We start from the raw sequence: 390,686 nt of genomic DNA, 5'->3' as shown, positions 1-390,686 counted from the left end.
AAGAGACAGCAACTACATCCTGATGATCATCGACAACGGGTCGTATGGCTCGACCGGGGATCAGCCGACCTATGCGGGCAAGAAGACGGCGCTTGAGAAAGTGGCCGCGGCCTGCGGATGCGAGAACGTTGTCACCTGTCAGGACGTGGACACGGGCGTGACCTTGCAAGCGGCGATCGACAGCAAGCAGATGACGATCATCGTGGTGAAATGCGACAGCGGCAACATCAAGCTGCCGGTGATCACAATGGACCCCGTCGTCATCAAAGACCGCTTTATGAAGGCTGTGGCAAGCTGATGAGCCGCGCCGCGCGTATTCATTCCAGCGAGGATGCGCGGCGCTTGGCCAAATCCCGTCTGCCGTGGATGGTGTTTGACTATATCGACGGGGCGGCGGGCCGCGAGATGGGGGCCGCACGCAATCGCGCGGCCCTTGACGATTTATGCCTTGAGCCGCGTATCCTGCGCGATGTCAGCAACCGCACCCTAGACGTACCTCTGTTCGGCAAAACGGCCAAGCGACCCTTTGGGATCGCGCCGATGGGCATGTGCAACCTGTCCGGACCGGGCGCCGATCTCATGCTGGCGCGACTGGCGGCGCGCGATTCAGTGCCGGTGGGCGTGTCGACGGTGGCCTCGACCCCACTGGAAAAGATGATCGAGGTGGCAGAGGGAAACGCATGGTTCCAACTCTATTTCAGTGGCGACGGTGCTGGATCTTTCAAACTGGCCAAACGCGCGCAAGATGCAGGGTATACAACCCTTGTCGTGACCGTCGATGTGCCTGAAGTCGGCCGAAGGCCGCGGGAATTGCGCCACGACTTTACAATGCCGTTCCGCATCGGACCGCGCCAATTTCTGGATTTCGCACTACATCCGCGCTGGTCCCTGACCTCGCTGGCCGCAGGGCGCCCGCAGATGGCCAATTTTGAGATGGACGGTTTCGACTTTGATCGGACCGAAAGCCGTGCCAAGGCGGATTGGGAGACCCTCAAGGGCCTACGCAATCTGTGGAAGGGGCAATTGGTTGTCAAAGGCGTGACCAACGCGGAAGACGCTCAGCAACTCAAGTCAGAGGGCGTCGATGCCATTCAGGTCTCCAATCACGGCGCACGGCAGTTGGAAAGCGCGCCCGCGCCGATCCACGCGCTCGCGCGGATACGTGCAGCGGTCGGGCCAGAATATCCGCTGTTTTACGACAGCGGGTTGCGCAACGGCGAAGATGTCTTGAAAGCCTTTGATCAGGGGGCAAACTTTGCCTTCTTCGGCCGCATTCTGCAGTTCGCCATCGCGGCAGCCGGCGAGGAGGGGTTGCACAGGTTGTGGGATATTCTCAGTGCTGAGTTATCGAGTGCGATGGCGCAAACAGGTCGAACTGAGTTGGGTTGACCGCTTTGGAAAAGTGCGCGGTGACTGAACTCTCTCAAACCCAATTTAAGCAATCTGGCCTTTCTGCCCGGTTGGCAGACGATTTCAATCAAACCAGATCAGATGTGAACATTTGATGGTCGCCATGCTTTCTAACCCGGTCTGACGCTTTCTTCTCTCCCAATGGTTATCGACTAGGCGATGAGATCGCATTAGAACTACGCAACGTCGAACTCTTGCTTCGACCGTTTGGGTTTCGTGACCTCCAAACGGAGGCGACAGGCAGTAGGCTTATAGATTACCTGCGCACGTTCCGGCACCGTTCGGTCTACCTCATTGAAGACGACGACTACGCCGACTTTTGCAGTGTCGTAAACGAAAATTCGCGCGAGCTTCAAAAAGACGTTCGCCATAGTTACCCCGAGGGTTGGGAGCGCGAAGTCCTAAACCATACAGAAGATTTATTGGCGGGATTAAGGGACAGAAAGACCACGGTGCAGAAAGCGCGAGCGGGACAGGCACAGTTCCGAGAAGCACTGATGGCTCGATATAAAGGACACTGCACTGTTTCCAGGTGTGCCATTCCTGAAGCAATCGAAGCAGCACATGTGATGCCACATACAGGCGATCCTAAATGGGATCATCCAGACAACGGGATGCTGCTACGACGTGACCTCCATTCGTTATTTGACGCAATGCTTTGGAGCATCGATCCAAAGTCGAACCGGTTGCGGGTTGCTGAACAGTTGAAGACGACTTCATACGGAAAACTCGACGGACGCGAGATTGATCACAGCGTCGCACCGGCGTTGCTCGAAGTGCACTTTAGACAGTTCAAAAAAAGAGGGACAAACGACTGACATCCAATGCGTCTTGTATTTGAAAAAGAAGGCCAAGTCTCTAAAGCCAATGGCGTAAATTCCAAAGCCACTGAAGAGCATCGTAACCATATCAATTGCGTAGGCGGAATAAAAAAGGAAACAACGCATGACTAATCCGCAGCAGATGCCCCTTACTTCTGAGAAACTTGTCGAACGAACACAAGAGGGCCGCCGGGTTTTCTATACGTATATTTGGGGTTCCGCTGCGGGTTCCTCTAAGGGCTATCCTATGACCTTCACAGGAAAGGGTCCGCGGACAATGGCCATTCACCGCAGCCAACCTGGGGACTTAGTCTTTGGGATCGTTTCCAACGCCCCAACTTCGGGCGCACCAATTGATCCGAAGCTTGCTGGCCGGGTAGCCTGTGTTTGGCAGATCACACACGCGACAGCCGACACAACTGACTTTGGGATTACATCCCAAAGTGAGTGGGATGTTGATGAAGACGGAAACTATCGTTGGCCATACGCCTTAAGGGCTATGCGAATATGGGGAATTGAAACCCTTCCCTTATTCCGCGAATTGACAGGATACACCAACAAAACACACCACATGGATGCCGTCACATCCATCCGTGAAGTAAGCGACCCAAAATTGATTGCCTCTTTAATGGAGCTTCAAACCATTGAAGTTGAGCCTATGCAGCCTCAATTCAGCTCGATGGAAGGGCAAGTAATCAAGTTGCTCAACAAGCATAGAAATCCATATTCCGTGGAGCCAAAAAATCATGACTTTTGGTATGTATATGTTTTGACTTTGGGTGATGCTGTAAAAATTGGGTACAGCCACAATCCTCAGAGCCGTCGCGACGCCTACAATCTCGGTAGGTTACCTGATCGCGGGGAAAAACTATGGGAACTGAAAGCAACGCAACCGTACCCCTCGGAACAAGCCGCGCAAGCTGTTGAAGCAGAACTTCACAGAGCTTTTTCTGCGTGCGTCACACAACACAATCAGGAAGTCTTCGTTGGTGTTGACGCCATGGACGTAATGGCGCGGATAGCAACCTTCAAATACACGCAGCCCCACTAGCGGAAAATCATTGTTTCGAGGTGGAACCTGCCTCGACAAGCTGTCCTCGCAAACCTACGGTTGAGGAAAAGAAAATTTACAGAGGCAAGGACATTTAATGAGCGCAGATACCCGGCAATCCGACCTTGATTTTGCTTCCGAACTTTTCAAAGCCGCTGACAAGATGCGCGGTTCATTGGAACCGTCCGAGTACAAACACGTAGCCCTTGGACTGATCTTCCTAAAATACATCTCAGAAGCCTTTCAAGCGACCCATGAACGCTTCTCTGATGACGAATATGCGGACGAAGAGGACCCCGAGGAATATCTCGCTGAGAACGTCTTCTGGGTGCCGCCCACGGCCCGCTGGTCGCACATTCAGCACAACGCCCGCTCGGAAAATATCGGCAAAATCATCGATGACGCGATGGAAGCTATTGAAGCGGTGCCAACCAACGAAAGCCTCAAGGGTGTGCTTCCCAAAACCTACGCTCGCCCGACGCTCGACAAAACAATGCTGGGCGAACTGGTCGATCTCTTTTCCAACATCAAGCTGCATGATAGCGCCGACCGGGCGCGTGACCTGTTAGGGCGCGTCTACGAATACTTCATCTCGGGTTTTGCCAGCGCCGAAGGCAAACGTGGCGGCGAATTCTTTACCCCTCGCTCTGTTGTTCGCACCCTCGTTGAAATGCTGGAGCCTTACGAAGGCCGCGTCTATGACCCGTGCTGTGGTTCCGGCGGTATGTTCATTCAGTCCGAGAAGTTCATCGAGGAGCATGGAGGCAATCCACTAAACCTTGCCGTCTATGGCCAAGAGATCAACCACACCACGTGGCGTCTCGCTAAAATGAACCTTGCCGTTCACGGTATTGATGCGGATATCGGCTGGGATAGCGCTGGTAGCTTCCACAAAGACAGCCATCCGAACCTCAAGGCCGATTACATCCTTGCCAACCCGCCGTTCAACATCTCGGACTGGGGCGGGGATCGTCTGGCCGAGGATCTGCGCTGGCAATACGGGGTCCCGCCCAAGGGCAACGCCAACTTCGCGTGGCTACAGCACATCATCCACCACCTCGCCCCGCGCGGACATGCGGGCGTTGTGCTCGCCAATGGCTCCATGTCCAGCCAGACCAGTGGCGAAGGCGAGATTAGAAAACGCCTGATCGAGGAAGACTGCGTCGATTGCATGGTCGCCCTGCCGGGGCAGCTTTTCTATTCGACGCAAATTCCCGTCTGCCTGTGGATACTGTCGCGGGACAAATCTGTGAACGGGTTGAGGGACCGGCGCGGAGAGGTGCTATTCATCGACGCCCGCAACATGGGCCATATGGTAGACCGGGTGCGGCGCGAGTTCTCGGACGAAGACATCGAGCAGATCGCAGGCACCTACCGCCGCTGGCGCGCCAAGCCTGAGACGCTTGAGGAGAAAGGCTGGGAGGGCTACGCCGACACGCCTGGGTTCTGTAAGTCAGAAGGACTGGATACCATCCGCAAGTTCGATCACGTTCTGACACCGGGGCGGTATGTTGGGACCGCTGAGGATGAAGATGATGGGGTGTCCTTTGAGGAGAAGTTTTTGAATTTAAAGGAACTTCTCCGCTCCCAACTCGACGCTTCAGATCAGAAATCTGAGCATATCAGATCAGTTATGAATATGGTGTCGCGCAATGCCTGATTGGGAGGAAACCAGTCTAGGCGACCTTGTCGAAATAAAGCACGGGTTTGCCTTCAAAGGGCAGTATTTCAGCGACACGCCGCCGGGAGACGTCCTTCTTACACCGGGTAACTTTGCCATCGGTGGTGGGTTCCAATTCAACAAACTGAAGTACTACGACGGGCCGAATGAGCCTGACTATACCCTGCAGGGCGGCGAGCTGTTGGTGACGATGACCGACCTCAGCAAAGCTGGAGATACACTTGGCTACCCCGCAATTGTTCCTGTCGAAGCAAGAACATTTCTACACAATCAACGACTTGGTAAAGTTGTGATGAAGTCCGACGCCGTTGGTCAGGATTTCATTTATTGGCTGATGCGCACACCTGCTTATCGGAGCGAGGTGCTCAGCAGCTACACCGGCTCAACGGTCAAACACACTTCGCCAACACGAATTCAGGCATTTCGCTTCATTATGCCACCGCGAGACGAGCGGGAGGCAATCGTGGCCTCTTTGTCCTCACTCGACGACAAAATCGAGCTGAACCGGCGGATGAATGAGACGTTGGAAGAGATGGCGCGGGCGCTGTTTCGGGATTGGTTCGTTGATTTCGGCCCCACCCGCCGCCAGATGAAGGGTGCCACCGAACCCACTGCTATAGTGGGTCACGCCTTCCCGCCCGAAAAAGCCGCCACCCTCGCCCCGCTCTTTCCAGCGGTGTTGGGTGATGATTGCTTGCCGGAAGGGTGGCGATACCGGCCGCTGAACTCGGTTGTTGAACAGCAAAAGCAGTCGGTCAAACCAGATCAGCACCTTGACGAGGAATTCGAGCATTTCAGCCTGCCTTCCTTCGATAAAGCAAGTTGGCCAACGCGCGAACTAGGCTCAGAGATCAAAAGCAACAAGACGGGAGTTCCCGCAAACTCACTTCTAGTTTCCAAGCTCAACCCACGCATTGAGCGTGTGTGGGTTCCCCAGAACGCGGGCGAGCATCGCCAGATTTGCTCAACAGAATTTCTATGCTTAAAGCCCGCACCGGGCCTAGGGGTGGCAACAATTGAGGCCTTATTTCGTTCAGATGAGATGCGTGAGAAAATGGCCGCGATGGTCACTGGCACATCAAACAGCCATCAGCGTGTGCCACCAAAAGTATTGATGCAGGCCGAGGTTTTGCTACCTGGAAACTGCGCGGAAGCCTTTGAAGGTATTGGTTTGCCACTCTTGCACAAACGCCAAGCGAACGAACGAGAAAACCAAACTCTCGCCGAGATGCGCGACCTCCTCCTACCCAAACTCATCTCCGGCGAAATTCGCCTGAAGGATACAGAGGGGAAATTATGAAAGTTGTGCCCAACTACTGTCGCTCATTCCGAAAAGAAGCACATAAGGTTTGGTTCGATATGTCGGAGGCCGAGCGCTTCGGACTGCCTCGGAATGAAGAGACAACGACAGAGGAATTGCTTCTTAACCTTGCACGAAAGCATAAGGGGCGTGGCCTTGACGTCGAAGCCTACACTAAAGCCGAAGAGAGTGCGAACGGAGCCGATTGGGCGTTTTGGTTTTCGAGTGGACCAAGTCAGGGATTTGGGCTGCGCATCCAAGCTAAGCGAATTTACCAAAAAAGCGGAAATTACGATAAGCTGTTCCACCAAAGCGATAGTCAAAAGGAAGCCAGCAAGGCGACGGGAAGGTTGAACCCGAACCAATGCGAAACTCTCTTAAACTACCGTGACGGTCTTATTCCTATTTACACCTTTTACAATTCCGACAAGCTGGACTTAAGGCAAGCTATGGGGTGGCCTCATGTAGGTCGGTGGTTCAAAACTTGCTTCCCACACCATTCTGGTGATTGGGGGATTTCAGCAGCCAGTGCGATAGCTGTCAAAAATGCCACGTGGGGGAAAAACAACAAGCCAGGCGATTTCCCCATGGTGCCTTGGAACTGTCTCGTTTGCTCCTGCTGTTGGGATAGTCGCTCTGTCGATAACTCCTTACCCAATTTAGTGGCGCATGGTGCAAAACAGCTTTTTGCACTTAGCCAAGAAGATGAAGGTGATGTCGAAGCAGATCGACCAGAAATGAACTTTGAACCCCAACAAAGTTCACCGTCTTGGGTGCAGCATCTAAGGGAAGGCGAAGATAGCCGCGATTTGTTGGAGAACTCTATGGAAGAAATGAACCTACGAGGTATTGTCGAAATTAGTGAAGTTGCACTTTATGACTAAGCTGGGCCGCCTAGAACGCGTAGATCTCCGTGTTGAATGGTCTAAAGAAGATCGTGATTTCACCCCTTGGCTTGCGCAAGAAGAGAATATCAACCTGCTGGGCGAAACGCTCAACATGTCGTTGGAGGTCGAGCAAGAGGAACGCCGGGTTGGACGGTTCAGCGCCGACATCCTTTGCAAGGACACCGGGGCAACAGATGCAGGCTGGGTTGTTATCGAAAACCAGTTGGAGACCACCGACCACTCCCACCTTGGGCAAATCTTAACCTACTCCGCAGGCCTAGAGGCCAAGACTTGCGTTTGGGTCGCGGCCAAATTCCATGAAGAACATCGCGCCGCCATCGACTGGCTCAACGAGATTTCAGGCGAAGACCACCAGTTCTTTGGCCTGGAGATCGAACTTTGGCGTATTGGCGACAGCGTGGCCGCCCCCAAGTTCAACATTGTGGCCAAACCAAACGACTGGAAGCGCGAAGTGGGACGCTCCGCTCGCTCTATGGAGCCTGCAGCACTCACGGAGACGAAGCGTCTTCAGCTTGAATTTTGGGAAGTTATGAAGGAGCGTTTAGCCGGTCATAAGACGCTAAGGTCTCAGAAGCCTCAGCCACAGCACTGGACGACCTTTTCAATCGGTCGCTCGGGGATGCACCTAGGTGCCATCATAAACACGCGGGAAGACCGCATCGGTGTTGAACTTTATCTGGGCGACGACAACGCCAATGCCTACTTCGAGCAGCTTGAAGAAGAACGCGAGGCGATTGAGGCCGAGATCGGTTTTGAACTCGTGTGGATGCCTCTCCCAGAAAGACGCGCTTGTCGCATCATAGGCTTTCACCCAATGAAAGACCTTTCAGACAAAAGTAGCTGGAACGAATTGCTAACATGGATCGTCCCAGCGCTTGAACAAATGCACAATGCATTTGCTCGTCGGGTAAAGGATCTAACCAGCGAGGCTACGCTGTGAGTTTTACCGAAGATCTTGTTGAGCAAGCGGCTCTGGCGCTCTTTCAGGAGTTAGGCTGGACGTTTGCCGATCCCATGCTGATTGGCCCAGATGGGTCGGAAAAAGCCCGTGGATCTTATGGTGAAGTGGTGCTGAGCGATGTTCTGCAAGACGCGGCAATGCGGTTGAACCCTGATATTCCGCAAGAGGCACTGGATGCAGCGATCAAGCAGGTTCAAGTATCCGAGACCCCATCTTTAATCGAAGAAAATCGGCGCATTCACCGCTTGCTTGTTGACGGCGTTGATGTGGAATATCGCCGCGCGGACGGATCAATCAAAGGCGACAAAGTTCGGCTGATCGACTTCGCCAACCCGAGTAACAACGACTGGACGGTTACCAATCAATTCACTGTCGTCGAGGGCGGGCATAATCGCCGCCCCGATATTGTAGCCTTTATCAACGGCCTTCCAGTTGCCGTTGTCGAGCTAAAGAACGCAGCGAGTGAGAACGCCACAATTTCCGATGCGTTCAACCAACTGCAAACCTATAAGCAGCAGATACCCAAACTGTTCCTGACAAATGCTGTTCTGATTACCTCAGACGGGCTACAGGCGCGCATTGGGTCGCTTAGCGCTGGTGAGGACCGCTTTATGCCGTGGCGCACTGTGACGGGCGCTCAGGACGATTTCACGCCCGAAGGCCCCAAGGAAATGGAAACGTTGATACGAGGGGTATTTCAACCGGAATATCTTTTGCAACTCATCCGTGACTTTACGGTGTTTGGCGACAAAGGTGATGGTCCATTCAAAATCGTTGGCGGCTATCATCAGTTCCATGGAGCACGCAAAGCACTGAACAGCGCGATTGACGCCACCAGCGCAGATGGTGACCGCAAGGTTGGGGTAATTTGGCATACACAAGGGTCTGGTAAGAGCTTTCTGATGGCGTTCTTCGCTGGTCTTTTGGTCCGATCCGAAGCCTTGGGCAATCCAACGGTGGTGGTCCTGACTGATAGAAACGATCTCGACGATCAGTTGTTCGCCACATTTGCTATGTGCAAGGACCTGATCCGACAAACGCCTGAGCAGATCGAGGATCGTGGCGACCTTCGCTTAAAGCTTGATCGGCAGTCTGGCGGCGTAGTGTTTTCCACTCTGCAAAAATTTTCTCCCGAAGCAGGGGAGGAAGACTTTCCGATGCTTTCGGACCGTCGCAATATCGTTGTGCTGGCCGACGAAGCCCACCGCAGTCAGTATGGCTTTGATGCGAAGCTGAACCGGGATACCGGAGGACGCCGTTACGGCTACGCCCACTATGTCCGTCAAGCGCTTCCAAATGCCTCCTTTGCAGGCTTTACCGGAACACCAATCGAAGCCGCTGACGTAAATACTCCCGCTGTTTTTGGCGAGTACGTTGATATCTACGACATCAGCCGCGCTGTCGAAGATAAGGCGACAGTTCCGATTTATTATGAAAGCCGTTTGGCGCGTGTTGAACTAGAGCAAGAAAAGTTGCCCCAGATCGACGACGCTATCGATGCTCTGTTTGACGACGAAACCCTTTCGGAACAGGAACGCGCCAAGGCAAGCTGGAGTAGTGTAGAAAGGCTAGTCGGAGCACCTGTTCGTCTTGAAAAAGTTGCTGCAGACATAGTGAGCCACTTTGAAGCCCGGGTTGAGGCTATGGACGGCAAGGGTATGGTCGTTTGCATGAGCCGCAAAATATGCGTCGACCTTTATAACCAAATAATCGACTTGAGACCTGATTGGCATTCCGACGATGATGCAGAAGGTGCGATAAAGATTGTAATGACCGGCTCGGCTTCTGATCCTTTGGATTGGCAGCAACATATCGGTAGTAAAACACGCCGTGACCTGCTCGCCAAACGAGCACGCGATGCCCAAGACCCACTTAAGCTCGTACTGGTTCGAGATATGTGGCTGACCGGGTTTGACGCGCCATCTATGCACACAATGTATGTCGACAAACCGATGCGAGGCCACGGGCTAATGCAAGCCATTGCACGAGTGAACCGCGTCTTTAAAGATAAACCCGGTGGGTTGGTCGTTGATTACATTGGCATCGGCCAAAACCTCAAAAAGGCTTTGCAGAACTACACTGCAACTGACCGGGACCAAACCGGTATAAGCGAAGAAGAAGCCGTTGCTGCTTTGCAGGAATATGTTGAGCAATGCCGAGATTTTTTTGCCGGACACAACTATGGCAACGGCATTACGGGTAACCCGCAACAACGCCTAAGCGCGCTGGCTGACGCCATGGAATGGGCTTTGGGAAAGCAAAAGGATAGTGCGGACAGAGCCGGAAATGCGAAGGAAAAACGCAAAGAGTTGAACCGCTTCCAAGATCTCGTTTCGCAAGTTTCAAAAGCCTTCGCTCTTGCATCAGCCAGTGACTATGCAAAGCAAGTGAAGGAAGAAGTCGGGTTTTTCCAAGCGGTGAAGGCAGGTCTCACTAAAACTGCGCCCAAAAAGGGCATGAGTACACGGGAAAAAGAATTTGCCGTCGCACAATTGATGTCCGAAGCCATCGCTGATGCCAACATCATCGACGTTCTCGCAGCAGCAGGTATGAAAAGTCCTGAAATTTCAGTTTTGTCAGATGAATTTCTGTCTGAAATTCAAGAAATGAAACAAAAAAATCTTGCGTTGGAAGCTCTACGCAAATTGCTGGCCGGTGAAATAAACTCGCGTCAAAAACAAAATGTCGTGGAAGCCAAAGCTTTCTCAGAGCGCCTCGAAGCAGCGGTTGCCCGTTATCATGCAAATGCCATCACTAGTCTGGAAATGATCCAAGAATTAATCGACATGGCCAAGGAGCTTAACGCGTCGGTTCAGCGGGGCGAAGAACTTGGTATGAGCAATGAAGAGTTGGCTTTCTATGACGCCTTGTCTCAAAACGACAGCGCTGTTGAGGCCATGGGCAACGACGAATTGCGGGTCATCGCGCATGAGTTGGTCGAACAACTCCAAAAAAACGTGACTGTCGACTGGCATCTCAAAGAAAGTGCACGCGCAAAGTTAAGGGTACTTGTGCGACGTATCCTCAAAAAGTTCGGATACCCGCCAGACCTTGCGCCTTCGGCAATCAATACAGTGCTGAGCCAAGCAGAAACTCTTCTTCGTTGGAGTTAAGGCTGCAAGGTCGATAGCCAAATTCCCTCACAACTCTCTTTTTAGGAAGCAAGAAATGTTCGAGATGTTTTGCCCTGGTTTCATCAACACACCTCAAAATAGCCTGGGACTTTTCGCTGGCTGTGTTTACAGCTACCAGACTTTGATTGCAGGCGTTCTGGCCATCTTGGCGGCGTATTTCGCTGCTCGGCCCGTCTGGAAGCAAGTTAAGGACACAAGTCTCCAAACCATGATTAACCAACGGGAGACCATCTCGGAGAGGGTGAATGAAGCCATAGATCGGTTTCAACGGGTCAAAAATGAGATGGATGAGACGCTTCAAGCACTCATGCATGCGACTTGGGACCCCGCCGGTGAGCCAATTGCAATAGACGATAACACAGCCTACGGACTTCATATGTCTGTCGCGGGTAAACTGAATTGGTATCTAGAAACTTTGCGTGATACCGAAGCACATGAAATTGAGGTCGCGAAGGCTAGGCTGCGTGAAGCGCGCGAGGAACTGGGGAATACTTTAGATACAGCTTATTGGCCTGCGTCTCATAGCCAAAGTGATGAAGATTATTCTTTCACAGACCAAGAATGGGAAGACGTTCAGGAGAAAGCACGACATGCAAAAAGCGAAGCGGCTGATAAAGCTTCCACTTTTGCATCATCTTGGCGCGCACTTGTAGAAGTTCAAAGCGACTGGGTGAAAAAATCGAGGCAAAAAATTAGCGCCTTGGACGACGTAATTACTGCTTCATAAGATGCAGCTTTGAACATCATCTCAGGTGTCAGTGTAACTTTCTATCCAGTGTCATAATAGTTTCAAGTGGCGGGCTGTTCAAAAACCTGGTCCAGCGCTTTCTTTGAGGTTCGAAATCCCAGAGGCAAGCAGCCGTCTCGCTTCATAAAGGTCCCGCTGTGCGGACATCAATTTGGGAGGCAGCGCGCCAATCTTCTCAGAATGCCGGATTGAGACTGTTAATCTGGCTTCAGCCTCATGTGCGGCTTTGAGCGTGGCCGTGACTGCTGACCAATCTGACATTGAATTTCCCATCGCTAGTCAGTCCCGCCCAACCGGCCCCATTTGGGCAATAGAGACTTGTCGACTGTGGCAGCGTTCTTGGAAGTCTGTCGCATCCCCTCCACCTCCTCTCGAAGCTCTGTTTCGTGGTGCGCATTGAGGGCCATCCATTGGAGCCTGACGTTCTCGGTGTTTTCTCCGGCGAGAAAGACCACAGCACCGCTTTCGATTTCGTTATCGACGTCCCCGAAGCATCCGCTGTGTTCCATATCGTGGGCCATTCGGAGGGCGACGGTTGTCTTGCCGTGTCCGGTAAATCCGGTGAGGGCGTAGACGTATCCTCTCTGCATGATGCCATCGATCAGGTAGTCGGCTGGCGTGTATCCATCGACGAACTCGTCCGAGGGCATCAGTCCCTTGTATGGCGTCAGTTCTATTTCGCCCTTGGGTTTGCCGGATACGTCTACGGTTTCTGTCCATTCGCCCTTGGTGAAGACCCAGTGCCCGTTTTCTCTGACAGCTTCGATTTCGAAGTCTTCGGCCTCCTGCTTCACGCGGTCAGGGATTTCGCCGAAGGCGGAAACGATCTTGTTTGCCTGCCTGCGGAACACGGCTTCGGGTGATCCCGCATCTTCGTTCCTATTCACCACGCCCATTGGTGACCTCCTCCATATCAGAGGCGGCGATCTTGTCGGCGCGCGCTATTTCGTATTGCAGCATTTTCATCGGCTCGATCTTGGTGAAGTGAGCCATGGCGGTGATCATCACGAAGGCCACGTCCTCAGAATTGTGGGAGGTCAGCATGAACCGCGCGATGCGCTGGAGGGCCTCCTCGTCACCGTCGAATGCCTTGTCGATCCACTTATGCATTGTTGTTCGCATTGGCGGCGGGTTGCGGCGGGCTGAGGGCGTCCAGCCCAGCTCACGGGCCTTGTAGTAGAAAGAGCCGGGGCCGATCTCCCTGACGCCTTTGATGCTGTTCCAGAGGCGTGTTGGGTCGTCGTTGATTTCGCCGTTTAGTTTCGCCGACCAATCATAGAAGGCCTGCTCGATTTCGAAGGCGGTCTTTGGGTCCGCGTCTTGCGCTGCTGCCCAGACGGCGTGCGCCATGCGGACCCACTCATCGTAATCCTGATTTGGGTTTTCCAGGGTGCGGAGGATGTCTGGGATCAGGGATGCGTCGTGCTGGTCTTCTGGTAGCGCTGCTCCGAGCTTGGCGGTTGCGTTGACGATGCGGGCTGCTTTGCCTGTGCGCTGCTCTATCACTTGGCGCGCGCGGAGCGCGCCTTTGATAAGCGTCGGCGTTCCTTCGAGGTGATTAAACGTCAGGACAATGAACCGCGCGTTGCTGGCGTAGAGGCCAGCGCCGTTGCGCTCTCTCGTGCCGTGGTCATCGGAGTGCCGTGCGGTCAGGATGTGCAGTCCGGTGCCGGAGACGCTGATCTCGGTATAGGTTTCGGGGTCATCGATCAACGGCTGGAGCCAGTCGGCGATGATTTCCCCTGTGTCTGGATCGCGGACCTTATCGAAGTCGCCGACGACGAGGGAGCTGCCGTCACGGGGCAGGTATGCCACCTCGAAAGTCATGTGCTGGTTGAACTGCTTTTCCGGGGAGCGGCTGGCATTGATCTGATCGATGTGCGCGTTGATCTCGCCGACCCGTTTCTTGAGGGCGTTGGCGGCTTTCGCTGCGGCCTCGAAGGTCATGAAGGATGCGGCTTCGCGGTCCATTGGGATGCCTGCCCGCGCGTTGACCGGCACCTTGGTTTCGCCGATGCCTGCGACGGACCAGTTCTTTTCGGCCCTAGCGCGTTCCCAGACGGGACCTTCGGGGAGCACGCGCTTCATGCCAGCGTTTTCCTTTCGCAGCCCATCAAGCCCACGCCTCGCACGCTTCGATGAACTCCCTAATGTGTTTGCCCCGATAGCGTACACCGCTGTTGTCCAGCAACTTGGTAACCTTCGGCCCTTTACCCCGCGATCTCCATCCTTCCAGCGTTCGGTGCGAGATACTCAGGCGTGCGGCTGTCTGCTTGGTCGAATAGAGAGCATCATCATCGATACGCATCGGTATCGCGGACAGGTCACGCTCCATCTGCACTAAGGCATCAGCAAAGCGATGCTCGGGGCTAAGCCTCCGGTCGAGTTGGCGGAACACATCCTCAAGGTTTGTGTTCATATTGGCTGCTGCTGTCATGCTTGTCTCCTTCACTCGCGTTGAAAGAAACCTAAGGACTGCACATCGTTCCCTGTATGGGGGCGAAAGGAACGATCTTTGCTGCAGTGTGGAAATGCGAAGACCTGGCGATGAGAACGCGTTACTTCAAAGAACGGTGTGTGAAGGGTGTGTGACGACCGTCACGTTCGCAACCACGTATTGGCGGTAACTTATTGAAACTAATGGTGAGCCGTGCAGGGTTCGAACCTGCGACCCGCTGATTAAAAGTCAGCTGCTCTACCAACTGAGCTAACGGCCCCACTAGGCGGCCTATCTAGAAAGGGTGGGCAGTCGGGTCAAGCCGATTCTGCGCTCATTTTCTGCGACATACTGGATTCCCCAAATGCGTGGCGTTATATGCGCGCAATGCATGATCCACTCTCCTCTCAATGGCCTTTCATGAAGATGCATGGGTTGGGCAACGATTTTGTCGTTGTAGACGCGCGTGCGCAGCCTGTGTCGCTGGACGCGCCACTGGTTCGTGCGCTGGCTGACAGGCATCGTGGTGTGGGGTTTGATCAGCTTGCGCTGATCACCGAGGGCGACGATCTGACGATCACCTTTTACAACGCGGACGGGTCGCACTCTGCGGCGTGTGGCAATGCGACTCGTTGCATCGCAGCTCGCGAAATGGCGCAAAGCGGCGCTGATCGCCTCAACATCACCATCACCGGGCGTGGGTCCCTGCAAGCGGTACGCGACGCGGATAAGGTGACAGCCGTCAATATGGGTGCACCGATTCTGAACTGGCAGGACATCCCGCTGGCTTCTGATGTGGACACGCTTGCCTTGCCGATCGACGGCGCCCCGGTGGCCACAGGCATGGGCAATCCGCATTGCACCTTCTTTGTCGAGGATGTCAGCGCAATTGATCTGGCAACGCGCGGGCCTCAGATCGAACATCACCCGCTGTTTCCCGAACGCACCAACGTACAATTCGCCCAGATTATTGGACCAGATCATATCCGCATGCGGGTGTGGGAACGCGGCACAGGGATCACTCTGGCCTCTGGCTCCTCGTCCTGTGCTGTGGCTGTGGCTGCCGCGCGCAAGGGGCTGACAGGGCGCACAGTGCGCATTGATCTGGATGGTGGTACGCTCAACATCGATTGGCGCGCCGATGGCGTGTGGATGTCGGGACCAACTGCACACGTCTTCGACGGCGTGTTGACCCAAAGCTTTCTGGACGGGCTATGAAGGCGCCTGTCTTTTCCAACCACGGCTGTCGTCTCAATGCCTACGAAACCAAGGCGATGGAGGAACTGGCCGAGCAAGCTGGCCTGCGCGATGCAGTCGTGATCAACACATGCGCTGTGACGGCAGAGGCGGTGCGCAAGGCGCGTCAGGACATCCGCAAGTTGCGCCGCGCCCATCCGGACGCCAAGCTGATCGTCACGGGCTGTGCGGCACAGACAGAGCCTGACACGTTCGCCGCAATGGACGAAGTCGATGCCGTCATCGGTAACACTGAAAAAATGCAAGCCAGTACGTGGGCGTCGCTGTCCGGAGACTTCGGGACCGAGCCGGTTCAGGTCGATGACATCATGTCTGTGACTGAAACCGCTGGACACCTGATCGACGGCTTTGGCACCCGCAGCCGCGCCTATGTACAGGTCCAGAATGGCTGTGATCACCGCTGCACCTTTTGCATCATCCCGTTCGGGCGGGGTAATTCGCGGTCCGTCCCTGCCGGTGTCGTCGTGGACCAGATCAAACGGCTCTTGGATCGCGGGTTCAACGAGGTGGTGCTGACAGGTGTTGATCTGACGTCCTGGGGGGCTGATCTGCCATCAACGCCCCGATTGGGCGACCTTGTGCTGCGCATCCTGAAACTGGTGCCGGACCTGCCGCGCCTCCGGATCAGCTCTATCGACTCGATCGAGGTGGATGAGGCTCTGATGCAGGCTATCGCGACCGAGGATCGGCTGATGCCGCACCTGCACCTCAGTCTGCAACACGGGGATGATCTGATCCTCAAACGGATGAAACGGCGGCACCTGCGCGACGATGCCATCCAGTTCGCGCAAGAGGCCCGCAAACTGCGCCCAGATATGACCTTTGGGGCGGACATCATCGCAGGGTTCCCGACCGAGACCGAGGCGCATTTTGAAAATGCGCTGGCCCTTGTGTCGGAATGCGACCTGACATGGCTGCACGTCTTCCCCTATTCACCTCGCCCCGGCACTCCGGCAGCGCGTATGCCGCAAGTGAATGGCACTTTGATCAAGGAACGCGCCGCGCGTCTGCGTGCGGCCGGGCAGGCGCAAGTCACCGAGCACCTGTCCAAACAGGTTGGCAAAACCCACCGCGTGTTGATGGAGAGCCCGACCATGGGCCGGACCGAGCAGTTCTGCGAGGTCGTATTCGAAACGGTTCAGGACGAAGGCGCGATTGTCGGCGCGACGATTACGGCGCACACAGACACACAACTCGTCGCCTGACCCGGGCGTACGACACGTGCGTCTTACAGGTCCCTTCTCTGATTTGAAAATCCCGGGGACGCGCGTCAGCGCGGGGGCAGAGCCCCTCTGAAGGTGGCCCCAAGGCGACGCCCCGTAAGGCTTAGGTGCCCTGCGCCACCCCACAAAAGAAAAAGCCCCGCCGACTGGCAGGGCTCTCTCAAATTTCAAAGGGCGTTGGCGTTACTTTTTGTAGCGCGACTTCACAGGCGCCCAGATGCGTTTGTTTGTGAGGTACAGCAGCACTGACAGAACTGTCAGGAACAACACGCCAACAAATCCAGCTTGCTTGCGCGCCACCAGTTTCGGCTCAGCTGTCCACATCAGGAATGCAGAGACATCCTCGGACAAGTGATGCAGGTCTGTGGCGTGACCGTCTGCAAATTCGAGGTCATCTCCATAAAGAGGAGGTGCCATGGCAATCCAGCCACCGGGGAAGATGGTGTTTTCGTACAGAACCGAACCCGCCTCTTCCTTCTCTTCACCGGTATAGCCGGTCAAAAGGGCGGTGATGTACTCAGGGCCACCAATACCGTTCATCAACTGGTTGATGCCCAGACCGTAGGGGCCGTGGAACCCAGCGCGCGCCTTTGCCATCAGGCTCAGGTCAGGCGCATTTTCCAGAGCGGACGCCGGAAAGTGGTCACTTGGCGTGGCCGTCCGAAAGTCGTCCAACTCGGCGTCAAACACCTCGTAGAACTCCGCATAGGCACGGACCTGATCCTCGGGCAGGGCAGGGCCGCCCTCATCGCCCAGCGTGCGCAGAGGCACGAATTTCAGACCATGACAGGCGGCGCAAATCTCGGTGTAGATCTGCAATCCGCGCTGTAACTGGTTCTGATCATAGGACCCGAACGGACCGTCAAAGGAGAAATCAACATTCTCTACGTGACCTGTCGCCTCGCCAGCGGCGAATGCGCTGGTGGACAGCATGACCGCTGCCACCACACTTGCTGCAAGTTTCTTAAACATCTGCAGTCTCTCCTTATTCCGCTGGCTGCGTCGATGGGGCGGCGCCCGCATCGTCGCCACCATAATGTGCGGCAAAGTCTTCTTCGATGGTCGCAGGTTGTGCTTCCGGTTTCTCGATCACGCCAAGCAATGGCAGGATGACGAGGAAGTAGGCAAACCAGTACGCCGATGCGATCAGGGAAATCGTGTTGAATGGCTCCTCAGCAGGCATCGCGCCCACCCACATCAGGACAAAGAAGTCCACGACCAGCAACCAGAACCACCACTTCAGCATCGGACGATAGCGCGCCGAACGAACCGACGACGTGTCGAGCCATGGCGACAGGGCCAGAACCACGATCGCACCGAACATCGCCATCACACCAAAGAACTTGGCGTCTACGATGCCACCGGTCAGGAACCCGGCCAGTTGCACGACCCAGACTTCGTCAGTGAAGGCACGTAGGATCGCGTAGAAGGGCAGGAAGTACCATTCCGGAACGATGTGTGCAGGTGTCGCAAGCGCGTTGGCTTCGATGTAGTTGTCCGGGTGACCAAGGAAGTTGGGCATAAAGCCAACAACTGCAAAGAACACCACAAGGATCACGGCCAGAGCGAACAGGTCTTTGATCACGAAATAGGGCCAGAAAGGCAGTGTGTCTTTCTCTGCTTCTTCCTTGCTGCCACGACGCACCTCAACACCGGTCGGGTTGTTGTTGCCCGTGGTGTGGAAGGCCCAGATGTGCACGATCACCAGACCGGCAATCACGAAGGGCAACAGATAGTGCAGGCTGAAGAACCGGTTCAGCGTGGCATTGTCGACAGCAGGCCCGCCAAGCAGCCAGGCTTGCAGTGATTCACCGATGAACGGGATCGCGCCAAACAGGCCGGTGATCACAGTCGCACCCCAGAAAGACATCTGCCCCCAAGGCAGAACGTAACCCATAAAGGCCGTGCCCATCATCAACAGGTAGATCAGCATGCCGATCACCCACGTGATTTCGCGGGGCGCCTTGTAAGAGCCGTAGTAGAGACCGCGGAAGATGTGCGCATACACAGCAACAAAAAACAGCGACGCGCCGTTCATGTGAATATAGCGCAGCATCGCGCCACCATTCACGTTGCGCATGATGTGCTCAACAGACGAGAACGCGTAGTCCACATGCGGCGTGTAATGCATGACCAGCACGATGCCGGTGATGATTTGCAGCGCCAGACAGAACGTCAGAACAATGCCCCAGATCCACATCCAGTTCAGGTTCTTGGGCGTGGGGATCATCAATGTGTCGTACAAAAGGCCTACGATAGGAAGACGCTTTGCCAGCCCCTTTTCCCATGCTGCCTTTGGTTCGTAATGGTCGTGAGGAATTCCACCCATGGTACAGCTCTCCCTTAACCCAATTTGATCGTGGTTTCGTCCACGAATTCTGCGACAGGCACCGGCAGGTTGCGCGGTGCGGGCCCGCGGCGGATGCGGCCCGATGTGTCATAGTGTGATCCGTGGCAGGGGCAGAACCAGCCGCCAAAGTCGCCCGCATCACCCAGAGGCACACAGCCAAGGTGCGTACAAACGCCGATCATCACCAGCCATTCACCGGATTCGTCGAGCGACCGGTTTTCGTCAGAGGCATCCGCACCCAATGGGGCGTTCGCGTTCTCTGAACCCTGATCTGGCAGGTCGGACATCTCAACGTCGCGGGCGGCTGCAATTTCTTCTTCCGTACGGCGACGGATAAAGACGGGTTTGCCCAGCCATTTGACGGTCAACTGTGTACCCGGTTCCACTGTGCTGACGTCAACCCGGATAGATGACAGGGCCAAAACGTCAGCCGAGGGGTTCATCTGATTGACCAGGGGCCAGATTGCGGCACCGGCAACGACTGCGCCTGCGCCACCTGTGGCGTAGTACAGAAAATCGCGGCGTTCGCCGTCGTGTTCTTCTTCTGCGTGGGACACGGGGGTTTTCTCCAGTTTCCAAGCGACCCCGAAGGGCCAATGACATATCCGGCCACGCGCAAAGCGTCACCAATGTTGTCGAGCTATCTAGCGTCGTCGGCGAGCCACGTCCAGCGTGCAATCTGCCGCACGTGGTCGCAGGGTGAAGGGTTTAACCCTTTGTTTAGACTCAAGGACCGGCCGCACCGTCAATCCCGGGGCGAGTGTACGGTTGGCGCACAGGGTGTGTAGGGCCGGTGCGCGACCAGTGCTTATCCGATTCCCCTGTTTTTATGCCTTGAACCCACGATTCGGCTGCGTTGTGGGTTTTGGGGCTGGGAAAGTTATGCAGATCGCGCCGTTCAGGGGGCCGTGGCGGCCATCGAGGGTCGCGCCGAAAATCCCTCATACCAGGCTGCAAGCATCGCGCGCCCTTGCCGCCAATCCCGGGCCTCATGGCGAAAATCGAGGTATCCAAGCGCGCAAGCAACCGAGATATGCCCGGCACCAACTGGCCCGGACAAATGACTCATCCAGCGGGTGTTGAGCGCATCGAGACCGCGCTCCACCTTGCCCCACTGCGCCTCGATCCAAGGTTCGGACACTTGCTCGGGATCCCGCAGCCGGATTTCATAAACCATGGACACGGCACTATCCATGATCCCGTCACCAGTGGCCTCCAGCGTCAGCGTTTCCCAACGGCGACCGCCTTCGGGGTACATCCCACCCTGATAGAGGTCGTCAAGAAAGGCTGTGATCACTCGGCTGTCATATAAGGTCACGCCCTCGGGTCGCTCCAGTGCGGGCAGGCGCGCCAGTGGATTCGCAGCCATCAGGTTTGCGTCCGACGCGAGCGCCGTAGTGGTGACCGTGGCCAGTTCAACGTCATCGGCCTTGCCCAATTCATGAAGCAAAACGACGACTTTGCGCACAAATGGTGAAGCGGGGGAGTGATACAGCTTCATTACGGATCCTTTCGGTTTTGCCGGACCCTAGCAGAGCCGCTGCCGCTGTCCACTGTCGGCTACTTGGCCCCACGCATAAGGGCGGCAAGCGCCCGCGCCTCACTGCCCATCCCATAGGCATCCATATAGTCAGCCGCGCGCAGCCGAACGTCATCGGGTTTGTTCTGGTTCAGTTTCCATGTGCCATCGACACCCTCGATCTTCATCCGGCAGGGCACAATCTGGCGCATCATCTTGTCCAGTACCTCAGGCGTCATCTTGTTGGTCATCCAAGGGGCTTTGGGCGCCAACTGATCTTCAAAGTGTTTTGACTGACGATCCAACAGGGCCCGCATCTCTTCGTGCTGGCGCAGTTCCAGAGTGCCGGTCAGATGCACGGCGACATAGTTCCACGTGGGCACCTGATCCGTGACTTCGTACCAGTCGGGAGAGACATATCCATCCGGCCCGCTCACGGCGATCCGTGCCGGCAGTGGCGATTTCAAGGCGCGGGCAATCGGGTTGGAGCGGACAAGGTGCAGATGCAAATGGCCCGCATCCTCATCAATCAGGAACGGCACATGCGCCATCACAGGGCCAGCATCATGATTGATGGCGAGAATGCCAAAGGCACGCTCGCGCGCAAAGGCAATGTTGTCCTGCGCTGTCTGGTCATGAAACACGGGGTTTGGGTGCATGGTTTTGGTCCGTTCTACGTCGTGTCCCTCTTGCCTTGGGACGTGCAACTTGGCAACCTTGTGCTGTTCTCAGGGCGGGGCGAAATTCCCCACCGGCGGTATGCAGGCCCACATCAATTGGTGATCTGCCAGCCCGCGAGCGCCTCGTCTTTGACGAGGGTCCAGCAGATCAGGTGAGAAGCCTGAGCCGACGGTCATAGTCCGGATGAAAGAGAACGTGCAGTTGCCGCACCCACAATGGTGCGCGTCTCTGTGCGCAATCGCCTTGGGTGACGTGTCTGAACCTAAAGGAGAAAACCGATGACACACACCCGCTTCGCATTCGTCAAAGCCCGCTGGCACGCCGACATAGTCGACTGTGCCTATCAGGGCTTTACCGAATTGATCCTGCCGTCTCAGGTTGATGCTTATGACGTTCCCGGCGCTTTCGAGATGCCGCTGATGGCCCAGACCCTGGCCGAATCCGGGCGCTATGACGCTATCATATGTGCCGCGCTAGTTGTGGATGGCGGTATCTACCGACATGACTTTGTCGCCTCCGCTGTGGTGGATGGTCTTATGCAGGTCGGTTTGAAAACCGGAGTGCCGGTTCTGTCCGTGTCTTTGACGCCGCACCAGTTTCAGGAAACGGAGCATCACAAGACGATCTATGCAGACCACTTTGTGACCAAGGGACGCGAGGCCGCGCAAGCCGCACTTGGCATCCTCGACACACGGAAGGCTTTGCGCTCAGCGGCCTAGATAGGCGCGCAAAGCAGGGGGCGGGTTTGACATGATCTCGGACACGGGCTGGGGCGGTTCAACCCGCCCCTCGTCCACAAAGATCACATGATCTGCCGCCCGTTCCGCGTCTTCGGGCGCGTGGGTGATCATCAAAACGGTCGCGCCTGTATCCCGTGCAACCGTACTTGTCAGATCCAGCATTTCCCCTCGCAAGGCCGGGCCAAGGGCAGCAAAGGGTTCATCAAGCAGCAAAAGCGGCTTGCCTTGTACCAGCACGCGGGCAAGGGCCGCTCGGCTTTGCTGCCCACCAGAGACGTCGCCCGGTTTGCGGGCCTCAAACGCAGCCAATCCAACCTGATCAAGGGCCTCGGAAACGCGTGCCCGTTCGCCATCGGTCAACCGCAGGGACGGGCGCAAGCCCAGCCCGACATTCTGTGCCAGCGTCAGGTGCGGAAACAGGTTCCCGTCCTGAAACAGCATCGCGATGCCGCGCTGGTCCGGGGCGGCGTTGCTTACATCTTTCCCGCCCACGTCGATGCGGCCCTCAGACGGGATATACCCTCCAATCGCCCCAAGTAGGGTCGATTTTCCCGCGCCCGACGGCCCAATCACAGCGACTCGCTGACCTGCATCCACCTCGAAACTGGCCTGCAATGCAAAGCCGCCTAAACTGATCTTTAATCCTTCAACCTTCAGCATGTCGTCGCCCCCACGCATCGCACGCCCAGAACATCCCCAGTGCCAGTGTCAGCAGCAACAAGGCTGCCCCCGCGGCCGCATCCGTCCGGTAGCTGCCCATCAACCGGTACATCTGCAATGGCAGCGTTGCGCGATCCCCGTCCGCAAACAAGGCCACAACGCCCAGATCCCCGACCGACAGGGCGGCTGCCAAGCCAGCGGCAAAACCCAGCGGCGCGCGAACACGCGGCAGCACGACAATGCGCCACAAAGCCAAACCAGAGAGACCCAAGCTCGCGCTCAGGCGTCCGTATTCCGCGATCACCTGTCTCATCGCAGGCATCAGGATACGCACTGCAAAGGGCAGGGACATCATCGCATTGACCAGTGCCGTTACGATCAGCGCAAACTGCGTTGGCGCGGCAAATGGATTGATCAGGATGAACCACCCCGTCCCAATCATCAGCGGAGAGGCGGCAAGGCCGACAAGCGTCAACGCCTCCGCCCCGCCCCAGCGCGTTTGTGCCAGCCACATCGAGATGGGCAAGGCCAACGCAACAAGCACCACGGTGCTGAGTGCCGCGACCCACGCGGACGTCCAGGCCGCAGACCAGACCTGCGACGGCATCTGGCCCAATCCGGCCAGCCCGGAGGCCGCGATCGCGCCCAACGGCACCAGTAAAAACGTCGCCGCCAGACCGATCCACATCGTGTCCAAAGCGCGCAGCCCCGCTCCGCGCGCATCCCAACGTTGCACCGGGCGGTCGCGGCCCATTTGCGCCGCGATAGGTGGCAGCATCCACAACGCCGCCACCGCCGCTGACCCGGCCACAACCAGTTGCAAAAGGCTCAGCATCGCGGCGCGGCCCAGATCGAACTCAAAGCGGAAGGCCTGATAGATGGCCAACTCAATCGTCGTCGCACGTGGCCCACCCCCAAGGGTGAGCGCCACGGCAAAGCTGGTCAGGCAAATGACAAAGATCAGGGCAAATGCCCCCGGTACAACCTGCCGCAAAACGGGCCATTCCAACGTGCGAAAAACGACCACAGGGGGCAAACCCAACTGCCCGGCAAGGCGAAACTGCTCTGCCGGGATCGCCTGCCAACCTTGCAGGATCAGGCGCGTGGCCAAGGGAAGATTGAAAAACACATGGGCCAGTACGACGCCGTTCAGCCCATAGATGGACAGTGGCGGCAATCCGAACAGCCCCAGCCCCTGGCTGACCCATCCGGACCTGCCAAACACAACGAGCAGGCCCATCACGGCCACAATCACCGGCAAGATAAACGGTGCACCCAGCAAGGTGACCAGCAGCCCCCGCCCGACAAAACGACGGCGTGCCAAGGCCCGCGCCACAGGAATCGCAAACACGACGCTGACCAAGGCCGACAGAAACGACTGCCATACGGTAAAGCGCAAGGCGGCCCAATCCGCGACACCGAATGTCACGGGCCATTGGGCCTTTGACGCCACGGCGGCCAGCGCCGCTAGGATCAGAAAGAATACCGATCCCGCCGCGATTGGCCCCGTGAGCGTCGAAGTTTTTATTGGCTGAGTGTGGCGCGCCATGTCTCGATGGCCTGTGCCTGCACCTCTGCCGCCTCAGTTTCCGAATAGAACAGCACCTTTTCCGGCAGGGGCAATTGCGCCCAACCTTCGGGCCACTGATCCTCTGGCAGCGCAGACGGCAGCGACCAGTTTGCCGTTGGGATCAACGTCTGGAAATCCGTGCTCATCACGTATGCCATAAAAGCATCCGCCAGTTCCGGCTGATCCGTGGCGGCAACTTTGCCCACGGTCTCTGCCATGAAATAGTGACCCTCAGGGAAGATCGCAGCCTTCTTGGTGAAATCCTCTTCAGCGAACATGTGATAGGCGGGTGAAGTGGTGTAGCTCAGAACCATATCCGCCTCACCATCGGTGAACAAACCGTAGCTGGCCGACCAGTCCTTGGTTACGGTCAGGATCTTGGGCGACAACTGCGCCCAAGCGTCCGCTGCCTTGTCTCCGTAGACCGCTTGCACCCACAACACGAGCGCAAGGCCCGAGATCGACGTGCGCGGGTCCTGAATGACGATCTTGATATCGTCGTCCATCGCCAGCAAGTCCGCAAAACTGGCCGGGGGTGTCTCTATGCGGGTTTCGTCATAAATGAACGCTGTGTGGCCGTAGTTGAAGGGCAGGAAAATCTCATCGTCCCACACAATCGGCAGGGTCAGCGCGCTGTTGTCCTGCCCGTGCGGGGCAAACAGTTCAGTGGCGCGGGCCTTGGCGGTGACGTCGGTGGTCAGGCCAATGACCACATCAGCCTTGGTCCGCGCGCCCTCAAGCAAAAGGCGCGGCATCAAATCGCCCGTGGAAAACTCCAGATCGCACTCGCAGATTTCTTCGAAACCCGCTTCGATCTTGGGGCCGGGACCCCATTCGGAGGTAAAGTAATCCCCCGCATATACAGTCAGAACGGGCGTCTCAGCCCAAGCCACGCTGGCAGCCAGCACAGCAGCAGTTGTCATCAGATACTTCATCGCATCCTCCAATAAAGAAAGACGGCGGGAAATAGGTGTTGGGTGATCCAAACCTTCCCTCCGCCGGTGTTAACCGGTTCAGGTTCAACGGGTTCGCATCATTGCATCTCAGCTGTTGCCAGCACCCCGAGGTAAAAAGAGGTATAGGAGGGTGTCCACTAAACGGCAAGCGCCCGAGGAGCGACACTCAGCCACGGTCTCTTATAGTAGTGCTGGCGGCACGAGCGTCATAGCGCTTGACCCGTTTGTTGGACCCGTAAGGGTAGGGATCAGCACCCAAGCAACAAATCCCCAACGGACTTGGCAACGGACAGCCCGCAGCGTATGTCCCGCGTGGTCGGTTTTCGGAGTACACTTCATGTCGTTCAACACATTTGGCCATCTTTTTCGCGTGACCACATGGGGCGAAAGCCATGGGCCTGCGCTGGGCGCGACCGTGGATGGGTGCCCTCCCGGCGTGACGATTGACGAGGACATGATCCAAACATGGCTCGACAAACGCAAACCCGGCCAAAACAAATACACCACACAGCGGCGCGAACCCGATGCGGTCAAAATCCTGTCCGGGGTGTTTGAGGGCAAGACAACTGGCACACCAATCCAGTTGATGATCGAGAACACCGACCAACGTTCCAAGGACTATGGCGATATCGTCGAAAAGTTCCGGCCCGGTCATGCCGATATCTCCTATTGGCAGAAATACGGCATTCGCGACTATCGCGGTGGCGGGCGGTCTTCGGCGCGTGAAACCGCATCGCGCGTGGCGGCCAGCGGCGTGGCCCGCGCAGCCCTTTCCCATCTCGCACCCAAGGTCGAAATCAAGGGTTACATGACCCGCATGGGCACGCACGAGATTGATCGTGCGAACTTTGATTGGGGCCAGATCGATCAGAACCCGTTCTGGGTGCCGGATGCAACAGCGGCCGAGACGTGGGCCGAGTATCTGGATGGTTTGCGCAAATCGGGATCGTCCGTAGGGGCGGTGATCGAAGTTGTCGCCCGAAACGTGCCCGCCGGGTTGGGCGCACCGATCTATGGCAAACTCGACACTGATCTGGCCGCCGCCATGATGTCCATCAACGCCGTCAAAGGTGTCGAGATTGGTGAAGGCATGTCTGCCGCGATGCTGACGGGTGAATTGAACGCTGACGAGATCACGATGGGGTCTGATGGGCCAGAGTATTCTTCGAACCACGCTGGCGGCATTCTTGGCGGTATCTCAACCGGACAGGACATCGTGGTGCGCTTTGCAGTCAAACCGACCTCGTCCATTCTGCAAACCCGCCAGACCATCACCAAAGCGGGCGAACCTGCCGAGATCATCACAAAAGGCCGCCATGACCCTTGCGTGGGCATCCGCGCCGTACCCGTGGGCGAGGCGATGATGGCTTGCGTGGTCCTTGATCACCTGCTGCTGGATCGTGGTCAGACGGGTGGTGTGCGCGGGCCGATCGGCTAAGACAACAAAACGCGGACAGATCGGACCACGTTTCCAAGCGTCGCCTCATCAATGCGCGCACGCGCCATGGTGCGCAGCCCCACATACTGAGAGATCAGCATATCGGCGAGCGCGCCGCGCGCGTCGTCTGACATGTCCTTGTGTTTGGGTGAGGCCTTGAGTGCCTCGTCAATTCCATCGCGCATCGCTCCAAGCCCTGCGGACACGGCTTGGGCAATCTCGTCGTCATACATGCTGGGGCCGGCGGCGGCGGTGCACAGCAAACAGCCACGCCGGTCTCCCTGAGTCACGGCGCGGTAAGAATTGGTGAACATCGTCAGAATACGTTCTGCCCCGTTGGGAATCGCAGGATCCGTCAGCAGGGTGACACCGGCCTTCACGGCTTGCCCCTCGTAGTGGTCCAACACTTTTAGAAACAGCGTCTTCTTGTCGGTAAAGGCTTTGTAAAGACTCCCGCGGGTCAGGCCCATGCCGTCGAGCAAATCAGGTAGGGACGCGCCCTCGTACCCATGGGTCCAAAAGACCTGCATGGCTTTGTCGATGGCTTGATCGGTGTCAAAGGAACGGGGGCGTGCCATAATGCTGTCTCCAAAACGGGCTTTCCCCTCTCATATAACATTCGGAACTGTTTAGTCTATAACTCACATTTACGTGTTTTGAACTGATCGGTTCCAAATGTTAGGTGTGGATCACAACCAAACGAACCCCGCAAAGGATCAACGACATGTTCAAAGTTTTCTCAACCGTCTTCGCCATCGCTTTGGCGGGCTTCATCGCATTCTCAAACGCCGCAGATGCGGGTGCCGTCGCATCCGGGACGTTCACAGGCGCATCCGATCACATCACCACAGGTGGCGTTGAGGTCATCAAGAACGACGATGGCAGCCACACAGTTGTCCTTGGCGCCGACTTCAGCCTTGATGGCGCACCTGACCCGCGCGTTGGGTTCGGCAAAGATGGCAAGTATGACAAGGCCACAGGCATGGGCCTGCTGAAATCCCTGAACGGTAAGCAGTCCTTTACCGTGCCTGCAGGTGTGAACCCCGCCGATTTCAACCAAGTCTACATCTGGTGCTTGAAGTTCAACGTGCCTTTGGGTGTCGCCGCGATCAACTGACACCTTGCCACCTGACACGGAACCCTTCATGAGTTCCGTAACATGAAAGCACCCACGACCCAGAACAAACCCGGCACCGCCATCGGCCTCAAGCTGACGGCGGTGTTTTTGTTCATGGTCATGGCCGCGATGATCAAAGAGGCGACGCAGTCTGTGCCTGCCGGGCAGGCGGTGTTCTTTCGTTCTCTCTTTGCCATGCCCATCATCATGATTTGGATCTGGCATCGGGGTGATTTGCGTCAGGCGCTGGTGCCGGTGAACCTGATGGGTCACATCTGGCGCGGACTGTTTGGCACCACTGCGATGGCGCTGACCTTTGCGGGTCTGGGTTTGCTGCCCCTGCCCGAAGTGACAGCGATCGGGTATGCCACGCCGATGTTCACCGTCATTTTGGCGGCAGTTATGCTTGGTGAAACGGTGCGCCTGTTTCGGATCAGCGCGGTCGCCCTTGGCCTTGTCGGCGTAATGATCGTGATCTGGCCTCGGTTGAGCGTGGACGCCGATACGCTGGGCACGGCAGGCACGATTGGCGCGCTGATGGTTCTCGGGGCCTCGATCCTGCGCGCGCTGGTGCAAATACATATCCGCACGCTGGTCAAGACAGAGCACACCGCTGCAATCGTCTTTTACTTTTCACTCACGGCGACCATTCTCAGCCTGTTCAGCCTGCCATTTGGCTGGGTGATCCCATCGGCATTTGATGCAACTCTGCTGATCGGGGCCGGTCTTGTCGGGGGCGTGGCTCAAATCCTTGTCACCTCCAGCTACCGGTTCGGGGGGGCGTCGATGCTTGCGCCGTTCGACTATGCATCGCTGATCTTTGCGGCAATCATCGGGTACTTCGTCTTTGCCGAAGTGCCGACGCTGAACATGGTGGCCGGTGCAGCGCTGGTCGTTCTGGGCGGCGTGCTGATCATCTGGCGCGAACGGCAGTTGGGGATGGACCGACGCAAGGCGCGTCAGGTGACCGACCCCAAAGGTTAGGGGCGATGACAGGCCGACGCCTCCACCACCAGTCCATCCGGACCAAAGCGCAGTGTTTCAGCCGCCAGCACATCGCGGTGATTGCGGTACGTAATCACCAGCATGCCATGCCCGTGCAGAACATCGACAACCACAAAGGACAGGTCGGGTTGTGCGGCCAATGCTTTGGCCCAATAGGCGCGTAATGCGTCCTTTCCGTGCAACTCGCCACTTCCGTTTAGTCGCACTGCCTTGTGCGAGCGAAAGATAACGTCACTCGAATAGTGGGCCAGAATGCGATCCAGGTCGTGGGAGTTCCAAGCGGCCTCCCACGCCTCGGCAAATGCATCGAAATCCATGCAGTTAGCTGCGCACCAGTGTCTCGTACCCTTCCGCGATATCGCGCGCGATGGCACCAACTTCAAAGTTGTAGTCCGCAATCTGACCAACAGGCGTCACTTCAGCCGCCGTACCAGTCAGCCAGCACTGTTCGAACCCTTCAAGTTCGTCAGGCATGATGACGCGCTCGTGCACCTTGATTTGGCGATCTTCCAGCATGCCAATAACAGTCTGGCGGGTCAGGCCATTCAGGAACACATCCGCCTTGGGGGTGTGCACCTCTCCGTCTTTGACGAAGAAGATGTTGGCCCCGGTGCATTCGGCGACATAGCCGCGATAATCCATGAACAGGGCATCAGAACAACCCTTGGCTTCTGCCGCGTGTTTGGAGGTGGTGCAGATCATGTAAAGGCCGGCGGCCTTGGCATGTACCGGCGCTGTCTCGGGCGATGGGCGTTTCCACTTGGCGATGTCGATCTTGGCGCCTTTGAACTTTGCGTCCCCATAATAGCTGCCCCATTCCCACGCCGCGATGGCCAGATGAACAGGGTTGCGGGCAGACGCGACACCCATGTCTTCACCAGCACCACGCCACGCCACTGCGCGCACATAGGCATCCGTCAGGCCGTTGGCGGTCAGCACTTGCTGCTTGGCGGCTTCGATCTCGTCCACCGTGTAGGGAATCTGGAAGTCCAGCTCATTGGCCGAAAAGTGCAGACGTTCCGAGTGTTTACGGCTGAGAAAAATCTTGCCGTTATACGCACGCTCACCTTCAAAGACCGAGCTGGCATAGTGCATGGCATGGGTCAGGACATGGACATTGGCTGTGCGCCAGTCGACCATTTGGCCGTCCATCCAGATTTTTCCATCACGATCATCATAGCCAGCCATGTCAGTCTCCGTAGTTTGCGAAAATTGCGCGATTAGGTCCGCTGTGGACATAAAGTTGCGCAAAACTTGCGATTCGATATCGCTTCGCTCTTGGAATGTCAACAAGGCTGACTTAAACTGCCTGCAAAACGACCAAGAGTGAAACGGGGGGAAGCATGGCCGACGGACGCCCAAGTGCCGCGATCAGTGGGGAAAACCTGCTGTTCCTGACAGATGAACAATTGCGGCAGGGGATCGAGGCGATGTTCTTTGCCTATCGCGGGTTCACCGCCGATCCAGACCGTATTCTGACAGACATGGCCTATGGACGCGCCCATCACCGGGCGATCCATTTCATCAATCGCGCGCCGGGTACGACCGTGAACAACCTGCTCAACATTCTTGGTGTGACCAAGCAATCGCTGAACCGGGTGCTGCGCACTCTGATCGCTGACGGGCTGGTGGAAAGCCGCGTGGGCCGTATCGATAAACGCGAACGCCACCTTTACCTCACCGACGAGGGCCGGCTGCTTGAGGGGCGTTTGTCAGATGCTCAACGCGCCCGGATGCGTGCCGCGTTTCGTGATGCTGGACCCGAAGCGGTGGCAGGATTTCGGCAGGTGCTAGAGGCGATGATGGACAGCGAAATGCAACGCGCTTACACACGCCTCAAGGAGAGCGGCACATGAGTACATTCGATGCCCATCTGCTGATCGTGGATGATGACGAGCGGATCAGATCGCTGTTGCAGAAGTTTCTGATGCGCAATGGGTTTTTGGTGACAGCGGCGCGTGACGCCGAACATGCGCGCCGCATTCTGACCGGTCTTGATTTTGATATGATCGTGCTGGACGTGATGATGCCGGGCGAGGATGGGCTGAGCCTGTGCCGTGCCCTGCGCGAAACCCACGCCACCCCGATCCTGTTGCTGACAGCCAAGGGTGACACCGAAAACCGGATTGAGGGGCTAGAGGCTGGGGCGGACGATTATCTGCCCAAACCTTTTGAACCCAAAGAGCTGCTGCTGCGCATCAACGCCATTCTGCGCCGTGTGCCCGACGTGGACGAGGCCGAGGCGACGCCAAAGATCCTGACGCTTGGCCCAATCCGCTACGACATGGAACGGGGTGAGATGTGGCAAGGCTCGGAACTTGTGCGCCTGACGGCTACAGAGATGCAGTTGATGAAACTGTTTTCGGCTCAGCCTGGCGAAGCCATCAGCCGCGCCCAACTTGTCGAGGATCTGGGCCGTGACCGAGGGCAGGCGCAAGAACGGGCCGTCGATGTGCAGATCACCCGCCTGCGCCGCAAAATCGAAACCGACCCCAAGCAACCACGCTATCTCCAAACTGTGCGCGGGGCGGGGTACATGCTGGCCCCGGATTAAGCCATGACCACAGCTCTTCTGACACATGCCGACGGTTTGTTGCATGTCACCCCGACCGGGATGCCCGAACAGGTGGCACGGCTCGCCTACATACAGCGTGCGCTCGAGGATCTCGATGTTTTGCGTGTTGATCCGCCTTTGGCCAACGACGCCTCCATCGCGCTATGCCACCCGCAAAGCTATATCGATTTTGTCCGATCCAAGATGCCGACAGACGGCTTTGCTGGGCTGGACCGCGAAACGGACGCCGAAACCTTTTTGTCGCCCACCTCCGAGAGCGCCATCTGGCGCGCAGCGGGCGGCGCGGTAAAGGCTGTGGATATGGTGCTGGACGATGAGGTGACCAATGCCTTTGTCGCCATGCGTCCACCCGGACACCATGCAGAACAGAAACTGCCCATGGGCTTCTGCATCTTTGGCAACGTCGCAATCGCTGCCAAACATGCGCTTGAGGTGCATGGGCTCAGCCGGGTCGCGGTTGTCGACTTTGACGTACATCACGGTAACGGGACTCAGGCTCTGTTGCAGGACGACCCGCGTGCGCTTGTGGTGACTTCCCAGCAAATGCCGCTTTGGCCTGGCACGGGCGAAGCCTCTGATCGCGGCCCGCACGGGACGGTTCTCAACATCCCACTTGCCCCCGGAACCGATGGGGCACACGCCATTGCAGAATACGAAAGGTTGGTCTTGCCTGCACTGATCAAGCATCAGCCCGAATTGATCTTGATCTCCGCCGGATTCGACGCCCATCAGGATGACCCGCTGGCGCAACTCAACTGGACCGTCGATACCTATTCCACTCTCACCGATATGCTCACAAAAACTGCACAAACCCTGTGCGAACGCCGGGTGGTATCGGTGCTGGAAGGCGGCTATGATCTCGACGCGCTGGCGCTGTGTGCCCGCGCCCATGTCCAATCGCTGATGAAGGCCGCCCAATGACAGACCGCCCCGTAGACGAGATGAGCTTTGAAGAGGCGATGGCCGAATTGGAACAGGTTCTGGGCCAGCTGGAACGCGGTGACGTTGCGCTGGATGCTTCCATCACGCTCTATGAACGCGGTGCAGCACTCAAGGCCCGCTGCGAGACCAAGCTGAAAGAGGCCGAGGAGAAGGTTGCCGCCATCACACTCGACGGCGACGGAAATCCCACAGGTCTGAAACCGGTCAGCGACCTCTAAGTCGTGTTCCAAGAGCACCTAACCGAAGCGAGCCGTGCCATTCAGGCGCAGTTTGACGCTGTCCTTGCAGGACTGGGCGATCTGCCGGTAATCCACGCCATGGCGCATGCGACGCTTGGTGGCAAACGTCTGCGCGGCTTCATGGTGCTGGAAAGCGCGCGCTTGCATGGGATTGACCCGAGCACGGCCATCTGGCCCGCAACCGGGATCGAGGCCTTGCACGCCTATTCGCTTGTGCATGATGATCTGCCCTGCATGGACGATGACGACCTGCGGCGCGGTGCGCCCACAGTCCACGTCAAATGGGACGAGGCAACGGCGGTTCTGGCCGGGGACGCGCTGCAAACGCTGGCCTTTGAACTGGTGAGCAACCCCGCCGTTGGGAATGGAGACGTCCGCGCAGATCTGGCTTTGTCGCTTGCGCAGGCTTCGGGCGCAAAAGGCATGGTTCTGGGCCAAGCCCTCGACATCGCCGCCGAAACCGCCGCCAGCCCCCTGACCCTCGACGAAATCACCGCCCTGCAGCGGGGCAAGACCGGGGCACTGATCGAATGGTCCGCGACCGCTGGCGCTCGGATGGCGCAAGCCGACCTCGCGCCGCTCCAATCCTACGCTCGCGCCCTTGGCCTTGCCTTCCAGATCGCGGATGATGTGCTCGATGTGACGAGCGATGCAGCCACCATGGGCAAGGCAACAGGAAAGGATGCTGACGCGGGCAAGGCCACATTTGTTTCCTTTCTTGGCCTCTCCGAGGCGAAACGCCGCGCAGATGATCTGGTGACTGAGGCCTGTGATGCCTTAAGTGTTTATCAGGCCAAGGCAGACATATTGCGGGACGCCGCCCGCTTTGTCGTGACTCGCAACACGTGAAAGACGAACATGACTGACGCCCCCAAAACCCCGCTTCTGGATACGGTCCAGCGCCCCGCCGATCTGAAACAGTTCTCAGACGCGCAGCTGCGCCAGATCGCCGACGAAGTGCGCGCCGAAACGGTGTCTGCCGTGTCCGTGACGGGTGGGCACCTCGGCGCAGGCCTCGGCGTCGTCGAATTGACCGTCGCGTTGCATGCCGTCTTTGACACCCCACGGGACAAGCTGATCTGGGATGTGGGCCACCAGTGCTACCCCCACAAAATCCTGACCGAACGGCGCGACCGCATCCGCACCCTGCGGATGAAGGATGGCCTGAGCGGGTTCACCAAGCGCAGCGAGTCGCCCTACGACCCATTCGGTGCCGCGCATTCTTCGACCTCGATCAGCGCAGCACTCGGCTTTGCCGTGGCGCGTGATCTGGGCGGCACCCCGCCCGAGGGGGCTGGGGATGCGATTGCGGTTATTGGTGATGGGTCGATGAGCGCAGGCATGGCCTATGAGGCGATGAACAACGCAGGCCATTTGGGCAAACGCCTGGTCGTGATCCTGAACGACAACGAGATGTCGATTGCACCGCCCGTCGGCGCGATGTCGTCCTACCTGTCCCGCCTCTATGCTCAGAACCCATTCCATGAACTAAAAGCGGCGGCCAAAGGAGCGGTCAGCATGCTGCCCGAACCCTTCCGCGAAGGGGCGAAGCGGGCCAAGGAAATGCTCAAGGGCATGGCCGTTGGTGGCACGCTGTTCGAAGAGTTGGGGTTCAGTTACCTTGGCCCCATCGACGGGCACGACATGGACCAACTTTTGCCTGTTCTGCGCACAGTCAAAGAACGCGCAACGGGCCCCATCCTGATCCATGTGCTGACAAAAAAGGGCAAGGGATATGCCCCGGCCGAAACGGCGCGGGACAAGGGCCACGCCACGGCCAAGTTCGACGTGCTCACCGGGGCGCAGAAAAAGACGCCTTCGAACGCGCCGAGCTATACCAAAGTGTTTGCCGAACACCTGATCAAAGAGGCGCAGGCCGATGACAAAATCTGCGCGGTGACGGCGGCCATGCCGGATGGCACTGGCCTGAACCTGTTTGCGGAACGCTATCCGAGCCGTTGTTTTGACGTTGGGATCGCTGAGCAGCATGGCGTGACATTCTCCGCAGCGCTTGCAGCAGGCGGGATGAAACCGTTTTGCGCTATGTATTCGACGTTTCTGCAGCGCGGTTACGATCAGGTGGTGCACGATGTGGCGATCCAACGTCTGCCTGTGCGTTTTGCCATCGACCGCGCTGGGCTTGTGGGGGCGGATGGGGCGACCCATGCCGGGGCGTTCGACGTTGCGTATCTCTCCAACCTGCCGGGTTTTGTCGTGATGGCAGCAGCGGATGAGGCAGAGCTTGCCCATATGGTTGCAACGGCCGCAGCGCATGACGATGGGCCAATCGCCTTCCGCTTTCCCCGTGGCGAAGGGATGGGCGTCGAGATGCCGGAACGCGGAACTCCGATCGAGATTGGCAAAGGTCGCATGATCCGCAAAGGAAAAGGCGTGGCCATCCTCAGCTTTGGCACGCGCCTGTCCGAGGTGGAAAAAGCGGCAGAGAACCTGAGTGCCAAGGGGATAACTCCGACCGTAGCCGATGCGCGATTTGCAAAACCGCTGGACCGCGACCTGATCCTTGAACTGGCCAGCACCCATGATGCGCTAATTACCATCGAAGAGGGTGCAGTAGGCGGATTTGGAAGTCACGTCGCACAGCTATTGGCGGACGAGGGAGTGTTTGACCGAGGGCTCAAGTTCCGGTCGATGGTACTGCCAGACACGTTCATCGATCAATCCAGCCCGGCGGATATGTACGCCATTGCGGGCATGAACGCCGAGCAGATTGAGGCCAAGGTGCTGAGTGTGCTTGGCGTTGCGTCACTCGGAGAAGCACGCGCCTGACTCTTGCGTGCGCGCCGAAGTTGGGCCACGCTGAGACGATGGATATCCAAAGTCGCCCTGTCCTTTACTACCGCTGGGTCGTTTTTGTCTTGGCCGCAGGATACTGCCTGTACCAGATGCTGTTCGGCCAGTGGACCGGGCCGGGCGGTCCATTTCGTTACCTAACGATATGGGCGCTGTTTTTGTCCTTCTTCTCGGCCAGCAGAATGCTTGCGCGCACCGAAGGGCGGATCACCCGGTCCCACGAGGTGACGGCGATGTGCGCGGCTGTGCTAAACGTCATGGTCGTTTTCCTTTATTGGAGACTTTACCTGACGGACCCGGCACTGGTGAACAATGGCGACCCGATTGTGTGGTGGTTGGAATATTACCTGCATGGGCTCGGGCCTGTGTTGCAGATCATCGACGCGCTGTTCATTGCGGCCGTGTTTCGCCGTGTGTGGCGGGCGGTATTGCCCCTGATGGCGATCATCGCGGCTTATATTGCGTGGGCCGAATTCTTTGTGCAGCGGTTCAACGAACGACCCATGGGCAGTGTCACTAGCGGCCTGCCTTATCCCTTCCTCAACAACTTGGAATTGCCAGAACGGGCGATGTTTTATGCCGTGAACGCAGGAACGGCGCTGGGTCTGCTGGTTGTCTTTGGCTTGCTTGGCGCTGCCATCTACCGGGTTAAGGGCGCGCGCATGGCGGCCTAATCCGCTTCCTGTGCCAGCAAGGCGGCCAACCCTTCGCGATAAGTTGGATAAAGGAGCTTTACCCCCAGCTCGTCCTTGATCCGATCATTTCTGACCCGCTTGCTCTCGGCATAAAAACTGCGCGCCATGGGGGTCATCTCTGCGGTTTCGAAATCCAGCGCTGGGGGCATCGGTACGCCCAGAAGTTTGGCGGCGTGCCCGATCACGTCCTGTGGCGGGGCGGGGTCATTGTCGCACACATTGTATATGGCCCCCGGATTGGGTTGGGCGATGGATGCGGCGATCACTTGGGCGATGTCGTCCACATGGATCCGTGAAAACACCTGCCCATCCTTTATGATCCGACGTGCAGTGCCGCTGCGCACCTTGGCAAAGGGACCACGGCCAGGTCCGTAAATGCCAGCCAGTCGAAAGATATGCAGGGGCAGGCCCGGGATGGCCGCCCATTCCGCTTCGGCGTCGACCCGCCAAAGCCCGCGTTTGGTTGCCGGGGTCAGCGCGGCGTTTTCGTCGACCCAACCGCCTTGGTGGTCGCCATAAACGCCTGTGGTAGACAGGTACCCTGCCCACTCAAACGAGGTTGCGCGCGCCACGATCTGCGCCCCGACGTCGCGCAACACCGGGTCTCCTTCGGCATCGGGTCCAGCGGAAATCAACAGGTGCGTGGCCTCGGCGATGGCCTCACCGACATCAGAGCCGGGAAAAATCGCGGGTTCTATACCTGAAGCTGCCAGAGCCTCGGCCTTTTCCGCACTGCGCGTGGTCCCAATGATCCGCCACCCTTGTGGCAAAAGCAGCTTGGTCAACGCACGCGCCGAAAACCCGTGGCCAAAGGAAAGAAGTGTCTTGGTCATGGCACCATAGGTGCCAACTGTCGCAGCATTGGACAAGCCCCTTGCCAACGGCCTCCTGCCTTTGCCTTACTGGCGGTATGAGTGACACGCCCAACGCCGACATCGCCTACACCCTGAAGACGCCAGAAGACTCGGTGCGCCTGTATCGACAATGGGCCGAGACTTATGACGAGACCTTTGCCGAGGCGACGGATTACGTTCTGCACCTAGAGGTGGCGCGCCATTTTGTGCTGATTGGCGGGTTCGGGCCTGTGCTTGATGTTGGTGCGGGAACGGGATTGTGCGGTGCGGCATTGCGTGCACGCGGTATTGGTCCTGTGGATGGCACGGACATATCGCCAGACATGCTGAAGGTCGCGGGCGATAAAGACATCTATCGGCATGTGTTTGAGGGTGATCTACTTGTGGGGCTGACCCTGCCAGATGGCCTGTATCAGGGCGCGGTGAGCTCGGGCACATTTACCCACGGGCATGTCGGGCCACAGGGGATCGATACGGTACTGGACTCCGTGCGCCCCGGTGGCTGGATTGTGTTGGCCGTCAACGCGCAGCACTACGCCGCCGCTGGGTTCGCCGCCAAAATGGATGAAATAGAAACGCGCATCACAGATTTCAGCGAAACCGAAGTCCCGATCTACGGGCCTGCATCTGCAGGCGCGCGCGCTAGAGACACCTCTTTGTTGCTGAGCTTCCGCAAGGCCTAAGCACGCGGGTGCACCAAGGCGATGGCTTACGTGTACATCTGCTTTTTACGCGCCCTTGCTTCGTCTGTCGCGCGGCCCGTACCGTCATGATAGCTGCCAAACCAGCGGTCCCATGGCATCTCAACGGTACCATAGTTGCACTCAAAGTAGCGGTGATGCAGCTGGTGAAAGAAGACCCCCATGCTCAGCTGCTTGTTGTCTTTGACCACCAGTTCTTCAAAGCCCGAATGGGAAAAGACAGGGTGCGTTGATTGGACATAGCCGTGAAACATCACGTGTAACGGGTGCGACGGCACAACAAGATGAATAGCAAAGTTGGTGTAAAATAGCAGGTGCTCGACCGGGTGCATCGCGATGCCGGACCAGGGGCCAACGTTTACATTGCGATGGTGTAAGGCGTGCGCCAGCTTGTAAAGCGGCGGCCAATGCAGCGCGCGGTGTACCCAGTAAAAGTGAAAGCTGGACCAGATCGGAATCAGAACAAAGGCCGCGATGAACCAGACCGGATTATCCGGGAACAGCATGGACGGCGCATAGCCGTTCGCCATCATCCAGAACACACCGATCTGCGCCGCGCTCCATAGTGTGATGCCGCTGGCGATGTGCCAGAACATGTTATCCAGCACCTGATTGTTAAAGGTGAAGGACCCATTGTTGCGGTTCTGGTCGCGCGGGTCGAACTTGGTTTTGTCACTTTGGCCTTTGGACGTGATCAACCAATAGTGCAGCCCCCCTGCGATCAGGCATTGCGGCACAAGGTTAGCCAACCAAACGCGCACCATCCATCCGGGTTGAAACGTCTGCATCGCTTCAAGCGGCGGCAGGATCAGGAAATACGCACCCAACGCCAACACAAGGCAAAGAGTTGTGGTCGAAATTTCGAACCAGAAGGCCGCATACCATTTGAAAATCGCAGCAGGCCTAGGCGGCCACTGGAACAGCGGGTTCTGCGCGATGGGTGTCGGCGGGCGGTGGTTCCAGCGCCCGGCTTCTTTGACCTCAGCCGGATCAGTATCGGTCCCCCGATCTGCTTCGGCCATATCGAGGTCAGCTGGCATAGTTTGACCCTTCTTCGTCGAGGATCGCCTTGAGTTCGTTGAGGTGACGTTCGTCCTGTTCGGGATAGTCCTCAATTTCTTGGGCGGTTTTTTCGGCGATGTCGCTGGGGATCACGCGCAAGGGTTTGCCGGTTTGCAGCGCCAGAAGATAGGTCTGGCAGGCCCGCTCGAAATAGAACATCCGGTTGAAGGTGTCGGCGACAGTATCACCCAGAACCATGATGCCGTGATTGCCCATCACCATGACCTTCTTTTTGGGGTCATCCATCAGCGTGGCACAGCGCTCGCCCTCTTCCTCGAATGCCAGCCCGCCATAGTTTTCGTCCACCACAACGCGGTCAAAGAACATGCACCCGTTCTGATCAACGGGGGGCAATGTGCTGTCGGCCAGCGCAGCAAGGGCCGTGGCATACGGTGAATGCACATGCATCGCGCAACGTGCATGTGCACAGTATTTATGCATGCCCCCATGCAGCCCCCAAGCGGTTGGATCCGGGGCATCGGGCCCTTCCATCGATGCCGGGTCATTGGCATCCACGATGATCAGGTCCGACGCCTTGATGCGGGAAAAGTGCATCTGGTTCGGGTTCATCAGGAACTTGGTGCCATCGTCGTTGATGGACAGGGAAAAGTGGTTGGCCACCGCCTCGTGCATGTTCAGACGTACGGTCCAGCGGAAGGCGGCGGCAAGGTCAACGCGCTCCTGCCAGTGGTCCATATTTGGGCGGATGTTGGTGACGGTCATGGCGTTTGGCTCCCTACAGCTTTGCTTGTAGGTTGCATGAAGTGCGGGTCGCACTTCAACTCCAAAGGCTGTTCCAGATACGACATTTCATTTGGCTTCAGCCCGCAGTCGAGTTCCGGCCAAGCGAGGCTATGGGACTTAAGCCGACGAATTGAAATAACTGATTAGTGCATACCTACGACAGGTGTTGAATTGCTCAAAACGGGTCGGCGCAGTCTAAGTGTCCGTTGCGCTTCGTCTTTGAGCCCGAGTTTCATCAACACGTTTACATAGGCCAGCTCAATCAAGTCGCGTTGCGCGCGACTTCCGCCAAGGCGTTCTGTTGTCGCCATCACCTCTGCCAAGCTCTGCAAGGCACCGCTCCAGTTCTCACGAGCGATCTGGCCCCATCCTTTTGCGACAGGACGGACAAGATCGCCTGCAAAACCGGTTGCCGTCTCAGCGATATGCGCCAGCCGCTCTCCGTCTCCGGCCATCGCATGACAAAGTGCGGCGTGAATATCAGCAAAGCTCTGGCCTGTAGCGGGAAAGTACTTTGACGCGAATTCGCTCAACTCCTTCCACCGCTCCGGCGCGACTTTGATGCCGGCCATTTCTGCGCGATAGAGAATTGCAGCTGTATCAGTGAGGACATTGATGGGCAGGCTTTCTGTGTTTCCCGGCCGTACACCAGAGTTTACGGCCGTCCACATCGCCTCTTCATCCCCATCATGCAACGCCCAAAGTGCGACGTGCCAACTGAGGTGGCCGTGCAAGACGGCTCTTTTGTCATACTCCGCAATCCAGCCGTTCAGATAGCTACGCCCAGCGGTGATCTCTCCGGCCTCGTACTGAGCATGAGCCCGAAAGTGAGCGCCGTTCGCATTTCTGGGGTTCATCGCCAGAGACTTTTCCATGAGAGCCTGCGACGCAGCGATCTGTCCTGTCTCACAAAGCGACAGCGCGTGCATCGACATCATCCACCAGTCGTCCTTGTAATGGGGAAGAAGTGCTTCGGTGTAAGCAAGAAGTTCTGCCTCGCGTCCAACCTCTCCAGAAAAGCCTATCAACCCAAAAACGTTCGTACACAGTTGTGCAGCCATCGCATCGCGGGGGTAATCAATGACATGGTTTTTGATTGTTTTGCGCGCCTGCTGAGGTTGGCCACTTAGCAAGAACGCAAAGGCAGCTACATGGCTGTTCTCTCTGTCGTCCGCTGGGTTGGCCAGCGCTTGGGCACCGTGGATTGCCTCCTTGGCCTCGGGCATTCGCCCCTCCATCATGAGGGCGCGTGCCAATCCCGCGTACCCCAAAGCAAACTCTGGATCAGCGGCGACCGAGTCTGCAAAGGCCTGTGTTGCTCCGTAATCAGCGCCAAGAAACACCTGAACACCACGGTCGTAGTGGTCTCGGGCATCATGGCTGGCCGTAGCAATCGAGTTTCCGTATCCGTCTGCAAGTACCATGGCCAAGATGTCCCTCCGTTTTCAGACAAACCTATAGGCAAAGCACAGTTGTACCTATTGATATCTGAGGATCATGATTGACCGCTTGGTCTTTACGAGTAGCACTCATTGTGTTGCCTGAGACCTTTGGCGGGCAACGATCCTTTGCGAGGCTCTCACATTGGGAACGTCAAACGTCCTTCCCGCGCGACGGCACCCAAGCATACCCATTCTCACACAGGATATATGCCTCGCGTAGCCCATGGGGCTTGTCCGTCGGTTCCTGTAGGATCGTTCCGCCCGCCGCCTCGGCCCGCGCGCAGGCCTCTTCCGGATCCGTGTCATACAGCCGGATTTCGATCCCACCGCCGCGCGGAGGGTTTTCCGGAAGAAGCCCAAGCAGCGGGTTGGAATGATAAGTTCCATCGCTGTGCAACTGAAACAACTGATCCCCATAGGTCATGATGGCGAAGTCTGCGGTTGGCTGGTGCGCGCGCATCCCGAACACCGTCTCCAAAAATGCGACCTCGACAGCCACATCCCGCACCAAAAGGTTCAGGCCGATTCCCCGCAGTCCACGTCCGAAGGCATCTGCATCTATGCTGTCGTAATCCATGATTGCACCTTTGCCTTGCCTGTCCGGCCGTTCAACCAAAAACGGCAAAGAAATGAAGCTTTGACGACATCGCCACCACCCCCCTTGCGTCTGGTCAAAAATCTTGATCCAACGGGACATGGAACACACGCCCTTCCCTTCGTGGCCCGACACCGCCCCCGATCTTGTTGATGTTGCCGCTGGCCGCAGCCCCGCTGACACCGTTATTCGGGGCGGCATATGGGTGAACGTGCACACCCGAGAGGCTTTGCCGGACCATGACATTGCCATCAAACACGGGCGCATCGCCTGTATTGTGCCAGATGCCAGCTATTGCACCGGCCCCGATACAGAAGTGATCGAAGCAAACGGGCGCTACATGATCCCCGGCCTGTGTGACGGGCACATGCATATCGAAAGCGGTATGTTAACCCCTGCAGAATTCGCAGCCGCCGTGATCCCACATGGCACCACCACGATGTTCACTGATCCGCATGAGATTGCCAACGTACTTGGCCTCAAGGGTGTACGGTTGATGCATGACGAGGCTCTGATGCAGCCGGTCAATATCTGGACACAGATGCCTTCATGTGCGCCCTCCGCGCCGGGCATGGAGACGACAGGGTATGAAATCAGCGCTGACGATGTGGCCAAGGCCATGGCATGGCCGGGCATCATTGGTCTGGGCGAGATGATGAATTTTCCCGGCATGGCGGCGGGTGATCCGCAAATGTTGGCCGAAGTCGCAGCGACACAACGCGCGGGCAAGACTGTGGGGGGGCACTATGCCTCACCTGATCTGGGTCCTGATTTTGCGGCTTATGTCGCTGGTGGCCCGGCAGATGATCACGAAGGCACCGTCGAGGCCGACGCAATTGCGCGGATGCGGCAGGGGATGCGGTCTATGATCCGTTTGGGGAGTGCGTGGTATGATGTCGAAACGCAGATCACCGCGATCACGGAAAAAGGTCTCGATCCGCGCAACATGATCCTGTGCACGGATGACTGCCATTCTGGCACACTGGTGAACGAAGGCCACATGAACCGCGTCGTGCGCCACGCCATTGCTTGTGGGTGCGATCCATTGGTCGCCTTGCAGATGGCGACGATCAACACGGCAACACATTTTGGTTTGGAACGAGAGATTGGATCGCTAACCCCGGGACGAAGGGCGGATGTGATCCTGACATCAGATTTGAAGACTCTCCCAATTGAACACGTCATCGCACGCGGCAAAACAGTGGCCATGGACGGTGCGCTGACAGTGAGTTGTCCACACTTGGACTGGCCCGAAAGTGCACGCCAAACTGTGCATATGGGGTCACCCAAGACCGCCGCTGACTTTGAGATAAAGGCACCCGAAGGGCGCAATTCGGTGACTGCCAACGTCATCGGTGTGGTCGAAAACCAAGCCCCGACCAAGGCTCTGAAACGGGACATGCCCGTCAGCGATGGCAAGGTCGAAAGCCATGGCGACACCTGTCAGATTGCGCTGGTCGAACGACATCAAGCAACCGGTGGTGTCACGAACGCGCTGGTCGCTGATTTCAATTACGAAGGGCGCATGGCGATGGCGTCGACCGTCGCCCATGACAGCCACCATATGATTGTCGTCGGCACCGACCGCGAGCAGATGGCGCTGGCTGCGAACCGGCTGGCAGAAGTCGGCGGCGGAATTACCATCTGGCGCGATGGCGCAGAAATGGCCCTGGTCGAACTGCCCATTGCGGGCCTGATGTCCAACAGTCCTGCGCGCGACGTGGCGGCCAAAGCCGACAAGATGGTGCAGGCCATGGTGGACTGCGGCTGTACTCTCAACAACGCCTACATGCAGCACTCCTTGCTTGCACTTGTCGTTATCCCCGAATTGCGCATCTCAGACCTGGGGTTGGTCGATGTGCGCACCTTTGAATTCATACCTATACTCGAGCCAACAACATGAAAACTTTAGAACAGGCCGAACACGGCCACACCGAATTCCACGATGCGGCGGCGGCTGTCTCCCATTTGTGCGACCTTTACGAAGACGCGATCCAGTTTCTCAGCGGACAGTTCCAGCGTGCCATGGAACACGGCGCGCCAGAGGGCCGGATCAGGGCGTACTATCCCGAAATCCGGTTCACCACATCGTCCTATGCCCGCGTGGATACGCGGCTGAGTTTTGGGCATGTCGCTGATCCTGGCGTCTACTCAACAACCGTCACCCGCCCGGATTTGTTCAACAACTATCTCGAACAGCAGATTGGCCTTTTGATTGCCAACCATGACCAGCCCGTCGAAATCGGATACTCAAACACGCCGATGCCCGTGCACTTTGCGGTCGCCAACGATCCAAACATCACTGTCCCACAGCAGGGGGCTGCCGCCTTTCCATTGCGTGATGTGTTTGATGTGCCTGACCTCAGCAACACCAATGATGACATCGTCAATGGCACGCACGAACCTATCGGCGGGATTCACCCGCTTGCGCCCTTTACGGCGCAGCGCATTGATTATTCGCTGGCGCGCCTTGCCCACTATACGGCAACGGATGCCGATCATTTTCAGAATCACGTGCTGTTCACGAACTACCAGTTCTATGTTTCCGAATTCGAAGCCTATGCACGCGCGCAGTTGGATGACCCGGCCAGCGGCTACACATCCTTTGTATCAACCGGCAATGCCGAGATCACTGCAGGCGACCAACCCCTGGCCGCAAGTCCGAAGATGCCGCAAATGCCGACATACCACCTGAAGCGTGAGGATGGATCGGGTATCACTCTGGTCAATATCGGCGTCGGTCCATCAAATGCCAAGACTGCGACAGATCACATAGCTGTCCTGCGTCCACACGCATGGATCATGGTCGGGCATTGTGCCGGGCTGCGCAATAGCCAAGCCTTGGGAGACTTTGTTCTGGCGCATGCCTACCTGCGTGAAGACAACGTGCTGGACACGGACCTACCCCCGTGGGTGCCGATCCCGGCACTGGCGGAAATCCAGATCGCGCTGGAACAGGCCGTCGCGCAAACAACCCAACTGGAAGGGTACGAGTTGAAGCGGATCATGCGCACCGGGACAGTGGCCAGCTATGACGATCGCAACTGGGAGCTGCGTGACCAGCATGGCCCTGTGCAGCGCCTCAGCCAATCTCGTGCCATTGCGCTCGACATGGAAAGCGCGACGATTGCCGCCAATGGCTATCGGTTCCGGGTGCCCTATGGCACGCTCCTGTGTGTTTCGGACAAGCCGTTGCATGGTGAATTGAAGCTGCCGGGGATGGCCTCGAACTTCTACAAAGAGCAGGTTGCACGCCACTTGATGATCGGAATCCGGGCCATGGAACAGCTGCGCGAAATGCCGCTGGAACGCATCCACAGTCGAAAATTACGTGCGTTTGACGAGACAGCCTTCCTTTAATGGGCTGAAAACTGCTAAAAATGGCTGTTTTCCCCTTGCAAGAGGCCACTATTCGTTGTGTTTTCCTACAACATACCGTTACAAAACGGGTAGGAGGCCCTAATTGTCGGGCAGACGAAGGAGACCAGAAAATGGCAAAACCAATGACAAAAACCCAACTCGTCGCCGCACTGGCCGAGGATATGGGCACTGATAAGAAATCTGCAGGCGCTGCACTCGACGCAATGTGCGGCCTGATCACCAAGGAAGTATCCGGCGGTGGTGCCGTTACTCTTCCCGGTGTTGGCAAAATCTACTGCCGCGAACGCCCAGAGCGTATGGTGCGCAACCCAGCCACCGGCGAGCAGTTCAAGAAAGACGCGGACAAGGTTGTCAAAATGACAATCGCCAAAGCGCTGAAAGACAGCGTGAACGGCTAAGTCAGCTTACAGACTGATGAAAGGGTCGCCCAAGGGCGGCCCTTTTTTGTTGTCCGATCAACCCTCGTACACTGTAGCGGCGTCGCCCATATAGTTGTCCCACGCAAACCAGTAAGAGATATGTCCGGCAACGCGTGGCAAACGCGTGCCATCCGGTCCAATTACGGCGCTTTCAGTGACGCTCCATTCGGCACCGTCCTGATCCTTAATCCGACCAGCGGCTGTTGTGAATGTCCGCGAACCTCGCTCATAGGCCCGCACACTGCGTGCCTCTGCGTCACCCACCAGCAGCAGGGGCGTGTCGCTGATACCGTCATTTATCACGGGCATGCCCACAAAGGCGTCCAGTGGCCAGGCCCGTGCGGCACCGAATTGCCGGATTGCAAAGACATAGTCTTTTTGTGCGTGCGATTTCTGATCGACTTGCGCCGGGAACATCAGATCGGGCGAGGCGAAATATTCGTTATAGACCACGCCTGATCCATAGTTGCGCCGATGCCCGGTGTTGACAGAAAGAACTTTGGTGCTCGGGTTCGATGCCTTCCACTTGTCCCATGAGGTGATCACAACCGGGCGCTGTTTCAGGGCGATCCCGCTGTCTGCAAGCGGCCCGATGACCGGTTCACCGGTGTACTGGTTCCAAAGGCTGTTTGTGCCCCGATCAAACATCAGCTTGTTCGAGCGGTAAAGGAACCCGGAAGACCCAAAAACGAAAGGGTCAGTCCGCCCGGCCACATCCGTTTCAAACAAGATGCCCGATCCGCACAACGTGCAATAGGCCAGCGCCACAGGCACGCCCCCGATCACTTCATTGAACATCTCGTGCCACCCCATGATCCGAAGGGGGTAGGCTCGTGCGTCCCCGTTGATCGACACACCAAACACCAGATCGTCGCCACGCAGATACTCCGCATCCGCGGCCGGGATCAGGTCCGGGTTGTCGAGCGACGGGATGCCGTCCTTGAGGACCCCACCCCAAGTAACCTCTTCCAGCCGGATACGCGCGCGGTCCCGCGTGATGTGTTCAGGGCGTAGGAACTGGTCAAAGTTGGAATCTACGCTCAGATATATTTCCCGCGCTAAAGCGGGGTAACTGGCATTGGGAACAATTTGTGGGTTTGCTTCTTGCCAAAGCATCCAATCAAACCAGTCGGTGCCGTAATCCTCGCCAGTAAGCGCCTCAAGCGTCTGCCCTATGACCGACCCGCGCGCACGAGAAAACCGTAAGGACAAAAGCAGGCCGGCGACCAGGTCCAAATCGCCGCGCTCCTTAATATAGGACATCGCGTCCTTAAACTCGGATGACGTCCCAAACAACGCAGCGCGCTGTGCCGCCTCTGGGGTCAAATCCTGGGCAAGGGCTGCCTGCGGCAGCGCGGCCCCGGACATTACCAAACCTGTAAACTGACGACGATTGAACTGCATTGATGTCCCTCCCGGCTCCACAGTTCATATGTGCACGGCTTGATGATCACATTCATCACAAAGGCGCGTGATGACGTGCCTTGCATCCCCGCCCCATTTCCCCGAACGTCCGCGCAAGAAGGGGCAGGCTCATGGACATTCGCGCGTTACTGATGGGGCTGACCTTTGCCCTAATCTGGTCTTCGGCCTTTACGTCGGCGCGGATCATTGTGGCCGATGCCTCGCCATTGGCGTCTCTGGCACTGCGGTTCTTCGTTTCCGGGCTGATTGGCGTGGCCATTGCGCGACTGCTTGGCCAGTCGTGGCGGCTGACGCGGGATCAATGGCGGGCGACAATTATCTTTGGCGTCTGCCAGAACGCGATTTACCTTGGCCTCAACTTCTATGCGATGCAGACGGTCGAGGCGTCGCTGGCTTCGATCATCGCCTCGCTTATGCCACTGCTGGTGGCCTTTGCTGGATGGATCGTATTCCGTGATCGTCTGCCTGCGCTGGGAATCATCGGGCTGATCCTTGGCATCGCGGGCGTTGCCCTGATCATGTCGGCACGGATGGAGGCAGGAGTGGACATGTACGGCGTCGCTCTGTGCCTGATCGCAACCATTGCGCTGACCGTCGCAACCCTTTCCATGCGCACAATGTCGGCGGGCGGCAACCTGATGATGGTGGTCGGCTTGCAGATGTTTGTCGGTGCGATTGTGCTGGCCGTGGCCTCGGCACTGACCGAAACGATCCGGGTCGATATGACGCCTGAACTGATCGCAGCATTTGCCTACACGACCTTGGCGCCGGGATTGCTGGCCACATGGATATGGTTTGCGCTGGTCGCACGGATCGGGCCAACCAAGGCGGCGACGTTCCACTTTCTCAATCCGTTCTTTGGAGTTGCGGTCGCGGCGGCTCTTTTGGGCGAAAGTCTGGGACTGCGGGATGTGATCGGTGTGGGCGTGATCGCAGCGGGAATTCTTGCGGTGCAATTGTCACGCGCCCAGAAAACATGATGCGCGCCCTCTTGCGCGCCGAGGCATGCGCAATATCCTTTGGGCCAGTTCATTGATTTGAGAAAGCGTCGCCCGTGCACCGTCGTACATTTTTATTGTCTTCAGTTGCCGCACTGATTGCCCGGCCTGTTTTCGCGTACCCTGCGGAAACGTTTTCGCCTGCCATCTGGAACGTGCTGCGCGAGACGGACCAAGTGGTGATCCTGAATTACCGGGCCAGTTGGTCGCTGACCTGTCAGATCAAGGCGGATCTGATCGCCGAAGCGATTGCCGAGAACCCGGCCTATGGGCAGCTGACCTTCGTGGATGTGGATTGGGACACCTTTGGTCAGTCCCAGATGACAGAACGGCTCAACGTCGAACGCCGTTCGACCCTCCTTGTGATGAAGAATGGCGAGGAACAGGCCCGACTGGTGAACGAACCCTACGCCCGACAGGTACGTGCCCTTTTGGACGCCGCCCTTGCTGCCTGAAGGGTCACCGCCCAAGGCCTATGTTTTTCTGCTCATCCCGGGCTATTCGCTACTGGGTTTTTCCTGTGCACTTGAGGCGCTGAGCCTCGCTAACCTGCACCCGTCCGGGCACACTTTCTACAGTTGGCGGATTGTCGGTGAAACGGGCGCGCCAGTTCCGGCCTACAATGGAGTCACATGTGCTGTTGATGGCGCGCTGCCGCCGCTTGATCGTCACGAAACGCTGGTCGTGTGTGCGGGCGATGATGCCGCAAGCGGCAGTACGCGCACCGTGCTGAACTGGCTGCGGCGGGAAACCCGCAAAGGCATGGATTTTGGGGCACTGTCTTCGGGGACTTACACCCTGGCTTTGGCTGGATTGCTGGGCGGCAAGCGGGTGACAACCCACTGGCAGTACTACGATGCATTGGTCGAATTGCTGCCCGACGTGATCATCGAGAACAGTCTCTATTCGATTGATGGCCGGGTGTTCACGACCGCCGGAGGGGCGGCATCCATGGATATGATTCTGGCCCGGATCAAAGGGGATTACGGAGTCGATCTCGCCACATGGGTTGCCGACCAGATGGTCTATACTGATCCACGCGGAGCGACCCATGGCCAGAGATTGTCCCACCGTGCCCGCCCGGATTTGGCTCACGGCAAGCTGGGAATGGCTCTGCAGATCATGGAAAATAACCTCGAAGACCCGCTGCGCCCTGAGGAAATCGCTGCCCTCGTGTCGATCAGCACGCGCCAGCTTGAGCGACTGTTTGCCAAGCACCTGAAAATGCCGCCCAAACGGTACTATCTCAAACTTCGTCTCGAAAAAGCGCGTGGATTGCTGCGCCAAACCTCATTGAGTGTGACGGATATTTGTGTTGCTTGCGGGTTTCGCTCCCTCTCCCATTTCTCAAAAAGTTATCGGGCGACGTTCGGGTTAAGCCCAGGGCAAGAAAAACGCGGTACTGCTGCCATATGGTCTGCGTCGCCTTGATTGCGCGGGCTGTTATCGAACTGTATTCACGGACAAGACTGTGAGGCTCTGATGAAACTGCTTTTTGTGCACCAGAACATGCCAGGCCAGTACCGTGAACTGGTGCAATGGCTGGCCGCACAAGGTGATCACGAAATTGTCTTTTTGACCCAGCGGGAAAAGGCTCCAGACTTCGCGGGTGTGCGCACGGTTCGCTACAAAACCCATCACAAGGCGGCGAACGACGCCTATGGCCTATCCAAAAACTGGGAAACGGCTGCGGGCAATGGGTTTGGTGCGGTTACGGCCCTGCGCGAGATCGTGTCGGGCGGCTTTATTCCAGATATCGTGATTGGTCATGTCGGTTGGGGCGAGATGAGTTTTTTCCGGGAGGTCCTGCCCAAGACGCCAATGATCGGCTTTTTTGAATACTTCTACTCAGTGCGCGGTGGTACTGTCGGGTTTGATCCAAACGATGTGGTCTCTGATCACGCGCCCTACATCATGCATGGCAACAATGTGGTGCCTCTGGTGAATATCGAGGTCGTCGATGTTGCCCACAGTCCCACGTGGTGGCAACGAAACCGCTTTCCACCCAGTTTCCATGACAAAATTTATGTCTGTCATGACGGTATCCGCACGGACAAGCTGCTGCCTGATCCAAAGGTGAGTGTGTCACTGGGGCGGATCGGTCGTCCGTTGACCGCATCTGATGAGGTGGTCACGTTTATGGCGCGCAACCTTGAAACCACGCGCGGTTTTCATCAGTTCATGCGCGCCTTGCCCTTAATCCAAAAGGCACGCCCAAACGCTAGGGTTCTGGTCATTGGCGGGAACGAGGCCTCGTATGGTGGTAAATCCAAACACCCCGGCGGCCTGCGGGGCCAGATGGAGGCCGAGGTCGGGCATATGTTGGATTGGGATCGTCTGCATTTTCTGGGGCAGGTGCCTTATGCAAATTACCAGCAGATCATTCAGATCAGCACATGCCACATTTACTTGACGATGCCCTTTGTTGTGTCGTGGTCGTTGCTTGAATCCATGTCGATGAAGGCAACGATTGTTGCCAGCGATGTCGCCCCGGTGCGTGAGGTGATGGAGCACGGGAAAACCGGCCTTCTGGTCGATTTTTTCGATCACGAAGCGCTGGCTGCGCAAGTGGCCGAGGTGTTGGAATGTCCGGGCGATTTTTCGCATATTGGCGCGGCAGCCCGTCAGCATGTGGTCGAGAACTATGATTTTCTGTCCGTTTGCCTGCCCGAACATATCCGACAGATCAACGCACTTGTACCCAAAGACATCCGCATGACGGTCCCTTAGGTCGTGGAACTGGTCATTCTTGGGGCGGGCGGCAAGCTTGCTCGTTTGCTGCGCCCAGTGTTTCCGCAGAAGGCCCGGTGGCTCACCCGCGCTGACGTAGACATTCTTGACACAGCTGCCTTGCGCGTGGCCCTTCGCGGTGCGGATGCAGTTATCTGTATGGCTGGGGTTACGAATGCCAGTGCTCAGCCTCTGCACATGAACACAGACATTGCGGTGCGAACGCTCGACGCAGCACAAGATGTTTCTGCTGGGCGCGTCATTTTGCTATCCAGTGCAGCAGTTTACGGCGGTACGGCGGGTGTATGTGCTGAGGATGGTCCGACGGCGCCCTACTCCGAATATGGCAAAGCCAAACTTGCAATGGAAAGTGCAGCGGCCCAACACCCGCATCCCAACACAGTCTTGCGCCTTGGTAACGTGGCGGGCGCGGATGCCATTCTGGCAGGCTGGGTTCCCGGTTTCCGGCTTGATCAACTACCAGATGGAAGTACGCCTTGTCGCAGTTACATTGGCCCCAATGCACTGGCTCGCACGCTCTCGGCGTTGTCTGAGGCGCCGGCATTGCCGCCTCTTTTGAATGTGGCTGCGCCCGGTTGCATTCAAATGGGCGCCTTGCTTGATGCGGCGTGTTTGGAGTGGCGGCCCAAGCCGGCAACCGCCGCGACGATACCAACTGTTAACCTTGATACGACTCGATTGCGTACGTTCACAGAATTTAAGGCCGCGGACAGTACTCCGATTGGCATCGTTGAGGATTGGCAAAACAGGTAGAGTCGAATGACACTGGGCAAGCGGACGTTGGATGTGATTTTTGCGGCGTTCTTGAGTGTCCTTCTGGCACCGCTAATGGCGTGGGTCGCGTGGCGCATCTGGCGGGCGCAGGACGGTCCGGTGTTCTACGTGGCAAAGCGCATGAAAACACCACATCAAAGCTTTGGGTTGTGGAAGTTTCGGACAATGACCGTGGTTGCATCCGATGCGGGGGTGTCCGGCGGGCACAAGTCCGGGCGCATCACTCCGCTAGGGTCAAAACTGCGCGCCAGTCGGCTGGATGAATTGCCGCAACTCTGGAACATTCTCAAGGGTGACATCAGCTTTGTCGGCCCGCGCCCGCCTTTGCCTGAATATGTAGACCAGTTTCCAGATCTCTATGCCCGTGTTCTAAAGATGCGCCCGGGTGTCACCGGTCTTGCGACATTGCGCTTTCACAAGCACGAGGCTCTACTGCTGTCTCGGTGCCGCACATCCAAGCAAACCGACGCGGTCTATGCCCGTATTTGTGTGCCCCGCAAGGCTCGCATCGACCTTATATATCAACGTCATCAGACCATTGCCTTTGACTTTCGGCTGGGATTGGAAACGGCGGCCAACCTGTTCCGTGCGGTGCGCCCACCTTCTGTTCACCGCTTGCCTGCAAACCGGCAAAGATCAAAAGCGACGGGCGTCTTAACTCGGATTTAAGCAACAGTACGCAATGATCGGAAGGTGATTGGGCACTCCAGATCGCCCACAGAATTCGAACATTTGGCGCGGCACTTTACGACGGAATTGTCGGGGTGCGGGGCGCAGAGGGCGCGATGATCAGACGAACCAAACCCCTGATACTCGCCCTGTTTCGGTTCGTTTTTACGATGGCACGTATCGTCCAATGCACCGTTTTTAAGGCAGTTCCCTTTGCGTTCAGGCACAACGAGGGCCCTGCCGACGCGGGTTTTCTTCATCGCTCCGCGAAGGCAGACAAATGTCATCTTGACGACGCAACTCAATTGCTGGGTCGAAGCGGGCTTACACCCCACTTGGACGGGGCGGGGTCGTATGCGGACCGCGTTGTGCTCATCTCCGGGGCAGGGGGATCCATCGGGTCTGAACTCAGTCGCCAGGTACTTGCTTGCGGTCCGCGAAAGATCATTCTTTTCGAGCTGAGCGAAGCTGCGCTTTATCAGGTGCATCAGACCATTGGTCGTGCCGCAGCAGGGACCAACATCGAAGTTATTCCGGTTCTTGGATCGGTCACAGATGAACGCTAAATCCGAAAGACACTTAGCGTTCACGCGGTCCAAGTTGTCTTGCATGCGGCGGCCTACAAACACGTTCCTCTGGTTGAACTGAACCCGCTTGCCGGATTGCAAAACAATGTTGTCGGCACAAAAATACTCGTAAACCAATCCGTCGCCTCTGGCGTCGAACAGTTCGTCCTCATTTCGTCCGACAAGGCGGTGCGCCCAATCAACGTCATGGGGGCCTCCAAGCGTTTTTGTGAGCTGGTCGTACAGGATGCTTCACGGCGTTTGGCTGGGCGAAATGGGCCTGTCTTTTCAATCGTGCGGTTTGGCAATGTCTTTGGCTCTTCTGGGTCAGTATTGCCGTTGTTTCACGATCAAGTGAGCCGCGGTGGGCCCGTGACCGTGACGCACCCGGACGTGTCGCGGTTTTTCATGACCGTGCAAGAGGCTGTTCAACTCGTGCTGCATGCTGGCTCCATGGCGCTGGGCGGCGAGGTATTTGTTCTGGATATGGGCGAACCGGTGAAGATTGAAACGCTGGCCCGCCGGGTGATTCACAATGCGGGCCTGAGTGTGCGCGATGAGGACAACCCGACCGGCGACATTCAACTGAAATTCATTGGATTGCGACGTGGCGAGAAACTGCAAGAAGAACTCACTGTGAACGGCAGGCGCGCGGCCACGTCTCATCCAAGGATATTCACCGCGATTGAGGCCAGCTTGAGTGAATGTGAAATCGCGGCAGCCTTGCGCGCTTTTGAGCAGGCCCTTGCAAACGAAGATGAAGAGAACGCGCGCGCCAATGCATGCAATTGGGTCGCAGGGAACGCAGAGGTGGCAGAGAACGCGATGCGCGCGCCCGAAGGCATGTATGGACCGCACTGTGCCGCTTCCTTGCCCGCGAAAATACGGCGTTCACAACGGATGAGGTCTGAATGCTCTTGATGCGCAATGGTGCATCGCAAGTCAGAGGTCTCAAAGTGTGCAGCGTTTTGACAGCGCACCTGAATACAGCGCTTTTGTGTCTCATGGTTTGCGGTTTTTCGCCTTCCGTGTTGGCACAAGAACGGACACCGCCCGCAAGCTCGCCTTTAACGCCAACTCTCAACTTCTATGGTGTCCCAGGATTGATCGACATGCCGGGTGCAGGCGCACTGCCCAACGGACAAATTGCCATCGGCGTTTCCAGTTTTGGCGGCCAGACCCGGACCAACTTCACCTTCCAATTTTCACCCCGTATTGCCGTGACGTTTCGATATTCCGGCATTCAGGACTGGAATTCGGATGGGTTCGACACCTACCGGGATAGAAGCTTTGATTTCCGCTATTTGCTGGTCAAAGCGGGACGGAAAGCCCCGGCAATCTCGATCGGATTGCAGGACATCGCAGGCACGGGGATTTACGCCGGAGAATACGTGGTCGCCACCAAAGGGTTTGCACAGCCGTTTCGCTTTGGAGGGGCGGTGAAGGTGACCGCGGGATTGGGCTGGGGGCGTTTGGGCAGCACGGGGTCCATCGGCTCCCCGTTCGGTGCGGATCGTCCACAGTTTGTGCCCGGCGATCCGGGTGGCGAACTCCGTGTGAACCAGTGGTTTCGCGGGCCAGTCTCACCCTTTGGCGGTGTGGTGTGGCAGGTGAGTGATGGGCTGAGTCTCAAGGCCGAATACGCGACTGATGCATATACTGCTGAAACATCACGCGAAGTTTTTTCCAATCGATCCCATTTCAATTTCGGTATGGAATATCAGGTCAGTCCAGCGCTCCGGGTCGGTGGTTATTGGCTTTATGGCTCGGAAATTGGAATAAACCTGCAACTGCAAGTTAACCCTAAAAACCCACCTGTCCCTTACAGGCTTTCTGGTCCACGTCCCATCATCGAACGCCCAAAGCGCCTGTCCAACCCGGCGGCCTATGACCAAGGATGGATCGCGGCACAAAATGCGCCGGTGGTGATCCGCGAAGCTTTGGATACAGAACTGACCCAAGACGGCATCCGTTTGCACAGTGTATCTGTTGGTGCAATCCGTGCCGAAACACGGGTGTCCAGCGACAGGTTTGACAATTTTGCGATTCTGACCGGGCGCACGGCGCGGGCAATGGCCCGGATCCTGCCGCCTTCGGTTGAAACCTTTGACATCGTGCTGGTCACAAACGACTTCCCGATATCCAAGGTCACACTGTCACGGCGCGATCTTGAGACGCTTGAATTTCAGCCTGATGCCAGCGCGTTGTTGCTGTCTCGCACCTTTATCTCGGACGCTGATCCGGCACCTCAAGGGCGGACGGCACAGGTCGACGGCTATTATCCGAACTTCAGGTGGGCGGTTGGCCCTTACATCCGGCCCAGCTTTTTCGATCCTGATCGGCCCGTACGGGCGGACCTCGGGATATCAGCGGTGGCGCAATATCGATTGGCCCCGGGATGGCAAGTGTTTGGTGAAATACGCCGCCGTCTTGTTGGCAACATTGCAGATGCATCGCGGCCATCCGACTCCGTCTTGCCACATGTGCGCACTGATGCGTTGCTGTACGCGCAGGCCACCGACACCTCGTTGGAACAGTTTGTTTTGTCCAAGCAATGGAAACCGGGGCCAACCACATATGCCCGTGTCAGTATCGGGTATCTTGAGCAGATGTTCGGCGGTCTTTCAGGTGAACTGTTGTGGAAGCCCGCCGACAGCCAACTCGCGGTCGGAATAGAACTTAACTACGCCAAGCAGCGAGATTTTGATCAGGGGTTCGGATTTCAGGATTACGACGTCGCGACGGGCCATCTGTCGGCCTATTACGACTTTGGGAATGGATATCACGCGCAGATCGATACGGGGCAATATTTGGCCGGTGATGTCGGCGCAACAGTGACGGTCGAACGACAATTTGCCAACGGGTGGCGCGTGGGTGGCTTTTTCACACTCACGGATGTGTCGGCCGAAGACTTCGGCGAAGGCTCTTTTGACAAGGGAATAACGTTCACCGTGCCGGTCAGTTGGTTCACCGGTGGTCCGACGCGTCGGGCGGTAAGCACCACGGTCAGGCCAGTCCAGCGGGATGGCGGCGCCCGGCTGAACGTGTCCGGCCGCCTGTACGATCAGATCCGGTCCGGTCATTTGGTGGACGTGGCGAATGATTGGGGGCGAGTGTGGCAATGACCTCTGTCTATCAAGCGTGCTTGTTGGTTTTGGCGTCCATTCTGCTGGGGTGTTCAGGCGGAAGCGATGTGCCATATGCCCAAATGTTCGGTAATCCGTTGCGCAAACCGTCCCCAGCGCCAGAAGATGTATCCAAGCTCACACCTCAATGGATTGCCGCTTTGACGACGCCAGCATTGGAAGTGACGCTTGAGCGATCTGGACGAGTCGCAGTTTTGTCCCCGTTTTCAGATCGCAGGGATTCTGCGGGCGGTGCCGTAAGGATATGGCGATCTGCTGACGGGGCGCAGATCGTGTTGCGCGGCGGTGTGCTGATTGCGACCCGCGGGGTGGGGAACGATGTCGACTCGAGCTTGGCGCAAACAATGATTGCGGCGTTGTCTGCCCGCGCGCCAGTTTCTGGGCATCATGTGTTGTACACGGTCACCTCTGAAAACAGAACCAAGGCCGTTGATCTGTCGTGCCAATCTAAATTGATCGAAGGCGATGTCATCGACATAGCCGGCAGGCAGATTGAAACCCGTCAGGTGCGGGTGACGTGCCGATGGGGGGCTGAGACCAAAGTGTATGATTTCTGGGTTGATGCGGGTGGATCGACGGTATGGCAATCGCGGCAATGGGCCGGACCAGATCTTGGGTACATAAGAACACGGCTTTTGAACGAATAACTGCGTTCAGACATGCCGTCGCGCGTTAACCAGTTGTTCAGACTTTTGGGGCTTCAGATTGAGTTCTTGTCAAATGTGACATAACTTTTCCTCTGTAATTTAGAGGAGCCACAGGCATGAAAAAGACCCTGAACACTGCATTAATCGCCGCCGTAACGACACTGGTATCGACCGCCGGGTTCGCGCAAAACATCCCGCTAAATATTCTGATTTCCGGCAGCACCGGCGCTGAAACTGTTCAGGGGCAAACCGCTGGCGCACTGACCACCACGTCTACGGTCGCCACATCTGCGGCCAGTGCTGCGGCTTCCATGATTGTTACTGGCGCGACCACCACCACAACGAACTGATCGGCGGCGTCACCCAGGCACGTCCCAATGAAAAGGGTAAAGCCCCGGGTTCCTACTGCTGTCCTATCGCTTGTGTGACTGCGCGCCTCACTGATGCTGACATGGGTGAGGCGCGGGCACCCCATGTCGCAACGACATCGCCGTCTGCGCCAAACAGTACCTTGTTGAAATTCCAGCGCGGGACAAAACCCGTCTCTGATTTGACCGCAAGGTACAGCGGGTGGGCTTGCGCACCCTTTACACTTGTGATGTCAGTCATCGGCAGGTCCAGGCCAAAGGCCATCTCACAAAACTCTTTTACTTCTGCGGCGGAGTCCAACTCCTGTTGAAAGTCGTCCGAAGGGACGGCCAACACAACGAGCCCCTCATCGCGATATGTGTCGTAGAGTGCTTGCAATTCCTCGTACTGACCGGTGAAGGCGCATTGCGACGCGGTGTTAACGACCATGACCGGACGCCCATCCCAATCGGACATATGCAGTTGCCCCCCGTCAATTGATGCAAACGAGACATCGGGCAGGTCGGCGGACGCAAAACCGCTCAAAAACATGGCAAGCAGGACGACAATTGTACGTTGCATCTTGGTCTCTCATTCTCGGGTACACTGGACTTAGGGCAAAATCGGTTGGCGTCACCCTCTTTCAATCGTGGCGAATTGCTCCAAATATGAACCAAGCCTCGTCAAACCTACGGGAAAGGACATCATGTCTGAATACACCAAGAACCCCGACGTCATCGCGACCCTGTCGCCTGAAGAATTCTATGTCACGCAAGAAAGCGGGACAGAACGCGCCGGCACCGGCAAACTGCTCAACAACAAAGAGCCGGGCATCTATGTCGACATCGTCTCGGGCGAGCCGTTGTTTGCGTCTTCGGACAAGTTTGAATCCGGCTGTGGCTGGCCCTCTTTCACTAAACCGATCGAGGACGTTTACGTTGACGAATTCCGCGATGTTTCGCACGGCATGATCCGCACCGAGGTCCGCTCCAAACACGGCGACAGCCATTTGGGCCACGTGTTCCCGGATGGACCAAAGGATCGCGGCGGCCTGCGGTATTGCATCAACTCGGCCTCGCTTCGTTTTGTCCACCGCGACGATATGGAAAGTGAAGGCTATGGCAAATATCTGGATCAAGTGGAGGATGTAGCATGACCGATCAACGCGCAGTTCTGGCAGGCGGATGTTTCTGGGGAATGCAGGACCTGATCCGCAAGAAACCGGGGATCAAGGCGACGCGGGTAGGATACACCGGCGGCGACGTCCCGAACGCGACCTATCGCAACCACGGCACCCATGCCGAAGGGATCGAGATTATCTTTGATCCGTCTGTGACGTCCTACCGCGAGCTTCTGGAATTCTTTTTCCAGATCCACGACCCGACCACGATCAACCAACAGGGCAATGACCGCGGCCTCAGCTATCGCTCTGCCATCTACTACGTGGATGAGGGCCAGAAACAGATTGCCGAAGATACCATTGCCGATGTGAACGCATCTGGTTTGTGGCCGGGAAAGGCGGTGACCGAGGTCGAGCCCGTGGGCGATTTCTGGGAGGCCGAGCCTGAGCATCAGGACTACCTCGAGCGTATTCCGAACGGGTATACCTGTCACTTTGTGCGGCCTGGTTGGGTATTGCCGCGGCGCGCGGCTGAATAGATCAGTCTTGACGTGACTTCAGCGCGGCAGGTCCCCGACCTGCCGCGTTTTCTTTTGCCAACTTCCCAAAAAATCGGTAAAACTGGAAAAATCATAAAATATCGATGAAATTGGGAGGATTCGTTATGTTCAACCGCTTAGCTGCGGTGGCCTTTTGGGCTGTCGCCGCCTCGGGCACAGGAGCAATCGCAGCTCCGTGTATTGAGGTTACTTTGACGGGCACCCAAGGTGGTCCACCAGTCTTTCAGGGACAGGCCGGATCCGGAACTTTGGTCACTTATGGCGACGAAGAAACCGGGTGCAGAGACGTTCTTTTGCAGTTCGATACGGGGCGCGGAACCACGCAACAGCTGTCGAAAATCGGTGTGCCTGTCGGCCGTCTCACAGCCGTTTTCCTGACCCATGTGCACTCTGACCATTCCGAAGGGCTGCCGGACATGATGCAGTTGCGATGGCATTTCAATTCTGGGGGCCCCAAGGTCGACATGGTCTGCCATGCCGACGCCGAGGCGGCGGGCAATCGGATCATGAGTTGCGAGAATTTTGCCAAGGCTCTTGGTGCCCCGCTGATCCAGTCGGGAGAGATGGCGCAGCGGTTGGCCGAGAATCCAAAACGATTGCCCGGTGGGCCGTCTGATCTGTTGAATGTCATGACGTTCCCGGCCTCTCAAACACCCCAAAAAGTATGGGAACGCGGTGAAGTGAGCGTATCCGCCATTTCAAGCCGTCACGTGGCGGGCCACGCGTCTTACCGGGTGGACACGCCGGCCGGCAGCGTCGTGATCGGCGGTGATGCTGGCAATGACAGCCCGGCACCACCACGCGATACGTCCACGTCTGCTCAGGTCGAATTGCTGGCCAAAGGGGCTGACATTGTGGTGCATTCGGTCATTCACCCCGTCATGGGGCCAGATGGGACAACCGGTTTTCCCCCACCGATCTATTTCCGTTAGTCCACTGCAACGGATTTGGGCAGTCTGTCGAAACGGGCCGGGGTGCCGAACCTGATGTTGACCCACCTGATCCCACCGATGGGCGCGCCGCGTCAGGGACCATACCCACTGCCCGAGGGCGGTTTGACCCAAGCGGACTATGAAAGCGCCGTGCGCGACGGTGGTTTTGAGGGCAATATTGTTGTCGGGACCGACTTGGCCAAACTGCGGCTTGTAAAAGAGTAGGGCGATGGCCCCGCCTGCACCTTTGTCAGGTGGGGCCAAGCATTAGACGCTCATGCAGATGTATTTCATTTCGAGGTAATCCTCGATCCCGTGATGGGATCCTTCGCGGCCCAGACCGGATTGCTTTACACCGCCGAACGGCGCGACCTCGGTCGAGATGATGCCTGTGTTCACCCCTACGATCCCGTATTCCAGCGCTTCGGCGACCTTGTAAACGCGCGACAGATCCTTGGCATAGAAATATGACGCCAAGCCAAAGATCGTATCATTCGCCATGGCGATCACCTCGTCTTCGTCCTCGAACTTGAAGAGAGGGGCAAGCGGCCCAAAGGTTTCTTCGGTTGCGACGGCCATATCCTGCGTGACACCAGTGATGATGGTGGGCGTAAAGAAGTTGCCGTCCAGATCGCCCGATGCGTCGCCCAAAATGATCTGTCCACCCTTTTCCGTGGCATCCTTGATGTGGCTTGCGACTTTCGCAGACGCTGCCGTATTGATCAGCGGCCCAAGGTCCACACCTGCTTCCAGACCGTCACCAACCTTCATCTGGCTGACCCGGCTTTTCAGCTTTTCGGCAAAGGCGTCATAGACGCCCGCCTGCACGTAAATTCGGTTCGCGCAGACGCAGGTTTGGCCATTATTGCGGAACTTGCACATGATGGCGCCTTCGACGGCTGCATCCAGATCAGCGTCGTCAAACACGATGAAGGGGGCGTTCCCACCCAGCTCCATGCTGCATTTCATCACCTGATCGGCGGCTTGGCCCAGCAAAATACGCCCCACCGCAGTTGATCCGGTAAAGGTCAGTTTCCGCACAATCGGGTTTTCGCAGAATTCTTTGCCCGTGCTCGAGGCGTCTGACGTGGTGACAACCTGAAACACGCCCGCGGGGATGCCTGCCCGTTCGGCCAGCACGCCCATCGCGATGGCAGACAGAGGCGTCAGTTCGGCGGGCCGCGCAATAAAGGCACAGCCAGCAGCCAGCGCTGGTGCAGCCTTGCGCGTGATCATCGCGTTCGGGAAATTCCAGGGCGTGATCGACGCGGCAACGCCGATGGGTTGCTTCAAAACGGTAATCCGCTTGTCACGCTGATGACCGGGTATCGTTTCGCCGTAGATCCGCTTGGCCTCTTCGCCAAAGAACTCGACAAAGGACGCACCGTAGGCGATTTCGCCTTTGGCCTCGGCCAGTGGCTTGCCCTGTTCAACGGTCAGGATGATGCCCAGATCATCCTGATTGGCCATCATCAGGTCGAACCACTTGCGCATCACGGCTGTGCGCTCTTTGCCGGTCCACTTGGCCCATTCCTTTTGGGCGACTTCAGCGGCACCGATGGCATCGGCGACCTGTTCGCGGCTCAGGTCAGCAACCTGCGCCACCACGTCGCCGCGCGCCGGGTTGGTGACGTCGAACGTGCCCTTGTCACCGTCCACCCATGCACCATTCACATAGGCGCGGGCTTCCAGCAATGTCGGGTCCTTGAGCATCGATTTCAGGTCTGTGTTCTGATCCAGCATGGGTATCTCCTTTCGGGTCTGGCGCTTGTCTTTCAAGCCAGCCTAAGATTGTAAAGTTCCAATGGCAGGAGGGCACATGGCCGAACTCGACGACGCATACGCAATCGGGGCCTATGTTCCGGGGTCTGAACACTTTGCCCCGCAATGGGTCGAACAGGCGGCGGCTTTTCGCGCCTCCCTTGGGGCGCGCGCGCGATTGGGGGTGTCTTATGGCCCGTCCGAGCGCATGGTGTTTGACCATTTTTCGCCCGAGGGCGAGGCAAAAGGCACGTTCATCTTTGTGCATGGCGGATACTGGCTCAAATATGATCCCTCGTATTGGTCTCATCTGGCTTCGGGCGCACTTGCGCGGGGGTGGGCAGTTGCCATGCCATCTTACGATTTGTGCCCGGCAGTTCGGATCGCTGGAATAACACAACAGGTTGCACAGGCGGTGACGGCGATTGCGGATGCTGCAACGGGTCCTCTCAGCCTTGCGGGTCACTCGGCCGGAGGGCACCTTGCGGCACGTATGCTGGCGCCGGGGATGCTGCCCGCAAATGTGCGGGGTCGGTTGATCCATGCGGTGCCCATATCCCCGGTCGCCGATCTGGAACCTTTGTTGCGCACCAGCATGAATGATGATTTCGGGATGGATACCGATATGGCCCGTGCCGAAAGCCCGGTGCGCCAACCCGCGCCAGACGTGCCTGTGACGGTCTGGGTTGGCGGCGACGAACGTCCCTCATTCCTCGAACAGGCGCGTGGGCTGGCGCAGGCGTGGGGCTGCGCACATGCTGTCATTGCGGGCGAACACCACTTCAATGTGATCGAGCCGCTCTCTGATCCCGCCTCTGACCTGATCTCGCGCTTGACGACGGCGCCCTGATCCGCGACAGAAAACATGGCCGCAAGCGATGGCGTCGCTTGCACCATCATGCCGTTTCGTCCTGAACGCCGGGACCTTCTGATAAAAAGGAGGGTCAGGGATGACCACTCGTCCAAATTTCTACCGACTGCACAACGGGGAACAGGCTCCTCTGCCGTTTGAGGGGGCAGAATATGATGCCCGCATCGCCGAATTGCGCGACCGGATGGAGGCGCAAGGCGCGACCGCAGCCGTCTTCACCTCGATGCACAACATCGCCTATTATTCGGGGTTTCTTTACTGCGCATTTGGCCGCCCTTATGCGTGTGTCGTCACTGAAGACGCTTGTGTGACCATCAGTGCTGGGATCGATGCAGGCCAGCCATGGCGGCGCTGTCATGGAGACAACATCACCTACACCGACTGGCAACGCGACAATTTCTGGCGCGCGGTGCGCGAAGTGACAGGCGAAGGCGGCGTGATCGGAGTTGAGTCCGATCACCTGACCCTGCTGCAACAGGGCAAGATGGAGGATTTCCTCAAACCCGTCGCCACCGTGGATCTATCTGACACCACAATGCGCCAGCGTATGCATAAATCCGAGGCCGAGATCGCGCTGATCCGCCATGGGGCCCAAGTGGCGGATGTGGGCGGTTACGCCATTCGGGACGCGATCAAAGCAGGGGTGCGCGAGATCGACGTGGCGATGGCTGGACGGGACGCGATGGAGTTGGAGATTGCCAAGCGCTTTCCCGATGCGGAATACCGTGACACGTGGGTTTGGTTCCAGTCGGGCCTGAACACTGACGGCGCCCACAATCCAGTCACCGCGCGGGCATTGCAGCGGGGCGATATTCTGTCACTGAACACCTTTCCCATGATCTCGGGCTATTACACGGCCCTTGAACGCACGCTGTTCGTCGAAACAGTGGACGACGCGAGCCTAAAGTTGTGGGAGGCCAATGTGGGCGCACACGAACTGGGGATGTCGCTGCTAAAGCCGGGTGCCAGCTGTGCCGAGGTGACACATGCCGTCAACGCGTTCTTTGCTGAGCACGATCTGCTGCAATACCGCAGTTTTGGTTATGGGCATTCCTTTGGCGTGTTGTCCCACTACTATGGGCGCGAGGCGGGGCTGGAACTGCGCGAGGACATCGACACGGTGCTTGAACCCGGCATGGTCATCTCGATGGAACCGATGCTGACCATTCCAGAAGGTCAACCGGGTGCAGGCGGATACCGTGAACACGACATTCTGGTGATCACCGAAGACGGTGCCGAGAACATCACCGGCTTTCCTTACGGACCCGAACACAACGTGGTTGGCTAACGAAAAAACGGGCCGCTCTGGAAACAAAGCGGCCCGTTAATGTGGGGAGTAGATTGATCAGGCGGCGTCTTTGGTGTCGCTCACATAATCCTCCAGCAACTTTTCATTACGGGCTTCTTCAATCCGGTTGATCCGGTCAACGCGCTGCTGGTTGTCAAAACGATACTTAACGAAATTCACGAGGCTGAGGGTCAGCAACAAGATACCAATGCCCCAAAAGCCTTTGGTGGACAGGGGCACGTCTGTGCTGAGGTACAGCGACAGGCCAAGAAGTGCATAGGCGGCAGCCACACCAGCGGCATTGAACATCATGATGACGGTATTGTCGGGTTTCTCATTCAACATGGGTCTTTTCCTTCTTCAAATAATTCTCGTGGAGTGTTTAGTCTTTCAGTCGGTCCAGCACGTCGCGCGCTGTAACCTTGGTGGACTCCCCGAAACCTGCGTCGGCCATCCGGTCTTCGAGGTTGGAGTGATCAAGCCCTGCATTGATATCGGCCAGTATCTCGGCCTGCTCCAACGGGTCATCTTTGCCGACGACTTTGTTGATCAAATCCTGCGCCTCGTCGGCTGAAGATACGCCTTTCAACGTGGTGTTCAGCCCCGCCTGCATTGTCTGCTCGCGGCGGATCGCCTTGGCCTGCAACGCGCCCTGTTTCAGATCAATCACCCGGCGGTGGCCTTTCTCTACGGATGCGCGCAGTCGGGTGGCCTGAGTATCAAGGCGGTCGAGGGTGCTTTGACGAACGACGGTTTCGTTCTCCATTTCCGCGATGGCGGCCGCAGCTTCGGTCGCCATTTCGTCGCGACCCGCGGCGATTGCGGCGCGGGCACGCTCTGTCAACGACTCGATCCGAGTGTGCAGCATATCCAACAGTTTTTGCTCTGACCGGCGACGCTGGATCAGGCTGGCAAGGGTTCCTTTGGCGGCCTGTACCTGCGCTTCCGTTTCGCGAATTTTCTGATCAATTAACTCGATGGCATAAACATCGCGTAGCCGGTCTTCAGCGCGAGCGTTGGCCCCGACAAAGAGTGTTCGAAATGTAGATAACATAATTTTTCTCCTGCTGTGAACATCGTTCAAGGAAAGAGATAAGAGCGCCATGAACGATGTTCAAGGAAAAATGTGAACGCCGTTCAAAAAAGTTCTTTTCCAGTAACGGAACGCAGGATCATTCCGATCATCCGATGAATCTGATCTTGGGGCACGCCACTGATCCTGTTTTCAAGGCCAAGCATGACAATCCCGTGGATCGATGAAAACAGCGCCCGGGTCATCAAACTGACGTCCTGCGGTTCCATATCCGGAAAACATTCCTGAACTGGCCCATCAATATAGCTGAACAGTTGCCCCAACTCGTTCAGGTACCAGTCCGGCACCTCCATATCCGTCGACATGCGCAATTCAAACAGGGCGCGCCACAGGTTGGGGTGGGCTGCGGCATAATCAAGATAGGCATATGACATCGCCACCAACCGCTCTGTCGCGGAATGATCGGTCTTGTCTTTCAAAGCGGCCGCAACATGACGACCAAGCTTGCCAAAGGTGCCGCCGTTCACCGCGATTATGATGTCCTCAAGATCTCCGAAGGCGTTGTAAATTGCACCGACCGAACATCCAGCAGCCTGCGCCAATGGGCGGGCCTTGATAGCGGCCAGGCCGAACTCTTCAATCTGACGTTCCGCAATATCAATCAACGTATCGCGCAGAGCGGTGCGCCGTTCCTCGGCTTTGCTCGCCATATCATGCCCTCGTATGAACCGCGTTCAAGCAGTACAGGTGCAATGCGGGCACGAAAACCCCGTCTTGCCGCTTTCTTTCCCGAGACGGTTTTGCAACAATTTGGGAAATCTAAGGGATTTAACCGATGTAAATCGGAGTAACATTGCCTATATGGGTTCCAACACATTGATAGAACGGAGAATTAAATGGCGGATTTCGCAAGTCAGGTGAAAGAATCTCAAGACCAGGTGGCCGAGGCACAAACCAAGATCGCCGAATTGACCAGCCGGATTGAGGTTGCGCGCGCCAAGATGAAGTCGGGTGACGACATCGCCATCGACATCGAAAACGCCACACTTGAGGATGTGCACGCTCATACGGACGTCATGAACGCCAACATTGCCGAGCTGATCATGGGGCTCGACGACGTCACGGCTGCATTCTCCAAAGACTTTGACGAGATGCGCAACAAGACCGGCTGGGAAAGCGTTGTCGGCATCTTTGCCAAGGCAAAATCTGAATCCATGCGTCAGGAACGGGTGCGCAGCGCCTCTATTGACGACAAGTTGCAGGACCTGATCTCGAAATCCGACGTGATTGTGCAACTGCTGACCGGGCAACTGACAATGCTCGAAGAGCAAAAGGTCAAGGTCGAGGGCAACCTGACCGAAACGCTGGATGAACGCGAGATGACCGTTCAGGAACTGGCCACACTGCAGGCCGACATTCAGGCGATGGACCCGCAGATCATCACGCTGGAAAACAAGATCGCGTCCGAAACCGATGCGGCCAAACGCACAGCGCTTGAGACCGAACTGGCGGATGTGAACAGCAAGTACAATCAGATGGTGCAGGACGAACAGGTCAAACTGGCCAAGTCCCAGACGCTGGAACGCTATATCGAAAAGGGCAAAACCTGGATCGACAGTCTTCAGAACCAGGCGGCAACGCAGATGGTGCTGATCAACAAACTGCAAACCGACACCAAGCAGCGCGTGGTGCTTTATGATGCGCTGACCAAGTCATTGAAAACGGCGCAGCAACAAGACGTGGCCCACCGGATCAACGAAATCGGGGTCAAAACCGACCAAGAGGCACAGACCGCCATGGCCGGGATTGGGGCCGCGACAAACAAGAAGATGGCTGACATGCTGGAGGCGCACGAGGATCACATGGTCTTTGCCCGCGACGTACTGGAGCAGAAGGCCAAGGCGGACGAACGCTTTGCCCGCCGGTTTGCGCAGATCGTGGAGAAACACGACAGCAATGCGTACGGGGGCTAAATGTTGAAGCTCGGCATCGCGGCTATCGCGCTTTCCATCCTCAGTCTCATCGCCACATTCGCGTTTGGGGCGCCACCTTGGGTCAACATTGCTGGCTTACTATGTGGCCTGTTTGGAATGTTCGTTCTGATGCGGGAGCGCAAGGGCGGGTGAGAATGCGCCCAATCGCCAACCTGAACCCAACGGGAAAGAATGACGTGAAAAAGAAACTCGCTCTCATCGTATTGGGGCTCTCTTTGACAAGCGCTGCGTATTTGCTCGGAATGCCTTGGTGGTCGTATGGTTTTGGTCTCCTACCCACGCTGATCGGGCTTGCATGGCTTGGGGCATATGACTCAGGTGCGGATCGGTCAGGTGGCCGTGGCGAAATGGGGCAAGGTAGTTGACCTCCCAACCCGAAACCATTGGTCTCACGGACCTTTTCGCCTCGCGTCGCTATTTCAAAAAGTTCGAGACGATCACCTCGCATCTGGGTCGCGTCGCGGGCGTGATGGAGGCCGAAGGCAATCTGAACCGGGATGAGGTCAAGATCCTCACCCGCTACATCACCGAACTTACCTTCACCTTCCGCGCGCTGTCCCAGAAATACCTCCTGGTCGGGCGCGACACAGGCCGCTTCTTTGGCTCCCTTGCCATCGACGCAATCGAATCTGGCTTCCCGGCCGCCGAAGAGATCATCACCATGGCCTCTGACGCGCAACAGGCTGAACGCCACCTTGCGGGGATGCCTTCGGCGGATGAGCTGAAAAAGCAGATGGTCGAAGTGATCATCGGCGAACGCAAACCACCGACCAAGCTGCAATTTGCGCTCTCACAGCGGCTCTATTACGAGGAATTGCTGCGCGGACAACTCTTTTGGCCCCGCAATGACCCGCAGATCGAGTGGACCGGCAACCTGAGCGATGAGCGCCGTACATTCCGCATCCACTGGGCGGTCTATGACAGTCAGGTCAACTTGCCCATCATCTACATGATGGAGGTCGAGGACTCAGGGCGCACGGCCTTGCCCAAAGACCAACGGCGCTGGCCCGAAGCACAGGCGCATTTGATGGCGCAGGCGCTGGGCGGGCTGAAACTGGTCACGATTGCATCAGGCTTTGACGAAGATTTCGACGATCTGCACCCCAAACGCCTGCGCCGCTTCCATTTGGGGCCAATGTATTCCTCAGCATTCACCCAGCAATCGGGTCCGATCAATCAAGTGCTCGAGGCCGCGCGCGCACCCGAAGGACAAGACTGGGCAATGGTCTGGACCGAAGAAGACCTCCAATCCGAACGCGTAATCGAAGAACGCGCAGGCTGGTTTTCAAGTGTCGAACGCGAGGTGTTCGCGCTCGATCCCTTTGCCGGACGGGGCGCAGAAACGGGCACCACCCGGATGGAACGCAACATCGTGTTGCCGCAGCGCCCATTTCAGGCGCTCGAAGAGTTGAATCCGCCGGGCTTTGGCGCGGTGCGCAAATTCGTGGTCAGCCCGGCAGGGCGGGTGTTGAGGTATTGATGGGTCGTTTGAGTGGCACATCGGGCCTCAAGGGAAGAGTGTATTGATCAAGATGAAGAAAGCAGGTCAGTGAGATGAGCCAGACTTCGGATCAAATGGAACTGCGCGAGGCAGAGATCGTCGCCCACTACCCAATGGCGCTGGCCATGTTGCAGGGCTTTGATCATGCGCCCCGTATCGGCAAAGGCAAGGACGCAGCAACACAGGAACGCTCCTCTGGCATAGGCACGCGGCGTCGGTTTCGCACCACCACACCGGGGCTTGTGACACGGCGCACAACGCCCACCGGGGCCGTGCAGTTGATGGCGACGATTGAGGCCGCGGACGACGACGATGCGCTGATGTCGCCGGTGCAGGCAACGGTGCTTAACGCTTTGCGCCGTGCCATTTCCATCGCTTTGGCGGTGGCTGAAAACTATGCCGCCGTCTCTGGTCTTGGCGATCTGAAACGCGCCAATCTCGAAGGCGCCTTGCCGCCGGCTCGCAAAACCGAGTTCGCAGAACTGCTCGCCGCCGAAGCGTTGATCACCCTTTACGTCTTTGGCAACGCCACCGCCTACTTACTGTCTGCCCACCAGACCGAAGTGACTGTCGAAGTCGGTGAGGTCGAAGAAGTGTTGACCGACAACGGCCAAACCGCGCTGCACGGCGCGCTGTGGGAACTGGATCAGGACATCGCAGCACACGCACCAGACGACACACATCTGGTCGCTGCCGTCACGGCCTTCGCCGAGGCGCTGATGGAAAAGGTCGCGTTGCGCGCCTCTAACGCTCCACGGCTTGCGCCGTTCACCCAAGGAAGCTGGCGGGTCGAGGCAGATGATTTCACGGTGCAGGGGTTCAGCCCCGCGCACGCAGCGAAATCCACTACCCTCACCATGACCTTCAAAAAACCGCATGAGGTCGTGGGCAACCACATCGCGAAATATCAGGCGATGAAGCTGTCGAAGATGCTGATGGCATATGACTTTGACCGCCGGTTGAACCCTTTTGCCGAATTGGGCGGGTTCATCTTTACCTTTATGGGCGATGGCAAACCGGGCACGGGCAAAACAACGCTGATCCAGATGATGGCCGGGCTGCTCAATGATTACTGTCAGGTCGCAGGTTACCCGTTCCGCTATCAGAACCTCAGCACTGACAACATCGACAGCTATCAGGGCAAGTCAGGCCAGAATGCCAAGGCGTTCATCAACAACGTGCTGGACCCGGCGGCCATCGGTTTTGGGACAATCGACGACATCGACCAGCTTGCAGGCAAGCGGGGGGATCGGCAGTCTTCTGCTGGGCAGTTGGAAATCACGGCTGTGCTGATGGAAAGCTTTGCCGGGGCCAATACGGTTGTGCGCGGCAATTGCACCTTTGGCATGTTCTCGAACTATCCCGAAAACGTGGATGACGCCCTGCGTCAGCGCGCCGGGGCCCGTTTCCTCGTGGATGGTCCGCAAACCCGCGAAGATTACATCGACATCCTTTATCTGCTCATGGGCAAGAACCACGACATCCCGACGGGCAACCACGAGGTCTTTTCGGCGCAAGAGATCAAGAAGGCTGTTGCCGCCAGTTTCGACTCCCATTCGCGTCCGCACGAGGCCGGTTTGATGGAGGTGTTCGACCGCGTGCATTCAAACATCGGCACGCTCGACACCATCGCCAAGCTCGGCACGTACCTAAAGGCGATCCAAGAGGCGGACGACCGATTTACCGGCCGCGCGATCAAGAACATCACCGACGCAGTCAAAGTCCGCGCGATGGATTTCGAGCTGCCTGATGAATGGATGGAGAACCCGGAACTGTTCCTGTTCAAAGACTACGACACCAAGAAAGCGATGATTTCCGAACTGCGCGTGCCGATCACGGTGGACATGGTGGTGCAAGAGATCAACCGCTACGCTGACAGCGAATTCCGATATGCGGACAAGTCGGACGAGGTGGCCGTAGAGGCGATGGTGCGCGACTTTGGGCGACAGGAAGAGGCGAAGAAGCGGTGGTTGGAGGGGAAGGGGTGAGTGAGAACGCAACACTTTGGAAAAGCGGTCTGCCCCTCGCGATCAAAGAAACTTCGGGTTGGGTTTGGCTCAAAACGCTTTTGTTGTCTTGTTTCAGAATCGCGGAAAGGGCGAAGTCGTCGTGGGTTCTTGGGGTTTGAAGAAGTGAACAACAGTATGAGTCCGAATGAGTTGGTCGAACTATTTCGCAACCTCTCCCTAGCAATTGCTGGGCCAGTCGGTGTGTGGGTTGCATGGAAAGGAGTGAAGGCATGGAAGGATGAGCAACATTGGAAGGTTGACTATGATCTTGCACTGCAAATCTATAAAAAATTTCGTTTAAGAAGAGATATTTACCATTTCATTAGGTCGCCACTCGCTGATCCTCCGGTTCTCGAAGATCAAGATGCTGAGACTGAAATTCGGAAAGAACGCCTCAACGGCGACCAGGCCAACGTGCTTAACCACTATTGGGACGCGCTAAAAAATGTCGAGGTGAATCAATCGGCGTTGTTTGATGAGGCTCGTCTACGGTGGGATGAAGACTTGAGGGAGATGAGTGATGACATGCGCGATTTGGAGAATGAACTAGCCTATTCTTTAAGCGACTTTCAGGCGGCGCAAAATGGCGAATTTGTGCCTGACGCCCATGCTGCGAAAGCAGTCGACGAAGTGTTAAGAAGCCAGCAGGATACTGAGCAAAGAAAAGACAAGTACAACGACTGTTTCAACAAAATTGAAGCGAAACTGAAGCCCAGAATTGTAGGCTCGCGAGGGTGGAGGAAAACCAAATGATCCGCCTCATCCAACGCGGCCTCATGTATGGCAACCTGTTCCACGTCGCCTCGCCCGCATTGGTCGAGCGCTACAACCGTGCCCTCGAACACCTTACAGGGCTGCGCACCTCCCTCACCGATTTCTACATCGACATCTCCGGCTTTTCCCCCGAAGTGGGCGATGATCTCAACGATCCGCTCTACCTCAACCACAACGGGGTCAACCGGCAGTTCATTCTGCTCAGCTCCGAACAGCGCCACTGCCCGCTGCTGGATGCAAAATTCTCGACCTCCCGTCCGATCTTGCAACAGTTCTTTGCGGAGAACGAAGCCGCCCTCTTTGCCCTCACCGCGCGGGATGCCGTGGCGGGGGAATTGATCAACTCTGTCTATGATGTTTCCACACCGCGCAGCCTGTTCGACATACGTGCGATCACAGTCGAGGCGGACACGACCAGCGGCACGGTGCGCAATGCAGGTGCTCTGGCGGACAAGGTCGATACGTTCCTCAGCTCAGAAGATGGTTGGTTTGACGATGTGCTGATCGCCGAGATGATCACACTGGCCGGAGAGACGGGTGATGTGACACGCAACCCGGTCAGCCTGAAACCGCTCAAGGTCGAGCAGGGCAATTTCTGGACGGCGCATTTCGGCGGCCTCTATATTTTTCAGACGCTCGATCACCCGGCGACCATCGCAGCCCGGGACAAACCCGACGATGTGGCGACCAAATACTGTTTTGATTTGTCCGACCGGAACCAGATCGCCAAGTTCCTCGAATACAACGATCTGGTCGAACCCATCGTTAGGGCACGCGGCATCGATGGGGCGGCGATCCTGCGCCAAAAAATGGACTTTATCCTTGTCTCTGCCGTGACCGAAGCTGGCGTAGACCTTGAGGGCACGACGCGGCGGGACATGCGGATGCTGGCACGCAGACACTCTGCCTTGCTGCCCGACGAATTCCACGGTCTGGCCGATCTGGTGAACTGGGCCGAAAACGGGGGCAAGTGGCCGCGTATCTCGTCAGATCATCCTGCCTATTTCTACACGCTGCGGGCCGCAGCCACGTCAGATATGGATCTGGTCAATATGCTGCTCTCTGAACTCTCGCCGCGCGATGTGCGACAGCTGTTTATCTGTCATAAACCGGCGTTCTACGCGGCCTATGCTCGCTGGCCGGAGGCAAAAAAGGAATATGTCGCACGCTACCTCGAAGCCGAGTACAAGGCCGACAAGGCGGGTGCACGTGCGGCTCTGTTTGGTCACGACGCGCCGATGGAAACCCCAACGCCAGAACCGCTCGACCTGATCGCGCGGGTGGGGCCATGGGGCGCAGTAAGGAGGTAAGTGATGGCTCTCGTTCGACTTCTGTTTATCGCCTTTGTGGTGCTCAGCGTGATTTATCTGTCGCTGTCGCTTTACTCCCGCGCCCGGGCGCGCGACCGGCTTGAGGCCGAATATGACGCGGGCGACTTTGACATTCCGCGCGATGCCTATGTCCGCGCGGGCCTTGTGGAATATGACAGCTCGCTGCGCCGCAAGCTGATACTGGGCGTGTATATTGTGCCCATGTCGCTTGTTTGCCTTATAATTTACCTCGTGAACTTCGCCTGAAGGGGACCCCCATGCGCTATATCGGCTGGACCATTCTGATCACCTTCTGGGTCTGCCTCGCGGCCTTCCTGCACTACACGTTGCCACACCGCGACATCGTGCGGATCGTGAGCACCTATGAGGAACGTCAGCAGCTCAACGACTGGACACGTATCTTCTGGTCGCGACCAGACGAACAATCGGATGCAATGATCACCCGCGATGTACAGTTCATTCAGGGGGTGCGCGCCAACGGCAAACCGATCGTCTACCGCAACGAAGACACCGGCTGGAGTTGGCCGCCCTATTTCAAGTTCGACACAGCGAATCTTTATACTGAAGCGGCAGACGCTGTCTCTACCCGGGCGGCACCCGAGTGGTATGTGGTCACGCATTATGGCTGGCGCAACGAGTTCTTCTCGGCCTTTCCAAACGCCATTTCGATCAGGCAAGTCGACGGACCGGATGCGTCAAAAGGGATTTATTGGGTCAACATCATCATTCTGACCCTACTTTTTGCGTTCTTTTACGCGATCTGGGTACGCTGGCGGCGGTTCCGCCAGGCGCGGATCGATCCAAAGCTGGAAGAGCTTCAGGACAGCTGGGAAGCGGCTGGCGATGCGGTGGATGAAAAGCGTGGGCGTTTCCGCCGCTGGCTGGACACGTGGAAATCCAAATAAATCAGGGCAGAGGGTCTGTGCGGTAAAGACGCACGCGCAGACCGCCGTGTGCAATGCTCGGGCCGTCCGGCAAGAAGGGCAAAGCCATGGTCTTGGCAAGGCTGGGTTCTGATGTGACAACCCCAACCCGCCAACCGAAAAACCGCTCGGACAGCACTTGGCCCAAGCGTCCATAGACAGGGTAAAGCGCCTTTTTGTCCCCAATCCGCGCTCCGTAAGGCGGATTGACGATGACCAGGCCAGGCGGACCTTCGGGCGGCGTCGCCTCGCCCGCATTGGTGCAGGTAAACGTCACCAGATCATCGACACCTGCCTTTGCCGCATTGGCTTGCGCCATGTCGATAACACCGGCATCACGGTCCGCGCCGTAAAACCGCGTTTCAGGCGTACGCAACCGACTGGTCCGGCGCAGCGCTTCGGCATTGGCGTCATAGGTGGCCAAGTTCTCAAACCCAAAGGCACGAGACCGACCGGGTTGAAGCCCTGCGGCCATCTCTGCCGCCTCAATAACGAATGTGCCCGAACCGCACATTGGGTCAAACACAGGCGCAGTCCCATCAAATCCGCATTGCCGCAGAAACATCGCTGCAATGGTTTCGCGCATTGGGGCCTTGCCCACGGCGGGCTTGTGCCCGCGTTTGTGCAGCAGTTCGCCCGACGTATCGACGCTGATCGTGACGCGATTGTCGTCGATCCGCGCCTTGAGAGTGACGGGTGCATCAGGTGCGATGCTCATGCCAGCCTCTTCGCGCAATGCGGCCTCGATCCGCTCGGTGGCTGCGCCTGCGTGATAGATTTTGGATTTGCGCGAGGTCGCAACATCCACGCGCACAGGCACATCAGTGCGCAACACTTCGGTCCACGGAAACTTGCGCGCGCGCTTGTCCAGTTGGGCCAGATGAAAGGCCATGAACGAACCGATCCGCACCAGCACCCGCGTGGCACCGCGCAGTTCCAGATTGGCGCGCCACACCTCAGACCAATCGCCCTCGATGCTGACGCCGCCCGGTTCAACATGCGTCACCCGAAATCCAAGCTCGCGTGCCTCATCGGCAAGCGTGGCCTCAAGACCGGGCAAGGTGATGGCGAACAGGGTGAGGGGGGCATCAGTCATGCCCGCCTGCATACGTTGTTGATGTGTGGTGTTCGAGAGGTTTTTGTGGGCGGGGCGCCTCAGCCCGGCTTGGCGCGCGCCCCGCTAGTCCGCGAACAGGTAATCCACTTCGGCAATCTCGCGGGCCTTGTCTTCTGGCACACTCAGAAAACGGGCAAGGGCACGGGTGTTCTGCTCCAGGTCAGCAGATTCCTCGAGCCGGTCCAGATGCTCGAAATCTGCATCACGAATGCGGTCGGACTCAAACACAATGTCATTGCGAATGGTGGGCAACAGGCGTTCGAGGGTCTCAGCACCAGTTTGTTCGCCCGCCAGACCCACACGCATCGCATGCCCGATCAGATAGTCTTTGGTAAAGTTGCAGTTGATTTCCAGCATGCGGGTTATCGATCGGTCCTCAGCAAAGTCCTGCAGCAGGTCGATGTTGCCAGGGTCCATGCACACAATCAGGCGGTCGGTTCCATAATAGTCAAACAGCATCCGCATCAGCGCCCGGCGGTGACGCGTGCGCTTTTCCAACGTGGTCTGGATGCCGCCCAGATCAGGCAGAGGGGAGTGTTCTTCGTTGAACAGGAATTCGATGGCAGGCACGTTCGTCATCTGACGGATCCGTTCAAGCATCCGTTTGGCCACATGCCATTTCTTGCAAATGATGATCAGCAGTTCGCGATTGCGTCCCAGCGTGCTTTCGGTTTCCCAGAACCGTGTGGCAAAGCGACGGCCAATCCGTCCACGACCCGTCAGGAACTTGAACAGGCTCGACCCTTCGTTCGAAATCTGGAAATGCACGTTTTGGGCGGCATAGAGCAGACCAAGACGACGCTTGAGGTCAATGGCCGCGGGGCTGATCTTGCGGGCAAACAAGAAATCCTGGCTGAGCAGCAGGTCATAGTGGTCGTCATAAAACGTCACAGGCATCCCATAGTCGCTGAACAGCAGGAAGGTCAGCGTGCGCGATCGGATTTCGTCTTCTGGGACCACATGGCGGACCACGGTCTGAAAAAACGTTTCATCCGGGATCCATGTCCCGCGGAAAAACCGCATGACATCCCGGCGTTCGCGGGTGAAATTAAGAACCCATTCGATCGTGCGACGCCGCAGACACCACCACTGGCTGCCAATCATCACATCGATGTCAGCCGGAATCTTGCGGGTAAGCCCGAGGCGCCGTTGCAGCTGGAAGCTGGCATAAAACCGCTTTTTCTGCGTGCGTTCGTTAAAGAAGTGGCGGTAGACCAGCCTCTCTTCCTTGAATCCGGTCTTGATCCAGTCGCTTTCAAAATAATCAAAGCTTTCGATGAAATCAGCATCGTTGTCATCAAGAAAGCTGTGGACATACTCTGCCGTTTTGATCGCCATGCAATCGCCCGACAGCATGTAGAAATGGGTCGCGCGCGGAAATGCATCAACGGCGGCCTCAACCGCATAAAGGGTCGCCTGCACAAGGCTCCACTCGCCCCAACCACAACGGATGCGGCGATGTGCGAACGTCACACTCGGGTTGTCGTTCAGCGCAGTCTTGATCTGCTGGAAGTGCGCCGTATCGGCATTGGCATCAAAGTGGATCGCCATGTAATCGCCAGCCGCCGTCAGCCGTTCCGCCTGCTTGATCACAGCGTCCGGGTCTTTGTGACACAGGAGGATGTAGGCGATTTTGGCCATTCTGGAAACTTTACTACCTCTTTACCCGCTATTGTTTACGTGAATAGAGGTAAGGAGTGATTGAATAAACAGAATTTCTTTGGTTTTTTAGCGACAATTCAAGCCGCCCGGATAGGCGGTGTGCACAAAGGACGGGCGGTATGGGGTTTCCAGGTACCTGGATGACAGAGAGTGAAAGCGTTGTGTACCGCGTGGTGCCCAAATGCGCGTGTTCGACCATCGGTCAGATCATGTACTATTCTGATCACGGCGCGTTCTTTGACGGTGACATTCATGACGCCAAAGCTGGGATGCACAAATGGGCGCTCGACGCCAGTCAACCGACCATCACCAGCAACGTAAAGGCCCATAATTCCTACGCTTTTACCTGCGTGCGCAATCCCTACACCCGTATCCTCAGCTCATTTTTTGACAAGATCTGCGGCATCCAGCGCAACGGCAAACGCTATCGCGGCAACCTTGTCCCGCTCCTGATCCAGAAATACGGGATCGACGTGGGCGGACCAGACGGCAAGGCCGAGTTTGACCAGATCAAATCCTTCCGCCGCTTTCTTCTCTTTGCCCGCGACACCATCCGCTGGAAACGCCCCATGGATCCAGACATCCACTGGTCTGCCATGTCGGGCCACGTGTCGACGTTCATCGTGAACGGCGGAGCATACGACAAGATCATTTGGACGGAAAAGTTCAATGAAGGGATGGAGGACGTGATGAAGGCGATCAAAACGCCCCACGCCGTCAACATCACCGAAATCCCCCGCTTTAACGAAAGCGAAGGGCACGGCCCCAAACGCGCCCACCCGGTCGAAGACTACTTTGACGACCTGTCCATGCATCTGGTCCGCGAAATCTACAAACGGGACTTTGACCTGTTCAAATACGACTTTGACAACCCGGGCAACAAGATGCCCGTGGCCGAGATCGATCTGGACGAGGTCCACAAAAAGCTGGGGGATTGAGGGTCAGGACCCTTAAATTCGCACCAACTTAGGCAGCGCGACGCCGCCACGCCAAACCAAATGCTTGCCGTGGTTGCTGACACGAACAGCACGGGTTGGCGTAGATTCAAAATTTGGCAGAAAACCCAAAGCGTCTTCGGATCACCACATCAATGCTGTGAGCAAATGCTGCGTTGACGCGACGCCCCAAAGAGACAGCAAGTTTTTCCGGGTGGGGGCAATTAAAGTGACGAGTATCGGGGTCAGGCAGTCGTCTGGCCCCGTTTTCACATGCACCGTCGCGCACCCCCAAACGCAAACGCCCCGCAGGTGCAGGGCGCTTCGTCAACTGTCCGGGCGTATCAGCTACGGCGGCGTCGGCTCAATAAGCCCAAGCTTCCAAGACCAGCCAGAAGAAGCAGTATGCCAGCGGGGAGTGGGACAGGAGCTACTTCGATGTTCAGAGCCCAGCCTCCTGAGATGGAGCCTGTGTCAAAAATGTGATCGTCCAGCACGAAGAGGCTCCAGGTTCCATTTGCTTCAAGGCCGACGAAATCAGACAAATCGCCGCCAGCGGTGAACGTCGGGATGTCCGCCGGCAAGTTGCCGGGTAGGGGGCCGTAGCTGCCCGTTGAGTACGTGCCAGACACAATCGTACCAGTGTTCGGAATTGCCGAACTCGCAGCATCGTCAAAAGTCAAATCGACGTTGACGATACCATTTTCTCCCAAGGCATCGTTCATCAAAATAACAGTGGTGCCGTCCGGACTTGCCAGACCAAGAAAAACGTCATCAGGGTATGTGTGCGAAAGGCCAAAGATATCCACCGTCAGCCCGATTATCAGGCCTGACTCGGTTACATCGATTGTTGACGGGAATGGATCGGCTGGACCATCAGTATCACTACCAGGAACGGTAATGTTAAGACTATTGGTGTAAGTTGCTGCCTCAGCATCAGATGCGAGTGCAATGGTTCCGGCAAGTGCGGCGACTGACATTAACATTTTCATGATTTACTCTCCAAAAACAGATCATTAGGGGCACCCCAATTTGATTCTCCAGTTGAAGTCAAAGCCAAGTGCAGGCTAACGAATGCGGCCCGACTTAGTGGCGCGAATTTAGGCTAAAACCAATACGTCTAGCCTTCCAATCCGGCGGACAACAAACCCGACGCAATTTTTTGCCAATCATGTTCGTCGCGCCACATGTTCGCAAACCCCGCGGTGAGTGTGCGGAAATTCTCATGGTCTACAGGCTTACCGCGGCTGATCAGCTCTTTTTTTCTGTGGATGATAAAAGATTGCAGTGCGCCCTTTGCTTCGTGGTCCCGCCCGGCCCGCGCATAAGCAGCCGTCAGAAAAGCGTCTGCGAGCGAGTTAAGACGCGCTTCGCCAAGCAGTTTTCCAACGGCTTCGTCATAGCGCCCCATGAAAAAGTAGATTTGCCCCATGATCCAGTCCAAGGCCGGTGGATGCAGGGGATCAAGCCGCATAGCCTCTGACACGATGTCCTGTGCTTTTTCGTGCTGACCCAACAGCAAAAAGCCATACCCACACCACGCCATTGATTCTGCTTCGTTTACGATCAGTGACAGCGTTTTTTCAAACTGTGTATCCGCCTGATCCCATAGACCCGCACACAAATACGCAAAGCCAAGTTGATCCTGAATATACACGTCCTTGTTGTCGAGCGCAGCGCCCTGACGCGCTATGTCGAGGGCGTGCATGGGGGCATCAGTTTCAGCCAGCCCAAGCCAAAGATCGATCACGTAGGTATCGGCAAGATACATGTAAACCCGGGCATAGCTGGGGTCCAACTCCAGCGCTTTTTCAAAACAGGATTTTGCTTGTGCGTTGTCTTTCGCATTCAGCCCATCTCGAAGCGCCTTGCCTTTGAGCAAAAGTTCATAGGCTTTCATGTTTTCCGTTGGTTTGTGCCCAATACGGTCAGCCACATCGTGTTGAACGCGACCGGGCAAAACGGCGACGATACTTTGCGTGACCTCGTCCTGAACGGCGAACAGGTCTTCAAGCTCGCGGTCAAAGCGTTCAGCCCAGATATGCTTGCCGCTCTCCGCCGCTATCAACTGAACCGAAATTCTAACTCTGTTGCCAGCCCGCCTGACACTGCCCTCTACCAAGTACTGAACGCCCAACTTGGCTGCGATTTCACCTTCGGTCAGGTCCGAGTCTCTGAAGTGAAATGAAGAGTTCCGCGCAACGACGAACAGTGTCCGAAAGCGTGCGAGGCCCGTAATGATGTCTTCAGAGATACCATCGCTAAAGAACTGTTGGTCTTCGTCGCCGCTCATGTTGGCGAATGGCAATACTGCGACGGATGGTTTCTCTCGCCCTGACTGTATTGGCGGCGACGCAGCCGCTGTTTCAGATGGCCAGTGATAAACATGCACGGATGGGGAAATGTTTTTGACGTTTTGTTCGCCACCATCCACGAAACTGCTTTTTAACTTGTTTCCAAGGCTTTCAAACACAATTGACGAGATGCAAACACCACCAACTTTTGCGCAGCCCTCCAGTCGCACGGCAAGGTTGACGCCATTCCCATAGACGTCATCGCCATCTACGATCACATCACCAAGATGGATACCTATGCGAAGCTTCAGCGTTGATTTCTCGGCTTTGATTTGCGTTTGAATGTCAACGGCGCACTGCACCGCATCCATAACCGAAGTGAATTCCACCAATGCGCCGTCACCCATCAGTTTCACAAGGCGACCCTTGTACTGCTCCACTTTGGGAAAAAAGAGGTTTTTTCGGTGGACTTGGAGGTCGTGCAGCGTGCCGCTTTCATCTTCGGTCATCAATGAAGAAAATGACACAACATCAGCGGCGAGTATGGCAGCCAGTCTCCGTTCCAATGAGCACCTCCGATTGCTGAACACTATTCAGCAACAGCGGCGCATCCTCAAAGCATTTCTGCGACAGGCGCCTGAATAGCTGTGAACAAAGTCGCCCCCCGCTGTCTTGGGGCTTGTTAGCGGACTGTTGGACACACAGGCTCTATGTGGGCCCCAAGGTCAAGGATCACGTGTAATGCGCGGGTTCTAAGGGGCTTGGATTGACGAGACATCGATGCAGGGCGCCCCTGCCCATTCTAAACATATGGTTAATCCGCCTCTGTAACCCATTGAATTACTTGCACCCGAAACCTGTCCCAGCGTGGGACACCGCCGGGGCCCTCTTGCACCGCCCCCCCTCACCGCCTACATCCCCAGCCCATGGCACAAGGTAAATCAGACCCAAACTACCAGATCGCGGCCGAAAACAAGCGGGCGCGCTATGACTATGCCATCGATGATGACATCGAGTGCGGCATCATCCTCGAAGGGTCCGAGGTCAAATCACTGCGCGTCGGTGGGGCCAACATTGCCGAAAGCTATGCCGCCGTCGAAGATGGCGAACTCTGGCTGGTCAACTCTTACATCGCGCCCTACCTGCAGGCGAAATCCTTCAAGCACGAGGAACGTCGGCGGCGCAAACTGCTGGTCAGCCGCAAGGAGTTGAGCAACCTCTGGAACCAGACCCAGCGCAAAGGCATGACGCTGGTGCCGCTCGTCCTTTATTTCAATCACAAAGGCATGGCCAAGATCAAAATCGGCATCGCCAAGGGCAAAAAGCTGCATGATAAGCGGGACACGTCCGCCAAGCGCGACTGGGGCCGCCAGAAACAGCGCTTGTTGAAACAGGGCTGACTTAGCCTCTGAGTCGTGGGTTTCGTCGCCGACGCCCCCTTGTCACAAACGGCGCAGAGCGGTACCCAAGGGCGTTTTTGATAGCGCCGCGGAGCACGCATATGTCCGATGATCCCAGAACACTTGTGTCGACCGATTGGCTGGCCGCCCACCTTAAGGACCCTGACCTGCGCATTCTGGATGCGTCCTGGTACCTGCCGGGTGTAGAACGTGATCCCCGTGCGGAGTATGACGCGGCACACATCCCCGGCGCGCGCTTCTTTGACATAGATGAAATCAGCGACGCCCGCTCTGACTTGCCACATATGGCGCCGCCTGCAGAAAAGTTTATGAGCCGCATGCGCGCCATGGGCGTGGGCGATGGACACCAGATCGTTGTCTATGATGGCGCAGGCATACAGAGCGCCCCGCGCGTGTGGTGGCTGTTCCGTCTGATGGGGCACCGTGATGTCGCGGTTCTGGATGGCGGTTTGCCCAAGTGGCAAGCCGAAGGTCGCGCGGTCGAGGACATGCCCCCCGTCGTCAAGGACCGCCACTTGACCGTGCGCTTTCAGAACTACCTGGTCCGCGATGTGACGCAGGTGTCGCAGGCTGCCAAGCTTGGGTCTACCCAGATCGTAGATGCCCGCGCTGCCGGCCGGTTTCGCGGCGATGCGCCTGAACCGCGTGAAGGCCTGCGTGCTGGCCACGTGCCAGGGTCGCGCAATGTGCCCTTCACCGGGCTTTTGAACAGCGACAAGACCATGAAAACGCCTGACGAAACCCGCGCGGTTTTTGAGGCTGCGGGCGTGGATGTGACCAAACCGGTGATTACCACATGCGGGTCAGGAATCACGGCGGCCATCTTGTCACTTGCGCTTGAGCGGCTCGGCAATAACAGCTGGTCGCTTTATGACGGATCATGGGCCGAATGGGGGATGTTCCCCACCGTGCCCGTCGCCACAGGAGACGCCTGATGTTTGAACACCTAACTGCCCAGAAACCCGATGGCATCCTGATGCTGATGCAGATGTACCGCGAAGACCCGCGCAGCGACAAAGTCGACCTTGGCGTGGGTGTCTACAAAGACGCCAGCGGCAACACACCGATCATGCGCGCGATTAAAGCGGCCGAGCAGCAATTGTGGGAGGCCGAAACGTCGAAGTCCTATGTTGGGCTGGTTGGTGACCCTGCCTTTTCGGATGCGATGATCAAACTGGTTCTGGGCGATGCGGTCGCGCGTGAGGATGTCGCCGCGGCGGCCACTCCCGGTGGCACCGGGGCCGTGCGTCAGGCGTTCGAGTTGGTCCAAATGGCGCGACCCGATGCAAAGATTTTTGTGTCGAACCCGACATGGCCAAACCACCTGTCGATCCTTGACCACCTTGGGATCGAAACAGCGTTGTATCGCTATTTTGATGACGCCACGCGCGGTGTCGATTTTGACGGAATGATCACTGATCTCAAAACGGCACGCGCCGGAGATGTCGTGCTGCTGCATGGCTGTTGTCACAACCCGACAGGTGCGAACCTGACCATGGCACAGTGGCAGGACGTTATTGCTGTTCTGCTGGAAACGGGCGCTGTGCCGATGATCGACATCGCCTATCAAGGGTTTGGCGATGGTCTGGATGCAGATGCGGCGGCCACGCGGGCCGTTGCAGCGGCTGTGCCCGAATGCCTGATCGCGGCGAGTTGTTCTAAGAACTTTGGCATCTACCGCGAGCGTACTGGCATCCTGATGATGGTTGCCAGCGGCACGGATAGGGCAATCTCCCAAGGCACGCTTGCTTACCTCAACCGCCAGAACTTTTCTTTTCCCCCAGATCACGGCGCGCGCTTGGTCACGATGATCCTGAACGACGATGATCTGCGCGCCGAATGGATGACCGAGTTAGAAGAAGTACGCCTGTCGATGCTGGGCCTGCGTGAACAGTTGGCACATGCTTTGCAGCAACGGGCCGGGTCCGACCGCTTTGGATTTCTCGCCGAACACCGGGGCATGTTTTCCGGCATTGGGGCGACACCTGAACAGGTGGTGAAGATGCGGGAAGATCATGGGATCTATATGGTTGGCGACAGTCGCATGAACATTGCGGGCCTGAACGAGCAATCGATACCAATTCTTGCGGATGCGATTATCGCCGCTGGCGTCTGACGCGTCGCCCTTGCGAACTGGACATGAAAAAGGCCGGGCAGCGATGCCCGGCCTTTCCAATTTTTTGGTCTTTCGTTTGGGCGTTAACCCTTCGAGAACTCAGGATAGGCTTCCATACCCAGTTCGGCCATGTCGAGACCGTTGATCTCGTCCTCCTCGCTGACACGGATACCCATGGCTGCCTTGAGGATGAACCACACAATCAACGAGGCGACGAAGGTGAACACACCGTAGGCCAAGATGCCTTTGATCTGTGTAAACAACGACGCGTCGGAGTTGTAGAAGACCACCGCGATTGTACCCCAGATACCTGCGAACAGGTGGACCGGGATTGCGCCGACGACGTCGTCCAACTTGAACTTGTCGAGCATCGGAATGGACAGGACCACGATGATACCACCCACAGCACCGATCCACAGCGAGCCAAACAGTGTGGGCGCGAGGGGTTCAGCCGTGATCGACACCAGCCCCGCAAGCGCACCGTTCAGCACCATGGTCAGGTCAGGTTTTTTGTAAAGAACCTGAGTCAGGATCAGCGCTGTGACAGCACCGGCCGCGGCGGCCATGTTGGTGTTGGCAAAGATGCGCGACACGTCGGACACGTCGCCCACTGTGCCCATTGCGAGCTGCGAGCCACCGTTAAAGCCAAACCAACCCAGCCACAGGATAAACGTACCCAGTGTGGCAAGTGCCAGGTTCGAACCGGGCATTGGGTTAACCTTGCCGTCCTTGTATTTGCCAAGGCGCGGGCCAAGCACAATCACACCAGCCAGAGCAGCCCAGCCACCCACAGAGTGCACGACTGTCGAACCAGCAAAGTCGGAGAAGCCTGCTTCGGACAACCAGCCGCCGCCCCACTGCCATGACCCGGAGATGGGGTACATGAAACCGGTCAGAACGATGACGAATATCAGGAAGGGCCACAGCTTGATGCGTTCAGCCACGGCACCCGACACGATGGAGGCTGTCGCTGCGACAAACACCAGCTGGAAGAAGAAGTCAGAACCAACTGACGCATAGTCGAGTGCTGCGTCAGCCGCCGATACACCCACTGCATCAAGGACTGTCTGACCACCGATCGCGAAGTAACCGTTGAAGTCGCCGGGATACATTGTGTTGAAACCGACCAACCAGTACATAATCGCAGCAATAGAGAACAAAGCGATGTTCTTGGTCATCTGCATTGTGACGTTCTTGGAGCGGACCAGACCGCCTTCGAGCATCGCAAAGCCTGCGGCCATGAAGAAAACAAGAAAGCCTGCCATACAAAACAGCAGAGTTGTCATGATATACGGGCCGATCTCGTCAAAGCCCGGAGCGGCATCCTGTGCCAGCGCCAGCGTCGGCAGTGCGTTCAAACCTGCGCCAACGAGGAGAGATTTCGTGAGTTTCATATTCCGTTTTTCCCTTTGTTGGAGCGCTTAGATGGCGTCTTCGTTGGTTTCGCCGGTGCGCACACGCACGGCTTGTTCAACGTCGAGGACAAAAATCTTGCCGTCGCCGATTTTGCCCGTCTGGGCCGTTTTTGTGATGGTCTGGACGATCTGATCAGCCATGGGTTCCGCCACGACGATCTCGATCTTGACCTTGGGTACAAAATTCACAGCGTATTCTGCGCCGCGATAGATTTCTGTATGCCCCGATTGCGAGCCGAAGCCTTTGATTTCTGTGACCATCATACCGCGCACGCCGGCTTCGGTCAGCGCTTCGCGGACCTCTTCCAGTTTGAACGGCTTGATCGTTGCAATGATGAGTTTCACCACGTGTCCCCTTAGATTGGCAGGTCGCCCTGCGGTACAAATTGCAAAAGAGAGTATTCCCCTTGCGTGGCAAAGATTTCGCGGCCTATTTCGGCGCATACTTTTTCCGCATGTGCATAAAAATTGCGCAAAATTGGGGTTCTGCCTAAATTTTTAGCAAATAAGAATCGCACGCCGCATTTGTCGAGGCGTGGCAATGCAGTTCAAAGTCGATATGGTAGCGCCAAAGAACAGGCCGGGCAGGGGTCGTCAGATGCGTGATTCAAAAAAGGGCAAGCGGCCTTTGGTGGCTGAACGCCGCTATGGTTCCAAGGCCCAAAAGCCGAGTCCGAAAAAGGCTGCTCCGGCCAAGCGCAAACGGGCTCTGCGCAAAAAGCCCAAAGGCAACATTTTCACCCGCGTGATCCGCTGGTTCCTTCGCCTCATTTGGAAAATCACTTGGCGGGTCACTGCCGCTGCTTGTGCCGTTCTGGCGCTCTTTGTCGGCTTTTACTGGACGACTTTGCCAGATGCATCAGCACTGGTGGACGGCCGGGCACGTGGGTCCGTCACCCTGCTGGATCGTGATGAACAGATATTTGCCCGTCGTGGCGATCAGTTCGGCGGGCCAGTGACTGCGCAAACAGTCTCTCCCGCGCTTAAAAACGCGGTGGTTGCGACCGAGGACAAGCGGTTTTACCGCCATTTCGGCATCAGCCCACGCGGTGTAGCCAGTGCGGTGCGCATCAATCTTAGCGAAGGGCGCGGCCCGCTGTCAGGTCACGGCGGTTCAACGATCACCCAGCAAACTGCAAAACTGCTGTGTCTGGGCGAGGAATACGTCGCCTCTGAATGGGAAAACGAGGCAGCCTACGTCGCTGATTGCCGCCGTGGGTCTATCCAACGCAAGGCCAAAGAGGCGGTCTATGCGCTGGCGATGGAAGTGAAGTATTCCAAGGATGAGATTCTGTCGATCTATCTCAACCGGGCTTATATGGGTGGTGGCGCCTATGGGGCAGAGGCGGCCGCTCAGCGGTATTTTGGGGTTCCTGCATCCGATCTGAACCCATCTCAGGCTGCGATGATTGCCGGGCTTTTGACGGCGCCATCGCGTGATGCGCCAACCACAAATTTGCAACGCTCACATGACCGCGCAGCAACTATTCTGCGCCTAATGGGTGAACAAGGGTATTTGTCGGAGGCAGAGGTTACCAAGTGGCAACAGAACCCCGCTGGCCTTGCCCCTGCGGCCAGACGCAATGCTGGCGGATATTTTGCCGACTGGGTGATGTCGACGGGACCCGAGTTCTTCACACGAAACACGCAAGAAGATGTGATCATCCGCACCACGTTGGATCAGCGCCTGCAACGCGCAGCAGAAGAGGCGTTGATTTACGTTTTTGAGAACAAGGTACGCGAAGGGTCTAAGGCGCAGGCCGCCGTTGTGGTGATGAGTGCGGACGGCGCGGTGCGCGCCATGGTGGGCGGGCGCGAAACCCGCGCGTCTGGCGTGTTCAACCGTGCCATTCAGGCCGAACGCCAAACCGGGTCTGCCTTCAAACCCTTTGTCTACGCCGCAGCGCTCGAACTGGGGTATTCACCGCTTGCCACGGTTGTGGATGAACCGCTCACCATTGATATCCCCGGCTCAGGTCCCTGGTCCCCGCGCAACTACACCAACGACTACCGCGGCAGAGTCACCCTGACCGAGGCGCTACAGGACTCGTTGAATATCCCAGCCGTTAAAGTGTCGGAAAGTGTGGGACGAGATCTGGTGCGCCGTGTGGCCAGCGACTTTGGGATCGTGAGCGATCTGGCCGATGGGCCTGCACTGGCGCTTGGTGCATCCGAAAGCACGCTTTTGGATATGACCGGCGCCTATGCAGGTATTCTAAATGGCGGATCATCCGTGACGCCCTATGGTCTGGTGGATTTGCGCCTGCAGGGGGATGACGCCCCTCTGATGGGCACCGGCGGTGGTATCCGCGAGCGCGTCATTCAGGATCAGGCGGCGGCAGAGTTAATCTGGATGATGGAAAAAGTGGTCAGCCAGGGCACTGGTAAGCGGGCTCAGTTCGGAGATCGCGAAATTGCGGGTAAGACCGGGACAACGCAGGCCGCGCGTGACGCGTGGTTCGTCGGGTTCACAGCCGATTACGTGGCCGGAGTCTGGATGGGGTATGATGACAACACCCCGCTAACTGGTGTGACGGGCGGTGGTCTTCCGGCTGAAATCTGGCGCGAAACGATGGTGCGTGTCCACGAAGGGGTGCCTGCACGCCCCTTGCCAATGCGTGAACCTGACGGCGTGCAGACCAAGGGACCGGAGCAACAAAACACTCCTTCGTCCCAACCAAGAGGTAGGGACATCCCTCGCACCACTGAGGGCCTGGTCGAAAAACTGTTGCGCGATATACTGGGCGTGCGTGATCGCTGAGCGCGCCGGCTTAGCCCGCCGATTTAAGGTCGCGGATCATGCCATCGATATTTCCGCCATTGCGGTCGATCAACGCGCCGACTTCGGCCCGTTCGGTCAACAGCAGATTGATGCCCTCGATGAACATGTTGAAGAACAGATCACGCCCGGTCCGGTTCGACACGTGGAAGGTCACCGTGAAAGGCGCCTCTCCTTGCAGGAACGCGGTGGTGTCGACTTCGTACCAGTTTTTGACCCGACGCACGGATTTCACCTCAAGCCGCCCGCCGATGAATTCGCGGAAACGGCGCCCGTACTTGCGCGCGATATAACTCTGAAACGCGTCGGAAAAGGCTCGTTTTTGGGACTTCGAGGCTGTACGCCCGTCAGCCCCCATCGCGTAAGCAGAGATGTAAGATGTGTCACTGTAACGCGCAAAAATGCGGGCAAATTCGGAATACATTGCCTGTTCGCTCTTGCCCGAGGTGATGACTTTGTTCACGTCGTTCACCAATGCATCCACCAACTTCTTTGCGCTGGCATCGGTCAACGCCCACGCTGGCAAGGCAGGCAAAAGGGCGGATGCGCCAGTTATCGCCAAAAAGTTTCGTCTCTGCATATCAGAACCCCTCGGTGTCCAATTCAAACGGGTCAATTTCGGTGCTCGACTCTGCGTCGCCAAGCTTGAACCTGCGGTTTTGCAAATAGATCAGCCGCGCTTGAGCATAGCTGTCCGCACTTTCATACAGCACCGAGTCGATTGTGTCTGTAAAGCGACCCCGTGCCGACAGACCTGATGCGAAGCCGGCCGGGGTCAGATAGAAAAATCTGCTACGGCCGTCAAAAACGGCGCTGAGCGGGTTCGTAAACAGGTCCACAACCAAGCCTGCCGTTCTGCGATGGGTGGATGGTCCCACAAACGGTAATTCGATATAGTTGCCTTCACCGACGCCCCAGACATACAACGTTTCACCGAAATCGGTGTCATTTTCAGGAATGCCGAGTTCTCGAGTAGCGTCGATTATCCCGCCAAACCCCAGCGTTGTGTTGGTTACAAAGCTGAAAAGAGACAGGCCCGCGCCGCGCAGATTGCCCTGCAACAAGCTATTCACCACATTTTTGGGCTCTTCCAGATTAAGCGCAAAATTGGTGATGCCGTCTTCTAGCCCGTCGGGCACAAAGTTGGTATATCCAACGCCTGCTGGCCGGATAAAGGCCCGGTCGAGGCTGCGATTGAATTCATGTACGCCGCGGTTCGCTTTCTCGTTGGGGTCATTGATCCCTTCGGGCGTGATCGCTGTGCCATTGGACCCCGCGCACGCGCCCAAAAGGGACACAACAAGCACGAGCACAGTGGCACGGTGCAGGCGGGAAAATAGGGTCACTCAAAATCTCCGGCAATTTCGTAACAACTACCTAGTGTTTGTCTGCAAAATGCACAGTGCGTGCAACGCCGATTTATGGGGATGTGTCTGTTGCGTTACACAAAACCGGGTTGGAAGCAGGCGTTTTTGGCAAGAATGATCCTCATGAAAGCGAAAAGATGCTGACGCAACGCCAGGTGGCCGCATCGGATGGCTGTTTAGGCGAACTTGCCCGTCACGCGAGGGTCCAAGCAGCGCATCAATGTAATCTAGTCCGACGTGCTGCGGTCACAGTTGATCAGATGCTCGACACCGAAGTCGCGGGCTGCGTTTGTCCTTTGAGCGCGCGCCTTTGATCTACTTGATCAAACTGATGGGGGCTATTTCTACAAGGCATTTCGCGAATCCTGATCTTTCGCCCTTTTCGCGGTGATGGCTTGAGTCTAGCGTCTGCGCCAAACCCAGATCGCCAGAAAGGATCAACCCATGTCTATTGCCGCTCGCCTTGCCGACCTTGGCGTCACTTTGCCTGACGCGCCAGCGCCCGCCGCCAACTATGTGCCCTTCGTGCAGATCGGCGACATTGTCTATGTTTCGGGTCAGATCTCGAACGGAGCGGATGGGCTGATCACGGGGAAATTGGGCGCGGATATGGAAGTCGAGGCCGGGGCGGCCGCGGCCAAAACCTGTGCCATCAGCCTTTTGGCGCAAGTCAAAGCGGCATGCGGTGGCGACATTGACCGCCTTGTGCGGGTTGTGAAACTGACCGGTTTTGTGAATTCCACGGCAGATTTCACACAACAACCACAAGTGATCAACGGCGCCTCTGACTTTCTGGTCGAAGCACTGGGCGATGCGGGCCGTCACAGCCGCTCGGCGGTGTCTGCGGCGTCTTTGCCCCTTGGCGTCGCGGTCGAGATCGAAGGCATCTTTCAGATCAAATGAGGCCCCGACTCGATCCCGTTTTTCTGACCACACCGTTGGCGCATCGTGCCTTGCATGATGTGACCGACGGGCGACCCGAAAACAGCCGCGCGGCGATTTCGGCGGCCATTGCCCATGGTTATGGCATTGAGATCGACGTGCAACTGTCAGCGGACAGCGCCGCCATGGTCTTTCACGACTATGCCCTTGACCGGTTGGCTGAAGCCAGTGGTTCAGTGCGCGCACGGACGGCATCTGTCCTTGCGCAAACGACTTTGCGCGGCGGATCAGAAGGGATACCGTCCTTGCCGGAAATTCTTGCTTTGGTCGCAGGACAGGTTCCGGTGCTGATTGAGATCAAGGATCAGGACGGCGCAATGGGAGAGCAGATCGGTCCGCTTGAGGAAGCGGTGGCGAAGGCATTGCAGGCCTACGCGGGCCCTGTGGCTGTGATGTCTTTCAATCCGCACTCTGTCGCCCGCATGGCTGAACTTTGCCCCGATGTCCCGCGGGGTCTGGTAACCAGTGGCTATAATCCCAAAGACTGGCCCTTGTCTCGGGCGACGTGCGAGGCTTTGCGTGCTATCCCGGACTACGACCGTGTCAAAGCCAGCTTTGTCAGCCACGACGCTGCGGACTTGTCCCGCCCGCGCGTGGCGGAATTGAAGGCAGCAGGGGCGGATATTCTGTGCTGGACCATCAAATCGCCGAAAGCAGAGGCAGAGGCGCGCAAGATCGCCCAAAATGTGACGTTCGAAGGGTACTTGGCGGCCCATCCTGGCTGATCTGCGCACCCGCGTCCCACATTGAAGCGCGACAGCTAAATGCCGCGCGGCTACTTTCGGATGTCTCGCTCGTTTTGCTCTTGCCACCATTTGCCCCGACCTTTGTCCGGGTATTGCAAAGTGGGGTTATTGAACTGTCCCTGATGACTGACGCATCGGTACGAGCATGAGTTGTAGGAACAGTCTTCAAGGACTTGCCACACGGCGCCCGGACCGGTCATGTGAAAGACATCAGATTGCTTAGGGTCAGCGATATTCTGGCGTATTTGGTCCGCAATGCGGTGAAAGATCGGATTTTCTGGCACCGTAGCTAGGAAGCTGTTCGTTACCAGGCCTTTGCGGTCAATGATAAACAGCTCACTCGAGTTGTCTCGAAGCGTCCATTCCAGGGGCGAAGCTAGGTTCGCGTCGATGTCCAAGTATACGCCACCCTTTTTGATCAACGTCAGAACGCGCCAATAATCCGCCTTTGCGGCTCCGATTTGAAGCCGTGTGAATGCGGCGTTCACCTCTTCGGGGTAGTTTTCAGCAATAAATGCGATCTGCTCATCATCGTTAATGAAACAGAACTCAAAAGTCGGTGCCAGAAGTCGGTTGAAACGGTTGGCGAAGTAAACCGCCAAGGTCACCTTGTCAGAGTAGTTTGTCTGCCAGACCGTCCTCGGAATTCCGACAGCCTTTTTCGATCGCCAAATCGGGGGGCTGTAAGACGGGATTTCAAACCGCTTGTCAGGAAACATCCAGAAATGAAGGCGAAAAAATTGCTTCATCACATTGGCAAATATTTTCACCATTCGGCTGAAGACATACGCAAAAGGTCGACTTTTGAATGCGGTTTTGGCTGATATGCGATGCATTGTCATGATAAATGCGCCTCAATATTCTTGGCTAATTAACGTAGATAATTGGTCCAAGCAACGCAACGTGTGGAGGCCATCTTCCCCGAAAAACTACTTGCCCCGTATCGAACAAAAGATAAAGCTTGAAGGGTACTTGGCGGCCCATCCCGGTTGATCCTTCGCACCCGTGACACATTTTGAATAGCGAAAGCCCATAAGGAACCTCCGTGTCCGAGCAAGAGATCGAAATTCGGGTCCTGCCCAGCCTTGACGCCATCGACGCGGAGACGTGGGATGCGTGCGCTTGTCCGGAGGCGGTTGAGGGTGGCCGCCCCAATGATCCTTTTACAACTCACCGTTTTCTCAAAGCGTTGGAGGACAGCAATTCGGTCGGTCCCGGTACTGGATGGCAGCCACAGTACCTACAGGCGATCATGCAGGGCCAGACCATTGGCGTGGCCCCAATGTACGCCAAGGGGCACTCTCAGGGCGAATACATCTTTGATCACAACTGGGCCCATGCCTACGAACGGTCAGGTGGTCGGTATTACCCGAAGCTACAGATCGCAGTGCCTCATACCCCTGCTACGGGGCGGCGGTTTTTGACCCATCCAGACTTTGCCGAGACCGGGTTGTCGGCCCTTGTGCAGGGGGCGGTGCAGCTGGCGGACAACAACGGCCTTAGTTCACTGCACGTGACCTTTTGCACCGAAGCCGAGCGTGACGCGGGCGCAGATTTGGGACTGATGGCGCGCACCACACAGCAGTTTCATTGGCTAAACGATGGGTATGCGGATTTCGATGCTTTCATGGCGACCCTGAGCAGTCGCAAGCGTAAGAACATGCGGAAAGAACGCGCGCAGGCGCAGGCCTTTGGCGGTTCCATCCAGACGTTTTCCGGGGACGATTTGCGACCTGAACACTGGGATGCGTTCTGGGAGTTTTATCAGGACACGGGCGCACGAAAATGGGGAACGCCGTACCTCACAAGGAGATTTTTTCGCATCGCTCAGGAAACACTGCGCGATGATATGGCGCTGGTTCTGGCCGAACGCGATGGGCGATATGTGGCTGGGGCGTTGAACTTTATAGGCGCGCAGACTCTTTACGGCCGATATTGGGGCTGCACCGAGCATCACCCGTGCCTGCATTTCGAATTGTGTTACTATCAAGCCATCGACATCGCCATTAACCAAGGATTGGCGCGGGTCGAGGCCGGAGCGCAGGGTGAACACAAACTGGCGCGCGGCTATTTGCCAACGCAGACGTACAGCTTGCATTGGGTCAATGACGCCGGTTTTGCTGACGCCATCGCCAACTACCTGCAAGCCGAGCGGGAGGCGGTCGAGGAAGAGATCGAAATTCTGACAGAGTACGGCCCCTTCAAGCGGGTCGAGATAGAGGAACAGCAATGACAGAACGTTTAAGCGAAGAAACCCGGGACACGTTGCTTGCGCCATTGATCGAGACAGGCTGGACTACAGTTGACGGCCGGGATGCGATCCACAAGACCTTTCAATTTGGCAATTTCGTGGATGCTTTTGGCTGGATGACCCGTGTCGCGCTGTGGGCGGAAAAGTGGGACCATCACCCCGAATGGTCGAACGTCTACAAGACCGTTGAGGTGACTTTGACCACCCATGATGTCGATGGACTCAGCCCGCTGGACGTCAAGCTGGCACGCAAGATGGACGGGCTGGTCTGATCCAAAGGAAAAAGGCCCCGATCCGGGGCCTTTTGCTATATGTTTGAATTGGCTCTGCCTCACATGGCGTCAAGCATGCCTTCCCCGGCAGAAACATTGCAGACGCCAGGGTTTTCTTCTTCCTGCAATAGCGTGATGATGCCGTCCTCGACTAACATCGCATAGCGTTTCGAACGGTTGATCATGCCTGCGGGCGGCGCAGTAAAATCTCGCCCCATCGCCTTGGTAAAGACCGCTTCGGCATCCCCAAGCATCGTGATCCCGGCTTCACCTGCGCCGGTAGACTCGCTCCACGCCTTCAGCACGAAAGGGTCATTGACAGAGATACAGATGATTTCATCGACGCCTTTGGCTGCAAACGCGTCCTTGGTGCGGATAAAACTGGGGACGTGGGCGGTACTGCACGTCCCGGTAAAGGCGCCGGGCAGGGCGAAAATTACAACTTTGCGCCCTTTTGTCTTGTCGCTTAGCGCGACTGTCGCCGGACCTTCGTCGCCCATATAGACCAGAGTTGCCTCGGGAAGTGTGTCGCCTTGGGAGATTGCCATGTAATCAGGCCTTTCTTGGAATTGCTTCGCTACTGATCTGCGATATAGTTGAGCGTCGGCAAAGGGCGAGAACAAAGGTAAAATAGATGGATCATGTGGTTGTGATCGGGGCCGGGCAGGCAGGAGCATCCTGTGTCGCCAAGCTGCGCAATGGTGGGTTTGAGGGGCAAGTGACTCTTGTCGGGGCCGAGCCTGTGCCCCCCTATCAGCGCCCACCTTTGTCCAAGGCCTATCTTATGGGCGACATGCCGTTGGAGCGTCTGTTCTTGCGCCCCGAAGCGTTCTATGCGGATCAGTCCATTGACCTGCGTTTGGGCACTGAAGTGACGGGCATTGATACCGACGCTCAATCCGTCACCGTTGATGGCGATGTGCTGACCTATTCAGATCTTGTGCTGGCCACAGGGTCCGTCCCGCGCCATTTGCCAGCCGCCATTGGCGGCGATCTGGAAGGTGTTTTTGTGGTGCGCGATTTGTCGGACGTTGATGCGATGGCCCCTCGCTTTACCTCTGGCGCACGGGTGTTGATTGTGGGCGGCGGGTATATCGGGCTTGAGGCCGCTTCGGTCGCGTCCAAGCTGGGGTTGCAGGTCGTGCTGGTCGAGATGGCGGACCGTATCCTGCAGCGGGTCGCCGCGCCTGAGACAAGTGATTTTTTCCGAACGCTTCACAGTGAGCATGGTGTCGATATCCGTGAAGGGGTCGGCCTTGACCATCTGACGGGCGACGGCGCGGTGTCTGGCGCTGTTTTGTCAGACGGCACTTCCTTGGATTTGGATTTCGTCATTGTCGGTGTCGGTATTGCTCCCGGCACAGCGCTGGCTGAGGCTGCTGGTATCGAAATCGACAACGGCATTGCGACCGACACTCACGGGCGCACATCTGCCCCCCATGTATGGGCCGCAGGCGATTGCGCCTCGTTCCCGTACCGCGGTGGGCGTATCCGGCTAGAAAGCGTGCCCAACGCCATTGATCAGGCGGAATGTGTCGCTGAAAACATCCTTGGGGCGGGCAAAGACTATGCCGCCCGTCCATGGTTCTGGTCGGATCAGTATGACGTAAAACTGCAGATCGCAGGCCTGAACACCGGCTATGACCGCGTGGTGACCCGTGATGGCGGCAGCGCCAAGTCGTTCTGGTATTATCAAGGCGAAACGCTGTTGGCGGTGGATGCGGCCAACGACCCGCGCGGGTATATGATTGGCAAACGTTTGATTGAGGCTGGCAAAAGCCCTGACGCGGATGTCATCGCCGATCCCTCCAGTGACCTGAAGGCACTGCTCAAGTGAGGATCATCGCCGGGCGTTGGCGTGGGGTGCCTTTGACTGGCGTTGGCAAAGGCGATCCGGGCGCGCACCTGCGCCCCACTCCCGACCGCGTGCGTGAGGCGCTGTTTTCGATGCTGGCGAGCCGCGGCGTGATTGATGGTGCACATGTGCTTGATCTGTTTGCGGGTACCGGCGCGCTGGGCTTAGAGGCATTGTCGCGGGGGGCAGCGGCTGCAGTCTTTGTTGAAAACGGTCGTGTGGGGCAGCGGTTGATCACAGACAATATCGCCAAGTTGAAAGCGCAGGATGAGACACAGGTGATGCGCGGCGACGCCACTCGTCTTGCCGCATGGAACGGGGCACCGTTTGATCTTGTCTTTCTTGATCCACCCTATGGCAAGGGCTTGGGGGAACGTGCGCTCATTGCTGTGCGCGACTGGCTCAATCCCGGGGCACTGGTGGTTTGGGAAGAAAGCGCGGCAATGGTCCCTCCAGAGGGGTTCGGGCCGGTTGATCAGCGCAGTTTTGGAACATCTCAGATCACGCTGATTGAACGCGTTTAACTGCCGCGGTAGGTCGAATAGCCATAGGGCGATAACAGCAATGGCACGTGGTAATGGGCGTCCTCATCCGTGATCCCAAAGCGGATCGGAATCTGGTCGAGGAACTTGACCGGGTCACTATTCAGTTCGTGGGCATCCAGATAATCACCACAGAAAAAGATCAGTTCGTACTGGCCCGCCGTCATCTTGCCCTCGGGCAGGATGGGTGTGTCTGTGCGCCCGTCCACATTTGTGACGGCTTCGGCAATTTTGCGGTGTGAATTGCCCGATACCCGGTAAAGCGCGATTGTGATCCCGTTTGCAGGCACACCGCGCGCCGTATCAAGTACATGCGTCGTCAGATATCCTGTAGCCATTGCATCCCGCCTCATCATCGCCCAGATTGTGCGCATCTCACTCTGATTTCAAAGGGAAGTCCATGGCTGAAAAGAGCCCCCGTTACCCGCGCGATTTTCATGGGCACGGGGCCGATCGACCCGATGCGGCGTGGCCCGGTGGGGCGCGGATCGCTGTGTCTTTTGTGCTGAACTATGAAGAAGGCGGCGAAAACTGCCTGTTGCACGGCGATGCGGCGTCCGAAGCGTTCCTTTCAGAGATTGTAGGCGCCGCCCCGTGGCCCGGACAACGCCATTGGAATATGGAAAGCATCTATGACTACGGCGCGCGCGCGGGGTTCTGGCGGCTTCACAGGCTGTTCACCGAAACCCGCGTGCCGGTCACGGTCTACGGCGTCGCAACAGCCCTGGCGCGCAATCCGGCGCAGGTCGAGGCGATGCAGCAGGCCGACTGGGAAATCGCCAGCCACGGATTGAAATGGATCGACTACAAGGATCACACACCTGAAGACGAAGCCGCCGATATGGATGCGGCCATCAAACTGCACACCGAAGTCACCGGCGCGCGTCCGATGGGATGGTACACCGGGCGTTGTTCGGTGAACACGGTGGCCTTGGCTGCGCAGCGGGGCTTTGACTGGATCAGCGACACCTATGACGATGATCTGCCCTATTGGATCGACGCCGATGGGCGCGATCAGCTGATCATCCCCTACACGCTTGATTGTAACGACATGCGCTTTGCCACACCGCAGGGGTTTAATGCAGGGGATCAGTTTTTTGCCTACCTGCGGGACAGTTTTGATGCGCTGTATGCCGAAGGCACGTCAGGACGCCCAGCAATGCTGAGCATCGGTCTGCACTGTCGCCTTATAGGGCGTCCGGGTCGGGTGCAGGCGCTACGCAAATTCATTGAGTACATAAATGGGTTTGAAGGGGTCTGGTGCGCCCGTCGCACAGATATTGCGGCGCATTGGGCGGCCACGCATCCCCCTCAACGCCGTCACAACTGGCACCTGTTGGGGCAAGAGGCCTTCGTGTCGACCTTTGGCGGGATATTTGAACACTCGCCTTGGATTGCCGAAGGCGCATGGGCGCTGGAACTTGGGCCAGCGCACGATTCTGCTCAGGGCCTGCATAACGCCCTGTGTCGCGTGTTTCGTGCCGCGAGCGACGATCAGCGGTTGGAAGTTCTGCGGGCCCACCCCGACCTCGCGGGCAAGTTGGCAGCGGCCAAGCGGCTGACGGATGAGAGTACGGCCGAGCAAGCGAGCGCGGGCCTTGATGCACTGACGGATGACGAACGCCACCAGTTCGACACCCAAAACAGCGCCTATGTGGCCAAACACGGCTTTCCCTTCATCATCGCGGTAAAGGATCATGACAAGGCGGGCATTCTGCGCGCTTTTGAGCGCCGGATCGGCAATGATTCCGCGACCGAATTCACAGAGGCCTGCAAGCAGGTCGAACGCATCGCGCGATTGCGATTGGAGGACATGGAATGAGCACTTATGCTTTTCCGCCCGGAGGCCATCCGGCTCAAGATAAATCACCTGTGGGCACTGCAGTTTTCACCCAAGCCTATGCTGTGATCCCTGCCGAGACCCAGCGGGATATCGTGACGTCCTTCTTGCCTGGTTGGGCTGGCACGCGTGCATGGATACTAGCGCGGCCCCTCTCGGGCTTTGCTGAAACCTTTGCCCAATATGCCATCGAGCTTGCGCCCGAGGGAGGCAGCAATGATCCCGAACCTGACAAGGATGCACAGGCGATCCTGTTCGTCGCCAAGGGGACAGCGCATTTGACCATTGGGGCGACCGTGCACGTTATGACGCCGGGCAGTTACGCCTATATCCCTTCGGGGGCCCAATGGACTCTTTTCAACCGGGGCGACGTGCCCTGCGGCGTCCATTGGGTTCGCAAACGCTATGTGCAGGGGGACGGGCTGACGCTGCCTGAACCTATTGTGACGCACGAGACGGACGTCAAGGCAGTGCCCATGCCCGGCACCAATGGCGCGTGGGCCACGCAGCGTTTTGTCGATCCTCTGGATTTGCGCCACGATTGCCACGTCAATCTGGTGAACTTTCTGCCAGGCGCTCGCATTCCGTTTGCCGAAACGCACGTGATGGAACACGGGCTATATGTGTTGCAAGGCACTGCCGAATACCTGCTGAACACGGATTGGGTCAGTGTGGGCCCCGGTGACTTCATGTGGTTGCGTGCGTTTTGCCCACAGGCCTGTATCGCAACAGGAACGGAGCCTTTTCGCTACATGCTCTACAAAGATGTGAACCGGCATGTTCCGCTCTGATATTCAATGCCAACCTTTGACCGCAGAGGCATTTGCGCCCTTTGGTGACGTGCTTGAGTGTGTCGGAGACCCGGACAAGTTGATCAATGCGGGCATGTGCGGCCGCTTTCATGACCGTGCGCGCATGGATTTTGGGGACGGGCAGGCAGGCGTGAGCCTGTTCAAGGCCACGCCACGTGCACTGCCCTATACACTTGATCTGCTGGAACGGCACCCAGAGGGCAGTCAGGCGTTCATTCCAATGTCCGAGCACTCATTTCTGGTCACGGTCGCTTTGGACGACCACGGCGTGCCTGGCCAGCCTGTGGCGTTCCTGACGGCCCCCGGTCAGGGCATCAATCTGCATCGTGGGACGTGGCATGGCGTGCTCACTCCGCTGCATGCGCCCGGATTGTTTGCAGTAGTGGACAGGATTGGCCCCGGCGCGAACCTGCAAGAGTTTTCACTTGATCCGCCCTATCGCGTCGTCTCATAACTTTTCTCAGCCGCATATAAGACGGCGAGAAACAGGGACAATGAACAATGACTAACATGACTGATGGGTATTACTCAGACCCAAATGATACGCCGCCTCTGGCCGAGGCGGTGCCGCTGGGCCTGCAACACGTGCTGGCCATGTTCGCATCGAATGTGACGCCCTCGATCATCGTGGCGGGGGCTGCGGGCCTTGCGTTTGGTGGGCCAGAGCAGGTCTATCTGATCCAGATGGCGATGCTGTTTGCAGGCATTGCGACGCTGTTCCAGACCGTCGGTTTTGGCCCTGTGGGCGCGCGGTTGCCGATTATGCAGGGCACCAGCTTTGCCTTTGTAGGTGTGCTCGCAGGGATCGCCGCCACCCAAGGTCTGGGCGTCGCGCTTACTGCGTGCCTGATCGGCGGAGTGGTCCACTTCTTTCTTGGCTCCGTCATTCAGCACCTGCGTTTCCTCTTTCCACCGTTGGTGACCGGCCTCGTGATCTTGGCCATTGGCCTTTATCTTATTCCGGTTGCGATCAAATACGCGGCTGGTGGGGCGGCACCCTTCCAAATGGAGGCCGAGAGCTTTGGCTCGCTTATGCATTGGAGCGTTGCCCTCACAGTCGTTGTTGTCGCTTTGCTGTTTAAATTCTTCACCAAGGGTATCCTTTCAAATGCGGGTATTCTGATTGGTCTGGTCGTCGGCTATTTGCTCGCCATTGCCTTGGGCATGGTGAACTTTGGTGCGGTCGCGAATGCTGCGCTATTTGTCACGCCACAGCCGTTGCCCTATGGCTTTGAGTTCAACCTTGGCGCGGTGATCGCTGTGGTCCTTGTTAGCGTTGTGTCCGCCATTGAAACGGTGGGTGATGCGTCGGCGACGACCAAGGCCGGTGCCGGGCGTGATGCGACGGACAAGGAAATCGCCGGTGCGACATATGCGGACGGTTTAGGCACCGCTGTTGCTGCGGTCTTTGGTGGCCTGCCAAACACATCCTTCAGCCAGAATGTCGGCATCATTGGCATGACTGGTATCATGTCACGCCATGTCGTCACCATCGGCGCGCTGTTCCTGATCCTGTGTGGTCTGATCCCCAAGATTGGTGCCGTGATTGCTTCCATGCCGTTGCCCGTGCTGGGGGGTGGTGTGATCGTGATGTTCGGCATGGTGGCGGCCGCTGGCCTTAACGTGTTGACCGAGGTCAAGATGAACCGCCGCAACATGGTGATCATCGCCGTGTCACTTGCAGCCGGTCTAGGCCTGAACCTTGTCCCATCGGCAGTCCAGTACCTGCCCGGTGTGGTCAAAACTCTGATGACATCTGCTGTGGCTCCAACGGCTGCGGTGGCCATCATCCTCAATCTGGTCCTGCCAGAAGAGATCTAAGACAGCATTCATGCTGTGTCTAAAGAGCGGGGGCAACGCCTCCGCTCTTTGCATTTGGACCACTGGCCGCTTTTAAAACGCCGCGACGAAACGCGCACCGGTGTGGCATCGGCATGCTGTCGCAGCTGCGCTGATATCGACGATCCATTTGTTATTTGTAGTGCATCGAATAAAGCTTTTTCCGCTTTGAACTGGGTGTGGAGATTTTATTCCCTTTCGCCTCGAATGAAGAAAAGGACATGATGGTTGCGACCATTGGCTCATTCTGGAACGCGAATGAAACATGGCTGGTACTCGCCATTGGTCTGCTGCTGGTGGCCTATTCCATTATCGGCGCATGCTGGCTGATCCTGAAAACCGAATACACCCTTCAAGCCAAGGCGGTCGACTGGGCACAAGGCAGGATCTGGGGTCTGGCCCTTGTTCTTGGGGCGGTATCGCTCGCGAAACCTTTGGTCAGCCCCGGGGTTTTCGACAAATGGTTCACCTACCCGGAAATCGTTCTGCAGACGCCAATGCCGCTCTTGTCGGCTGTGCTGGTCTGGATGCCGTGGCGATCCCTGCAACGCCTGCCCAACACGACGGGCAAAGGTGCGCGGGCACCGTTCTGCTATGCCATCAGCCTGTTTATTCTGGCGTTTGGCGGGCTCGCATACTCGTTTTATCTTTACGTGGTCCCGGAAAACTGACGATCTATGAGGCAGCGAGCGCACCGGAAAGCCTGTTCATAATCCTTGTCGGCACAGTGTTCGTACTGCCGATGATCGGCGGATACACAGCGCTGGGTGTTCAGGGGAAAAGCGGTCGGGCAGCGCTACGATTGAGCATCTCTTGACCAAAAATACCACGGGGGAGGCCGAAGGCCGGGGGCAGAGCCCCTTCAGCCCTTTCGTCTCCGCGTACCCCTGCTATTCTGCTATGCAAGAGCAAAGGGGTAACACAACATGTACGATCTGGCCGCACTGGGCGCTTGGGCCGAATTCGCTGTCCGTTGGTTGCACGTCATTACGGCCATCGCTTGGATCGGGTCTTCATTTTATTTCATCGCGCTTGATCTTGGGCTGCACCGGGATCGCAACCTGTCCAGCGGCGCAGATGGCGAAGAATGGCAGGTCCACGGGGGCGGGTTCTACCACATTCAAAAGTACCTCGTGGCGCCGGCAGGCATGCCCGACGGGCTGATCTGGCATAAATGGCAAAGCTACTGGACGTGGATGAGCGGCTTTGTCCTGCTTGTGTTAGTCTACTACCTCGGTGCTGAATTCTATCTGGTTGACCCCAACGTTATGGACCTCGCGCCTTGGCAGGCGGTTGGCATTTCGCTCGCCTCGCTCGCTTTTGGCTGGCTGGCCTATACGCAGCTGTGCAACTTGTTCGTAAACGCCAATCAGACCACCCTTATGGTGGCCCTGTTTGCTGTTCTGGTGGCCATGGCGTGGTTTTACACGCAGGTGTTTACAGGGCGCGCGGCCTTGCTCCATCTGGGTGCATTCACGGCCACGATCATGTCGGGCAACGTCTTTTTCATCATCATCCCCAACCAAAAAATCGTTGTGTCGGATCTGATGGAGGGACGCACCCCAGACGCAAAGTACGGCAAAATTGCCAAGCAACGCTCGACCCACAACAATTATCTCACCCTGCCGGTGATCTTCCTGATGCTGTCCAACCACTACCCGCTGTCCTTTGCGAGTGAGTACAATTGGATCATCGCGAGCCTTGTTTTCCTCATGGGGGTCACGATCCGGCACTGGTTCAACACGCACCATTCCCGTCAGGGCAATCCGCACTGGACGTGGGCAGTGACCGCATTGATCTTTATCGCGATTGTCTGGCTGAGTGTCGCCCCCAGCCCAAACCAAGAGGCGCAGCGGGTTGCACGGTTTGCGCAAGCCGAAGGGTTCGAAGAGGTGCACGAAATCGTGCTGGGGCGTTGCAGCATGTGCCATGCCGCCGAACCGGTCTGGTCGGGACTGCTATGGGCACCAAAAGGCGTGGCGCTGGAAACAGAAGCGGATCTGACCCGCAACGCCCGCGCCGTTTACCTGCAATCTGGGATCAGCCATGCCATGCCGCCCGCCAATCTGAGCTACATGGAAGACGCGGAGCGCGCCGCAATTGTCGCGTGGTACAAGGCCGCCATCGACGGGTGAACCGCAAGGCCGATGTGTCGTCTGTCCTGCTGCTAGGTGTGGTCGAATCGCGCCCACTCATGCTAAGTCTTGTGGGATGAACGACCAGACCCCCAACATACGTCCTGTGATCCGGCAACTCGATACCGCAGCCGTCAACCGCATCGCCGCAGGTGAAGTGGTCGAGCGACCTGCATCCGCCGTCAAGGAACTGGTTGAAAACGCAATAGATGCGGGCGCGCGCCGGATCGCTATTGATGTCTCGGGTGGCGGAAAAACCCTGATCCGTGTCACCGACGATGGGTGTGGGATTGCCGCCAGCGACCTGCCGCTTGCCCTGAGCCGCCACGCGACGTCAAAGATCGATGGGTCTGATCTGCTCAACATCCACACTTTCGGATTTCGTGGTGAGGCACTGCCAAGCCTTGGCGCGGTGGGCCGTTTGACGATCACCAGCCGGGTGCCCGGCGAGCCCGGCGCAGAGATAACGGTGGCAGGAGGCGTCACATCTACGGTCAAACCGGCGGCCCTGAACTCCGGCACCGTGATCACTCTGCGTGATCTGTTTTACGCCACGCCTGCACGCCTGAAGTTCCTGCGCACTGACCGCGCTGAAGCACAGGCGATCACGGATGCGATCAAGCGCTTGGCCATGGCTGAACCATTTATCCGGTTCGAATTGCGTGACGTGAGCGGCGATCCGCGCACCGTTTTCAAGACAGAGGCGCAGACAGGCAATCCAATGGCCGCCTTGCGTGCGCGACTGGCTGACGTACTGGGGGGCGAGTTTGCTGAAAACTCTATTCCCATCGATACACAGCGCGAGGGGCTGCACCTGACAGGATACGCCGCCCTTCCTACCTATTCGCGCGGCGCAGCGGTGGCGCAGTTTCTGTTCGTGAACGGGCGCCCCGTCAAAGACAAGCTGCTGACGGGTGCCTTGCGCGCCGCTTATTTCGATTTCCTCAGCCGCGATCGCCACCCGGCGGCAGCGCTGTTCGTTGACTGCGATCCGCAACTCGTCGACGTCAATGTCCACCCCGCCAAATCAGAGGTGCGGTTCCTCGATCCGGGTCTGGCACGTGGGCTTATCGTGTCTGGTTTGCGCCATGCTCTGGCAGAAGCTGGACACCGAGCCTCCTCGACGGTGGCCAGCGCCACCCTTGGCGCAATGCAGCCCGAACCGATGGCCCCACGCGTCTACCAGATGGACCGGCCCAGCCTTGGTCCGCGCGGATCAACAGGCTTTGCCGAGATGGCACAGGATTTCAGTGCTCAGGTCGTCGAAACGCCGATTGAGGTGGACCCGACCGATCTGCCCCTTGGCGTGGCGCGCGGGCAGGTGCACGAGAATTACATCGTGGCGCAGACAGCGACGGGTATGGTTATCGTGGATCAACACGCCGCGCACGAACGCTTGGTCTATGAAAAACTCAAACGCCAGATGGCCGAAAACGGTGTCGCGGCGCAGGCCTTGCTGATCCCGGAAATCGTCACGCTGTCACCGGGGGGCAGAGAGGCATTGCTAGAAATAGCGGACGGGCTGGCGCAAGCAGGCCTTGGCATCGAACCATTCGGCGGGGACGCGATTGCCGTGCGCGAAACACCGGCCATCTTGGGCGAGGTCGATGCGTCTGCCATGATCCACGACATTCTGGACGAGCTGTCTGACCTTGGGTCCAGCCAGTCTGTTCAGGCGCGGATTGAAGCAATCCTATCCCGCGTTGCTTGTCACGGCTCTGTCCGTTCAGGCCGCCGGATGCGGGGTGAAGAGATGAACGCGCTGTTGCGCGAGATGGAGGCAACACCCCATTCTGGCCAGTGCAACCATGGGCGGCCCACCTATGTCGAACTCAAATTGGCCGACATCGAACGGTTGTTTGGGCGTACATGATCCAGATTGGCAACATAACGCTGGGCATGAGTGATCCGCTTGTCTTGGCAGCTCTAATCGGTGCCGCCGTGCTATTGCTCATCGTTGTTCTGCTGATTGCGGCATTGCGTGCGGCTGGACGCTCGGCGCGCGCCTCTGAACCATTGGCCCAGCAGTTGGGCTATCTTGGCCAGCATGTGCAGGGTCTGGCACAGGGCCAGGAAGGGCTGCGCGCCTCGATCCAGACTGTGTCAGACACTGCCACCATTGGGCAGGCGCAGCTTGCACAAACGGTTGAGGCCCGGCTGGCGGTCGTCCAGCAACAGATGCAGGACAGGCTGGCCGACAATGCGCTGCGCAGTCAGCGCAGCATGACCGACATGCAAGAGCGTATGAAAGAGACGCTGCACGGATCGTCCAAACAGACCACGACCAGTCTGACCCAGCTGCAGGAACGATTGGCCGCCATCGACAAGGCGCAGGACAATATCACCAAGCTGAGCGGCGATGTGCTGAGCCTGCAGGACATCTTGTCCAACAAACAAACACGGGGCGCCTTTGGCGAAATCCAACTGCGCGACATCGTGTCCAAGGCGCTGCCGAGCGACAGCTATTCGCTGCAACACACCCTGTCGAACGGGAAACGTGCGGACTGCTTGATTGACCTGCCAAACCCGCCCGGACCCATTGTGATCGACAGCAAATTCCCGCTGGAGGCCTACGAGGCCTTGCGCGCGGCAGACTCTGATCATGCGCTTAAGGCTGCTGTCGCTCAGATGAAGGTGGCGGTGAAAAAGCATATCTCTGACATCTCGGAAAAATACATCATCGAGGGCGAAACCGCAGATGGCGCGCTGATGTTCCTGCCGTCTGAGGCGGTCTATGCCGAGTTGCACGCGAATTTCCCGGACCTTGTGCGCGCCGGGTTCGACGCGCGTGTCTGGATCGTGTCGCCGACCACTTGCATGGCCACGCTGAACACGATGCGCGCCATTCTCAAGGATGCGCGGATGCGTGAACAGGCTGGGGCAATCCGAAAAGAACTGTCGATGTTGGTGCAAGACGTTGATCGTCTTGGTACACGGGTTGGAAATCTGGATCGCCACTTTTCGCAGGCGTCCAAGGACATCGAAGACATAAAGATCAGTGCCGATAAGGCGGGCAAACGGGCCAATCGACTCGACAACTTTGACTTTGAGGAATTGGAAGAACAACCTGTGTTGCCGCTCAAGGATACTGCTGCGGAGTAAAGGCGGTTTGGCCGTTTTGACGACTAGCGGGATCTAAGTTCGACCCGATGGCCTGTCGCTTCCGGAACTGAGAATGGCAGCAAGACTTGCGATAGCTCCGCGCACGCCCCAATATGCTGTCAGAATTATTCAGGGAGGCGTTCGCAATGCGAGTAGGTTTTGGCGCATTTTTTGCAGTCATTTTGAGCACGCTTTCAGCGTTTGCAGTCTCGCCTGAGGCTCAAGGTTTGATCGACCGCGCAGCGGCTGACTGCAGTTCATTCGAAAATGGTGAATTCAATGTGGGTGAAGCCGTGAGCGAGATCGAACTTGGCTCACAATTTGGCAAGGTGTCGGCGGAGCTCGTTGATGAAAGCAAATACGCCTGTTCTTCGGCTGCTTCGCTCTACTGCGGTTCGGGTGGCTGTATGTTGAACCTGATCGTTGATGGGACGGTAACGGCATGGCAGGCAACCGGCTGGAGACTTGTCGACTGGGGCCCGGATCGGATCCTCTTGATTGGCCGGGATGGAGGCTGGTGCGGCGGTGCTGGTGCTGAGGTCTGTTACGAAGCGCTTGTTTGGAGCAACGACAGATTACTGACCGTAGGACCTGCTCCGGAAAGCCAATAAGCACAGTTTTGCTTTAAGAACGCCAAATGCCAAAATGGGCGCGAACTTGGCGTTTATCGCCTTGAGCAAGCGGGACGCTTTGCCTGAAACACTAACTGCACGTGGTGCCTTCGCCTAAAGTTATCGCTCGCTGGCAACCTCGGCATCCACCAATGGCACCCGAACGCCGGGCTGCATCACGGCCGGATCATATGCCTTGCGCGCAAACACCTCGCGTACCATTGGGCGGAAGTGATCCAGTGGCAGCATGTCGTAGTCCGGATCGAAACTGGACTGGTCCCAGCGTTCGCAAAACGTCGCACAGTCGTCGAAATAGGCGTGTCCCGCATAAGCGTCACGCTTGTGCTGATTGCCGCCCACATGGTGTCCGTAATAGACCATCTGGAAATCGCCGTGTTTTTCTACGACCCATGTGCATTGTTCACGCACAAAGGGTTTAATGATGCTCGCGGCGTATTCGTCGTGATTATAGGGGGCAAAGATATCGCCGATGTCGTGCAGCAACGTGGCCACCACCCAGTCCGTGTCCGCCCCATCACGCCATGCGCGCGTGGCAGATTGCAGCGAGTGACCCAGCCGCGTGATCTGATAGCCTGACAACCCTTCGTCCAGCGTTTCAAGCGCTGTCAGCAGACGATCCGCCGTGCCTTTTGTGAACGCCACTTCGTGTTCTGTCAGAAAGGTATAATCCTCGCGATCGCCATCCTTCATCGCGGTGAATTTTACGTGGTCCATCATGCGTAAATCTCCGTTGAGCCCTTGGCGTCTTTCATCATGATCTGCGCCTGAACATTGCGTATCCGGTCATAGAGCGCCAGTGCCTCGGGTGCAAAGGCATGTGCCGGCGCTGGTACATGAGTGAAATTGCCGAATTTGTCATCACCACGTGCATGCATGGCAAAGTCCTGACCGCCGACTTGTTGGGCCATGTCCGGGCGGATGTAACGCACAACGCAGGCGATGCGTCGGTCATCTGTTGTGTTTGGACCAGAGCCATGAATGGTCAGCCCGTGATGCAGGCTCATCTGGCCGGGGTGAATCTCGATCGAGGTCTTGTCGGATTCCGCAACATCCACTTTGACCTCCTGCCCCCGGCTAAGCAGGTTATCGGGGTCAAAGCTGTCTTCGTGTTCAAGAATGGCGTTCTTGTGGCTTGCGGCTACGAAGTCCATGCAGCCCGAAGCGGGCGTTGCGGGTGATAGCGCGATCCATGCGGTCACAAGTCCATCTATGGCTCCCAGCCCCCAATAGGTGAGATCCTGATGCATAGAGACGATCTGGCGTGTGTTGGGCTCTTTGATGAAAAACTCTGTGGAGTAGATCAGAATGTCAGTACCAAGGATGCCCTCGATGACGTCCAGCACGGCGGGGTCGCGTGCGAGGCGAGCGGCCATTGGCATGACGACATGCGCGTTGACGCGTTTGTAGGTGTTTAAGGGATGGGGCAGGTCGGCGGTACGCCAGGTGTTCTCAATCTCTTCCAACTCGGCGCGCGCCGCGCTGGCGGCCTTTGGGTTGATCGCTGGCAGGGGGAAGAGAAATCCATCGCGCCAGTAGTTTTCAGTTTGGGGCTGTGTCAGACGCCCGTTCTTCAGTGTCATAGTATCAAGCATGACGGATCCCTTAACGTCCGGTCGGGTCGTCAGGGTCCCTTGATCAAGGCGCAAATTCTGTTCTGTGCACGACGTCAGGGCGTCGGTTCTGATCAGGAAAACAGTCGGTAGTAGGCCCAATCCGGCAAGAATTGCGATCCTCGGAACAGCAGCGAAAACAGCGTTGGAAAGCTCTTCTTGAACCGATCCGTCAGCATCAATTCGAACATTTCACGCGCTGCATCTTCGGGTTCCATGATGAAGGGCATGTTGAAATCGTTTTTCTCGGTCAGCTGTGTCTTGATAAAGCCGGGGTTGGCCACCTGCACCCGCACACCAGTTTTGCGAAGATCGGCGTGCATGCATTCGGCCAAAGACATCGTGGCGGCCTTGGACGCGGTGTAGCCGATGGATCCGGGCAGGCCGCGAAACCCGGTCAGGGACGAGGTAATCACGATATGGCCCGCGTCTTTTTCCACAAACTTCGGCACGATCTGACCCAACACGCGCATGAAACCTGTGAAATTGATGTCGGCCATGGCGACAGCCTGTTCCGCATTCCATTTGCGCGCAGAGAATGGCCAGTACACGCCCGCCAACAATACCACACCATCGATATCACCAACCGCTTTGGCGGCGGCTTTGACGCTTGCATCGTCGGCAATGTCGACGACTTGGTATGATGCCTTGCCCGGCAATTCATCAACCAGCGCGGTCAGTTTGTCTTCTCCGCGTGATGAAACAACGACTTCGATACCTGCACGGCTCATATGATGGGCCAGCGCCTTGCCCAGCCCGTCGCCACCCCCGACGATCCAGTAGCGTTTGCCGTGCAAATCAGTGTTGCTCATGCCGCTTCTTTCATTTCTGCTGCCGGGGCTGGGCGCATGGTTGCGACCAACTCTGCCACTTTAATCCCGTATTTGCGGAACTGTGAGCGATTAACGATGGTCCCGTTGGGCGCCAGATACATCCAATCGACAGTGTCCAGCACGTGTCCACCGGATTTTTCGGGCAGGATAAAGCGGTATTTCAGCTGTACGGCATTGCCCTTTTGCTGACCGCTTCCTTCGCCCTGAATGTCTTCAGCCAGCGCGCGGATGCGCCCGTCATTGCCAAGCGTCAGGTCCCATGCGCGGGATTGTTCGGACCCATCGTCATAGCGGAAGTGTTCTTTCATGACCCCACGATTGCCGTCCCAGTTGCAGTCAAACTCGCCCACAAAACGCGATGATACCCGGCCAGTTGGACCGTAAATGACACCTTCGCAGATGATCGGGCCGTTCAGGTGGGTACGAATGTCGAACACCGTGCCGTCTGCAGCGTAGTCTTCGGGCGCTTGCGCAAGAAAACCGGCATAGCGCGTCCACGCCCAGTTGAGCGCGAGGATCACGCCAGCACCGATCAGTGCATAGGTCAGTCCGTCCATGTCACGTCTCCTTTAAATCTGTGGTCGCCAACAGCAGGATGGCGACAAGTTTGAGGCCACAAGGCACGGCTGCATAAAGCAGCGTGAGAAGCGCAAGCGCCTCGGGCGTGTTGCTGGCCGCCGCGCTGTCAAAGCCTGCGTTTTCCAAAAGCGGAAGCAGGGTGACAGCGGCAAAGGCCAGCGTGAATTTCGAAACAAAGGACCACAGGCCAAAACCTTCTGCGGCCGATGGGCTGATGCGCGCCATACGCGACGCAAACACGGCCGGAAGAAGCGTGAGGTCTGCCCCCAGTGTCGCCCCAGACAGCACGCATATGACTGCAAAGGCTGCCCAGTCGCCCGGCCCAAGGGTCATCGCCCCTCCAAAGGCCGCGATGGCCAGAACCATGGCGAAAAGCAACACAGGCTTGGTGCCGTAGCGCTCTGCCAGCTTGCCCCAGACGGGTGCAGCAGCAGCAGCGCTGAGGAAGAAGAGGAGCAAGAGCGGTCCTTCGAACCCCGGTGCCAAAAGGCGACTTTCGACGAAAAACAGGAATAGCGTCGAACTCACTGCAACCGGTGCTGCATTGACCAGTGCGATCAGGAGCAGGCGACGGGCCAGTGTGTCGTTCAACACGGCACGAAAACCTACAGACGGTGGCAGGCCGTCGTTCACCCATTCGCCCCGCATCATAACGACAGCGGCGAGGGCAAGAACGCAAAACCCGACCGCAAACCCAGCAAAGGGTGCACCCATGATCCCGCCCAGCATGACCGGTGCGATGGCTGCGACACACACGCCCAAAAGCGCCCCAGTTTCCCGCCAGCGCGCGAGCGACAAATGGCCGTTGCCGGGCAGGTGATCAGCCTTGACCACCCCTTGGGCATAAAAGTTGATGGTGAGGAAGCTGAAGGCAGAGAAGACCCCCGTCAGCATAAGTGCGAACCAGATCAGTGGCGGCAGCAGAGGTTGCACCGCGAACAGGCCCAGCATCGACAGCGCCATGACAGTACACCCAATCAGCACGCCCAGACCCCGACGGCTGCGCAGAGCCTCACTAAGACGTCCGAATAGCGGGTCCTGCACCACGTCAAGCAGGCGCAGGCCAAACAACACGGCCCCCAACGCGGCCAGCGACACGCCGTATTCATCCACGTAGTACTTTGGCGCGTGGATATAGATCGGCAGACCCGCCGAAGCGAGCAATGCGGCAAACACCGCATAGGCCGATAGGCCATGGTGTCGCGTGTTGCTCACCGCGACACCTCATCCGATGGCGGCAACGGGCGCGCACGATAGACTGCACGCTTGATCCACAATTTCAGGGCTTGCCAGTGGATCAGCGCCAGGACCCGGCGCGCGCCGAGCGGGCGGCGCACAGCGGCGCGCAGGATCGAGCCGTTTGTGAGTGCAGTGCGATTGCCTGTCAAAGTGGCGATCAGACCACCTTGGCCGCGGGAATAGTCGATCCAAACGCCGATACGGTCGTCCCGGATGTCAAAACGAAATTCGTACCCGCCCTCGACAGGCTGAAACGGAGACACATGCAGGATCTTGGTCGCCTGCAACCGATCTTCCGGCGCAATGGGGCGCAGGTCGAAATGATGCACAAGATAGCTGTGACGGTCCCCAAACGTGTTGGTCACCTCTGCAATCACCGCGATCAACGCCTCGTCATCCCGCCGACACAACCAAAAGCTTACCGGGTTAAAAACGTGGCCCAGCACTTTGGGCTGGGCGAGCAGTTCAATTCGGGCGACGCCGGTCACTTGATGGGATTGCAAAACATCGCGCACCCAAGCGGCCCCACGCCCATCCTTGGGCGGTCCGCCATGGTCGATGTCATCCAGCGCCATCAAATTGCGCCCATTGCGGGCAAACAAGGATGGGGTCGTGACAGAGGCCTCGGCATCCAACAGCATGTAGTCCACGGAATAGCGAAAGGCGTTTGTGATTGCCCCTTTGCGCCCGTGATAGGTAACGCCAGAAATATGATCGACCGTCGCGGCCATTTATGCAGCCACCAGCAGGCTGGGGGTCCGGTTGATCGCACGCACCGCGTCCACAGCACTGGACAGCCCGTCTTCGTGGAACCCGTGACGCATCCATGCGCCGCAGAACCACGTGTTTTTTGAACCATTCATGGCACGCAGGGTGTCTTGAGCGGCAAGTGCGGCCAGATCGTAGACAGGGTGACGTAAGACTGTTTGATCATAGATCAGCTCGTCCTTGATCTCGCGGTTGGAATTCAACGTCACGAAATGGGGGTCATCCATTGGCACAGGCTGTAGCGAATTGATCCAGTAGGTGAGGTCAATTCGATCGCTTTGAGTGTGGGCGTCTTCGGTGTAGACCCAGCTGGACCAGGTCTGGCGCCGTTTGGGCATGATGCTTTCGTCGCGATGCAGGACAATATCGTTGGGCTGGTACTTTACAGCACCCAGCGCGGCGCTTTCGGCGTCCGATGGGTCTTCCAGCAGCGACAGGCTGTCATCAGAATGGGTCGCAAAGACGACCTCGTCAAAGTCTTCCCACTCTCCGCCCCAAGCTTTGACATGAGCACCCGCCCCAGTGCGGCGCACCGACTGAATGGGGGCCCCCAAACGGATGTCGACACCATTTGCCCGCATCGCGGCCTCAAGCCGGCGGACATATTCGATAGACCCCCCGTTGACTGTGTACCACTGGTGTTGGCCAGTCGTGTTAAGCAGCGCATGGTTCTCAAAGAACTGGATCATCGCATGGGCCGGGAAATCCATGATTTTTTCGGTTGGTGTTGACCAGATCGCGCCGCTGAGAGGCAGCAAGTAGTAGTCCCGGAACCAATGGCCTGTGCCCAAAACATCCAAGAACTGCGCAACCGTGCGCGTCCGATCTTCGTTCGCGACGCGCAAAGCGTTGCGGTTAAAGCGCACGATATCCCGCACCATGCCGAGAAAACGAGGATTGAAGGCGTTCGTGCGTTGCGCAAACAGCGCGTCAAGGCTGGCCAACCCATACTCAAGGCGACCTCCATCTATAGAGGCTCCAAAGCTCATGTTTGATTTCACGACCGGCACACTCAGTTCATCAAACAGTGCGGCCATGTGCGGATAGTTGGCGTAGTTGAACACGAGAAAGCCTGTATCTACAGGCTGATCGCCGTTCTTGCCCGCCATGATCGTGCGCGCGTGACCGCCAAGACGGCGTTCAGATTCAAACAGGGTAACAGTGTGGTCGGCGGCGAGCATATGGGCGGCGCCCATCCCCGAAATGCCCCCTCCGATCACTGCGATACGTTTGCGGATGGCGGCAGAATGTTCAAAAGGCATAAGCGGCGGGAGTCCCTGTGTGTCTTGGCTGTTCTACAGTGTACGGTTCAGTGCCCGAAACGGATGTACAAATGCCAGAGATTTATTTTTTGATCCAAATGCGACGAGGGGCCGTAGATCATTCATGTACGCAGGTCTAGAAACAATGCATCAAGATGCACAGCCGCCCATGGGAATGGTCTCAGAGGCGGTGACAGGACCTGCAAAGATGAATGACAGTGACGGCAAGCGGATGTTGTGGGTAAGCCACATGGTTCGCATCCGAGACAATCAGGATCAGGCGGCCTTTGCCGAACTGTTCGAACACTTTGCCCCGCGGGTCAAAGGGTTCCTGATAAAATCGGGGTCCGACGCATCACTGGCCGAAGAATGCGCGCAGGAAGTCTTGGCGACCTGTTGGCACAAAGCGCACATGTTTGACCCCGCGCGGGCTTCGGTGGCGACCTGGATCTTCACCATCGCGCGGAACCGAAAGATTGACGTGCTGCGCAAGCAGCGCCGCCCCGAGCCCGAAGAACTGACTTGGGGCCCAGAAGAAGAACCTGATCAGGCCGATGTGATGGCCTTGCAGCAAGAAAGCGAACTGTTGGGTCAGGCAATTGCAGAATTGCCCGCCGCCCAGCGGGAATTGATAGAACAGGCGTATTTCGGGGACATGTCCCACAGTGAAATCGCTCAGAAAACCGGTCTGCCACTTGGCACGATCAAAAGTCGGATACGATTGGCGCTGGAACGGTTGCGCCACGCAATGAAGTGATTGAAGTGATGGAATACGACATAAAACACCACCTGACCGACGATATCCTGATGGCCTATGCGGCGGGCACTCTTCCCGAGGCATTCAACCTGATGGTTGCCACGCATGTGTCACTTTGTGACGCATGCCGGGCAGAGGTTGAAAGCTATGACGCTGTGGGCGGCGAAGTGCTTGCGCTTGACGTGCCAGATGACGTGGCTCTGGCGCCGGGCAGCTTTGCGGCAACGATGGCGCTTATTGCGGGCGGTCCCGTCCAAGAAACGCCCGTCGTGCGAGCGCCTGGCTCTATTCTGCCCGGTCCTTTGCAGGACTACGTGGGCGGCGATTTGGACAGCATCAAATGGCGCGCTATTGGCCTTGGGGTAAAACAGGCGATCTTGCCTACATCGCGCGAGGCGTCTGCGCGCCTGCTTTTCATCCCGGCGGGCGCTGCAATGCCTGATCACGGGCATAACGGTATCGAGATGACGATGGTGTTGCAGGGTGCCTTCCAGGATGAAGGCGACTATTTCGCGCGCGGCGATGTTGAAATGGCGGACAGTGACACGCACCACACGCCCGTCGCCGACATACACGAGGATTGTATTTGTCTGGCCGTCACCGACGCGCCGTTGCAGTTCCAGGGTCTGATCCCGAAAATCGCGCAGCGGTTCGCGCGGATCTGATCAGATCAAATTGTTCCTAATTGAACGCAAGGCGGGGTTTTCCACGCCTTTTTCACGTATTGGCCATTGCCTGTTCAAAGGTAGCCTTTGCGCGCGCCCAAACCCCTGCGTCCAGATCCTCCAACGTAAGCAGACTGGGCAGCAACTGATCCGCGTAATCCTCTGAGGATTCGACGGGCAGCATCGATGGCAGATTATCGATGGCCGTGACGTCCAGCACTGGCGCGTCATGCACCCGAAGCGCGGGCGCATCCCATGTTGTGGTTCGGTCATAGACCTTGATTGGGGAGAAATCGCTGTCTGGATCGCAGGCAATGTCGCCAATGACGCTGAGCCGACGGGGCTTGTGCAACGCATCTGACGGGACGAACACCGGCGTGCCGGGACGCGCGAGGATGCAATTGAAAAAGATGTCGTGCGCCAGAATTTCGGGGAATGGGCCGCCGTGGGCGGTTTCTTCCATGTCCCAACGGGTGGTGGGCACACCCATTGCGGTGCACAAATCTGCGGCCCCTGTTCCGACCCGGCCTAACGCGCCGATGATCAGTGCCGTTGGCCTGTGCGGCCCGGTCGCGACCAGATCGGATTGCAGGTCGGCAAGCAGATGGTTTGAACTGGAATAGGGCGCAACGGGGCCAGCGATCTGCCCGTTTTGCTGGGCAACCCAGCATTTCAGGGCCACCGCCGCTCCGGCGTAGCCCGCCCAATAGCCAAAGGCGGCCACGCGGCGATTGTTGGCGTCTACCAGATACTCAAGGTCAAACAGCGTGCCACCGCCAGCGCCAAACCGACGGAGCAGGCGTTGCCCAGCGGGCTGGCCCTTGAACGCATGGCCGAACATGATGTGCTGGTGCGGCAGGGGTGTGTCGTCTTCGGGCAGTTCCTTCAGCCCAAAGATGATGGCATCCTTTGGTGCCGCGGGCCAACTATGTGCTGGTGCGATTTCGGCACCTGCAGCTGCGTATCTGTCAGTGGAAATGCAGCGGGTCGGGCTATCCTCGACCGTCACTGTGATCCCTGAAGCGATCAACTTGGCTATACCGTCAGGGGTCACCCCGACGCGCGTTTCATTGTCCCGCTGCTCGGCGCGCACCCATAGATGGGTCATGGCAACATCCCGTTTGCGCGCACGGCTTGAACGCTGGGTCGTTCCTCCATGGCGGCCAGAAAAGCGCGTACTTTCGGGAAGGGGGCAAGATCAACACCGTCGCCTGTCAGCCAGCTGCACACAACGAATAGGTAGGCATCTGCAACACAAAGCGTATCGCCGAATATGAACGGTCCGGTCAGGCACTTTGCCTCAACAAACGCCGTACATTCGGTCATGGTCTGGGGCACTTTGGCGATCATGTCGGCCCAACTGGCCTCTTCATCCGCCCAACGATTTGCGCGCCTTCCGTGGGCATGAGCCACATGCATGGTCGAAGCCAAATAGTACATGATGCCGCGCGCCTGCGCCGCTGCCACTGGGTCAGTAGGCATCAGGCCGGGGGCAAGTGTGGCCACATAGTCAAGGATTGCACCCGTCTCCGTCAGGATGGTGTCGCCCACTTCTAACGCAGGCACGCGGCCTTTGGGGTTGATGGCGGCGTAGCCGTCACCGCGCTGCTCGCCAGCTGCGAAGTTAAGTTGGTGGGTGTCGTAGGACACTCCCGCTTCGTTCAGAGCAACGGCAACGGCGATGGAAATGGTGCCAGTGGCGAAATAGAGCTTCATGGACTGCCTTTCAAACGTGGGTTTGGGCGTGGTGGCGATCTGGCGTTTCCAGATGCGGGATGGCGTTGAACATAACCGGTGCCCAGGTGCCGCCGATTGGGTGCAGGCGGTGGATCGAGGTGTTCATAATGGCGAGCGCGATATTGGCCATGCCCTCGATGCTGAGGCCCAGATGCTGACGCATCGCCATCGAAATCAATCCGCCGGACGTGACCACCAATGCGGGGCCATCCCCAGAAGAAATCTCGCGCAACGCGCCCTGAACGCGGTCCTCAAAGCTTGCGAATGTTTCCGGCGCACCTTTCAGGCGATCATCCTGCCACGCGGCAAAGACTTGCGGCAAATGGGCTGTGAAGTCACCGGGCCCATCCGGCAAGGGAACACCATGTTCGTCGCGAAGCGCTGTGGCGAGGGTGAAATATTCCAGTTCGTTCAAACGCGCATCCTCAACAGGTTCAAGCCCTGTCGCCATCCCGGCCGCAGTTTCGCGGTGTCGGCGCAGAGTGCCGGTGTAGAGCCGCAAGTGATGCTGATGCGTGGCGCGCATGTGCTCGCCCAGCCAAGCCGACTGTTGATGGCCAAGGGGGCTGAGCTGGTCATAGCTGGCTTCGTCCTTGGCCTGAGAGTTGGCCTGACCGTGCCGGATAAGGGTGATGTGGGACATGTGTGCCTTTGGCTGGTGTTTGGTTTGTTCTAGGGCAGCGTTGGCGCGGTGGAAAGTGCTGGCCCCTAAGGGGCGCAATTTTTGAAACAGACATGAGGCGCGGTGGCGTGGATCGGAAACACCCGAGACGCGAAAGCGGGTTTTGGTGTCGGGAATGGGAGTCCTCTTGATGTTCGGGCTGGTTTAGGGTGCTGCGAGAGCGAGGGAGTTGCGCGCGATGACGGACAAGGTGACATTTACGCTGGACGGGGCCGAGGTTGAGGCCGAAGCGGGCATGACCATCTGGGAGGTTGCCAACGGGCGCGGCCTTGTGATCCCGCACCTGTGCCACAAACCGAGCCCCGGATACCGCCCGGACGGCAACTGCCGCGCCTGTATGGTCGAGATTGAAGGCGAGCGTGTGCTGGCCGCATCCTGCATCCGCGAACCCAGCGAAGGCATGGTTGTCACCACCAATTCAACCCGCGCCGAAACGGCGCGCAAGATGGTGGTCGAAATGCTGGTCGCCGATCAACCCGAGCGTGATGTATCGCACGACAAATCCGCCCATCTGTGGGACATGGCCGAGGCCAATGGCGTTTCGGAAAGCCGTTTTCCCAAGTTGGAAGAGGGGCGCATTCCTCTGCTTGATGACAGCCATGTGGCGATGTCGGTCAATTTGGATGCCTGCATTTCATGTGGTCTGTGCGTACGCGCCTGCCGCGAGGTACAGGTCAACGATGTCATTGGGATGTCAGGGCGTGGGCATGACAGCTATCCAACATTCGATCTGGCCGATCCGATGGGCGACAGCACCTGTGTGGCCTGCGGCGAATGTGTGCAGGCCTGTCCGACTGGGGCGTTGATGCCGTCATCGGTGGTTGATGACGCCCAAATTGGGGACAGTGCAGATTTTGATAGCGAAGTTGAGAGCATCTGCCCATTCTGCGGCGTCGGCTGTCAGATCTCTCTGAAAGTGAAGGACAACAAGGTCAAATATGTCGAGGGCATCAATGGCCCCGCGAACGAAGGGCGGCTCTGCGTCAAGGGGCGCTTTGGCTTTGACTACATCCACCACGATCACCGCCTGACCAAACCGTTGATCCGTCGCGACGATGCACCAGCCAAAGGGCTGAACGTGGACCCTGGCAATTGGCAGGAAGTGTTCCGTGAGGCCACATGGGACGAGGCGCTGGATTTCGCCGCCAATGGTCTTAAGGGGCGCGGGCGTGAAGTGGCGGGCTTTGGGTCGGCCAAGTGCACGAACGAGGAAGCCTATCTGTTTCAAAAGATGATCCGACAAGGCTTTGGCCACAACAACGTCGATCACTGTACCCGGTTGTGTCATGCCAGTTCTGTTGCGGCTTTGATGGAGAACGTGGGCTCCGGCGCAGTCACCGCCACGTTCAACGAAATCGAAAACGCGGATGTGGCCATTGCCATTGGCTGTAACCCCATCGAAAACCACCCCGTCGCGGCCACCTATTTCAAGCAATTCACCAAGCGCGGTGGCAAGCTGATCGTGATGGATCCGCGCGGGCAGGCGCTCAAACGTTTTTCCAGCCATATGCTGCAATTCCGCCCGGGTGCGGATGTATCCATGCTGAACGCAATGATGCACACAATTGTAGAAGAGGGCCTGTACGACCAGCAATATATCGACGCCTATACCGAGAATTGGGAAGCTGAAAAGGCGCATCTGGCGGACTTTGCGCCTGAAAAGATGGCTGAGATTTGCGGGATCGAGGCCGAAGTGCTGCGCGACGTGGCACGGACCTTTGCCGGCGCCAAATCGGCGATGATCTTCTGGGGGATGGGCGTGTCTCAGCACATCCACGGAACGGACAACTCGCGTTGCCTGATTTCGCTGGCGCTGATGTGTGGGCAGGTTGGGCGGCCCGGTGCGGGCCTTCACCCGCTGCGCGGGCAGAACAACGTGCAGGGGGCATCGGACGCCGGTCTAATCCCGATGTTCCTGCCGGATTATCAACCCGTAACGGACGATGGCGTGCGCTCGGCCTTTACCGATGTCTGGAACTCGGGCGACTTCTCCAATGAGAAAGGTCTGACGGTGACCGAAATCATGGATGACGTGCATGCTGGCAACATCAAGGCGATGTACGTGCTGGGTGAAAACCCGGCCATGTCGGACCCAGACGTCGAACACGCACGCGACGCTTTGGCAAAGCTGGATCACCTGGTGGTGCAGGATATCTTTATCACCGAGACGGCGAACTATGCGGATGTGATACTGCCTGCGTCCGCCTTTGCAGAAAAGTCTGGCACGGTCACAAATACCAACCGTCAGGTGCAAATGGGTCGCCCTGCGTTGCCGCCCCCCGGCGATGCGCGCGAAGACTGGTGGATCGAGGTGGAACTGGCCAAGCGGCTTGGCCTCAATTGGACTTATGACAGCCCGGCGGATGTGTTTGCCGAAATGAAGCTAAACATGAAGTCGCTGGCCAATATCACATGGGACCGGCTTGAGGCGCAGAACGCGGTCACCTATCCGTCGTTGTCCCCCGAAGATCCGGGGCAGGCGATTGTGTTTGGCGATGGGTTCCCTCGCCCTGAGGGGCGCGCGCGTTTCACGCCTGCGGCTGTGATTGCGCCCGATGATGTGCCGGACGCAGATTATCCGATGATCCTGACAACTGGACGGCAGCTGGAGCATTGGCATACCGGTTCGATGACACGCCGCGCCACTGTGCTGGATGCCGTAGAGCCGGAAGCAAACTGTTCGTTGCACCCATCCACCTTGCGCAAGCTGGGTGTGGTCCCGGGTGGCGTGGTGCGCTTGTCAACGAAACGTGGCTCGATCGAGATCATGGCACGTGAGGATCGTGCGGTATCGCCAGACATGGTGTTCCTGCCCTTTGCATTTGTTGAGGCAGCGGCCAACATCCTGACCAACCCGGCTGTGGACCCCTATGGCAAGATCCCGGAATTCAAGTTTTCAGCTGTAAAAGTTGAGGCGGTTCAGGCGATGGTCGCCGAATAGGCATCAGGCCAACCAGGTGACATCACCGACAAAGATGTAGCCCGCGCCATAGATGGTACGAATGTGCTTTGGCGCCTTTGGGTCATCGCCCAACTTGCTGCGCAGGCGCGATATGCGCACATCGAGTGCGCGCGCAGATGTCGGGTGCAGACCGGGGGCGGCAAATATTTCGTCCCGAGATATGAGCCTGTTCGCGGCAGACAGAAAAACACGCAGCAACGCTGCCTCGGAAACAGATAGTGGGATCGCGGCGTCAGCCCCTTTTGCCATGAGGTCCAGCCGGTCAAATTGTACAGTCCAGACGCCGAACTGCGCTGCACGGCGGGGCGACGGATCGCTGCCTTGTGACAGGGTGGTGTCTACTGACAGGACATAAGCACCCGTCACTGCCCCCGCAGAATTGGTATCCGGCGTGAAAGCAGCCCGGATGTGGCGGCCATCCTGAGGCACTGTGAACTCCACTACTTTTGCACTGCCATCAAAGGCCGAGTGGAGGGCGGGCAAAATCTCGGCGTAAATGTCTTGTCCAAGTACAGACTGGGCTGTGTGGCCTACGATGTTATCCGCACCGTTGAAGGGCACCAGTGGCAACCGCCGGTTCGTGTAGGTGTAGCGTTCCTGCAGATCTAACCGGGCGATGTGGGCCGGTGTTGTTTCGGCTGCAAGGCGGACGCGTGCCTCTGCCGCTTCGAGGTGTTGTTGGGTTTCATGCAGGCGGCTGATCGTGGCCTCCAATGCGCGGTTGGCTCTGGCAAGTTCTTCGGAGCGGTCAAGCAACCGACCCGAGAGTTCATCGGTGCGTGCGCGCAACATGTCCTCGTGCTGTTTGATTTCGGTGATGTCGGTATAAACGGCGATCCAGCCGCCCTGCCTTAAAGGGCCGCCTTCAACTGACAACCACCGCCCGTTGGCCCGCTTGCGTTCGACGTAATGCTGCTCGAAGGTCAGGGCCTGATTCACGCGGGCCGTGATGAACGCTTCCTTGTCGCCGACCTGTCCGTACTCACCTGAATCGACGAGATAGCGAATGGTCTCGGAAAATGCGGCACCGGGCTCGCACAGGTGCGCGGGCAGTCCGAACATTGCGCGGAAGCGCTGGTTAGCCACGATGAGGCGCAGATCTTCGCTGTAGATCGACAGCGCCTGCTGGATCATGTTGAGCCCGGAGCGCAACAGGACCGAGGTATCGCGCGACCGGTGCAGGATTTCTGGCGACTGCATTTGACCGTCTTTCAAAGATGTAACATTTTGCTACATTTCAGAATGTATTAAGAAAGATTTGACACGTCCAGACGTTCCCGCGACGATTTAAATGCGGGATTCGCGTCGCCCGCCAAAATAAGCCGGACACCGGCATTCAGGGAGGAAAGCACGTGACTGCCGAAATGGCCAATCCGACGGGAATGGACTCCATCCCCGCATTGCTTCACCGCAACGCAACGCAGTTTGCGAATGCGCCTGCGTACCGAGAGAAAGAATTCGGCATCTGGCAAAGCTGGACCTGGGCCGAAACCCATGAAGAGATCGAAGCGCTGGCATTGGGTCTGATCGACCTTGGCGTCGCCGAGGGTGACTTTATTGCTGTGATCGGGCGCAATCGGCCCACGCTTTATTGGTCGATGATGGCGGCGCAGATGTGTGGTGCGATTCCTGTGCCGCTGTATCAGGACGCGGCCGCCGAAGAGATGGCCTATACACTCTCGCATTGCGGCGCGCGCTTTGTGATCGTTGGCGATCAGGAGCAGGTGGACAAGGTGATCGAAGTGCAGGCCGAGCTGCCGAACTTTGAGCAGATGATTTACCTCGATCCCCGCGGTTTGCGGAAATACGACCATTCCAAGCTGCACCAATATTCTCATGTTCAGGATGCCGGCCGGGCCAAGCGGGATGAACTGGCGCCCGAGATGGCGCGGCGCATTGCCAAGCTGGACTATGACAGCACCTGCGTGATGCTCTACACCTCTGGAACCACTGGCAAACCCAAGGGCGTAGTGCTGAGCAACCGGAACGTGATCGAGACTTCGAAGTCGTCGTCCGACTTTGATGGGCTGCGCCAGAGTGATGACATTCTCGCCTATCTGCCGATGGCCTGGGTTGGGGATTTCATCTTTTCCGTTGGTCAGGCGCTTTGGACCGGGTTTTGTACCAACTGCCCCGAAAGTGCGGAGACCATGCATGTGGACCTGCGCGAGATTGGGCCGACCTACTACTTTGCGCCACCTCGGGTTTTTGAGAACCAGCTGACCGGGGTGATGATCCGGATGGAGGATGCAAGCGCGCTCAAGCAGCGCATGTTCCATTATTTCATGGCGCACGCGCGCGAGGTGGGTCCTGCGATTTTGGACGGCAAGGATGTGAGCTTTGGGGATCGGCTGAAATACCGCCTAGGCGAGTTGCTGGTTTTTGGCCCATTGAAGAATACGCTGGGATTTAGCCGGGTGCGAGTGGGGTATACGGCCGGTGAAGCGATCGGCCCGGAAATCTTTGATTTCTATCGGTCTTTGGGCATCAACCTCAAACAGCTTTACGGTCAGACAGAGGCCACGGTTTTCATCACCGCGCAACCAGATGGTGAGGTGCGCAGCGACACAGTGGGTGTGAAATGCCCCGGAGTGGAGTTGAAGATTGCCGAGAATGGAGAGGTGTTTTACCGCTCACCCGGCGTGTTTGTGGAGTATTACAAGAACCCCGAAAGCACGGCTGACACCAAGGACCCAGAGGGTTGGGTTGCAACGGGTGATGCGGGGTTCATCGAGGAAGACACCGGGCACTTGCGCATCATCGACCGGGCCAAGGACGTGGGACAGATGGCGTCGGGCGCGTTGTTTGCGCCAAAATACGTTGAAAACAAGCTAAAGTTCTTCCCTAATATCCTTGAGGCGGTTGTCTTTGGCAATGGCAGGGATGAGTGCACGGCATTCATCAATATTGATCTGACAGCTGTTGGGAACTGGGCCGAGCGCAACAACATTGGCTACGCGTCCTATCAGGAATTGGCACAGCATCCGCAGGTGTTGGCGACGATCAAAGGACATGTGGAAGACGTGAACGCATCCGTCGCGCAGGACGAGATGTTGTCGAGCTGTCAGGTGCATCGCTTTGTCGTGCTGCACAAACAGTTGGATGCCGATGATGGGGAATTGACCCGCACATTGAAAGTGCGCCGCCGGATCATCGAAGAGAAGTACGGCGATATCATTGCCGCGCTGTACGATGGGTCCGAGCAAATCTCGACCACCACAGAAGTTACTTATGAGGACGGGCGCAAAGGCTCGATTTCGGCGACGTTGCTGATCCAGTCTGCGCAAACCGCGGCCGCGCCGCAAAAGATGGCGGCAGAGTGATTTCAGTGACCTTCAAACACATGCCTTTCAGCGCAGCGCAGACGGTTGTCGTTGATGAACGCACCGATAAAGCTGCGCATGATTTTGCGGGTAGCGCGCGCGCTCAGTCCTTCTTGGTGACGGTTATAGGCGAGCTTCAGCAGATGACGACGTTCCATTTTTTCAAGCATCTTTGGCCCTCCGAACCGGCGTGGGAAACGCGTGCGCAGAAAATGGTTAATATCTGGCCGAAAGGTCGGACGATGGAGACGGTTTATGCTTGATCAGACCGAAGGCTACACCACCGCAGATGGTCGCAAAATTGGCGGCGTCGTGATGGAGATGAAGAATATTACCCTGAGATTTGGTGGGGTTGAGGCGATCAAGGATATCTCCTTTGACATTCGTGAAGGCGAAGTTCGCGCCATCATCGGCCCCAATGGGGCGGGAAAGTCGTCCATGTTGAACGTCATCTCGGGCTTCTACATCCCCCAGGAAGGCCAAGTGTTCTACAAAGGCGCGCCGCGCCCGGCGATGAAGCCGTTTGAGGTGGCACGACAAGGGATTGCACGCACGTTTCAGAACATTGCCCTGTTTGAGGGGATGAGCGTTCTGGACAATGTGATGACCGGGCGGCTGACACACATGAAAACGGGGCTGTTCGCCCAATCCCTGTGGAAGGGCAAGGCCGAAGCCGAAGAGACTGCCAACCGGGAAGTCGCTGAAAAGATTATTGATTTCCTTGAAATTCAGGCCATCCGCAAGACACCTGTTGCCCGTCTGCCGTACGGTTTGAAAAAGCGGGTAGAATTGGCTCGGGCACTGGCCGCTGAGCCATCGCTGTTGTTGCTGGACGAGCCGATGGCAGGCATGAACGTAGAGGAAAAAGAGGACATGAGCCGCTTTATCCTTGATGTGAACGACGAATTTGGCACCACGATTGCCCTGATCGAACACGATATGGGCGTGGTTATGGACCTATCCGATCGAGTTGTTGTGATGGATTACGGCAAGAAGATTGGCGACGGTACACCGGATGAAGTGCGCAACAATCAGGCGGTTATTGATGCCTATCTGGGCGTTGCGCATGACTAAGGCGCTGGCCGGAATACGTCATGCACTGCGTATGCGCAGGCTGAGCACTATGTGTGCACCAATGGTGTGCCTTGGGTTGGCGTTTGGGGCAAATGCGGCTCAGGCGGGCACGGCGTGGGAATTGTTTGTTGCGCGTTGCCTGGACCCATTTGAGCACTTGAGCCTTCCGGTGGTGGACGGCCTGAAGGCCCAGCCGATCGATCAAATGCACGAAGCGCGCCGGGTTTATGGGCCGACAGCTGAAGGGTACCTTTTGGTGCTGGATGTCGCCCCGCGAGAGGGTGAGCGGGCCTGTCTGGTCGAAGTGGCTGGCAAGGAAGTGTCGCAGGCCGAAACTGAATGGCGCGCGGTGCAAACGAGCCAAGGGCGTTATGTCCCTAATGGGGGCTGGTTGATCAGCAACGAGTGGATCGAACCGCGGGTCAAGATGCGCAGCAAGGCAACGGCCGCGCGTACGGTCTATGAGATGGTGGAAACTGACCTTGAGAGTTAAGGCGCTTGCCATATGTGCCGCCCTCTGGGCGAGCCCGGCCTTGGCCGATGAGCCGGCGATTTGTGACGCGGCTCAACCTGGCATGGCAGACCTTTGCAATGTCATTGAAACCCGGTGCCTGCCCTATCTTGAGGACCCAGCCAGCCTGTCGCCCCGTGACATCATGCCGATCCCGCGCACGTTCCGGCGCTATTTCGAAAGCACGCTGAACACCTATGCGCTGGGCTATCAGGAAACCGATCTGGACCGCACATTGGTTGTGTTCATGTATGATGAACCGGCCTGCGAAATCATTTCCAGCGGCCTCAGCTATTCTGAATTGCTTGTGGCCTTTATGGAGTGGCGACAGGGAGCGGGAGCGCGGTTTGTTTCGACCACTGGGTTTGAGCCGGTGAGCCGGATGACAATGCCGCGCGCTTATGCGGCGGCCTTTTTGGCGGCACCGCGTCGAGATGGACGTGTGACCGAGATCACGCTGAACTGGAACCTGACCTTTGAGGGGCTGACGCGTCTGCGCGTGAGCTATCAGCCGTTGCGCGATCATACGGCTGATCTGATGGGGGTGGCGTTGAAATGATGCACGCTCCCGCTGCCGCCTTTTCGTTGGACGATACCAACATCGCCGTTCTAACCGCGATCAAACTGCCGCAGCCCGCTGCGTCATGTGAACAGTGGCCCGAGGAGTGCCGTTAATGCCTGACCAACTGATCTACGCCATGGAAGTCTTCCTCAACGGCCTGATGGCCGGGGTGATGTATGCCCTTGTCGCTCTTGGGTTCGTACTGATCTTCAAGGCGAGCGGCATCTTCAATTTTGCCCAAGGGGTTATGGCCCTGTTTGCGGCGATGACTTTGGTCGGCATTCAGACGGGGCAGGTACCGTTTTACCATCTGATCAACGCGGTCTTTGGAACCAACATCCACTATTTTGGGTGGGAGATTCATTCGATCATCGCGATCATCTTTACAGTGGTGGTGATGATTGGCCTTGCTTGGGCGGTGCAGCGGTTCATCTTCAAACATCTGGTCGGGCAGGAGCCCATCATTCTGTTCATGGCCACCATTGGCCTTGCCTACCTTCTGGAAGGGGTCGCGGACCTTATGTGGGGGTCCGAGATCAAAAAGCTGGATGTGTGTCTGACCGATACCACCTGTCTGCCCCAAGGCATCAACCTTGCTATTGATGAGGCGACGTTCAACATTTTTGGCTACGGGTTCTTCATTGATAATCTGGATATTACCGCAACGATCATCGCGATTTTGTTGGTCGCCGTGCTGGTGGCGTTCAGCCAGTACACCAAACAGGGCCGGGCCATGCGCGCCGTGGCCGACGACCACCAGGCCGCTTTGTCGGTGGGTGTGTCCCTCAACTACATCTGGATTTTGGTGTGGTCGGTGGCGGGCTTTGTTGCCCTCGTGGCTGGCATCATGTGGGGCGCGAAATCGGGCGTGCAGTTTTCGCTGTCTCTGATCGCGCTCAAGGCATTGCCGGTGTTGATGCTGGGTGGGTTTACCTCGATCCCCGGCGCCATTGTGGGCGGGTTGATCATTGGCGTGGGCGAAAAGCTGTTTGAGTTCTTCATGTCCTCGAGCGATCTCGCCGGGGCCTTGTTTGGCTTTACCATGAACGCGACCGAGAACTGGTTTGCCTATGTGCTCGCGCTGATCTTCCTTGTGTTCCGCCCGCAGGGCCTGTTCGGGGAGAAGATCATTGAACGGGTATAATCAACTGTCGAGTTGCCGGAACAGCATGACCGTGATCGCGGCAAGCACCGTGATGGCAAGCGTCGCTGACAGCATGAGATCACCTGTCAGCATCAGGGCTACCCCAGCGCAGACGGTCACCACCAGAACGCAAAGCAAAAGCATCGGCCAGATCGTGACCCGGGTAATGCGCGAGGGTGCATGCTCGACCGCGTGTACCGGTTCGTCAGCGTCAGGTACGGATTCGAGCAACTCCGCTTTGGCGGCGGCAAGATCAATTGCGCTCAGGTCGCCGCGCGCATACGCGGCCTCCAGACGACGCATGTCGTCAAGTATGGCAGTCATAGTTCCCACTCCATTTTCCCGCGCCCAAGCTGGCATGGGGATTGGGGCCAAATGTGGCGAAACCGCAGAACCTGAAGTGTTGGTTAAGACCGGAGGAGAGGGGCCAGCCCCTATTGCGCCAACGGCGCAATTCACCCCGTGGTATTTTCGGTCAGAAGAAACGCGCGACCGCGCAAGTAGAGGAAAACACTGATGCTTTATCGTGAGGCTGGCGATTTTTCGACGACTTATCCGCAGGACAGCCAGACATTTCCGATCCGGTTTGACCGTTATCGCTATTACTTTGTTCTGGTTGTGGCCGTGTTTGTGATGCCGTTTGTGATGAACGATTATCTGGTCAATTCGATCTTTCTGCCGTTTTTGATTTATGCAATCGCCGCCATAGGTTTGAACATCCTGACGGGGTATTGCGGGCAAGTGAGCCTTGGGACCGGTGGGTTCATGGCTGTGGGTGCCTATGCTTGTTACAAGCTGATGACTGCATTTCCGGATGTGAACATCTTTTTCCACGTGATCATTGCAGGGGGGATCACAGCGCTGGTCGGCACGGCCTTTGGTCTGCCGTCTTTGCGGATCAAGGGGTTCTATCTGGCCGTTGCCACTCTGGCGGCGCAGTTCTTCCTTGTCTGGCTCTTCAACAAGGTGGCGTGGTTTTACAACTATTCCGCATCTGGTCAGATCAACGCGCCTGAGCGCACTGTGTTTGGAATTGAGGTAACGGGCCCCAATACCGAAGCGTGGGCGACGTATCTTTTCTGCCTTGTCTTTACCATTGGCGCGGCGATTGTCGCGCGCAACCTGACGCGGGGGTCGGTTGGCCGCCAGTGGATGGCGATCCGCGATATGGACATCGCCGCCGAGATCATCGGGGTGAACCCGCTGAAGGCCAAGTTGACGGCTTTTGCTGTCAGTTCGTTCTTTGTTGGCATTTCAGGTGCACTATTCTTTGCCGTTTACCTTGGCGCTGTCGAAGTGGGCGAGGTGTTTGGCATTCAGAAGTCGTTCCTGGTGCTGTTCATGATCATCATCGGGGGCCTTGGAAGCATCTTTGGCGCCTTTGCAGGGGCTGCCTTTTTGGTGGTCTTGCCTGTGTTGTTGAAGCTTGTCGGAGTGGACTTGATGGGATGGCCGACGGACATCGTGGCGCATTTCCAGCTTGTGATTGTGGGTGGGTTGATCATCATGTTTTTGATCCTTGAACCTCACGGGATCGCGCAGCTGTGGCGCGTGGCCAAGGAGAAATTGAGATTGTGGCCGTTCCCGCACTAAGCGGGGCGATCACCAACAATGGCGGGGTGAACCCCGCCCTACGGAATGGTCCGTGAGGGGCCGCATATCGGATAAAACCAACGGGAGGAAAAACCGATGAAGATGAAGATCGCAACCTGGGCAACAGCCGCCATGATGGCCGCAAGCCCTGTGATGGCGGACCTTGTGTTCCCATCCCTTAGCTATCGCACAGGCCCTTACGCGGCGGGTGGTATTCCGTTTGCGGATGGGTATGCCGATTATTTCACAATGCTCAACGAGCGTGATGGCGGCATCGGCGGCGTAATGGCGAACGTGCTGGAATGCGAAACGGGCTATAACACCGAAAAGGGTGTGGAATGCTATGAGTCCACCAAAGGTGCGGGCGCGCTGGTCTATCAGCCTCTGTCCACAGGTATCACCTATCAGCTGATCCCCAAAGCGACGGCTGACGACATTCCGATCCACTCGATGGGTTATGGCCGGACGTCTGCCGCCAATGGCGCAGTGTTCAGCCACGTGTTCAACTACCCTGCCAACTACTGGAACGGGGCCTCTGGTGCCATCAACTACCTGATGAGCCAAGGCGACATCGCGGGTAAGAAAATCGCGTTGGTCTATCACAACTCTGCCTATGGCAAGGAACCAATCCGCACGCTGGAAGAACTGTCCAAGAAGCACGGTTTTGAACTGATGCTGGTTGCCGTGGATCACCCCGGTCAGGAACAAAAATCGCAGTGGCTGCAAATCCGCCGCGAGCGTCCTGACAATGTCATCATGTATGGCTGGGGCGTCATGAACCAGGTCGCCGTTCAAGAAGCTGCCAACATCCGCTTCCCGATGGAGAATTTCATCGGCATCTGGTGGTCCGGTTCGGAAAACGACGTGCTGCCTGCGGGCGATGCGGCCAACGGCTACAAAGCGTTGACGTTCCACGGTGTGGGCAGCGATTTCCCAGTGTTTGACGACATCAAGACCCACGTTGTTGACAAGGGACTGGCCGCCGGGTCTGGCGATCAGATCGGTACGGTTCTTTATAACCGTGGTCTCTATGCTGCGATGCTGGCTGCCGAAGCGGCCAAAACCGCCCAAGGCATCCACGGCACTGCCGACATCACCCCTGCGATGATGCGCGACGGGATGGAGGCGTTGGAGATCACCGAAGCCAAGATGACCGAACTGGGTCTGCCCGGCTTTGGTCCGTCCTTCAATGTGTCCTGTGAAAACCATGGCGGCAACGGCCTTGTTGGCGTGACCCAGTGGGATGCGTCGGCCAAGACTTGGTCGCTGATTTCCGAATTCTCGGAATCGGACATGGACGTCATCCAGCCGCTGATCGACGAAGACAGCGCGGCCTATGCGGCCGAATCTGGCATCGAAGCGGGCTGCTAAGCCTATCACTGTCCCCGGCGGCTGATCTGGCCGCCGGGGAATTGCATTTTCAAGACACAAGGGTGCGCCATGCTGGACGCCGAGGCCAAGACAGAGACTGTTCTAGAGGTCAGCAATATCGAGGTGATCTACAATCACGTGATCCTCGTGCTGAAAGGCGTCAGCCTGAAGGTGCCCAAGGGCGGCATCACCGCTTTGCTGGGTGGCAATGGCGCGGGCAAGACCACGACGCTCAAGGCCATCTCTGGCCTGCTCGCAAGCGAGCGGGGCGAAGTCACCAAGGGCACAATCCATTATCACGGTGAAAATACCGCTCATGCCGACCCTGCCGATCTGGTTAAACGCGGCGTCGTGCAAGTGATGGAGGGGCGCCACTGTTTCGAGCACCTCACCGTCGAGGAAAACCTGATGACAGGCGCCTATACCCGCACCGACGGCAAGGGTGCGATTTCGGCCGACCTTGAGATGGTGTACAACTACTTCCCGCGTCTGCGTGAACGGCGCAAATCGCAGGCTGGCTATACCTCGGGTGGAGAGCAACAGATGACGGCCATTGGCCGCGCGCTGATGTCCCGCCCTGAAACGATCCTGCTGGATGAACCTTCGATGGGGTTGGCCCCGCAGTTGGTTGAACAGATTTTCACGATTGTGAAGTCGATCAACGAGAGTGAGGGCGTGACCTTCCTCCTTGCTGAACAGAACACCAACGTCGCCCTGCGCTTTGCCCATTACGGATACATTCTGGAATCGGGCCGCGTTGTGATGGACGGCCCCGCAGCCGAGTTGCGTGAGAACCCGGATGTGAAGGAATTCTATCTGGGCATGTCCGATGAGGGGCGCAAATCCTTCCGCGATGTGCGCAGTTATCGGCGCCGCAAACGCTGGCTCAGTTGATCGGCGGCGGATGCCACGTTTGACTTACTGTATTTAAAGAGGAGCGGGTCTTGCGATGCCTGACACGACTTACTTTGACGATTTAGAAACCCGCTCTGCCGATGCCCGAGCTGTGCAACAGTTGGCAGCTGTCAACGAACAGATTGCGCGCGTCGCAGCAGCTGCGGACAGTTGCCTTCCTGACGTGGGCAATCTCAAGACGCTGGATGATCTTCGCACTCTACCCATTCTGCGCAAATCTGAACTCGCCAAATGGCAGGCCGAGAGGCCTCCGTTCGGCGGCATACCCGTGTCTAACCTCGCGCATGTGTTCCAATCCCCCGGCCCGATTTACGAACCCGGTGGGATCAGCCATGACTGGTGGCGCATGGGCCGCTTTTTGCATGCGGTTGGATTTGGCGCGGATGATATCGTTCAGAACTGTTTCGGGTATCATCTGACGCCTGCGGGTATGATTTTTGAATCTGGCGCTCGGGCTGTCGGTGCTGCCGTTCTTCCGGCAGGCACTGGTCAGACTGAATTGCAGGTGACTGCCGCCCGAGACATTGGCACGACGGCCTATGCGGGGACGCCGGACTATCTGAAAGTGATCCTCGACAAGGCAGACGAGATGGGCGTGGCCCTCAAATTCTCCAAGGCCGCTGTGGGTGGCGGGGCCCTGTTCCCCAGTTTGCGTCAGGAATACGCAGATCGCGGAATCATTTGCATGCAGTCCTATGCGACGGCCGACCTTGGTAACATCGCCTACGAAACGCCAGCCTTGGAAGGCATGGTTGTGGACGAAGGTGTGATCGTCGAAATCGTCACCCCGGGCACCGGCGATCCGGTGCCGGAAGGAGAAGTGGGTGAGGTGATCGTCACATCGCTCAATCCCGACTATCCTCTGATCCGCTTTGCGACAGGGGACATGAGCGCGGTTCTATCAGGCCAAAGCCCCTGTGGACGTACCAATGTGCGCATCAAGGGGTGGATGGGGCGCGCCGATCAGACGACTAAGATCAAAGGCATGTTTGTGCGTCCCGAACAGGTCGCAGCCCTTGTGGCCAAGCACCCTGAAGTGACCCGCGCCCGTGTGATCGCAGGTCGGGACGGGCAACAAGACACGATGCTGGTTCAGCTGGAAACCACCTCTGACAGCGCCGAGGCCTATGCCGGCAGCATCACGGATACGCTGAAACTCAAAGGTACAGTGGAGCTCCACGCGCCAGACAGCCTGCCCAAAGACGGATTGGTGATCGAGGATCAGCGCACATACGACTGACCCGAGGAAACAGCGGCTGTTTGAGTATGACGGTTGAACGGATCACCGAGGTCGCGTTGCAGAGGGCTGGAAACCCGAGCGAAAACGTAAGATAAGCAGTGGGTACGACCCAAGGGCGCCCTATACGTGTCAGTCACCTCCACAATTCCACGATTGCGAACCACACCGCGCCTACTGTCTTGGACGGCACTCGGGATTGCCGTGATCTGCCTGTTGCCGATGCTTGCTGTGGCCATCGCGGCGCTGACCGGGGGCACCGACACGGTTGTGCACCTCGCGAGCAGCGTGCTGGGCCGTTATGTCGCCAACACTGGTTTGTTGGTAGTGTTGGTCTCGCTGGGCACCTTCGCCATCGGTGTAGGTGCGGCGTGGCTGGTCACCATGACCCGTTTTCCCGGCGTGCGCGTGTTCGAGATTGCACTGGTCATCCCGCTCGCCTTTCCGGCTTACGTGCTGGCCTACGGTTATACCCATGTTCTTGATCATCCCGGCATCGTGCAAACCACATTGCGCAGCATGATGGGATGGGGGCCGCGCGATTACTGGTTTCCCGAGATCCGCAGTCTGGGCGGGGCGGCAGTCATGCTTGTCCTTGTACTTTATCCGTATGTTTACCTGCTGGCGCGGGCCTCTTTCCTACAGCAAAGCGGATCGACTTTTATGGCAGCCCGGGCGCTTGGTTCGCGCCCATGGGTGGCGTTCTGGCGTGTGAGCTTGCCGCTAGCCCGCCCCGCGATTGCTGCCGGTGCGCTGCTGGCAGTGATGGAGACGATCGCGGATTTCGGCACGGTCGCCTATTTCGGGGTGCAGACCTTTGCTACTGGCATTTACACCAGCTGGTTTTCGTTCGCGGACCGGGCGGGCGCGGCGCAGCTTGCATTGTGCCTTTTGTCCTTTGCCCTGCTCTTGGCGATGCTTGAGCGCAAACAGCGCGGACAGGCCAAATACCATGATCCGAGCCGTGGTCAGAAAGAGCATCCACCGATTGATCTGACAGGCTGGCAGGTGAGTGCCGCGATGATCCTGTGCGGGCTGCCTGTTTTGTTTGGCGCAATCATTCCTGTGATTGCGCTGATCTCGCTTGGCGTTGGCTCAGGGCAGGATTTGCTCAGCCCACGCTATCTGGCCTTCATTGGCAATTCTCTTACGCTTGCTGCTCTCGCTGCGGCTCTGACGTTGGCGGCCGCGGTCATCCTTGGCTTTTTCCAGCGGACCCAGCCCGGGCGTATGTCCGGAGCGGCAAGCTATATCGCGCGGCTTGGCTATGCCGTGCCGGGGGGGGTTATTGCGGTTGGACTGTTGGTGCCTTTTGCCGCCTTTGACAACGCGCTGGACGCATGGATGCGCGCCACATTTGATATCTCGACCGGGCTTTTGATCACGGGGTCCATCTGGCTTTTGGTCTTTGCTTACATGGTCCGGTTTCTTGCCGCTGCCCTTGGTGCCTATGAGGGCGGGCAAGCGCGCGTCCATGCCAATATGGATGCAGCCAGCAGATCGCTGGGCAAGGGGCCCTTTGCCACCTTGCGCCGCATCCATTTGCCCATCCTCACACCCAGCTTGCTGACCGCATTGCTGATCGTCTTTGTGGACGTGATGAAAGAGCTGCCGGCGACGCTAATCATGCGCCCCTTCAACTACGACACATTGGCGGTGCAAGCCTATCGACTTGCCTCGGACGAACGGTTGGACGGCGCAGCAGTTCCCAGCCTTGTGATCGTGGCAGTGGGCCTACTGCCCGTTATTCTGATCTGCCGTCAGGTCGGTCGCCGCTGACGCGCATTGGAATGCGTCTTAGGACTGGCATTTGGCCAGTGCGACCCGTGCGGTGCCAGTGGCGTCAAACAGAACTTCCTGTCCATCTGCACGCAATGTGGCACCAACCATTTCAGACCCGTTCACTGTGATCTGGCGCGAACTTGTCGTGTCGTCGATGTCGACGGTAAAGGCCAGCGTTTCACCGGGTGCGAGCGGTTCGAGCTCGAGGCTCACGACCGTGTCGCCGTCTGTCACGGCAGTGGTGCGTGCAGACCCGACAACCCATTCCAGCGGCTGAAACACTTCGACCCCGGCGCCCGCGCCGGTGATGTCAAAGATGAGCCCGGCTGGTGCTGTGCCAAGGTCGATGTCGACCTGTGTGGCTTGCGATGCGCAGGATCCCTCATAGGTCAGCGTAAACCTGTCTTTGGGCGCACCGTCGCGAAAACTGACGATGAGGTCTGCAGACAGGGCGGGTGACGCAACACATAAGGCAACGATGAAAAGGGGCAGGCGCATGATGATCTCCGTTTCAGGTTCGCTCTGCACTTAGCGCGGAATCTGAAAAGGGGAAGGCGGAGGGTATCTCCGCCTTCTGTCAGCCGTACCTGTGGCGCGCCTAGTCGGTTTCTGCCGTGCCGATCTTGTCCTGCGTTTGCGTGTCAAAATCCGATGCATCATGGCGTTCGTGCAGTTGCAATTCAGGCTCTCCAAACACGCGGTTCACCATGCGCCCACGCAAGGTTGCCGGGCGCGCGTCGATCTTTTTCGCCCATGCCATCACGTTGGTATAGCTCTCTACGTCGAGGAACTCCGCTGCTGAATAGAGACGTCCCAAGCACAACTGTCCGTACCATGGCCAGATCGCCATATCCGCGATGGTATACTCGTCGCCTGCGATATAGGGCCGGGTCGCCAGTTCGCGGTCCAAGACGTCCAGTTGCCGTTTGGTTTCCATAGCGTAGCGGTTGATGGGATATTCATACTTCTCTGGCGCGTAAGCGTAGAAGTGCCCGAACCCACCGCCAAGAAACGGGGCAGAGCCCATTTGCCACATCAGCCAGTTCATGACTTCGGTGCGTGCGGGGCCGGAGGCAGGCAGGAACATTCCAAACTTTTCGGCCAGATGGATCAGGATCGATCCGGATTCAAACACCCGTAGCGGCGTGTCGCCGGTGTGATCCACAAGGGCCGGGATTTTTGAGTTTGGGTTTGCCTCAACAAAGCCGGAGTCAAACTGATCCGCATCTCCGATCTTGATCAGCCACGCATCGTATTCTGCGCCACTCACACCGGCGGCCAGCAATTCTTCGAACAACAGAGTAACTTTGACCCCATTGGGCGTAGCAAGCGAATAAAGCTGGAACGGATGTTTGCCGACGGGCAGTTCCTTGTCCTTCATCGCACCTGCGATGGGACGGTTGGTCGAGGCGAATGTGCCGCCTGATGCTTTGTCCCATGTCCATTTTGCGGGGGGCGTGTAGGTTGGATCGCTCATCGGTTCTGCCTTTTGAATTTTGCGGTTGTTGTGAAACCTATGCCAATCGGGCGGACGTGCAAGGGATGGGCCTGTGCATCCGGGCAGATACCTCTGTGCTGCCCGTTACGGCAGCAGGCCCGTGAAACTGGGCAGGGGTCATTTGGCGCTGCTGGATTGCAAGACCAATTCCTGACTAGGATCGTTCAAGAATGGTTCTCGGAACTGCATCTGATAGTTGCGCGACAGGATCGAAGCGAAACTTTGGTTTGGTGACAGCGCTGCCTGTGTCAGAAGCTGCCCGATTTTGACAATTGGTTTGAGAACCGGGGTAATATCCGTGTGTGGCGCTTCGGTGTCGAGAAACTCTCTGAAGACGTGGCCTATTCTGCGGGTTGTGGTTGAACCTCGTGTCCTTGGATCGGTTGACTGTCTACACTCCCGACGCCGTGGCGAAGAATGGTAAAAACGAAGACAGCCATGGATACTACAGCCAGAACAGAGCCAACCTGGGCCAACGTTTCACCCTGACTTGTGATTGCCATTGCGATGCCAGGTGTGAGAACGACGACAGTTGCGACTGTAAGCACGAAATGGACAGCGGCCAGCGGACTTTCAGCGGCTTTCGGCGTCAAGGCATAGTAAGACCCGAACACCGACATTGAGACAAACCCGATCAGGTTCAAGTGCCCATGCGCTGGCGACAACGTATGATCGTGGGTTGCAGACATCTGGATGCCCCATACCATACCACACAGTGCAAAAATTGCGGCTGTTGCGAAGAACCATGTCGGTAGTTTTGTCATTTCTCGTTCCTTTTCGCTTGGGGCTGGTGTGCCTAGATCAGGTTGTTTTGCACTTACTGTGGGGCGACGATTGTCATTCCGACTTCGCCGGCGACCTTTAGTACGGCACTGATATCCGGCGCTGCAGGGTCTGGCAGTTCGCGCTGGCCCTCAGGAAGAACGGCGCCAAGTCCTGTGAAAAACGCTTCGTGCATATGCCCGGGTGCGTTTAAAACGAGGAGCCGCGCAGGGCGGTCTCCAATTGCTTGAAATGCGTGTACTGCGCCGTCCGGGATTGCCACGAAATCGCCTGGCCCAGCAGAACTTTCTTTACCGTCGATTGTGAACTTAATCTCGCCGTCCAGAACAAAGAAGCCTTCGGTTTCGCCTGCATGGTGGTTCGGCGGTGCTCCGGCGCCGACCGGTACGGTGCACTCGACAAGACAGAATTTTCCGTCGACCTCCGATGGAAAGGCGTGAAACTTCGTCAAAATATTCAGAACGTTGTAGGTGCGCGGGCGACTCGCCATGTCAATCCTCACTTGCTTGACTGATTCTGACATCACTGATACGTCGAGTCTCATTGTAAGACAAGTGTCTCATAAAGAGACTGTAGCCTCGAAAAGATGAACATGACAAAATCTTACGACCGAACCGCACAGCGAGAACGAACACGGCAAGCGATCCTTGAGGGTGCCAGACAGTTGTTGTCCGAAGGGAAAACCGTAACGGTCACTGCGGCCGCTGCGGTAAATGGCGTGTCCAAGGCAACGAGCTATCGGTACTTTTCCGACGCAAGCGTTCTTGTCGCCGAGGCCGTTCTCGATGTTTCGGTAAAGCCTTATGATGCAGTGGTTGCCGGAGCGCAGGATTTGCGCGGAAAGCTAAAGGCAATTTGCCTGTATTTTCTGGATCTTTCCTTGGAAAACGAAGCCGGTTTTCGGCAGTTTCTGGCAGCAGCGATGACCGAATGGCGGGCCGGAAGCACGACAACTGCCCGTGGTGGTCGCCGCGTAAAAATGTTTCGGCAGGCATTGTCAGAACACGATACCGGTTTGTCTCGCCAACAAAGAGACACCCTTGTGCGCGCCTTGTCTGCTTCAACGGGTTTGGAAGCTATGATCGCCCTGACCGATGTCGCAGGCGCGACGCAGAAGCAAGCGCGCGAAACAACGGCTTTTATGGTCGATGCCATCGTCGACCGAACCTTCGCAAAAGCAAACTAAGGCAGGTCTCTTTCACAGCCAAACCCAGCGCCAGATCCCCTCTGTAAAACACCAGTGCACGTATTGGTCACGCGCATATCTAAGGCAAAAACGACCGTTCCAACCCGATTTTCCAACTCTAAAACAGTCATCGGTGCAGCCGTATCGAAAGCAAAACAAGTACGCACAGCGGGCGTTTATCCCCACCTCTTCCTACCCAAAACAAAAAAGCCACCCCGGATCGGAGCGGCTTTTTCAAATCTTGTTGTTAGGGCCTTAACCCTCATGAGCTTTGAACCGGCGCCGCGTTTTGTTGATGATGTATGCGCGGCAATTGCGGCGCCGGTTTTGGGCGAACGGGGCAATTTTCGAACCTTCTCAGCGCTCTTTTAACCGCCCCAGTCCGGGAGCGATCAAGCCCAGGGACGATCCTTGCCGTTCAACTAAAGGGCTGTGGTGGGCCGAACTGGTTGGTCTCTTCTTCGCTTGGTTGGACGTAGAAGTATATAAGGATAAGCGCTCCGATGACCGGTATGAGCCCGATCAGTAGCCACCATCCAACGCGACCAGTGTCGTGCAGGCGCCGTACTGCGACGGCGATGTTTGGAAGAATCACAAGTAGCGAGACAATAAATGACAGCGGAGTGCCGCCTTCGGCTTGGAACGCTTCAAATCCGAGCAGCGGCAAGATGAGGACGCCGTCAATTATCTGACAGATGAAAAGGACGATGAACACGGCAAGGATCCACCACCAGAATTCTGATCGGGATGCTCGACCGCTGAACGTGGCGTATTTTGATAGAACTGTTCGGGCCGCTGTTTTCATGGAGTTCATGGCTATTCCTGCTTGTAATCAAATCCGAATTTGCGCGCGCCGCGCTCGCAAAACATTTCAAAGAATACTCGTTCAGGCGCCCCTTACTGTCGTAAATTAACAATCACGCGTCAATTCTCTCTGTTTGGTGCACCTCAATCAGGCATTTTTACGAGTGATGCAGGGGCACCCAACGGAGGATTTTCCCGTACAGGGGTCGTTTGCGGCCTATGTAGGGATTGCAAATCTGCCAACAAAAAAGCCGCCCCGAGTGAGGGCGGCTTTTTCAAAAGTCTGTCGCTTGGGTCTTAACCCTGGCGTGCTTTGAACCGGCGTTGCGTCTTGTTGATGACGTATACGCGGCCTTTGCGACGCACAACGCGGCAATCACGGTGCCGGTTTTTGAGCGAACGGAGCGAGTTGCGAACCTTCATGGCGCTTCTTCCTCATGTTTCATGGCGCGAAGCAGCGCCGGGTTTCGTTTTGGCACCTGAGATGCCGGTGTAATATGCGTCAGGGCGATTGCCCTTCAGCGGAATGCGGTGGTGCGAGATACAAGGATCGAACTTGTGACCCCTTCGATGTCAACGAAGTGCTCTACCGCTGAGCTAATCCCGCACGTTACCCTGCACATTTTAGCGGCCCACAATAAAAGTGGGCGCGGAAATCCGCGCCGGGTAGGGGGGCTATAAAAGGAGTCGATGGCAGGATCAAGGGCTTTTGGCTTTCCCGGTTCATGGGTTATGTTACCAGCCAACAGGAGGATCCATGCCAAAAGTCGCCTATGACGTTGAACACCCCGAAAGACGTACGAGTTGCGTGGTGTTTGCATCGCCCCATTCCGGGCGCGACTATCCGTGGACCTTTTTGAGCAAGACGGTTTTGGATGAAAGGACGGTGCGGTCCTCTGAGGATGCGTTCGTGGATCAATTGTTTGCCTCGGCCCCCGGTGCAGGTGCGCCGTTGCTCAAGGCGGGTGCGCCGCGCGCTTACATCGACCTCAACCGCAGTTCTGACGAATTGGACCCGGCCCTGATCGAAGGCGTGCGCCGGCAGGGTCACAATCCGCGTATTGCCAGCGGCCTTGGTGTGATTCCCCGTGTGGTGGCGAATGGGCGTGCGATATATCGCGGCAAGCTGGACCGCGCCGAAGCCGAGCGGCGCATTGATTTGTATTGGCGCCCCTATCATCGCATGTTGCAGACGCTGCTGGACGGTGCGCATCAGTATCACGGGCAGGCGATCCTGATTGACTGCCATTCGATGCCGCATGAGGCGATGGACGGTATCGCACGTGGCGGAATAGCGCGCCCGAACGTTGTTCTGGGGGATCGTTTCGGGGCCGCAGCGGGCAGCGACGTGATGGAACGGGTCGAAGCGGCCTTTGCGGCAGCTGGCTTTGCCGTTGTGCGCAATGCACCGTTTGCGGGTGCCTACATTACACAGGCTTATGGCCGTCCGTCTCGCAATCAGCACGCTATTCAGGTCGAGATTGATCGTTCCCTTTATATGGACGAGCGGCAGATTACGCCCAATGCCGGGTTCGCGCAGGTTCAGGCGCGTTTGCAGTCGGTGATTGCAGAGATCGCCGCGATTGGGCAGACGCGGGTGCCTCTGGCCGCCGAATAGAGCCTAGCGCAGCGCTCGCCCTTTCATGATCGCGTCATGCCCAAAGCGATCTCGGATCGCATCTGCGGCCCGTTCTGCCTGACCTCGCTTGTGGGCGTCCGGGTCCAGCAAATCGCCTGAGGCATCGGCCTGATCGGCACTGCACAGATCACTGAGCCCGCAGCCCAATAGCCGATATGGGCCCTCGTCCCCAACCTGATCGAACAGCCCCCGTGCAACCCGGTAGACGGTGTCGGCCAGTTGCGCAGGATCCCGCAGCGACAGCCGTCGTGTGAGCGATGAATGATCGCGTCGCTTGAGTTTGAGCGTGACGACACGCCCCGCCAGCCCCTTGGCCTTGGCCCGGTCCGAGACCTTTTCGGCCATGCGCCACAGGTGCCCGTCAAGGATGTCTGGATCGTTCGTATCTTCGCCAAAGGTGGTTTCGTTGCTGATCGACTTCATGGGTGCATTCCGCGATACGCGCCGCTTGTCCTGCCCGCGTGCCAGATGCCACAACCGGTCTCCCATCGATCCAAATCGCGCGACCAGATCGGTTTGCTCCCACCGCAGGAGATCCGAAAAGGTGCGTATCCCCGCTTTTTCCAGAGAGGCTTGGGCCGCGGGGCCAATTCCCCAGATCAACCGCACCGGTTTGTCCCGCAGGAAGGCGTCGGTGTCGCCCTTGCCGATCACCGAGAACCCGTGGGGCTTTTCCAGATCAGAGGCGACCTTGGCGAGGAACTTGTTGTGGCTGAGGCCAATGGAGCCCGTCAGCCCCAATTCGGTGCGCATCCGCTTGATCAGCCGGGCCAGCATCACAGCAGGCGGGGCGCCGTGCAGCCGCGTCGTGCCGGACAGGTCCATGAAGGCCTCATCCAGGGACAGCGGCTCGATCGCAGGCGTCAGTTCCTCCATCAATGCGCGGATTGCGCGGGAGGCGTCAACATAGGCGTCCATCCGGGGTTTGATGATCACCGCATCAGGGCACAGTTTGAGCGCCTGAAACATTGGCATGGCCGAGCGCACGCCCCTTATGCGCGCCACATAGCAGGCAGTCGACACCACGCCGCGCCGCCCGCCGCCGATGATGACCGGCTTGCCTTCGAGGCTGGGGTTATCATGCTTTTCCACCGAAGCGTAAAAGGCGTCGCAATCCATATGAGCGATTGTCAGATCGAAGAGTTCGGGATGCGCGACGACGCGCGGGCTGCCGCAGGACGGGCAGCGCGGTGCTGTGTCAAATTCAGTCAGGCATTCGCGGCAGAGGCTGGGCATGGGCAGGCTTTGTTGCTCGTGTTAGGCACTCTAGCGGGTGGCAAAGGATTTGAACATGGCGGGACGGGTGATTGGGGCCAAGCTTGCGCTGTTTGTCGGGGATCAACTGGCGACTTTGCAGCGCGACGACACGCCGGGATTGTTGTGGGCGGGGTACTGGGACCTGCCCGGCGGTGGGATTGAAGCGGGCGAAACCCCCCTGCAATGTGTTCTGCGTGAAACCCACGAAGAACTGAGCCTTGTCATTGATCCCGGTCTCGTAAGTTGGGGACGCGACTACGGCACGTCCAGCGGAGATATTTCGTGGTTTTTTGCAGCCCAGGTTTCCAGCGAAATCGAGGACGAAATCGTGCTGGGTGACGAGGGGCAAGGGTGGGCCTTGATGTCTGTAGAAAGCTTCTTGCAAAACGACATGGTGGTCCCGCAATTCAAGCCCCGTTTGGGTGACTATCTGGCCGGAGTCGCGTCCGTCAATTTTGAGTGAATCGGATGGGCCTACCCCTCAAAAGAACCCCCCGCACTCGAGCGGGGGGAGGTGACGAACCTCAGGAAGAAATGGTTCGTCGGGGAGTATCACCTAAGGTCAACTTACCACTAGGGCGGGTTTTGGCACAGTCAGGAAATCCATACCTTGCAATATAGAGTGTCCTGTTGCGCCTAAGGCACAATCAGTTGATGAAACATTCGGCGCAATACAACCTATGGATAAGTCGTGGATAACTGCAAAAATGCGTTGTTTGTCAGCGATTTGGGTTGTGCGCTTGCGGGCTGACAATCTCGTCCAGAATGCTCTGAGCGGCCTTTTTCGGATCTGGTGCGCGCCAGATCGGACGGCCCACTACGATGTGGTCAACCCCGTTTGCGATGGCATTTGCGGGGGTCGCGATGCGTTTCTGATCCCCAGTATCGGCTCCTGCAGGGCGCACTCCTGGGGTCACAATCAGTCGATTTTCCGACTCAGGCAGGGCCCGGATCGCAACCGCTTCGTGTGGTGAGGCGATGACGCCGTCGGCACCCGCTTCGAACGCGCGTGCGGCCCGTTCGGGCACCAGATCGCTGATTTCACCCGGCTGGATCAGGCAGCTGTCCAAATCGTCGCGATCCAGCGATGTCAGAATGGTGACGGCCAGGATTTTGAGAGAGGAACCTGCCGCACCTTCTTTGGCGGCGCGTACCACATGCGGATCACCATGAACGGTGAGAAAGTCGAGATCGAATTGAGCGAGACCTCGCACCGCCGCCTCAACCGTGGCACCGATGTCGAACAGTTTCATATCCAGAAAGATACGCTTGCCGTGTTCCTGTTTCAGTTCGTTGGCCAGCGCGAGGCCGCCGCCCGTAAGCATTCCGAGGCCGATTTTGTAGAAACTGACGCTGTCCCCTAGGGTGGTCGCCAATTCGAGCCCCGCCACGGCGTTTGGCACGTCCATCGCCACGATTAGTCTGTCATCTGCCATGTCTATGCCCCTCAATGTGCTGCCACGGGGTCATACGGCAGGACATGGGCAAAATCCATCAACGAAAACGCCCAAATGCATAAGGACGCATTCGGGCGTTCTGAAGCTGCTTCCTTAAGTGCAACCGAGGTAAGGCGGAGTGCTTAGGCTGCTTGCTGGTGGTCTTGCGGAATGGCATCTGCCTGCGGCCCTTGGCCATTTGCATACGTCCGCGAGAATTTGAGGATTGATCCTAAGTCGCCGCGACCGTGTCGGCGCATCGCTTGCGTGGACAACCCTTTGGCGGCTTCCTCGAATTCCATTTCGATCGGTGCTGAGATTGCGCAGGCATAGCGGCGCGCTCCGGACCGGTCATGCACGGTTACCAATGCTTCAAACGTCTGGTTCGCAGCGTTGTAGATCACGTCGCTGAATTGCAGTGGGATGGTATACATTTTGACACCTTTTTATGTCTCTGCTCTTGTGGATAAGTATGTGGACGCTGCCGTTTGGAAAAAAAGGGGGAGATAGGCGGACGTGGCGTCACAACCCTGTGCAGTGCGCGTGAAGGTGGAGCTTGATCTTTATTAACTGGTTGGTATTAAACAAATATATCTAATTTTGCATTTGCATCCAATGCGATTGAACACCGGAGATCTTCGGCGGAAAACCGCCATGACATTTTGATACGGTGTAAAAAATGGCTGTGGGTTAGTTGACCGAGGTTGTTTCCTGATTTTCCGGGTATCGTGACGACTGCTACACGTTTTTTGGTCGGATTGAGGTGCAGAGGGTCTTGCGAACGGGCACCTGCACACCCATCTTTTACGCGTAAGGCCTACACCTTCGCGTGCCTATCTGAGGGCGCGAAAAAGTGGGCGCTGTAAAAGGAGAATGACCATGGACTTGAGCAAGTTCACGGAGCGGTCGCGCGGGTTCGTGCAGGCTGCGCAGACAATTGCGACACGAGACAGCCACCAAAGGCTGACCCCCGAACATCTACTCAAAGCACTGATGGACGACGATCAGGGCCTCGCGGCCAACCTGATCACGCGCGCCGGTGGTGATCCTGCCCGCGTACTGACCCACGTTGATCAACTTTTGGCAAAACTGCCCAAAGTTAGTGGGGATGCGGCGCAGGTCTATCTTGATCAGGCTACGGGCAAAGTGCTGGCCGAGGCCGAAGGGCTTGCCAAAAAGGCAGGCGATAGTTTTGTACCTGTCGAACGGGTGCTGATGGCGCTTGGCATGGTGAAATCCGGTGCCAAGGACGCTTTGGAGGCGGGCAAGGTAAACCCGCAGTCCCTGAACTCTGCCATCAACGACATCCGCAAGGGGCGCACGGCCGATACGGCAAGCGCCGAGGATGGCTATGACGCCCTTAAAAAGTACGCGATGGACCTGACAGAGCGGGCCGAGGCGGGCAAGATTGACCCGATTATCGGTCGTGACGAAGAAATTCGCCGTGCCATGCAGGTGTTGTCTCGCAGGACCAAGAACAACCCGGTGCTGATCGGTGAACCAGGCGTCGGTAAAACCGCGATTGCCGAAGGCCTCGCGCTGCGTATCGTTAATGGTGACGTGCCTGAATCCTTGCGCAACAAACGCTTGCTTGCGCTCGACATGGGTGCACTGATCGCGGGCGCAAAGTATCGCGGCGAGTTCGAAGAGCGGCTCAAGGCTGTTCTGACAGAAGTCACCGAAGCTGCTGGTGAAGTGATCCTGTTCATTGACGAGATGCACACTCTGGTTGGGGCAGGTGCCTCTGAGGGCGCGATGGACGCGGCCAACCTGATCAAACCTGCGCTGGCGCGGGGTGAATTGCACTGTGTCGGTGCGACCACCTTGAACGAGTACCGCAAATACGTCGAAAAAGACGCGGCCCTTGCCCGTCGGTTCCAGCCCGTGCTGGTCGAAGAACCGACGGTCGAGGACACGGTAAGCATCCTGCGCGGCATCAAGGAAAAGTACGAACTGCACCACGGTGTGCGGATTTCGGACAGCGCATTGGTGACTGCGGCCACGCTCAGCCACCGCTATATCACCGACCGTTTCTTGCCCGACAAGGCCATCGATCTGATGGACGAGGCGGCAAGCCGTTTGCGGATGGAAGTGGACAGCAAACCCGAAGAGCTGGACGCGCTCGATCGTCAGATCCTGCAAATGCAGATCGAAGTCGAGGCGCTGCGCCTTGAGGATGATACCGCGTCCAAGGATCGGCTCGAGACACTCGAAAAAGATCTGGCTGACCTGTCCCAGCGCAGTTCCGAAATGACCGCGCAGTGGCAGGGTGAGCGGGACAAGCTGGCCGGTGCTCGTGATCTGAAAGAGCAATTGGATCAGGCGCGTGCAGCGCTCGACATCGCCAAACGCGAGGGCAACCTCGGCAAGGCGGGTGAGCTGTCCTACGGTGTGATCCCTGAGCTTGAGCGCAAGCTGGGCGAGGCCGAAGGTGCCGAAAGTGACGCGATGGTGGCTGAGGCTGTACGGCCTGAGCAAATCGCCTCTGTTGTCGAGCGTTGGACCGGCATCCCGGTTGCCAAGATGCTGGAAGGTGAGCGCGAAAAGCTCCTGCGGATGGAAGACCAGCTGCACGCCCGCGTCATCGGGCAAGACAGTGCCGTGCGGGCCGTGGCCAACGCGGTACGTCGGGCGCGTGCCGGGCTGAACGACGAGAACCGTCCTTTGGGATCGTTCCTGTTCCTTGGCCCCACCGGCGTGGGTAAAACCGAGTTGACCAAAGCGGTGGCTGAGTTCCTGTTCGACGATGACAACGCGATGGTGCGCATCGACATGTCGGAGTTCATGGAGAAGCACGCGGTTGCGCGGCTGATCGGTGCGCCTCCGGGCTATGTCGGCTATGATGAGGGCGGCGTGTTGACCGAGGCGGTGCGGCGGCGGCCTTATCAGGTGGTGCTGTTTGATGAGGTCGAGAAGGCGCATCCAGACGTGTTCAACGTGCTCTTGCAGGTGCTTGACGATGGGGTGCTGACGGACGGGCAGGGGCGGACTGTGGATTTCAAGCAGACGCTGATCATCCTGACGTCCAACCTTGGGGCGCAGAGCCTCAGCCAGTTGCCGGACGGGGCGGATGCTTCGGACGCGCGGCGGGACGTGATGGATGCGGTGCGTGCACACTTCCGGCCTGAGTTCCTGAACCGTCTGGATGAGACGATCATCTTTGATCGGCTGGCGCGCGCGGACATGTCGGGGATCGTGACGATCCAGATGGCGCGGCTTTTGAAACGGCTGGCGGCGCGGAAGATCTCGCTGGAGTTGGATGAGGGCGCTTTGAAGTGGCTGGCGGATGAGGGCTATGATCCGGTGTTCGGGGCGCGGCCTTTGAAACGGGTCATTCAGTCTGCCCTTCAGAACCCGCTGGCAGAGATGCTGCTGGCTGGGGACATCAAGGATGGGGAGGTGGTCGAGGTGTCGGCGGGCTCTCAGGGTCTGATCATTGGGGACCGGGTTTCTGGCACCAATCGGCCCCGGCCGGATGATGCGGTCGTCCACTGATTTAAGGGCCCCGGATGGGGGCGGAAAAAGGGTGTCCCACGCTGGGACATCCCCCGCCCCTATAGACTTCAATGGGTTACAGAGGTGAATTTAGGATTTGTTAAGGTTTGGGGTGATTTTTGGGAGGGTTATTTTGGCTGCTCTCAGCCCGAAGCGGACGTTGGCAGTGTAACACCTCGCGCGGAATGCGGGCATTCGCTGCGGGCACAAACTTGAAAGTTAGCATCGGGGCGAAGCGGACTTTCATCCGGCGCGGTAACCCAACTGAATTGATCTTGCAATTAGAACGGGAAAGTTTCAACCTAAGGAAGATTCGTTACCTTCATTTTGGCGACGAAATTAAATTTGATTTTGATTGGTTTAGTCAGCGCTGGCTGCCGGTAAGAGGAAAAAGCAATTCATGCCACGAACGGCTGACTACACAATCCAAGGTTTTTTGTACCAGTTCAATAAGACGATCAAAGAAATCCTAACTGCGGAAAACGATCAAACGATTACGGTCGAAGGAATTGTTGAGGATATCGAAGTAATGTCGCCTGAGGCGACGACTGCAATCCAATGTAAGTATCACGAGACGAATACATCGTTTACGGCGAGTGCAGTTTATAAGCCTCTGCTCCAAATGCTCAAACATTTTGCAGACCATCCAACAGAGAGCATTCGCTATATACTCTTTGCCCACTTTGCCGGCGTCGAAACACCGAACCCCACCGTTGGAAAAGACACCTTTAAGGCTGCCATAGCATCCAAGGACCAAAATCTTCAGAGGTACATTCCGTCGATACCTTCGTCAGTTGACCTTGACGAGTTTGAAACAAAATTCACGATGGAATTTGGGCCAAGCTATGATGAGCTGGTTGCAGAAGTCAGTGTGGAGTTGGGCTACAACGGGTTCGCCGTAATGGACATCGAAACCCTCGCCTACCCAAACGCAGTGCAGCTACGCTCAGTGTGAAGCACGACCAAGCCGAGCGGAAGATAACCAAAAATGAATTTCTTTCGAAACTCAAGACCATCCGAACAACGGCCATCTCCCATTGGACTCTCGCCCTAAAGACGCGAGAAAAGCTCCTAGCGGCCAGACGCAAACAGCTTAAAGTTCAACTCGATAAGAACGCGCGTCTTCGTTATTTTGTGATCGAGCCTTCAAGTATAGAAGACTATGAGGCTGAAGTCGTTCTTTTCATAAGCGACTACATTGGCAAGTATCATTTCAAGGCCGCTCATATCCGCACACCCATACTGTGCCTCCGCGCAACGAGAGATGAAGTCCAGGGCATTGAGGCACGCTTGTACGCGAAAGGTATTGTCTCAACAGACGGTTATGTCGGGCCACAATTCGAAGAAGCCTACTTCTTTCGCGAACCGTTGGTCTCAAAAACTGCTGGAGGAGAAATCCGTCGAGAGTTCAGTATCCGTATTTTGAGCTACGATGACCACGGTGAAATCCTGAACGACAGAAAATGCGATGATCTTTTCATGATTGGCGAACCGGATTGCGAAGGCCTCGGAACGGAGGACATAAACGTCGAACGGTTATCTGGCACCACGATGAAGGAAGTGAAGTATGTCATGGGAGTAAGTAATGCCTACGAATAGCATAGGTAAGGTCCTATCGTGCTCCCCTGAAGCGATCATTGTCCTTGTTGACGGCTTACAGGTTTTCGAGGAACACAAAGTGGATCTTCAAGTCGGGCGTTACTTGCGTATCGCGCAAGGAAACAGTGACTATACAGTCGCGACGATAACCAATGTTCGGGGAGTCCTGGGACAAGATGTCGAGGAGAAAACGAAATGGCAGTTCCATATTCAATGCCAGGCCGTCGGAACCCTAATTGACGGCAAGACCTTTGAGCGGTCTAGCGTCCTTCTACCGGTTCCAACTGAACCGGCCTACCCAGCTGAAAAAGACATGCTAGACAAATTATTCGCTGAGGATGGCAACTACCAATTCCCTCTGGGAATGCTCTCGCTCAACAAAACAACACCCCTGAAAGTCCATGGAGACCGCTTCTTTAGCAAACACATAGCAATCGTGGGGTCTACTGGATCTGGAAAATCATGCGCCGTCGCTCGAATTCTCCATGAAGTGGTGGGCATTTCCGACGGGGCAAACGCAAATTTCGAAAAACAGAACAACTCTCACATTGTCATGTTCGATATCCACGACGAGTACACAGATGCATTCACGCTTTCTGAAGGGCAGACATTTACTCTCAATCGATTAGACATCGACTCTTTGTCTCTGCCGTATTGGCTTATGAATTCGGAAGAGCTTGAAAGTATGTTCATAGAGAGCAACGAACAGAATTCACATAATCAAGTCAGCCAGTTCAAGCAGGCCGTTATCCTGAACAAGGAAAAACACAATTCGGCAATCAAGGAAATGACTTACGACACACCGGTCTATTTTTCGATCAAGGAGGTAAAATGTTACATCGACAACATGAACCGTGAAGTTATCGGTCGACTGGAAGGCGAGAACAAACCCAAGCTTTCTGATGGAACACTGATCGAAGATCGAAAATCTCATTACTTCGGAGGTTCATGTACTTTTGTCCCGACATCCACGGCCAAAGCGGAAAAAGCGACCAGCGGTCCGTTTAATGGAGAATTCAATCGCTTCCTCTCGCGTCTTGAAACCAAGCTCTCCGACAAGCGCCTACGATTTCTGCTGCCAGCCGAGAAAGATGACGGAGAAGAATTAAAAACCGAAGACTTTGAGCAAATCATGAAGCAATTCATTGGCTATCTCAATCGATCCAATGTCACCATTGTCGACCTAGGTGGCATACCATTTGAAGTGTTGAGTATTACGGTGAGCCTAGTTTCTCGACTGATCTTTGATTTCTGTTTCCACTACTCCAAGCTGCGACAAGGACAGGAAGTACTGAATGATGTACCAGTCATGCTTGTCTGCGAGGAAGCTCATAACTACATCCCTCAAAGGGACGAGGCTGCATATCGTTCCTCTAGAAAATCGCTGGAGCGCATTGCAAAGGAAGGAAGAAAATACGGTCTCAGCTTGATGGTTGTGAGCCAGCGACCGTCGGAGGTCTCGGAGACTATCTTCGCGCAATGCAACAATTTTTTGGCGCTTCGGTTGACCAACAATACCGACCAGAACTATGTGAAGCGGCTATTCCCAGACAACTCAAGCGGCATTACAGACATTTTGCCTAATCTTGCTCCTGGTGAATGCGTCGTTGTTGGAGATGCTGTATTATTGCCGGCAGTTGTCCAAATGCCGATGCCGAATCCCGAACCACATTCCCAAAGCGTTCGCTTTCACAAAGAATGGCAAGAACCGTGGCGCGAATTCACTTTTGGGGATGTCATAAGTCGTTGGCGGAAAGAATGATGCGCCTAATGGTGAGTTTTGTGAGCGTCTGAACTTGGTGAACAATCCACTTTTTAGCCCGATGGATGTCTGCTTTTGGGAATGCCGCGACGCGGAGACTGGCGTTGCGCGGCTTTGGGCTGGCGGGGTGCGCCCAGCCCTATGGTTCTGGGCCGAAGATCCGTTCGATTTCGTGCATGACGTCATCCATGAGGCCGGGGATTTTGGCCTCGGACCCCGAAAACCGCAGGATCCAGCCGGATTTTGTCAGTTCCCGTCTGATGTGCAGTCTGTTGTTGAACTTGATGGATCGGCGTGGTGCCCCCGGTTTGTCGGGGCCGGATTCGTCGTATTGGGGGTTGAGCGCTTCGTATATGACCGGTTCCAGTGCGCTCCATTGTCCGGCCAGCGTATCGCTGCGTGATCTGTGCAGGGCGTCTGTCAGCAGCACCTCCCACCTTGCCCGCACCGCTGCGGCCAGCCGTTCGATCCGCGCCACTGACAGGTGTTCGGGGGTTGCGATTGCGCCATCAAAGACCTGCACCACGAGCGTGTAGCTGCGCAGGCGCGCCTTTTTCTGCCGTGTGGAGGTGGCGGGGAAGAGGCTGTCGATGGCGTGGTCTTCGTTGTTGAACAGTTCTTCTTGCAGGCAGTTGAGGATCAGTCGCCCCTTTTCCCAGGGGCTGATTTGGCTGCGGATTTCGTTTTCGCTGACCATGGCCGCGATCGCGTCGGGGATGTCGCGTGGTGCCCGGATAAACGCGGGGATCGTGTCGTGTTTCAGTGCGCGGCAGGCGGCGAGCCGCCGGAACCCGGAGATCAGCCCGTAGTGGAACCCGTCATGGGGTTCGCTGAATTTCCAGACTTCGATGGGTTGGCGCAGTTGCGTGGTAAAGATGGAGTGTTCGAGTTCTTTTTGTGCCTCGTCGTCGTGGATGTCGCGGTCGCGCGGGAGTGCGTCGGCGTCGATGGCGGTGATCGGTAGTGTTTGGAGAGGGTCGGGCATGTGTCTGGCCTTTGGCGTTGCTGCGTTTGGTGCAGTATGCCCGAGGTTCGGCCGGTGTTGCGTGATGTGCGTGAGCGCCGTGCGGTCGTTGTCAGAGCCGTTTGGGCCTCACGCCTTGCGGTTGTGGCCCTGTGACGCTGCCCCCCACCCCATGGACCTCACTGGGGTCAGGTCCGCGGTTTGGCCGTTTTTTGAGGGTGTTCAATCCCTTGCCTCGGCACCACACCGGCCATTGTGCCCATCGCGGTGCGCTCCCATCCAGTCCGACGTTTGCGCGCCTGTGTCAGGATCGCTTGCCCGTGCCGTGCATGATTGCATCTTGCCCCTTTTCAGGCGGCTTGTGCTTTGGCCTGTCCAAATGAAACCAGCTTCTTGTGGTTTTCGTCCCACAGGTGCAATCGCGCGCTTTGCAGGCTTTGCCTGATCGTCATGCGGTTGCTTGATGCAAGAATATCGTGGTCTCGAAGCACTTCGGGCAAGCGGTAGAACGGAATTCGGCTGTACAGGTGGTGTACGTGGTGAATTCCTATGTTCCCGCTCAACCATTGCAGCACGGATGGCAAGACATAGTGAGAGCTGCCGTGCAGCGCGGCATCATGCAAATCCCAGTCTTGCTCGGCTTCCCAATGGGTGTCTTCAAACTGATGCTGAACGTAAAACAGCCATACCCCGGCGCTTGCCGCGAGCAGGGTCGAGGGCAGGAAGATCAGAAGGATCGGCATGACCCCACCGAAGTAGAACATAACCGCCAGCGCAATGAAGATCACCGCGTTGGTGCCCATTGAGCTTACCCAGTATTTGGCATGGCCGGTAAATCCCAGAGGCAGTCTGTTTTGCAAAATGAACAGGTAGCCGGGGCCGAGGCCAAACAGGACCAGCGGGTGCCGGTAAAGTCGGTACAACAGGCGCTGTACTGGCGTTTTTGCCTGATACTCCTCAACCGTCAGCGTATGGACGTCGCCCATGCCGCGGCGCCCAAGGTTTCCGGACGAGCTGTGGTGCAGGGCGTGCGAAGACCGCCATACGTCGTAAGGCGTCAGAGTGACGATGCCGAGTGCACGGCCGAGCCAATCGCTCAACACGCGGTTCTTGAGGAAAGCGCTGTGGCCGCAATCGTGCTGAATAATGAACAGCCGCAACAAGAAGGCGGCATTGCACAATGATATGACAAACGTCAGCAGTGGGCTGGTCGCCATGAAGAACCACGCCAAGGCCCACAAAAGAACGAACCCGCCGACCGTTACGGCCAGTTCAAAGCTGCTGCGGGCAGTGTCGGGTTCACGGTATTCGGACAGAATTTTGACCCAGTCACGAGCGTTTTTCGTGTGAGCGGTAGAAGCATCGTTTTCGTGGGTCATTGTTTCTCTTCGGTTAGCCTTTTGCGCAGTGCTAAACGAAGTTGCCAAATATACAACCAACGAAGCACGTGTTCTGCTCAGGAACTCTTGGCGAAATTGATACTGTGTTGCGAAGAACCTGGCGAATTGGCGGGCGGGGACTTGGAAATCGGGGCGTTTGTGTGGGCGAATGTGATGGTGGAGACGTCCATGCCGCTTTTGACCCAAGATTTTTACCAAATGGCAGCACCAACAAGAAAAAGGCCCGCCATTTCATGACGAGCCTTTCAATTCTGTCTCAAAGCGAACCCCTAAAAGGGGCCCTGCGCTTACGCCAGTGCGATGTTCGCGGCGGACTCGCGGCCGTCACGGCCTGCTTCGATGTCGAAAGTAACTTTCTGGTTGTCGGCCAGACCTGTGAGGCCTGCGCGCTCAACGGCAGAGATGTGCACGAACACGTCTTTGCTGCCACCGTCGGGTGCGATAAAGCCGAAGCCTTTAGTTGTGTTGAACCATTTGACTGTGCCTGTGGCCATTGTCAGTACTCCTAATTAATCTGCCCACGGGATGCGGCAGGTCGGCTAAGTCAGTGCAAGATCGAGAGTGACTGTGCCGTAAGGAGCAGTAAGGCCGATAGAGGTAACGTCGCACGCGTCCCTTACGCTCCCGCCAGTATAAAAGCAAGCGTTTAGACACAGGGTGCGTTCTGCCGGCGATTGTTAGCCGACGCGTGAACAACTCTTTTCCCGCTGGCCCTGACTTCCGCCCCCAGCTAGGTTCGGCGCGCCAGTCTATGCCCGGAGCCTGCCCATGCCCTTTACCCTTGCCACCTGGAACATCAACTCTGTCCGCCTGCGCGAACCTATCGTGCAAAAGCTGCTGAAAGAGCAGGGGCCGGATGTGTTGTGCTTGCAGGAATGCAAAAGCCCGGTGGACAAGATCCCGCGCGAAGGGTTTGCCGCCTTGGGATACGAACACATGGTTGCGCGCGGCGACAAGGGCTACAACGGTGTCGCGATTCTGTCCAAATCGCCCATCGAAGAGGCTGGTGCCTTTGACTTTGCGAATCTGGGCCACGCCCGCCACATCGCCGGGCGGCTCGAAAACGGCGTCACAATTCACAATTTCTATGTCCCAGCAGGCGGCAACATTCCTGACCGCGAAAAGAACGAAAAGTTCGGGCAGAAGCTTGATTATCTGACGGACATGCGGGCCCACTTTGCGGCAAACGCGCCATCCAAGGCGATTCTTGTTGGTGATCTCAACATCGCCCCGCGTGAGGACGACGTTTGGAGCCACAAGAAACTTCTCAAAATCGTCAGCCACACACCCATTGAGGTCGACCACCTTGCTCAGGTGCAGGATGCGGGCAGTTGGGTCGACATCACCCGTCAGGATATTCCTGACGGGCTGCTTTACTCCTGGTGGTCCTACCGCGCCAAAGACTGGAGCGCGGCGGACAAGGGGCGTCGCCTTGATCATATCTGGGCCACCTCGGACATCGCCCATGCAGGTCATAGCAGCCGCATCCTGCGTGACGTACGCGGTTGGGAAAAACCCAGTGATCATGCGCCGGTGTTTGCAACGTTTGACGTCTGACCTGCGAGGCGCGTCTTTGAATGCCCCAAGGTTGGGGAACGGGCGATCTGTCCAGCGTGATGCCACAAATAGATGACAGGATTTGCCACGAAGCCTGCTGTGCCATTAAGTATTGTAGCCGGTGTGGTCCAGTGCTGGACGGCTGTTAGAACGACCACTGTTTACGACCAAGCCACACTTAGCAACATGAGTTCATTTGCCTTTTTGGTTGATTTCCAACCCTGCCGATTGAACACTCGGGGAAATCTATTTGAATGGAAGAGATTCATGAGTTCACTCAGCCGTCGAAACCTGCTGCGCGCCGGTGCATCTGTTATTGCAATTTTATCGCCGTTCAGTGCCGCAGTTGGGCAAACCAATTCGCTTTCTGACATCGGCACAAAAGTTGTCCCGCTTCCCACTGTCACCGTCTACACGGCGCGCGAGATACTCACGCTTGATCCTGAGAAACCTGTTGTAAATGCCGTGGCAGTGGTGGATGGGCGCATTCTATTGACTGGCAGTCTTGAAGATGTGCTGGCCTCTCTTGGCGGGCAACGCCACCAGATTGACGATAGGTTTTCTGACAAAGTGATTGTGCCGGGTTTTATTGCCCAGCATGACCATCCGCTTTTGGCCGCGCTTACCATGTCTTCGGAGATCCTTTCGATTGAGGACTGGGCGCTGCCATTTGGAACCGTCCCGGCCGTTCAGGACAAACAGGATTTCACAGACCGTCTGACACAGGCGGTCGCAGCAAGAACAGATCCCACGGAACCCGTTGTGACCTGGGGGTATCATCCAGCGTTTTATGGCGCGCTTACCCGCGATGACCTTGATGCCATCAGTGCGACACAGCCCATACTGGTGTGGGCGCGGTCCTGCCATGAGATGATCCTGAACAGTGCTGCGCTTGAAATCGGTGGGGTCACCCAAGAATTGGTCGACGGGTTTTCCCAGACCGAGAAGATGCAATCGAGCTTTGCCGAGGGTCGTTTTTGGGAGCAGGGATTGTTTGCTGTACTGCCCAATATTGCGCCTCTGGCGGCCTCGCCCGAGCGGTTGCAAGCCGGGCTTGAGCTCACCCGGGACTACATGCATGCCAAGGGCGTTACCTTTGGAAACGAACCCGGCGGCATTCTGTCAAAGCCTGTGCAGGATGGCATAAATGCAGTCTTTTCCAGCCCGGATATGCCGTTCCGTTGGTCCTTTATGCCGGATGCAAAAACACTGGTGCAAACATACCCAGACGATGTTCAGGTGATCGCTGAAACAGAAAACCTGAGCAGCTGGTATGGCGGTATGACGAGCCTCGCGCCCAAGCAGGCAAAGCTGTTTGCCGATGGCGCAATCTATTCGCTGTTGATGCAAGTTAGAGATCCGTTTTTGGACGGGCATGACGGCGAGTGGATGATGGACAAGAGCGACTTCGACCGGGCGTTCCGGATTTATTGGGATGCCGGATATCAAATCCATGTGCATGTGAACGGTGATGCCGGTCTGGATCGTGTTCTTGATGTGCTTGAGACGAACCTGCGCCGCAATCCCCGGTATGATCACCGGACGGTTCTTGTCCACTTTGCGGTGAGTGCAGAAGATCAGGTGAAACGGATTGTAGATCTTGGCGCGATTGTCAGTGCCAACCCGTACTATGTGACTGCTCTTGCTGATCAATATTCGGAGGTTGGGTTGGGTCCTGATCGCGCTGATTCAATGGTTAGGATTGGTGATGTCTCACGGGCAGGCATTTCATGGTCATTGCATTCCGACATGCCAATGGCCCCCGGTGATCCGCTGTTTTTGATGTGGAGCGCTGTGAACCGGGTGACTGCGTCTGGTCGGGTGGCCGGTCCCGAGCAACGTGTGAGCGCTGAAGACGCCCTGCGTGGGGTCACGATTGAGGCCGCGTACTCGCTTAAACTTGAGGATGAAATTGGCAGTATTGAAACGGGAAAACGCGCCAATTTCACCATTCTTGATAGCAACCCCCTGAACGTGGATCCGATGACCATTAAGGACGTCAAGGTTTGGGGCACTGTCATGGAAGGCCGGGTGCAACCTGTCGACGTTTCCGAAAAGAAGGCGTCACTGATGCCGCCAACGTCAACTGAGGCAAGCCGCACGTTTGCCGAAGCTTCGTTTGGGCATGCGCTCAAGGTTGTGCATTCTCACTTGTAGCCTCAAACGTGTTTGGGGGGCTTGGCTGAGGTGGTCGCTTTCTATTGGCTCAGCCTTTGGATGGCTCTGGCACATTGGTCTGGCGACAGTCAGGTGAGTATGCGTCTGCGTTGCATTTCCATCCACTTCTCCGCACGCCGCCCCCACGCGCCGTTAACTATCCATTGATACTTCCCCATGCCGAACAGGCCGGAGCCCCGGCCCCTGCAAAAAGGGATAAATGGATGAACAAGGCGATCACTGATGGCGTGCTGCTGATGCCGCCGGCCTTTGCGGATGGATTGGATGTTTGGTCAAGCGGGGATGGGACTTCGGGATCGGACACCTACCTGAATGCGGCCAACGCAGCCCTTGTTGTGGCAGATCAGGACTTTGGCAGCTGTCTCGAGTTGCAGAAGATCGAGAGCACCACGTTTGTCCGCTACATGGGACAAACGCCGTTATTGCCCGGTTGCTATTTGCGCGTCACCGCCCGCATCAAGGCGATCAGCGGGAACTTTCCGGAGGTGCGTATCGCAGGGTATGCCGCGCGCGGAGATGGGTCCGAGGTGACGGGTCTCACCACAAGCGGGAGCAGTACAACGCTCACTGCTTATGGTGATGTCGTTGAGGTATCTGCCATCATCGGTGCGGGCAATCGCGGTGGCGTCGATCTGGTTTGGGGGCGGGAGCCGGTCTATGGCCATTTGGGGCTGGACCTGACGGGCGCCAACGGCGGCATCGTGCGCATCGACGACATCGAAGTCGAAGACATCACCTCGGTCTTTCTGCGCGACATCGTATCCACTGTGGACGTGCGCGATTTTGGTGCTGTGGGCGACGGGGTCACGGATGACAGCGACGCCTTTGACGCGGCCAATGCGGTTGCGGACGGGCGCACCATTTTGGTGCCTGCCGGGACGTTCCGGTTGGAAACGGATATCGCCTTTGATCACTTGGCGAAGTTTGAGGGCACGCTGAGTATGCCCGTCGAAAAGATGCTGCTGTTGCGCAAGAACTATGATCTGCCCACTTACATCGAGGCATTCGGGGATGAAGGGCTGGCCTTTCGCAAGGCCTTTCAGGCGCTGCTGAACAGTTCGGATCACGACAGTCTGGATATGTGTGGCCGTCGTGTTCAGGTCGACGGCCCCATTGATATGCAGGCGGCTGTGCCGAACCGGGACGAGTTCAACACCCGGCGCGTGATCCGCAATGGTCAGATCGAGGCCACCGGCGATGTAAACTGGGACACTGTGGTCACAACCAGTCAGGCAACCTATTCCACATCCGACGCCCGCACGCTGACCAATGTGACAAACGCCGCCAATATCGAAGTCGGGTCCTATGTCGAGGGCGTGGGCGTCGGCCGCGAAATCTATGTGCTTGAGGTGAATGCCGCCGCAGAGAAAATCACGCTGAACGCCCCGCTTTTTGACGCGGTTGGAACGCAGACCTACACGTTCAGCCGTTTCAAGTACCTGATTGATCTGAGCGGGTTTTCCAAGCTGTCCAAGTTCAACATGTCCAATATCGAGTTCCAGTGTAACGACAAGACCAGTGGCATCATGTTGGCCCCTGCGGGTCCGACATTCGAATTGCAGGAATGCTTTATCAGTCGCCCGAAGGATCGTGGCCTCACTTCGATTGGTGGCGGATGTCAGGGCATTCTGATTGATCGGTGCCAGTTCCTGTCTTCAGAGGAAAGCGAAACCGTCGAAAACCGCACCACCATCGCGCTGAACGTAAATTCCAACGACGCCAAGGTGCGCGACTGCCGCGCCACCCAATTCCGCCATTTCATGTGCATGGCGGGCCAGAACCATCTGATCATGGGCAACCATTTCTTTCAGGGAGATGGGATATCTGGCGGCGTACGCACAGCGGGCATCGTGCTACAGGACAACTTTACCGCCAGCGTGATCAGTGGCAATTACATCGACAACTGTTTTGTCGAGTGGACGAACGAGCGTGACGCCACGCCAGAATTCTCAACTGGCTTTTCGTTCAGTTCGTTCAGCCTGACGGACAATGTCTTTCTTGCCAGTGATGTCGCGGATTGGTTCAGTTATTTGGTGGTTAAGCCACATGGCAGTGGCCACTTCCTGAATGGTGTGTCTGTGAGCGGCAACCGGTTCCGGTCCATCAACGGAACCATTACGCGGGCTGAACGAGTGGATACAAGTTTTGCCGACCTTTCGCATGAGCAGAACCGGGCTGTGTATTTTGAGGGTAATTCGTATCACAATATCGACGAACAAGCCTCCAATCCGCTGGTCGTGGCACACGAACAGAACACCAATTCCACGATCTGGACGATTGGCACGAACAAAAAGTTACCGTTCGAAAGTTACTGCCAGTTCGTGGACAGCGTCGCGCTGGTTGGGGACATCCGCAATACTGCCAATGCCCGCGTGTTTGAAAACCCGGTTGGCAGGGGGCGGATTGGGGCAAACGAGGATGAATTCACCTTGGAATTTGCCTCTGAAGTCCGTGGTCTGATCCGTGCAACTGTTCGAATGGACAAAGAGTAACCTTAAGCGCTGGGCAGGTCAGTTGGCCTGCCCGGCCTTTTAAAACGTGCGCCACAGGCCAAGCTTGAAGGCGAAGGTGCCGTCTTCTTTTTCCATGCCGATGTGAAACCGGGTTGGCCCGTCTTTTTTAGGCCGCCAGATTACCGAAGGGGCGATGGTGGTTGAGAGGTCGCTTTCTATTTCGGTCAGGAAAACCTGCATCATCACCTGGAACCGTGCTGAAAGGCTTAGTCCGATGGTGCTGTCCAGTTTGTAGGTGGTCACACTGTTTTCCACTTCCCATTCTGCGGCACTGTCCAGAGCCACCCAGCCCGACTTGCCCCAAAGCGTAAAGCCACGCCCATAGCTGAGCCCTGCACGCAATAACGCTAAGGGATCCGGGCCTAACGTGCTGCCGATACCGATTTCGTAGGCCAGTTTGAAAGAACGATCATCCGTCGGAAGCGGTTTGCGCGCGAACACAAAACCAGTGCCATTTACCAGCTGCCCGACCAGCATATCCGTGTCGATCTTTGCCCCAATGGTCAATTTGGGTCGCAGCCCATGGGTGAGATAAAGTGAGTTGCCGGCTTGCCCGACTTCATCAATCGTTGAGCTAAAGGACAGAAATGTTTCGCCCACATCGCGCATCCATGCTCCGCCACTGGCGGGCAGCGGAACGCACAAGATGGCAAGCAGCAGGGTCAGGCGCATTGGTGTGCGCTCCAAATGGTTAATCAAACCTGACTTGGCCGCATCTTGGTTAATATTCGGTTATGATCTCCTCGCCCCGCGCTTTAGACGGTTTGACGGTGGTGCATGGAATTGATCGTCTAAAATGTGCAGTCTTATCCCCGTCCTTTTGCGTTGGAGCCGGTGGCACAGCGTGTGCGTGTCATGTTGGGCGAAAAGGTTCTTGCCGATACGACAGCCGCTGTGCGCACCCTCGAAACGCATCATGCGCCCAGTTATTATTTGACGCGCTTGGAGGCCGCCGCCGGGAGCTATCCGAACCCATCCGCCCGCTTTGCCGCCCTCAAGGATCATCTGGCGACTTATGCGGGTCAGATCGACGCCTGTTTCGTCGGCGCGGTTCAGGTTATGCCGCAGCCGGGGGGCATGGGGGCGGGCTGCCTAGGCGTTTTGCCTTTAGGTTAGGCGATAGGCGCTTGTGCGCAGGCGCGGAACTGCTGCACGGGGCCTGCTGCGCCGTCCAACGATACCGTCACGGCAGAGGTCTGGGTGAAGGCGGTGGCGGTGGTGTTGAACTCGAGCCCGTCGAGCACATTGCCAAACCCCGTATCGCTCACCGTGAGGGTCGCACCATCCGTCTGGTGGCGCTGGGTCGAGATGATGTTGCTGCGCGGTCCGTCAAAGCGGATGGAGAAGGCAGGCGCTATGGGCCATTTATTCGGGCTGGTGACGGCAATGGCGTAGACGCCCGTTGCGTGATCATAGGTGACGGTCATATCTGCGCGCGCCTCGGTGTGGGTGAGGGTGCAGATGGGGGTTGGGGTGAACTCCCACGCATATGCCGGAGACGTGAGAAGCAGAAGGGGGATCAGGTATCGCATGGCGTCAAACATAGTCCGTTTGATGCATCGGACCATCCCCGACCCGTCCAAACAAAAAGCAGCGCCCGATGGAAGGGGCGCTGCGGCTGTTGGTCTTGGGGATGCAGTGACAGGCGCCGTGGGGTGAGCCGAACGCTCACCCTGTGGCGACTGGTTTACCCGCCGATTTGTTTCTGATTGCACTCACGCGCCATTTCGATGGCTTTCTTGGTGCCCGACAGATCTACGATGAAGGAGTACTCTTTTTCCGGAAAGATGAGCATCTCGTATTGCTGTGCGATGTCTTCGACGAATTGGGGGCTGTCGCTGAGCACGTAGCCGCCCGAGTACCCTTTGGTGATGTTGCCGCGCATGCCTTTGGACTCGCCAGCATAGACATTGTCGCCGATCAGGATGGCAATTTCGCTTGTCTCACCGGCTTTGATGTCAGTTTCGGCCTTTGTGAAGATGCCGACGTAGCCGACGCTGCGGTCTTGGGTCAGCCCCATCTGGACAACGTTTTCGGCGCTATCTACGGATTCGATCAGGCAGGATTTCTTTTCCACGTCCACAAAAACTTTCCAGCCTTCGATTTCTCCGTATTTCTCGAAGGTGTCAGCAGAGGCGGCTGTGGCAGCTACGCAGGTGGCAGCGATAGCGAGGGCGAAACGTTTCATGAGGTGGCTCCATTTGCTGAATTAGGGGGGCATTCTCGCTCAGGTCGTTAGGGAAGACAAGGTTGGATGGGAGGAGCCCCGGCGGGCGTGGGTGCTGAGGGCAGCGGCCGACCTGGGTGGGCGCTTTGGTGCGGTTGGTTTGCTTGGGTGCTTTGAAGCGTGGATGTGGAGAGTGTTGCTGGAGGTATCGCCAATAGCGCCCTCCCGGGGGGAGGGTGAGGGCCGTCTTGGAAAGCGTCCAGTGGACGGTTTCAGGCCTGAACGGGCGGAGCCCCGGCGGGCGCTGCCCGGCTGCGCCGCCGGGCAGGAGACGTTTTCTTAAGCCGCGATCCGCACTAGCATTGTGGTCGTTCGACCGAACTGAGCCATTCAAAGATGTCTTTGCCTTCGCGAAGTTCCAAACGAAATGGCATGTAGCTTTCCCATTCTGTCCAAACGCCCGGTGCGAAGACTGATGTTGTTGAAATTACTGCCTTGGACGCGTTTGTGTTCAACATCAATGTGCCAGCCATCGCTCGTACGTCATTTGCCGAGACTTTGTGGCCCTGCGAAAAAGCTTTACATTGGTCCAGAATTCGAATTGCTCCAAACCCAGACTTTTCCGCGATAACGTCCTTCCCGCCATCGTTGCTCCGTGGAGTAAGCGTCACTTTGAAACCTGCTTTGTCGTATGTTGCAGCAATGAACTCTTCAAATGCGCGGGGTTTTTTGAGAATTCATATAGCAATGCAGGGTTGGACTGTAGTTGTTCGAATATGGCGATCCACGGATACGAAATTGCGGTTACTACCGCTCCATCGGTCACTTCATAACCTACTTCCAACAGTTCCATGGGGAGTAACAGTTCGTGTGACCGTTCTTCAACGGGTGGAGCGGCCGTAGCCGCATTTGTCTTTTTGCTTATTCCGATCCCAATCCCAATTCCAAATGCTATATCTCAGAGCGCCTCTTGCTAAAATACGATAGTGCGAATCGCCAATTCACTATCTTCAATCAGTACCATATGTGGTGAGAACATTAAAGGAACACCGCTATAAATCGCGTTTTCTGAGCTGGCGTCACCGCCCCCGCCGCTTCACATTTCCCCCACGCTGCCCAGCACGCCCCGCCGTACTCCGACCGCTCGCCTTCTGCGCATCCCCAACGGCCTTCTCCACCGCATATTGCCGCGCCATCGGGTCGTCGGCCACAACCAGATCGACCGCTTCCAGCCGTTTGACCTCATCCCGCAAACGCGCCGCCTCTTCGAATTCCAAATTCTCTGCCGCTTTGCGCATGTCCGTGCGCAACCCGTCCAGCACGGTTTGCAGGTTGCCGCCCGCAAGCGGGTTGTCGATTTTGGCTGTGACGCGGGATTGGTCTGTGTCCCCTTTGTAGAGACCCTTGAGCACATCCTCGACGTTCTTTTTCACCGTGGTCGGCGTGATCCCGTGTTCTTCGTTATAGGCCATCTGCTTGGCGCGGCGGCGGTCAGTTTCGGCGAGGGCACGCTCCATACTGCCGGTCACTTTGTCGGCGTACATGATCACGCGCCCGTCCGCATTCCGTGCGGCGCGCCCGATGGTTTGCACCAGTGAGGTTTCGGAGCGCAGGAACCCTTCCTTGTCCGCGTCGAGGATCGCGACCAGCCCGCATTCTGGGATATCCAGCCCCTCGCGCAGCAGGTTGATCCCGATCAGCACGTCGAAGGCCCCAAGCCGCAGATCGCGTAGGATTTCGATCCGTTCCAGCGTGTCGATGTCAGAGTGCATGTAGCGGACCTTGATCCCCTGTTCGTGCATGTATTCCGTCAGGTCCTCGGCCATGCGTTTGGTCAGCGTGGTGCACAGCGTGCGCATTCCGTTGGCGGTGACTTTCCGCACTTCGTCCAGCAGATCGTCGACCTGCGTGGTGACGGGGCGAATTTCGACCATCGGGTCGAGCAGACCTGTGGGGCGGATCACCTGTTCGGTGAAAATGCCGCCTGCTTGTTCCAGTTCCCATGACGATGGCGTGGCCGAGACAAAGACGGATTGGGGCCGCATCGCATCCCATTCCTCGAACTTGAGCGGGCGGTTGTCCATGCAGGAAGGCAGGCGAAACCCGTGTTCGGCCAGCGTGAATTTACGCCGGTAGTCGCCTTTGTACATGCCCCCGATTTGCGGGACAGACACGTGGGATTCGTCGGCAAAGACGATGGCGTTGTCGGGGATGAATTCGAACAGGGTGGGCGGCGGTTCGCCCGGTGCGCGGCCCGTGAGGTAGCGCGAGTAGTTTTCGATACCGTTGCACACGCCCGTCGCCTCGAGCATTTCCAGATCGAAATTGGTGCGCTGTTCAAGCCGTTGTGCTTCGAGCAGTTTTCCGTCGTTCACCAGCTGGTCGAGGCGGATTTTGAGCTCTTCTTTGATCTTGATGATCGCTTGGGACATCGTCGGTTTGGGTGTCACGTAGTGCGAGTTGGCGTAGACGCGGATGTGTTCCATCACGGCCGTTTTTTCGCCCGTGAGCGGGTCGAATTCTGTGATGCTTTCGAGTTCTTCGCCAAAGAAAGACAGCCGCCATGCGCGGTCATCCAAGTGTGCGGGGAAGATTTCGAGCGCGTCGCCCCGCACCCGGAACGTACCGCGAAAAAACGCCTGATCGTTGCGTTTGTATTGCTGGGCGACAAGGTCGGCGATGACCTGGCGCTGGTCATAGGATTTGCCGACTTTCAAATCCTGCGTCATCGCGCCGTAGGTTTCGACGCTCCCGATGCCGTAGATGCATGATACAGAGGCGACGATGATCACGTCGTCGCGTTCCAGCAGCGCGCGCGTGGCCGAGTGGCGCATGCGGTCGATCTGTTCGTTGATCTGGCTTTCTTTTTCTATGTAGGTGTCTGACCGCGCCACGTAGGCTTCAGGCTGGTAGTAGTCATAGAAACTGACAAAGTATTCGACGGCGTTGTCGGGAAAGAACCCTTTGAATTCGCCATAAAGCTGCGCGGCCAGCGTTTTGTTGGGCGCAAGGATGATGGCCGGGCGCTGGGTTTGTTCGATCACCTTGGCCATGGTGTAGGTCTTGCCTGTGCCCGTGGCCCCAAGCAGGACCTGATCCCGGTCGCCCGCGAGCACCCCGGCGCTCAGTTCTTCTATCGCAGTGGGCTGGTCCCCGGCGGGCTTAAATTCGGTGTTCATACGCAGGGGCACACCGCCTTCAAGCTTGAGGCGGGTGCGCACATCCTCGGCCGGATTGGAAAGGAATGTGTCGGGGGAATCGGTGTGTACTTGGGCCATGCGCCTAACTTGGCGCTTGGGCGGGCCGGTGCAAGGGGGGCGCGGTGTGGATGCTGCCAGAAACTGACAGGGTGCCGCGCGTGCTTTTCTTTGTGGCAGGTCGCCGCTAGCCTGAGTTGAGAAAGCGGAGGGCACAGTATGATCGAGGAACCCAAGACATTGACCATCAGGGCGCCGCAGCGGCGACCCTCTGCGGCACAGATTGCCGCCTTTCAGAACGTGCCGACCGGGTTCGTTGTGGATGCCATGTTTGGGGCTGGATCGCTGGCCACGCAGATCGTGCCCATTCCGGGACAGGATGTGCAGGTGGCTGGACCCGCGCTGACGGTCGACAACCGGCCCAGCGATATTCTGGCGCTGTTGTGTGCCCTTAAGTACATTCAGGAAGGCGATATAGTTGTGAACGGTTTTGCAGGGTTTCAAGGCTGTGCGGCGGCGGGGGATCGTGTGTCTGGCATGATGAAGAACTGCGGTGCTGTGGGTTTTGTCACGGATGGGCCGATGCGCGATCTCGATGGCATTCGCGCCGTTGGCTTGCCAAGTTGGTGCACCGGGTTGAATCCCGGGTCGCCCTATTCAACAGGGCCGGGTCGGGTTGGGCTGCCTGTGCCGATTGGCGGCCAGAGTGTCGAAACTGGGGACATGATCGTGGCAGACAAAGACGGGGTCGTCGTGGTGCCTTTTGACATGCTGGATCACATCATTGGCCGGTTGGATGCGGTGGCCGCACTTGAACATGATATGGATGCCCAAGTGGCCGAGGGCCTTTGCGTTCCCGATGCGATAGAAGAGATGTTGCAGGATGCCGACAAGGTCGCACATGTGACCTGATTGGGTGCGGCGCGGTCCGTTTTGTGCGGGTCGTGAGACATGCATGGGCAAAATGCGTAAATCCCGGCGGTGCAGGCGGGGTTGAGACATCACGCCCGCTTGGCAAATCCGCAGCAGCTTGCCATAAGGGCGTGACACTATTCTTGGAGCGTTACCACATGCGCGCACGCATTTTTCAACCCGCCAAAACGGCCATGTCCTCGGGCACGGCCAAGACCAAGCACTGGGTATTGGAGTTCGCGCCAGCCTCGGCCCGGTCAGTTGACCCCTTGATGGGGTGGACATCGTCAGATGACACGCAGGCACAGGTGCGCATGAATTTTGACACCAAAGAGGCCGCTCTTGATTATGCGTCCCATCACGGGATTGATGCAGCGGTGCAGGAACCCAACAAACGGCGGGCCAACATCAGGCCCGGCGGATATGGCGAGAATTTCGCGACCAGTCGCCGCGGTGCTTGGACGCACTGATGGGTGGCGCCGTCCACGCACCGTCCGGTTCCGGAGAAACCAACACTGCGTTTGGTCTGCCGCGCCGGTTCCACGTTTCCGGCAACGACACCTCTCCGTCCGTGTGGGAAGAAGACATACCGGACGGCGCTGGGCCGCCGCGCCACATTCACCACGCAGCCACAGAAATATTTGTAGTACGTTCGGGCCGGTTGCTGTTTGAGGCCGATGGCGTTCAATTCGAAGCGGGTCCGGGCGATACCGTGACGATTCCGCCCGGCACTGTGCATGCATTCAAGGGCCTTGCCCCGGAAGGGTCGGTCGCGGTGATCGTTCTGACACCCGGCGCGGGGGATGCGTTTTTCCGTCAAGTTGAAAGCGAAGGGCTATCGCCTGAAACGGATATGCCTCGGATCGTGCAGATCGCTTCGGAAACCGACCTTGAGTTTGCAGGCCCGCCCTTGTGATGTTGGCGATGCAGGTGTCGCGCGCGTCTGTTGAGGACGCGGACGTTCAAGCGCTGCTGCTCCGCCATTTCGATCTCATGCGGGCAAGTTCCCCTGAAGAAAGCTGTCATGTGATGGAACCGGGTGCCTTGCTGGAGCGCGGTGTGACACTGTTTGCCGCGCGCGACAGCGGTGCGGTTCTGGGCGTTGGGGCGTTGGCACAGATCGACACGGGGCATGGGGAGTTGAAATCCATGCACACCGCTGCCGAGGCCCGGGGACGTGGCGTGGCCCGCGCTATCCTTGCATCGCTTTTGGATGAGGCCCGCGCGCAGGGCCTGACCCGCGTCAGCCTTGAAACCGGGAGTGCCGAGATGTTTGCCCCGGCCCGCGCGCTTTATGCCGCGCATGGGTTTGAGGACTGCCCGCCTTTTGGCAGCTATGTCGAGGACCCATTGAGCGTTTTCATGACCCGCACGCTTTGAAGCCCTTGCCCCATCGCGATTGCTGCGGCATGAGTGGACCAGCGCGGTCCCGTAGCTCAACTGGATAGAGCACCTGACTTCTAATCAGGATGTTGAGGGTTCGAGTCCTTCCGGGATCGCCAGTGTCTGAACTATGTCTCACCGGACACAGGTTATACCTGTGCTTGCAGATCAGGCTCGTATCCTCAAGAAAAGCGTTGTCAGCTCGTGCGGGCCTGTCCTAACGATTGATTAAGGGCCGCCAAAAGGTCCTCTTTTGAGGAATGACAGATGAACCAGACTACCAACTTGGATCACGCGGTGGTGCCGGAAAATTACTATGACCGGTACTATGCCCGCCCTCTGCCGGACACGCCCAAGGGTTACCCCAATGGTTGGATGTCCCCTAACGATCTGACACTGCTCTACAATGCCGCCTATCTCAGCACGGGCCATGTGCTGGAAGTCGGCCCGTGGCTTGGCCGCTCGACCACGGCGCTGGCCATGGGGTTGCGCGACCGACAGTTCAACGGGGCCAAGCCGGTCAGTTTTGACACCATTGATTTTGGCATCACCAGTGCCGGCGAGTGGCGGGAGAAGTTCGGCGAAGAGCTGGATCTGGGCAAACAGAATGGCCGTGTGGCGGATGCGGTTTATCACCCCGGAGGCACGGTTGCCGTGCTGATCCAGAACATGAAGGACAATCGTCTGTTGCCTTACGTGTCCAACTTCATTCGCGGAGATTTCATCGACTGTCCGATTGCCCGCAAGTACAGCCTTATCTTTTGCGACACGACCCACGACGATGCTGAGATCGAGCGTACCTTGCCCAAGCTGGCCAAGATGGCTGGAACAGGATGCACGTTTGTCTTTGACGATGTGATTACGGAACAGCGGGCCGAGTTGATCTGCAGCTATCTCAAGACCAAACGCTATATGATGAGCATCCGGATTTTTCCGCAGCGCAAGAAGTTTTGCAAGGTGATGGTCGTCGAGACCTGAGCGCCAGCTCGCCTTATCCGAATTGGGGTGCGCCGTTGCCTGTCTGGCAGCGGCGCATCTGGTTTCAGAAGGCTTGGGCAAAAGTTTTCAAAACGCACTTTGCCCGACGGAAAATACGCTGCAATGCATGAAGACATGAGCAGTCGGACAGCACCGATAGCAAGCGCACTGATCATGACAGGCCTGAGTGGAGCCGCCCGCGCATGTGACGACCTTGTGCTGGTGTTTACCGGATGCACTGGCCGCATCTCATGCAATCATGTTGAGCGCGCCTTTTGGGCAAACATGCCTGATCCTGCTTTGACGTATTTGAACCCAATCGCGAGCGGAACCACACATGCAAAGAGGATCATGGCCAGCCAGATGGGGCCTTGAGCTTGTCCCGTTGCATCCAGAATCGCTCCGGCTGCGGGAGGCGTGGCAAGCATGATGGCGTAGTAGATCGTAAAGAAGACCCCCATACCAAAGGCGCGAACCTCTGGCCGCAGGGCAAGACCGGCAAGTGCCATGATGACACCCGCAGGCGCCATTCCCACCAGCCCAAAGAGCAGGCTGGCCGCAAGTCCGGCGCCCGGCTGGCTCAGCAACCAAAGGGCAATCACAGCAGCGCTCATACAAACTGTCAGGACAAGGTTGCGGCGGCCAAACCGATCGACGATCTGACCACAAAGCGCACCAGAGCCGATCATAAGCCAACTTCCGACACTTATGACGCCCGCAGCCGCAATCGCCGTCTGTCCAAGGTCCTGCAAAACTTTTGGGCCGAAGGACAAGTACGTCACATAGGCCGCATTAAAGACGCCCCACGCCCCACTCGCACAGAGCACCAAAAGCCACTCTTGCCGAGTCAGGCGGCCCGCGCCGCCGGATTTTACTGCCGGCAGGTCGCTGCGCGCACGATAGAAGAAAAACACGGCTGACGCTGCGAGCAGACAATAAACCGATGCGATTTGAAACGGCACCCGCCAGCCATAAAGGTCTGCAACCCAAGCATGCCCCACTTGCCCCATCGCGATGCCAAAGGGCCATGACATAACAAGGATGCTCATCGCGGTTGCGATCTCGCGGCCTTCGAACCAGTCGGCGACCATCTTGGTGAAGTAGAGGTTGATCACGAGAAACCCGATACCAGCGATCACGCGCCCGGCCCCGATGCCAGCGCTGCCGCCCGCAAGCGCAGAGACGAGCCCGCCCACGGCCAGCGCCATAAGCCCCAGAACTGCCATATCGCGATCGGAAATCAGCCGCCCAAGATATCCCGCAGGAAGGGCAAGGATCAGCCCCGGTGCCATGAAAAGTCCAATCAGCAGGCCGACGCTTGCGTAATCCAGTCCGAAGGCGACGATCAGACCGTCGCCAACAGAGGCCAGAGTTTGGAACTGAAACCCCATCCCGATCCGGGCAAAAAACAGCAAGGCCAGGATGCGCCAGCGCATTACGCCCAACCGAGCCCGCGCAGCGCCTGCACGTCGTTCCAGATCTTGGTCATATGGACGATCTTGTCACCCTCAAATCGGATGACATAGGCGTAGTCGGACACCACGGCCTTGCCCGTCGGTTCCACTGGCCCGCCGGGTCCCGTCTGTGTGCCGTGGAACTCGGCGGTCGCCACGGCGGTGTTGCGCGCCTCATCCATCGCGAAGGACGTCAGCACGTAGCGCCCGTCCGGCACCGGGGTCAGCAAGCCCTTCATCCATTCGCAATACTCCGCGAGCGTCTTGGTCTCGGCGAGCGCGTCCGCTTGGCAGGCGAAGGTCGCGTCTGTCGCGCACCAGCCTTGGCAGACCTCCCATCCTTTTCCGGTTTCGCAGGCGTCAAAGAAAGCGTTGGCGGTTTCAAATTGTGTCATGGGAACATCCTTTGTGCGTTTTCTATCCTGTCGGCGTACAAGATGGGCTTTGCGCTGCGTATCGGGCAGATGCAGTAATTTCAGAGACAATTTTGAATGTTTGGCCTACAACATTTGCAGGATGGTCGGGTGTTGGCTTTTGATAGCATCAAAAGTGCACGATCAATGGACCCCGGTAGATGCCCGACGAAAACGACCTCAGCCCCAGAGAACAACAGATTGCTGAACGCTATGCCGCTGGATGCCGTTATCAAGAGATCGCAGCGGATTTGCACATCGCACCATCCACAGTGCGAACCCATCTGGCCACGATCTACCGCAAACTTGAGGTGTCGTCCAAGATTGAGCTGGCCAATCGCCTTAGTGGGGTCGCCGCCGCTCCGCGCAGCCATGTGGACCACGCAGCCATTATCTCAGATCTCGCTCTGAGCCTTGAAGAGGCGTTGAGCCGCGAAAAGGCATTGAGCGAGGTTTTGCGGATCATTGGCGCGTCCCAAGGCGATCTGAACTTGGTCATGCCCGCGATCCTGCGCCATGCCTTGGACCTTTGCGATGCCGAGTTTGGCATTCTGTTTGAATACAGGGACACCAAGAAGTTCAAAGCAAGCTTTACGCTTGGTATCCCGACGGCCTTTCAGGGCTGGCTGGATGATAGTGGCACGTTCAGTGTGAATGATGAGACCGGGCTGGGGAGAATGGAAACGCAACGCGCCGTGATAAACATAATGGATGTGAAATCCGAAGCGCTCTACCGCACGGACGACCCGTTGCGCTTTGCCACTGCCGATTTAGGTGGGGCCCGATCCTTTGTCGCGATTCCGATGCTTGCCGCCGACCGACTGGTTGGCGCATTCACGATCTATCGACAGTCCGTTCGCCCATTCTCTGAAGATGCGCTGCGGTTGGCGCAGATGTTCGCCGCGCAAAGCGTGATCGCCTTGGAAAACGCGCGTCTTATCGGCAACAGCGGACATCCAGTGTGACCTTTGAAACCGATACTTAGTCCGCGCTTTCGCCGGTGGCGCAGTGCGTGCCACGCACCCGGTTTGGGTCAGATACCCTTGGCCTTTGTGACAGTGCAATGGGATGCCGTTCCGCAATGCGGTGTGGAACAGCGGCCTGATCAGGCCAAACATCTGAGACGGCCCACCCTAAAGTGATGAGGACCTGTTTTCAGGGGCTTAGGCGCAGCTTGTCTGAGAAAGTTTTCAAAACGCACACTTGCGCGGCGTATTTTAAGATGCAAAGCTGCTTTTATGGGCAGTTTAAGAACGCTGATTGCAAGCGCACTGATCATGACAGGCCTGAGCGGTGCGGCGCGCGCAAATGACGACCTTGTGCTGGTATTTGCCGGATGCACGGGCCGTATGTCTGCTGAAATGGAGTTTGCGTGGTTGATGAGCGATGCGCGCTCGGATGCGTTGCAGGATCAACGGCAGCGCTTTGTCACTCTTTTGGATGCCGTCATGCCGGATGAGCGGGCCCGCGAAACACTTGGCCATCGGATCGAGGCGAAGCTGGCGCATTATTCCATGTTGAGCACGGCTCATTTTGGCAGCGATAAGCGACTGGCAAAACTGGCCAAACAGCGCGCGGAAGCGAACGTGCAGACGTGCCGGACGCTCTTGCTTGACGGGTGACCATTCGCTTGCGCGCAGAAAATGCGCTTAAAAACGCGGCACATTTAACCACAATAGCCCATTAATTAATCTAAAACGCTGATCTGCTCAGAAAGTGCGCAAGTTTGACTCGGCTCTAACGCCGTCGCGTATCTAACTGGGTGTCGGTCCGATCGTGGGCCGATAAATTGTGCGGCGGCGTCAGATTTCGAAGCCTGGACACCACCGCACGCGCCTAAACTTAAAGCGCAAGGGTGATATGTGGTCGTTTGGTCCATTTCGCAATGCCCTCGCGCACCGCGCAAGAGGAAACGCAATGTCAAAAACCCTTTTTGGAACCACCGCTGCCGTACTGCTGGCCAGCGTGCTCCCCGCCGTCGCTCAGGACTGCCCGATCAAAGTGGGTGTTCTGCACTCGCTGTCCGGCACGATGGCGATTTCGGAAACAACTCTTAAAGACACGATGGAAATGCTGGTCGAACAGCAAAACGAAGCCGGTGGTTTGCTGGGCTGTGATTTGGAAGCGGTTGTGGTCGACCCTGCCTCCGACTGGCCCCTGTTCGCTGAAAAAGCGCGTGAATTGCTGACTGTTCAGGAAGTAGACGTGATCTTTGGGTCGTGGACGTCCGTGTCGCGCAAATCCGCGCTGCCCGTTCTTGAAGAACTGAACGGCCTGATGTTCTACCCTGTGCAGTACGAAGGTGAAGAATCTTCCAAAAACGTGTTCTACACGGGCGCTGCGCCCAACCAACAGGCGATCCCTGCGACCGACTACTTCCTCGAAGAGCTGGAAGTCGAAAAGTTCGCGCTGCTGGGCACCGACTATGTCTATCCCCGCACAACGAACAACATTCTTGAAGCTTACCTTCAGGAAAAAGGCATCGCTGCCGAAGACATCTTTGTGAACTACACGCCTTTCGGTCACTCTGACTGGTCCAAGATCGTTGCAGACGTTGTGGCGCTGGGCGCTGACGGCAAAAAGGTGGGCGTGATTTCGACCATCAACGGCGACGCCAACATTGGCTTTTACAAAGAACTGGCAGCCGCTGGTATCTCTGCGGATGACATCCCAGTCGTGGCCTTCTCGGTTGGTGAAGAAGAACTGTCCGGCCTCGACACATCCGATCTGGTCGGTCACCTCGCTGCGTGGAACTACTTCCAGTCTGCGGAATCTGATGCCAACGAGGCATGGGTCGAAGCATGGAAAGCCCGTATGGGTGAAGAGCGTGTGACCAACGACCCAATGGAGGCCCACTTTATCGGCTTTAACATGTGGGTGAACGCGGCCACAGCGGCTGGCACCACAGACGTCGATGCCGTGCGCACCGCGATGTACGGTCAAGAGTTCCCGAACCTCACAGGCGGCACCGCTGTAATGTTGCCCAACCACCACTTGGCCAAGCCGGTTCTGATCGGTGAAATCCAGGCGGACGGTCAGTTCGACATCATCTCGGCGACCGAGCCGGTTCCGGGCGATGCATGGACAGACTTCCTGCCCGAGTCGGCTGTTCTCAAGTCGGATTGGAAAGAGCTGGGTTGCGGTATGTACAACACCGAAACCAGCACCTGCGTGCAGATCGAATCCAACTACTAATCTGAATTAAAGACTTTTCGGGGGGCGGAATATCCGCCCTCTGATCACCTTGGGGCAGGTATACATGCAACGATTTCTGGCCTTCTTGATTTGCCTTGGCCTCGCATTTCCAGCCTCTGCCCAAAACGCAGATGCCCCCATTCAGCAAGTGATGCAGACCCATGCAGACCTGCTGGCCAAAGCGTCCCGCAAAACCATTCAGGTTGCCATCGATGCGCTGATCGACAGCGGTTTGCCTGCCGCTCAAGCGGTGTTGGAACGTTGGCAAAACAAAGAGATGTGGTTGGACGAAGAAACTGGCCTGTTCGTCTTTGCCGAAGAGATCGACCGCGACACGATCCGCATTTTCGATGTTGGCGATGGCACTGATCTGGGAGAAGTCCCGGACGATCGTTTCAAACAGCTCAAACCAAACAGCGGTGTGCGTGGATTGATTGCCGCCGGTCTGGTGAAGTTCCAGCTGATTGATCCGGATGCAACTGTCCGTTTTACCGCGCTGGAGGCGATTTCACGCGATCCGGACGAGACCCACCTACCTGCCTTGCGCGACGTGATGGAAGGCGAAACCGACCCGGCCCTTTCTGACCAGATGACACGGCTAGAACGCTTGCTGACAATCGAGTTCGGTGCAGATGACAATGAAAAGATTGACGCGATTTCCTACTTCGCGGGCGATCTGGGTGTGGATGCCCGCGCTGCTTTGAACCCACTTGTTGCCACCCGGATTGAGGTCGGCGAGGCCGTGCCAGTGGGCCCCGAAGTTATCCGCGTCGTCACACCAGGGGATGAAGCCCTGCCTAAGACCGAAGCATACGATCTGCTTGTACGGGCTGATCTTGCCCCACCATTGATCCCCGCGAACGAAGTACGCGAAGCACTGATCCGCAATATTGATGGCGACACTGTCGCCGGTGTGCAGGTCGCAAGCCTTGATACAGACAGTGCGCGCAACGCGGCCTTTGCAACGCTGGTAGAACAGGGCCTCGCAGAACCGGCGGCAACCACGGAAGAGATCGACACGGCCCTTGGTGCGTATCAGTTCTACGAGGTTTTCATCGGTGCCCCACCCGGTGTTGCAATCGCGGCACAAGCGGTGCTGAGCGATATTGAGACGTCCGTCGCATTGAATCAGACGGCAGACCTCGCGCTTGATGCGATCTCGCTTGCCTCGATCTATTTCCTCGCCGCGATCGGCCTCGCCATCACCTTTGGCGTGATGGGGGTGATCAACATGGCCCATGGCGAATTCATCATGATGGGCGCTTATACGGGCTATGTGGTGCAGCTGTTCGTGCCCGATCACACATTGTCGATCCTGCTGGCCATTCCGCTGGCCTTTATGGTGACTTTTGCGGCTGGGGTCGCGATGGAGCGCTTGGTGATCCGCTGGCTTTATCATCGACCTTTGGAGACACTGCTGGCCACCTTCGGTGTGTCCATCGCGCTGCAACAGCTGGCCAAGAACATCTTTGGGACCCAAGCCCGGCCGCTTACAGCTCCCGGCTGGCTCGATGGGTCCATGGTGATCAACGACATCGTGTCGATCAGCTATATCAGGATCGCGATTTTCATCCTTGCCCTGATCTTCCTCGCCATCTTCCTGATCGTGATGAACCGCACGCGCCTTGGGCTTGAGGTCCGGGCTGTCACGCAAAACCCGCGCATGGCGGCGTCGATGGGGATCAACCCGGATCGGATCAACATGCTGACCTTTGGGTTCGGGTCGGGCATCGCGGGCATCGCCGGGGTCGCCATCGGGCTATATGCCAAGGTCACGTCCGAGATGGGGTCCGACTATATCGTCCAATCCTTTATGACAGTGGTTGTTGGTGGCGTCGGCAACATCTGGGGCACCCTGTTGGGGGCCGCCATGGTCGGCACGATGCAAAAAGGGATCGAATGGCTGAACCCGTCCAACACGCTGGCGGCCCAAACCTACATGATCCTCTTTATCATCCTGTTCATCCAGTTCCGTCCCCGCGGCATCATCGCCCTCAAGGGCCGCGCAGCGGAGGCTTGATATGACCGATACAGTTTCTTCTGACCCAAAATACCACGGAGGTCTGGAGGCGGGCCTCCAGTCCCGCAGCTTCATCGCGCGCCACCCGTCGGTTCTGATCTTTATGGCGTGCCTCGCGCTTTTCACCATCAGCGTCACGATCCTTGCCGAAGGGTTCGGGATTGGCGTCATCTCGACTAGCTTTGTCAAAACTCTGGGCAAGACCCTGTGCCTGTGCATGGTCGCGCTCGCGATGGATCTGGTCTGGGGCTACTGCGGAATCCTCAGCCTTGGCCACATGGCGTTCTTCGGCATTGGCGGCTACGCCATCGGCATGTGGCTGATGTATGCCCGCACCGAGATCATTGTGGTGCAAAGCCTTGCGGCAGCCCCCTTGCCGCCCACAGCCGGGGAGATTTCCCAAGGGATTGCGACGCAGATATTCGGCGTGGTCGGGGCCTCGGAATTCCCGCCAATCTGGGCCTTTGCACATTCCTTGCCGCTGCAACTGGCGGCCATCGTGATTGTGCCGGGGCTGCTCGCTCTGGTATTTGGCTGGCTTGCCTTCCGCAGCCGTGTGACGGGCGTGTACTTGTCGATCCTGACCCAGGCGATGACGCTGGCCCTCGCGCTTTATCTGTTTCAGAACGACAGTGGACTGCGTGGCAATAACGGTTTGTCCGGTCTGCAAAACCTGCCCGGATTGGGCGACGTGCCACAATCCACGGTGTCGATCTGGTTCCTGTGGGCTTCGGCTTTGGGCCTTGGCCTTGCCTATCTGCTGTGTGCTTGGATCGTGTCGGGCAAGTTCGGGTCAGTCATTCGCGCGATCCGTGATGACGAGGCGCGGGTGCGTTTTCTGGGCTATTCTGTCGAGGCATATAAGCTGACCATCTTTACCCTGACGGCGGTGATCGCCGCCGTCGCGGGGGCGCTCTATTACCCACAAGCCGGTATCATCAACCCGGCAGAGATTGCGCCCATCGCCTCGATCTACCTTGCGGTCTGGGTCGCCATCGGCGGGCGCGGACGCCTTTATGGCGCGGTGATCGGGGCGGCTTTTGTCTCGCTTGTTTCCACTTGGTTCACAGGCGGGCAGGCGCCGGATATCAACCTTGGCTTTTACACGATCTCATGGGTGGACTGGTGGACCGTGCTGCTTGGGTTCTCTTTTGTGGCGGTCACGCTGTTCGCGCCCAAGGGTATCGGGGGGCTGCTCGACATGATCCCAAGCCCCAACCGCCACGGTGCAGACCTTGGGCCTGATGCCGGTTCTTTGCGCGAAAGTGAGGCGAACAAATGAGCACACTTCTCGAAGTCTCGGGTGTCTCCAAAACCTTTGACGGGTTCAAGGCAATCAACAACCTGTCCTTTCAGATCGGTGAGCCAGAAATGCGTGCCGTGATTGGGCCTAATGGGGCGGGTAAAACCACCTTCATGGACATCGTGACGGGCAAGACGAAACCGGATGAGGGCACTGTGCTGTTCGGTGAAAAATCCCGCTCGCTGCTGAAGCTAAGCGAGAGCCAGATCGCCCAAGCAGGCATTGGCCGCAAATTCCAGCGCCCGACGGTGTTCGAGGATCAGAGCGTCGCCGACAATCTGATGATGGCGCTGAAAAAGGACCGCAGCCCGTGGGCTGTCTTACGTTTTCGCCCCGCGCGCGAAGATCACGAGGCGGTGGCAAAGCTTGCCGAAGAAATTGGTCTGACGGACCAACTGCCGCGCAAATCGGGTGAGTTGAGCCATGGGCAAAAGCAGTGGCTTGAGATCGGAATGCTGCTGGCGCAGGACCCGCGCCTGTTGCTGGTTGATGAACCTGCGGCGGGCATGACCCCGGCAGAGCGGGAGCATACGACAGATATTCTGGTGGAGGCGGCCAAGACCCGGGCCGTGGTCGTGGTCGAGCATGATATGGAGTTTGTGCGTCGTCTGAACTGCAAGGTAACGGTGCTGCACGAAGGATCGGTGCTGGCCGAGGGCAGCTTGGATCACGTCACCGCAAATGAGAAAGTGATCGAGGTGTATCTTGGCAGATAACGTCCTCAGCATTTCGGACCTCACGCTGCATTATGGCGGCAGTCAGATCCTGAACCGGGTCAGCGTCACGGCCAAGCGCGGTGAGGTCACTTGCGTGATGGGCACCAATGGCGTGGGCAAAACGAGCCTGCTCAAGGCCATCTCAGGCACACACCCCCGTTTGGGCGGGACCTACATGTTGGACGGGGTCGAGATTGGCCGCGCCTCGGCACATACGCTTGCGCAAGCCGGGGTGGCCTATGTCCCACAAGGGCGCGAGATTTTTCCGTTTCTGACAGTGAAAGAGAACCTCGAAACTGGCTTTGCCTGCCTGCCAAGGTCTGAACGGTCCGTGCCAGAAGAGATTTTCGACCTGTTCCCGATCCTCAAGGAGTTCCTTGGCCGGCGCGGGGGCGATTTGTCTGGCGGTCAGCAACAACAGTTGGCCATCGCGCGCGCCCTTGTGACCCGACCCAAACTGTTGCTGCTGGACGAGCCAACCGAGGGCATCCAGCCCAATATTATCCAGCAGATTGGCCGCGTGATTGCGCAGCTTCGAGATCGGGGTGACATGGGCATCGTGCTGGTCGAACAGTATTTCGACTTTGCCCGAGAGTTAGGCGATCAGTTTCTGGTTCTGGAACGTGGCGCGGAAAAGTTGAGCGGACGTAGCGACGAGATCGAGCGGGACACGCTGTTGGCGGCTGTGTCCGTCTAATCCGGCCTTATTGTGTGTCGATGGGTTTGGCGGCTGTGCCTGTCAGTCCTTGGGCAAAATTTTCACCCTCGGCAGGGCGCAGCAGGGCCTGACGTGTTCCTTGATTTTCGGGCAGTACGACCGCGCGACGCGCCCGGAACCGTCCGTCATAGGGGCCAAAATAGAGCGCGCGCGCTTGCGCAAACGGGTTGAGCGCAAGGCGGCGATCAAAGCTGTGACCGAGGCCAGAAATGCGGAAGCCGGGGGCGGCTGCGATGGGTTCAAGGTATCCTTCGATGGACAATTGGCGCAGGGCTTGCCCACCCCGGAATCGCCCCAGTTCCAACGATGTGGCGGTGAGGGTGCCGTCAGCGAATTTGCCCGCAGCGATGGCGAACTGGCCCGCAATCAAAATTCCGCCCTCTGGCAAGGCGACGGGGGTTTGTCCGATCTTCCAACCTGTGCCTGGGCTGCCAACGGCCACACCTGCGACGCTGTCTGTGTCGCTTGGGATGGCCTGAACAAGGCTGCCGCGCAGGGACCCATCGGGTTGCCACAGCCCGTGCGCTGCCACGCGCTGACCGGCAAAGGCGGCCGCACGGGCGATCTGCACGGACGTTCCGTTGATCGCAAAACCGCGCGATGTGCGCGTGAGCGTGCCGATCAGCGGCGCGTCGATGTCGATCTGTTGCGCTTCGAACCGGCCACGGCGGGCGTAGGCCACCATGCTAAGGGCTGTGCCCGGCACCAGCATGCTGTCACTTGCCGCACTCCCATTGGCAAAGATGCGGGTGGTGCCGGGTATTTCGACTCGCAAGCCGTTGAGTAGCACGCTGCCGGTGCCTGTCATCAGTCCCACGATCCCGGTGCCGCCGATGCCGCCTTCAAACGGGTCATCGCCCAGTTGTGACGTAGATATGGCCGGGGCACACCCTGTCAGCGCTGTTGCCCCCATCAGGCTCAATATGTGGCGTCGATTGAGGCGTGTCACGTCTTGTCCGGCCCTTGTGTGTCTGTGTCTGTATCCGCGTCTTCGCGGTAAAAATAAACCCCCAGACGGTAGCGTTGGCGCGGCCCGCTTTTGCCTTTGTCACGCCGATGGGCGGCGCTGCTTTGGCGGTTGAGCTCTTCGAGCATGGCTTGCGCCTGTGCGCGGGCAGAGTCCTCGATGTCGTCCACGGCTTTGGGCGTCATCTGATTGTAGAAAACCGAGCGTTCAAAGAAGGGTGGTGTGTCCGCGAGCAGGTTTTCTGTGGCGGCGGCCAAATGATCACCGACGTTGGCGCCAAAGAACGCCTCTTTGTCGGATGCGGTGGCGGTGCCCACGATTGCCTCGGCGTTCAGGTGCAAAAGGTCGTCTTTTGCCGTGACAAGACCGCCGCGTTCCAATTCGTCCAGCACAGTGCGCGGGCGCACATCCTTGCTGATCGATCGGACAAGAGTTTCGAAACTCTCGCCGTCGTCGGACGCGCGGGGCAGGGGCAGTGACGCGCCAGATGCATCGGTAAAGTCAGGATGCGACATCCATTGCCCGATGATCGTGGCCAGCAGTGCACTTTTGCGCCGTGCCTCAGACGTGCCGTCATCGGTTTCGGCGCGGATCGTGCGGATGTCTTTGCGGTGTACGCCGGTCAACATTGCGATGCGGCTGTCGGTTGGCGGGGTGCCGTCCAGGCCAAAACTTTCTTGAGCGACCTCGACATAGACCCGTTTGAGCAGTGCATAGATTACTGGCGCCGTCAGCCCACGTGCAATCATTGTGCGCACCAGAGGGCGAAGTAACCCTCTGAGAACACGAACAAATGCGTCGGATGCGTTGGATGGGTCGATGCTTGCCATGACATTAAATTAAGCGCGCGTGGAATTTTTTTCCACGAGATTCCTTGATTTTCTTCAATCGTGCGTCACTTCGCCTCGTGTGGGAAAAATTCCCACCCACAAATGCAACACGACAAGAGTGATGGCCGCCCGCGCCCCACCTGACCAAGGAGACTAAGATATGAAACGCCGTAGCTTTATGAAAATGACCGTTGCCGGTGCCACCCTCGCAGCTCTCGGTGCTTGTGCCGAATTCAGCTCAGAACCTGATATCGTCGATACAGCTGTCGCCGCCGGTTCTTTCACCACTCTGGTGGCTGCTGTGCAGGCCGCTGGTCTCGTTGATACGCTGAAAAGCCCGGGCCCCTTCACTGTCTTTGCCCCAACAGACGCAGCCTTTGCCAAGCTGCCAGCCGGCACTGTCGACAGCCTGCTGTTGCCTGAAAACAAAGACAAACTGGTTGCGATCCTGACGTATCACGTTGTGCCCGGTCAAACGCTGTCCACTGATCTTGCCGGTCAACGTCTGGGCGTCACCACAGTGAACGGCGCGGACCTGCACATTGATGGCCGCAATGGCGTCAAAGTCGAAAAAGCGAACGTTGTCCAAGCCGACATTCTGGCATCGAACGGCGTGATCCACGTCATCGACAGCGTCCTGCTGCCATAATCCACTCGGGACTGACCCTCGCGCAGTGTGTCTGTGCGGGGGTCCTTTCTGCCTTTAGGCGACTTGTGCGCCAAGGCTCCAGACCTGACGCGCCACGGGCGTATGATCATCCAGCGCAAAGCGGACCACATCCGCCCGCTTGCCGATCTCCAACACACCACGATCCTTTAGACCCACAGATCGGGCGGGATTGGCCGTGGCGGTAGCGAGCCCGCGCGCCATATCCCCCCAGATTTCACCCAGCTGCACCGCTGACATCAGCAGAGCGGCGGGCACATAGTCAGACGAAACAATGTCGAGCAGATCCCGCTCGGCCAAGTCCTTGGCGGCCACATTGCCAGAATGTGAACCACCCCGCACAAGGTTTGGCGCGCCCATGATGATCGCAATGTCGTGGTCGCGACACGCCTGCGCTGCTTCAACAGTCGTGGGAAATTCAGCCATCGTCACGCCGTGCACAGCAGAGGTTGCGACCTGTTCGACTGTGGTGTCATCGTGGCTGGCCAGAACGGCCCCCAGTCGCAGGCCTTCTTGCACTGCCGCTGCCTCGTGTGCGGCCCCAAGCCGTTTCTGCAATCCTTGCAGTTTGGCGAGATGCTCGGCGAATTCATCTGCGCTGAGGTTATTTTTGCCCATCACATAGGCTTTCATCTTGGCGATGTCGCGGAACTGACGCTGCCCTGGGGTGTGGTCCATCAGGCTAACGATGCCGACGCGGTCGTCAGGTGTGAACTCAGCCAACTCCTCGGTCAGGGTCTCAGAACAAATCTCGGCCCGCAGGTGGAGGAAGTGGCTGACCTTGAGCGCCCCGCGGGCGCGCAATGCGAGCATTTCAGAAGATAACTCGCGGGCGTATTTCTTGTACCGCGCCTTGGCCGAAGGGATAGACCCCACGCGCATTGCATCAAAAACGGTGGTGATCCCGCAGCCCGCCATTTCGCGGTCATGGGCAAGGATTGCGGCGCTGTGCGGCCAAGCAACTCCGGGGCGGGGCGAGATATGGCGTTCAAGATTGTCGGTGTGCAGTTCAATCAGCCCGGGGGCCAGATAGTCGCCGCCGCAATCGAGCGCACCTGAGGGTACCGACGCTCCTGTATCAATCGCGCTGATTGCCCCATCGTTTAATTTCAGGCAGCCGGTGACGACCTCATCCCTAAGGATCAGCTTGGCGTTGGCGAGGATCGTTTCTTGTGTCATGTGGATGTCATCTCAAACTGGAATGGGATCGAATATGTTTACGCGCTACGCCATCTACTACACGCCCGCACCCGGTACGCCGTTGGCCGAATTCGGGGCAAAATGGCTGGGATGGGACAGCGCGGCCGGGGCTGCGCAGGCGCACCCCAGCATGGACGGACTGGACGTCGCACAGATCACAGCCACGCCGCGCAAATATGGGTTCCACGGCACAATCAAACCGCCCTTCCGGCTGGCAGAGGGGATGACAGCCCAAGGTCTGGCTGATGCGGTGGCCACATTGTGCGCCGATGCAGCCCTGGTCACGCTGGAAGGGTTGGAACTGGCCCGTCTGGGCCGCTTTGTGGCTTTGGTGCCTTCGGGCGATGCCTCGGCCCTTGGCGCTCTGGCGGGGCGTGCCGTCCAAGAATTGGATGCTTTCCGCACGCCCCCGAACGAAGCCGAATTGGCCAAGCGCCGTGCCTCTCGACTGAGTGCCGCCCAGGAGGCACATCTGATGCGTTGGGGTTACCCTTACGTGCTCGATCAGTTCCGCTTTCACCTGACGCTGAGCGGAAAGTTGGAGGCCGACGTTTGTGAACGCGTTCAACGCGCGCTCGCGGCTCCGGTGTCCGCCCTTGATCTCGCGCCCTACAGGATCAACGGTCTGACCCTTCTGGGCGAAGACGACGCTGGAAAGTTCCATCAAATCCACCGCTACGCCCTGACCGGATAAAGTGCTGCGAGGGCAGTCTGCACAGTTGTTTCTAACGACTCGGAGTTGTCGATTGTGATCGCGGGAACGCCATCGGGCAACCCGGACCCTGCACGCGCCAGCCGTCGTTTGATCTCATCCGCGTCCTCGCGCCCACGTGCGGCAAGACGGGCGGCCAGAACCTCTGGGGTTGCCGTGAGGGCGATGGTGACGAGACCGGGAAAACGCAAGGATGCCTCAACCAGCACCCCGCGCGACAGGTTCACCAGCATGTCGCGCCCGGCCCCAAGGTCGGCGTCGACATCCGCAGGTACACCGTAAAACAGCCCATGCGCGCCCCAGTGCAATGCAAACTCGCCCTCGGCAAGCCGCGCTTTGAACTCGGCCACATTGACGCCCTCAAACACCTCTCCGCCCGCTGCGCTGGGCCGGGTGATCACACGGCGCACAAGGCCAAGGCGGGGATCAGCCTGCGCCATGGCCTCCATCACCGTGTCCTTGCCAACGCCGGAGGGGCCAACAACCGCAATCAGCCGACCGCTCATGCCGCGACCCCGGGGGTAAAGACACTGACATCTACCTCGCGGTCACACACTTCGGTCCGCGCAGCTTCATCATGGAAAATGCCAACAATGGCTGCCCCACGCGCCTTGGCGGCAAGGATCAGGTCCAGCACCACGGCCCGATTGGTCGCATCAAGGCTGGCAGTGGGTTCATCCAGCAGCATCGCCGGGTATTCAAAGGCAAAACCCCGCGCGATGTTCACACGTTGTTGTTCGCCCCCCGAAAAGGTGGTCGGGCTAAGCGTCCAGAGCCGTTCGGGAATGTTCAGCCGGGACAGCAGATCGCGCGCACGCATTTCGGCTGCAGCGCTGTCCACGCCAACCGCACGCAGGGGTTCTGCGACCACCTCAAGTGTGGGGACACGGGGGACCACACGCAGAAACTGGCTCACATAGCCAAGTGTCGTGCGGCGCAATTCCAGTATCTCGCGCGGTGCGGCACTGGCCACATCAACATCCCCGACCATGATGCGCCCGGCCTGCGCTGTGTAGTTGCCATAGATCATGCGCATCAGTGTGGATTTGCCCGCCCCCGAGGCCCCAACCAGCGCCACGCACTCACCAGCGGCGACTGACAGCGCGGCCCCGTCCATCACCGGGATGATCGCACTGCCCTGATTGTGCAGAACAAAGCTTTTGGCGACATTTTCTATTTTGATCATTGTCATGTTTCTTTTGACCTAAAATACCACGGGGGGTTTGGGGGGCTGGCCCCCCAATGGGCGCTCACACCTGCAACACACTCGACACCAACAGCTGGGTGTACCCATGCTGCGGATCGTCCAGCACCTGATCGGTAAGGCCTGTTTCAACGACATATCCGTCCTTCATCACCATCAGCCGGTGCGCCAGCAAACGCACAACAGCGAGGTCATGGGTGACGATGATCGCGCTCAGACCCATCTCGCGTACCAAACCGCGCAACAGATCAAGCAGCCGGGCCTGAACCGAAACATCCAGACCACCGGTCGGCTCGTCCATGAACACCAGACGTGGCCCCGTCACCAGATTGCGCGCGATCTGAAGGCGTTGCTGCATGCCACCAGAAAACTGGCGGGGGCGGTCATCGATGCGGTCCTCGGCAATCTCCACCCGGTCCAGCCAGTCGATGGCGGTCCCGCGAATGTCACCATAGTGACGCGCGCCCACAGCCATCAGCCGTTCGCCCACATTGCCGCCTGCACTCACATTCATGCGCAATCCATCGCGCGCATGCTGGTGCACAAAGGCCCAGTCGGTGCGCCCCAGCATACGGCGTTCGGGTTCTGACATGGTGACGGTGTCGCGCATGCCATCCGCACGGGTGTCAAACATCACGCGTCCCTGATCCGGGGGCAGATGGCCGGCCAGACAGTTGAGCAACGTCGATTTGCCTGACCCGGATTCGCCTACGATACCCATGACTTCGCCGGGGTAAAGATCAAAGCCAACATCTGCACAGCCAATCCGGTGGCCATAGAATTTGGACAGTCCTTCGACCTGCAACAGCGGGTTATCTTGGGTCATAAGACAGCTCCAATCGGGTTCCGCCCGGTTCGCGTAACATGCAATGGACTTTTGGACCCTTGCCCGAAAATTCAGGCCCAAATTCGACCACGACGCCGGGCCAGTCCCGCACCTTTTCAAAGAGCGCATCCAGCGTGGCGCGATCGGCGACCTTCAGTGCTGTGTGGTGCAGGCCAACCGTTTCATGACGGTCAAAACCGGTATCACCACGTTGCTGCCAGAGGGTCAGTTTGGCCACCCCATCGGTCACATAGGCCGACGGATAGGCGTCATTGCCGCCAAACTGCGTCCAGCCAAGGCAGTCTACAAAGAAATTCCGTGAGGCGGTCAGGTCCGCGACGGTTAATCCGATATGATCTATTCCAAACGTGCTCATGCCGCTCCCTCTTGTTCAAGGGGCACGCCTTGTGCGCCCACATGGCCGGCGCGGCGGCGGCCCTCGCAGTAATCTGTGTCTGAACACATGAACATCCGATTGCCCGCGTCATCCACGATCAATTCGTCCAGATAGCTTTCTGTTGCTCCACAAAGCCCGCAGGCATGATCGGCCTTGCTGGCCTCAAACGGATAGTCGTCGAAATCGAGGCTGACGACTTGGGTATAGGGCGGCAGGGCATAAATCCGTTGCTCGCGTCCCGCACCAAACAGCTGGATGGCTGACATTTCCATCTTGGGATTGTCGAACTTTGGGATCGGCGACGGGTCCATCACGTATCGCCCTTCAACCTTTACCGGATAGGCATAAGCGGTCGCGATGGCACCATGTGCGCTGATGTCCTCATAGAGCTTCACATGCATCAGCCCGTAGTCTTCGAGGCTGTGCATCTTACGCGTCTCCACCTCGGAAGGTTCAAGAAAGCGCAAGGGTTCCGGGATCGGCACCTGATAGACTAGGATCTGGTCTTCGCTCAGCGGCTCTTCGGGAATGCGGTGGCGGGTCTGGATCACGCTCGCCGCGCTGGTCGCCTCGGTCGTGGCGACACCTGCGGTGCGTTCAAAAAAACGGCGGATGGACACTGCGTTGGTGGTATCGTCTGCTCCCTGATCGATGACCTTGAACACATCCCGTGCGGTCATCACTGCGGCAGATACCTGCACCCCGCCGGTGCCCCAACCATAGGGCATTGGCATCTCACGGCTGGCAAAGGGCACCTGATATCCTGGTACGGCGAGCCCCTTGAGGATCGCGCGACGGATCATCCGCTTGGTCTGCTCGTCCAGATAGGCAAAGTTGTAATCCGTCATTCTATTGCCTCAATTTGCTCGTATTCCGTGTGCGGGGCGCCTGAGAGGGATGAGAGATGCAAATCATCGTGATGATCGTGCTGAGCGTTGCCATTGGCGGCATCATTTTGGGAACGACCGTTGATCAGTTGATCGGTTCGAGTGATCGGCGCGACCACACCTGAGACGAACACTTCGACGCCTGCCTTTGATTGTTCACAGAGGTTCGTCATTCCGCCGCCTCCTGATTGGGCACGCGGTCCATCGCTTCGCGGCGCAGCTTGCGGATTAGTTCCAATTCAGACTGGAAATCAACGTAGTGGGGCAGTTTGATATGCTCCAGAAATCCCGTCGCCTGAACGTTATCTGCATGATAAAGAACAAATTCTTCGTCCTGCGCAGGCGCGCCGACATTGTCTTCACCCAGCTCTTTCCAGCGCAGCGCGCGGTCCACCAAAGCCATCGAAATCGCCTTGCGTTCTGACATCCCGAACACCAGCCCGTAGCCGCGCGTGAACTGGGGTGGCTGGGTTTTGGAGCCCTGAAACTGGTTCACCGTTTCGCATTCGGTCAACTCGACTTCGCCGATCTCAATCGCAAAACCCAGTTCTGGGATGTCCATTTCAACCGCGCATGTGCCAATCCGCAGCTCGGCCACAAAGGCGTGGTTGCGCGCGTAGCCGCGTTGGGTCGAGTAGGCCATGCCCAATACGAACCCCTCATCCCCGCGCGTCAGCGACTGAAGGCGCAGAGCGCGCGCGGCAGGCAGTTCCAGCGGTTCGCGGGTGAGATCGGGCGGGGTGTCCGCCCCTTCTGGTTCGGGTTGAATCAAGTCTTCGCGGTCGAGAAAGGACATGATGTGCGGTTTGGGCGCCGGTTCTTCTGCCCGCTCCGCCGCCTTGGGCGTCTCGCCGTCTGCTGCCAGTTTGAAATCCAGCAAACGGTGCGTGTAGTCAAATGTTGGCCCCAGCACCTGCCCACCGGGCGCGTCCTTGAACGTGGCCGACACCCGCCGGTCGCAGGCCATAGCGTCCGTGTCTACCGGTTCAGAGCCGCCAAAGCGGGGCAGGGTGGTGCGATAGGCGCGGATCAGAAAGATCGCTTCGATCATGTCCCCGCGCGCCTGTTTGATGGCGAGTGCTGCGAGGTCAGGGTCATAAAGTGAGCCTTCGGCCATCACCCGGTTTACGGCCAGTTTCAACTGTTCCTTGATCTGATCGACGCTTAGCTCAGCGACATCCTCAGGCCCGCGCCGTTCTTCGGCAAGCCACGCGTGGGCGGCATCAATGGCTTTTTCGCCCCCTTTGACGGCTACATACATGGTCAGGACACCTTTGTGCTGCGAGGCAGGGCGGCGATCTGCGCCCCGCTGGTGAACATGAAATCAAGGCCCAGCGGGAACAGGAGCGCGTTACGTTGGAACGCCTTTATCTCTGGCAGGTTCAGCGCTGCGGTGCCCTTGATCCCCGGCCCGCGCAGGGTGGCCCCGGACGTCATGATTTCGGGCGTTTCCACAATTACTGTGGCGGACCGGTCCGGGTATTCCGGCGTACCAAGGGCGAGGATATCTATGGGGATCGCATCCCACGTGCCCACCACAAAACTGGCTGCGTTCGCGTTGACCAGCGGGGCGCCGGTGTGAAAGGTGATCCAGTCGCGGACTTCGGGCACGTCATACTGCCCGGCCAGATGTACGCCTGTTTCCGGATCACACAGTGTCATGATGACGGTGCCCGCTGCCACTGACAAAGGCGCGGGCGGGACCGCGCCGTCCAAGTCGTGAATCGTACCGGGGCGCGCCATGGCCTGCATCACAGCGCGAAAAGCGTTTGCAGATTGATGCGGCGGGTTGGTGAACCCTCCGGCAAGGCTGGCGTGATCCATCAGTCTTCTCCGCGTGCGATGGTGAAAAAGTCGACCTTGGTGGCGGCGGCTTTGGCCGCACGGGTTGCCCTGCGGGTGCTGGCCGCATCGCGCAGCGGGGTCAGCACACCGGCCTCGACAACACCCGCCTGATCAGTTTGCATCAGAGCATCGACCAACGCAGCCGTGCGCGCGTGATCCTTGCCGCGCCCCTGCACATAGCCATGGCCGACCTCGCCCGTGGCCAGTCGGACAGACGCCCGGGTCACCGTCATTTCACCCATGTTGAACGGAGCGCCCACCGCCCCTGCACGCCCGCGCACCATCACCGCGCCAATTTCTGGCGCGCGCAACACGCTGTGTTCGGGGGCAAGGCCCGTTTCAGCCCATAGGGCGCCGACCGCATCCGCATCGGCCTTGGCCAGAACTGACAGCCACGCCTTGCGGGCAGCATTGGGATCCAGAGTTCCGTCCATCTATACACCTTGCGAAGTTGTCGAGATCACTATACAACTAGACAAATCATAGACCCGCGCGCCGCGCCCGTCCACCCAATTCATGTGAAAGTTTTGCGACCCATGGCACGCACGCCGATCTGGAAATCCATCGCAGCAACGCTTTCGGGCGAAATCAGCGGTGGGCTTTATATGCCCGGTGACAAACTCCCGACCGAGGCACAGCTTGCCACCCGGTTTGGCGTGAACCGTCACACAGTGCGCCACGCGTTGAGCCATCTTGTCGATCAAGGCATCGTGCATACGCGACGCGGGGCGGGGGCGTTTGTGGCACAGACACCCACGGATTATCCCATCGGCAAACGTGTGCGCTTTCACCAGAATGTCGCCGCCGCCGGGCGTATCCCAGCCAAAGAGGTGCTGTCGGTCGAGACCCGCCTGCCCAGCAGCGCCGAACGCGAAGCGCTGGATATTGAGGCGGGCGCATTGGTGCATGTTTACGAGGGGCTCAGCCTTGCTGACGGACAACCGATCGCGCTGTTTCGATCCGTTTTTCCCGCGGCGCGGTTTCCGGAACTGCCCCGCGCTCTGCAGTCGTCGGCATCGGTGACGGACGCGCTACGAACCGGCGGCGTCGTAGACTATACCCGTACGTCAACGCGGCTGACGGCCAAGGCGGCGACGGCAACACAGGCCCTGCACCTGCGCATCGCCGAAGGCGCTCCGATCCTGCGCAGTGTGGGCGTCAATGTGGATGGAGAAGGCCGCCCGGTGGAATACGGACGCAGTTGGTTTGCCGGAGACCGGGTGACGTTGACGCTGGATCAGGGCTAAGCAAAACTAGGGCTGACCGGTTCAGCGACGCAAGCGGCGTCAACAGATGGGCAAGTCAGGAAACAGCCCAGTGTTCGTGCCGAGTAGATGCCGCATTTTTCGGTCACTTTATCGCGCATGACCGGTGCGTTGGCGAAAGCCAGCACATGGCACTACGATGGCCTGTGCGGTTTTCAAACCCGGTTATTCAGAGGGATCGGGACCTTAGCTGGTCACCCTGTGACTCGACACTTGTGAAACGTGCGCCGCGTCCTTGGTAAACATATCCGCTATCCAGACGGCCAGAAGCAGACTGACTGCGCCGACGCTGGAATAGGCCAGAACCGCGATCACGACCGAAAAACCAAGGAAAAGCGTCACCCCCGCTGCCGCGCAGGCAAACACAAATGCCATCAATGAAGCGCCCAAAGCCATGATCATCTCTCCGTTAGGTTTGGTGATGACCAAAGAGATACACATGGTTCTTAAGTAAGACGTAAACTGGGCAAAGTTGGGATGTGTTAGCTTACCGCGAGGTGGCCCGTATCGTTCGTGGGGATGTGCGTAAGTCGAGACCCCACCGCAAGACTGCGAGCGCCGTGTCATTGGGGTGAGAAAGATGGTGCTGTGAGAGAGGATTGAACTCTCGCACTTAGCGTAGCCCGCTGGGATGCGCGTAAGTCGAGACCAGACATATGACTGGGAACGCCGTGTCATTCGGGAATTGGAAGGTCTGGTGCTGTGAGAGAGGATTGAACTCTCGACCTCACCCTTACCAAGGGTGTGCTCTACCACTGAGCTACCACAGCGCCGTGGGCGGGTGACTAGCCTCAAACGACCCCCCGCGCAACCCCATTCTGGACGGCCCCGCACCCCTGCGCTAGAGAGGCTCTATGGCAGATAAAACCGCACCCAATTCCAAGGCCAAGGATGATCGCGAGGCCCGCCTCAAGGCAGCCCTCAAAGCGAATCTGGGCCGGCGCAAGGCACAAGCCAAGGCGCGAACGGATACGGACAAAGCGGATCAGGCAGGCAAGGAGCAGGACGATGGATAGTATTGTGGTGCGCGGCAATGGGCCGCTCAATGGGCAGATTCCAATTGCGGGGGCCAAGAACGCCTGTCTGGCTTTGATGCCAGCGACGCTTCTGAGTGATGAGCCTTTGACGCTCACCAATGCGCCGCGCCTGAGCGATATTGCCACCATGACCCAACTGCTTCAGTCGCTGGGAGCCGAGGTCACGTCGATGCAGGATGGCCAGGTGCAGGCGATGTCCTGTCATGGGGCGATCAATACGCGGGCTGAATATGACATCGTGCGCAAGATGCGGGCCTCGAACCTTGTGCTGGGACCGCTTTTGGCCCGTGAAGGGCGTGCCGAGGTTTCGCTGCCCGGGGGCTGTGCCATTGGTGCGCGGCCTATGGACATTCACACGGACGGGTTGGCCAAGATGGGGGCAGAAATCGACCTGCGCGATGGCTACCTGCATGCCAAGGCCGATGGCGGCAAGCTGAAGGGCGCGGTGATCGACTTTCCTTTCGCCTCTGTCGGGGCGACCGAAAACATCCTGATGGCAGCCACTCTGGCCAAAGGCACGACCGTGATCAACAACGCGGCACGTGAACCCGAGATCGTGGACCTTGCCACTTGCCTGCGGGCCATGGGCGCGCAGATTGACGGCGACGGGACATCGACCATCACCATTCAAGGGGTGGATCGTCTGCACGGGGCCACGCACCGGGTCGTGACAGACCGGATTGAATTGGGCACATACATGCTCGCCCCCGCCATTTGCGGCGGAGAGGTTGAACTGCTGGGCGGACGTATCGATCTGGTTGGCGCATTCTGTGAAAAGCTGGACGCCGCCGGGATCAGCGTCGAAGAGACCGAAAAAGGCCTCAAAGTGCACCGCAAAAACGGGCGCATCCGGGCTGTGGATGTGGTGACCGAACCTTTCCCGGGCTTCCCCACAGACTTGCAGGCGCAGATGATGGCACTGCTGTGCACGGCCGAAGGGACGTCCGTTCTGGAAGAGAAAATCTTTGAAAACCGGTTCATGCATGCGCCTGAACTGACCCGCATGGGCGCCAACATCGAAGTGCACGGCGGGACCGCCACAGTCACCGGTGTGGACAAGCTGAAAGGTGCACCCGTGATGGCCACGGACCTGCGTGCCTCTGTCAGCCTGATCCTTGCGGGCCTTGCTGCCGAAGGGGAAACGCGGGTGGGGCGGGTTTATCACCTTGATCGTGGTTACGAGCAGGTGGTGCGTAAGCTGTCCGGTGTGGGCGCACAGATCGAAAGGGTGCACGGCGAATGACGGATGCACGGTTTGAAGATGGGCGCGAAGCCCCGCTGAACCTCGGCGCGCTGGACGGCGACGATTTGCAAGTGGTCTCGTCCCTTGCCCAAGACGCCGTATTCCCAATCACCGAGATGACCTATGCGCGCAGCCAAGGGCGTTTTGCCCTGCTGATCAACCGGTTCCGCTGGGAAGACCAAGGGGCCGGTCGGCACGCACCCGAACGGGTGCAATCGGTGCTGGCCTTTGACACGGTGCTGTCGGTGTCGAGCCAAGGCATCGACCGCAGCGACAAGGACCTGATCCTGTCCCTGCTTTCGATCAGCTTTGAGGAAGAGACCGACGGCGCGGGACATATCCTGCTGACCCTTGCCGGGGATGGCGCGATCAGGCTGCAGGTCGAGGCGATTGAGGCGACGCTGAAGGATGTGACCCGACCCTATGCAGCGCCATCGAAATCTGTGCCCGAACACGATGACTGACCTCGTGATCCGCGCGGCAACGCCGGATGACGTGGATGTGTGGCGGGCATTGCGAATGGATGGAATCGAGCGCCACCCGCAGGCCTTTATTGTCACAGCAGAAGAGGCAGCGGCCGTTCCGGTTGACGAGGATAAGGCGCGGCTTTCGCAGGGCGATCGGTTTCTGGCCTATTTGGACACGGTTCCGGTTGGCCTGATCGGCCTCAACCGTCATGGAATGCCCCGCGCGGCGCATCGCGGCGAAATCGGCCCGCTCTACGTGGTGCCGGACGCCCGTGGGCAAGGCGTTGCTGATGGGTTGTTGATGGCCACGATTGACGCCGCACTGAGTATGGGCGTGTGGCAGCTTGAGCTGTCAGTCTATGTAGAAAATGCAGCCGCAATCGCGCTTTATGAGCGTCACGGATTTGAGCTGGCGGGCAAGATCCCCAACGCGATTGCGGGTGCGGACGGGTTCGAGGATGACCTGATCATGATCCGCATCCTTGCAAGACCCTGACCCGGGGTGGCGCACGAACGCTGCGCCTTTCATATCACCATCTTGAGACCACCCCGTCGGCCCGCTATGTCCCCCAAGAGACGGAGAAATGCCAATGCCCCAGTTTCTTGACTATCGTGATGCCGATTTCGAGGCCCGCTTTACCGCGCTGCTGAACGCCAAGCGCGAGGACAGCCCGGATGTGGATGCCGTGGTGGCAGACATCATTGCGGATGTGCGCGCGCGCGGGGATGCGGCGGTGATTGCGCTGACCGAACGGTTTGATCGGATTGCGCTGACCCCTGACACCCTCCGGATCACGCCTCAAGAGGTTGCGGTGGCAACGGCGCAGGTGGATGACGCGGATCGCGCAGCCCTTGAACTGGCTGCGACACGCATCCGTGCCTACCACGCGCGCCAGATGCCGGAAGATGCCCAGTGGACAGATGAGGCGGGGGCCACATTGGGTTGGCGCTGGACGCCTGTATCGGCGGCTGGGCTTTATGTTCCGGGCGGTTTGGCGAGCTATCCGTCCTCGGTTTTGATGAATGCGATCCCTGCCAAAGTCGCAGGTGTTGGGCGCCTTGCCATCACAGTGCCGACACCAGACGGGGTGCTGAACCCACTTGTTCTGCTTGCCGCACAGATTGCAGGCGTGGACGAGATTTACCGCATTGGCGGGGCACAGGCGATTGCAGCGCTGGCCTATGGAACGGACACCATTGCGCCCGTGGACAAGATCACCGGGCCGGGCAATGCCTTTGTCGCGGCCGCCAAGCGGCGGGTCTTTGGCAAGGTGGGCATCGACATGATTGCCGGCCCCTCCGAAATTCTGGTGATTGCGGATGCAGACAACGACCCGGACTGGATCGCCCTCGATCTGCTCAGTCAGGCCGAACATGACGAAAGCGCTCAATCGCTTCTGATCACAACGGATGCCGGATTTGGCCGTGCGGTAGCAGATGCGGTGAACAAACGTCTCGAAACACTGGAACGGCGCGCGATTGCCGGGGCCAGCTGGCGGGATTTCGGGGCCATCGTAACGGTGCCATCATTGGATGTGGCCGCTGACTTGTCTGACCGGATTGCGCCCGAGCATCTGGAACTGTGTGTGGCTGACCCCGAGGCTCTCTCGGCACAGATCACCCATGCCGGCGCTATATTCCTTGGCCAGTGGACGCCTGAAGCCATCGGCGACTACATCGGCGGACCCAATCACGTTTTGCCCACCGCGCGCTCGGCGCGCTTTTCTTCCGGTCTGTCGGTGATGGACTTTGTCAAACGCACCACGCTTGCTCAGATGAGCCCCGAGGCCCTGCGCGCCATTGGGCCGGGGGCCGAGCGGCTTGCGGCCTCTGAAAGCCTTGAGGCGCATGGGTTGTCGGTCACGGCGCGGTTGCGCAAGCTGAACGAATAGAGGGGGCCAGCCCCCCTCGCCTTACGGCGCGTCCCCCGGGATTTTTTCAAATCAGAGAAGAGGGACGCGGTGAGGCAGGCAATCGTGCACTCCGCCATTGTGTTGCGGCGAGTGCTTGCGTAAGCCTTTGCTTCTGACCCTTTGTAACCTGACCGCTGTTTTTTCATGACTCGTATCGCCCAGATAACCCTTGATGACGCCAACCTGCCGCCGCCGACGCCCGAGATCGAGCAGGAGCGGAAAGTGGCCATCTTCGACTTGCTGGAAGACAACACTTTTGTTCTACCCGCTCGCGACGGACGTGCCGTTCCCGAAGGCCCGTACGTGGTGGGTTTGTCGATCCGCGATAAGCGCCTTGTCTTTGATGTGGAGACGCAAAGCGCAGAAAAGGCGGCGGAGTTTCACCTGTCCCTCGGGCCGTTCCGGCAAGTGGTCAAAGACTACTTTCAGATCTGCGAAAGCTACTTTGAGGCGGTGAAAAAACTGCCTCCTTCGCAGATCGAAACCATCGACATGGCCCGGCGCGGGATTCACAACGAAGGCAGTCGCGTTCTTCAAGAGCGTCTGGAAGGCAAAGCCGAGGTCGACACAGACACGGCCCGCCGCCTGTTCACCCTGATTTGTGTCCTGCACTTTGGTGGATAAATGACTGAAACCCTACCGCAATCCGTGCTCTTTTGCTGTGATCACAATGCGGTCCGGTCCCCCATGGCCGAGGGGATCATGAAGAAATACTACGGGCAAGGCACTTATGTGCAGTCCGTGGGGGTCAAGAATGACATGGAGATCGACGGGTTTTCCATTGCCGTCTGTCAGGAGCTGGGTGTGGAACTCAGCCGCCATCGCTCTCGCAGTTTCGACGAAATGGAAGAGTGGGGGGATGACCTGTCTTCCTTTGATCTTGTGGTGGCGCTGTCCCCGGCCAGCCAACGCCGCGCACTGGAGTTGACGCGGTATTACCACCTCGAAGTCGAATACTGGCCGATCCTTGACCCCACTGGCCTTGGTGAGACGCGCGAAGCCAAGCTTGAGAGTTATCGTTCTGCCCGCGATCAGATCATCACGCGTTTGACGGACCGCTGGGGCCCGGCACAGGCGGGGGCGTGATGGAGGTCGTCGCGCGCTATTTCGAGGCCTTTAACGCGGGTGACACCGACGCGATGCTGGCCTGCCTGACCGAGGATTTGGCCCATCACGTCAATGAGGGGCAGGTGCGGACGGGCAAGGCCGCTTTTGCCGCGTTTTGTGAGCATATGTCGCGATGCTATGATGAGCACCTGAGTGACATGGTGATCCTGACAGATCCGTCCGGCAGTCGCGCAGCTGCGGAATACGTCGTGAATGGCACCTATCTCGCGAGCGACACAGGCCTGCCAGAGGCGCACGGCCAAACCTATACCTTGCCTGCAGGGTCGTTTTTTGACCTGGCTGGCGGGCGCATTTCTCGGGTGACCACTTATTACAACCTCGCAGATTGGATGCGGCAGGTCAGCACATGAAGGTCGAGATGCTGACCGGATCAGCACTGTCAGATGCCCTTGATGACATTGCCTGCCTGCGCATCGCAGTCTTCCGCGACTGGCCCTACCTTTACCAAGGCACGATGGAGTACGAGCGGACCTACCTGCAAGCCTATGAGATATCCGAGAAAGCAATTGCGCTGGCTGTCTATGACGGTGACTGGTTGATCGGAGCGTCGACAGGGGCGCCGTTGTCGGAACATGCCGAAGACTTTGCCGAAGCATTTGATGGCACACCATTTGACATCGACACTATATTTTATTGTGGGGAAAGTGTCCTATTACCGCGCTATCGGGGACGTGGTATCGGGCACCAATTCTTTGATGCGCGCGAGGATTATGCGCGGGGCATGGGGTTTGAGAAAATCTGCTTTGCCGGCGTTGTGCGTCCGCCGGATCATCCTCTGAAACCGCCCGCTTACCGTGCGCTTGAACCGTTTTGGAAAAAACGCGGTTATGCGCGCCTGCCCGGGGTGGTCGCACATTTTAAATGGCAAGATGTGGATCAGACGGCCGAGACGGCCAAGCCGCTGCAAATGTGGATGCGCGATCTGTAAGTCGGGGTTACGCGCAAATCTGCGCGGCCTTGTCCCCATAAGCCTTCCAACGCAGCCAGAACCGTTCGTCTATAGAGCGCTCAGAAGTGCGCACATCCTGCGCCTTTTGCGGATCAGTGAAAAAGCCAGCCCCCCGGCGCTGATCGGATGGATCAAGCGACTGGTTGGCCACCGCCTGCACACATCCGCACTGAGAACGACTGGCCTGCTTCCGGTCTGCCTTGCGGCATGCGCTGTAGATGGGGCCAGTGGAAAACATCACCGCAGGGGCGATCGTTGGATTGACGGCAGACGAGCGTGAACCGCTGCTCGAACAGCCCACAAGCGCGATAGCGCAAATCGCAGCGATCAGACACGTGTTCTGGTTCATAAATGTCACCTCTGCTCTGGCGGGTTCTGCCGCTCTGAATGGAACAGAGTATGTCGAATTTCGGAGGCGGGGGCAATTCACGTTCCCATTTTGCGCCAAATCAGGGCAAAAAGGAACGAACTTCATGGGATTTAAGCACGGGCAGAATGCTTTGAGCGCAATTCTTCTGATCAACCCGCTGAAATTTCTCGGCCAGTTCAGGAAAGAGGCTCAGCACCTCTTTGCGGGCCTTAGGTGTCATGCTGTGCAACGCTTCGGGTCCGGGCAGCAAGGTTTCCGTCCATGCACCACCGGCACAAACCAACTGATGGCTATCAAGGAGTAGGTGATGATAGCTTACACAGCCGCCATGACGCAGGCGCACGCTGTGATCGTTGACCAGATGGACCGCGGCAACCAAAACCTCAGGCACACCAAACAACAATTCAGCCTTCCAGCCGGTGACCAACACCCGATGCTGTTGAGAGGTTTCAAGGGGATCCGTATTGCCGATGGCGTCGGGTGCAAAAACAACCGAGGCAAAAGGGCCTTTGCGTGCGACCCGGCGCGCCCCGCGCCAGCGCACCGGCATTGCGACACCGGATGCGGTGGTCACCAGATCGCCTGCAGCAATCGTCTCAATGGGGCATGGGCCATCCGGCGTGTCGATCAGCGTACCCTCTGCAAAACAGATAGGGGTGGTGTAGTCACCGGAGTCAAAACTGGGCCCTTCCAGTGTGCTGGTGACAGTCAGGGTCACACCGACGGGTGGAAAGTTCCCCGGGTCACCGACAAAGGCGAGCCCCTCGACCGTCCCATAGGCAGGGTTGGAATTGTTGACGTTGAACGCCACCAGCGTCCAAGAGTTGGTGCCGTCTGTCACAACAAAGGAAAATTCGGCTTCTACAGTTGTGCCCGAGTCATATGTGACCCCGTCCACCGTCTGTGCTCCGTCCAGCCGCTGCGAACTGTCACTGTCCTGAAAATTGTCGTCATCATCCGTGATCGAAATCGGGCGCCACGCGTTGTCGTTGAGCGTGATCTCAATCCCTAGCAGATGGCTACCATCGCCCTGATTGACACCATCCAGAATGGCGCCATCACTGAGCGTGATGTCGCTTTCATCAAGAACATAGATGTCATAATCGGCCATGCCTTGCGCTCAATACGTCTTTTTCAACGACCTATGCCGGTTTGTCGTGTCGAGACTTGGGCAGAAAGGTGATTTTTCTGAACGCGGGGTGATTTTTTAACAGCAGCTTGATCGCGTGTACGGGCTGAAATTGAGCACAGCCAATGCCCAGGCGGAGTGAGTGCGAAAAAGACCGTACGATGTGCGCCCCCACAACAAAACTGCTTAACGATCTCAGAAGTGTCCGAGGTTAAGGTGTTGGCTGCCGCCGTGCGGCAAACCGCTTAACCCCTCCTTAACAAACCCCACCGCACTCCCTGTTAACCCACCAAACCGTGCACAGCCGGTGCACACCTTGTGCACGCCCTGTGCATGTCCGATTCTCCATAAAATATGGGCGTTAACCCTCGATTTGCGCTGTCCGTCGAAAGCACCCCACGGTCCGTTGCGTGCCGCGACCCTCCGGGCCATTGACCAACCCGGCGTTCCGCGACATATCCCATCCCATGATACCGCTTTCACATATCCGCAATTTCTCCATCGTCGCCCATATCGACCACGGGAAATCCACGCTCGCTGACCGCTTGATCCAGTCGACCAACACGGTCTCGGAACGGGATATGAAGGCGCAACTGCTCGACAGTATGGACATCGAGCGGGAGCGCGGGATCACGATCAAGGCCAACACGGTGCGCATCGACTACACCGCCGCAAACGGCGAGGCCTATGTGCTGAACCTGATCGACACGCCCGGCCACGTGGACTTTGCCTATGAGGTCAGCCGTTCGATGCGCGCGGTCGAGGGGTCTTTGCTGGTTGTTGATGCGTCTCAGGGGGTTGAGGCGCAGACGCTGGCCAATGTCTATCACGCCATCGATGCGGATCACGAAATTGTCCCTATTCTCAACAAGATCGACCTGCCTGCCGCTGATTGTGATCGCGTGGCCGAACAGATCGAAGACGTGATCGGGATCGATGCCTCTGGCGCCATTCAGGTGTCGGCCAAGACCGGGCAGGGGATCACCGAAACCCTTGAGGCCATCGTCGAACACTTGCCCGCGCCCAAGGGCGACCCCGATGCGCCGCTCAAGGCGATGCTGGTGGATTCATGGTATGACAGCTATCTGGGCGTCATCGTTCTGGTGCGCATCATCGATGGGCGGCTGAAAAAGGGCGAGAAGGTCAAGTTCCTTTCCAACAACACCGTGCACCACGTGGACCGCATCGGCGTGTTCCGCCCCGAAATGCAGGTGGTGGACAGCCTTGGGCCCGGTGAAATCGGATTCCTGACGGCGTCGATCAAACAGGTGCGCGACACACGCGTGGGCGATACGATCACGCACGAACGTCAAAACGTGGAACCGCTGCCCGGCTTTAAGCCTGCGCAACCTGTGGTTTTCTGTGGGCTGTTCCCCGTGGACAGCAACGAATTCGAAGACTTGCGCGACGCTATCGACAAACTGGCGCTGAATGACGCCTCCTTCAGCTTTGAAATGGAAACCTCCGCCGCCTTGGGCTTTGGCTTCCGCTGCGGGTTCCTTGGGCTCTTGCACCTCGAAGTGATCCGCGACCGGATTGAGCGGGAATATGACATCGAACTGATCACGACTGCACCGTCGGTGATCTATCATGTCTACGAGCGTGACGGGTCGATGACCGAACTGCACAACCCCGCCGACATGCCTGACCCGAGCACGATCGACCACGTGGAAGAACCCCGGATCAAGGCGACGATCCTTGTGCCCGACGAATACCTCGGTGACGTGCTCAAGCTGTGTCAGGAACGGCGCGGCATCCAGATGGACCTGACCTATGCGGGGTCCCGGGCGATGACGGTCTATGACCTGCCGCTGAACGAGGTGGTGTTTGATTTCTATGACCGACTGAAATCGGTGACCAAGGGCTATGCGTCCTTTGACTACCAACTGACGGGTTACCGCGAAGACAATCTGGTCAAGATGTCGATCCTCGTGAACGATGAACCCGTGGACGCGCTGTCGATGATGGTGCACCGCGACCGGGCAGAGATGCGGGGGCGGGCGATGGTGGAAAAGCTCAAGGACTTGATCCCGCGCCACATGTTCAAGATTCCGATTCAGGCGGCGATTGGGGGCAAGGTGATCGCTCGCGAGACCCTGTCAGCGATGCGGAAAGATGTGACCGCCAAGTGTTACGGGGGGGACGCCACCCGGAAACGGAAATTGCTGGACAAACAGAAGGCCGGCAAGAAGAAGATGCGCCAGTTCGGGAAAGTGGATATCCCGCAGGAGGCATTCATAAGCGCACTCAAAATGGACAGCTAATCCGTCCATTTTGGGCGCTTAGGAATGCCAGTGCGCGAAAGTCGTATCGCGCAGCGGCACTCGGTTCATGTGGAGGCGATCCAGCTTTCGCCATATGCATATTATGTCATAATCAATAGTTTGCAGGGGTGTCTCAAACATTTTGGGTTAGCCGACCATGCTATCAAGGGTGGGCTGGGTCCGAAGCCCGACCCATGAGTTCACTCCTGCAATTTCTGGCCTTCTTCCAAAACCTCCACCCTATCCCTCACCTTCTCCGCCCGCGCCTTCACCGCGTCCAACGCGCGCCCCTTCGCCTCTTTCACCCCAACCGCAATCTCGCGCAGGTCGTCGATCTCTTTCCCTTCGACCCCCATCTTGTCCGCCACCAGCAGCAACGCCTCGGTCAGTTTGCCCAACTGCTTGCCATAGCTGGCCACGGACGTGATCACCTCGTGCTCGACCTCCGGCACCCCTTCGATCTCGCCAAAGTTGGGGGTGATGGCTTGGGTGATGTTGCCGGACAGCGGGTATTCGAAATGCGGGGCGAAGGTGAATGGGAACATGGGCGAATCTCCTGTTGTGCTGAAATCGATGCCACCAGCGTCGCCGCAATGCAGCAATCGATCAAGTCAGGGAAACCCGTATACGACACCGTTTCTGACCCATGCCAAACAGGCCAATCGACACGATAATTCTGACTTACCCCCAGCTTATCCACAAGAAATACACATGTGAAATCAACAACTTATCCCCAAGAAATTTCGCAAAACCGCCAAATTTCTGTTGCGCGACTCGCTCTGAAACCGCAGTCTGAATTCACCGGCGCAGAGTTCTTCGAACAACGCGGTGGACGCAAAGGCCCCTCAGGGTGGTAAGCAAAACGCAATAGGTCTCCAGGATCAGGTGCGTCGAGTGGAAGCCAAGAGGACATGAGCCAGATCGTGGATCGGAAACGGTACGTGAAAGGGTGAAGTTGCAGGGTTGGAGCGGGGGAGTGCAGGTCGCAAGGCAAGCAGTCTCGGTGACGGGTGGTAACACCCCGAGCAAGCTGGGCCCAAATCGCCCTCTGGGGGGATGATAGGTTCAAGAAGGCGTCAGGTTGGTGAGGACCTCGGTCCACTCCCCTGGCGCCTTTCGCTTTTTCAGGGACCGTTTCCGGGTGAGGCCCTTGTTGATGTGGGTCAAGGCGGCCTCATGTCCTTTGTTTCATGCTGGCCTCCATCACAACAGGAGGTGCCCATGGACATCGCAACCCAGAAACAGACCCTATTGAACCGTCGCGCCAAGCTGGTCGGTGATATGACCGAGATCGAACACCAGTTGGACGCCCCCGCGACCAAGGATGTCGAGGATCGATCATCAGAGCGGCAGGGTGATGAGGTGTTGGAGGCGCTGGGCCGGGTCGATCTGGACGAGGTAAAGCGTATCGACGCAGCATTGCAGCGGGTCGATGCAGGTACCTATGGCCTTTGCGTCAAATGCGGTGAACCCATCTCAGAAGCCCGTCTTGAGTTGTTGCCGGCCACGCCGTTCTGCAAGCGATGTGCTGTTTAAGACCGAATTGCTGTGAGGCTTTGGCCTTGTGCTAAATAGACAACGGCCCCGCATCTGGTGATCGGGGCCGCTTGCTGTGTTCTTTGGATGGGTATTCGCTGCCAGGTCAGAGCCCGCATGCGATCCCTTACTTATACCCGAAGGCAGAATCGGGCATCCAGTCTGGCGCGCCTTTGCCCGCCCGCATCAGCAGGCAGGATGTGCCCACGCGCTGGAAGTAAAGGATGTCGACCGGGTACCAGCCTGCCTGAGGCACTTCGACCTGGACCGCGCGTGTTTCCTGACAGGTTTGCCGTCCATCGAAATAGCCAACCTCTTGCCCGCCGATCCGTGCGTCCAACCCGTCATTCGTCAGAAAGTCGATCGTATAGGTTCCGGGGCTGTCGAATTTTACGTAACCGGTGATTCCGGCAACCACGTGTTCGACCTGTTTGGAAGTCAGCGCTTTTTCACCGGGTGCCGTGTCGCGGTAGTCGAGCCCTTTGAGCGCTGGGCCTGCTTTGGCCTCTTTGAGATAGCGTTTGGCTTGAGAGAGGTTTTTGACGTCCAGCGGGTAGGTGTATTTCACCGAAAGCCCCGATTTGAGCCCACTGGGCTGTGGGTTGGCGGGTTTGAGCTTGACCGGTGCGGCGAAGGCGGCCCCCGCCACCAGAATTGCCGCTGCTGCCAGCGCGGCTGTCTTCAACATCTTCATTCCGTTTACTCCCGTTGGTCGCCCGCTTTGGTGGGGCTTTGAATGGCCAGTAGTCTAGAGCGTAGCCTGCCAGAATGACAAGTTGTCCAGCATTATTGTGAACGCTACGCCGCCGGTGCGCGGTAAAAGAGGTAGCGTTCCGGATCAATCGTGTCCGGCCCCGCGATTTGTTCGAACCCGATCAGCGGCTGTTGTGACAGCACCAGACCGCGCGGTGCCATCACGGCGGCGATCAGCGGGCTGAGTGCGCCGCCTTCTGCTACGTCGAGGTCTTTGACCCCGTGGCCGAAGTCGTAATGCGCGAGTGCCATCTTATGTCCCTGTTCGGCCAGCTGCCGCAGCATGTCGTCCGCTTCGCCGCGTAGGAAGTCTTCCGCAGGTGGCACGCAACTGGGGTGGGGTTCCAGTACGCGGTCGATCACCCAGATCCGCCGGTTTGGAATCTCTTGCCGCAAGTGGTCGTAGGTCCGTCCATTCCCAAGCCCCATTTCCAGCACGTCGCCCGGTGTGTCGCTGATCAGCGCTGCGGCCCAGTTGATTCCGTCGATCTGTGCGCTCAGGCGGCGGCGCATGGATTCCAGTCTGCTCATGTCGTGCTCTCCATCGTCCATGGTGTTGCACCGCCGTCCAGCAGTTCGCGCAGGAAGGCGGCGGTAAAGGTCCAGATGGCCTCTGTGTGGACCAGGTGGTGGGTCAAAAGGCCAAAGGGTTCGCGTCTATCATCGTTCCCCAAACGCCGTGCCTCCAGATGCTGGCAGGCTTGCGCGATCAGTTGGGCAGGGTCTACCAGATCCCGCGTCCCTTTCCACCAGATCGGGTCGACATGCGTATTGATCTGGACAAGGCCGGGGGCGGCCTCGGGTGACGTGCGTGGGCCAAAGGTGGACAGCGCAGTGTAGCCTTGCGAGGGCAACGCCTGCACCACTTGTGGACTGATCCTGTTCCAAGGGGGAACAAACATGGGCACGAGTGCTGCGCCAAAACGGGCGCGCATCCGTTTCATCGCCTCGGCCGTCTCATCGCTCGCGTCGGTGCGCGGTGTCAGGAATTCGTTTTTCTTGCCGACCCCGGCGCTGTGGTCCGTGTGCGCCCAGCCGTGAACGACGGGGATAAGCGGCGCGTTTACGATGAAATTGACCAGTGTTTCGTCAAGGTGCGCCGGGATGACGGCCAGATGAACCGGCAGTTTAAGGTCGGTGCTGAGGTCCGATAACCGATCAAGCGCAGGCGTTGCCGACACGGCATCATCGTCGCGCCACCAGATCGGCAGGGCGATCCCGTCGCGTCGAAACGCGCGCAAGGCATCACGCAATGGAGTCCAGTCAGCGTTCATTGCGACACCTGCCTGCCCCGCAAATCGTGGGCAATCTCGACGCTGCGCGCGGCACCGTTCATGTTCGTCTGGCGCGGTGGTCGGACCGGCGCGTTGCGCACGTCTTCTAAGGCCGTGGCAAGGGCCGGGCCATTCAACCCCGCTTGCAGCAGTACCGTGATCCCGTCGAGGTGGCTCAATGCTTCGGAGCGCAATCCCTGTTCCACCTCACCCCCGTCATCAAAGGGGACCAGCACGGCAGGCACTCCTGTTTGCAGGACATCCATTGCCGTGTTGTAGCCGCACATGGACACAGACGCGGCTGCCCCCGCCAGCAGTGTCCGGAAATCCGGGCGCGGTGCTTGGATATCGACGTGAGGTGGGGCAGTGCAGATGAACCGTTCGCGCCGCGCGTCTGTCCCCCCAATAAGGAACAACCAGTGCACCTGAGGCATCAGAGAGGCGGCATCAAGTGCGGCCTCGAAAATACGTTCGCCCACGTCGCCTCCGCCCGCGCTGACGAGGATGCTGCCGTGATCATTCGTGTTGGCATTCGGTGGTGCAGGGGCAACAAAGCCGGTGTAGTGCAACGAGGGTGCCAGAGTGTCGGACACGGGCCAGCTGTGCCCAAGCGTCACAAGATCGGGATCAGAGTGCACCAGCACGCCGTCATAGAAGGCGGTCACCTGTTCGTCTGCAAATACCGCTTTGGCTGGCTTGCTGGGCGGCGCAAGGATGTCGCGGATCGATGACAGGACCAGAGGCGGTGCTTCCATGTCCCTGGCTGCCTCAAGTAACACTCCGAACTCATCGCGCAGGATGCGGCGGCCAAATGGGAACAACTCGGTGATCAGAATGTCAGGAGCACCCTCTGCCAGTGCGTTCAGCAGCATATCACGCCGTGCATCCATATAGGCAGGATCGACGGGTGCACCGTCTTTGCCCAGTAACGTGGTAAAATCGGTCCCGTTGGAATGTACCGGTGGTAGTTGGATCAGGCGCATACCTTGCGCGTTGAAATGCGGTACAGGCCGCCCTCCGCTGAGTACGGTGACATGATCCCCTTTGGACTGAAAGGCCCGCCCAAGGGTCAGGGCGCGCGCCAGATGCCCGGTGCCTAGCAAGTGGGTAACGACGATCATGACCTTCATGAGGTGGCCTTGATCAGCCGTTCGGGGGTGGGCGCAGCGGTCCAGTTGGTGCCGTCGATGGTGATTACAAACAGCCGGTCCCGTTTGATCGCAAAAGGCGCGGGTCCGTCAAAGTTCCAGCCTGTGGCCATCGCCATCAGCACCCGCATCACCCCGATATGGCAGATGGCGACGGTATCGCGAGTGAGGCTCATCGCCCATGGTTCAAGCCGCGCGCGCAGATCGCCGGGCGCTTCACCACCCGGCGGGCAGTAGTCCCAGCCCCAGTCTTTGATATCGCGAAACCCGGATGTCGGGTCGGCTTTGAGCAGGGCCCCTTGGCCCCCTTCCCAGTCGCCCCAGTTCATCTCCATCAAGGCCGGTTCGGCGTGGGGAGTGTGCCCGGTGACCAGTTCGCCTGTGTCCATGGCGCGGGACAGGGGGCTGGCAACAATGTCTGCGTCTGCCCATCCCTGCGGCAAGCTAAACGCACGCAGGTGGTCGCGCGCTTCGTCGTCCAGTGGGATGTCGGTGCGCCCCTGAATGCGTCCGGCGCGGTTCCACGCTGTGTGTCCGTGGCGCAAAAGGGCAAGTCGGATCATGTTAGTCCCTCAATCGTATCCAGCAGGGTTTCTGTGGCGGCTCCCAGCAGATGATGCGTGCCGATGCGTATGCGTCCGCGGGTGCCGATGCTGCGGCGTGCATCAGGATCAGTGATGAAATTCTGCATTGCGTCGGCCAATGCGGCGGGTCCCGCGTCGACCCGGCACATCGGCGCAAATACGACGTCGCGCACGCCCGGGCGGTCCTGTGCAACGACAGGTATGCCCGCCGCCTGCGCCTCTAGATAGTTGATGCCGAACGCTTCGTTCACGCCGGGCCACACGAGCAGGCTGGCTTGCGTGTAAAGATCTGAGAGGGCGTCGGTATCCAGTAGCCCGTGCAGGCGCACGCGGTCCCCGAACGGGGCCATCATCTCTGCAACTTCGGCCCGTTCTGGTCCATCGCCTGCGATGTCCATGCGCCAATCCGTCGTTGTGGGTAGGTCGGCAAGGGCTTGCGCGATCAACGTGTAGGAGGCGAGTTTGTCGCCCGGTCGCATCATGCCGACGCTGAGCATGGGGCCGGTCAGGCTGCTGGCGGGCGGCAGATCCGGGCGGGCCAGAAATGGGGGCAGGTGGCGCAGGGCCTGCGCCTTTGGCGCGTCCCGGATCAGAGCTTCGGAATCGCGCATGGTCATATAGAAAATGGTGTGCGCTGCGTCGCTGGCCGCTTCGGCTTGCTCTGCAAAGCGCGCCCAAGGCCCAATGAGGCGTTTGCGCGCCCGACTGCTTTCGATGAGGATGTAGGGAATGTCCAAGGCGCGCGCAACGACGGGGCCGATCAGGTCGGGGGCCTTGTAGTAGTTGTGATAGGTCAGCCAGACGCGCCAATCCTTTGCAGTAGGGCTGGCCAATATCCGTGCGGTTTCCTGGCGGGCTAATTCGAAAAACCTGTCTTGTTGAGCGGTGTCGCCGCGCCCGTCAAACAGTCTCAGTTCAGAGGTCAGCGTCACGGTCTGCCCGCCCGCCTCAAGAGCGGCCATCAACGCCCGCGCCATCGCCCGATCACCTGAGGGGACTGGGTGGGTTGGCGGTTTGAGGGGGGCGAAGAAGGCGATATTCATGGGTGCATCAGCGTTCGCAACCGCTTGGCAAGGTGGTCGATGCCCGGTTGCATAGTGAACTCGGCATGCAGCCGTGCGTGGGCGGCCTCGGCCAGTTTGGGGCCGAGGTTGGGGGTTTCGGCCAGCCGTGTCATTTCGTTGGCGAGGGTTGCGGGATCGTCCGCGCAGAGGATCCCGTGTACGCCCGTGTCGATGAATTCAGGGATGGCAGAGACAGGGGTCGACAGAATGGGTAGCTTTTGGCTGGCCGCCTCCATCAGCACGTTGGGCAGGCCGTCGCGGTCCCCGTCCTTGGCGATACGGCTGGGCAGGACAAAGAGGTCGGCGGCGCGCATCGCGGCGATGACCTCGGGCTGGTCGCAAGCGCCGCACCATGTGATCCGGGCGCTGATCCCGTGGGCGTCAGCGCGCGCGCGCATATCTGCATCCAGCGTGCCGCCGCCGATATGGGTCCAGTGCCAGCTGATGTTTTCAGGCAGCAGGGCAAGGGCGTCTATCAGGCGGTCAAACCCCTTTTTCTCGACCAACCGTCCAACGGACAGCATGCCAAAGGGCGCGTCCGGTGTCCGCTGTGTCCGCGTCGGCGCGTCTGGAAAACGCACCAGATCGAGGCCGTGATACACCAGATCGACCGGGGTTGTGGCCGCCAACGCATTCAGGTGATCGGCGCCAAACGCTGTGCAGGTCGCCCCAAAGCCAGCGCCGTTTGTGTCCTTGGCCAGCTTTTCCCGCAACTCCCATTCGGGGGAGGTCCAGATATCCTTGGCATGCGCTGAGAACGCCCATGGCAGTCCGCGCAAACCGGCTGTGTAGCGGGCCACTGACGAGGGAGTGTGCAAAAAGTGGGCGTAAATCGCTTGCGTGTCGCGCGGCAATTCGCGCGCCATCACGCAGGCCTGTCCGAACCGGCGCACGCGGTTACGGGTGACGTCCCGCCGAAAATCGCGCAGGAACTGCGCACTGGTGCGCCAAAAGCCCGGGCGTAGCAGGGCCGCAAACAGGCCGCGCAGCACTCGCAAAGGTTCATCATGCAGGTATTCGGGCAAGTAGTGGACGGAAGCGCGCAACTGGTCATGCAAGGGATGCGTTTTGGTGTCTGTCGGGTGGCGCAGCGACCAGATTTCGAAATCAATCCCGGCGCGCTCCAGCGCCAACAGCTCTTGCGCGATGAACGTTTCTGAGAGGCGCGGCCAGCCCTTGACGGCGACGGCAAGACGCGGCTTGGCATCGCTCATTCGGCTGCGTCGACCATTGTCGAGCGCATCAATGCACTGGCGCGTTCGATCACCCTATCCAGACCATCCAGCAAACCGTCGGCCCCGGCCTTGGACGGGCGTTGTTGGTGGGGCAATCCGCGGATGGCCGAGATCATGGAGGCGGTGGTGAGGCCATCGCGGAATTCATCCAGGTTGCGGACAAGCCCAAGCTCCTCGGCCCGGTTGGCCCGGATCCACTGTTCAAGCCGGGGTTTGGTGCGCGGTACGATGACCGCGCGTTGGTCAAATGACAGAACCTCGCAGAAGGTATTGTACCCGCCCATGCAGATCACGCCTTCAGCATTGGCAAAGAGGGATTCAATGCGGCTGTCGAACCCGGTCGTTGTCACCCGCCCATCAAGGGCTGCGACGCGGGATTCGAATGCCTCGCGTCGATCACCGGACAGGAACGGCCCATAGACCAGCACCGCATGAGGGGCCAGATCGGGGTCCTGCTCGTAGGCTTGCAGAACCAGATCGACCATTGCCTCACCATCGCCGCCACCCCCGGGCGTGACGAGGATGTAGGGTGTTTCCGGCACTTCGGCGGGATCAATCACGGACCGGCGCAAATAGCCTGTCCAATGGGTCCGCGCACGCACTGAGTCTGACAGGGGCAGGCCCTTGGTCGGGTCATAGACGGACTTGGGTCCATAGACCCAGAATTCGTCGTAATACGCTTCGGCGGCATCCAACGCGCCCTTGCGCTCCCATTCAGAGGCGAGGACTTCGGGTTCGTCCAGAACGTCGCGCAGCCCCAGCACGATGCGGGTGCGCCCAGAGTTGGTCAGTGTTTCGAGCGTGGGCAACAACTCACCGCGAAAGCCGGTCGGCTCCTTATCCACGATCAGCAGGTCCGGGTCGTACTGTGCGATGGTGGAATTGATCAGCCCTTCGCGCAGTGAAGTTGTGGCTTCAAGGTCCATGCCCGAGTTCTGGCTGACATAGCTGCCATCGGCCAGCTTCTTGACCCCCGGCAGGCGCACGTGATCCACGGCGCGCGGAAAGGTAAATCGCCCTGCCACCGGGCTACCGGTGAGGATGATTGCGGAACCGGCAGTGCCGGACTGGGTCAGCGCCGAGGCCAGCGCCCGGCTGCGTCGCAGATGCCCAAGGCCAAAAGTGTCATGACTATAAAAAATCACACGTCGGGGGCGTGAACCGGGCTGGGTCAGCGTTTCAGGTTTCGAAGTGACCATCGTGCTCTTCTTTTTGCCGTACTGTTCTGCCAGCACGTACGCGCTGATCAGACCCCTTGTTCCCTCTGGTAGGCAAGCAGCCCAGCCGTTTCAAGCTGTTGCGTATTCTCACCCAACGCGCGAGCCACAATCCTGCCACCCGACAGAGATGTCCCGATGTAGTGCTATGGCATGGAAATATCCCTATTGCAAAACAAGCGGCGTCACAAAACGCCGATGGGGAATTGTTTTTGCCGGTGTGCAACACTAGCGTGCTGTCTGCTGTGGATAGGATAGGCTTGCGATGAAAACCAATGTGATCTCGATGGTGGTGGCGCTTGCCTTTGTTTGGGTTGCCAGCCTGTTTCCAATGCCCGCGGCCGCCCAAGGGCTGAGCAGTTTGCTGTCGGCGACCGAGACCGAAACTCCGTCTGATATTGACGCGGTGATGGCCGCAGCGGCTGAAAATGGCGTCAGCGTCATTGTGATCGACACCAACGGACGCATTCTGACGGATATAGAAGGCCCGGCTCAAACCGACGAAGGTCAGGACATGGGCGGCACGCTGATGTCGATGCAGGACAACGCGGCGGCTTTTCGCACAGCGCTGTCCGAAGGGTTGCTGAACCTGCCTGCCTCGTTCAACGAAGTGCTGTATATTCTTAGGGCAACAAGCCCCAATGGCACCATATTCGCTTATGTCGAAGTGCTGTTTTGGAGCCTTGTGTTTCTGGGCTTTGGTATCCTGTTCCAGAACGAGATCTACGGCAAACGGATCGTAAAGAACTTTGTCGTCGGGCGGATTCTGGAAAATCCGGTGGGCTACGGGCAAAAGATGCCGTTCCTTATGTTCCGCTTCTTTATGGGCCTGATCGGTATCGTGATTTCGATGCTTGTGGCGTGGATTCTGGGAGCGATAATTTTTGGCCAACTGGAAAACTCGGCCCTGCAGTTCACCGCAACCCTGATCAACGTTGGCTATTTTGTGATCCGCGTCGTGACCAGCATCTGGCGGATGATCCTGTCCCCGTTTCTGTCCCAATACCGTATCCCACTCTTGTCTGACCGGGACGCAAAGAAGCTTTACTACTGGCTGTGCGTGGGCACGATCATGGGCATTTCCACCATTCTGTTCGGCGTATGGATTCGCGAGTTAGGCCTGAACATGGATGTGTTCGTGTTCCTCTATTCGCTCCTGTCGCTGCTGGTGATGGTGCTGAGCATAATGGCTGTTGTGTTTAACTGGCGCGCGGTGACCAATGCCATTCTGAACGGAACGCCCCCCATCGCTGCGAGCTGGATCCTGCGCATGCTGTCGCGCGCGTGGGCCCCGATCAGCATCTTGTTCTTTATGTTCGCATGGGGCGAGCAGACCTTCCGCCTTGTTCTGGGCGATCCCAACAGTTTCCCGCTTCTGGTCGGAGGCTGGTTTATCCTGACCACCATCATCGTCGTCTATGGTGTGCTGAATTTCTATATTGAGCGTGGTTTTGCGCGCCGCCGCTATCTGCGCGAGCATGCTCAGGATGATCGCGATGATAACTCGGAGGACAAGGTCCTCTCCGGTCCGCCCCGCGGCGCGGCCCTGACATCTTTTGAAGGTCTTGCCCGCCGGATCGCCGGTATAATCGCCTTTGTCGCGGGCAGCTATGCATTTCTGGGCATGTGGAGCCCGGGCGCTGGGTTCGTCGGGGGCAGTGTCTCCGCCCGTCTGCTGGACGTCATCGTCATCATTTTTCTGGGCTATATTGGCTATTATGCCTTTCGCATCTGGATCGACCGCAAGATCGCGGACGAACAGGGCGACATGGGCGAGGGCGAGTTGGGCGATGAAGGCGGTGGCACCAGCGCGTCACGACTTGCGACCCTTTTGCCGTTGTTCCGCAATTTCATACTGATCCTGATTGTCCTGACCATCGGTCTGATCATTCTGATGGAGGTTGGGGTGAACGTTGGCCCGCTGTTTGCCGGTGCTGGTATTCTTGGCGTCGCTATCGGTTTTGGCAGCCAAAGCCTCGTGCGTGACATCTTTTCCGGGGCGTTCTTTCTGTTCGACGATGCGTTCCGGCGCGGTGAATATATCGATGTGGGAGGCGTCAAAGGAACGGTTGAGAAAATCTCAGTTCGTTCGTTCCAGTTGCGTCACCACCTGGGCGCGCTGCACACCATGCCCTTTGGCGAAATTCAGGTGCTGACCAACTATTCGCGTGACTGGGTGATCATGAAGCTGCCCTTGCGCGTGACCTACGACACGGATGTCGAAAAGGTCAGAAAACTGATCAAGAAGCTGGGTGTGGAATTGCTGGATGATCCTGTCATCGGCGACAACTTTATCCAGCCGCTGAAATCACAAGGTGTGATCGAAATGCAGGATTCAGCGATGATCATCCGGGTCAAATTCATGACAAAACCCGGCGATCAGTGGCTGGTGCGCAAGAAGGTCTACGAAGAAATCCGCGAGTTGTTCGCACGGGAGGGTATTCGGTTTGCCCATCGCGAGGTCACTGTTCGGCTCGCCGATGGCGAAAAGAAAGTCGAAGAATTGTCAGACGAGGATCGCAAGGCGATCACCGCTGCGGCGCAGGCTTCCATTGAAGAAGACATGCTTGAGGGTGGTGTCACGGATGGGGACGACCGATAATCCCTCTCGACATGGGGCCTGAAAGGGCATAGGCGCTCAACGCTTGGTGGCCGGGATCGCCCGGCCCCTTTGCTTTGATAGGACCGAACCCCGTGATTACGCCCCTCCAGACCGCATTAACCGCCCGTGGATATACAGACCTGACACCTGTGCAAGAGGCAGTCACTGACCCGGAACTGGTCGGTGCTGACCTGCTGGTTTCCGCACAGACCGGATCGGGTAAGACAGTCGGCTTTGGTCTGGCGCTGGGTCCGACACTGTTGGGCGATGAACCGCTGTTTCAGATCGCGGATGCGCCATTGGCGTTGGTGATCGCGCCGACCCGCGAACTGGCGATGCAGGTCAAGCGCGAGTTGGGCTGGCTTTATGGCGAGACCGGCGTTGTTATGGCCTCTTGCGTCGGCGGCATGGACATGCGCGACGAACGGCGTGCTTTGAGCCGGGGTGCGCATATCGTTGTCGCCACGCCGGGCCGGTTGCGCGACCACATCATGCGCGGATCGATTGATCTGACGGCGATCCGCGGCGTTGTGCTGGATGAAGCGGACGAGATGCTGGACCTCGGGTTTCGAGAGGATCTCGAATTCATCCTCGGCAACTGTCCCGAGTCGCGCCGCACGCTCATGTTTTCGGCCACGGTTCCTGCGCAAATCGCGAAACTGGCCAAGACCTATCAAAAGGATGCGATCCGCATCGCGACAACCAGCGGTGAAAAACAGCACGCCGACATAACCTATCAGGCCATGACCGTGGCCAATCATGACGCCGAAAACGCGATCATCAATATCCTGCGGTTTCACGAGGCCCCCAATGCCATCGTGTTCTGTAACACACGTGCGATGGTGAACCGGGTCACCACGCGACTGTCCAACCGGGGCTTTCCCGTCGTGGCACTGTCGGGAGAATTGACCCAATCCGAACGTACCAATGCGTTGCAAGCGATGCGCGATGGGCGCGCGCGCGTCTGTGTGGCGACGGACGTGGCCGCACGCGGGATCGACTTGCCCAACCTTGATCTGGTGGTGCACGCCGAATTGCCGTCCAACCATGAAACGCTGCTGCACCGTTCGGGCCGGACGGGCCGCGCGGGTCGCAAAGGCACATCCGCGCTGATCGTCACAGCCAAAGTGCGCGGCAAGGCCAACCGCATACTGAAGGGCGCGCAGGTCGATGCCGAATGGATCGATGCGCCGTCCGCGGACGATGTCCGTATGCAGGACGAGGCCCGCCTGATGGATGACCCGATGTGGACCGATCCAATCACCGAAGGCGAAGGTGACATGGTCGCCAAGCTGGCCAAAGAGTTCAGCGCAGACCAACTTGCCGCCGCATTGCTGCGCATTCACGGGCTGCGCCACACCTCGCCCGAGCATCTGTCTGACGTGAAGAGCAGCGAAAAGGCTCCAAAGACCTTTGTACCCTTTGGGCCGAGCACATGGTTTTCCGTCACCGGAGGGCGCGATCAGGGCGTCGAAGTGCGCCGTCTGCTGCCCATTGTGTGCAACGCTGGCGACATCACCAAGGACGACATTGGTGCAATCCGTATTGTTGGCGACATGTCCTACGTGGAACTGAAAACCGAAGCGGTTGCAGGCTTTTTGCAGAACATCGGTGATGCGATGCAGATCGAGGGTGGTGCCAAGATGACGCAACTCGACGGTGTGCCGGATGCCGCCAACCAGCCCAAGCCTCGCTTTGAAGGTAAACCGGGCGGCAAGCCCAAACGCGACTATGGCGATAAGCCCAAGCGCGATTATGGTGACAAGCCCAAACGAGACTATGGTGACAAACCCAAGCGGGACTTTGGCGACAAACCCAAACGCGGGTTTGCCGATGCGCCGAAACCGGCGGGCAAACCTTCGGCCAAAAAAGTTTGGGACCCTGACACCGCGCCAGCACCCAAACCGCGTAACGATGCGGCCCCCATCGACTGGAACGACACATCGACCCCCAAACCGCGCAAGCCCAAACCGGGCGCCAAGCCCAAGGGCAAACCGGGCGGGAAAAAGCCGTTCGCAAAAGCCCCCAGCACGCTTGAAAAAGCCATGCAGGACGGCAGCGTCAGCGCGCCGAAAAAGCCGCGCCACAAACTAGATAGTGCGCCGGGCGCGCCAAAAAAGGCGAAATGGAACAGCAAGAAAAACCAGGCCCGCCGCGCGGCTGCCGGCCAAGGTGGTGCGCAGCCCCCCAAACGCAAAGGGTAGGGCGGGGTTTTCTAAGCTCTGCGCTTTAGCTGGTGTAAGGGTCCAGACTGTCGCGCAGACCGTCACCAAGGAAGTTGAATGCCAGCACCACGATGATGATGGGCAGCATCGGGATCGCCGTCCATGGATAGATTTCGATGCTTGCAAGGTTTTGCGCGTCGTTCAGCATCACACCCCATGATACGGCGGGTGCGCGCAGTCCAAGGCCCAAGAAGCTCAGTGCCGTCTCACCAAGGATCATAGCTGGGATCGATAGCGTGGCGGATGCGATCAGGTGTGACATGAAGTTCGGCAACAGGTGTCGCCGGATGACCCGCCCCGGCTTGGCTCCCATCATCTCTGCGGCACGCACATATTCCTCCTCTCTCAACGAGAGGAACTTACTTCGGACCGCCCGGGCAAGGCCGGGCCAGTCTAAGAGTCCAAGGATGATACTGATGATGAAGAAGACCGACACCGGCCCCCAATTCGACGGTACCGCCGCTGACAGGGCCAGCCAGAGCGGCAGTTCTGGCAGACTTCGCAGGATCTCGATGGCACGGTTCACCACCCAGTCGACCCAGCCGCCGAAATAGCCCGCAATTGCGCCAAACCCGATGCCGAGGATGAACGATACTGTAATCCCGATCAGACCCACGGTCAGCGACAGTTGCGCTCCGTAAGAGATGCGTGAGAACACGTCCCGGCCCAGCCGGTCCGAGCCAAAGATGAACACAGTCGCCCCTTCGGGCGCACAGAACAAGTGTGTTGTGCTGGGGATGAACCCAAACAGATTGTATTCCGACTTTTCACAGAAGAACTTGAGCGGCATGGGCCGTGTTTTGTCGGTGATGTAGGTCCAGCGGTAGTTTTCTAGGTCTGCCACCGCCTGTGTTGGATAGACAAAGGGGCCTACAAACTCGTCCTCATGCCAGAACCGGATCGCCTGCGGCGGGTGGTAAAGGTACTCGGCACTGCGTTCGTTCGGGGTGTAGGGCGAAAAGAAGCCCGCGAAAGGGATCGCCATATAGGCCAGAAACAGGAAGATGCCGGACAGCAGCCCCAGCCGGTGTTTTTTGAACTTGCGCCAGACCAGTACCCAGTTGGGGGCGTCCATGTCCGTCCGATCAAGGGCAGACAGATCCACATTGGGATCATATGGGGCGTCGTCGATAAAGCGGCCGTCGGGAAGGGTGCTCATTGTCTGTTATCCTTCTCGGGCGCCGTAGCGGATGCGTGGATCAAGCAGCACCAGCAAGAGGTCGGAAATCATGGTGCCGATCAGGGTCAGCAGGGCGACAAACATCAAAACGAACGCGGCAAGGAACTGATCCTGCGATTTGAGCGCGGTCAGCAGCGCAGGCCCGATGGTTTGCAGGCCCAACACCACCGACACCAGAACCGAACCAGACACCATGGCGGGCAGCAGGTTACCGATATCGGCCACGAAGGGGTTGAAGGCCATGCGCAGCGGGTACTTCGTCAACAACTTGGTGGGGCCAAGCCCCTTGGCTTGCGCGGTTTCAACGTAAGGTTTGCTCAGCTCGTCCAGCATATTTGCGCGCAGGCGTTGCATCATCCCAGCCGCGCCAGAGGTGCCGATCACAAAGGTCGGAACGATCAGGTGTACAAGGATGGACTGTACCTTGGCCAGCGACATCGGTTCGCCTTCGAACTCCGGGCTCATCAACCCGCCAATGGGCAGTCCAAGGTATTTGTGTCCGTAATAGAACAGCATCAGCGCCAGTAGAAAGTTCGGTGTCGCAAGGCCCAGATAACCGACAAAGGCAGTGGTGTAATCGACCCAAGTGGCCGAACGGGCCGCCGCCAGAACACCAAGGGGCAGGGCGACGAGGTAGACAAACAGAACCGCCGCAAGGTTCACCAAAACCGTCAGCCAAAGCGCGTCACCCACGATGTCCGCAACCGGCGCGTCAAATTCAAAGGACCAGCCGAAATCACCCTGCAACAGGCCAGAAAACCCATTGGGGCCGTCCCAGACGCCAACCCAGATCAGATATTGTTCCCACAATGGTCGGTCGAGCGCGTATTCGGTGCGCAGAAACTCGGCTTTTGCCACCCCTTCGGCCTGCCCCGTGGCGCGCAGTTCGGCGATCTGGTTGGACAGGTAGTCACCGGGGGGCAGGTTGATGATGATGAACACCAGCACCGACACAACGGCCAGCGTCAGCAACATCGTGACCAGTCGCCACGCCGCGTAGCGTACAAACATCATTTGCTGACCTGCGCGATTTGTTCATCATCCGAAAAGTAGAATTCGTCGACCCGGTGCACACCGAAATGGGCGCCGGGGTCCCATGCCCATTTGCCCTTCTCGGGCACATTGCGCAGCCGGTCAGATACGACGACCGGTTGCGGGGCCTCGGACAGGATGCCGATGCCAAACTGCTGGTCGGCGTGAATATCCAACATTTCGCGCCAGATTTTGGTGCGTTCCTCTTCGATGCTCGTGCCCTGCCATGCCTTGCTGAGATCCATCAGGCGTTGGGCCGCTGGCAAGTCGATTGGTTCGCCTGCCGCGCCGTGCGTTTGGTAATGCTGCCCCCATTTGGGCCATGCAAAGAACACCTGATCGGTGGGCGCCAAGTAGCTTGGTGGCGTGAAGGGTTGGGGGATACCATTGTCCCATCCGAACCAAACCGCGGCCATGGTCACCCCGGAAAAGACCCGGTTGCGCAGGATGTCACGATCCAGCGGGCGCATGATCAGCTTGATACCCAGATCGCGCCATGTGTCGGTGATGATGGCCAGCGCATTTTCGACTTCTTGGCGCTCGCCCGCAGTCTCGATCACGAACTCCATCGGCCGCCCATCTGGCAGCAGGCGGATACCGGACGCCGTGCGTTCGGTCAGCCCCATTTCATCGAGCATGTTGTTGGCAAGTTCGGGGTTATAGATGGCCCATTTGGTGAGGTTGTCAGGCTCAAAGAACGGGCTGGCGGCCAGTGCGGTCATGCCGCCCTCTTTCCCTAGCCCAAAGTAAAGCGCGCGGTTGATCATGCGTCGATCAATGCCCAAGGACAGGGCGCGACGGAAGCGTGCATCGCGGATCACCTCGCTCCAAACCGGATCGGTAAAGTTGAGATTGGGATAGATCGCGATCTGGCTGGCTGCACCGTTGGACCACAGGAACGTGCGGTAGGGCGCGCCATCCTGTTCGCCTTTTTTGAGGATCGATACGTCGCGGAAATCAAGGCCGCGTGCTTGCAGATCGGATTCGCCGGCGTTGGATTTTGCGGCCACGAGGCCTGAGCCGACGATGCCCATTTCTACCACGTCAATGTAGGGCAGTTGCGTGCCGCGCGCGTCTACGCGGTGAAAGTATGGATTGCGGATGAACAATTGGCGCGACGAAGTTCCGCTTGCTACCACCCACGGCTGCAACGTGGGCAGGGCGGCGTTGTCAAACTGGTACATGTTGTCCATTTTATTGTGCAGCGGCGCCCAGCTGCGCACGCGCTTGGCGTCGATCATCGCCTCCATCTCTTCGACGGTGTTGAAGTTCACATGGAACTGTTTGAGGTAATGGGACGGGCGAAAGATGAAAGGCGGTGCGGCCTGCGCCAGCATTTGCAGGAAGTTTGGATTGGGGCGCGGGAAACTGACGACAACCGTGTAAGGGTCGGGAAAGGACATGGTCCCAAATTCTTCGCCCACACGCATGACCTCGGGCGGGCCATTGGGGCTGAGTTCGGGGTTTTGGGCGACGTGTTCCCACCAGTATTCAAAGTCGGCAGAGGTGAAGAGCGCCCCATCTGACCAGCGGTGGCCGGGGCGCAGGTGAAGGGTAAAGATGCGCCGGTCTTCGACCTCGTAGTCGCGCAGAATATCAGGTTTGAGGCGGTACTTTTCGTCGTAGCCGACAAGACGAGCGTACCCGTAGACAACCATCTGGCGGACGTCCTTGGACCGCGTGACCATGGTGCGCAATGTGCCGCCCTGAGTCCCAAAAGTACGCCCCTTGGCCTCGAGATCGACGATCAGCGGGGTTTCAGGAATGCGCTGTGCAGCGGGGTCCATCTGGCCTTTGGCGACTTCGCTTTCCCAGAATGCGCTTTCCTTGATGAGGGTTTGCGCCGTGGCGGGCAGGGCGACGCAAGCGGCAAGGATGAGGGCGGCAAAACGGTTAAACATGGCAACGTACCTTGTGTCCGGGTTGGACTTGAATGAGGTCAGGGGCATCGATCCCCTCAAAACGAAATTCTTCAGACCACCCGTCAGGTGACCCCGCCCCACGCGCCACTTCTTCAAGGTCGATGGGACGGTTCAGGTCTGGTTCGGGCTGCGCCGCGATCAGTGCCTTGGTGTAGGGGTGGCGTGGGTTGTAAAACAGCGTGTCCGGCGGGGCCTGTTCGACCACAACGCCCTGACGCATCACTGCGACTTCGTCCGCGATGCGCGCGACAACGGCCAGATCGTGACTGATGAACAGATAACTCAGGCCCATACCATCCTGTATGCGTTCTAGCAGCGTAAGTATCTGTTCCTGAACGGACACATCGAGCGCCGAGGTCGGTTCGTCACAGACCAGCAGAACCGGATCAAGCGTGAGCGCGCGTGCAATGGACAGTCGCTGGCGTTGTCCGCCTGAAAAAGCATGCGGATAGCGTTTGAGCATATCGGGATTGAGACCCACCCAGCGCAGCATTTCGGCGGCCTTGTCACGCCGCTCCTGCTTGGACCCGATCTTGTGGATTTCCATCGGCTCGGTCAGCGCCTCTTGCACCCGCATACGGGGGGACAGAGACGAGTAGGGGTCCTGAAACACCATTTGCGCCTGGCGCTGGAAGGCGACCTTTTGTGCGCGGGTCAGTGCGCCGATGTTAATTGGCTCGGCACCTGCTTCGGGGCGAAACAGAACCTGCGACCCTTCATCCGGCACTTCGGCCCCGAGTGCGATCCGGGCGCAGGTGGTCTTGCCCGACCCGCTTTCGCCCACCACAGCCAGTGTTTTGCCGCGCGGCAGTTTGAGAGAGACGTCGCTGCACGCATGCACCAGCTTGCGTTCGCGCCATCCGCCTGCGCGGACGGAGTAGGTTTTGGAGACGGATTTAAGTTCGAGGATCAGATCATCCTCGACCACCGGCGGCGAAGGCTCGGCAACCTCCGGGATCATCGGCGCGGCGGCGAACAGTTTCTTGGTATAACCGTGACCCGGTGCGCCAAGGACAGCCGCAGCCGGGCCGCTTTCCATTATGTGGCCTTTGTTCATCACCACGACGCTGTCGGCCATATTGGCGACGACTCCCAGATCGTGGGTGACAAGGATCATTGCCATGCCAGTGTCGCGTTGCAGGTTTTTCATCAGGCCAAGAACCTGCGCCTGCGTGGTCACATCCAACGCAGTGGTCGGTTCGTCGGCGATCAGTAATTCCGGTTTGGCCACCATCGCCATAGCGATCATCGCGCGTTGGCGCATGCCACCGGACATCTCGAACGGATAGGCGCGGTAGGCGCGTTCGGCATCGGCAAACCCGACCCTCTCAAAGGTGGCCAGCACATCGCGCTTGGCCTCTGAAAGGCTCATGTCACGGTGCAGTGTCAGCACCTCGCTTACCTGATTGCCGATGCGGTGGAGCGGGGAAAGAGAGCGCATGGGCTCTTGAAAAATCATCGAAATGGCATCGCCACGAACGGCTCTGATCTCTGAATTGCTGAGGCCGAGCAGGTCAGCGCGCGACGCGCCGGTCCCAAATTCAATAGACCCGCTGCGCAGTTGCGCAGCGCCCGGCAGGATGCGCAGGACTGAACGGCAAGTGAGCGTTTTGCCTGAACCACTTTCCCCGACAAGGGCCAGCGTTTCACCCGCATGAACGGAAAAATTTACACCTGCCACGACAGGCGGTGCTTCGCCAAAGCCGATAGAGAGGTTTTTTACGTCCAGCAGGGGGGCCATAGGGCGTCCTTTGTTGCGCGTGCGTGCCAGAAGTCAGTCAACCCGATTCCGACACTCAGGTCCATACACTGGTTATGCCGGAATTGTTGCTACACATTTTTGTCGTTCTGGCGCATCTAGAGGAAAAGCCAAAGGAATGCGCGCATGAGCCAAAGCCGTCTTGATCTGTTTGTCGACCGTATGGTTTCCCAACGTGCCTGTCTGGATTATGCCGCCGCCGCAATTGCGGATGTGCCGGGCCCTGTGTTTGAGTTGGGCTTGGGCAATGGGCGCACCTATCACCACATGTGCCATATCATACCGACCCGCGATATTTTCGTCTTCGAACGCGCAATTGCGTCCCACCCTGACAGCACACCGCCCGAGGGTCAGGTCCTGCTTGGCGATGTATATGACACTTTGCCTCAGGCATTGGAGCGCTTTGGGCCGTCGGCTGCGCTGATCCACGCGGATCTTGGTGGCCATGATCGGGTCAAGAACGATATCTTTGCGCGCAACGTGTCGCCTTTGGTTGAACCGCTCTTGGCGGTCGGCGGGCTGATGGTGGCGTCGGATCTGATGTATTTTGAAGGGCTGGTGGAACAGCCATTGCCTGAAGGCGCTGTTTTGGGGCGGTGTTTTATCTACAAGCGCGTGGCGTGATCCGGTGGACGCGCTGATGCGCGACGACATGTTTTAGGGGCTCTGCCCCGTCGCTGGCGCGACTCCCCGGGATTTTTTGAAATCAGAGAAGGGCTGGACTTGCGCGCTGTATGATGACGCGGCGGCCTTTTGAGAAACGCTTGCCCTTTTGCGTGACGCGCCTAGGCTATGGGCCAAGGGAGAAATTCATGAGCGACAAGATTGCCTATGCACGGCACGGCGATATCGCTGTGCTTACCGTAAAGAACCCACCCGTAAATGCGCTGAGCCAGGCCGTACGTCAGGGTCTGTGGGATGGCATCAACAAGGCCGAAGCCGACACCGGCGTGCGCGCAGTCCTGATCGTGGGCGAGGGGCGCGCGTTTTTCGCAGGTGCCGACATTAAGGAGTTTGGCAAGCCTCCGCTGGACCCGCACCTGCCCGACCTGATCCGCCGGATAGAGGCATCGCCCCTGATTGTTGTGGCGTCTATGCATGGTGTGTCCCTTGGTGGCGGGCTTGAGGTCGCTTTGGGCTGTCACTACCGCATTGCGGTGCCGTCGGCCCGGGTGGGTCTGCCCGAAGTGCATTTGGGTTTGATTCCGGGTGCTGGAGGCACGCAACGTCTGCCCCGTCTTGCCGGGGTGGATGCGGCGCTGGATGTGATGACGACCGGCCGCCAGATCGGGGCAGCGCAGGCCCATGATCTGGGCATCATCGATGTCATCAAGGATGGCGATCCGGCGGAAAACGGGTTGGCCTACGCACGGGAATTGTTGGACGCCGGGGCAACGCGGCGCGCGGTGAGCGAACTGCCTTTGCCCGCGCCCATCGACTGGGATGCAACGTTTGGTGCCACACTTGCCCGCTCCAAGGGCCAGATTTCGCCCGCGTGGTGTGTCAGAGCGATTGAGGCCGCCTATGCCGGCGATTTCGATGCCGGGATGAAAGCCGAGCGCAAAATTTTCTTTGACCTCATGCAGACCGATCAGCGCAAAGGCATGATTCACGCTTTTTTCTCGGAACGTGCGGTGGGCAATTTGCCAGAACTGAAGGGGGTTGCGCCCCGTGAGGTGAGCCGGATCGGTGTGATCGGAGGCGGCACAATGGGGGCGGGCATTGCCACGGCTGCCCTTCTATCCGGGCTGAATGTGCATCTGCTCGAGATGTCGCCTGAGGCTGGAGAAGCTGCGCGTGGTCGTATTGAAAGCAACCTGTCGGGGGCGTTGAGGCGCGGCAAGATCAGCCCCGACCAGCATAGCAAGATCCTTGGCGACGCCTTGCAGGTGGTAACGGATTACGACGCTCTGGCCGAGGCTGATCTGGTGATCGAAGCTGTGTTCGAAGACATGGCCGTGAAAAAGGTGGTTTTTGCCGAACTGGACCGGGTCTGCAAACCGGGCGCGGTGCTGGCCTCCAACACCTCATACCTTGATATCAACGAGATTGCGGCGACGACGTCGCGGCCCGGCGATGTGCTGGGACTGCACTTCTTTTCTCCGGCGCATGTCATGAAGCTGCTCGAAGTGGTGGTGGCCGATGCGACGGCGCCAGACGTTGCGGCAACAGGCTTTGCCTTGGGCAAGGCGCTGGGCAAGACATCGGTGCGTGCGGGTGTGTGTGACGGGTTCATCGGGAACCGCATCCTGTCGACCTATCGCACCTGCGCCGACCACATGATTTTGGACGGCGCCTCACCCTATCAGATTGACGCAGCTCTTGAGGCGTTTGGATTTGCCATGGGGCCGTTTGCCGTGGCCGACCTTGCCGGGCTTGATATCGGCTGGGCTGTGCGCAAGCGCAAACGGGCCGAGGGGATCGATCCACGTGCACGCGACGCCGCTTATGCGGACAAGTTGTGTGAAGACGGGCATTTCGGACAAAAGACCGGCAAAGGCTATTACGACTATGCCGCCGGTCCCAAAGCCCGCGTGCCGAACCCGGATGTGATGCCTTTGATTGAGGCGGAGAGGGCCGCGCAAGGGATCACACCGCGCGACTTTGATGACGAAGAGATCGTGCGCCGTTACATGGCCTCGATGGTCAATGAGGCGGCCAAGGTTGTGGGCGAGGGGATCGCGCGGCGCCCGCTGGACGTGGATATGACACTGCTGTTTGGCTATGGTTTTCCGCGCTATCGCGGCGGGCCGTTGAAATGGGCAGACATCGTCGGGCTTGACGGTTTGCTGAGCGATATCAAAGGCTACGCAGAGGCTGATCCGTATTTTTGGGCGCCCGCGCCACTTTTAGAGAAGCTGGTGGCCGAGGGCCGGACATTTGACGACCTGAACAAGGAGGAGGGTTAAGAGATGGACCTGAGTTATTCCCCCGAAGAATTGGCTTTTCAGGATGAGTTGCGTCGCTTTTTGCGCGACGAACTGCCGGCGGAAATCGCAGAGAAAGTGCGTCAGGGGCGCGAGTTGGAAAAGGCGGACATGGAGCGCTGGCATGCGATTCTGAACGCCCGCGGGTGGCTGGCCCAGAATTGGCCACGCGCCTTTGGCGGCGCTGAATGGAGTGCTGTGCAGCGCCACATCTACGACGTGGAGGCTGCCGCGGCCGGGGCGCCACGCATTGTGCCCTTTGGTCTGTCGATGCTGGGACCTGTATTGCAAAAATTCGGCTCCAAGGCGCAGCAGGACCATTGGCTGCCGCGCATTCTGGATGGGTCGGACTGGTGGTGTCAGGGCTATTCCGAACCGGGTGCCGGGTCTGATTTGGCCTCTCTGAAAACCCGCGCTGTGCGGGACGGGGACCACTATATTGTCAACGGGCAAAAGACGTGGACGACGCTTGGCCAACACGCCAACATGATCTTCTGCCTCGTGCGGACGGACCCGGAGGTAAAGCAACAGGAAGGGATATCTTTTCTGTTGATCGACATGAACACGCCCGGCGTTGAAGTGCGCCCGATCATCCTGCTGGATGGTAGCCCCGAGGTGAACGAGGTCTGGTTCACGGATGTGCGCGTGCCGGCAGAAAACCTCGTCGGCGAAGAGAACAAGGGCTGGACCTACGCGAAGTATCTGCTGACCCACGAACGCACCGGCCTTGGCGGGATCGGTGCCAGTCAGGCCGCGCTTGCGGCAGTCAAACGGGTTGCACGGGCAGAAACTCACAACGGCAAGCCACTGATGCAGAACCCGCATTTTGCCGCGCGTGTCGCACAGGTGGAAATCGATATGCGGGCTATGGCAACATCGAACCTACGCATCGTATCGCAGGCCGCAGCCGGAGGCGCACCGGGGCTGGAAGCATCCATGCTAAAAGTCAAAGGATCGGTGATCCGTCAGGAAATCAATGACTTGGCGCGCCGCGCAGTGGGCCCATACGCCATGCCATTCGCCTCAGAAGCGGTGGAAGGTGCCAATGATCTGATCCCCGACCCATTGGGCGCTGGCCCGGTGGCGGCGCAGTATTTCAACAATCGCAAACTTTCGATCTTTGGCGGGTCCAACGAAATTCAGCGTGGTATTATCGCTAAGGTTACACTGGGAGGTGGCGCATGAATTTTGTCCTCACCGAAGAACGGAAAATGCTGCAGGATACTCTGCGCCGGTATCTCCGGGACAAATACACCACGTCAGTGCGCAACGACATTTTGAATTCCGAAATGGGTATGTCGGCTGACATCTGGGCGGAACTGGCCGAGCTTGGCGTGCTAGGCGCACTCTTTACCGAAGATCAGGGCGGATATGGCGGCGATGGTTTCGATATCGCGGTGGTGTTTAAGGAACTGGGGCGCGCGGGCGTAGTGGAACCTGTGCTCGACAGCGCATTGATGGGTGGGCGCCTGCTGGCCGCGGCTGGCAAGGCAGACATGGTCGAAGACGTTATTGCGGGCACCCTGCAACTGGCCGTGGCGCATGGCGAACCCGGCGGGCGCTATGATCTGGACTATGTGCTGACGCAGGCGGATGGCGATGCGCTTACAGGGCGCAAGGCCGTTGTGATGAACGCGGAAAGCGCGAACCACCTCATTGTCTCAGCGCGCAATGGGGATGGTATCGCGTTCTACCTCGTGGCCCGCGATGCGCCCGGTGTTGATATTCAGGGCTATCCCTTGTTGGCGGGCGGACGCGCGGCGGAGGTGACCCTGGACAAGGCGCCTGGAATTCCACTTGGCCTGGGTCTGGCAGAATACGAGCGGATCAATGCGCTTGCCCTTGTGGCCATCAGTGCAGAGGCGCTGGGGGCGATGGAAAGTGCCACGGCGCTGACCAAGGATTACCTGATGACACGCAAGCAGTTCGGGCGGCCCATTGGGACGTTCCAAGCGCTTGCGCATCGCATGTCCGATGTGCTGATCGAACTGGAACAGGTACGCAGTGCGGTGATCAATGCTGCCGGGAACCTCGACGCATCTGATCGAGACTTGCACCTGTCAGCGACAAAAAACCTGATTGGCCGTGCAGGTCGGCTCGTCGCCGAAGAAGCGATCCAAATGCATGGCGGTATCGCGATGACGCAAGAATATGAACTCGCGCATATCGCCAAGCGGATCATCATGGCTGACCACCGGTTTGGCGACACGGACTATCATCTGGAGCGGTTTATCGCCCTCTCTGCGGCCTGATCTCAGGCCCAGACGCCTTCGGCTGCGGCACGAATGGCGCGGATGTTGTCTCCGTAAGGTGCAGGGTCGCTGACAGACCCGCCGCGGAACACGGCCGAGCCTGCAACCAGAACATCTGCGCCCGCTTTTGCGACAATCGGGGCCGTGTTCGGATCAACGCCGCCATCAATTTCGATATGGACAGGCCGGTCGCCGATCATACGCCGCAAAGCGGTGATCTTGGTGCTCATGTCGATGAATTTCTGCCCGCCAAAACCGGGGTTGACCGTCATCACGCAGATCAGATCAACCATGTCCATCAGTTCCGAGACAGCCTCTGCCGGTGTGCCAGGGTTGAGCGCGACACCCGCCTTCATGCCTGCGGCTCGGATCGCCTGAAGCGTGCGATGGATGTGCGGACCAGCCTCGACGTGTGCCGTCAGAACGTCGGCTCCCGCCTGTGCAAAGGCGTCGATGTAGGGATCAACTGGTGCGATCATCAGATGCACGTCCATCACACCCTTGATGTGGGGGCGGATGGCGGCGCAGGTCGCGGGCCCAAAGGTAATGTTGGGCACGAAATGCCCGTCCATCACATCAACATGGATCCAGTCAGCGCCCTGTGCTTCAACGGCGGCGCATTCGGCCCCGAAGTTGGCGAAATCGGCGGCGAGGATTGAGGGGGCGATCTTGATGGTGCGATCAAAGGTCATGGGGCAGGCTCCGTGATAACTTGGGCGCGCTATATCTGCCCGATGCTTGTGTGGAAAGGGGCCCTTCGGGGAGGATTTTTTCAAATCAGAGAATTCGGACAGGTGCCATGGGCATCAAAGATGGGCGCTTTCCTGAGTTGCACATTTAATTTGACATTTGAATTAATGAGAACGACTGTGTGTGCTCAGGGAGGAATTTCATGTTTCTGGGGCTTGATCTGGGCACCTCGGGTGTCAAGGCGTTGCTGGTGGATGGCGAGGGCCGTGCGATTGGCAGTGCTGATGCGTCTTATGACGTCTCCAACCCCGCTCAAGGCTGGAGCGAGCAGGACCCCGCAGATTGGACGGCTGGCGTCAGCGCGGCGCTTTCAGAACTGAAATCCGCACATCCTGATGCCTTTGGCGCAGTGCAGGGTCTGGCCTTGTCCGGGCACATGCATGGTGCGGTTCTGGTGGATACTGCGGGCGATGTGTTGCGCCCCTGTATCCTGTGGAACGACACCCGCAGTTTTGAGCAGGCCGCAGATATCGATTCCAATCCGCAGGCGCGGACCATCAGTGGCAACATTGTCTTTCCCGGTTTTACTGCGCCCAAATTGGCGTGGGTTGCGGCGCACGAACCAGATGTTTTTGCCAAAGTCGCCCGCGTCATGCTGCCCAAGGATTACGTGGTGTGGTGGTTGACCGGGCGCTATGTCACCGAGATGTCTGACGCGGCAGGCACAGCATGGCTGGATGTTGGGGCGCGCGGTTGGTCGGAGGACATGATTGCCCTAGGCGGGATGCGCCGCGATCAGATGCCGGATCTGTTAGAAGGCAGCGACGTGGTCGGAGAGGTGCAATCTGCACGCGCGGACCTTGGCCTGCCCAAGACTTGTAAAGTGATCGCAGGCGGGGCCGACAATGCAGTTGCGGCCTGTGGCGTTGGCGCGTTGGGCGAAGGGCAGGGCTTTGTCTCTCTTGGAACATCGGGTGTCGTTCTGGCCGGGCGCGATACTTATGCCCCTTTGCCTGCCAGCGCCGTACACACGTTTTGCCATGCCGTTCCTGCGCGCTGGTACCAGATCGGCGTTGTGCTGGCAGCCACGGACAGCCTCAACTGGCTGTCTCGCGTCACAGGACAATCGGCGCAGGCCCTGTCAGAGGGTGCGGGCGACGTTCTGCTCGCCCCAGGCGCGGTCAAATTCTATCCCTACCTGTCCGGCGAACGCACGCCGCACAATGACGCCCATGTGCGTGGCGGGCTGACTGGACTGGACGTGGCCACTGGCCCTGCCGACCTTACCCAAGCGGTTATGGCAGGTGTGACCTTTGCCTTGCGCGACAGTTTTGAAGCGCTCAAAGCCACCGGGGCCAATCTTCCGTCTGCGCTCGCCATCGGGGGCGGCAGCCGGTCAGACTTGTGGTGCAGCATGCTGGCCACAACCCTGAACATCCCGCTTGAGCGGCCCCAAGAGGGCGCATTTGGCGCCGCCTTGGGCGCGGCGCGCCTCGCCATGTGCGGGATCACCGGCGCCGACCCGGACCAGATCATGACAAAACCGCCCATCGCGGATGTTGTTTCCCCAAACCTTGACCTCATTGCGGCCTATGATGACGCATACCGCGCCTTCGCTGCTGCCTATCCAACTTTGAAAGCCATGCCATGACCTCAGGATTTTTTGACGCCGTTGCCCCCGCCACATTTGAAGGGCCAGACAGCACCAACCCAATGGCGTTTCGCCACTACAACCCTGATGAGATGGTGATGGGCAAACGGATGGAAGATCATCTGCGTTTTGCCGTTGCCTATTGGCATTCCTTCGCGTGGGAAGGGGGCGACCCGTTTGGCGACCAGACGTTCATTCGCCCCTGGCACCCCCAAGACGACATGGGCCGCGCAAAGATGAAGGCGGACGTGGCCTTTGAGATGTTCGAACGCCTCGGGGCCCCTTATTTCTGCTGGCACGACGCGGATGTGCGTCCCGAAGGCGCGAACCTGTCAGAGTCCATCGATCGGTTGAACGAAATCACCGACTACTTTGCGGAAAAGATGGAAGGGGCCAAAGTGGGCTGCCTCTGGGGCACCGCCAACATGTTCAGCCACCGACGCTGGATGTCCGGCGCCTCGACCAACCCGGACCCGGATGTGTTTGCCTATGCCGCCGCGACGGTCAAATCCTGCATGGACGCCACGCAAAAGTTAGGCGGCGAAAACTACGTCCTCTGGGGTGGGCGCGAAGGGTACGAAACCCTGCTGAACACCGACATGGGCCGCGAGCTGGACCATATGGGCGCGTTCCTGAACATGGTGGTCGAGTACAAGCACAAGATTGGGTTCAAGGGACAGATCCTGGTCGAGCCCAAGCCGCAGGAACCGTCCAAGCACCAGTATGACTACGATGCGGCCACTTGCATCGGTTTCCTGCGCAAGTACGGGTTGGAAAACGAGGTGAAGCTGAACCTCGAACAGGGCCACGCGATCCTTGCTGGTCACAGCTTTGAACATGAAATCGCTGTCGCCACGTCCGAAGGTATGCTCGGCTCTATCGATATGAACCGCAACGACTACCAGTCTGGTTGGGATACAGATCAGTTCCCCAACAATGTGCCGGAGGTGGCCTTGTGCTACTACCATATCCTGAAAGCAGGCGGTCTGGGCCTTGGGGGCACAAACTTTGACGCCAAACTGCGCCGCCAGTCTTTGGATGCCGAGGATTTGATAGCAGCCCACGTGGGCGGCATGGACATCTGCGCGCGCGGCCTCAAAGCTGCGGCTGCAATGATCGAAGATGGTGGGCTAGAGGATGCACTTTCTGAACGTTACGCAGGCTGGGACGGAGCCGAGGCGCAAGCGATGCTGAAAAGCGATCTTGCCTCGATCTCCGAACGGGTGCTGGGCGGCGGGATTGAGCCGCAGCCACGCTCTGGACGGCAGGAGATATTGGAGAACTATGTCTCGCGTTTCGTTTAAGGCAGTCGCGTTCGGCCTGATCACCGGCCCGCTTTGGGCGGCTGATTTGCCTTATGAAGAGCCTGTCTTTCCTGACCATCCCAGTGCGCAGATCGAGTTGGGACAACTGCTGTTTTACGATCCCATTCTGTCGGGATCAAAAACGGTCAGCTGCGCCACCTGCCACCACCCCAAGCACGCCACAGGCGATGGGGTGTCCTTGGGCTTGGGCGATGGCGGCAGCGGGCTTGGCCCAGACCGCACTGTGGATGCGGACAACCTGCCCGAACAACGCATTCCACGGAACGCACCACCCTTGTTCAACCTTGGCGCTGCGGAATTCACCGTCTTTTTCCACGACGGACGGTTGGAAGAAGACGCCAACCGCCCTTCCGGCATCCGCACACCGCTTGGCTCAGAAATGGAGGCAGGCTTTGCCTCTGCTTTGTCTGCGCAATCCATGTTTCCGGTCCTGTCTCCGGACGAAATGGCCGGGCATTACGCGGAAAACGATGTCGCTCAGGCCGTGCGGCAGGGGTTGCTCACGGGTGAAGGCGGCGCATGGGATATCCTGTCCAAACGGGTCGAGGTGATCCCGGAGTACCGCACGCGCTTTGACGCGGTGATCGGGACAGAGGCAATTGCCTTCACCGACATCTCCGATGCGCTTGCGGCATTCCTCGATTTCGAATGGCGCGGCGTGGCCAGCCCTTTTGACCTCTACCTGCGCAATGGCACTGAAATGGAGCCCGCCGCGATGCGCGGGATGGACCTGTTTTATGGCAAGGCCGACTGCGCGGCCTGCCATTCCGGCAGGTTCCAGACGGATCACGATTTTCACGCTATCGCGATGCCGCAGATCGGGCCGGGCAAGGCCGCACGGTTTGAAAGCCATGCGCGGGACACCGGCCGGATGCGGGTGACAGGTGATCCGGCGGATGCCTATGCATTTCGCACGCCGCCATTGCGCAACGTGGAGCAAACGGCACCGTACGGACACACGGGGGCCTATGCCACGCTTGAAGGGGTGGTGCGCCATCATCTTGATCCGGTGGCGAGCCTCAGATCCTACGATATCAACGAGGCGATCCTGCCGGGATTAAAAGCCGATGATCTGCGTGTTTTGACCGATCCCGCAGAACTGGCCGCAATCGCCTCTGCCAATGTGCTGGCGCCTCAGTCGCTCAGCGACGGCGAAGTGATGGACATCATCGCTTTCCTCAATGCGCTTACCGATCCGCAAAGCGTGCGTGGTGCACTCGGCGTTCCAGACACGGTGCCTAGCGGGCTACCGATAGATCGTTAGACAATCGCGGCTTTCTTCTCTGATTGAAAAAAACCCTGGGGAGTCCGAAGGACGGGGCAAAGCCCCCAAAAGATGATATCGCCTCAAGGCGTCCGCAGGATCATGCAAAGGCGCCGTACGCCGCGTTCATATTTAGCAATCGGTGTATGAACGGTGCACAGGTTGTGCACAGTCTGTGTAGGCCCCGTGCATCCCCGTTTCACGCCGTTAACCTCTATAAAATAGGGGTTAACGCGGCGCCGGGATCCAGATCATCTATTCATTAACAACCACCACCTGATCGACGCCCACGTCGCGCCAGTCCGACCAGTCTGCGTGGGGCCAGCGCACGCGCAGGCGCACCGTCTCAACATCGCCCAGCCCAAAGTGCTGCGGCCCTGCCACGCCACCGGCATGCCCGCCACCAACCGTGATCTCCCGGGCCTGCACGGACGTGCCGTCATCGACCTCAACCCATGCACCGACGCCGTGCGTATTCGCCCCTGCGCGGCGCAAATCAACGCTCAACCAATGGCCCGTGCCAGTGCTCGCGTTCTGCCAAACCTCGAGCGGGGCGCGGCGATTGACCACCACAAGGTCCAGCAATCCATCCGCATTCAGATCCACCAGCGCTGCCCCGCGCCCGCGATGCACCGAGGCGATACCGGCCACATCACCCGCTTCGACAAAGCGTCCGTCGTCTTGCGACATCAACAGATTATTGGGGTCCTCCATCGCATTACCGGGCATCTGCTGCACATTGCCCTTGGCGATGAACACATCATCGCGCCTGTCATTGTTCACGTCGCCAAAGGCGATATGCCACCCGGTCGATGGGCGGCCATCATCGCCTATATACGGGCGTTGGGCAGCGGTTCCGGTTGCGAAAGGTACGTCAGAAAAGGCGGGCCCGTCCCCGGTTCTGCGCATCAGGCGTTGATCGCCCATTGAACTCAGAAACACCTCGTCCCGTCCATCCCGATCCAGATCGCGCGTGGCGATACCCATGCCCCAAAGCATGTGGCGCGCCCAACCTTCATCTTCGGTGTACAACCTAGGTATTGGTTCCATTGCCCAAAGCTGTTCCTCGCCGTCGCGCACATAGTAGTGGCGGTCGTTGGACACCCGAAGGTCGGCGCGTCCCGTGCGATCCCAATCTGTAAAAAGGATTGATAGCGCACAATGACCAGGGGCAAGGTCTTGGCGGACATAGTCGGAGGCTGTGGGCCGCCAGAGGTGGTTCACATCGCAAGCCTCAAACGGTCCATCCGGGTCCGAACGGTCTACGTAGTGACCAAAGGCAAGAGTGGGCAGAGATTGCCCCTCTTCCCAAGTGGCCGAAAAGGCGGTGGACCAATGATCGCCTGTCTCAAACGCCATGGGTTCAAAATCGCAATTCCCCAAACCCTTCAGAACGGCGTCAGGACCTACGCGCAAAACAACCAGATCAAGCAGGCCGTCATTGTCCATATCGATAGGATAAACCCCAACCGATCCAGTCAGATCGAAAGCTTGCGGCGTGGCCTCTTCAAACTGCACGGCACCTGAGGGCGTCGACGTATTGCGCAGCAAGATCGGTCGGTTGCTGCCCCCTGCCGCCACCAGTTCCGGGCGCGTATCGTCGTCACAGTCGAACACGGCAAGACCACCGCCGACAAAATGTTCCCATCCGCCATCATAAACGTGATGGGGGACTTTGACGGGTTGAAAAAGTGGAGTATCCGCCAAGGCAGATTGGCCCATCAGCACGATGGCACACAAAAGCGGCTTATGCATCCTGCAACGCCTCAACGGCCGTATCCTGCACAAATTCAAGGGCATATGCCGCACCACCCCGCGCCCACATGAAGGCATCCCATTGGTGCACCACAACCTCTGGCGGGAGTTTGTCCACATCGACGATACTCTTGCGCATTTCTTCAATGACGCTGTCGGCATAGAGATGGTCAAACTGCAATTGCTCACCTGCAAGGATCACAAGCTCTGGATCAAAGATATTGACGAGGTTTGCGAGCCCAAGGGCAAACATCTTGCGTGCGCGTTCCAGCACCGTGCGTGCCATCGGATCACCTTCTTTGGCAGCAGTAAGCACGGCGGTCACAGCCTTGGAGGTTTGTGCCATCTGCGCGACATTGCCGACACTATTGGCCTCGCGCACCAGCGCGTAATCCGCCACGTAGGCTTCAAGGCACCCACGTTGGCCACAGCGACACAGGGCGCCGTCCAGATGTACTTTGGTATGGCCAAATTCGGCCCCGCATCCGCGTGTCCCCCGGTAAAGCTGGCCGCCCAGAACCATGCCCATGCCAACACCGCTTTCAATGGTGATGACGATGAAATCCGAATGGTTTTTGCCGATGCCAAATGTCATCTCGGCCATGGCGACCAGGTTTGCATCGTTGTCCACATATGCTGCGATGCCCAGACGCTCACTCAGGACCGTTGCAAAGGGAACGTTGCGCCGATCCAGCGAGGGGGACCAATAGACCAACCCGTTGCCAGCATCGACGATACCGGCCAGACCAACGCCCACACCCGAGATGTCGCACAGGGTACGACCTGCCTTTTCGGCCAGTCGGGTCAGCCCGTCAAAGACCTCTAGTGCTAGCGCTTCGGGCGTATAGTGGCGCGGTGCAATTTCGTGCTCATGCAAAGCCACGTCTGCCCCTTCAAAGTCCATCAGCACCATCGAGATCGAGGTGTCCGATACCTTCAACCCTGCGATCAGATGGGCCTGTCCAGAGATTTTCAAATCAATCCGTGGCCGTCCGCGCGTGGCCTCATCCCCGCTCGAATCACGCGGGACTTCTTCGATCAATCCACCGCGCAAAAGTTCGGCCGTTATGGAGGTTACAGTGGCCCGACTGATTCCCGTTCGGTGTGCCAGATCGATGCGTGGCAGTGGGCCGCGCTGGGAAATCTCGCGCAGAAGCAGCCGCCTGCTCTCCACTTTTTGGTACCGGAAGACCATGAAAACACGCCCTTTTTTCCTCCCGCCCATGGAAAAACCACAGGCCCCTCGGATGGGATGATGGCCGGTTTTTACGAGACTGTCCAATTTAATTTGCTTTTCGAATTTAAACCGCTAACAATGCACCACCGGCCACGCAAACGCATGATGGGCGGTTAATGTCTTTGGGAGGACACTTAATGAAACGACGTAATCTACTTGGCGCCCTCGCGGCTGCCACGATGCTCACCACGCCTGCATTCGCCGACGGACACTCCGTAACGGTTGGTGTCAGCTGGTCCGACTTTCAGGAAGAGCGCTGGAAAACAGACGAAGCTGCAATGCTTGCCGCACTTGAAGCGGAAGGCGCGAAATATCTGTCTGCGGATGCACAGTCTTCGGCGACAAAGCAGCTTGCTGATGTTGAAAGCCTGATCACACAAGGCGTCGACGCCCTGATCATTCTCGCCCAAGACGGCAGCGCCATTGGCCCAGCCCTTGATGCAGCCGAAGCGGCGGGTATTCCGGTCATCGGTTATGACCGCCTCATCGCAGACCCTCGTGCTTTTTACCTCACATTCGACAACGTCGAAGTGGGTCGCATGCAGGCGCGCGAAGTGTTCAAAGCGAAGCCATCAGGCAACTATGTTATGATCAAGGGTTCGCCCACGGATCCTAACTCTGACTTCCTGCGTGGCGGCCAGCAAGAAATTATCGCGGGCGCGATCAAAGCCGGTGATATCACCATCGTGGGTGAAACATACACCGATGGTTGGCAGCCTGCGAACGCGCAGCGCAACATGGAACAGATCCTGACACAGACCAACAACGAAGTTGATGCTGTGATCGTGTCCAACGACGGCATGGCGGGCGGCGTTGTCGCAGCACTTGCCGCTCAAGGTATGGACGGTATTCCGGTGTCCGGCCAGGACGGTGACCATGCCGCTCTGAACCGCGTGGCACTTGGCACCCAAACTGTGTCTGTCTGGAAAGACAGCCGTGACCTGGGTATCAACGCCGGCCGGATTGCCGTCGCTCTGGCGAATGGAACTTCGATGGATGAAATCGAAGGCCAGCGTCCGTTCAAATCCGGTGACGTCACAGTCAACTCGTTGCTGCTGGCACCTCAGCCGATCACTCAGGAGAACCTGAATATCGTGGTTGATGCCAAGTGGATCCCCAAAGACGTTCTGTGCCAAGGCGTCTCGGGCCTTGCAGTCTGCGAATAAGCTGACCTGAACGACCAATAGTCCCATCCGCCATGCGCGGGTGGGGCTTTTTTCATCACCGCACCTGATGTCAGGTGTGACGGGGAGGGGGCACTCATGTCTGGCGGACTTGGGAATCTAATCAAAACACTACAGATCGATACGCGGCTTTTGGGCATGGTTGGTGCCTTTGTGCTGATCGCGTTGGTCTTTCACATTGCGACGGGTGGGACGTTCCTGACACCTCGCAACCTATTTACACTGACGTTGCAGACCGCATCGGTTGCCGTGATGGCGACGGGCATGGTGTTTGTCATCGTCACCCGCAACATCGATCTGTCGATCGGCTCGTTGCTGGGCATCATTGGTATGGTGATGGGCGTCATTCAGGTGCAAATCCTGCCTGACATCGTAGGCTTTGGTAGCCCTGCGATCTGGATAATTACCGTAACCATCGGTATTCTGATGGGGGCCGCGATTGGTGGCTTTCAAGGCTGGTTGATCGGCTATCTTGCGATCCCGTCCTTTATCGTCACATTGGGCGGTCTGCTGATCTGGCGCGGTGGCGCTTGGTGGGTGTCGCGCGGTACGACAATTTCTCCGCTTGATCCGAACTTTGTAATGCTCGGAGGCGCAACCGGTACTATTGGGGTCACAGCGAGTTGGATACTGGCGCTGGTCGGTTCCGCCCTCACTGTCTGGTTCCTGATCAACACGCGGCGCAAGCACATTGGCCATGGTTTTGCGGTTAAACCCGTCTGGGCGGAATATGCATTGGGCGCGATCCTTGTCGGTGCGATCTGCGGGATCACCGCAATCATGAACGCCTATCTGGTGCCTACGCGCATTCTGCAACGCCGCTTCGAGCGCGAAGGGCTGGAAATGCCCGAGGGTTACACAGAAGCCTACGGTTTCCCGATTTCGGTTCTGATCGTGCTGTTCGTTGCCATAACGATGACCATCGTAGCTAAGAAGACCCGCTTTGGTCGCTACATCTTTGCAATGGGTGGCAACCCGGATGCGGCAGAATTGTCTGGCATCAACACGCGCTTGCTGACCGTCAAAGTGTTTGCCCTGATGGGTGCGCTGACGGCTATTGCCGGTGTGATTGCCTCGGCCCGTTTGGGTTCGGCCGGCAGTTCGCTGGGTGAGTTGGACGAATTGCGGGTGATCGCGGCCGCTGTGATCGGTGGCACGGCCCTTGCGGGGGGTGTCGGTACGATTTACGGCGCAATCCTTGGCGCCTTTATCATGCAGGCCCTTGTCTCTGGCATGGGTATGGTGGGCGTGGACTCGCCGTTGCAGAACATGATCGTGGGGGGCGTTCTCATTCTCGCCGTCTGGATCGACATTCTTTATCGTCGCAGAACGGGAGACAGCTAATGAGCACCCCACTTCTTGAAATGCGCAATATCTCCATCCACTTTGGTGGGATCAAGGCCGTGGACGACGTGTCCATCGACGTGATGCCGGGCGAAGTTGTGGGCCTTCTGGGTCACAACGGTGCGGGAAAATCCACACTGATCAAAATTCTTGCCGGCGCCTACGCCAAAGACAGCGGCGAAATTTATGTGGATGGCAAAAAGGTTGAAATCAACAACCCCCGTGATGCACGCGATCTGAACATCGAGACGATCTATCAGACGCTCGCGTTGTCCGACAATCTGGATGCAGCTTCCAACCTGTTTTTGGGGCGCGAAATCACGACTGCGTTCGGGTTGGTGGATGACACCAAGATGGAGGCCGAAAGCCGCAAGATCATGGCGCGGCTCAACCCCAACTTTCAACGGTTCTCAGAACCGGTGCGGTCGCTGTCGGGTGGCCAACGCCAGTCGGTCGCCATCGCGCGGGCGGTCTATTTCAACGCCCGCATCCTGATCATGGACGAACCCACGGCGGCGCTCGGGGTGCATGAGACGGCCATGGTTGCGGACCTGATCAAAGAGCTGAAAGCCCAGGGCCTCGGCATCTTCCTGATCAGCCACGACACCCGTGAAATGATGGAGTTGTGCGACCGTGTGTCTGTGATGAAAAACGGACAACTCATTGGCACTGAACGGGTCGAAGATGTGACCGAAGACGATGTGCTGTCGATGATCATCATGGGCAAGAAACCCGGAGAGACCGTCGATGCGTGAAGACGCAAGCGCTCCAAGCCTCGTTGCTGACGTCGGGGGCACAAATTGCCGCTTGGCGTTGGCGGACGAAAGCGGAGTGCGCGCAGATACCGTCCGACGGTTTCGAAACGACAACTTTGCCAGCTTTGCGGACCTCGCACGTGGCTACATCGCGGACCAGCCGCCGCTGGCTTCGGCGGCGATTGCCATCGCTGGACCCGTGGGCAAGGGCGAAGGACGGCTGACGAACCGGGATTGGCACTTTGATGCGGTTGGCCTTGAGACAGAGTTGTCTCTGCCTCGTGTGCATCTGCTAAATGACCTCGAAGCCTTGGGACACGCGATCTGTGTTTTACCTGACGCATCGTTGACGCATTTAGGTGGCACGCCAACGCCGGACGAACCGCAAGCGCTCGTCGTGGGGCTTGGCACGGGCTTTAACGTTGCATTGACGCATCGCCCGTCTGGCATCGTCTTTTCGGCCGAGATGGGGCATGCGCGTCTGCCCCATTCGGTCGAAGCGATTGTCGCGGAGGCCGTTGGCGATGCTGACGTTTTCGACACGGTTGAGCATTTGCTGGCAGGCCGAGGCCTTGCCAAATTGCACATGGCGCGCACGGGGCACAGTTGTGACCCCGAACATGTGGAAGCGTCCGAAGGCGGGTGTGAAACGCTGGCGGTTGCGGCACGTGCTCTTGGCGCTTTGGTGCGTGAGATTGCCTATATCTACCTGCCAGAGGGCGGCATTTACTTCAACGGCAGTCTGGCGCGCACATTGCTTGGCAGTGAAACGCGGGCCTTGGCGTTAGAGCCTTTGCAGGGCGAAGACGCGTTTGACGGGCGGATGGCGCGCATTCCGACCTATTTGCTCAATGACGATGCGTCGGCCTTGCATGGGTGCGCACGGTTTTTGGCGGTGGGCACGACCTAGAACCGAAGGCCCCTCACATGGCGCGGGCAAGTTCTGTGATCGTGTCAAAGGCCGTGTTGAAATCCCGTTCCTCGCAATCAAACTGACCAGCGGTGAACCGGATCACCTTTTGCCCGTCCACAAGCGTTTGAGTGAGGTAGATGCGCCCATCATCGTTGATCGCGTCGACAAGCGCCTGCGTTTGATCATCTGAAGCGCCTGCTGCCTTGAATGTCCAAAGTGACAGGATCGGTTCGGTCACAATTACAAAGTCCGCCTCTGCTCTGAGCCGCTCGCATAGGGCTTGCGACCACTTTACATGATTTCGGATGCGGGTGCGCAGACCTTCCATGCCGTAGTGCCGCATCAGGAACCAGAGTTTCAGCGCACGAAAGCGGCGGCCCAAAGGGATCGACCATTCCGAATAGTCAGTGACGTCCTCTGTCCCATGGGTTTTCAGGTATTCGGGACGAATGGCAAGTGTTTGGCGCAGCACGTCCGGATCACGCAGGAAATGGGCAGCACAGTCAAACTGTGCACCCAACCACTTGTGCGGGTTAAAGACGATACTGTCGAACTGGTCCGCACCTGTCCACAGGGCCCGGAATTCAGGGCAGATCATGGCCGAACCCGCCCAAGCGGCATCCAGATGGGTATAGAGGTCATGCTCTTTGGCGATTGCGGCGACGGCCTCCAGATCATCGCAGGCGCCCATGCCGGTGGCCCCGGTCGCCGCGATGATACCTGCGGGAATCCGACCCGCCGCCTTGTCCTCGGCTATGGCTGTCTCAAGGTCCAGCGGATCCATGCTGCGCAAATCGCCCGTGGTGCGGATTTTGACCAGATTGTCCGAGCCGATGCCCGCGACCCAGATGGCGCGGTCGATTGAGGAATGTACCTGATCCGAACAATAGATGCGCAGCTGGGGGGCGCCGTGCAGCCCTTCGATGTTGCCACGGAAATTCAACGCCCGCTCGCGCATGGTCAGCACAGCGGCAAGTGTGGCCGAAGACGCGCTGTCCTGAATAACGCCCTGATAGATGTCCGGCAGGCCAAGTCCATGGCACAGCCACTCCATCATGCGCGTTTCCATCTCTGTCGCTGCCGGAGACGTCTGCCACAGCATGCATTGTGGCGCGATGATCGATGCGAGGAATTCGGCAAGCACCGAGGCGGGTGCTGCATTGGAGCTGAAATAGGCAAAGAAACGGGGGTGCTGCCAATGGGTGATGCCGGGCATCACGACCTTCTCAAAATCCGCCATGATCGCGCCAAGATCGCATCCGTCTTCTGGCGGGGTGTCGTCCAGTTGGCGCGCAGTGTCTCCCGGAGCAGTCTGGGCGCGCACGGGCCGGTCGCGCAAGGTTGTATGATAGGCGGCGCCCCAGTCTGCGGCGTCTTTGGCGTGTTTGGCGAAATCATTCCAGCTCATGGGCGTCCTTTCTGGCGGGCGGCGCACCACAGTGCGCCTTACGCAGATATTTGTCAGGCAGAGGTGTCCTCTGCCGCTGATAGAGTGCCACAGTTTCTGTGGCATTGGGAAATGGTCTGCAGATGATCGGGGAAGGCGTTTGGCCGAACTGGCATTGTCACACCCCCAGTCGTGGGATTTTTGGGTCCCCGGTTGCGATGCCTATATGTTTTTGTTCCATGTAGAACTCGAACGACCAATCCCCGCCATCTCGTCCAATCCCGCTGGCTTTCATGCCGCCAAAGGGGGTGGGTAAGTGCCGAACATTGGCCGAATTCACCCAGATCATCCCGGCCTCAAGCTCTTCGGTAAAACGCATGGCGCGCGCAATATCCGAAGTCCAGACATAGCCTGTCAGCCCGTAGGGCGTATCATTCGCGATTTTCAGCGCGTCGTCTTCGGTTGCAAAACGGATGGATGTCAGGACAGGGCCAAAAATCTCATCCTGGGCGATTGTCATCTCATTTGTGGCACCCGTGAATAGGGTAGGGGCCACAAACTGGCCGGTGTCGCCGATGCGCACACCACCCGCGGCAATCTTGGCCCCTTCGGCGCGTGCGGCATCAAAACTGGCCATAACCTTGGCGCGGTGCACCTCGTGGATCAGCGGGCCGACTTCAGTCGCCGGGTCCAGCGGGTGCCCGACCTTTATGGCATTGGCGCGGGTCGCCAATTTGCGTTCGAATTCATCCGCGATGGTGTTTTGAACCAATAGGCGTGAGGACGATGTGCATCGCTCACCATTGAGCGAGTAGATCATGAAAATCACGGCATCGAGCGCGGCTTCCAGGTCGGCGTCGTCAAACACGATGATGGGGTTCTTGCCGCCCAGTTCAAAATGCACCCGCTTCAGTGTTGGCGCACCCTGCGCCATGATGGCTGACCCCGTGGCGGACTCGCCGACAAAGGCGATTGCCCGGATCGCGGGATGTTGGGTAAGGGCCTTTCCCGCCTCTTCACCCAGCCCGTTTATCAGGTTCCAGACACCGGGGGGCAGTCCGGCCTCTTCGGCGATGTCCATCAGGATGCGGGCGGTCCACGGGCTGAACTCGGCTGGTTTGTGTACCACGGTGCAGCCCGCCGCCAGCGCTGGCGCGATTTTCCACGTAGACAACATAAAGGGCGTGTTCCACGGCGTAATGACGCCGACAGGTCCCAGCGGTACTCGGGTTGTGATGTTCATCAATGTGGGTGAGGGCAGCGATTGGCCGTCGCGTGCGCCGGGTGCCCTATCAGCGAAAAAGCGGAAGTTGTCGGCACCGCGCAAGGCGGCCTTGGACATGAACCGCAACGCTTGGCCCGTGTCCCAACATTCACAGAGTGCAATTTCCTCGGCTCTCGCCTCAATCCCATCCGCGATGGCGTGTAGGATCGCCTTGCGGTCAGTTGCGGCCATATCGCGCCACGCCGGAAAGGCTGCTTTGGCCGCTTGGGCTGCGGCATCCACATCCGCGGCGTTACTGCGGGCGACCTGTGCAATAACGCTGTCATCAACGGGCGACGTTGTATCGAACCACGCACCACTTGCTGCCGGCACGGCTTGGCCGCCAATGTGGTTAAGGATGCCATAGCGTCCAACGTCCGCCAGATACGGAGCAAGTGCAGCAAGGTTGTGGTCTAGTTCAGACATGTGCTTAAAACTCAAACAGAGTTCAAATAATGAACCGATGGACGCAAAAATATATTGCAAGCCGAAGCGAGGTGCGTCAAGCTTTGCAAATGTCGACGATTGCAAAAGCGCTTCAACTCTTGGACCTGTTCTCGGATTCGCAACCGCAAATGGGTCTGTCAGATGCGCAACGTCTGACGGGCCGAGACAAGGCCACCGTTCATCGTCACCTCAGCGCACTGGAAGAGGCCGGGTTCCTAGAACAGGACGCCTCGACACGCGCCTACCGTCTTGGACCTGCTTTGACGCGGCTGGCTGGGATGCGCGCGCGCACAGTGCCCGAGGTCGAAATGGTGCGTACGGTCGTGGATACGCTCAGCCGCACGGCGGGTGAGTTGGTACATGTCAGCCGCTTGCAAGGCTTTGATCTGGTTGATGTCTATCACGCCGAACAGCACGATCATCCGGTGCGCGTCAGCTTTGATGCCTATGGCCTGCCCCCTCTGTTTGCGACGTCATCGGGCAAAGCCTACCTCGCCTATTCCCCCGGTGGTGTGCTGGACCTTGCGCTGGCTGATCCGCGCACATGGCTGCCGGGCGCAGAGGCGCCAGACAAGGGTGCGTTGCTCACAGAACTCAAATCTATTGCGCGGCGGGGGTATGCCCGCAACCGCGATGCATTGCGTCTTGGCGTGTCGTCGGTTGCCATCCCGGTGTTTGATGCGGCGGCGCGGGCAACAGCCACCTGTTCCATCGCCTATCCCACAAGCCGGGGTGGCAATGCGGCGGAAACGCGCCTTGCCCGCCTGCTCATGTCCCATGGGTGCGACATTACCGAAGCGATGGGCGGTGCCGTGCCGCCCGATGTTCAATCCATCTGGACTCCGAGCCGTGAAAGGGCCGCGTCATGAAAGACAGCAATTTCCTGAAGGAAAACAATGCCCGCCAAGTCTGGCAACCTATGGCCCACCCCGCAGACAGCGCCGCCAATCCACCAACAATCCTCACGGAAGGTGAGGGCGTGTATATCACCGATGTGGACGGCCACCGTACCATCGACGCTGTCGGTGGGCTGTGGAACGTCAACCTTGGCTACTCCTGCGACCCGATCAAGGCCGCCATCTCAGAACAGCTTGAGGCGCTGCCTTACTATTCGCTCTTCCGGGGCACCACGAACGATAAGGCGATCGAGCTGGGATATCTGCTCGCCGACCTTTTCGCGCAAGACGGAATGACGCGGAGCTTTTTCACATCTGGTGGGTCTGACAGCATCGAAGTGGCGCTGAAATTCGCGCGCCAATATCACCGCATCCGGGGCGAGGGCACGCGGACCAAGTACATCAGCCTCGAAAAAGGGTATCATGGTACGCACTTTGGCGGCGCTTCGATCAACGGGAATTCCAAGTTCCGAAACAGTTATGAACCGCTTTTGCCGGGCTGCTACCACATTCCGGGCCCCTACCTTTATCGCAACCCGTTTGGGGCCGAGACCGACGAAGAACTGGCCAAGCTGTCTGCTGCGATGCTGGAGCGCGAGATTGCGTTTCAGGGGGCCAACACCGTGGCGGCTTTCATCATGGAGCCTGTTTTGGGCGCAGGTGGCGTGCTGCCGCCGCATCCGTCGTTCATGCCGATGGTGCGCGACATTTGCGACAAACACGGCGTCCTGCTGATCGCGGATGAGGTGATCACTGGGTTTGGGCGCGCCGGATCGGCCACGGGTTCACGTCATTGGGGGGTGCAGCCCGATCTGATGTGCACCGCCAAGGCCATCACCAATGGCTATTTCCCGTTTGGAGCCGTGATGATTTCTGAGCGGGTGGTCTCCGTATTTGAGGACGACGAGACCGGGATGGCGTCAGTCGATATGGGCTATACTTATTCCGGGCATCCCGTTGGTGCGGCTGCTGCTGTTGCGTGCATGACCGAGACGATGCGCATCCGACCTTGGGAAAACGCGGCGCTCTTGGGTCCAAAACTCAAGGCGGGATTAGAAGAGCTTGCCACCCGATATGACGTGATTGGCGATGTGCGCGGTGAGGGGCTGATGTGCGCCATCGAGCTTGTCAGTGACCGGGCCACCAAAGCGCCGGTGGGCAAATCGGTGCCCCTCGACTTTCAGAAAGCGGCCTATGAGGACGGCGTGATGATAAGGGTTTCGGCCAACAACGCGATCATGTCGCCGCCCTTGATACTGGAGGCAGATCACGTGGACAAAATCCTGTCCGCCGTTGAGACAGGCCTGAAAGCGGTCAGCGCCTGATGAAAAGCAGGGCGTCCGCCAAAGCACTTAAGAGTGCGGTGCGGGACGCCCCGATGCGGACAGGAGTCGCCACGCCTCCCTTTGTCAGCGCCTGCCCACCGGCGCGGCGGATCAATGTCGAGGATGTGAACGATTTTCGCCGCACGCGCGGAGACTTGGTGTTTTCGATCTTCATGGTCTGTGTCGTGCTGTTTTTCTTCGCTTTTTTCTTCACCCAGACAGGCTGGGAGGATCGCAAGCTGCCCGCCAATATGGCCCGCTACTGGATGGATCAGTTCGGGGTGACGGCCCCTGAAGGGCGGTTGTCGCGTCTGGGCCGTATCATCAAACAGGGGTGGTTTGCGCCACTGGTGTGTGTGTGCATCCTTGTGCCCGCCGCCCTTTGGAACCTGCAAGGGGCGTGGCGTGCCCACGCGTGGCGTGCGCGATTCAAACAACCCACTGCCGTTGGGCATGAATTGCTGCAATGGCTGCGCGCGTTGGAATTTGTCGCCTGGTTCGTGGCCTACACACTGCTGGTGCCGGTGCTGGGCTACTTGGTGGCCACACTGATCTTGGGGACGGCCCTGCCATGGCGGCTGGGGTATCGCGGTCTGCGATGGTTCGGCATTTGCTTTGCGGCCAGCTTTGCCATCGTGCTCGTGTTCCGCTCGGGCCTGCAAATCCGCACGCCGGTGAACATCTGGCTTTATGACCAACTGCCTCAAGGGTTGGAAACCTTTATGCAGGTCTGGTTCTGAGATGGAGGCACTTTGGGCAGGTATCGACAATCTTGCCAGCTGGCCCGTTTTGGCCGCGATCCTGATCGGGTCGGTGGGAGGGCTGGCCATCGGTGCCGTGCCCGGGATTGGCCCCGCCATCGCCATTGCGATCCTGCTGCCTGCGACCGTGTTCCTCGACGATCTGGTCAGTCTTGTGCTGTTGCTCGGCGTTTACGGCTCATCCATGTATGGCGGTGCAATCCCCGCGATCCTGATCAACACGCCCGGCACGCCGGTCAATGCGCTGACCACCTATGACGGATACGCCATGACCCGACGAGGAGAGGCCGCGCGCGCCTTGTCGCTCGCCTATGCGGCCTCGTTTTTTGGGGGCTGTTTTTCGATCATTCTGGGCCTGTCCGCGCTGATGCTGTTTGGCCCTTATCTGCGTGATCTTGGGGCGCTGTTTGGGCAACGCGATATCTTTATGGCCGCAGCCCTTGGCGCTGTTCTGTTGGTGGCTGCGCACCGCAAGACCATGGGCATCGCGGCGCTGCTCTTTGGCCTTGGCTTTCTCATTGCGATCATCGGGCGGCAGACCACGCGCCAGATCGACCGCTATACCTTTGACATCGAATACCTCTATCCGGGTTTCAACTTGATCGTCGTCATTGTGGGCATCTTTGCGATTTCCCAAGCGCTGTTCCTGCTAACGGGCAAGGACACAGACCCGCCCCACGCGCGCCTGAAGGGTGGGTTGCTGCGCGGGTTTGGTGAGTTGAACCGGTTCAAACCGGTGGCCCTGATCAGCGCCGGCTATGGCACCATAATGGGGATCATTCCCGGCGTGGGCGAGTTTGTCGCGCAGTTCTTCAGCTACTCAACCGCGCGGGCCATGTCGCGCGATCCGGGCAAGTTCGGGCGTGGTGCGCCGGATGGTCTGATCGCCTCGGAGGCCTCTAACAACGCTGTGCCTGCGGCGGCTATGGTGCCATTGCTCGCGCTTGGTGTTCCGGGCGAGGCGCTCACAGCCATGATGATGGTCGTCTTCTTTGATGCGGGTATCAAACCGGGTCCGGACATCTTTGACAACAATCCCGACTTCTTGTTCTCGCTGTTCTTTGCGCTGCTGATCATCAACGTGCTTGTCGTCATCACGCTGTTGATCTCGACCCGCCATATCGCGCGGATCATCTATATTCCCAACCGCCTGCTGGGTGCATTTATCCTGATCCTCGCCTTTGTCGGAGTCTTTTCGATCCGCAACTCGTTTACCGATTGCATGTTTGCCGCCGGGTTCGGTTTCCTTGGCTTCATTCTGCGCCGTCTGGACTGGCCGCTGGTGCCTATCGTTCTTGGGCTCGTTTTGGGATCAATCATGATCGAAAAACTGACAGCCGGGTCGGGGCAGATCAAAACCGTGGTCGATCTGGTCAACCGGCCTGTGTCGGGCACTCTTTTTGTCGTCATCCTGATCGTGATCGGTGTCACGATCTTCACCAGCCTTCGCACCCGAAGGTTCGAACATTAACCAAAAGCAAAACAAACTCAGGGAGAGTAAAAATGAAAAAGCTTTTGACTACGGCGGCCTTTGCGGTCGCAACCTTGGCCAGCCCCGCGCTGGCAGAGTACCCAACCGGCCCCGTGCAGTTCATCGTGCCGTGGCCTCCCGGTGATTTTGAGGACATCCTGACACGCATGATCGCCGCCGATATGGCCGAAGCGACAGGGCAACCTGCATCGGTTGTGAACCGCCCCGGTGGCGGCGATGGCCCGTTCCCCGGCGCGCTTGAAGTGCTTGAGGCGCCCAATGATGGATCGGTCATCGGGTCCTTTGTGATCGGTGTTCCGATTGTCGGCCCCAAGATCGACATCGGCATTGAAGAAGACAGCTTTGTCCCCGTCGGCATCTTTCTGACCTACCCGTTTGTGTTGGCCGCATCCGGCGATGCGCCCTATTCCAACATGGCGGAATTGGCGGAATACGCGAAAGGTAATGACGTCGTGCTGGGCCACTTTGGCGCTGGTCTGACGCCGACAGCGGTCTCCATGGCAGCGGCCATAAAGATGGACTTTGAGTTCGCCGACGACAGTGCCTTTGATCTCTTGGATTGCAACACGCTGTCTTCGGGCGATGCGGATGTGATCAACACCACGCTTGCGCTGATCGAACCCTGTCTGGGTGAAATCAACGTGCTGGCGAACATTGGCGAAAACCCAATCGCCAAACTGGACGGGGTCGAAACGATCGCTGCGCAATCCGGCGTCAATGACGTCGAGTTGTGGAACGGGTTGTTCGTCACCAAGGGCACGCCCCAAGAGGTGATCGACACCATCGCCGCAGTCGCCGCCAAGACGATGGCGTCCGAGGCCGCGCAGACGCTGATGGCTGAAACCGGGGCCGCCGTTTACTGGCAGGGTCAGGCCGAAGCCGAGGCGCGGATCACCGCAGACCGCGCCAAATCGGCAGAGATCAACGAGATCTTGGGCCGTTAAAACAAGGGGGCGGCGCGTAGCGTCGCCCCTTTTGACAAAAGGAATGACATGACCCGTCTGAAACTCGGCATCTTGCAGGTGAACCACGACCGCTCTGTCGAGGTCGGCGATGCGTTCCCGGATGATGCACATCGCTTTCGCGATCTGTTTGATGCGCAAGATCAAAGATTTAACTACCGCGTCTACATGACCATTGGCGGCGAAGTGCCCGCGAGTGTGGATGAACAGGATGCGTTTCTGATCACCGGTTCGCCGCTAAGCGTGCTGGACGATCTGGCGTTTTTGCCTGCCCTTTATGACTTTATCCGCGCCTGTGATACGGCGCAAAAGCCACTTCTGGGGGCCTGTTTTGGCCATCAGGCCATCGCTGTTGCCCTTGGCGGTCAAGTGACGCGTCAGGACTGGAACATCGGGATCGATCAGGTCGATATCACGCAATCGCTGCCATGGATGACCCCGGACGCGTCCATACTGAACCTCTATCAGTTTCATCATGATGCGGTGACCCAACTGCCTGACGGCACCGTTCCTTATGCGCATTCAGCCAAATGCGCGGTCGCTGGATTCACCAAGGGCAGTCACATCTTCACCACCCAAACGCACCCGGAATTCACTGACCCGTTCATGCGCTGTGTGCTGGACTACACCCGCCCGATCTTGTCACCGACCCAGATCGCCGAAACAGAGGCCACGCTGGACAAGCGCAACGATGGCCCGGTCTTTGGACAATGGGCCACCCGCTTTTTCGGAGGTACCCCATGAAAAATCTGGCCGATCACGACAGCTTTGTCGACGGGGTGCCCCATGAAACCTTTGCGCAGATGCGCAGTGAGGCCCCGGTGCATTGGACGCCGGAATTTGGGGCCGACAAGGGCTTTTGGTCGCTGACCCGTTACGCCGATATTATGGCCGCGCAAAAAGAACCAACCACCTTTTCCAGCGCCCAAGGCATCCGGATCGAAGATCAGAGCCACGCCGAATACATGGCCCGCCGTACGTTTCAGGAAACCGATCCGCCTGAGCATTCGACCACCAGACGCGTGGTCAATCCGGCATTTGCAAAGCCAGTGATGGCGGGGTTTGAACCTGTAATCCGAGAGCTTGCCCGCGACATTGTGGATCAGGCGCTGCAACACGACGAATTTGACGGGATCGACCTGATCGCCAAGCGCCTGCCGATGCTGATGCTGGGCCGCATCCTTGGGGTGCCGGACGCTGACCTTGATTGGCTGGTGGAACGGGGCGACGCGCTGATCGGCAATACGGATCCGGATTTCACCGAAACCGTGATCGACAAGGTGAACACGGATGCCTACGCCATGATGCCTTTCCGCTCTCCGGCGGGCGTAGAGCTATATGATTATGCTGAAGAGATCCTAAAAGGCGCACGCAGTGTTGACGATGAGGGTATTCTGGCCCGCGTTCTGCGTGCCGAAGGCGGAGCGGTTCAGGGGCAGGATTTCAAGAATTTCTTTTGTCTGCTTGTGGCGGCAGGCAATGACACGACACGCTATTCCATTGCGATGGCGCTGTGGCTGCTGACACAGCAAAAGGATCTTCTGGGTCAGCTTCAATCGGGCGCCGTATGGGACACTTGTGCGGATGAATTCATTCGCCTTGCCTCGCCCACCTTGCATTTTCGCCGCACCGCCACGCGCGACATCGAGATGCACGGAGAGACCATCAAGGAAGGTGACAAGGTGCTAATGTGGTTTGTGTCCGGCAATCGGGACGCGGCCATGTTCAAAGATCCTCACACGGCCCATCTGGACCGCAGCCCAAACCGCCATATGGCCTTTGGTCAGGGCGGTCCGCATGTCTGTCTGGGCATGTGGCTGGCCAAGCTGGAACTGAAAGTTGTCCTGCAAGAGTTGGCAGGCCGCATCACCGGGCTGGAGGCCACTGCCGCCCCCACTTGGACCCGTTCGAATTTCATCTGCGGGGTCAAATCGCTGACCTTGCGCCCAACATTAAAGTGACGCCCATGACCCATCGCACCCGTGTTCTGTTTTGTGATCTTTTGAACCTGCCGCGTGGCAAATACATCCCCACGGACATTGCGGCCGGAGGCAAGGTTGGCTTTGCCCGGGGCGTGTTTGGCACCACATTTGACCGCGATCTTATCCCAGTGCCGGGGGCAGGGGTTTTTGACGGCCTCCCAGATATGGAATTGGCGCTGGACGGCGCACGTCATTCGGGTTGGCAAGCCGATACCGAGATCGCGCTGGGCACGCTGCAAACCCATGACGCCCCCTTTGGCCTGTGTGGGCGGGGGCGCTTGCAGGCGGCTGTGGCGGCGTGGCAAGCGCGGGGGCTCTCTCCAAAAGTCGGTTTGGAGTTAGAGGCTTACGTCTTTCAGCAGGATGCTGACGGGGTTTGGGGGCCCTATGACACGCCGGGTGCATTTGTCTACGGTACGGGCCCACAGAACGATCCGGCGGGATTGATGGATGCGCTATGGAGCACTGCGGCCGCGGCGGGTCTGCGCATCGATTCATTGAACGGAGAATATGACAACGGGCAGTTCGAATTGACGTTGCAGTTCGATGATGCGGTGGCCGCCTGTGACGCGGCATTTCTGTTCAAGACCATGGCGCGCGAGGTGGCCGCTGGCTTGGGTCTATTGCTGACCTTCCTGCCCAAGCCGATCCCGGATCGGGGTGGGTCGGGGATGCACATCAACTTCAGCTTCTCGGACGAAAGTGGTGCCAATGTGATCGCCCCCGATGGAGAGCTGTCGGACGTGGCCAAGGGCTGCATCGCAGGCATGATCCACCACCACGAGGGGCTTGCCGGACTGCTTGCAACCACTGTGAACAGCTATGATCGGCTGGGGCCTGCATCTATGGCGGGGTATTGGGCGAACTGGGCGGATGACCACCGCCTTGTCACGGTACGATCCTGCGTGACGTCGCCCAAATCGGCCCGGTTGGAACATCGGATGGCCGACTGTGCGACCAATCCATATCTGGCTGTAGCTGCCGTTTTGCAGGCCTCACTGCTGGGGGTTGAGAACGGGTATGCCATCCCGGACGCCGAAGATCTGGATGGGTTGGAAAACGTCCGGGCGACGCGGCATGTGCCCTCGGCGCTGGATCGCGCGCTGGACGCGCTTGATGCAGACAAGCCTTTGCGGATGGCCGTGGGTGAGGAGATTTGTGATGCCCTCATCTTCCTGAAACAGGACGAATGGAAGCGGTTGCAGGACAAATCCGTGGACGAGGTGCGTGACTACTATTTGCCTTTTGTCTGAAACGTCAGGTTCGGCGAGATTTAGCCTGTATTCATAAAAGCTTACGATCTCATCGGGGTATCACATTGCGTGCACAGACTACGCACAATCTGTGCACCGGACGTGTACCAAAGGGGTTTGTTAGCGCATCGTTCGCCGGGCGGGTGCCTCTGGCAACGGGTACGCCTTAGTCGTCGCTCAGTTCCATCGTCCACGGTGGATTTGCGCCCGCACGTGACACGGTGATCGCAGCGGCGCGCGCGGCGACTGTCAGCATATGGTGCAAAGTGGATTCCGACAGATCGGGGATGGCGCTGGGGTGCAATGCACCTTCGCTGCGCAGGGCGGCGAGGCATCCGGCATTGAACGTGTCGCCTGCGCCGACTGTGTCCACGACAGTCGCCTTTTGCGCAGGCACATGCAAATGCCGACCACTTTGCAGATAGGCGGTGGCTCCGTCGCCCCCTTCGGTCAGCAGGAACATCTTGGGACCGCGGGTCAAAATCTCTTTGGCTTTGTCTTCTAGCGACGCCTCGCCCGGGATCACCCAGTTCAGATCGTCATCGGACAATTTGATGATGTCTGCCCTCGCGATCAGAGCGTTCAGACGCGTGCGGTACCCTTCATGATCCGAGACAAAGCTGGGGCGAATATTCGGGTCTGCCATCACCAGCCGCCGCTCGGGCTGGGCAAGCGCGAGGGTCAGCAGGCTGTCGGCCACAGGCGGGTTGCACAAGCTGATGCCGCCAAAGAACATTGCCTCGATGTCAGAAGGCACCGGGTCGATATCGTCAGGCTGAATCTCGCGGGTCGCGGTGTCTTCGTCATAGAATGTGTAAGTGGCCTGCCCCTCGTCCAGATGCACAAAGGCCAGCGTCGTGTTGCGCGCACTGCGCACTGCGTAGGCGGTCGAGACGTGGCTGGCCGACATATGTTCGGCGATCATTGCGCCGAACGGGTCCGACGACAGGCCAGTGATCAGCCCCGTTGTGACGCCCAAACGCCCCAGCGCCACGGCCGTGTTCAGAACGGCGCCACCCACGTGAGGCACATAGGCCCCGGCCTCGTTCGGGATCATGTCGATTAAGGCTTCGCCGCAGCAGAGGATCATGTGGATGTCTCCGTCCAGATAATGTCAGCCGGGGCCGACTTGGTCCTTACCGTCGTGATATTCGGTACGTCGTTGGTGTCAATCCATGCTTGCGCATCTGGTTTGCTATGTTCGACCCAGCGGGCTTTTAGCCGTTCGATCAACAGATCCATCGGAGGGTTCAACGCGATGGACAGGGTCCAAAGGTCGTGCAGTTGGGTCCATGGGTGCTGCTGCAACAGAAGGTAGTTGCCTTCCACGACAACGGTTCTGCACGTGGCCGGAACCCGACCCGCACCAGCGATCGCAATTTCGCGGCTGCGGTCAAAAATCGGGTAGATAACCGGGTCAGGGGATTGCAGCGCCTTGATCATCCGCACGAATCCGTCTGCGTCGAAAGTGTTGGGTGCCCCTTTGCGGTTTTGCGTTCCGTCCGCGTGCAACAGCCGGTCGTCGAGGTGAAAGCCGTCCATAGGCACGACCGCACTCTCTTCACCTTGTGCTGTCAGGCGCGCGGACAGTGCTTGGGCCACAGTGCTTTTGCCACTTGCAGGCGGACCGGCAACGGCAACGAGGCGCCGATATGGGGAGGGCGCGCGCGCAAGAACCTGTGCGCAAACCTCGTCGAGTGTCATCTTAGGCTGCAATCTCGGGTTCGGCGGCACCTGTCATGTAGGCCACAGCGTCTGACATCGAATGATCCTTGGGGTCGATGACACAAAGCCTGCGCCCCAGCCGGTGCACGTGAATGCGATCCGCGATCTCAAAGACGTGGGGCATGTTGTGGCTGATCAAAATGATTGGGATGCCGCGCGCGCGCACGTCCTGAATCAGTTCCAGCACCTTGCGGCTTTCCTTGACCCCCAGCGCAGCGGTGGGTTCATCGAGGATGACAACTTTGGACCCAAAGGCGGCCGCACGGGCCACGGCCACGCCTTGACGTTGCCCACCCGACAGAGATTCCACAGCCTGATTGATGTTCTGAATTGTGGCCAGCCCCAGTTCAGACAGCTTTTCACGGGCGAACTTTTCCATCGCTGGTTTGTCCAGTTGGCGAAAGAGTGACCCCATGATCCCCGGTTTGCGCAATTCGCGTCCCATGAACATGTTGTCGGCGATAGAAAGGGCCGGAGACATGGCCAGTTGCTGATAGACGGTCTCGATGCCCTCTTCGCGTGCCTCGATGGGCGTGCGGAAGTTGATCTCGCGCCCCTCCAGCCAGACCTGACCTTCGTCCGGAATGGTCGCCCCCGACACGGCCTTGATCATCGAAGATTTGCCAGCACCGTTGTCGCCGATGACTGCAAGGATTTCGCCGGGCATCAGGTCAAAGTCGGCGTGATCCAGTGCGGTGACTTTGCCATATCGTTTGACCAGCCCGCGTGCTTTGAGAATGGGTTCCATTATGCTGCGACCTCCCGGATCCATTGGTCAACTGCAACGGCTGCGATGATCAGCAATCCGATGAGCATGAACGTCCACTGCGGGTCAGCGCCTGCCATGCGCAGGCCCAGTTCGAATACACCCACGATGAGCGCTCCGAACAGTGCCCCGGCAATCGAGCCACGCCCGCCAAAGAGCGATATGCCCCCGATCACCACGGCGGTGATGGCCTGAATGTTCCCGATCACGCCGGTTGTCGCGGATGGGGAGATTGAGCCGAACCGCCCGATCATCACCCAGCCTGCCAGACCGCAAATGCATCCGGCTGCCATGTAGACGGACATGTAGGTCTTGTGCACATCGACACCTGACAGCTGCGCGGCTTCCGGGTCGTCCCCGACAGCATAGACGTGCCGCCCCCAGGCGGTGGAGCGCAACGCATAAGCCAGTCCGATAAACAGGACGATCATCAGCACAACGCCGAGCGTAAAGGTCGCCCCGCCGAGCTGCAGCTTGGTTCCAAGGAATTGCAGAAATGCGGCCTCGGCCTCGATGTCCTGAGACCGGATCGTTTCATTGGACGAGTAGAGGTAATTGGCCGCCAGCACGATCTGCCACATACCAAGAGTGACGATGAAGGGCGGCAGTTTCATGCGGCTGACCAACCAACCGCTGATGGCCCCGAGGGCCGTGCCCACGGTGATGCCGATGGCCACCGAGATGGCTGGCGGTATCCCATAGCTGAACGTGGCCTTGCCCATGACGACGGTGCACAGGACTGCGATGGCCCCGACGCTGAGGTCGATGCCTGCGGTCAGGATAATCAGAGTTTGCGCGGCGGCCAGAACGCCGACGATCTGCACCTGTTGCAGGATGAGCGTCAGGGCGAATGGCGAGAAAAAGCGTGATCCCAGCAGGATCCCGAACAGGATCACTGAAAAGAGAAGGACAATGAGCGGTACGAGCGATGGCGTCTGGTGCAGCCTGTTTTGCACACGACCGACAAAGCCGGTGCGGGTGTCTTCGAACTGGGCGATGGTGTCGTCGGCGCCGCTGATGGCGGACTCGTGATTGTCAGAAGGTGACATCGCTTTCCCTTTGCTCTGGGTGGTGCAGGAATGGGGGCAGGCGTGGGGCCTGCCCCGATCACGGTGTTTGGGGTATGTTTTGCGCCTCAGAGTATGACCTCAGCGGCTTTGTCCGTAAAACCCTCAAACGCTCCTGTGGAGCGTTTGCCCGGGGCCGTTAGCCCCGGGTGCAGGATTCTATCCCCAGCAGCGGTCGGTGCCTTCGGCAACCGAGATGCTGTCTACGCCATCAGCAGGTTTGTCAGTGACCAGTGAAACACCTGTGTCAAAGAACGCTTTACCTTCTGTCGCTGCAGGCTTGGTGCCGTCCTTAGCCCATTGAGCAATCGCCTCGATCCCGAGCGATGCCATCAGCAGTGGGTATTGCTGTGATGTCGCTCCGATCACGCCATCGGCCACGTTTTGCACGCCGGGGCAGCCGCCATCGACGGACACGATCAGCACGTCGTTTTCACGACCAATGGCCTTGAGTGCCTCATAGGCCCCCGCCGCGGCAGGTTCGTTGATGGTATAGACCACGTTGATGGACGGATCTTTGGCCAGCAGGTTCTCCATCGCGCGACGGCCACCTTCTTCGTTGCCCGAAGTCACGTCGTTGCCGACGATGCGCGCATCATCCTCATCACCCCATTTGTTGGGGTCTTTGACGTCGATACCAAAGCCGGTAAGGAAGCCCTGATCGCGCAGAACGCCCACAGTTGGCTGGCTGATGGCCAGGTCGAGCATGCCGATCTTGGCATCTGCAGCTGCATCGCCCAGTGTGGCCGCAGCCCATGCACCGATCAGCTCACCCGCAAGGAAGTTGTCCGTCGCGAAGGTCATGTCGGCTGCATCAATCGGCTCGAGCGGGGTGTCGAGTGCGATGACCAGAAGGCCCGCGTCGCGTGCTTGCTGTACAACCGGCGTGATCGAGGACGTGTCGGACGCGGTCAGCAGGATGCCCTTTGCGCCGTTCGCGATGCAGGTTTCAATCGCCTGCACTTGGGTCTCGTGGTCGCCGTCCACTTTACCGGCATAGGAATTCAGCGTGATGCCCAGCTCTTCGGCTTTGGCAGTCGCACCTTCGCGCATTTTGACAAAGAACGGGTTCGTGTCCGTTTTGGTGATGAGGCAAGCAGAGATGCCGTGGCCGTCAGCAAAGGCGGCACCCGCCATAGCGGTCATGGCACAGACTGTGCCCAGTAAAAGTTTCTTCATGATATCCTCCCAGATGATATGTCACGCCGGACTTCCGCCCAACATTGACTGACCTAAGGGAAACGCGATTCTCGCTGCGTGTCAATTAATAAATAAACTTGATTTAATAACTCGCATGAGTCTGAATATTGTGCAGGGAGAAGATGTGTCATGACTTTGGATCACGTGCGCAGTCTGTCTGGCGGGATCAACCAGACCGGCGTGCGCGCCTACAACGAGCGACTGTTGCTGTCGATTTTGCAGCGCAACGGGGCGTTGCCTGGCAGCGAGTTGGCGCGCCGTACCGGCCTGTCGCCGCAAACCGCGTCGGTGATCCTGCGCAAGCTGGAACAAGACGGTTTGTTGCGCAAAGGGACCTCGGTCAAAGGCAAGGTCGGCAAGCCCTCCGTCCCGTTTACGCTGAACCCGGATGGTGTGTTTTCCCTTGGGCTCAAGGTGGGGCGGCGCAGTGCCGATCTGTTGGTTCTGGATCTGGAAGGTGTCGTACGCCACCAGTTGCGCGAAACCTATGACTACCCGTTGCCGGATACTGTATTCGGGTTCCTGCGCGACGGATATTCCAGCCTTATCAAGGAGATGCCCGAAGAGATGAGCAACCGGCTATGCGGCATTGGTGTCGCGGCTCCGTTCGAGATGTGGAACTGGAACGAATTGGTCGGCGCACCAGAAGCCGACTTTGCCGCATGGCATGACGCAGATTTTACCGCCGAAGCAGCGCAGATCACCGGGCTGCCGGTCTACATGGTCAACGACGCAACCGCGGCCTGCCGGGCCGAACATGTTTTGGGAATCGGCCGCGAGTTTCGCGACTATGTCTATTTCTTTGTCGGTGCATTCATCGGTGGCGGTATCGTGCTGGATCATGCGGTGTTCGAGGGCAATCAGCGCAATGCAGGGGCCTTTGGCCCGTTGCCTGTTGCCGACATAAATGGGGTTGAGCGGCAGTTGATCGAACTTGCTTCGATCAGCACCCTCGAATCGCGCCTTGTCGACGCGGGTGAGGACCCCCGCCAGCTTTGGCAGCAACCGCACGATTGGACGCATCTGGATCATTACGTTGAACCATGGCTGGATCAGGCAGCGCTTGCACTGGCTACGGCCATGACGGCGGCCTGTGCGATCATCGACTTTGAGGCAATGGTCATTGATGGCGCGATGCCGGCCGCTGTGCGCAAACGGCTGACCTACCTCACGCGCATGCACCTTGCGACCAAGGACATGCGTGGGTTGATCGCACCCGTCACGGTCGAAGGACAAATCGGCGCAAACGCGCGTGGCATTGGTGCAGCGGCAGGGCCAATCATCAGTCAGTTGATGCTCGACCGGTCAGCGGCGATGCTTGGTCACGGATAGCAAAGCCGGGCGGGTCGCCCGCCCGGTTCTTAGCGGTAGTGCAGGGACTGGCCATTGGCGAACAATTGCACCTTGGATGGAACCGCCGACACTTTGACAGTTGTGCCGCGCAGGCCCTGATGGATGCCGGGCATCTTGGCCAAAACAGGATCAGCGCCGCCTTCGCTGTGGAAGTAGAGGATTGTGACCTCTCCCAATGCCTCGGTGAAATCCACGACACCTTCGTAAACTGCATCGTCGCCCGTGGTCACTGTCATGTCCTCTGGCCGTACGCCGATATTGACCTTGAGACCCTTGTCCGCGTCCGTGGTGGGCACGTCAGAAGTTACGACGTAGCCAGTCGCCATCTTGATCTTGGTTTGAACACCGGTCTCGATCACCTCGCCGGGCAGCAGGTTCATCGCAGGAGAGCCGATAAACTGGGCCACAAACTCGTTCTCGGGACGCTCATAGAGTTCCAGCGGCGTGCCAACTTGCGCGATACCTTTGTTGGCCAGCACCACGATGCGGGTGGCCAGTGTCATCGCTTCGACCTGATCGTGGGTGACGTAGATCATGGTGCTGTCGGGCATGGATTCTTTGAGCTGCGCAATCTCGATCCGTGTGGCGACACGCAGTGCGGCGTCCAGATTCGAAAGTGGCTCGTCAAACAGATACACCTTGGGGTCGCGCACGATGGACCGACCAATGGCGACCCGCTGGCGTTGCCCTCCGGACAGCGCCTTGGGCAGGCGATCGAGGTATTCGTCCAGTTGCAGAATGCGCGCGGCCTTTTCGACGGCGGCGTTGATCTCTTCGTTGCTCTTCTTGGCCAGTTTCAGGGCGAACGTCATGTTGTCGCGCACGGTCATGTGTGGATACAGCGCGTAGGACTGGAAAACCATCGCGATGCCGCGCTGGGCCGGGGGGACGTCGTTGACCACGGTACCGTCGATCTCAAGCGTGCCGCCTGAAATCTTCTCAAGTCCTGCAATCATCCGCAAAAGCGTGGACTTGCCACAGCCTGACGGGCCGACAAAAACGATCAGCTCGCCCTTTTCGATGTCGAGGTTGATGTCTTTGAGCACGTCGACCGTGCCGCCATATGTCTTGGCAATATCCGTGAGTTTCAAATCAGCCATGGTCGTCCCCTCCCTTGGATGCGCCCGCTGGGTCGGGCGCTTGTTGGTATACGTCTAGGTTTTGCAGGCCAAGGCCACTTGCCAGGGCCCAAGGTGCAGTTGATTGTCCGCGCCCGGGCCGATGCTGCCCAGCTCCGCGCCAATGGTGGCCCAGTTGCCGGGTGGCAGGTCATGAGCCGCGGTTGTGTCGCTCAGGTTGATCGCGCAAAAGATGGTTTCGCCGTCGAGGTGGCGCGTGAAATAGACCACGTCGCCTGCCGCCTTCACGCCGTCATGGTCGCCCTTTTGCAGCGCGTGGTGTGATTTGCGAAAGCCGATGGCCTTGCGATAATGATGCAGCAGCGATCCCGGATCAGCCTCTTGGGCCGCGACCGAATTGTGCGCGTGTTCGGGGCTGACGGGCAGCCATGGATCGCCTGTTGTGAACCCTGCGTTCCGGTTGCTTGCTTCCCACGCCATTGGCGTTCGGCAGCCGTCTCGGCCCTTGAACTCGGGCCAGAATTCGATGCCGTATGGGTCCTGCAAGTCTTCAAAGGCCACGTCGGCCTCGTGCAGCCCCAGCTCTTCGCCCTGATAAATGCAGGTCGATCCGCGCAGGCACATCATCATAGTGGTAAAGGCCCGTGCCGCTGCCGGTGACAGGTTCCAGCGCGTCATGTGTCGGATCACGTCGTGGTTGGAAAACGCCCAGCAGGCCCAGCCGTCGCTGGCCACCCGGTCCACATCGCCCATCACTTTTTCCACCCGTTCCGCTGTAGGCACGGTGGGGGACAACAATTCGAAGCTGTAGCACATGTGCACCCGGTCATCGCCCGTCGTGTATTCGCCCATGATCTCAAGCCCCATCTGGGCATCGCCAACTTCGCCCACGGCGGCTGCGGCGTCGTATTCTTCCAGAACCGCGCGGAACCGTTCAAGAAAGGCGAGGTTTTCGGGCTGGTTTTTGGAATAAAGGTGAAGCTGGTGGTTATAGGGGTTCACCGACGGCGCGATGGAAGCATCGCGTTGGTCCTTAGGCAGGGCCGGATTGCTGCGCAATTCCTTGTCGTGGAAGTAGAAGTTGATGGTGTCGAGCCGGAACCCGTCCACGCCGCGATCCAGCCAGAACCGCACCACGTCCAGAAGGGCATCTTGCACCTCTGGCTCGTGGAAGTTCAGATCAGGCTGCGAGGTCAGGAAGTTGTGCAGGTAGTATTGCTCGCGTCGTCCGTCCCATTGCCAGGCGGACCCGCCAAAGATCGACAGCCAGTTGTTGGGCGGCGTGCCGTCCTCTTTGGGTTCGGACCAGACGAACCAGTTGGCCTTGGGGTTGGTCCGGTCCGCGCGGCTTTCGATGAACCACGGGTGTTCGTCCGACGTGTGCGACAGCACGAGGTCGATCATCACGCGCAGGCCCAAGGCGTGCGCGGTCTCGGTCAGGACGTCAAAGTCGGACATGGTGCCAAACATCGGGTCGACCCCGCGATAGTCCGACACGTCATAGCCAAAGTCCTTCATCGGCGACGTAAAGAACGGCGAAATCCAGATCGCATCCACGCCCAGCGACGCAATGTAAGGCAGACGCTGGGTGATCCCGTTGAGGTCACCGATCCCATCGCCATTGCTGTCTTGAAAGCTGCGCGGATAGATCTGATAGATCACCGCCCCACGCCACCAGTCTTTGTCCACCACCAGTGCGCTGCTCATATCGATGTTAGCCCTGTCGTTCATATCACTCTCTTATTTCACCGACCCGGCCAGCAGGCCGCGGACGAGGTATTTTTGCATGGCAAAGAAGACGGCCAGTGGGACCGCAATCGACACAAAGGCCGCGGTCGCGAGGATTTCCCAATTGCCTCCGCGCGTGCCCAGCAGGTTCACGATCTGATCGGTCATCACCGTGGTTTGTCCGGTTGCGTCGATCAGGAACACTTTGGCCACAAGCAGGTCATTCCACGTCCACAGGAACTGGAAGATCGCAAAGGACGCCAAGGCTGGGAACGAAAGTGGGAGGATAATCTTGGTAAAGATCTGAAAATCCGTCGCCCCGTCCACCTTGGCGTTTTCGATGATGTCGCGCGGCAATCCGACCATGTAGTTGCGCAACAGATATATCGCGAGCGGTAACCCGAACCCGGTATGGGCAAGCCAGACCCCCAGATATCCCTTGCCGATGCCAATCCCCACATGGAGTTTCAGCAGCGGGATCAGCGCCAGTTGCAGCGGCACCACCAAAAGGCCAACGACACAGGCAATCAGGATCGCGCGCCCCGGAAAGTCCATCCAAGCCAGCGCATACGCCGCAAAGGCCGCCACCACGATGGGAATGATCGTCGCCGGGATCGTGACCGTCAGCGTGTTAAGGAACGCCTTGGCCATATTGTCGTTGGAATCCCCACTGGTCATGATGTTCACGTAATTGTCCGTGGTGAATTCGGGCGGCGATACGGCGGTGACAAAGGCCCGTTGCCCACGCCCCGAAATCTGTTCGTCATTGCCCGACCAGACGTAGTTGCCCGCGGCATCCAATGTGAACGTCTCGCCATCGCCCAGATCGGCAACATCGCCAGACTGATAGGCGTCAACGGCGCGCGACGAGGTGCCCCAGCTTTGGATTTCGCCAATTGCGCTGCCTTCTTCGAACAGGTTGCCCTCGACCACAAACAGATCACCCCGTTCGATCCGGTTTTCGTCTGGATCAGCGACACGGTAGCGTTCGGTCTGTTCCGAAGGGAACAGCGCCGCCCACCAGCCGGAACCGGAAATCTGGTCAGCGGTGCGGAAGGACGACACCAGCAGCCCGAAGGTCGGGAACACCCACAGCGCCACAAGCAAAACAACTGAAATATTGACGAGCCATCCAAGGGACGATTTGGAACCTGCGATATTGTCCATTACTTCATCTCCTTACGGGCGTTGTAGACGTTCCAGACGAGGATCGGTGACACCATGATCATGATCACGATGGCCGCAGCCGACCCCACGCCCCAGTCATTGGCGCGGAACAGCTTGTCGAACATGTAGTTGGCCAGAACCTGCGTTTCCCACTGCCCGTTGGTCATCGCAAACACGATGTCAAAGACCTTGAGAACGGTAATTGTGATCGTCGTCCAAACCACCACGATGGTGCCCATGATCTGCGGCACCTTGATCTTGAAGAAGACTTGAAACGGGTTGGCCCCATCTACGATAGCGGCCTCGATCGTTTCTTCGGGGATGCCACGCAGGGCAGCGGACAGGATCACCATGGCAAAGCCGGTCTGGATCCAGATCAACACCACCATCAGCAGGAAGCTGTTCCAGAAGGGGATCGTCAGCCATGTCTGCGGCTCACCATATGGATAATCGAATGTGAACACGCCGATCAGCGAGGAAATCGACAGATACACAAGGTACAGCGCAGCAGCCCCAACAAAAAGGCGCAGCGGCACAAAGCCTGCACCGCCGCCGTTCTGTCGGCTTTCGGCGATAGGACGCACAAATATCCAACCGACATAGGCGACAATGGCCCCAAAGGACAAAAGGATAAGGGTCGGCAGCGCCTGCAACATAAGGAATGACCCAAAGCCGCCGTCAAACTGCAGCCATACCGCGTTCAGGATGCCGATCTGGTTCTGATCTGCGGGGCGGGTTTCGTAAACCAGCTTAAAGATAACGCCAGCACCAACGAAGGAGATCGCCATCGGCATAAAGATCAGGGATTTCGCAATCGATCCCCACTTGATCCGGTCAGTAAGTTGCGCGGCCAAAAGGCCAAAGGCGGTGGAGGCGGCAGGTACGACGATCAACCACAGAAGGTTGTTGCGCAGCGCCTCCCAGAATTTTGGTTCGCCAAACATCTGGTTGTAATTGGCAAGGCCGACAAATGCGCCGCCCTGATCGTGGTCAGTCAGCGACAGCCGCAGTGTCTCGAACACCGGATAGGCGAGGTACAGGCCAAGCGCGAACATCGCTGGAAACAGGAACAACCATGGACGGACCATATTGGCCTTGTTGATGTTGTCGCCCGCTTTTGGCCCTTTGGCCGGAAAGACAACCTTATCGAGGAACTGGTTCGATCCCCAAAAGTACAACAAGCACCCGCCGACGCCGGCAACGATTGTAAAAAGTCCCAAAATTGCGGGGTTCATCTGGCATCCTCCCTATGGCGAGGCCCCGTTTTCGCGTGGGGTCTCTCGCAACCAGCACGTGTCCGGTTGTGTGATCAGCCCGCTTGCGCGGACTGATCGATCTCGTGAGTGGTCAAAGCGCTTACTTCAGCGCGTCCCAGCTGTCCTGAATGTCGGAGGCAACCGCGGCGGCGTCTTTGCCACCCGTGTAGTCAACCATGCCGGTCCAGAACGAGCCTGCACCAACGCCACCGGGCATCAGGTCAGAGCCGTCAAAGCGGAACGTGGTCGCGCCCAACAGAACGTCACCCAGCGCGCGCAGCGTGTCGTCCTTGTAGGCTTCGGTGTTCACGCCCTTGTGGGGTGTGAGGAAGCCGGTTTGCGCCATCATGATCTCGTGGCTGAGGGGCAGTTTGAAGTACTCCATCAACGCTGACGCGCCATCGGACGGATCGGTGATCGCCATCAGCGTACCGCCACCCAAAACCGGGTTGCCCAGATCCTTGTCCGCATAGGACGGGAAGTAGAAGAAGTTGGTGTCGACACCAAACTCTACATCTTCAGGGAAGAAGGCCGGAACAAACGACGCCTGACGGTGCATGTAGCACTGTGGAGGTGAGGTGAAGAGGCCTTTGGGGCTGTCGCGGAAGTCAGTGGAAGCCACCGCACCGGCACCGCCGGACACTTTGGCATCGTCACGTGCGAAATAGCCGAACTCTTCGATCGCAGCGATCACGCGTGGATCGTCAAACGGGATCTCGTTTGTGGTCCACTGGTCATAGACCGAAGGGTCAACTGTGCGCAGCATCATGTCTTCGACCCAGTCGGTCGCTGGCCAACCCGTGGCGGCACCACTTCCCAGACCAATACACCATGGCACTTCGCCATCGGCCACGATCTGTTCGGTCAAAGCCTTGAGGTCTTCCATGGTCGTGGGCACTTCGTAATCGGCGTCTTCGAAGTTTTCTGGGTTGTACCAGACCAGTGATTTGACGTTCACGTTGTAGAAAAAGCCATACATCTGATCGTTGCCATCGGCATCCGCGTATGTACCGAGATCAACCCAGGACGAGCCCGCTGCGTAGTTGTCGGCAACCCAGGATGCCATGTCGTCACCCAGTGGTGTCAACTGACCCTTGCCCGCCATCACGGCCGCCAGACCGGGTTGGGGGAAGACGGAAATGTTGGGAGCAGACCCCGCTTCGGCGTCAATTACGATCTGCTGTTCGAAGGAATCCGAACCCGTGTAGATCACGTCCGCACCTGTCGCCTCTTCGAAATAGGCCAGCGCGTTGTCCAGAAACCCGTCTTCGGGTGTCAACCAGGGGCCAAACACTGTGACGGTCTGTCCGCTCAGGTCGGGCGCGTTTTCGGCCCATGCATTGTAGCTGTCCCAGCTAAAGGGGCCTTCGCCAATCGGGAAAGCAATGTGGCCGTCCGCATGTACGCTCGCCGCCGTAATTGCCAATGCCGCAGCACTGGCCAGTAGAGTTCTGGTCATCGTGGTTATCCTCCCATTTCATACCCAAGCCGCACCGTCTGTTGAACGGCCCGTCCGCGCAATGACAGCTTGCCAAAGCGCTTTGGAATGGGCAGACCGTTGCTGAAAAATGCGTGGCTGTCAAACGTTCTGCGTCATGGGACTGAAGACATCGTAGCACGTGAAGGTGGAAACATGAGAGGTTTTGACGAAGGTGCTGTCATTCTATAGCGTCGCCTGAGTTTAAAGCGCTTTGGATCGGAAAACCGTGAATCTTAAGGAACTCTCGAAACATTTGGGGATCAGCCAGACGACAGTCAGTCGCGCGCTGAACGGATATCCCGAGGTTTCTGAGGCAACTCGCGCCCGAGTGATCGCTGCGGCCAATGAACACGGCTACAGTCCAAATACCCGCGCCCAAGGTCTCGCGACAGGTCACAGTCGCTGTATTGGGCACGTTATTTCCGAGGGTGATTCGGGCGAGATGGTGAACCCGATTTTTGGGGATTTCATGGCTGGTGCGGGCGAAACCTATGCAGCGCACGGTTATGACATGATGGTCACCCGCGTTGGCCAAGGCGACGAAGCAGACATCTATCGCCGTCTCAAGGCACGCGGTGCGGTGGATGGGCTGGTGATGCACGCGCCGCGCTTTGACGATTCGCGCCTGCCCGTGCTGACGGAACTGGGCCTGCCATTCGTGGTCCACGGACGCTCGAGCGGTGCAAGCACGCCCTATTCATATCTGGACGTGAACAATCGCAGCGCCTTTCACGAAGCCACGCAACATCTGACGTCCCTCGGCCACCGGCGGATTGCCCTGCTCAACGGGCAGGAGCAGCTGGATTTCGCCATACGCCGCCGACAGGGCTACGAACAGGCAATGGAAGAAGCCGGCCTGCCGGTGGACCCGACAGTGATGACCCAAGGCGAGATGACCGAGGACTATGGCTACCAGAATGCCATGACAATGCTGGACATGCCCGAACCGCCCACAGCGTTTCTGGTATCTTCAATCATCTGTGCCGCAGGCGTGCGCCGTGCGCTTGATGATCGAAACCTGCGGCCCGGCGAAGATGTGTCGATTGCCACTTTTGACGACTGCCTCAGCTACTTCCGCAACAGTGCCGCGCAACCTGTCTTTACGGCGATGCAATCGTCGGTGCGTGCGGCCGGTGCAACCCTTGCACGGATGTTGGTCGACCGGATCAACGACCCCACAGCGCCCCACACCCATACCCTTTGGGAAGCCGAATTTGTCGCCGGTGCCTCCACCGGACCGATCAAGGACTAAACCATGATGATACATAAACGCTCTGATTTTCCCGACGGGTTCCTGTTCGGGGCTGCCACCTCTGCCTACCAGATCGAAGGGCACAAATTCGGCGGCGCCGGGCGCGCCATGTGGGACGATTTCGCCGCCACGCCGGGCAACGTGGTGAGAGCCGAAGACGGTGCCTTGGCCTGCGATCACTATCACCGTTACGGCGCTGACCTTGATCTGCTCAAGGACGCAGGGTTTGACGCCTATCGGTTTTCGACCAGTTGGGCGCGGGTGATGCCGGATGGCCGAAACGTGAACCCCGAAGGCCTCGACTTCTATGACCGGCTCACAGACGGAATGTTGGAACGGGGGCTAAAACCTTGCGCCACGCTTTATCATTGGGAACTGCCCTCGGCTCTTGCTGACCAAGGCGGGTGGCGCAACCGCGACATCGCAGGCTGGTTCGGGGATTTCACCGGGGCAGTGATGGAGCGCCTCGGGGATCGGATGTATTCTGTCGCCACAATCAACGAATTCTGGTGCGTGTCTTGGCTGTCCCACTTTCTGGGCCATCACGCGCCGGGCCTGCGCGACATCCGGGCCACGGCGCGTGCGATGCACCATGTGCTGCTGGCCCATGGCACGTCCATCGAACGGATGCGCGGCCTTGGGGTGCAAAACCTCGGGGCTGTGTTCAACATGGAATGGGCCGCACCTGCGGACGACAGCCCGGAGGCGGCTGAGGCGGCGGCGCTCTATGACGATATCTACAACCATTTCTTTGTGTCTGGCGCATTCAAGGGCACGTATCCCGACCGGCTAGTGACTGCGCTGGGCGATCACTTTCCCGAAGGGTGGCAGGACGACATGGCGACGATTTCTGCGCCTTTGGACTGGGCTGGGATCAACTATTACACGCGATCCCTGCTGGCCGCCGATGACGGCCCGTGGCCGCACCTTCGCGCGGTCGAAGGACCACTGGAAAAGACCCAGATGGGGTGGGAAATCTATCCCAAGGGGCTGCACGATTTCCTTGTGCGCACAGCGCGCGAGTACACGGGCGATCTGCCGATCTATGTGACTGAAAATGGCATGTCCAATGCGGATACGGTGGTGAATGGCGCGGTCGATGATGCCGCCCGCATCGCCTATTTCAACAGCCACTTGTCAGCCGTGCGCAATGCCATCGGCAAAGGGGTTCCTGTCAAAGGCTATATGGCGTGGTCGCTGCTCGACAATTACGAATGGGCGCTGGGCTATGAAAAACGGTTCGGTATGGTGCACGTGGATTTCGAAACGCTGGAACGGATCCCAAAGGCAAGCTGGCATGCGTTCAAACAGATGTTGGCGGGGTAGGGCGCTCACGGCAAGCCCTGCGGTCGAACGCTCCGAACTTGTATCGGGCTACCCTAGGTCCAAACGTGTTTGTGTGCCAATGTGCAAAACGCGTTTGCAGGACAAAGAGAAAACAAATGATCTACCATGCACAGTGTTCGTGCGGAGCGGTAAAGCTAGAGGCAGAGGGCGAGCCTCTGGTTCAGTGTTATTGTCATTGTAACTCGTGCCGGAGCCGCACCGGCAGCCCGGTAAGTGCGCCGGTTCTTTGGCCCAGAACCCAAGTTCGCTTTACGTCCGGCAAGGACAAACTCAGGCGCTACTCAAAGAACAATCTGCCCGAAGGGGGCGTCTATTCATGCGAGGTGTGCAACGGCCTGGTTGGGGTGGATTTGGCTGGCGCCGGGTTGTTCGACATATTCGCGGGTCTCTTGTCTGATCTCGATTTCAAACCATCCGTGCATCTCAACTATGAAAATGCGGTGCTCCCCATTCGAGACGGCTTGCCCAAACTGAAAGACATGCCCGAAGACTGGGGCGGCAGCGGCGAATTCCTCGCCGAGTGATAGCCTGAACCGGGACAGGTTGGTTGCCCAAATCAACCCATTCGCTAGGGTTGTCGCACAACCCGACCTAACGTTTGCCAAAGGATAAGCCGATGCTTCGATCTCTCACTCTAAGCGTGATTATATTGGCCAGCCCTGCCATGAGCGAAAATGCTCCCTCGTTTGATTGCGCCAAAGCCGAAAGTTCGGCAGAGACGCTGATTTGCGAAAATACGGAACTGGCACAATTGGATCGCCGTATCGCCGCGCGCTATGCAGCGGCCGTCAAAGCGATCAGGGAACTCGATACGGGCAGCAGTCAGGCAGAAAAGGATTTGCGCGCCACACAACGGGGCTGGATCAAGGGCAGAGACGAATGTTGGAAATCCGACGACCCAACCGACTGCATCCGCGCGTCCTATCTGCGCCGCGAGGGGGAATTGGTGGGCCAGTGGTTGCTTGAAGAACCGTCAGCCATCGTTATTTGGACCTGTGACGGAAATCCAGCCAACGAGGTCGTGACATACTTTTTCGATACCGAAGCCCCCAGTGTCCGCTTTGAACGAGGGGACACCATCGATACGGGCCAGTTGGTCCCAACAGCTTCGGGTTCTGCGTACGAAGGCAGCTTTGGCCGGTCTATTTGGACCAAAGGGGACGAGGCCACATACAAAGACCCCGATCCAAACGGTCAAAGCTACAGCTGCGTGCGCGCGACACAGTAACAGTTTCCGCGCTCAACAAACGGGTTTCAGCGGCATCAATATGGAACTGGGCCGCTTGAAAACCCCTCGGATAAAACAAAACAGGCCGCCTCTTTTACAAAGCGACCGCCTGTTAAAAATCAGTTTAGTTGACCGTCACCATCCTTGTCGGCGGTAGAGAAGTCTTCTTGCATCTGTTTAGAAAATTCCGCCTCCGACACAGAACCGTCTCCGTCGTCGTCCAGAATTTTAAATGCATCGCCGACCACATGGTCGTCGACTTCATCCGGCGACAACGCGCCATCGCCATCGGTATCCATCTTTTTGAAAGCGAATACGGTAAAATCTGAAAACTCACTTTGAGAGATCGCGCCGTCGCCATCTTTGTCCAGAGCATTCAGATGGCTTTCATTCAGGCCAGACTGTTGCGCGAATGAAGCCGTGGCAAACGATGCAACCAGACACGCCGCTATTGTTCTAGAAATCATGATCATCCCCTTCTTAGCAGGCATATGCTTGACCAGCGAGAGCACCTGCACCTGCACCACTTGCTGTAAAGATGTCTCGCCCGGTGCCGCCACCGAACTGGTTGCCAATTGCCCCACCAATCAAGGCACCACCAATCGTTCCCGTGGCGCACGCAATATTGTGCTGGCGTTGCGCTTGTTGTTGTGGTGTCGCCGCTGGCGCGCAGGCTTGCAGAACAACTGCGCAGCACAGCGCACTTGCTGTGTATATCTTCTTCATGCTCTTTCCTTTCTGCATTGGTTCGATCTTGCCCTGATCAAACACTGTCCTAGCCATGCTGCATAGAGCGAATGGATTGATCAAGCTAAGATATCGCGCCCCTTAGCTTGCGAGGAGCGACGCGGGACATCGCCCAAGCGCGTTTTGGGTCGCATCCGTTCCCTACATCCAACGCCTTGGGTCCACCGCTGCACCCGTTCGCGCGCTTTCCTGAGCGGCAAGCCCAAGAGCGACCGCGGCCCAACCATCACTGAGCGACACCTCGGGTTTGTCCGCCTCGCCTCTCACCAACGCCACAAACCGCTGATGCTGATAAAACGTCGATCCATTGTGATCCCCCGCATCCAGAAGTGCGGGATCAACAGGAATGTCATGCGTAACCGGCCCCTGCGGTGACCGAGGAGATGTCACCAGTTTGGCCACCGGAGCCGGACCCAGATGGGCAGGCCAGAACCGACCTGGACCGGGCACAAAGGCTTCGATCTTGCCCGCTGGGCCGACGGCAGACAGTTCCTCCTGATAGGCGGCGCCTTCGGCGAACATGCACAACTCCAACATCGCGCGCGTGCCGCCCTCGAAATCCACGATGACATAGCCACTGTCGATGATGTCGGGCGTCTCGCCGTCATAAGTCTCGTCCAGATGGTTCACCGCTTGGGCGGCTGAGGCCATGACGCGTACCGGATCTGCCCCCAGCGTGTGGCGCATCAGATCAAAGAAATGGCAGCATTTTTCGACAAACGTGCCGCCCGTGTAGCGGTTGAACCGGTTCCAGTCGCCGACCTTTTCAAGAAAGGGAAAGCGGTGCTCGCGGATCGACAGTTGCTTAATCCCGCCCGTGGCCTCGGCTGCGTGGGACAGAAAGCTGCTGATCACAGGCATGTAACGGTATTCCATCGCGACCCAGACAGGGGCAGGGTAGGCGTCGCGGAATGCAGCCAGCTTGGCCACGTCGTTTGGATCTGTGAACAGCGGTTTCTCGACCAGCAAGGGCAAGGGGCGCGTCGCCGCAATCTCTTCCAGTTGTTCCACATGGCGAAAGTTCGGGCTGACGATGAGAACGCAATCCAACGCCTCAACGGCCAGCAACGCGGCGACGCTGTCGACCAGTATGGCATCCGGCGCAATCGCGTGGGCCTTGGCGGCCATGTCGGCATCAGGCTCAAAGATCGCGGCCACAGCCGTGTCGGGCAGCAGCGCGATATTGCGCAGGTGTTCCTGACCCATCATGCCGCATCCAATGATGCCGTAATTCACAAGTTGTGCCATAGGGCCGTTCCTTACTTCAGTCGTTGCACATAGACCGCCCGCGCGGGGTCAAACCATGTGCGTGAAAATTCGATGGCATCGGGGCGGTCCGACCAGCTAAGCCGTTCGATATACCCAACCGTATCGCCCGGGCGTGGGGCGTAGGTGTCCGGAGCCCAGTCAGGAACGGCACTCAGGCTCACCCGGTCCTCGGCCCGCAAAATCCACAGACCCAGCGCCTTGCGATAAGTGGCATAGAGCGATTCGGAAATCATTGTTTCTTCGATCACACCAGCATCCGCATCCAGCCAAATCTCTTCCACGGCGATGATTGTGTCATTCAACGTGCGCAAACGGCGGATGCGCGTGCCGCGTTGCGAAGTGCCAAAACCGGGCAAATCGCGAGGCTTCTCCATATGATCCAGCGACAGAACCTCGGCGCGGGGCAACCCGCCACCTTCCAGCAACTCAAGGCGAAACATCGCATAGACGGTGCCCGTATCCCCACTGCTGCGCACATAGTTGCCAGACCCCTGAACCGCCTCGATCAACCCCTTTTCGCCCATGTCCCGCAGGGCCTTGCGCAACGTACCGACGCTGACACCCAACTCGGCCGCCATTTCGCGCTCGGGTTTCAGACGCTCGCCGTCAATCAGCCGCCCGGCGACGATATCGCGCGTCAACAGCTCGGCGATCTGCACATAGATCGGCAGCGCATGAGGGGAGGTTTTGGTCTGGGCCACAGGGACCTTTCTCATTGCAGACGTGAAAATTGATACACCATTGATCTACATCAATGACACGTGTTAGCAAGAGGGAAGTCAGACCACAAGCAAGGCCACGCGAGATATGACCATCGTCCCCATCACATCCCCCGATCTCGACGCGGCAGAAGTGTCATGGTTCTCAGCCCTCTGCTCGGACGATTACCAGTTTCTTGGGGTGCCGGATGGCGATCTTCGGTCCAGCTGGGCGCATTGCTCCGACATCGTGAAAGAGGCCGAGGCGCAAGGGTTTCGCAACATCCTGTGCCCCTCGTCCTATCAGGTCGGGCAGGACACGCTGTCCTTCGTGGCCGGATGCGCGCCGATCACATCCAAGATCAACCTGCTTGCGGCGGTGCGCTGCGGCGAGGTGCAACCCATCATGCTGGCGCGCACCATTGCGACGCTCGATCATATGCTCGAAGGGCGGCTGACGGTGAACATCATCTCGTCCGACTTCCCCGGCGAAAAGGAAGAAAGCGACTACCGCTACCAGCGCTCGCGAGAAGTCGTTGAGATCCTCAAGCAAGCGTGGACGCGGGACGAGATCAATTACGAAGGCGAAGTCTATAACTTCAAAGGGCTCACCACCGATCCGGTGCGCCCCTACCAAACGGGTGGGCCGCTGTTGTACTTTGGGGGGTATTCGCCCTCCGCTCTCGAACTGTGCGGCCAACATTGCGACGTCTACCTGATGTGGCCCGAACCCAAGGAAAACCTTGCCGGGCGGATGCGCGACGTGAACGCGGTGGCCGCAAGATACAACCGGACGCTGGATTACGGCCTGCGCGTGCACATGATCGTGCGCGACACCGAAGCCGAAGCGCGCGAATACGCAGATTACATCGTGTCCAAACTCGATGATGAATACGGGCAACTGATCCGTGAACGCGGGCTCGACTCTGGCTCTCTCGGCGTGGCGCATCAGGCCAAGGCGCGGGAGTTGGCGGACAAATTTGGCTATGTCGAACCGGGGCTTTGGACCGGAGTAGGACGGGCACGCTCGGGCTGCGGTGCGGCCCTTGTCGGATCCACCGATCAGGTCATGTCCAAGATCGAAGACTACCAGAAAATGGGCATCCGGGCTTTCATCTTCTCGGGCTACCCACACCTCGAAGAAGCAAAACATTTCGGCGCACGCGTCATGCCGCACTTGAAAACCTGCTCGCTGCCCCATGCTTATGGCAGGGTGCCCGCAAGTGCACCCAAAACACCCCTCGCCGCAGGAGAGCGCCGCTAATGGACCGCGTCCAACTGACCAACAACCTGACCCTATCGCGCATCGTCTACGGCATGTGGCGTTTGGGCGATGACACTGACACCTCGACGGCCCACGTGCAGGCCAAAATCCACGCCTGCCTTGATCAAGGGATCACGACCTTTGATCAGGCCGACATCTATGGCGGCTATATCGCCGAGGCCATTCTGGGCCAAGCGCTCAAGGCCGACAGCGGTCTGCGGGCGAAGATGGAGATCGTGACGAAGTGCGATATCGTGGCCCCCGTTGGTCGCTATGCGGACGCACCAGTCAAATACTACGACACCAGCCGGGCGCATATCATGTCCAGCATCGATCACTCGCTGCGGGACATGAGCATAGACCATATCGACGTGCTGCTGATCCACCGACCAGACCCGTTCATGGACCACCATGAAACCGGCGCAGCACTGGATGAGGCGGTGAAATCGGGCAAGGTCGGCGCAGTCGGCGTGTCGAACTTCCGCCCCTATGATTGGAAATTGCTGCAATCGGCGATGAAAACGCCGCTGGTCACAAACCAGATCGAAATGAGCCTGGGAGAAATCAACCCGTTCACCAACGGCGACCTCGCCTTTCACCAGCGCCACGGGCATCACCTGATGGCATGGTCGCCCTTGGGCGGCGGTGGTCTGATGTCGGGCACTGACAAACTGCACAGCGTCATGGATGAACTGGCCGCAGCGCACGGTGTTGATCGGGCCGCAATCGCAGTTGCATTCCTGCTGGCGCACCCTGCCAAAATCCTGCCCGTTATGGGCACCAACAATCTGGACCGGATCAAGCGGATCAGTGACGCGACCAAAGTCACGCTAGATCGGCCCACATGGTTCCGCCTTTATGAGGCAGCTCTTGGACACGAGGTGGCATGATGACGATGCAAGACCCCAACCAACCCACGAATTTCACGCCCGACGAAAGCTCCGGGCGTCAGCTGCGCGACGCTTTCGGTAAATTCGCAACCGGGATCACTGTGATCACTGCGGCCAGCACAGACGGGCCTGTGGCAATCGTCGCCAACAGCTTTTCCTCAGTCTCGCTCGACCCGGCCCTTGTGCTTTGGTCCGTGGACCGCGCCGCACGCCGTTTTCCATATTTTGACGCCGCTGATCACTACGCCATCCACGTGCTGGCGGCAGAACAGCAGGATCTGTGCACACAAGTCGCGCGCAACGCACACGCTTTGCAGGACATCGCACATGCCGTGAACGCAGACGGCGTTCCGCTGATGGACCATTGCCTTGCGCGCTTTGAATGCCGCAGGGTGGCGGCACATGATGCGGGTGATCACGTGATTGTCGTGGGGCAAGTTCAGCGGACACAGATGCGCGACGGCGCACCGCTCACCTTCTTTGGTGGAGGCTTTGGAACACTGGCAGACTAACGCCAGAACTAAAAAACGCACCGCCAAAAAACGCGGGCACATGAAAGAATTGCGCGGGAAAACCGCGCACACTCGGCACTGACGGATCAAAACCGGCGGGCCACGACAAAAGGGAGGGCCCTCATGGGCTTACTGCTGGCGGTGCTTGCACCGATGGGGGCTGTGATTGGCTTCGTGCTCAAGATTGGGCGCGCAATCGGTATTGTCGCGATTGCGGTGATGGTGGTGGCCATCCTCATTCAAGTCGTCGCGCGTTACGTTTTCAACAACGCGCTCCCTTGGCCTGACGAGGCTGCGCGCTTTTGCATGCTTTGGATGACCGGCCTGATGGCCCCGACAGCGTTCCGTCGCGGTGGGTTCGTTGCCCTCGACATGATCTCAGGATTCATGTCGGACCGGGTTGCTGCCGTTTTGTCCCTGATCCTGCTCCTGGTTTCGGTTCTGATCCTCTTTGTCGCTGTGCAAATCGGATGGAGCGAAGTCACAGGCTTTGGCGGGCGTTTCGCCACCGCCTCACTTTACCTTCCCACCTTTGATGGCTGGTTCCGCGTGCCGCGCAGCTGGATGATGCTGTCGCTGCTGGTCGGGGTGGTTCTTCTGTTCGTCGTGAACATCGAACTGATCCTGCGCAGCCTTGTGGCGATGATGGGGGGCGGGGATCGCCTGCCGCAACTTGATATGGGCGACATGGCCGCGGGGAGCGAATGACATGCTGATTTGGTTCTTGCCGCTTTTCCTTCTGTTCCTTCTGATCGGCTTGCCGGTGTTCTTTGGCCTTTTGGCGGCACCCGGTTTGCTGCTTTGGCTTAATGGGCAGGAAAAGGACATCACCCTCCTTTACCGCAATGTTTACAACGGCATGGACAGCTTTCCGCTGATGGCCATTCCGTTCTTCATGCTTGCGGGCGAGATGATGAACAAGGGCGGTATTACGATCCGGCTCGTCCAGTTTTCACAGGCGCTCATGGGGCATCTGCGTGGCGGTCTGGCGCAAGTGAACGTGCTCAGTTCTATCCTCTTTGCGGGTCTTTCCGGTTCGGCTGTGGCCGACACATCTGCTTTGGGTTCCATGCTGGTTCCCGCGATGGAGAAAGAGGGCTACACCCGTCGCTACGCCGCTGCGATCACCGCAGCCAGTTCCGTCATTGGGCCGATCATTCCGCCCTCAGGCATCATGATCATCTACGCCTATGTGATGGGCGAAAGCGTCGCTGCGTTGTTCCTCGCGGGCATTGTGCCTGGCATCCTCGTCGGTGTTGGCCTGATGGTGATGATCCGCATGACAGCCGATCGCTACGACCTGCCCGCCGCCAAGCGGGTGGAGTTCGACGGGGTGGAACTCAAACCACTGGAAAAGTGGACCTCCTTCGTGCTCGTTCGCCTGAACATCGGCCTCTTGATCTGGGCCGTGGCACCTTTGCCCGCTGGTTCGGCGGCGATGCAATGGGCCACGCTCGCCGGGTCCATCGCGGTTGCGCACGCGCTGATGCTGGCCCTGCGCACGATGGTCAGTTCCGAATTCCGCACGATCTGCAAACGGGCCATCGTGCCACTCCAAACGCCGGTGCTGATCCTCGGCGGCATCCTCGGGGGTGTGTTCACACCAACAGAGGCGGCAGCCGTGGCCGTCGCCTACGCCGTGTTCGTCGCCTTCTTCGTGCTGCGGACCATGCGGCTCAGCGACCTGCCCGACATCCTCAGCCGCGCGGGGCTGACATCGGCCATCGTCCTGCTGCTGGTGGGCGCGGCCATGGCGTTCAAAACGGTGGTGTCGCTGTCCTACGCGCCGCAAATCCTCGCGGACTACATCCTCACCCTTTCGGAAAACCCGCTGATCCTGCTGTTCCTGATCAACCTGCTGCTGTTTATCGTCGGCATGTTCCTCGACGCAGGGCCCGCGATCATCATCCTGGGGCCCATCCTCGCACCCATCTTCACCGATCTGGGCGTCGATCCAATCCACTTCGCGATTATCATGAGCGTCAACCTCACCGTTGGCCTCGCCACACCGCCCATGGGGCTGGTGCTCTTCGTGGCCGCTGCTGTCAGTCAGGAAAAAGTTGAAACGATCGCAAAGGCCATTCTGCCTTTCCTTGCGGTCGAAATTGCTGTCATCTTCCTGATTACATACGTGCCGGCCATTTCCATGACCATTCCCCGCCTGACGGGGTTCGTAAACTAAATGATTGAGACATAACGGGAGGAACCAAACACATGCTCAACACAACCCTCAAAACCCTCACGGCGGCCGCACTTGTTGCGGGCTCTGCCATGATGGCGACAGCGCAGGAATACACGATCCGCGCCACCGCCAACTCGAACGAAAATGACGAAGACTATGACGGGCTCGTCGTCTTCAAAAACTACGTCGAAGCGGCCTCCAACGGCGCCATCGCCGTGGAACTGTTCATCGGGACACAGCTGTGCAGCAACGGTGCGGAATGCCTGCAAGGCGTGGCAGACGGGTCGATTGACGTCTACATCTCCACCTCGGGCGGTGCGTCGGGCATCTTCCCATATGTGCAGGTCCTCGATCTGCCCTACCTGATGGCGGATGACAGGATCGCCGAACACGTGCTGCAAGGTGACTTTGTGCGCACCATGCGCAACATGGCGCTCGAAGATTCCGGCGACGCGATCCGCCTGATGACCATCGGCAACACCGGCGGCTGGCGTAACTTTGCCAACACGCAACGCCGTGTGGCTGAACCTGCGGACATGGACGGGCTGAAAATCCGCACCGTGGTCGCCGACCTGCCACAGGAACTGGTCAAGGCACTGGGCGCGTCCCCAACGCCGATCCCATGGCCTGAGCTGTTCACATCGTTCCAGACGGGCGTTGTGGAAGGGTCCAAGAACGGGATCACCGACATCATGGGCATGAAGTTCCCAGATGCGGGCCTGCAATACGTGACACTGGACGGGCACGCCTACATGGGTGCGCTGTGGTGGATGAGCAACCAGAACTTCATGGCGATGCCCGAAGACATGCGCCGCGTCGTGGTTGATGGCTTCTACGCTCTGCAACAGGCCACTTTCGCCTCGCCCAAGCGCAAGTCGATCGCAGCCTACGAAGAGTTCGTAGCCGGTGGCGGTGACCTTTATGTGCCGACACCAGAGCAAAAAGCGGCCTTCGCGGCAGCAGCGGCACCGGTCAATGACTGGTTCAAAGGCAACGTGGCCCGCGGTGAAGAAATCCTCAGCGCGCTACAAACAGCCGTGGCCGAGGCCGAAGCGGACGTGAACGCAGCCCGCGACGCTGACCTGAACTAAGGCAGGGCGGGCACCACGCCCGCTTTTCCACAAGACAACAAAGGCCGCTCCATCTGGGGCGGCCTTTTTTGTGGGGCAAGATCGTTTGCACACAAAGGAGCCATCGTCAGAACGGGGCGCCTCTCTAACCGTCCCGGTGGGCTGCCAATGGCCCGTCTACCGGGTGGATGGGATCAATCACCGCGCGCCGCATCAAAGTTGAGACCCAATGGGAAGTATTCCAAGGAAACCAGCCCAGATATGCTGCAACAGCGTGCCACTAGGTTCCCGCCGGTAAAGAGACGTCTTTTTGTCATCTCTCTCTGTCAGCCAGATCATCTGCTGATCCTCTGTCAATTCCACTTTAAATGTATTTCTTGGCAAAGCCGCTTCTAACTGACCAACCGTCCGTTGGGCCAAGCTGGGGGAGTCGATCATTATTCCCATCTCGGTGTTGATCCTCACCGACCGTGGATCCAGATTGAACGATCCGATAAACAGATATCGGTCGTCGACAGTGAATGCTTTGGTGTGCAGGCCCGAGCGGCTGGTATCCCAATTGACCCCCAGTTTATCGCGCTCCAGTGAGTCTGGTCGAAGTTCGTAGAGTTCGACACCCGCCCGCAGCAACGCTCTGCGCTTTTTGGCATAGTGCGCATACACCGGCGCGACATCGTTGGATGCAATAGAGTTGGTGACGACCTCGACATCGACGCCACGTTCTTCCAGTCCAGCAAGCCAGGTCACACCACTGTTAAGCGGGACGAAATAGGCAGAGATGATGTGCACTTCGTCCCCGGCATTCTCAAAATATGGCAGAAGTTGCCGCGCAAGAATCTCGTCCTCATCATGCTCGCGTGCAGCTTTTGAAACCGGATCGGCATAAGCCTTTGCAGACACCCACTCCAACTTGAAATTTTCCCGCGCGAAATCAGTGCTGGCGGATCGGATGAGGGCTTCTACAAATTCAGTCTGACGGGCGTCATTTTCCAGTTTCAGAAGGCGTGCTTTCGCCTCTTTCAATGTCAGGTCTTCCGGCTCGCCGACAACGACACGGGCTGGCACTGCAAAACGACTGTTCCAGTATTCATCGAAGCTATCAGAAACTTCGCGGACAACTGGACCTGTCGCAAGAACGTCCAGATCTCTGTAGTTTGTCGTCTGTTTGGCCAGAAAATACTCTGCACCGATGTTTCGACCTCCAACAATGGTAAAGGTATTGTCAAAGGTCATCGACTTGTTGTGCATCCGTCGATTGATCCGCCCAAAGTCGGTCAAGGCGTTCAGGGCTTTCCCTTTTTCCCGCCAGAACGGATTAAAAAGCCTGATTTCTATGTTTGGATGAAGATCAAGCGCGGCGGTCATTGCGTCATAACCGGCCGTGTCCATGTCATCTAAAAGAAGCCGAACACGTACGCCACGATCTGCGGCCCGAACCAGGCTGGATGCAAACATGTGTCCCGTGGGATCATCGTGCAGAAGGTAATACTGCGCATCTATTGTGCGCTCGGCTCGTGCAGCCAAAAGAAGCCGTGCGGCAAGAGCCTCCTCGCCGTCGGACAACATGCGAACGCCAGATCGACCGTCTTCTGGGTTCCCAAGTGATTGTGAGCGACGAGAAAGATAGCTTTGCGGCGGTTCCGGAAGAGTGCGGGTCACAGTCTTTTCATACTGCCGCACCGAAGGTCCGCATGCCGATAACACGACGCCGATCAGGCCGAACAGCAATGCCAATAAAAGATGTTTGAAGTGTCGCGTCGCGAGGCAAGAAGGTGGCTGTCTACGCATCTTTACTGCGGGTCCTTCAGTGTAAGTTCCGCGAGCATCGCATTTACGGCGGCACTTATAAAGGCACTGCTTTTCCGCATGTGATCGAACTGCCTGGGTCAGACTGGCATCCGCGAATAAAAAGCCCAAGTTCAAGCTTTGAACCAGGGTACCATTCGAATTCAAACACTGGCTGAAACCAAGGGCGCGACTGGGGTGGTGCCACGGTAGCTGCCTCATCATGATGGCTGCTGTTCTTTCAACGGCCTAACTGAGGCTCTGGTCAATGGCATCGCTTTATCAGCACGCACCTGGGTCAGAGCCTATCTGTTTTGGATTTAAAGCCTACCCTCGCAGCGCCCCTTCCATGCCCCTCAGTTTCCTGATCGTTCAAACGCCCAGCAACGGACCCATGTGCCGTGTAGTGCCGTTTATCTGCAAAGATGTTTGTCGAGCATATGGCGGAACGGCTCTCTTGAATTTCACGCGGGCTCCAAGTCTCAAATGTTAAGCAATGGTAAATACGCCTCTGTAACCCATTGAAATATATAGGACGGAGCCCTGTCCCAGCGTGGGACACACCTGCGGCACGGGTGGTCTTTTCAATTTCCCGAACCCCTGCCAAACTCTACCGGAACGGATACATCCAGACCTTATAATCAGCGACCAGAATATGCGCGCGATCAATCTCATCCTTGGTCATTTTCTTGACCACCTCTTCAAGGCTGATCGCCGCGTCCGGGTCGCCGCCGATGGCCGACAGGGTGTACCACATGTAAGCCCGCACAAGGTCCGGGGCGGGCATGCCGCGCCCCACTTCATAATACCACCCCACGCCAGATTGCGCGCCGGGGTGCCCCTTCATCGAGGCGCGCAAGTACCATTCAAACGCCCGCTCATCGTCCCGCTCGACCCCCAGCCCGAGAGCGTAAAGGACGCCGATCAATTCCTCAGCCTCCGCATTGCCCGACCGCGCCGCAGGCCACAGCGCGTCATAGGCCGCCTCGTAGGCGCCAGCCTCCATCAGATCGCGCGCCTCTTCCAATTCCGCCCATGCCGGGGCGGTCAAAAACGCAAGGGCTATGGCAAGTTTGCGCATGTCGTCCTCCTCAGCGCGACACCTGTCTGGGCGATGGAGTTGCCGCGCCCTCTGACGCAGGATGATTTCATCCCCGTAGAGGCAGCACAAGCCAAACTGGGCCAGCTGCTGTTTTATGATCGCATCCTGTCAGGCAACCAGAACATCGCCTGTTCGACCTGCCATCACCCGGATTTGGGCACCGGTGATGGTCTCAGCCTCGGCATCGGCGAGGGTGGAGTAGGCCTTGGCCCGCAACGCAAGCCCGGCACCGGAGAGGATCGCATCCGCAAGCGCATCCCACGCAACGCGCCGGGGCTGTGGAACCTCGGGGCGCGGGACCTGAGCGTGATGTTCCATGACGGACGCCTGAGCGTCGCGGATACCTACGAGAACGGGTTCAATTCTCCGGCCGAGGAACGGTTGCCTGACGGCCTTGATAACCTGTTGGCGGCGCAGGCGGTCTTTCCCCTCGTTGCGCAGTTCGAGATGGCAGGGAACCCGAAGGAAAATGAAGTCGCCGGGGCGGTACATGATCGTATCGATTACGCGTGGCCGATCCTGACTGACCGGGTGCGTCACAATGCGGATTACGCCGCGATGTTTACAAACGCCTACCCGCATATCGAAGCGTCCGCTGACATCACCATCGCGGACATTGCTAATGCGCTGAGTGCTTTCATGATCGCTGAATGGACCAGTTTTGACAGCCCGTTTGATGCTTACCTTGCCGGCGATGCCTCCGCGATGACCCCGGATCAGGTTGATGGGATGGACCTGTTTTATGGAGTTGCCGGGTGCAGTGACTGCCACAGCGGATCGCTGATGACGGATCAGGCATTTCATGCCCTTGGGCTGCCCCCCTTTGGTCCGGGACGCACCCGCCAATGGGATCCGATGGTGCGCGACGTGGGGCACATGGGAGAAAGCAACCGGCTTGAGGATGCCTATGCCTTCCGCACGCCCATGCTGCGCAACGTGGCATTGACGGCACCCTATGGGCACAACGGGGCCTATCCGACCCTTGAAGGGATCGTGCGCCATCACATGAATCCTGCTGAGGCCCTTGAGGCATGGACACCCAAGCAGGCAGCCTTACCCGAAGTCCCGTGGCTTGCGGTTATTGATTTTGCCGTTTGGCAGGACAGCCGTGAGATGGCGCGTCAACGCGCAGCGGCGATCCAAGTGACGCCGATTTTGCAAGACACGGAAGTGGCTGCGATTGTGGCGTTCCTCGAAGCGTTGACAGGTGAGACGGCAAAGACCGGCCATTTGGGTATCCCGTCAGGCGTGCCCAGCGGTCTACCAGTGGATGGCCGGATCAGCGACTAAGCAGAGTGCTACCGCCCCTTCCAGACCGGATCGCGCTTTTCGGCAAAGGCCTTGGCCCCTTCAAGCTGATCCTCTGAGCGGTAGAGCTTCTCAACTGACGCAAGCTGGCTTTTGGTGATCCGGTTCATCGCGTCCTGAAATTTGGCGTCCTCGGCATCGCGCACGATTTCCTTGATTGCGGCGTAGACCAGAGGCGGACCAGAGGCGAGCAGGCGCGCAAGATCCCATGCGCGCTCCATCAGTGCATCACCGGGAACAATTTCGTTCACGAGGCCCCAGCGGTGTGCCTCCTCGACGTCAAACCAGCGCCCAGTTAGCAGCAACTCCATGGCGATATGGTAAGGAATGCGCTTGGGCAACTTGACCGAGGCTGCGTCCGCCACCGTACCAGACCGGATTTCAGGGAGCGCAAAACTGGCATGATCAGCGGCAAGGATGATGTCTGCACTCAGCGCCAGTTCCAGACCGCCACCGCAGGCAATCCCGTTCACAGCTGCGATCACGGGTTTGTTCATCTCTCGCATTTCCTGGAGGCCACCAAAACCGCCGACGCCGTAATCTCCGTCCACGGCGTCTCCGTCAGCTGCCGCCTTGAGGTCCCAACCGGGGCAGAAGAACTTCGCACCCGCACCCGTAATGATCGCGACCCGTAATTCCGGGTCATCGCGAAAGGCCAGAAAGGTGTCGCCCATTACGACGCTTGTGGCCAGATCGATGGCGTTTGCTTTGGGCCGGTCAAGGGTCACTTCGAGGATGGCGCCGTCGCGCCGTGTTTTCACCGGGCTGTCAGTCATGTCTTGTCTCCGGGGGCTGCAAAGGGATCGTTATCGGGATCGGCGTTGCGGATGTATTCAGCTTTGCGTGCGGCATCCGCAGCAGCTTTGGGGCCAAGGCAGTCTTCGATAACGGCAAGCGCCATATCCAAGCCTGCCGAGACGCCTGAGGACGTAAATATGGAACCGTCCTGAACCCAGCGGGCGCGGCGTTGCCAGTCCACTCTGCCGGTTTGATCTGCCACCCAATCATAGGCCATCTTGTTGGTGGTGGCCCGTCGACCATCAAGGATCCCGGCCTTGGCCAGCAGCAACGAACCGGTGCATACAGATGTGGTGTACTCGGCCGCTTCCGACTGGGATTTCAGCCAGTTCTGGTAAGTTGTATTGTTGCAGACAGTTCGTGTTCCATGCCCACCCGGAACCAGCAGAATGTCGTATTGCCGCCCCTCACCCATCGCATCGTCGGCCACGGTGCATGGTCCGCCAGAGGACTTTACCGGCCCTGTTTCCAGGGCAACCGTACGGATCTCGAAGTCGTCCCGGAAAATGGAGAACATCTCAAGCGGCCCGTAAAGGTCCAGCATCTCAAAGTCGGGGAATAGGACGGCTGCGAGCGTGCGCATCATGTCACCTCTTCGGCAAGTTGAATCAGAGCGTCCACAGCCACCGCGCGGTCCGGCGTGCAGATTAGCGGGTTGATCTCAACTTCGCTGAGCGTGGTTGGATGCGCAAGGACATAGGCCTGTATGGCCAGCACGGCGGAGACAATTGCATCAATGTTTGCAGCAGGTTTGCCGCGGTATCCATGCAAGACGCGCCCGATGGCGAGTGTATCAAGGGCTGCGTGGATGTCATTGTCATTCACTGGCAGCAGCAAATGCGCGGTGTCGCGCAGCAGTTCGGTCAATACTCCGCCGGCGCCGAGTGTCAGGACAAACCCATGTGCTGGGTCGCGTGTGACGCCGATCAGCAGTTCGGCAACGCCATCGGCAACCATTTCTTCCACAAGGATCTCGGAGGTGCCGATCAGGGCGGCGGCGGCGGCAACGCCCTCATGATCGAGACCAAGCAGCACTCCGCCCGTGTCGCTCTTGTGAGCCAGTCCCACGCCCTTGACGGCGAAGGGTGTCCGCAATGACTGCGCCAGACTAGCAATCTCACCTCTTGGGCCGCTCACACCTTTGGGGCAATCCAGACCGTAAGAAGATAGCGCGGCCTTGGCCTGATCTTCTGCCAGAGTTTGCGCTGGCGAGCCGGTGCCGGGCCTGCACAAAGGCAAGCTGTGTGGTGCTGTACGGGAGCCTGCGGCGGCGATGGCAGATAAGGCTTCGGCCATGCCATGAAACGGGATCACGCCACCTTCCATCAGTTGATCCGCAACATCAGGCGGCATCAGTTCGGGCAGGCTTGCCACGACCCCAAAGGGTCTGCCTGTTTCGGCGCGTACTTTGAGGGCTGCTTCGGTTGCGCATATCCAGTCCGACGCGTCCGTTACGGGGTAGTCGACCACGGACACGGTCATATCGAACGTGTCCCCCGTCATTCCCGCCCATGCCTGCGCCATCGCGTCTGCGTCGCGCCAGATGTAGGTGTTGTAATCCAGTGGGTTGCTGAGCGCGACCATTGGGCCAAGGGCTTCGCGCAGTTTGGTGCGGGCCTGATCGTCAAGCGCGGGAAAGGTCAGCCCGGTGTCCAAGGCCATGTCGGCAATCAGGCTCGCTTCCCCCCCCGAGCAACTGATGGAGGCGAGGCGCGTCCCGTCCAGCCGCCCGTAGACATGCAACAGCTTTAGCGTTTCCAGAAACGCGGGCAAATCATGCAGGCGGGCAATGCCTAGGCGATCCAGAACCGCCTGCGCCCCGGTATCGCTGCCTGCAAGGGATGCGGTGTGGGACACGGTGGCATGTTTTGCCTGATCGGATGCGCCAACTTTCAGGGCGATCAAGGGAATGTCTTTCTCGTGCGCCTTTGCCGCCAACGCCTCCCAATGGCGCAGATCTCCAAACCCTTCGATATGCAGTCCGATGGCAGTGACGCGGGCGTCATCCAACAACGCCATCGCGATCTGCGCTTGCGAGGTCTGTGCCATGTTCCCACAGGTGAACATGTAGGCAATCGGCAGCCCGCGCTGTTGCATGGTCAGGTTGATGGCGATGTTAGAGCTTTGGGTCAGGATCGCGACGCCGCCCGAAACGGGGGTGCACCCGTGTTGATCTGGCCACAACAACGCACCATCCAGCGCGTTGATAAACCCATAGCAGTTCGGCCCCAGGATCGGCATGTCACCAGCCGCTGCAACCAACTGTGCCTGCAAATCGGCAGCCGTTTCATCCTCGGCCAAAGCCTCGGCAAAGCCGGAGGCAAAGCACACGGCGCCCCCAGCGCCCATTTCGGACAACTCTTCGACAATACCCACAGTGGTCTTGCGGTTCACGCCGACAAAGACGGCGTCCGGCACTTCTGGCAGATCTGCAAGCGACGGAAAGGCACCGTGACCCGCGACCGTGGCCGCGCGCGGATGTACGGGCCAGATTGCACCGTCAAACCCCATCTTTTCAGACTGTTCGACAACCTGCGCGCACCACGCGCCACCGCCAACCACGGCAATAGACTTTGGGCGTAACAAGCGGGTCAGATCACGCACGCCACGCCCTCATGTTGGTCCGGCTTCATCTCGCTGGGCGGGTCCAGCCCAGACGGAATTCATCTCAGGCCCCGAGGGGGCGCAACAGATCGCGCGCGATAATGTGACGCTGGATCTCGCTTGTGCCGTCCCAGATCCGTTCGACGCGCGCATCGCGCCAGAACCTCTCGATCGGGAAGTCATCCATCAAGCCCATCCCGCCATAAATCTGCAATGTCGCATCCGTGACCCTCGCGAGTGTTTCGGAGGCGTAGACTTTCGCGCTCGCGATCTCACGGTTGGCAGGCAAGCCCTGATCCAACCGCCATGCGGCTGCCAGCGTCAGCCAGTCGGCCGCGTCGATTTCGGTGATCATGTCGGCAATCTGAAATCCGACACCCTGAAACTTGCCGATTTGCTGGCCAAACTGTTTGCGCTCGGCGGCGTAGTTCAGGGCATAGTCAAAACATCGACGCGCACGGCCCACAGAAAAGGCGGCGACCGTGATCCGCGTGGCGTAAAGCCATTCGTTCATCACTGCGAAACCGCCGTCTACCTCGCCCAACACTTGGGCATCGGGCAGGCGGCAATCGTCGAAATCGAGAATGCAGTTTTTGTATCCCCGATGGCTGACAGAATTGTAGCCGTCGCGCACCTCAAACCCCGGTGTGCCGCGATCCACCAGAAACGTCGTAATCCGTTTCTTGGGGCCTTTGGGGGTGTCATTCTCGCCTGTGGCGATGAATACGATGAAGAAATCCGCGTGATCTGCGCCAGAGATGAAGTGCTTGGACCCGTTGATGACCCAATCGCCACCATCCCGTACCGCGCTGCATTTCATGCTGCGCACATCCGAGCCTGCGCCGGGTTCGGTCATGGCCAGCGCGTCCATCCGTTCGCCGCGCACTGCTGGCAGCAAATAGCGCTCGCGTTGTTCGCCCTCGCAGGCCATCAGGATATTTTGCGGGCGGCCAAAGAAGTGGGTAAGCGCCATAGAGCCACGGCCCAACTCGCGTTCAACCAATGTGAAATCCACGTGACTGAGGCCCGCGCCGCCAACGGATTCAGGAAAGTTGCAGGCATAAAAGCCGAGATCAATGACCTTTTGTTTGATCGCCTCGCCCAGCCCGTTCGGCACTTCGCCTGTCCGCTCGACTTCTGCCTCATGCGGGTAGATTTCGTTCTCGACAAAACTGCGCACGGTCGAGACGATCATCTCTTGTTCGTCACTGAGGCCAAAGTGCATCTCGCGGGCTCCTGTTCGCGTATGTTCAATCTGCACCTAAGCCCAGCTTTGATGCGCGCGCCATGGCAAATCCGACACCGCGCAATCCAGTTGCGAATGTTTTTTTCAGCCAAGCCGGACGTCATAGGGTTGGCAGGCCAATGCTACTCTATGTCGATGGGTTCAAAACTGTCGGCCCGCGCCCGGTTCCACCGCATCAAATAGCCGTACTCGTCTTCTTCATCCCGTAGCAAAAACCCTTCGGCGAGATAAGGATAGACTTCTTGTCCGGTGACCATGTTGCGATCCCCTTCGCGCATGAGCAGGTGGTGCGGGCGAAAATCATTGGGATGGGACAGACCGGCGGCACCTGTCATTTCTGCAAGAGCCTTGAGGGTGTTTGTGTGGAACCTGTAGACCCGCTCGGCCTTGTCGGGCACGACCAGTGCGCGTTGGCGCATTGGGTCCTGTGTTGCGACCCCGACGGGGCAGTGATTGGTGTGGCACGCCTGTGCCTGAATGCAGCCGATCGCAAACATGTAGCCGCGCGCCGAATTCGCCCAATCCGCCCCAAGGGCGAGCATTTTCGAGATATCGAACGAAGACACGATCTTGCCCGATGCCCCGATTTTGATCTGATCGCGCAGACCTGCACCGCGCAATGTGTTGTGGGCAAAGGTCAGCCCCTCGACCAATGGCATTCCGACGTGGTTGGCAAATTCCAACGGTGCCGCGCCTGTGCCACCTTCCTTGCCGTCAATCACGATGAAGTCAGGGACGATCTTGGTCTCTAGCATCGCCTTTACCATGCACATGAATTCGCGGCGGTGCCCGATGCACAGTTTGAACCCAACAGGCTTGCCGTGGGAATTTTCTCGTAACTTTCCGATGAACTGCATCATCTCGATAGGGGTTGAAAACTCCGGATGTGCAGCGGGCGATACGCAATCCTGACCCATGGGAATATCGCGGGCCTCGGCAATCTCGGGCGTGATCTTTGAGGCAGGCAGCACGCCACCATGGCCAGGTTTGGCACCTTGGCTCAGTTTGACCTCGATCATTTTGACCTGCGGGTTGCTTGCTTGTTGGGTGAACTTATCAACGTCAAACGCGCCCTCATGGGTGCGACAACCGAAATACCCTGATCCCAATTGCCAGATCAGATCGCCTCCGCCTTCGCGATGATAGCGGCTTATGCCTCCTTCACCCGTATCATGGGCGAACCCGCCTTTTTGTGCCCCGGTGTTGAGCGCAAGGATTGCGTTGGCCGACATGGAGCCAAAACTCATGGCTGAGATGTTGTAGATCGACGCCTCATAGGGCGCTTTGCAGTCCGGGCCACCAACACGCACCCTGAAATCATGATCTGTCAGGTGCTTGGGGACAATAGAGTGGGTGATCCATTCGTAGCCGGAATCGTACACACGCTGCTGGGTGCCGAAGGGACGTTTGTCTTCGACCCCTTTGGCGCGCTGATAGATTAGAGAACGTTGGTCGCGCGAAAACGGCTCTTCGTCCTGATCGCTTTCCATTAGGTATTGGCGGATTTCGGGGCGGATGCCTTCGAAGAGGAAGCGCAGATGACCCATGATTGGATAGTTGCGCAGGATCGAATGGCTGGGTTGCGTCAAATCGTAAATACCAAGGGCTGTGAGCGCCGCAAACAGTGCCACGAACAGGATCATCCATCCGGACCAGAACAGGGCAATCAGACTGAGCAGCGTCAGAGCGACGGATGCATAGAGAAGGCTATAGCGGCTCATGGCGGCGTCCTTTGGGTGGCTGCGATGTACTTGGCACAAGGTGTCAGCGTTGCTGGCCTTTTCGTCAAGCGGGATCAGTGCGCCAATTGGAGCCGCATACGAGCTCTGCACTCTTTTACCTTAGGCCGTGGCGAGACCTGCAGGCAGTCCGCTCCTGCCTTCTGTCTTGGAATTTGGGCTAGAGCCCGATGGAATTATTGGCTGCGGCGCCCGAGGCTACCGCTAGCCAGAAGAACGCGTTGGAAAGAGTCAGCTGATTGTCGGTCATCACCGACGGGTGCATCGCGCCTGCAGGAGAAAGGACTTTTGCGTCCCGTCCGACACAGTGATGATCGTCCCCAGCCTAAACCGGGTTCCATCAGCCTGAGCGATCCAAAATGAGCGCCATGAGTCAGTCCTTGCGCGAAAGGATCACGTCAAATTCGACGTACAGGAACGGTTCATTTACCTTGTCTGAGATCACCATACCGTCGGGAAACTCTTCGGCGGGGCGTTCCTTGTAAGTCATCACCAGATCTGATCGCACGCCAAAGACAGTGTCTTCGTCAAGGTAGGGGTCATCGTCTGGGAAAATCTCGGTGACGAGTGGACTGAAGCCTTCGGCCTCAACGATGTAGTGCAGGTGCGAGGGGCGCCAAGGATGGCGACCGCAGGCATTCAGGATGTCTCCGACGGGCCCGTCTGTAGGCACGGTGTATTCCACTGGTTTGACGGTTGTGAACGCGTAACGCCCGTCCGCGCCGACTGTTTGCAGACCGTGGAAGGAATAGGTGTCCTGTGCGTCATCCTGGCTGGCGTAGAGGCCATTGGGGGCTGTTTGCCAGATGTCGATGGTCGCGCCGGGGATCGGGTTGCCATCGATGTCTTTGACCACCCCTTCGGCCAGCAGAATCGGGCCACCGAAGTCGCGCTTCATATCGCCGCCAACGGGCAGAGGTGGAGCGCCTGACACGTGAAAAGGCCCTAGCACCGAAGATGAGGTCGCGGCTGGGTTGGAATGCAGCATGTCCACCAGAGAAGACAGGCCCAGTACATCCGAGGTCAGAATGAATTCGTGGCGGTCCTCGGTTTCAATCGCGGCGCAGCCTTCCAGAAACGCGATGCCTGCGCGCCATTCGTCGTGGGTCAGGTTGGTTTCCCGGGCAAAGTCATGCAGGTGCGTGACGAGTGAGCCCATGACTTCCCGCATGCGCGGATCCATTTTGTCAGACATGTAGCCTTTGAAGACGTCGGTGATGTTGTCCTTGGTGACGGTGCGCATGTCAGAACTCCTTAGATGAGGGCGAGGCTGAGGATCGGAAACTCGATCAGGATAAACAACACGATCAGCATCACGAAAGCAAAAGGCAGGGCGCCCATGAATACGTCTTTGAGGCTGATACGGTCATCATTGAGCGTCGATTTGATCACGAAACACGAGATGCCCAGAGGCGGCGTGAGCAGGCCAATTTCGGCGCCAACAACGGTGATGATCCCAAACCAGATCAGGGACATATCCAGCGCCTCGGCCAGCGGCAGAAACAGCGGCACAACGATCAGAATGATCGAGGCGGTGTCGAGCAGCGTGCCAAGGAACAGCATCAACAAGACGTAGAGCAACATGATCGCCCAGAACGACGCCTCGCTGCCTGCAAGCAGGTCCTGGAGTTGATTGGGCAACCCGGCCAGCCCCAACATCCGGCTGTAGATTGAGGCGGCAGTGATCAGGAACAGAATGGCGGCAGTGATGTGGCCAGTTTCAAGCAGCGCATCCCAGAACGTGCGTGCGTCCATGGACCGGCGTACCAGCGCGATAATCAAGGCGACCATGGCGCCGGCGGCCCCGGCCTCAACCGCAGTGAGCCAGCCTGTGTAGATGCCGCCCAATACGATGATGATCAGGCCAACTGTCGGCAATGTCTTTGAAGCGATCTCGCCCGGGCTCATCCACTCGGTGTCTTCCACGACGCGGCCGCCGACAAAATTGGGGGTGTAGCGCCCCATGGCCCAGATCGCGCCGACATAGGCGACGGCCAGCATGATGCCGGGGATGACACCTGCAAGGAACATGTCGCCCACAGATTGTTCGGCCACAAAGGAATAAATGATCAGCATGGCTGAGGGCGGAATGATCATCCCCAGAACCGACGACCCGGCAACCACGCCAACAGCAAAGCGCGGGTTGTAATCCTGCGCGATCATCTGCGGCACGGATACCTTGGTGAACACCGAAGCCGACGCGATGGAGGACCCGGTTACAGCAGCAAAGACTGCGTTTGCGCCCACTGTCGCCATCCCGATCCCACCTTTTACTTTGCGGAACCGCATCGTCATGACTTCGTAAATGTCACGCCCCAGCCCCGCCTTGGAGACTATGAGTCCCATAAAGGTAAACAGTGGAATGGTGGCGAAACTGTACTCCATCGCTGAATCGCCGACCGCGATTTTCAGCAGGTTTAGGGCCAGCGTGAAATTGTCCCGCATCAGCCAGATGGATACAAAGGACACCACGCCCAAGGCGATGGGAATGTAGACGCCCGCATAAATCAAGAAAACGATGGCGATGACCGAGATCAGGCCAATCTCAATGGGGGTCATGAGCGGGCCTCTTCAAGGTCGGGGCGGTCCTGGGCTGAGACCACTTTGATCAGAAAGATCAGGCACGACAGGGCGGTGCCGACGGTGATGACCAGCTTGACCGGCCACCAGGGCAAGGTGAACAGGCCGGGCACGCCAAAATAGTCGTTGGTTTCCCACATGTGCAGGAATTCGGGGAATGTGATGTAGGCGATCAGGCCCATCAAAATGGCTGATACCGCGTTGATGATCCGACGCATGTTTGCTGCAACACCCGGTCGCTTTGATCCAATCAGGCTCAGAAACCCGTCCGAGCGGGTCAGCCGATCTACTCGGACCACATCAGGCAGTTGAAGGAACACGATCAGGACCACCGAAAATTGCACCATTTCGTAGGTGCCTTTGAGCGGTGCATCAAACAGCCCGCGCGCAATGACGTCGACGTTGAGGACCACCACCAGGGCCAGCACGACAAGCGTGCCAAGCGTGTTGGTGGTGATCGCAAGGGCGTTGGCGACCCGTGAGAGGCCCGCAAAAGCAGACTTGAGCATAAGTAGGCCCCTTTTCAGGTCGCAGTTGGCTTAATTCGCCGTCCAGTCGCGCACGGGAGTAAAGCCCGCGTCAGCCAGCTTGCCCATATAGGCGGCCAGCATCTCTGTGCCTGCTTCACCCCGTTCGTTGAGGTTGGTAGCCCATTCTTGAGCGACGTTGGGCATGGCGTTGGCCCATGCAGCACGGTCCTCGGCGGACACTTCAACGATCGTGCCACCTTGTTCCTCATAGGCTGCACGGGACGCTTCTGCGCGATCCATTGCGATGCCTGCAACGTGGTCGCGGTAATCGATAGCGACCGCTTGCAGCGCTTCTTTGACCGCGTCAGGCAACTTGGCCCAATAGTCAGCATTCACTGTGATCGTTTTGGAGTTCACAGCGCCCAGATCGACGCGCAGCATATAGGGGGCCACTTCGGCGATTTTGAAAGTCTTGGCAGCTTCGGGCCACAGCATCGCGCAGTCCACAAGACCGGTTTGCACCATGTTGTAGAAGTCGGTCAAACCGCCGCGGACACCGGCGGCGTCCTTGATCCCTTCAAGGTAACGTAGGTTCAGACCGGCGCCTGCAATCTTTTTACCTTCGAGATCAGAGACCGAAGATACCTCGGAAGAGCAGAACACCTGATAGGTATCCAGAACCACGCCTGTCGCGAGATAGACTTGGTTTTGCGCTGCGAATTCGTTGTTCATCGCGGGGAATTCGCGGGCAATTTCGTCAACCGCTTTGGCAACCGCGCGGGCGTCTGTGGCTACAAACGGGGTCGACCCGGAGATACCTTGGCTAGGCAGCTTGGAAGAGTGGAAAATCGTGGTCACGATGCCAATATCGCCCAGACCCAGTTGCACACCTTCCAGCACGCCCTTGGGTTTAACGATGGAACCGCCGTAGTTTTCCTGCCAGTTCATCTTGTAAGCGCCGGTCTCTGCCAGCCGCTTGTCTACTTCAGGGATAAAGAAGTTGGTGAACTCTTTGACCCAAAGCGCGCGATCCGGATAACCGTCGATCACTACCGCCGAAACGGTTTCTTGCGCAGCGACGGGCAGTGCCGTCATCGCCGCGAGTGTGGCCCCCATCAGGGTGTTTTTTGTCCAGTTGATCATGTTTTCTCCTCCCAAAGAATGAGGCGGGTGCCTCGCTGATTTTTTAGGGTGTTTTCACCCAGTTTACGGTCAGATCTGTACCGGCCGCCTCGAACAGTTTCGAGATGGCGCAATACTTGGCTGTTTCCTGGCCTACGCTGTCCAGATTGGATTGACTTGCTGTCGTCGTGCAATTGACGGTCAGGGTGATGGCCGGGAACGGTACGTCGATCTCTTCTTCCATCAGCACACCGCGACGGTCGAATTTCGCGTCTGCATCGATTGTGACCTTGCCCAGATCCACACCAAGACGTTTGGCGTTCTTGTGGCCGATCACGTTTGTGCAAGCGATCAGCGCCGTCATGGCTGTCTCGGTCGGAGAAGGGCCCAAATTGGTGCCGCCCCGCTCAACCGGTTCGTCAATCACGACGTTCAGGTCGCGTACCGGGATCTCAGTCCGCGCGTGGGTTGGACAGGCGGCGGTCGCACGATAGGTGACGACAGTTTTCATTTTTACAGCCATGGTTATCCCCCCTCAGGCGTATGAGCAGACTTGGTCAAATTCAAAACGCGGCAACTTTTGGAACAGCGCTGTTTCATCGGCATACCCAATGTTGCACAAAAAATTCGATTTGAGGGTAGTGCCCGAGAAAAACTCTTCGTCCACGATAGCGTTGGAAAAACCGGACATGGCCCCAACGTCCAGCCCGACGGCGCGCGCGGCGATCATGAAGTAGGCGCCTTGCAAGGTTCCGTTTCTGTAGGCCGTATCGGCCACATAGTCGTCCTTACCATCAAACAAGTGGCGGCGATCTTCGTGCGGAAACAGGTCGGGCAGATGGTGCCAAAAGTCCATATCGTAGGCGATGATGGCCGTGACCGGCGCGCCCGCCATCTTGGCGACATTCGCCGGTTTCAACGATTTGGCCAACCGTTCTTTACCCTCGGGCGATTTCACAAACACGAACCGCGCAGGCAGCGTGTTCATCGATGTCGCGCCGTTGATCGTGATCTCAAAGATCTCTTCAAGCAACCCGTCAGGGATCGGTTTATCGGTCCACTTATAGTGAGAACGGGCGTCGCGAAGGATTAGATCAATTGAATCGTCAGAGAGGCGACCAATCCGGGCCCGAAGGTCGCGATGGTTTTCCTGAGCCTTGGCGCGCAATGCGGCCAATTCGGTGCCTGTAGGCGCGTTCATTCTGCCGCTACCCCGCGGGCAAAGTCAGCCTCGTCCATGATAGGGTTCGAACAGATTCCGATCCCTTCGATTTCGATGTCGACGACTTCTCCCGGAACCAGCCAGCGCGGGTTTGGTTTTTTGGCGTGACCCACACCGGGAGGAGTGCCAAGGGCGATGTGATCGCCGGGTTCGAGGGTGGTGTATTCAGAAATCGTGGCAATGGTCTTGGCCGCGGACCAGATCATGTTGCCTGTATTGGAGGATTGCAAAATCTCAGTCCCCACGCGGCTTTCGATTTTAAGGCCGCTTGCACCGGCAGGCAGGTCATCCGGAGTGACAACAAACGGGCCGATTGCGCCCGTCTGGTCAAAGTTCTTGCCCGGGGTCCATTGATGCGTTTTGCGTTGATAGTCGCGCACCGACCCATCGTTGAAAACGGTGTAGCCAAAGACGTGATCAAGCGCGTCTTCTTCCGCGATATGGCGTCCGCCTTTGCCGATGATCAGCATCAACTCAGCCTCATAGTCCAGCTGTATTGAGCAGGCGGGGCGCACCAAAGGACTGCCTGCGGCCATGATCGAGTTCTTTCCACGCATGAACAGAGCAGGGTAGTCTGGAATTTCGTACCCGCCTTCTTTGATGTGGTCGGTATAGTTGAGGCCAAGGCAAATGATCGTACCGGGCGGTGCGACGGGCAGGGCAGGGGTGATCGACGACACCGGCACCGATGGGGCGTCAGCCATTTTGGCGGCCACGGATTCCGCTAACGCCGGATCGTTGATGAGGCCAATCAAATCGGTGCCGACAGATGCGTCCAACGCCGTTAAATTAATGGCTTTTTCGCCCTCAACACCGTAGACAGCTGGCCCGTGTGCCGTTGTCCCAACCATATATTTCATTGCAGCACATCCTTGTCAGTTTGGATTTTTTTGCCTACAATCACATCAATTGTCAATGAATATCGATATTTTTGACGCAGCGGAGAATCAGCGATGAAATGGTCCGACTATAAACAACAGGCCAAAGCGCGCGGTGCGCTGGCGCTGGAGCTCTATGTGGCGCAAAGCGTTCCAGCCAAAGGCCCGGAGGACGTGAAGGCCGCATTGCCTGCGCATCTGGAGTATCAAGCCGGGCTTGAGGCCAAGGGCGCGCTGGCATTTGCCGGACCCATGTCAGACGAGACGGGCGAAGAGATGCAAGGCATGGGCCTGATCATTTATAGGGCCGACAGCCTTGAGGCCGCCCGCGCGCTGGCTGCGGCAGACCCCATGCATCAAAGTGGCGCACGCACGTTCACACTGCGTCGCTGGATGATTAATGAAGGGTCGGTTTCGCTGAACGTGGGGCTTTCGACCAAAAGCGTCGTCTTGTCGTAGACAACAAAGGGAGCCGGCCACATGAACGTGATGCAAAACGCTGAAGGCAAAGAAAGCTCGGCCACACGATCAGCCTACGTCTCTTTGCGCGAGATGATCCTTACGGGCAAATTGGCGGCGGGCGAAAAGCTCAAGATTGAACAACTGCGCACGATGCTGGACACTGGTGCGTCGCCAGTGCGCGAGGCACTTAGCTTGCTGACGTCGGACATGTTGGTTGAACGTCTGGATCAGCGCGGGTTTCGCGCGGCACCTGCCAACCTCGCCAACTTTCAGGAAATCCTCGGTCTGCGCTGCGCGCTTGAGGATATGGCGTTGCGCAAGTCCATCGCACGGGCAGATTCCGAATGGGAAGAGCAGCTTGTTCTGGTGCATCACCGGATGAAACGGGCGAGTGACCAGAACGATATCCCGACCTTCGAGGCGGCGCACAAGGCTTTTCATATGGCGTTGCTGAGCAATGCAGATTCGCCGATCCTCATCCGCTATTGTGGGCAGCTTTACGATCTCAACATCCGGTACCGTTATCTTGCCGCGGCTGGTACGGATTACCGCAAGAGAGACGTGGGCGCCGAGCATGATGAGATCCTGGATGCTGCGGTGCGCGGGGACGCGGACAAGGCGTCAGGTGCATTAATCAACCATTATCGGCTGACCGGCGAGTACCTGACGGTGCCGCTGAGTGAGCTATGATTTCCGTGAGATAGGCGAATGCGCCGACACTTGAAGATTTTGGGACAAAGGCGGGAGACAGCCTGTGCAGCGTAATAGGTTCTTGGGCGATATTCTGTCGACATTGTTTGAGCGACGTGCCGCGTCTCTCAAGGCGGATGACACGCGCGACATCTATGCGCTGTGTCGCGCTTTGCTTTCTGAGGAAGGCGAAGTGTCGGGGCAAAAACTGGCTGGTGGTATTCTGGATCGCTACCGTGCGCTGACGGACGAGGGTAAGGCCGCCTTTTTCCATATGCTGAATGATGCGCTGGACATTGACGCACAGGCCTTGGCGAACCTTGCTCTTCACTACGCCGACGCGCCCACCACCGAAGTTTTCAAACACCTGTCACGCGCGGCTGAACCCAAACGGCAAGAGTTGCTGCGCCGTCTAAACCAAACACCGGGAGCGACGGCCGACCTTGTGGGGATGCGGGCCGATCTGCTGCGGGTGATCAAGAACGCACCCGATCTGGAGCGAACGAACCTGGACTTTGTTCATCTGCTGCGCAGTTGGTTCAATCGAGGGTTTTTGGTTCTTAAGCAAATCAACTGGGACACCCCGGCCCGCATTCTCGACAAAATCGTCGCCTACGAAGCCGTGCATCAAATCAGCGACTTGGACGACTTGCGCCGTAGGTTGTACCCGCCTGATCGCCGTTGCTTTGCCTTCTTTCACCCGGCCATGCCGGATGAGCCGCTCATCTTTGTCGAAGTTGCGCTGAGCGCGGACATTCCCACTTCAATCGATGCTGTTCTGTCTGAAACCCGCGAACCACTAGAGGCGCACGAGGCCAAAGTCGCGGTGTTTTACTCCATTTCAAACTGCCAGAAAGGGTTGGCTGGCATCAGTTTCGGCAACCTGCTGATCAAACAGGTCGTCGCCGAACTGGCGCTCGAGTTTCCTCAACTCACCCATTTTGTGACTTTGTCGCCCATTCCGGGTCTGACCCGCTGGCTGAAAAACCAATTGGATGACCCGGATTGCGCCGATGTGGCCAAGGCTATGCTGGAAGGCGACACGCCGCCTGAAGACGTACGGATTCTTGCCGCCCGCTATCTTACCCATGCCAAGCGAGAAGACGGCCTGCCCGTCGACCCTGTCGCTCGGTTTCATTTGGGCAACGGGGCCGAAATCCACGATATACATGCTGGCGCAGACAGTTCAGACGCGGGCTTGGCACAGTCGGGAGGGGCAATGGTGAACTATCTTTATGACCTCTCTCAAACCGAGCGTAATCACGAGAACTTTGCCCTCAATGCCGGGGTTGCAGCGTCCAAGACCGTGACCACAATGGCTGCCGCACCGTTTACAACAAGACCCAAGGAACTTTCGTCGTGACCAACACCCTTTACGATGCATTGATTGCACCACATTCCAACAACCCGGCCCCATTCCTTGATCTTGATGACGGGTCGCGCTGGTCTTACGCCGACTTTGTTGGACGGGTTGCACAATTGGCCCACGTGCTGAGCGGCGCTGGGGTCGCAGCAGGTGACCGAGTGGTGGTGCAGGCCCCAAAATGCGCAGACGCGATTGCGCTCTATGGCGCTGCCGTACAGGTGGGCGCGATCTATTTGCCGCTCAATACGGCCTACACTCAAAGCGAAGTACGCTATTTTGTTGATGATGCCGCACCGTCTTTGGTGGTGTGTGATCCATCCAGCCTGACCGAAATGACCGATGTTTGCGCAAGTTCGGACATCCGAGTCATGACGTTGGCGGCAGATGGAACAGGCACACTGAGCCGTGCTGCGGATGATCATCCAAAGGCATTTGAGACGGCGGCGCGCGGTCCTGATGATCTGGCCGCGCTGCTTTATACGTCGGGCACTACGGGGCGTTCGAAAGGCGCGATGCTCAGCCACAAGAACCTGCTGTCCAACGCGGTGTCTCTGACCGATCTGTGGCAGATCACTGATCAAGACCGTTTGATCCATGCACTGCCCATCTTTCACACCCATGGCTTGTTTGTCGCCATGAACACCGCCCTATTGGCTGGCGCTCAGGTGCGGTTCATGCAGGCGTTCAACGTGGATGCAGTGATTGAAGAACTGCCCAAGTCAACGCTGCTCATGGGGGTGCCGACGTTCTACACCCGCTTGTTGGATGATGACCGCCTCACCCGCGATCAGGTGGCAAACATGCGACTGTTCATTTCCGGCTCTGCTCCATTGCTTGCAGAAACGCACACGGCCTTTGAGCAGCGTACAGGCCATCGTATCCTTGAGCGTTATGGGATGACCGAAACGAACATGATCACTTCGAACCCTTATGAGGGTGAACGTGTGGCAGGCACGGTAGGCTACCCATTACCGGGTACCGAAGTGGTGCTGACCAATGATGGCGCGCCTGTTCAGGCTGGCGACGTCGGGATGATCGAAGTGCGCGGTGACAACGTTTTTCAAGGCTATTGGAACATGCCTGAAAAGACGGCCGAAGAGTTACGTGACAACAGTTTCTTTATCACCGGCGACCTGGGTGTCGCTTCTGAAGATGGGCGGATCAGCATTGTCGGTCGCCAAAAGGATCTTATCATCTCAGGTGGTTACAACATCTACCCCAAAGAGATTGAGGACGTGATCAACGATGTCGATGGCGTGGTCGAAAGCGCCGTCTTTGGCATCGCTCACCCGGACTTTGGTGAAAGCGTTCTTGCGGCTGTGGTGCTGGAAGACGCAAGTTCTGACGATTTGGATGTCGCAACCCAGGTTGAGCCTCACTTGGCCCGGTTCAAACATCCAAGACGTTACATTGTGATGGATGCCTTGCCGCGCAATACAATGGGCAAAGTGCAAAAGAACGTGCTGCGGGAAACCTACAGCTAATTGGAAAAAAGGGGCGCTGGACTGATTGACCGCGCCCCTTTTGCATTTACCCGATGATGGCGTTCAGCGTTGGTGACGGACGCATGATCGTTGCCGTCTTTGCCGGATCGGTGCGGTAGTATCCGCCCAAATCTGCCGCCGGGCCCTGGGCCGCGGCCAATTCGGACAAGATCGCCTCTTCACCTGATTGCAGGGCTTCGGCGATAGGCGCGAAATGTGCGGCCAGTTCAGCGTCGTCACCTTGAGCAGCCAAGGCTTCTGCCCAGTAGCGCGCGAACCAATAGTGGCTGTCGCGATTGTCCGGCTCACCCACTTTGCGCGAGGGTGAACGGCCGTGATCGAGAATGCCTTGAGTGGCCGCATCGACCGCAGCACCCAATACGCGCGCTTTTTCATTGCCCTTGGTGTCTGCCAAGAAGGTGAGGCTTTCACCCAGCGCGCAGAATTCGCCCAGACTGTCCCAGCGCAGGTGGTTTTGTTCGACCAACTGTTGAACGTGCTTTGGAGCCGACCCGCCTGCACCAGTTTCAAACAGGCCGCCGCCATTCATCAACTTGACGATAGACAGCATCTTGGCCGACGTCGCGAGTTCCAGAATGGGGAACAGATCAGTCAGGTAGTCGCGCAGCACGTTGCCAGTGATCGCGATGGCATTTTCACCCTTTGTGATTGTCTCGAACGATGCGCGTGTCGCTTCGCGTGGCGCCATGATTTCAAACTTGTCCGCGACGCCCTTGGCCTCAAGGATGGGTTTCACATAGGCGATCAGTTGCGAGTCGTGTGCACGGTTCGCATCAAGCCAGAAGATCGCGCGGCACCCTTCGGCGCGCTGGCGGTCGATGGCGAGGTTCACCCAATCCTCAATCGGCGCCTTGCGGGTTGAGGCCGAGCGCCAGATGTCACCTGCTTCGACGTCGTGCTGATGCAAGACAGTGCCGTCGGCGAGGATCATCTTGACCGTGCCTGCTTCTGGCATCTCGAAAGTGGTCGGATGCGAGCCGTACTCTTCGGCTTTTTGTGCCATCAGACCGATGTTCTGTACGGTTCCAGCCGTGGCCGGGTTCATCTTGCCGTTCTCTTTGAAGAACTTGATCGTTTCGTCATAAACGGATGCATAGGAGTTGTCGGGGATGACGCAGTTGGCATCCGCCTCTTTCCCGTCCGGGCCCCAGCCCTTGCCGCCTGCGCGTATCAACGCAGGCATCGACGCGTCGATGATAACGTCAGACGAGACATGCAGGTTGGTGAGCCCTTTGTCGGAATCCACCATGTACATCGGCGGGCGGGCGGCCATGCAGGCATCGATATCCGCCATGATGTCGGCATTGCCTTCAACACGCGCCAGCAGATCGCCAAGACCGGAGTTCGGGTTCACGCCAAGGTCGTCCATTGCGGCCCCGTGCTGTTCGAACACCGGAGCAAGGAAGGCTTTGACAGCGTGCCCAAACAGGATCGGGTCGGACACTTTCATCATTGTCGCCTTGAGGTGCAGGGAGAACAGGGTTCCGTCTGCCTTAGTCTCTTCGATTTGCTCAGCGAGGAAGGTCTTGAGCGCGGCAGCGCTCATGAATGTCGCGTCAACGACGGTGCCTGCTGGATAGTCGATGCCGTCCTTTAACACCGTCTCGCCGGACGCTGTTTGCAGCACGATCTTGGCTGTCGTCGCCGCAGGCAGCGTTGCGGAAACTTCGTTGGAGAAGAAATCGCCGCCGTCCATTGAGGACACTTTGGTTTTGCTGTCCGCCGACCAGTCGCCCATGCGGTGTGGGTTTTTCTGGGCAAAGCTTTTCACGGCCTTGGCCGCGCGGCGGTCGGAGTTGCCTTCGCGCAGGACAGGGTTCACAGCCGACCCTTTGATGGAGTCGTACTTGGCCCGAATGGCCTTTTCTTCGGCCGTTTCCGGGGCATCAGGGTAGTCGGGCAGGGCGAAGCCTTGCGACTGCAATTCGGTGATTGCGCCAACCAGTTGCGGGACAGAGGCCGAGATGTTCGGTAGTTTGATGACGTTTGCCTCAGGCGTCTTCACCAGTTGCCCCAATTCGGCAAGGTCGTCGGACTGACGCTGTGCCTCTGTCAGGCTTTCCGGGAACGTGGCGAGGATGCGGCCTGCAAGGCTGATGTCCTTGGTACCGACGGACACGCCCGCCGCGGCTGCAAATTTTTGGATGATGGGAAGAAAGGATCCAGATGCGAGTTCCGGTGCTTCGTCCACTTTGGTGTAAATGATATCGGACATGGCAGCCTCCTGAGGGTCTAAGCTGCGGCCTCGTTACCCGATGCGAACATGTTCGTCTACAGTATACCGCTGCATACCGAGGTGCGCCAATGTCGCACCTCACCTGCCGATGATGACCGCCTCCTTAATCCAGATGGTACCGTCAGAAGAAACCAGCTTGAGCAGCAGGGCGGTTTCGTAGCCTCACCGGATGTAGGCGGCGCCCGCCTCAGGACGATCCCCGGCGTCGGACCGATCACCGTCGCCTCGATCGGAGACGGGCATCAGTTCTCCAACGGGCGCAGCTTCGCGGCCCCGCTTGGCCTCACGCCGCTCAATCAATCGAGCGGGAGCAGGGAACGGCTTGGGCGCACTTGAAGATGAGAGACCGCTACATCGGCCGATTGATGGTGCTCGGCGCGACGTCCCGGATCAAGCAGTTCCAACAACGACCCAATCAATTCGTTCCCTGGTTCTCCGACATTCTTGAGCGAAAGTTTCCAAAGCTCGCGACCGTCGCCATGGCTAACAAGATCGCCTGCATCATTTGGGCAGTGCTCACGCGAGCATCGGAATACAGGATCAGAGCAACCTAACGACAGGAGGAAATAAACCAAAAAGCAAGACGCAGGAAGTGATGGCAAAGGTCAGCCCAACAATCCAGACACCCTGTGCTTTGTCCCGGACCTCCCGCGTCCGCTCTGCAGATTGGGACTCGATCCGCGGAACGCATCAGGGCCAGCGGTCAGATGCACCACGCAAACAGAACGGACACAAGACCGATTCTGACCAAACTCCCACAACAAAAAACGTCTTGCTTTGCAGGAGCCATCCACACAGAACAAAGATGCCAATTCCATGTCTTGGATCGGTCGGGAGCCGGAGAAGTTTGTCGTCTATCTTTTGAACGCCTTTGGAACAACTCTCAGCTTTGTCATCCGGTCGTAAAGAGTATTTCGCGGTATACCTAGCTGTTCCGCAGCTTTGGCGACCTTGCCATTTGTCGAAACCAGCGCCTGTTCGATGATTTTTTTCTCATGTGCTTCCAGGCGCTCGGTCAGCGAGCCACCTTCTGCAACAAAATGATCTTCATCAAACTCTTCAAGCATCGCGCGGTTCTCCAACACCAGCGTACGATGCTCTAGTGCCCGTCGCATCACGTCCGCCAAACGCTGAGGATCGCACGGTTTCTCGAGGTATTCATAAGCGCCGAAACGCACGGCTCGCATGGCAGTGGAGACGTCGGAATGGCCAGTCAACAGTACAACAGGCAGATTGGGATCACGAGCTTGCGTAAAATTCAGCACATCGAAGCCGTTGTGGTCGGGCATTTTAATGTCTGACAGGATCACCCCGCGGAAGTTTGACCGGATCGAGCGCCGCGCTTGTGTGAAGCCGTTGGTTGGAATGGGTTCGAGGTCTGCTAGCTCCAACGCCTGCTCAATGGAAGCTCGCAACACAGGGTCATCCTCGATAATCAGCACCTTCTTAAGCATTGTCTTCCTTCAGGATCGGCAAGGCGAGTTCAAACTCTGCACCGTCGTCCAGATTGTAACAGTTAAGGGTACCTCCGAACCGCATGACGATCCCGTGTGACAAGGCCAGCCCCATGCCAAGGCCTTTGGATGCGCCTAGGTCTTTTGTTGTATAAAACGGTTCGAACACCGATGACGGGTCGTCGATGCCATGGCCAGTGTCAGTCACTGTCAGAACGCTGTTTTTCTCGTTGGTGTAGAGTATCAACGACAATACCTTCCGCTCAGATGATGCCATCGCGTCGAGCGCGTTTGTCAGGAGGTTCAACACGACTTGCTGCAAACGGATATTTCCGGCCAGAACAGGCGTGGGAGCATCCGGCAGGTCGTTGCGTAATGTCACTCCGGCTGCTTTGATATCTTCGCACATCAGATCAAGGGCCGAAGCAACAACTTCTCCAAAATCGACGCGTTCTGTTGGTGCGATTTCCTGACGCGCAAACGTGCGCAGATTGCTGATGATCCGGATCATGCGTCGAACCTGATCCGAGATGAGCGTAAAATTCTGAGCCGCCGGGTCCGGTTTGCTCCGCGCGAGAAACTTTTGCCCGTTTTCAGCAAAGTTCAGGATCGCCGCGAGCGGCTGATTCAATTCGTGACTGACGCCCGCCGATAATCGACCCAAAGCCGCCAGCTTGGATGCTTCAACCAACGCGTCCTGCGCGCCGCGTAGTTCAAGACTGCGGTCCTCAACGCGGTCCTCAAGTTGAGAGGAATACGTCTCTTCCAGCATACGACGTCGGCGCTGCTGCAACGCTACCGTACCGATCAAACCCAACACGACCGCACCGGCAAGCACGAGGATTGCGGCCAAGCTTGCTGTGGCACGTGCACCGCGGGTTTCGAGAAAGATAACCCCAGTCAGTTCAAGGTGGGGTATGAACTTTTCCGTCTTAATGACCTCCAACGGACTGCCGTCAGGAGGTCGAAACCGCCAGAGCTGCAGCGCCCGACTGCGTGACATTGCAACAAGGTCGAAGGCGGCCAGCTCGGGATCTTCGCTGCGCGACAAGTACAGCAGGTCAGGGCGGTTGGACGAGAATACAATCTCTGCAACGTCAAAAAAAACGATTGCTTCGGGCGACACAGGCCATTCGAACTCCAGTGCCGCAAGCGAGACATTGACAACGATCATTCCCTTCGGCCGCTGACCCTTCACTAAGACGCCCCGGCTGAGCCTTATGATCCGCTCTCCATCCTCGAGCGCCTGGCCAAAACCCAAGCGGTTGTTTTCTGCTGCCCGCAGCAAAGCACGCGGGTACTTCGGGTCAGAGTTATATCCTGCCGAGTTGATCAAAAACTGCCCGTCAGTATCCGTTAAGTCGATCCGCCACGCACCATATGTGGCCTCAAAGGTCTCTAGGACCCTTTTTGCTTCGGTGAATTGTCGGTTTTCAAGCGCCTCAACCACCTGCACATCTTTTGCGATGACGTTAGCAAGAGCACGATAGCCGTCTACTTGCAGCCGTAATCGGCTGGACGCTTCACTCAGACGAACAGAACCTTCTTCACGTAGCGAGAGAAGCTCACGATGAAGCGTGTTATGGTAAACGACCGAGGCTAAACCCGCCACTGACAAACCAAAGATTATGTAAGCAGCTAGTAATTGGATTCGTGTTTGAGCGAGGAGCTTCATCAATTGCAAGTTTGTCCGAGATTTCGGAAAAATTCACAAGCATCGTTTTTCCAATCCGCTAAACGACTGAAAATTAGATGGAAAAAAATCCACAGATTCGCACTTGCTCTAAACCGCTGCCTTTACGTTCTTACTACTACCGGCGCGGAGGAGCGCCTGCATTGGAGGAAAACCATGAAAATGATACTGAAGGCTGCTTGTATCGCAGCCGTCACCGCAGGTCCGTCAGTGGCCTTTGCCGCCTGTGATGACGGCGAAATCGTCGTCAAGTTCAGCCACGTCACCAACACCGATAAGCATCCCAAGGGGATTGCGGCTACGCTACTTGAGGAGCGTGTGAACGCTGAGATGGACGGTAAGATGTGCATGGAAGTCTTCCCGAACTCTACTCTTTACAACGACAACAAAGTGCTCGAGGCAATGCTTCAAGGCGACGTGCAACTGGCCGCGCCTTCTTTGTCGAAGTTCGAAAAATTCACCAAGCAGTTCCGGATCTTCGACCTTCCCTTCATGTTTAACGACATCAATTCGGTTGAAGCGTTCCAGGCGTCCGACGCCGGTCAGGCGATGCTTGACAGCATGCAGCGTCGCGGACTCCAGGGTCTTGCCTACTGGCACAACGGCATGAAGCAGATGTCAGCCAATGTGCCGCTTGTTGCACCTACCGACGCCAACGGCTTGAAATTCCGCGTGCAGTCCTCTGACGTGCTCGTGGCCCAAATGGAAGCCATCGGTGGCTCGCCACAGAAAATGGCGTTCTCCGAAGTTTATGGCGCGCTGCAGCAGGGCGTTGTGGATGGACAAGAAAACACCTGGTCAAACATCTATGGCAAGAAGTTCTTCGAAGTGCAGGACGGTGTAACCCAAACCGATCACGGCATCATCGATTATCTGCTGGTCACTAATATCGACTGGCTGGAAGGCCTGCCTGATGACGTCCGCACGCAGTTCGTGACCATTGTGGCCGAAGTCACTGATACACGGAACAAAGAATCTACGGACGTAAACGCAGAGGCCAAGCAGGCAATAATCGATGCCGGCGGCGTTGTGCGTACACTGACGCCTGAGCAACGCCAGGCTTGGGTTGATGTTATGAAACCTGTCTGGGACAAATTCGCAGGCGATGTGGGCCAGGAAAACATTGATGCGGCCCAGGCGATCAACGCTTCGATGACAAACTGAGACAAGGTGCCCGGATAGAACAATCCGGGCACTCGTTTCTACCAAGCGGGCGTTACTGAACGCAGTCGTCGTAAGCCCATGGGAATGCACATATCGGGGGAAAGTTCATGGCCGCGCCATCAAGCCCATCCAGTTGGTTTGACCGCCTCGAGGAGACGCTGATCGGGCTTATCCTCGGCATCATGACCGTCTTAACCTTCGCTAACGTCGTTGCGCGGTACGCTTTCAATGCCAACATCTTCTTTGCGCTGGAGCTGACAGTTTTCCTGTTTGCTTGGCTTGTTCTTTTGGGCGCAAGCTATGCAGTCAAAAAGAATCTGCACTTAGGTGTTGATGCCATCGTCAATCTGGCGTCACCCGCCACAAGGCGACATTTGGCTCTGTTGGTGGTCCTTATTTGTCTGACCTATTCGATGTTGCTGTTGAAGGGCTCTTGGGATTACTGGGCGCCCTACGCCAACCTTTACCCGACTTCGGGTCGTTGGTTCCCGACTGGCTTTGAACAAGTGCGCGGGCAAGGCTGGTACGAGACACAAGACATTCCTGTGCCGGCTTTTCTGCGTTGGCTCGAAATGGTCTTCAATGAGGGATACGAGTACGAAAAGCTGCCTAAAGTCGTCCCCTACTCTGTGATGCCACTTTCGGCGCTTCTGCTAGTGATCCGCTTTACCCAAGCTGCACGTCGCGTGTGGCGCGACGAACAAGAGATGCTCATAGTTTCCCACGAGGCCGAAGAAGAGGTGGCCGAAGCAGCCGCCAAACTAAAGGACTGAAGCCGTGGAAATCCTACTTCTCTTCGTGATGGTGATCGGCTTGATGTTGATCGGTGTGCCCATCGCCATCTCGCTTGGTTTTTCATCGATACTGTTTCTGTTGATTTTTTCGGACACGTCGATGGCTTCCGTCGCGCAGACGCTGTTTGAGGCCTTCGAAGGACACTCAACTCTCCTGGCGATTCCGTTCTTTATCCTTGCGTCCAGTTTCATGTCGACGGGCGGGGTTGCGAAAAGAATTATCCGGTTCTCGATCGCGCTGGTTGGACATCTGAGGGGTGGCCTGGCGATTGCTGGCGTCCTGGCCTGTATGATTTTTGCCGCGCTTTCAGGTTCATCGCCCGCAACGGTGGTCGCCATCGGAACCATCGTGATCGGGGCGATGAGACAAGTGGGTTACACCAAAGAGTTCGCGGCCGGTGTGATCGCCAACGCAGGCACGCTGGGCATTTTGATCCCGCCGTCCATCGTAATGGTCGTCTACGCTGCCGCCGTTGAGGTCTCGGTCGGGCGCATGTTTCTGGCTGGAGTGATTCCGGGCCTGATGGCTGGTTTAATGTTGATGATCGGCATTTATGTCATGGCACGGATCAAGAACATGCCCAAGGGAGAATTCGCCGGTTTCAGCGAGATTTTTGCGAGTTTCCGCGCCGCGATATGGGGTCTTTTGTTGATTGTAATCATCATGGTCGGGATCTACGGCATCCCGGGCTTTACCGGTGCAATTTTTACGCCAACTGAAGCTGCAGCTGTTGCTTCGGTCTATGCGTTTATCGCCTCCGCCTTCATTTATCGCGATGTAGGACCCTTGGCTGGACAACAGAGTCTTCTGCGCAAGCCGTACGCGCTTGTGACGGCCTTGTGGCACCCCGACACGGTTTCCACGCTGCGCGATGCGGGCAAGCTTATAATCACGCTGATGTTCGTGATTGCTAACGCGCTCTTGCTGAAGCACGTGATCACCGACGAACAAATCCCCCAGCAGATCACCGAAGCGATGCTATCGTACGGGCTTGGCCCTGTGGCATTCCTGATCGTGGTCAACGTGATCTTGCTGATTGGCGGACAATTCATGGAGCCCTCGGGCCTTTTGGTAATTGTCGCTCCCCTGGTATTCCCCATCGCCATCGAGCTTGGAATTGATCCGATTCATCTGGGCATTATCATGGTGGTCAATATGGAAATTGGGATGATCACTCCTCCTGTGGGGCTGAACCTTTTCGTAACAGCAGGTGTCGCGAACATGTCGATGATGGGTGTGGTGCGCGCGGCTCTGCCTTTCCTTGCAATCATGTTTGTGTTCCTGATCCTCGTGACATACGTGCCTGCGATCTCGACAACATTGCCCAATGCCGTGATGGGGCCTGAGATTATAACTAAGTAAAACCGCTGTTAGCCGCAACACGGCGATGGGTCGTCAGAAAAAGTTCGCGTTGCGCGACGAACCGGTTGTAGCCCTTCAACTGCCCAAACGGGCTTCTCGGCCAATTGGTTGCCAAGCCGCTTCAAGCTACCCTTGTGGTAAGCTGCGAAGTAGGTAAATGCGTGATGCAGTTTCACTGGGGTCTGCCGATGCAGTTTATGGACGAACTTCTCGATCTGGCGGCCATGCCAGTCGAAGCGTTTTCCGCAAAGGCTTCCACTCTCGTGCGGTTCTCCCTTCTTGACTGGATGGTCTGCGGGCTCGCAGGCAGGCGGGAACCGCTGGCCGAAAAAATGCGCGCACTGGCCAGCGCCGAAGGTGGCAGGCCGGTTGCGTCGATAATTGGAGGGACAGCTGCACCGGCGCGGATGGCAGCGCTTGTCAACGGTGCGACCAGCCACGCGCTTGACTACGACGACACACATTTCGCCCATGTTGGCCACTTGTCTGTTGCGATTTACCCGGCTGCTTTGGCGGTTGCGGAAGAATTGAACGCCGGCGCTGGCGATGCCATGGCGGCTTTCCTAGTCGGCGCGGAGGGGGCGATCCGCGTGGGAACTGTGCTGGGCCGGTCACATTACAATCGCGGCTTTCACCAAACCGCAACGAGCGGCGCCTTTGGGGCAACCTTAGCGGCGGGGCGTCTCCTTAGTTTGGATCGTGACCAGATGCGGGCGGCTCTGGGGCTGTGTGCGACCCGTGCCTCGGGCTTGAAATCGCAGTTTGGGACGATGGGAAAACCCTACAACGCGGGCATTGCCGCAGCGAACGGAGTTGAATGCACCGCGCTGGCACGTCTCGGCTTTACATCGGCCGATGATGGGATTTTTGGCATGCAGGGCTTTGTTGAAACCCATACGCGACAGGCAGAAGAGGCAGTGCCGACGGGTGAATTCCTTTTCGAGGACAACAAGTACAAGCTTCATGCCTGTTGCCACGGCACGCATTCCATGATCGAGGCGCTTTTGGTGGCCGCCGCGGAAAGGCCTTTGGCATTGGGTGCGGTGGTAGGCATGAGACTGACGGTCAATCCACGCTGGCTTAGAGTCTGTGACATCAAAGCGCCGCGCAGTGGTTTGGAGGTCAAGTTCAGCTACGCTTGGCTTGCTGGCATGGTCTTGCGGGGGGATCTGACCGGAGATGACCGTGTCTATACAGACGCGTTAGCCAAAGATGCAACACTTTCGAATTTCGCGCGCCGGGTAGATGTGATCGGGGACGAGAGTGTGACCGATCTGGAGGCAGTTGGAGTGCTGCATCTCAGTGACGGAAGTGAGATACCGCTGCATTACGATTTGGCCGAGTCGATGCCCGAAGAGATCCTCGCGTTCCGACTTCGCCATAAGGCACAAGCCATACTGGGCGAAGAAGGCGCCGCTCTTTGGGATATGCTGGATGCGCTTGAGACCCATTCAGCGCGTGCAATCGGCGCACGGCTGAGTCAAAGCAATGAACAGTTGTGAACAGCTGATCGCTTGGACCTCAGCCGAAAATTCCAATCAAGATTGTCATCCGACCACTTCGAGACGAATACGGTAGAGCGCATAGAGTTTGGCAGGTCCGGCATACTGCTTGAACTTGTCGTCGACTTCGGCTGCAGCGAGGTTGACGGCACCCGTTGTTTTCATATTACGAAACCCAACGTGTGGCGTTTTCTGACGAAGAACGCATCGGTTTTTATGGACGTTCCGCTTAGCCTGCTTTCGTTGCTTCTATGCGTTATGCGAGGAAGCTGAGTGGATGGCTCTTATTGAGTTTCTTCCACGTCCGCGTCAGCGCTTAGGCGTCCTAGCAGATCGAGGAGTGTTTCATAATCTTCATCTCCCATCTTGTCGCGAAAGCCTTTCGCGATATCGGATGCAGCTTCGGCACGGGACTCGATGATGGTCAAACCTGCTGGCGCGATTGCGATCAATTGCCGGCGTCGATCGTTGGGGTCCCGGGTCTGCGTGATCAGGCTTTTGGCATTCATCGTTGCGGCCATGCGTGTCAAACTGGGAAACAAAAGGCAGGCCCGCTGCGCCAGTGAATGCGAATCCATCTCGCCCTGTTCTGCAAGTACGCGCAAAACACGCCATTGCTGCTCACTGAGCCCTGTCTCGGACAACATGTCACGAATTGGAGCCATGATGCTTTCCCGCGCGCGCATCAACGCAATCGGCAGCGAGCGGGTGGTGGGCGGCAGGCTGATGGTCATGGGCTGGTTGCTCCTATGCCTCTATGTCCGAAGGATTTCGGTTGACACATTCAAGTCCAATTCATTACTTAACTCAACAACAATTAACATGTTAATATAATGTATGAGACTGATGTTCGACTATCTCACCTAAATATGGTGAGCGATCATCAAGGGGGAGAGACCATGGGTTTGCTGGAAGACAACATCGCAAAGTTGAGCGGCCACATGGCGCGCTTTGCCCAAACTGGCATTCTCAACCGGATTGGGGGCCAAGACACCCCGGGGCGTGGGGGCGTTTTCGAAACGATTTCTCCCGTAGACAAAACCATTATCTGCGAGGTCGCACATGGCACCGAAGCCGATATTGATGCGGCTGCACAGGCGGCACATGACGCGTTTGCGGATTGGCGCGATATGCCTGCAACGGAGCGGCGCAAGATCCTGCATCGTGTTGCGGATGGGATTGAAGCGCGGGCCGAGGAAATCGCTTTGTGTGAATGCTGGGACACCGGGCAAGTCTACAAGTTCATGTCCAAGGCCGCTTTGCGGGGCGCCGAAAACTTTCGGTATTTCGCTGATCAGGTGATTCAGGCGCGCGATGGACAGCACCTCAAGTCTCCAACTCTGATGAACGTCACAAGCCGGGTCTCCATCGGGCCGGTGGGGGTCATAACGCCCTGGAACACCCCTTTCATGCTGTCCACATGGAAGATTGCGCCCGCGCTGGCTGCGGGATGCACGGTCGTGCACAAACCAGCCGAGGCGTCTCCGGTCACGGCGCGGTTGCTGGTCGAAATCGCAGAAGAGGCGGGGCTGCCACCTGGTGTTCTGAACACCGTAAATGGGTTTGGAGAAGGCGCCGGAAAAGCGCTGTGTGAACATCCCAAGATTAAGGCGATCGCCTTTGTTGGAGAAAGCAAGACTGGGAGCCTGATCACAAAACAGGGCGCGGATACACTCAAACGCAATCACCTCGAATTGGGCGGCAAAAACCCGGTGATTGTCTTTGATGATGCTGATTTGGACCGCGCGCTGGATGCGGTGATCTTTATGATTTACTCGATCAATGGCGAGCGCTGCACATCCTCGTCCCGGCTGCTGGTGCAGGATACCATCCGTGAAGATTTTGAAGCCAAGCTCGTAGAGCGGGTTAACAAGATCAAGGTCGGCCACCCGCTCGATCCGTCCAGTGAAATTGGCCCTCTGGTGACAGAAGAACATTTCAACAAGGTCACCAGTTATTTTGAGATTGCGCGACAGGATGGAGCCACGATTGCAGCAGGTGGCGAGCCCATCGGCGATACAGGTTACTTCGTTCGCCCGACCCTGTTCACAGACGCCACCAACCAGATGCGGATTGCGCAGGAAGAGATATTTGGACCGGTTCTGACCTCGATCCCGTTTTCGACCGAGGAAGAGGCGTTGCAGATCGCAAATGGCACGGCCTACGGGCTGACCGGATATGTCTGGACCAATGACCTTACGCGCGCTTTGCGATTCACCGACAAGCTCGAAGCAGGCATGATCTGGGTCAATTCCGAGAACGTGCGGCACCTGCCGACGCCTTTCGGGGGCGTCAAAGCATCTGGCATTGGTCGCGACGGGGGCGACTGGTCATTCGAGTTTTACATGGAGCAAAAGCATATTGGCTTTGCCACCGGCCAGCACAAGATCACCAAACTGGGAGTTGGGTGATGAAAACCCACACCCGTTTCGCCCACAGTGAAAACTCCCCGAGTACGCACCGGGCAAGCGCCGCTTTGTCTGGTCAATAGGAGGCCCGCATGCCTGTCCCAGCCCCGAACCTTTTTCCCGACTTCAACACCATTCGGTTGAGCCACGCCAGTTTGAACGTCAAAGATCTCGCCGCATCCAAGGCGTTTTATTGTGACATCCTGGGTCTTCAGGTGACGGATGAAAACGACACACACGTCTACCTTCGGGCTATGGAAGAGCGGGGCCACCACTGCATCATTCTGCAAAAGTCTGAAGCGCCCGGCACGGTGGAAGTCATGGGGTTCAAGACTTTTGCCGAAGACGACCTTGACCGCGCAAAGATGTTTTTTGAAAGTAAAGGGCGGCCAACCGAATGGGTGGAACGCCCGTATCAGGGCCGCACACTGCTGACATCAGACAACATGGGCATCCCGCTCGAATTTTATCACAAGATGGACAGGCTGGCGCCCATTCACCAGAAATATGCGCTCTATCGTGGGGTGAAGCCGCTGCGGATCGACCACTTCAATGTGTTCAGCCATGATGTCGACGCGTCGGTCGCATTTTACTCTGAGTTTGGATTTCGCGTAACCGAATACACGGAAGATGAAGAGAGCAAGAAGCTTTGGGCGGCATGGATGCACCGCAAGGGCGGCGTGCATGATATGGCCTTTACCAACGGCACAGGTCCACGCATGCACCACGTGGCGTTTTGGGTGCCGACACCGCTGAACATTATCGATCTGCTCGATCTGATGGCCACAACGGGATATGTCGACAGCATCGAACGCGGCCCGGGGCGTCACGGTATTTCGAACGCGTTCTTCCTGTATATCTTGGATCCCGACGGGCATCGCATCGAAATCTACTGCTCGGACTACCAGACGGTCGATCCGGACCTTGAGCCGATCAAATGGGATCTGAAGGACCCGCAAAGGCAGACACTTTGGGGGGCCGCCGCTCCACGCAGCTGGTTTGAGCATGGCACGACCTTTGTCGGCGTCGAGCCGATTGAGAGCGGTATGAAAGCCAGCCCGATCATTGCGCCATAATAGGTTTTAAAATGAACGAGATCAAAAGCTGCGGCGCCGTTTGGAAGGACATCGGATGAGATTTGGAACGTGGTCTGACAACGGTCAGAGCGTCTACGGTGCGATCACCGACGGGGGTGGCATCGCGCTGAATGGTAAATCGCCGCAGTGGCCCACGCTGCTGGATGCAGTGCGGGCAGGGGGGCTGGAAACGCTTGAGGCTTTGGCTTCTGCCAAACCGGTCACACACACCGATCTGACCTATGAAATGGTGCTGCCAAACGCACCTCGTATCCTGTGCGTCGGCGTCAATTTCCCTGACCGTAATGCCGAGTACAAAGATGGCAGCGATCAGCCAAAGTACATGTCTCTGTTTCCGCGTTTCGCCTCCGGATTTACAGGGCATGAACAGCCCCTGATCCGGCCGCCTGAAAGCCCACAACTGGACTATGAGGGCGAAGTTTCCGTCGTCATCGGCAAAGGCGGGCGGCGGATTGCGCAAAGCGATGCATATGACCACATCGCCGCCCTGACCATCTGCAACGAAGGCACGATCCGTGACTGGGTGCGCCATGCCAAATTCAACGTGACCCAAGGCAAAAATTGGGACAAGTCGGCCGCGATTGGCCCTTGGCTGGTCCCGTTCACGGACGCAGCACAACTGGATGACTGCCGCATCATCACGCGGGTCAACGGCGAAGTGCGCCAGGACGATGTGGTCTCTCGGATGATGCACCCGATCCGTCGTCAGATCGAATACATCTCGACATTTATGACGCTGCAACCGGGGGATATAATTATCACGGGCACGCCCACAGGATCGGGCGCTCGCCTCGATCCGCCTAAATATCTGGTTCCGGGTGATGTGGTTGAGATTGAGGCCAGCACAATAGGAACACTTCGCAACACAATCGCGGACGAAGTTCTGTGACACCGCAAGACCACGCCCGCGCCGCCTCCGATTTGCTCAATGCGGAAAAGACTGGGCAACAGATCGGCCTGTTGACGCTGCGGCACCCCGAAATGGGCATGCAGGACGCCTATGAAGTTCAAAATGCGATTTACAGCGCCAAATTGGCCGAAGGGCGCAAAGTAGTCGGCTGGAAGATCGGGTTGACCTCCAAGGCGATGCAATACGCCCTGAACATCGACATTCCAGACAGCGGTATCCTGTTTGACGACATGGTATTTGAGCACGACAGCACTGTGCCCAAAGGGCGTTTCATCCAGCCGCGCATCGAGGCAGAGATCGCCTTTGTCATGAAAGACGCCATCGGAGGCGTCGATGTGAAACGAGAGGACGTGATCGCGGCAACTGCATATGTCGCGCCTTCGATCGAGATCCTCGATACAAGAATTTTGCGCGCCGACCCGGAGTCAGGAAAGACGCGTTCGGTTTTTGATACGATCAGCGACAATGCGGCGAATGCCGGGATCGTTCTTGGACCGCAAAGGCATGCAGTGGATGCGTTTGATCTGCGTTGGGTCGGGGCGATTACGACGCGGAATGGTGAGGTTGAAGAAACGGGATTTGGCGCCGGCGTGTTGAACGACCCGGTCCAAAGCGTGGTCTGGCTGGCGCAACGCATGGCGCAATACGGGCAGAAGATTGAGCCCGGCAATGTCATTTTGTCCGGCAGTTTTATCCGGCCCATAGAGTGCCCAAGCGAGACCCAAATTCACGCTGACTTCGGGCCGTTTGGTGGCGTCTCGATCGCATTTGCCTGACAAGCCATCGGGCATATACGTTCTGCAGACAGTAGAAACTCTCTGATTCCAATTGCACGGTCGGTCATACTATTGACTGCCCAAGCCTGTGCCGTGTCACCCGCCGACCAGCGATCTTACTGAAGGGCGATTGGCGGAAGCCATTGGCTAGGAAGCGCAAGCATTTACCGATTCCAGCACTCGTGGCACTCTTTTGAACATTACCTCGGGAAAAGGCGGGTGGCCCGCTTGCTCCGTAACCCCCTCGAATATCTTTGCAAATCATTCCGGATTTACGGGAAAAGTTTGGGTGTTCGAACATTTTTGCAACCGATTGCAAAAATCTGTTGACGTGGGCCGTGCGTTGAACGCAGTCTGACAGCGCAAGAAGACTCGCAGGACAAACCAGCGGACAGACAGGGAGAGAGATGCTCGGCTTTGGGTTGAACCAAGTCACGATGGCCAACGCTTCAATCGATGAATTCATCGAGAGTGCAGCGCGTTTGGGAATGGTTGGCGTCGAGCTTCGCAATGATCTCGGACGCCCGATCTTTGATGGACGTTCTGTCGAATGCGTCAGGCAGAAGCTTCAGGATCACGGGCTACGATTGTTGGGGCTGTCACAGGTCTATCCCTTCAACCGCTGGACAAGCGACATCGCAGATGGCGTGCGAGCGCTCATCGATTTGGCGGTCGAGGCCGGGGCTGAAACGATCAGCCTGATCCCATGCAACGACGGCACCGGTATTGATGCCGCATCACGGCAGAATGATCTGGCAAATGCGCTTGAGGGATGCCTGCCGCTGCTAGAGACCGCCAACATGGTGGCACTAGTCGAACCGCTTGGATTTACGCGCTCGTCCCTGCGAAGCAAAGTAGAGCTGGTTGCTGCAATCGAAACGCTGGGCGCAGATTCCTATTTTCGATTGGTGCATGACACGTTTCATCACACCTTGTCCGGCGGAGGTCCGTTCTATCTGGGGCAAACCGGAATAGTGCATATATCTGGCGTGAACGACGCCGATGTGCCTGTGGAGCAGATGGAGGACGATCATCGCGTTTTGATTGACGCCAATGATCGCCTCGGAAATGTCGATCAGATCATGGCGCTGCGGGATGCTGGTTATAAGGGAGCGTTTTCGTTCGAGTGCTTTTCACCTGACATACATCGTCACCCTTCGCTGGAAGACGCCATCAGGACATCAATGAATTTCATTTCCTCGCAATTGCAGAAGGAGATTGCTGCATAGCTGGGATGAAGTGCCCCGTAAGGGGCGATCCGGTGAGTTAATAGGTGTGCCGGACACCAACTTTGGGAGGAAACCAAATGAAAAATACTCTAGTGGCCGCCAGTTTGGTGGCGATGACTGCAACTGGTGCATTGGCACAGGAAATCGGCGCAACCTTTTCACGGTTCGACGACAACTGGCTGACCGTTTTGCGGACTGGCATGGTAGAATATGCAGGCACCATTGACGGCCTGTCCTACCAGCAAGTTGATGCAAGCGACGACCTTGCTAAGCAAATCGACCAGGTGAAAGACTTTGTTGCCAACGGTGTGGACGCGATCATCGTGAACATCGTTGATACATCTGCCGGTGCGGCTGTTTCTGCGGCTGCTGGGAATGTGCCGCTGGTTTATGTGAACCGTGAGCCAGACAACGTGAACGAACTGCCGCCAACTCAGGCCTTCGTGGCGTCGAACGAAATTGAATCCGGCACTCTGTCGGCCTTCGAAGTGTGCAAAAACCTGCGCGCAGCGGGCAAAGGCAACAGCGCACGTGGCTACCTGATGAACGGTCAGCTGTCGAACCAGGCTGCGGTTCAGCGTTCCAAGGACGTCTACGATGTCATCGGCATGGACATGTGTAACTTTATGGAAATCATCGATGAGCAGCCTGCGAACTGGTCGCGCGATGAAGCCCAGGACCTTATGACCAACTGGATGTCTTCCGGTGAGCCGTTTGACTTCGTGCTGGCCAACAACGACGAAATGGCGATCGGTGCGATCCAGGCGATGAAAGCCGCCGGGATGGACATGGCAAGCGTTCAGGTCGGCGGTGTTGATGCCTCTCAGGACGCGTTGGTTGTGATGGCCGCAGGTGACTATGACGTCACCGTGTTCCAGGACTCCGTGGGTCAGGGCACCGGTTCGATCGATGCTGCGCTCAAGTTGGTCGCGGGCGAAGATGTGGACAGCAAAGTCTACATTCCGTTCGTTCTGGTTACGCCTGAGAACATGGGCGATTTCCTGGAAAAAAACTAAGTGCCTGAACGGCACTGATTTTGAGCGGTGCGGCGACGCACCGCTCTAACTTCTTCACATTAGCGGGAGGCTAGCATGGCAGATACCAGCCACGGAACCGGCGGTCTGACCTTCGACAAATCCAAACGATCATGGCCCAATGAACTGAACATCCTTCTGGCGCTGGTCATCATCATTGTCGTCTTCGAGATTATCGGCCAGACAGCCCCCTACATGCGCGGTCAGAGCTTCCTGTTTGATACGAAGGACCGCTTTGACAGCATATTCAATGAAGCCCGGTTGCAGATCATCATTCTGCAGGTGGCGATCATCGGTATCATCGCCCTTGGTGTGACGCAGGTCATCATTACAGCTGGTATTGACCTGTCATCCGGTCCGCTGGTGGCGGCAACGGCGATGGTTGCGATGAGTTTTGGGCAAACCGAATTGGTTAACGGGCAACCCAATCCCAAGGCCCTCTTTGGGCCATGGGCTATGGACCTTCCGGTCATGATACCTGTGGTGGTCGGTTTAGCGTTTGGCGCCTGTATCGGGGCCATTAATGGCACCTTTATTGCCTATCTGCGCATCCCGCCCTTTATCGCCACGCTCGGCATGTTTCTCATTTGTCGGGGAATCGCCCTGTGGTGGTCAGGCGGTAACCCGATTTCATTCCCTACTGAACAGTTCGCATTTATCGGATCGGGTATGATGCCTGTGGTCTGGTTCATCGTGCTGGCCATCATCTTCCAAATAATCATGAGCTTCACGGTCTACGGCAAGCACACATACGCCATCGGGTCGAACGAAGAAGCGGCCCGTATGTCGGGGATCAACGTGAAGCGTCACAAGGTGATGGTTTACATGATCGCATCGATGCTGGCGGCTTTTGCTGGTATCGTGCTCAGCTCCAAAGCCTCCACTGCGCAGGCGGGGATGGGTGAGTTTTACGAGCTGTTTGCGATTGCTATGGCCGTGATTGGCGGTATTAGCCTGCAAGGCGGACGCGGGTCCATCATCGGCACGGTGCTCGGCGCGATGGTGCTCGGGGTCATCCGGTCTGGTTTTACGTATATCAAACTTGATGGCTCTTATCAGCTAATGGCGATGGGCAGCATCATCATAGCGGCGGTTGTACTCGACCAGTACCGACAGAGAAACCGAGCTTGAGGAGGGCCTGACATGAGTGACATCGTTCTGAAAACAGAAGACCTGACCAAACACTACGGCGGCGTTCACGCACTAGAAGGTGCGAATTTCGAGCTCAAGCGTGGCGAGCACGTGGCGATCATGGGCGACAACGGCGCAGGGAAATCCACGTTCGTGCGCCAAATCACCGGGGTTGAGCAACGCACGCGCGGCAAGGTCTGGCTCTATGGCGAAGAAGTGGACTTTGCAGGCCCGCTGGACGCGCGAGAAGCTGGTATTGAAACCGTGTTCCAGACGCTGGCCTTGGCCGATCACCTCGACGTGCCAGACAACTTGTTCCTTGGCCGCGAAAAGACCAAGTGGGACTGGCTCGGCCCGTTCCGAGTTCTGGACTATAAGGCGATGCGGCAAGACACGATGGATGCGCTGGAACGGACCGGAGTCAAGATCCCCAACATCCGCAACACCATTGAACGCATGTCGGGTGGGCAGCGCCAGTGTGTGGCGATTGCCCGGACCGCGTCTTTCAGTTCCAAACTCACGATAATGGACGAACCGACAGCTGCGCTCGGGGTTCAGGAAACGGCGCAGGTGGAAAACATCGTTCGCACGCTGAAGGAAGCGGGCGAACCATTGATATTGGTTTCGCACAACATGCGTCAGGTCTTTGACCTTGTGGACCGGATCATCGTGTTCCGCCGTGGCCGTATCTGCGCCAATCTCGATATCAAGACCGGCGATTATTCGGGTGAAGACGTGGTGTCCTACATCACCGGCGCAAAAACAGGCGAAGAATATATGGAAACTGCAACCTGATGGCCCTGAGGCTGGCCATACTCGGTGCAGGCCGGATCGGACAGGTCCATGCCAAAGCCGTTGCTTCTGTCCCGGGGGCGGAACTCGTCGCCGTGGCGGAACCATTTGCCGAGATGGCCGAGCAGATGCGTGCCCAATATGGCTGCGACATCCGCGAGATCGACCAGATTGCAGGTTCGGACGATGTGGACGCGGTGGTGATATGTACGCCCACTGACACCCACGCGGATCTGATCGAGCAGTTTACCGCCGCGGGCAAAGCCGTCTTTTGCGAAAAGCCCATCGATCTGAACGTGGAACGGGTGCGCGCCTGTCTGGCCAAAGTCGATGCCGTTGGCGGTCGCCTGATGCTTGGGTTCAATCGCCGTTTTGATCCTGACTTCATGGCGGTGAAAGCTGCGATTGATGATGGCAAGATAGGTGAAGTTGAGATGATCAACCTCACTTCGCGCGATCCCGTACCGCCCCCTTACGACTACATCACCCGGTCCGGTGGAATTTTTCGCGACATGATGATCCATGATTTTGATGTGGCGCGATGGCTGCTGGGCGAAGAGGTCACATCGGTTTATGCCGCGGCATCTGTTCTGACGGATGCAGAAATCGGCAAGCTGGGCGATTTTGACAGTGCCAATGTGATACTGACCACGGCATCGGGCAAGCAGTGCACGATCACCAACTCGCGCCGTGCCACCTACGGCTATGATCAGAGGATCGAGGTCCATGGATCAGGTGGATCTGTTTCGGCGCGCAACCAACATGAGGCGAACATAGAGATTGCGGATGCAACGGGCTATCACCGCCCGCCGTTGCTGAACTTCTTCATGACCCGCTATGTCGCGGCTTACGCCAACGAAATTGCAGCATTTGTACAGGCATTGGGCGATGAAAGCCCGATGCCGACTACGGGTCTTGATGGATTGAAAGCATTGGAGCTTGCCGAGGCTGCAGTGACGTCGGTCGAGACGAAACAAGCTGTGCTGCCCGGATAGAGACGAGGAATGATGGGATACTACACCGAAGCCGATTGCCAGATTGACGAATTCAAAGCGCTGATTGCCGAACCATTGGATGCGTCCAAACTCCGTTTTGCCTCTGAAATTGTGAGCAACTTGCCCGTCTACTCCGCCGCGGACACGAACGCCGCACTGGACAATCCAACTGATAGGGCTGCGCTGCTGGCGGAATGGGCACAGGTCATAGGCGATCTGTCCGGAGCCGTCATACTTAAGGGGGCTGTTCCGGATCTGGACGCCGTCGATCAGGCGACCGCTGTTTTCGAACAGATCATTGCAGACGAAAGAGCCTCCACAAGCGGCGGGGACCATTTCGGCGAACGCGGAGCGAATGACCGGATCTGGAATTCGCTTCAGAAATTGTGCCTGCGTGCGCCCGACGTCTTTGCCCGCTACTTTGCTGCTCCATCCGTCGCGGCCGTCAGCGAGGCGTGGCTTGGCCCGTGGTATCAGATGACTACGCAAGTAAACCTCGTCCGGCCCGGTGGGAAGGCGCAGACCTGTCACCGAGACTATCACCTTGGCTTCATGACCGCAGATCAGGCAAAATCTTTCCCAGTTCACTCCCATCACTTGTCACCGGCGCTGACCCTTCAAGGGGCAATTGCCCATTGTGACATGCCCGTTGAAAGCGGTCCTACCAAACTGTTGCCCAATTCGCAGCGCTATGGGCCGGGTTACATTGCGATGCAATTGCCCGAGTTCCGGGACGCCTTCGAAAAAAACCACGTGCAGTTTCCGCTCGAAAAGGGCGACGGACTGTTCTTTAACCCAGCGCTTTTTCACGCGGCAGGCGACAATCGGTCTGCGGATATCGAGCGCATGGCCAACCTGATGCAGATCGGCTCTCCTATGGGGCGCACGTTGGAACGGATTGATCGTACCGCTATGGCCCGCGCCCTGTTCCCTGCCCTGCGAGATCTGGGGTTCACAGGCTTGGCACGCACGGCTGCGATCGGTGCTGCGGCCGAGGGATACCCATTCCCAACCAACCTTGATACCGACCCACCCATTGGCGGGCTGGCCTCAGAAAGTCAGGCAGAGCTTCTGGCCCGCGCAGTGGATGAAGGCATGAGCGAAGCCGAATTCGAAACTGCCCTTGTTGAGAACCACGCCCGACGACTGCCATAACCAAGAGAGCCCATGACCGACCTTTTGAAAAAACCCTTTGGCGCCCACGGCAAGGTGCATGACATCACACCGGCGTCCGCCGGGTGGCGCTATGTCGGATTTGGCCTCTATCGCCTGCGGGCGGGGGACACAGCCAGCGAAGTGACTGGCGAGCGCGAGGTGATCCTTGTCATGGTGGAGGGCAAGGCTCAGATCACAGGTGCTGGGCAGGATTGGGGTGTGCTGGGCGACCGGATGGATGTGTTCGAAAAAACCCCACCCCATTGCCTATATTTGCCGAACGGCACCGACTGGCAGGCCGTGGCAGAGACCGATTGCGTGATCGCCGTGTGCTCAGCCCCCGGCAAAGGCGGGCACAAGGCACGCCGCATTGGTCCCGACGGCATCACCCTGACTGAACGCGGCAAGGGCGCGAACACCCGCCATATCAACAATATCGCCATGGAGGCCGAAGACTACGCTGACAGCCTTCTGGTCACTGAGGTCTTTACGCCCAACGGCCACTGGTCCAGCTTTCCAAGCCACCGGCATGATGAAGACGACTTTCCCCGCATCACCTATCTTGAGGAAACCTATTATCACCGGCTGAATCCCTCCAGCGGGTTTGGCATCCAGCGTGTCTATACGGATGATGGAAGTCTGGATGAAACGATGGCCGTGCACGATGGTGACGTGGTCTGCGTTCCGCGTGGGCACCACCCTTGTGGTGCGCCATATGGCTTTGACATGTATTACCTCAACGTGATGGCAGGCCCTTTGCGTAAATGGCGTTTCGTCCCCGCGCCTGAGGTCGAATGGATCATGGAACGTGACGGGTGACGTGCGTTCGACTGTTAAGAAGGCAGCAGGGGAAGGATTAAGGCCCACCATGCCGTTGTGGGCTGAAAGACTGTTTGCTGTACCGCTGGCATGCTGACAATATTGGCCGGCATGGAAGGGGCAGAATGGCAATAACGTTGAAGGAAGTGGCCGAGCGCGCTGGGGTGTCCCGTTCAGCGGTATCGCGAGCGTTCACACCCGGGGCGTCGGTGTCGCGTAAGATGCGCGAGCGGGTCGAAAAAGCGGCAACTGATCTGGGCTATCACCCCAATGCGCTCGCCTCATCCCTGACCACAGGCCGGACCAAAATGATTGGTCTCATCTCCAACAACTTTCACAACCCGTTTTTCCTTGAGGTCTTCGATCTCTTCACAAGGGGCTTGCAAGAACGCGGCTTGCGCCCTCTACTGGTCAACCTTTCTGACGAAACAGATCCACAAAATTCCGTGCGCATGCTGCGCGCCTATTCGGTGGATGGTGTCATCGTGGCCTCCTCAACATTGCCGTCAGGCTTTTCGCGGGCTTTTCGTGACGCAGGTATGCCGGTTGTGCACAGCTTTGGGCGTTACTTGGCAACGCCCCACGTGGACATCATTGGGATCGATAATATTGAATGTGGGCGCATCGCCGCACGCGAATTGATTGCGCGGGGGTATCAGTCAGTTGCATTCATGGGCGGGCCGGAAAGTGCCACGTCGACCCAAGACCGCATGAGCGGATTTCTTGAGGCACTGGCCGAGCATTCCGAGGTCACGGTCAGCTATTCTTTTGCCAAGGACTACACCTTTGATGCAGGACGTAATCAGATGCAGGAGCTTCTCAATGGCACCCCCGCCGAAGCCTATTTCTGCGGTGACGACGTTCTATCCATCGGAGCCTTGTCCGCCATTGCAGAAGCGGGCCTTTCAGTACCTGACGACATCGGGATCGTCGGTCTGAATGACATGGAAATGGCGCGTTGGGAAAACATCAATCTGACGACGATCCACCAGCCCATCGCCGACATCATTGATGCGTCCATAGAAAAGGTGACAAGCGTACTGGGTGATACGGAACAAGAGCCCGAAGCGCGCCTGTTTCCGTGCCGCGTCATTGAACGCGGCACGTTACGCCCAAAGCGCTGACCTAAGTAGTTTAGCGGAACATCGGTGGCCGTGCGTCCATCCATTCACCGCCCGCGCGGGCCGAGGCCACGGCTGTGTGAACAGCCGCCATCGACCGGACGCCCGCGTTTGCGCCGGGCAGCCCGTCACGGGTCTCTCCTCGGATTGCGTCGGCAAGGTCGCAATAGATGTTGGCGACAGCGAGTGGGAACCCTTCGGGATGGGCAATGGCGACGCGGGACAGGCGTGTGGCGTCTTCGAATAGCCCGCCTTCGCCCTTTTCCATGATCTGCGTGCGCCCGCCCAGCGGAGTGTAAATCAGCTGGTTTGGCTGTTCGGCATGCCACTTCAACCCGCCGGTCTCGCCAAAGACCTGAATTTCGAACCCATGCTGGCGACCAATGGCAACTGATGACGTCCACAACCGCCCAACCGTTCCGCCTGCCATGCGGAAATTGACCATCGCGTCATCTTCCAGCTCGCGACTTGAAATTGTTGAGGCGAAATCAGCAGACAGCTTTTCCACCTCGTCATCGCAGATAAAGCTGGCCATGTGCATTGCGTGGATACCGCAATCTGCGAATTGGCCTGACACACCCGCCATGGCCGGATCATAACGCCAACGCACACGCGGGTTATCCGCATCGCCTGCGTCGCCATGGTGCCCATGGCTGAAATTGGTGACCACAAGACGAACCTTGCCAATTTCACCGGCACGGACCATCGCACGCGCCTGACGCACCATCGGATAGGCAGAGTAAGCGTAGTTGACGGCCATGACCTTGCCGGTCTTTTCGGCCACGCGCACAATTTCTTCACCCTCTTCGACCGTCATGGTCATGGGCTTTTCGCACAGCACGTTGAACCCGGCTTCAAGGAAGCCCTTGGTGATTTCGAAATGTGTCGCATTCGGGGTGGCAATGGTCACCAGATCGATCCGGTCATCGCGCCCTTTTTCGCCTTCCAGCATCTCTTGCCAGTCGCCATAGGCGCGATCGTCTGCGATGCCCAACTGGCGGGCATAGGCGCGCCCAGCCTCTGGGCGGTGATCTAATGCGCCAGCGGTGAATTCGAACAGTCCGTCAGCTTGTGCGCCCAAACGGTGTGCTGGTCCGATCTGGCTGCCTTCGCCGCCGCCGATCATGCCCCATTTCAGTTTTGCCATAGTCTTTCGTCCTTATTCGAAGCCGATGCTTTCGAGGTATTCGCGGTTCTTGCGGGCATCGCCCAGCGGGTCAGGGTCCAGTGTCGGGTCGCAATCCTGCTCAATGGTGCACCAGCCCTCAAACCCGCTGTCCAACAGCAGTTGGCGCACAGTCGGCAGGTCGACTTCGCCTTCGGACAGGTTGCAGAAAATGCCCTGCCCACAGGCGTCATAGAAACCCGTGCGGTTGGCGATTGCGTCGGCCTTTACCTGCGCGCTCGTGGATTTGAAATGCACATAGGTGATCCGGTCCATGTGTCGCTTCATGAAGGCGACGGGATCAAAGCCTGCATAGGTGCAGTGGCCGGTGTCGATGCAGAGTTTTAGGGTCTCGGGACCGACTTCGGCAAGGATACGCTCGACCTCGGGTTCGAAATCCATAAAGCCGCCCGCATGCGGATGCAGTTCGGGGATCAATCCGTACTCTTCGGCACCCAGTTTGGCGACCGTCACGATCCGATCACGGTAGGCGGCCCACTCAGCATCGTCCATCTGCTCGGCTTCGCTTGCGCGGCCAGCGGTCGGGGCGCGGCGGGGCGAAATGCTGTCGATCAGAACGAAGTGTTCAGCGCCGTGCGCTTTTAATGCCTCGCAGGTCCGTTTGGCCCCATCCAGAACGTCATCCCATTGTGCCGGGTCATGAAAGGCGCGGAATACCACGCCCCCGATCAGCTCCAGACCATATTCGTCCAGCGCTTCGCTCAACACAGCAGGGTCCTCGGGCATGAAACCAACAGGCCCCAGTTCGATGCCCTTATATCCAGCCTCAGCACACTCTTTCAGCACAGTGCGCCATGTGGGGTTGCGGTCATCCTGAGCAAACTCGACACCCCAGGAACAGGGGGCATTTCCGATGCGAATGGTCATTTGGATATGTCTCCTTACACCTGAGAAACTGGGGTCCAAACCCCGTTTTGAGCCGAAATCAATGCGGCCTCGACGACTTCGGCCACGGCCAGCCCGTCGCGGAAAGTTGGCCAGTTGGATTGCCCCGCTTCGATAGCCGTCAGAAAATCCTTGGCCTCAATAATGATCTGGTCCTGATAACCAGTGCCGTGACCCGGGCCAAGACAGAAAGGTTTATAATCTGGGTGCGCCGGGCCAGTCAGGATCTTGGCAAACCCACGTGTCGCCTCTGGCCCCTCAGCACGATAGAGCCAGACTGCGTTCTGGTCTTCCTGATCAAAGCGGATCGCGCCCTTGGTGCCATGTATTTCGTAGGCATAGCCCATCTTGCGACCTGTCGCGACACGGCTGGAATAGATGTGCCCTTTCACCTCACTGGCAAAGCGGCACATGATCTGGGCGTGATCGTCATTGGTGACCGCGCCGCCGGGGCGGGTGCGATGTACAGTCTCGACCTCGGCCATGACTTCGGCAATGGGACCCATCAGCGCCAGGGCTGCATTGATTGGATGCGGGGCCAAGTCGCCCATGTTGCCATTGGCCATGCCATCGCACCGCCAATTGTGAGGAGCTTGGGGGTCGGACAGGAAATCTTCTGTATGTTCGCCGCGAAACCATGTGACATCGCCAATGGCGCCGTCTGCCAACAGCTTGCGGACGAACTGGCTGGCGGGTGTGCGAATGTAGTTAAAGCCGACCATGTTGACCACGCCGGATGCCTCTGCCGTCGCGACCATGGCGCGTGCATCCTCAAGCGTATCTGCCAATGGCTTTTCACACAGAACAGGCTTGCCAAGCGCCATCGCAGCCTCGGCAATTGCGCGGTGCGTTTCCTGAGGAGAGGCGATGACTATTGCCTCAACTGCGGGGTCTTCGACCAATGCCTGCCAATTTGGTGCTGCGCGCGCAAACCCGAACTGCTGGCGATACCGCTCGGCGCTTTCGGGTGAGGACGCTGCAATCATCTCGAGTTCAGGGCGCAATTTGGTATTAAAGATCGCGGCAACAGAGGACATGGCAACAGAGTGCGCTTTGCCCATATAGCCGCCGCCAACAACGCCAATTCCGATCTTGACCATATTGCCTCCCTGGCGCCGGCGCCGATTGTATTTGCAACCGATTGCAAAATCTGTAACTTGGGAGACGAACGCGCGCAAGCGACAATTCGCGTTGCGCAAAATCAGCGCATTCTGGGGGGAGCGACCAAGTGGCTGACAAGACCGTAAAACTGACCACGGCCCAGGCGATCATTCGTTGGCTGGCCAACCAGTATATCGAAATAGACGGGACCGAATGGCGCCTGTGCGGCGGGGGTTTCGGGATCTTTGGCCACGGCAATGTCACCTGTCTGGGCGAGGCGCTTTATGATCATCGCGACGAGTTGCCTTTGTATCGCGGGCAGAATGAACAAAGCATGGGGTTCGCAGCGGCCGCTTATTCCAAGCAGTGGTTGCGTCAAAGGTTCATGTTCTGCACGGCAAGCGCTGGACCGGGCACGCTGAACCTTGTGACGGCATCTGCATTGGCGCACGCGAACCGCCTGCCGATGCTGATGCTGTGCGGTGATACGTTCCTGACACGGTTACCTGACCCTGTCTTGCAGCAGATGGAAAATTTCAACGATCCGACCTTTGGTGCCAATGATGCATTCAAGCCCATCACCCGCTATTGGGATCGGATCACCCACCCGGCACAGATCATTCAGTCTTTGCCTGCCGCCATTGCCACGATGATCGACCCCGCAGATTGTGGGCCTGCTTTCCTTGGCCTGCCCCAAGACGTGCAAGGCTGGACGTACGACTACCCCGAAGTTTTCTTTGAAAAGAAAGTCCATCGCATTCGCCGCCAGCCACCGGATGCGAACGAGATCGCGGACGCAACGGCCCTGTTGAAATCGGCCAAACGCCCGATGATCATCGCCGGTGGCGGGGTGCAGTATTCGCGCGCTGTGGCCGAACTGACCCGTTTTGCAGAAGACCACCAGATCCCGGTCGTGGAGACGATCGCGGGCCGGGCCAATATGCTGAATGACCACCCGCTTAATATAGGCCCCATTGGCGTGACCGGGTCTGACAGCGCAAATGCCATCGCCGAACAGGCCGATGTGATCCTTGCCGTTGGTACGCGGTTGCAGGACTTTACCACCGGGTCATGGACTGCCTTCGCCAAGGATGCGCGGTTCATCTCGATCAACGCTGCGCGCCATGATGCGGGCAAGCACATGTCGTTGCCGGTAGTTGGCGATGCCAAGCTGTCTCTTGCAGCGTTGGATACTGCGTTGAGCGACCACAAAGGTTCTTCTGACTGGGTTGCCACGGCGCAGGACGAGCGCAAGAAATGGGATGCCTACGTGGCCGACAATGTGTCCTACGGTGACAACCGGCCCAACTCCTACGCGCAAGCCATCGGTGTGGTGAACGCGATGTGTGACACCCGCGACCGCGTTGTAGCTGCCGCGGGCGGCCTGCCCGCCGAAGTCACCGCAAACTGGCGTACGCTGGATATCGGAACCGTGGACGTTGAGTTTGGGTTTTCCTGCATGGGCTACGAAATTGCGGGGGCATGGGGTGCGCGGATTGCGCAATCCGAACGCGAACCACAGCAAGATACGATCAGCTTTTGTGGCGATGGGTCTTATCTGATGCTCAATTCGGACATCTATTCCTCTGTTCTGACACAGAAAAAGATGATCCTGCTTGTGCTGGACAACGGCGGATTTGCGGTTATCAACAAGCTGCAAAACAACACCGGCAACGAAAGCTTTAACAATCTGATCGCAGATGCCCCGACAGTTCCCGAGGCGTTTGGAGTAGATTTTGAAGCCCATGCCGCATCGCAAGGGGCTGCCGCTGAAACTGTGGCCAACCCTGCAGAACTGGCCGAGGCATTCAAACGCGCCAAGGCGTCGGATAAGACCTACGTCATCGTCATGAAAGTCGACCCTTACGAAGGTTGGACCACCGAGGGCCATACCTGGTGGGAAGTTGGAACGCCGCATGTCACAGACAACGACAAGGTGAGGGCGGCTCATGTCGACTGGGAATCCAGCCGCGACAAACAGCGAAAGGGCGTCTGATGTCTGCGCTGCTGGATGGGATCAAGGGCAACCGTTTCGCCGTTTTTGGCCGTGCCGGGATGGATATGTTTGCAGACCCCGTGGGCACCAAGAGCGAGCATGCAGAAACGTTTCGCGCTGATCTGGGCGGATCATCCGCCAATATCTGCGCCGGTCTGGTCAAGCTGGGCAGTGCCGCATCCTTGATCACCTCGGTCTCGGACGACGCCGTCGGGCGGTTTGCGCTCAACCGGTTGGCCCATTACGGCGTGGACACTTCGTTTATCCGGGTGCTTGGTGGAGAATACCGCCTGTCGCTCGCGGTTTATGAAAGCTGCATCGAAGACTTTCAGAACGTGATCTATCGCAATGGCGCGGTAGATTTTCAGGTGACCGAAGACGATATGGACGCCGTCGACTACACCGGGTTCAGCGCTCTAATCACTGCAGGCACCGTCTTTGCATCCGAGCCATCGCGCAGCGCAACCTTTCGCGCTTTTGAAAACGCGCGCAAAGCCGGTTTGCCAGTGATTTTCGACATCGACTATCGCCCCTACAGCTGGCCATCCGCCGATGTGGCGTCTGATGTGCTGTCTCGGGCCGGTGACGAAAGCGATCTGATTGTCGGAAATGACGAAGAGTTCGGCTTTATGGCTGGCGGGATCGAGCATGGGTTGGACAAGGCGCGAGAACTGGCGGCCAAAGGCAAAATGGTGATCTACAAAATGGGCGAAGGCGGTGCCGTGACGTTTGCAGATGGTCAGGAAATCCGAACCGGGATTTACCCGGTGACCGCCGTGAAACCAAACGGTGCAGGCGACAGCTTTATGGCGGGGCTCCTGTCCTCTATCGCGGACGGTCACTCATTGCGTGACGCGGTTCTGCGCGGCTCTGCCTGTGCCTCAATTGTTGTCAGCCAACCCGGTTGCGCCCCCGCAATGCCAACAACCGCCCAGCTGGACGACTTTCTCTCTAATCACCCTGGCCCGACCGAGGCCTGAAAGGACCGAACATGCATATCGCTCCGTTTGACAACCAAAACAAACCCATCGTCGATATCGACAACCCGACGGTGCCGTTGAACTATTTCAACATCGTCAAACTGAAAAAGGGCGAAGCGTTCGAATACCAGGTACCCGGATACGAGACTTGCATTGTCCCCGCCACCGGCAGTCTGGATGTTGAGATTGAGGGTGTGAGGTTCGACGCTGTTGGCAACCGGGGTGAAGATGTTTGGGACGGTGAGCCAGAAGGTGTTTACGTCCCTGTCGGGGCCAAAGTGACGCTCGTTTGTGTATCGGAAAACAGCGAGACATTCATCGCCGGGGCGCGCTATGACGAAGTGCTCGAACCTTTTGATGTGCGTTCGCATGACCTCGTGCAATACGGTTCAGACGACACCAAAACCCACCGCAAGATCAAGCATATCTTGGGCCAGAAACAGCATGACAAAGTGGGACGGCTTTTGGTGAGTGAGTTATTCACCGTCGGCCAAGGCGGCTGGTCCGGGTTCCCATCCCACAAGCACGACACCAACCGTCTGCCGGACGAAACCCGGCACGACGAAACCTACAACTTTCGCTTCAAACCCAACCATGGATCTGGCCTGCAAATGTTGCAGCGCGAAGATGGCAAAGCCGGAGACGCCTACCACATCGTCGATGGCTCCACGATCTGCATCGACAATGGCTATCACCCCTGCGCTGTGCTGCCGGGCTACGAGATGTACTACTTCACGATCCTCGGCGGCCTGACCCAACGCAGTTTGGTGCAGTACTTTCAGCCGACGCATGCCTATCAGATCGAAACGATCCCGGGCATCAAGGACATGATCGCAAAGTTCAAATAACCCGATCCCGATCGGCACTCTGATCAGCCCGCAAGGCACAGGATCGGGTGCGAGACGCGCAGGAGAATATCAATGACGCTCGTGACCCTCAGGGACGTTTTGCAGCCCGCTTATACAAATGGTTATGCCGTGGCCGGGCTGGTGACGCTGGGCTGGGAAGACATGCGGGCCTACGTGGCCGCTGCCGAGGCCGAGAACGCGCCTGTAATCCTTCAGGCTGGACCATCCTGCCGCGAACACACCCCACTGCCGATCCTAGGCAAGATGTTCCGGCATCTGGCGGAACACGCCTCGGTCCCGGTCGTGGCGCATCTGGACCACGGGTACACGTTTGATGAATGCAAGGAAGCGTTGGACAGCGGGTTTACGTCCCTCATGTTCGACGGCTCCCGCAAGCCTTTGACACAGAACATCGATGAGACTGCCGCGATCGCTGAAATGGCCCATGCCACCGGTATTTCCTGCGAAGGTGAAATCGGATTCGTCGGCTATTCGGGCGGCGAAGGATCAAATGGAACCGACCCGGAAGAAGCCGCCATTTTTGCCCGCGAGAGCGGGGTGGATGCAATGGCGATCTCTGTCGGCAACGTACATTTGCAGCAAGATAAAGAGGGCGGGCTCGATGAGGCTCGCATCGCGGCGATCGAGGCCGTCACGGATGTGCCGCTGGTGATCCACGGCGGATCAGGCGTGCCCATCGCGCAGCGCCAGAAGCTGGCGCGCAACACTGCCATTTGCAAGTTCAACATCGGAACTGAATTACGTTTGGCGTTTGGCGCAGCCATGCGCGAGGCTGTCAATTGCGACCCAGATCGTTTCGACCGCGTTACAATTCTAAAGGAAACGATTGATCCTGTTGAAACAGCGGCGCGAGAAGTGATCAGGGCATTGGGGAACTAAGGCGGTAATCCAGCCTGAGACGAGTTCAAACCATCGACCGCCAGACCCTCACCGCTATTGGACAGAGGGACCTATCCCAACGCGAAACACTGCGCCGGTTGCCTGACATCGAGCAACAGACTTGGGCTTTTTACAGTTCAGAAAACAAGAAATTGTTTGGCTGTGTTGGTAGAAACTCAGTAGCATGATCTCACCTGCACCAAAGAGTGCGGGATGGAGATTTTATGTCGGTTTGATCCGGGCACATGCCCGTGCGTCCCTCGCGGGGCTTGCATCTGAAAGGCTTTTGCGTCGCTCCTTGGGCGACCTTCAATGGTGTGCCCAATACCCTTAGTCCAGAAAAAACTGAAATAAGATCAAAAGGATGGCCAATGCCAGACCAATATGAAACGCGCGATCTGCGCGAAAGCGATATCCCTGCTTTATCTACCATAGCAGACGACACACTGTTTCCCGGTGAGACGTTGGGCGAGATGGTTGCCCCGGCGCTTGCCGGTGAAAGTGAGGACGTGTGGCGCGTTGTGTCGCGAGGCGGCGCGCTTGTGGGGTTCGCCATGGCGCAGCCCGAACCCATGACGGATTGCACGTGGAACTTGCGCGCAATTGCTGTGTCGCCTGAGTTGCACGGCGGCGGTGCAGGATCAGTGTTGTTGTCCGCGATGGAGGCCGCAATGTCTGCGCGCCTAATCGTCATCGACACCACGCAATTGCCGGAGCAGGACCGTGCCCGCCAGTTTTACACAGCGCGCGGTTACACTCATGTGTCCACCATTCCCGAATTTTTCGGAGCGGGGGAAGATAAGGTGACGTTTGTGAAATTCGTGGACGAGGCGAGACGCTGAACACAAAAAAGCCCGCCCTGAAACACGTCAGGGCGGGCGTTTGTCGTCCAGAAGGAGCGCAGCTTACTCGGCTGCGGCTTCTTCGGCAGGTGCCTCGGCGGGCGCTTCTTCTGCAGGTGCTGCGGCGGCTTCTGCGGCTGCGGCAACCTTGGCGGCTTTCTCTTCCGCGCGCTCTTGAGCTTTCTTGCCGGGCTCACCCTTTTTGAGGTTCGCGCGCTCTTTCTTCTCCATTACGCCTGCGGCTTCGAGCATGCGGGCGATCCGGTCTGTGGGCTGTGCGCCTTCACCAAGCCAGTACTGAACGCGCTCGATGTTCATCTTCACGCGCTCTTCGTTGTCTTTGGCGAGCAGAGGGTTATACGTGCCCAGTTTTTCGATGTAGCGGCCGTCGCGTGGCATGCGGCTGTCAGCGGCAACGATACGGTAGAAGGGGCGCTTTTTGGAGCCGCCGCGGGCGAGACGAATTTTCATAGCCATGGTTTTATTTCCTTTTGGTTTGGTAGGGTTGGTGCGTGTGAACACGCACCTTACGTTTGGTGTTTCTGGTGATGCTGAATGACTTCAGCGATGATGAAGTTCAGGAACTTCTTGGCAAATTCGGGGTCGAGATCGGCCTCTTTTGCCAAAGCTTCGAGCCGTGCGATCTGGTCTGCCTCGCGGGCAGGATCGCTAGGTGGAAGGTCGTGTGTGGCCTTGAGTTTCCCCACGGCCTGCGTGTGTTTGAACCGCTCGCCCAGCGTATAAACCAGGATCGCATCGAGGCGGTCGATGCTGTTGCGGTGTTCGGCCAGCACTTCGGCGGCTTTGGAGACGACGTCAGTCAAGAGCCCATCCTTTCGGCTTGAATTGAGGATCGGCATAGTGCCCGATTTCCATTTCGATCCCGTGGGCCAGTTGCGTGTCATCAAGCTGGGCCGGGGACGGGTGGCGATAAACGGCGTCGGAACCGTCAATGCTGGGGGCGCCGGCGTCTTTTTTTGCGCCAAGCCGTTCGGCCAGCCGGACGCTGTCGAGGTTCTTGGGGTCCAAATAGCTGACAGCGGTGTCCCAGCCATTTGCGTAGTAGTATTTGCGCACGGCATGTGTCGCTTCGAGCGCAAAGCCTTTGCCCGCCTTGTCCGGCCAGATGATCCACGCGATTTCACGTTCGGGCCAACCAGCGGGCTGCCAGCCACCGGCCATGCCATAAGTTTCGTCTGTGTCTTTGTCGTGGATCATCCACATTCCAAAGCCCCGGATGTCCCAGTGCCCCATTTCGGCGGCATAAAGCATCCAAGCTTCATACGTGTTCAGCGGCCCGCCCATGAAGCGGGAGCGGTAGGACGCAAAGGTCGCCTTGAAGTTCGGGTAGTCTTCGGCCACGGGTCCGCGCAGGGAAAGCCGCCCGGTTTCGATGGTTGGGATCAGTTGAGAGCTCATGCGAATGTCCCCCGGTGGTGGCGGTAAACGTAGCAAGGGTCTTCGGGTTTGGTTGGGAGCGCATCTTTGTCCAATGTCGCTCCAAGCCGTTTGGCCAAGGCAACAGACGCGTCGTTACCATGGTCGATATAGCTGACGATCGTGTCCCATTTCAGAGTGTCCCACGCATGGGCAATGCAGGCCTTTGCCGCCTCAAATGCGATGCCCTGACCTTCGCTTGCCGGATCAAACAGGACCCAGCCGACTTCCCGCTCGGGCCACGTGCGGGGATACCAGTGCCCGACAATGCCCAGTGGCGTGTCATCTCCGTGGCGGGTGACTGTGAACATCCCGAAACCGCGCATCATCCAATGCCCGAATTCCGTGCCAAAGAAGTTCCAGGCCTGCCGCTCCGTCATCGGGCCGCCTACGAACTGGGAACGCTTGCTAGCAAAGAACGCGATGAAGGCATCCGCGTCCTGCGGCTGTGGCGCACGCAGGGTCAGACGCTCGGTCTGCAATGTTGGGGTGCCGGTCAAACTGATCATGCCAGCGCCTCAGGACCAGGATGGCGGTAGACGCCCATCGCGCCGTAAACGGGGTGTTGGTAGTCTTCCTCGCGTTGGGCACCCATCGATGTCGCGACACCCACCGAGGCGTCATTGCCATGGGCGATCATGCTGACCACAGTAGTCCAACCCAGTGTGTCATAGGCATGCGCCCGCGCCGCTTTGCCCGCCTCCACGGCATAGCCTTTGCCGATGCCAGACCAGATGTACCAGCCCACTTCGGCTTCGGGCCAGTCCAGCGGGTTGTGCAGGCCGACGAGCCCAATAGGCGCGTCATCGTCGCGCAGTGTCACAATCCAGCGTCCGTAGCCGCGCATACCCCAATGGCCGATCACCTGACACAAATAGCGCCATGTCTCGGCCTCGGTCATAGGCCCGCCGACAAAACGCGCCGCGTCGCTTGCATAAAACGCGGCAAATGCGGGCACGTCCTCTGCGCGTGGTGCACGCAGGGTGAGTCTGTCGGTGTTTATGTTGGGGATGTCGATCACAAGCCGAGCTCTTGAACTGTCGCGCCATCAAGAACTGGGCGGGTGAAGGTGCGATCAAAGCTGAGGATGCAGCCGGTGTCTTTTGCATGCACATAGGCGCGCTGGCACTCAGCGTCCTGTGCCATTTCTTTGCGATAGGTCTCGTAAGCGGCGAGCGACGGGAAAGAGAACATGGCCCACGCCTTGTTGTTGGCCCCTTCCGAAGGCAGGAAATAGCCGTGATGCGTTCCTCCCATCGCATTGACGAGGTGAATCCAAGCCTTTGCGTAGACTTCGAACGCATCGACCTTGGCCGGGTCGATCACATATGTGATGAGCGCGGTGATCACTTCTTCTTCCCAAAGCCCGACAGACCGGGGGGCAGGCCCATGCCGCCGCCCAGACCGGGGAGGCCGCCGCCGCCTTTGCCCAGCTGCTTGGCGGCTGCTTCCAGCTGTTTGGGGTCCATGCCCTGGGCCATCGCAGCAGGGTCCATCCCGCCTTTGCCACCCATCATGGCCTTCATCGCCTGTTTCATCATGCCGCCTTTGCCCTTGCCGAGCTTTTTCATCATGTCCGACATCTGGCGGTGCATCTTGAGTAGTTTGTTGAGGTCCGACACCTCCATGCCCGATCCGCGCGCGATCCGCTTCTTGCGGGAGGCTTGCAGAATTTGCGGCGCGGCGCGCTCTTTCTTGGTCATGGAGCCGATCATGGCGATCTGCTGTTTCAGGATTTTGTCATCGAAGCCTGCGTTTTTGACCTGAGCGGCCATTTTGCCCATGCCGGGCATCATGCCCATCATGCCTTCCATGCCGCCCATCTTGATCATCTGTTCCAGCTGCATGCGCAGGTCGTTCATGTTAAACTGACCTTTGGCCATGCGCTTCATCATGCGCTCGGCTTGTTCGGCCTCGATGGTTTCCTGGGCCTTTTCGACGAGGGCCACGATGTCGCCCATGCCGAGGATGCGGCCAGCGATCCGTTCGGGTTCGAAAGTTTCGAGCGCGTCCATCTTTTCGCCAAGGCCGACGAATTTGATCGGTTTGCCGGTGACCGCGCGCATGGACAGAGCCGCACCGCCGCGCCCGTCGCCGTCCATCCGTGTCAGGACCACGCCCGAGATGCCGATGCGCTCGTCAAAGTTCTGCGCGGTGTGCACGGCGTCCTGACCGGTCAGGCCATCGACGACCAGCAGGGTTTCGCGTGGGTTGGCCACGTCGCGGACCTGTTCGACCTGCGTCATCAACTCTTCGTCGATGGAGAGCCGCCCGGCTGTGTCGAGCATGTAAACGTCATAACCGCCCATGCTCGCTTGGGTCTTGGCCCGTTTGGCGATCTGGACGGGGTTTTCGCCTTTGACGATGGGCAGGGTGTCGACGCCGATTTGCGTGCCGAGGATGGCGAGTTGTTCCATCGCCGCCGGACGGTTCACGTCGAGAGAGGCCATGAGCACGCGCTTGCCATCACGGTCGGTGAGGCGCTTGGCGAGTTTGGCGGTGGTTGTCGTTTTACCGCCACCTTGCAGGCCGACCATCAGGATCGGGGCGGGCGGGCTGTCGATGCGCAGCGCACCCGGTTCACCTTCACCCGTCAGGGTATCGATCAGCGCGTCGTGCACGATCTTGACGACCTGCTGACCCGGTGTGACCGATTTGGTCACGGCCTGACCAGTTGCCTTGTCTTGTACCGCTTTGACAAAGTCGCGGGCGACAGGCAGCGATACGTCTGCCTCCAGCAATGCCACGCGCACTTCGCGCAGCGCGGTTTTGACGTCATCCTCGGACAACGCACCCTGTTTTGTCAGGCGGTCGAAGACACCGGAGAGGCGTTCGGATAGATTTTCAAACATATGCGTGCCTTTCGACCGTGAACGTTGTGCCTGACAGATAAGATCAGGCGGTGAGGTTCCCAAGATAACGGACCAAACGAAAATCACCCCCGTGGGCGCAACGCGCTGACGGAGGTCGATCCCAGGTTAATCCCAAGGGACCGGAAACGAAACGGTTTCCGGGTGTTGGTCGCGGATTAGGGGAGACCGCAATCTGAGTCAAGGGCAGGGGGTGTTGAATGCCGTCAGGCAGTGGCGAAGGGCGACGTGGTGTTGGCGCGGCCACGGGCTGGATCGCCGCGCATGATGGCATTGGCACGAGCTTGGTGGGAAGCGCAGACATTAAGGAAAGGGATCGAATTGGGACGCAGGCAGGATGTGTCAAGTGACGCTCTCCGCCTGCGAACCTGATCTTACTATTTGATTTTAAATGTCTTCTTGATCTTTTTGATCACCTCTTTGGGGGCCATCTTGATCTTGTTCTTTTTCACAAAGGCCTTGGCGCTTCTGGGCCCATCCGATTTCTTGCCGGCCTTCAGCATTGCCGCGGCTGTGGCGATGCCCTTTTTGTCGACGACATCCAGTTCCTTCATGAGGGCAGGGTACTTGGTTCTGAGCATCAACTTTTCGACGTTCTTGACGTGTACAGCTCTGAAGTCATCGTCCTTCTTGTAAAAGGGCTCGATAAATTCGCCACTCACAAAGCGGTTGGTATCGGCGACTGCCCCTTCATAGATGACTTTCCACTCTTTAGACTTCCAATCCTGTGCCTTGCCCAGTCGTTTGGCCGCGAGCAGAGAATCTGAGCCAGCATTGACCTGATGTTTGGCATTGTCGGCAAAGAAGAGTTTGAACTGAGACTTTGGATCGATCTTTTTCTCGGCGGCATCGAGGAAAATATACTTTTCAGGACAACCCCTTTTCTTCAGATAAGCCCGAAACAAGGGGCCTAGCCTCGTGTCCTTCAGAAGGTCTATGGCATCGTCCGGGTAGCCTACTCCATCAATCTTTTCCATGTTGTCCTCGTTTATCCAGTATTCAAAATTGCGTTGTGAAAAGGAAACACGGAGGTGCCGGGTATTATTCATAACCCTGCGCAAGATTTTCAAAAACAGGTTGGTATCGCGCCCGGGCTGTGCGCGTTGATCGTCAGGGCAAAGGACGAGGTTTAGTGTCCGGCCTTAGGCCGACAAGCGTTTGTAGCTGCGCAGCCAATCGTTGATCACATCCGCCGCCTGCCGCGGACCGTTGCCAGACACGTAAGCTTCGACCAGTGGATAAGGCGGCGTGGTGTCGTGGAATGTCAGCGTGGGGCGGGCAGTGTCCGAAAATTCCTCGACCTCTGCGCGGCGCACAGTGGCGAGCGGATAAGTGGCACTGCGATACCGCAGCAGCGTGCGCCGTTGGACGGTGGCTGTGCCCGCGCTGGCATCAAAAATCACCTGATCCCGCTTGATGGCCAGAGCAAAGATGCCAAGCGGTACGCCCGCACCCGCAAGCACCGTGACAAGTCCAACGATTTCACCTTGTGCGATCAGGGCGAGACCCGCAGCCGCGCAGGCCACGATGCAAACAATCAGCCCTCCGCCCAGCACCCATGGCGCGTGCGCAAGGATCAATTGTGAGGGCAGGTTGCGCAGCACGGTCATGACCCAATTCTAGGCGCGGACCTCATGGGGCGTCCAGATGACAGCGATGCATCTTCGTACTTCACAACGAGAAACCCCCTCTGACTTGGGCCAAAGGGGGCTGAGTGGTGGGCTTTGGTAGAGAAAGCGGGTGACTTAGGCCGCCAGTTTCTGGATATCGGCCTTGGCGCCAGCGATGGCCTCTTCGCCTTGCGCCATGACCCGGTCGGCGGCGATGATTTGCACATTCGTAATGCCGATAAAGCCAAGCACGTGTTTCATGTAGCCAGTGGCAAAGTCGATATCGCTGCCCACGGGCGTGCCTCCGGTGGCAACCGCCAGAATGACGCGTTTGCCGCTCAACAGACCAACTGGGCCGGATTCGCTGTACTTGAAGGTCACACCAGCGCGCGCGACCAGATCGACCCATGCTTTGAGGGCGGCAGGAATGCCGAAGTTGTAGACCGGCACGCCGATCACAATCGTTTCGGCCTCTTTCAGCTCGTCGACCAACTGGTCAGACAGCGCCAGCGTGTTGGTCTTTGTCGCATCGCGTTGATCTGCCGGCGTGAAGTTGGCGTTGACCCAGTTTTCGGTGATCTGAGGCAGTGCTTCGCTCAGATCCCGGCGGATCACGGGGCCTGCGAATTTGCCTACGATCTGGGCAGAAAGGTCGCGGGTCACAGAGCCTTGGAAACGGGCAGAGCTGTCGATGTGCAGAGTGGTCATGTTCAGGTCCTTTCATAGGAGCGGGTTTTGGTGTCTGCCCTTACAATTGAACCTTGCAAATTCGAACGCAATTGGTGAAAATCAACATCACGTGTTTACAAATGCACAATGAGGACGGCATGGATAACTGGGATGAAATCAAGACAGCCTACCAAGTGGCCCGCATGGGCACGGTCAGTGGCGCGGCAGAGGTTTTGGGCGTTCACCATGCAACCGTGATCCGTCATATCGACGCGCTAGAGGGCCGGTTGGGGGTCAAACTCTTTCAACGCCACGCTCGTGGGTACACCCCGACTGAGGCGGGGGATGACCTGTTTCGGGTAGCGCAGGCCACAGATGATCAGTTTGGTCAGTTGGTGGGTCGTATCAAGGGGCGCGGAACCGAAGTGTCGGGCGAGTTGGTTGTCACCTCTCTTGTGACGATGGCCCCGCGATTGGCTCCTGTTCTGACCGCATTTCAGCAAGAACATCCGGATGTCATTGTGCGTTATCTGACCGGGGATCGTCTGTTCCGCCTTGAATACGGAGAGGCCCATGTGGCGATCCGGGCGGGGAATGCGCCGGATCAGCCGGACAATGTAGTGCAGCCGTTTGTGCGTTTGACCGTGGGGCTTTTTGCCACGAAAGGCTATGTGGAGCGCCATGGCCTCCCGGATTTGTCTGGCGATACCAGTGGTCACCGCTTTGTCGGCCATGACGCTGCCGACAGCCGCGCGCCTTTTCACAAATGGCTGCGTTCTCAGGTGTCCGAGGACACGATCACCTTCCGCTCAACGGACGTGCGCGCGCTGGAACAGGCGGTGTTAGCCGGGGCGGGGGTTGGATTTCTGCCAGTGCTTGAGGCCCGCGCAAACCCCGACCTGGTAGAGATCATGGAACCGAGCGAGGACTGGACCGCGCCTTTGTGGCTCGTCACCCATGTCGACCTGCATCGCACCAATAAAGTGCAGGCGTTCCTGTCCTTTCTCAAAGAGAGGTCCAAAGACTGGAAGGTGCTGTGAGGGCCGCGTTTTGAGCCCTGCTTTGCGCGGACATGCGGCCATGCTTACATTCTCGGCCCTTGTGGCGGGGTCGTTTTCCCTTGGCGCTCTGGTCGCCAACGAGATTGATCCCGCAGCCCTGAACGCGCTTCGCTTTGGTTTGGCAGCCTGCATCATTGGGGTTGCGGTTTTGGCCACGGGCGGGATGACGCGTGCTGCACTTGCTGCCCCCTGGCGTTACCTCGTTTTGGGCGGGCTGTTTTCTGTCTACTTTGTTCTGATGTTTGAGGGGCTAAAGACCGCTCCGCCGGTAAGTGCGGCGGCGGTGTTCACCCTGACCCCTCTGATGTCTGGGTTTTTTGGCTGGTGGTTGCTTCGCCAGATCACCACACCCCGCATGGCACTTGCGCTGGCCATTGGGGGCGCGGGTGCGCTCTGGGTCATATTCCGCGCGGATGTGGCGGCGCTGCTCGCTTTTGAGGTCGGGAAGGGTGAGGTCATCTATTTCTTTGGTTGCCTCAGCCACGCGATTTACACCCCAATGGTGCGCAAACTGAACCGGGGGGAACCTGCGGTGGTGTTCACGTTTGGCATGCTGGTGGCAGGCGCGCTGCTGCTGACCATTTACGGCTGGTCCGACATCCGGGCGACTGATTGGGCTGGGTTGCCAGCGATCGTTTGGGTGACGTTGGTTTATATTGCGGTCTTTGCCTCGGCGGCGACCTTCGTCTTGTTGCAATTTGCCACGATGCGCCTGCCCAGTGCCAAGGTCATGGCCTATACCTATCTCACTCCCAGTTGGGTGATCCTTTGGGAAGTCGCCCTTGGAAATGGTGTGCCCGGTCCTCTCGTATTTGGAGGCGTGGTGCTGACCATCATTGCACTGGTGATGCTGCTGCGAGACGATGATGTGACGGCATGACAAAGTTACATCAACGTCGATCGCAAGGGGCAGCTTGTGGCGCCGGTTGGTCTGTACTGACAAGGCGCTTTTCAGGGTTGATCTGCCTCGGGTAGTTCGCTGGCAAGAAACCGTTCGAATGCATCCAGATTGACCGGTTCAAACTGGCCAAATCCTTGCATCCAGACGCTGGCCGCACGCATCGCGTCCGGTTGCAGCTTGCACCACTTGACCCTGCCTCGTTTCTCCTGCGCGATCAGCCCGGCACGGGTGAGGATTGTCAGGTGTTTGGAAATGGCAGCCAGCGACATCTCGAACGGTTCGGCGACGTCCGTGACAGCCATGTCATCCTCAAGCAGCATCGACAGGATCGCGCGGCGCGTAGGGTCCGCAAGGGCGGAAAAGGTGGTGTCGAGCGTGTCTGCCATGCCCTGTCATACGAGGGCATGGCGTCGGTGAAAAGTGTTCAAAGGTAGGGATGGTGCGTCGATTGGGAAGGCCAGCGATGACGCATCTGCTCCAGTTCGCTGGGGTTCAGCCCGATATCGCGGGCGATATGGGCGGTAAGCGGGGGCAGTGCGGTACCTTCGATCGCCTCCTTCGACGACGCATAGCGGAAGATTTTTGCACAAGTGTTCAGTGCGCGCAAAAGCGCGTTGGTGTGGATCAGTTGCATGGGTAACCTCAACGAATATGAGTTGTGGGAACATATTTGCCAGAAAAAATGAACTGCCACAAACTCAGCTCTTTGACATTACTTGTGCAAAAAATGCACAATTCTTCCATGTCGCGTACATTGCCCAACCTGAATGCCTTGCGCGCCTTTGAGGCCGCCGCCCGTCACGAAAGCTTTAGCCGTGCCGCTGAGGAGTTGGGTGTCAGTCATTCCGCGATCAGCCGCCATGTGCGGGGTCTTGAGGCGCGACTGGGCGTTCAATTGTTTCGCGATGCCTCGCGGGGCGTGGCGCTAACTGCGGAAGGGGGGCACTATCTGGGCCGGATCACACCTGCTTTTGACGTTATCGGTGAGGCCACTGAAGGGCTGGCTGACACGCCGTCGGGCCGGGTGGTTGTGAACAGCGAACCTGTCTTTGCCGCCAAGATTGTCGTTCCGCTGTTGTCGAAGTTTCAGGCGAACTTGCCTGAGATCGAGTTGCGCCTGATTGGATCAAACGAGCTCGCCGATCTGGACCGGTACGAGGCTGATCTTGCGATACGTTATGCCAAGACGGGGCATTTGCAGGAGCCATCGGATTTGCTGAGTGATGCCGCGATATATCCCTTTGCGGCGCCGGGTTACCTCAAGGACGACATCCTGCGGCCTCAGGATCTGGCCCGTGTGCCGCTGCTGAGGGATCGTGGGCCGAACATCTGGATCGATTGGGCCGCGCGCGCGGGTTGGGATGTCGAGGTGCCTGATCCGCCGTGGCGGATGCGTGCCGCACTGGCATTGGAGGCGGCTGTGCATGGGGCAGGCGTGTATCTTGGCGCATCGGACGGTACCCATCTGGACGAAGCGGCGGGGCGTCTGGTGCGGGTGTCTGATGTGAGCTTTCGGCAGGGTTCGTTTCACTTGCTCACCAGCGGTCAAGCGGGGCGACGCAAAGCCGTGCGCTCAGTGCGTCGCTGGCTTTTGGACCATACTCAGGCGTTGCGCAGCACTTAAGATCAACCAAATGGTTGAATAAGCGATATGCTTGAGATTAGGGGCTTGGCGCCCTGCGGCGGTTTGTCCGCCATATTTGGGCACTAGTAATTTTCAATTAATTTCATGAGTTTAAGCCTGTTTTGGTCGGCGCTCTGCCGCCGTTGACTCATTCATCCCCGCATCATATCCCAATCGCATCCAAAGGACGGGACAAAGGCACGTGACCGACCCTGACGACAAGGCCAAGATGGAGGCGCTAAATGCGCGTTTGCAGGCCGTCAAAGAGGACCACGCGCCAAAACCCCGCACGCCGGATCACCACTCTCAGGCACAGCTTGCCTGGCGCATGGTGATCGAGTTGGTGGCCGGTCTCGGGATCGGGTTTGGTATGGGGTACGGGTTGGATGCGCTGTTTGGCACCTCTCCGTGGTTCATGATCGTGTTTATATTCTTGGGCTTTGCAGCCGGCGTCAAAACGATGATGCGCAGTGCAGAAGAAGTCCAAAGCAAGCAGGCCGCCGAGCTGGCCGAAGAAGATGACCGCCCCACGGGGTGAGATAAGACGGAGAGAGCCAGATGGCAGATGAAGCAAAAGGTGGCGGTGGTCTTTCGTTCCACCCAATGGACCAGTTTCAGGTAAAGCCGCTTTTCGGCACCTATGGCGATCCAATCCACTGGTACACCATCACCAACGTGACCTTCTGGCTGGCGCTGGCGGTTCTGGCGGTTCTGGGCCTGATGGTTCTGACAACGTCCAAGCGCGCGGTTGTTCCGGGCCGGGGCCAGTCGGTCGCCGAGCTCATGTACGGCTTTGTCTACAAAATGGTTGAGGACGTAACCGGCAAGGACGGGATCAAGTATTTCCCCTACATCATGACGTTGTTCATGTTCATCCTGTGCGCCAACTTCCTCGGACTGCTGCCCACATCTTTCACGACCACATCGCACATTGCCGTTACGGCGGTTCTGGGCTTTGGCGTGTTCTTTGCAGTGACCATTCTGGGCTTTGTCAAAAACGGCGCGGGTTTTCTAAGCCTGTTCTGGGTGGCAAGCGCACCCTTGCCGCTGCGTCCGATCCTTGCCCTGATCGAAATTATTTCCTACTTCGTGCGCCCTGTTAGCCACTCCATTCGTTTGGCGGGCAACATGATGGCCGGTCACGCCGTTCTGAAAGTGTTCGCGGGGTTCGCTCAAGTCGCAGCGATTGCCCCCGTGGCGATCATCGGGGTGATGGCGATCTACGGGCTCGAAGTGCTGGTGTCAGCCATTCAGGCCTACGTCTTTACCATTCTCACATGCGTGTATCTCAAGGATGCATTGCACCCGCATCACTAACGAATGGTGCGTGAGATCACGCACCCTACCAACTAACTTCCAATCGTAAGGAGAATTCTCATGGAAGGTGAACTCGCACACATCGGCGCAGGCCTCGCAGCAATCGGTTCCGGCGCAGCCGCTATCGGTGTTGGTCACGTGGCTGGCAACTTCCTCGCTGGCGCCCTGCGCAACCCATCGGCAGCCGCCGGTCAGACAGCGACACTGTTCATCGGCATCGCCTTTGCAGAAGCCTTGGGGATCTTTTCGTTCCTCGTCGCTCTGCTGCTGATGTTTGCTGTTTAAGTCACTCTGATCCGCATTCCTTACGGTTGGGCGGCGTGACATGGTCACGCTGCCCAAAGTAACGGCTCGCTATTCGGCCCCGGCTTAGGGGTCACCTCAGAGGAACGACCGATATGGCAGATAACAACAACGCAGCAGGTGAGGTCGCCCTAGGCGCCCCTCCCGGCATGCCACAGCTGGATGTAGGCACGTTTGGCAACCAGATTTTCTGGTTGGTGCTGGCGCTTGTCGCCATCTACTTTGTGCTGTCGCGCGTCGCACTGCCCCGCATTGCGGCCATTCTGGCCGAGCGTCAGGGTACGATCACAAATGACATTGCCGCCGCCGAAGACCTGAAGGTCAAGGCGGAGGAGGCGGAAGCCGCGTATGAAAAGGCGTTGGCCGATGCCCGTGCCGAAGCACAGCGGATTGCCGGCGAGACCAAGGCCAAGATTCAGGCTGATCTGGATGTCGCCATCGAAAAAGCCGACGCCAGCATTGCTGCGAAAGCCGCCGAAAGCGAAGCTGCTATTGCCGAAATCCGCGCCGGTGCGCTGGTGGCTGTGGCAGAAGTCGCCAAGGACACCGCTGCTGAAATCGTCTCGACAATGGGCGGCGCTGCAGATGCGTCCACCATCGACGCGGCAGTTTCGACCCGGATGAAAGGATAGTCTGATGCGCATTCATACTCTGACATTCGCGACAGTGCTGTCCGCCATCGCCGCCCCGGCGCTGGCTGCGTCCAAGAACCCGTTTTCCGCGGAGTTCTGGAAGCTGAGCAATACAGACTTTATCGTCTCGATTGCTTTCATCCTGTTCATCGGTGTCCTGTTCTACTTCAAAGTACCGAGCATGCTGTCCAAAATGCTGGATGACCGCGCAGGCGGCATTCAGTCTGAACTGGACGAAGCACGTGCATTGCGTGACGAAGCACAGGCGCTGCTGGCCTCGTACGAGCGGAAGCACAAGGAAGTGCAGGAACAGGCAGACAAGATCGTGGCTCAGGCCAAGGTTGATGCTGAAGCGGCTGCTGATCAGGCACGCGCCGATCTGGAACGCTCGATAGAGCGTCGCATGGCCTCTGCCGAAGATCAGATTGCCTCTGCTCAGGCCGGTGCGATCAAGGAAGTGCGCGATCAGGCGGTTTCGGTCGCCATCGCTGCGGCACGCGATGTGATCGCCAAGCAGATGACGGCAGCCAATGCTAACAAGCTGGTCGACGACGCCATTGCGCAAGTGGATTCCAAGCTGCACTGAGTGCTGCTCCACGCTATGCTTTTTAAACCCGGTCCGTCCTAGACGTGGCTGGGTTTTTTTATGCGGGATTGATGAAATCTGGAGGCGTTTGCCTCAGGACAGCGAACCGTTTGGGTGGGCCGATAGAGCTGCGGTCAACCGTTGGTTTCGTGATCCAGCCGCTGGAGGGCGATGGTTTCGTTGCTTTCGCCCCGTTTCTGGTCTCGCAGGGCCCGTTCAACGTAGTCGAGATGCGCATGGACCGCCGCCCGCGCAGCCTCCGGGTCGCGCCCTTGCAGCGCGTCGTTGATGGCGCGGTGCTGGTCCAGAAGAGCCTGACGGGTGGTGCGTTGTTTGAACATCACTTGCCGGTTGTAGAAGACCCCATCGCGCAGCAATTGGTACATTGAGCGCATCATGTGCAGCATGACGACGTTATGGCTCGCTTCGGTGATGGCCATGTGGAACTGCGCGTCCAGCCGGGCCTCTTCATCGCTGTTGCGTTTGGGGTGAGCGGCCACCATCTTTTCAAAGACGGCGTTGACCACAGCCAGATCGGTGTCCGAGGCAAGGCGCGCGGCCCGCTCGGCGGCGAGCCCTTCAAGGTCGCGACGAAAGCTGAGGTAGTCAAACACGGCCTCGTCATGGCGGGCAAAGAGTTCGGTCAGGGCTGGTGCAAAGGCCGAGCCAAGAACGTCTGCCACAAAGATTCCAGCACCGGGGCGCGCTGTCAGCAGACCGCTGTCCTGTAGCGTACCAATCGCATCCCGCAAGGACGGGCGTGATACGTTCATCCGTTCTGCCAGTTCCCGTTCGGGGGGAAGGCGTTCGCCGGGGCGCAGGATTCCGCGCAGGATCAGTTGCTCGATCTGCCGGATCACGGCAGAGGACAGCTTTTCGGGTTGCACGGGGCGAAAGGGCATCGGGTCACCTGTTCAGAATTGGTAAATTCATATGACCAATCCCAAAAGGGCGCAATTGCTAGTGTAAGGTGGACGTGTCATCCGCGCCGATTAAGGCGATATTAACCATGCTGGGACAAGGGTACGTCATGCGACGCTGTCTTTTGTTCCTTGCGATGTCTTGCGGAGTGGCCTGCAATACAGCAGGGCCACACTTTCGCGGATTGCCTGCGACGACAGTCACAGTCGATGGATCGACCTTTGACATCCGCGTCAACGGACGTTTGGCCGAAGCGATCCGCACCAATGCCGAATACGCGCCTCGCTTTGGTCCCGTACAAACGCGGGCGCAAAAGGCGATGGAGTTGGTCAGCGGGTGCCGCGTCAAGGAAGTTCGCGGGGATCAGGCACAAGCGACCGGCCTGCTAGACTGCGGCAAAGGCGGGCCAGCGCCGGATCGCCTGAAACGGCAGGGTGAGTATGACTGCCTGCCCCTTGATTCCTACATCAGTCCAGCCACGAATGAGGTCGTGCTGGATCTGGATTGCACCCTGATTTAGCGCTAATCAGCGCAATATCTTGTGGATAAGCCGCCACGAGGCCCTGTTTGTGGGGCAATCTCGTTGACATGCGGCGGTCTCAGTGGTCACCATAAGGGTCACGAGTGAACTAGTAGAACAGGCCGCCCTTGCGCTTTTCCAAACTCAGACTGACAGGGTTTAAATCCTTTGTCGATCCAACCGATCTGATCATCGCAGACGGTTTGACTGGTGTTGTGGGCCCCAATGGTTGTGGCAAATCCAACCTGCTTGAGGCGCTGCGGTGGGTGATGGGTGAAAACCGCCCCACGTCGATGCGCGGCGGCGGGATGGAGGACGTGATCTTTGCCGGTGCAGCGACGCGCCCTGCACGCAACTTTGCCGAAGTTTCCTTGCAAATCGACAACACGGATCGGCTCGCTCCGGCGGGCTTCAATGATGCGGATGCGCTCGACATTGTGCGCCGCATCACGCGCGATGTGGGAAGTGCCTACAAGGCTGCGGGAAAAGATGTGCGTGCGCGCGATGTGCAGATGCTGTTTGCCGATGCCTCAACAGGCGCACACTCTCCGGCACTGGTCGGTCAGGGTCGCATTGCCGAGTTGATCAATGCCAAGCCCAAGAACCGACGCCGTATTCTGGAAGAAGCGGCTGGTATCTCGGGGCTTTATCAACGCCGTCACGAGGCGGAGTTGAAGCTGAAAGGGGCCGAGCAAAATCTGGGCCGTGTCGATGACGTGATCGAACAGCTCGCTGCACAACTATCCCAACTGGCCCGCCAGGCGCGACAGGCGGCACGCTATCGCGAAATCGGCACCGAGTTGCGTCAAGCGGAGGGGCAGCTTTTGTACCGCCGTTGGCGCGAGGCAGATATTGCCCGCAGTGCAGCGGATGACGAATTGCGCGCGCGTACCACAGCTGCGGCCCAAGCTGAGGCTTCTGTTCGCGATGCGGCCAAGGCGCGTCAGTCGGCAGAAGACGCGTTGCCGCCGTTGCGTGAAGAAGAGGCGATTGCGGCAGCGATCCTGCAGCGCCTCGCCGTGCAGCGTGATACGCTCAGCGATCAGGAAGCCCAAGCCGCCCAGGCCATCGAAACATTGACCCAGCGCATCACGCAAATGGCTCGCGATATTGAGCGTGAAGGTGGGCTGAATCGCGACGCCGGCGAAACGATTGAGCGCCTTGAATGGGAAGCGAACGAGATCGCAAAGGCCAGCGAGGGGCACGAGGCCTTGTTGGAAGAGGCCGCGACCCTTGCGCGCGATGCCGGTCAGATCTTGCAGTTGCGCGAGTCCGATCAGGGAGAAAAGACCGAGGATGTGGCCCGGCTTGCCGCACGCCACGGTTCGGCCCAGCGTCTGCTCGAAGACAGCCGTAAGGTTGAACAAAGGTCCGAGTCCGAAGCGATTAAAGCCCGTGATGCTGTGGCGACCAGTCAGGCAGCGTTGGACAAGGCCGGGACAGATTTCAGTGCTGCCCAAGCGGCCGTCCAGCAAGCCGAAGCAACCGCTTTGCGCGCTGATGAGACGCTGATCGCTGCCGAAGAGGCCCGCGCCGAAACTCAGGCGATGGAGGCCGATGGACGCGCTCAGCGTTCGGAAGCAGAAGGGGAGATGAACGCCCTGCGGGCCGAAGCTGGCGCGTTGGCCAAGCTGGTCGAACGTGATACGGCAGAGGGTGGGCAGATACTTGATCGCTTGCAGGTCCAGCAGGGGTTTGAAAAGGCGCTTGGCGCCGCAATGGCCGACGATCTGCGCAGTCCCGAGGTGGAAGCGGATGGCCCGTCTGGGTGGGCCGTATTGCCGGCTTATGCGACAGAGCAACCCTTGCCCAACGGCGTCACGCCTCTGACACAGCACGTGTCAGTGCCGGATGTTCTGGGCCGCCGGATGAGCCAGATTGGTCTGTGCGACGCAGACGACGCGGCGCGATTGCAACCTTTGCTAAAACCGGGTCAGCGGCTGGTATCGACCGAGGGCGACCTTTGGCGTTGGGATGGGTTTCGCGCATGGGCGGAAGACGCTCCGAGCGCGGCTGCGTTGCGCCTGCAGCAGCTCAACCGGCTTGAAGAGTTGAAGCAATCTCTGGAACGGGCGACCGCCCATGCGGAAGGCGCGCGGCAGGCCCATGAGGCATTGACGCAGCGCCTCACTGATTTGACCGAAGCTGACAAACAAGCCCGCCATGCGCGGCGCGAGGCCGACCGGATGGTGGCCGAAGCAGCCCGCGCCCTGAGCCGGGCGGAAGCGGATCGCAATCTGGCAGCAGGTCGGCTTGAGTCTCTGGGTCTGGCTGTCACCCGCCATGAAGAAGATGCAATGGCGGCGCGCGCGCGGGTGTCCGAGGCTGAAAGTGCTATGGCTGACCTGCCGGACCTTGAGACAGCCCGGGCCGAGGTCGAAGACCTGCGCATGACTGTCGAGGCGGCACGGATCACCATGATGTCCCGCCGCTCTGCCCATGATGATCTGCGTCGCACGGGCGAAGCGCGCACCAAACGTTCTCAGGAAATTACAAAAGAGATCAGCGGCTGGCGTCACCGTCTTGAGACGGCAGAAAAGCGCAGCGCAGAGTTGATGGAGCGCAAGACAGCCTCCGAGGCCGAGCTGAAAACGGCGCAAGCCGCCCCAGAGGAACTTGCAGCCAAGCGCGATGCTTTGGGGCAGGAGATTTCGGTGGCCGAGGCGCGCAAAGCCGAAGCAACAAATGCGCTGTCAGAGGCCGAAGGCCAGTTGCGCAATACCTCTACAGGTGAACGCGAAGCCGAACGTATTGCATCCGAAGCGCGCGAAGCCCGTGCGCGGTCTGAGGCGCGGTCGGAGGCCGCTCGCGACACAGTTGCCCTTGCCGCCGAACGCATCGCAGATGATCAGCAAATGACGCCAAACCAGCTGTTGACCGCCTTGGACGTGAACCCGGATCAGATGCCCGCCGCCGGTGCGCTTGAAGCGGATGTGAACCGTCTAAAACGTCAACGCGACGCGCTGGGTGCCGTGAACCTGCGGGCCGAAGAAGACGCCAAAGAGGTGCAGACGGAACATGACACGCTGGTCAATGAAAAGAACGATCTGGAAGAGGCGATCAAAACCCTGCGCAGTGGCATCGCAAGCCTGAACCGCGAAGGGCGGGAGCGTCTGTTGACTGCGTTTGAGCAGGTCAATTCCAACTTTTCGATGCTCTTCACGCACCTGTTTGGCGGCGGGGAAGCAAACCTTGTCATGGTAGAAAGCGACGACCCGCTGGAAGCCGGACTTGAGATCATGTGTCAACCACCCGGCAAGAAGCTGAGTACTCTCAGCCTGCTCAGCGGCGGCGAGCAAACGCTGACCGCGATGGCGCTGATCTTTGCCGTGTTCCTCGCCAACCCGGCGCCGATTTGTGTGCTGGACGAAGTTGACGCGCCATTGGACGATGCAAACGTCACGCGCTTCTGCGACTTGCTGGACGAGATGTGCCGCCGCACTGACACCCGCTTCCTCATCATCACGCACCATGCGGTGACTATGTCGAGGATGGACCGTCTATTCGGCGTGACGATGGCGGAACAAGGTGTCAGCCAGTTGGTGTCGGTCGATCTGAAAAAGGCCGAGACGCTGGTGGCATAAGTCGGTCACCATGACGTGACCCCGTCGTGTGTGTGCGCCATGATAGCGTCGCCTTATGCGACTGATCCCATTGCTCCTTTGCCTCGCCACGCCTCTTTCCGCACAGGATTGGGCTATGCGATCTTCCGACACTATTCTGGACCGTGGCGCAGTGTCCGCTCTGATCGACGGAAATACCCTCACCTTCTTTGACGACGGTCAGTCGAAGTTTTCTGCGGGGGGAGCGTATTCCTACACATATGCCAATGGGGGCGGGACGGCCTTTGGTAGCTATGACATCGCCGAGGATGGGACAGTGTGTATCGCCTATCGCAACGGGTTTGGCCGCTGCGACAGATACGTGGAAAATGCGGGGCGCTTTGTACTGCTGACTGAAAAGGGCGAGCGGTTTCCGATCCGCCCTTAAAGCTTGTTGAGCAGGGTGGGCGTGGGCCATGCATCTGCGGGCAAGCCCAGCCGCTTTTGCTCCGCTTGTACGGCTGCACGCGTCCCGGCCCCCAAAATGCCGTCGATCTTGCCCACGTTATGCCCGCGCGCTTGTAACTTGGATTGCAGCCGTTTCATGGCTGCGCCATCCAACCCCGTATCTGGTTTCCCAGCGTCATAGATCTGGGCGCCGTCCAGACGCGTCGCGAAATAGGCCGCTGTCAGGACATAGGTAAACGATTGATTCCATTCGAAATAGACGTTGAAATTCGGGTAGGCGAGGAAGGCAGGGCCTTTGTGTCCCTGCGGAAGAATAAGAGAGGCGGGCAGATTGCTGAGCGACCCGCTGCGCGCACGTACGCCGCGTTCTTGCCAGTCCTGTGCCGTCATGACGGTACCCAGACCGCTGAGCGACCAGTCCATTTGTGCGGGCACTGTAACCTCTTGCAGCCACGGCTCACCCGCGCGCCAGCCAAGATGTTGCAGCATCTTGCCGCCTGACATCAGCGCGTCGGGGGCGGACGTTTTGAGCCGGACTGCCCCGTCTCCATCGCCGTCCACACCGTTGATCAGGATGTCTTGGGGCAGCATCTGAACCATGCCGATTTCACCGGCCCACGCGCCGGTGGTGCGGCGTGGATCAAAGCCGCCTTGGGCAAAAAGCTCCATCGCGGCAAAGACTTGGGGGCGGAACAGCTCGGGGCGGCGGCAATCATGCGCGAGCGTGACGAGGGCGTTGGCGGTGTTGAAGTCGCCTTGGAACGCGCCGTAATCGGTCTCGAACGCCCAAAACGCGAGAAGCACGTGGCGATCCACGCCGTAACGCTGTTCGATCTGGTCGAAGATACTTTTGTACTTGCGTGCGTTGGCGCGGCCCGCGTCGATGCGGTTTTGCGAGATCAAGCGGCGAGAGAAGTCGATGAAAGGACGTTGAAAGACGCCTTGGGCCCGATCCGCGCGCAGCACTTTTGGATCTTGCTGCACACCTGATAGGAACGCATCCGCGGTGTCCTTGGCGATGCCGCGAGTTGTGGCCTCGGCCGCCAATCCGGATTTAAACGCGTTGAACCCACCGCCGCACTGAGCCCAAGCGCCAAGCGGCAGCGCACAAAGGGCAAGCCCCGCAATGACCCGCGTTAAAACACCCATATCAGTCCTCCGATACATACGCACAAGGCCATTGCCAGCCCCCAAGCTTTCCACACGATTGCGATGGCGGCGTCAATGTCATGCGGGGCGAGGGTGCGACGGCCCGCGCCGTTGACCCATGCAAGCTCTTGAACCTTGCCGTGATAGCTGCGCGGGCCTGCAAGGGCGATCTTGAGCGTGTGCGCCATGGCGGCTTCGGGCCAGCCTGCGTTGGGAGAACGGTGGAGGCGGGCATCTTGCTGTACGTTGTGCCACGCACTTGTGCTACGTCCTGCAACTGCGATCAGGGCAGCAGTTACCCGCGCCGGTATCCAGTTCAGAACATCGTCGAGCCGGGCTGCCGCCCAGCCGAATGCGGCGTATTTGGGTGTGAGATAGCCGATCATGCTGTCAGCAGTGTTGACCGCCTTGTAGATGGCGATGCCCGGCAGGCCACCGACTGCGAACCAGAAGGCTGGGGCGATAACTCCGTCGCTGAAATTCTCCGACAGGCTTTCTATGGCGGAGCGGGACGTGGCAGAGGTGTCGGACGTAGAGACATCACGGCTCACGATCAGAGCCACGGCTTGGCGCCCGGCCTGTTCGGATTCTCTTAGCCCTGCGGCAACGGCACCCACGTGATCAACCAGTGACTTTTGCGCCAACAGGATTGCAGCGATGACAATGGTGACGGCTGTACCAAGGTGTTGAAGCAGCCAACCGGTCACTCCAGCCACCGTCACCAGAACGAGGACCGCGATGACTCCTTTGAGCCTCTGCATCTCTCCGTGGTTCAGTGTGCGATCCAGTGCCGAAACGACCCGCCCCATGATCACTGCAGGGTGCGGCACACGGGACCATAGCCAATGTGGCTCGCCCATTACCGCGTCGAGAATGAAAGCCAGTGCAAGCAGAAGCAGGCCGTTCAAAACGCAGCCTCAAGCCGGTCCCAGGCGTCAGGCGCAGGCAGGCCCAATCTGATCCAGTTGTCGGCATAGGGAAAGATGCGCGTCCAGATGTGATGGCGCGCCAGTCGTTCCTGCCATCTGGCAGCATCCTCTATCTGGTAAAGGCGGAATAGGGTCGTTCCGCCCAGGAGCGTGGCGCCCTGATTGCAGATCAGTGCATCTAGCCGATCTGAGTCTTTGGTAAGCCGTTGGCGTGTATTATCGGCCCATGCAGTATCACGCAGAGCGCGCGTACCGACCTCGAGTGCCACACCTGAAACGGGCCACGGCCCAAGCATCTCGCGCAATTGCCCGATCAGAGCCGCGTCCCCTATGGCAAAGCCAAGTCGCAACCCGGCCAGACCCCAGAATTTTCCAAAGCTCTTGAGCACAATAGTGCCGGGTTCTGCGGCGAGTCTGACAAGGCTATTTTCGGGCGTTACGTCGCAAAAGCTTTCGTCGATGATGCTGAACGGGGTCTTAACATCCGATGCGGTCCACAACCGCCCATCCGGGTTGTTGGGATGCACGAGAACCCGTGCCTGAGCTTCCCCGTCACGCTGGATTTGCCAGTCACAGTTCGAAAAGCTGGCGGCGTGTTCGTTATAAGTTGGATGTGGAATGTGCACAGATGCTGCGGACTTCAACCGAGGTATCTGGGCAATGAGGGCGGATGCACCCGGTGCGGCAATAATATCTGCGCCATGTGGAATGTCCCAATAGGCTCTGGCGGCGGCGTGAAGGCGATCGACCAACCCAGTATCTGGCAGCGCGGTCCATGCCTGTTCTGAAAGTGCTGGAACAGGGTAGGCGACCGGATTAATGCCGGTCGAAAGGTCGACCCAATCCGCGCGTTGCCCGCCAAACTGACGAATAGCGGCATCCAGGCCACCTCCATGATCACGCTTGGTCGTCACGTTTGGCCTTCCCTATTCCTGTGCCGAAGATCGGCGGTTTTACGCTCGCAGAAAGCGGATTGGCGCGAATATGGCAAGTCGAAGCGCTGGCGTTAAGCAATTAAGCGCGTCGTTAACTAATTGTTAATGGATTGGGCCACACTTACTGTCGATGAGCTGTGTGTCTGCAAGCTCTGGAGACAAGATGAAAGTTCTGATCGTAGAGAGCCGCCCCGAGCTGCGAAAGCTGTGGGTGCGGCACCTTGACCGGCAAGGGTATGCGGTGACGCAAGCCTACAACCAAGATGATGCGGTGTCGCATCTGTCCAAAGATACAGCCGATATTATCGTTTTGGATCGGGTACTTGAACAAGGCAGCGTACTGGCCGTGGCGGATTTTGCCAGCTACCGTCAGCCTGATGCGCGCGTGATTTTCGTGACGGATACGACGTTTTTCTCGGATGGTTCGATCTTTAATCACTTCAGCAATGCGTGCGCCTTCCTGCCCGCAGGAACTCCACCCGAAGACCTCGCAGCTATGGTCGCGCATTATGGCCATCACTAACCCCGCCCGTGAGGTTCCATGAAATCAATCTGCGGATTGATCGGGATTATGCGGTGCGGATTGATGGATTCGTGGCTGTAGTGATAGTGGCGCACGATATGGTCCATGTTGACCGTTTCGGCGATGCCAGGCCACTGGTAAAGTTCGCGCGTGTAGGCCCAAAGGTTAGGATAATCGATCACGCGTTTACGATTGCATTTGAAATGCAGGTGATAAACGGAATCGAACCGCACGAGGGTGGTGAACAGACGCCAATCGGCCTCGGTGATCTGATCCCCCATGAGGTACCTGTTCTCTGACAGCCGGGCGTCGAGCCAGTCCATTGTCTCGAACAGTGGGTGCACTGCGGCGTCATAGGCTGCTTGCGTGGTGGCAAAGCCGGATTTGTAGACGCCGTTGTTCAACGTGTCATAGATGCGGTCATTCACGGGTGCGATGTCGTCGCGCATTGCGACGGGCCAATAGTCATCCGTGTTGCCGGTGATCCCGTCGAATGCACTGTTGAACATCCGGATGATCTCGGAGCTTTCATTGCTGACGATGGTATTCTGGTCCTTGTCCCACAGAATCGGAACGGTCACGCGGCCAGTGAATTTGGGTTCGGCGCGTGTGTAAATATCGCGGGCGAAGGGCAGGCCGAACAGGTCGTCCCCAGTGGCTCCGTGCTCGTCTGTTTCAAAGGTCCAGCCGTCAGACAGCATGTCGGGATGCACGACCGAGACAGTTATGTGATCTGTTAACCCTTTGAGGGCGCGAAAGATCAGTGCGCGGTGCGCCCAAGGGCAGGCATAAGAAACGTAGAGGTGATAGCGTCCGCTTTCGGCCTTGAAGCCAGCCTCGCCAGATGGGCCTGCGGTGCCATCCGCTGTCACCCAGTTGCGAAACACGGCGTCTTTGCGTTTGAACGCCCCGCCGGTGGACTTTGTATCGTACCATTGGTCCGCCCAAACGCCGTCGATCAACAATCCCATCGTGCTTCCCTACTTTGTTTCTGAAAATGCCTTAACCCACGCAAAGTTACACATATATAGAGCTATACGCGCAGGTCACCTGCGCGGCTGCACACGCAATGAGTCACGCGAAAGCCACAGGGTAAATGAGTCCTGCCTAAGTGCCAGAATTTACTGGACCGAAACCATGTTTGGCGCATGTTTTGCGTAAATGAATTCGAAGGAGCCGCTGCCATGACAACCTTTGTCCCAAAAGAAGTACAAGCCGGACTGGATAGCGCAAGGGTGCAGTCGCTGAAGTCTGGATCTCGGTTGCGTATCTTGGCAGATGGCAAGCATCATCCTGTTCTACGGATGTGGGAAACTGGGTTTTCCGTGGATGCAGAAACCGCACCGAACCTGCGCGGTTATGTGGATCTATATGATGGCGCGATCCATCTCTTTCAGTGTCTGATCATCGCCTCAGAAGAGGAAATGGGCGAGATGCGGTTTGAGTTCAAGCAGCTGACGGCGGTGTCAAACACCGCCCCGCTGGATTTTGAACGCTCCGAGGATGCGCCCGTCGCCTTGATCGAAGCGCAGAAATAGCCGCCGTTACTGTAAGTCGCCAAACGCGGCGGCCAGACGATCCACCGCTTCCTGTACCCGCGACCTGGGCGTGGCGATGTTGAACCGCAGCCAACTGTCGCCGCCCTTGCCGAAGGTAGGCCCGTGATTAACGGCGATGCATGCGTCCTTCTCGACCCTGCGCGTAAACTCTTCTCGCGCCATGCCTGTATCCTCGAAGCTGACCCATGACAGGTATGTCGCCTCCAGATCCATGGATTTAAGACCGGGAATGGCCTTTATTCCCGCGTCAAATAGACGACGGTTGCCGTCAAGATAAGCGATTAGATCATCAACCCATGCCGCACCCTCAGGTGAATAAGCCGCTGTTACCATGAATAGCCCGAAGGCATTGGGCGACATCCCGAGAGCCATCATGCGCGCAGCGAATTTGGCACGTAAGTCTGGGTCGGCGATGATCACATTCCCGATGTGCGAGCCAGAAAGGTTGAACGTCTTGTTGGTCGAAGTCATCATGATCAGCCGATCCTCGATCCCTTCGATGGCTGTCATTGGAATGTGAACATGACCCGGCATGACAAGGTCATGGTGAATCTCGTCTGAAACTATGATCAGTTCGTGACGTTTGGCGAACGCAGCGACTCCGGCCAATTCTGCACGGCTCCAGACCCGGCCACCAGGATTGTGAGGCGAGCATAGAATCACCATCCGCTCGGACCCGTCCATCTGGGCGTCGTAGGCGTCAAAATCCATTTCATAGCGGCCGTTGGTTTGCTGCATTTCGCACTCCACAACCCGCCGCCCGTTGGCTCTGATCACCTTTGCAAAGGCGTGATAAACTGGGGTGAACAAAACAACGCCGTCATTTGGTTTGGTAAATGTGTCCACGCACATTGCGGTGCCATTCACGAGCCCGTGGGTCGAAAAGATATGCTCGGGCTCGATGGACCAACCATGTCGGTTTTCCATCCACCACTGGATCGCTGCGCGGTACTTACTGTCATCCCCGAAATACCCGAAGACGCCATGATCAACCTGAGCCTGGACGGCGTCCCGAATACACTGAGGGGGGCGGAAGTCCATGTCGGCCACCCACATGGCCAGCCCCTTGTCCTGTGGAACGCCATAAATCTTCTCCATCATGTCCCATTTGACACAATGGCTGCCTTTGCGGTCGATAATTTCGTCAAAATTCATGGGAAGCCTTCCACACGTGAGTCGGCGCACGCTACCAACGCCGCTCCCGAGCGCAAGGGGACATTGCGACCCGCATCGTCTTGTCCTACATCGGGGGCATGAAACGTCCTATTATCCTGCACCCCGACCCGCGTTTGAAAAAGGCGTCAGAGCCTGTGGCTGATCTGTCAGATGAGTTACGTGTGTTGGCCAAAGATATGCTGGAAACGATGTATGACGCGCCGGGCATTGGTCTGGCAGCGCCGCAAGTGGGATTGCTGACGCGCCTGATTGTACTGGATTGCGTCAAGGCAGAAGGGGAAAAGCCCCGCCCGCTGATTATGTTTAATCCAGAGGTCATCGCCGCATCTGACGAAACGAACGTCTACGAAGAAGGTTGCCTGTCGATACCTGAACAGTTCGCCGATGTGACCCGCCCCGCGGAGGTCGAGGTGCGATGGATGGATGAGAACGGTGTGGAACATACCGAAGGTATGGATGGGCTTTGGGCCACATGCGTGCAGCACGAGATTGACCACCTTGAGGGCAAGTTGTTCATCGACTACCTCAAGCCGCTCAAGCGCCAGATGATCACCCGCAAGATGGTAAAGTTCAAACGCGAAAAGGCCCGTGACAAGGCATGACTGTGCGCACGATCCTGACATGGCCTGATGGCGGGTTGAGTGCGATGTGTACGCCCGTTGAAGCCATCACGGATGAGATTCGGATACTCGCGGCTGACATGCTTGAAACGATGTATGCTGCGCCGGGGCGGGGCCTCGCGGCTCCTCAGATTGGTGTTCTGCAACGCTTGTTTGTGATGGATGCTACTTGGAAAGAGGGTACAGCTACCCCTGTCATCTGCATCAACCCCGAAGTGATTTCACGTGGCTCCGAAGAGACAACCAACGCGGAAGGGTGCCTGTCGATCCCTGGCGTAACCGCCAACGTGACGCGTCCCACAGAAGTGCGCATGGTATGGACCGATCTTTCGGGTCGCGTGCATGAAGAAGACCTAACCGGTTTTTCTGCACTCTGCGCTCAACATGAACTGGACCATCTGGATGGGATCGTAACGCTGGACCGCGTGGATGCCGAACAGCGCGCAGAAATTCTAGCTGCTTACGAGGCCGCCTGATGGCCATTCGCCCAATCCTGCGCTGGCCTGACAAGCGTCTTCGCCTGCCAACCTCGGATGTAGAATCGATTACCGATGACATTCACACAATCTGGGCCGATATGGTCGACACGATGGATGCTATGCCCGGGCAGGGTATCGGCCTTGGTGCACCGCAGATCGGCTTTATGCAGCGCCTCGCTGTTGTGGACGTCACTCCGGACCGGTCGCGCCGTATTCTGCTTGCCAACCCTGAAGTGTTGTCGGCAAGCGAAGAACTGGAAGCTGGTATTGAGGCAAGCCCTTGTTTGCCGGGAGTGCATGCAGAAGTTATGCGACCCAAAGCCATTGCCGTTCGGTTTCTAAACGAGTCTGGTATGGTTGACCGACGCGATTTTGCCGGGCTTGAAGCGCGCTCGGTCTTGCACCAGATCGACCATCTGGCGGGCCGAATGTATTTCGACAACCTAGGCCGGGTGAAGCGTGATATGCTGCTGCGCCGTGCGCGCAAGGTGAGCTGACATGCGTTTGATCTTTATGGGGACCCCGGATTTTTCTGTTCCGGCACTCGAAGCCCTGCACGCGGCGGGTCACGAAATTGTCTGCGTCTATTCCCAACCGCCCCGGCCTGCCGGACGTGGGAAAAAGGATCGGCCCAGCCCGGTCCAGGCGCGGGCGGAGGCATTGGGATTGCCTGTCCGAGATCCGGTTTCATTGCGTGATGCCGACGCGCAGGCGGAATTTGCGGCTCTTGAGGCCGAGATCGCAGTGGTTGTGGCCTATGGGTTGATCCTGCCGCAACCGATTTTGGATGCTCCGACGCATGGATGCCTGAACATTCACGCCAGCCTGTTGCCGCGTTGGCGGGGGGCCGCCCCGATCCATCGCGCCATCATGGCTGGGGATGCAGAAACGGGCGTGTGCATCATGCAAATGGAAGCCGGACTGGATACTGGCCCGGTGCTGCTGCGCGATGCCACTCCGATTGAAGCTGGTGAAACGACAGCGGTGTTGCATGATCGCCTGTCTGTGATTGGCGCGACGTTAATCGTGTCTGCGTTGGCGCGACTTCCTGACCTCACCCCAGAGGCACAGCCCGACGCAGGCGTGACCTACGCCCACAAGATCGACAAGACAGAGGCGGCCATTGACTGGAGCCTGTCTGCGACTGAGGTCGATCGGCAAATTCGTGGGCTTTCGGCCTTTCCGGGGGCGTGGTTTGAACGGGATGGTGTGCGGATCAAGGTGCTTGGATCGACGCTGGTCAGCGGCGAGGGCGCGCCGGGCATTGTGCTGGACGATGCGCTGAGTGTTGCTTGTGGAACGGGGGCGGTGCGCCTAACGCGCTTGCAACGGGCTGGCAAAGGCGCGCAGGATGCGGACGTGTTTCTGCGCGGCACACCGTTGCCGCCGGGCGCGCAGTTGTAACAAAGGATCGCCCATGTTTCCCACCATGATCGGCACCGTCGTCATTGCAGGTATCGTTGGCTATCTGGCGGAAAAGTCGGGTTTTACTCGCAACGGAATTCTGCAATCGATCATCATCTGTGTCGGCGGCGCGTTTCTGTTTTACTTTGTCCGCTTGATGTTCGGCTTTGGCTTTAGCAGTCCGGGCGTGAATGCCATCGTGTCGTCTGTGGGCGCATTGATCATTGTCCCAACACACTGGCGCAAACGCTAGAGCCTTCCAGTTGTCTGGTCGAAGTCTTCGATGAGTAATGTGGGGGCGGCGGTATCCGCCTGTATGGGAAGTAGCGCGACCAGCATGATGAGACTGGCGACTGCCACGATCAGCAGTGGTGTTGTGTTGGCTTTGATGTTCATTTTGGTGACACTCCCTTGTTGATCCGAAATCTAAGAGCCGGGGCAGGAAGCGTTAGGGGAACATTTTTGGCCAATTGTCACTTTTGGCCGCGCACAACTGTTGCACAACCGCATTTTGTGCAAAACCAATTTAAATCAAATAGTTGTGTGGTTTTCGTCCGTGAGTGATGGCCTGGGTGCGTGGGAAACTGTCCACAACTTTCCCCATCATTACCCCGGTTTGTTTCGCCCTATTTCGGCTTGAACGGTGCCATGCCTGCGCGCGCTAATTCGTCCGCCCGCTCGTTTTCAGCGTGGCCAGCGTGCCCCTTGACCCACTTCCATGTCACGCTGTGGCGCGCTTGCGCTTCATCCAGGCGCTGCCACAGATCGGCATTGGCCACAGGTTTTTTCGCAGCATTTTTCCACCCGTTGCGTTTCCATCCGTGGATCCAGCTGGTGATCCCGTTTTTGACGTAGTTGCTGTCAGTGACCACAGTGATGGTGCTGGCCCGCTCAAGCGCCTCAAGCGCTGTGATCGCAGCCATCAACTCCATCTTGTTGTTGGTGGTTTGCGCTTCGCCGCCTTTCAACTCGCGTTCCTTGACGATCTGGCCTCCGTCCATCGCGCGCAGCAAGGCACCCCAGCCACCGGGGCCGGGATTGCCGGAACAGGCGCCGTCGGTGTAGGCAAACAGCTCAGGCACGGTTGCGCGCCTGCAAGACGATGAAAGGTGCCAGTTTGCCATCCAGCCCCTTTTCCTCGCCAGTGCGTGAATACTCGACTGTGAAACCTGTTTGCCCAAGCAGTGCCAACAGCGCGCTTTCGGTCATGTAGGAATAAAGCCGCCCGATCCCGTCGCGTTTTTCACCCACGCCCAGTTTGGTGCCGAAATGCAAAAGGCCACCGGGCTTGAGAGCGCGGGCGATAGAAGTGAATTGGTCAGGCCATGCGGTGAGGGGGGTGTGCAACATCGAAAAGTTGCACCAGATGCCGTCATAAGCGTCCGCTTCACGCAAATCGGAATAGGTTGCTTCGCGTGCTCTGACGCCTGTCCGCTCGGCAGCCATCGCAACCATCTCGGGCACTGGGTCCCAGGCTTCGGCTTCCATTCCTGCGGCCGCCATCGCGCCTGCGGCAAAGCCGGGTCCGCACCCGATATCCAGCGTGCGCGCCCCTTGGGGCAGGGCAGAGATAAAGCGGAGCAGGCTTGGGCTTGCTTCCTCTCCACTGGTCAATTTGGCGTATTCGGCGGCTTTAGCCGCGTAGACGGATAGGGTTTTAGCGTCACTCATATCAAATCACCGTCAGGGTCAGGCAGGCCACAACGATGGCCGTCAAAAGGGTGCGCAGGGCCATCCACCACGGCGGCGTGAGGCCCCAGCGGGAAAAGGCGAAATCCAGCATCAGGACACCAAGAAAGCCAAAGATCAGGTTGGTGGCTGCACCAGTGGGCCCACCGCCCGTCATGAAGAACGCCCAGAGCGCGGGTAAGACCGAAAGGGTGTAACCGGTTGCCGCCTGAGCGCCGCTCGCTTTGGTGGCAAAGCCCCAGAGCACGCCGGACATGAATGACAGGATGACCGAGCCATAAAACAACTGCACGTATGGGCCAATAAAACGCGGGCCGAGGTATTGGAGGCCTAGGGCAGCAAGGTCGTCGACCATCACGGTTGCCGCGCCCCAGACAAAAGGAATTAGGCCCAGCAGGCCAAGGATCAGAGGAGCGCGTGGGATGTGTGTCATAACTTGGATATCGGGGTCGCGATGTTGCTTGCGCGGTAGGCAGTATTAAAGCTGTGCTGCCATCCGTTTTGGTTGGTCATTGCGTTCATGCTCCATTCCACTGGTTTGATCACGTCATCTGATCCGTGCCAGCCCACGCTCATGCTCTTTCCAACGCAAGCCGAGCAGCGAGAGCTGCAAAGATCGCAGCAAAACTGCGCGACAGCCACCGCATCACGGTGTCCGAACCAAGGACCCAGTCGCGCGCTAAGGCGGCAAAAGCTCCATAGAGGACGAATACTGCGAATGTCATTCCCATAAAGACGAAGCCTAACAGGCTCATTTCCGCCGTGGCGGTCGCTGGGTTGCCGGACAGGAACGGAGGCAACAGGGCGAGAAAGAAGATCGACAGTTTGGGGTTCAAGATGTTGATCAAGGCCCCACGCCGGGCGATGCGCCACCCGGCCTCGGCCTTTGTCTCGGATGAAATGGCCAACGCCCCGCCTTCGCGCAAGCTGCCCCATGCGAGGTAGAGAAGGTAAGCGACGCCTGCGAATTTCACGATGTTGAACAGCAACGCCGAGGTATGCAGGATCGCAGCCAGTCCCAGTGTTGCGGCGGCCAAGTGTGGCACGATCCCGAACGTGCACCCCAAAGCGGCCCAAAATGCAGCGCGGCGACCCTGACCCAGACCAAGCGCGAGGGTGTAAATCACCCCGGTGCCCGGCGCGATGACGACAACCATTGCTGTCAGCAGGAATTGCAGTGAAATCATGGCGGCGCCTTTGTGTTTATCGATGCCAGACACTAGGCCCTTGAGGAGGGCTGTAAAGGTTGTGTTTGTCAGGCCGGTTCGCGCAACACGCGTGGCACTTTGAATTCGACGTTCTCGACGGCTGTTTCGACCACCTCGACGCGCATGTCATAACGTGCCCCAAAGGCGTCAATCACCTCATTGATCAGCACTTCGGGGGCGGACGCGCCTGCGGTGATGCCAACAGATGTGATCCCGTCAAGGCTGCGCCAGTCGATGTCGCTGGCCCGTTGTACCAGTTGGGAATACTGGCACCCGGCGCGCGCGCCGACTTCGACTAACCGTTTGGAGTTTGAGGAGTTGGGCGCGCCCACCACCAGCATGGCATCGCATTTCGGTGCCATGGCCTTGACCGCTTCCTGCCGGTTGGTGGTGGCGTAGCAGATGTCTTCCTTGTGGGGGCCAACGATGCCGGGAAACCGGTTTTGCAGGGCAGCGACGATATCTGCAGTGTCATCCACTGACAGAGTGGTCTGTGTGACAAAGGCAAGGCTGGATGGATCGCGGACCGCGACTGTCGCTACATCCTCGACCGTTTCGACAAGCAGCACATCACCATCTGGCAATTGCCCCATGGTGCCCACGGTCTCAGGGTGGCCTGCGTGGCCGATCATGATCATTTGAAGGCCCGCGTCCGCATGGCGCTGTGCCTCGATGTGCACTTTGGAGACAAGCGGGCAGGTGGCATCGACATATACCATCTCGCGGGCTTGCGCGGCGGCGGGCACCGACTTTGGTACGCCATGGGCAGAAAAGATCACCGGCCGATCATCGGGACAGTCTGACAACTCTTCGACAAACACGGCCCCTTTGTCGCGCAGGCTATCAACAACGAATTTGTTGTGGACGATTTCGTGGCGTACGTAGACGGGTGCCCCCCATTTTTCGATCGCCATCTCGACGATCTTGATTGCGCGGTCAACGCCCGCGCAAAACCCGCGAGGGGCAGCAAGGTACAGTGTCAGCGGGGGATTGGGCATTAACGGTCTCCGGGGGCGTGTCGCCACTCAGAGGTAAGGTGTTCAGCGGGCCGGGTCCAGCCCGCTGAAATTCTTGTATGCTGCAAAAATCAGCCTTCGGCTGCTAGCCGTTCAGCGGCTTCCACCGGGACTTCGCGCGGCGGGCGACCGATCACACCTTTCAACTCATCAAGTTCGATGAAGTTGTCAGCTTGACGGCGCAAATCGTCCGAAATCATTGGCGGTTGGCTACGGATGGTCGAAACCACCGAAACGCGTACGCCTTGACGTTGCAGGCTCTCCACCAAAGGACGGAAGTCACCGTCACCAGAGAACAGCACAATGTGATCAACGCGCGGTGCCAATTCCATCGCATCAACCGCCAGCTCGATGTCCATGTTGCCTTTGACCTTACGGCGGCCCATGGAATCTGTGTACTCTTTGGCTGGCTTCGTCACCATGGTGAAACCGTTGTAGTTCAGCCAGTCCACCAAGGGGCGGATCGGTGAGTACTCATCGTTTTCCAGTAACGCAGTGTAGTAAAATGCCCGCAGCAATTTGCCGCGACGCATGAATTCCTGTCGTAGTAATTTGTAGTCTATATCGAACCCAAGCGCTTTGGCTGCGGCATACAAATTCGATCCGTCGATGAACAGCGCAAGCCGTTCGTCCTTATAAAACATATAACGTCCTTCCGAAAATTCGGGTGACCGCCTACGATTTCCGTGAGTGTTGTGAGTGAGAGAGTAAATTCTCGTGCAAGCGGTTAACTAAAAATAGGTGATTTTGATTATGTGGCAAGTCGGAAGTCATGAAAAAACGGGCGAAAAGTTGCTACAAAGTCGGTCACTTTCGCTTGTTGCCCTAGGGTCAAACGTCGAGTCTGACGCGAGGTCACCTGCAGAGACGCTCAAATTGGCTGTTTCTGAGCTGGAAACAATGGGCGCAGTGATTCGCGCGCAAAGTCGTATTTTTGTGACACCGGCGGTGCCAATCGGCAACGGACCTGATTTTGCAAATGCCGCTGTCGCCATTGAAACGCGGTGGTCTGCGGGCGAGACAATTGCCAATTTGCATGACATCGAGGCGCGCTTGGGTCGGCGCCGTACGGAGCGGTGGGGCGCGCGGATCATTGATTTGGATTTGCTGGCCATGGATGAGATGATATCGCCGGACGTCGCAACACTGCGCCACTGGATGGAGCTCCCCTTTGATCAGCAGCAACAAACTGCGCCGGGTCAGTTGATCCTCCCGCATCCACGCATGCATCAACGCGGCTTTGTTTTGGTACCTTTGGCAGAGATCGCACCAAAGTGGCGGCACCCAATCTTGCGCCAGACCGTTGCGCAGATGCTTAAGGCCCTGCCAGAGGCTGAACGCGCATCGATCAAACCCGTGCAATAGCGGCTTGTCATTTCGCTGAATCGCCCCTAGATACACGTCTTCTGTCGTTTATTGCTGATCTGGAGCACCTGCATGGCCCGCGTGACCGTTGAAGACTGCGTTGATAAAGTTCCCAACCGTTTCGAGCTGGTAATGCTGGCCGCCCATCGTGCGCGCGAGGTTTCTGCTGGTGCACCCATCACCGTGGACCGCGACAACGATAAGAATCCAGTCGTCTCCTTGCGTGAAATCGCAGACGAAACCCAAAGCGCTGACGAACTGCGTGAGCGCCTGATCGAGTCCAACCAGACTCAGATCGAGGTTGACGAGGCTGAGGAAGATGCAATGGCACTTCTTATGGGCACCGAGGCCGACAAGCCTGACGAAGACAGCATGTCCGAAGAGATGTTGTTGCGTCAGTTGATGGCGGCGCAAGGCCAGGGTTAACCCTTTGACACAGGTCGGACCGGATGATCTCTGCTGACGATCTGATCGCACTGGTCCGAAACTACAATCCAAAGACGAACGAGGCACTCATCCGTGCCGCCTACAAGTTTGGCGGCGAGATGCATGAGGGTCAGATGCGCCATTCGGGTGAGCCATATTTCACCCATCCTGTCGCTGTGGCCGCTATTCTGACGGAACAGCAACTGGATGACGCCACGATCATTACGGCGCTCTTGCACGACACGATCGAGGATACCAAGGCCAACTATTCCATCGTGTCAGACATGTTCGGCGAAGAAATCGCAAAATTGGTCGACGGGGTCACCAAGCTGACCAATCTGCAACTCAGCAGCGTCGAGACCAAACAGGCCGAGAACTTTCGCAAGTTGTTCATGGCAATGTCCAAGGACATGCGCGTCATCCTCGTCAAATTGGCAGACCGTTTGCACAACATGCGCACCATCCGTTCGATGCGCGCCGAAAAGCAGATGCAAAAGGCACGCGAGACCATGGACATCTTTGCCCCGCTTGCAGGGCGCATGGGGATGCAGTGGATGCGTGAGGAGCTGGAGGATCTTGCGTTTAAGGTGCTCAACCCCGAGGCGCGGTCTTCGATCATCCGCCGGTTCATCACCATGCAGCGTGAAACTGGCGATGTGATCCAACGCATCACCGGTGACATGCGCCACGAATTGGTAAAGGCCAAGATTGGCGCCGAGGTGTTTGGCCGCGCCAAGAAACCCTATTCGATCTGGCGCAAGATGCAGGAAAAAGACCAATCCTTCTCTCGCCTGTCGGATATCTATGGATTCCGCGTAATCACGGGTACGGAAGAAGACTGTTATCGGACGCTCGGCGCCATTCACCAACGCTGGCGGGCTGTACCGGGCCGGTTCAAGGACTATATCAGCCAGCCAAAAACAAACGGATACCGATCCATTCACACGACGGTGTCGGGACGCGATGGCAAGCGTGTCGAGGTGCAGATCAGAACCCACCAGATGCACGACGTCGCCGAAACCGGGGTTGCGGCGCATTGGTCCTATCGTGACGGAGTGCGCGGCCAGAACCCGTTTGCCGTCGATCCGGCCAAGTGGATTGCACAGCTGACAGAACAGTTTGACGGTGAGGATGACCACGAGGATTTCCTCGAGGCGGTCAAACTGGAAATGTATTCAGATCAGGTGTTCTGCTTTACCCCTAAGGGCGAGGTGGTGAAGCTGCCACGTGGTGCGACCCCCATAGACTTTGCCTATGCAATCCACACGCGCATCGGAAATGCATGCGTCGGGGCAAAGATCGACAATATGCGCGTGCCCCTGTGGACCCGGGTCAAGAACGGGCAATCCGTCGACATCATCACCGCCGAAGGGCAGACCCCGCAGACGACCTGGTTGGACATCGCAACCACGGGCAAGGCCAAAACGGCCATCAGGCGGTCCCTGCGCGAAGCGGACCGCGATCGGTTTATCACTCTGGGGCGGGAGCTGGCCCGTTCTGCTTTTGCCCATGTCCGCAAAAAGGCGACCGACAAGGCGTTGGAAGCGGCGGCCAAACAGTTGCGTCTTGGCAGCGCGGACGAGGTGTTGGCACGACTCGGTTCTGCTGAGCTGACTGGCCGCGAGGTTGTTCAGGCGATCTATCCTGATTTGCAGCCAAAACCGGGCAACGTCGTGGATGCGCGCCGCGCGGTCATCGGTCTATTGCCAGGCCAGAAATTCCAGCGCGCCGCGTGTTGCCAACCCCTGCCGGGCGAGAGAATTGTGGGCATCACTTTTCGTGGCGAAGGGGTGGTTGTCCACGCCATCGACTGCGTGCGGCTGGTCGAATATGACAACCAGCCTGACCGCTGGCTGGACCTGCATTGGCATGAAGGCAGCCATGCCGCCGTCTACGGTGCTACGTTGGATGTCACTATCGGCAACGACGCGGGGGTACTGGGACGAATTTGCACATTGATTGGCGAAAGCCGTGCCAATATCTCGGACCTTGAATTTATGGATCGCAAACCTGACTTTTACCGTTTGCTGATCTATGTGGAACTTCGAGACGTCGAGCATCTGCACACATTGGTGGGAGCGCTTGCGGCAGAAAGTGATGTTGCGGCCATTGAGCGGTATCGTCAGTCTGCGCCGAATGCGGCGCAGGCGGCGACAGCGCCTCGGACCGCTTGAGGAAGGCGAGACATTGGTGTTCAAGCGCCGCGACCCCAAGACGTTCTTTCGCTCGCTCCAGGAATTTATCTGGCCGCGCGGTGGTTGGTCGCGTGCGTTTCAATATGTAAACCACCGGGTGCGCCGGTTGCCGGACACTCCGGAAAAGATCGCGCGCGGGATCTGGGCCGGCGTGTTTACCACTTTTACCCCGTTTTATGGCCTGCATTTCTTTGTCGCGATGTTCTTCGCAACGATCATGCGCGGCAACATTATCGCCAGTCTGATGGCGACGTTCTTTGGCAACCCGTTGACGTATGTGCCCATTGGCATCGTGTCTCTGCAGACCGGGCACTGGCTGCTTGGGTCTGAAATGAAGGAAGGCACCGAACGTTCGTTCGGAGGCAAGTTTGTCGATGCAGGCGGTGATCTGTGGCAAAACTTCAAACACGTTATTTTGGGTGAACCGCGCGACTGGACGGCATTGGCCCGCTTTTATGACGAGATATTCTTTCCCTACCTTGTTGGTGGAATAATCCCGGGGGTCATAGTTGCGACCATTTGTTATTACCTGTCTGTTCCGGTGATCCGCGCCTATCAAAAGCGGCGCAAAGGGGCGATCAAAGCCAAGTTTGAAGCTCTCAAAGCCAAGGCAGCAGCAAAATCGATCGATCGCAAGAAGAAGGCCGACTAGAGGCACGCCAGTTTGGGCGAAATTATTCGCCGTCTCTGCATTTCCAGTTTCACACGAACGTTCTAAGTTGCCAGTGAGTGATCAGAGAGGAACCTGCGATGACCGATTATTCTGGTAAGTTGCGCCTTGGCGTGAACATCGACCACGTGGCCACTGTGCGCAATGCACGTGGTGGCGACACCCCTGATCCACTGCGCGCCGCGCGCATTGCTGAAACCGCTGGGGCCGACGGAATTACAGCACATTTACGAGAAGATCGCCGCCATATCTCGGATGCGGATATCGAGGGACTTATGGACGTGTTGAGCGTGCCCCTGAATTTTGAAATGGCCGCCACAGAAGAGATGCAGGCCATCGCCTTGCGTCACAAACCCCACGCCGTTTGCATCGTCCCGGAAAAGCGGGAAGAGCGTACGACCGAAGGTGGCCTGGAGGTCGCCCGTGATGAAAACCGCCTTGCCCACTATATCGCACCTTTGCGCGATGCCGGGTGCCGCGTGTCGATCTTTATTGCTGCGGACAAACGCCAGATCGAAGCAGCACACAGGATTGGCGCGCAAGTAATCGAATTGCACTCAGGCGCCTATTGCGATGCCCATCACGAGGGCCGCTTTGACGAACGTGACCGCGAGTTGGAGGCAATGCGCGAGATGAGCACTTTTGCTCATGACCTTGGTCTTGAGGTCCATGTTGGCCACGGCCTGACTTATGAGACGGTCAAGCCGGTTGCGGCTTTCCCCGAGGCTATGGAGTTGAACATTGGCCATTTTCTGATCGGCGAGGCCATTTTTCGCGGGCTGGACCCGGCCATTCGCGAGATGCGCCGTCTGATGGACGAGGCGCGCAGCGCAACCGCCGCATGAGGGCGCTGCTCGCTCTTTGCTTTGTTCCGGCACGCGCGCAAGATGGGTAATCAAAGTGGGTCCTGAATTCATCGCTATCTGGATTGCCTGGCTTTTGGCTGGGGGTTCACCGGGGCCCGCAACAATGGGTATCGCAGGAACAGCGATGGCGTCCGGGCGCCGGTCGGGCTTGGCCTTCGCGCTCGGTATCCTTGCAGGCTCGGCCAGTTGGGGAATCGCGGCAGCCCTAGGACTGTCCGCGATCATGCTAACGCACGTTTGGGTGTTCGAAATCATCCGATACGCCGGGGCGGCCTATCTTGCGTGGCTCGCGCTCAAAGCGCTCAAAAGTGCATGGGCTGGTGGGAACGCCGCGGCAGGAACGCCCTTCAAGGGCAGTGCGCGCTCCCTGTTCCTGAAAGGCGCGGCGATCCACATTACCAATCCAAAGGCGATCCTCAGCTGGGGGTCAATCTATGCGATTGCACTGCCAGCTGATGCAGCACCCGTGATGGTGTTTCAGTGCTTTGGACTGCTTTACGCGGGTTCGATCCTGATCTTTATCGGTTATGCCTTTCTGTTTTCCAACGCGCGCATCGTGGCCGCCTATGCAGCTATGCGCCGCTGGTTTGATCTGGCCTTTGCCGGGTTCTTTGGTTTTGCCAGCATCAAAATACTGACGGCGCGCCTGCAATGATCCTTGGTATTGGAACTGACTTGGCCAACATCGAGCGTATCGAGAAAACACTTGAGCGATTTGGTGACCGGTTTCGCAACCGTGTGTTCACAGACATTGAGCAGGCCAAGGCCGAGCGGCGCGCCGATACCCCCGGAACTTATGCCAAACGCTGGGCCGCGAAAGAGGCATGCTCGAAGGCGCTGGGCACCGGCCTTCGCATGGGGATCGCGTGGAAAGACATGGCCGTTAGCAACCTGGGCACTGGCCAGCCCGTTATGCAAGTCACCGGTTGGGCGGCAAAGCGATTGGCGGAAATGACGCCGCCGGGACATGAGGCGATCATTCACGTCACACTTACGGATGACCACCCGTGGGCGCAGGCCTTTGTGCTGATCGAGGCGCGGCCGATTGTTGAAGATCGGACCTAGACAAGCGTCACGGGGCGTGTCCGCCTTGACAGTACAGGCAGGCACCCGCATGTACCCTTGAAATCAGACCCGAGCAGGAGCGCCAGATGGCAGCCAAGGAAAAAAAAGAAGGCGGTGTCGTCGATACGATCAAGACTATCGTCTATGCGCTGCTGATCGCAGGTGTGTTCCGCACCCTGTTCTTCCAGCCCTTCTGGATTCCGTCAGGGTCGATGAAAGAGACTTTGTTGATCGGGGACTTCTTGTTCGTGAACAAGATGGCTTACGGGTATTCTTATGCTTCCTGCCCCTCGATCCCGCTGATTGGGCTCGACGCTAAATCCATCTGCGGATTTTTGGATCGTGACAACACGCGGGTTCTGGCCGGTGAACCAGAGCGCGGCGATGTGGTGGTGTTCCGCCACCCGATTTCCGGATCGGACTTTATCAAGCGTGTCATCGGTCTGCCCGGCGACACCGTTCAGGTTCAAGACGGCGTCGTGATCCTCAACGGGGAACCGTTGCCGCAAGAACCGGCGGGCACTTTCTCTGAGGTGTTCGAACCCCAAGGCCCTCAAGGTTTGACGCCACGCTGCGAAAGCGGTGCGGTTGGGCAGGGGGCGGACTGTACCAAGTCGCGCTTTGTCGAGACACTCCCAGACGGGTCGTCTCATGTCGTTCTGAACGTCACCGTGCAAGGTTCTGACAACACCTCTGTGTTCCGGGTGCCTGAGGGCGAATACTTCTTTATGGGTGACAACCGCGACAACTCATCTGACAGCCGTCTGGCCCAATTGGCCGGGGGCGTTGGGTTTGTGCCTTATGAAAACCTGATCGGCCGCGCGGATCGCATTGTGTTTTCGTCCGCCGGCCGCTCGATGCTGTTCTTCTGGACATGGCGCGGGGATCGGTTCTTTAAGGGGATCGAGTGAAGCTGGGCGCGGACCTTCAAGCCTTTGAGGGGCGCATAGGGCACAGCTTTGCCAAGCCTGATCTGCTGATCGAGGCGGTCACCCATGCTTCCATCTCTTCACCGACGCGTGGTGACAATCAGCGGTTGGAGTTTCTTGGGGATCGTGTGCTGGGTCTGGTGATGGCCGAGGCGCTGCTTGAGGCTGATAAGGGCGCGCCGGAAGGCACGTTGGCGCCGCGTTTCAACGCACTTGTGCGCAAAGAAACATGTGCCGACGTCGCCCGCGACATTGCCTTGGGGGATGTACTGAGGTTGGGCCGATCCGAGATGATGTCCGGTGGGCGGCGCAAGCAGGCGTTGCTGGGCGACGCGGTTGAGGCAGTGATCGCGGCGGTCTATCTTGACGCCGGATTTGATGCGGCTCGGGGTTTGATCCTGCGGCTTTGGGGGGCGCGGATTACGCGCGTCGAAGAAGATGCCCGCGATGCAAAGACCGCCTTGCAGGAATGGGCGCAGGCCCGGGGCCTTGCCCCGCCAACCTATGTTGAAACCGCGCGTACTGGTCCGGATCACGCGCCGGTGTTCACCATTGCTGCGCAACTTGACGGCGGACAAACGGCCACGGCCACGGCAGGGTCGAAACGCGATGCACAACAGGCCGCCGCCAAGGCCCTGTTGGCCCAATTGGAGCAAGACACATGAGCACCCGCGCCGGTTTCGTCGCCCTGATCGGAGAGCCCAATGCGGGCAAGTCCACTTTGCTTAACCGTATGGTTGGGGCCAAGGTCAGCATCGTCACCCACAAAGTTCAAACGACCCGCGCCCGTATTCGCGGTGTCGCGATGGAGGGCGAAAGCCAGATCGTATTCGTGGACACGCCCGGACTGTTTCAACCCCGCCGCCGTTTAGACCGCGCGATGGTTGCTGCGGCGTGGGGCGGCGCTGCGGACGCAGATGTCGTGGTGTTGATGATCGAGGCCCATCGGGGATTAAGCGAAGGCGTCGGCCGCATCCTTGAAGGCTTGGCAGATGTCGGCAAAGGGCGCACGATCGCACTGGCGATCAACAAGATCGACCGGGTCGAAGCCCCTGTTTTGCTGGGGCTGGCTGAGAAGCTGAATGCTGAATTTGATTTTGCGGAGACATTTATGATCTCCGCCGAAAAGGGACATGGGGTCGACACATTGCGCCAGTGGTTGGCAGGGCAGGTGCCTGAAGGCCCGTGGCTTTACCCCGAAGATCAGATTGCAGATTTGCCCATGCGCATGATCGCGGCTGAAATGACCCGCGAAAAGCTGACTCTGCGTTTGCATCAGGAACTGCCCTATCAATTGACCGTCGAGACGGAAAATTGGGAAGAACGCAAGGACGGTTCGGCCCGTGTGGATCAGATCATCTATGTCAGTCGGGACGGCCACAAAGGTATCGTGCTGGGCAACAAAGGCGAGACAATCAAGAGCGTCAGCCAATCCGCACGCGCAGAGTTGACCGAGTTTCTGGGCCGCAAGGTGCATTTGTTTTTGCAGGTAAAAGTGCGCGAGAAATGGCAGGAAGAGGCGGAGCGCTATTCCGAAATGGGGCTAAACTTCAAAGATGGAAATGCCTGAGATAGCTGCCAATCGACCCTCCGGGGGGGATTTTTTTAAATCAGAGAAGTGGGGGACTGTGTGGCACGGTTGACCTCAAGGTTTTGGGTGGATGCGTATCTTGCCCGACTGCGTTTTGCCGACATTCCGGGTTTTGTTGTGGCGCATGGCGATGACACGGGCGGCGCTGTCTTGGTCAAGTTGAACACGCTGGATGGGCAGGCCGTGCTGTATCAACGCTCGTTTGATCTGATGACGGATACGCGCGTCTGGGCGGAATTGGCCAGTGGTCTTGAGGGGGACGTTGATGCAGCTGTAACGCGTCAGCGTGGCTTTGATCCTGACCTGTGGGTGATTGAGGTCGAGGACCGCGAGGGTCGCCATCTGCTCGATCAGGACGGGCTGGCCTGAGATGGAATGGCGTGGCACGGCGATATTGCTGAGCGTGCGCCGCCACGGAGAAACCAGTGCCATCATTGACGTATTCACCGAGGAAAAGGGCCGCCACGCGGGGGTTGTGCGCGGAGGCACCAGCCGCAAGGTTGCCCCGATCCTTCAACCCGGCGCTCAGTTGGATGTCGCTTGGCGTGCCCGGCTTGAAGATCATATCGGGTCCTTTACGGTCGAGCCTGTGCGCAGTCGCGCTGCTATTGTGATGGGGGATCGATTGGCGCTGGCGGGGTTGAATGCGGTCACCAGCATTCTGTGTTTTTGTTTGCCCGAACGCGAGGCGCATGGACCGCTCTATCGCCGAACCGAGCAACTTTTGGACCTGCTGGGGCAGAACGACGTGTGGCCACTGGCCTATCTGCGATGGGAGGTAGCCTTGCTGGAAGAAATGGGTTTTGGTCTTGATCTGAGCGCGTGTGCTGTGACCGGTGGAACTGAGGATTTGGCTTATGTATCACCCAAGACGGGACGGGCTGTGTCGCGCACAGGTGCCGGGACGTGGGCAAACCGTTTGCTGCCTTTGCCTGATGTGCTGCGGGGTTTAGGCGATGCGCCAGATACCGAGGTCGCGCAGGCGTTAGAAACGACAGGATACTTCCTCAACAACCACCTCGCGGCTGATTTGGGCAACAAGCCTTTGCCGGATGCCCGGGCCCGGTTTGTGGATACGTTTACTCGGACCTTGTGAACACCATCTCACCGCCCTCATCATTGGCCATGACCATCCGACCTTCGGCGATGACAACCCGTGTCATAGCGCTCAGAGTGGTGAAAAATGTGGTTTCCGCCTCAAGGTTCGGACAGGCCATCTTGGTTGCCGCGATCGGACCTGTTTCAAACCAAGGGTAGGGCACGCCGTTGGTAAAGGTAAATCCGTTGCACGGTGCCTGCCCCGATACTTGTCCGTCTTCTCCGAACACAAGCGTGGCACGTTGTGCAAACTGAGCACCGTCCAACTCCACCAGTGTCCATGTCGAACCCGCTCCACCATAAGCGGCCACGGTTTCATCCGATTGACAGGCTGGGATCAGCCCAAGCAGGGCAGCCGCAAGCAAGCGCATCACTTGAGTGCCATCACCAGATCAACAAGAGCAGCAAAGGCGACAAGTGCGTCGCCATCGTCGCTTTTCATCTGTTTCAGACCCACGAGCGCCCCATAAGCGGCCTTGGCAAAGTCTTCATTGGTCACACCGATGGTTTTCATCAGGCCAATCAGTTGTTTGAGGCGTGCGTCATCGACTGCCGCAATGGTCTTGGCAATGGATTTGTCGGATTGGGCCCAAGCGCGCAGCGCCGGTCCTGCTTTGTCACCCTGTACGCTTTGGCCAAACCGAATCATCTTGTCAGTGTCTGATCCGTCCATGCTCGCATCTTCGGCCAGTTGGGCCATGGCGCGGTTCTTCCATTCGGCCAGCAATGCGGCCTGAAAGGCAGGAACGTCTTTGAAGTGCCAGTAAAACGATCCCTTGGATGTTTTGAGGTGGCGCGACAGCGGCTCGGCTCGAAGCGCCATCGGCCCTGTGGCTGTCAGTTGCGTCAGACCGGCTTCGATCCATGCGGCGGGGGAGAGAGGAGTTTTGCCCATACCACCGCGATACGTCCAAGTATGCTGCAGTGCAACACAAAGCCGCGCAGGGCGCCCATTTGGGCGCTTGTTCGCACATCTGAAACGCGGATTCGCCTATGTTACAGGCGACTTCCAATCCAGATGAGAGCGGTGTTCATGATTTTGAGTAGCGTTAATTTGGGGTACGCTTGTTGGATTCGGACCCAAGAGAACGCTGTCGGCCTGTCCGGTTTTTGTGGTCCGTCAGCTGGTCAGTTCCGACCAGACGGCCAGCCCGACGACCAAAAGCATCGACGCGGCCATCGCAAAGTTAATTAGTTTTTGGCGCGCGGGTGCGAGGTCAAGCGCCTTCAGCCGAACCCCAAACCAGACCCAGATCACGTGGATTGGCACCCATATTGCGTTCACGATCAGCAGTTTCCAGACCGCTTCGGCAACCAATGCGTCCGGCATAATAGCAAACCCTGAAAACAACGCGGTGTTCACTGCGTAAGCTTTGGGATTGATCGGCTGCAATAGGATGCCCGCAAGTACGCCGGGTTCCTTTTGCGCGGGTGCAAAGGCAAGCTTTGATCCAGCAAGGGCGATCCGCATGGCCAGATACAGCAGGTAGGCGGTGGACAGTACGAACAACACAGTGCGGACAAGTGGGTTGGCCAGCACCAGCGCGGCAAGGCCTGATACGACAGCCAGAATGACCAGATTGTTGCCGATGAACAGGCCAAGCACATATCGCAGGCCAGAACGCATCCCATAGGCTGCGCCAACACCAGCGGCGGATAGAACGCCTGGGCCAGGTGTGATGATCAGAAAAAAGACGGCAGCGGCAAAGGTCAGCATGACCGCACTGTGGAGGTTTTCTCGACTGCGTCAATCAAAGGGCGGGTCGGAAACTCGATTGAGTTTCCGTGACATGTTCCGTTGTCGGGAAATGACTGCGCCTAACCAAGCAACCTGCGCGCGATGACCTGCGCTTGAATCTCGGCCGCCCCTTCAAAGATATTCAGGATCCGTGCGTCACACAGCACGCGGGAAATCTTGTACTCCAGCGCAAAGCCGTTGCCGCCATGGATTTGCAGCCCGTTGTCCGCCGCAGCCCACGCGACCCGAGCGCCAAGCAATTTGGCCATGCCCGCTTCGACATCACAGCGTCGCCCCTCATCCTTTTCAAAGGCCGAGAAATAGGTCAGTTGCCGCGCAACCATGATCTCAACTGCCATCATCGCCAGCTTGTTGGCCACACGAGGGAAGTTGATCAAGGACTTCCCAAATTGCTTGCGGTCCTGAGCGTATTGCATCGAGATATCGAGCGCGGATTGTGCAACGCCGATTGCACGGGCCGCTGTCTGGATGCGGGCGGATTCGAACGTCTCCATCAACTGTTTGAAGCCCTTGCCAGTTTCACCACCCAACAGGTTTTCGCCTTTGACTTTGAACCCATCGAAGGCAAGCTCGTATTCCTTCATTCCGCGATAGCCCAGAACTTCGATCTCGCCACCTGTCATGCCATCAGTGGGAAAGGGGTTTGCATCATCGCCGGGTGTCTTTTCGGCCAAGAACATGGACAGGCCCTTGTAATCGGTCGTGTCAGGATCGGTGCGCGCCAGCAACGTCATCACTTGGGTGCGGGCCGCGTGGGTGATCCAGGTTTTGTTGCCAGTGATGGTGTAGTCGCCGTTGTCATCCTTGACCGCGCGCGTGCGCAACGCGCCGAGATCAGAACCTGTGTTCGGCTCAGTAAACACAGCCGTTGGCAACGTTTCGGCACTGGCCAAACGCGGCAACCACTTGGCTTTTTGTTCTTCAGTGCCACCTGCGATGATCAATTCGGCCGCGATTTCGGATCGGGTTCCGAGCGATCCGACGCCGATGTAACCGCGCGACAACTCTTCGCTGACTACACACATTGATGCCTTTGACAGACCAAAGCCACCGTACTCTTCGGGAATGGTCAGTCCAAAGACGCCCATTTCGGCAAGTTCTTCGATCACTTCCATCGGGATCAGTTCGTCTTTGAGGTGCCAGTCATGGGCGAAGGGTTCGACCTTTTCGACCGCATAGCGGCGAAATTGGTCCCGGATCATCTCGAGTTCTTCGTCCAGACCGCTCGCGCCGACGGTGATTTCGGCGCTGCGTTCTTGCATGAGTTCGACAAGGCGCAAACGGGCCGCTTGCGTGTTGCCACCTTCGGTCAGGGTCATGACCGCGGGTTCCATCATGGCACGCATGTCGTCCTGGGTGAGGCCCATGTCCTGTGGGCGCAGCATCTCGCCCTGGTTCATTTGCAGGCCGCCATAGATCTGCCACAGGTATTCGCCGAACGTGATTTGGAGAATCAGCGCCTCGACCTCGCCAAATTTTGACTGTGATTCGAGCTCGGATGCCCAGTTGTGCATTTGCCGCAGCGCCTGCGCGTAGGTGGCAAGCCAAGCCAAACCATGAGCGGCTGTCTGGTTTTCTTCGACAAGCCGAGAAGACACACGACCATCGGCGCTGAGCTGTTCACGTAATTTGGTGCGCGCGAGTTCAGTAATTGCCTCGACCGGAGCAATGGCCGCGCCTGTCAGGGCGAGCAGATCGTCCAGCAAAACCGGGGTTGCGGCGCCCATTTCCTGTCCATCATGTGCCATGGTTCGGTTCCTCGTCTTAGGTTTGCGTCGTCCTAACTAGTTTGCAGGTGCAGCGCAACTTAAATTCATGTGAGTGCGTCTAATTGTACTATTATTGCGTGCATGATGTCCGCCGCGGGTGGCGACCCCTTTAAAAGCGCTGCCCGTTTTGCCTTGGCGATGATGGTGATTTAGGGGGTGCTCTCTTCTATTGAACCAAAATTTACACTTCCCGTCTGATTCCCCCGTCGCTGGTGGAGAATCGAGCACGGGTTTCGGGACAAGGAATCTGGCTTGAAATGGCGGCGGCGCCACGATTCTGAGATCAACAACTGTAGTAGCGGTGATTCTAATCGGGCTGCGCAACGGGTGGCAGTGTTGCTCATCCACGAATTGTAGGCCCTGATTCCTGCATTCGCTGTGGTGCCGGCAGTGTTCCAACTGGCCAGATGGCGTTTGGATTTGCGGCGGCAATGCAAGGATTTCGGGGAAAGGATCGCTGCTTTGGAGCGATTGCTCATGTCGAGCCATTAAGTTTTTTTGGGGGACACTCCCGCCCAGCGGTGCGCTGGGCGCGCTTGCCCTCGTGGGGCAATTGCTGAGCGGGTAAGTGTCGGACCAAATCGATCAGGCGGTGTTCAAAAAGCAACACTTTGGGTACTGCTTTTTGTGGGGATGAACCCGATCAGAAGGTCCCTGACGCCTTAGGAAGCGCGGCGCGCGACAGTCAAACCAGACACATCTTCGATAAATGTAACGATGCGCGACTTAATCTTTTCGTCTTCGATTGCAGCCAGTGCATTGACGATATCAAGGCTGTTGTCGCGGTTGGTCGCCGCGTCTGGTTCTACGATACCTTCGAAGAAGTATGATGTTGGTACGTCCAAAATACGAGATAATTCAAACAACCGGCTGGCTGCGACTCGGTTGGAACCGATTTCGTATTTCTGGATTTGCTGAAAAGACAGGTCGAGCCGTTTGGCGACATCAGTCTGCGACATGCGGCGCAGCGTTCTGATTTGTTTCAGGCGTTTTCCAACGTGAACATCTACGGGATGGGACATGAACTGGTTACCTCTGGTTGTTTGCCTACCCGTGATCGGCGAAACTGCAATTCGGATCAATTGACTAGATTTGTACATATAGTACACGTCAATGTTGCATCGCTGTATTATTTGTGTAACTTAGATGTATTGCTGATCATCCATGATATTTGATATGAACAAACCGAGCGGAAATCTAGCGACATATAACCAGCCCCTGCTGTTTGAGATGATCCGGTCATTTACCACGTTGGCTCGGACTCTGAATCTGTCTCATGCGGTTACAGAATTGAACAGCACTCGGCAGACTGTGCGACGTCATATTGCACAACTTGAGGAGTTGCGCGGCGAAAAACTCTTTTGGATCAAAGATCGCCGCTATGAGTTAACCAGTGCCGGTGAAGCTGCGTTGCCTGAAGCTAAAGATCTGATCGCTCGCGCCAAGGTCTGGTCACGCGGGCAGTCCGGGTCACATGGTGCACTTCAGTACCTGAAGGCAGAGGAGGGGGAATGGGTGTTTTTCCAGCAGCAACAAGCATTGGGCGATATTTGGAACGACGATTCATTGTTGCTGCGCGAGACATATCGTGCGTGGATGATGTCATCTTGCGAAATCGAAAACCCTCGCCTAGCACATGTTCGCCCCTACCTGATGGTGTATCGGCACAGTGATGCCGGTTGGATTTGCGTCGAATTCGGTGAGAAATCTGCTTACGTAAACTGGTTTGGACGTGACTATGCCCGATCTAGTATCGGGCGCCCAATTGCGCAGCTTCCCGCGGGCGAGGAATTTGGTCGCCTACTGTACCAATCATTTCATGACATCCAGACAACGCAGTCGGCCCGTTTGGACCATGTGTTTACCAGAATGCCCAAGCGAGACGATGAAAAACAGGTAACACTGGTCTATCAGCGCTTGATGATGGCTGGCTTCTTTCCCGACAAAACTTTGGCGGTAATCACGTTGGTGGTACCGACCTCTGATGTGAATATATCTGACCTAAACGAAGAGCAGCGCGGCGCCATCACCCCGATTGATCCGCCCGATTTTGACCCTGATAAAGCCATATTTGAGGTGATTGCCACGGACGCCCGGTAACAATAATTTTGAATACACCACCAATACGCGAGTTATTTTCGGGTATTTTTTAAAATTTTGTCTTAACTTTGCCAGTAACGTGGCCAAGGAGAAGACCTATGACGATTCAGTTTCCGGGAAATGCGGCACCATTTATTGCGACTAGCCGCGACATATTGGTGGCGCAAGGGATCAAACTCACTATTGGTAGTGATTTTGAAGAATATGCTGAACTTGTGGCCGAGGAACGATCGGCGCAAAAACTAGGTGCTCCCTTTGATCCGAAGATTCACAAACTGGGAAAATCCAATGCATTTTGGATGATTGGACGCAGCAAAGACGGCGAACTGATCCACACACAGGCCGCAAAACGTGTCCAGTTGTCCGGTCGACCCCTCAGTAGCTATTTGTTGCGCAATTTCCGGTCATTCCCGCCGCCGTTAAAAGGTGTAGACCTCAAACACTCACGTTTTCGTGCCACGCCTGGTACGCACCGAATCGCAGGGACGGTAGCGTATCATGGCGAATTTTGGGTAGCGCCAGAGCGCGGCAAATATCGTGGCGTGGGTCTTGCTCCTGTCCTTGGGCGTTCTGGTATGTTGGAGATGATGCGCCAGTGGGATCCCGACTGGATCTACGGGTTTATCCTTAACATCGTCGCATTCAAAGGGTTCGCAGCAAGGATTGGGTATCTGCATCTTGAACCGAGTGCATTGAAGTGGGTTGTCGAAGGTCGCGACGGCCCAATCGATACGTTCCTCGCCTACAATAGCCGTGAAGATTTGGAGTATCTTCTGGACATTCCATTGAAGGAGGCTCAACCGGAGGCAGCGTAGTTGCTTGGGCGTTGCTTCACTTAACCGATGGCGGCCGCTCTAACGTCGTCATCGATATGGGGGAGGTACTGTTCGAAGTTGTTTGAAAACATATCGACCAGCTTTGTTGCCTGGCGGTCATAGGCCGCGCCATCATCCCACGTACGGCGTGGGTCCAACAAGATGTCAGCCACTCCGGGCACGGACACCGGCACGTCAAATCCGAAATTCGCATCCTTACGAAACTCTCCGGCAGCAAGGGTCCCGTCCAACGCTGCGGTAAGCAGCGCACGTGTGGCACGGATCGGCATGCGGCTGCCCGTCCCGTATGCACCACCCGTCCAGCCGGTGTTGACCAGCCAGCAGGACGCCCCGTGCTTGGCGATCTTATCTTGCAACAGCTTGCCATACTCTTCTGGCCGGCGCGGCATGAACGGCGCGCCAAAGCAGGTCGAGAATGTTGGCTGTGGTTCAGTCACGCCGCGCTCTGTGCCAGCAACCTTGGCGGTGAACCCGGACAGAAAGTGATACATAGCCTGCGCCGGGGACAACCGCGCGATTGGGGGCAGCACGCCAAAGGCATCACATGTCAGCATGATGATGTTCTTTGGATGCCCTCCTAGGGCGGACGCGGATGCGTTAGAGATATAGTGGAGCGGATACGCACAACGCATGTTCGCCGTGAGGCTGTCATCGTCGAAATCCAGTTCTTTGGTGTCCTTATCAAACACCATGTTTTCAATCACTGTGCCGAACTTCTCGGTTGTGGCGTAGATTTCCGGTTCGGCCTCGGCGCTCAGGTTGATTGTCTTGGCGTAACATCCGCCTTCGAAATTGAATGTGCCACGATCCGACCAGCCATGTTCGTCGTCCCCAATCAGAGTGCGACCCGGATCGGCGGACAGCGTCGTCTTACCTGTACCGGACAGGCCAAAGAACACAGCCGTGTCCACGGGATTGCCGTGCGCATGGTTGGCTGAACAGTGCATGGGCATCACGCCACGTTCAGGCAGCAGGTAGTTCAGAAGGGTGAACACCGATTTCTTGTTTTCGCCGGCGTATTCTGTGCCGCCAATCAAGATCAGCTTGCGATCAAAGTTCATCGCGATCACCGTTTCAGATTGGCAATCATGTTTGCCCGGGTCCGCCTGAAAGGACGGGCAGTTGATCACGGTGAAGTCAGCAACAAATTCGGCGATGTCTTCGGCGTCGGGGCGGCGCAATAGGTGACGAATGAACAGACCATGCCATGCCAACTCTGTGACCATGCGCACATTGATCGCATAACTTGGGTCAGCGCCGCCTACGAGATCCTGAACAAAATAGTCACGCCCCTGCATGTGGGCCTGCATGTCTTCATAGAGAGCGTCAAACCCCTCGGGCGACATGGACGCGTTGTTTTCCCACCAGATGTGATCAGCAACGCTGGGCGTGTTGACCACGTGTTTATCCTTTGGGGATCGGCCCGTGAATTTGCCCGTTGTGACCAGAAATGTACCGCCTTTGCCCAGCGTGCCTTCGCCACGTGACAGTGCGCTTTCGATCAGCGCAGGTTCGATCAGGTTGTAATAGACATTGCCCAGCCCCGTTATTCCTTGGTCGTCGAGGCGGAAGTTCGGGTTAACCCGTCCAAATGTCATGTGAGTGCTCCTGATGTCGCGCTGAGGCGTTGCGTTTCAGAGGGTGGCCTAGGGTCCGGCAAGGCCGGTAGGCCGCTGTCTCAGGGTCTTAACATGCAGATTCCAAAGGTGAACAGTCACCTTGGAGGAGTTAGCGCCATCATGGCCCAAGGTTGCGCAAACAGTGTGGGTCAGGCGGGTCGCATAAGTGGAATGTGCGGCAATTTAGCCATTCCTAACCATTTTCTGGCGACAGTACGGGTACTTTTGGACACTGATTCGTAGTTATTGATTGATTCGAAAGGCCAAAACCGGAAGAATGGCAAAAAAACATAATAAAGAGCAGCACAAGGATAACGGGCAATGTCAAAAATTGCATTGGTGGACGACGACAGGAATATCCTGACGTCGGTATCGATGACTCTTGAAGCCGAAGGTTTTGAGGTCGAGACGTATAATGACGGGCAGGCCGCACTGGATGCCTTTAACAAGCGTCTGCCAGATATGGCGGTTCTGGATATTAAGATGCCACGCATGGATGGCATGGATTTGTTGCAGCGTCTGCGTCAGAAGACGACGATGCCGGTGATTTTCCTCACCTCCAAGGACGATGAGATTGATGAAGTTCTCGGCCTTCGGATGGGCGCGGACGATTACGTCAAGAAACCGTTTTCTCAGCGTCTTCTGGTTGAACGTATTCGCGCGCTGCTGCGTCGCCAAGATGCTGTTGCTGGTGATATTGTCGGTGACACCGAAGAAACCAAGGTGATGGAACGTGGTGATTTGCGGATGGACCCGCTGCGCCACGCAGTCGCCTGGAAGGGCAAAGACGTGTCGCTGACGGTCACGGAGTTCCTGCTGTTGCAAGCACTTGCTCAGCGTCCGGGGTTTGTAAAGTCGCGCGATCAGTTGATGGACGTCGCTTATGACGACCAAGTCTACGTGGATGATCGCACCATCGACAGCCACATCAAGCGTCTGCGCAAGAAGATGCGCAGTGCTGATGACGAGTTTTCCGCGATTGAGACGCTTTACGGCATCGGCTATCGTTACAACGAAGAGTAAAGCCGCCAGAATTGGCATAGGCTGAGGGGACGTTCTTGCGAGACATGAGAACCCCACCATCGCACGACGGGGACGTCGTGCTTGGGGAAGACTGGGTTGCACCGGAAACGGCAGCCTCTTCCGAATTGCGTGATGACCGCGCGCGGCGCAGCATTATTTCGCTGCGCGGCTCGCCGTTGGCACGCAAGATCATCACCTTCAACCTGATCGCCCTTAACGTTCTCGTTGCGGGCATCCTTTACCTCAACTCGACCCGCGACAGCCTTGCGGTGCAGCGCATTGCAGCGCTTGTGGCGCAGGCTCAACTGGTTGCTGACGTTGTTGAAGCGCAGTTGCCTGCTGGCGCGCCTGTCAACCTTGCCACTGGCGATGGGGTTGATGTGAAGGCGACCCTTGCCGAACTGGATTTACGTCGCGGCCACGAGGTCTTCGTTTTTGACACTGCCAACACGCTGATTGCTCAAAACCAGGGCACGCTTTATTCGGGTCGACTTGAGCCCGAAGCCGGTGACGAAATGGCTCTTTTGACCGATGGGCTAAGTTGGCTGTGGAACACGATCTCGGGGCCCTTTGCATCTGAGCCGACGGCACCGCCGGCGATTGAAGAACAGTTGCGCCCGCTCGTTGCCCGGTCTTTGAGCGGTGAAACGCAAGTCAGCGAGGCGCTTGATGGCGCAGGCGGCGCTTTGTTCAGTGTTGTGACACCGATCGAGCAGGGTGGCACGGCCGTTGGTGTGGTCGCGTTGACCAGTGCCTCGGGTGAGATTGACGCAATGGTGCGCAGCGAACGTGAACGCGTTTTGCAGATGTTCGTTATAGCTACGCTGGTTTCGATTGGCCTCAGCCTCGTGCTCGCCTCCACAATCGCAAACCCCCTGTCCGACCTTGCGACTGCGGCTGAACTTGGTCGCGACAAGAATGCGCGCAAAGTTAACCCTGGCCGCATTCGTATCCCCGACCTGACGGCCCGTCCTGACGAAATCGGACGCCTATCCGGCGCACTGCGTGGCATGATTGCGGCGCTCTACAACCGCATCGACGGCAACGAACAGTTTGCGGCCGACGTGGCCCACGAGATCAAGAACCCGCTGGCGTCTCTCCGCTCGGCCGTTGGAACTTTGCGCATGGTAAAGCGAGAAGATCAGCGCGAGAAATTGCTTGATGTGATTGATCATGACGTGCGTCGCCTTGATCGCCTGGTCAGCGATATTTCCAATGCGTCGCGTTTGGACAGCGAGCTGGTTAAAGAAGAAGAAGAACCATTTAACCTGCTCAATATGCTTGGAAACTTGAGCGAGTACCTGGGTGAAGACGCACGCGGCAAGGGGATTGAATTTATCTCTGATCTGCCGGCGACGCCGATCGAAGTACAGGGGCTCGAAGCGCGTCTGGCTCAGGTGTTTGTTAACCTGATCACCAATGCGATTTCGTTTTGCGAAGATGGCGACGCCATTCGCATTTGGGCCCGCAAACGCGAAAACCGCGTGTTGGTTGTTGTCGAAGATACGGGGCCAGGTATTCCGGATCAGGCCCTCACCAAGATCTTCAAACGCTTTTATTCGCAGCGTCCCGACGAGCACTTTGGAAACAACTCCGGTCTAGGACTGGCGATCTCCAAACAAATTGTCGAGGCGCATGGCGGTGTGATCTGGGCCGAAAACATTCGCCCGACAGATGCCGACATTACCTCTGAGCCGCTTGGTGCGCGCTTTGTCGTGGGTTTGCCGGTCTGATCGGCGATGGCCGAACACATGCTCATACATGCCACGTCTGTCGCACTGAATGGGCGCGGCCTGTTGATCATGGGTGGGTCGGGCAGCGGAAAATCCTCGCTCGGATTGCAGCTTATGGCGTTTGGCTGCACGCTCATCTCGGACGATCAGACCGAACTTGCGCGTCGTGACGAGGGGCTTTGGGCGTCCGCTCCGGCGTCGATTAAAGGTTTGATAGAAGCGCGTGGGGTCGGACTGTTGCAAGCAGATACGACGGAGGTCGAAATCACGCTTGCCGTTGATCTCGATCAGCATGAACGTGACCGTCTGCCGCACCGTCATTCCGTCACTCTACTTGGTTTGGAGCGGCCTTGCCTGCACAGTGTGGCCAGCGCCGCGTGGCCCGCGGCGATCTTTCAGTGCCTCAAAGAAGGGCGAGCAGAACCGTCATGACCACAGCCAATCCAGATGCACGCCGCCTTGTATTGGTGACCGGCCCTGCCGGATCTGGCCGGTCCAGCGCAATTCGCGCTCTTGAAGATCTGGGCTATGAGGCCATAGACAACATGCCCTTGCGCCTGATCCCAGCCCTGCTCGAAAACCCGATCCCGGATAAACCAGTCGCATTGGGGATAGATCCTCGCAACCGCGACTTCTCGGTGAGTTCGGTAATGGACGCCCTTGGTCTGATTTCTGCTGTCCCGGGGCTTGTGCCAGAGCTTGTTTACCTTGACTGCAACACAGACGTATTGCTGAAACGGTTTTCTGAGACACGACGACGCCATCCCTTGGCAGAAGCGGATCAGGTGGAGGCAGGCATTCAGCGCGAAATGGCGCTGCTTGAGCCGTTGAAGTCTGGCGCAGATATCCTGATCGACACGTCTGATCTGAATGTCCATCAATTGCGTGCCGAAGTTGAGCACTGGTTTTCTAAAGGGGATCACAGCCAATTGGCCGTTTCAGTGCAGAGTTTCAGCTACAAACGCGGCCTCCCACGATCGGTCGATATGGTCTTTGATTGTCGATTTCTCAAAAACCCGTTTTGGGAACCATCCCTGCGTTCCAACACCGGGCAGGATGCTGCAGTACGCGATCACATCTGGACTGATCCGCGCGCAGCCGAATTTGAGTCAAAGCTGTGTGAGATGATGTTTTGGCTGCTGCCGGCCTATCTGGCTGAGGGAAAATCGCACCTATCGGTTGCCTTGGGTTGCACGGGCGGGCAACACCGTTCCGTCGCAATGGCCGAAACCTTGGGTGCAACCCTTGCAGAGGCGGGCTGGCAGGTGTCTATTCGCCACCGCGAACTGGATCGCCATAAACGCAAAGAGGTTTGAAGCTTGATCGGCATCGTGATCGTGGCCCATGGGGGCCTTGCGGGCGAATATCTACGTGCCATCGAACATGTCGTTGGGCGCCAACCCGGCATGCGCGCGATCACCATAGAATCCGATCACAACAGAGACGATAAAGAACTGGAGATCTGCAAGGCCGCCGATTCCGTTGATACTGGTGATGGTGTCGTGGTCGTGACAGACCTTTTTGGCGGATCGCCGTCAAACCTGAGCCTGCTGGCCTGTCGTCCACAGAACCGCCGCATCCTTTATGGTGCAAACTTGCCAATGCTTATCAAACTCGCCAAAAGCCGCCAACTGGAGGTCGCGGATGCTGTGCGGTTGGCCTTGGATGCTGGAAAAAAGTACATCGACAGCCAAAACATAAGTGCAGACACATAAATTATGACCCAAGCCAAGCTGGAAATAGTGAATATCAAGGGCTTGCATGCCCGGGCCTCTGCGAAACTGGTTGAGGTGGTCGAGGCGTTTGATGCGCGCGCGACGGTCAGCAAAGATGGCATGTCTGCATCAGGGGACAGTATTATGGGCCTTTTGATGTTGGCAGCGCCGATTGGAAGTTTTATTGACGTTGAAACCTCAGGTCCGGATGCTGATGCTCTGGCCGAGGCGCTCGCTGCCCTCGTGGCGGACAAGTTTGGGGAAGAGGCCTAAGGCCGGTCCGCCATGGATTGGCAGGTCAAAAGAGGTGGCAAACCCTTGGTCGACAGCACGCAAAATATGATCGGAGGTTCAGAACCTGAAAAGGTCAGCTTTGCTAAGTATGACCGAAGGAGCCTGTCCTACGCCTCAACCTTTGAAGACCCCTGGAAAGCCAGCTTTATTCGCGTGATGGAGGCTTTTACCGGCAAGCTGACCATCCTGCGCCTCATCCGGAAATTCGAGAAGAAGGGCGCTCCTACTGGTCAGGCGTTCTGGCGCGCCGCGTTAGACGTGATGGGGATTGAGTTGACGACCCCGCGCGAGCAGTTGGACCGTATTCCCAAAACGGGCCCCGTGATCGTTGTGGCAAATCATCCCCACGGGATGGTCGACGGTATGATTTTTGCTGACCTGATCGGCCGGGTACGTCCAGACTACCGAATCCTGACACGCTCTTTGCTGACAGCGATTGATGAGGTTGCGGGTAGTTACATGATCCCGGTGCCATTTCCCCATGACGAAGACGCACAGCGCAAGGGTGTGGAAATGCGCGCCAAGGCAATGGCGCATCTGAAGGAGGGCGGCGTTGTGGCGCTGTTCCCGTCTGGCGGTGTGGCTGCGTCAGAGACTTGGTGGGGCGATGCGGTTGAAGGCGAATGGGCCGTGTTCACGGCGCAGTTGATCCGTCGGTCGGGTGCCACTGTGGTGCCGATGAAATTCGTTGGGCAGAACAGCCGGGCTTATCAGATTGCCAATCAGGTCTCGCCGATGTTGCGCCAGGGCTTGCTGTTGCATGAAATTGTCCATGCCTGCAACAAGCCGCAGGGCCCAGTTGTCGGACATCCCTTGCCGCAAGAAGACGTGGAAAAGTGGAAAGACGACCCGCGCGGTTTCATGGCTTGGTTGCGCGCCCATACACTTGCATTGAAAGACTAAGGTTGACCGCGCGGCCGGGAAATGTCGAATTTCCCAGCCGTTTTCCGGCACAGTAAACGCGCCTAGCGGGTCGGGACGGGAACTTCACCCCTATAATCGTAGAACCCGCGCTGCGTTTTGCGTCCCAACCACCCGGCCTCAACATATTTCGTCAAAAGGGGGCAGGGGCGGTATTTCGTATCTGCCAGCCCGTCGTGCAGGACGTTCATAATCGCAAGGCACGTGTCCAACCCGATGAAATCGGCCAGTTCCAGAGGACCCATCGGGTGGTTCGCACCCAGTTTCAAGGACGAGTCGATGGACGACACGGACCCGACCCCTTCATAGAGGGTATAAACCGCTTCGTTTATCATGGGCATAAGGATGCGGTTCACGATAAACGCTGGAAAATCTTCGGCCGTGGCCGCTGTCTTGCCAAGCTTGTCGACAACGGCTTTGCAGGCCTCAAAAGTTTCGGCGTCAGTGGCGATACCCCGGATCAACTCGACCAGTTTCATTACAGGCACAGGGTTCATGAAGTGAAATCCCATGAACTTCTCGGGCCGGTCTGTTCGGCTTGCCAGTCGTGTGATCGATATGGACGATGTGTTTGAAGTGAGAATGGTGTTTGGTTTCAGATGTGGAACGAGATCTTCAAAGATAGCCTGTTTGACTGTTTCCCGTTCAGTTGCCGCCTCGATCACCAAATCGCACTGACCCAAATCAGGCAGCGCCAGCACAGGTGATATTCTTGCCATCGCCATCGCTTTTTCGTCGGCGGTGATCTTTTCCCGGCTCACTTGCCGTTCGAGATTTCGGTCAATCACGGCCAATCCCGCCTGAACAGCGTCTTTGGACACGTCATTCAGCATCACGTCATACCCAGAAAGCGACATGACGTGCGCAATTCCATTGCCCATCTGACCAGCGCCTACGATTCCAACGGTTTTTATGTCCATGACTGCCTCTCTGTTCAACGCGGTACCATAGTGGCAGGCGGTGGCTCGGGGCAAGGCCGGGGCAGTTGGCAAGGAAATCTTAGCATACTTAAATTTCGTCATATTCCATTAGGGAATTGGCAAGCCCGGTGTGCGAACCTGCAAACGGGTAAATTTTTGAGAGTGGGTTTCATGAGTTATCAAGCGTTGAGTCCGGGAGGGCTCGATTATCTGCCGTGTCGTTACGGTCATTCAAAGATTCTGTTCCGAGGGCCGCGCCGGTCATTGAGCGATCCGTTTGTCGCGTTCTTTGGCGGGACAACAACCTATGGCAAGTTCATACAGACGCCGTTTCCAGATGTGCTGGAGGCAGAGTTGGGAACTACCTGCGTAAACTTTGGCAGTTTGAACGGTGGGGTCGATGTCTTTGCCACCGACCCGTTTCTGCGAGACGTCACAACCAAGGCGGCGGCCACTGTCATTCAGATTACCAGCCCGCGCAACATGTCCAATCGGTTTTACCGCGTCCATCCCCGTCGCAATGACCGTTTCGTGGATGCCTCGGCCTTGTTGCGCGCGATTTACCGCGACGTGGATTTCGCAGAGTTCAACTTTACCAATCATATGTTGCAGCGGTTGATTACGATCTCGCCAGAGCGGTTCGAAACCGTGCTGGACGAACTCCGCTCTGCATGGGTTGCCCGCATGCGACTGGTTCTCAGTCAGATACAGGGTAAGTCCATTCTTCTCTGGGCGAGCGATATGTCGCCGGAAGACGCCGATTGTAACCTTGACGCGGAACCTGCCTTTGTGAACCGCGCAATGCTGGAAGAGGTGGCGTCGCTCGCGACGCATTACGTCGAAGTCGTCGCCTCGCAAGAGGCCATGGCGATGAGCATCAATGAAATGGTATTGTCAGAGATGGATGTGCCCGCGGCCTCCAAAATGCTTGGCCCCTCGGTGCACAGCGAAATTGCAATGGCGCTCAAGCCGACTCTGCAATCAGTTCTGTAGAATGCAAAAGGCCCGCAGCAGTTTTGCTGCGAGCCTTTTTCTGGTGATTTGGCTGTGATTACAGCTTTTCGATCATCTCTGGGACTGCCGAAAACAAGTCCGCAACCAGACCATAGTCCGCCACCTGGAAAATCGGGGCTTCTTCGTCCTTGTTGATTGCGACGATGATCTTGCTGTCTTTCATGCCGGCAAGGTGCTGGATCGCACCGGAAATGCCAACGGCAACATATAGATCAGGTGCCACAACCTTGCCGGTTTGACCCACTTGCCAATCGTTTGGCGCATAACCAGAGTCGACCGCCGCACGGGATGCACCGACAGCAGCGCCAAGCTTGTCTGCCAGTTTCTCGATCAGAGCAAAGTCGTCTTCGGAGCCAACGCCGCGCCCACCGGACACAACCACACCGGCTGACGTCAGTTCGGGACGATCGCTTGCTGCGACTTTGTCTCCAACCCAAGACGACAGTGCCGGATCAGCGGCAGCAGCGATGTTTTCGACAGAAGCCGATCCACCGGTTTCTGCGGCATCAAATGTGGATGTGCGGAAGGTGATGACCTTCTTTCCATCTCCGGATTGTACTGTTTGGATCGCATTGCCCGCATAGATTGGTCGTTCGAACGTGTTGGCGTCGATCACGGCCGTTGCATCTGAGATGACCATAGCGTCGAGCAGGGCTGCAACGCGAGGCATAACATTCTTGGCGTCAGTCGTGGCCGGGGCGACGACATGGTCATAGTCGCCTGCCAGCGACACGATCAGATCAGCCACTGGCTCAGCAAGGCGCTTGCCGTAGACTGCATCCTCTGCGCACAGCACTTTGGACACGCCCGCAATGGTCGCTGCTTCGGCAGCGGCAGCGGCACAGGTCGCACCCGCCGCCAGCACCACAACGTCACCAAGCGACGTTGCAGCCGTGACCGCTTTGGCCGTGGCGTCCATCGCCAGTTCGCCGTCATTGATCTCTGCAAGTAGTAGGACTGCCATTACACTGCTCCCGCTTCTTTGAGTTTCTCGACGAGCTCGTCGACCGAACCCACCTTGATCCCTGCGGCGCGCGCCTCGGGCTCAGTGGTTTTCACGATTGTAAGGCGGGGGGCTGCATCAACGCCGTAATCGGCAGCTGTCTTTTCATCCAGCGGCTTTTTCTTGGCTTTCATGATATTGGGCAGCGACGCATAACGCGGCTCGTTCAGGCGCAGGTCAACGGTGATGACCGTGGGCATGCTCACCTCGATGGTTTGCAAACCGCCATCCACTTCGCGTGTCACTTTCGCCTTGTCGGCGGCAATCTCTACTTCGGAGGCAAAAGTCGCCTGACTCCAACCCATGAGTGCTGCCAGCATCTGGCCGGTCGCGTTCATGTCGTTGTCGATCGCTTGCTTGCCGCAGAGCACGAGGCCCGGCTGCTCTTCGTCGATCACACCCTTAAGGACCTTGGCAACGGTCAAAGGCTCGATGTCGGTGTGAACGTCATCCGCTGCGATGACGAGGATCGCACGGTCCGCGCCCATGGCAAGTGCAGTACGCAGTGTTTCCTGCGCTTGCTTGACACCAACAGAGACCGCAATGATCTCTTCGGCCTGGCCGGCTTCTTTCAACCGGATGGCCTGTTCAACGGCAATCTCGTCGAAGGGGTTCATCGACATTTTCACATTGGCGAGATCAACACCCGATCCGTCCGCTTTGACGCGCACTTTCACGTTGTAGTCGATCACGCGTTTGACGGGCACAAGCACCTTCATGAGCGTTCCTCTCTTAAATACGACTCGTCTTTCACAGAGCGAGTTAGCTGGTCTTGGTCCGTTTACCTAAAGCGTCGTTACGGAAACAGGTCAAAATCGTCGCGTCATAGCAAATAGACGCCGCGTTTTGTCATCACTGCGCGCGAATAGGAAACATGGTATGGTGTGTCAAAGGAGTGGAGACATGGAACAGGTGACAGGTTTTGGCGGCTTTTTCTTTCGGTCCAAGCAGCCGGAGGTGTTGGCACAATGGTATCGTGACACGCTGGGCATTGATCTTGTGCCCACTGCCGCTGACCAGACACCTTGGATGGCTGAGGGTGGGGCGACAGTGTTTGCCCCGTTTGCTGCCGACACCACCTATTTCAGCGCCAACAAGGCATTCATGCTGAATTTCCGAGTCCGCGATCTGGCGGCGATGATGGCGCAACTCGAAGCGGCCGGGATCGATGTCCGGTTGGTGGAAGAGATGCCGGGGGTCGGTAAGTTCGCACATCTGGAGGATCCAGAAGGCACACCAATTGAGTTGTGGGAACCTGCAAACGGTTGAAGGGCAGTAGTAGCCCGTAGCACCCCGGCGCTTAGCCCTTCTGAGAGGCTAGCCCGCACTATGTGCGGTTCGCCCCCGGAACCCACAATACATCATCCTTGCCGCCGTTGTTGGCGATGCGCGCGGCCACAAAGAACCAGTCGCTGAGGCGGTTGAGGTATTTGACGGCCGCCGGGTTCACCGCTTCCATTGTGGCCAGTTCCACGCTCAGCCGCTCGGCGCGCCGTGCGACGGTACGACACACGTGCAGATGCGCTGACAGGGCCGACCCACCCGGCAGGATAAAGCTGCGCAAGGGTTCAAGGGCGTCGTTCATGGCATCAATCTCGGACTCGAGCCGGTCAACCTGAGAATCGGCCATCCGCAATGGCGGGTATTCTGCCTCTGCATCTTTTTCCATGTCAGGGCGGCACAGATCGGCGCCAAGGTCGAACAAATCGTTCTGGATGCGGCTCAGGGCTGTATCCACATCCCCCGATGCTTCAAGCCGGGCCACACCAACAAAGCAGTTCAACTCGTCTGACGTGCCGTAGGCTGTGACCCGCATGGCGTGTTTCGCCACACGGGCACCGTTTCCAAGCGCCGTTTCGCCTGCGTCTCCGGTTTTTGTGTAGATTTTGTTCAGTACAACCATGCCCTATTGCCCTCCGGATTGACGAAAATACACATAGGCCACGATCAGCAGAACCGCGACGAACTGTGCTGCGATGCGATACTGCATCAGCTTGTTTGAGTTCTTTTGTGCCCATCCGGACCCTTTGGCAAAACCACCAAGGCCCAGCATCAGCACGACCACAACAGCCAAACAGGCCAGTACGATCAAAATGAGAAAAGGATCCTGTGACATGTCCGGTCCGTTCTTTGTGTTTTCCAGTTACCGCATCACTTAGCGGCCCATTTGCAAAAAGCGAAGACGTCCTGTCTTCAAACCCGAGAGAGGACCCAATCTAGAGCCCTTGTCGGGAGAATTCGGCGTAGAAACGACATGAAGTACGTAGGGGTGGTCACAAAGTAACGTGGCCGTGGGCGCGGAGATTCAATGGCGTGACGCAGCTTTTTGACAACCGCTTCGGGTGGCAGTTCGAACGTGTCTGGGCCATTGTCTTCGTACAAACGTTTGCGCAGTCCGCGCCGGTATTGCTCGGCGCGGGGCGACGCCTCCCAATTGATCCAGCGTTCAAAGTGCGGAATGGAGTTGGCGCGAATTTTGCTCGTGACCGGACCTGGTTCGATCAGAATGACATGGATTGGTGTGTCCCGCATTTCGAGACGAAGCGTATCTGTCAGCGCCTCGAGGGCGAATTTGGTGCTGTTATATGACCCTCGCCAGCGCAAGGTCACAAGACCCAGAACAGAGGAGTTTTGCACGATCCGGCCATAGCCTTGGGCGCGCATCACCGGAATCACAGCACGTGTGAGCTCGTGCCAACCAAAAAAGTTGGCCTCGAAATTCGCGCGTAGGGCTTCTGTCGGCAAATCTTCGACAGCGCCGGGAATTCCATAAGCGCCGTTGTTGAACAGAGCATCCAATGTGCCACTGGTTGCCTCAAGGACTTCGGCAAGGCCTGCTTTGATGCTGGCTGGGTCGGCATAGTCGATCAGTGGGCTGTCAAACCCCTCAGATTGTAACCGCACACAGTCTTCCGGCTTGCGGCAAGAGGCGAACACCCGCCAGCCCGCGTCCCGAAGCCCGATGGCTGATGCATAGCCAATGCCTGACGAGCATCCGGTGATGAGAATTGATTTTTGCGCCATGCGCGCCTCCGCCAAAGCTGAGGCGCAGTCAGTGTCAGGTCATCTACGAAAAATCAACGGGGCGGGGGGTGTCTTAGCCGTCGCTCAGCAAAAAGTCCGCCATCCAGCCCACGGGTCCACCGCCAACGAGGCGCAGTTGTACCCACCCTTGTCCGGGGTCTTGCAGAATTTCGACTTTGTCGCCGCGTACCATCCGCGTGACCACCGAAAAGTCAGTGCCGGGTCCACCGCGTACATTCACGCTGTCTCCGGTGACAGACCGGACGTCAAATGCGCTTGCCTCTTGTGCGGCAGGGGCAGCGGATGCGGCAGGCGCAGAAACTGCTACTATCTGCTGATCATTCGCATCTTGGCCAAAGGTGACGGTTGTAACGGCCGATTGGTCCATGATCAGGCTGGGCAGGATCACGGCGGGTGCAGCTTCGCTCAGGACTTGGTCAGTCTGTTCGACCTCGTTGGCATTGGCGATCACTTTGGCTCGTTGCGTGCGCAGATTTGTTGGACGCAGCACATCGTTTACTGACGTCAGGCTCAGCGACACGCGGGTCACGTCTTCGGGGTCCTGAAGGGGCGCTTGCGCGGTCTGGCTTGTCTCGGGATTTGAGGTTTCTACAACAGGTGGGGTTTCCACGCGGGACCGTCGCAGTTCTTCTGAATCGAACTCACCGCCCCCGCTCATCTCGTAAAAGACAAAGCCAAGAAACGCGAAACTGATCAAAATGAAACGCCACATTCTGTGCGTCCCCCCAAATTGTACTTATTCATCGTAGCGCCTCATGCCAGCAGAATTCGCATGACGCGATGTGTTTGTAACAGGCGCAGCGATTCCTATCACGGGTTAAATGACAAAGAGTTTCCCCCCAAGGACGGCTGTTGTGACAAAGCAACGTGTGCGCCGCGCAAAGGTCTTTGATTTTTCCGAAAAGGGCGGGCTGACAGCTTGTCGGATTATCAACCGCCCGCTACACAGCATATATGTCAGATCAGGCCGACGCCCCCAATATGGACCTATCCGAACCGCTTCGCCGTGCCTTGGGCGAGCGATATCTGACCTATGCGCTGTCCACGATCATGCACCGTGCGCTGCCCGATGCGCGCGACGGGCTGAAACCCGTTCACCGGCGCATTTTGTACGCTATGCGGGAACTGCGCCTGTCCTCGAACGGCGGGTTTCGCAAATCGGCGAAGATTTCCGGCGATGTGATGGGCAACTATCACCCCCATGGGGACGCGGCGATCTATGATGCGATGGCCCGGTTGGCACAGGATTTCAACGTCCGTTACCCGCTGGTTGATGGGCAAGGAAACTTCGGTAACATCGATGGCGATAACCCGGCTGCATCGCGCTATACAGAAGCGCGTATGACGGCTGTGGCTGAGGCGCTGCTGGATGGGTTGACCGAGAATGCTGTTGATTTCCGGGACAATTACGACGGCACGCTGACGGAACCTGTCGTGTTGCCCGCGCAGTTCCCAAATTTGCTTGCCAACGGTTCCAGCGGGATTGCCGTGGGCATGGCGACCAACATTCCTCCTCATAACATTGCTGAGTTGTGTGACGCCTGCCTGCATTTGATCAAAACGCCGGACGCGCGCGATGACACGTTGCTGAACTACGTGCCCGGCCCGGATTTCCCGACTGGGGGCATCATTGTCGAACCTGCCGATCAGATCGCGCAGGCCTATCGTACGGGCAAGGGCGGGTTCCGCCTGCGTTGCCGCTATGAGGTTGAGGACTTGGGCCGTGGACAGTGGCAAATTGTCGTCACTGAAATTCCCTATCAGGTCCAAAAGTCCAAGCTGATCGAAAAGCTGGCCGAGCTGATCCAGACAAAGAAAATCCCGATCCTCGGCGATGTGCGCGACGAATCTGCGGATGACATTCGCCTGATCCTCGAACCGCGTTCCAAGAACGTGGATCCAGAGGTGTTGATGGGTATGCTCTACCGCAATTCAGACCTTGAGGTGCGGTTTTCGCTGAACCTCAACGTCTTGATCGACGGTGTGACGCCCAAAGTCTGTTCGATGAAGGAGGTGCTGCGCGCCTTCCTTGATTTCCGCCGCGAAGTGCTGATCCGGCGCAGCCAGCACCGGATGGAAAAGATCGACCACCGCCTTGAGGTGCTCGAAGGGTTGATCGTCGCCTTCCTGAACCTCGACCGTGTGATTGACATCATCCGCTTTGATGATGATCCCAAGGCCGCACTGATGCGCGAAGACTGGGGCAAAGATCACCCGCGCGCGATGAACGAGGCCGCCTACGTCCCACCCGTGCCCGGTGACGGCGAACTGAGCGACGTGCAGGCCGAGGCCATTCTGAACATGCGCTTGCGGTCTTTGCGCCGGCTGGAAGAGGTCGAGTTGCTGCGCGAGCAGTCCGCATTGATGGAAGAGCGTGCGGGATTGGAAGACCTGCTAGAAAGCGAAAGCCTGCAGTGGGACGCCATTTCTGACCAGCTCAAGGCCACCAAAAAGCAGTTCGGCAAGGACTGGGATGGCGGTGCACGCCGCACCACCTTTGCCGAGGCGGGTACAGTCGAGGACGTGCCCCTTGAGGCGATGATTGATCGCGAACCCATCACCGTTGTCTGCAGCCAGATGGGTTGGATTCGTGCGATGACGGGGCACATCGATCTGACCCGTGAATTGAAGTTCAAGGACGGTGATGGCCCCCGGTTTATTTTCCATGCTGAAACCACGGATCGCTTGGTTGTCGTCGGTTCAAACGGACGGTTCTACACGTTGTCGGCGTCAAACCTGCCGGGTGGGCGCGGCATGGGTGAACCGCTGCGGCTGATGGTCGATCTTCCGAATGAAGCGCAAATTCATTCGATCATGATCCATGTGCCCGAGCGCAAGTTGTTGATCGCCTCGACGGCTGGGGATGGATTTGTCGTGCCCGAGGATGAGGTGATCGCCCAAACTCGCAGCGGGAAACAAGTGCTGAACGTGCGCGGTGACGTGGCTGTTGCCGTGTGCACGCCCATAAGCGGAGACAGCGTTGCCGTTGTGGGCCAAAACCGCAAAGTTCTGGTCTTTGGTCTTGATGAACTGCCTGAAATGGCCCGGGGTAAGGGCGTTCGGTTGCAAAAGTACAAAGATGGCGGGCTAAGCGATGCCACGACCTTCAACCGTGAAGAGGGCCTGAGTTGGAGTGATCCTGCAGGCAGAACGCGCACGGAAACCGAATTGAGTGAATGGCATGGAAAACGTGCAGGTGCGGGCCGAATGGCCCCACGAGGATTTCCACGAGACAATAAGTTTAACTGATTTCGCCGCGAAACGGCCACATGGTCGTGATTACTGAAAAGAGTCACTGCTAAAGAGATCAAAACTAATGAGTTCACAAATTCAAGGTCGCTACTTTGGCGCGCGTGGAGCCCTGTTTCGCCTCTATATTCTGACATCCTTTTTGACGCTCGTGACCGTTGGTATTTACCGCTTCTGGGCCAAAACACGCATTCGCAAATACATCTGGTCGGCGGCTTCGGGCGATGGGGACAGCTTTGAATACACGGGTACAGGGCTTGAAAAGTTTCTGGGCTTTCTGGTCGCGATTGTCATTTTGGCGGTCTATCTGGGAGTCGTGCAGATGGCGCTGTTCTACTTTGGTCTGAACCTGTTTGTGGACCCGCAAAGCCAAGGTCAGGAACTGGCTCAGATCGGAGCGATCTACATTACCTTGCTGGCCGTCTTGCCGTTAATGCTGTTCGCCCAATACCGAGCACGGCGCTACAAGATGGCGCGCTCGCGCTGGCGCGGTATCCGATTTGGCATGGAAAACGGCGCTTGGGGTTATGCGTTGCGTGCACTGGGGTATTACGTGCTGAACGTAATGACCCTTGGCCTGTTGAACCCGCTGGCGACCTTCAAACTGGAAAAGTACATGGCGGACCGCAGTTGGTACGGCGATGGTCAGTTTGTTCAGACCGGGCGCTGGCAGGACCTGTATGCGGGTATGAAGCATGTGTTTATCGGTCTGGGAATTATCGTCGTCAGCTTTTTCCTGTTGGCGATTATGGCTGCGGCCTCGGGAGTAGGCGGAGCGATCATTGGCGGAATTGCGATCTTTGTTGGCATCATCTGGCTGCTCATCGGCCTTGCCTACTATCGGGTCTACGCCTTCAATTATCTGACACGCCACAAGGTGCTGGACGGCGAGGTGACCTTTGACGCGCGCATGGAAACCGGTCAGGTCCTGCGCATATTCATCATTGGGTCAATCATCATTTCTGTTTTGATGGGTGTCGTCTTTGGCGTGATTGGCGGGGTTTCTGTCACCATGAACCAAGCGCTGCTGGCCGGGAACATACCCCTGCTGGTCTTCATCGCGGCGCTTTACATGGCGGCCTTTCTTATCGCGGGAGGGCTGAGCCTCGTGATGATCACACAGCCGATCATCGAACATGCGGTCAACCACCTTCATGTCTACAACGCCGACCACCTCAACACCATTCAACAACGCGCGGCGGACGCAGGTGCGGATGCTGAAGGGTTCGCGGATGCGCTTGATGTCGGTGGTGCCATCTGATGCAGGCGGTGGGGAGGTTCTTTGATGGCGAAAGCGGACAGCGGTTGGATGTTGATCTGGCCGTCGATACGGCCGCAGAAACCCTGCGCCTCACACATCCCGAATTGCCCTTAGGTTCGCAATACTGGCCGCTGGATGCGATCCGGGCGTTGGCTGATCACGCGCGCACCGATCAGGTGGTTTTGAAACTGCGTGCGGATGCGGCACTGGACAGTGGGCTGATCCGCACCGCGCGTCTGACGGTGGAAGATGCGGATATGATCAGCATCCTGACCCGCCTTTGCCCGGATTTGAAACGGCGCGACGTGGCGCAAGGGACGGGGCGCAAAGTGGCCACGCGCGTCGGTGTGGCGGCAGCTGCCATTGGTCTGATGATCTTCGTTATTCTCCCGGCTATGGCCAATACGCTGGCAACTCTGATCCCGATTGAACGCGAAGTTGCGTACGGCAAAACCGTCGTGAACCAGATGGAACGGTTCTTGGGCGGTAAAGAGGTGGGCGGACTTGCATGCACCAATCCGGATGGGCGCGCGGCACTGGACAAGATGACGGCGCGACTGACTGAGGCGGGCGATCTGCGCTATGACCTCAACATCGGTGTGTTCAATCACAAGATGGTCAACGCCTTTGCGGCCCCCGGTGGGCAGATTGTAATCATGCGCGGGCTGCTTGATCGCGCTGAAACCCCAGATGAGATCGCAGCCGTGCTTGCCCACGAAATCGGCCACGTAGAAGCGCGCGATACCACACGCAATGCACTGCGCGCAGCAGGTTCGGCAGGGCTACTTGCGCTCGTGCTTGGTGACTTTGCTGGCGGTTCTGCTGTCGTTGTGGCTGCCGAATATACGCTCAACGCGTCCTACACCCGCGAGGCAGAGGCAGCGGCGGATGTTTTCGCCCTCAATATGATGGAGGCAGCGGGTGCGGATGCAGAAGCGCTGGCCACCTTCTTTGACAGTCTCGATGGGCTTGAACGCACCCTGCCTGACCTGCCCGAGTATTTGTCGAGCCACCCCGAAACGACCGACCGGGCGGAGGCGGCCCGTACGTTCGCCAAGACCCAAGGACGCACCACGCCCATCTTGGATGACAAAGAGTGGGCTGCGCTGCAAAACATCTGCAAACCTGCGGGAAACTAGACAGCTTCGGTCATCAGCCACAGGCCGCCCGCGGGGCGCAATGTCAGGATCATTGTAGGCCCCGGATCGCGCCCGGGCACAGGGCGAACCTTGAACCGGCTGAGCATTGTGGCGGGGAAGATTCCCAGCACGTTGCAGCGCGCCATCGGCAGGCTTACCAGATGCCCCAGACTTCTTTCACAAGCGGCACCCTGACGGGCAGGCGGGCAAGCTGGGCAGAGTCTGGCATCACGTTCTTCTTGGCAGCCAGGTCACATATATGAGGGTAACGGGGTTGGGCAATTGCGCCCACGTCGCACCTGCGCTATCGACATGCGAGCAGTGAAACTGGGAGAAAACTGGCATGGTGCGAGCAGTTCTGGGCGTTTTGATGATGGTGATTCTGGCGGCATGTAGCGCCAGTGGTGATCTGGATGAAGCGCCTGTGCCATTGGGCGACTTCCGACTTGTGCACAACATCGTCATCGCATCCAAGGCACAAAAGAGCCCTGTCAGCCGCGATGCAACCGAGGCGCAACTGACGGAAACCGTGCGCACGGCAATCGCCGAACGCTTTGGGCGCTACAATGGCCCAAGCCGCTACCACTTTGGGATTTCTGTCGAAGGTTACGCGCTGGCACCACCCGGTGTCCCACTGGTGCTGGCACCAAAATCCGCTCTGATCATTAACGTGACAGTGTATGACGATGCCGCAGGCAAGAAATTGAATGACAAGCCCGAGCAGATTACCGTGCTCGAGACCTTCGGCACAGGTGCGATCGTTGGAACTGGATATACCATGAGCGCCGAAGAACAGTTGGTCGAGCTGAGCCAAAATGCTGCTAAGGCGGTCGAACGCTATCTTGTGCGTCAGCATCAAGAACAGGGATGGTTCGAGCCTGATCCTGTCGCGATTTCTGGCGAGACGGTTTTGGTAGAACCCAGCTAGTCTCTTCGTCGCGCGCGCCCATTTGGACCGCCCGCCGCAAGTCCCCATGCTTGATCAACAGTTCTTTGCGCATTGTGCCCCGCAAGTCATTGGCGGATTGGGTGCAGCATCCGCTTGATTTTCTGTTGCGTGCACAATACATCGCCCGCGATACCAAATTGGGCACTCTGTCCCACACTGATCAAAGAAGGGCGTCTTGAAAGATGGCAAAGGCAAAGTTTGAACGTACCAAACCGCACGTTAACATTGGCACGATTGGTCACGTTGACCACGGCAAGACGACGCTGACGGCGGCGATCACGAAGTATTTTGGCGATTTTCAGGCCTATGACCAGATCGACGGCGCGCCCGAAGAGAAGGCCCGTGGCATCACGATCTCGACCGCGCACGTGGAATACGAGACCGAAGCCCGTCACTACGCCCACGTTGACTGCCCCGGCCACGCCGACTACGTCAAAAACATGATCACCGGTGCTGCCCAAATG

General features: G+C 57.9%; 402 protein-coding genes, 4 tRNA genes, 2 pseudogenes and 2 riboswitches. Of the genes and pseudogenes, 228 read left to right on the top strand and 180 right to left on the bottom strand.

The genetic code is table 11. From position 1 onward, the window contains the following. The 10 genes from DHN60_RS07875 to DHN60_RS07830 all read left to right on the top strand — a co-directional run. The coding region (locus DHN60_RS07875) for a thiamine pyrophosphate-dependent enzyme (protein WP_234423568.1) at positions 1-298 on the top strand (298 nt) is incomplete at its 5' end. Next, the gene (locus DHN60_RS07870; RefSeq protein ID WP_108836711.1) at positions 298-1,389 is read left to right on the top strand and encodes an alpha-hydroxy acid oxidase; all 1,092 of its coding nucleotides are present in this window, start codon (positions 298-300) and stop codon (positions 1,387-1,389) included. The genes DHN60_RS07875 and DHN60_RS07870, both read left to right, overlap by 1 nt. A gap of 215 nt (positions 1,390-1,604) precedes the next feature. Beyond that, a complete protein-coding gene (locus tag DHN60_RS07865) occupies positions 1,605-2,228 on the top strand; it encodes an HNH endonuclease (RefSeq protein WP_108836710.1) in 624 nt (207 codons plus the stop codon). A gap of 127 nt (positions 2,229-2,355) precedes the next feature. Beyond that, complete coding sequence (locus DHN60_RS07860) at positions 2,356-3,282, top strand: GIY-YIG nuclease family protein (protein ID WP_108836709.1); 927 nt, start codon at positions 2,356-2,358, stop codon at positions 3,280-3,282. Between the two features lie 97 nt (positions 3,283-3,379). Next, positions 3,380-4,942 carry a class I SAM-dependent DNA methyltransferase gene (locus DHN60_RS07855; RefSeq protein WP_234423567.1) on the top strand — a complete coding sequence of 521 codons (1,563 nt, stop codon included), beginning with the start codon at positions 3,380-3,382 and terminating at the stop codon, positions 4,940-4,942. Next, entirely contained in the window at positions 4,935-6,263 is a 1,329-nt protein-coding gene (locus DHN60_RS07850; protein WP_108836708.1) for a restriction endonuclease subunit S, read from the top strand. Before DHN60_RS07855 ends, DHN60_RS07850 begins: the two co-directional genes overlap by 8 nt. Next, positions 6,260-7,147, top strand: a complete 888-nt coding sequence (locus tag DHN60_RS07845) for a DUF6615 family protein (RefSeq protein ID WP_108836707.1) — start codon at positions 6,260-6,262, stop codon at positions 7,145-7,147. Before DHN60_RS07850 ends, DHN60_RS07845 begins: the two co-directional genes overlap by 4 nt. Beyond that, positions 7,140-8,111: a DUF4268 domain-containing protein gene (locus DHN60_RS07840; protein WP_108836706.1), complete on the top strand. Its 972-nt coding sequence runs from the start codon at positions 7,140-7,142 to the stop codon at positions 8,109-8,111. The genes DHN60_RS07845 and DHN60_RS07840 overlap by 8 nt, the downstream gene beginning before the upstream one ends. Beyond that, positions 8,108-11,245, top strand: a complete 3,138-nt coding sequence (locus DHN60_RS07835) for a type I restriction endonuclease subunit R (protein WP_108836705.1) — start codon at positions 8,108-8,110, stop codon at positions 11,243-11,245. The genes DHN60_RS07840 and DHN60_RS07835 overlap by 4 nt, the downstream gene beginning before the upstream one ends. Before the next feature lie 55 nt (positions 11,246-11,300). Next, the gene (locus tag DHN60_RS07830; protein ID WP_108836704.1) at positions 11,301-11,993 is read left to right on the top strand and encodes a hypothetical protein; all 693 of its coding nucleotides are present in this window, start codon (positions 11,301-11,303) and stop codon (positions 11,991-11,993) included. Between the two features lie 78 nt (positions 11,994-12,071). Here DHN60_RS07830 and DHN60_RS07825 read toward each other — a convergent pair whose 3' ends face one another. From DHN60_RS07825 to DHN60_RS07805, 5 genes are all read right to left on the bottom strand, one after another. Then, positions 12,072-12,275, bottom strand: a complete 204-nt coding sequence (locus DHN60_RS07825) for a hypothetical protein (protein WP_159089149.1) — start codon at positions 12,273-12,275, stop codon at positions 12,072-12,074. 14 nt (positions 12,276-12,289) lie between these two features. Then, positions 12,290-12,910, bottom strand: a complete 621-nt coding sequence (locus tag DHN60_RS07820) for an AAA family ATPase (protein ID WP_108836702.1) — start codon at positions 12,908-12,910, stop codon at positions 12,290-12,292. Further along, positions 12,894-14,102: a PriCT-2 domain-containing protein gene (locus DHN60_RS07815; RefSeq protein WP_108836701.1), complete on the bottom strand. Its 1,209-nt coding sequence runs from the start codon at positions 14,100-14,102 to the stop codon at positions 12,894-12,896. The genes DHN60_RS07820 and DHN60_RS07815 overlap by 17 nt, the downstream gene beginning before the upstream one ends. Before the next feature lie 25 nt (positions 14,103-14,127). Continuing rightward, a complete protein-coding gene (locus DHN60_RS22485; RefSeq protein WP_199913643.1) occupies positions 14,128-14,451 on the bottom strand; it encodes an AlpA family transcriptional regulator in 324 nt (107 codons plus the stop codon). 204 nt (positions 14,452-14,655) lie between these two features. Then, a tRNA-Lys gene (locus DHN60_RS07805) sits at positions 14,656-14,731 on the bottom strand. Positions 14,732-14,829: 98 nt separating this feature from the next. Between DHN60_RS07805 and dapF the strand changes: the two genes are divergently transcribed. Both dapF and mtaB read left to right on the top strand, forming a co-directional pair. Further along, positions 14,830-15,669 carry a diaminopimelate epimerase gene (dapF, locus tag DHN60_RS07800; RefSeq protein ID WP_108836700.1) on the top strand — a complete coding sequence of 280 codons (840 nt, stop codon included), beginning with the start codon at positions 14,830-14,832 and terminating at the stop codon, positions 15,667-15,669. Then, positions 15,666-16,913 carry a tRNA (N(6)-L-threonylcarbamoyladenosine(37)-C(2))-methylthiotransferase MtaB gene (gene mtaB / locus DHN60_RS07795; protein ID WP_108836699.1) on the top strand — a complete coding sequence of 416 codons (1,248 nt, stop codon included), beginning with the start codon at positions 15,666-15,668 and terminating at the stop codon, positions 16,911-16,913. The genes dapF and mtaB overlap by 4 nt, the downstream gene beginning before the upstream one ends. Before the next feature lie 201 nt (positions 16,914-17,114). Here mtaB and DHN60_RS07790 read toward each other — a convergent pair whose 3' ends face one another. The 5 genes from DHN60_RS07790 to DHN60_RS07770 all read right to left on the bottom strand — a co-directional run bounded on the left by DHN60_RS07790 (position 17,115) and on the right by DHN60_RS07770 (position 21,459). Then, positions 17,115-17,903, bottom strand: coding sequence for a cytochrome c1 (locus tag DHN60_RS07790; protein ID WP_108836698.1), 789 nt, complete (start codon positions 17,901-17,903; stop codon positions 17,115-17,117). 13 nt (positions 17,904-17,916) lie between these two features. Continuing rightward, positions 17,917-19,260: a cytochrome b N-terminal domain-containing protein gene (locus DHN60_RS07785; RefSeq protein ID WP_108836697.1), complete on the bottom strand. Its 1,344-nt coding sequence runs from the start codon at positions 19,258-19,260 to the stop codon at positions 17,917-17,919. A gap of 14 nt (positions 19,261-19,274) precedes the next feature. Beyond that, on the bottom strand, positions 19,275-19,838 hold the full coding sequence (gene petA / locus DHN60_RS07780) for a ubiquinol-cytochrome c reductase iron-sulfur subunit (RefSeq protein WP_108836696.1): 564 nt from the start codon (positions 19,836-19,838) through the stop codon (positions 19,275-19,277). A 341-nt stretch (positions 19,839-20,179) separates the two neighbouring features. Beyond that, a complete protein-coding gene (locus DHN60_RS07775) occupies positions 20,180-20,782 on the bottom strand; it encodes a glutathione S-transferase (protein ID WP_108836695.1) in 603 nt (200 codons plus the stop codon). 59 nt (positions 20,783-20,841) lie between these two features. Beyond that, positions 20,842-21,459, bottom strand: a complete 618-nt coding sequence (locus tag DHN60_RS07770) for an FMN-binding negative transcriptional regulator (RefSeq protein ID WP_108836694.1) — start codon at positions 21,457-21,459, stop codon at positions 20,842-20,844. A gap of 61 nt (positions 21,460-21,520) precedes the next feature. Further along, positions 21,521-21,680, top strand: a riboswitch (FMN riboswitch). Between the two features lie 79 nt (positions 21,681-21,759). Between DHN60_RS07770 and DHN60_RS07765 the strand changes: the two genes are divergently transcribed. Further along, the gene (locus DHN60_RS07765; protein ID WP_108836693.1) at positions 21,760-22,200 is read left to right on the top strand and encodes a 6,7-dimethyl-8-ribityllumazine synthase; all 441 of its coding nucleotides are present in this window, start codon (positions 21,760-21,762) and stop codon (positions 22,198-22,200) included. On the opposite strand, the gene DHN60_RS07760 is transcribed toward DHN60_RS07765, so the two are convergent. The 3 genes from DHN60_RS07760 to DHN60_RS07750 are packed head-to-tail and all read right to left on the bottom strand — an operon-like array spanning position 22,189 to position 25,386. Then, positions 22,189-22,881 carry an ATP-binding cassette domain-containing protein gene (locus DHN60_RS07760; RefSeq protein WP_108836755.1) on the bottom strand — a complete coding sequence of 231 codons (693 nt, stop codon included), beginning with the start codon at positions 22,879-22,881 and terminating at the stop codon, positions 22,189-22,191. The genes DHN60_RS07765 and DHN60_RS07760 overlap by 12 nt on opposite strands. Continuing rightward, positions 22,868-24,430, bottom strand: a complete 1,563-nt coding sequence (locus tag DHN60_RS07755) for a thiamine/thiamine pyrophosphate ABC transporter permease ThiP (protein ID WP_108836692.1) — start codon at positions 24,428-24,430, stop codon at positions 22,868-22,870. Before DHN60_RS07755 ends, DHN60_RS07760 begins: the two co-directional genes overlap by 14 nt. Next, positions 24,406-25,386, bottom strand: coding sequence for a thiamine ABC transporter substrate binding subunit (locus DHN60_RS07750; RefSeq protein WP_108836691.1), 981 nt, complete (start codon positions 25,384-25,386; stop codon positions 24,406-24,408). The genes DHN60_RS07755 and DHN60_RS07750 overlap by 25 nt, the downstream gene beginning before the upstream one ends. Before the next feature lie 38 nt (positions 25,387-25,424). Beyond that, a riboswitch (TPP riboswitch) is annotated at positions 25,425-25,525 on the bottom strand. 219 nt (positions 25,526-25,744) lie between these two features. Between DHN60_RS07750 and aroC the strand changes: the two genes are divergently transcribed. Next, complete coding sequence (gene aroC, locus DHN60_RS07745) at positions 25,745-26,845, top strand: chorismate synthase (RefSeq protein ID WP_108836690.1); 1,101 nt, start codon at positions 25,745-25,747, stop codon at positions 26,843-26,845. Here aroC and DHN60_RS07740 read toward each other — a convergent pair. Beyond that, a complete protein-coding gene (locus DHN60_RS07740) occupies positions 26,842-27,423 on the bottom strand; it encodes a TetR/AcrR family transcriptional regulator (RefSeq protein ID WP_108836689.1) in 582 nt (193 codons plus the stop codon). The two genes, aroC and DHN60_RS07740, sit on opposite strands and share 4 nt — an antisense overlap. A gap of 146 nt (positions 27,424-27,569) precedes the next feature. Between DHN60_RS07740 and DHN60_RS07735 the strand changes: the two genes are divergently transcribed. Further along, complete coding sequence (locus DHN60_RS07735) at positions 27,570-27,962, top strand: DM13 domain-containing protein (protein WP_108836754.1); 393 nt, start codon at positions 27,570-27,572, stop codon at positions 27,960-27,962. Positions 27,963-28,004: 42 nt separating this feature from the next. Further along, positions 28,005-28,946 (top strand): DMT family transporter, encoded by a 942-nt coding sequence (locus tag DHN60_RS07730; RefSeq protein ID WP_108836688.1) that lies wholly within the window; start codon positions 28,005-28,007, stop codon positions 28,944-28,946. Here DHN60_RS07730 and DHN60_RS07725 read toward each other — a convergent pair. After that, the gene (locus DHN60_RS07725) at positions 28,943-29,284 is read right to left on the bottom strand and encodes a nuclear transport factor 2 family protein (RefSeq protein ID WP_108836687.1); all 342 of its coding nucleotides are present in this window, start codon (positions 29,282-29,284) and stop codon (positions 28,943-28,945) included. The genes DHN60_RS07730 and DHN60_RS07725 overlap by 4 nt on opposite strands. A 4-nt stretch (positions 29,285-29,288) precedes the next feature. Beyond that, entirely contained in the window at positions 29,289-30,155 is an 867-nt protein-coding gene (locus tag DHN60_RS07720) for a branched-chain amino acid aminotransferase (RefSeq protein WP_108836753.1), read from the bottom strand. 155 nt (positions 30,156-30,310) lie between these two features. Here DHN60_RS07720 and DHN60_RS07715 point away from each other — a divergent pair, with 155 nt between their 5' ends. From DHN60_RS07715 to DHN60_RS07685, 7 genes are read left to right on the top strand one after another with little or no spacing between them, the layout of a single operon-like run. Continuing rightward, positions 30,311-30,823 carry a MarR family winged helix-turn-helix transcriptional regulator gene (locus tag DHN60_RS07715; protein WP_108836686.1) on the top strand — a complete coding sequence of 171 codons (513 nt, stop codon included), beginning with the start codon at positions 30,311-30,313 and terminating at the stop codon, positions 30,821-30,823. Then, on the top strand, positions 30,820-31,521 hold the full coding sequence (locus DHN60_RS07710; RefSeq protein WP_108836685.1) for a response regulator: 702 nt from the start codon (positions 30,820-30,822) through the stop codon (positions 31,519-31,521). The genes DHN60_RS07715 and DHN60_RS07710 overlap by 4 nt, the downstream gene beginning before the upstream one ends. Before the next feature lie 3 nt (positions 31,522-31,524). Further along, positions 31,525-32,463: a histone deacetylase family protein gene (locus DHN60_RS07705; RefSeq protein ID WP_108836684.1), complete on the top strand. Its 939-nt coding sequence runs from the start codon at positions 31,525-31,527 to the stop codon at positions 32,461-32,463. After that, on the top strand, positions 32,460-32,702 hold the full coding sequence (locus DHN60_RS07700; RefSeq protein ID WP_108836683.1) for an exodeoxyribonuclease VII small subunit: 243 nt from the start codon (positions 32,460-32,462) through the stop codon (positions 32,700-32,702). The genes DHN60_RS07705 and DHN60_RS07700 overlap by 4 nt, the downstream gene beginning before the upstream one ends. A 3-nt stretch (positions 32,703-32,705) precedes the next feature. Continuing rightward, positions 32,706-33,572: a polyprenyl synthetase family protein gene (locus DHN60_RS07695; protein WP_108836682.1), complete on the top strand. Its 867-nt coding sequence runs from the start codon at positions 32,706-32,708 to the stop codon at positions 33,570-33,572. 9 nt (positions 33,573-33,581) lie between these two features. After that, the gene (dxs, locus tag DHN60_RS07690; protein ID WP_108836681.1) at positions 33,582-35,510 is read left to right on the top strand and encodes a 1-deoxy-D-xylulose-5-phosphate synthase; all 1,929 of its coding nucleotides are present in this window, start codon (positions 33,582-33,584) and stop codon (positions 35,508-35,510) included. Positions 35,511-35,548: 38 nt separating this feature from the next. After that, on the top strand, positions 35,549-36,208 hold the full coding sequence (locus DHN60_RS07685) for a hypothetical protein (RefSeq protein WP_108836680.1): 660 nt from the start codon (positions 35,549-35,551) through the stop codon (positions 36,206-36,208). Here the strand turns inward: DHN60_RS07685 and DHN60_RS07680 are convergent. After that, positions 36,205-37,062, bottom strand: coding sequence for an SDR family oxidoreductase (locus tag DHN60_RS07680; protein WP_108836679.1), 858 nt, complete (start codon positions 37,060-37,062; stop codon positions 36,205-36,207). The two genes, DHN60_RS07685 and DHN60_RS07680, sit on opposite strands and share 4 nt — an antisense overlap. Before the next feature lie 77 nt (positions 37,063-37,139). On the opposite strand from DHN60_RS07680, the gene DHN60_RS07675 reads away from it, so the two are divergent. Beyond that, complete coding sequence (locus tag DHN60_RS07675) at positions 37,140-37,766, top strand: class I SAM-dependent methyltransferase (RefSeq protein ID WP_108836678.1); 627 nt, start codon at positions 37,140-37,142, stop codon at positions 37,764-37,766. Positions 37,767-37,792: 26 nt separating this feature from the next. On the opposite strand, the gene DHN60_RS07670 is transcribed toward DHN60_RS07675, so the two are convergent. From DHN60_RS07670 to DHN60_RS07655, 4 genes are all read right to left on the bottom strand, one after another. Then, positions 37,793-38,824, bottom strand: coding sequence for a sterol desaturase family protein (locus tag DHN60_RS07670; protein WP_234423566.1), 1,032 nt, complete (start codon positions 38,822-38,824; stop codon positions 37,793-37,795). Then, complete coding sequence (locus DHN60_RS07665; protein WP_108836676.1) at positions 38,814-39,569, bottom strand: class II aldolase and adducin N-terminal domain-containing protein; 756 nt, start codon at positions 39,567-39,569, stop codon at positions 38,814-38,816. The genes DHN60_RS07670 and DHN60_RS07665 overlap by 11 nt, the downstream gene beginning before the upstream one ends. A 164-nt stretch (positions 39,570-39,733) precedes the next feature. Next, positions 39,734-41,014: a tetratricopeptide repeat protein gene (locus DHN60_RS07660; protein ID WP_108836675.1), complete on the bottom strand. Its 1,281-nt coding sequence runs from the start codon at positions 41,012-41,014 to the stop codon at positions 39,734-39,736. Between the two features lie 169 nt (positions 41,015-41,183). After that, positions 41,184-41,609 (bottom strand): VOC family protein, encoded by a 426-nt coding sequence (locus DHN60_RS07655; RefSeq protein WP_108836752.1) that lies wholly within the window; start codon positions 41,607-41,609, stop codon positions 41,184-41,186. A gap of 118 nt (positions 41,610-41,727) precedes the next feature. On the opposite strand from DHN60_RS07655, the gene DHN60_RS07650 reads away from it, so the two are divergent. From DHN60_RS07650 to DHN60_RS07640, 3 genes are all read left to right on the top strand, one after another. Then, entirely contained in the window at positions 41,728-43,530 is a 1,803-nt protein-coding gene (locus tag DHN60_RS07650) for an adenine deaminase (protein ID WP_108836674.1), read from the top strand. Next, positions 43,527-44,987, top strand: a complete 1,461-nt coding sequence (locus tag DHN60_RS07645; protein WP_108836673.1) for an AMP nucleosidase — start codon at positions 43,527-43,529, stop codon at positions 44,985-44,987. The genes DHN60_RS07650 and DHN60_RS07645 overlap by 4 nt, the downstream gene beginning before the upstream one ends. 131 nt (positions 44,988-45,118) lie before the next feature. Further along, positions 45,119-45,406, top strand: coding sequence for an HU family DNA-binding protein (locus DHN60_RS07640; RefSeq protein WP_108836672.1), 288 nt, complete (start codon positions 45,119-45,121; stop codon positions 45,404-45,406). A gap of 57 nt (positions 45,407-45,463) precedes the next feature. On the opposite strand, the gene DHN60_RS07635 is transcribed toward DHN60_RS07640, so the two are convergent. Continuing rightward, positions 45,464-46,831: a DUF3179 domain-containing protein gene (locus DHN60_RS07635; protein ID WP_108836671.1), complete on the bottom strand. Its 1,368-nt coding sequence runs from the start codon at positions 46,829-46,831 to the stop codon at positions 45,464-45,466. A 131-nt stretch (positions 46,832-46,962) separates the two neighbouring features. On the opposite strand from DHN60_RS07635, the gene DHN60_RS07630 reads away from it, so the two are divergent. The 10 genes and pseudogenes from DHN60_RS07630 (at position 46,963) to DHN60_RS07585 (ending at position 56,753) form a co-directional block, all read left to right on the top strand. Beyond that, positions 46,963-47,832 carry a DMT family transporter gene (locus DHN60_RS07630; RefSeq protein ID WP_108836670.1) on the top strand — a complete coding sequence of 290 codons (870 nt, stop codon included), beginning with the start codon at positions 46,963-46,965 and terminating at the stop codon, positions 47,830-47,832. A 74-nt stretch (positions 47,833-47,906) separates the two neighbouring features. Then, positions 47,907-48,305 carry a thioredoxin family protein gene (locus tag DHN60_RS07625; protein ID WP_108836669.1) on the top strand — a complete coding sequence of 133 codons (399 nt, stop codon included), beginning with the start codon at positions 47,907-47,909 and terminating at the stop codon, positions 48,303-48,305. After that, positions 48,274-49,281, top strand: a complete 1,008-nt coding sequence (locus tag DHN60_RS07620; protein ID WP_234423565.1) for a GlxA family transcriptional regulator — start codon at positions 48,274-48,276, stop codon at positions 49,279-49,281. The genes DHN60_RS07625 and DHN60_RS07620 overlap by 32 nt, the downstream gene beginning before the upstream one ends. Before the next feature lie 51 nt (positions 49,282-49,332). After that, entirely contained in the window at positions 49,333-50,580 is a 1,248-nt protein-coding gene (locus DHN60_RS07615) for a glycosyltransferase family 4 protein (RefSeq protein ID WP_108836668.1), read from the top strand. Positions 50,581-50,583: 3 nt separating this feature from the next. After that, the gene (locus DHN60_RS07610; protein ID WP_108836667.1) at positions 50,584-51,354 is read left to right on the top strand and encodes an NAD(P)-dependent oxidoreductase; all 771 of its coding nucleotides are present in this window, start codon (positions 50,584-50,586) and stop codon (positions 51,352-51,354) included. Between the two features lie 6 nt (positions 51,355-51,360). Then, positions 51,361-52,044: a sugar transferase gene (locus DHN60_RS07605; protein WP_108836666.1), complete on the top strand. Its 684-nt coding sequence runs from the start codon at positions 51,361-51,363 to the stop codon at positions 52,042-52,044. Positions 52,045-52,160: 116 nt separating this feature from the next. Beyond that, a pseudogene (locus DHN60_RS07600) lies at positions 52,161-53,531 on the top strand (UDP-N-acetylglucosamine 4,6-dehydratase family protein). Between the two features lie 83 nt (positions 53,532-53,614). Then, positions 53,615-55,735, top strand: a complete 2,121-nt coding sequence (locus DHN60_RS07595) for a YjbH domain-containing protein (RefSeq protein ID WP_108836665.1) — start codon at positions 53,615-53,617, stop codon at positions 55,733-55,735. Beyond that, a complete protein-coding gene (locus DHN60_RS07590) occupies positions 55,732-56,403 on the top strand; it encodes a YjbF family lipoprotein (RefSeq protein WP_108836664.1) in 672 nt (223 codons plus the stop codon). Before DHN60_RS07595 ends, DHN60_RS07590 begins: the two co-directional genes overlap by 4 nt. Before the next feature lie 116 nt (positions 56,404-56,519). Then, complete coding sequence (locus tag DHN60_RS07585) at positions 56,520-56,753, top strand: hypothetical protein (protein WP_108836663.1); 234 nt, start codon at positions 56,520-56,522, stop codon at positions 56,751-56,753. Between the two features lie 52 nt (positions 56,754-56,805). Here the strand turns inward: DHN60_RS07585 and DHN60_RS07580 are convergent, their stop codons facing one another. Beyond that, the gene (locus tag DHN60_RS07580; RefSeq protein ID WP_108836662.1) at positions 56,806-57,333 is read right to left on the bottom strand and encodes a glutathione peroxidase; all 528 of its coding nucleotides are present in this window, start codon (positions 57,331-57,333) and stop codon (positions 56,806-56,808) included. Positions 57,334-57,457: 124 nt separating this feature from the next. Between DHN60_RS07580 and msrB the strand changes: the two genes are divergently transcribed. The 4 genes from msrB (at position 57,458) to DHN60_RS22265 (ending at position 59,588) form a co-directional block, all read left to right on the top strand. After that, positions 57,458-57,907 carry a peptide-methionine (R)-S-oxide reductase MsrB gene (gene msrB / locus DHN60_RS07575; RefSeq protein WP_108836661.1) on the top strand — a complete coding sequence of 150 codons (450 nt, stop codon included), beginning with the start codon at positions 57,458-57,460 and terminating at the stop codon, positions 57,905-57,907. Then, complete coding sequence (gene msrA, locus DHN60_RS07570) at positions 57,904-58,410, top strand: peptide-methionine (S)-S-oxide reductase MsrA (protein ID WP_108836660.1); 507 nt, start codon at positions 57,904-57,906, stop codon at positions 58,408-58,410. The genes msrB and msrA overlap by 4 nt, the downstream gene beginning before the upstream one ends. 125 nt (positions 58,411-58,535) lie before the next feature. Beyond that, complete coding sequence (locus DHN60_RS07565) at positions 58,536-59,363, top strand: MBL fold metallo-hydrolase (protein ID WP_159089148.1); 828 nt, start codon at positions 58,536-58,538, stop codon at positions 59,361-59,363. A 15-nt stretch (positions 59,364-59,378) separates the two neighbouring features. Then, positions 59,379-59,588, top strand: coding sequence for a hypothetical protein (locus tag DHN60_RS22265; protein ID WP_159089147.1), 210 nt, complete (start codon positions 59,379-59,381; stop codon positions 59,586-59,588). 42 nt (positions 59,589-59,630) lie between these two features. On the opposite strand, the gene DHN60_RS07560 is transcribed toward DHN60_RS22265, so the two are convergent. Beyond that, positions 59,631-61,106, bottom strand: coding sequence for an NAD-dependent succinate-semialdehyde dehydrogenase (locus DHN60_RS07560; protein ID WP_108836658.1), 1,476 nt, complete (start codon positions 61,104-61,106; stop codon positions 59,631-59,633). Positions 61,107-61,182: 76 nt separating this feature from the next. Between DHN60_RS07560 and DHN60_RS07555 the strand changes: the two genes are divergently transcribed. After that, on the top strand, positions 61,183-61,974 hold the full coding sequence (locus DHN60_RS07555; protein WP_108836750.1) for an alpha/beta hydrolase: 792 nt from the start codon (positions 61,183-61,185) through the stop codon (positions 61,972-61,974). Between the two features lie 100 nt (positions 61,975-62,074). Beyond that, positions 62,075-63,283, top strand: a complete 1,209-nt coding sequence (locus tag DHN60_RS07550) for a M24 family metallopeptidase (protein ID WP_108836657.1) — start codon at positions 62,075-62,077, stop codon at positions 63,281-63,283. 57 nt (positions 63,284-63,340) lie between these two features. Here the strand turns inward: DHN60_RS07550 and DHN60_RS07545 are convergent, their stop codons facing one another. The 3 genes from DHN60_RS07545 to DHN60_RS07535 form a co-directional block, all read right to left on the bottom strand. After that, positions 63,341-63,628, bottom strand: a complete 288-nt coding sequence (locus tag DHN60_RS07545; protein ID WP_108836656.1) for a hypothetical protein — start codon at positions 63,626-63,628, stop codon at positions 63,341-63,343. Between the two features lie 37 nt (positions 63,629-63,665). Next, the gene (locus DHN60_RS07540) at positions 63,666-64,337 is read right to left on the bottom strand and encodes a PspA/IM30 family protein (protein ID WP_108836655.1); all 672 of its coding nucleotides are present in this window, start codon (positions 64,335-64,337) and stop codon (positions 63,666-63,668) included. A gap of 83 nt (positions 64,338-64,420) precedes the next feature. Then, positions 64,421-65,026 (bottom strand): TetR/AcrR family transcriptional regulator, encoded by a 606-nt coding sequence (locus tag DHN60_RS07535; protein ID WP_108836654.1) that lies wholly within the window; start codon positions 65,024-65,026, stop codon positions 64,421-64,423. 186 nt (positions 65,027-65,212) lie between these two features. Between DHN60_RS07535 and DHN60_RS07530 the strand changes: the two genes are divergently transcribed. The 9 genes from DHN60_RS07530 to DHN60_RS07495 all read left to right on the top strand — a co-directional run bounded on the left by DHN60_RS07530 (position 65,213) and on the right by DHN60_RS07495 (position 72,830). Beyond that, positions 65,213-66,289 carry a hypothetical protein gene (locus DHN60_RS07530; protein WP_108836653.1) on the top strand — a complete coding sequence of 359 codons (1,077 nt, stop codon included), beginning with the start codon at positions 65,213-65,215 and terminating at the stop codon, positions 66,287-66,289. Further along, positions 66,290-66,442: a hypothetical protein gene (locus tag DHN60_RS22260; RefSeq protein WP_159089146.1), complete on the top strand. Its 153-nt coding sequence runs from the start codon at positions 66,290-66,292 to the stop codon at positions 66,440-66,442. A 2-nt stretch (positions 66,443-66,444) separates the two neighbouring features. Further along, positions 66,445-66,675 (top strand): hypothetical protein, encoded by a 231-nt coding sequence (locus DHN60_RS07525; protein WP_108836652.1) that lies wholly within the window; start codon positions 66,445-66,447, stop codon positions 66,673-66,675. After that, the gene (locus DHN60_RS07520; RefSeq protein WP_108836651.1) at positions 66,672-67,790 is read left to right on the top strand and encodes a hypothetical protein; all 1,119 of its coding nucleotides are present in this window, start codon (positions 66,672-66,674) and stop codon (positions 67,788-67,790) included. The genes DHN60_RS07525 and DHN60_RS07520 overlap by 4 nt, the downstream gene beginning before the upstream one ends. Before the next feature lie 74 nt (positions 67,791-67,864). Further along, on the top strand, positions 67,865-69,799 hold the full coding sequence (locus tag DHN60_RS07515; RefSeq protein WP_108836650.1) for an ATP-binding protein: 1,935 nt from the start codon (positions 67,865-67,867) through the stop codon (positions 69,797-69,799). 156 nt (positions 69,800-69,955) lie between these two features. Further along, positions 69,956-70,573 carry a hypothetical protein gene (locus DHN60_RS07510; RefSeq protein ID WP_108836649.1) on the top strand — a complete coding sequence of 206 codons (618 nt, stop codon included), beginning with the start codon at positions 69,956-69,958 and terminating at the stop codon, positions 70,571-70,573. Beyond that, the gene (locus DHN60_RS07505) at positions 70,570-71,904 is read left to right on the top strand and encodes a DUF6638 family protein (RefSeq protein WP_108836648.1); all 1,335 of its coding nucleotides are present in this window, start codon (positions 70,570-70,572) and stop codon (positions 71,902-71,904) included. Before DHN60_RS07510 ends, DHN60_RS07505 begins: the two co-directional genes overlap by 4 nt. A gap of 3 nt (positions 71,905-71,907) precedes the next feature. Further along, a complete protein-coding gene (locus DHN60_RS07500; protein WP_306415980.1) occupies positions 71,908-72,171 on the top strand; it encodes a hypothetical protein in 264 nt (87 codons plus the stop codon). An 11-nt stretch (positions 72,172-72,182) separates the two neighbouring features. Further along, entirely contained in the window at positions 72,183-72,830 is a 648-nt protein-coding gene (locus tag DHN60_RS07495) for a DUF1523 family protein (RefSeq protein WP_108836646.1), read from the top strand. Between the two features lies 1 nt (position 72,831). Here DHN60_RS07495 and DHN60_RS07490 read toward each other — a convergent pair whose 3' ends face one another. After that, positions 72,832-73,944, bottom strand: a complete 1,113-nt coding sequence (locus DHN60_RS07490) for a class I SAM-dependent RNA methyltransferase (RefSeq protein WP_108836749.1) — start codon at positions 73,942-73,944, stop codon at positions 72,832-72,834. An 84-nt stretch (positions 73,945-74,028) separates the two neighbouring features. Continuing rightward, positions 74,029-75,606 carry a DUF5928 domain-containing protein gene (locus tag DHN60_RS07485; protein WP_108836645.1) on the bottom strand — a complete coding sequence of 526 codons (1,578 nt, stop codon included), beginning with the start codon at positions 75,604-75,606 and terminating at the stop codon, positions 74,029-74,031. A gap of 140 nt (positions 75,607-75,746) precedes the next feature. Between DHN60_RS07485 and DHN60_RS07480 the strand changes: the two genes are divergently transcribed. Continuing rightward, positions 75,747-76,565 carry a sulfotransferase family protein gene (locus DHN60_RS07480; RefSeq protein WP_108836644.1) on the top strand — a complete coding sequence of 273 codons (819 nt, stop codon included), beginning with the start codon at positions 75,747-75,749 and terminating at the stop codon, positions 76,563-76,565. A gap of 341 nt (positions 76,566-76,906) precedes the next feature. On the opposite strand, the gene DHN60_RS07475 is transcribed toward DHN60_RS07480, so the two are convergent. Together DHN60_RS07475 and DHN60_RS07470 are read right to left on the bottom strand one after the other, a co-directional pair. After that, complete coding sequence (locus DHN60_RS07475; protein WP_108836643.1) at positions 76,907-77,554, bottom strand: VPLPA-CTERM sorting domain-containing protein; 648 nt, start codon at positions 77,552-77,554, stop codon at positions 76,907-76,909. 128 nt (positions 77,555-77,682) lie between these two features. Then, entirely contained in the window at positions 77,683-79,422 is a 1,740-nt protein-coding gene (locus DHN60_RS07470) for an adenylate/guanylate cyclase domain-containing protein (protein WP_108836642.1), read from the bottom strand. A 360-nt stretch (positions 79,423-79,782) separates the two neighbouring features. On the opposite strand from DHN60_RS07470, the gene smpB reads away from it, so the two are divergent. The 3 genes from smpB to DHN60_RS07455 all read left to right on the top strand — a co-directional run bounded on the left by smpB (position 79,783) and on the right by DHN60_RS07455 (position 82,393). Beyond that, a complete protein-coding gene (smpB, locus tag DHN60_RS07465) occupies positions 79,783-80,256 on the top strand; it encodes an SsrA-binding protein SmpB (RefSeq protein ID WP_108836641.1) in 474 nt (157 codons plus the stop codon). Between the two features lie 101 nt (positions 80,257-80,357). After that, positions 80,358-81,212, top strand: coding sequence for a 3-mercaptopyruvate sulfurtransferase (gene sseA, locus DHN60_RS07460; RefSeq protein WP_108836640.1), 855 nt, complete (start codon positions 80,358-80,360; stop codon positions 81,210-81,212). After that, the gene (locus tag DHN60_RS07455) at positions 81,212-82,393 is read left to right on the top strand and encodes an amino acid aminotransferase (RefSeq protein WP_108836639.1); all 1,182 of its coding nucleotides are present in this window, start codon (positions 81,212-81,214) and stop codon (positions 82,391-82,393) included. The genes sseA and DHN60_RS07455 overlap by 1 nt, the downstream gene beginning before the upstream one ends. A gap of 83 nt (positions 82,394-82,476) precedes the next feature. Here the strand turns inward: DHN60_RS07455 and DHN60_RS07450 are convergent, their stop codons facing one another. Then, positions 82,477-83,787, bottom strand: coding sequence for an ammonium transporter (locus tag DHN60_RS07450; RefSeq protein WP_108836638.1), 1,311 nt, complete (start codon positions 83,785-83,787; stop codon positions 82,477-82,479). Positions 83,788-83,814: 27 nt separating this feature from the next. Further along, complete coding sequence (locus DHN60_RS07445; RefSeq protein WP_108836748.1) at positions 83,815-84,153, bottom strand: P-II family nitrogen regulator; 339 nt, start codon at positions 84,151-84,153, stop codon at positions 83,815-83,817. A 253-nt stretch (positions 84,154-84,406) separates the two neighbouring features. On the opposite strand from DHN60_RS07445, the gene DHN60_RS07440 reads away from it, so the two are divergent. After that, entirely contained in the window at positions 84,407-86,569 is a 2,163-nt protein-coding gene (locus DHN60_RS07440) for a transglycosylase domain-containing protein (protein ID WP_199913642.1), read from the top strand. Between the two features lie 10 nt (positions 86,570-86,579). On the opposite strand, the gene DHN60_RS07435 is transcribed toward DHN60_RS07440, so the two are convergent. Together DHN60_RS07435 and DHN60_RS07430 are read right to left on the bottom strand one after the other, a co-directional pair. Then, complete coding sequence (locus tag DHN60_RS07435) at positions 86,580-87,167, bottom strand: phospholipid-binding protein MlaC (RefSeq protein ID WP_108836637.1); 588 nt, start codon at positions 87,165-87,167, stop codon at positions 86,580-86,582. Position 87,168: 1 nt separating this feature from the next. Then, entirely contained in the window at positions 87,169-87,933 is a 765-nt protein-coding gene (locus DHN60_RS07430) for a VacJ family lipoprotein (RefSeq protein ID WP_234423564.1), read from the bottom strand. A gap of 465 nt (positions 87,934-88,398) precedes the next feature. Between DHN60_RS07430 and DHN60_RS07420 the strand changes: the two genes are divergently transcribed. Both DHN60_RS07420 and DHN60_RS07415 read left to right on the top strand, forming a co-directional pair. Then, positions 88,399-88,857: a RidA family protein gene (locus tag DHN60_RS07420; protein ID WP_108836635.1), complete on the top strand. Its 459-nt coding sequence runs from the start codon at positions 88,399-88,401 to the stop codon at positions 88,855-88,857. Next, a complete protein-coding gene (locus tag DHN60_RS07415) occupies positions 88,854-89,621 on the top strand; it encodes a glycerophosphodiester phosphodiesterase family protein (protein WP_108836634.1) in 768 nt (255 codons plus the stop codon). The genes DHN60_RS07420 and DHN60_RS07415 overlap by 4 nt, the downstream gene beginning before the upstream one ends. 50 nt (positions 89,622-89,671) lie before the next feature. Here DHN60_RS07415 and DHN60_RS07410 read toward each other — a convergent pair whose 3' ends face one another. Continuing rightward, on the bottom strand, positions 89,672-90,484 hold the full coding sequence (locus DHN60_RS07410) for a glycosyltransferase family 32 protein (protein ID WP_108836633.1): 813 nt from the start codon (positions 90,482-90,484) through the stop codon (positions 89,672-89,674). Between the two features lie 203 nt (positions 90,485-90,687). Between DHN60_RS07410 and DHN60_RS07405 the strand changes: the two genes are divergently transcribed. Beyond that, positions 90,688-91,875 carry a GNAT family N-acetyltransferase gene (locus tag DHN60_RS07405; protein WP_108836632.1) on the top strand — a complete coding sequence of 396 codons (1,188 nt, stop codon included), beginning with the start codon at positions 90,688-90,690 and terminating at the stop codon, positions 91,873-91,875. Next, positions 91,872-92,165 (top strand): 4a-hydroxytetrahydrobiopterin dehydratase, encoded by a 294-nt coding sequence (locus tag DHN60_RS07400; protein ID WP_108836631.1) that lies wholly within the window; start codon positions 91,872-91,874, stop codon positions 92,163-92,165. Before DHN60_RS07405 ends, DHN60_RS07400 begins: the two co-directional genes overlap by 4 nt. 59 nt (positions 92,166-92,224) lie before the next feature. On the opposite strand, the gene DHN60_RS07395 is transcribed toward DHN60_RS07400, so the two are convergent. Further along, positions 92,225-92,713, bottom strand: a complete 489-nt coding sequence (locus DHN60_RS07395) for a peroxiredoxin (protein ID WP_108836630.1) — start codon at positions 92,711-92,713, stop codon at positions 92,225-92,227. Between the two features lie 86 nt (positions 92,714-92,799). Here DHN60_RS07395 and DHN60_RS07390 point away from each other — a divergent pair, with 86 nt between their 5' ends. Together DHN60_RS07390 and rsmD are read left to right on the top strand one after the other, a co-directional pair. Then, on the top strand, positions 92,800-94,002 hold the full coding sequence (locus DHN60_RS07390; protein ID WP_108836629.1) for an NAD(P)/FAD-dependent oxidoreductase: 1,203 nt from the start codon (positions 92,800-92,802) through the stop codon (positions 94,000-94,002). Further along, complete coding sequence (gene rsmD / locus DHN60_RS07385; protein WP_108836628.1) at positions 93,999-94,544, top strand: 16S rRNA (guanine(966)-N(2))-methyltransferase RsmD; 546 nt, start codon at positions 93,999-94,001, stop codon at positions 94,542-94,544. The genes DHN60_RS07390 and rsmD overlap by 4 nt, the downstream gene beginning before the upstream one ends. On the opposite strand, the gene uraH is transcribed toward rsmD, so the two are convergent. Continuing rightward, entirely contained in the window at positions 94,541-94,900 is a 360-nt protein-coding gene (gene uraH, locus DHN60_RS07380; RefSeq protein WP_108836745.1) for a hydroxyisourate hydrolase, read from the bottom strand. The two genes, rsmD and uraH, sit on opposite strands and share 4 nt — an antisense overlap. Positions 94,901-94,962: 62 nt before the next feature. Between uraH and puuE the strand changes: the two genes are divergently transcribed. The 9 genes from puuE (at position 94,963) to DHN60_RS07335 (ending at position 104,901) form a co-directional block, all read left to right on the top strand. After that, positions 94,963-96,384 (top strand): allantoinase PuuE, encoded by a 1,422-nt coding sequence (gene puuE / locus DHN60_RS07375; RefSeq protein WP_108836627.1) that lies wholly within the window; start codon positions 94,963-94,965, stop codon positions 96,382-96,384. Further along, positions 96,381-97,193, top strand: a complete 813-nt coding sequence (locus tag DHN60_RS07370; protein ID WP_108836626.1) for a bifunctional allantoicase/(S)-ureidoglycine aminohydrolase — start codon at positions 96,381-96,383, stop codon at positions 97,191-97,193. Before puuE ends, DHN60_RS07370 begins: the two co-directional genes overlap by 4 nt. Then, the gene (locus DHN60_RS07365) at positions 97,180-97,668 is read left to right on the top strand and encodes an ureidoglycolate lyase (protein WP_108836625.1); all 489 of its coding nucleotides are present in this window, start codon (positions 97,180-97,182) and stop codon (positions 97,666-97,668) included. The genes DHN60_RS07370 and DHN60_RS07365 overlap by 14 nt, the downstream gene beginning before the upstream one ends. A 47-nt stretch (positions 97,669-97,715) precedes the next feature. After that, entirely contained in the window at positions 97,716-99,035 is a 1,320-nt protein-coding gene (locus tag DHN60_RS07360) for a uracil-xanthine permease family protein (protein ID WP_108836624.1), read from the top strand. 197 nt (positions 99,036-99,232) lie between these two features. Then, a complete protein-coding gene (locus tag DHN60_RS07355; protein ID WP_255415560.1) occupies positions 99,233-99,724 on the top strand; it encodes a cytochrome d ubiquinol oxidase subunit II in 492 nt (163 codons plus the stop codon). A gap of 255 nt (positions 99,725-99,979) precedes the next feature. Then, entirely contained in the window at positions 99,980-101,188 is a 1,209-nt protein-coding gene (locus DHN60_RS07350; RefSeq protein ID WP_108836623.1) for a urate hydroxylase PuuD, read from the top strand. Positions 101,189-101,264: 76 nt separating this feature from the next. Next, positions 101,265-103,061, top strand: coding sequence for a DNA mismatch repair endonuclease MutL (gene mutL, locus DHN60_RS07345; RefSeq protein ID WP_108836622.1), 1,797 nt, complete (start codon positions 101,265-101,267; stop codon positions 103,059-103,061). Beyond that, positions 103,058-104,290, top strand: a complete 1,233-nt coding sequence (locus DHN60_RS07340; protein ID WP_108836621.1) for a DNA recombination protein RmuC — start codon at positions 103,058-103,060, stop codon at positions 104,288-104,290. The genes mutL and DHN60_RS07340 overlap by 4 nt, the downstream gene beginning before the upstream one ends. A 113-nt stretch (positions 104,291-104,403) precedes the next feature. Next, positions 104,404-104,901, top strand: a complete 498-nt coding sequence (locus tag DHN60_RS07335; RefSeq protein ID WP_108836620.1) for a hypothetical protein — start codon at positions 104,404-104,406, stop codon at positions 104,899-104,901. Positions 104,902-105,021: 120 nt separating this feature from the next. On the opposite strand, the gene DHN60_RS07330 is transcribed toward DHN60_RS07335, so the two are convergent. The 7 genes from DHN60_RS07330 to DHN60_RS07300 all read right to left on the bottom strand — a co-directional run bounded on the left by DHN60_RS07330 (position 105,022) and on the right by DHN60_RS07300 (position 111,213). Beyond that, complete coding sequence (locus tag DHN60_RS07330) at positions 105,022-105,636, bottom strand: HD domain-containing protein (RefSeq protein WP_108836744.1); 615 nt, start codon at positions 105,634-105,636, stop codon at positions 105,022-105,024. Next, the gene (locus tag DHN60_RS07325) at positions 105,636-106,514 is read right to left on the bottom strand and encodes a phytanoyl-CoA dioxygenase family protein (RefSeq protein ID WP_108836619.1); all 879 of its coding nucleotides are present in this window, start codon (positions 106,512-106,514) and stop codon (positions 105,636-105,638) included. The genes DHN60_RS07330 and DHN60_RS07325 overlap by 1 nt, the downstream gene beginning before the upstream one ends. Before the next feature lie 92 nt (positions 106,515-106,606). Beyond that, entirely contained in the window at positions 106,607-107,344 is a 738-nt protein-coding gene (locus tag DHN60_RS07320) for an SDR family oxidoreductase (RefSeq protein ID WP_108836618.1), read from the bottom strand. Beyond that, the gene (locus DHN60_RS07315; RefSeq protein WP_108836617.1) at positions 107,341-107,922 is read right to left on the bottom strand and encodes a DUF3833 family protein; all 582 of its coding nucleotides are present in this window, start codon (positions 107,920-107,922) and stop codon (positions 107,341-107,343) included. The genes DHN60_RS07320 and DHN60_RS07315 overlap by 4 nt, the downstream gene beginning before the upstream one ends. A gap of 1 nt (position 107,923) precedes the next feature. After that, on the bottom strand, positions 107,924-109,159 hold the full coding sequence (locus DHN60_RS07310) for an MFS transporter (RefSeq protein WP_108836616.1): 1,236 nt from the start codon (positions 109,157-109,159) through the stop codon (positions 107,924-107,926). After that, positions 109,156-109,914, bottom strand: a complete 759-nt coding sequence (locus DHN60_RS07305; protein ID WP_108836615.1) for a DUF1365 domain-containing protein — start codon at positions 109,912-109,914, stop codon at positions 109,156-109,158. The genes DHN60_RS07310 and DHN60_RS07305 overlap by 4 nt, the downstream gene beginning before the upstream one ends. Beyond that, on the bottom strand, positions 109,915-111,213 hold the full coding sequence (locus DHN60_RS07300; protein WP_108836614.1) for an NAD(P)/FAD-dependent oxidoreductase: 1,299 nt from the start codon (positions 111,211-111,213) through the stop codon (positions 109,915-109,917). A gap of 232 nt (positions 111,214-111,445) precedes the next feature. Here DHN60_RS07300 and DHN60_RS07295 point away from each other — a divergent pair, with 232 nt between their 5' ends. Together DHN60_RS07295 and DHN60_RS07290 are read left to right on the top strand one after the other, a co-directional pair. Continuing rightward, positions 111,446-111,970, top strand: coding sequence for a sigma-70 family RNA polymerase sigma factor (locus tag DHN60_RS07295; protein WP_234423572.1), 525 nt, complete (start codon positions 111,446-111,448; stop codon positions 111,968-111,970). Between the two features lie 8 nt (positions 111,971-111,978). After that, positions 111,979-112,635 (top strand): ChrR family anti-sigma-E factor, encoded by a 657-nt coding sequence (locus DHN60_RS07290; RefSeq protein WP_108836743.1) that lies wholly within the window; start codon positions 111,979-111,981, stop codon positions 112,633-112,635. Positions 112,636-112,687: 52 nt separating this feature from the next. On the opposite strand, the gene DHN60_RS07285 is transcribed toward DHN60_RS07290, so the two are convergent. From DHN60_RS07285 to DHN60_RS07275, 3 genes are read right to left on the bottom strand one after another with little or no spacing between them, the layout of a single operon-like run. Then, the gene (locus DHN60_RS07285; RefSeq protein WP_108836612.1) at positions 112,688-113,743 is read right to left on the bottom strand and encodes a saccharopine dehydrogenase; all 1,056 of its coding nucleotides are present in this window, start codon (positions 113,741-113,743) and stop codon (positions 112,688-112,690) included. Next, positions 113,740-114,351 (bottom strand): glutathione S-transferase family protein, encoded by a 612-nt coding sequence (locus tag DHN60_RS07280; RefSeq protein WP_108836611.1) that lies wholly within the window; start codon positions 114,349-114,351, stop codon positions 113,740-113,742. Before DHN60_RS07280 ends, DHN60_RS07285 begins: the two co-directional genes overlap by 4 nt. 10 nt (positions 114,352-114,361) lie before the next feature. Next, positions 114,362-115,015 (bottom strand): histidine phosphatase family protein, encoded by a 654-nt coding sequence (locus DHN60_RS07275; protein WP_108836610.1) that lies wholly within the window; start codon positions 115,013-115,015, stop codon positions 114,362-114,364. A 217-nt stretch (positions 115,016-115,232) separates the two neighbouring features. Between DHN60_RS07275 and fdhF the strand changes: the two genes are divergently transcribed. Beyond that, positions 115,233-117,995, top strand: coding sequence for a formate dehydrogenase subunit alpha (gene fdhF, locus DHN60_RS07270; RefSeq protein WP_108836609.1), 2,763 nt, complete (start codon positions 115,233-115,235; stop codon positions 117,993-117,995). A gap of 3 nt (positions 117,996-117,998) precedes the next feature. Here the strand turns inward: fdhF and DHN60_RS07265 are convergent, their stop codons facing one another. After that, complete coding sequence (locus tag DHN60_RS07265) at positions 117,999-119,216, bottom strand: PAS-domain containing protein (RefSeq protein WP_108836608.1); 1,218 nt, start codon at positions 119,214-119,216, stop codon at positions 117,999-118,001. Between the two features lie 182 nt (positions 119,217-119,398). Here DHN60_RS07265 and DHN60_RS07260 point away from each other — a divergent pair, with 182 nt between their 5' ends. Then, positions 119,399-121,339: an AMP-binding protein gene (locus tag DHN60_RS07260; protein ID WP_108836742.1), complete on the top strand. Its 1,941-nt coding sequence runs from the start codon at positions 119,399-119,401 to the stop codon at positions 121,337-121,339. Between the two features lie 2 nt (positions 121,340-121,341). Here the strand turns inward: DHN60_RS07260 and DHN60_RS22255 are convergent, their stop codons facing one another. Then, positions 121,342-121,509: a hypothetical protein gene (locus DHN60_RS22255; RefSeq protein ID WP_159089144.1), complete on the bottom strand. Its 168-nt coding sequence runs from the start codon at positions 121,507-121,509 to the stop codon at positions 121,342-121,344. An 85-nt stretch (positions 121,510-121,594) separates the two neighbouring features. Here DHN60_RS22255 and DHN60_RS07255 point away from each other — a divergent pair, with 85 nt between their 5' ends. The 4 genes from DHN60_RS07255 (at position 121,595) to DHN60_RS07240 (ending at position 124,630) form a co-directional block, all read left to right on the top strand. Then, positions 121,595-122,413 carry an ABC transporter ATP-binding protein gene (locus DHN60_RS07255; RefSeq protein WP_108836607.1) on the top strand — a complete coding sequence of 273 codons (819 nt, stop codon included), beginning with the start codon at positions 121,595-121,597 and terminating at the stop codon, positions 122,411-122,413. Beyond that, positions 122,406-122,906: a hypothetical protein gene (locus tag DHN60_RS07250; RefSeq protein ID WP_159089143.1), complete on the top strand. Its 501-nt coding sequence runs from the start codon at positions 122,406-122,408 to the stop codon at positions 122,904-122,906. Before DHN60_RS07255 ends, DHN60_RS07250 begins: the two co-directional genes overlap by 8 nt. A gap of 40 nt (positions 122,907-122,946) precedes the next feature. Further along, complete coding sequence (locus DHN60_RS07245; protein ID WP_234423562.1) at positions 122,947-123,483, top strand: hypothetical protein; 537 nt, start codon at positions 122,947-122,949, stop codon at positions 123,481-123,483. 115 nt (positions 123,484-123,598) lie between these two features. Next, complete coding sequence (locus DHN60_RS07240; protein ID WP_108836604.1) at positions 123,599-124,630, top strand: branched-chain amino acid ABC transporter permease; 1,032 nt, start codon at positions 123,599-123,601, stop codon at positions 124,628-124,630. Here the strand turns inward: DHN60_RS07240 and DHN60_RS07235 are convergent, their stop codons facing one another. Further along, entirely contained in the window at positions 124,631-124,954 is a 324-nt protein-coding gene (locus DHN60_RS07235; RefSeq protein ID WP_108836603.1) for a hypothetical protein, read from the bottom strand. Between the two features lie 192 nt (positions 124,955-125,146). On the opposite strand from DHN60_RS07235, the gene DHN60_RS07230 reads away from it, so the two are divergent. The 5 genes from DHN60_RS07230 (at position 125,147) to DHN60_RS07210 (ending at position 131,525) form a co-directional block, all read left to right on the top strand. Further along, complete coding sequence (locus DHN60_RS07230) at positions 125,147-126,223, top strand: branched-chain amino acid ABC transporter permease (protein ID WP_108836602.1); 1,077 nt, start codon at positions 125,147-125,149, stop codon at positions 126,221-126,223. Positions 126,224-126,319: 96 nt separating this feature from the next. Then, positions 126,320-127,594, top strand: a complete 1,275-nt coding sequence (locus DHN60_RS07225; protein ID WP_108836601.1) for an ABC transporter substrate-binding protein — start codon at positions 126,320-126,322, stop codon at positions 127,592-127,594. A gap of 69 nt (positions 127,595-127,663) precedes the next feature. Beyond that, positions 127,664-128,488, top strand: coding sequence for an ABC transporter ATP-binding protein (locus DHN60_RS07220; protein ID WP_108836600.1), 825 nt, complete (start codon positions 127,664-127,666; stop codon positions 128,486-128,488). Positions 128,489-128,543: 55 nt separating this feature from the next. Beyond that, entirely contained in the window at positions 128,544-129,749 is a 1,206-nt protein-coding gene (locus tag DHN60_RS07215; RefSeq protein ID WP_108836599.1) for a phenylacetate--CoA ligase family protein, read from the top strand. Positions 129,750-129,893: 144 nt separating this feature from the next. Continuing rightward, entirely contained in the window at positions 129,894-131,525 is a 1,632-nt protein-coding gene (locus DHN60_RS07210; protein WP_234423571.1) for an iron ABC transporter permease, read from the top strand. A gap of 18 nt (positions 131,526-131,543) precedes the next feature. Here DHN60_RS07210 and DHN60_RS07205 read toward each other — a convergent pair whose 3' ends face one another. From DHN60_RS07205 to DHN60_RS07190, 4 genes are all read right to left on the bottom strand, one after another. Beyond that, positions 131,544-132,026, bottom strand: coding sequence for a hypothetical protein (locus DHN60_RS07205; protein ID WP_159089142.1), 483 nt, complete (start codon positions 132,024-132,026; stop codon positions 131,544-131,546). 100 nt (positions 132,027-132,126) lie between these two features. After that, positions 132,127-133,005 (bottom strand): glutathione-dependent disulfide-bond oxidoreductase, encoded by an 879-nt coding sequence (yghU, locus tag DHN60_RS07200; RefSeq protein ID WP_108836596.1) that lies wholly within the window; start codon positions 133,003-133,005, stop codon positions 132,127-132,129. Between the two features lie 362 nt (positions 133,006-133,367). Beyond that, a complete protein-coding gene (locus DHN60_RS07195; protein WP_108836595.1) occupies positions 133,368-133,790 on the bottom strand; it encodes a hypothetical protein in 423 nt (140 codons plus the stop codon). Between the two features lie 53 nt (positions 133,791-133,843). Next, positions 133,844-134,299 (bottom strand): cupin domain-containing protein, encoded by a 456-nt coding sequence (locus DHN60_RS07190; RefSeq protein ID WP_234423561.1) that lies wholly within the window; start codon positions 134,297-134,299, stop codon positions 133,844-133,846. 102 nt (positions 134,300-134,401) lie between these two features. Between DHN60_RS07190 and DHN60_RS07185 the strand changes: the two genes are divergently transcribed. Beyond that, positions 134,402-134,995, top strand: a complete 594-nt coding sequence (locus tag DHN60_RS07185; RefSeq protein ID WP_159089141.1) for a TetR/AcrR family transcriptional regulator — start codon at positions 134,402-134,404, stop codon at positions 134,993-134,995. A 255-nt stretch (positions 134,996-135,250) separates the two neighbouring features. On the opposite strand, the pseudogene DHN60_RS22600 reads toward DHN60_RS07185, so the two are convergent. The 4 genes and pseudogenes from DHN60_RS22600 to DHN60_RS07170 all read right to left on the bottom strand — a co-directional run. Further along, positions 135,251-135,316: pseudogene (locus DHN60_RS22600) on the bottom strand (50S ribosomal protein L36); the annotation flags it as partial. 97 nt (positions 135,317-135,413) lie between these two features. Continuing rightward, positions 135,414-135,809: a DUF805 domain-containing protein gene (locus DHN60_RS07180; protein WP_108836592.1), complete on the bottom strand. Its 396-nt coding sequence runs from the start codon at positions 135,807-135,809 to the stop codon at positions 135,414-135,416. A gap of 287 nt (positions 135,810-136,096) precedes the next feature. Continuing rightward, entirely contained in the window at positions 136,097-136,222 is a 126-nt protein-coding gene (ykgO, locus tag DHN60_RS07175) for a type B 50S ribosomal protein L36 (protein WP_005850168.1), read from the bottom strand. Between the two features lie 109 nt (positions 136,223-136,331). Beyond that, positions 136,332-136,406, bottom strand: a tRNA-Val gene (locus DHN60_RS07170). Positions 136,407-136,556: 150 nt separating this feature from the next. Between DHN60_RS07170 and DHN60_RS07165 the strand changes: the two genes are divergently transcribed. After that, complete coding sequence (locus DHN60_RS07165; RefSeq protein ID WP_108836591.1) at positions 136,557-137,417, top strand: N-formylglutamate amidohydrolase; 861 nt, start codon at positions 136,557-136,559, stop codon at positions 137,415-137,417. A 3-nt stretch (positions 137,418-137,420) separates the two neighbouring features. On the opposite strand, the gene DHN60_RS07160 is transcribed toward DHN60_RS07165, so the two are convergent. After that, the gene (locus tag DHN60_RS07160; protein ID WP_108836590.1) at positions 137,421-138,674 is read right to left on the bottom strand and encodes a DNA polymerase IV; all 1,254 of its coding nucleotides are present in this window, start codon (positions 138,672-138,674) and stop codon (positions 137,421-137,423) included. A 55-nt stretch (positions 138,675-138,729) separates the two neighbouring features. On the opposite strand from DHN60_RS07160, the gene DHN60_RS07155 reads away from it, so the two are divergent. Next, positions 138,730-139,158: an NUDIX hydrolase gene (locus DHN60_RS07155; RefSeq protein WP_108836741.1), complete on the top strand. Its 429-nt coding sequence runs from the start codon at positions 138,730-138,732 to the stop codon at positions 139,156-139,158. A 256-nt stretch (positions 139,159-139,414) separates the two neighbouring features. On the opposite strand, the gene pyrF is transcribed toward DHN60_RS07155, so the two are convergent. Both pyrF and DHN60_RS07145 read right to left on the bottom strand, forming a co-directional pair. Further along, positions 139,415-140,131: an orotidine-5'-phosphate decarboxylase gene (gene pyrF, locus DHN60_RS07150; protein WP_108836589.1), complete on the bottom strand. Its 717-nt coding sequence runs from the start codon at positions 140,129-140,131 to the stop codon at positions 139,415-139,417. A 143-nt stretch (positions 140,132-140,274) separates the two neighbouring features. Further along, positions 140,275-140,565 (bottom strand): orotidine 5-phosphate decarboxylase, encoded by a 291-nt coding sequence (locus DHN60_RS07145; protein ID WP_108836588.1) that lies wholly within the window; start codon positions 140,563-140,565, stop codon positions 140,275-140,277. Between the two features lie 445 nt (positions 140,566-141,010). Between DHN60_RS07145 and clpB the strand changes: the two genes are divergently transcribed. From clpB to DHN60_RS07125, 4 genes are all read left to right on the top strand, one after another. Continuing rightward, the gene (clpB, locus tag DHN60_RS07140) at positions 141,011-143,626 is read left to right on the top strand and encodes an ATP-dependent chaperone ClpB (RefSeq protein WP_108836740.1); all 2,616 of its coding nucleotides are present in this window, start codon (positions 141,011-141,013) and stop codon (positions 143,624-143,626) included. 400 nt (positions 143,627-144,026) lie between these two features. After that, a complete protein-coding gene (locus tag DHN60_RS07135; protein ID WP_108836587.1) occupies positions 144,027-144,581 on the top strand; it encodes a hypothetical protein in 555 nt (184 codons plus the stop codon). Beyond that, positions 144,578-145,225, top strand: a complete 648-nt coding sequence (locus DHN60_RS07130; RefSeq protein WP_108836586.1) for a hypothetical protein — start codon at positions 144,578-144,580, stop codon at positions 145,223-145,225. The genes DHN60_RS07135 and DHN60_RS07130 overlap by 4 nt, the downstream gene beginning before the upstream one ends. Further along, positions 145,212-146,987, top strand: a complete 1,776-nt coding sequence (locus DHN60_RS07125) for an ATP-binding protein (protein WP_108836585.1) — start codon at positions 145,212-145,214, stop codon at positions 146,985-146,987. Before DHN60_RS07130 ends, DHN60_RS07125 begins: the two co-directional genes overlap by 14 nt. 139 nt (positions 146,988-147,126) lie before the next feature. Here DHN60_RS07125 and DHN60_RS07120 read toward each other — a convergent pair whose 3' ends face one another. The 3 genes from DHN60_RS07120 to DHN60_RS07110 form a co-directional block, all read right to left on the bottom strand. Then, positions 147,127-147,972, bottom strand: coding sequence for a ParB N-terminal domain-containing protein (locus DHN60_RS07120; RefSeq protein ID WP_108836584.1), 846 nt, complete (start codon positions 147,970-147,972; stop codon positions 147,127-147,129). Between the two features lie 329 nt (positions 147,973-148,301). Then, on the bottom strand, positions 148,302-149,330 hold the full coding sequence (locus tag DHN60_RS07115) for a fatty acid desaturase (protein ID WP_108836583.1): 1,029 nt from the start codon (positions 149,328-149,330) through the stop codon (positions 148,302-148,304). A 308-nt stretch (positions 149,331-149,638) separates the two neighbouring features. After that, the gene (locus DHN60_RS07110) at positions 149,639-149,845 is read right to left on the bottom strand and encodes a cold-shock protein (protein ID WP_108836582.1); all 207 of its coding nucleotides are present in this window, start codon (positions 149,843-149,845) and stop codon (positions 149,639-149,641) included. Between the two features lie 274 nt (positions 149,846-150,119). On the opposite strand from DHN60_RS07110, the gene DHN60_RS07105 reads away from it, so the two are divergent. From DHN60_RS07105 to DHN60_RS07095, 3 genes are all read left to right on the top strand, one after another. Continuing rightward, complete coding sequence (locus DHN60_RS07105; RefSeq protein WP_108836581.1) at positions 150,120-150,908, top strand: exodeoxyribonuclease III; 789 nt, start codon at positions 150,120-150,122, stop codon at positions 150,906-150,908. 267 nt (positions 150,909-151,175) lie between these two features. After that, positions 151,176-153,065: an amidohydrolase gene (locus DHN60_RS07100; RefSeq protein ID WP_108836580.1), complete on the top strand. Its 1,890-nt coding sequence runs from the start codon at positions 151,176-151,178 to the stop codon at positions 153,063-153,065. A 224-nt stretch (positions 153,066-153,289) separates the two neighbouring features. Further along, positions 153,290-155,578 carry a glycosyl hydrolase family 28-related protein gene (locus tag DHN60_RS07095; protein WP_108836579.1) on the top strand — a complete coding sequence of 763 codons (2,289 nt, stop codon included), beginning with the start codon at positions 153,290-153,292 and terminating at the stop codon, positions 155,576-155,578. Between the two features lie 39 nt (positions 155,579-155,617). Here the strand turns inward: DHN60_RS07095 and DHN60_RS07090 are convergent, their stop codons facing one another. After that, positions 155,618-156,271 (bottom strand): hypothetical protein, encoded by a 654-nt coding sequence (locus DHN60_RS07090; RefSeq protein WP_108836578.1) that lies wholly within the window; start codon positions 156,269-156,271, stop codon positions 155,618-155,620. Between the two features lie 183 nt (positions 156,272-156,454). Here DHN60_RS07090 and DHN60_RS07085 point away from each other — a divergent pair, with 183 nt between their 5' ends. Beyond that, positions 156,455-156,715 (top strand): hypothetical protein, encoded by a 261-nt coding sequence (locus DHN60_RS07085; protein WP_108836577.1) that lies wholly within the window; start codon positions 156,455-156,457, stop codon positions 156,713-156,715. Here DHN60_RS07085 and DHN60_RS07080 read toward each other — a convergent pair. The 4 genes from DHN60_RS07080 to uvrB form a co-directional block, all read right to left on the bottom strand. Next, positions 156,712-157,143, bottom strand: coding sequence for a hypothetical protein (locus DHN60_RS07080; RefSeq protein WP_234423560.1), 432 nt, complete (start codon positions 157,141-157,143; stop codon positions 156,712-156,714). The genes DHN60_RS07085 and DHN60_RS07080 overlap by 4 nt on opposite strands. Before the next feature lie 143 nt (positions 157,144-157,286). Then, a complete protein-coding gene (locus DHN60_RS07075) occupies positions 157,287-157,787 on the bottom strand; it encodes a hypothetical protein (RefSeq protein ID WP_108836576.1) in 501 nt (166 codons plus the stop codon). A 335-nt stretch (positions 157,788-158,122) separates the two neighbouring features. Continuing rightward, on the bottom strand, positions 158,123-158,503 hold the full coding sequence (locus DHN60_RS22965) for a restriction endonuclease (protein ID WP_108836575.1): 381 nt from the start codon (positions 158,501-158,503) through the stop codon (positions 158,123-158,125). Between the two features lie 342 nt (positions 158,504-158,845). Further along, complete coding sequence (uvrB, locus tag DHN60_RS07065; protein ID WP_108836574.1) at positions 158,846-161,044, bottom strand: excinuclease ABC subunit UvrB; 2,199 nt, start codon at positions 161,042-161,044, stop codon at positions 158,846-158,848. Positions 161,045-161,182: 138 nt separating this feature from the next. Between uvrB and DHN60_RS07060 the strand changes: the two genes are divergently transcribed. From DHN60_RS07060 to DHN60_RS07035, 6 genes are all read left to right on the top strand, one after another. Continuing rightward, the gene (locus DHN60_RS07060; protein WP_108836573.1) at positions 161,183-161,875 is read left to right on the top strand and encodes an RraA family protein; all 693 of its coding nucleotides are present in this window, start codon (positions 161,183-161,185) and stop codon (positions 161,873-161,875) included. A gap of 158 nt (positions 161,876-162,033) precedes the next feature. Beyond that, the gene (locus tag DHN60_RS07055) at positions 162,034-162,345 is read left to right on the top strand and encodes an ETC complex I subunit (protein WP_108836572.1); all 312 of its coding nucleotides are present in this window, start codon (positions 162,034-162,036) and stop codon (positions 162,343-162,345) included. Continuing rightward, entirely contained in the window at positions 162,345-162,791 is a 447-nt protein-coding gene (locus tag DHN60_RS07050) for a cupin domain-containing protein (protein WP_108836571.1), read from the top strand. The genes DHN60_RS07055 and DHN60_RS07050 overlap by 1 nt, the downstream gene beginning before the upstream one ends. Before the next feature lie 8 nt (positions 162,792-162,799). Beyond that, on the top strand, positions 162,800-163,255 hold the full coding sequence (locus tag DHN60_RS07045) for a GNAT family N-acetyltransferase (RefSeq protein ID WP_108836738.1): 456 nt from the start codon (positions 162,800-162,802) through the stop codon (positions 163,253-163,255). A 45-nt stretch (positions 163,256-163,300) separates the two neighbouring features. Then, positions 163,301-163,377: transfer RNA gene (locus DHN60_RS07040), tRNA-Arg, on the top strand. 148 nt (positions 163,378-163,525) lie between these two features. Beyond that, positions 163,526-164,236 carry a class I SAM-dependent methyltransferase gene (locus DHN60_RS07035; protein WP_108836570.1) on the top strand — a complete coding sequence of 237 codons (711 nt, stop codon included), beginning with the start codon at positions 163,526-163,528 and terminating at the stop codon, positions 164,234-164,236. Positions 164,237-164,493: 257 nt separating this feature from the next. Here DHN60_RS07035 and DHN60_RS07030 read toward each other — a convergent pair whose 3' ends face one another. Together DHN60_RS07030 and DHN60_RS07025 are read right to left on the bottom strand one after the other, a co-directional pair. Continuing rightward, positions 164,494-165,672, bottom strand: coding sequence for a CynX/NimT family MFS transporter (locus tag DHN60_RS07030; protein ID WP_108836569.1), 1,179 nt, complete (start codon positions 165,670-165,672; stop codon positions 164,494-164,496). Then, positions 165,672-166,085, bottom strand: a complete 414-nt coding sequence (locus DHN60_RS07025) for an ester cyclase (protein ID WP_108836568.1) — start codon at positions 166,083-166,085, stop codon at positions 165,672-165,674. Before DHN60_RS07025 ends, DHN60_RS07030 begins: the two co-directional genes overlap by 1 nt. Before the next feature lie 179 nt (positions 166,086-166,264). Here DHN60_RS07025 and DHN60_RS07020 point away from each other — a divergent pair, with 179 nt between their 5' ends. The 7 genes from DHN60_RS07020 to urtE all read left to right on the top strand — a co-directional run bounded on the left by DHN60_RS07020 (position 166,265) and on the right by urtE (position 174,034). After that, entirely contained in the window at positions 166,265-167,068 is an 804-nt protein-coding gene (locus DHN60_RS07020; protein ID WP_108836567.1) for a LuxR C-terminal-related transcriptional regulator, read from the top strand. A 273-nt stretch (positions 167,069-167,341) separates the two neighbouring features. Next, the gene (locus tag DHN60_RS07015) at positions 167,342-167,725 is read left to right on the top strand and encodes a hypothetical protein (protein WP_108836566.1); all 384 of its coding nucleotides are present in this window, start codon (positions 167,342-167,344) and stop codon (positions 167,723-167,725) included. A 295-nt stretch (positions 167,726-168,020) separates the two neighbouring features. Beyond that, the gene (gene urtA, locus DHN60_RS07010) at positions 168,021-169,298 is read left to right on the top strand and encodes an urea ABC transporter substrate-binding protein (protein ID WP_108836565.1); all 1,278 of its coding nucleotides are present in this window, start codon (positions 168,021-168,023) and stop codon (positions 169,296-169,298) included. 64 nt (positions 169,299-169,362) lie between these two features. Then, positions 169,363-171,318, top strand: coding sequence for an urea ABC transporter permease subunit UrtB (gene urtB, locus DHN60_RS07005; RefSeq protein ID WP_108836564.1), 1,956 nt, complete (start codon positions 169,363-169,365; stop codon positions 171,316-171,318). A gap of 103 nt (positions 171,319-171,421) precedes the next feature. Continuing rightward, positions 171,422-172,600: an urea ABC transporter permease subunit UrtC gene (gene urtC / locus DHN60_RS07000; RefSeq protein ID WP_234423570.1), complete on the top strand. Its 1,179-nt coding sequence runs from the start codon at positions 171,422-171,424 to the stop codon at positions 172,598-172,600. Next, the gene (gene urtD / locus DHN60_RS06995) at positions 172,597-173,337 is read left to right on the top strand and encodes an urea ABC transporter ATP-binding protein UrtD (protein ID WP_108836562.1); all 741 of its coding nucleotides are present in this window, start codon (positions 172,597-172,599) and stop codon (positions 173,335-173,337) included. The genes urtC and urtD overlap by 4 nt, the downstream gene beginning before the upstream one ends. Beyond that, positions 173,327-174,034 carry an urea ABC transporter ATP-binding subunit UrtE gene (gene urtE, locus DHN60_RS06990; protein ID WP_108836561.1) on the top strand — a complete coding sequence of 236 codons (708 nt, stop codon included), beginning with the start codon at positions 173,327-173,329 and terminating at the stop codon, positions 174,032-174,034. Before urtD ends, urtE begins: the two co-directional genes overlap by 11 nt. A 7-nt stretch (positions 174,035-174,041) precedes the next feature. Here urtE and DHN60_RS06985 read toward each other — a convergent pair whose 3' ends face one another. Both DHN60_RS06985 and DHN60_RS06980 read right to left on the bottom strand, forming a co-directional pair. Further along, complete coding sequence (locus tag DHN60_RS06985; protein ID WP_159089140.1) at positions 174,042-175,004, bottom strand: hypothetical protein; 963 nt, start codon at positions 175,002-175,004, stop codon at positions 174,042-174,044. After that, the gene (locus DHN60_RS06980; RefSeq protein ID WP_108836559.1) at positions 175,001-175,852 is read right to left on the bottom strand and encodes a DUF6502 family protein; all 852 of its coding nucleotides are present in this window, start codon (positions 175,850-175,852) and stop codon (positions 175,001-175,003) included. Before DHN60_RS06980 ends, DHN60_RS06985 begins: the two co-directional genes overlap by 4 nt. A gap of 160 nt (positions 175,853-176,012) precedes the next feature. Here DHN60_RS06980 and DHN60_RS06975 point away from each other — a divergent pair, with 160 nt between their 5' ends. After that, complete coding sequence (locus tag DHN60_RS06975) at positions 176,013-176,501, top strand: fasciclin domain-containing protein (RefSeq protein ID WP_234423559.1); 489 nt, start codon at positions 176,013-176,015, stop codon at positions 176,499-176,501. A gap of 54 nt (positions 176,502-176,555) precedes the next feature. Here DHN60_RS06975 and DHN60_RS06970 read toward each other — a convergent pair whose 3' ends face one another. Continuing rightward, positions 176,556-177,698, bottom strand: coding sequence for an alpha-D-ribose 1-methylphosphonate 5-triphosphate diphosphatase (locus tag DHN60_RS06970; protein WP_108836557.1), 1,143 nt, complete (start codon positions 177,696-177,698; stop codon positions 176,556-176,558). A 34-nt stretch (positions 177,699-177,732) separates the two neighbouring features. Between DHN60_RS06970 and DHN60_RS06965 the strand changes: the two genes are divergently transcribed. After that, entirely contained in the window at positions 177,733-178,413 is a 681-nt protein-coding gene (locus DHN60_RS06965) for a DUF1045 domain-containing protein (protein ID WP_234423558.1), read from the top strand. Here DHN60_RS06965 and phnN read toward each other — a convergent pair. From phnN to phnG, 8 genes are all read right to left on the bottom strand, one after another. Further along, on the bottom strand, positions 178,395-178,937 hold the full coding sequence (phnN, locus tag DHN60_RS06960; protein ID WP_108836555.1) for a phosphonate metabolism protein/1,5-bisphosphokinase (PRPP-forming) PhnN: 543 nt from the start codon (positions 178,935-178,937) through the stop codon (positions 178,395-178,397). The genes DHN60_RS06965 and phnN overlap by 19 nt on opposite strands. After that, entirely contained in the window at positions 178,934-179,617 is a 684-nt protein-coding gene (phnL, locus tag DHN60_RS06955; protein ID WP_108836737.1) for a phosphonate C-P lyase system protein PhnL, read from the bottom strand. The genes phnN and phnL overlap by 4 nt, the downstream gene beginning before the upstream one ends. A gap of 64 nt (positions 179,618-179,681) precedes the next feature. Beyond that, positions 179,682-180,461, bottom strand: a complete 780-nt coding sequence (gene phnK, locus DHN60_RS06950; protein ID WP_108836554.1) for a phosphonate C-P lyase system protein PhnK — start codon at positions 180,459-180,461, stop codon at positions 179,682-179,684. Next, entirely contained in the window at positions 180,448-180,837 is a 390-nt protein-coding gene (locus tag DHN60_RS06945) for a VOC family protein (RefSeq protein WP_108836553.1), read from the bottom strand. The genes phnK and DHN60_RS06945 overlap by 14 nt, the downstream gene beginning before the upstream one ends. Further along, the gene (locus tag DHN60_RS06940) at positions 180,834-181,706 is read right to left on the bottom strand and encodes an alpha-D-ribose 1-methylphosphonate 5-phosphate C-P-lyase PhnJ (RefSeq protein ID WP_108836552.1); all 873 of its coding nucleotides are present in this window, start codon (positions 181,704-181,706) and stop codon (positions 180,834-180,836) included. Before DHN60_RS06940 ends, DHN60_RS06945 begins: the two co-directional genes overlap by 4 nt. Positions 181,707-181,914: 208 nt before the next feature. Then, positions 181,915-183,006: a carbon-phosphorus lyase complex subunit PhnI gene (locus DHN60_RS06935; protein WP_108836551.1), complete on the bottom strand. Its 1,092-nt coding sequence runs from the start codon at positions 183,004-183,006 to the stop codon at positions 181,915-181,917. Between the two features lie 2 nt (positions 183,007-183,008). Then, the gene (phnH, locus tag DHN60_RS06930) at positions 183,009-183,569 is read right to left on the bottom strand and encodes a phosphonate C-P lyase system protein PhnH (RefSeq protein WP_108836550.1); all 561 of its coding nucleotides are present in this window, start codon (positions 183,567-183,569) and stop codon (positions 183,009-183,011) included. Beyond that, positions 183,569-184,024 (bottom strand): phosphonate C-P lyase system protein PhnG, encoded by a 456-nt coding sequence (gene phnG, locus DHN60_RS06925; RefSeq protein WP_108836549.1) that lies wholly within the window; start codon positions 184,022-184,024, stop codon positions 183,569-183,571. Before phnG ends, phnH begins: the two co-directional genes overlap by 1 nt. Before the next feature lie 102 nt (positions 184,025-184,126). Here phnG and phnF point away from each other — a divergent pair, with 102 nt between their 5' ends. Continuing rightward, the gene (phnF, locus tag DHN60_RS06920; protein ID WP_108836548.1) at positions 184,127-184,837 is read left to right on the top strand and encodes a phosphonate metabolism transcriptional regulator PhnF; all 711 of its coding nucleotides are present in this window, start codon (positions 184,127-184,129) and stop codon (positions 184,835-184,837) included. Between the two features lie 204 nt (positions 184,838-185,041). On the opposite strand, the gene DHN60_RS06915 is transcribed toward phnF, so the two are convergent. After that, positions 185,042-185,296, bottom strand: coding sequence for a hypothetical protein (locus DHN60_RS06915; protein WP_108836547.1), 255 nt, complete (start codon positions 185,294-185,296; stop codon positions 185,042-185,044). Positions 185,297-185,550: 254 nt separating this feature from the next. Then, positions 185,551-185,625 (bottom strand) — tRNA-Thr (locus DHN60_RS06910). A gap of 84 nt (positions 185,626-185,709) precedes the next feature. On the opposite strand from DHN60_RS06910, the gene DHN60_RS22480 reads away from it, so the two are divergent. The 9 genes from DHN60_RS22480 to DHN60_RS06870 all read left to right on the top strand — a co-directional run bounded on the left by DHN60_RS22480 (position 185,710) and on the right by DHN60_RS06870 (position 191,571). Next, the gene (locus DHN60_RS22480) at positions 185,710-185,871 is read left to right on the top strand and encodes a hypothetical protein (protein ID WP_199913640.1); all 162 of its coding nucleotides are present in this window, start codon (positions 185,710-185,712) and stop codon (positions 185,869-185,871) included. Beyond that, positions 185,864-187,135 carry a UDP-N-acetylglucosamine 1-carboxyvinyltransferase gene (gene murA / locus DHN60_RS06905; RefSeq protein ID WP_108836546.1) on the top strand — a complete coding sequence of 424 codons (1,272 nt, stop codon included), beginning with the start codon at positions 185,864-185,866 and terminating at the stop codon, positions 187,133-187,135. The genes DHN60_RS22480 and murA overlap by 8 nt, the downstream gene beginning before the upstream one ends. Beyond that, positions 187,132-187,599: a DUF2948 family protein gene (locus DHN60_RS06900; RefSeq protein WP_108836545.1), complete on the top strand. Its 468-nt coding sequence runs from the start codon at positions 187,132-187,134 to the stop codon at positions 187,597-187,599. Before murA ends, DHN60_RS06900 begins: the two co-directional genes overlap by 4 nt. Beyond that, positions 187,592-188,098: a GNAT family N-acetyltransferase gene (locus tag DHN60_RS06895; RefSeq protein ID WP_159089139.1), complete on the top strand. Its 507-nt coding sequence runs from the start codon at positions 187,592-187,594 to the stop codon at positions 188,096-188,098. The genes DHN60_RS06900 and DHN60_RS06895 overlap by 8 nt, the downstream gene beginning before the upstream one ends. 94 nt (positions 188,099-188,192) lie before the next feature. After that, positions 188,193-189,494: a histidinol dehydrogenase gene (gene hisD / locus DHN60_RS06890; protein WP_108836543.1), complete on the top strand. Its 1,302-nt coding sequence runs from the start codon at positions 188,193-188,195 to the stop codon at positions 189,492-189,494. Between the two features lie 165 nt (positions 189,495-189,659). After that, positions 189,660-190,139 carry a UPF0262 family protein gene (locus DHN60_RS06885; RefSeq protein WP_108836542.1) on the top strand — a complete coding sequence of 160 codons (480 nt, stop codon included), beginning with the start codon at positions 189,660-189,662 and terminating at the stop codon, positions 190,137-190,139. Then, positions 190,140-190,601 carry a low molecular weight phosphatase family protein gene (locus DHN60_RS06880; protein WP_108836541.1) on the top strand — a complete coding sequence of 154 codons (462 nt, stop codon included), beginning with the start codon at positions 190,140-190,142 and terminating at the stop codon, positions 190,599-190,601. After that, entirely contained in the window at positions 190,598-190,993 is a 396-nt protein-coding gene (locus tag DHN60_RS06875; protein WP_108836540.1) for a ketosteroid isomerase-related protein, read from the top strand. The genes DHN60_RS06880 and DHN60_RS06875 overlap by 4 nt, the downstream gene beginning before the upstream one ends. Beyond that, the gene (locus DHN60_RS06870; RefSeq protein WP_108836539.1) at positions 190,990-191,571 is read left to right on the top strand and encodes a GNAT family N-acetyltransferase; all 582 of its coding nucleotides are present in this window, start codon (positions 190,990-190,992) and stop codon (positions 191,569-191,571) included. The genes DHN60_RS06875 and DHN60_RS06870 overlap by 4 nt, the downstream gene beginning before the upstream one ends. Positions 191,572-191,578: 7 nt before the next feature. Here the strand turns inward: DHN60_RS06870 and DHN60_RS06865 are convergent, their stop codons facing one another. Next, a complete protein-coding gene (locus DHN60_RS06865; protein ID WP_108836538.1) occupies positions 191,579-191,941 on the bottom strand; it encodes a hypothetical protein in 363 nt (120 codons plus the stop codon). A 100-nt stretch (positions 191,942-192,041) separates the two neighbouring features. After that, positions 192,042-193,073, bottom strand: a complete 1,032-nt coding sequence (locus DHN60_RS06860) for a Hint domain-containing protein (RefSeq protein WP_108836537.1) — start codon at positions 193,071-193,073, stop codon at positions 192,042-192,044. Positions 193,074-193,558: 485 nt separating this feature from the next. On the opposite strand from DHN60_RS06860, the gene lepA reads away from it, so the two are divergent. Beyond that, a complete protein-coding gene (gene lepA, locus DHN60_RS06855) occupies positions 193,559-195,355 on the top strand; it encodes a translation elongation factor 4 (RefSeq protein ID WP_108836536.1) in 1,797 nt (598 codons plus the stop codon). 200 nt (positions 195,356-195,555) lie between these two features. Here lepA and DHN60_RS06850 read toward each other — a convergent pair whose 3' ends face one another. Continuing rightward, entirely contained in the window at positions 195,556-195,900 is a 345-nt protein-coding gene (locus DHN60_RS06850) for a hypothetical protein (RefSeq protein ID WP_159089138.1), read from the bottom strand. Positions 195,901-196,576: 676 nt separating this feature from the next. Between DHN60_RS06850 and DHN60_RS06845 the strand changes: the two genes are divergently transcribed. After that, entirely contained in the window at positions 196,577-196,891 is a 315-nt protein-coding gene (locus DHN60_RS06845; RefSeq protein ID WP_108836534.1) for a TraR/DksA family transcriptional regulator, read from the top strand. A 127-nt stretch (positions 196,892-197,018) separates the two neighbouring features. Here the strand turns inward: DHN60_RS06845 and DHN60_RS06840 are convergent, their stop codons facing one another. From DHN60_RS06840 to DHN60_RS06805, 8 genes are all read right to left on the bottom strand, one after another. Then, positions 197,019-197,585, bottom strand: coding sequence for a PA14 domain-containing protein (locus DHN60_RS06840; RefSeq protein ID WP_108836533.1), 567 nt, complete (start codon positions 197,583-197,585; stop codon positions 197,019-197,021). Between the two features lie 104 nt (positions 197,586-197,689). After that, on the bottom strand, positions 197,690-198,175 hold the full coding sequence (locus DHN60_RS06835; protein WP_108836736.1) for a class I SAM-dependent methyltransferase: 486 nt from the start codon (positions 198,173-198,175) through the stop codon (positions 197,690-197,692). Then, positions 198,172-198,918: a polysaccharide deacetylase family protein gene (locus DHN60_RS06830; protein ID WP_108836532.1), complete on the bottom strand. Its 747-nt coding sequence runs from the start codon at positions 198,916-198,918 to the stop codon at positions 198,172-198,174. The genes DHN60_RS06835 and DHN60_RS06830 overlap by 4 nt, the downstream gene beginning before the upstream one ends. Next, complete coding sequence (locus DHN60_RS06825; protein WP_108836531.1) at positions 198,915-200,048, bottom strand: glycosyltransferase family protein; 1,134 nt, start codon at positions 200,046-200,048, stop codon at positions 198,915-198,917. Before DHN60_RS06825 ends, DHN60_RS06830 begins: the two co-directional genes overlap by 4 nt. Further along, positions 200,045-200,629, bottom strand: coding sequence for a histidine phosphatase family protein (locus DHN60_RS06820; protein WP_108836530.1), 585 nt, complete (start codon positions 200,627-200,629; stop codon positions 200,045-200,047). The genes DHN60_RS06825 and DHN60_RS06820 overlap by 4 nt, the downstream gene beginning before the upstream one ends. Beyond that, positions 200,626-201,693 (bottom strand): glycosyltransferase family 4 protein, encoded by a 1,068-nt coding sequence (locus DHN60_RS06815; RefSeq protein ID WP_234423557.1) that lies wholly within the window; start codon positions 201,691-201,693, stop codon positions 200,626-200,628. Before DHN60_RS06815 ends, DHN60_RS06820 begins: the two co-directional genes overlap by 4 nt. Next, the gene (locus DHN60_RS06810) at positions 201,690-202,928 is read right to left on the bottom strand and encodes a glycosyltransferase family 4 protein (protein ID WP_108836529.1); all 1,239 of its coding nucleotides are present in this window, start codon (positions 202,926-202,928) and stop codon (positions 201,690-201,692) included. Before DHN60_RS06810 ends, DHN60_RS06815 begins: the two co-directional genes overlap by 4 nt. Next, positions 202,925-204,148, bottom strand: coding sequence for a glycosyltransferase family protein (locus DHN60_RS06805; protein WP_108836734.1), 1,224 nt, complete (start codon positions 204,146-204,148; stop codon positions 202,925-202,927). The genes DHN60_RS06810 and DHN60_RS06805 overlap by 4 nt, the downstream gene beginning before the upstream one ends. A 283-nt stretch (positions 204,149-204,431) precedes the next feature. Between DHN60_RS06805 and DHN60_RS06800 the strand changes: the two genes are divergently transcribed. Further along, the gene (locus tag DHN60_RS06800; protein ID WP_108836528.1) at positions 204,432-206,768 is read left to right on the top strand and encodes a mechanosensitive ion channel family protein; all 2,337 of its coding nucleotides are present in this window, start codon (positions 204,432-204,434) and stop codon (positions 206,766-206,768) included. 92 nt (positions 206,769-206,860) lie between these two features. Further along, complete coding sequence (locus tag DHN60_RS06795) at positions 206,861-208,972, top strand: DEAD/DEAH box helicase (protein WP_108836527.1); 2,112 nt, start codon at positions 206,861-206,863, stop codon at positions 208,970-208,972. Between the two features lie 25 nt (positions 208,973-208,997). Here the strand turns inward: DHN60_RS06795 and DHN60_RS06790 are convergent, their stop codons facing one another. From DHN60_RS06790 to DHN60_RS06775, 4 genes are read right to left on the bottom strand one after another with little or no spacing between them, the layout of a single operon-like run. Then, complete coding sequence (locus DHN60_RS06790; protein ID WP_108836526.1) at positions 208,998-210,152, bottom strand: ABC transporter permease; 1,155 nt, start codon at positions 210,150-210,152, stop codon at positions 208,998-209,000. A gap of 6 nt (positions 210,153-210,158) precedes the next feature. Beyond that, positions 210,159-211,187, bottom strand: a complete 1,029-nt coding sequence (locus tag DHN60_RS06785) for an ABC transporter permease (RefSeq protein WP_108836525.1) — start codon at positions 211,185-211,187, stop codon at positions 210,159-210,161. Next, positions 211,184-213,106 carry an ABC transporter substrate-binding protein gene (locus tag DHN60_RS06780; protein ID WP_108836524.1) on the bottom strand — a complete coding sequence of 641 codons (1,923 nt, stop codon included), beginning with the start codon at positions 213,104-213,106 and terminating at the stop codon, positions 211,184-211,186. Before DHN60_RS06780 ends, DHN60_RS06785 begins: the two co-directional genes overlap by 4 nt. Beyond that, positions 213,099-214,868: an ABC transporter ATP-binding protein gene (locus DHN60_RS06775; RefSeq protein WP_108836523.1), complete on the bottom strand. Its 1,770-nt coding sequence runs from the start codon at positions 214,866-214,868 to the stop codon at positions 213,099-213,101. The genes DHN60_RS06780 and DHN60_RS06775 overlap by 8 nt, the downstream gene beginning before the upstream one ends. Positions 214,869-215,012: 144 nt before the next feature. Here DHN60_RS06775 and DHN60_RS06770 point away from each other — a divergent pair, with 144 nt between their 5' ends. The 4 genes from DHN60_RS06770 to DHN60_RS06755 all read left to right on the top strand — a co-directional run bounded on the left by DHN60_RS06770 (position 215,013) and on the right by DHN60_RS06755 (position 220,065). Further along, the gene (locus DHN60_RS06770; RefSeq protein WP_108836522.1) at positions 215,013-215,510 is read left to right on the top strand and encodes a class I SAM-dependent methyltransferase; all 498 of its coding nucleotides are present in this window, start codon (positions 215,013-215,015) and stop codon (positions 215,508-215,510) included. 188 nt (positions 215,511-215,698) lie between these two features. After that, positions 215,699-217,795, top strand: a complete 2,097-nt coding sequence (locus tag DHN60_RS06765; RefSeq protein ID WP_108836733.1) for a 3-hydroxyacyl-CoA dehydrogenase NAD-binding domain-containing protein — start codon at positions 215,699-215,701, stop codon at positions 217,793-217,795. Positions 217,796-217,798: 3 nt separating this feature from the next. Then, a complete protein-coding gene (locus DHN60_RS06760; RefSeq protein WP_108836521.1) occupies positions 217,799-218,998 on the top strand; it encodes an acyl-CoA dehydrogenase family protein in 1,200 nt (399 codons plus the stop codon). Continuing rightward, positions 218,995-220,065, top strand: coding sequence for an acyl-CoA dehydrogenase family protein (locus DHN60_RS06755; RefSeq protein WP_108836520.1), 1,071 nt, complete (start codon positions 218,995-218,997; stop codon positions 220,063-220,065). Before DHN60_RS06760 ends, DHN60_RS06755 begins: the two co-directional genes overlap by 4 nt. Positions 220,066-220,067: 2 nt before the next feature. On the opposite strand, the gene rpe is transcribed toward DHN60_RS06755, so the two are convergent. Further along, entirely contained in the window at positions 220,068-220,757 is a 690-nt protein-coding gene (gene rpe / locus DHN60_RS06750) for a ribulose-phosphate 3-epimerase (protein WP_108836519.1), read from the bottom strand. Positions 220,758-220,957: 200 nt separating this feature from the next. Between rpe and xylB the strand changes: the two genes are divergently transcribed. The 3 genes from xylB to DHN60_RS06735 are packed head-to-tail and all read left to right on the top strand — an operon-like array spanning position 220,958 to position 224,995. Beyond that, positions 220,958-222,406, top strand: a complete 1,449-nt coding sequence (gene xylB, locus DHN60_RS06745) for a xylulokinase (protein WP_108836518.1) — start codon at positions 220,958-220,960, stop codon at positions 222,404-222,406. After that, entirely contained in the window at positions 222,403-223,710 is a 1,308-nt protein-coding gene (xylA, locus tag DHN60_RS06740; RefSeq protein ID WP_108836517.1) for a xylose isomerase, read from the top strand. The genes xylB and xylA overlap by 4 nt, the downstream gene beginning before the upstream one ends. Continuing rightward, positions 223,691-224,995: a cytochrome-c peroxidase gene (locus DHN60_RS06735; RefSeq protein WP_108836516.1), complete on the top strand. Its 1,305-nt coding sequence runs from the start codon at positions 223,691-223,693 to the stop codon at positions 224,993-224,995. The genes xylA and DHN60_RS06735 overlap by 20 nt, the downstream gene beginning before the upstream one ends. 255 nt (positions 224,996-225,250) lie before the next feature. On the opposite strand, the gene DHN60_RS06730 is transcribed toward DHN60_RS06735, so the two are convergent. Both DHN60_RS06730 and DHN60_RS06725 read right to left on the bottom strand, forming a co-directional pair. Then, positions 225,251-226,750, bottom strand: coding sequence for a CRTAC1 family protein (locus tag DHN60_RS06730; protein ID WP_108836515.1), 1,500 nt, complete (start codon positions 226,748-226,750; stop codon positions 225,251-225,253). Then, the gene (locus DHN60_RS06725) at positions 226,743-227,945 is read right to left on the bottom strand and encodes an ROK family transcriptional regulator (protein ID WP_108836514.1); all 1,203 of its coding nucleotides are present in this window, start codon (positions 227,943-227,945) and stop codon (positions 226,743-226,745) included. Before DHN60_RS06725 ends, DHN60_RS06730 begins: the two co-directional genes overlap by 8 nt. A 221-nt stretch (positions 227,946-228,166) precedes the next feature. Here DHN60_RS06725 and xylF point away from each other — a divergent pair, with 221 nt between their 5' ends. The 4 genes from xylF to DHN60_RS06705 all read left to right on the top strand — a co-directional run bounded on the left by xylF (position 228,167) and on the right by DHN60_RS06705 (position 232,180). Continuing rightward, complete coding sequence (gene xylF, locus DHN60_RS06720) at positions 228,167-229,153, top strand: D-xylose ABC transporter substrate-binding protein (protein ID WP_108836732.1); 987 nt, start codon at positions 228,167-228,169, stop codon at positions 229,151-229,153. Positions 229,154-229,249: 96 nt separating this feature from the next. Beyond that, on the top strand, positions 229,250-230,515 hold the full coding sequence (locus DHN60_RS06715) for a sugar ABC transporter permease (protein ID WP_108836513.1): 1,266 nt from the start codon (positions 229,250-229,252) through the stop codon (positions 230,513-230,515). Continuing rightward, a complete protein-coding gene (locus tag DHN60_RS06710; protein ID WP_108836512.1) occupies positions 230,515-231,270 on the top strand; it encodes an ATP-binding cassette domain-containing protein in 756 nt (251 codons plus the stop codon). The genes DHN60_RS06715 and DHN60_RS06710 overlap by 1 nt, the downstream gene beginning before the upstream one ends. Continuing rightward, a complete protein-coding gene (locus DHN60_RS06705) occupies positions 231,263-232,180 on the top strand; it encodes a glucokinase (RefSeq protein WP_108836511.1) in 918 nt (305 codons plus the stop codon). The genes DHN60_RS06710 and DHN60_RS06705 overlap by 8 nt, the downstream gene beginning before the upstream one ends. A 13-nt stretch (positions 232,181-232,193) precedes the next feature. Here DHN60_RS06705 and DHN60_RS06700 read toward each other — a convergent pair whose 3' ends face one another. After that, positions 232,194-233,591: a pyridoxal-dependent decarboxylase gene (locus DHN60_RS06700; RefSeq protein ID WP_108836510.1), complete on the bottom strand. Its 1,398-nt coding sequence runs from the start codon at positions 233,589-233,591 to the stop codon at positions 232,194-232,196. Between the two features lie 157 nt (positions 233,592-233,748). Then, the gene (hpaE, locus tag DHN60_RS06695; RefSeq protein ID WP_108836509.1) at positions 233,749-235,260 is read right to left on the bottom strand and encodes a 5-carboxymethyl-2-hydroxymuconate semialdehyde dehydrogenase; all 1,512 of its coding nucleotides are present in this window, start codon (positions 235,258-235,260) and stop codon (positions 233,749-233,751) included. An 89-nt stretch (positions 235,261-235,349) separates the two neighbouring features. Between hpaE (DHN60_RS06695) and DHN60_RS06690 the strand changes: the two genes are divergently transcribed. The 8 genes from DHN60_RS06690 to DHN60_RS06655 are packed head-to-tail and all read left to right on the top strand — an operon-like array spanning position 235,350 to position 243,952. Next, the gene (locus DHN60_RS06690; protein WP_159089137.1) at positions 235,350-236,150 is read left to right on the top strand and encodes an IclR family transcriptional regulator; all 801 of its coding nucleotides are present in this window, start codon (positions 235,350-235,352) and stop codon (positions 236,148-236,150) included. Next, positions 236,147-237,502: an aminotransferase class III-fold pyridoxal phosphate-dependent enzyme gene (locus DHN60_RS06685; protein WP_108836507.1), complete on the top strand. Its 1,356-nt coding sequence runs from the start codon at positions 236,147-236,149 to the stop codon at positions 237,500-237,502. The genes DHN60_RS06690 and DHN60_RS06685 overlap by 4 nt, the downstream gene beginning before the upstream one ends. Next, positions 237,502-238,242: a tripartite tricarboxylate transporter TctB family protein gene (locus tag DHN60_RS06680; protein WP_108836506.1), complete on the top strand. Its 741-nt coding sequence runs from the start codon at positions 237,502-237,504 to the stop codon at positions 238,240-238,242. The genes DHN60_RS06685 and DHN60_RS06680 overlap by 1 nt, the downstream gene beginning before the upstream one ends. Before the next feature lies 1 nt (position 238,243). Beyond that, on the top strand, positions 238,244-239,734 hold the full coding sequence (locus DHN60_RS06675) for a tripartite tricarboxylate transporter permease (protein WP_108836505.1): 1,491 nt from the start codon (positions 238,244-238,246) through the stop codon (positions 239,732-239,734). A 32-nt stretch (positions 239,735-239,766) separates the two neighbouring features. After that, entirely contained in the window at positions 239,767-240,699 is a 933-nt protein-coding gene (locus DHN60_RS06670; RefSeq protein ID WP_108836504.1) for a tripartite tricarboxylate transporter substrate-binding protein, read from the top strand. A gap of 48 nt (positions 240,700-240,747) precedes the next feature. Further along, a complete protein-coding gene (locus DHN60_RS06665) occupies positions 240,748-241,461 on the top strand; it encodes a type 1 glutamine amidotransferase (protein ID WP_108836503.1) in 714 nt (237 codons plus the stop codon). Continuing rightward, positions 241,458-242,678, top strand: a complete 1,221-nt coding sequence (locus DHN60_RS06660; protein ID WP_234423556.1) for a cytochrome P450 — start codon at positions 241,458-241,460, stop codon at positions 242,676-242,678. The genes DHN60_RS06665 and DHN60_RS06660 overlap by 4 nt, the downstream gene beginning before the upstream one ends. 5 nt (positions 242,679-242,683) lie before the next feature. After that, positions 242,684-243,952, top strand: coding sequence for a glutamine synthetase family protein (locus DHN60_RS06655; protein ID WP_108836501.1), 1,269 nt, complete (start codon positions 242,684-242,686; stop codon positions 243,950-243,952). 166 nt (positions 243,953-244,118) lie between these two features. Here the strand turns inward: DHN60_RS06655 and DHN60_RS06650 are convergent, their stop codons facing one another. The 5 genes from DHN60_RS06650 to DHN60_RS06630 all read right to left on the bottom strand — a co-directional run bounded on the left by DHN60_RS06650 (position 244,119) and on the right by DHN60_RS06630 (position 248,689). Next, positions 244,119-245,042, bottom strand: coding sequence for a carbohydrate kinase (locus DHN60_RS06650; protein ID WP_108836500.1), 924 nt, complete (start codon positions 245,040-245,042; stop codon positions 244,119-244,121). Beyond that, a complete protein-coding gene (locus DHN60_RS06645; protein ID WP_108836499.1) occupies positions 245,039-245,656 on the bottom strand; it encodes an AAA family ATPase in 618 nt (205 codons plus the stop codon). The genes DHN60_RS06650 and DHN60_RS06645 overlap by 4 nt, the downstream gene beginning before the upstream one ends. A gap of 1 nt (position 245,657) precedes the next feature. Then, positions 245,658-246,425, bottom strand: coding sequence for an ATP-binding cassette domain-containing protein (locus DHN60_RS06640; RefSeq protein ID WP_108836498.1), 768 nt, complete (start codon positions 246,423-246,425; stop codon positions 245,658-245,660). Beyond that, positions 246,425-247,492, bottom strand: coding sequence for an ABC transporter permease (locus tag DHN60_RS06635; protein ID WP_108836497.1), 1,068 nt, complete (start codon positions 247,490-247,492; stop codon positions 246,425-246,427). Before DHN60_RS06635 ends, DHN60_RS06640 begins: the two co-directional genes overlap by 1 nt. A 177-nt stretch (positions 247,493-247,669) precedes the next feature. Then, entirely contained in the window at positions 247,670-248,689 is a 1,020-nt protein-coding gene (locus DHN60_RS06630; RefSeq protein ID WP_108836496.1) for a sugar ABC transporter substrate-binding protein, read from the bottom strand. 150 nt (positions 248,690-248,839) lie between these two features. Here DHN60_RS06630 and DHN60_RS06625 point away from each other — a divergent pair, with 150 nt between their 5' ends. Beyond that, entirely contained in the window at positions 248,840-250,042 is a 1,203-nt protein-coding gene (locus DHN60_RS06625) for an ROK family transcriptional regulator (protein ID WP_108836495.1), read from the top strand. 29 nt (positions 250,043-250,071) lie between these two features. On the opposite strand, the gene DHN60_RS06620 is transcribed toward DHN60_RS06625, so the two are convergent. The 5 genes from DHN60_RS06620 to DHN60_RS06600 form a co-directional block, all read right to left on the bottom strand. Next, positions 250,072-251,163, bottom strand: a complete 1,092-nt coding sequence (locus tag DHN60_RS06620; RefSeq protein ID WP_108836494.1) for an ABC transporter ATP-binding protein — start codon at positions 251,161-251,163, stop codon at positions 250,072-250,074. Positions 251,164-251,217: 54 nt separating this feature from the next. Further along, complete coding sequence (locus tag DHN60_RS06615) at positions 251,218-252,873, bottom strand: alpha-amylase family glycosyl hydrolase (protein WP_234423555.1); 1,656 nt, start codon at positions 252,871-252,873, stop codon at positions 251,218-251,220. A 9-nt stretch (positions 252,874-252,882) separates the two neighbouring features. After that, positions 252,883-254,037 (bottom strand): carbohydrate ABC transporter permease, encoded by a 1,155-nt coding sequence (locus DHN60_RS06610; RefSeq protein WP_108836492.1) that lies wholly within the window; start codon positions 254,035-254,037, stop codon positions 252,883-252,885. Next, complete coding sequence (locus DHN60_RS06605) at positions 254,037-255,272, bottom strand: carbohydrate ABC transporter permease (protein WP_108836491.1); 1,236 nt, start codon at positions 255,270-255,272, stop codon at positions 254,037-254,039. Before DHN60_RS06605 ends, DHN60_RS06610 begins: the two co-directional genes overlap by 1 nt. A gap of 121 nt (positions 255,273-255,393) precedes the next feature. Continuing rightward, the gene (locus tag DHN60_RS06600) at positions 255,394-256,752 is read right to left on the bottom strand and encodes an ABC transporter substrate-binding protein (RefSeq protein WP_108836490.1); all 1,359 of its coding nucleotides are present in this window, start codon (positions 256,750-256,752) and stop codon (positions 255,394-255,396) included. A gap of 247 nt (positions 256,753-256,999) precedes the next feature. Between DHN60_RS06600 and DHN60_RS06595 the strand changes: the two genes are divergently transcribed. The 4 genes from DHN60_RS06595 to DHN60_RS06580 all read left to right on the top strand — a co-directional run bounded on the left by DHN60_RS06595 (position 257,000) and on the right by DHN60_RS06580 (position 260,600). Further along, complete coding sequence (locus tag DHN60_RS06595) at positions 257,000-258,025, top strand: LacI family DNA-binding transcriptional regulator (RefSeq protein ID WP_108836489.1); 1,026 nt, start codon at positions 257,000-257,002, stop codon at positions 258,023-258,025. Between the two features lie 6 nt (positions 258,026-258,031). Continuing rightward, entirely contained in the window at positions 258,032-259,351 is a 1,320-nt protein-coding gene (locus tag DHN60_RS06590) for a GH1 family beta-glucosidase (protein ID WP_199913644.1), read from the top strand. A gap of 116 nt (positions 259,352-259,467) precedes the next feature. Further along, complete coding sequence (locus DHN60_RS06585; protein ID WP_108836487.1) at positions 259,468-259,896, top strand: GFA family protein; 429 nt, start codon at positions 259,468-259,470, stop codon at positions 259,894-259,896. A 140-nt stretch (positions 259,897-260,036) separates the two neighbouring features. Further along, positions 260,037-260,600, top strand: a complete 564-nt coding sequence (locus tag DHN60_RS06580) for an MliC family protein (protein ID WP_234423554.1) — start codon at positions 260,037-260,039, stop codon at positions 260,598-260,600. Positions 260,601-260,719: 119 nt separating this feature from the next. On the opposite strand, the gene DHN60_RS06575 is transcribed toward DHN60_RS06580, so the two are convergent. The 4 genes from DHN60_RS06575 to DHN60_RS06560 all read right to left on the bottom strand — a co-directional run bounded on the left by DHN60_RS06575 (position 260,720) and on the right by DHN60_RS06560 (position 263,332). Next, the gene (locus tag DHN60_RS06575; protein WP_304572490.1) at positions 260,720-261,175 is read right to left on the bottom strand and encodes an EF-hand domain-containing protein; all 456 of its coding nucleotides are present in this window, start codon (positions 261,173-261,175) and stop codon (positions 260,720-260,722) included. After that, positions 261,081-261,326, bottom strand: a complete 246-nt coding sequence (locus tag DHN60_RS22885; RefSeq protein WP_108836731.1) for a glycine zipper 2TM domain-containing protein — start codon at positions 261,324-261,326, stop codon at positions 261,081-261,083. Before DHN60_RS22885 ends, DHN60_RS06575 begins: the two co-directional genes overlap by 95 nt. A gap of 162 nt (positions 261,327-261,488) precedes the next feature. Further along, positions 261,489-262,595: a Gfo/Idh/MocA family protein gene (locus DHN60_RS06565; protein ID WP_108836484.1), complete on the bottom strand. Its 1,107-nt coding sequence runs from the start codon at positions 262,593-262,595 to the stop codon at positions 261,489-261,491. A gap of 11 nt (positions 262,596-262,606) precedes the next feature. Beyond that, positions 262,607-263,332 (bottom strand): GntR family transcriptional regulator, encoded by a 726-nt coding sequence (locus tag DHN60_RS06560; RefSeq protein ID WP_199913637.1) that lies wholly within the window; start codon positions 263,330-263,332, stop codon positions 262,607-262,609. A 91-nt stretch (positions 263,333-263,423) separates the two neighbouring features. Here DHN60_RS06560 and DHN60_RS06555 point away from each other — a divergent pair, with 91 nt between their 5' ends. From DHN60_RS06555 to dctP, 6 genes are all read left to right on the top strand, one after another. Next, complete coding sequence (locus DHN60_RS06555; protein WP_108836483.1) at positions 263,424-264,578, top strand: LLM class flavin-dependent oxidoreductase; 1,155 nt, start codon at positions 263,424-263,426, stop codon at positions 264,576-264,578. After that, on the top strand, positions 264,578-265,468 hold the full coding sequence (locus tag DHN60_RS06550; protein WP_108836482.1) for an aldo/keto reductase family oxidoreductase: 891 nt from the start codon (positions 264,578-264,580) through the stop codon (positions 265,466-265,468). Before DHN60_RS06555 ends, DHN60_RS06550 begins: the two co-directional genes overlap by 1 nt. Next, positions 265,465-265,980, top strand: a complete 516-nt coding sequence (locus tag DHN60_RS06545; RefSeq protein WP_306415978.1) for a flavin reductase family protein — start codon at positions 265,465-265,467, stop codon at positions 265,978-265,980. The genes DHN60_RS06550 and DHN60_RS06545 overlap by 4 nt, the downstream gene beginning before the upstream one ends. Positions 265,981-266,103: 123 nt before the next feature. Further along, the gene (locus DHN60_RS06540; RefSeq protein ID WP_108836481.1) at positions 266,104-266,688 is read left to right on the top strand and encodes a TRAP transporter small permease; all 585 of its coding nucleotides are present in this window, start codon (positions 266,104-266,106) and stop codon (positions 266,686-266,688) included. 1 nt (position 266,689) lies between these two features. Next, positions 266,690-268,162, top strand: a complete 1,473-nt coding sequence (locus DHN60_RS06535; protein ID WP_108836480.1) for a TRAP transporter large permease — start codon at positions 266,690-266,692, stop codon at positions 268,160-268,162. A gap of 32 nt (positions 268,163-268,194) precedes the next feature. Next, positions 268,195-269,253, top strand: a complete 1,059-nt coding sequence (gene dctP, locus DHN60_RS06530; protein ID WP_108836479.1) for a TRAP transporter substrate-binding protein DctP — start codon at positions 268,195-268,197, stop codon at positions 269,251-269,253. Between the two features lie 192 nt (positions 269,254-269,445). On the opposite strand, the gene DHN60_RS06525 is transcribed toward dctP, so the two are convergent. Next, positions 269,446-270,960 carry a phospholipase D family protein gene (locus tag DHN60_RS06525; RefSeq protein WP_234423553.1) on the bottom strand — a complete coding sequence of 505 codons (1,515 nt, stop codon included), beginning with the start codon at positions 270,958-270,960 and terminating at the stop codon, positions 269,446-269,448. A 667-nt stretch (positions 270,961-271,627) separates the two neighbouring features. After that, positions 271,628-272,098, bottom strand: a complete 471-nt coding sequence (locus DHN60_RS06520) for a tetratricopeptide repeat protein (protein ID WP_108836477.1) — start codon at positions 272,096-272,098, stop codon at positions 271,628-271,630. Positions 272,099-272,131: 33 nt separating this feature from the next. Between DHN60_RS06520 and DHN60_RS06515 the strand changes: the two genes are divergently transcribed. After that, positions 272,132-273,409 carry a cytochrome-c peroxidase gene (locus DHN60_RS06515; RefSeq protein ID WP_108836476.1) on the top strand — a complete coding sequence of 426 codons (1,278 nt, stop codon included), beginning with the start codon at positions 272,132-272,134 and terminating at the stop codon, positions 273,407-273,409. 8 nt (positions 273,410-273,417) lie between these two features. Here the strand turns inward: DHN60_RS06515 and DHN60_RS06510 are convergent, their stop codons facing one another. The 12 genes from DHN60_RS06510 to DHN60_RS06455 all read right to left on the bottom strand — a co-directional run bounded on the left by DHN60_RS06510 (position 273,418) and on the right by DHN60_RS06455 (position 286,068). Continuing rightward, positions 273,418-274,203 (bottom strand): carnitinyl-CoA dehydratase, encoded by a 786-nt coding sequence (locus DHN60_RS06510; protein WP_108836475.1) that lies wholly within the window; start codon positions 274,201-274,203, stop codon positions 273,418-273,420. Next, a complete protein-coding gene (locus tag DHN60_RS06505) occupies positions 274,200-274,811 on the bottom strand; it encodes a DJ-1/PfpI family protein (RefSeq protein WP_234423552.1) in 612 nt (203 codons plus the stop codon). The genes DHN60_RS06510 and DHN60_RS06505 overlap by 4 nt, the downstream gene beginning before the upstream one ends. After that, on the bottom strand, positions 274,808-276,829 hold the full coding sequence (locus DHN60_RS06500) for an acetate--CoA ligase family protein (protein ID WP_234423551.1): 2,022 nt from the start codon (positions 276,827-276,829) through the stop codon (positions 274,808-274,810). Before DHN60_RS06500 ends, DHN60_RS06505 begins: the two co-directional genes overlap by 4 nt. Before the next feature lie 64 nt (positions 276,830-276,893). After that, positions 276,894-278,054, bottom strand: coding sequence for an acyl-CoA dehydrogenase family protein (locus tag DHN60_RS06495; RefSeq protein WP_108836474.1), 1,161 nt, complete (start codon positions 278,052-278,054; stop codon positions 276,894-276,896). 143 nt (positions 278,055-278,197) lie between these two features. Further along, positions 278,198-279,796 (bottom strand): FMN-binding glutamate synthase family protein, encoded by a 1,599-nt coding sequence (locus tag DHN60_RS06490; RefSeq protein ID WP_108836726.1) that lies wholly within the window; start codon positions 279,794-279,796, stop codon positions 278,198-278,200. 391 nt (positions 279,797-280,187) lie between these two features. Then, positions 280,188-281,057, bottom strand: coding sequence for a dioxygenase (locus tag DHN60_RS06485; protein ID WP_108836473.1), 870 nt, complete (start codon positions 281,055-281,057; stop codon positions 280,188-280,190). Positions 281,058-281,068: 11 nt separating this feature from the next. Beyond that, positions 281,069-282,373 (bottom strand): TRAP transporter large permease, encoded by a 1,305-nt coding sequence (locus DHN60_RS06480; RefSeq protein WP_108836472.1) that lies wholly within the window; start codon positions 282,371-282,373, stop codon positions 281,069-281,071. Then, positions 282,370-282,903 carry a TRAP transporter small permease subunit gene (locus DHN60_RS06475; RefSeq protein WP_108836471.1) on the bottom strand — a complete coding sequence of 178 codons (534 nt, stop codon included), beginning with the start codon at positions 282,901-282,903 and terminating at the stop codon, positions 282,370-282,372. Before DHN60_RS06475 ends, DHN60_RS06480 begins: the two co-directional genes overlap by 4 nt. Positions 282,904-282,933: 30 nt before the next feature. Continuing rightward, complete coding sequence (locus tag DHN60_RS06470; protein WP_108836470.1) at positions 282,934-284,007, bottom strand: C4-dicarboxylate TRAP transporter substrate-binding protein; 1,074 nt, start codon at positions 284,005-284,007, stop codon at positions 282,934-282,936. A gap of 43 nt (positions 284,008-284,050) precedes the next feature. Beyond that, positions 284,051-284,509, bottom strand: coding sequence for an OsmC family protein (locus DHN60_RS06465; protein WP_108836469.1), 459 nt, complete (start codon positions 284,507-284,509; stop codon positions 284,051-284,053). A 12-nt stretch (positions 284,510-284,521) separates the two neighbouring features. Then, on the bottom strand, positions 284,522-285,187 hold the full coding sequence (locus tag DHN60_RS06460; protein ID WP_108836468.1) for a malonic semialdehyde reductase: 666 nt from the start codon (positions 285,185-285,187) through the stop codon (positions 284,522-284,524). After that, positions 285,184-286,068: a fumarylacetoacetate hydrolase family protein gene (locus DHN60_RS06455; protein WP_108836467.1), complete on the bottom strand. Its 885-nt coding sequence runs from the start codon at positions 286,066-286,068 to the stop codon at positions 285,184-285,186. Before DHN60_RS06455 ends, DHN60_RS06460 begins: the two co-directional genes overlap by 4 nt. A gap of 93 nt (positions 286,069-286,161) precedes the next feature. Here DHN60_RS06455 and DHN60_RS06450 point away from each other — a divergent pair, with 93 nt between their 5' ends. The 4 genes from DHN60_RS06450 to DHN60_RS06435 all read left to right on the top strand — a co-directional run bounded on the left by DHN60_RS06450 (position 286,162) and on the right by DHN60_RS06435 (position 290,088). Beyond that, complete coding sequence (locus DHN60_RS06450; RefSeq protein WP_108836466.1) at positions 286,162-286,545, top strand: YciI family protein; 384 nt, start codon at positions 286,162-286,164, stop codon at positions 286,543-286,545. 21 nt (positions 286,546-286,566) lie between these two features. Then, positions 286,567-287,238: a GntR family transcriptional regulator gene (locus DHN60_RS06445; RefSeq protein ID WP_108836465.1), complete on the top strand. Its 672-nt coding sequence runs from the start codon at positions 286,567-286,569 to the stop codon at positions 287,236-287,238. 64 nt (positions 287,239-287,302) lie between these two features. Beyond that, a complete protein-coding gene (locus tag DHN60_RS06440; RefSeq protein WP_108836464.1) occupies positions 287,303-288,601 on the top strand; it encodes a malonyl-CoA decarboxylase in 1,299 nt (432 codons plus the stop codon). Beyond that, positions 288,598-290,088 (top strand): malonyl-CoA synthase, encoded by a 1,491-nt coding sequence (locus DHN60_RS06435; RefSeq protein ID WP_108836463.1) that lies wholly within the window; start codon positions 288,598-288,600, stop codon positions 290,086-290,088. Before DHN60_RS06440 ends, DHN60_RS06435 begins: the two co-directional genes overlap by 4 nt. Positions 290,089-290,134: 46 nt before the next feature. Here DHN60_RS06435 and DHN60_RS06430 read toward each other — a convergent pair whose 3' ends face one another. Continuing rightward, positions 290,135-292,324, bottom strand: coding sequence for an NADP-dependent isocitrate dehydrogenase (locus tag DHN60_RS06430; protein WP_108836462.1), 2,190 nt, complete (start codon positions 292,322-292,324; stop codon positions 290,135-290,137). A gap of 48 nt (positions 292,325-292,372) precedes the next feature. On the opposite strand from DHN60_RS06430, the gene DHN60_RS06425 reads away from it, so the two are divergent. After that, complete coding sequence (locus DHN60_RS06425; RefSeq protein WP_108836461.1) at positions 292,373-292,681, top strand: transposase; 309 nt, start codon at positions 292,373-292,375, stop codon at positions 292,679-292,681. Between the two features lie 518 nt (positions 292,682-293,199). Here the strand turns inward: DHN60_RS06425 and DHN60_RS06415 are convergent. Together DHN60_RS06415 and DHN60_RS06410 are read right to left on the bottom strand one after the other, a co-directional pair. Next, positions 293,200-293,799, bottom strand: coding sequence for a response regulator (locus DHN60_RS06415; RefSeq protein ID WP_108836459.1), 600 nt, complete (start codon positions 293,797-293,799; stop codon positions 293,200-293,202). Beyond that, entirely contained in the window at positions 293,792-295,255 is a 1,464-nt protein-coding gene (locus DHN60_RS06410; RefSeq protein ID WP_159089135.1) for a sensor histidine kinase, read from the bottom strand. Before DHN60_RS06410 ends, DHN60_RS06415 begins: the two co-directional genes overlap by 8 nt. A gap of 399 nt (positions 295,256-295,654) precedes the next feature. Here DHN60_RS06410 and DHN60_RS06405 point away from each other — a divergent pair, with 399 nt between their 5' ends. From DHN60_RS06405 to DHN60_RS06390, 4 genes are all read left to right on the top strand, one after another. Continuing rightward, positions 295,655-296,656, top strand: coding sequence for a DctP family TRAP transporter solute-binding subunit (locus tag DHN60_RS06405; protein ID WP_234423569.1), 1,002 nt, complete (start codon positions 295,655-295,657; stop codon positions 296,654-296,656). Between the two features lie 107 nt (positions 296,657-296,763). Continuing rightward, positions 296,764-297,429, top strand: a complete 666-nt coding sequence (locus tag DHN60_RS06400; protein ID WP_108836456.1) for a TRAP transporter small permease — start codon at positions 296,764-296,766, stop codon at positions 297,427-297,429. Between the two features lie 4 nt (positions 297,430-297,433). Beyond that, positions 297,434-298,813 (top strand): TRAP transporter large permease, encoded by a 1,380-nt coding sequence (locus tag DHN60_RS06395; RefSeq protein WP_108836455.1) that lies wholly within the window; start codon positions 297,434-297,436, stop codon positions 298,811-298,813. 164 nt (positions 298,814-298,977) lie between these two features. Beyond that, positions 298,978-300,315, top strand: a complete 1,338-nt coding sequence (locus DHN60_RS06390; RefSeq protein ID WP_108836454.1) for an MmgE/PrpD family protein — start codon at positions 298,978-298,980, stop codon at positions 300,313-300,315. 284 nt (positions 300,316-300,599) lie between these two features. On the opposite strand, the gene hpaR is transcribed toward DHN60_RS06390, so the two are convergent. Then, positions 300,600-301,049, bottom strand: coding sequence for a homoprotocatechuate degradation operon regulator HpaR (gene hpaR, locus DHN60_RS06385; protein WP_108836453.1), 450 nt, complete (start codon positions 301,047-301,049; stop codon positions 300,600-300,602). Positions 301,050-301,214: 165 nt separating this feature from the next. Here hpaR and hpaE (DHN60_RS06380) point away from each other — a divergent pair, with 165 nt between their 5' ends. The 12 genes from hpaE (DHN60_RS06380) to DHN60_RS06325 all read left to right on the top strand — a co-directional run bounded on the left by hpaE (DHN60_RS06380) (position 301,215) and on the right by DHN60_RS06325 (position 313,785). Next, a complete protein-coding gene (gene hpaE / locus DHN60_RS06380; RefSeq protein WP_108836725.1) occupies positions 301,215-302,726 on the top strand; it encodes a 5-carboxymethyl-2-hydroxymuconate semialdehyde dehydrogenase in 1,512 nt (503 codons plus the stop codon). Between the two features lie 89 nt (positions 302,727-302,815). Next, positions 302,816-303,799, top strand: coding sequence for a 3,4-dihydroxyphenylacetate 2,3-dioxygenase (hpaD, locus tag DHN60_RS06375; protein WP_108836452.1), 984 nt, complete (start codon positions 302,816-302,818; stop codon positions 303,797-303,799). A gap of 55 nt (positions 303,800-303,854) precedes the next feature. Next, a complete protein-coding gene (locus DHN60_RS06370) occupies positions 303,855-304,709 on the top strand; it encodes a fumarylacetoacetate hydrolase family protein (protein WP_108836451.1) in 855 nt (284 codons plus the stop codon). Then, positions 304,706-305,506, top strand: a complete 801-nt coding sequence (hpaH, locus tag DHN60_RS06365) for a 2-oxo-hept-4-ene-1,7-dioate hydratase (protein ID WP_108836450.1) — start codon at positions 304,706-304,708, stop codon at positions 305,504-305,506. The genes DHN60_RS06370 and hpaH overlap by 4 nt, the downstream gene beginning before the upstream one ends. 437 nt (positions 305,507-305,943) lie before the next feature. After that, positions 305,944-306,735, top strand: a complete 792-nt coding sequence (locus DHN60_RS06360) for a TIM barrel protein (protein ID WP_234423550.1) — start codon at positions 305,944-305,946, stop codon at positions 306,733-306,735. A 77-nt stretch (positions 306,736-306,812) separates the two neighbouring features. After that, on the top strand, positions 306,813-307,751 hold the full coding sequence (locus DHN60_RS06355) for a substrate-binding domain-containing protein (RefSeq protein WP_108836448.1): 939 nt from the start codon (positions 306,813-306,815) through the stop codon (positions 307,749-307,751). Between the two features lie 75 nt (positions 307,752-307,826). After that, on the top strand, positions 307,827-308,900 hold the full coding sequence (locus DHN60_RS06350) for an ABC transporter permease (RefSeq protein ID WP_108836447.1): 1,074 nt from the start codon (positions 307,827-307,829) through the stop codon (positions 308,898-308,900). 12 nt (positions 308,901-308,912) lie between these two features. Then, the gene (locus DHN60_RS06345) at positions 308,913-309,695 is read left to right on the top strand and encodes an ATP-binding cassette domain-containing protein (RefSeq protein ID WP_108836446.1); all 783 of its coding nucleotides are present in this window, start codon (positions 308,913-308,915) and stop codon (positions 309,693-309,695) included. Next, positions 309,695-310,687 carry an inositol 2-dehydrogenase gene (gene iolG, locus DHN60_RS06340; RefSeq protein ID WP_108836445.1) on the top strand — a complete coding sequence of 331 codons (993 nt, stop codon included), beginning with the start codon at positions 309,695-309,697 and terminating at the stop codon, positions 310,685-310,687. The genes DHN60_RS06345 and iolG overlap by 1 nt, the downstream gene beginning before the upstream one ends. Before the next feature lie 9 nt (positions 310,688-310,696). Then, complete coding sequence (locus tag DHN60_RS06335) at positions 310,697-311,842, top strand: phytanoyl-CoA dioxygenase family protein (protein ID WP_108836444.1); 1,146 nt, start codon at positions 310,697-310,699, stop codon at positions 311,840-311,842. A gap of 12 nt (positions 311,843-311,854) precedes the next feature. Further along, positions 311,855-312,661 carry a 5-deoxy-glucuronate isomerase gene (iolB, locus tag DHN60_RS06330; RefSeq protein WP_108836443.1) on the top strand — a complete coding sequence of 269 codons (807 nt, stop codon included), beginning with the start codon at positions 311,855-311,857 and terminating at the stop codon, positions 312,659-312,661. Between the two features lie 125 nt (positions 312,662-312,786). Beyond that, positions 312,787-313,785 (top strand): LacI family DNA-binding transcriptional regulator, encoded by a 999-nt coding sequence (locus DHN60_RS06325; protein WP_108836442.1) that lies wholly within the window; start codon positions 312,787-312,789, stop codon positions 313,783-313,785. 10 nt (positions 313,786-313,795) lie between these two features. Here the strand turns inward: DHN60_RS06325 and DHN60_RS06320 are convergent, their stop codons facing one another. The 3 genes from DHN60_RS06320 to DHN60_RS06310 are packed head-to-tail and all read right to left on the bottom strand — an operon-like array spanning position 313,796 to position 316,953. Beyond that, entirely contained in the window at positions 313,796-314,929 is a 1,134-nt protein-coding gene (locus tag DHN60_RS06320; protein WP_108836441.1) for a Gfo/Idh/MocA family protein, read from the bottom strand. Between the two features lie 12 nt (positions 314,930-314,941). After that, positions 314,942-315,835 (bottom strand): TIM barrel protein, encoded by an 894-nt coding sequence (locus tag DHN60_RS06315; RefSeq protein ID WP_108836440.1) that lies wholly within the window; start codon positions 315,833-315,835, stop codon positions 314,942-314,944. Between the two features lie 14 nt (positions 315,836-315,849). Next, entirely contained in the window at positions 315,850-316,953 is a 1,104-nt protein-coding gene (locus DHN60_RS06310; protein ID WP_108836724.1) for a Gfo/Idh/MocA family protein, read from the bottom strand. 128 nt (positions 316,954-317,081) lie between these two features. Here DHN60_RS06310 and iolD point away from each other — a divergent pair, with 128 nt between their 5' ends. From iolD to DHN60_RS06285, 5 genes are all read left to right on the top strand, one after another. Further along, positions 317,082-318,950, top strand: a complete 1,869-nt coding sequence (gene iolD, locus DHN60_RS06305) for a 3D-(3,5/4)-trihydroxycyclohexane-1,2-dione acylhydrolase (decyclizing) (protein ID WP_108836439.1) — start codon at positions 317,082-317,084, stop codon at positions 318,948-318,950. Beyond that, positions 318,950-319,930: a PfkB family carbohydrate kinase gene (locus tag DHN60_RS06300; RefSeq protein WP_108836438.1), complete on the top strand. Its 981-nt coding sequence runs from the start codon at positions 318,950-318,952 to the stop codon at positions 319,928-319,930. The genes iolD and DHN60_RS06300 overlap by 1 nt, the downstream gene beginning before the upstream one ends. Positions 319,931-319,941: 11 nt before the next feature. Then, the gene (locus DHN60_RS06295; RefSeq protein WP_108836437.1) at positions 319,942-320,778 is read left to right on the top strand and encodes a 5-deoxy-glucuronate isomerase; all 837 of its coding nucleotides are present in this window, start codon (positions 319,942-319,944) and stop codon (positions 320,776-320,778) included. A 72-nt stretch (positions 320,779-320,850) separates the two neighbouring features. Further along, positions 320,851-321,678 (top strand): class II fructose-bisphosphate aldolase, encoded by an 828-nt coding sequence (locus DHN60_RS06290; RefSeq protein WP_108836436.1) that lies wholly within the window; start codon positions 320,851-320,853, stop codon positions 321,676-321,678. Between the two features lie 371 nt (positions 321,679-322,049). Further along, complete coding sequence (locus DHN60_RS06285) at positions 322,050-322,520, top strand: GNAT family N-acetyltransferase (RefSeq protein WP_159089134.1); 471 nt, start codon at positions 322,050-322,052, stop codon at positions 322,518-322,520. 63 nt (positions 322,521-322,583) lie between these two features. Here the strand turns inward: DHN60_RS06285 and rpsP are convergent, their stop codons facing one another. The 10 genes from rpsP to DHN60_RS06235 form a co-directional block, all read right to left on the bottom strand. Then, a complete protein-coding gene (gene rpsP / locus DHN60_RS06280; RefSeq protein WP_108836723.1) occupies positions 322,584-322,997 on the bottom strand; it encodes a 30S ribosomal protein S16 in 414 nt (137 codons plus the stop codon). A 50-nt stretch (positions 322,998-323,047) separates the two neighbouring features. Further along, positions 323,048-323,344 (bottom strand): chorismate mutase, encoded by a 297-nt coding sequence (locus DHN60_RS06275; RefSeq protein WP_108836434.1) that lies wholly within the window; start codon positions 323,342-323,344, stop codon positions 323,048-323,050. Then, positions 323,337-323,939 (bottom strand): GNAT family N-acetyltransferase, encoded by a 603-nt coding sequence (locus tag DHN60_RS06270; RefSeq protein WP_108836433.1) that lies wholly within the window; start codon positions 323,937-323,939, stop codon positions 323,337-323,339. The genes DHN60_RS06275 and DHN60_RS06270 overlap by 8 nt, the downstream gene beginning before the upstream one ends. Then, on the bottom strand, positions 323,936-324,466 hold the full coding sequence (locus DHN60_RS06265) for a GNAT family N-acetyltransferase (RefSeq protein ID WP_108836432.1): 531 nt from the start codon (positions 324,464-324,466) through the stop codon (positions 323,936-323,938). Before DHN60_RS06265 ends, DHN60_RS06270 begins: the two co-directional genes overlap by 4 nt. Continuing rightward, positions 324,463-324,978, bottom strand: coding sequence for a GNAT family N-acetyltransferase (locus DHN60_RS06260; protein WP_234423549.1), 516 nt, complete (start codon positions 324,976-324,978; stop codon positions 324,463-324,465). Before DHN60_RS06260 ends, DHN60_RS06265 begins: the two co-directional genes overlap by 4 nt. After that, positions 324,975-325,307, bottom strand: coding sequence for an NIPSNAP family protein (locus tag DHN60_RS06255; protein WP_108836431.1), 333 nt, complete (start codon positions 325,305-325,307; stop codon positions 324,975-324,977). The genes DHN60_RS06260 and DHN60_RS06255 overlap by 4 nt, the downstream gene beginning before the upstream one ends. Next, positions 325,304-326,809, bottom strand: a complete 1,506-nt coding sequence (gene ffh, locus DHN60_RS06250; RefSeq protein ID WP_108836430.1) for a signal recognition particle protein — start codon at positions 326,807-326,809, stop codon at positions 325,304-325,306. The genes DHN60_RS06255 and ffh overlap by 4 nt, the downstream gene beginning before the upstream one ends. Positions 326,810-327,204: 395 nt before the next feature. Further along, positions 327,205-327,804 carry a hypothetical protein gene (locus tag DHN60_RS06245; RefSeq protein ID WP_159089133.1) on the bottom strand — a complete coding sequence of 200 codons (600 nt, stop codon included), beginning with the start codon at positions 327,802-327,804 and terminating at the stop codon, positions 327,205-327,207. 165 nt (positions 327,805-327,969) lie between these two features. Continuing rightward, on the bottom strand, positions 327,970-328,437 hold the full coding sequence (locus tag DHN60_RS06240; RefSeq protein ID WP_108836428.1) for a hypothetical protein: 468 nt from the start codon (positions 328,435-328,437) through the stop codon (positions 327,970-327,972). Positions 328,438-328,572: 135 nt separating this feature from the next. After that, positions 328,573-329,151, bottom strand: coding sequence for an FMN-dependent NADH-azoreductase (locus DHN60_RS06235; RefSeq protein ID WP_108836427.1), 579 nt, complete (start codon positions 329,149-329,151; stop codon positions 328,573-328,575). 113 nt (positions 329,152-329,264) lie between these two features. On the opposite strand from DHN60_RS06235, the gene DHN60_RS06230 reads away from it, so the two are divergent. Continuing rightward, complete coding sequence (locus tag DHN60_RS06230) at positions 329,265-330,146, top strand: LysR family transcriptional regulator (RefSeq protein WP_108836721.1); 882 nt, start codon at positions 329,265-329,267, stop codon at positions 330,144-330,146. A gap of 10 nt (positions 330,147-330,156) precedes the next feature. Further along, on the top strand, positions 330,157-331,047 hold the full coding sequence (locus DHN60_RS06225) for a DMT family transporter (protein ID WP_108836426.1): 891 nt from the start codon (positions 330,157-330,159) through the stop codon (positions 331,045-331,047). 71 nt (positions 331,048-331,118) lie between these two features. Here the strand turns inward: DHN60_RS06225 and DHN60_RS06220 are convergent, their stop codons facing one another. Both DHN60_RS06220 and DHN60_RS06215 read right to left on the bottom strand, forming a co-directional pair. After that, positions 331,119-331,454: a helix-turn-helix transcriptional regulator gene (locus DHN60_RS06220; RefSeq protein ID WP_108836425.1), complete on the bottom strand. Its 336-nt coding sequence runs from the start codon at positions 331,452-331,454 to the stop codon at positions 331,119-331,121. A 38-nt stretch (positions 331,455-331,492) separates the two neighbouring features. Continuing rightward, positions 331,493-331,702 (bottom strand): hypothetical protein, encoded by a 210-nt coding sequence (locus DHN60_RS06215; protein ID WP_108836424.1) that lies wholly within the window; start codon positions 331,700-331,702, stop codon positions 331,493-331,495. Between the two features lie 108 nt (positions 331,703-331,810). Between DHN60_RS06215 and DHN60_RS06210 the strand changes: the two genes are divergently transcribed. The 6 genes from DHN60_RS06210 to DHN60_RS06185 all read left to right on the top strand — a co-directional run bounded on the left by DHN60_RS06210 (position 331,811) and on the right by DHN60_RS06185 (position 335,530). Beyond that, positions 331,811-332,692, top strand: coding sequence for a LysR family transcriptional regulator (locus tag DHN60_RS06210; protein WP_159089132.1), 882 nt, complete (start codon positions 331,811-331,813; stop codon positions 332,690-332,692). 202 nt (positions 332,693-332,894) lie between these two features. Next, positions 332,895-333,230 carry an AtpZ/AtpI family protein gene (locus DHN60_RS06205; protein WP_108836422.1) on the top strand — a complete coding sequence of 112 codons (336 nt, stop codon included), beginning with the start codon at positions 332,895-332,897 and terminating at the stop codon, positions 333,228-333,230. Between the two features lie 20 nt (positions 333,231-333,250). Continuing rightward, positions 333,251-334,009, top strand: a complete 759-nt coding sequence (locus DHN60_RS06200) for a F0F1 ATP synthase subunit A (RefSeq protein ID WP_108836421.1) — start codon at positions 333,251-333,253, stop codon at positions 334,007-334,009. A 60-nt stretch (positions 334,010-334,069) separates the two neighbouring features. Then, entirely contained in the window at positions 334,070-334,294 is a 225-nt protein-coding gene (locus DHN60_RS06195) for a F0F1 ATP synthase subunit C (protein WP_015496525.1), read from the top strand. Positions 334,295-334,407: 113 nt separating this feature from the next. Beyond that, positions 334,408-334,944 carry a F0F1 ATP synthase subunit B' gene (locus tag DHN60_RS06190; RefSeq protein ID WP_108836420.1) on the top strand — a complete coding sequence of 179 codons (537 nt, stop codon included), beginning with the start codon at positions 334,408-334,410 and terminating at the stop codon, positions 334,942-334,944. 4 nt (positions 334,945-334,948) lie between these two features. Next, on the top strand, positions 334,949-335,530 hold the full coding sequence (locus DHN60_RS06185; protein WP_108836419.1) for a F0F1 ATP synthase subunit B: 582 nt from the start codon (positions 334,949-334,951) through the stop codon (positions 335,528-335,530). Positions 335,531-335,664: 134 nt separating this feature from the next. On the opposite strand, the gene DHN60_RS06180 is transcribed toward DHN60_RS06185, so the two are convergent. Next, positions 335,665-336,432 carry an FCD domain-containing protein gene (locus tag DHN60_RS06180; RefSeq protein WP_108836418.1) on the bottom strand — a complete coding sequence of 256 codons (768 nt, stop codon included), beginning with the start codon at positions 336,430-336,432 and terminating at the stop codon, positions 335,665-335,667. 107 nt (positions 336,433-336,539) lie between these two features. Here DHN60_RS06180 and DHN60_RS06175 point away from each other — a divergent pair, with 107 nt between their 5' ends. From DHN60_RS06175 to DHN60_RS06165, 3 genes are all read left to right on the top strand, one after another. Then, positions 336,540-336,971 carry a hypothetical protein gene (locus DHN60_RS06175; RefSeq protein WP_234423548.1) on the top strand — a complete coding sequence of 144 codons (432 nt, stop codon included), beginning with the start codon at positions 336,540-336,542 and terminating at the stop codon, positions 336,969-336,971. Positions 336,972-337,099: 128 nt separating this feature from the next. After that, positions 337,100-340,555: a chromosome segregation protein SMC gene (gene smc / locus DHN60_RS06170; RefSeq protein WP_108836417.1), complete on the top strand. Its 3,456-nt coding sequence runs from the start codon at positions 337,100-337,102 to the stop codon at positions 340,553-340,555. A 115-nt stretch (positions 340,556-340,670) separates the two neighbouring features. Next, positions 340,671-340,961 (top strand): hypothetical protein, encoded by a 291-nt coding sequence (locus tag DHN60_RS06165; RefSeq protein WP_234423547.1) that lies wholly within the window; start codon positions 340,671-340,673, stop codon positions 340,959-340,961. Here DHN60_RS06165 and DHN60_RS06160 read toward each other — a convergent pair. Genes DHN60_RS06160 through cobD form a run of 3 tightly spaced genes read right to left on the bottom strand, consistent with a single transcriptional unit; the run spans position 340,958 to position 343,973 of the window. Further along, positions 340,958-342,130 (bottom strand): lytic murein transglycosylase, encoded by a 1,173-nt coding sequence (locus tag DHN60_RS06160; protein ID WP_108836415.1) that lies wholly within the window; start codon positions 342,128-342,130, stop codon positions 340,958-340,960. The two genes, DHN60_RS06165 and DHN60_RS06160, sit on opposite strands and share 4 nt — an antisense overlap. Next, positions 342,118-343,038: an adenosylcobinamide-phosphate synthase CbiB gene (gene cbiB / locus DHN60_RS06155; protein ID WP_108836414.1), complete on the bottom strand. Its 921-nt coding sequence runs from the start codon at positions 343,036-343,038 to the stop codon at positions 342,118-342,120. Before cbiB ends, DHN60_RS06160 begins: the two co-directional genes overlap by 13 nt. Continuing rightward, positions 343,035-343,973 (bottom strand): threonine-phosphate decarboxylase CobD, encoded by a 939-nt coding sequence (cobD, locus tag DHN60_RS06150; RefSeq protein WP_108836413.1) that lies wholly within the window; start codon positions 343,971-343,973, stop codon positions 343,035-343,037. The genes cbiB and cobD overlap by 4 nt, the downstream gene beginning before the upstream one ends. 184 nt (positions 343,974-344,157) lie before the next feature. On the opposite strand from cobD, the gene DHN60_RS06145 reads away from it, so the two are divergent. After that, complete coding sequence (locus tag DHN60_RS06145) at positions 344,158-344,517, top strand: response regulator (RefSeq protein WP_108836720.1); 360 nt, start codon at positions 344,158-344,160, stop codon at positions 344,515-344,517. Here DHN60_RS06145 and DHN60_RS06140 read toward each other — a convergent pair. Next, a complete protein-coding gene (locus DHN60_RS06140; RefSeq protein WP_108836412.1) occupies positions 344,514-345,488 on the bottom strand; it encodes a glutathione S-transferase family protein in 975 nt (324 codons plus the stop codon). The two genes, DHN60_RS06145 and DHN60_RS06140, sit on opposite strands and share 4 nt — an antisense overlap. A 213-nt stretch (positions 345,489-345,701) precedes the next feature. Here DHN60_RS06140 and DHN60_RS06135 point away from each other — a divergent pair, with 213 nt between their 5' ends. Then, positions 345,702-346,055 carry a hypothetical protein gene (locus tag DHN60_RS06135; protein ID WP_108836719.1) on the top strand — a complete coding sequence of 118 codons (354 nt, stop codon included), beginning with the start codon at positions 345,702-345,704 and terminating at the stop codon, positions 346,053-346,055. 6 nt (positions 346,056-346,061) lie between these two features. Here DHN60_RS06135 and DHN60_RS06130 read toward each other — a convergent pair whose 3' ends face one another. Then, complete coding sequence (locus DHN60_RS06130; RefSeq protein ID WP_108836411.1) at positions 346,062-347,231, bottom strand: MalY/PatB family protein; 1,170 nt, start codon at positions 347,229-347,231, stop codon at positions 346,062-346,064. A gap of 98 nt (positions 347,232-347,329) precedes the next feature. Here DHN60_RS06130 and def (DHN60_RS06125) point away from each other — a divergent pair, with 98 nt between their 5' ends. The 5 genes from def (DHN60_RS06125) to DHN60_RS06105 are packed head-to-tail and all read left to right on the top strand — an operon-like array spanning position 347,330 to position 350,008. Then, entirely contained in the window at positions 347,330-347,854 is a 525-nt protein-coding gene (gene def, locus DHN60_RS06125; RefSeq protein WP_108836410.1) for a peptide deformylase, read from the top strand. Further along, complete coding sequence (gene def, locus DHN60_RS06120) at positions 347,851-348,348, top strand: peptide deformylase (RefSeq protein ID WP_108836409.1); 498 nt, start codon at positions 347,851-347,853, stop codon at positions 348,346-348,348. The genes def (DHN60_RS06125) and def (DHN60_RS06120) overlap by 4 nt, the downstream gene beginning before the upstream one ends. After that, on the top strand, positions 348,348-348,848 hold the full coding sequence (gene def / locus DHN60_RS06115; RefSeq protein WP_108836408.1) for a peptide deformylase: 501 nt from the start codon (positions 348,348-348,350) through the stop codon (positions 348,846-348,848). Before def (DHN60_RS06120) ends, def (DHN60_RS06115) begins: the two co-directional genes overlap by 1 nt. 1 nt (position 348,849) lies before the next feature. Continuing rightward, positions 348,850-349,755 (top strand): methionyl-tRNA formyltransferase, encoded by a 906-nt coding sequence (gene fmt / locus DHN60_RS06110; RefSeq protein WP_108836407.1) that lies wholly within the window; start codon positions 348,850-348,852, stop codon positions 349,753-349,755. Positions 349,756-349,768: 13 nt separating this feature from the next. Then, positions 349,769-350,008 carry a hypothetical protein gene (locus DHN60_RS06105; RefSeq protein WP_108836406.1) on the top strand — a complete coding sequence of 80 codons (240 nt, stop codon included), beginning with the start codon at positions 349,769-349,771 and terminating at the stop codon, positions 350,006-350,008. On the opposite strand, the gene DHN60_RS22250 is transcribed toward DHN60_RS06105, so the two are convergent. The 8 genes from DHN60_RS22250 to DHN60_RS06075 all read right to left on the bottom strand — a co-directional run bounded on the left by DHN60_RS22250 (position 350,005) and on the right by DHN60_RS06075 (position 354,312). Continuing rightward, a complete protein-coding gene (locus tag DHN60_RS22250) occupies positions 350,005-350,151 on the bottom strand; it encodes a hypothetical protein (protein ID WP_159089131.1) in 147 nt (48 codons plus the stop codon). The genes DHN60_RS06105 and DHN60_RS22250 overlap by 4 nt on opposite strands. A gap of 230 nt (positions 350,152-350,381) precedes the next feature. Next, positions 350,382-350,837 carry a ribonuclease HI gene (rnhA, locus tag DHN60_RS06100; RefSeq protein ID WP_108836405.1) on the bottom strand — a complete coding sequence of 152 codons (456 nt, stop codon included), beginning with the start codon at positions 350,835-350,837 and terminating at the stop codon, positions 350,382-350,384. Further along, the gene (locus tag DHN60_RS06095; RefSeq protein ID WP_108836404.1) at positions 350,830-351,426 is read right to left on the bottom strand and encodes a bifunctional 2-polyprenyl-6-hydroxyphenol methylase/3-demethylubiquinol 3-O-methyltransferase UbiG; all 597 of its coding nucleotides are present in this window, start codon (positions 351,424-351,426) and stop codon (positions 350,830-350,832) included. The genes rnhA and DHN60_RS06095 overlap by 8 nt, the downstream gene beginning before the upstream one ends. Before the next feature lies 1 nt (position 351,427). Beyond that, positions 351,428-351,877: a DUF3429 domain-containing protein gene (locus tag DHN60_RS06090; RefSeq protein WP_108836403.1), complete on the bottom strand. Its 450-nt coding sequence runs from the start codon at positions 351,875-351,877 to the stop codon at positions 351,428-351,430. Beyond that, positions 351,874-352,020 carry a hypothetical protein gene (locus DHN60_RS22245; protein ID WP_159089130.1) on the bottom strand — a complete coding sequence of 49 codons (147 nt, stop codon included), beginning with the start codon at positions 352,018-352,020 and terminating at the stop codon, positions 351,874-351,876. The genes DHN60_RS06090 and DHN60_RS22245 overlap by 4 nt, the downstream gene beginning before the upstream one ends. Further along, on the bottom strand, positions 352,017-352,631 hold the full coding sequence (locus tag DHN60_RS06085; protein ID WP_108836718.1) for a LysE family translocator: 615 nt from the start codon (positions 352,629-352,631) through the stop codon (positions 352,017-352,019). The genes DHN60_RS22245 and DHN60_RS06085 overlap by 4 nt, the downstream gene beginning before the upstream one ends. Before the next feature lie 68 nt (positions 352,632-352,699). Further along, complete coding sequence (gene ispH / locus DHN60_RS06080) at positions 352,700-353,650, bottom strand: 4-hydroxy-3-methylbut-2-enyl diphosphate reductase (protein ID WP_108836402.1); 951 nt, start codon at positions 353,648-353,650, stop codon at positions 352,700-352,702. Positions 353,651-353,739: 89 nt separating this feature from the next. Next, the gene (locus tag DHN60_RS06075; protein WP_108836401.1) at positions 353,740-354,312 is read right to left on the bottom strand and encodes an NYN domain-containing protein; all 573 of its coding nucleotides are present in this window, start codon (positions 354,310-354,312) and stop codon (positions 353,740-353,742) included. 109 nt (positions 354,313-354,421) lie between these two features. On the opposite strand from DHN60_RS06075, the gene folK reads away from it, so the two are divergent. From folK to recO, 12 genes are all read left to right on the top strand, one after another. Beyond that, complete coding sequence (folK, locus tag DHN60_RS06070) at positions 354,422-355,033, top strand: 2-amino-4-hydroxy-6-hydroxymethyldihydropteridine diphosphokinase (RefSeq protein ID WP_234423545.1); 612 nt, start codon at positions 354,422-354,424, stop codon at positions 355,031-355,033. A gap of 72 nt (positions 355,034-355,105) precedes the next feature. Further along, on the top strand, positions 355,106-355,459 hold the full coding sequence (gene rpoZ, locus DHN60_RS06065; RefSeq protein WP_108836400.1) for a DNA-directed RNA polymerase subunit omega: 354 nt from the start codon (positions 355,106-355,108) through the stop codon (positions 355,457-355,459). 23 nt (positions 355,460-355,482) lie between these two features. Then, positions 355,483-357,633 (top strand): bifunctional (p)ppGpp synthetase/guanosine-3',5'-bis(diphosphate) 3'-pyrophosphohydrolase, encoded by a 2,151-nt coding sequence (locus DHN60_RS06060; RefSeq protein WP_108836399.1) that lies wholly within the window; start codon positions 355,483-355,485, stop codon positions 357,631-357,633. A 13-nt stretch (positions 357,634-357,646) separates the two neighbouring features. Continuing rightward, positions 357,647-358,306: a DUF2062 domain-containing protein gene (locus DHN60_RS06055; protein ID WP_108836716.1), complete on the top strand. Its 660-nt coding sequence runs from the start codon at positions 357,647-357,649 to the stop codon at positions 358,304-358,306. Positions 358,307-358,404: 98 nt separating this feature from the next. Next, positions 358,405-359,169, top strand: a complete 765-nt coding sequence (locus DHN60_RS06050; protein ID WP_108836715.1) for a pyridoxine 5'-phosphate synthase — start codon at positions 358,405-358,407, stop codon at positions 359,167-359,169. 55 nt (positions 359,170-359,224) lie between these two features. Beyond that, on the top strand, positions 359,225-359,845 hold the full coding sequence (locus DHN60_RS06045) for a LysE family translocator (RefSeq protein WP_255415559.1): 621 nt from the start codon (positions 359,225-359,227) through the stop codon (positions 359,843-359,845). After that, the gene (gene acpS, locus DHN60_RS06040) at positions 359,842-360,255 is read left to right on the top strand and encodes a holo-ACP synthase (RefSeq protein ID WP_108836398.1); all 414 of its coding nucleotides are present in this window, start codon (positions 359,842-359,844) and stop codon (positions 360,253-360,255) included. Before DHN60_RS06045 ends, acpS begins: the two co-directional genes overlap by 4 nt. 86 nt (positions 360,256-360,341) lie before the next feature. Further along, on the top strand, positions 360,342-361,166 hold the full coding sequence (lepB, locus tag DHN60_RS06035) for a signal peptidase I (protein WP_108836397.1): 825 nt from the start codon (positions 360,342-360,344) through the stop codon (positions 361,164-361,166). Beyond that, positions 361,163-361,849, top strand: coding sequence for a ribonuclease III (gene rnc / locus DHN60_RS06030; protein ID WP_108836396.1), 687 nt, complete (start codon positions 361,163-361,165; stop codon positions 361,847-361,849). Before lepB ends, rnc begins: the two co-directional genes overlap by 4 nt. Continuing rightward, positions 361,846-362,754 (top strand): GTPase Era, encoded by a 909-nt coding sequence (gene era, locus DHN60_RS06025; RefSeq protein ID WP_108836395.1) that lies wholly within the window; start codon positions 361,846-361,848, stop codon positions 362,752-362,754. Before rnc ends, era begins: the two co-directional genes overlap by 4 nt. Positions 362,755-362,814: 60 nt before the next feature. Next, the gene (locus tag DHN60_RS06020; protein WP_108836394.1) at positions 362,815-363,144 is read left to right on the top strand and encodes a DUF1491 family protein; all 330 of its coding nucleotides are present in this window, start codon (positions 362,815-362,817) and stop codon (positions 363,142-363,144) included. A 1-nt stretch (position 363,145) separates the two neighbouring features. Beyond that, the gene (gene recO / locus DHN60_RS06015; RefSeq protein ID WP_108836393.1) at positions 363,146-363,871 is read left to right on the top strand and encodes a DNA repair protein RecO; all 726 of its coding nucleotides are present in this window, start codon (positions 363,146-363,148) and stop codon (positions 363,869-363,871) included. Here recO and DHN60_RS06010 read toward each other — a convergent pair. The 5 genes from DHN60_RS06010 to DHN60_RS05990 all read right to left on the bottom strand — a co-directional run bounded on the left by DHN60_RS06010 (position 363,855) and on the right by DHN60_RS05990 (position 368,423). Next, complete coding sequence (locus DHN60_RS06010; RefSeq protein ID WP_108836392.1) at positions 363,855-364,244, bottom strand: META domain-containing protein; 390 nt, start codon at positions 364,242-364,244, stop codon at positions 363,855-363,857. The genes recO and DHN60_RS06010 overlap by 17 nt on opposite strands. Next, entirely contained in the window at positions 364,244-364,768 is a 525-nt protein-coding gene (locus DHN60_RS06005) for a TetR/AcrR family transcriptional regulator (RefSeq protein ID WP_108836391.1), read from the bottom strand. The genes DHN60_RS06010 and DHN60_RS06005 overlap by 1 nt, the downstream gene beginning before the upstream one ends. Positions 364,769-364,993: 225 nt before the next feature. Continuing rightward, positions 364,994-365,590, bottom strand: a complete 597-nt coding sequence (locus DHN60_RS06000) for a LysE family translocator (RefSeq protein WP_108836390.1) — start codon at positions 365,588-365,590, stop codon at positions 364,994-364,996. Between the two features lie 101 nt (positions 365,591-365,691). Beyond that, the gene (locus tag DHN60_RS05995) at positions 365,692-367,380 is read right to left on the bottom strand and encodes an acyl-CoA dehydrogenase family protein (protein WP_108836389.1); all 1,689 of its coding nucleotides are present in this window, start codon (positions 367,378-367,380) and stop codon (positions 365,692-365,694) included. A gap of 683 nt (positions 367,381-368,063) precedes the next feature. After that, positions 368,064-368,423, bottom strand: coding sequence for a helix-turn-helix domain-containing protein (locus DHN60_RS05990; protein ID WP_108836388.1), 360 nt, complete (start codon positions 368,421-368,423; stop codon positions 368,064-368,066). Between the two features lie 142 nt (positions 368,424-368,565). Between DHN60_RS05990 and DHN60_RS05985 the strand changes: the two genes are divergently transcribed. Further along, positions 368,566-369,501: a LysR family transcriptional regulator gene (locus tag DHN60_RS05985; RefSeq protein ID WP_108836387.1), complete on the top strand. Its 936-nt coding sequence runs from the start codon at positions 368,566-368,568 to the stop codon at positions 369,499-369,501. A gap of 98 nt (positions 369,502-369,599) precedes the next feature. After that, on the top strand, positions 369,600-370,316 hold the full coding sequence (locus DHN60_RS05980; protein WP_108836386.1) for a hypothetical protein: 717 nt from the start codon (positions 369,600-369,602) through the stop codon (positions 370,314-370,316). Between the two features lie 20 nt (positions 370,317-370,336). Here DHN60_RS05980 and DHN60_RS05975 read toward each other — a convergent pair whose 3' ends face one another. Next, a complete protein-coding gene (locus tag DHN60_RS05975; protein WP_108836385.1) occupies positions 370,337-371,935 on the bottom strand; it encodes a phosphoenolpyruvate carboxykinase in 1,599 nt (532 codons plus the stop codon). A 342-nt stretch (positions 371,936-372,277) separates the two neighbouring features. Between DHN60_RS05975 and DHN60_RS05970 the strand changes: the two genes are divergently transcribed. From DHN60_RS05970 to DHN60_RS05940, 7 genes are all read left to right on the top strand, one after another. After that, positions 372,278-372,979 carry a response regulator transcription factor gene (locus DHN60_RS05970; RefSeq protein WP_108836384.1) on the top strand — a complete coding sequence of 234 codons (702 nt, stop codon included), beginning with the start codon at positions 372,278-372,280 and terminating at the stop codon, positions 372,977-372,979. 44 nt (positions 372,980-373,023) lie between these two features. Next, positions 373,024-374,712, top strand: a complete 1,689-nt coding sequence (locus tag DHN60_RS05965) for a sensor histidine kinase (protein WP_108836383.1) — start codon at positions 373,024-373,026, stop codon at positions 374,710-374,712. An 18-nt stretch (positions 374,713-374,730) separates the two neighbouring features. Next, the gene (locus DHN60_RS05960) at positions 374,731-375,144 is read left to right on the top strand and encodes an HPr kinase/phosphorylase (RefSeq protein WP_234423543.1); all 414 of its coding nucleotides are present in this window, start codon (positions 374,731-374,733) and stop codon (positions 375,142-375,144) included. Beyond that, positions 375,141-376,028: an RNase adapter RapZ gene (rapZ, locus tag DHN60_RS05955; protein WP_108836381.1), complete on the top strand. Its 888-nt coding sequence runs from the start codon at positions 375,141-375,143 to the stop codon at positions 376,026-376,028. The genes DHN60_RS05960 and rapZ overlap by 4 nt, the downstream gene beginning before the upstream one ends. 3 nt (positions 376,029-376,031) lie before the next feature. Beyond that, positions 376,032-376,427 (top strand): PTS sugar transporter subunit IIA, encoded by a 396-nt coding sequence (locus DHN60_RS05950; RefSeq protein WP_108836380.1) that lies wholly within the window; start codon positions 376,032-376,034, stop codon positions 376,425-376,427. Positions 376,428-376,430: 3 nt separating this feature from the next. Beyond that, on the top strand, positions 376,431-376,700 hold the full coding sequence (locus DHN60_RS05945; protein WP_108836379.1) for an HPr family phosphocarrier protein: 270 nt from the start codon (positions 376,431-376,433) through the stop codon (positions 376,698-376,700). A 66-nt stretch (positions 376,701-376,766) separates the two neighbouring features. Beyond that, positions 376,767-377,624, top strand: coding sequence for a lysophospholipid acyltransferase family protein (locus DHN60_RS05940; RefSeq protein ID WP_108836713.1), 858 nt, complete (start codon positions 376,767-376,769; stop codon positions 377,622-377,624). A 62-nt stretch (positions 377,625-377,686) separates the two neighbouring features. On the opposite strand, the gene DHN60_RS05935 is transcribed toward DHN60_RS05940, so the two are convergent. Next, on the bottom strand, positions 377,687-378,562 hold the full coding sequence (locus DHN60_RS05935) for a 3-hydroxybutyryl-CoA dehydrogenase (RefSeq protein WP_108836378.1): 876 nt from the start codon (positions 378,560-378,562) through the stop codon (positions 377,687-377,689). A 171-nt stretch (positions 378,563-378,733) separates the two neighbouring features. Here DHN60_RS05935 and DHN60_RS05930 point away from each other — a divergent pair, with 171 nt between their 5' ends. Then, positions 378,734-379,555: a DUF6473 family protein gene (locus DHN60_RS05930; RefSeq protein WP_108836377.1), complete on the top strand. Its 822-nt coding sequence runs from the start codon at positions 378,734-378,736 to the stop codon at positions 379,553-379,555. Between the two features lie 58 nt (positions 379,556-379,613). On the opposite strand, the gene DHN60_RS05925 is transcribed toward DHN60_RS05930, so the two are convergent. Then, positions 379,614-380,540: an electron transfer flavoprotein subunit alpha/FixB family protein gene (locus DHN60_RS05925; protein WP_108836376.1), complete on the bottom strand. Its 927-nt coding sequence runs from the start codon at positions 380,538-380,540 to the stop codon at positions 379,614-379,616. Then, entirely contained in the window at positions 380,540-381,298 is a 759-nt protein-coding gene (locus DHN60_RS05920; protein WP_108836375.1) for an electron transfer flavoprotein subunit beta/FixA family protein, read from the bottom strand. Before DHN60_RS05920 ends, DHN60_RS05925 begins: the two co-directional genes overlap by 1 nt. A 184-nt stretch (positions 381,299-381,482) precedes the next feature. On the opposite strand from DHN60_RS05920, the gene DHN60_RS05915 reads away from it, so the two are divergent. After that, the gene (locus DHN60_RS05915) at positions 381,483-381,848 is read left to right on the top strand and encodes a VOC family protein (RefSeq protein WP_108836374.1); all 366 of its coding nucleotides are present in this window, start codon (positions 381,483-381,485) and stop codon (positions 381,846-381,848) included. 58 nt (positions 381,849-381,906) lie between these two features. Here the strand turns inward: DHN60_RS05915 and DHN60_RS05910 are convergent, their stop codons facing one another. The 4 genes from DHN60_RS05910 to DHN60_RS05895 all read right to left on the bottom strand — a co-directional run bounded on the left by DHN60_RS05910 (position 381,907) and on the right by DHN60_RS05895 (position 384,336). Next, positions 381,907-382,482 (bottom strand): cob(I)yrinic acid a,c-diamide adenosyltransferase, encoded by a 576-nt coding sequence (locus DHN60_RS05910; RefSeq protein ID WP_108836373.1) that lies wholly within the window; start codon positions 382,480-382,482, stop codon positions 381,907-381,909. A 3-nt stretch (positions 382,483-382,485) separates the two neighbouring features. Then, the gene (locus tag DHN60_RS05905; protein ID WP_108836372.1) at positions 382,486-382,695 is read right to left on the bottom strand and encodes a twin transmembrane helix small protein; all 210 of its coding nucleotides are present in this window, start codon (positions 382,693-382,695) and stop codon (positions 382,486-382,488) included. A gap of 77 nt (positions 382,696-382,772) precedes the next feature. Continuing rightward, the gene (locus tag DHN60_RS05900) at positions 382,773-383,603 is read right to left on the bottom strand and encodes an SDR family NAD(P)-dependent oxidoreductase (RefSeq protein WP_108836712.1); all 831 of its coding nucleotides are present in this window, start codon (positions 383,601-383,603) and stop codon (positions 382,773-382,775) included. Between the two features lie 73 nt (positions 383,604-383,676). Next, positions 383,677-384,336: an SH3 domain-containing protein gene (locus DHN60_RS05895; RefSeq protein ID WP_108836371.1), complete on the bottom strand. Its 660-nt coding sequence runs from the start codon at positions 384,334-384,336 to the stop codon at positions 383,677-383,679. A gap of 242 nt (positions 384,337-384,578) precedes the next feature. Between DHN60_RS05895 and DHN60_RS05890 the strand changes: the two genes are divergently transcribed. The 3 genes from DHN60_RS05890 (at position 384,579) to DHN60_RS05880 (ending at position 389,273) form a co-directional block, all read left to right on the top strand. Continuing rightward, positions 384,579-386,873 carry a DNA topoisomerase IV subunit A gene (locus DHN60_RS05890; RefSeq protein WP_108836370.1) on the top strand — a complete coding sequence of 765 codons (2,295 nt, stop codon included), beginning with the start codon at positions 384,579-384,581 and terminating at the stop codon, positions 386,871-386,873. Between the two features lie 67 nt (positions 386,874-386,940). Continuing rightward, a complete protein-coding gene (locus tag DHN60_RS05885; RefSeq protein ID WP_108836369.1) occupies positions 386,941-388,134 on the top strand; it encodes a DUF898 family protein in 1,194 nt (397 codons plus the stop codon). Then, positions 388,134-389,273 (top strand): M48 family metallopeptidase, encoded by a 1,140-nt coding sequence (locus DHN60_RS05880; protein ID WP_108836368.1) that lies wholly within the window; start codon positions 388,134-388,136, stop codon positions 389,271-389,273. Before DHN60_RS05885 ends, DHN60_RS05880 begins: the two co-directional genes overlap by 1 nt. Here the strand turns inward: DHN60_RS05880 and DHN60_RS22240 are convergent. Continuing rightward, a complete protein-coding gene (locus tag DHN60_RS22240; RefSeq protein ID WP_159089129.1) occupies positions 389,270-389,419 on the bottom strand; it encodes a hypothetical protein in 150 nt (49 codons plus the stop codon). The genes DHN60_RS05880 and DHN60_RS22240 overlap by 4 nt on opposite strands. A gap of 197 nt (positions 389,420-389,616) precedes the next feature. On the opposite strand from DHN60_RS22240, the gene DHN60_RS05875 reads away from it, so the two are divergent. Next, on the top strand, positions 389,617-390,201 hold the full coding sequence (locus tag DHN60_RS05875) for a hypothetical protein (protein ID WP_108836367.1): 585 nt from the start codon (positions 389,617-389,619) through the stop codon (positions 390,199-390,201). A 203-nt stretch (positions 390,202-390,404) separates the two neighbouring features. Continuing rightward, positions 390,405-390,686 (top strand): GTP-binding protein (locus DHN60_RS05870; RefSeq protein ID WP_234423542.1); only part of this gene is annotated, 282 nt, incomplete at its 3' end.

This window comes from Tateyamaria sp. Alg231-49, from assembly GCF_900143535.1.
Classification (GTDB): domain Bacteria; phylum Pseudomonadota; class Alphaproteobacteria; order Rhodobacterales; family Rhodobacteraceae; genus Tateyamaria.
This window is presented reverse-complemented; position numbering and strand designations above follow the sequence as displayed.

What these genes read in the sequence shown, in the direction of transcription:
- DHN60_RS07870 (WP_108836711.1), top strand. Translation starts at nt 298, where the DNA reads ATGAGCCGCGCCGCGCGTATTCATTCCAGCGAGGATGCGCGGCGCTTG.
- DHN60_RS07860 (WP_108836709.1), top strand. Translation starts at nt 2,356, where the DNA reads ATGACTAATCCGCAGCAGATGCCCCTTACTTCTGAGAAACTTGTCGAA.
- DHN60_RS07855 (WP_234423567.1), top strand. Translation starts at nt 3,380, where the DNA reads ATGAGCGCAGATACCCGGCAATCCGACCTTGATTTTGCTTCCGAACTT.
- DHN60_RS07850 (WP_108836708.1), top strand. Translation starts at nt 4,935, where the DNA reads ATGCCTGATTGGGAGGAAACCAGTCTAGGCGACCTTGTCGAAATAAAG.
- DHN60_RS07845 (WP_108836707.1), top strand. Translation starts at nt 6,260, where the DNA reads ATGAAAGTTGTGCCCAACTACTGTCGCTCATTCCGAAAAGAAGCACAT.
- DHN60_RS07840 (WP_108836706.1), top strand. Translation starts at nt 7,140, where the DNA reads ATGACTAAGCTGGGCCGCCTAGAACGCGTAGATCTCCGTGTTGAATGG.
- DHN60_RS07830 (WP_108836704.1), top strand. Translation starts at nt 11,301, where the DNA reads ATGTTCGAGATGTTTTGCCCTGGTTTCATCAACACACCTCAAAATAGC.
- DHN60_RS07825 (WP_159089149.1), bottom strand. Translation starts at nt 12,275, where the DNA reads ATGTCAGATTGGTCAGCAGTCACGGCCACGCTCAAAGCCGCACATGAG.
- DHN60_RS07820 (WP_108836702.1), bottom strand. Translation starts at nt 12,910, where the DNA reads ATGGGCGTGGTGAATAGGAACGAAGATGCGGGATCACCCGAAGCCGTG.
- DHN60_RS07815 (WP_108836701.1), bottom strand. Translation starts at nt 14,102, where the DNA reads ATGAAGCGCGTGCTCCCCGAAGGTCCCGTCTGGGAACGCGCTAGGGCC.
- DHN60_RS22485 (WP_199913643.1), bottom strand. Translation starts at nt 14,451, where the DNA reads ATGACAGCAGCAGCCAATATGAACACAAACCTTGAGGATGTGTTCCGC.
- dapF (WP_108836700.1), top strand. Translation starts at nt 14,830, where the DNA reads ATGCGCGCAATGCATGATCCACTCTCCTCTCAATGGCCTTTCATGAAG.
- mtaB (WP_108836699.1), top strand. Translation starts at nt 15,666, where the DNA reads ATGAAGGCGCCTGTCTTTTCCAACCACGGCTGTCGTCTCAATGCCTAC.
- DHN60_RS07790 (WP_108836698.1), bottom strand. Translation starts at nt 17,903, where the DNA reads ATGTTTAAGAAACTTGCAGCAAGTGTGGTGGCAGCGGTCATGCTGTCC.
- DHN60_RS07785 (WP_108836697.1), bottom strand. Translation starts at nt 19,260, where the DNA reads ATGGGTGGAATTCCTCACGACCATTACGAACCAAAGGCAGCATGGGAA.
- DHN60_RS07775 (WP_108836695.1), bottom strand. Translation starts at nt 20,782, where the DNA reads ATGAAGCTGTATCACTCCCCCGCTTCACCATTTGTGCGCAAAGTCGTC.
- DHN60_RS07770 (WP_108836694.1), bottom strand. Translation starts at nt 21,459, where the DNA reads ATGCACCCAAACCCCGTGTTTCATGACCAGACAGCGCAGGACAACATT.
- DHN60_RS07765 (WP_108836693.1), top strand. Translation starts at nt 21,760, where the DNA reads ATGACACACACCCGCTTCGCATTCGTCAAAGCCCGCTGGCACGCCGAC.
- DHN60_RS07760 (WP_108836755.1), bottom strand. Translation starts at nt 22,881, where the DNA reads ATGCTGAAGGTTGAAGGATTAAAGATCAGTTTAGGCGGCTTTGCATTG.
- DHN60_RS07755 (WP_108836692.1), bottom strand. Translation starts at nt 24,430, where the DNA reads ATGGCGCGCCACACTCAGCCAATAAAAACTTCGACGCTCACGGGGCCA.
- DHN60_RS07750 (WP_108836691.1), bottom strand. Translation starts at nt 25,386, where the DNA reads ATGAAGTATCTGATGACAACTGCTGCTGTGCTGGCTGCCAGCGTGGCT.
- aroC (WP_108836690.1), top strand. Translation starts at nt 25,745, where the DNA reads ATGTCGTTCAACACATTTGGCCATCTTTTTCGCGTGACCACATGGGGC.
- DHN60_RS07740 (WP_108836689.1), bottom strand. Translation starts at nt 27,423, where the DNA reads ATGGCACGCCCCCGTTCCTTTGACACCGATCAAGCCATCGACAAAGCC.
- DHN60_RS07735 (WP_108836754.1), top strand. Translation starts at nt 27,570, where the DNA reads ATGTTCAAAGTTTTCTCAACCGTCTTCGCCATCGCTTTGGCGGGCTTC.
- DHN60_RS07730 (WP_108836688.1), top strand. Translation starts at nt 28,005, where the DNA reads ATGAAAGCACCCACGACCCAGAACAAACCCGGCACCGCCATCGGCCTC.
- DHN60_RS07725 (WP_108836687.1), bottom strand. Translation starts at nt 29,284, where the DNA reads ATGGATTTCGATGCATTTGCCGAGGCGTGGGAGGCCGCTTGGAACTCC.
- DHN60_RS07720 (WP_108836753.1), bottom strand. Translation starts at nt 30,155, where the DNA reads ATGGCTGGCTATGATGATCGTGATGGAAAAATCTGGATGGACGGCCAA.
- DHN60_RS07715 (WP_108836686.1), top strand. Translation starts at nt 30,311, where the DNA reads ATGGCCGACGGACGCCCAAGTGCCGCGATCAGTGGGGAAAACCTGCTG.
- DHN60_RS07710 (WP_108836685.1), top strand. Translation starts at nt 30,820, where the DNA reads ATGAGTACATTCGATGCCCATCTGCTGATCGTGGATGATGACGAGCGG.
- DHN60_RS07705 (WP_108836684.1), top strand. Translation starts at nt 31,525, where the DNA reads ATGACCACAGCTCTTCTGACACATGCCGACGGTTTGTTGCATGTCACC.
- DHN60_RS07700 (WP_108836683.1), top strand. Translation starts at nt 32,460, where the DNA reads ATGACAGACCGCCCCGTAGACGAGATGAGCTTTGAAGAGGCGATGGCC.
- dxs (WP_108836681.1), top strand. Translation starts at nt 33,582, where the DNA reads ATGACTGACGCCCCCAAAACCCCGCTTCTGGATACGGTCCAGCGCCCC.
- DHN60_RS07685 (WP_108836680.1), top strand. Translation starts at nt 35,549, where the DNA reads ATGGATATCCAAAGTCGCCCTGTCCTTTACTACCGCTGGGTCGTTTTT.
- DHN60_RS07680 (WP_108836679.1), bottom strand. Translation starts at nt 37,062, where the DNA reads ATGACCAAGACACTTCTTTCCTTTGGCCACGGGTTTTCGGCGCGTGCG.
- DHN60_RS07675 (WP_108836678.1), top strand. Translation starts at nt 37,140, where the DNA reads ATGAGTGACACGCCCAACGCCGACATCGCCTACACCCTGAAGACGCCA.
- DHN60_RS07670 (WP_234423566.1), bottom strand. Translation starts at nt 38,824, where the DNA reads ATGCCAGCTGACCTCGATATGGCCGAAGCAGATCGGGGGACCGATACT.
- DHN60_RS07665 (WP_108836676.1), bottom strand. Translation starts at nt 39,569, where the DNA reads ATGACCGTCACCAACATCCGCCCAAATATGGACCACTGGCAGGAGCGC.
- DHN60_RS07660 (WP_108836675.1), bottom strand. Translation starts at nt 41,014, where the DNA reads ATGGTACTTGCAGACGGATACGGAAACTCGATTGCTACGGCCAGCCAT.
- DHN60_RS07655 (WP_108836752.1), bottom strand. Translation starts at nt 41,609, where the DNA reads ATGGATTACGACAGCATAGATGCAGATGCCTTCGGACGTGGACTGCGG.
- DHN60_RS07650 (WP_108836674.1), top strand. Translation starts at nt 41,728, where the DNA reads ATGGAACACACGCCCTTCCCTTCGTGGCCCGACACCGCCCCCGATCTT.
- DHN60_RS07645 (WP_108836673.1), top strand. Translation starts at nt 43,527, where the DNA reads ATGAAAACTTTAGAACAGGCCGAACACGGCCACACCGAATTCCACGAT.
- DHN60_RS07640 (WP_108836672.1), top strand. Translation starts at nt 45,119, where the DNA reads ATGGCAAAACCAATGACAAAAACCCAACTCGTCGCCGCACTGGCCGAG.
- DHN60_RS07635 (WP_108836671.1), bottom strand. Translation starts at nt 46,831, where the DNA reads ATGCAGTTCAATCGTCGTCAGTTTACAGGTTTGGTAATGTCCGGGGCC.
- DHN60_RS07630 (WP_108836670.1), top strand. Translation starts at nt 46,963, where the DNA reads ATGGACATTCGCGCGTTACTGATGGGGCTGACCTTTGCCCTAATCTGG.
- DHN60_RS07615 (WP_108836668.1), top strand. Translation starts at nt 49,333, where the DNA reads ATGAAACTGCTTTTTGTGCACCAGAACATGCCAGGCCAGTACCGTGAA.
- DHN60_RS07605 (WP_108836666.1), top strand. Translation starts at nt 51,361, where the DNA reads ATGACACTGGGCAAGCGGACGTTGGATGTGATTTTTGCGGCGTTCTTG.
- DHN60_RS07595 (WP_108836665.1), top strand. Translation starts at nt 53,615, where the DNA reads ATGGTTTGCGGTTTTTCGCCTTCCGTGTTGGCACAAGAACGGACACCG.
- DHN60_RS07590 (WP_108836664.1), top strand. Translation starts at nt 55,732, where the DNA reads ATGACCTCTGTCTATCAAGCGTGCTTGTTGGTTTTGGCGTCCATTCTG.
- DHN60_RS07585 (WP_108836663.1), top strand. Translation starts at nt 56,520, where the DNA reads ATGAAAAAGACCCTGAACACTGCATTAATCGCCGCCGTAACGACACTG.
- DHN60_RS07580 (WP_108836662.1), bottom strand. Translation starts at nt 57,333, where the DNA reads ATGCAACGTACAATTGTCGTCCTGCTTGCCATGTTTTTGAGCGGTTTT.
- msrB (WP_108836661.1), top strand. Translation starts at nt 57,458, where the DNA reads ATGTCTGAATACACCAAGAACCCCGACGTCATCGCGACCCTGTCGCCT.
- msrA (WP_108836660.1), top strand. Translation starts at nt 57,904, where the DNA reads ATGACCGATCAACGCGCAGTTCTGGCAGGCGGATGTTTCTGGGGAATG.
- DHN60_RS07565 (WP_159089148.1), top strand. Translation starts at nt 58,536, where the DNA reads ATGTTCAACCGCTTAGCTGCGGTGGCCTTTTGGGCTGTCGCCGCCTCG.
- DHN60_RS07560 (WP_108836658.1), bottom strand. Translation starts at nt 61,106, where the DNA reads ATGCTGGATCAGAACACAGACCTGAAATCGATGCTCAAGGACCCGACA.
- DHN60_RS07555 (WP_108836750.1), top strand. Translation starts at nt 61,183, where the DNA reads ATGGCCGAACTCGACGACGCATACGCAATCGGGGCCTATGTTCCGGGG.
- DHN60_RS07550 (WP_108836657.1), top strand. Translation starts at nt 62,075, where the DNA reads ATGACCACTCGTCCAAATTTCTACCGACTGCACAACGGGGAACAGGCT.
- DHN60_RS07545 (WP_108836656.1), bottom strand. Translation starts at nt 63,628, where the DNA reads ATGTTGAATGAGAAACCCGACAATACCGTCATCATGATGTTCAATGCC.
- DHN60_RS07540 (WP_108836655.1), bottom strand. Translation starts at nt 64,337, where the DNA reads ATGTTATCTACATTTCGAACACTCTTTGTCGGGGCCAACGCTCGCGCT.
- DHN60_RS07535 (WP_108836654.1), bottom strand. Translation starts at nt 65,026, where the DNA reads ATGGCGAGCAAAGCCGAGGAACGGCGCACCGCTCTGCGCGATACGTTG.
- DHN60_RS07530 (WP_108836653.1), top strand. Translation starts at nt 65,213, where the DNA reads ATGGCGGATTTCGCAAGTCAGGTGAAAGAATCTCAAGACCAGGTGGCC.
- DHN60_RS22260 (WP_159089146.1), top strand. Translation starts at nt 66,290, where the DNA reads ATGTTGAAGCTCGGCATCGCGGCTATCGCGCTTTCCATCCTCAGTCTC.
- DHN60_RS07525 (WP_108836652.1), top strand. Translation starts at nt 66,445, where the DNA reads ATGCGCCCAATCGCCAACCTGAACCCAACGGGAAAGAATGACGTGAAA.
- DHN60_RS07515 (WP_108836650.1), top strand. Translation starts at nt 67,865, where the DNA reads ATGAGCCAGACTTCGGATCAAATGGAACTGCGCGAGGCAGAGATCGTC.
- DHN60_RS07510 (WP_108836649.1), top strand. Translation starts at nt 69,956, where the DNA reads ATGAGTCCGAATGAGTTGGTCGAACTATTTCGCAACCTCTCCCTAGCA.
- DHN60_RS07505 (WP_108836648.1), top strand. Translation starts at nt 70,570, where the DNA reads ATGATCCGCCTCATCCAACGCGGCCTCATGTATGGCAACCTGTTCCAC.
- DHN60_RS07500 (WP_306415980.1), top strand. Translation starts at nt 71,908, where the DNA reads ATGGCTCTCGTTCGACTTCTGTTTATCGCCTTTGTGGTGCTCAGCGTG.
- DHN60_RS07495 (WP_108836646.1), top strand. Translation starts at nt 72,183, where the DNA reads ATGCGCTATATCGGCTGGACCATTCTGATCACCTTCTGGGTCTGCCTC.
- DHN60_RS07490 (WP_108836749.1), bottom strand. Translation starts at nt 73,944, where the DNA reads ATGACTGATGCCCCCCTCACCCTGTTCGCCATCACCTTGCCCGGTCTT.
- DHN60_RS07485 (WP_108836645.1), bottom strand. Translation starts at nt 75,606, where the DNA reads ATGGCCAAAATCGCCTACATCCTCCTGTGTCACAAAGACCCGGACGCT.
- DHN60_RS07480 (WP_108836644.1), top strand. Translation starts at nt 75,747, where the DNA reads ATGGGGTTTCCAGGTACCTGGATGACAGAGAGTGAAAGCGTTGTGTAC.
- DHN60_RS07475 (WP_108836643.1), bottom strand. Translation starts at nt 77,554, where the DNA reads ATGAAAATGTTAATGTCAGTCGCCGCACTTGCCGGAACCATTGCACTC.
- smpB (WP_108836641.1), top strand. Translation starts at nt 79,783, where the DNA reads ATGGCACAAGGTAAATCAGACCCAAACTACCAGATCGCGGCCGAAAAC.
- sseA (WP_108836640.1), top strand. Translation starts at nt 80,358, where the DNA reads ATGTCCGATGATCCCAGAACACTTGTGTCGACCGATTGGCTGGCCGCC.
- DHN60_RS07455 (WP_108836639.1), top strand. Translation starts at nt 81,212, where the DNA reads ATGTTTGAACACCTAACTGCCCAGAAACCCGATGGCATCCTGATGCTG.
- DHN60_RS07450 (WP_108836638.1), bottom strand. Translation starts at nt 83,787, where the DNA reads ATGAAACTCACGAAATCTCTCCTCGTTGGCGCAGGTTTGAACGCACTG.
- DHN60_RS07440 (WP_199913642.1), top strand. Translation starts at nt 84,407, where the DNA reads ATGCGTGATTCAAAAAAGGGCAAGCGGCCTTTGGTGGCTGAACGCCGC.
- DHN60_RS07435 (WP_108836637.1), bottom strand. Translation starts at nt 87,167, where the DNA reads ATGCAGAGACGAAACTTTTTGGCGATAACTGGCGCATCCGCCCTTTTG.
- DHN60_RS07420 (WP_108836635.1), top strand. Translation starts at nt 88,399, where the DNA reads ATGTCTATTGCCGCTCGCCTTGCCGACCTTGGCGTCACTTTGCCTGAC.
- DHN60_RS07415 (WP_108836634.1), top strand. Translation starts at nt 88,854, where the DNA reads ATGAGGCCCCGACTCGATCCCGTTTTTCTGACCACACCGTTGGCGCAT.
- DHN60_RS07410 (WP_108836633.1), bottom strand. Translation starts at nt 90,484, where the DNA reads ATGACAATGCATCGCATATCAGCCAAAACCGCATTCAAAAGTCGACCT.
- DHN60_RS07400 (WP_108836631.1), top strand. Translation starts at nt 91,872, where the DNA reads ATGACAGAACGTTTAAGCGAAGAAACCCGGGACACGTTGCTTGCGCCA.
- DHN60_RS07395 (WP_108836630.1), bottom strand. Translation starts at nt 92,713, where the DNA reads ATGGCAATCTCCCAAGGCGACACACTTCCCGAGGCAACTCTGGTCTAT.
- DHN60_RS07390 (WP_108836629.1), top strand. Translation starts at nt 92,800, where the DNA reads ATGGATCATGTGGTTGTGATCGGGGCCGGGCAGGCAGGAGCATCCTGT.
- uraH (WP_108836745.1), bottom strand. Translation starts at nt 94,900, where the DNA reads ATGGCTACAGGATATCTGACGACGCATGTACTTGATACGGCGCGCGGT.
- puuE (WP_108836627.1), top strand. Translation starts at nt 94,963, where the DNA reads ATGGCTGAAAAGAGCCCCCGTTACCCGCGCGATTTTCATGGGCACGGG.
- DHN60_RS07370 (WP_108836626.1), top strand. Translation starts at nt 96,381, where the DNA reads ATGAGCACTTATGCTTTTCCGCCCGGAGGCCATCCGGCTCAAGATAAA.
- DHN60_RS07365 (WP_108836625.1), top strand. Translation starts at nt 97,180, where the DNA reads ATGTTCCGCTCTGATATTCAATGCCAACCTTTGACCGCAGAGGCATTT.
- DHN60_RS07360 (WP_108836624.1), top strand. Translation starts at nt 97,716, where the DNA reads ATGACTAACATGACTGATGGGTATTACTCAGACCCAAATGATACGCCG.
- DHN60_RS07350 (WP_108836623.1), top strand. Translation starts at nt 99,980, where the DNA reads ATGTACGATCTGGCCGCACTGGGCGCTTGGGCCGAATTCGCTGTCCGT.
- mutL (WP_108836622.1), top strand. Translation starts at nt 101,265, where the DNA reads ATGAACGACCAGACCCCCAACATACGTCCTGTGATCCGGCAACTCGAT.
- DHN60_RS07340 (WP_108836621.1), top strand. Translation starts at nt 103,058, where the DNA reads ATGATCCAGATTGGCAACATAACGCTGGGCATGAGTGATCCGCTTGTC.
- DHN60_RS07335 (WP_108836620.1), top strand. Translation starts at nt 104,404, where the DNA reads ATGCTGTCAGAATTATTCAGGGAGGCGTTCGCAATGCGAGTAGGTTTT.
- DHN60_RS07330 (WP_108836744.1), bottom strand. Translation starts at nt 105,636, where the DNA reads ATGGACCACGTAAAATTCACCGCGATGAAGGATGGCGATCGCGAGGAT.
- DHN60_RS07325 (WP_108836619.1), bottom strand. Translation starts at nt 106,514, where the DNA reads ATGCTTGATACTATGACACTGAAGAACGGGCGTCTGACACAGCCCCAA.
- DHN60_RS07320 (WP_108836618.1), bottom strand. Translation starts at nt 107,344, where the DNA reads ATGAGCAACACTGATTTGCACGGCAAACGCTACTGGATCGTCGGGGGT.
- DHN60_RS07315 (WP_108836617.1), bottom strand. Translation starts at nt 107,922, where the DNA reads ATGGACGGACTGACCTATGCACTGATCGGTGCTGGCGTGATCCTCGCG.
- DHN60_RS07305 (WP_108836615.1), bottom strand. Translation starts at nt 109,914, where the DNA reads ATGGCCGCGACGGTCGATCATATTTCTGGCGTTACCTATCACGGGCGC.
- DHN60_RS07300 (WP_108836614.1), bottom strand. Translation starts at nt 111,213, where the DNA reads ATGCCTTTTGAACATTCTGCCGCCATCCGCAAACGTATCGCAGTGATC.
- DHN60_RS07295 (WP_234423572.1), top strand. Translation starts at nt 111,446, where the DNA reads ATGTTGTGGGTAAGCCACATGGTTCGCATCCGAGACAATCAGGATCAG.
- DHN60_RS07290 (WP_108836743.1), top strand. Translation starts at nt 111,979, where the DNA reads ATGGAATACGACATAAAACACCACCTGACCGACGATATCCTGATGGCC.
- DHN60_RS07285 (WP_108836612.1), bottom strand. Translation starts at nt 113,743, where the DNA reads ATGACCCATCTATGGGTGCGCGCCGAGCAGCGGGACAATGAAACGCGC.
- DHN60_RS07280 (WP_108836611.1), bottom strand. Translation starts at nt 114,351, where the DNA reads ATGAAGCTCTATTTCGCCACTGGCACCATTTCCATCGCCGTTGCCGTT.
- DHN60_RS07275 (WP_108836610.1), bottom strand. Translation starts at nt 115,015, where the DNA reads ATGTCCCACATCACCCTTATCCGGCACGGTCAGGCCAACTCTCAGGCC.
- fdhF (WP_108836609.1), top strand. Translation starts at nt 115,233, where the DNA reads ATGACGGACAAGGTGACATTTACGCTGGACGGGGCCGAGGTTGAGGCC.
- DHN60_RS07265 (WP_108836608.1), bottom strand. Translation starts at nt 119,216, where the DNA reads ATGCAGTCGCCAGAAATCCTGCACCGGTCGCGCGATACCTCGGTCCTG.
- DHN60_RS07260 (WP_108836742.1), top strand. Translation starts at nt 119,399, where the DNA reads ATGGACTCCATCCCCGCATTGCTTCACCGCAACGCAACGCAGTTTGCG.
- DHN60_RS22255 (WP_159089144.1), bottom strand. Translation starts at nt 121,509, where the DNA reads ATGCTTGAAAAAATGGAACGTCGTCATCTGCTGAAGCTCGCCTATAAC.
- DHN60_RS07255 (WP_108836607.1), top strand. Translation starts at nt 121,595, where the DNA reads ATGCTTGATCAGACCGAAGGCTACACCACCGCAGATGGTCGCAAAATT.
- DHN60_RS07250 (WP_159089143.1), top strand. Translation starts at nt 122,406, where the DNA reads ATGACTAAGGCGCTGGCCGGAATACGTCATGCACTGCGTATGCGCAGG.
- DHN60_RS07240 (WP_108836604.1), top strand. Translation starts at nt 123,599, where the DNA reads ATGCCTGACCAACTGATCTACGCCATGGAAGTCTTCCTCAACGGCCTG.
- DHN60_RS07235 (WP_108836603.1), bottom strand. Translation starts at nt 124,954, where the DNA reads ATGACTGCCATACTTGACGACATGCGTCGTCTGGAGGCCGCGTATGCG.
- DHN60_RS07230 (WP_108836602.1), top strand. Translation starts at nt 125,147, where the DNA reads ATGCTTTATCGTGAGGCTGGCGATTTTTCGACGACTTATCCGCAGGAC.
- DHN60_RS07225 (WP_108836601.1), top strand. Translation starts at nt 126,320, where the DNA reads ATGAAGATGAAGATCGCAACCTGGGCAACAGCCGCCATGATGGCCGCA.
- DHN60_RS07220 (WP_108836600.1), top strand. Translation starts at nt 127,664, where the DNA reads ATGCTGGACGCCGAGGCCAAGACAGAGACTGTTCTAGAGGTCAGCAAT.
- DHN60_RS07215 (WP_108836599.1), top strand. Translation starts at nt 128,544, where the DNA reads ATGCCTGACACGACTTACTTTGACGATTTAGAAACCCGCTCTGCCGAT.
- DHN60_RS07205 (WP_159089142.1), bottom strand. Translation starts at nt 132,026, where the DNA reads ATGCGCCTGCCCCTTTTCATCGTTGCCTTATGTGTTGCGTCACCCGCC.
- yghU (WP_108836596.1), bottom strand. Translation starts at nt 133,005, where the DNA reads ATGAGCGATCCAACCTACACGCCCCCCGCAAAATGGACATGGGACAAA.
- DHN60_RS07195 (WP_108836595.1), bottom strand. Translation starts at nt 133,790, where the DNA reads ATGACAAAACTACCGACATGGTTCTTCGCAACAGCCGCAATTTTTGCA.
- DHN60_RS07190 (WP_234423561.1), bottom strand. Translation starts at nt 134,299, where the DNA reads ATGGCGAGTCGCCCGCGCACCTACAACGTTCTGAATATTTTGACGAAG.
- DHN60_RS07185 (WP_159089141.1), top strand. Translation starts at nt 134,402, where the DNA reads ATGACAAAATCTTACGACCGAACCGCACAGCGAGAACGAACACGGCAA.
- DHN60_RS07180 (WP_108836592.1), bottom strand. Translation starts at nt 135,809, where the DNA reads ATGAACTCCATGAAAACAGCGGCCCGAACAGTTCTATCAAAATACGCC.
- ykgO (WP_005850168.1), bottom strand. Translation starts at nt 136,222, where the DNA reads ATGAAGGTTCGCAACTCGCTCCGTTCGCTCAAAAACCGGCACCGTGAT.
- DHN60_RS07165 (WP_108836591.1), top strand. Translation starts at nt 136,557, where the DNA reads ATGCCAAAAGTCGCCTATGACGTTGAACACCCCGAAAGACGTACGAGT.
- DHN60_RS07160 (WP_108836590.1), bottom strand. Translation starts at nt 138,674, where the DNA reads ATGCCCAGCCTCTGCCGCGAATGCCTGACTGAATTTGACACAGCACCG.
- DHN60_RS07155 (WP_108836741.1), top strand. Translation starts at nt 138,730, where the DNA reads ATGGCGGGACGGGTGATTGGGGCCAAGCTTGCGCTGTTTGTCGGGGAT.
- pyrF (WP_108836589.1), bottom strand. Translation starts at nt 140,131, where the DNA reads ATGGCAGATGACAGACTAATCGTGGCGATGGACGTGCCAAACGCCGTG.
- DHN60_RS07145 (WP_108836588.1), bottom strand. Translation starts at nt 140,565, where the DNA reads ATGTATACCATCCCACTGCAATTCAGCGACGTGATCTACAACGCTGCG.
- clpB (WP_108836740.1), top strand. Translation starts at nt 141,011, where the DNA reads ATGGACTTGAGCAAGTTCACGGAGCGGTCGCGCGGGTTCGTGCAGGCT.
- DHN60_RS07135 (WP_108836587.1), top strand. Translation starts at nt 144,027, where the DNA reads ATGCCACGAACGGCTGACTACACAATCCAAGGTTTTTTGTACCAGTTC.
- DHN60_RS07125 (WP_108836585.1), top strand. Translation starts at nt 145,212, where the DNA reads ATGCCTACGAATAGCATAGGTAAGGTCCTATCGTGCTCCCCTGAAGCG.
- DHN60_RS07120 (WP_108836584.1), bottom strand. Translation starts at nt 147,972, where the DNA reads ATGCCCGACCCTCTCCAAACACTACCGATCACCGCCATCGACGCCGAC.
- DHN60_RS07115 (WP_108836583.1), bottom strand. Translation starts at nt 149,330, where the DNA reads ATGACCCACGAAAACGATGCTTCTACCGCTCACACGAAAAACGCTCGT.
- DHN60_RS07110 (WP_108836582.1), bottom strand. Translation starts at nt 149,845, where the DNA reads ATGGCCACAGGCACAGTCAAATGGTTCAACACAACTAAAGGCTTCGGC.
- DHN60_RS07105 (WP_108836581.1), top strand. Translation starts at nt 150,120, where the DNA reads ATGCCCTTTACCCTTGCCACCTGGAACATCAACTCTGTCCGCCTGCGC.
- DHN60_RS07100 (WP_108836580.1), top strand. Translation starts at nt 151,176, where the DNA reads ATGAGTTCACTCAGCCGTCGAAACCTGCTGCGCGCCGGTGCATCTGTT.
- DHN60_RS07095 (WP_108836579.1), top strand. Translation starts at nt 153,290, where the DNA reads ATGAACAAGGCGATCACTGATGGCGTGCTGCTGATGCCGCCGGCCTTT.
- DHN60_RS07090 (WP_108836578.1), bottom strand. Translation starts at nt 156,271, where the DNA reads ATGCGCCTGACCCTGCTGCTTGCCATCTTGTGCGTTCCGCTGCCCGCC.
- DHN60_RS07085 (WP_108836577.1), top strand. Translation starts at nt 156,455, where the DNA reads ATGTTGGGCGAAAAGGTTCTTGCCGATACGACAGCCGCTGTGCGCACC.
- DHN60_RS07080 (WP_234423560.1), bottom strand. Translation starts at nt 157,143, where the DNA reads ATGTTTGACGCCATGCGATACCTGATCCCCCTTCTGCTTCTCACGTCT.
- DHN60_RS07075 (WP_108836576.1), bottom strand. Translation starts at nt 157,787, where the DNA reads ATGAAACGTTTCGCCCTCGCTATCGCTGCCACCTGCGTAGCTGCCACA.
- uvrB (WP_108836574.1), bottom strand. Translation starts at nt 161,044, where the DNA reads ATGGCCCAAGTACACACCGATTCCCCCGACACATTCCTTTCCAATCCG.
- DHN60_RS07060 (WP_108836573.1), top strand. Translation starts at nt 161,183, where the DNA reads ATGATCGAGGAACCCAAGACATTGACCATCAGGGCGCCGCAGCGGCGA.
- DHN60_RS07055 (WP_108836572.1), top strand. Translation starts at nt 162,034, where the DNA reads ATGCGCGCACGCATTTTTCAACCCGCCAAAACGGCCATGTCCTCGGGC.
- DHN60_RS07050 (WP_108836571.1), top strand. Translation starts at nt 162,345, where the DNA reads ATGGGTGGCGCCGTCCACGCACCGTCCGGTTCCGGAGAAACCAACACT.
- DHN60_RS07045 (WP_108836738.1), top strand. Translation starts at nt 162,800, where the DNA reads ATGCAGGTGTCGCGCGCGTCTGTTGAGGACGCGGACGTTCAAGCGCTG.
- DHN60_RS07035 (WP_108836570.1), top strand. Translation starts at nt 163,526, where the DNA reads ATGAACCAGACTACCAACTTGGATCACGCGGTGGTGCCGGAAAATTAC.
- DHN60_RS07030 (WP_108836569.1), bottom strand. Translation starts at nt 165,672, where the DNA reads ATGCGCTGGCGCATCCTGGCCTTGCTGTTTTTTGCCCGGATCGGGATG.
- DHN60_RS07025 (WP_108836568.1), bottom strand. Translation starts at nt 166,085, where the DNA reads ATGACACAATTTGAAACCGCCAACGCTTTCTTTGACGCCTGCGAAACC.
- DHN60_RS07020 (WP_108836567.1), top strand. Translation starts at nt 166,265, where the DNA reads ATGCCCGACGAAAACGACCTCAGCCCCAGAGAACAACAGATTGCTGAA.
- DHN60_RS07015 (WP_108836566.1), top strand. Translation starts at nt 167,342, where the DNA reads ATGGGCAGTTTAAGAACGCTGATTGCAAGCGCACTGATCATGACAGGC.
- urtA (WP_108836565.1), top strand. Translation starts at nt 168,021, where the DNA reads ATGTCAAAAACCCTTTTTGGAACCACCGCTGCCGTACTGCTGGCCAGC.
- urtB (WP_108836564.1), top strand. Translation starts at nt 169,363, where the DNA reads ATGCAACGATTTCTGGCCTTCTTGATTTGCCTTGGCCTCGCATTTCCA.
- urtC (WP_234423570.1), top strand. Translation starts at nt 171,422, where the DNA reads ATGGCGTGCCTCGCGCTTTTCACCATCAGCGTCACGATCCTTGCCGAA.
- urtD (WP_108836562.1), top strand. Translation starts at nt 172,597, where the DNA reads ATGAGCACACTTCTCGAAGTCTCGGGTGTCTCCAAAACCTTTGACGGG.
- DHN60_RS06980 (WP_108836559.1), bottom strand. Translation starts at nt 175,852, where the DNA reads ATGGCAAGCATCGACCCATCCAACGCATCCGACGCATTTGTTCGTGTT.
- DHN60_RS06975 (WP_234423559.1), top strand. Translation starts at nt 176,013, where the DNA reads ATGAAACGCCGTAGCTTTATGAAAATGACCGTTGCCGGTGCCACCCTC.
- DHN60_RS06970 (WP_108836557.1), bottom strand. Translation starts at nt 177,698, where the DNA reads ATGACACAAGAAACGATCCTCGCCAACGCCAAGCTGATCCTTAGGGAT.
- DHN60_RS06965 (WP_234423558.1), top strand. Translation starts at nt 177,733, where the DNA reads ATGTTTACGCGCTACGCCATCTACTACACGCCCGCACCCGGTACGCCG.
- phnN (WP_108836555.1), bottom strand. Translation starts at nt 178,937, where the DNA reads ATGAGCGGTCGGCTGATTGCGGTTGTTGGCCCCTCCGGCGTTGGCAAG.
- phnL (WP_108836737.1), bottom strand. Translation starts at nt 179,617, where the DNA reads ATGATCAAAATAGAAAATGTCGCCAAAAGCTTTGTTCTGCACAATCAG.
- phnK (WP_108836554.1), bottom strand. Translation starts at nt 180,461, where the DNA reads ATGACCCAAGATAACCCGCTGTTGCAGGTCGAAGGACTGTCCAAATTC.
- DHN60_RS06945 (WP_108836553.1), bottom strand. Translation starts at nt 180,837, where the DNA reads ATGAGCACGTTTGGAATAGATCATATCGGATTAACCGTCGCGGACCTG.
- DHN60_RS06940 (WP_108836552.1), bottom strand. Translation starts at nt 181,706, where the DNA reads ATGACGGATTACAACTTTGCCTATCTGGACGAGCAGACCAAGCGGATG.
- DHN60_RS06935 (WP_108836551.1), bottom strand. Translation starts at nt 183,006, where the DNA reads ATGTATGTAGCCGTCAAAGGGGGCGAAAAAGCCATTGATGCCGCCCAC.
- phnH (WP_108836550.1), bottom strand. Translation starts at nt 183,569, where the DNA reads ATGGATCACGCCAGCCTTGCCGGAGGGTTCACCAACCCGCCGCATCAA.
- phnG (WP_108836549.1), bottom strand. Translation starts at nt 184,024, where the DNA reads ATGGACGGAACTCTGGATCCCAATGCTGCCCGCAAGGCGTGGCTGTCA.
- phnF (WP_108836548.1), top strand. Translation starts at nt 184,127, where the DNA reads ATGGCACGCACGCCGATCTGGAAATCCATCGCAGCAACGCTTTCGGGC.
- DHN60_RS06915 (WP_108836547.1), bottom strand. Translation starts at nt 185,296, where the DNA reads ATGTGTATCTCTTTGGTCATCACCAAACCTAACGGAGAGATGATCATG.
- DHN60_RS22480 (WP_199913640.1), top strand. Translation starts at nt 185,710, where the DNA reads ATGGCAGATAAAACCGCACCCAATTCCAAGGCCAAGGATGATCGCGAG.
- murA (WP_108836546.1), top strand. Translation starts at nt 185,864, where the DNA reads ATGGATAGTATTGTGGTGCGCGGCAATGGGCCGCTCAATGGGCAGATT.
- DHN60_RS06900 (WP_108836545.1), top strand. Translation starts at nt 187,132, where the DNA reads ATGACGGATGCACGGTTTGAAGATGGGCGCGAAGCCCCGCTGAACCTC.
- DHN60_RS06895 (WP_159089139.1), top strand. Translation starts at nt 187,592, where the DNA reads ATGACTGACCTCGTGATCCGCGCGGCAACGCCGGATGACGTGGATGTG.
- hisD (WP_108836543.1), top strand. Translation starts at nt 188,193, where the DNA reads ATGCCCCAGTTTCTTGACTATCGTGATGCCGATTTCGAGGCCCGCTTT.
- DHN60_RS06885 (WP_108836542.1), top strand. Translation starts at nt 189,660, where the DNA reads ATGACTCGTATCGCCCAGATAACCCTTGATGACGCCAACCTGCCGCCG.
- DHN60_RS06880 (WP_108836541.1), top strand. Translation starts at nt 190,140, where the DNA reads ATGACTGAAACCCTACCGCAATCCGTGCTCTTTTGCTGTGATCACAAT.
- DHN60_RS06870 (WP_108836539.1), top strand. Translation starts at nt 190,990, where the DNA reads ATGAAGGTCGAGATGCTGACCGGATCAGCACTGTCAGATGCCCTTGAT.
- DHN60_RS06865 (WP_108836538.1), bottom strand. Translation starts at nt 191,941, where the DNA reads ATGAACCAGAACACGTGTCTGATCGCTGCGATTTGCGCTATCGCGCTT.
- DHN60_RS06860 (WP_108836537.1), bottom strand. Translation starts at nt 193,073, where the DNA reads ATGGCCGATTATGACATCTATGTTCTTGATGAAAGCGACATCACGCTC.
- lepA (WP_108836536.1), top strand. Translation starts at nt 193,559, where the DNA reads ATGATACCGCTTTCACATATCCGCAATTTCTCCATCGTCGCCCATATC.
- DHN60_RS06850 (WP_159089138.1), bottom strand. Translation starts at nt 195,900, where the DNA reads ATGTTCCCATTCACCTTCGCCCCGCATTTCGAATACCCGCTGTCCGGC.
- DHN60_RS06845 (WP_108836534.1), top strand. Translation starts at nt 196,577, where the DNA reads ATGGACATCGCAACCCAGAAACAGACCCTATTGAACCGTCGCGCCAAG.
- DHN60_RS06840 (WP_108836533.1), bottom strand. Translation starts at nt 197,585, where the DNA reads ATGAAGATGTTGAAGACAGCCGCGCTGGCAGCAGCGGCAATTCTGGTG.
- DHN60_RS06835 (WP_108836736.1), bottom strand. Translation starts at nt 198,175, where the DNA reads ATGAGCAGACTGGAATCCATGCGCCGCCGCCTGAGCGCACAGATCGAC.
- DHN60_RS06830 (WP_108836532.1), bottom strand. Translation starts at nt 198,918, where the DNA reads ATGAACGCTGACTGGACTCCATTGCGTGATGCCTTGCGCGCGTTTCGA.
- DHN60_RS06825 (WP_108836531.1), bottom strand. Translation starts at nt 200,048, where the DNA reads ATGAAGGTCATGATCGTCGTTACCCACTTGCTAGGCACCGGGCATCTG.
- DHN60_RS06820 (WP_108836530.1), bottom strand. Translation starts at nt 200,629, where the DNA reads ATGATCCGACTTGCCCTTTTGCGCCACGGACACACAGCGTGGAACCGC.
- DHN60_RS06815 (WP_234423557.1), bottom strand. Translation starts at nt 201,693, where the DNA reads ATGAATATCGCCTTCTTCGCCCCCCTCAAACCGCCAACCCACCCAGTC.
- DHN60_RS06810 (WP_108836529.1), bottom strand. Translation starts at nt 202,928, where the DNA reads ATGAGCGATGCCAAGCCGCGTCTTGCCGTCGCCGTCAAGGGCTGGCCG.
- DHN60_RS06805 (WP_108836734.1), bottom strand. Translation starts at nt 204,148, where the DNA reads ATGGTCACTTCGAAACCTGAAACGCTGACCCAGCCCGGTTCACGCCCC.
- DHN60_RS06800 (WP_108836528.1), top strand. Translation starts at nt 204,432, where the DNA reads ATGAAAACCAATGTGATCTCGATGGTGGTGGCGCTTGCCTTTGTTTGG.
- DHN60_RS06790 (WP_108836526.1), bottom strand. Translation starts at nt 210,152, where the DNA reads ATGAGCACCCTTCCCGACGGCCGCTTTATCGACGACGCCCCATATGAT.
- DHN60_RS06785 (WP_108836525.1), bottom strand. Translation starts at nt 211,187, where the DNA reads ATGATGTTTGTACGCTACGCGGCGTGGCGACTGGTCACGATGTTGCTG.
- DHN60_RS06780 (WP_108836524.1), bottom strand. Translation starts at nt 213,106, where the DNA reads ATGTTTAACCGTTTTGCCGCCCTCATCCTTGCCGCTTGCGTCGCCCTG.
- DHN60_RS06775 (WP_108836523.1), bottom strand. Translation starts at nt 214,868, where the DNA reads ATGGCCCCCCTGCTGGACGTAAAAAACCTCTCTATCGGCTTTGGCGAA.
- DHN60_RS06770 (WP_108836522.1), top strand. Translation starts at nt 215,013, where the DNA reads ATGAGCCAAAGCCGTCTTGATCTGTTTGTCGACCGTATGGTTTCCCAA.
- DHN60_RS06765 (WP_108836733.1), top strand. Translation starts at nt 215,699, where the DNA reads ATGAGCGACAAGATTGCCTATGCACGGCACGGCGATATCGCTGTGCTT.
- DHN60_RS06760 (WP_108836521.1), top strand. Translation starts at nt 217,799, where the DNA reads ATGGACCTGAGTTATTCCCCCGAAGAATTGGCTTTTCAGGATGAGTTG.
- DHN60_RS06755 (WP_108836520.1), top strand. Translation starts at nt 218,995, where the DNA reads ATGAATTTTGTCCTCACCGAAGAACGGAAAATGCTGCAGGATACTCTG.
- rpe (WP_108836519.1), bottom strand. Translation starts at nt 220,757, where the DNA reads ATGACCTTTGATCGCACCATCAAGATCGCCCCCTCAATCCTCGCCGCC.
- xylB (WP_108836518.1), top strand. Translation starts at nt 220,958, where the DNA reads ATGTTTCTGGGGCTTGATCTGGGCACCTCGGGTGTCAAGGCGTTGCTG.
- xylA (WP_108836517.1), top strand. Translation starts at nt 222,403, where the DNA reads ATGACCTCAGGATTTTTTGACGCCGTTGCCCCCGCCACATTTGAAGGG.
- DHN60_RS06735 (WP_108836516.1), top strand. Translation starts at nt 223,691, where the DNA reads ATGTCTCGCGTTTCGTTTAAGGCAGTCGCGTTCGGCCTGATCACCGGC.
- DHN60_RS06730 (WP_108836515.1), bottom strand. Translation starts at nt 226,750, where the DNA reads ATGCATAAGCCGCTTTTGTGTGCCATCGTGCTGATGGGCCAATCTGCC.
- DHN60_RS06725 (WP_108836514.1), bottom strand. Translation starts at nt 227,945, where the DNA reads ATGGTCTTCCGGTACCAAAAAGTGGAGAGCAGGCGGCTGCTTCTGCGC.
- xylF (WP_108836732.1), top strand. Translation starts at nt 228,167, where the DNA reads ATGCTCACCACGCCTGCATTCGCCGACGGACACTCCGTAACGGTTGGT.
- DHN60_RS06715 (WP_108836513.1), top strand. Translation starts at nt 229,250, where the DNA reads ATGTCTGGCGGACTTGGGAATCTAATCAAAACACTACAGATCGATACG.
- DHN60_RS06710 (WP_108836512.1), top strand. Translation starts at nt 230,515, where the DNA reads ATGAGCACCCCACTTCTTGAAATGCGCAATATCTCCATCCACTTTGGT.
- DHN60_RS06705 (WP_108836511.1), top strand. Translation starts at nt 231,263, where the DNA reads ATGCGTGAAGACGCAAGCGCTCCAAGCCTCGTTGCTGACGTCGGGGGC.
- DHN60_RS06700 (WP_108836510.1), bottom strand. Translation starts at nt 233,591, where the DNA reads ATGAGCTGGAATGATTTCGCCAAACACGCCAAAGACGCCGCAGACTGG.
- hpaE (WP_108836509.1), bottom strand. Translation starts at nt 235,260, where the DNA reads ATGTCTGAACTAGACCACAACCTTGCTGCACTTGCTCCGTATCTGGCG.
- DHN60_RS06690 (WP_159089137.1), top strand. Translation starts at nt 235,350, where the DNA reads ATGTCGACGATTGCAAAAGCGCTTCAACTCTTGGACCTGTTCTCGGAT.
- DHN60_RS06685 (WP_108836507.1), top strand. Translation starts at nt 236,147, where the DNA reads ATGAAAGACAGCAATTTCCTGAAGGAAAACAATGCCCGCCAAGTCTGG.
- DHN60_RS06680 (WP_108836506.1), top strand. Translation starts at nt 237,502, where the DNA reads ATGAAAAGCAGGGCGTCCGCCAAAGCACTTAAGAGTGCGGTGCGGGAC.
- DHN60_RS06675 (WP_108836505.1), top strand. Translation starts at nt 238,244, where the DNA reads ATGGAGGCACTTTGGGCAGGTATCGACAATCTTGCCAGCTGGCCCGTT.
- DHN60_RS06670 (WP_108836504.1), top strand. Translation starts at nt 239,767, where the DNA reads ATGAAAAAGCTTTTGACTACGGCGGCCTTTGCGGTCGCAACCTTGGCC.
- DHN60_RS06665 (WP_108836503.1), top strand. Translation starts at nt 240,748, where the DNA reads ATGACCCGTCTGAAACTCGGCATCTTGCAGGTGAACCACGACCGCTCT.
- DHN60_RS06660 (WP_234423556.1), top strand. Translation starts at nt 241,458, where the DNA reads ATGAAAAATCTGGCCGATCACGACAGCTTTGTCGACGGGGTGCCCCAT.
- DHN60_RS06655 (WP_108836501.1), top strand. Translation starts at nt 242,684, where the DNA reads ATGACCCATCGCACCCGTGTTCTGTTTTGTGATCTTTTGAACCTGCCG.
- DHN60_RS06650 (WP_108836500.1), bottom strand. Translation starts at nt 245,042, where the DNA reads ATGATCCTCTGCTGCGGCGAAGCCTTAATCGACATGATCCCGAACGAG.
- DHN60_RS06645 (WP_108836499.1), bottom strand. Translation starts at nt 245,656, where the DNA reads ATGACACTCGACGAGGTTTGCGCACAGGTTCTTGCGCGCGCGCCCTCC.
- DHN60_RS06640 (WP_108836498.1), bottom strand. Translation starts at nt 246,425, where the DNA reads ATGGAACCCATTCTCAAAGCACGCGGGCTGGTCAAACGATATGGCAAA.
- DHN60_RS06635 (WP_108836497.1), bottom strand. Translation starts at nt 247,492, where the DNA reads ATGTCACCTTCTGACAATCACGAGTCCGCCATCAGCGGCGCCGACGAC.
- DHN60_RS06630 (WP_108836496.1), bottom strand. Translation starts at nt 248,689, where the DNA reads ATGAAGAAACTTTTACTGGGCACAGTCTGTGCCATGACCGCTATGGCG.
- DHN60_RS06625 (WP_108836495.1), top strand. Translation starts at nt 248,840, where the DNA reads ATGACTTTGGATCACGTGCGCAGTCTGTCTGGCGGGATCAACCAGACC.
- DHN60_RS06620 (WP_108836494.1), bottom strand. Translation starts at nt 251,163, where the DNA reads ATGGCTGATTTGAAACTCACGGATATTGCCAAGACATATGGCGGCACG.
- DHN60_RS06615 (WP_234423555.1), bottom strand. Translation starts at nt 252,873, where the DNA reads ATGAACGACAGGGCTAACATCGATATGAGCAGCGCACTGGTGGTGGAC.
- DHN60_RS06610 (WP_108836492.1), bottom strand. Translation starts at nt 254,037, where the DNA reads ATGGACAATATCGCAGGTTCCAAATCGTCCCTTGGATGGCTCGTCAAT.
- DHN60_RS06605 (WP_108836491.1), bottom strand. Translation starts at nt 255,272, where the DNA reads ATGAACCCCGCAATTTTGGGACTTTTTACAATCGTTGCCGGCGTCGGC.
- DHN60_RS06600 (WP_108836490.1), bottom strand. Translation starts at nt 256,752, where the DNA reads ATGACCAGAACTCTACTGGCCAGTGCTGCGGCATTGGCAATTACGGCG.
- DHN60_RS06590 (WP_199913644.1), top strand. Translation starts at nt 258,032, where the DNA reads ATGATACATAAACGCTCTGATTTTCCCGACGGGTTCCTGTTCGGGGCT.
- DHN60_RS06585 (WP_108836487.1), top strand. Translation starts at nt 259,468, where the DNA reads ATGATCTACCATGCACAGTGTTCGTGCGGAGCGGTAAAGCTAGAGGCA.
- DHN60_RS06580 (WP_234423554.1), top strand. Translation starts at nt 260,037, where the DNA reads ATGAGCGAAAATGCTCCCTCGTTTGATTGCGCCAAAGCCGAAAGTTCG.
- DHN60_RS22885 (WP_108836731.1), bottom strand. Translation starts at nt 261,326, where the DNA reads ATGAAGAAGATATACACAGCAAGTGCGCTGTGCTGCGCAGTTGTTCTG.
- DHN60_RS06565 (WP_108836484.1), bottom strand. Translation starts at nt 262,595, where the DNA reads ATGGCACAACTTGTGAATTACGGCATCATTGGATGCGGCATGATGGGT.
- DHN60_RS06560 (WP_199913637.1), bottom strand. Translation starts at nt 263,332, where the DNA reads ATGAGAAAGGTCCCTGTGGCCCAGACCAAAACCTCCCCTCATGCGCTG.
- DHN60_RS06555 (WP_108836483.1), top strand. Translation starts at nt 263,424, where the DNA reads ATGACCATCGTCCCCATCACATCCCCCGATCTCGACGCGGCAGAAGTG.
- DHN60_RS06550 (WP_108836482.1), top strand. Translation starts at nt 264,578, where the DNA reads ATGGACCGCGTCCAACTGACCAACAACCTGACCCTATCGCGCATCGTC.
- DHN60_RS06545 (WP_306415978.1), top strand. Translation starts at nt 265,465, where the DNA reads ATGATGACGATGCAAGACCCCAACCAACCCACGAATTTCACGCCCGAC.
- DHN60_RS06540 (WP_108836481.1), top strand. Translation starts at nt 266,104, where the DNA reads ATGGGCTTACTGCTGGCGGTGCTTGCACCGATGGGGGCTGTGATTGGC.
- DHN60_RS06535 (WP_108836480.1), top strand. Translation starts at nt 266,690, where the DNA reads ATGCTGATTTGGTTCTTGCCGCTTTTCCTTCTGTTCCTTCTGATCGGC.
- dctP (WP_108836479.1), top strand. Translation starts at nt 268,195, where the DNA reads ATGCTCAACACAACCCTCAAAACCCTCACGGCGGCCGCACTTGTTGCG.
- DHN60_RS06520 (WP_108836477.1), bottom strand. Translation starts at nt 272,098, where the DNA reads ATGCGCAAACTTGCCATAGCCCTTGCGTTTTTGACCGCCCCGGCATGG.
- DHN60_RS06515 (WP_108836476.1), top strand. Translation starts at nt 272,132, where the DNA reads ATGGAGTTGCCGCGCCCTCTGACGCAGGATGATTTCATCCCCGTAGAG.
- DHN60_RS06510 (WP_108836475.1), bottom strand. Translation starts at nt 274,203, where the DNA reads ATGACTGACAGCCCGGTGAAAACACGGCGCGACGGCGCCATCCTCGAA.
- DHN60_RS06505 (WP_234423552.1), bottom strand. Translation starts at nt 274,811, where the DNA reads ATGATGCGCACGCTCGCAGCCGTCCTATTCCCCGACTTTGAGATGCTG.
- DHN60_RS06495 (WP_108836474.1), bottom strand. Translation starts at nt 278,054, where the DNA reads ATGCACTTTGGCCTCAGTGACGAACAAGAGATGATCGTCTCGACCGTG.
- DHN60_RS06490 (WP_108836726.1), bottom strand. Translation starts at nt 279,796, where the DNA reads ATGAGCCGCTATAGCCTTCTCTATGCATCCGTCGCTCTGACGCTGCTC.
- DHN60_RS06485 (WP_108836473.1), bottom strand. Translation starts at nt 281,057, where the DNA reads ATGCGCACCGTCACCAAGGACAACATCACCGACGTCTTCAAAGGCTAC.
- DHN60_RS06480 (WP_108836472.1), bottom strand. Translation starts at nt 282,373, where the DNA reads ATGACCCCCATTGAGATTGGCCTGATCTCGGTCATCGCCATCGTTTTC.
- DHN60_RS06475 (WP_108836471.1), bottom strand. Translation starts at nt 282,903, where the DNA reads ATGCTCAAGTCTGCTTTTGCGGGCCTCTCACGGGTCGCCAACGCCCTT.
- DHN60_RS06470 (WP_108836470.1), bottom strand. Translation starts at nt 284,007, where the DNA reads ATGATCAACTGGACAAAAAACACCCTGATGGGGGCCACACTCGCGGCG.
- DHN60_RS06465 (WP_108836469.1), bottom strand. Translation starts at nt 284,509, where the DNA reads ATGGCTGTAAAAATGAAAACTGTCGTCACCTATCGTGCGACCGCCGCC.
- DHN60_RS06460 (WP_108836468.1), bottom strand. Translation starts at nt 285,187, where the DNA reads ATGAACGCGCCTACAGGCACCGAATTGGCCGCATTGCGCGCCAAGGCT.
- DHN60_RS06455 (WP_108836467.1), bottom strand. Translation starts at nt 286,068, where the DNA reads ATGAAATATATGGTTGGGACAACGGCACACGGGCCAGCTGTCTACGGT.
- DHN60_RS06450 (WP_108836466.1), top strand. Translation starts at nt 286,162, where the DNA reads ATGAAATGGTCCGACTATAAACAACAGGCCAAAGCGCGCGGTGCGCTG.
- DHN60_RS06445 (WP_108836465.1), top strand. Translation starts at nt 286,567, where the DNA reads ATGAACGTGATGCAAAACGCTGAAGGCAAAGAAAGCTCGGCCACACGA.
- DHN60_RS06430 (WP_108836462.1), bottom strand. Translation starts at nt 292,324, where the DNA reads ATGTCCGATATCATTTACACCAAAGTGGACGAAGCACCGGAACTCGCA.
- DHN60_RS06425 (WP_108836461.1), top strand. Translation starts at nt 292,373, where the DNA reads ATGTTCGTCTACAGTATACCGCTGCATACCGAGGTGCGCCAATGTCGC.
- DHN60_RS06415 (WP_108836459.1), bottom strand. Translation starts at nt 293,799, where the DNA reads ATGCTTAAGAAGGTGCTGATTATCGAGGATGACCCTGTGTTGCGAGCT.
- DHN60_RS06405 (WP_234423569.1), top strand. Translation starts at nt 295,655, where the DNA reads ATGATACTGAAGGCTGCTTGTATCGCAGCCGTCACCGCAGGTCCGTCA.
- DHN60_RS06400 (WP_108836456.1), top strand. Translation starts at nt 296,764, where the DNA reads ATGGCCGCGCCATCAAGCCCATCCAGTTGGTTTGACCGCCTCGAGGAG.
- DHN60_RS06390 (WP_108836454.1), top strand. Translation starts at nt 298,978, where the DNA reads ATGCAGTTTCACTGGGGTCTGCCGATGCAGTTTATGGACGAACTTCTC.
- hpaR (WP_108836453.1), bottom strand. Translation starts at nt 301,049, where the DNA reads ATGACCATCAGCCTGCCGCCCACCACCCGCTCGCTGCCGATTGCGTTG.
- hpaE (WP_108836725.1), top strand. Translation starts at nt 301,215, where the DNA reads ATGGGTTTGCTGGAAGACAACATCGCAAAGTTGAGCGGCCACATGGCG.
- hpaD (WP_108836452.1), top strand. Translation starts at nt 302,816, where the DNA reads ATGCCTGTCCCAGCCCCGAACCTTTTTCCCGACTTCAACACCATTCGG.
- DHN60_RS06370 (WP_108836451.1), top strand. Translation starts at nt 303,855, where the DNA reads ATGAGATTTGGAACGTGGTCTGACAACGGTCAGAGCGTCTACGGTGCG.
- DHN60_RS06360 (WP_234423550.1), top strand. Translation starts at nt 305,944, where the DNA reads ATGGCCAACGCTTCAATCGATGAATTCATCGAGAGTGCAGCGCGTTTG.
- DHN60_RS06355 (WP_108836448.1), top strand. Translation starts at nt 306,813, where the DNA reads ATGAAAAATACTCTAGTGGCCGCCAGTTTGGTGGCGATGACTGCAACT.
- DHN60_RS06350 (WP_108836447.1), top strand. Translation starts at nt 307,827, where the DNA reads ATGGCAGATACCAGCCACGGAACCGGCGGTCTGACCTTCGACAAATCC.
- DHN60_RS06345 (WP_108836446.1), top strand. Translation starts at nt 308,913, where the DNA reads ATGAGTGACATCGTTCTGAAAACAGAAGACCTGACCAAACACTACGGC.
- iolG (WP_108836445.1), top strand. Translation starts at nt 309,695, where the DNA reads ATGGCCCTGAGGCTGGCCATACTCGGTGCAGGCCGGATCGGACAGGTC.
- DHN60_RS06335 (WP_108836444.1), top strand. Translation starts at nt 310,697, where the DNA reads ATGATGGGATACTACACCGAAGCCGATTGCCAGATTGACGAATTCAAA.
- iolB (WP_108836443.1), top strand. Translation starts at nt 311,855, where the DNA reads ATGACCGACCTTTTGAAAAAACCCTTTGGCGCCCACGGCAAGGTGCAT.
- DHN60_RS06325 (WP_108836442.1), top strand. Translation starts at nt 312,787, where the DNA reads ATGGCAATAACGTTGAAGGAAGTGGCCGAGCGCGCTGGGGTGTCCCGT.
- DHN60_RS06320 (WP_108836441.1), bottom strand. Translation starts at nt 314,929, where the DNA reads ATGGCAAAACTGAAATGGGGCATGATCGGCGGCGGCGAAGGCAGCCAG.
- DHN60_RS06315 (WP_108836440.1), bottom strand. Translation starts at nt 315,835, where the DNA reads ATGACCATTCGCATCGGAAATGCCCCCTGTTCCTGGGGTGTCGAGTTT.
- DHN60_RS06310 (WP_108836724.1), bottom strand. Translation starts at nt 316,953, where the DNA reads ATGGTCAAGATCGGAATTGGCGTTGTTGGCGGCGGCTATATGGGCAAA.
- DHN60_RS06300 (WP_108836438.1), top strand. Translation starts at nt 318,950, where the DNA reads ATGTCTGCGCTGCTGGATGGGATCAAGGGCAACCGTTTCGCCGTTTTT.
- DHN60_RS06295 (WP_108836437.1), top strand. Translation starts at nt 319,942, where the DNA reads ATGCATATCGCTCCGTTTGACAACCAAAACAAACCCATCGTCGATATC.
- DHN60_RS06290 (WP_108836436.1), top strand. Translation starts at nt 320,851, where the DNA reads ATGACGCTCGTGACCCTCAGGGACGTTTTGCAGCCCGCTTATACAAAT.
- DHN60_RS06285 (WP_159089134.1), top strand. Translation starts at nt 322,050, where the DNA reads ATGCCAGACCAATATGAAACGCGCGATCTGCGCGAAAGCGATATCCCT.
- rpsP (WP_108836723.1), bottom strand. Translation starts at nt 322,997, where the DNA reads ATGGCTATGAAAATTCGTCTCGCCCGCGGCGGCTCCAAAAAGCGCCCC.
- DHN60_RS06270 (WP_108836433.1), bottom strand. Translation starts at nt 323,939, where the DNA reads ATGAGCTCTCAACTGATCCCAACCATCGAAACCGGGCGGCTTTCCCTG.
- DHN60_RS06265 (WP_108836432.1), bottom strand. Translation starts at nt 324,466, where the DNA reads ATGATCAGTTTGACCGGCACCCCAACATTGCAGACCGAGCGTCTGACC.
- ffh (WP_108836430.1), bottom strand. Translation starts at nt 326,809, where the DNA reads ATGTTTGAAAATCTATCCGAACGCCTCTCCGGTGTCTTCGACCGCCTG.
- DHN60_RS06245 (WP_159089133.1), bottom strand. Translation starts at nt 327,804, where the DNA reads ATGGAAAAGATTGATGGAGTAGGCTACCCGGACGATGCCATAGACCTT.
- DHN60_RS06240 (WP_108836428.1), bottom strand. Translation starts at nt 328,437, where the DNA reads ATGACCGTGCTGCGCAACCTGCCCTCACAATTGATCCTTGCGCACGCG.
- DHN60_RS06230 (WP_108836721.1), top strand. Translation starts at nt 329,265, where the DNA reads ATGGATAACTGGGATGAAATCAAGACAGCCTACCAAGTGGCCCGCATG.
- DHN60_RS06220 (WP_108836425.1), bottom strand. Translation starts at nt 331,454, where the DNA reads ATGGCAGACACGCTCGACACCACCTTTTCCGCCCTTGCGGACCCTACG.
- DHN60_RS06215 (WP_108836424.1), bottom strand. Translation starts at nt 331,702, where the DNA reads ATGCAACTGATCCACACCAACGCGCTTTTGCGCGCACTGAACACTTGT.
- DHN60_RS06210 (WP_159089132.1), top strand. Translation starts at nt 331,811, where the DNA reads ATGTCGCGTACATTGCCCAACCTGAATGCCTTGCGCGCCTTTGAGGCC.
- DHN60_RS06200 (WP_108836421.1), top strand. Translation starts at nt 333,251, where the DNA reads ATGGCAGATGAAGCAAAAGGTGGCGGTGGTCTTTCGTTCCACCCAATG.
- DHN60_RS06195 (WP_015496525.1), top strand. Translation starts at nt 334,070, where the DNA reads ATGGAAGGTGAACTCGCACACATCGGCGCAGGCCTCGCAGCAATCGGT.
- DHN60_RS06190 (WP_108836420.1), top strand. Translation starts at nt 334,408, where the DNA reads ATGGCAGATAACAACAACGCAGCAGGTGAGGTCGCCCTAGGCGCCCCT.
- DHN60_RS06185 (WP_108836419.1), top strand. Translation starts at nt 334,949, where the DNA reads ATGCGCATTCATACTCTGACATTCGCGACAGTGCTGTCCGCCATCGCC.
- DHN60_RS06180 (WP_108836418.1), bottom strand. Translation starts at nt 336,432, where the DNA reads ATGCCCTTTCGCCCCGTGCAACCCGAAAAGCTGTCCTCTGCCGTGATC.
- DHN60_RS06175 (WP_234423548.1), top strand. Translation starts at nt 336,540, where the DNA reads ATGCTGGGACAAGGGTACGTCATGCGACGCTGTCTTTTGTTCCTTGCG.
- DHN60_RS06165 (WP_234423547.1), top strand. Translation starts at nt 340,671, where the DNA reads ATGCGATCTTCCGACACTATTCTGGACCGTGGCGCAGTGTCCGCTCTG.
- DHN60_RS06160 (WP_108836415.1), bottom strand. Translation starts at nt 342,130, where the DNA reads ATGGGTGTTTTAACGCGGGTCATTGCGGGGCTTGCCCTTTGTGCGCTG.
- DHN60_RS06145 (WP_108836720.1), top strand. Translation starts at nt 344,158, where the DNA reads ATGAAAGTTCTGATCGTAGAGAGCCGCCCCGAGCTGCGAAAGCTGTGG.
- DHN60_RS06140 (WP_108836412.1), bottom strand. Translation starts at nt 345,488, where the DNA reads ATGGGATTGTTGATCGACGGCGTTTGGGCGGACCAATGGTACGATACA.
- DHN60_RS06135 (WP_108836719.1), top strand. Translation starts at nt 345,702, where the DNA reads ATGACAACCTTTGTCCCAAAAGAAGTACAAGCCGGACTGGATAGCGCA.
- DHN60_RS06130 (WP_108836411.1), bottom strand. Translation starts at nt 347,231, where the DNA reads ATGAATTTTGACGAAATTATCGACCGCAAAGGCAGCCATTGTGTCAAA.
- def (WP_108836410.1), top strand. Translation starts at nt 347,330, where the DNA reads ATGAAACGTCCTATTATCCTGCACCCCGACCCGCGTTTGAAAAAGGCG.
- def (WP_108836409.1), top strand. Translation starts at nt 347,851, where the DNA reads ATGACTGTGCGCACGATCCTGACATGGCCTGATGGCGGGTTGAGTGCG.
- def (WP_108836408.1), top strand. Translation starts at nt 348,348, where the DNA reads ATGGCCATTCGCCCAATCCTGCGCTGGCCTGACAAGCGTCTTCGCCTG.
- fmt (WP_108836407.1), top strand. Translation starts at nt 348,850, where the DNA reads ATGCGTTTGATCTTTATGGGGACCCCGGATTTTTCTGTTCCGGCACTC.
- DHN60_RS06105 (WP_108836406.1), top strand. Translation starts at nt 349,769, where the DNA reads ATGTTTCCCACCATGATCGGCACCGTCGTCATTGCAGGTATCGTTGGC.
- DHN60_RS22250 (WP_159089131.1), bottom strand. Translation starts at nt 350,151, where the DNA reads ATGAACATCAAAGCCAACACAACACCACTGCTGATCGTGGCAGTCGCC.
- DHN60_RS06095 (WP_108836404.1), bottom strand. Translation starts at nt 351,426, where the DNA reads ATGAGTGACGCTAAAACCCTATCCGTCTACGCGGCTAAAGCCGCCGAA.
- DHN60_RS06090 (WP_108836403.1), bottom strand. Translation starts at nt 351,877, where the DNA reads ATGACACACATCCCACGCGCTCCTCTGATCCTTGGCCTGCTGGGCCTA.
- DHN60_RS22245 (WP_159089130.1), bottom strand. Translation starts at nt 352,020, where the DNA reads ATGAGCGTGGGCTGGCACGGATCAGATGACGTGATCAAACCAGTGGAA.
- DHN60_RS06085 (WP_108836718.1), bottom strand. Translation starts at nt 352,631, where the DNA reads ATGATTTCACTGCAATTCCTGCTGACAGCAATGGTTGTCGTCATCGCG.
- ispH (WP_108836402.1), bottom strand. Translation starts at nt 353,650, where the DNA reads ATGCCCAATCCCCCGCTGACACTGTACCTTGCTGCCCCTCGCGGGTTT.
- DHN60_RS06075 (WP_108836401.1), bottom strand. Translation starts at nt 354,312, where the DNA reads ATGTTTTATAAGGACGAACGGCTTGCGCTGTTCATCGACGGATCGAAT.
- folK (WP_234423545.1), top strand. Translation starts at nt 354,422, where the DNA reads ATGTGGCAAGTCGGAAGTCATGAAAAAACGGGCGAAAAGTTGCTACAA.
- rpoZ (WP_108836400.1), top strand. Translation starts at nt 355,106, where the DNA reads ATGGCCCGCGTGACCGTTGAAGACTGCGTTGATAAAGTTCCCAACCGT.
- DHN60_RS06060 (WP_108836399.1), top strand. Translation starts at nt 355,483, where the DNA reads ATGATCTCTGCTGACGATCTGATCGCACTGGTCCGAAACTACAATCCA.
- DHN60_RS06050 (WP_108836715.1), top strand. Translation starts at nt 358,405, where the DNA reads ATGACCGATTATTCTGGTAAGTTGCGCCTTGGCGTGAACATCGACCAC.
- acpS (WP_108836398.1), top strand. Translation starts at nt 359,842, where the DNA reads ATGATCCTTGGTATTGGAACTGACTTGGCCAACATCGAGCGTATCGAG.
- lepB (WP_108836397.1), top strand. Translation starts at nt 360,342, where the DNA reads ATGGCAGCCAAGGAAAAAAAAGAAGGCGGTGTCGTCGATACGATCAAG.
- era (WP_108836395.1), top strand. Translation starts at nt 361,846, where the DNA reads ATGAGCACCCGCGCCGGTTTCGTCGCCCTGATCGGAGAGCCCAATGCG.
- recO (WP_108836393.1), top strand. Translation starts at nt 363,146, where the DNA reads ATGGAATGGCGTGGCACGGCGATATTGCTGAGCGTGCGCCGCCACGGA.
- DHN60_RS06010 (WP_108836392.1), bottom strand. Translation starts at nt 364,244, where the DNA reads ATGCGCTTGCTTGCGGCTGCCCTGCTTGGGCTGATCCCAGCCTGTCAA.
- DHN60_RS06005 (WP_108836391.1), bottom strand. Translation starts at nt 364,768, where the DNA reads ATGGGCAAAACTCCTCTCTCCCCCGCCGCATGGATCGAAGCCGGTCTG.
- DHN60_RS06000 (WP_108836390.1), bottom strand. Translation starts at nt 365,590, where the DNA reads ATGCTGACCTTTGCCGCTGCCGTCTTTTTTCTGATCATCACACCTGGC.
- DHN60_RS05995 (WP_108836389.1), bottom strand. Translation starts at nt 367,380, where the DNA reads ATGGCACATGATGGACAGGAAATGGGCGCCGCAACCCCGGTTTTGCTG.
- DHN60_RS05990 (WP_108836388.1), bottom strand. Translation starts at nt 368,423, where the DNA reads ATGTCCCATCCCGTAGATGTTCACGTTGGAAAACGCCTGAAACAAATC.
- DHN60_RS05985 (WP_108836387.1), top strand. Translation starts at nt 368,566, where the DNA reads ATGATATTTGATATGAACAAACCGAGCGGAAATCTAGCGACATATAAC.
- DHN60_RS05980 (WP_108836386.1), top strand. Translation starts at nt 369,600, where the DNA reads ATGACGATTCAGTTTCCGGGAAATGCGGCACCATTTATTGCGACTAGC.
- DHN60_RS05975 (WP_108836385.1), bottom strand. Translation starts at nt 371,935, where the DNA reads ATGACATTTGGACGGGTTAACCCGAACTTCCGCCTCGACGACCAAGGA.
- DHN60_RS05970 (WP_108836384.1), top strand. Translation starts at nt 372,278, where the DNA reads ATGTCAAAAATTGCATTGGTGGACGACGACAGGAATATCCTGACGTCG.
- DHN60_RS05965 (WP_108836383.1), top strand. Translation starts at nt 373,024, where the DNA reads ATGAGAACCCCACCATCGCACGACGGGGACGTCGTGCTTGGGGAAGAC.
- DHN60_RS05960 (WP_234423543.1), top strand. Translation starts at nt 374,731, where the DNA reads ATGCTCATACATGCCACGTCTGTCGCACTGAATGGGCGCGGCCTGTTG.
- rapZ (WP_108836381.1), top strand. Translation starts at nt 375,141, where the DNA reads ATGACCACAGCCAATCCAGATGCACGCCGCCTTGTATTGGTGACCGGC.
- DHN60_RS05945 (WP_108836379.1), top strand. Translation starts at nt 376,431, where the DNA reads ATGACCCAAGCCAAGCTGGAAATAGTGAATATCAAGGGCTTGCATGCC.
- DHN60_RS05940 (WP_108836713.1), top strand. Translation starts at nt 376,767, where the DNA reads ATGATCGGAGGTTCAGAACCTGAAAAGGTCAGCTTTGCTAAGTATGAC.
- DHN60_RS05935 (WP_108836378.1), bottom strand. Translation starts at nt 378,562, where the DNA reads ATGGACATAAAAACCGTTGGAATCGTAGGCGCTGGTCAGATGGGCAAT.
- DHN60_RS05930 (WP_108836377.1), top strand. Translation starts at nt 378,734, where the DNA reads ATGAGTTATCAAGCGTTGAGTCCGGGAGGGCTCGATTATCTGCCGTGT.
- DHN60_RS05925 (WP_108836376.1), bottom strand. Translation starts at nt 380,540, where the DNA reads ATGGCAGTCCTACTACTTGCAGAGATCAATGACGGCGAACTGGCGATG.
- DHN60_RS05920 (WP_108836375.1), bottom strand. Translation starts at nt 381,298, where the DNA reads ATGAAGGTGCTTGTGCCCGTCAAACGCGTGATCGACTACAACGTGAAA.
- DHN60_RS05915 (WP_108836374.1), top strand. Translation starts at nt 381,483, where the DNA reads ATGGAACAGGTGACAGGTTTTGGCGGCTTTTTCTTTCGGTCCAAGCAG.
- DHN60_RS05910 (WP_108836373.1), bottom strand. Translation starts at nt 382,482, where the DNA reads ATGGTTGTACTGAACAAAATCTACACAAAAACCGGAGACGCAGGCGAA.
- DHN60_RS05905 (WP_108836372.1), bottom strand. Translation starts at nt 382,695, where the DNA reads ATGTCACAGGATCCTTTTCTCATTTTGATCGTACTGGCCTGTTTGGCT.
- DHN60_RS05900 (WP_108836712.1), bottom strand. Translation starts at nt 383,603, where the DNA reads ATGGCGCAAAAATCAATTCTCATCACCGGATGCTCGTCAGGCATTGGC.
- DHN60_RS05895 (WP_108836371.1), bottom strand. Translation starts at nt 384,336, where the DNA reads ATGTGGCGTTTCATTTTGATCAGTTTCGCGTTTCTTGGCTTTGTCTTT.
- DHN60_RS05890 (WP_108836370.1), top strand. Translation starts at nt 384,579, where the DNA reads ATGTCAGATCAGGCCGACGCCCCCAATATGGACCTATCCGAACCGCTT.
- DHN60_RS05885 (WP_108836369.1), top strand. Translation starts at nt 386,941, where the DNA reads ATGAGTTCACAAATTCAAGGTCGCTACTTTGGCGCGCGTGGAGCCCTG.
- DHN60_RS05880 (WP_108836368.1), top strand. Translation starts at nt 388,134, where the DNA reads ATGCAGGCGGTGGGGAGGTTCTTTGATGGCGAAAGCGGACAGCGGTTG.
- DHN60_RS22240 (WP_159089129.1), bottom strand. Translation starts at nt 389,419, where the DNA reads ATGGCGCGCTGCAACGTGCTGGGAATCTTCCCCGCCACAATGCTCAGC.
- DHN60_RS05875 (WP_108836367.1), top strand. Translation starts at nt 389,617, where the DNA reads ATGGTGCGAGCAGTTCTGGGCGTTTTGATGATGGTGATTCTGGCGGCA.